The organism is Methylobacterium sp. CM6244 (genome assembly GCF_054817885.1).
The window spans coordinates 4,392,388-4,843,511 of record NZ_CM139247.1 but is presented as its reverse complement, the minus strand read 5'-3'; the positions used below and the strand labels follow the sequence as shown (position 1 = coordinate 4,843,511).

At 65.9% G+C, this 451,124-nt stretch carries 430 protein-coding genes, 7 tRNA genes and 4 pseudogenes (2 of these 441 only partly in view); 250 read left to right on the top strand and 191 right to left on the bottom strand.

The window, feature by feature from the left end; all coding sequences use genetic code 11:
* The 4 genes from recF to rpsT form a co-directional block, all read right to left on the bottom strand.
* Window positions 1-759 carry the 5' portion of a DNA replication/repair protein RecF gene (recF, locus tag ACYQML_RS22785; protein ID WP_461234111.1) on the bottom strand. The gene continues 405 nt to the left of window position 1, outside the view, so 759 of the gene's 1,164 nt are visible here — the first part of the coding sequence; it begins with the start codon at window positions 757-759; its stop codon lies off the left edge, out of view.
* A gap of 41 nt (window positions 760-800) precedes the next feature.
* Window positions 801-1,922, bottom strand: a complete 1,122-nt coding sequence (gene dnaN, locus ACYQML_RS22780) for a DNA polymerase III subunit beta (protein ID WP_461234110.1) — start codon at window positions 1,920-1,922, stop codon at window positions 801-803.
* 286 nt (window positions 1,923-2,208) lie between these two features.
* Window positions 2,209-3,720, bottom strand: a complete 1,512-nt coding sequence (gene dnaA, locus ACYQML_RS22775; RefSeq protein ID WP_207412677.1) for a chromosomal replication initiator protein DnaA — start codon at window positions 3,718-3,720, stop codon at window positions 2,209-2,211.
* Between the two features lie 565 nt (window positions 3,721-4,285).
* Window positions 4,286-4,552 carry a 30S ribosomal protein S20 gene (gene rpsT / locus ACYQML_RS22770; protein ID WP_018042629.1) on the bottom strand — a complete coding sequence of 89 codons (267 nt, stop codon included), beginning with the start codon at window positions 4,550-4,552 and terminating at the stop codon, window positions 4,286-4,288.
* A 459-nt stretch (window positions 4,553-5,011) separates the two neighbouring features.
* Between rpsT and ACYQML_RS22765 the strand changes: the two genes are divergently transcribed.
* Window positions 5,012-5,644 carry a glutathione S-transferase family protein gene (locus ACYQML_RS22765; RefSeq protein ID WP_461234109.1) on the top strand — a complete coding sequence of 211 codons (633 nt, stop codon included), beginning with the start codon at window positions 5,012-5,014 and terminating at the stop codon, window positions 5,642-5,644.
* A gap of 53 nt (window positions 5,645-5,697) precedes the next feature.
* A complete protein-coding gene (locus ACYQML_RS22760) occupies window positions 5,698-6,105 on the top strand; it encodes a VOC family protein (protein WP_461234108.1) in 408 nt (135 codons plus the stop codon).
* A 22-nt stretch (window positions 6,106-6,127) separates the two neighbouring features.
* Here the strand turns inward: ACYQML_RS22760 and ACYQML_RS22755 are convergent, their stop codons facing one another.
* The 4 genes from ACYQML_RS22755 to ubiE form a co-directional block, all read right to left on the bottom strand.
* On the bottom strand, window positions 6,128-6,337 hold the full coding sequence (locus tag ACYQML_RS22755; RefSeq protein ID WP_461234107.1) for a hypothetical protein: 210 nt from the start codon (window positions 6,335-6,337) through the stop codon (window positions 6,128-6,130).
* A 245-nt stretch (window positions 6,338-6,582) separates the two neighbouring features.
* Window positions 6,583-7,854 carry a phosphopantothenoylcysteine decarboxylase domain-containing protein gene (locus ACYQML_RS22750; protein WP_461234106.1) on the bottom strand — a complete coding sequence of 424 codons (1,272 nt, stop codon included), beginning with the start codon at window positions 7,852-7,854 and terminating at the stop codon, window positions 6,583-6,585.
* 100 nt (window positions 7,855-7,954) lie between these two features.
* The gene (gene ubiB / locus ACYQML_RS22745; protein ID WP_056424785.1) at window positions 7,955-9,511 is read right to left on the bottom strand and encodes a 2-polyprenylphenol 6-hydroxylase; all 1,557 of its coding nucleotides are present in this window, start codon (window positions 9,509-9,511) and stop codon (window positions 7,955-7,957) included.
* 211 nt (window positions 9,512-9,722) lie between these two features.
* Complete coding sequence (ubiE, locus tag ACYQML_RS22740; protein ID WP_056258230.1) at window positions 9,723-10,496, bottom strand: bifunctional demethylmenaquinone methyltransferase/2-methoxy-6-polyprenyl-1,4-benzoquinol methylase UbiE; 774 nt, start codon at window positions 10,494-10,496, stop codon at window positions 9,723-9,725.
* A gap of 145 nt (window positions 10,497-10,641) precedes the next feature.
* Here ubiE and mutM point away from each other — a divergent pair, with 145 nt between their 5' ends.
* On the top strand, window positions 10,642-11,562 hold the full coding sequence (gene mutM, locus ACYQML_RS22735; RefSeq protein WP_461234105.1) for a bifunctional DNA-formamidopyrimidine glycosylase/DNA-(apurinic or apyrimidinic site) lyase: 921 nt from the start codon (window positions 10,642-10,644) through the stop codon (window positions 11,560-11,562).
* Between the two features lie 7 nt (window positions 11,563-11,569).
* Here mutM and ACYQML_RS22730 read toward each other — a convergent pair whose 3' ends face one another.
* The 3 genes from ACYQML_RS22730 to uvrB all read right to left on the bottom strand — a co-directional run bounded on the left by ACYQML_RS22730 (window position 11,570) and on the right by uvrB (window position 15,451).
* Window positions 11,570-12,319 carry a YidB family protein gene (locus ACYQML_RS22730; RefSeq protein ID WP_461234104.1) on the bottom strand — a complete coding sequence of 250 codons (750 nt, stop codon included), beginning with the start codon at window positions 12,317-12,319 and terminating at the stop codon, window positions 11,570-11,572.
* Between the two features lie 38 nt (window positions 12,320-12,357).
* Window positions 12,358-12,657, bottom strand: a complete 300-nt coding sequence (locus ACYQML_RS22725) for a hypothetical protein (RefSeq protein WP_056424796.1) — start codon at window positions 12,655-12,657, stop codon at window positions 12,358-12,360.
* A gap of 106 nt (window positions 12,658-12,763) precedes the next feature.
* Entirely contained in the window at window positions 12,764-15,451 is a 2,688-nt protein-coding gene (gene uvrB / locus ACYQML_RS22720) for an excinuclease ABC subunit UvrB (RefSeq protein ID WP_461234103.1), read from the bottom strand.
* Between the two features lie 77 nt (window positions 15,452-15,528).
* On the opposite strand from uvrB, the gene ACYQML_RS22715 reads away from it, so the two are divergent.
* The 7 genes from ACYQML_RS22715 to ACYQML_RS22685 all read left to right on the top strand — a co-directional run bounded on the left by ACYQML_RS22715 (window position 15,529) and on the right by ACYQML_RS22685 (window position 21,963).
* The gene (locus ACYQML_RS22715) at window positions 15,529-16,029 is read left to right on the top strand and encodes a VOC family protein (RefSeq protein WP_461234102.1); all 501 of its coding nucleotides are present in this window, start codon (window positions 15,529-15,531) and stop codon (window positions 16,027-16,029) included.
* Between the two features lie 212 nt (window positions 16,030-16,241).
* Window positions 16,242-17,072: a transglutaminase domain-containing protein gene (locus ACYQML_RS22710; protein WP_056424993.1), complete on the top strand. Its 831-nt coding sequence runs from the start codon at window positions 16,242-16,244 to the stop codon at window positions 17,070-17,072.
* A gap of 128 nt (window positions 17,073-17,200) precedes the next feature.
* Window positions 17,201-18,259: an SDR family oxidoreductase gene (locus tag ACYQML_RS22705; RefSeq protein ID WP_461235768.1), complete on the top strand. Its 1,059-nt coding sequence runs from the start codon at window positions 17,201-17,203 to the stop codon at window positions 18,257-18,259.
* A gap of 29 nt (window positions 18,260-18,288) precedes the next feature.
* Window positions 18,289-18,849 (top strand): ankyrin repeat domain-containing protein, encoded by a 561-nt coding sequence (locus tag ACYQML_RS22700; RefSeq protein WP_461229875.1) that lies wholly within the window; start codon window positions 18,289-18,291, stop codon window positions 18,847-18,849.
* A 77-nt stretch (window positions 18,850-18,926) separates the two neighbouring features.
* Window positions 18,927-20,660, top strand: a complete 1,734-nt coding sequence (locus tag ACYQML_RS22695) for an outer membrane protein assembly factor BamB family protein (protein WP_461235767.1) — start codon at window positions 18,927-18,929, stop codon at window positions 20,658-20,660.
* A gap of 221 nt (window positions 20,661-20,881) precedes the next feature.
* A complete protein-coding gene (locus ACYQML_RS22690) occupies window positions 20,882-21,406 on the top strand; it encodes a hypothetical protein (protein ID WP_461234101.1) in 525 nt (174 codons plus the stop codon).
* Between the two features lie 131 nt (window positions 21,407-21,537).
* Window positions 21,538-21,963 (top strand): acyl-CoA thioesterase, encoded by a 426-nt coding sequence (locus ACYQML_RS22685; protein WP_311274889.1) that lies wholly within the window; start codon window positions 21,538-21,540, stop codon window positions 21,961-21,963.
* 33 nt (window positions 21,964-21,996) lie between these two features.
* Here ACYQML_RS22685 and ACYQML_RS22680 read toward each other — a convergent pair whose 3' ends face one another.
* Window positions 21,997-23,217 (bottom strand): phosphopentomutase, encoded by a 1,221-nt coding sequence (locus tag ACYQML_RS22680; protein WP_461234100.1) that lies wholly within the window; start codon window positions 23,215-23,217, stop codon window positions 21,997-21,999.
* A 14-nt stretch (window positions 23,218-23,231) separates the two neighbouring features.
* Window positions 23,232-24,860: an ABC transporter ATP-binding protein gene (locus ACYQML_RS22675; protein WP_461234099.1), complete on the bottom strand. Its 1,629-nt coding sequence runs from the start codon at window positions 24,858-24,860 to the stop codon at window positions 23,232-23,234.
* A gap of 114 nt (window positions 24,861-24,974) precedes the next feature.
* Between ACYQML_RS22675 and ACYQML_RS22670 the strand changes: the two genes are divergently transcribed.
* The 3 genes from ACYQML_RS22670 (at window position 24,975) to ACYQML_RS22660 (ending at window position 27,074) form a co-directional block, all read left to right on the top strand.
* Window positions 24,975-25,856, top strand: coding sequence for a lytic transglycosylase domain-containing protein (locus ACYQML_RS22670; protein WP_461234098.1), 882 nt, complete (start codon window positions 24,975-24,977; stop codon window positions 25,854-25,856).
* An 82-nt stretch (window positions 25,857-25,938) separates the two neighbouring features.
* Complete coding sequence (locus ACYQML_RS22665) at window positions 25,939-26,853, top strand: alpha/beta hydrolase (RefSeq protein WP_461234097.1); 915 nt, start codon at window positions 25,939-25,941, stop codon at window positions 26,851-26,853.
* A 29-nt stretch (window positions 26,854-26,882) separates the two neighbouring features.
* A complete protein-coding gene (locus ACYQML_RS22660) occupies window positions 26,883-27,074 on the top strand; it encodes a DUF1192 domain-containing protein (RefSeq protein WP_207412625.1) in 192 nt (63 codons plus the stop codon).
* Here ACYQML_RS22660 and ACYQML_RS22655 read toward each other — a convergent pair.
* Both ACYQML_RS22655 and zigA read right to left on the bottom strand, forming a co-directional pair.
* Entirely contained in the window at window positions 27,064-27,393 is a 330-nt protein-coding gene (locus tag ACYQML_RS22655; protein WP_461234096.1) for a hypothetical protein, read from the bottom strand. The genes ACYQML_RS22660 and ACYQML_RS22655 overlap by 11 nt on opposite strands.
* Complete coding sequence (gene zigA, locus ACYQML_RS22650) at window positions 27,393-28,613, bottom strand: zinc metallochaperone GTPase ZigA (protein WP_461234095.1); 1,221 nt, start codon at window positions 28,611-28,613, stop codon at window positions 27,393-27,395. Before zigA ends, ACYQML_RS22655 begins: the two co-directional genes overlap by 1 nt.
* A gap of 195 nt (window positions 28,614-28,808) precedes the next feature.
* On the opposite strand from zigA, the gene ACYQML_RS22645 reads away from it, so the two are divergent.
* The gene (locus ACYQML_RS22645) at window positions 28,809-29,453 is read left to right on the top strand and encodes a TetR/AcrR family transcriptional regulator (protein ID WP_056424838.1); all 645 of its coding nucleotides are present in this window, start codon (window positions 28,809-28,811) and stop codon (window positions 29,451-29,453) included.
* 83 nt (window positions 29,454-29,536) lie between these two features.
* The gene (locus ACYQML_RS22640; RefSeq protein WP_056424840.1) at window positions 29,537-29,992 is read left to right on the top strand and encodes a DUF2852 domain-containing protein; all 456 of its coding nucleotides are present in this window, start codon (window positions 29,537-29,539) and stop codon (window positions 29,990-29,992) included.
* A 76-nt stretch (window positions 29,993-30,068) separates the two neighbouring features.
* On the opposite strand, the gene ACYQML_RS22635 is transcribed toward ACYQML_RS22640, so the two are convergent.
* Window positions 30,069-30,335 carry a hypothetical protein gene (locus tag ACYQML_RS22635; RefSeq protein WP_419952271.1) on the bottom strand — a complete coding sequence of 89 codons (267 nt, stop codon included), beginning with the start codon at window positions 30,333-30,335 and terminating at the stop codon, window positions 30,069-30,071.
* 215 nt (window positions 30,336-30,550) lie between these two features.
* Between ACYQML_RS22635 and upp the strand changes: the two genes are divergently transcribed.
* The 3 genes from upp (at window position 30,551) to ACYQML_RS22620 (ending at window position 32,787) form a co-directional block, all read left to right on the top strand.
* Window positions 30,551-31,213: a uracil phosphoribosyltransferase gene (gene upp / locus ACYQML_RS22630; RefSeq protein WP_461222753.1), complete on the top strand. Its 663-nt coding sequence runs from the start codon at window positions 30,551-30,553 to the stop codon at window positions 31,211-31,213.
* An 85-nt stretch (window positions 31,214-31,298) separates the two neighbouring features.
* The gene (locus ACYQML_RS22625; RefSeq protein ID WP_461222755.1) at window positions 31,299-32,315 is read left to right on the top strand and encodes an NAD(P)H-quinone oxidoreductase; all 1,017 of its coding nucleotides are present in this window, start codon (window positions 31,299-31,301) and stop codon (window positions 32,313-32,315) included.
* A gap of 169 nt (window positions 32,316-32,484) precedes the next feature.
* Window positions 32,485-32,787: a flagellar basal body-associated FliL family protein gene (locus tag ACYQML_RS22620; RefSeq protein ID WP_056424851.1), complete on the top strand. Its 303-nt coding sequence runs from the start codon at window positions 32,485-32,487 to the stop codon at window positions 32,785-32,787.
* 195 nt (window positions 32,788-32,982) lie between these two features.
* On the opposite strand, the gene ACYQML_RS22615 is transcribed toward ACYQML_RS22620, so the two are convergent.
* The 12 genes from ACYQML_RS22615 to ACYQML_RS22560 all read right to left on the bottom strand — a co-directional run bounded on the left by ACYQML_RS22615 (window position 32,983) and on the right by ACYQML_RS22560 (window position 44,496).
* Window positions 32,983-33,864 carry a 3-hydroxybutyryl-CoA dehydrogenase gene (locus ACYQML_RS22615; RefSeq protein WP_207412617.1) on the bottom strand — a complete coding sequence of 294 codons (882 nt, stop codon included), beginning with the start codon at window positions 33,862-33,864 and terminating at the stop codon, window positions 32,983-32,985.
* Window positions 33,865-34,073: 209 nt separating this feature from the next.
* Window positions 34,074-35,024 carry an electron transfer flavoprotein subunit alpha/FixB family protein gene (locus tag ACYQML_RS22610; RefSeq protein ID WP_461222756.1) on the bottom strand — a complete coding sequence of 317 codons (951 nt, stop codon included), beginning with the start codon at window positions 35,022-35,024 and terminating at the stop codon, window positions 34,074-34,076.
* Between the two features lie 134 nt (window positions 35,025-35,158).
* The gene (locus ACYQML_RS22605; RefSeq protein WP_056258098.1) at window positions 35,159-35,908 is read right to left on the bottom strand and encodes an electron transfer flavoprotein subunit beta/FixA family protein; all 750 of its coding nucleotides are present in this window, start codon (window positions 35,906-35,908) and stop codon (window positions 35,159-35,161) included.
* A 220-nt stretch (window positions 35,909-36,128) separates the two neighbouring features.
* Window positions 36,129-36,701, bottom strand: a complete 573-nt coding sequence (locus tag ACYQML_RS22600; protein WP_461222757.1) for a cob(I)yrinic acid a,c-diamide adenosyltransferase — start codon at window positions 36,699-36,701, stop codon at window positions 36,129-36,131.
* Between the two features lie 32 nt (window positions 36,702-36,733).
* A complete protein-coding gene (locus tag ACYQML_RS22595; protein WP_056424869.1) occupies window positions 36,734-37,351 on the bottom strand; it encodes an acyloxyacyl hydrolase in 618 nt (205 codons plus the stop codon).
* Between the two features lie 145 nt (window positions 37,352-37,496).
* Window positions 37,497-37,682 (bottom strand): twin transmembrane helix small protein, encoded by a 186-nt coding sequence (locus tag ACYQML_RS22590; RefSeq protein ID WP_056424872.1) that lies wholly within the window; start codon window positions 37,680-37,682, stop codon window positions 37,497-37,499.
* Window positions 37,683-37,781: 99 nt separating this feature from the next.
* A complete protein-coding gene (locus ACYQML_RS22585) occupies window positions 37,782-40,406 on the bottom strand; it encodes a TIGR02302 family protein (RefSeq protein WP_461234094.1) in 2,625 nt (874 codons plus the stop codon).
* A gap of 219 nt (window positions 40,407-40,625) precedes the next feature.
* Window positions 40,626-41,900, bottom strand: coding sequence for a diaminopimelate decarboxylase (gene lysA / locus ACYQML_RS22580; protein WP_461222759.1), 1,275 nt, complete (start codon window positions 41,898-41,900; stop codon window positions 40,626-40,628).
* Between the two features lie 96 nt (window positions 41,901-41,996).
* On the bottom strand, window positions 41,997-42,305 hold the full coding sequence (locus ACYQML_RS22575; protein ID WP_056424881.1) for a hypothetical protein: 309 nt from the start codon (window positions 42,303-42,305) through the stop codon (window positions 41,997-41,999).
* Between the two features lie 139 nt (window positions 42,306-42,444).
* Window positions 42,445-42,717, bottom strand: a complete 273-nt coding sequence (locus ACYQML_RS22570) for a 3',5'-cyclic-nucleotide phosphodiesterase (protein WP_311274901.1) — start codon at window positions 42,715-42,717, stop codon at window positions 42,445-42,447.
* A gap of 159 nt (window positions 42,718-42,876) precedes the next feature.
* Window positions 42,877-43,623, bottom strand: a complete 747-nt coding sequence (locus ACYQML_RS22565) for a hypothetical protein (RefSeq protein WP_461222760.1) — start codon at window positions 43,621-43,623, stop codon at window positions 42,877-42,879.
* 240 nt (window positions 43,624-43,863) lie between these two features.
* Window positions 43,864-44,496, bottom strand: coding sequence for a DUF1134 domain-containing protein (locus ACYQML_RS22560; RefSeq protein ID WP_419952264.1), 633 nt, complete (start codon window positions 44,494-44,496; stop codon window positions 43,864-43,866).
* A 173-nt stretch (window positions 44,497-44,669) separates the two neighbouring features.
* Between ACYQML_RS22560 and ACYQML_RS22555 the strand changes: the two genes are divergently transcribed.
* Window positions 44,670-45,107 carry a YHS domain-containing (seleno)protein gene (locus tag ACYQML_RS22555; protein WP_419952263.1) on the top strand — a complete coding sequence of 146 codons (438 nt, stop codon included), beginning with the start codon at window positions 44,670-44,672 and terminating at the stop codon, window positions 45,105-45,107.
* Between the two features lie 14 nt (window positions 45,108-45,121).
* Here ACYQML_RS22555 and ACYQML_RS22550 read toward each other — a convergent pair whose 3' ends face one another.
* A complete protein-coding gene (locus ACYQML_RS22550) occupies window positions 45,122-45,979 on the bottom strand; it encodes a 3'(2'),5'-bisphosphate nucleotidase CysQ family protein (RefSeq protein ID WP_056424893.1) in 858 nt (285 codons plus the stop codon).
* Between the two features lie 192 nt (window positions 45,980-46,171).
* Between ACYQML_RS22550 and chpT the strand changes: the two are divergent.
* From chpT to ACYQML_RS22515, 7 genes and pseudogenes are all read left to right on the top strand, one after another.
* Window positions 46,172-46,907, top strand: a pseudogene (chpT, locus tag ACYQML_RS22545) (histidine phosphotransferase ChpT).
* A gap of 145 nt (window positions 46,908-47,052) precedes the next feature.
* The gene (locus tag ACYQML_RS22540; RefSeq protein WP_461222761.1) at window positions 47,053-49,767 is read left to right on the top strand and encodes a hybrid sensor histidine kinase/response regulator; all 2,715 of its coding nucleotides are present in this window, start codon (window positions 47,053-47,055) and stop codon (window positions 49,765-49,767) included.
* Between the two features lie 38 nt (window positions 49,768-49,805).
* Entirely contained in the window at window positions 49,806-50,294 is a 489-nt protein-coding gene (locus ACYQML_RS22535) for a chemotaxis protein CheW (protein WP_056425002.1), read from the top strand.
* Window positions 50,295-50,317: 23 nt separating this feature from the next.
* Window positions 50,318-50,701 carry a response regulator gene (locus tag ACYQML_RS22530; RefSeq protein ID WP_056425005.1) on the top strand — a complete coding sequence of 128 codons (384 nt, stop codon included), beginning with the start codon at window positions 50,318-50,320 and terminating at the stop codon, window positions 50,699-50,701.
* 77 nt (window positions 50,702-50,778) lie between these two features.
* Window positions 50,779-51,948, top strand: a complete 1,170-nt coding sequence (locus tag ACYQML_RS22525; RefSeq protein WP_461222762.1) for a protein-glutamate methylesterase/protein-glutamine glutaminase — start codon at window positions 50,779-50,781, stop codon at window positions 51,946-51,948.
* Window positions 51,945-52,820, top strand: coding sequence for a CheR family methyltransferase (locus ACYQML_RS22520; protein WP_461222763.1), 876 nt, complete (start codon window positions 51,945-51,947; stop codon window positions 52,818-52,820). The genes ACYQML_RS22525 and ACYQML_RS22520 overlap by 4 nt, the downstream gene beginning before the upstream one ends.
* 88 nt (window positions 52,821-52,908) lie before the next feature.
* Window positions 52,909-53,664 (top strand): annotated as a pseudogene (locus ACYQML_RS22515) (transposase).
* Window positions 53,665-53,762: 98 nt separating this feature from the next.
* Here ACYQML_RS22515 and ACYQML_RS22510 read toward each other — a convergent pair.
* Complete coding sequence (locus ACYQML_RS22510) at window positions 53,763-55,433, bottom strand: methyl-accepting chemotaxis protein (RefSeq protein ID WP_461234093.1); 1,671 nt, start codon at window positions 55,431-55,433, stop codon at window positions 53,763-53,765.
* A gap of 488 nt (window positions 55,434-55,921) precedes the next feature.
* Between ACYQML_RS22510 and ACYQML_RS22505 the strand changes: the two are divergent.
* Window positions 55,922-56,615, top strand: a pseudogene (locus tag ACYQML_RS22505) (transposase).
* Between the two features lie 390 nt (window positions 56,616-57,005).
* Here the strand turns inward: ACYQML_RS22505 and ctrA are convergent.
* Window positions 57,006-57,707 carry a response regulator transcription factor CtrA gene (ctrA, locus tag ACYQML_RS22500; protein ID WP_018042682.1) on the bottom strand — a complete coding sequence of 234 codons (702 nt, stop codon included), beginning with the start codon at window positions 57,705-57,707 and terminating at the stop codon, window positions 57,006-57,008.
* A 419-nt stretch (window positions 57,708-58,126) separates the two neighbouring features.
* On the opposite strand from ctrA, the gene fliI reads away from it, so the two are divergent.
* The 3 genes from fliI to ACYQML_RS22485 all read left to right on the top strand — a co-directional run bounded on the left by fliI (window position 58,127) and on the right by ACYQML_RS22485 (window position 61,169).
* On the top strand, window positions 58,127-59,482 hold the full coding sequence (gene fliI / locus ACYQML_RS22495) for a flagellar protein export ATPase FliI (protein WP_461222766.1): 1,356 nt from the start codon (window positions 58,127-58,129) through the stop codon (window positions 59,480-59,482).
* 83 nt (window positions 59,483-59,565) lie between these two features.
* The gene (fliJ, locus tag ACYQML_RS22490; protein ID WP_461222768.1) at window positions 59,566-59,973 is read left to right on the top strand and encodes a flagellar export protein FliJ; all 408 of its coding nucleotides are present in this window, start codon (window positions 59,566-59,568) and stop codon (window positions 59,971-59,973) included.
* 140 nt (window positions 59,974-60,113) lie between these two features.
* Window positions 60,114-61,169 (top strand): lysylphosphatidylglycerol synthase domain-containing protein, encoded by a 1,056-nt coding sequence (locus tag ACYQML_RS22485; protein ID WP_056424910.1) that lies wholly within the window; start codon window positions 60,114-60,116, stop codon window positions 61,167-61,169.
* 259 nt (window positions 61,170-61,428) lie between these two features.
* Here ACYQML_RS22485 and flhA read toward each other — a convergent pair whose 3' ends face one another.
* The 3 genes from flhA to ACYQML_RS22470 all read right to left on the bottom strand — a co-directional run bounded on the left by flhA (window position 61,429) and on the right by ACYQML_RS22470 (window position 65,727).
* Window positions 61,429-63,582 (bottom strand): flagellar biosynthesis protein FlhA, encoded by a 2,154-nt coding sequence (flhA, locus tag ACYQML_RS22480; protein WP_311274912.1) that lies wholly within the window; start codon window positions 63,580-63,582, stop codon window positions 61,429-61,431.
* A gap of 358 nt (window positions 63,583-63,940) precedes the next feature.
* Entirely contained in the window at window positions 63,941-64,204 is a 264-nt protein-coding gene (locus tag ACYQML_RS22475) for a hypothetical protein (protein ID WP_056424916.1), read from the bottom strand.
* A 356-nt stretch (window positions 64,205-64,560) separates the two neighbouring features.
* On the bottom strand, window positions 64,561-65,727 hold the full coding sequence (locus tag ACYQML_RS22470) for a calcium-binding protein (RefSeq protein WP_461222769.1): 1,167 nt from the start codon (window positions 65,725-65,727) through the stop codon (window positions 64,561-64,563).
* Between the two features lie 657 nt (window positions 65,728-66,384).
* On the opposite strand from ACYQML_RS22470, the gene ACYQML_RS22465 reads away from it, so the two are divergent.
* From ACYQML_RS22465 to ACYQML_RS22450, 4 genes are all read left to right on the top strand, one after another.
* Window positions 66,385-66,474, top strand: a tRNA-Ser gene (locus ACYQML_RS22465).
* 197 nt (window positions 66,475-66,671) lie between these two features.
* Window positions 66,672-66,935 carry a hypothetical protein gene (locus ACYQML_RS22460; RefSeq protein ID WP_056432548.1) on the top strand — a complete coding sequence of 88 codons (264 nt, stop codon included), beginning with the start codon at window positions 66,672-66,674 and terminating at the stop codon, window positions 66,933-66,935.
* A 337-nt stretch (window positions 66,936-67,272) separates the two neighbouring features.
* Window positions 67,273-68,358: an efflux RND transporter periplasmic adaptor subunit gene (locus ACYQML_RS22455; protein WP_461234092.1), complete on the top strand. Its 1,086-nt coding sequence runs from the start codon at window positions 67,273-67,275 to the stop codon at window positions 68,356-68,358.
* Complete coding sequence (locus tag ACYQML_RS22450) at window positions 68,355-71,462, top strand: efflux RND transporter permease subunit (RefSeq protein ID WP_461234091.1); 3,108 nt, start codon at window positions 68,355-68,357, stop codon at window positions 71,460-71,462. Before ACYQML_RS22455 ends, ACYQML_RS22450 begins: the two co-directional genes overlap by 4 nt.
* A 401-nt stretch (window positions 71,463-71,863) precedes the next feature.
* On the opposite strand, the gene ACYQML_RS22445 is transcribed toward ACYQML_RS22450, so the two are convergent.
* The 6 genes from ACYQML_RS22445 to ACYQML_RS22420 form a co-directional block, all read right to left on the bottom strand.
* Window positions 71,864-72,166 (bottom strand): hypothetical protein, encoded by a 303-nt coding sequence (locus ACYQML_RS22445; protein WP_461222820.1) that lies wholly within the window; start codon window positions 72,164-72,166, stop codon window positions 71,864-71,866.
* A 614-nt stretch (window positions 72,167-72,780) separates the two neighbouring features.
* On the bottom strand, window positions 72,781-72,978 hold the full coding sequence (locus tag ACYQML_RS22440; RefSeq protein ID WP_018042694.1) for a hypothetical protein: 198 nt from the start codon (window positions 72,976-72,978) through the stop codon (window positions 72,781-72,783).
* Between the two features lie 115 nt (window positions 72,979-73,093).
* Window positions 73,094-74,005 carry a polysaccharide deacetylase family protein gene (locus ACYQML_RS22435; RefSeq protein ID WP_461222822.1) on the bottom strand — a complete coding sequence of 304 codons (912 nt, stop codon included), beginning with the start codon at window positions 74,003-74,005 and terminating at the stop codon, window positions 73,094-73,096.
* Between the two features lie 24 nt (window positions 74,006-74,029).
* Window positions 74,030-76,540, bottom strand: a complete 2,511-nt coding sequence (locus ACYQML_RS22430) for a branched-chain amino acid ABC transporter ATP-binding protein/permease (RefSeq protein ID WP_461222823.1) — start codon at window positions 76,538-76,540, stop codon at window positions 74,030-74,032.
* A 4-nt stretch (window positions 76,541-76,544) separates the two neighbouring features.
* On the bottom strand, window positions 76,545-77,414 hold the full coding sequence (locus ACYQML_RS22425) for a branched-chain amino acid ABC transporter permease (protein ID WP_461222824.1): 870 nt from the start codon (window positions 77,412-77,414) through the stop codon (window positions 76,545-76,547).
* Between the two features lie 190 nt (window positions 77,415-77,604).
* Window positions 77,605-78,792 (bottom strand): ABC transporter substrate-binding protein, encoded by a 1,188-nt coding sequence (locus ACYQML_RS22420; RefSeq protein ID WP_461222825.1) that lies wholly within the window; start codon window positions 78,790-78,792, stop codon window positions 77,605-77,607.
* A gap of 187 nt (window positions 78,793-78,979) precedes the next feature.
* Here ACYQML_RS22420 and ACYQML_RS22415 point away from each other — a divergent pair, with 187 nt between their 5' ends.
* Window positions 78,980-79,399, top strand: a complete 420-nt coding sequence (locus ACYQML_RS22415; protein ID WP_461222826.1) for a nuclear transport factor 2 family protein — start codon at window positions 78,980-78,982, stop codon at window positions 79,397-79,399.
* 9 nt (window positions 79,400-79,408) lie between these two features.
* Here ACYQML_RS22415 and ACYQML_RS22410 read toward each other — a convergent pair whose 3' ends face one another.
* Complete coding sequence (locus ACYQML_RS22410; RefSeq protein WP_461234090.1) at window positions 79,409-81,040, bottom strand: DEAD/DEAH box helicase; 1,632 nt, start codon at window positions 81,038-81,040, stop codon at window positions 79,409-79,411.
* Window positions 81,041-81,109: 69 nt separating this feature from the next.
* Entirely contained in the window at window positions 81,110-81,334 is a 225-nt protein-coding gene (locus tag ACYQML_RS22405; protein WP_056432575.1) for a hypothetical protein, read from the bottom strand.
* A gap of 175 nt (window positions 81,335-81,509) precedes the next feature.
* Here ACYQML_RS22405 and ACYQML_RS22400 point away from each other — a divergent pair, with 175 nt between their 5' ends.
* Both ACYQML_RS22400 and ACYQML_RS22395 read left to right on the top strand, forming a co-directional pair.
* Complete coding sequence (locus tag ACYQML_RS22400) at window positions 81,510-81,842, top strand: type II toxin-antitoxin system RelE/ParE family toxin (RefSeq protein ID WP_461234089.1); 333 nt, start codon at window positions 81,510-81,512, stop codon at window positions 81,840-81,842.
* A 32-nt stretch (window positions 81,843-81,874) separates the two neighbouring features.
* The gene (locus ACYQML_RS22395; RefSeq protein WP_461234088.1) at window positions 81,875-82,195 is read left to right on the top strand and encodes a HigA family addiction module antitoxin; all 321 of its coding nucleotides are present in this window, start codon (window positions 81,875-81,877) and stop codon (window positions 82,193-82,195) included.
* Between the two features lie 21 nt (window positions 82,196-82,216).
* On the opposite strand, the gene ACYQML_RS22390 is transcribed toward ACYQML_RS22395, so the two are convergent.
* Entirely contained in the window at window positions 82,217-82,945 is a 729-nt protein-coding gene (locus ACYQML_RS22390; RefSeq protein ID WP_461234087.1) for a GntR family transcriptional regulator, read from the bottom strand.
* Between the two features lie 321 nt (window positions 82,946-83,266).
* On the opposite strand from ACYQML_RS22390, the gene ACYQML_RS22385 reads away from it, so the two are divergent.
* From ACYQML_RS22385 to ACYQML_RS22370, 4 genes are read left to right on the top strand one after another with little or no spacing between them, the layout of a single operon-like run.
* Window positions 83,267-84,505: an amidase gene (locus tag ACYQML_RS22385; RefSeq protein WP_461235766.1), complete on the top strand. Its 1,239-nt coding sequence runs from the start codon at window positions 83,267-83,269 to the stop codon at window positions 84,503-84,505.
* A gap of 44 nt (window positions 84,506-84,549) precedes the next feature.
* Window positions 84,550-84,759: a hypothetical protein gene (locus tag ACYQML_RS22380; RefSeq protein ID WP_461235785.1), complete on the top strand. Its 210-nt coding sequence runs from the start codon at window positions 84,550-84,552 to the stop codon at window positions 84,757-84,759.
* The gene (locus ACYQML_RS22375; RefSeq protein WP_461235765.1) at window positions 84,692-85,885 is read left to right on the top strand and encodes an efflux RND transporter periplasmic adaptor subunit; all 1,194 of its coding nucleotides are present in this window, start codon (window positions 84,692-84,694) and stop codon (window positions 85,883-85,885) included. Before ACYQML_RS22380 ends, ACYQML_RS22375 begins: the two co-directional genes overlap by 68 nt.
* Window positions 85,886-85,904: 19 nt before the next feature.
* Window positions 85,905-89,042 carry an efflux RND transporter permease subunit gene (locus tag ACYQML_RS22370; protein ID WP_461234086.1) on the top strand — a complete coding sequence of 1,046 codons (3,138 nt, stop codon included), beginning with the start codon at window positions 85,905-85,907 and terminating at the stop codon, window positions 89,040-89,042.
* A 9-nt stretch (window positions 89,043-89,051) separates the two neighbouring features.
* Here the strand turns inward: ACYQML_RS22370 and ACYQML_RS22365 are convergent, their stop codons facing one another.
* The gene (locus ACYQML_RS22365; RefSeq protein ID WP_461234085.1) at window positions 89,052-90,461 is read right to left on the bottom strand and encodes a hypothetical protein; all 1,410 of its coding nucleotides are present in this window, start codon (window positions 90,459-90,461) and stop codon (window positions 89,052-89,054) included.
* Window positions 90,462-91,128: 667 nt separating this feature from the next.
* The gene (locus tag ACYQML_RS22360) at window positions 91,129-92,007 is read right to left on the bottom strand and encodes an SDR family oxidoreductase (RefSeq protein WP_461234084.1); all 879 of its coding nucleotides are present in this window, start codon (window positions 92,005-92,007) and stop codon (window positions 91,129-91,131) included.
* Between the two features lie 71 nt (window positions 92,008-92,078).
* Between ACYQML_RS22360 and ACYQML_RS22355 the strand changes: the two genes are divergently transcribed.
* A complete protein-coding gene (locus ACYQML_RS22355) occupies window positions 92,079-92,732 on the top strand; it encodes an SOS response-associated peptidase (RefSeq protein ID WP_461234083.1) in 654 nt (217 codons plus the stop codon).
* Between the two features lie 136 nt (window positions 92,733-92,868).
* Here the strand turns inward: ACYQML_RS22355 and ACYQML_RS22350 are convergent, their stop codons facing one another.
* Window positions 92,869-93,237 (bottom strand): phosphatase PAP2 family protein, encoded by a 369-nt coding sequence (locus ACYQML_RS22350; RefSeq protein ID WP_246748016.1) that lies wholly within the window; start codon window positions 93,235-93,237, stop codon window positions 92,869-92,871.
* Window positions 93,238-93,655: 418 nt separating this feature from the next.
* On the opposite strand from ACYQML_RS22350, the gene ACYQML_RS22345 reads away from it, so the two are divergent.
* From ACYQML_RS22345 to ACYQML_RS22335, 3 genes are all read left to right on the top strand, one after another.
* Complete coding sequence (locus ACYQML_RS22345; protein ID WP_461234082.1) at window positions 93,656-94,036, top strand: hypothetical protein; 381 nt, start codon at window positions 93,656-93,658, stop codon at window positions 94,034-94,036.
* 140 nt (window positions 94,037-94,176) lie between these two features.
* Complete coding sequence (locus tag ACYQML_RS22340) at window positions 94,177-94,422, top strand: hypothetical protein (protein ID WP_461234081.1); 246 nt, start codon at window positions 94,177-94,179, stop codon at window positions 94,420-94,422.
* Between the two features lie 103 nt (window positions 94,423-94,525).
* The gene (locus ACYQML_RS22335; RefSeq protein WP_461222837.1) at window positions 94,526-94,801 is read left to right on the top strand and encodes an adenylosuccinate synthase; all 276 of its coding nucleotides are present in this window, start codon (window positions 94,526-94,528) and stop codon (window positions 94,799-94,801) included.
* A 72-nt stretch (window positions 94,802-94,873) separates the two neighbouring features.
* On the opposite strand, the gene ACYQML_RS22330 is transcribed toward ACYQML_RS22335, so the two are convergent.
* A complete protein-coding gene (locus ACYQML_RS22330) occupies window positions 94,874-95,068 on the bottom strand; it encodes a hypothetical protein (protein ID WP_156467913.1) in 195 nt (64 codons plus the stop codon).
* 1,120 nt (window positions 95,069-96,188) lie between these two features.
* Between ACYQML_RS22330 and ACYQML_RS22325 the strand changes: the two genes are divergently transcribed.
* From ACYQML_RS22325 to alaS, 13 genes are all read left to right on the top strand, one after another.
* Window positions 96,189-96,341 (top strand): hypothetical protein, encoded by a 153-nt coding sequence (locus tag ACYQML_RS22325; RefSeq protein WP_200919207.1) that lies wholly within the window; start codon window positions 96,189-96,191, stop codon window positions 96,339-96,341.
* Between the two features lie 147 nt (window positions 96,342-96,488).
* Window positions 96,489-96,788 (top strand): hypothetical protein, encoded by a 300-nt coding sequence (locus ACYQML_RS22320; RefSeq protein WP_419952220.1) that lies wholly within the window; start codon window positions 96,489-96,491, stop codon window positions 96,786-96,788.
* A 632-nt stretch (window positions 96,789-97,420) separates the two neighbouring features.
* Window positions 97,421-98,077: a YoaK family protein gene (locus ACYQML_RS22315; protein ID WP_056432611.1), complete on the top strand. Its 657-nt coding sequence runs from the start codon at window positions 97,421-97,423 to the stop codon at window positions 98,075-98,077.
* 115 nt (window positions 98,078-98,192) lie between these two features.
* A complete protein-coding gene (locus ACYQML_RS22310; RefSeq protein ID WP_056432614.1) occupies window positions 98,193-98,411 on the top strand; it encodes a hypothetical protein in 219 nt (72 codons plus the stop codon).
* Between the two features lie 766 nt (window positions 98,412-99,177).
* A complete protein-coding gene (flgB, locus tag ACYQML_RS22305) occupies window positions 99,178-99,603 on the top strand; it encodes a flagellar basal body rod protein FlgB (protein WP_056432617.1) in 426 nt (141 codons plus the stop codon).
* Window positions 99,604-99,637: 34 nt separating this feature from the next.
* Window positions 99,638-100,048 (top strand): flagellar basal body rod protein FlgC, encoded by a 411-nt coding sequence (gene flgC, locus ACYQML_RS22300; protein WP_461234080.1) that lies wholly within the window; start codon window positions 99,638-99,640, stop codon window positions 100,046-100,048.
* A gap of 29 nt (window positions 100,049-100,077) precedes the next feature.
* On the top strand, window positions 100,078-100,395 hold the full coding sequence (gene fliE / locus ACYQML_RS22295) for a flagellar hook-basal body complex protein FliE (RefSeq protein ID WP_056432623.1): 318 nt from the start codon (window positions 100,078-100,080) through the stop codon (window positions 100,393-100,395).
* Window positions 100,396-100,604: 209 nt separating this feature from the next.
* On the top strand, window positions 100,605-100,871 hold the full coding sequence (fliQ, locus tag ACYQML_RS22290; RefSeq protein WP_027174271.1) for a flagellar biosynthesis protein FliQ: 267 nt from the start codon (window positions 100,605-100,607) through the stop codon (window positions 100,869-100,871).
* Window positions 100,872-100,902: 31 nt separating this feature from the next.
* The gene (gene fliR, locus ACYQML_RS22285; protein ID WP_461234079.1) at window positions 100,903-101,667 is read left to right on the top strand and encodes a flagellar biosynthetic protein FliR; all 765 of its coding nucleotides are present in this window, start codon (window positions 100,903-100,905) and stop codon (window positions 101,665-101,667) included.
* Window positions 101,668-101,717: 50 nt separating this feature from the next.
* Window positions 101,718-102,785 (top strand): flagellar biosynthesis protein FlhB, encoded by a 1,068-nt coding sequence (gene flhB / locus ACYQML_RS22280; protein ID WP_461234078.1) that lies wholly within the window; start codon window positions 101,718-101,720, stop codon window positions 102,783-102,785.
* Window positions 102,786-102,905: 120 nt separating this feature from the next.
* The gene (gene cckA / locus ACYQML_RS22275) at window positions 102,906-105,575 is read left to right on the top strand and encodes a cell cycle histidine kinase CckA (protein ID WP_461234077.1); all 2,670 of its coding nucleotides are present in this window, start codon (window positions 102,906-102,908) and stop codon (window positions 105,573-105,575) included.
* A 132-nt stretch (window positions 105,576-105,707) separates the two neighbouring features.
* On the top strand, window positions 105,708-106,799 hold the full coding sequence (gene recA / locus ACYQML_RS22270) for a recombinase RecA (protein WP_056432636.1): 1,092 nt from the start codon (window positions 105,708-105,710) through the stop codon (window positions 106,797-106,799).
* A 289-nt stretch (window positions 106,800-107,088) separates the two neighbouring features.
* Window positions 107,089-109,767 carry an alanine--tRNA ligase gene (alaS, locus tag ACYQML_RS22265; RefSeq protein WP_461234076.1) on the top strand — a complete coding sequence of 893 codons (2,679 nt, stop codon included), beginning with the start codon at window positions 107,089-107,091 and terminating at the stop codon, window positions 109,765-109,767.
* Here the strand turns inward: alaS and ACYQML_RS22260 are convergent.
* On the bottom strand, window positions 109,760-110,185 hold the full coding sequence (locus ACYQML_RS22260; RefSeq protein ID WP_056432646.1) for a DUF2147 domain-containing protein: 426 nt from the start codon (window positions 110,183-110,185) through the stop codon (window positions 109,760-109,762). The two genes, alaS and ACYQML_RS22260, sit on opposite strands and share 8 nt — an antisense overlap.
* Before the next feature lie 178 nt (window positions 110,186-110,363).
* On the opposite strand from ACYQML_RS22260, the gene rfbC reads away from it, so the two are divergent.
* The 4 genes from rfbC (at window position 110,364) to rfbA (ending at window position 113,875) form a co-directional block, all read left to right on the top strand.
* Window positions 110,364-110,915, top strand: a complete 552-nt coding sequence (gene rfbC, locus ACYQML_RS22255; RefSeq protein ID WP_461234075.1) for a dTDP-4-dehydrorhamnose 3,5-epimerase — start codon at window positions 110,364-110,366, stop codon at window positions 110,913-110,915.
* A gap of 86 nt (window positions 110,916-111,001) precedes the next feature.
* A complete protein-coding gene (gene rfbB, locus ACYQML_RS22250) occupies window positions 111,002-112,078 on the top strand; it encodes a dTDP-glucose 4,6-dehydratase (RefSeq protein ID WP_461234074.1) in 1,077 nt (358 codons plus the stop codon).
* Between the two features lies 1 nt (window position 112,079).
* Window positions 112,080-112,988, top strand: a complete 909-nt coding sequence (gene rfbD, locus ACYQML_RS22245; RefSeq protein WP_461234073.1) for a dTDP-4-dehydrorhamnose reductase — start codon at window positions 112,080-112,082, stop codon at window positions 112,986-112,988.
* Window positions 112,985-113,875 (top strand): glucose-1-phosphate thymidylyltransferase RfbA, encoded by an 891-nt coding sequence (gene rfbA, locus ACYQML_RS22240; RefSeq protein ID WP_461234072.1) that lies wholly within the window; start codon window positions 112,985-112,987, stop codon window positions 113,873-113,875. Before rfbD ends, rfbA begins: the two co-directional genes overlap by 4 nt.
* Window positions 113,876-113,884: 9 nt before the next feature.
* Here rfbA and ACYQML_RS22235 read toward each other — a convergent pair whose 3' ends face one another.
* Entirely contained in the window at window positions 113,885-114,454 is a 570-nt protein-coding gene (locus ACYQML_RS22235; protein ID WP_461234071.1) for a hypothetical protein, read from the bottom strand.
* 351 nt (window positions 114,455-114,805) lie between these two features.
* Between ACYQML_RS22235 and ACYQML_RS22230 the strand changes: the two genes are divergently transcribed.
* Window positions 114,806-116,683, top strand: coding sequence for a calcium-binding protein (locus tag ACYQML_RS22230; RefSeq protein ID WP_461234070.1), 1,878 nt, complete (start codon window positions 114,806-114,808; stop codon window positions 116,681-116,683).
* A gap of 133 nt (window positions 116,684-116,816) precedes the next feature.
* Here the strand turns inward: ACYQML_RS22230 and ACYQML_RS22225 are convergent.
* From ACYQML_RS22225 to ACYQML_RS22215, 3 genes are all read right to left on the bottom strand, one after another.
* Window positions 116,817-116,892: transfer RNA gene (locus ACYQML_RS22225), tRNA-Ala, on the bottom strand.
* Window positions 116,893-117,024: 132 nt separating this feature from the next.
* A tRNA-Ala gene (locus ACYQML_RS22220) sits at window positions 117,025-117,100 on the bottom strand.
* A 196-nt stretch (window positions 117,101-117,296) separates the two neighbouring features.
* Window positions 117,297-117,686: a TIGR02300 family protein gene (locus ACYQML_RS22215; protein WP_082470039.1), complete on the bottom strand. Its 390-nt coding sequence runs from the start codon at window positions 117,684-117,686 to the stop codon at window positions 117,297-117,299.
* A gap of 249 nt (window positions 117,687-117,935) precedes the next feature.
* On the opposite strand from ACYQML_RS22215, the gene aroA reads away from it, so the two are divergent.
* Window positions 117,936-119,285, top strand: coding sequence for a 3-phosphoshikimate 1-carboxyvinyltransferase (aroA, locus tag ACYQML_RS22210; RefSeq protein WP_461234069.1), 1,350 nt, complete (start codon window positions 117,936-117,938; stop codon window positions 119,283-119,285).
* A gap of 5 nt (window positions 119,286-119,290) precedes the next feature.
* Complete coding sequence (gene cmk, locus ACYQML_RS22205) at window positions 119,291-119,923, top strand: (d)CMP kinase (protein WP_056432676.1); 633 nt, start codon at window positions 119,291-119,293, stop codon at window positions 119,921-119,923.
* Window positions 119,924-119,929: 6 nt separating this feature from the next.
* Here cmk and ACYQML_RS22200 read toward each other — a convergent pair whose 3' ends face one another.
* Both ACYQML_RS22200 and hrpB read right to left on the bottom strand, forming a co-directional pair.
* A complete protein-coding gene (locus tag ACYQML_RS22200; protein ID WP_461234067.1) occupies window positions 119,930-120,370 on the bottom strand; it encodes a DUF805 domain-containing protein in 441 nt (146 codons plus the stop codon).
* Window positions 120,371-120,386: 16 nt separating this feature from the next.
* Window positions 120,387-122,873: an ATP-dependent helicase HrpB gene (hrpB, locus tag ACYQML_RS22195; protein ID WP_461234066.1), complete on the bottom strand. Its 2,487-nt coding sequence runs from the start codon at window positions 122,871-122,873 to the stop codon at window positions 120,387-120,389.
* Between the two features lie 215 nt (window positions 122,874-123,088).
* On the opposite strand from hrpB, the gene ACYQML_RS22190 reads away from it, so the two are divergent.
* Both ACYQML_RS22190 and mutS read left to right on the top strand, forming a co-directional pair.
* Entirely contained in the window at window positions 123,089-123,409 is a 321-nt protein-coding gene (locus ACYQML_RS22190) for a hypothetical protein (protein WP_056433123.1), read from the top strand.
* Window positions 123,410-123,542: 133 nt separating this feature from the next.
* The gene (mutS, locus tag ACYQML_RS22185) at window positions 123,543-126,290 is read left to right on the top strand and encodes a DNA mismatch repair protein MutS (protein WP_461234065.1); all 2,748 of its coding nucleotides are present in this window, start codon (window positions 123,543-123,545) and stop codon (window positions 126,288-126,290) included.
* 52 nt (window positions 126,291-126,342) lie between these two features.
* On the opposite strand, the gene ACYQML_RS22180 is transcribed toward mutS, so the two are convergent.
* Entirely contained in the window at window positions 126,343-126,789 is a 447-nt protein-coding gene (locus ACYQML_RS22180; RefSeq protein WP_461234064.1) for a response regulator, read from the bottom strand.
* A complete protein-coding gene (locus ACYQML_RS22175) occupies window positions 126,786-127,892 on the bottom strand; it encodes a PAS domain-containing protein (RefSeq protein WP_311276847.1) in 1,107 nt (368 codons plus the stop codon). The genes ACYQML_RS22180 and ACYQML_RS22175 overlap by 4 nt, the downstream gene beginning before the upstream one ends.
* Before the next feature lie 376 nt (window positions 127,893-128,268).
* Here ACYQML_RS22175 and ACYQML_RS22170 point away from each other — a divergent pair, with 376 nt between their 5' ends.
* Together ACYQML_RS22170 and ACYQML_RS22165 are read left to right on the top strand one after the other, a co-directional pair.
* On the top strand, window positions 128,269-129,723 hold the full coding sequence (locus tag ACYQML_RS22170) for an AmpG family muropeptide MFS transporter (RefSeq protein ID WP_461234063.1): 1,455 nt from the start codon (window positions 128,269-128,271) through the stop codon (window positions 129,721-129,723).
* A gap of 2 nt (window positions 129,724-129,725) precedes the next feature.
* A complete protein-coding gene (locus tag ACYQML_RS22165; RefSeq protein ID WP_461234062.1) occupies window positions 129,726-130,688 on the top strand; it encodes an EcsC family protein in 963 nt (320 codons plus the stop codon).
* 9 nt (window positions 130,689-130,697) lie between these two features.
* Here the strand turns inward: ACYQML_RS22165 and ACYQML_RS22160 are convergent, their stop codons facing one another.
* Window positions 130,698-132,035, bottom strand: coding sequence for a leucyl aminopeptidase family protein (locus ACYQML_RS22160; RefSeq protein ID WP_461235764.1), 1,338 nt, complete (start codon window positions 132,033-132,035; stop codon window positions 130,698-130,700).
* A gap of 227 nt (window positions 132,036-132,262) precedes the next feature.
* Here ACYQML_RS22160 and ACYQML_RS22155 point away from each other — a divergent pair, with 227 nt between their 5' ends.
* Window positions 132,263-133,072 carry a tetratricopeptide repeat protein gene (locus ACYQML_RS22155; RefSeq protein ID WP_461234061.1) on the top strand — a complete coding sequence of 270 codons (810 nt, stop codon included), beginning with the start codon at window positions 132,263-132,265 and terminating at the stop codon, window positions 133,070-133,072.
* Between the two features lie 63 nt (window positions 133,073-133,135).
* On the opposite strand, the gene ACYQML_RS22150 is transcribed toward ACYQML_RS22155, so the two are convergent.
* From ACYQML_RS22150 to ACYQML_RS22110, 9 genes are all read right to left on the bottom strand, one after another.
* The gene (locus ACYQML_RS22150; RefSeq protein ID WP_461234060.1) at window positions 133,136-134,098 is read right to left on the bottom strand and encodes a type II secretion system F family protein; all 963 of its coding nucleotides are present in this window, start codon (window positions 134,096-134,098) and stop codon (window positions 133,136-133,138) included.
* Window positions 134,099-134,103: 5 nt separating this feature from the next.
* Complete coding sequence (locus ACYQML_RS22145) at window positions 134,104-135,072, bottom strand: type II secretion system F family protein (protein ID WP_461234059.1); 969 nt, start codon at window positions 135,070-135,072, stop codon at window positions 134,104-134,106.
* Window positions 135,069-136,517: a CpaF family protein gene (locus ACYQML_RS22140; protein ID WP_461234058.1), complete on the bottom strand. Its 1,449-nt coding sequence runs from the start codon at window positions 136,515-136,517 to the stop codon at window positions 135,069-135,071. Before ACYQML_RS22140 ends, ACYQML_RS22145 begins: the two co-directional genes overlap by 4 nt.
* A 27-nt stretch (window positions 136,518-136,544) precedes the next feature.
* The gene (locus ACYQML_RS22135; RefSeq protein WP_461234057.1) at window positions 136,545-137,789 is read right to left on the bottom strand and encodes an AAA family ATPase; all 1,245 of its coding nucleotides are present in this window, start codon (window positions 137,787-137,789) and stop codon (window positions 136,545-136,547) included.
* 70 nt (window positions 137,790-137,859) lie between these two features.
* Complete coding sequence (locus tag ACYQML_RS22130; protein WP_461234055.1) at window positions 137,860-138,594, bottom strand: CpaD family pilus assembly protein; 735 nt, start codon at window positions 138,592-138,594, stop codon at window positions 137,860-137,862.
* A 74-nt stretch (window positions 138,595-138,668) separates the two neighbouring features.
* Window positions 138,669-140,147 (bottom strand): type II and III secretion system protein family protein, encoded by a 1,479-nt coding sequence (locus ACYQML_RS22125; RefSeq protein WP_461234054.1) that lies wholly within the window; start codon window positions 140,145-140,147, stop codon window positions 138,669-138,671.
* Between the two features lie 34 nt (window positions 140,148-140,181).
* Window positions 140,182-140,985 carry a Flp pilus assembly protein CpaB gene (cpaB, locus tag ACYQML_RS22120; RefSeq protein WP_461234053.1) on the bottom strand — a complete coding sequence of 268 codons (804 nt, stop codon included), beginning with the start codon at window positions 140,983-140,985 and terminating at the stop codon, window positions 140,182-140,184.
* A 194-nt stretch (window positions 140,986-141,179) separates the two neighbouring features.
* On the bottom strand, window positions 141,180-141,686 hold the full coding sequence (locus ACYQML_RS22115) for an A24 family peptidase (RefSeq protein ID WP_461234052.1): 507 nt from the start codon (window positions 141,684-141,686) through the stop codon (window positions 141,180-141,182).
* Between the two features lie 288 nt (window positions 141,687-141,974).
* Window positions 141,975-142,160 (bottom strand): Flp family type IVb pilin, encoded by a 186-nt coding sequence (locus ACYQML_RS22110; protein ID WP_461234051.1) that lies wholly within the window; start codon window positions 142,158-142,160, stop codon window positions 141,975-141,977.
* 435 nt (window positions 142,161-142,595) lie between these two features.
* On the opposite strand from ACYQML_RS22110, the gene ACYQML_RS22105 reads away from it, so the two are divergent.
* From ACYQML_RS22105 to ACYQML_RS22075, 7 genes are all read left to right on the top strand, one after another.
* Complete coding sequence (locus ACYQML_RS22105) at window positions 142,596-143,111, top strand: pilus assembly protein N-terminal domain-containing protein (RefSeq protein WP_461234050.1); 516 nt, start codon at window positions 142,596-142,598, stop codon at window positions 143,109-143,111.
* Between the two features lie 259 nt (window positions 143,112-143,370).
* Window positions 143,371-144,066 (top strand): 50S ribosomal protein L25/general stress protein Ctc, encoded by a 696-nt coding sequence (locus ACYQML_RS22100; protein ID WP_056432735.1) that lies wholly within the window; start codon window positions 143,371-143,373, stop codon window positions 144,064-144,066.
* Between the two features lie 235 nt (window positions 144,067-144,301).
* Window positions 144,302-144,922: an aminoacyl-tRNA hydrolase gene (gene pth, locus ACYQML_RS22095; RefSeq protein ID WP_461234049.1), complete on the top strand. Its 621-nt coding sequence runs from the start codon at window positions 144,302-144,304 to the stop codon at window positions 144,920-144,922.
* 57 nt (window positions 144,923-144,979) lie between these two features.
* The gene (locus ACYQML_RS22090) at window positions 144,980-145,213 is read left to right on the top strand and encodes a hypothetical protein (protein ID WP_461234048.1); all 234 of its coding nucleotides are present in this window, start codon (window positions 144,980-144,982) and stop codon (window positions 145,211-145,213) included.
* On the top strand, window positions 145,203-145,670 hold the full coding sequence (locus ACYQML_RS22085; protein ID WP_207413556.1) for a PIN domain-containing protein: 468 nt from the start codon (window positions 145,203-145,205) through the stop codon (window positions 145,668-145,670). The genes ACYQML_RS22090 and ACYQML_RS22085 overlap by 11 nt, the downstream gene beginning before the upstream one ends.
* Before the next feature lie 8 nt (window positions 145,671-145,678).
* Window positions 145,679-146,776 carry a redox-regulated ATPase YchF gene (gene ychF / locus ACYQML_RS22080; RefSeq protein WP_056432743.1) on the top strand — a complete coding sequence of 366 codons (1,098 nt, stop codon included), beginning with the start codon at window positions 145,679-145,681 and terminating at the stop codon, window positions 146,774-146,776.
* Window positions 146,777-147,075: 299 nt separating this feature from the next.
* Window positions 147,076-148,068: a MaoC family dehydratase gene (locus tag ACYQML_RS22075; protein ID WP_461234047.1), complete on the top strand. Its 993-nt coding sequence runs from the start codon at window positions 147,076-147,078 to the stop codon at window positions 148,066-148,068.
* A 4-nt stretch (window positions 148,069-148,072) separates the two neighbouring features.
* On the opposite strand, the gene mtnA is transcribed toward ACYQML_RS22075, so the two are convergent.
* The 4 genes from mtnA to trmD all read right to left on the bottom strand — a co-directional run bounded on the left by mtnA (window position 148,073) and on the right by trmD (window position 153,299).
* Window positions 148,073-149,188, bottom strand: coding sequence for an S-methyl-5-thioribose-1-phosphate isomerase (gene mtnA, locus ACYQML_RS22070; RefSeq protein WP_461234046.1), 1,116 nt, complete (start codon window positions 149,186-149,188; stop codon window positions 148,073-148,075).
* A 268-nt stretch (window positions 149,189-149,456) separates the two neighbouring features.
* Complete coding sequence (serA, locus tag ACYQML_RS22065) at window positions 149,457-151,049, bottom strand: phosphoglycerate dehydrogenase (RefSeq protein ID WP_207413547.1); 1,593 nt, start codon at window positions 151,047-151,049, stop codon at window positions 149,457-149,459.
* Between the two features lie 209 nt (window positions 151,050-151,258).
* Window positions 151,259-152,425 (bottom strand): phosphoserine transaminase, encoded by a 1,167-nt coding sequence (locus ACYQML_RS22060; protein WP_461234044.1) that lies wholly within the window; start codon window positions 152,423-152,425, stop codon window positions 151,259-151,261.
* Between the two features lie 157 nt (window positions 152,426-152,582).
* Entirely contained in the window at window positions 152,583-153,299 is a 717-nt protein-coding gene (trmD, locus tag ACYQML_RS22055; protein ID WP_311275985.1) for a tRNA (guanosine(37)-N1)-methyltransferase TrmD, read from the bottom strand.
* Between the two features lie 172 nt (window positions 153,300-153,471).
* On the opposite strand from trmD, the gene ACYQML_RS22050 reads away from it, so the two are divergent.
* Complete coding sequence (locus ACYQML_RS22050) at window positions 153,472-154,212, top strand: methyltransferase domain-containing protein (RefSeq protein ID WP_311275986.1); 741 nt, start codon at window positions 153,472-153,474, stop codon at window positions 154,210-154,212.
* Between the two features lie 79 nt (window positions 154,213-154,291).
* Window positions 154,292-155,083 carry a bestrophin-like domain gene (locus ACYQML_RS22045; RefSeq protein WP_311275987.1) on the top strand — a complete coding sequence of 264 codons (792 nt, stop codon included), beginning with the start codon at window positions 154,292-154,294 and terminating at the stop codon, window positions 155,081-155,083.
* A 28-nt stretch (window positions 155,084-155,111) separates the two neighbouring features.
* On the opposite strand, the gene rimM is transcribed toward ACYQML_RS22045, so the two are convergent.
* The 4 genes from rimM to ACYQML_RS22025 all read right to left on the bottom strand — a co-directional run bounded on the left by rimM (window position 155,112) and on the right by ACYQML_RS22025 (window position 158,095).
* Complete coding sequence (rimM, locus tag ACYQML_RS22040) at window positions 155,112-155,798, bottom strand: ribosome maturation factor RimM (RefSeq protein ID WP_311275988.1); 687 nt, start codon at window positions 155,796-155,798, stop codon at window positions 155,112-155,114.
* A 12-nt stretch (window positions 155,799-155,810) separates the two neighbouring features.
* Complete coding sequence (gene rpsP, locus ACYQML_RS22035) at window positions 155,811-156,173, bottom strand: 30S ribosomal protein S16 (protein WP_027174221.1); 363 nt, start codon at window positions 156,171-156,173, stop codon at window positions 155,811-155,813.
* 111 nt (window positions 156,174-156,284) lie between these two features.
* Window positions 156,285-157,847 (bottom strand): signal recognition particle protein, encoded by a 1,563-nt coding sequence (gene ffh / locus ACYQML_RS22030; protein WP_311275989.1) that lies wholly within the window; start codon window positions 157,845-157,847, stop codon window positions 156,285-156,287.
* 17 nt (window positions 157,848-157,864) lie between these two features.
* Window positions 157,865-158,095 carry a hypothetical protein gene (locus ACYQML_RS22025; protein WP_056432777.1) on the bottom strand — a complete coding sequence of 77 codons (231 nt, stop codon included), beginning with the start codon at window positions 158,093-158,095 and terminating at the stop codon, window positions 157,865-157,867.
* A gap of 380 nt (window positions 158,096-158,475) precedes the next feature.
* Between ACYQML_RS22025 and ACYQML_RS22020 the strand changes: the two genes are divergently transcribed.
* On the top strand, window positions 158,476-159,705 hold the full coding sequence (locus ACYQML_RS22020) for a GGDEF domain-containing protein (RefSeq protein WP_461234043.1): 1,230 nt from the start codon (window positions 158,476-158,478) through the stop codon (window positions 159,703-159,705).
* 388 nt (window positions 159,706-160,093) lie between these two features.
* On the opposite strand, the gene ACYQML_RS22015 is transcribed toward ACYQML_RS22020, so the two are convergent.
* Together ACYQML_RS22015 and ACYQML_RS22010 are read right to left on the bottom strand one after the other, a co-directional pair.
* Window positions 160,094-160,462: a hypothetical protein gene (locus ACYQML_RS22015; protein WP_207413535.1), complete on the bottom strand. Its 369-nt coding sequence runs from the start codon at window positions 160,460-160,462 to the stop codon at window positions 160,094-160,096.
* 76 nt (window positions 160,463-160,538) lie between these two features.
* The gene (locus tag ACYQML_RS22010; protein ID WP_461234042.1) at window positions 160,539-161,561 is read right to left on the bottom strand and encodes an LLM class flavin-dependent oxidoreductase; all 1,023 of its coding nucleotides are present in this window, start codon (window positions 161,559-161,561) and stop codon (window positions 160,539-160,541) included.
* A 185-nt stretch (window positions 161,562-161,746) separates the two neighbouring features.
* Between ACYQML_RS22010 and ACYQML_RS22005 the strand changes: the two genes are divergently transcribed.
* The gene (locus tag ACYQML_RS22005; RefSeq protein WP_461234041.1) at window positions 161,747-162,661 is read left to right on the top strand and encodes an MBL fold metallo-hydrolase; all 915 of its coding nucleotides are present in this window, start codon (window positions 161,747-161,749) and stop codon (window positions 162,659-162,661) included.
* Between the two features lie 16 nt (window positions 162,662-162,677).
* Here ACYQML_RS22005 and ACYQML_RS22000 read toward each other — a convergent pair whose 3' ends face one another.
* A complete protein-coding gene (locus tag ACYQML_RS22000) occupies window positions 162,678-163,379 on the bottom strand; it encodes a glutathione S-transferase N-terminal domain-containing protein (protein WP_461234040.1) in 702 nt (233 codons plus the stop codon).
* Window positions 163,380-163,559: 180 nt separating this feature from the next.
* Here ACYQML_RS22000 and ACYQML_RS21995 point away from each other — a divergent pair, with 180 nt between their 5' ends.
* From ACYQML_RS21995 to ACYQML_RS21970, 6 genes are all read left to right on the top strand, one after another.
* Complete coding sequence (locus ACYQML_RS21995; RefSeq protein ID WP_244477921.1) at window positions 163,560-163,823, top strand: hypothetical protein; 264 nt, start codon at window positions 163,560-163,562, stop codon at window positions 163,821-163,823.
* A gap of 31 nt (window positions 163,824-163,854) precedes the next feature.
* Window positions 163,855-164,049 (top strand): hypothetical protein, encoded by a 195-nt coding sequence (locus ACYQML_RS21990; RefSeq protein WP_056432797.1) that lies wholly within the window; start codon window positions 163,855-163,857, stop codon window positions 164,047-164,049.
* 72 nt (window positions 164,050-164,121) lie between these two features.
* Complete coding sequence (locus ACYQML_RS21985) at window positions 164,122-164,373, top strand: hypothetical protein (protein WP_056433139.1); 252 nt, start codon at window positions 164,122-164,124, stop codon at window positions 164,371-164,373.
* A gap of 372 nt (window positions 164,374-164,745) precedes the next feature.
* A complete protein-coding gene (locus ACYQML_RS21980) occupies window positions 164,746-165,015 on the top strand; it encodes a hypothetical protein (protein ID WP_461234039.1) in 270 nt (89 codons plus the stop codon).
* Between the two features lie 182 nt (window positions 165,016-165,197).
* Window positions 165,198-165,274, top strand: a tRNA-Pro gene (locus ACYQML_RS21975).
* A 49-nt stretch (window positions 165,275-165,323) separates the two neighbouring features.
* Window positions 165,324-165,635 (top strand): ETC complex I subunit, encoded by a 312-nt coding sequence (locus tag ACYQML_RS21970; protein ID WP_056433142.1) that lies wholly within the window; start codon window positions 165,324-165,326, stop codon window positions 165,633-165,635.
* A gap of 319 nt (window positions 165,636-165,954) precedes the next feature.
* On the opposite strand, the gene ACYQML_RS21965 is transcribed toward ACYQML_RS21970, so the two are convergent.
* Window positions 165,955-166,710 (bottom strand): SHOCT domain-containing protein, encoded by a 756-nt coding sequence (locus ACYQML_RS21965; protein WP_461234037.1) that lies wholly within the window; start codon window positions 166,708-166,710, stop codon window positions 165,955-165,957.
* Between the two features lie 215 nt (window positions 166,711-166,925).
* Here ACYQML_RS21965 and glgX point away from each other — a divergent pair, with 215 nt between their 5' ends.
* The 3 genes from glgX (at window position 166,926) to ACYQML_RS21950 (ending at window position 171,439) form a co-directional block, all read left to right on the top strand.
* Window positions 166,926-169,202: a glycogen debranching protein GlgX gene (gene glgX, locus ACYQML_RS21960; protein WP_419952183.1), complete on the top strand. Its 2,277-nt coding sequence runs from the start codon at window positions 166,926-166,928 to the stop codon at window positions 169,200-169,202.
* Between the two features lie 240 nt (window positions 169,203-169,442).
* Entirely contained in the window at window positions 169,443-171,080 is a 1,638-nt protein-coding gene (locus ACYQML_RS21955; RefSeq protein WP_461234036.1) for a histidine kinase famiy protein, read from the top strand.
* Window positions 171,081-171,115: 35 nt separating this feature from the next.
* Window positions 171,116-171,439, top strand: a complete 324-nt coding sequence (locus tag ACYQML_RS21950; RefSeq protein WP_207413518.1) for a plasmid stabilization protein — start codon at window positions 171,116-171,118, stop codon at window positions 171,437-171,439.
* Between the two features lie 231 nt (window positions 171,440-171,670).
* Here the strand turns inward: ACYQML_RS21950 and ACYQML_RS21945 are convergent, their stop codons facing one another.
* Window positions 171,671-172,882 (bottom strand): NADP-dependent isocitrate dehydrogenase, encoded by a 1,212-nt coding sequence (locus ACYQML_RS21945; protein ID WP_419952182.1) that lies wholly within the window; start codon window positions 172,880-172,882, stop codon window positions 171,671-171,673.
* Between the two features lie 209 nt (window positions 172,883-173,091).
* Between ACYQML_RS21945 and ACYQML_RS21940 the strand changes: the two genes are divergently transcribed.
* The 3 genes from ACYQML_RS21940 to ACYQML_RS21930 all read left to right on the top strand — a co-directional run bounded on the left by ACYQML_RS21940 (window position 173,092) and on the right by ACYQML_RS21930 (window position 176,880).
* Window positions 173,092-173,640 (top strand): formaldehyde-activating enzyme, encoded by a 549-nt coding sequence (locus ACYQML_RS21940; protein ID WP_018042789.1) that lies wholly within the window; start codon window positions 173,092-173,094, stop codon window positions 173,638-173,640.
* A gap of 106 nt (window positions 173,641-173,746) precedes the next feature.
* Entirely contained in the window at window positions 173,747-174,469 is a 723-nt protein-coding gene (locus ACYQML_RS21935; protein WP_461234034.1) for an RNA methyltransferase, read from the top strand.
* Window positions 174,470-174,534: 65 nt separating this feature from the next.
* The gene (locus ACYQML_RS21930) at window positions 174,535-176,880 is read left to right on the top strand and encodes a putative bifunctional diguanylate cyclase/phosphodiesterase (protein WP_461234033.1); all 2,346 of its coding nucleotides are present in this window, start codon (window positions 174,535-174,537) and stop codon (window positions 176,878-176,880) included.
* Here ACYQML_RS21930 and ACYQML_RS21925 read toward each other — a convergent pair whose 3' ends face one another.
* The 3 genes from ACYQML_RS21925 to ACYQML_RS21915 all read right to left on the bottom strand — a co-directional run bounded on the left by ACYQML_RS21925 (window position 176,881) and on the right by ACYQML_RS21915 (window position 180,002).
* Window positions 176,881-178,179, bottom strand: coding sequence for an O-acetylhomoserine aminocarboxypropyltransferase/cysteine synthase family protein (locus tag ACYQML_RS21925; protein ID WP_419952179.1), 1,299 nt, complete (start codon window positions 178,177-178,179; stop codon window positions 176,881-176,883).
* A gap of 35 nt (window positions 178,180-178,214) precedes the next feature.
* Complete coding sequence (locus ACYQML_RS21920; RefSeq protein WP_056432823.1) at window positions 178,215-178,613, bottom strand: response regulator; 399 nt, start codon at window positions 178,611-178,613, stop codon at window positions 178,215-178,217.
* A 108-nt stretch (window positions 178,614-178,721) separates the two neighbouring features.
* Window positions 178,722-180,002, bottom strand: a complete 1,281-nt coding sequence (locus ACYQML_RS21915) for an O-acetylhomoserine aminocarboxypropyltransferase (protein WP_207413510.1) — start codon at window positions 180,000-180,002, stop codon at window positions 178,722-178,724.
* Window positions 180,003-180,386: 384 nt separating this feature from the next.
* Between ACYQML_RS21915 and ACYQML_RS21910 the strand changes: the two genes are divergently transcribed.
* The 3 genes from ACYQML_RS21910 (at window position 180,387) to ACYQML_RS21900 (ending at window position 183,069) form a co-directional block, all read left to right on the top strand.
* Window positions 180,387-180,737, top strand: coding sequence for a DUF3140 domain-containing protein (locus tag ACYQML_RS21910; protein WP_461234032.1), 351 nt, complete (start codon window positions 180,387-180,389; stop codon window positions 180,735-180,737).
* 238 nt (window positions 180,738-180,975) lie between these two features.
* On the top strand, window positions 180,976-182,262 hold the full coding sequence (locus ACYQML_RS21905) for an MFS transporter (protein WP_461234031.1): 1,287 nt from the start codon (window positions 180,976-180,978) through the stop codon (window positions 182,260-182,262).
* Window positions 182,263-182,319: 57 nt separating this feature from the next.
* Entirely contained in the window at window positions 182,320-183,069 is a 750-nt protein-coding gene (locus ACYQML_RS21900; RefSeq protein ID WP_461234030.1) for an ApeA N-terminal domain 1-containing protein, read from the top strand.
* A 799-nt stretch (window positions 183,070-183,868) separates the two neighbouring features.
* Here the strand turns inward: ACYQML_RS21900 and ACYQML_RS21895 are convergent.
* Window positions 183,869-184,426 (bottom strand): CoA-binding protein, encoded by a 558-nt coding sequence (locus ACYQML_RS21895; RefSeq protein WP_419952176.1) that lies wholly within the window; start codon window positions 184,424-184,426, stop codon window positions 183,869-183,871.
* Between the two features lie 64 nt (window positions 184,427-184,490).
* Here ACYQML_RS21895 and ACYQML_RS21890 point away from each other — a divergent pair, with 64 nt between their 5' ends.
* From ACYQML_RS21890 to ACYQML_RS21870, 5 genes are all read left to right on the top strand, one after another.
* Complete coding sequence (locus tag ACYQML_RS21890) at window positions 184,491-184,919, top strand: PaaI family thioesterase (RefSeq protein ID WP_311276003.1); 429 nt, start codon at window positions 184,491-184,493, stop codon at window positions 184,917-184,919.
* 775 nt (window positions 184,920-185,694) lie between these two features.
* Window positions 185,695-186,156 carry a 50S ribosomal protein L13 gene (gene rplM, locus ACYQML_RS21885; protein ID WP_018042797.1) on the top strand — a complete coding sequence of 154 codons (462 nt, stop codon included), beginning with the start codon at window positions 185,695-185,697 and terminating at the stop codon, window positions 186,154-186,156.
* Window positions 186,157-186,158: 2 nt separating this feature from the next.
* The gene (gene rpsI / locus ACYQML_RS21880; RefSeq protein WP_026175762.1) at window positions 186,159-186,638 is read left to right on the top strand and encodes a 30S ribosomal protein S9; all 480 of its coding nucleotides are present in this window, start codon (window positions 186,159-186,161) and stop codon (window positions 186,636-186,638) included.
* 83 nt (window positions 186,639-186,721) lie between these two features.
* Entirely contained in the window at window positions 186,722-186,973 is a 252-nt protein-coding gene (locus tag ACYQML_RS21875) for a hypothetical protein (RefSeq protein ID WP_056432842.1), read from the top strand.
* 98 nt (window positions 186,974-187,071) lie between these two features.
* On the top strand, window positions 187,072-189,162 hold the full coding sequence (locus ACYQML_RS21870; RefSeq protein ID WP_461234029.1) for a prolyl oligopeptidase family serine peptidase: 2,091 nt from the start codon (window positions 187,072-187,074) through the stop codon (window positions 189,160-189,162).
* Window positions 189,163-189,168: 6 nt separating this feature from the next.
* On the opposite strand, the gene ACYQML_RS21865 is transcribed toward ACYQML_RS21870, so the two are convergent.
* From ACYQML_RS21865 to cyoA, 5 genes are all read right to left on the bottom strand, one after another.
* Complete coding sequence (locus ACYQML_RS21865; protein WP_461234028.1) at window positions 189,169-189,912, bottom strand: SURF1 family protein; 744 nt, start codon at window positions 189,910-189,912, stop codon at window positions 189,169-189,171.
* Window positions 189,913-190,034: 122 nt separating this feature from the next.
* Entirely contained in the window at window positions 190,035-190,436 is a 402-nt protein-coding gene (gene cyoD, locus ACYQML_RS21860; protein ID WP_056432852.1) for a cytochrome o ubiquinol oxidase subunit IV, read from the bottom strand.
* Window positions 190,433-191,062 carry a cytochrome o ubiquinol oxidase subunit III gene (gene cyoC / locus ACYQML_RS21855; protein WP_461234027.1) on the bottom strand — a complete coding sequence of 210 codons (630 nt, stop codon included), beginning with the start codon at window positions 191,060-191,062 and terminating at the stop codon, window positions 190,433-190,435. The genes cyoD and cyoC overlap by 4 nt, the downstream gene beginning before the upstream one ends.
* A 5-nt stretch (window positions 191,063-191,067) precedes the next feature.
* Window positions 191,068-193,071 (bottom strand): cytochrome o ubiquinol oxidase subunit I, encoded by a 2,004-nt coding sequence (cyoB, locus tag ACYQML_RS21850; protein ID WP_207413860.1) that lies wholly within the window; start codon window positions 193,069-193,071, stop codon window positions 191,068-191,070.
* 132 nt (window positions 193,072-193,203) lie between these two features.
* On the bottom strand, window positions 193,204-194,328 hold the full coding sequence (gene cyoA / locus ACYQML_RS21845; RefSeq protein WP_311276109.1) for a ubiquinol oxidase subunit II: 1,125 nt from the start codon (window positions 194,326-194,328) through the stop codon (window positions 193,204-193,206).
* 367 nt (window positions 194,329-194,695) lie between these two features.
* Between cyoA and ACYQML_RS21840 the strand changes: the two genes are divergently transcribed.
* Window positions 194,696-196,027, top strand: coding sequence for an MFS transporter (locus ACYQML_RS21840; RefSeq protein WP_311276007.1), 1,332 nt, complete (start codon window positions 194,696-194,698; stop codon window positions 196,025-196,027).
* An 81-nt stretch (window positions 196,028-196,108) separates the two neighbouring features.
* Here the strand turns inward: ACYQML_RS21840 and ACYQML_RS21835 are convergent, their stop codons facing one another.
* Together ACYQML_RS21835 and ACYQML_RS21830 are read right to left on the bottom strand one after the other, a co-directional pair.
* Window positions 196,109-196,564 (bottom strand): hypothetical protein, encoded by a 456-nt coding sequence (locus ACYQML_RS21835; protein WP_461234026.1) that lies wholly within the window; start codon window positions 196,562-196,564, stop codon window positions 196,109-196,111.
* A 503-nt stretch (window positions 196,565-197,067) separates the two neighbouring features.
* A complete protein-coding gene (locus tag ACYQML_RS21830; protein WP_311276009.1) occupies window positions 197,068-197,595 on the bottom strand; it encodes a hypothetical protein in 528 nt (175 codons plus the stop codon).
* Between the two features lie 215 nt (window positions 197,596-197,810).
* Here ACYQML_RS21830 and argC point away from each other — a divergent pair, with 215 nt between their 5' ends.
* From argC to ACYQML_RS21815, 3 genes are all read left to right on the top strand, one after another.
* Window positions 197,811-198,746, top strand: coding sequence for an N-acetyl-gamma-glutamyl-phosphate reductase (gene argC, locus ACYQML_RS21825; RefSeq protein WP_311276010.1), 936 nt, complete (start codon window positions 197,811-197,813; stop codon window positions 198,744-198,746).
* Window positions 198,747-200,108: 1,362 nt separating this feature from the next.
* A complete protein-coding gene (locus ACYQML_RS21820) occupies window positions 200,109-200,633 on the top strand; it encodes a Ros/MucR family transcriptional regulator (RefSeq protein WP_056432877.1) in 525 nt (174 codons plus the stop codon).
* 364 nt (window positions 200,634-200,997) lie between these two features.
* Window positions 200,998-201,074: transfer RNA gene (locus tag ACYQML_RS21815), tRNA-Arg, on the top strand.
* Between the two features lie 31 nt (window positions 201,075-201,105).
* Here ACYQML_RS21815 and ACYQML_RS21810 read toward each other — a convergent pair.
* From ACYQML_RS21810 to ACYQML_RS21775, 8 genes are all read right to left on the bottom strand, one after another.
* Window positions 201,106-202,245, bottom strand: a complete 1,140-nt coding sequence (locus ACYQML_RS21810; protein ID WP_461234025.1) for a tyrosine-type recombinase/integrase — start codon at window positions 202,243-202,245, stop codon at window positions 201,106-201,108.
* Between the two features lie 14 nt (window positions 202,246-202,259).
* Window positions 202,260-202,538: a helix-turn-helix transcriptional regulator gene (locus ACYQML_RS21805; RefSeq protein ID WP_461234024.1), complete on the bottom strand. Its 279-nt coding sequence runs from the start codon at window positions 202,536-202,538 to the stop codon at window positions 202,260-202,262.
* Window positions 202,525-202,767 carry a hypothetical protein gene (locus ACYQML_RS21800; RefSeq protein WP_461234023.1) on the bottom strand — a complete coding sequence of 81 codons (243 nt, stop codon included), beginning with the start codon at window positions 202,765-202,767 and terminating at the stop codon, window positions 202,525-202,527. The genes ACYQML_RS21805 and ACYQML_RS21800 overlap by 14 nt, the downstream gene beginning before the upstream one ends.
* Window positions 202,757-202,984: a hypothetical protein gene (locus ACYQML_RS21795; RefSeq protein ID WP_461234022.1), complete on the bottom strand. Its 228-nt coding sequence runs from the start codon at window positions 202,982-202,984 to the stop codon at window positions 202,757-202,759. Before ACYQML_RS21795 ends, ACYQML_RS21800 begins: the two co-directional genes overlap by 11 nt.
* A gap of 1 nt (window position 202,985) precedes the next feature.
* Window positions 202,986-203,228, bottom strand: a complete 243-nt coding sequence (locus tag ACYQML_RS21790; protein ID WP_461234021.1) for a DUF7446 family protein — start codon at window positions 203,226-203,228, stop codon at window positions 202,986-202,988.
* Window positions 203,225-203,710: a hypothetical protein gene (locus ACYQML_RS21785; RefSeq protein WP_461234020.1), complete on the bottom strand. Its 486-nt coding sequence runs from the start codon at window positions 203,708-203,710 to the stop codon at window positions 203,225-203,227. The genes ACYQML_RS21790 and ACYQML_RS21785 overlap by 4 nt, the downstream gene beginning before the upstream one ends.
* Window positions 203,711-203,920: 210 nt before the next feature.
* Window positions 203,921-204,370, bottom strand: coding sequence for a hypothetical protein (locus tag ACYQML_RS21780; protein ID WP_461234019.1), 450 nt, complete (start codon window positions 204,368-204,370; stop codon window positions 203,921-203,923).
* Window positions 204,371-204,427: 57 nt separating this feature from the next.
* On the bottom strand, window positions 204,428-204,883 hold the full coding sequence (locus ACYQML_RS21775) for a hypothetical protein (protein ID WP_461234018.1): 456 nt from the start codon (window positions 204,881-204,883) through the stop codon (window positions 204,428-204,430).
* 174 nt (window positions 204,884-205,057) lie between these two features.
* Between ACYQML_RS21775 and ACYQML_RS21770 the strand changes: the two genes are divergently transcribed.
* The 6 genes and pseudogenes from ACYQML_RS21770 to ACYQML_RS21745 all read left to right on the top strand — a co-directional run.
* Window positions 205,058-205,846, top strand: coding sequence for a hypothetical protein (locus ACYQML_RS21770; protein ID WP_461234017.1), 789 nt, complete (start codon window positions 205,058-205,060; stop codon window positions 205,844-205,846).
* A gap of 34 nt (window positions 205,847-205,880) precedes the next feature.
* Window positions 205,881-206,447 carry a hypothetical protein gene (locus ACYQML_RS21765; protein WP_461234016.1) on the top strand — a complete coding sequence of 189 codons (567 nt, stop codon included), beginning with the start codon at window positions 205,881-205,883 and terminating at the stop codon, window positions 206,445-206,447.
* A 164-nt stretch (window positions 206,448-206,611) separates the two neighbouring features.
* Window positions 206,612-207,373, top strand: coding sequence for a Rha family transcriptional regulator (locus ACYQML_RS21760; protein WP_461234014.1), 762 nt, complete (start codon window positions 206,612-206,614; stop codon window positions 207,371-207,373).
* Window positions 207,370-207,720: a hypothetical protein gene (locus tag ACYQML_RS21755; RefSeq protein ID WP_461234012.1), complete on the top strand. Its 351-nt coding sequence runs from the start codon at window positions 207,370-207,372 to the stop codon at window positions 207,718-207,720. Before ACYQML_RS21760 ends, ACYQML_RS21755 begins: the two co-directional genes overlap by 4 nt.
* Complete coding sequence (locus tag ACYQML_RS21750) at window positions 207,720-207,983, top strand: hypothetical protein (protein ID WP_461234011.1); 264 nt, start codon at window positions 207,720-207,722, stop codon at window positions 207,981-207,983. The genes ACYQML_RS21755 and ACYQML_RS21750 overlap by 1 nt, the downstream gene beginning before the upstream one ends.
* Window positions 207,984-208,758: 775 nt before the next feature.
* A pseudogene (locus ACYQML_RS21745) lies at window positions 208,759-208,923 on the top strand (transcription termination/antitermination protein NusG); the annotation flags it as partial.
* 252 nt (window positions 208,924-209,175) lie between these two features.
* On the opposite strand, the gene ACYQML_RS21740 reads toward ACYQML_RS21745, so the two are convergent.
* The 3 genes from ACYQML_RS21740 to ACYQML_RS21730 form a co-directional block, all read right to left on the bottom strand.
* Window positions 209,176-209,931, bottom strand: coding sequence for a calcium-binding protein (locus tag ACYQML_RS21740; RefSeq protein WP_461234010.1), 756 nt, complete (start codon window positions 209,929-209,931; stop codon window positions 209,176-209,178).
* Window positions 209,932-210,505: 574 nt separating this feature from the next.
* The gene (locus ACYQML_RS21735) at window positions 210,506-211,009 is read right to left on the bottom strand and encodes a hypothetical protein (RefSeq protein WP_461234009.1); all 504 of its coding nucleotides are present in this window, start codon (window positions 211,007-211,009) and stop codon (window positions 210,506-210,508) included.
* An 11-nt stretch (window positions 211,010-211,020) separates the two neighbouring features.
* Window positions 211,021-211,299 (bottom strand): DUF4160 domain-containing protein, encoded by a 279-nt coding sequence (locus tag ACYQML_RS21730; protein ID WP_461234008.1) that lies wholly within the window; start codon window positions 211,297-211,299, stop codon window positions 211,021-211,023.
* Window positions 211,300-211,514: 215 nt separating this feature from the next.
* Here ACYQML_RS21730 and ACYQML_RS21725 point away from each other — a divergent pair, with 215 nt between their 5' ends.
* The 4 genes from ACYQML_RS21725 (at window position 211,515) to ACYQML_RS21710 (ending at window position 216,524) form a co-directional block, all read left to right on the top strand.
* A complete protein-coding gene (locus ACYQML_RS21725) occupies window positions 211,515-212,174 on the top strand; it encodes a hypothetical protein (protein WP_461234007.1) in 660 nt (219 codons plus the stop codon).
* A complete protein-coding gene (locus tag ACYQML_RS21720; protein ID WP_461234006.1) occupies window positions 212,128-212,739 on the top strand; it encodes a phage terminase large subunit family protein in 612 nt (203 codons plus the stop codon). Before ACYQML_RS21725 ends, ACYQML_RS21720 begins: the two co-directional genes overlap by 47 nt.
* 477 nt (window positions 212,740-213,216) lie before the next feature.
* On the top strand, window positions 213,217-214,695 hold the full coding sequence (locus tag ACYQML_RS21715) for a glycosyltransferase family 61 protein (RefSeq protein WP_461234005.1): 1,479 nt from the start codon (window positions 213,217-213,219) through the stop codon (window positions 214,693-214,695).
* Between the two features lie 506 nt (window positions 214,696-215,201).
* A complete protein-coding gene (locus tag ACYQML_RS21710) occupies window positions 215,202-216,524 on the top strand; it encodes a glycosyltransferase (protein ID WP_461234004.1) in 1,323 nt (440 codons plus the stop codon).
* A gap of 155 nt (window positions 216,525-216,679) precedes the next feature.
* Here the strand turns inward: ACYQML_RS21710 and ACYQML_RS21705 are convergent, their stop codons facing one another.
* The 7 genes from ACYQML_RS21705 to ACYQML_RS21675 all read right to left on the bottom strand — a co-directional run bounded on the left by ACYQML_RS21705 (window position 216,680) and on the right by ACYQML_RS21675 (window position 219,961).
* A complete protein-coding gene (locus tag ACYQML_RS21705; protein WP_461234003.1) occupies window positions 216,680-216,829 on the bottom strand; it encodes a hypothetical protein in 150 nt (49 codons plus the stop codon).
* A 259-nt stretch (window positions 216,830-217,088) separates the two neighbouring features.
* On the bottom strand, window positions 217,089-217,409 hold the full coding sequence (locus ACYQML_RS21700; RefSeq protein WP_461234002.1) for a hypothetical protein: 321 nt from the start codon (window positions 217,407-217,409) through the stop codon (window positions 217,089-217,091).
* 230 nt (window positions 217,410-217,639) lie between these two features.
* Entirely contained in the window at window positions 217,640-217,912 is a 273-nt protein-coding gene (locus tag ACYQML_RS21695) for a hypothetical protein (protein ID WP_461234001.1), read from the bottom strand.
* A gap of 78 nt (window positions 217,913-217,990) precedes the next feature.
* Window positions 217,991-218,335 carry a hypothetical protein gene (locus tag ACYQML_RS21690; protein ID WP_461234000.1) on the bottom strand — a complete coding sequence of 115 codons (345 nt, stop codon included), beginning with the start codon at window positions 218,333-218,335 and terminating at the stop codon, window positions 217,991-217,993.
* A gap of 3 nt (window positions 218,336-218,338) precedes the next feature.
* Complete coding sequence (locus tag ACYQML_RS21685; protein ID WP_461233999.1) at window positions 218,339-218,674, bottom strand: hypothetical protein; 336 nt, start codon at window positions 218,672-218,674, stop codon at window positions 218,339-218,341.
* A gap of 34 nt (window positions 218,675-218,708) precedes the next feature.
* Window positions 218,709-219,311: a hypothetical protein gene (locus ACYQML_RS21680; protein ID WP_461233998.1), complete on the bottom strand. Its 603-nt coding sequence runs from the start codon at window positions 219,309-219,311 to the stop codon at window positions 218,709-218,711.
* Between the two features lie 524 nt (window positions 219,312-219,835).
* Window positions 219,836-219,961, bottom strand: coding sequence for a hypothetical protein (locus tag ACYQML_RS21675; RefSeq protein WP_280136576.1), 126 nt, complete (start codon window positions 219,959-219,961; stop codon window positions 219,836-219,838).
* 381 nt (window positions 219,962-220,342) lie between these two features.
* Between ACYQML_RS21675 and ACYQML_RS21670 the strand changes: the two genes are divergently transcribed.
* The gene (locus ACYQML_RS21670; protein WP_082470521.1) at window positions 220,343-220,618 is read left to right on the top strand and encodes a hypothetical protein; all 276 of its coding nucleotides are present in this window, start codon (window positions 220,343-220,345) and stop codon (window positions 220,616-220,618) included.
* 117 nt (window positions 220,619-220,735) lie between these two features.
* Here ACYQML_RS21670 and ACYQML_RS21665 read toward each other — a convergent pair whose 3' ends face one another.
* Window positions 220,736-221,032 carry a GCG_CRPN prefix-to-repeats domain-containing protein gene (locus tag ACYQML_RS21665; RefSeq protein WP_311274015.1) on the bottom strand — a complete coding sequence of 99 codons (297 nt, stop codon included), beginning with the start codon at window positions 221,030-221,032 and terminating at the stop codon, window positions 220,736-220,738.
* Window positions 221,033-221,315: 283 nt separating this feature from the next.
* Between ACYQML_RS21665 and ACYQML_RS21660 the strand changes: the two genes are divergently transcribed.
* The 8 genes from ACYQML_RS21660 to ACYQML_RS21625 all read left to right on the top strand — a co-directional run bounded on the left by ACYQML_RS21660 (window position 221,316) and on the right by ACYQML_RS21625 (window position 231,263).
* Entirely contained in the window at window positions 221,316-221,915 is a 600-nt protein-coding gene (locus ACYQML_RS21660; protein WP_311274014.1) for a cysteine hydrolase family protein, read from the top strand.
* 80 nt (window positions 221,916-221,995) lie between these two features.
* Window positions 221,996-223,756, top strand: coding sequence for a ubiquinone-dependent pyruvate dehydrogenase (poxB, locus tag ACYQML_RS21655; protein WP_311274013.1), 1,761 nt, complete (start codon window positions 221,996-221,998; stop codon window positions 223,754-223,756).
* Window positions 223,757-223,950: 194 nt separating this feature from the next.
* Window positions 223,951-224,811, top strand: a complete 861-nt coding sequence (locus ACYQML_RS21650) for a transglutaminase-like domain-containing protein (RefSeq protein ID WP_056433694.1) — start codon at window positions 223,951-223,953, stop codon at window positions 224,809-224,811.
* A 242-nt stretch (window positions 224,812-225,053) separates the two neighbouring features.
* Window positions 225,054-225,797 (top strand): hypothetical protein, encoded by a 744-nt coding sequence (locus tag ACYQML_RS21645; protein ID WP_461233997.1) that lies wholly within the window; start codon window positions 225,054-225,056, stop codon window positions 225,795-225,797.
* Between the two features lie 53 nt (window positions 225,798-225,850).
* A complete protein-coding gene (locus ACYQML_RS21640; protein ID WP_461233996.1) occupies window positions 225,851-227,251 on the top strand; it encodes an ethanolamine ammonia-lyase subunit EutB in 1,401 nt (466 codons plus the stop codon).
* Window positions 227,248-228,057, top strand: a complete 810-nt coding sequence (gene eutC / locus ACYQML_RS21635) for an ethanolamine ammonia-lyase subunit EutC (protein WP_461233995.1) — start codon at window positions 227,248-227,250, stop codon at window positions 228,055-228,057. The genes ACYQML_RS21640 and eutC overlap by 4 nt, the downstream gene beginning before the upstream one ends.
* Before the next feature lie 589 nt (window positions 228,058-228,646).
* Window positions 228,647-230,377, top strand: a complete 1,731-nt coding sequence (gene ilvD / locus ACYQML_RS21630; protein ID WP_056433680.1) for a dihydroxy-acid dehydratase — start codon at window positions 228,647-228,649, stop codon at window positions 230,375-230,377.
* Window positions 230,364-231,263 carry a tetratricopeptide repeat protein gene (locus ACYQML_RS21625; RefSeq protein WP_056433677.1) on the top strand — a complete coding sequence of 300 codons (900 nt, stop codon included), beginning with the start codon at window positions 230,364-230,366 and terminating at the stop codon, window positions 231,261-231,263. Before ilvD ends, ACYQML_RS21625 begins: the two co-directional genes overlap by 14 nt.
* A gap of 141 nt (window positions 231,264-231,404) precedes the next feature.
* Here the strand turns inward: ACYQML_RS21625 and ACYQML_RS21620 are convergent, their stop codons facing one another.
* The 4 genes from ACYQML_RS21620 to xth all read right to left on the bottom strand — a co-directional run bounded on the left by ACYQML_RS21620 (window position 231,405) and on the right by xth (window position 234,952).
* Window positions 231,405-232,028, bottom strand: a complete 624-nt coding sequence (locus ACYQML_RS21620; protein ID WP_461233994.1) for a glutathione S-transferase family protein — start codon at window positions 232,026-232,028, stop codon at window positions 231,405-231,407.
* Between the two features lie 67 nt (window positions 232,029-232,095).
* A complete protein-coding gene (locus tag ACYQML_RS21615; protein ID WP_311274009.1) occupies window positions 232,096-232,752 on the bottom strand; it encodes a class I SAM-dependent methyltransferase in 657 nt (218 codons plus the stop codon).
* A complete protein-coding gene (locus ACYQML_RS21610) occupies window positions 232,749-233,996 on the bottom strand; it encodes a BtaA family protein (protein ID WP_311274008.1) in 1,248 nt (415 codons plus the stop codon). The genes ACYQML_RS21615 and ACYQML_RS21610 overlap by 4 nt, the downstream gene beginning before the upstream one ends.
* A gap of 161 nt (window positions 233,997-234,157) precedes the next feature.
* Window positions 234,158-234,952 (bottom strand): exodeoxyribonuclease III, encoded by a 795-nt coding sequence (xth, locus tag ACYQML_RS21605; RefSeq protein WP_461233993.1) that lies wholly within the window; start codon window positions 234,950-234,952, stop codon window positions 234,158-234,160.
* Between the two features lie 86 nt (window positions 234,953-235,038).
* Here xth and ACYQML_RS21600 point away from each other — a divergent pair, with 86 nt between their 5' ends.
* The 4 genes from ACYQML_RS21600 (at window position 235,039) to ACYQML_RS21585 (ending at window position 238,774) form a co-directional block, all read left to right on the top strand.
* Window positions 235,039-235,761 carry a ceramidase domain-containing protein gene (locus ACYQML_RS21600; RefSeq protein WP_461233992.1) on the top strand — a complete coding sequence of 241 codons (723 nt, stop codon included), beginning with the start codon at window positions 235,039-235,041 and terminating at the stop codon, window positions 235,759-235,761.
* A gap of 187 nt (window positions 235,762-235,948) precedes the next feature.
* Window positions 235,949-237,271, top strand: coding sequence for a homoserine dehydrogenase (locus ACYQML_RS21595; protein WP_056452784.1), 1,323 nt, complete (start codon window positions 235,949-235,951; stop codon window positions 237,269-237,271).
* A gap of 46 nt (window positions 237,272-237,317) precedes the next feature.
* Window positions 237,318-238,313 (top strand): class II fructose-bisphosphatase, encoded by a 996-nt coding sequence (glpX, locus tag ACYQML_RS21590; protein ID WP_461233991.1) that lies wholly within the window; start codon window positions 237,318-237,320, stop codon window positions 238,311-238,313.
* Window positions 238,314-238,318: 5 nt separating this feature from the next.
* Window positions 238,319-238,774 carry a GNAT family N-acetyltransferase gene (locus ACYQML_RS21585; RefSeq protein ID WP_461235763.1) on the top strand — a complete coding sequence of 152 codons (456 nt, stop codon included), beginning with the start codon at window positions 238,319-238,321 and terminating at the stop codon, window positions 238,772-238,774.
* Between the two features lie 122 nt (window positions 238,775-238,896).
* Here the strand turns inward: ACYQML_RS21585 and ACYQML_RS21580 are convergent, their stop codons facing one another.
* The 5 genes from ACYQML_RS21580 to ACYQML_RS21560 form a co-directional block, all read right to left on the bottom strand.
* Window positions 238,897-239,406: a lysozyme inhibitor LprI family protein gene (locus tag ACYQML_RS21580; protein ID WP_461233990.1), complete on the bottom strand. Its 510-nt coding sequence runs from the start codon at window positions 239,404-239,406 to the stop codon at window positions 238,897-238,899.
* Between the two features lie 10 nt (window positions 239,407-239,416).
* Window positions 239,417-240,289 (bottom strand): tetratricopeptide repeat protein, encoded by an 873-nt coding sequence (locus ACYQML_RS21575; RefSeq protein ID WP_056433639.1) that lies wholly within the window; start codon window positions 240,287-240,289, stop codon window positions 239,417-239,419.
* Window positions 240,290-240,588: 299 nt separating this feature from the next.
* Window positions 240,589-241,692 (bottom strand): 5-(carboxyamino)imidazole ribonucleotide synthase, encoded by a 1,104-nt coding sequence (locus ACYQML_RS21570; RefSeq protein WP_461233989.1) that lies wholly within the window; start codon window positions 241,690-241,692, stop codon window positions 240,589-240,591.
* The gene (gene purE, locus ACYQML_RS21565; protein ID WP_056433636.1) at window positions 241,689-242,186 is read right to left on the bottom strand and encodes a 5-(carboxyamino)imidazole ribonucleotide mutase; all 498 of its coding nucleotides are present in this window, start codon (window positions 242,184-242,186) and stop codon (window positions 241,689-241,691) included. The genes ACYQML_RS21570 and purE overlap by 4 nt, the downstream gene beginning before the upstream one ends.
* Window positions 242,187-242,472: 286 nt before the next feature.
* The gene (locus tag ACYQML_RS21560; protein ID WP_056433634.1) at window positions 242,473-242,691 is read right to left on the bottom strand and encodes a YdcH family protein; all 219 of its coding nucleotides are present in this window, start codon (window positions 242,689-242,691) and stop codon (window positions 242,473-242,475) included.
* 221 nt (window positions 242,692-242,912) lie between these two features.
* On the opposite strand from ACYQML_RS21560, the gene ACYQML_RS21555 reads away from it, so the two are divergent.
* The 4 genes from ACYQML_RS21555 to ACYQML_RS21540 all read left to right on the top strand — a co-directional run bounded on the left by ACYQML_RS21555 (window position 242,913) and on the right by ACYQML_RS21540 (window position 247,291).
* Entirely contained in the window at window positions 242,913-243,095 is a 183-nt protein-coding gene (locus tag ACYQML_RS21555; RefSeq protein WP_056433631.1) for a YdcH family protein, read from the top strand.
* A 166-nt stretch (window positions 243,096-243,261) separates the two neighbouring features.
* On the top strand, window positions 243,262-245,205 hold the full coding sequence (locus tag ACYQML_RS21550; RefSeq protein WP_461233988.1) for a propionyl-CoA synthetase: 1,944 nt from the start codon (window positions 243,262-243,264) through the stop codon (window positions 245,203-245,205).
* Window positions 245,206-245,795: 590 nt separating this feature from the next.
* Window positions 245,796-246,914: an NADH:flavin oxidoreductase/NADH oxidase gene (locus ACYQML_RS21545; protein ID WP_461233987.1), complete on the top strand. Its 1,119-nt coding sequence runs from the start codon at window positions 245,796-245,798 to the stop codon at window positions 246,912-246,914.
* A 20-nt stretch (window positions 246,915-246,934) separates the two neighbouring features.
* Window positions 246,935-247,291: a hypothetical protein gene (locus ACYQML_RS21540; protein WP_018043001.1), complete on the top strand. Its 357-nt coding sequence runs from the start codon at window positions 246,935-246,937 to the stop codon at window positions 247,289-247,291.
* A 10-nt stretch (window positions 247,292-247,301) separates the two neighbouring features.
* On the opposite strand, the gene ACYQML_RS21535 is transcribed toward ACYQML_RS21540, so the two are convergent.
* A complete protein-coding gene (locus tag ACYQML_RS21535; protein WP_428406077.1) occupies window positions 247,302-248,030 on the bottom strand; it encodes a phosphodiester glycosidase family protein in 729 nt (242 codons plus the stop codon).
* Between the two features lie 281 nt (window positions 248,031-248,311).
* Here ACYQML_RS21535 and ACYQML_RS21530 point away from each other — a divergent pair, with 281 nt between their 5' ends.
* Entirely contained in the window at window positions 248,312-248,833 is a 522-nt protein-coding gene (locus ACYQML_RS21530) for a hypothetical protein (RefSeq protein ID WP_428406047.1), read from the top strand.
* A gap of 84 nt (window positions 248,834-248,917) precedes the next feature.
* Here the strand turns inward: ACYQML_RS21530 and ACYQML_RS21525 are convergent, their stop codons facing one another.
* Window positions 248,918-249,322 carry a DUF4174 domain-containing protein gene (locus tag ACYQML_RS21525; protein WP_461233986.1) on the bottom strand — a complete coding sequence of 135 codons (405 nt, stop codon included), beginning with the start codon at window positions 249,320-249,322 and terminating at the stop codon, window positions 248,918-248,920.
* Window positions 249,323-249,499: 177 nt separating this feature from the next.
* Here ACYQML_RS21525 and ACYQML_RS21520 point away from each other — a divergent pair, with 177 nt between their 5' ends.
* Together ACYQML_RS21520 and ssb are read left to right on the top strand one after the other, a co-directional pair.
* On the top strand, window positions 249,500-250,516 hold the full coding sequence (locus ACYQML_RS21520) for an NADP-dependent oxidoreductase (RefSeq protein ID WP_461233985.1): 1,017 nt from the start codon (window positions 249,500-249,502) through the stop codon (window positions 250,514-250,516).
* A 180-nt stretch (window positions 250,517-250,696) separates the two neighbouring features.
* The gene (gene ssb, locus ACYQML_RS21515; protein WP_207411376.1) at window positions 250,697-251,263 is read left to right on the top strand and encodes a single-stranded DNA-binding protein; all 567 of its coding nucleotides are present in this window, start codon (window positions 250,697-250,699) and stop codon (window positions 251,261-251,263) included.
* A gap of 290 nt (window positions 251,264-251,553) precedes the next feature.
* Here ssb and ACYQML_RS21510 read toward each other — a convergent pair whose 3' ends face one another.
* Window positions 251,554-252,246, bottom strand: coding sequence for an HAD-IA family hydrolase (locus tag ACYQML_RS21510; RefSeq protein ID WP_424753368.1), 693 nt, complete (start codon window positions 252,244-252,246; stop codon window positions 251,554-251,556).
* A 127-nt stretch (window positions 252,247-252,373) separates the two neighbouring features.
* On the opposite strand from ACYQML_RS21510, the gene ACYQML_RS21505 reads away from it, so the two are divergent.
* From ACYQML_RS21505 to ACYQML_RS21475, 7 genes are all read left to right on the top strand, one after another.
* Window positions 252,374-252,748: a YciI family protein gene (locus ACYQML_RS21505; protein WP_461233984.1), complete on the top strand. Its 375-nt coding sequence runs from the start codon at window positions 252,374-252,376 to the stop codon at window positions 252,746-252,748.
* A gap of 360 nt (window positions 252,749-253,108) precedes the next feature.
* Complete coding sequence (gyrA, locus tag ACYQML_RS21500; RefSeq protein ID WP_461233983.1) at window positions 253,109-255,865, top strand: DNA gyrase subunit A; 2,757 nt, start codon at window positions 253,109-253,111, stop codon at window positions 255,863-255,865.
* Between the two features lie 446 nt (window positions 255,866-256,311).
* Entirely contained in the window at window positions 256,312-256,812 is a 501-nt protein-coding gene (gene coaD, locus ACYQML_RS21495) for a pantetheine-phosphate adenylyltransferase (protein WP_056433597.1), read from the top strand.
* 44 nt (window positions 256,813-256,856) lie between these two features.
* The gene (locus ACYQML_RS21490; RefSeq protein WP_311273998.1) at window positions 256,857-257,423 is read left to right on the top strand and encodes a peptidylprolyl isomerase; all 567 of its coding nucleotides are present in this window, start codon (window positions 256,857-256,859) and stop codon (window positions 257,421-257,423) included.
* Window positions 257,424-257,437: 14 nt separating this feature from the next.
* Window positions 257,438-257,920: a hypothetical protein gene (locus ACYQML_RS21485; RefSeq protein ID WP_419952074.1), complete on the top strand. Its 483-nt coding sequence runs from the start codon at window positions 257,438-257,440 to the stop codon at window positions 257,918-257,920.
* A 4-nt stretch (window positions 257,921-257,924) separates the two neighbouring features.
* Window positions 257,925-258,383, top strand: coding sequence for a peptidylprolyl isomerase (locus tag ACYQML_RS21480; RefSeq protein WP_018043013.1), 459 nt, complete (start codon window positions 257,925-257,927; stop codon window positions 258,381-258,383).
* A 126-nt stretch (window positions 258,384-258,509) separates the two neighbouring features.
* Window positions 258,510-259,598, top strand: a complete 1,089-nt coding sequence (locus tag ACYQML_RS21475; protein WP_461233982.1) for a nucleotidyltransferase family protein — start codon at window positions 258,510-258,512, stop codon at window positions 259,596-259,598.
* Between the two features lie 3 nt (window positions 259,599-259,601).
* Here ACYQML_RS21475 and mobA read toward each other — a convergent pair whose 3' ends face one another.
* The 3 genes from mobA to ACYQML_RS21460 all read right to left on the bottom strand — a co-directional run bounded on the left by mobA (window position 259,602) and on the right by ACYQML_RS21460 (window position 261,789).
* Complete coding sequence (gene mobA, locus ACYQML_RS21470; RefSeq protein ID WP_461233981.1) at window positions 259,602-260,216, bottom strand: molybdenum cofactor guanylyltransferase MobA; 615 nt, start codon at window positions 260,214-260,216, stop codon at window positions 259,602-259,604.
* A gap of 6 nt (window positions 260,217-260,222) precedes the next feature.
* A complete protein-coding gene (locus ACYQML_RS21465; protein WP_461227818.1) occupies window positions 260,223-261,359 on the bottom strand; it encodes an Mrp/NBP35 family ATP-binding protein in 1,137 nt (378 codons plus the stop codon).
* Between the two features lie 124 nt (window positions 261,360-261,483).
* A complete protein-coding gene (locus tag ACYQML_RS21460; RefSeq protein ID WP_461233980.1) occupies window positions 261,484-261,789 on the bottom strand; it encodes a hypothetical protein in 306 nt (101 codons plus the stop codon).
* 130 nt (window positions 261,790-261,919) lie between these two features.
* On the opposite strand from ACYQML_RS21460, the gene ACYQML_RS21455 reads away from it, so the two are divergent.
* Window positions 261,920-262,423: a pyridoxamine 5'-phosphate oxidase family protein gene (locus tag ACYQML_RS21455; protein ID WP_056433585.1), complete on the top strand. Its 504-nt coding sequence runs from the start codon at window positions 261,920-261,922 to the stop codon at window positions 262,421-262,423.
* 415 nt (window positions 262,424-262,838) lie between these two features.
* The gene (gene pncB / locus ACYQML_RS21450; RefSeq protein WP_419952071.1) at window positions 262,839-264,131 is read left to right on the top strand and encodes a nicotinate phosphoribosyltransferase; all 1,293 of its coding nucleotides are present in this window, start codon (window positions 262,839-262,841) and stop codon (window positions 264,129-264,131) included.
* Between the two features lie 66 nt (window positions 264,132-264,197).
* On the opposite strand, the gene ACYQML_RS21445 is transcribed toward pncB, so the two are convergent.
* Window positions 264,198-265,811: a TROVE domain-containing protein gene (locus ACYQML_RS21445; RefSeq protein WP_419952070.1), complete on the bottom strand. Its 1,614-nt coding sequence runs from the start codon at window positions 265,809-265,811 to the stop codon at window positions 264,198-264,200.
* A gap of 971 nt (window positions 265,812-266,782) precedes the next feature.
* Between ACYQML_RS21445 and ACYQML_RS21440 the strand changes: the two genes are divergently transcribed.
* The 4 genes from ACYQML_RS21440 (at window position 266,783) to hisN (ending at window position 270,901) form a co-directional block, all read left to right on the top strand.
* Window positions 266,783-267,028 carry a helix-turn-helix domain-containing protein gene (locus ACYQML_RS21440; protein WP_207411386.1) on the top strand — a complete coding sequence of 82 codons (246 nt, stop codon included), beginning with the start codon at window positions 266,783-266,785 and terminating at the stop codon, window positions 267,026-267,028.
* Window positions 267,025-267,792, top strand: coding sequence for a LamB/YcsF family protein (locus ACYQML_RS21435; RefSeq protein WP_461233978.1), 768 nt, complete (start codon window positions 267,025-267,027; stop codon window positions 267,790-267,792). Before ACYQML_RS21440 ends, ACYQML_RS21435 begins: the two co-directional genes overlap by 4 nt.
* Before the next feature lie 248 nt (window positions 267,793-268,040).
* A complete protein-coding gene (locus ACYQML_RS21430) occupies window positions 268,041-269,963 on the top strand; it encodes an AI-2E family transporter (RefSeq protein WP_461235762.1) in 1,923 nt (640 codons plus the stop codon).
* A gap of 149 nt (window positions 269,964-270,112) precedes the next feature.
* Window positions 270,113-270,901, top strand: a complete 789-nt coding sequence (hisN, locus tag ACYQML_RS21425; RefSeq protein WP_056433570.1) for a histidinol-phosphatase — start codon at window positions 270,113-270,115, stop codon at window positions 270,899-270,901.
* A gap of 20 nt (window positions 270,902-270,921) precedes the next feature.
* Here hisN and ACYQML_RS21420 read toward each other — a convergent pair whose 3' ends face one another.
* Window positions 270,922-271,929, bottom strand: a complete 1,008-nt coding sequence (locus tag ACYQML_RS21420; protein WP_461235761.1) for an alpha/beta fold hydrolase — start codon at window positions 271,927-271,929, stop codon at window positions 270,922-270,924.
* A 179-nt stretch (window positions 271,930-272,108) separates the two neighbouring features.
* On the opposite strand from ACYQML_RS21420, the gene ACYQML_RS21415 reads away from it, so the two are divergent.
* Window positions 272,109-272,582 carry an Hsp20 family protein gene (locus ACYQML_RS21415; RefSeq protein WP_461222941.1) on the top strand — a complete coding sequence of 158 codons (474 nt, stop codon included), beginning with the start codon at window positions 272,109-272,111 and terminating at the stop codon, window positions 272,580-272,582.
* 56 nt (window positions 272,583-272,638) lie between these two features.
* On the opposite strand, the gene ACYQML_RS21410 is transcribed toward ACYQML_RS21415, so the two are convergent.
* Entirely contained in the window at window positions 272,639-272,917 is a 279-nt protein-coding gene (locus ACYQML_RS21410; RefSeq protein ID WP_056433780.1) for a hypothetical protein, read from the bottom strand.
* A 115-nt stretch (window positions 272,918-273,032) separates the two neighbouring features.
* Entirely contained in the window at window positions 273,033-273,476 is a 444-nt protein-coding gene (locus ACYQML_RS21405) for a hypothetical protein (RefSeq protein WP_056433561.1), read from the bottom strand.
* Window positions 273,477-273,828: 352 nt separating this feature from the next.
* Between ACYQML_RS21405 and ACYQML_RS21400 the strand changes: the two genes are divergently transcribed.
* The 4 genes from ACYQML_RS21400 to ACYQML_RS21385 all read left to right on the top strand — a co-directional run bounded on the left by ACYQML_RS21400 (window position 273,829) and on the right by ACYQML_RS21385 (window position 277,522).
* Complete coding sequence (locus ACYQML_RS21400; protein WP_419952067.1) at window positions 273,829-274,695, top strand: Kdo hydroxylase family protein; 867 nt, start codon at window positions 273,829-273,831, stop codon at window positions 274,693-274,695.
* Window positions 274,696-274,733: 38 nt separating this feature from the next.
* Complete coding sequence (locus tag ACYQML_RS21395; RefSeq protein WP_461233977.1) at window positions 274,734-275,033, top strand: antibiotic biosynthesis monooxygenase family protein; 300 nt, start codon at window positions 274,734-274,736, stop codon at window positions 275,031-275,033.
* 351 nt (window positions 275,034-275,384) lie between these two features.
* On the top strand, window positions 275,385-276,308 hold the full coding sequence (gene hemC / locus ACYQML_RS21390; RefSeq protein ID WP_461233976.1) for a hydroxymethylbilane synthase: 924 nt from the start codon (window positions 275,385-275,387) through the stop codon (window positions 276,306-276,308).
* 143 nt (window positions 276,309-276,451) lie between these two features.
* Entirely contained in the window at window positions 276,452-277,522 is a 1,071-nt protein-coding gene (locus tag ACYQML_RS21385) for a diguanylate cyclase domain-containing protein (RefSeq protein ID WP_461233975.1), read from the top strand.
* On the opposite strand, the gene ACYQML_RS21380 is transcribed toward ACYQML_RS21385, so the two are convergent.
* Entirely contained in the window at window positions 277,504-277,911 is a 408-nt protein-coding gene (locus tag ACYQML_RS21380) for a response regulator (RefSeq protein WP_207411485.1), read from the bottom strand. The genes ACYQML_RS21385 and ACYQML_RS21380 overlap by 19 nt on opposite strands.
* Window positions 277,912-278,037: 126 nt before the next feature.
* On the opposite strand from ACYQML_RS21380, the gene ACYQML_RS21375 reads away from it, so the two are divergent.
* From ACYQML_RS21375 to glmM, 7 genes are all read left to right on the top strand, one after another.
* Entirely contained in the window at window positions 278,038-278,403 is a 366-nt protein-coding gene (locus ACYQML_RS21375) for a phosphorelay protein (RefSeq protein ID WP_461222948.1), read from the top strand.
* Between the two features lie 325 nt (window positions 278,404-278,728).
* Complete coding sequence (gene pal, locus ACYQML_RS21370; protein WP_018043035.1) at window positions 278,729-279,229, top strand: peptidoglycan-associated lipoprotein Pal; 501 nt, start codon at window positions 278,729-278,731, stop codon at window positions 279,227-279,229.
* 116 nt (window positions 279,230-279,345) lie between these two features.
* Window positions 279,346-280,314 carry a tol-pal system protein YbgF gene (ybgF, locus tag ACYQML_RS21365; protein WP_461233974.1) on the top strand — a complete coding sequence of 323 codons (969 nt, stop codon included), beginning with the start codon at window positions 279,346-279,348 and terminating at the stop codon, window positions 280,312-280,314.
* A complete protein-coding gene (tilS, locus tag ACYQML_RS21360; protein ID WP_461233973.1) occupies window positions 280,311-281,318 on the top strand; it encodes a tRNA lysidine(34) synthetase TilS in 1,008 nt (335 codons plus the stop codon). The genes ybgF and tilS overlap by 4 nt, the downstream gene beginning before the upstream one ends.
* Before the next feature lie 145 nt (window positions 281,319-281,463).
* Entirely contained in the window at window positions 281,464-283,383 is a 1,920-nt protein-coding gene (gene ftsH / locus ACYQML_RS21355; RefSeq protein ID WP_027174054.1) for an ATP-dependent zinc metalloprotease FtsH, read from the top strand.
* 129 nt (window positions 283,384-283,512) lie between these two features.
* Entirely contained in the window at window positions 283,513-283,656 is a 144-nt protein-coding gene (locus ACYQML_RS21350; protein ID WP_461233972.1) for a hypothetical protein, read from the top strand.
* A 207-nt stretch (window positions 283,657-283,863) separates the two neighbouring features.
* A complete protein-coding gene (gene glmM, locus ACYQML_RS21345; RefSeq protein ID WP_461233971.1) occupies window positions 283,864-285,204 on the top strand; it encodes a phosphoglucosamine mutase in 1,341 nt (446 codons plus the stop codon).
* Here glmM and ACYQML_RS21340 read toward each other — a convergent pair.
* A complete protein-coding gene (locus ACYQML_RS21340) occupies window positions 285,201-285,524 on the bottom strand; it encodes an MmcQ/YjbR family DNA-binding protein (protein ID WP_056433528.1) in 324 nt (107 codons plus the stop codon). The genes glmM and ACYQML_RS21340 overlap by 4 nt on opposite strands.
* Before the next feature lie 229 nt (window positions 285,525-285,753).
* Here ACYQML_RS21340 and ACYQML_RS21335 point away from each other — a divergent pair, with 229 nt between their 5' ends.
* From ACYQML_RS21335 to ACYQML_RS21320, 4 genes are all read left to right on the top strand, one after another.
* Complete coding sequence (locus ACYQML_RS21335; protein ID WP_207411487.1) at window positions 285,754-286,605, top strand: outer membrane protein; 852 nt, start codon at window positions 285,754-285,756, stop codon at window positions 286,603-286,605.
* Between the two features lie 230 nt (window positions 286,606-286,835).
* On the top strand, window positions 286,836-287,690 hold the full coding sequence (locus tag ACYQML_RS21330; protein WP_461233970.1) for an outer membrane protein: 855 nt from the start codon (window positions 286,836-286,838) through the stop codon (window positions 287,688-287,690).
* 213 nt (window positions 287,691-287,903) lie between these two features.
* On the top strand, window positions 287,904-288,815 hold the full coding sequence (locus ACYQML_RS21325) for an outer membrane protein (protein ID WP_056433768.1): 912 nt from the start codon (window positions 287,904-287,906) through the stop codon (window positions 288,813-288,815).
* An 85-nt stretch (window positions 288,816-288,900) separates the two neighbouring features.
* Window positions 288,901-289,194 carry a hypothetical protein gene (locus tag ACYQML_RS21320; RefSeq protein ID WP_461233969.1) on the top strand — a complete coding sequence of 98 codons (294 nt, stop codon included), beginning with the start codon at window positions 288,901-288,903 and terminating at the stop codon, window positions 289,192-289,194.
* A gap of 6 nt (window positions 289,195-289,200) precedes the next feature.
* On the opposite strand, the gene ACYQML_RS21315 is transcribed toward ACYQML_RS21320, so the two are convergent.
* Complete coding sequence (locus ACYQML_RS21315) at window positions 289,201-289,749, bottom strand: HNH endonuclease (RefSeq protein WP_018043045.1); 549 nt, start codon at window positions 289,747-289,749, stop codon at window positions 289,201-289,203.
* A 617-nt stretch (window positions 289,750-290,366) separates the two neighbouring features.
* Between ACYQML_RS21315 and ACYQML_RS21310 the strand changes: the two genes are divergently transcribed.
* Both ACYQML_RS21310 and ACYQML_RS21305 read left to right on the top strand, forming a co-directional pair.
* Entirely contained in the window at window positions 290,367-293,066 is a 2,700-nt protein-coding gene (locus ACYQML_RS21310; RefSeq protein WP_405030533.1) for a DUF3772 domain-containing protein, read from the top strand.
* 36 nt (window positions 293,067-293,102) lie between these two features.
* Window positions 293,103-293,600 carry a CAP domain-containing protein gene (locus ACYQML_RS21305; RefSeq protein ID WP_461233968.1) on the top strand — a complete coding sequence of 166 codons (498 nt, stop codon included), beginning with the start codon at window positions 293,103-293,105 and terminating at the stop codon, window positions 293,598-293,600.
* 12 nt (window positions 293,601-293,612) lie between these two features.
* Here ACYQML_RS21305 and ACYQML_RS21300 read toward each other — a convergent pair whose 3' ends face one another.
* Window positions 293,613-294,443: a flagellar motor protein MotB gene (locus ACYQML_RS21300; protein ID WP_207411404.1), complete on the bottom strand. Its 831-nt coding sequence runs from the start codon at window positions 294,441-294,443 to the stop codon at window positions 293,613-293,615.
* Window positions 294,444-294,463: 20 nt separating this feature from the next.
* Window positions 294,464-295,237: a motility protein A gene (locus ACYQML_RS21295; RefSeq protein WP_018043049.1), complete on the bottom strand. Its 774-nt coding sequence runs from the start codon at window positions 295,235-295,237 to the stop codon at window positions 294,464-294,466.
* A gap of 278 nt (window positions 295,238-295,515) precedes the next feature.
* On the opposite strand from ACYQML_RS21295, the gene ACYQML_RS21290 reads away from it, so the two are divergent.
* On the top strand, window positions 295,516-297,297 hold the full coding sequence (locus ACYQML_RS21290) for a glucan ABC transporter ATP-binding protein/ permease (protein WP_311273984.1): 1,782 nt from the start codon (window positions 295,516-295,518) through the stop codon (window positions 297,295-297,297).
* Between the two features lie 150 nt (window positions 297,298-297,447).
* Here ACYQML_RS21290 and ACYQML_RS21285 read toward each other — a convergent pair whose 3' ends face one another.
* Window positions 297,448-298,275, bottom strand: coding sequence for a transglutaminase-like domain-containing protein (locus ACYQML_RS21285; RefSeq protein ID WP_461233967.1), 828 nt, complete (start codon window positions 298,273-298,275; stop codon window positions 297,448-297,450).
* A 123-nt stretch (window positions 298,276-298,398) separates the two neighbouring features.
* Entirely contained in the window at window positions 298,399-299,283 is an 885-nt protein-coding gene (locus ACYQML_RS21280) for a YihY/virulence factor BrkB family protein (RefSeq protein WP_419952056.1), read from the bottom strand.
* A 166-nt stretch (window positions 299,284-299,449) separates the two neighbouring features.
* Here ACYQML_RS21280 and ACYQML_RS21275 point away from each other — a divergent pair, with 166 nt between their 5' ends.
* Together ACYQML_RS21275 and ACYQML_RS21270 are read left to right on the top strand one after the other, a co-directional pair.
* Window positions 299,450-300,349: a DMT family transporter gene (locus ACYQML_RS21275; protein WP_461233966.1), complete on the top strand. Its 900-nt coding sequence runs from the start codon at window positions 299,450-299,452 to the stop codon at window positions 300,347-300,349.
* 190 nt (window positions 300,350-300,539) lie between these two features.
* Entirely contained in the window at window positions 300,540-302,222 is a 1,683-nt protein-coding gene (locus ACYQML_RS21270; RefSeq protein WP_461233965.1) for an acyl-CoA dehydrogenase family protein, read from the top strand.
* 150 nt (window positions 302,223-302,372) lie between these two features.
* Here ACYQML_RS21270 and ACYQML_RS21265 read toward each other — a convergent pair whose 3' ends face one another.
* The 3 genes from ACYQML_RS21265 to ACYQML_RS21255 form a co-directional block, all read right to left on the bottom strand.
* A complete protein-coding gene (locus ACYQML_RS21265; protein WP_056433500.1) occupies window positions 302,373-305,534 on the bottom strand; it encodes a multidrug efflux RND transporter permease subunit in 3,162 nt (1,053 codons plus the stop codon).
* 3 nt (window positions 305,535-305,537) lie between these two features.
* Entirely contained in the window at window positions 305,538-306,722 is a 1,185-nt protein-coding gene (locus ACYQML_RS21260; protein ID WP_156467932.1) for an efflux RND transporter periplasmic adaptor subunit, read from the bottom strand.
* A gap of 349 nt (window positions 306,723-307,071) precedes the next feature.
* A complete protein-coding gene (locus tag ACYQML_RS21255; RefSeq protein WP_461233964.1) occupies window positions 307,072-307,485 on the bottom strand; it encodes a hypothetical protein in 414 nt (137 codons plus the stop codon).
* 266 nt (window positions 307,486-307,751) lie between these two features.
* Between ACYQML_RS21255 and ACYQML_RS21250 the strand changes: the two genes are divergently transcribed.
* Window positions 307,752-308,327 carry a L,D-transpeptidase gene (locus tag ACYQML_RS21250; RefSeq protein WP_056433490.1) on the top strand — a complete coding sequence of 192 codons (576 nt, stop codon included), beginning with the start codon at window positions 307,752-307,754 and terminating at the stop codon, window positions 308,325-308,327.
* Window positions 308,328-308,388: 61 nt separating this feature from the next.
* Window positions 308,389-309,192 carry a TSUP family transporter gene (locus tag ACYQML_RS21245; protein WP_056452796.1) on the top strand — a complete coding sequence of 268 codons (804 nt, stop codon included), beginning with the start codon at window positions 308,389-308,391 and terminating at the stop codon, window positions 309,190-309,192.
* A 7-nt stretch (window positions 309,193-309,199) separates the two neighbouring features.
* Here the strand turns inward: ACYQML_RS21245 and ACYQML_RS21240 are convergent, their stop codons facing one another.
* A complete protein-coding gene (locus tag ACYQML_RS21240; protein WP_461233963.1) occupies window positions 309,200-310,246 on the bottom strand; it encodes a MaoC family dehydratase in 1,047 nt (348 codons plus the stop codon).
* A gap of 51 nt (window positions 310,247-310,297) precedes the next feature.
* Window positions 310,298-310,600: a YggT family protein gene (locus ACYQML_RS21235; RefSeq protein ID WP_056433481.1), complete on the bottom strand. Its 303-nt coding sequence runs from the start codon at window positions 310,598-310,600 to the stop codon at window positions 310,298-310,300.
* Window positions 310,601-310,711: 111 nt separating this feature from the next.
* Here ACYQML_RS21235 and ACYQML_RS21230 point away from each other — a divergent pair.
* Window positions 310,712-310,787: transfer RNA gene (locus ACYQML_RS21230), tRNA-Ala, on the top strand.
* 232 nt (window positions 310,788-311,019) lie between these two features.
* On the opposite strand, the gene ACYQML_RS21225 is transcribed toward ACYQML_RS21230, so the two are convergent.
* The gene (locus ACYQML_RS21225; RefSeq protein WP_461233962.1) at window positions 311,020-311,562 is read right to left on the bottom strand and encodes a sigma-70 family RNA polymerase sigma factor; all 543 of its coding nucleotides are present in this window, start codon (window positions 311,560-311,562) and stop codon (window positions 311,020-311,022) included.
* A gap of 539 nt (window positions 311,563-312,101) precedes the next feature.
* Here ACYQML_RS21225 and ACYQML_RS21220 point away from each other — a divergent pair.
* The gene (locus ACYQML_RS21220) at window positions 312,102-313,175 is read left to right on the top strand and encodes a GNAT family N-acetyltransferase (RefSeq protein ID WP_461233961.1); all 1,074 of its coding nucleotides are present in this window, start codon (window positions 312,102-312,104) and stop codon (window positions 313,173-313,175) included.
* A 236-nt stretch (window positions 313,176-313,411) separates the two neighbouring features.
* On the opposite strand, the gene atzF is transcribed toward ACYQML_RS21220, so the two are convergent.
* The 10 genes from atzF to ACYQML_RS21170 all read right to left on the bottom strand — a co-directional run bounded on the left by atzF (window position 313,412) and on the right by ACYQML_RS21170 (window position 326,531).
* The gene (atzF, locus tag ACYQML_RS21215; protein WP_461235760.1) at window positions 313,412-315,211 is read right to left on the bottom strand and encodes an allophanate hydrolase; all 1,800 of its coding nucleotides are present in this window, start codon (window positions 315,209-315,211) and stop codon (window positions 313,412-313,414) included.
* A gap of 22 nt (window positions 315,212-315,233) precedes the next feature.
* Entirely contained in the window at window positions 315,234-318,875 is a 3,642-nt protein-coding gene (gene uca, locus ACYQML_RS21210) for an urea carboxylase (protein ID WP_461233960.1), read from the bottom strand.
* A complete protein-coding gene (locus tag ACYQML_RS21205) occupies window positions 318,875-319,513 on the bottom strand; it encodes an urea amidolyase associated protein UAAP2 (protein ID WP_461233959.1) in 639 nt (212 codons plus the stop codon). The genes uca and ACYQML_RS21205 overlap by 1 nt, the downstream gene beginning before the upstream one ends.
* A 15-nt stretch (window positions 319,514-319,528) precedes the next feature.
* Window positions 319,529-320,338 (bottom strand): urea amidolyase associated protein UAAP1, encoded by an 810-nt coding sequence (locus tag ACYQML_RS21200; protein WP_461233958.1) that lies wholly within the window; start codon window positions 320,336-320,338, stop codon window positions 319,529-319,531.
* Between the two features lie 96 nt (window positions 320,339-320,434).
* On the bottom strand, window positions 320,435-320,722 hold the full coding sequence (locus tag ACYQML_RS21195; RefSeq protein WP_461235759.1) for a cupin domain-containing protein: 288 nt from the start codon (window positions 320,720-320,722) through the stop codon (window positions 320,435-320,437).
* Window positions 320,723-321,022: 300 nt separating this feature from the next.
* The gene (glnT, locus tag ACYQML_RS21190) at window positions 321,023-322,396 is read right to left on the bottom strand and encodes a type III glutamate--ammonia ligase (RefSeq protein ID WP_461233957.1); all 1,374 of its coding nucleotides are present in this window, start codon (window positions 322,394-322,396) and stop codon (window positions 321,023-321,025) included.
* 17 nt (window positions 322,397-322,413) lie between these two features.
* Window positions 322,414-323,190 (bottom strand): creatininase family protein, encoded by a 777-nt coding sequence (locus tag ACYQML_RS21185; protein WP_461233956.1) that lies wholly within the window; start codon window positions 323,188-323,190, stop codon window positions 322,414-322,416.
* A gap of 256 nt (window positions 323,191-323,446) precedes the next feature.
* Window positions 323,447-324,388: an ABC transporter ATP-binding protein gene (locus ACYQML_RS21180; protein WP_056433451.1), complete on the bottom strand. Its 942-nt coding sequence runs from the start codon at window positions 324,386-324,388 to the stop codon at window positions 323,447-323,449.
* Window positions 324,385-325,452: an ABC transporter permease gene (locus ACYQML_RS21175; RefSeq protein WP_461233955.1), complete on the bottom strand. Its 1,068-nt coding sequence runs from the start codon at window positions 325,450-325,452 to the stop codon at window positions 324,385-324,387. The genes ACYQML_RS21180 and ACYQML_RS21175 overlap by 4 nt, the downstream gene beginning before the upstream one ends.
* Window positions 325,453-325,514: 62 nt before the next feature.
* A complete protein-coding gene (locus ACYQML_RS21170) occupies window positions 325,515-326,531 on the bottom strand; it encodes an ABC transporter substrate-binding protein (RefSeq protein ID WP_461233954.1) in 1,017 nt (338 codons plus the stop codon).
* Between the two features lie 86 nt (window positions 326,532-326,617).
* Between ACYQML_RS21170 and nikR the strand changes: the two genes are divergently transcribed.
* Window positions 326,618-327,154: a nickel-responsive transcriptional regulator NikR gene (gene nikR / locus ACYQML_RS21165; RefSeq protein WP_244483691.1), complete on the top strand. Its 537-nt coding sequence runs from the start codon at window positions 326,618-326,620 to the stop codon at window positions 327,152-327,154.
* A 9-nt stretch (window positions 327,155-327,163) separates the two neighbouring features.
* On the opposite strand, the gene ACYQML_RS21160 is transcribed toward nikR, so the two are convergent.
* Both ACYQML_RS21160 and sseA read right to left on the bottom strand, forming a co-directional pair.
* Window positions 327,164-328,021: an urease accessory protein UreD gene (locus tag ACYQML_RS21160; RefSeq protein WP_461233953.1), complete on the bottom strand. Its 858-nt coding sequence runs from the start codon at window positions 328,019-328,021 to the stop codon at window positions 327,164-327,166.
* Window positions 328,022-328,046: 25 nt separating this feature from the next.
* Entirely contained in the window at window positions 328,047-328,895 is an 849-nt protein-coding gene (sseA, locus tag ACYQML_RS21155) for a 3-mercaptopyruvate sulfurtransferase (protein ID WP_461233952.1), read from the bottom strand.
* A gap of 134 nt (window positions 328,896-329,029) precedes the next feature.
* Here sseA and ACYQML_RS21150 point away from each other — a divergent pair, with 134 nt between their 5' ends.
* The 6 genes from ACYQML_RS21150 to yciA all read left to right on the top strand — a co-directional run bounded on the left by ACYQML_RS21150 (window position 329,030) and on the right by yciA (window position 332,843).
* Window positions 329,030-329,272 carry a hypothetical protein gene (locus ACYQML_RS21150; RefSeq protein ID WP_207411420.1) on the top strand — a complete coding sequence of 81 codons (243 nt, stop codon included), beginning with the start codon at window positions 329,030-329,032 and terminating at the stop codon, window positions 329,270-329,272.
* A 2-nt stretch (window positions 329,273-329,274) separates the two neighbouring features.
* Window positions 329,275-329,628 carry a hypothetical protein gene (locus tag ACYQML_RS21145; RefSeq protein ID WP_461233951.1) on the top strand — a complete coding sequence of 118 codons (354 nt, stop codon included), beginning with the start codon at window positions 329,275-329,277 and terminating at the stop codon, window positions 329,626-329,628.
* 302 nt (window positions 329,629-329,930) lie between these two features.
* The gene (locus tag ACYQML_RS21140; RefSeq protein ID WP_461233950.1) at window positions 329,931-331,445 is read left to right on the top strand and encodes a DEAD/DEAH box helicase; all 1,515 of its coding nucleotides are present in this window, start codon (window positions 329,931-329,933) and stop codon (window positions 331,443-331,445) included.
* Window positions 331,446-331,607: 162 nt separating this feature from the next.
* On the top strand, window positions 331,608-331,793 hold the full coding sequence (locus tag ACYQML_RS21135) for a YegP family protein (RefSeq protein ID WP_056433746.1): 186 nt from the start codon (window positions 331,608-331,610) through the stop codon (window positions 331,791-331,793).
* A gap of 193 nt (window positions 331,794-331,986) precedes the next feature.
* Window positions 331,987-332,286, top strand: coding sequence for a hypothetical protein (locus ACYQML_RS21130; protein ID WP_056433743.1), 300 nt, complete (start codon window positions 331,987-331,989; stop codon window positions 332,284-332,286).
* 152 nt (window positions 332,287-332,438) lie between these two features.
* Complete coding sequence (yciA, locus tag ACYQML_RS21125; RefSeq protein ID WP_056433429.1) at window positions 332,439-332,843, top strand: acyl-CoA thioester hydrolase YciA; 405 nt, start codon at window positions 332,439-332,441, stop codon at window positions 332,841-332,843.
* A 33-nt stretch (window positions 332,844-332,876) separates the two neighbouring features.
* Here yciA and ACYQML_RS21120 read toward each other — a convergent pair whose 3' ends face one another.
* Window positions 332,877-334,025 (bottom strand): zinc-binding metallopeptidase family protein, encoded by a 1,149-nt coding sequence (locus ACYQML_RS21120; RefSeq protein ID WP_056433426.1) that lies wholly within the window; start codon window positions 334,023-334,025, stop codon window positions 332,877-332,879.
* 372 nt (window positions 334,026-334,397) lie between these two features.
* On the opposite strand from ACYQML_RS21120, the gene ACYQML_RS21115 reads away from it, so the two are divergent.
* The 3 genes from ACYQML_RS21115 to ACYQML_RS21105 are packed head-to-tail and all read left to right on the top strand — an operon-like array spanning window position 334,398 to window position 341,097.
* Complete coding sequence (locus tag ACYQML_RS21115; protein WP_461233949.1) at window positions 334,398-337,667, top strand: transglutaminase family protein; 3,270 nt, start codon at window positions 334,398-334,400, stop codon at window positions 337,665-337,667.
* Window positions 337,664-340,183, top strand: a complete 2,520-nt coding sequence (locus ACYQML_RS21110) for a circularly permuted type 2 ATP-grasp protein (protein ID WP_461233948.1) — start codon at window positions 337,664-337,666, stop codon at window positions 340,181-340,183. Before ACYQML_RS21115 ends, ACYQML_RS21110 begins: the two co-directional genes overlap by 4 nt.
* On the top strand, window positions 340,180-341,097 hold the full coding sequence (locus ACYQML_RS21105) for a transglutaminase family protein (RefSeq protein ID WP_419952450.1): 918 nt from the start codon (window positions 340,180-340,182) through the stop codon (window positions 341,095-341,097). The genes ACYQML_RS21110 and ACYQML_RS21105 overlap by 4 nt, the downstream gene beginning before the upstream one ends.
* A 169-nt stretch (window positions 341,098-341,266) precedes the next feature.
* Here ACYQML_RS21105 and aqpZ read toward each other — a convergent pair whose 3' ends face one another.
* Window positions 341,267-342,007, bottom strand: a complete 741-nt coding sequence (gene aqpZ / locus ACYQML_RS21100; protein ID WP_461233947.1) for an aquaporin Z — start codon at window positions 342,005-342,007, stop codon at window positions 341,267-341,269.
* Window positions 342,008-342,317: 310 nt separating this feature from the next.
* Here aqpZ and ACYQML_RS21095 point away from each other — a divergent pair, with 310 nt between their 5' ends.
* From ACYQML_RS21095 to ACYQML_RS21080, 4 genes are all read left to right on the top strand, one after another.
* Entirely contained in the window at window positions 342,318-342,602 is a 285-nt protein-coding gene (locus ACYQML_RS21095; protein WP_461233946.1) for an acyl carrier protein, read from the top strand.
* A gap of 3 nt (window positions 342,603-342,605) precedes the next feature.
* A complete protein-coding gene (locus ACYQML_RS21090; protein ID WP_461233945.1) occupies window positions 342,606-344,129 on the top strand; it encodes an AMP-binding protein in 1,524 nt (507 codons plus the stop codon).
* A complete protein-coding gene (locus tag ACYQML_RS21085; protein ID WP_461233944.1) occupies window positions 344,122-345,420 on the top strand; it encodes a type III PLP-dependent enzyme in 1,299 nt (432 codons plus the stop codon). The genes ACYQML_RS21090 and ACYQML_RS21085 overlap by 8 nt, the downstream gene beginning before the upstream one ends.
* A gap of 181 nt (window positions 345,421-345,601) precedes the next feature.
* Window positions 345,602-346,216, top strand: coding sequence for a hypothetical protein (locus ACYQML_RS21080; RefSeq protein WP_311273970.1), 615 nt, complete (start codon window positions 345,602-345,604; stop codon window positions 346,214-346,216).
* Between the two features lie 71 nt (window positions 346,217-346,287).
* Here ACYQML_RS21080 and mntR read toward each other — a convergent pair whose 3' ends face one another.
* Window positions 346,288-346,740 (bottom strand): manganese-binding transcriptional regulator MntR, encoded by a 453-nt coding sequence (gene mntR, locus ACYQML_RS21075; RefSeq protein ID WP_056433737.1) that lies wholly within the window; start codon window positions 346,738-346,740, stop codon window positions 346,288-346,290.
* A gap of 64 nt (window positions 346,741-346,804) precedes the next feature.
* Entirely contained in the window at window positions 346,805-347,740 is a 936-nt protein-coding gene (locus ACYQML_RS21070) for a LysR family transcriptional regulator (RefSeq protein ID WP_461233943.1), read from the bottom strand.
* 69 nt (window positions 347,741-347,809) lie between these two features.
* Between ACYQML_RS21070 and ACYQML_RS21065 the strand changes: the two genes are divergently transcribed.
* The 9 genes from ACYQML_RS21065 to ACYQML_RS21025 all read left to right on the top strand — a co-directional run bounded on the left by ACYQML_RS21065 (window position 347,810) and on the right by ACYQML_RS21025 (window position 355,986).
* On the top strand, window positions 347,810-348,121 hold the full coding sequence (locus ACYQML_RS21065; protein WP_056433401.1) for an FtsB family cell division protein: 312 nt from the start codon (window positions 347,810-347,812) through the stop codon (window positions 348,119-348,121).
* Window positions 348,122-348,243: 122 nt separating this feature from the next.
* On the top strand, window positions 348,244-349,329 hold the full coding sequence (gene pdhA / locus ACYQML_RS21060) for a pyruvate dehydrogenase (acetyl-transferring) E1 component subunit alpha (RefSeq protein ID WP_056433397.1): 1,086 nt from the start codon (window positions 348,244-348,246) through the stop codon (window positions 349,327-349,329).
* A 135-nt stretch (window positions 349,330-349,464) separates the two neighbouring features.
* On the top strand, window positions 349,465-350,910 hold the full coding sequence (locus ACYQML_RS21055; RefSeq protein ID WP_461233942.1) for a pyruvate dehydrogenase complex E1 component subunit beta: 1,446 nt from the start codon (window positions 349,465-349,467) through the stop codon (window positions 350,908-350,910).
* Between the two features lie 142 nt (window positions 350,911-351,052).
* The gene (locus ACYQML_RS21050) at window positions 351,053-351,343 is read left to right on the top strand and encodes a DUF5076 domain-containing protein (RefSeq protein WP_018043098.1); all 291 of its coding nucleotides are present in this window, start codon (window positions 351,053-351,055) and stop codon (window positions 351,341-351,343) included.
* Between the two features lie 43 nt (window positions 351,344-351,386).
* Window positions 351,387-352,796: a pyruvate dehydrogenase complex dihydrolipoamide acetyltransferase gene (locus ACYQML_RS21045; RefSeq protein ID WP_461233941.1), complete on the top strand. Its 1,410-nt coding sequence runs from the start codon at window positions 351,387-351,389 to the stop codon at window positions 352,794-352,796.
* Window positions 352,797-352,969: 173 nt separating this feature from the next.
* A complete protein-coding gene (locus ACYQML_RS21040; protein WP_461233940.1) occupies window positions 352,970-353,479 on the top strand; it encodes an endonuclease domain-containing protein in 510 nt (169 codons plus the stop codon).
* Entirely contained in the window at window positions 353,480-354,919 is a 1,440-nt protein-coding gene (gene lpdA, locus ACYQML_RS21035) for a dihydrolipoyl dehydrogenase (protein WP_461233939.1), read from the top strand.
* 112 nt (window positions 354,920-355,031) lie between these two features.
* Window positions 355,032-355,265 (top strand): hypothetical protein, encoded by a 234-nt coding sequence (locus tag ACYQML_RS21030; RefSeq protein WP_424753635.1) that lies wholly within the window; start codon window positions 355,032-355,034, stop codon window positions 355,263-355,265.
* Window positions 355,266-355,344: 79 nt separating this feature from the next.
* The gene (locus ACYQML_RS21025; RefSeq protein ID WP_419953845.1) at window positions 355,345-355,986 is read left to right on the top strand and encodes a L,D-transpeptidase; all 642 of its coding nucleotides are present in this window, start codon (window positions 355,345-355,347) and stop codon (window positions 355,984-355,986) included.
* Between the two features lie 46 nt (window positions 355,987-356,032).
* On the opposite strand, the gene ACYQML_RS21020 is transcribed toward ACYQML_RS21025, so the two are convergent.
* Together ACYQML_RS21020 and ACYQML_RS21015 are read right to left on the bottom strand one after the other, a co-directional pair.
* Complete coding sequence (locus ACYQML_RS21020; RefSeq protein WP_461233938.1) at window positions 356,033-357,379, bottom strand: PQQ-dependent sugar dehydrogenase; 1,347 nt, start codon at window positions 357,377-357,379, stop codon at window positions 356,033-356,035.
* An 88-nt stretch (window positions 357,380-357,467) separates the two neighbouring features.
* Window positions 357,468-358,679: an SDR family oxidoreductase gene (locus ACYQML_RS21015; protein ID WP_461233937.1), complete on the bottom strand. Its 1,212-nt coding sequence runs from the start codon at window positions 358,677-358,679 to the stop codon at window positions 357,468-357,470.
* Between the two features lie 394 nt (window positions 358,680-359,073).
* Here ACYQML_RS21015 and ACYQML_RS21010 point away from each other — a divergent pair, with 394 nt between their 5' ends.
* From ACYQML_RS21010 to ACYQML_RS20995, 4 genes are all read left to right on the top strand, one after another.
* Entirely contained in the window at window positions 359,074-359,364 is a 291-nt protein-coding gene (locus ACYQML_RS21010; RefSeq protein ID WP_056433378.1) for a GlsB/YeaQ/YmgE family stress response membrane protein, read from the top strand.
* Between the two features lie 104 nt (window positions 359,365-359,468).
* Complete coding sequence (gene lipA / locus ACYQML_RS21005; protein WP_056433729.1) at window positions 359,469-360,437, top strand: lipoyl synthase; 969 nt, start codon at window positions 359,469-359,471, stop codon at window positions 360,435-360,437.
* A gap of 6 nt (window positions 360,438-360,443) precedes the next feature.
* A complete protein-coding gene (locus ACYQML_RS21000; RefSeq protein ID WP_461233936.1) occupies window positions 360,444-360,899 on the top strand; it encodes a type II toxin-antitoxin system RatA family toxin in 456 nt (151 codons plus the stop codon).
* Between the two features lie 227 nt (window positions 360,900-361,126).
* On the top strand, window positions 361,127-361,387 hold the full coding sequence (locus tag ACYQML_RS20995) for a PepSY domain-containing protein (protein WP_461233935.1): 261 nt from the start codon (window positions 361,127-361,129) through the stop codon (window positions 361,385-361,387).
* Window positions 361,388-361,592: 205 nt separating this feature from the next.
* Here the strand turns inward: ACYQML_RS20995 and ACYQML_RS20990 are convergent, their stop codons facing one another.
* Together ACYQML_RS20990 and ACYQML_RS20985 are read right to left on the bottom strand one after the other, a co-directional pair.
* Complete coding sequence (locus ACYQML_RS20990; protein WP_461233934.1) at window positions 361,593-362,102, bottom strand: CinA family protein; 510 nt, start codon at window positions 362,100-362,102, stop codon at window positions 361,593-361,595.
* Entirely contained in the window at window positions 362,099-363,370 is a 1,272-nt protein-coding gene (locus ACYQML_RS20985) for a bifunctional 2-C-methyl-D-erythritol 4-phosphate cytidylyltransferase/2-C-methyl-D-erythritol 2,4-cyclodiphosphate synthase (protein WP_419953841.1), read from the bottom strand. Before ACYQML_RS20985 ends, ACYQML_RS20990 begins: the two co-directional genes overlap by 4 nt.
* Before the next feature lie 134 nt (window positions 363,371-363,504).
* Here ACYQML_RS20985 and dusB point away from each other — a divergent pair, with 134 nt between their 5' ends.
* The 6 genes from dusB (at window position 363,505) to ACYQML_RS20955 (ending at window position 369,763) form a co-directional block, all read left to right on the top strand.
* Window positions 363,505-364,551: a tRNA dihydrouridine synthase DusB gene (gene dusB, locus ACYQML_RS20980; protein ID WP_461233933.1), complete on the top strand. Its 1,047-nt coding sequence runs from the start codon at window positions 363,505-363,507 to the stop codon at window positions 364,549-364,551.
* Window positions 364,548-365,687, top strand: a complete 1,140-nt coding sequence (locus ACYQML_RS20975; protein WP_056433362.1) for a two-component system sensor histidine kinase NtrB — start codon at window positions 364,548-364,550, stop codon at window positions 365,685-365,687. The genes dusB and ACYQML_RS20975 overlap by 4 nt, the downstream gene beginning before the upstream one ends.
* A gap of 9 nt (window positions 365,688-365,696) precedes the next feature.
* Entirely contained in the window at window positions 365,697-367,160 is a 1,464-nt protein-coding gene (gene ntrC, locus ACYQML_RS20970) for a nitrogen regulation protein NR(I) (RefSeq protein ID WP_056157473.1), read from the top strand.
* The gene (locus ACYQML_RS20965; protein ID WP_461233932.1) at window positions 367,157-367,768 is read left to right on the top strand and encodes a DUF6886 family protein; all 612 of its coding nucleotides are present in this window, start codon (window positions 367,157-367,159) and stop codon (window positions 367,766-367,768) included. Before ntrC ends, ACYQML_RS20965 begins: the two co-directional genes overlap by 4 nt.
* A gap of 382 nt (window positions 367,769-368,150) precedes the next feature.
* A complete protein-coding gene (locus ACYQML_RS20960) occupies window positions 368,151-369,335 on the top strand; it encodes an MFS transporter (protein ID WP_461233931.1) in 1,185 nt (394 codons plus the stop codon).
* Complete coding sequence (locus ACYQML_RS20955) at window positions 369,332-369,763, top strand: NUDIX hydrolase (RefSeq protein ID WP_461233930.1); 432 nt, start codon at window positions 369,332-369,334, stop codon at window positions 369,761-369,763. The genes ACYQML_RS20960 and ACYQML_RS20955 overlap by 4 nt, the downstream gene beginning before the upstream one ends.
* A gap of 115 nt (window positions 369,764-369,878) precedes the next feature.
* Here the strand turns inward: ACYQML_RS20955 and oxlT are convergent, their stop codons facing one another.
* The 3 genes from oxlT to ACYQML_RS20940 form a co-directional block, all read right to left on the bottom strand.
* The gene (gene oxlT, locus ACYQML_RS20950) at window positions 369,879-371,153 is read right to left on the bottom strand and encodes an oxalate/formate MFS antiporter (RefSeq protein ID WP_207411449.1); all 1,275 of its coding nucleotides are present in this window, start codon (window positions 371,151-371,153) and stop codon (window positions 369,879-369,881) included.
* A gap of 62 nt (window positions 371,154-371,215) precedes the next feature.
* Complete coding sequence (locus ACYQML_RS20945) at window positions 371,216-372,091, bottom strand: class I SAM-dependent methyltransferase (protein ID WP_461233929.1); 876 nt, start codon at window positions 372,089-372,091, stop codon at window positions 371,216-371,218.
* 52 nt (window positions 372,092-372,143) lie between these two features.
* Complete coding sequence (locus tag ACYQML_RS20940) at window positions 372,144-373,742, bottom strand: gamma-glutamyltransferase family protein (RefSeq protein WP_461233928.1); 1,599 nt, start codon at window positions 373,740-373,742, stop codon at window positions 372,144-372,146.
* 216 nt (window positions 373,743-373,958) lie between these two features.
* Between ACYQML_RS20940 and ACYQML_RS20935 the strand changes: the two genes are divergently transcribed.
* The 3 genes from ACYQML_RS20935 (at window position 373,959) to hfq (ending at window position 378,068) form a co-directional block, all read left to right on the top strand.
* Window positions 373,959-376,280, top strand: a complete 2,322-nt coding sequence (locus tag ACYQML_RS20935; RefSeq protein WP_056433347.1) for a sensor histidine kinase NtrY-like — start codon at window positions 373,959-373,961, stop codon at window positions 376,278-376,280.
* Window positions 376,277-377,647, top strand: coding sequence for a nitrogen assimilation response regulator NtrX (ntrX, locus tag ACYQML_RS20930; RefSeq protein WP_056433342.1), 1,371 nt, complete (start codon window positions 376,277-376,279; stop codon window positions 377,645-377,647). The genes ACYQML_RS20935 and ntrX overlap by 4 nt, the downstream gene beginning before the upstream one ends.
* Window positions 377,648-377,813: 166 nt before the next feature.
* Entirely contained in the window at window positions 377,814-378,068 is a 255-nt protein-coding gene (hfq, locus tag ACYQML_RS20925; RefSeq protein ID WP_003600267.1) for an RNA chaperone Hfq, read from the top strand.
* An 88-nt stretch (window positions 378,069-378,156) separates the two neighbouring features.
* Here hfq and ACYQML_RS20920 read toward each other — a convergent pair whose 3' ends face one another.
* Window positions 378,157-378,741 carry a hypothetical protein gene (locus tag ACYQML_RS20920; protein WP_461233927.1) on the bottom strand — a complete coding sequence of 195 codons (585 nt, stop codon included), beginning with the start codon at window positions 378,739-378,741 and terminating at the stop codon, window positions 378,157-378,159.
* A 372-nt stretch (window positions 378,742-379,113) separates the two neighbouring features.
* On the opposite strand from ACYQML_RS20920, the gene hflX reads away from it, so the two are divergent.
* A complete protein-coding gene (gene hflX / locus ACYQML_RS20915; RefSeq protein ID WP_461233926.1) occupies window positions 379,114-380,523 on the top strand; it encodes a GTPase HflX in 1,410 nt (469 codons plus the stop codon).
* 118 nt (window positions 380,524-380,641) lie between these two features.
* On the opposite strand, the gene ACYQML_RS20910 is transcribed toward hflX, so the two are convergent.
* A complete protein-coding gene (locus ACYQML_RS20910) occupies window positions 380,642-381,214 on the bottom strand; it encodes a fasciclin domain-containing protein (RefSeq protein ID WP_461233925.1) in 573 nt (190 codons plus the stop codon).
* A gap of 220 nt (window positions 381,215-381,434) precedes the next feature.
* Window positions 381,435-382,427, bottom strand: coding sequence for a transporter (locus ACYQML_RS20905; RefSeq protein WP_461233924.1), 993 nt, complete (start codon window positions 382,425-382,427; stop codon window positions 381,435-381,437).
* A gap of 175 nt (window positions 382,428-382,602) precedes the next feature.
* Between ACYQML_RS20905 and ACYQML_RS20900 the strand changes: the two genes are divergently transcribed.
* Entirely contained in the window at window positions 382,603-382,905 is a 303-nt protein-coding gene (locus ACYQML_RS20900; protein WP_461223007.1) for a hypothetical protein, read from the top strand.
* 7 nt (window positions 382,906-382,912) lie between these two features.
* On the opposite strand, the gene uvrA is transcribed toward ACYQML_RS20900, so the two are convergent.
* From uvrA to ACYQML_RS20880, 4 genes are all read right to left on the bottom strand, one after another.
* The gene (gene uvrA, locus ACYQML_RS20895) at window positions 382,913-385,915 is read right to left on the bottom strand and encodes an excinuclease ABC subunit UvrA (protein ID WP_461233923.1); all 3,003 of its coding nucleotides are present in this window, start codon (window positions 385,913-385,915) and stop codon (window positions 382,913-382,915) included.
* 384 nt (window positions 385,916-386,299) lie between these two features.
* Window positions 386,300-388,183, bottom strand: coding sequence for a PAS domain S-box protein (locus ACYQML_RS20890; protein ID WP_207411457.1), 1,884 nt, complete (start codon window positions 388,181-388,183; stop codon window positions 386,300-386,302).
* 277 nt (window positions 388,184-388,460) lie between these two features.
* Window positions 388,461-389,261, bottom strand: coding sequence for a Crp/Fnr family transcriptional regulator (locus tag ACYQML_RS20885; RefSeq protein ID WP_207411491.1), 801 nt, complete (start codon window positions 389,259-389,261; stop codon window positions 388,461-388,463).
* Between the two features lie 279 nt (window positions 389,262-389,540).
* Window positions 389,541-389,786 (bottom strand): hypothetical protein, encoded by a 246-nt coding sequence (locus ACYQML_RS20880; RefSeq protein ID WP_056433718.1) that lies wholly within the window; start codon window positions 389,784-389,786, stop codon window positions 389,541-389,543.
* A 238-nt stretch (window positions 389,787-390,024) separates the two neighbouring features.
* Here ACYQML_RS20880 and ACYQML_RS20875 point away from each other — a divergent pair, with 238 nt between their 5' ends.
* The gene (locus ACYQML_RS20875; protein WP_056433311.1) at window positions 390,025-390,231 is read left to right on the top strand and encodes a hypothetical protein; all 207 of its coding nucleotides are present in this window, start codon (window positions 390,025-390,027) and stop codon (window positions 390,229-390,231) included.
* A gap of 215 nt (window positions 390,232-390,446) precedes the next feature.
* Here ACYQML_RS20875 and ACYQML_RS20870 read toward each other — a convergent pair whose 3' ends face one another.
* Both ACYQML_RS20870 and ACYQML_RS20865 read right to left on the bottom strand, forming a co-directional pair.
* Window positions 390,447-391,514, bottom strand: coding sequence for a hypothetical protein (locus ACYQML_RS20870; protein WP_461233922.1), 1,068 nt, complete (start codon window positions 391,512-391,514; stop codon window positions 390,447-390,449).
* A 42-nt stretch (window positions 391,515-391,556) separates the two neighbouring features.
* A complete protein-coding gene (locus ACYQML_RS20865; RefSeq protein WP_461233921.1) occupies window positions 391,557-394,577 on the bottom strand; it encodes a penicillin-binding protein 1A in 3,021 nt (1,006 codons plus the stop codon).
* A 206-nt stretch (window positions 394,578-394,783) separates the two neighbouring features.
* Here ACYQML_RS20865 and ACYQML_RS20860 point away from each other — a divergent pair, with 206 nt between their 5' ends.
* Entirely contained in the window at window positions 394,784-396,451 is a 1,668-nt protein-coding gene (locus ACYQML_RS20860) for an alpha-amylase family protein (RefSeq protein ID WP_461233920.1), read from the top strand.
* Between the two features lie 89 nt (window positions 396,452-396,540).
* Here ACYQML_RS20860 and ACYQML_RS20855 read toward each other — a convergent pair whose 3' ends face one another.
* The 3 genes from ACYQML_RS20855 to ACYQML_RS20845 all read right to left on the bottom strand — a co-directional run bounded on the left by ACYQML_RS20855 (window position 396,541) and on the right by ACYQML_RS20845 (window position 398,739).
* Entirely contained in the window at window positions 396,541-396,801 is a 261-nt protein-coding gene (locus ACYQML_RS20855; RefSeq protein ID WP_461233919.1) for a DUF3892 domain-containing protein, read from the bottom strand.
* A 104-nt stretch (window positions 396,802-396,905) separates the two neighbouring features.
* Window positions 396,906-398,540 (bottom strand): ABC1 kinase family protein, encoded by a 1,635-nt coding sequence (locus tag ACYQML_RS20850; RefSeq protein ID WP_461233918.1) that lies wholly within the window; start codon window positions 398,538-398,540, stop codon window positions 396,906-396,908.
* Between the two features lie 49 nt (window positions 398,541-398,589).
* Window positions 398,590-398,739, bottom strand: coding sequence for a hypothetical protein (locus ACYQML_RS20845; RefSeq protein WP_461233917.1), 150 nt, complete (start codon window positions 398,737-398,739; stop codon window positions 398,590-398,592).
* Window positions 398,740-398,935: 196 nt separating this feature from the next.
* On the opposite strand from ACYQML_RS20845, the gene ACYQML_RS20840 reads away from it, so the two are divergent.
* Window positions 398,936-399,580 carry an MBL fold metallo-hydrolase gene (locus tag ACYQML_RS20840; RefSeq protein WP_207411461.1) on the top strand — a complete coding sequence of 215 codons (645 nt, stop codon included), beginning with the start codon at window positions 398,936-398,938 and terminating at the stop codon, window positions 399,578-399,580.
* A gap of 22 nt (window positions 399,581-399,602) precedes the next feature.
* Here the strand turns inward: ACYQML_RS20840 and ACYQML_RS20835 are convergent, their stop codons facing one another.
* Window positions 399,603-399,980, bottom strand: coding sequence for a helix-turn-helix domain-containing protein (locus tag ACYQML_RS20835; RefSeq protein ID WP_419953828.1), 378 nt, complete (start codon window positions 399,978-399,980; stop codon window positions 399,603-399,605).
* Window positions 399,977-400,261 carry a type II toxin-antitoxin system RelE/ParE family toxin gene (locus ACYQML_RS20830; protein ID WP_461233916.1) on the bottom strand — a complete coding sequence of 95 codons (285 nt, stop codon included), beginning with the start codon at window positions 400,259-400,261 and terminating at the stop codon, window positions 399,977-399,979. Before ACYQML_RS20830 ends, ACYQML_RS20835 begins: the two co-directional genes overlap by 4 nt.
* A gap of 343 nt (window positions 400,262-400,604) precedes the next feature.
* Here ACYQML_RS20830 and gyrB point away from each other — a divergent pair, with 343 nt between their 5' ends.
* The 7 genes from gyrB to ACYQML_RS20795 all read left to right on the top strand — a co-directional run bounded on the left by gyrB (window position 400,605) and on the right by ACYQML_RS20795 (window position 407,777).
* Window positions 400,605-403,058, top strand: coding sequence for a DNA topoisomerase (ATP-hydrolyzing) subunit B (gyrB, locus tag ACYQML_RS20825; RefSeq protein WP_419953827.1), 2,454 nt, complete (start codon window positions 400,605-400,607; stop codon window positions 403,056-403,058).
* A 24-nt stretch (window positions 403,059-403,082) separates the two neighbouring features.
* On the top strand, window positions 403,083-403,403 hold the full coding sequence (locus ACYQML_RS20820; protein ID WP_043764525.1) for a hypothetical protein: 321 nt from the start codon (window positions 403,083-403,085) through the stop codon (window positions 403,401-403,403).
* 388 nt (window positions 403,404-403,791) lie between these two features.
* Complete coding sequence (locus tag ACYQML_RS20815) at window positions 403,792-404,001, top strand: hypothetical protein (RefSeq protein WP_056433285.1); 210 nt, start codon at window positions 403,792-403,794, stop codon at window positions 403,999-404,001.
* A gap of 362 nt (window positions 404,002-404,363) precedes the next feature.
* The gene (locus ACYQML_RS20810) at window positions 404,364-405,002 is read left to right on the top strand and encodes a DUF2147 domain-containing protein (RefSeq protein WP_207411465.1); all 639 of its coding nucleotides are present in this window, start codon (window positions 404,364-404,366) and stop codon (window positions 405,000-405,002) included.
* A gap of 216 nt (window positions 405,003-405,218) precedes the next feature.
* Entirely contained in the window at window positions 405,219-405,503 is a 285-nt protein-coding gene (locus ACYQML_RS20805; RefSeq protein WP_461233915.1) for a hypothetical protein, read from the top strand.
* Window positions 405,504-405,707: 204 nt separating this feature from the next.
* Window positions 405,708-407,054 carry a hypothetical protein gene (locus tag ACYQML_RS20800; protein ID WP_461233914.1) on the top strand — a complete coding sequence of 449 codons (1,347 nt, stop codon included), beginning with the start codon at window positions 405,708-405,710 and terminating at the stop codon, window positions 407,052-407,054.
* A 78-nt stretch (window positions 407,055-407,132) separates the two neighbouring features.
* Window positions 407,133-407,777, top strand: coding sequence for a hypothetical protein (locus tag ACYQML_RS20795; protein WP_461233913.1), 645 nt, complete (start codon window positions 407,133-407,135; stop codon window positions 407,775-407,777).
* Between the two features lie 146 nt (window positions 407,778-407,923).
* Here ACYQML_RS20795 and ACYQML_RS20790 read toward each other — a convergent pair whose 3' ends face one another.
* Window positions 407,924-409,165, bottom strand: coding sequence for a serine hydrolase domain-containing protein (locus ACYQML_RS20790; RefSeq protein ID WP_461233912.1), 1,242 nt, complete (start codon window positions 409,163-409,165; stop codon window positions 407,924-407,926).
* Window positions 409,166-409,348: 183 nt separating this feature from the next.
* Complete coding sequence (locus ACYQML_RS20785; protein WP_461233911.1) at window positions 409,349-409,843, bottom strand: DUF427 domain-containing protein; 495 nt, start codon at window positions 409,841-409,843, stop codon at window positions 409,349-409,351.
* A gap of 235 nt (window positions 409,844-410,078) precedes the next feature.
* Here ACYQML_RS20785 and otsB point away from each other — a divergent pair, with 235 nt between their 5' ends.
* Entirely contained in the window at window positions 410,079-410,831 is a 753-nt protein-coding gene (gene otsB / locus ACYQML_RS20780) for a trehalose-phosphatase (protein ID WP_461233910.1), read from the top strand.
* 126 nt (window positions 410,832-410,957) lie between these two features.
* A complete protein-coding gene (locus ACYQML_RS20775) occupies window positions 410,958-411,968 on the top strand; it encodes a glucokinase (protein WP_461233909.1) in 1,011 nt (336 codons plus the stop codon).
* A 9-nt stretch (window positions 411,969-411,977) separates the two neighbouring features.
* On the opposite strand, the gene ACYQML_RS20770 is transcribed toward ACYQML_RS20775, so the two are convergent.
* The gene (locus ACYQML_RS20770) at window positions 411,978-412,148 is read right to left on the bottom strand and encodes a hypothetical protein (RefSeq protein WP_419953821.1); all 171 of its coding nucleotides are present in this window, start codon (window positions 412,146-412,148) and stop codon (window positions 411,978-411,980) included.
* Window positions 412,149-412,232: 84 nt separating this feature from the next.
* Window positions 412,233-413,516 carry a phosphoribosylamine--glycine ligase gene (gene purD / locus ACYQML_RS20765; protein ID WP_461233907.1) on the bottom strand — a complete coding sequence of 428 codons (1,284 nt, stop codon included), beginning with the start codon at window positions 413,514-413,516 and terminating at the stop codon, window positions 412,233-412,235.
* 577 nt (window positions 413,517-414,093) lie between these two features.
* Between purD and xseA the strand changes: the two genes are divergently transcribed.
* From xseA to ACYQML_RS20700, 13 genes are all read left to right on the top strand, one after another.
* Window positions 414,094-415,719, top strand: a complete 1,626-nt coding sequence (xseA, locus tag ACYQML_RS20760; protein ID WP_056433262.1) for an exodeoxyribonuclease VII large subunit — start codon at window positions 414,094-414,096, stop codon at window positions 415,717-415,719.
* A 271-nt stretch (window positions 415,720-415,990) separates the two neighbouring features.
* Complete coding sequence (locus tag ACYQML_RS20755) at window positions 415,991-416,218, top strand: DUF4170 domain-containing protein (RefSeq protein WP_056433705.1); 228 nt, start codon at window positions 415,991-415,993, stop codon at window positions 416,216-416,218.
* A gap of 125 nt (window positions 416,219-416,343) precedes the next feature.
* Window positions 416,344-417,288, top strand: a complete 945-nt coding sequence (locus ACYQML_RS20750; protein WP_019903469.1) for a ribose-phosphate pyrophosphokinase — start codon at window positions 416,344-416,346, stop codon at window positions 417,286-417,288.
* Window positions 417,289-417,557: 269 nt separating this feature from the next.
* Window positions 417,558-418,268: a DUF1013 domain-containing protein gene (locus tag ACYQML_RS20745; RefSeq protein ID WP_056433259.1), complete on the top strand. Its 711-nt coding sequence runs from the start codon at window positions 417,558-417,560 to the stop codon at window positions 418,266-418,268.
* Window positions 418,269-418,589: 321 nt separating this feature from the next.
* Complete coding sequence (locus tag ACYQML_RS20740) at window positions 418,590-419,003, top strand: hypothetical protein (RefSeq protein WP_461233906.1); 414 nt, start codon at window positions 418,590-418,592, stop codon at window positions 419,001-419,003.
* A 283-nt stretch (window positions 419,004-419,286) separates the two neighbouring features.
* Window positions 419,287-421,017, top strand: coding sequence for a 30S ribosomal protein S1 (gene rpsA / locus ACYQML_RS20735; protein ID WP_056433243.1), 1,731 nt, complete (start codon window positions 419,287-419,289; stop codon window positions 421,015-421,017).
* 696 nt (window positions 421,018-421,713) lie between these two features.
* Window positions 421,714-423,444, top strand: coding sequence for a malate dehydrogenase (quinone) (gene mqo, locus ACYQML_RS20730; RefSeq protein WP_461233905.1), 1,731 nt, complete (start codon window positions 421,714-421,716; stop codon window positions 423,442-423,444).
* 433 nt (window positions 423,445-423,877) lie between these two features.
* Entirely contained in the window at window positions 423,878-424,858 is a 981-nt protein-coding gene (gene sppA / locus ACYQML_RS20725) for a signal peptide peptidase SppA (RefSeq protein ID WP_056433234.1), read from the top strand.
* 78 nt (window positions 424,859-424,936) lie between these two features.
* A complete protein-coding gene (locus ACYQML_RS20720; RefSeq protein WP_056433233.1) occupies window positions 424,937-425,257 on the top strand; it encodes an integration host factor subunit beta in 321 nt (106 codons plus the stop codon).
* Window positions 425,258-425,296: 39 nt separating this feature from the next.
* Window positions 425,297-425,668: a LapA family protein gene (locus tag ACYQML_RS20715; RefSeq protein ID WP_419953817.1), complete on the top strand. Its 372-nt coding sequence runs from the start codon at window positions 425,297-425,299 to the stop codon at window positions 425,666-425,668.
* 15 nt (window positions 425,669-425,683) lie between these two features.
* Window positions 425,684-426,328 (top strand): phosphoribosylanthranilate isomerase, encoded by a 645-nt coding sequence (locus ACYQML_RS20710; RefSeq protein WP_056433227.1) that lies wholly within the window; start codon window positions 425,684-425,686, stop codon window positions 426,326-426,328.
* A 136-nt stretch (window positions 426,329-426,464) separates the two neighbouring features.
* Window positions 426,465-427,706, top strand: coding sequence for a tryptophan synthase subunit beta (gene trpB, locus ACYQML_RS20705; RefSeq protein WP_056433223.1), 1,242 nt, complete (start codon window positions 426,465-426,467; stop codon window positions 427,704-427,706).
* A gap of 116 nt (window positions 427,707-427,822) precedes the next feature.
* A tRNA-Met gene (locus ACYQML_RS20700) sits at window positions 427,823-427,899 on the top strand.
* Window positions 427,900-428,378: 479 nt separating this feature from the next.
* Here ACYQML_RS20700 and ACYQML_RS20695 read toward each other — a convergent pair.
* From ACYQML_RS20695 to dctA, 4 genes are all read right to left on the bottom strand, one after another.
* Entirely contained in the window at window positions 428,379-429,452 is a 1,074-nt protein-coding gene (locus tag ACYQML_RS20695) for a tartrate dehydrogenase (protein ID WP_461233904.1), read from the bottom strand.
* Between the two features lie 31 nt (window positions 429,453-429,483).
* The gene (locus ACYQML_RS20690) at window positions 429,484-430,458 is read right to left on the bottom strand and encodes a 2-hydroxyacid dehydrogenase (protein WP_461233902.1); all 975 of its coding nucleotides are present in this window, start codon (window positions 430,456-430,458) and stop codon (window positions 429,484-429,486) included.
* 386 nt (window positions 430,459-430,844) lie between these two features.
* Window positions 430,845-432,008 carry a mandelate racemase/muconate lactonizing enzyme family protein gene (locus ACYQML_RS20685; RefSeq protein WP_461233901.1) on the bottom strand — a complete coding sequence of 388 codons (1,164 nt, stop codon included), beginning with the start codon at window positions 432,006-432,008 and terminating at the stop codon, window positions 430,845-430,847.
* Between the two features lie 74 nt (window positions 432,009-432,082).
* Window positions 432,083-433,414 (bottom strand): C4-dicarboxylate transporter DctA, encoded by a 1,332-nt coding sequence (gene dctA / locus ACYQML_RS20680; RefSeq protein WP_461233899.1) that lies wholly within the window; start codon window positions 433,412-433,414, stop codon window positions 432,083-432,085.
* Between the two features lie 190 nt (window positions 433,415-433,604).
* Here dctA and ACYQML_RS20675 point away from each other — a divergent pair, with 190 nt between their 5' ends.
* Window positions 433,605-434,507, top strand: a complete 903-nt coding sequence (locus ACYQML_RS20675; RefSeq protein WP_461233898.1) for a LysR family transcriptional regulator — start codon at window positions 433,605-433,607, stop codon at window positions 434,505-434,507.
* Window positions 434,508-434,730: 223 nt separating this feature from the next.
* Here the strand turns inward: ACYQML_RS20675 and ACYQML_RS20670 are convergent, their stop codons facing one another.
* Window positions 434,731-435,648 (bottom strand): LysR family transcriptional regulator, encoded by a 918-nt coding sequence (locus tag ACYQML_RS20670; protein ID WP_461233897.1) that lies wholly within the window; start codon window positions 435,646-435,648, stop codon window positions 434,731-434,733.
* Between the two features lie 207 nt (window positions 435,649-435,855).
* On the opposite strand from ACYQML_RS20670, the gene ACYQML_RS20665 reads away from it, so the two are divergent.
* The 4 genes from ACYQML_RS20665 (at window position 435,856) to ACYQML_RS20650 (ending at window position 441,055) form a co-directional block, all read left to right on the top strand.
* Window positions 435,856-436,734 (top strand): SDR family oxidoreductase, encoded by an 879-nt coding sequence (locus ACYQML_RS20665; protein ID WP_461233896.1) that lies wholly within the window; start codon window positions 435,856-435,858, stop codon window positions 436,732-436,734.
* A 258-nt stretch (window positions 436,735-436,992) separates the two neighbouring features.
* Window positions 436,993-437,184, top strand: a complete 192-nt coding sequence (locus tag ACYQML_RS20660) for a type II toxin-antitoxin system ParD family antitoxin (protein ID WP_056433188.1) — start codon at window positions 436,993-436,995, stop codon at window positions 437,182-437,184.
* Window positions 437,184-439,691 (top strand): PAS domain-containing protein, encoded by a 2,508-nt coding sequence (locus ACYQML_RS20655; protein ID WP_461233895.1) that lies wholly within the window; start codon window positions 437,184-437,186, stop codon window positions 439,689-439,691. The genes ACYQML_RS20660 and ACYQML_RS20655 overlap by 1 nt, the downstream gene beginning before the upstream one ends.
* Before the next feature lie 131 nt (window positions 439,692-439,822).
* A complete protein-coding gene (locus tag ACYQML_RS20650; protein ID WP_461233894.1) occupies window positions 439,823-441,055 on the top strand; it encodes an FAD-dependent monooxygenase in 1,233 nt (410 codons plus the stop codon).
* Between the two features lie 111 nt (window positions 441,056-441,166).
* Here ACYQML_RS20650 and ACYQML_RS20645 read toward each other — a convergent pair whose 3' ends face one another.
* A complete protein-coding gene (locus ACYQML_RS20645) occupies window positions 441,167-441,778 on the bottom strand; it encodes a sigma-70 family RNA polymerase sigma factor (protein ID WP_461233893.1) in 612 nt (203 codons plus the stop codon).
* A gap of 537 nt (window positions 441,779-442,315) precedes the next feature.
* Here ACYQML_RS20645 and ACYQML_RS20640 point away from each other — a divergent pair.
* From ACYQML_RS20640 to ACYQML_RS20600, 9 genes are all read left to right on the top strand, one after another.
* The gene (locus ACYQML_RS20640; protein ID WP_461233892.1) at window positions 442,316-442,477 is read left to right on the top strand and encodes a CsbD family protein; all 162 of its coding nucleotides are present in this window, start codon (window positions 442,316-442,318) and stop codon (window positions 442,475-442,477) included.
* 58 nt (window positions 442,478-442,535) lie between these two features.
* The gene (locus ACYQML_RS20635; RefSeq protein ID WP_461233891.1) at window positions 442,536-443,039 is read left to right on the top strand and encodes a CsbD family protein; all 504 of its coding nucleotides are present in this window, start codon (window positions 442,536-442,538) and stop codon (window positions 443,037-443,039) included.
* Window positions 443,040-443,261: 222 nt separating this feature from the next.
* A complete protein-coding gene (locus tag ACYQML_RS20630; RefSeq protein ID WP_461227747.1) occupies window positions 443,262-444,182 on the top strand; it encodes a PhnA-like protein in 921 nt (306 codons plus the stop codon).
* Window positions 444,183-444,259: 77 nt separating this feature from the next.
* A complete protein-coding gene (locus ACYQML_RS20625) occupies window positions 444,260-444,463 on the top strand; it encodes a CsbD family protein (protein WP_461233890.1) in 204 nt (67 codons plus the stop codon).
* A gap of 85 nt (window positions 444,464-444,548) precedes the next feature.
* Entirely contained in the window at window positions 444,549-444,986 is a 438-nt protein-coding gene (locus ACYQML_RS20620) for a CsbD family protein (protein ID WP_311273920.1), read from the top strand.
* Between the two features lie 178 nt (window positions 444,987-445,164).
* On the top strand, window positions 445,165-445,599 hold the full coding sequence (locus tag ACYQML_RS20615) for a BA14K family protein (protein WP_419953808.1): 435 nt from the start codon (window positions 445,165-445,167) through the stop codon (window positions 445,597-445,599).
* Window positions 445,600-445,753: 154 nt separating this feature from the next.
* The gene (locus ACYQML_RS20610; protein ID WP_461233888.1) at window positions 445,754-446,245 is read left to right on the top strand and encodes a YidB family protein; all 492 of its coding nucleotides are present in this window, start codon (window positions 445,754-445,756) and stop codon (window positions 446,243-446,245) included.
* Between the two features lie 137 nt (window positions 446,246-446,382).
* A complete protein-coding gene (locus tag ACYQML_RS20605) occupies window positions 446,383-447,531 on the top strand; it encodes a chromosome partitioning protein ParA (protein ID WP_461233887.1) in 1,149 nt (382 codons plus the stop codon).
* Window positions 447,532-447,658: 127 nt separating this feature from the next.
* Entirely contained in the window at window positions 447,659-447,880 is a 222-nt protein-coding gene (locus ACYQML_RS20600; RefSeq protein WP_461233886.1) for a hypothetical protein, read from the top strand.
* A 645-nt stretch (window positions 447,881-448,525) separates the two neighbouring features.
* Here ACYQML_RS20600 and ACYQML_RS20595 read toward each other — a convergent pair.
* The 3 genes in view from ACYQML_RS20595 to ACYQML_RS20585 are tightly spaced (at most 18 nt apart) and all read right to left on the bottom strand, a layout consistent with a single transcriptional unit that may run on beyond the window.
* A complete protein-coding gene (locus ACYQML_RS20595; RefSeq protein WP_461233885.1) occupies window positions 448,526-449,419 on the bottom strand; it encodes an NAD(+)/NADH kinase in 894 nt (297 codons plus the stop codon).
* 2 nt (window positions 449,420-449,421) lie between these two features.
* Entirely contained in the window at window positions 449,422-450,405 is a 984-nt protein-coding gene (locus ACYQML_RS20590) for an SPFH domain-containing protein (protein WP_461233884.1), read from the bottom strand.
* 18 nt (window positions 450,406-450,423) lie between these two features.
* On the bottom strand, window positions 450,424-451,124 hold the 3' portion of the coding sequence (locus tag ACYQML_RS20585) for an NUDIX hydrolase (protein ID WP_461223044.1). It continues 25 nt past the right edge of the window; the window shows 701 of its 726 coding nt (coding positions 26-726); its start codon lies beyond the right edge, outside the window; its stop codon occupies window positions 450,424-450,426.

Sequence of the window (451,124 nt, the reverse complement as noted above, 5' to 3'; positions counted from 1 at the left end):
CAGGGCCGGCCAGACGGCCACGAGATCGTCGAGGTCGCCTTCCAGCCTCAGCCCGGCCCATGGAAAGGGCTGCGCGTCGTCGCGGGTCTCGGCGATGAGACGATCCAGCCGCTCGGCGGTCTCGCGCCGCGCCAACGCCACAGCGACGCCGAGTTCGGCGACTTCGCGCTCGATCGCATCGAGCCATTGCCCGTCGCTGGGCCGTTCTTCGAGCAGGCGGTTGCGGGATCGAAGTGCCCGCTCCAGCGCGTTCACCCTGGCGCCGTGCATCGCGTCGACGGCAAGGACCAGGCGGTCGAGGAAGCGGCGGCGGTCGCCGGCGGGGCCGCGAAACAACCCGTCGAGATCCGGCGTCAGCCAGACCACCCTCAGGAACTCGGAGAAAGCTACGGGGGAGCCTACCGTCTCGCCGTCGATCCGGCAGAGACGCGTGGCCCGGCCGTCACCCACGGCGGGCTCGAAGCCCGTGCCGATGCGATGTTCCTCCTCACCCTGTTTGAGCGCGAGGGAAACCGCGAACCCGCCGGAGCCGGCATTGCGCGCCATGCTCGATAGGTCCGCGCGCCGCAGGCCACGGCCGGGGGAGAAGAGCGAAATCGATTCGAGGAGGTTGGTCTTCCCCGCCCCGTTCTCTCCGACGAGCGCGACGAAGCGGCTCCCGACGGCGAGGTCGAGATCGGCATGGTTGCGGAAGTCGCGGCAGATGACACGGGTGAGGCGCAGACCGACGACGGACGGTTCGTCGGTGGATGGATCCACGATGCCTGAACTTTCTGGGGTAATCGGCGAAACGACCTCGATCACACCCGCATCGGCATCAGCACATACAGCGCCGAGGCGCCCTCGCGGTCCTGGATCAGGGTCGGCGAGCCGGGATCGGCGAGCTTGAACAGAGCCGTGTCGCCCTCGAGCTGGCTCGTGATGTCGAGGAGGTAGCGAGCGTTGAAACCGATATCGAGGGCGGAGGCCTCGTAATCGACGTCGAGCTCTTCCGTGGCGCTGCCGGAATCCGGGTTGTTGACGGAGAGGGCGAGGCGGCCCTCCTGCACGGCGAGCTTCACCGCGCGCCCGCGCTCGGACGAGATCGTCGAGACCCGGTCGACCGCACGGGCGAACTCGTCGCGCTGCACCGTGAGAAACTTGTCGTTCCCCGACGGGATCACCCGCTGGTAGTCGGGAAAGGTACCGTCGATGAGCTTGGAGATCAGCGTTACGCCGCTGGCGAAACGGAAGCGGATCTTGGCCGGTGACAGGTCGATCGCGACGGTCTCGCCGCCATCCTCCACCAGCTTCTGAATCTCCGCCACGGCCTTACGCGGCACGATGATGCCCGGCATGCCACGGCTGCCCTCGGGGGCGTCGATCTCGACGCGGGCGAGGCGATGGCCGTCGGTGGCGACCGCACGCATCTTGAGGGCGCCATCGACATCGATCGTGTGGAGGTAGATCCCGTTGAGGTAGTACCGCGTCTCTTCCGTGGAGATGGCGAACTGGGTCTTCTCGATCAGACGCTTGAGGTCGCTCGCGCCGATGGAGAAGCTGGTGCCGAGTTCGCCGGCGGCGAGATCGGGGAAGTCACCCTCGGGCAGGGCACCGAGGGAGAAGCGCGAGCGGCCGGAGCGGATCGTCATCTGCCCGGTCTCGCCGCTGGTCTCCAGCGAGACCTGCGCCCCGTCGGGGAGCTTGCGTACGATGTCGTAGATCACATGGGCGGGCACCGTGGTGGCGCCAGGATCGACGATGTCGGCCGGAACGGATTCCGTCACCTCGATGTCGAGATCGGTCGCCTTCAACTCCAATCCGTCGGTTCCGCTGCGCAGGAGCACGTTGGAGAGGATCGGAATCGTATTGCGCCGCTCAACCACACGATGCACGTGGCCGAGCGATCGAAGGAGGGCCGCGCGCTCGACAGTGACTTTCATCGCAACAACTCGTGGTCAGTCGGAAAAACGTCGCCGACCCCGAAAACGATGACGGATGGAGCCGGCGGCTTGGCCGGTGAACTTGGCGAAGGCCCTGTCCGAACGCAAGAGCGCGAAACGCTCTATCCAGGGCAATGCGGAAGAGACGTCCTCCAGAGCAACCGCTCCGAGCGCTTGCCCCGGCTTTCTTCGACGCCCTCGGTCTCCGACGCCAGCCTCCGAGAACCGGAGCTTTCCCTCCAGCGCGAGGCGAAGCTTCTCATGCGGCTTCGCCTCGTCCAAGCTGTCAGTCCTGCAACATCCGCTTGAGGAGCTCGACCTCGTCGTTCAGCACATTGTCCTCGCCGATCAGCTTATCGATCTTGCGGACCGCGTGGAGCACGGTGGTGTGGTCGCGCCCTCCAAAGCGGCGGCCGATCTCGGGCAGCGACCGCAGGGTCAGCACCTTGGAGAGGTACATCGCGATCTGGCGCGGCTTGACCACGGCGGCGGTCCGCCGCTCCGACAGGATGTCCGAACGCGAGACATTGTAGCGCGAGGCGACCAGTTTCTGGATGTCCTCGATCTTGATGCGCTTCGGCTCGCGGTTCTTCACGAGGTCGCGGATCGCGGTCTCGGCCGTCTCCATTGTCACGGCGGTGCCGGTGAGCGTGGCATGGGCGAGAAGCCGGTTCACGGCGCCTTCGAGATCGCGGCCATTGGCGGTGATCGCACGGGCGACATAGGTGGCGACGGTGGGCGACACCTCGAAATTCGGATGCGCCACCCGCACAGCGGCCAGCCGTGCGGACAGGATCGACATGCGCAGCTGCTCGTCCAGCGTGCCGATTTCGACCACGAGGCCGCCGGCCAGGCGCGACCGCACACGCTCTTCCAGGGCTTCGAGTTCGGTGGGCGGACGATCCGAGGCAACGACGACCTGACGGCCCGCATCGATGAGCGAGTTGATCGTGTGCCCGAACTCAGCCTGAATCGACTTGCCCTGAATGAACTGGACGTCATCGAGGATCAGCAGATCGATGGCGCGCAGTTTCTCCTTAAAGGCGAGCGCACTCTGGGTCTTCAGCGCGTTGACGAAGCCGTACATGAAGCGGTCGGCGGTGAGGTAGATCACCCGGCGGCCGGATTCGCGCGCGGCGTGGCCGATTCCGTGGAGAAGGTGGGTCTTACCCAGGCCGACGCCGGCATGGAAATAGAGCGGATTGTAGAGGGCACCCTGGCCGTCATGACGGGCCACGCGCTCGGCTGCGGCGTGTGCCAGGGCATTGGATCGCCCGACGACGAAGCTCGCGAAGGTGAGGCGATTGTCGAGGGGCGCGCCGTTGAGGTCGCCGGAGGCTTCGCCGCGCGCCTGAGAGGAGGATTCCGCCTCGGCCGGGAAGCTCATCTCGCCGGATGAGGGCTGCGCGCTGCTGGCGGCCTGGAGACGGGCGAGGGGACTCGCGGGAGCCGAGGACTTGACCGCACCCGAAACGACGCGTGGGGGAGCACCGGCACCGCGCACGCCCACCTCGATGAGCGAGACGCTCTCCACTTCGCTGCGGAACGTGGCCAGGACACGGTCGAGATAATGGGATTCGATCCAGCTCTTGAGGAACCGGGTCGGCACGCTGAGGCGGGCGGTCCCGGAGACCACCTCCACCAATTCGAGACGCGCGAACCAGCTGGCGAAGACGTCTTCGCCCAGTTCCGCCCGCAGGCGCCGCTTCACGCGCGCCCAGGCAGCAACCGTGTCCGATCCCCCTGCGCCACTCATGCCGGTCTCGGCGTTACCCGCCACGCTACCGTCGACATGCATCATCGCTCTCCTCGCGCCGAGGGCGGAAGCCGCCGCCCGGAACGTACGCACACTGGACTGACTTCACGCCCCGCAAGGAATTCGCGGAACCCATAGAGATCCGGCGGAGTCAACACCTCCACCGCAGGCTTTTGCCGATGAGAAGACCCTATCAACAATAAGCTACGGTTCTCCTAACAACGGGGGTTGCGGGGAAAGCAGTGTGAGGTGCCCTGAGAGTCTCGCTGATCCGCACCGAGTCCTGAGCCGCCCGAAACCTTGCGGACGATTCGGATAGGTTTGAATTAAGTGTGAATTTTCCCGCTTTTGGCGAGACATCATTAATCTACACAGCCCTCCTAGACTCCGCAACACGGCAGATTCGCAAGTAGGGTTAACGGTTCGACTCGGATTGGAGCGACCAACAGCCCACCGGACAGTCCGGGATGGCAATGACCCGCGACGAAACATCCGGCGGGTTCGCACGGCGGATGCATTGGGACAGAGGCGGGAAAACACGGCCTGAAACGAAAGAAGCCCGGCACTGAGGCCGGGCTTCTTTCGCGTCATCCAAGGAAGGAAGGGATCAGGCTGCGAGAGCCTTGACCCGCGCCGCGAGGCGCGAAACCTTCCGGGAGGCGTTGTTCTTATGAACGATGCCGTGCTGTGCGGCCCGCATGATCTCGGGCTCGGCTGCCCGCAGGGCGGTCAGCGCAACGGACTGGTCGCCGCCGGAAATCGCCTCTTCGACCTTGCGGAGGAAGGTACGCATACGGCTGCGGCGCGAGCGGTTCACAGCGGTCCGCTTCGCGATCTTGCGGGTCATTTTCTTGGCCGACACGGTGTTGGCCATGGGGCATCCTCGTTCATGTAGGGCGATGCCGACGAGCCCGCGGGCTTGGTGTGTCGGTCTACGCGCGAAGGTTGTTCGGGCAATGGCGAAGCCGACGGGCTGCGTGAGTGCGGCCTGTCGGCGAAGCGCGCTCTATAGACACGCCCCGGCATTCCGTCAACGCGACAGGCGCGAATGTCCGTACCGCCGATGCTACCGAACCCTCGCTCGCGCCATCGACATTCCGCACTGAATGACGCCGGCCGAACAAACAAATCGGCTGACAGCAAGTATTGTATCGGACTACGAACAGGTTATCCGCAGCCTCGACAGTTGAACGGGGCGCCCCGACACAGCCCTCTCGTTCACGACACGATCATCGGGCGATCGTCTTTTTTCGCTCGACGATGAGACGACGTTTGACCGGGACCGGGCTTCGGAGAAAGTGGCCTTCCACGATTCGCACGCGAAACGGAATAGATGACCTCTGACATCACGCTCTATCATTCACCCAACACGCGCTCGTCTGGCGTCCGAATCCTGCTGGACGAGCTCGAGGTGACCTATCGCCTGCACGTCCTCAATATGCGGGCGGGGGAGCATCGCCAGGCCGCCTATCTGGCGATCAATCCCCTGGGCAAGGTCCCCGCCATCCGGCACGGGGATGCGGTCATCACCGAGCAGGCCGCGATCTATCTCTATCTCGCCGACGAGTTCGCCGAGAAAGGCCTCGCGCCGCCGGTCGGGGACCCGCTGCGCGGTCCCTATCTTCGCTGGATGGTCCTCTACGGGTCGTGCTTCGAGCCGGCGGTGATCGACCGCGCGCTCGAAAGAGAACCGGGCCCGATGGCGATGTCGCCCTATGGCAGCTTCGACGCGGTTCTCGACAGCATCGTCGCGGGCCTGTCGAAGGGGCCGTATCTTCTGGGCGAGCGATTCAGCGCCGCCGACATCCTTTGGGGTGCCGCACTCGGCTGGATGACTGCGTTCAAACTCGTCCCGGAAGAACCCGTGATCGTCGCCTACGTGGCCCGGATCAAGGATCGCCCCTCCTTCCGCAAGATCACGGCCGACGAATCCGCCCTCGCGGCCAAGCAGCAGGAAGCGGACTGATCACTGTTCGCGACCCACCATGCACATCGGATTCATGAGAAGGAGCCACAGACATGCGGATGATCTTCGTCAATCTGCCGGTGAAGGATCTCGAAGCCTCGAAGACCTTCTTCGACGCCCTGGGCTTCACGTTCAATCCGGCGTTCACCGATGAGAATGCGGCCTGCATGGTGGTGTCGGACAGCATTTTCGTGATGCTGCTGACGGAAGCGCGCTTCCGTGACTTCATCACCGGCGACATCTGCGATGCATCGAAGGCCACCGAAGTGCTGACCTGCCTCTCCTGCGAATCACGCCAGGAGGTCGACGATACCCTGGCCAAGGCGCTGGCGGCCGGGGCCAAGCCTTGGAAGCCGAACATGGATTACGGCTTCATGTATGGCTGCTCGTTCCAAGATCCGGATGGCCACGTCTGGGAGCTGATGCATATGGATCCGGCAGCCATTCCGCCGCAATCCTGAGACGTGCATCCGGCCGCCGGGCTCAGCCCGGCGGTATCGCCGTGCCGGTCGAGCGCGTCATCAGCGTCGAAGGAAGCGAGGAGGGGGCGAAGGCCGCCACGAGATGCATGCCGATGACGGGCGCGAAGACCAGCGTCATCATCACGAGAAGGATCAACGCCACGCTGTTGTCGCGGGAGGGCGAAGCGGCGCGCGAGCGGGCACGGCGGAAAGCAAGGGTCTGGAAGGTCATGGGCTCACCTCGTTCGACCGGCCGTCAGGGCCGATCGCGGGTGAACCCGATCAAGCGATCAGGCGCTCAACACGCTGTCGGCCGAAGTCGGCGCGGTCCATCGACTACTGTCGCTGGGCATTGGGTTCGAAAGTTCCTGTGATCCACCGAGCCGAGCATATGCCGGGCAACGGCGGTTGCGCCCACATGATGCGGTGCGAAGGGTTCGTCAAGCCTTAACGTGGCATCCGCGGGATTGATCCGCATCACGATGCGAGCCGCGCGGCGAAGCGCTCCACCAGCCGTCGCCCGACCTCGTCCTTGTCGAGGGTCGGCCATGTCTCCAGACCACCATCCCGGTCGAGCAGATGGATGGTGTTGGCGGTGCCGCCCATGACACCGCCCTCGGCGGAGACATCGTTGGCGACGAGCAGATCGCAGCCCTTGCGGGCGATCTTCGCCCGGGCATGGGCGATCACCGAATCGGTTTCGGCGGCAAAGCCGACCACCAGCCTCGGGCGTCCTTCACTGCGCTGGGCGATGGTGGCGAGAATGTCCGGATTCTCCACAAGCGAGAGGGGCGGTACGGCCGCCCCGTCCTTCTTGATCTTGGATGCTTGATCCTGCGCCGGGCGCCAATCCCCCACTGCCGCGGCGAAGATGGCGAGGTCGGCGGGGAGGGCGGCCTCCACCGCCGCCAGCATCTCCCGCGCGGTCTCCACAAGCACCATCGTGACGCCCTTCGGATCGGCGATGGAAACGGGACCGGAGATGAGCGTGACCTCCGCGCCCGCTTCTGCGGCAGCGGCGGCGATGGCGTGGCCCTGTCGCCCCGACGAGCGGTTGGCGAGGTAGCGCACGGGGTCGATCGGTTCATGCGTCGGGCCGGACGTCACGAGCACGCGCCGGCCCGCGAGAGGCTTCTGCGGCGAACGACCGGCCAGAAATCCAAATCCCCCGGTCGCCGCCGAGGATGCCTTCGAGATTTCACCGAGCATGGCCTCGACCGCATCGGCGATCTCCAAGGGCTCCGCGAGGCGGCCCGGACCGAACTCAGCTTCCGCCATGGCGCCGTCATTGGGTCCGACCACCCGGACACCGTCGCCCTTCAGGGTCGCGAGATTCCGACGCGTCGCCGGATGCTGCCACATGCGGACATTCATCGCCGGAGCGATCAGGATCGGGAGGGTCGTCGCCAGGAGAACCGTGGAGGCGAGATCCGAGGCGTCGCCGCTCGCCATCCGTGCCATCAGGTTGGCGGTGGCGGGCGCGACCACAATGGCATCCGCATCGCGTGCCAGCTTGATATGGCCGATATCGGCCTCCTCCGTCCGGTCGAACAGGTCGGTATGGGCGCGCTCTCCGGCCAGGGCGGCAGCGGCGAGGGGGGTCACGAATTCCTGTGCCCCCGACGTGAGCAGCGGACGCACCCGCGCCCCGCGCTCGCGGAGGCGGCGGATCAGGTCCAGCGACTTGTAGGCGGCGATACCGCCACCGATGACGAGCAGGATGCGTCGGTTCTGGAGGGGGAGGGTCATGATGGAGGGCTACTCCCGCGCTTCGTGATCGTCCACAGCGAACGGATTTGGCATGGCGGCCACGAACAGCGGTGTCCGCGCCATCCCGTTCACCCGGCCCTTACCGGAATGCCATCACCAGCGCGCCTACCGCGATGGCCCAGAGCGCCGCCGTGGACCAGAGCGCCCGTCGACGCTCCTTGCGGGCGATGCTCTCCAGCGCCTTGCGGTCACCGGTTCCGCTCTCGTCGAGACGCACGAGAATCCGGCGCAGGCGCTGGGCGAGATCGGGCAGGTCGGTGACGACGTCGGACAATGTCAGGGCCGCACGTCCCGCACCCTCGATTCGCCCGAGAGGTCCGAGATTACGGGCGATCCAAGAGCGGACCACCGGCTCCGCCCCGGTCCACATGTCGAGCTGCGGGTCCAGGGAGCGGGCGACGCCCTCCACCACCACCATGGTCTTCTGCAGCATCACCAGTTCGGTGCGCGTGCTCATGTCGAACAGGGCGGTGATGTCGAAGAGCAGGGTCAGAACCTTGGCCATCGAGATTTCGTCGGCCCGTCGCTGGTGGATCGGCTCGCCGATGGCGCGGATGGCCTGGGCGAAATCCTCCACCGAATGGTGGGCCGGCACGTAGCCTGCCTCGAAATGCACCTGCGCCACGCGCTTGTAGTCGCGCAGGATGAAGCCGAGCAGGATCTCCGCGAGGAAGCGCCGCTCCATGATCCCGAGCCGGCCCATGATGCCGAAATCGACCGCCACCAGCGTGCCGCTCGCATCCACGAACAGGTTTCCGGGATGCATGTCGGCGTGGAAGAAGCCGTCGCGAATCGCCTGCCGTAGAAAGGACTGGATGACCGCGAGGCCGAGCGCCTTGGGGTCGTGGCCGGCGGCGACGATGGCGGCGCGATCATTGAGCCGGATGCCCTCGATCCACTCGCTCGACAGCACGTCCCGCGCGGTCAGCTCCCATTCGGGCTTCGGCACGCGGAAATCGGCATCGTCCTTGGTGTTCTGCGCCAGCTCGGACATGGCCGCGGCTTCGAGCCGGAAATCCATCTCCATCATCACGGAGCGGGCCAGGATCTCGACCACATCGCGCGGACGCAGGCGCTCGGCCTTCGGCGACAGGGCATGGACCACGCGGGCCATGAACCGCATCACCTGAAGATCGCGCTGGAACCGCTCCCGCACGCCCGGCCGCATGATCTTCACCGCCAGCACCCGCTCGACGCCGTTCGCGTCGAGAATGTGGGCCTTGTGGACCTGGGCGATGGACGCGGCGGCCACGGGCTCGCTGAAGGACAGGAACAGTTCGCGGACCGGCTTGCCGAACGCGGCTTCGACCACGCGGATCGCCTGCTCCTGCGGGAAGGGCGGTACCCGGTCCTGCAGCTTCTCGAGATCGAGGGCTGCATTCATGCCGACGATGTCGGGCCGCGTCGCCAGGAACTGGCCGAACTTGACGTAGGAGGGTCCGAGCCGTGTCAGAGCGCGCTGCAGCGGCCCCGCCCCTGCGCCGAGGCCCGGCCGCTCCAGCATCCGCCCGAGCTTCAGGGCGAGGCGCAGATGCGGCGGCAACTCGGTGGGGTCGATGAACGACAGCCCGCCTTCGCGCGCCAGCACAAAGCCGACCCCGGCACCACGGATGAGATAGACGATGGCGCCTAGCATGGGATGCTTTCAGGGCGGATGGTCAGCTCGGAACGGCGCTTCATCCCACCCATGACCCTCATCCTGAGGTGCCGCGATAGCGGCCTCGAAGGAGGCCTCCAGAAGCCGCGGCGTGATCTGGAAGCCTCCTTCGAGGCCGCCGCTACGCGTCGGCACCTCAGGATGAGGTGGTGTATCGAGGTTGCGCCGATCTGAGACAATCGCTCCGACGTCACGAGATCTTCCAGCCGGAATGGATCGCCACGATCCCGCCGGACAGGGGCCGGTGGGTGACGTGCTTGAACCCGGCTTCCTCGATCATGCCGGCAAATCGACCAGGGGTCGGGAATTTGCGGATGGATTCCACGAGATACCGGTAGGAATCCGCGTCGCCGGCCACGCTGGCGCCCAAGCGAGGAATCACGTGGAACGAATAGGCGTCGTAGATGCGGTCGAGGACCGGCAGGTCGACCTTGGAGAATTCGAGGCACAAGAAGCGCCCGCCGGGCTTCAGGACGCGGCGCGCCTCGGCCAGGGCAAGGTCGATCCGGGGCACGTTCCGAATGCCGAACGCGATGGTGTAGGCGTCGAACGCCTCGTTCGGCAGGGGAAGCGACTCGGCATTCGCGGTGACGAAATCGATCCGCCCGTCATAGCGGTGGCCGGCCCGCTCGGCGCCGACCCGCAGCATCGATTCGTTGATGTCGAGCACTGTGACATGGGTCTCGGGGCCCCCCGCCTCCAGGCAGCGGAAAGCGATGTCGGCGGTGCCGCCGGCCACATCGAGATGGTGGAAAGGCCGGTTGCGTGGTGGCCGCAGCATCGAGATGAGATGCGACTTCCAGGCGCGGTGGAGCCCGCCCGACATCAAGTCGTTCATCAGGTCGTAGCGTTTCGCCACGGAGCGGAACACGTCGTCGACACGCCCCTGCTTCTCGTCGAGCGCAACCTGCTCGAACCCGAAATGCGTGCTGGTCTCGTCCTTCGAACGCTCGGCCGAACTCATGTCACCATCCTCTTGCGCGAGCGTCATAGCGAAAGCCGGCAAGGATCGCCATGTGCCGGGTTAGACAGGTGCATGACGATCGGTGGCAAATGCCGGCCCTCGTCATGTCGGCGCCGTCCCCCGATCCAGAGCCTCGCCCCCCTCCATGCCAGAACTGCCCGAAGTCGAAACCGTCCGTCGCGGGCTTTCCCCCGCCATGGTGGGTGCACGCTTCTCCCGCGTGACCCTGCGCCGGCCGAACCTGCGGTTTCCCTTCCCCGAGCGCTTCGCCCAGCGGCTCGAGGGCGCCACGGTGACCGATCTGGCGCGACGGGCGAAATACCTTACCGCCGGTCTCGATACCGGGGAAACGCTGATCCTGCATCTCGGCATGAGCGGGCGCTTCGACGTGGCCTTGCCGGACGGTCGTAACGTCTCGCCGGGAGATTTCTATCTCGAAGGGGCGCTCGGCAATGCCAAGCACGACCATGTGGTGATGGCGATGTCGAACGGCGCCACCGTCACCTATAACGACGCGCGACGTTTCGGCTTCATGGATCTCGTGCCGACCCTGGGCCTCGCCAGCTGTAAGCATTTCGCCGCGATGGGGATCGAGCCGCTGAGCGAGGCCATGAGCCCGGAGAGCCTGGCGCTCCTCTTCCGCAACAAGATCACGCCGCTGAAGGCGGCCCTCCTCGATCAGCGGCTGATTGCCGGTCTCGGCAACATCTATGTCTGCGAAGCGCTTCACCGCGCCGGGCTGCATCCCGAATTGCCGGCGGGATACCTGGCGAAAGACGACGGGCGGCCGACGACGAAAGCACGATTGCTCGCACGGATGATCCGCGACGTGCTCACCGAGGCCGTCGCCGCCGGCGGGTCCACCTTGCGCGACTACGCCCATACCGATGGCGGGTCGGGCTCGTTCCAGCATGCGTTCCGGGTCTACGACCGCACCGGCGAACCCTGCACGGCGAAAGGCTGCGGCGGCACCATAGCGCGGATCGTGCAATCGGGACGCTCGACGTTCTATTGTGCGACCTGCCAGCCTGCGAAGCCCGGCAAACCTGCTGTTCGCCGGGCCTGACTCGGTATTACCAGCCGCGACGCTCCTCGGGATCCGGCTTCCGTCCTTGCGGGGTCAGTCCGTCGATGACGCCCGGTAGCGCCTGGGCAAGCTGTGACAGCAGATCGTCGCGGGAGAGGCCGGTGCGGCTCTGCAGCGTGTTCACCGTGTCCGAACCGAGGGCGTCCGCGAGCCGGTTCGGCTCGACGGGCTGGTTCTGTCCATGCCCAATCCAGGAACCGATGGCGTCGCCGAGACCGCCCCGCTGGAGCCGGTCGATCAACCCGTCGAACCCACCGAGATCGTCGCCCTGCTCCTGGTCGAGGCGGCTGTAAGGCCCCGCGCCGGAGGAATGACCCTGATCGCGAGAGCCCTGGTAGCCCTGGCCGCCGCCGGGTCCGTCGAGCATCCCCGACAGGTCGCTGAAATCGCCTTCCGGCGACGATCCGCGTGATCCGCCGCCATAGCCGCCACGGTCTCGGCCCTCGTTGTACGAGTCCTGGTTGAAGCCGCCCTGGTCGCCGTCGTCATAGTGCTCAGGCGGCCCGCGCCGTCCCTGCTCCATTTCCGGCTGGCCTCCCCGACTGCCGCCGAGGATGTCGCTCAACCCGCCGCCGCCCTTCTGCAGGAGCAGCATCAGCAAAGCCTGCACGATGGGCGACAGGGAGCCACCGAGCGCGCCGCCACCGGAACCGCCGCCTTGCTGGTGATCGCTGCCCCGGCCACCGCCGAGGACGTTGCCGAGCACACCGCCGATGACCTGATCGAGTAATCCCATGGTCGTTCCTCCTGAGCAGCGAGCCTTGACGGCGAATCCTATTCCCGGCGTCCCCCGGTCCCGGCGCGGTCGCGCGCGGGCAGATGATCGAGCGGGTTGGTCCGAGACGACTTGCCGTCATCCTCGGTCACAGCCGTCGTGGGGCGGATGGCGCTCGGCGGCTTCACGTCGCCGATGGGCTTCGAACCGGATGTCTCGCCGGATCGGGTTTCCGACGGCACGTCGGCGGCCGTCGGTTGGTCGCGGCGATCGGAGATTGCCTGGGCAGGCGCGGTCTGCACCAGGAAGATGCCGGCTGCGAGGAGCAGGCTCGCCCGGATGAGAGGTTCCTTGCGCATGGGATTGCTCCGTCGGTTCGAGGCACCGGGGCGCCCGGGTTCGGGCGCCGTCACATGCTTCTCCAAGCCCGAGCCTAGGCCGGGGGTTCCGACGCCGGTGCGGGTTTCAGTCGCGCTTGCGCCCGCCGCCGCCCTTGTATTTCGGCTTCTGGCCGCCGAGCCCCTGGGTCGAGCGTGCCTTCGGGCGCTCGGCCCAGAGCGGCGCTTCGCCCCCCACGGGTAATTCGCGGTCTGTGCCCGGGCCCATATTGTCGAGGCTCGGCTTCGAAATACGACTCCGCTTCGCGCCGTACTTTCCGGCATCTCGCTCCACGTCACCCTGGCGCGCCATCGGATCGTCCGAGAGCAGGAGTTCCGTCGCCTGGAGGCGCTTCAGCTCGTCGCGCAGGCGCGCCGCTTCCTCGAAATCGAGATCGGCCGCGGCCGTGCGCATGCGCTTCTCGAGATCGGCCATGACGGCCTTGAAGTTGTGGCCGATCGTGGCCGCGTTCTTGGCCAGACCCGTATCGACCTGGACGTGGTCGCCCTCGAACACGCTGCTGAGAATGTCGGAGATTCCGCGCTTCACGCTCTGCGGCGTGATGCCGTGCTCCTCGTTATAGGCGAGTTGCTTCTGGCGGCGGCGCTCGGTCTCCGCCATGGCCCGTTCCATCGAGCCGGTGATGTTGTCCGCGTAGAGAATGCAGCGCGCGTCGGCATTACGCGCGGCGCGGCCGATGGTCTGGATCAGCGAGGTCTCGGAACGCAGGAAGCCTTCCTTGTCGGCGTCGAGGATCGCCACGAGGGCGCATTCGGGGATGTCGAGGCCCTCGCGCAGCAGGTTGATGCCGATGAGCACGTCGAACGCGCCGAGCCGCAGGTCGCGGATGATCTCGATCCGTTCCAGCGTGTCGATATCCGAGTGCATGTAGCGCACGCGGACGCTGTTCTCATGCAAATACTCGGTCAAGTCCTCGGCCATGCGCTTGGTGAGCGTCGTCACCAGGGTGCGGTAGCCTGCCTGCGCGACCTCGCGCACTTCGCCCAACAGATCGTCCACCTGAGAGCGGGCAGGGCGGATCTCGATCACCGGATCGACGAGGCCGGTGGGGCGGATGACCTGCTCGGCGAAGACGCCGCCGGTCTGCTCCATCTCCCATTTCGCCGGGGTCGCCGAGACGTGGACCGATTGCGGCCGCATGGCGTCCCATTCCTCGAACCGGAGCGGGCGGTTGTCGAGGCAGGAGGGCAGGCGGAAACCGTATTCGGCCAGCGTCGCCTTGCGGCGAAAGTCGCCCTTGTACATGCCGCCGATCTGCGGAACCGTGACGTGGCTCTCGTCGGTGAAGACGATGGCATTGTCGGGCAGGTATTCGAACAGCGTCGGCGGCGGCTCGCCGGGCTTGCGGCCGGTGAGGTAGCGCGAATAGTTCTCGATACCGTTGCAGGCGCCCGTCGCCTCGATCATCTCGATATCGAAGGTGCAGCGCTGCTCGATCCGCTGCGCCTCGATCAGCCGGCCCATCTTGGTCAGCTCGTCGACACGCAGCTTCAGCTCGGTCTTGATGCCCTTGATCGCCTGCTGGAGCGTCGGGCGCGGCGTGACGTAATGCGAGTTGGCGTAGACCTTCACGAATTTGAGGTCATTGATCTTCTTCCCGGTAAGCGGATCGAATTCGGTGATCGACTCGATTTCGTCGCCGAACAGGCCGATGCGCCAGCCGCGATCCTCCAAGTGGGCGGGCCAGAGTTCGATCACGTCGCCGCGCACCCGGAAGGTGCCGCGGGCGAAGTCAGACTGGATGCGCTTGTATTGGAGCGCCACGAGGTCGGCGACCAGTTGGCGCTGCTCGATCCGCTCGTTCAGCGACACCGTGAACGACATGGCGGTGTAGGTCTCCACCGAGCCGATACCGTAGATGCACGAGACCGAGGCGACGATGATGACGTCGTCGCGCTCGAGCAGAGCGCGGGTGGCCGAGTGGCGCATCCGGTCGATCTGCTCGTTGATCGAGGATTCCTTCTCGATGAACGTGTCGGAGCGCGGCACGTAGGCCTCGGGCTGGTAGTAATCGTAGTAGGAAACGAAATACTCCACCGCGTTATCGGGAAAGAAGCTCTTGAACTCGCCGTAGAGCTGCGCCGCCAGGGTCTTGTTCGGCGCCAGGATCAGGGCGGGGCGCTGAGTCGCCTCGATGATCTTGGCCATGGTGAAGGTCTTGCCGGAGCCGGTGACGCCGAGCAGCACCTGATCGCGCTCGTTCTTGTTCACCCCCTCCACCAGTTCGGCGATGGCGCGCGGCTGGTCGCCCGCCGGCTCGAACTCGGATTTCAACGTGAAGGCGAGGCCGCCTTCGGATTTCTTCGGACGCTCCGGGCGATGCGGCGCCCAGGTCTTGCCATCCCGGAACAGCGGGTTGCCCTCGGTGAGGAGGCGCGACAGCGCGTCCACCGTGGCGGATACGCCGTCGGTGGCCAGCGAACCTTCATCCTCGTTCGCCAACGCCTCGGGTGCCGGGCCGTCTTCCGGCGGCGTGATCCCCAGCGCTTGGGCGAGGCGTGGGTCGACCTCGGCCGCGTCGCCGAGGGTGAACCCGGCCTGCGGCGCTTCACCGAAACCGCCGGGCGGCGATGCGGCTTTCTTGGGCCTGCCGGGCTTCTTCGGCGGAGCCGGCGGCGCAGGATTCTCGACCGCGGGCAGCCGGTTACGGTTGAGCGCCGGGCTCAGCAGGGCGGCCAGGTGCTCGTCGAGCGGTTTCAGCTCGGGCTTCGAAGCCTTCGCCGAGGAGACGCGGGGTTTGTTCGCAGGAGGCATGGGTGGAATATGGCCCCGCGGAACGAAAGGGGAAAGGGCGGCCCATCGCTTCGCGCTAATCAGGAGCGAGACCCATCATGACGACGACGTCGAACCCGATCCATCCGCAGGCGCGGATCGGCCATGTCCATCTCAAGGTCGCCGATCTCGACCGGGCCCTGGCCTTCTATTGCGGCGTGCTCGGCTTCTCCCTGAAGGCTCGTTACGGCACCCAGGCCGCCTTCATCGCGGCGGGGGATTACCACCACCATATCGGGCTCAACACTTGGGAGAGCGAAGGCGGCAGCCCGCCGCCGCCCGGTACGACCGGCCTGTTCCACCTCGCAATCCTCTATCCGACCCGCGCCTCCCTCGCCGATGCCGTGCAGCGTCTCGACGCGGCCGGCATCGCCCTCGACGGGGCCAGCGACCACGGTGTGAGCGAGGCACTGTACCTGCGCGACCCGGACATGAACGGGGTCGAACTCTACAGGGACAGGCCGGAAGCGGAATGGCCGCGCGATGCCGAGGGTGGCCTCACCATGTTCACCCGCCGCCTCGACCTCGCCGATCTCCGGGCCGCCCTGGATGAAACCTGAGGAGCACCAAAACGTTAGGTGGCAACCTTTCCGTGTGCTAACCAGTGACGAGACGATACCGCTCTCGAACGGGAGCGGCCGAGGCGGGCATGGCGGCACCAGATCGTCGCCGCCTCGACGCCACCCGCTCGCTCGAGGCCCACGGTCTCGGGCGCAGGGCGGCGGCGGGTGGAGACGAGCCGCGCCCCCCTTTGCCCGATGCGAGCGACCCCATGAAAATCCGGACCGGCTACACGATCGGCTACGACACGTTCGGCCCGACGCCGATCACCCTGATGCTCAACGTCCACCCATCCAGGGCCGGTGATCTGCTGACACCGGAAACGATGACGATCGAGCCGCCGGTGGAGGCTCACAGCTACCTCGATCCGTTCGGCAACGTCTGCACCCGCATCCTCGCCCCCGGTGGTCGGATCACGGTGTCGGCCGATTTCACGATCGAGGATTCCGGCGAGCTCGACGAACTCGTGCCCGAGGCGAAACAGCATCCGGTGCAGGATCTCCCGGACGACGTCATGCCGTTCCTGCTCGGCAGCCGCTATTGTGAGACCGACAAGCTCTCGAACATCGCCTGGGGTCTTTTCGGCACCACACCCGAGGGTTGGGCACGGGTCCAGGCGATCCACGATTTCGTGCACCGGCACATCAAGTTCGATTACCAGCAGGCGGACGCCACCCGCACGGCTTTCGAAGCCTACACGCAAAAGATCGGCGTCTGCCGCGATTTCACGCATCTCGCCGTCGCCTTCTGCCGATGCATGAACATCCCGGCCCGCTACTGCACCGGCTATCTCGGCGATATCGGCGTGCCCGTGGTGCCGCCGGGCGACTTCTCGGCCTGGCTCGAAGTCTATCTCGACGGGCGCTGGTTCACCTTCGACGCCCGCAACAACAAGCGCCGCATCGGCCGCATTCTCATTGCGCGAGGCCGCGACGCCACCGACGTGGCGATCTCCACGAGCTTCAGCACGGCCTTGCTCGCCAGCTTCGACGTGCATACCGACGAGATCAGCGAGACCGGCGAGTTGACCCCCATCGCCTGAAGCGGATCCACGCCGGATCGACATCCGACCTCCCGCGTTCCGATAGACACATTCCCTCCTCGGCCGGTCCCTCCTTCGGATAGGCCGAGGAGGAATGCACCTCTATTGGAGACAGCATGTCGGACAGGATCAAGGGTACGGCGCTCATCGCCGGTGCGAGCGGCATCGTCGGCAACAACCTCGCCCGTCACCTCGTCGCCGAGGGCTGGAAGGTATTGGGCCTGGCGCGCCGGCCCGTGGATATCGAGGGCGTGACCCCGGTGACGGCGGACCTGACCGATCCTGCCTCCCTGCAAGCGGCCTTATCCAAGCTCGCGCCGACGCATGTCTTCATCACCACATGGATGCGGAAGGCGACCGAGGCCGAGAATTGCCGCGTCAATGGCGCCATGGTGCGCAACCTCCTCGACGCGCTGCAAGCGGCTCCGTTGCGCCACGTGGCCCTGGTGACCGGCCTCAAGCATTATCTCGGGCCCTTCGAAGCCTATGGGAAAGGCACGCTGCCGCAGACGCCGTTCCGCGAGGACCAGGACCGTCTGCCGGTGGAGAATTTCTACTACGTACAGGAGGACGAGGTCTTCGCTGCCGCCAAACGCCAGGGTTTTGGCTGGAGCGTGCACCGTCCGCACACCATCGTCGGCTATGCCCTCGGCAACGCCATGAACATGGGCGTGACGCTGGCCGTCTACGCCTCCCTCTGTCGAGAGTCCGGACGCCCGTTCCTGTTCCCGGGCTCACCGCAACAATGGAACGGGTTGACCGACGTCACCGATGCGCGGCTGCTGGCCCGTCATCTCGCCTGGGCCTCTACCGATCCCGCCGCGGCGAACACCGCGTTCAACGTGGTCAACGGCGACGTCTTCCGCTGGTCGTGGATGTGGGGCCGCATCGCGGAATGGTTCGGCCTGGAGCCGGCGCCCTATCCGGGTGCGGCGACACCCCTCGAAGAGCAGATGGCCAAGGACGGGCCGGTCTGGAGGGATCTGGCTCAACGCCACGGGTTGGTCGAGTCCGACCTCGACCGTCTCGCCTCCGCATGGCACACCGATGCGGATCTCGGCCGACCGATCGAGGTGGTCACCGACATGGCGCGCAGCCGCCGGCTCGGCTTCCTCGATTATCAGCCCAGCGACGACAGTTTCCTCGACCTGTTCGGCCGGTTGCGGACCGAAAAAGTCATTCCCTGACACAGCATTCACTGAGACAGAAAGTGACGATGCAATCCGAAACGCCGGCTTCGCCCAACCCTGCGCTTCCCGAACTCGACTCGGAGACCCTGGCCTTCGCGGGCCGGGTCTTCCAATATGCGCGGGCAGGGCATGTGGACGAGCTCGAAGAGCTATTCGCTCAGGGACTCCCGGCGAACCTCCTCAATGACAAGGGCGACAGCCTGCTGATGCTGGCCGCCTATAACGGGCAGGTCGAGACCACGCGCCTCATCCTCGAGAACGGCGGCGACCCCGAACTCTCCAACGACCGCGGACAGACCCCGCTCGCCGGCGCCGCCTTCAAGGGCGACATGGCCATCGTCGAGCTACTGCTGGAGAAGGGCGCCTCCATCGACGGCACCGGAACCGGCACGCGCACCGCGCTGATGACGGCGGCGATGTTCAACCGCACCGAGATGGTGGAACTCCTGCTGGCGCGGGGTGCGGACCCGGCCAGGCGCGACGGCAACGGGCAGAGTGCCGCGGATCTCGCCCGTTCCATGAACGCCGCCGACACGCCGTTCCAGCTCGAGGCGGCCATCCGGCTCGCCCGACTGAGCGTCGACTGAAGCCAACCGATCGATGGATGGGGCGTGACGGGATGATCAAATCGCTGGCGATGGTCCGCCGCTCCGTCTTTCCGCTGATGGCCGGCGCCCTGACAATCTCCTCGGGAGCGGGGGCCGAGGAATGGCCGATGTTCGGCCGCGACCATACCAACCGGCATTTCTCGCCGCTGACAGTCATAGACCGGGGTAACGTCGCCAAGCTGCGCCCGGCCTGGATCTTCCAGACCGGGATCACCGGCTACTTCCAGGCCGAGCCGGTGGTGGTGGACGGCGTGATGTACGTCTCCACCACGCAGAACCACGTGGCCGCCCTGGAGGCGAAGACCGGCCGGGTGATCTGGACCTACACCCACAAGGCGCGGACGGAGAAGATCTTCGGACCGCCCTCGAATCGCGGCGTCGCGGTCTCGGGCGGCAAGGTCTTCGAGGCGACCATGGACGGGCGGGTCATCGCCCTCGACGTCAAGACCGGCAAGGTCCTGTGGGACCATGAGGCCGTCCGCCCTGAGGAGGGCGAGTCCGAAACCGCGTCCGATCTGGCGGGAACGCTCGGCGCGGGCGCGATCCAGGGTTCGAGCCGGCTCGGTTTCAAGATGCCGCCCCTGGTGGCCGACGGACTGGTCATCGTCGGCGTGGCCGGTGCCGGCTACGGCCTCCACGTGGAGGACGAGAAGGGCGGGCTCGACGGCGGCGCCGTGGTCGGGATCGAGGGCGGCTACGGCCGGCGCGGCTGGCTCGCTGCCTACGATGCGGCCACCGGCGAGGAGCGCTGGCGCTGGTACGTGACCAAGGAGGACGGCTGGGAAGGCGGCTTCGTGGAGAAGACCGCCGATGGGGTGCCGCTCAATCGCGATATCGCCGCCGAGAAGGCGGCCGCGCCCCGGCACAGGGAGGCCTGGAAGGTCGGCGGCGGCTCGCTCTGGATGACCCCGGCCTACGATGCCGATCTCGGCCTGATCTATGTCGGCACCGGCAACCCCGCGCCGCAGAATTTCGGCCTCTCGCGGCCGGGCGACAACCTCTACACGATGAGCCTCGTCGCCCTGGAAGTGAAGACCGGAAAGCTGCGCTGGTATTACCAGCAGGTCCCCCATGACGAATGGGGCTACGACGTCGCGAGCCCGCCCTTCCTGCTCGATTACGCGACGCCGCAAGGTCCGGTGAAGGCGGTCGCCGAGGCGAGCAAGACCGGCTGGCTCTACGTCCACGACCGGGCGACCGGCACGCTCCTCGGCAAGTCCGCGCCGCTGACCACTCAGAAGAACCTCTACGCACCGCCCACCGAGACCGGAACCGTCGTCAGCCCCGGTCCCCTCGGGGCGATCTCCTGGCATCCGGTCGCCTTCGATCCGACGACGAGCATGGCCTATGCCCAGGTCCGTCACGGCGCGACGACCTACACGGTGAGGACTGTTCCCGCCGCCGCCGGCAGGCCGCAGATCCGTTTCACCGAAACGAGCGAGGCGAAGGGAGAGCCTTCCTTCAGCACGCTCACGGCTGTCGACCTCGCCAAGGGCGGCGCGATCAAATGGTCGGTAAAGGCGGGAAGCCGCCTTTCGGGCGGCACGCTCGCCACCGCCGGCGGTCTGGTCTTCTCCGGCGAGGAGGACGGCCATCTCGACGCCCATGACGCGGCGACCGGCACGGTGCTGTGGCGGTTCCAATGCGGTGCCGGGATCGGCGGGCCGCCGATCACTTATTCGCTGGACGGCCGGCAATACGTGGCCGTGGCGGCCGGCGGAGCCTCGTTCACCAAGGGCTCGGGTTTCGGCACCGGCGACGCGCTCGTCGTGTTCGCCCTGCCGGACTGACGGTTATCTCGTCACTTCGCATGTCCGCCTCGACGGGCCGAGGAGCGCCTCCGTCATCGACTCCCTGCCGGACATGCTCCCCCCACAAGCTTGGCCAGCACGATGGTTGACCGTCGTGATAGGGGTCGAGGATCGCTATCATCGCGTAGACGGCGTGCGAGTAGCGTGCTGTCGTCGATAGCGGGGCCAATCGTGTTTGCCCGGCCGCAGGAAGTGACGGCATGAACCCGAACACCCGGCGATGGGCCATCAGTAGCGTCTTCGGCCTGTTCGTGGGCTGGGCGATCGGCGGGGTGATCTTTCCCGCCCTGACGGCCCTCATCGGTATGATGGTCCGGCCCAACCCGGGCATGCGGGATGCCGCCATAACCTGGCCGGGACCGGCGGTAGACATGCTCCCCTTCCTCGCCATCGGTCTTCAGGCCAGCGTGGTGATCGCCGTGACGCTTCTCCTTGCCCGCGTGGGCGATGAGCGTCGACGCATAGGCTGGGGCTGCCTCGCCGTCGGGGGAGCCATCCTGCTGAACGGCATCGTCCTCCTGGCGATCACGGGCGTCCTGGGCTGGCTTCTCGACCGGGATTCCGGTGGTGCCAGCGGTGGCGAGGCGAGTGCCGGCTTCTTCCTGCTGCTGTTGGGCCTGCCCTACGCCCTGCTCTGCATCGCGCTGCTGGCGGGCGGGGCGGTGATGCTGCGCAGGCGCCCGCCTTCGCCGCCGCCGGGAGGAACGGGACGGTCCGGACTGTGAGGAAGGCGTGACGACCGCCGTTACCCTTCAAGCGGGTCACCTGTTCGCGCCCGGCCGGATGTGACAGGACGACACAGGCGGCGCGCCGCTTGCATTGGCAGAACCGAGATCACAAGAGACCGCACCACCCCATGTCGACCGATGTTTCCGAGCCACGACAGCCCACCGACCGCGGCTCCCCCGTGGTGCGCACGATCGCGATGCCCGCGGACACCAATCCGGCCGGGGATATTTTCGGCGGATGGCTGATGGGGCAGATGGATCTGGCGGCGGGCAACGTCGCCGCTCGTCGCGCGCGGGGCCGCTGCGCCACGATATCCGTGGATGCCATGACCTTCCATCGCCCGGTCATCGTCGGCGACGAGGTCAGCATCTATGCCTGGATCGTGAAGGTCGGCCGCACCTCGCTCCGCATCCAGGTCGAGGTCTGGCGCCGCGAACGCGAGAGCGAGACTACGATGAAGGTGACGGAAGGCCTGTTCACCTTCGTCGCCATCGGCAGCGACCGCCGCCCGAGGCCGATCCCGCCCGAGGTCGAAGAGACCTGGGAGGTCTGAGTTTCGATCCCACCCGGTTCGGGCGGGACCGCCTCACCACCACGACGTGCCGCGTCCCAATTCGCCGACGTCGAGATGGCTGGCGATGGAGGCTCCGATATCCGCGAAGCTCTCCCTACGCCCGAGTGACCGGGCGGCGAGACCGGGACCGAAGGCCAGGACTGGCACCTGCTCGCGGGTATGCTCCGTCCCCGACCATGTCGGGTCGTTGCCGTGGTCGGCGGTGACGATGCAGACATCGCCCTCTTCGAGCACCGCATGGATCTCGGGCACGCGCGCATCGAAGCGCTCCAGCTCGGCGGCGTAGCCGGGCACATCGCGGCGGTGGCCGTATTCCGTGTCGAAATCGACCAGGTTCAGGAAGACCAGCCCGCCCTCGGGGAGGGTGCGGAACGCGGCCAGCGCCGCATCGAGGCAGGCAACGTTGCCGGCGGCCTTGATCTCGCGGCCCGTGGCGCGGTGGGCGAAGATGTCGCCGATCTTGCCGACGCTGACCACAGGGCGTCCCCGCTCGCTCAGGCGGTCGAGGAGGGTTTCGCCCGGCGGCTGCGTGGCGAAATCCTTGCGGTTCGGGGTACGCCGGAAACCAGTTTCCTCCGAGCCGAGGAAGGGACGGGCGATGACCCGGCCGATCCGGTAGGGGTCGCAGATCTCGCGGGCGATCCGACAGAGCTCGTAGAGCCGGTCCAACCCGAACGTCTCCTCGTGAGCGGCGATCTGGAAGACGCTGTCGGCCGAGGTGTAGCAGATCGGCTTGCCCGTCCGGACGTGCTCTGCCCCGAGACGCTCGACGATCGGGATACCGGCGGCGTGGCAATCACCGAGGATACCGGGGAGTTCGCCCCGTTCGATCAGCATTTGGATGAGGGCTGTGGGGAAGGCCGGCACCCTGTCGGGAAAGTAGCCCCAATCCTCGGTGACGGGGGCGCCCGCGATCTCCCAATGGCCGGAGGGTGTGTCCTTGCCGGGCGCGGTCTCGACAGCATGTCCGTAGGCCCCATCGACCGGACCGGATGGCTCGAGCCCGGGCGGGATGCGGCCGCTCGCCCCCGCGGCGGCGAGACCGAGGCCGAGACGCGTCAGGTTCGGCAGAGCGAGGGGGCCGGCTCGCAGGCCCGCGCGATCGCCCGCCCCGGCGGCGCAGGATTCCGCGATATGGCCGAGCGTGTCCGAGCCCTCGTCGCCGTAGCGGGCAGCGTCCGGCCCTCCGCCGATGCCGACCGAATCGAGGACGATGAGAAAGACGCGCGCCATGGGTCTCGTCGTGTTCAGGCCGGGACCACGTCTTCGGTGGTGGCGCTGTTGAGATAGAAGGCGGCAGCGAACAGGGCCTTCGTGTACTCGGTCTGCGGCCGGGCGAAGATGGCCTCCGCCGGGCCTTCCTCCACGACCTTGCCGTTCTGCATCACCAGCACGTAGTTCGCCAGCGCACGCACGACCTTGAGATCGTGACTGATGAAGAGGTAGGCGAGCTTGCGCTCCTTCTGCAGGTCGCGGAGCAGGGTGACGATCTGAGCCTGAACCGACCGGTCGAGGGCCGAGGTCGGTTCGTCGAGGACGACGAAGCGCGGTTTCAGCACCATGGCGCGGGCGATGGCGATGCGCTGGCGCTGGCCGCCGGAAAATTCGTGCGGGTAGCGATCCATCGTCGCCGGATCGAGACCGACATCGGTCAGTGCCTTGGCGACCACGGCGCGCCGCTCGGTGCGCGACTTCACCGCTCCCTGCACGACGAGGCCCTCGGCGACGATGTCGGCCACCGTCATGCGCGGCGAGAGCGAGCCGTAAGGGTCCTGGAAGACCACCTGCATGTCGCGCCGGAACGGTCGCATCGGTCCGGGGCCAAGCCCGGCAATGGATTGGCCGAGGAAGACGATAGGACCCTCGCTGCCGGTGAGGCGCAGCAGGGCGAGCCCCAGAGTGGTCTTGCCCGATCCGGATTCCCCGACGATCCCGATCGTCTCCCCCTCGCGGACGGCGAGTGACACGCCATCCACCGCCTTCACGTGGAAGGTCGTGCGCCGGAGAAGCCCCTCGCGGACCGGGAACCACACCTTGAGCGGGCCGGCTTCCAACAGGCGTGGAGCGTCGTCCGCCACCGGGTTGGCGCGCCCCTTCGGCTCGGAGGCGAGCAGGCGCTGGGTATATTCGTGTTTGGGCCTGGCGAAGATCTCATCCACCGGCCCCGCTTCGACGATGCGGCCGGCGAGCATCACGCAGACCCGCGAGGCGATGCGCTGCACGATGCCAAGATCGTGGGTGATGAACAGCATCGACATGCCGAGGCGCTTCTGCAGGTCGGCCAGGAGCGTGAGGATCTGCGCCTGGACGGTGACGTCGAGGGCGGTGGTCGGCTCGTCCGCCACCAGAAGGTCCGGCTCGCAAGCGAGCGCCATGGCGATCATGACGCGCTGGCGCTGGCCGCCGGACAATTCGTGCGGATAGGCGCCCATGCGCCGCTCGGCGTCGCGGACGCCGACGAGTTCGAGCAATTCGAGGATGCGGGCGCGGGCCTTGCGGCCGGACAGGCCGCGATGAATCTCCAGAACCTCACCGATCTGCCGCTGGATCGTGTGCAGCGGATTGAGCGAGGTCATCGGCTCCTGGAACACCATGGTGATGTCGGCACCACGGATCTTGCGCAGCTCCGGCTCCGGCAAGGCCAGAATGTCCCGTCCCTTGAACAGGATGCGACCGCCGGGATGGACGGCGCTCCCATCGAGGAGGCGCAGGATCGACAGGGCCGTCACCGACTTGCCCGACCCGGACTCGCCCACCAGGGCAACCGTCTCGCCCCTGTGGATCGTGAAGCTCACGCGATCCACCGCCAGCGTCTCACGCTCACGCGAGCGAAAGGCGACCGACAGGTCTTGGACGTCGAGCAGCGTGTCAGTCATCGAGGGAAGGGCACCGGGTCCGCGGATTGGGGGAAGCCGAGGTTCTTATAGCGCGGCGCGATGAGATCGGCGAACGGCGATTGATCCGGCGCCAGACCGCATTACAAACGCCCCGTGACATCCCTCCGCAGCCTGATCCTCGCCTGTTGTCTCCTCGCCGCCACGCCGGCCTCGGCCGAGGTGGCGACGGAAACCGTGGAGCAGGCGCTCTGCCGCCTGATCGAGGATTCGGCCAGGGTGCGCGGCCTGCCCGTGCCGTTCCTGACGCGGCTGATCTGGCGGGAAAGCAGTTTTCGCGTCACGGCCGTGAGCCCGGTCGGTGCGCAGGGCGTCGCGCAGTTCATGCCGGGAACGGCACGCGAGCGCGGGCTGACCGACCCGTTCGATCCCGAACAGGCGATCCCCCACGCCGCCCATCTCCTCGCCGATCTCAATCGCCAGTTCGGCAATCTCGGCCTCGCGGCTGCGGCCTATAATGGCGGCGCGGGCCGGGTCTCGGGCTGGCTCGCCGGAACGGGCGGCCTGCCCGCCGAGACACGCGCCTACGTGATGGCGATCACCGGCGCGCCGGCGGAGGATTGGCGGGGGGGCGCGGCCGTCAACGGAGCCGAGGGAGAGTCTGATGCCCCCAAGAAGGAAGCATCGACGGCGGAAGCGCCGAAGACCTGCCTGCAGGTCACCGCCGCTTTGCGGATTCCCTCGCGCGGCGATCGCTTCGCCCTTGGCGGCAACGAGGGGCCGGCCGCCCCCTGGGGTATTCAGCTCGCCGGGAATTTCTCGAAATCCCTGGCGCTCCAGAGCTTCTCCCGCACCCGGAAGCTCTATGCCGGGGTGATCGGCGAGGTGCGGCCGATGATCATCGGGACGCGCCTGCGCAGTCGCGGCACGCGCGCCTTCTACCGGATCCGCATCCCGGCCGAGAGCCGGGCGGCGGGCGATATCCTGTGCGGCCGCATCCGGAAGGTTGGCGGCGCCTGCATCGTGCTGCGCACCTGAATCCGAAAAACCCTTTTTCCGGTCATGAATCCGCCGTGCGGCACGTGTCATTCGGGTCTTCGTTTCCCCGTTTGAGAGATGCATGACCCGCGCCTTCGCCGCCTTCGCCACTCTCGCCTGCCTCGCACTGGCCGCCTTCGGGGTCACGGCCTGTTCGCCCCTCGCCCTCTTCGATGCCGTCGGCCCGCGAGACCAGGGCGGCCGGCTCGCCCAGAAGAGCGCCGCCTTCGGCACCCATCCGCGGCAACGCCTTGATGTCTTTACGCCCGTCGGCGGCGCGGCGGATGCGACGGTGCTGGTCTTCTTCTATGGCGGCTCGTGGAAATCGGGCGCGAAGGACGATTACGAATTCGTCGGTCAGGCCCTGGCGGCCCAGGGTTTCGTCACCGTCATCCCCGATTACCGGGTCTATCCGGAAGTGCGGTTCCCCGACTTCCTCGATGACGGCGCCGCCGCCATCGCCTGGGTCCGCGACAACATCGCAGAATATGGCGGCGACCCGCGCCGCATCGTTCTCGCGGGCCATTCGGCCGGGGCCTACAATGCCCTGATGCTCGGGCTCGATCCGCGCTACCTGCGCAAGGCGGGCGTCGACCCGAAGGTGATCCGGGCCGTGGCCGGTCTGTCCGGCCCCTATGACTTCCATCCTTTCGACCAGGACACCTCACGGGACGTGTTCGGACAGGCCCCCGACCCGGCGGCGACGCAGCCGATCACCTTCGCCAGCCCTCATTCACCGCCCGCATTCCTGGCCACGGGCGGCAACGACACCATCGTCCGTCCGCAGAATACCCAGAGCCTCGCGGCGCGACTGCGCGCGGTGCGCGTGCCGGTGCAGGAGCGGATCTATCCCGGCCTCGACCATGCCGACACGCTTCTGGCCCTCTCGGTCACCTTCCGCTCGAAAGCGCCGGAACTGTCGGAAATGACGACATTCCTCAAGCAATATGCCGGCACTCAACAGCACGTTCGCTCGGTCTCGCGGTGGGACCGTTAGGCGAGCGCCGGAAGACAGGGGGACAAGCCATGCGCGACGACGACACGGACCGGCCGAAGCGCACGGTCTCCCATACGATCGGCGAGAGCCTCGACACACTCTCCCTCGACGAGATCGCCGAGCGGATCGCCCTGCTGCGCGCCGAGATCGAGCGCCTGGAATCGGCCCGAACGGGCAAGAAGTCCGCGCTGGACCGGGCATCATCGATCTTCAAACTGTAGGCGCGGAATCTCCGGGCGGGGCCGCGCCCTCCCGCCTCATGGCATCCTCTTCCTCGCCCAGCCGGGCGATGTCGTCGGCCACGACCGCCTCGAATCCACGCGCGATCTTCAGCGCCCGCGTCGGCTCGCCGACCCGCATCACCAGGACGATGGTCTCGCGATCGGCGCAGCCGGGCTCGCCACAGGCGATTTCGTTGACGGCGAGGACGTCATCCTCGCCGAGCCCGAGACCCAGGCGAAGCTCGTCCTTCAGCCTCGCCGCATCGGCCGACCGTGCGGCCGAGCGGGCGCGGGCATCCTTGAGTGAAAAGAACGCCATCAGGCGGCGGCACGCTGCCAGGCGGGAAAGGGATCGGGCAGGGCGCGGTAGGGCGCCGGATCGAACCGCGTCACCTCCTCGGAACCGACCAGACAGGCGTCGAGTGCGGCGGTGATCGCTGCCTGGTCGAGACCCGTCCCGATGAAGACGAGTTCCTGGCGGCGGTCGCCCCAGGGCTCGCTCCAGTTCCGGGACAGATGACTGCGCCACTCCGCATCCTCCGGCCAGCGGGCCTTCGGTACGCAGGCCCACCACGCCCCCATCGGGGAAACCCAGGCGATGGCACCGGCGAGGGAGAATTCACCGACCCAGTCCGGGCGCGTCGCCAGCCAGAAATGCCCCTTCGCGCGGATGAGGCCCGGCCACGTCGTTTTGGTGAAGGCATCGAAGGCCTCGGGCGCGAAGGGACGGCGAGCCCGGTAGACGAAGGAGCCGATCCCGTATTCCTCGGTTTCGGGCACGTGATCGGCGGCGCCGTAGAGCTCCTTGAACCAGAGCGGGTGTTCCTGCGCCTTCTCCTCGCTGAACAGGCCGGTATCCAGAACCCGATCGAGGGGGACGCGGCCATGGGAGGCCTCGACGATGCGGGCATCGGCATTGAGCCCGCGTATCACCGAGCGGACCAAAGCGAGCTGATCCGCCCCGACATCACCGGCCTTGTTGAGGACGACCACATCGGCGAACTCGATCTGCTCCACGAGAAGGTCGACAAGGGTCCGGGCATCCTCCTCGCCCGCAATCTCGCCCCGGTCGCGAAGGAACGCCGTCGAACCGTAATCGCGCAGGAGACTCACCGCGTCGACCACGGTGACCATGGTGTCGAGGCGGGCGACGTCGCTCAGCGCAGCCCCGTCTTCGTCGCGGAACGAGAAGGTGCTCGCCACCGGCAGCGGCTCGGCGATGCCGGTGCCTTCGATCAGGAGGTAATCGAACCGCCCTTCCTCCGCGAGCGTCCGGACTTCGGCCAGGAGGTCGTCCCGCAGCGTGCAGCAGATGCAGCCATTGGTCATCTCCACCAGGCGTTCGTCGGTGCGAGAGAGGTTGGCGCTGCCCTCACGGATCAGGGCGGCGTCGATGTTCACCTCACTCATGTCGTTGACGATCACGGCGACGCGTCTTCCCTCGCGGTTGTTGAGAATGTGGTTCAACAGCGTGGTCTTGCCGGCACCGAGGAAGCCGGAAAGGACGGTGACGGGGAGACGGTGATCGCGCTGGCTCATCGGAAATCCACTATGTAATGTAATAGTATTACAATTCGTGGGATCGTCCCTGTCAATCGCCGTTTGAAAATCTCTGTCCACGGGTAGACAGAGGAGGGTCGAAAAGCTCGCTCCGCGTGTTAGGGGAGGGCCATCCCGGCAGAGTCGCGGCAAAGGTGCAGCCGCTGGCCGGCGATCGCCCGAGGATGGAATCCAGTGCGACCCTGGCGAGAAGGACCGGGAGACCGGCGCAGCTACCATCACGGCAACCTCAAAGAGGCGCTGATCGAAGCGGCGCGCCGGTTCATCGCCGAGCGCGGCGTGGGCGGCTTCACCCTGGTCGATGCGGCACGCCTCGTCGGAGTGACCCCGGCCGCGCTCTATCGTCATTTTCGGGGTCGCGAAGCTCTGCTGGAGGAGGTAGCCGGCCGTGGCTTCACCGACCTCGCCGAGCGTCTGGCACGCTCCCTCACCTCACGCGGAACACCTCTCGAGCGCTTCACCCGAATGGGCGAGGCCTATCTCGCCTTCGCCGAGGAAGAGCCCGGCTATTATGCCGCGATCTTCGAGACGCGTGGCGCACCGATGGCAGCGGATTCTGCAGCCTCCGACGTCCCGCCCAGGCCCAGCCCCTTCGACCTTCTGCTCGAAGCGCTGAAATCGACGTTTCCGGATGGATTCGGCGGAGTCGAGCCTCGTTTCGTCGCCCTGGAAGTCTGGGCCCTCTCGCACGGGCTCGCCACGCTCTCGGCTTCCGGACATCTGCCGAAGGGGCCGGGAATGCCAGACAAATACGAGCTGCTACGCGCCGGCGTGCTGGCCCTCGTCCATGGCGCGGGACGCCCCCGACCGTCAGCCTGACACTGTCCTGAAAACGACCCTTGAAACCGCCACGTCGCATTCGCAAGTAAATGTGGTTCACATTAACATCGGAGCTGTGAGCCGTGAGCTTTTCCTCGACCTCTCCCTGGGCCACCGGCAAAGCCTGCCGCAGCGGTCCGTTTCCCCGCCGCTCTTTCGAGATCGGCGCCGTCGTCGTCGCGTTCTTCTATTGGTGGCCGTTGGCGGCGGCCTACATCGCCTGGAAGGTGGCGGGTTACCCGGCATTGTCCGAACTGCGCGGCATGATCGGCCGCGGATCCGATTGGCAGGCGGGCATGCGCAAGTCGCGCTTCGCCCAGGCGTTCGAGGCCGCAGACCTGCGCGGCACCGGCAACCTTGCCTTCGACGATTACCGCCGCGCCGAACTCGACCGGCTCAATGCCCAGCGCAAGGCGCTGCAGGAGGAGAGCCGCGCCTTCGCTGAGTTCGTGGAAGAACTGAAGCGCGCCAAGGACCGCGAGCAGTTCGACGCCTTCATGGCCAAGCGCAACAATAGCGGCCCGACGCAGAGCGTCTGACCGATCCCCCATTCGGGGCAGGGAGGGCTTCCGGCAGCGATGCCGGGAGCCCTTTTTCGTTTGTCCGGCGGCGAGATCAATCCTGCAGTTTTTTCAGGTGATGCAGGGCGATGAAGTGCAGGCAGAAGCCGACGATCAGCGCCGTCACGCTCACCGCACCCGGCTCGGTCTGGAAGAACCGTAGCGAGACGCTCCACGCCTCGGAGCGGGACAGGCGGTGGTCAAACCCTTCGTAGAGCCGCATCCCCGGCAGGAAGAAGCCGACCATCACCAGAGACGCCCCGAGCGTATTGAGGAACGTGGCGCGATAGCGGACCCTGTCGTTACGGGCGGACTTGCTCATGGGCGTACTGTTTCGGATAAGTTTCATCGACGATCCGGACCACCCTGTTTGCATCGCTCCGACGACCGGGACGCGCCCCCCACCGCGTCATGGCCGCGCTTCTTTATCGGATTTTCATGCCCCGGGGGGCCATAAGGGCAGGAGTTCAAAAGAGCGTGGGGTCGGTCCGGTGCCGTCCGTGGTGCGGTGGGCCGGTTCTCGGGGGAGTGAAGGCGATGGCGAATACGGACGGTCCCGGCGCGGAGATCCGCGCAACGGTCACGGTGGTCGACCATCCCCTGGTCCAGCACAAGCTGACCCTGCTCCGCCAGAAGGAACGCTCGACCAAGGGCTTCCGCCAGATCCTCAACGAGATCGGGATGCTCCTCGCCTACGAGGTCACCCGCGACCTTCCCCTGGAGCGGGTGACGATCGAGACGCCGATCCAGGCGATGGAGGCACCGCAGATCGCCGGAAAGAAGCTGGTTCTCGCCCCAATCCTGCGCGCGGGCGTCGGCTTCCTCGACGGCATGCTGTCGCTGGTGCCCTCCGCGCGCGTCGCCCATGTCGGGCTCTATCGCGACCCGGAGACGCTGGAGGCGGTGGAATATTACTTCAAGGCGCCGTCCGACCTCGCCGACCGCACCGTCCTCGTCCTCGACCCGATGCTCGCCACGGCCAATTCGGCCATCGCGGCCATCGACCTCTTGAAGCAGCGCGGCGCTCGCGACCTGCGCTTCGTCTGCCTCCTCGCCGCGCCGGAAGGCGTCGCCAAGCTCCAGGCGACGCATCCCGACGTGCCGGTCTGGACCGCCTCCATCGACAGCCACCTCAACGACCACGGCTATATCGTGCCAGGCCTCGGCGATGCCGGCGACCGGATGTACGGCACCCGCTGAGACATTCCTCGCTTACCAACTGCGCCCTTGCCAACCCGCCCTCCGGCCGCACATGACGGGTCACGCCAACCGGAGATGTGATGCGATGACGTCAAGCCCAGACCTGCCCGAGACCATGCGCCAGATCCGGTTCGCGGGAGCAGGTGGGCCGGACGTCCTGACGCTCGAGACGGTGCCGCTGCCCCAGCCCGGTCCCGGCCAGGTGCTCATCGAGGTCGTGTCGGCCGGCGTGAACCGGCCCGACATCCAGCAGCGCGAAGGCAAGTATCCGCCGCCGAAAGGGGCGACCGAGATCCCGGGCCTCGAAGTCGCCGGCCGGATCGCGGCCCTCGGCGAGGGGGCGGAGGGTTTCGCCATCGGCGACGAGGTCTGCGCCCTCACCATCAGCGGCGGTTACGCCGAATTCGCCGTGGCCGAAACCGGACAATGCCTGCCGCGCCCGGCGCCGCTCTCGCTGATCGAGGCCGCCGGACTGCCGGAGACCTATTTCACCGTCTACAGCAACGTCATCGAGCGCGGGCGGCTGAAGTCGGGCGAAAGCTTCCTCGTCCATGGCGGATCGAGCGGCATCGGCTCCACGGCGATCCAGATGGCGAAGCTCCACGGCGCGCGGGTCTTCGCCACCGCCGGATCCGCCGAGAAATGCGCCTTCTGCAAGGAGCTCGGCGCCGACGAGGCGATCAATTACCGGGAGGCGGATTTCGCCGAGGAGATCAAGCGCCTCACCGAGGGCAAGGGCGTCGATGTCATCCTCGACATGGTGGGCGCACCTTACCTCGCCCGCAACTTGGCCTCCCTGGCGATCGAGGGACGTCTCGTGCAGATCGCCTTCATGCAGGGCTACAAGGTCGAGAGCTTCAGCATGACGCCGATCATGATGAAGCGGCTCACCTTCACCGGTGCGACCCTGCGGGCGCGTCCCAAAGCGGAGAAGGCGGCCATCGCCGAGGGCCTGCGCCGGGACATCTGGCCCCTCCTCGCCGATGGCCGGATGAAGCCCATCATCCATGCCACCTTCCCCTTGGAGAAGGCGTCCGAGGCCCATGCGCTCATGGAATCCAGTGCGCATCTCGGCAAGATCATGCTGACGACCGGGAGGTGACGCAGGGCTTAACCTGGATGTAGCTGCGGCTTTTGCGTCATATGCCGCGAGCAGGGCCAATCGACTCGGAACAGGGAGCTCGGCCGTCGCGTTCAATCCACCAAATGGGACATCCGCGTCTCAGGTTGAACATGACGGCCGTCCCCGGCCGAGCTTCGAAAGGTATCCCATGGCAGAACGACTCGACGGCCAGGACGCGCGTCAGGGCAAGAAGGGCAAGCCGGTCCTCTACGTCCTGATCGGCAGCCTCGTTCTCCTCGCCATCGCCATCACCGGTCTGATGACCTGGCAGGGTGCGAACTCTCCGAAAGACTACGCCTCGCAGAGCCAGGACGCCTCCCGTGGTCAGGTCACCGGCTCCGTAAACGGGTCCGGAAACGGAACCTCGTCGGCGAATACCGGCAACGTTCCCGCTGGCAACCCAGCCTACCCGGCGCCGGCCCAACCTTCGGCCAATGGCGGCCAGAAATAATCCAGACATCATGTCGGTCCCAGCGACCGGCAATGACGACAGCGCGCTACGGCATTGCGGCGGACCTATCCGCTTCGAAGCCGTAGCGTCTTCTTTAAGAAGCATTGTTGATCCGGTGGGACCTCTCGCAAGAGGTCTTTGCTTGAAGAGCTACGACCGCAACTCGGGACCTAAGCCTTCGCGTTCCGCCTACTCTCAGCGGGTCGGAACCGGGACTTCTCCACGATAATCGTAGAAGCCGCGCTTCGTCTTCCGGCCGAGCCAGCCGGCCTCGACATATTTCACCAGAAGCGGGCAGGGGCGGTACTTCGAATCCGCCAGTCCTTCGTAGAGCACCTGCATCACCGACAGGCAGGTATCGAGGCCGATGAAATCGGCCAGCTGCAGCGGTCCCATCGGATGGTTGGCACCGAGCTTCATCGCGGTGTCGATGGCCTCCACGGAGCCGACGCCCTCATAGAGCGTATAGATCGCCTCGTTGATCATCGGCAGCAGGATGCGGTTGACGATGAAGGCCGGGAAATCCTCCGACATGGTGGAGGTCTTGCCGAGCTTGGCGATGAAGGCCTTGGCCGAAACGTAGGTCGGGTCCGCCGTCGCGATGCCCCGGATCAGCTCAACGAGCTGCATGACGGGGACCGGATTCATGAAATGGATGCCGATGAACCGCTCCGGCCGGTCGGTCGCGGCGGCGAGGCGGGTGATCGAAATCGACGACGTGTTCGTCGCCACGATGGCGTCGGGGTTCAGAGAGGGGCACAGGGCGGTGAAGATCTGGCGCTTGGTCGCCTCGTCCTCCGTCGCCGCCTCGATGACGAGATCGCAGGGGGCGAGGTCGTCATAGCTCTCGGCGGCCTGAATACGGGCGACGCCGCTGCGCCTCTGCTCGTCGGTGATCGTACCCTTGGAGACCTGTCGCGCCAGATTGCCGTCGATCGTCGCGAGCCCGCTATGGATACGGGCGGTGTCGCGGTCGTTCAGCCGCACGTCCAGTCCGGCCATGGCGCAGACATGGGCGATGCCGCTTCCCATCTGGCCGGCGCCGATGATTCCGACGGTCTTGATCTCGATGGCCATCGCTTGAACTCGCACCCCTGAGGCGCGGCCGGTTCGGCCGCAGAACGCCCGCCTAGCGATCGAGGCGTTGGCGCCGCAATTGAAATGCGGCGCACAAAATTCCTAGATCATTTTCTCGCTGAGGTGCAGCCCGGGCAAGCGCTTAAATGGGAAAAGAACTCCGCCGCGGATGGCTGCGGCGGAGTTCCATCGTTCTGATCCGGTCCGGATCAACCTTTGGCTTTGGCGATCTCGGCCTGAAGCTCGGGGACGATCTGGAACAGGTCGCCGACGAGGCCGTAATCCGCCACCTGGAAGATCGGCGCATCCTCGTCCTTGTTGATGGCGACGATGACCTTCGAATCCTTCATGCCGGCCAGATGCTGGATCGCGCCGGAGATGCCCACCGCCACGTAGAGGTCCGGCGCCACGACCTTGCCGGTCTGGCCGACCTGCCAGTCGTTCGGAGCGTAGCCCGCGTCGACGGCGGCACGCGAGGCACCCACGGCCGCGCCGAGAGCGTCCGCCAGCGGCTCGATGAGCTCCTTGAACTTGTCCGAGGAGCCGAGCGAGCGGCCACCCGAGACGATGATCTTGGCGGCGGCCAGTTCGGGCCGGTCGGACTGGGCGATCTCCTCGCCCTTGAAGGTAGATTTGGACGAAGCGGGCGCGCTCACTGTGACGGGCTCCACCGGAGCCGTCGATCCCCCGGCGGCAGCGCCCTTGAACGCCGCCATGCGGACCGTGATGACCTTCTTGCCCTCGGCGGCCTGGACGGTCTGGATCGCGTTGCCGGCATAGATCGGCCGGTCGAACGTGTCGGGCGAGATCACGCTCATGATGTCGGAGATCTGCGCCACGTCGAGAAGGGCGGCTACGCGCGGCAGCACGTTCTTTCCGGTGGTGGAGGCGGCGGCGATGATCACGTCGTAATCGCCAGCGAGAGAGACGATCAGCGCCGCCGTCGGTTCGGCCAGAGCGTGGTCGTAGGCGGCATCCTCGGCCAGCAGCACCTTCTCGACACCGTCGAGGGCGGCGGCGGCATCGGCTGCCGGGCGGCTCGCCGCACCGGCGACCAGGGCGTGGATCGGTCCGCCGATTTCCTTGGCGGCGGAGAGCGCCTTCAGGCTGGCGTCGCGCACGGCGCCGTTATCGTGCTCGATGAGGAGGAGAATGGCCATGCTATGCGTCGAACCTCATATGCGGTGCGGCCTGGCATCCGTCGCGGCGTCGCGCCGGATTGCGGCCGAGGATAAGGATTGTGGGCCGGCGCCGGCCATCCTGCGACGGCCGGAGCGTGGACGGAGCCTGAAGCTCAGATGACCGAGGCTTCGCCCTTCAGCTTCTGGACCAGTTCGGCCGCGGAGCCGACCTTGATGCCCGCCTTGCGTCCGGCCGGCTCGACGGTCTTCAGCACCTTGACCCGCGGCGTCACGTCGACGCCGAGCGCATCGGGGCTCAGCTCCTCGAGGGGCTTCTTCTTCGCCTTCATGATGTTGGGCAGCGACGCGTAGCGCGGCTCGTTCAGGCGCAGATCCGTGGTCACGATCGCCGGCAGGGCGAGGGTGACGGTCTGCAGGCCGCCATCGACCTCACGGGTGACGTCGATCGAACCCTCGCCGAATTCGAGCTTGAACGCGAATGTGCCCTGCGGCCAATCGAGCAGGGCGGCGAGCATCTGCCCGGTCTGGTTGGAATCGTCGTCGATGGCCTGCTTGCCGAGGATGACGAGGCCGGGGGCCTCCTTCTCCACGACGGCCTTCAGGATCTTGGCCACCGCCAGCGGCTCCACGAGCCCGTCCGTCTTCACCAAGATCGCCCGGTCGGCGCCCATGGCGAGAGCCGTGCGCAAGGTCTCCTGCGCCTGCTGCGGACCGATGGACACGGCGACGATTTCGGTCGCCTTGCCCTTCTCCTTCAGACGGATCGCCTCTTCGACGGCGATCTCGTCGAACGGGTTCATCGACATCTTGACGTTGGCGAGTTCAACGCCCGAACCGTCGGCCTTGACGCGGATCTTGACGTTGTAGTCGACGACCCGCTTGACGGGCACCAGAACCTTCATGGCGGTCACAATCCTCCAATGATTTTCTTGGCAAGGGCCGGCGCAGCGCGCGAGGGGCCTTCGACGCGGTCGAAGGTCCGGGCACCCTCTTGGAATGAAGCGGCGGACCGTAACGGGGGGATTTCAGACTTGTCAACGCGTGCGACAGTCTAGCCCCGCGTCGAACACATGCGATCCGTAATTTACGCTCGCTTGTATGCGGTCTACCAGATTTCCCGCTTCAGCGGTTCTTGCCTGGAACCCAGAGCACGTCGTCGGCTCCATTGGCATTGGCCGTGCGGCTCGCCACGAAAAGGAAGTCCGACAGGCGGTTGAGGTATTGCAGCGCCTCGGGCGAAACGCGCTCGCCCTCCACCGCGGCGAGGGCCACCGTCAGGCGTTCGGCCCGGCGGCAGATCGTACGGGCGAGATGGAGCGCGGCTGAGGCCGCGGAACCGCCGGGCAATACGAAGGATTTCAGCGGCGACAGCTCGGCGTTGAGCACGTCGATATCCGCCTCGATCCGCTTCACCTGGCTGGCGATGATACGCAGAGGCTCGTAGGCCGGCGGCTCGTCGCTTTCCGGGGTCGCGAGATCGGCCCCGAGGTCGAACAGATCGTTCTGGATACGGCCGAGCATCGCGTCGAGGACGATATCGGCGTGGAGACGGACGAGACCGATACAGGCATTGGTCTCATCGACCGTCCCGTAGGCCTCGACCCGCAGATCCGCCTTGGAGCGACGTTCGCCATTGGCGAGCGCCGTGGAGCCCTTGTCGCCGGTGCGCGTGTAGATGCGGTTCAGGGTGACCAAGGGTTATCCGATCTCAGATCCGGGCATCGGGCTCAGAACGTGTAGCCGATCTTGCCGCCGAAATTCGTCAGGCCGCGATTCTCGTGGCACAGGCCGGCATTCGACATGTGCTCGACGGTGGCCATGATGCTCCAATGCTCGGTCAGACGATAGCCGAGCGCCGCCGCTTCGCGGAAGAGCGGGTTGCAGCCCAGGGCGTTGAAGCCCGCCGGTGCGTTGGCCTTCAGGCCGGTATAACCGTTATGCGCGCCCGCGCCGAAGAAACCTTCGAGGAAGACCCGGTTGTTCAGGGTCTGCGGGAAGAGGTCCACCGTCCAGGTCGCGCCGATATAGGCGAAGCTGGTGCGACCATCGAAATTGTAGCTGCCGCCCACGGTCGGGCGCGGCACGAAGGCCTGCCAGAACGGATCGAGGCTCACCACCGGCTTGGAGAACAGGATCTCGCCGTTGATGGCGTTGGTGTTCTTCTCGGCGCTGCCGGGATCCTGCACGGCCCCGCCGATACGCACTTCGGACACGATGCTCAGCGGCTGGACAGGCGTGACGTAGGCCGCGGCGGGAGGCGGCGATCCGAGATCGGCGGCCTGGGCGGAACACACGACGGGCAGGGCGAGAATGCCGGCGACCAGGCGAGAGCAGATGGCTTGCATCGATGACGGATCCAAAGTGAACCCGACCTTCCTACCACGCAGGAATACGCTGGTGTCAGCCCGGACGATCAGTAATCCCGTCCCGATATCGTCTTAGACGAGAGGTGAGACCCAGCCGCCACACTCACCGAGATGTGATGATTGCTCAGGCGGAGCGCCACCAGACGACGCCCATGATGAAAATGATCGCCAAGAACTGGAGCAGTACGCGGAGGCGCATCAGCCGCTGAGACAGGTTGGCGCTGCCCCCGCGCATCATGTTGATGAGACCGAGAAACAGCACGACGGCCACGGCGAGGCAGGCGACGAGGACCAGGGTGTTGGATGACATGGAGGCTCGCGCTCGGAACGGGGGGACGGAGCCCATATGGCTCCGCCGATCCCCTAGCCCATAGGGCAGGGGATCGCACCCGCGGAACGGGTGCGACCATCAGTTTCGCCGGAGCAGGCGCTCGAAATAGTCGAGCTCTTCCCTGGGCCGGCTCGGATCGCCGAGCTTGCGCCGCAACTCCTCCATGATCCGGCGCGTGCGCTGAACCGCGGATTCGTCGGCGGTCGGGACCTTGCCACGGCCGTCGGAAAGGTCGCGGCCCTTGGTCGGACGGCCGAGCGGATCGTCGTCACGATTGCCGGCCTGCCCCTGCTGGCTCGGGTTCTCGCCACCCTCCTGCTCGCCCTCGCCTTCACCCTCGCCCTGGGCCATCTCCTCCATCTGCTTCTGCATGCCGTCCGCGCCGCGCTTGAGCCCATCGAGGGCGCGGCCCTGAGCGTCGACGGCATCGCCTTCCTTGCCCTCGCCGAGGGCGCCTTCGGCGTCGCGCATCGCCTCTTCGGCATCGGCGAGGCCTTCCTCGCCCTGCATCCCGAGCTCCTTCATCCGCTTCTGCAGATCTTCGAGACGCTGGCGCAAAGCCTGCTGGCGTTCGCCGGCGCCACCCTGGCCCTGCTCGCCCTTCTGGCCTTTCTGACCCTGTTGCCCTTGCTGGCCCTGCTCTCCGCCCTGCTGGCCCTGGTCGCCATTCTGCTGCTGCCCCTGCTGGCCGCGCTGGGGCTTCTGGCCCTGCTTCTGCCCGGGCTGCTGGCCGCGCTTGTTCTGGCCGTCCTTGAAGGTCTCGTCGCGGAGCGCCTGCTGCTCGCGGGACATCTTGTCGAGTTCCTCGGCCTGATTGCTCATCTCACGGCCATTCGGGTCGGATTTGGCTCCCGGCTCGGCGGTCTGGAGGTTCTCGAGGATGCTGCGCAGCTGTTCGAGCAGGCGTTGCGCCTCGGCGGTGTCGCCGCGCTTCATCGCCTCTTCCATGTCCTTCAGCATCTTGTTCAGATCGTCCGGGGTGACGGTCTTGGCGTTCTGCTGCGACTTGCCCTTCTCGCCCTGCTGCTGAGGCTGCTTCTGCTGGCGCTCGGCCATCTGCTTCATGAACTTGTCGAGGGCCTGTTTCAGGTCCTCCGTCAGCTTCTTGATTTCCTCGTCCGGCGCGTTGCGGTCGATGGCGTCCTTCAGCCTGTCCTGGGCAGCGCGCAGGCTCTTCTCCGCATCGGAGAGGTCGCCATCCTCGATCTTGAGCGCCATCTCCCACAGCAGGTCGGCCACCTCGATCAGGTTTTCGTCGGTCCGTGCCGCCTTGAGCCGGCGGGACGCGGTGCGCAACCCGAGGAAGATCGAGGGTTGCGGCGTGAACTGGTCCGGTGCGATCATCAGCGCGTCGAGGGCGGTCTGCACCCGGCGCCGGCTTTCGTCGGGAGCGGTGACGAGGCGTCGACGCTCCTCGGCCAGGGCGCGCGCCAGGGGCTCGCGGAACGGCCGGGCCGGCAGCGTGATCTCCGCCGTCTCGGTCCGCCCCTCCTGACCGGCCTCGTCCTTCACCACGATGGTCAGCCGGATCCGCGCGCCCGACCAGGGATTGTCGGTGAGGTCCACGAGGGTCTTCGTATCGGTCTCGCCGCTCGCGTCCGAGGGCAAAGCGAGGGGCATCTTCGGAAGGGGCACCAGGGAGCGACCGCCTGTCAGGGGCTCGACGATCCCGTCGGCCGAAGCGATGCCGTAATCGTCCTTGGCGCGGTAGCTCAGATTGAAGGTGCCGCGCGCATTCACCTCCAGGGCGCCGACGCGCCGGACTTCCGGGGCGAGGTCCGGGATGGTCTCGACGATGAGATGCTGCTTGGGCGCCGAGCCCGCGGCGATGATGAGATCGGCGGTGCCGCCGACGAGCTGGAAACGGTCCTCACGAAGGTCGGGACGCGCTTCCTTGCCGGGGAGAGGCTTGAAACCCGCATTCGGCGTCAGCACGACATCGCCCTGGCCGGCGATCCGGACGATCAGCGTCGAGTTGACCGGTGCGCGCAGGCGCTGCTCGGTCCCGCTCATCGTGACGACGAGGGGCGGAAGCCTCGTATAGAGCGGCGGATCGATCCAGCCATCGACGCGAAAGTTCGGTCCCGGGCCGGCGGCCTCGTGCCAGTCGAACGCGCTCCCGATGCGCTGGCGCCATTCCGGGCCTGCGACGAACAGGCTGGCCAACGCCGCCACGACGAGGCCGGCGCGAAGGGCGAAGGGGTCGCGGCGCGGCATGCCCGGACGGGGCAGGCCGACGCTCAAACGGGAGACGGCCTCGGCTGCGCGGCGCTGATGCAGCGCCCAAAGCGCCTGCGTCGCCGGGTCCGTCGTTCCGACGGCGAGCGTGTCCTCGATGGCCGAGGCCGGATTGTGGGACGAAGCGCCGTCGGCGGCGTCACGGTCGAGGCGGGCCAGTGCCTCGCGGCGGCTCGGGCGCGATAGGCGGACCAGCGGCACCAGAGCGGCGAGAAAGGCGAGGGCGAAGGCGGCGAGGCCGGCGATACGCCAGAACGGCGACAGATCGAGCCAGAGCCCGAGCCACGAGGCCGCGAGGAAAGCCAGGACCACGGCAAGCGCCCGCCAGACGAGCGGCCAGGCACGTTCCCACAATCCGGCGGCCTGCGATTGCGACACGAGCCGATCGAGCCGGCTTCGGGCTGCCGGCGTCTTCGGCGCCGTCATCTGGGTCGCTTTGGAGGTCGTCGCGTCGGCCTCGTCCATTCTGTTTGGGCTCCCGAGGCGGGGAATGCTCCAGGCATCCCGCCATGTCAGCCTAGCATGGTGGCGGCGCGCGGCGATCGGGTCAAATCGGCCCACCCGCATCGCGGCTGCGCGGCCAAGCAGGTTCGCATTGGCGAGCCAACGCTTCACCTCGCTTAGGCCTTTGAAGTGTCGCAGGTTTCGGAACGCAAAACCGGTGACCACTTTTACTAAACCTGCTTAGTCCGACCGCAGCCAGTCGGGCACGCGGTCGAGGCCGATGAGGTCGTCGTAGCTCTGACGCGGCCGGACGATGGCGGCGCGGTCGCCGCTCACCAGAACCTCTGGCACGAGGCGGCGCGTATTGTAGGTTCCGGCCTGGACAGCCCCGTAGGCGCCCGCGGTCATCACGGCGACGAGGTCGCCCGGTGCGACATCGGGGATATCCCGGGCCAGCGCGATATAGTCGCCGCTCTCGCAGACCGGCCCGACCACGTCGGCGATGAGGCGGGGCGTGTCGGCACCGGGCTCGATGACCGGGCGAAGGGCGTGGTAGGCCTCGTAGAGTGTCGGGCGGATCAGATCGTTCATTGCCGCGTCGACGATGACGAAGGTCCGGCCCTCCGTGCGTTTCACGTAGAGGACGCGGGTCACGAGGATGCCGGCATTGCCCGCGATCATGCGGCCGATCTCGAAGACCGGGCGCAGGCCGAGGGGCCGGAAATGCGGGCGCAGGATATCCGCCAGGGCGGCGGGCTCCGGGGGAGGGGCGTTGTCCTCGCGATAGGGAATGCCGAGACCGCCGCCGAAATCGATGTGATGCAGGGGGTGACCCTGCGCCATCAGGCTGCGCGCCAATTCGGCCAGGAGCCCGGCCGCATGGGCGAAGGGTGCGAGATCGGTGATCTGACTGCCGATATGCATGTCGACGCCGGACACGGCGATCCCCGGCAGGGAGGCGGCGCGGGCATAGACCTCGGCCGCGCGTCCGATGGGGATACCGAACTTGTTCTCGGATTTTCCGGTGGAGATCTTGGCATGGGTCCCGGCATCCACGTCCGGGTTGACCCGGACGGAGACCGGAGCGGTCGCCCCGAGAGAAGAGGCCACCTCGGACAGGGTTTCGAGCTCCGGTTCGCTCTCCACGTTGAAGCAGTAGATGCCGGCATGCAGGGCCGCCGCCATCTCCTCGCGGGTCTTGCCCACGCCGGAGAACACGATCCGCTGCGGATCGACGCCAGCGGCAAGCGCCCGCCGCAACTCTCCCTCGGAGACGATGTCCATCCCCGCCCCGAGACGGGCCAGGGTGGTGAGTACCGCCTGGTTGGAATTCGCCTTCATCGCATAGCAAACGAGGGCGTCGTCTCCCGCGAAGGCTTCGGCGAAGACGCGGTAATGCCGCTCGAGCGTCGCCGTGGAGTAGCAATAGAACGGCGTGCCGACTTCGGCCGCGAGGCCGGTCAGGTCGACATCCTCGGCGGCCAGCCGGCCGTCACGATACTGGAAATGGTGCATGGCGGGCCTTGGGACGCGAATCCCGAAACGCGAACCTGACAGAAGACGGCACGCCCGACATAGCCCCGTCGGGACGGACGTCAGGCCCGCGTCAATCTAGAGGAGCGGATCGAGAATGAAGGGCTGTTTGGGGACGGTATAGCCGCGCTTGACGCCCCTCGAGGTCTGTACGGGAGCCTCGAAGATCGCCTGGGGCGTACCGGAAATAGCAGTCGGGTCGAGGTCGTCGCCATCGGCCACCGCGGTCGCATCCGCCACCGGCGACGCTCCGAGGCCGATCCCGGAGGATTGCACCGGTGCTCGCGTATCAGGGGCCTGCAGGGCACCGCGCCGGCCGCAGCCGGAACCGGCGAGGGCCACGCAGCCCACAGCGAGGAGCAACGTCAGTCGGGAACGAAACAACATCAACGCGGGTCCGGCACCTCAGGCGGCGGCATCATAGCCGCTGCCGCTCGCCGATGCGAGCGCAACGGCCACGCTTTGTGCAGCCTGAGGCCCGGAGGCCTCAGGGAAGGGGATCAAACCTTCGTGTCAGCCGGGCTGGTCAGCCCTTCTTGCCGCCCGTCTTCTCGTAGGCGTCGATCGCGCGGCGGCAATTCTCGGACAGCTTGGTCCAGTTGGTCTGGAAGCACTTGTCCACCGCCGGATCATCGGGAGAGAGGTTCCCGCAATAGGTGAGGTAATCGCCGGTGCAATACTTCTTCAACGTCTCGTTGCCCCGCTTCGTCTGGGGAGCGGCTTGAGCGAAAGCCGCCGCCGACGAGAACATGGCCATGGTGGCGAGAGCGAGGGCAAGCGAAGTCGACTTGAATGCCATAGGGAACGAGATCCGTCTCAGACAGTGGAGATGTGACGAACCCGATGATGCCTATGCATGGTCGAAACAAGGCACGCCGGTGGTCATCCCATGAACAACGCGGCTTCTACGCCACAGCTTCCATGACCTGCAACAAGCCTGTCAGGCTTCGGCGGCTGATCAGACCCGTTCGGCCTGTTTCAAGGGAACAGGGCCGGCCTGCGCGCCGGGCATGGGAAAAACATCGACGGACGGAAGCCGGTTCTGCCTCAGCAGCGAATCCGCCACCTCGACGATACGCTGGCGAAGAACGGCGATCTCTTGGTCTTGCTGCACGTTGGCCTGCGGCACCTTTGCCGCTCGCAGCGCCTCGCATTCCTCCAGAAGCGCTACGTAGCGGGCTTGGAGATCCGGCGCGGGTTCGTCGCTGGCGGTGTCTCCTTCCACGGTCTCCGACGATGCCACTGGGCTGCGTAGCGCATGGAGATCGTCGATGAGATCGCGATGGGCGTTCTCCAGGACTTCGAGCGTGGCGAGGCTGAGGGTTCCTTCCGCGCGCGCGGTGGCGAGGTCGCGTTCGACGCCGTCGAGGGTCGCTCTCGTGGATGCGAGGGTGGCATCCCGCTCCTCCACATTTCGAGCCAGGGCGGCGATCTCGAGGGTCCGCGCTCCGATGGCAGCCATATCCGAATGGCGGCTCGCGCGTGCGGCTTCCACCTTCCGTTCAAGACGACGCTGGGTGACGGCGAAACGCGCGCGCAGGAAATCCTTTTCGGCGGCGATCTCGGAGGCGGAGAGGGGGACGAGCCCTTCGAGCCGACGCTTGGAGAGACGGATCGCCCGGGCGTTCACGGCCGGCAGGACCATGAGGGCGCAGAGGCTCGCCGCAAGGAAGCCGAGCGCGAAGATCATCACGGTTTCGATCACGCGGGGATGCTCTTCCTAAGCAGGTTTCGCAAAAGTGGTCACCGGTTCTGCGCTTTGAAACCTGCGAGATTTCAACGGTCTAAGCAGGCTCGCGTTGGCACGCCGCCGCAGGCTTGCATAGGCCAGATTCGCGAGCCGACAGACCTCAGCATGAACGTCTTTAAACCATTTCCCCCGTGCGAGACCAATCCTTTGAACGGCTTGGAATAAGCCGCCGCCGACCGAGCCGGGCGAACCGGATCAGAACGGGTTCCAAGTCGGCTTCGACGTGAACTTCAGGTAGCCGACATTGATCCCGAGGCGCGCGCCGACACCGGTCCGGATCGGCACCACCACCATCCCGTCATTCGTGACGGCGGTCATCCCGAACCCGCCGATGAAATAGGCCGAGCCGTCGACCCCGGCAAAGCGCCGGTAGAGGCCGGAGACCGAGGGCATGTTGTAGAGGAGCATCATCGTGCGGTCGCCGTCGCCGCCGACATCGAACCCGATGGACGGTCCCTGCCAGTAGATCCGGCGCTGCCCGGCATTGCGGGTATAGAGTGTGCCTTCGCCGTAGCGGACGCCGCCGACGATGGCGCCGGAGGCTTCCTGCCCGAGGATGTAGCCGTTGGGCTCGCCCCAGCGGCGGGTCGCTTCCTCGACGGTGAGGGCGAGGCCGCGCGACATTGAGCCGAAGAACTTATGCCCGTTATCCACGATCTCGGCCGGACGAAAACGGCCGGGGGGCGGCTCGTCGAAGGCCAGAGCCGGGGCGACGGACGCGGCGATCGACAGCGCGGCGGCTGCCACGCCGAGGCTCAGAACGCGCCGACGGGTGATGAGCGGCGAGGGCTCGGCGGATGCGGAGAGGGGATTCGAAGGATCTGTCATCCGGAGCTCCATGTTCGCCCATCAATGGTTCGACATCCGTCCCGATCACCCACATTCTGCCGAATGGGTCTATCCGGTCCGGGACGAGCGGAGAGACGAGCTTGCGTCGCGCCGAGTCGAGCATGAAGTACCGCATGATAGGGTTAACGCGGCGTAACTTCGGAGGGGTCGCGTTGGCGTCGTGCCTCGCCGCACCTCGAAGCGCCTCGGCGGGGCAGGGGCTGATCGCCCTCAACGGTTTCGACGCGGTGAGCTACTTCCTCGACCCCGAAGGCCAGCCGGTCGCCGGCAAAGCCACCTACGAATGGGTCTGGAAGAACCGGACCTGGCGCTTTTCGAAGGCGAGCAATCTCGCGGCGTTCCGGGATGCGCCGTCGGTCTACGCACCGCGTCTCGGCGGCTACGATCCGATCGGGATCGTCGATGGCCGGATCGTCGATACGGACCCGCTGGTCTTCGCGATCCTGCCCGGTCCGACGGGGGATGCGCTCTACCTGTTCCGCAACTCTGAACATCGCGCGAAGGTCGTGGCGTCTCCCGCCATCATAGGGGTGGCGGAAGAGACGTGGCCGAGCCTGAAGTCGCTCACGGAGGACGGCGTGACCCGCTGACACGGGCGCCCCGGTCAGGGCCGCGCGGTGTGCCCTTCCCGGATCGTATTCAGGTTGGGCCCCCGATCGGGCAGTCCGAGACGGCTGGTATAGCTTGGATCCCCAAGGGCTGCGAAAGGGCCGTTACGGTAGAAGATGCGGTAATGGCCGTAGGTGATCTCGCGCCCGGAGGGCACGACGACCCTGCCGCCGGCCGTGGTCAGCACATGATCTCCGGCGGCCGTGTCCCACTCCATGGTCGGGCCGCAGCGGACATAGATATCGGCCTCGCCCGAGGCGATGAGGCAAAATTTCAGGGCCGAGGCCACGCCCCGCCTCTGACCGATGGGAAGGCCGGCGAGACAGGCCTCCGTCTCGGTGTCGCCGTGGCGGCGGCTGACCAGGGCCACGAGCCCGTCCTCCGGTACTTTCCTGACCCGGATCGCATTCCGACCCGTCGGTCGCCCGCGATGGATCACCGCCTCGAACGCGGTGACGCCGGCCCCCCAGACGCGGCCGATACCCGGACCGGCCACGGCCGAGGCCACCGGCCTGTTTCCTTCGATCAGGCAGATATTGACGCTGTAATCCGGGTTTCCCGCGAGAAAATCGCGCGTGCCGTCCAATGGATCGACCAGAAAGAACAGGTCGGCCGGCGGCAGGTCGTGAGTGGACTCCTCGGAAACGATCGGGATCGTCGGATAACGCTGCTTCAGCGCTTCGATGATCAGCTTTTCGGAGGCGATATCGGCGACGCTCGAAGGGGTCCCGTCCGGCTTGATCACGTGTGCGCAATCGCCACCATGATGTCGTCGGAGGATGTCGCCCGCTTCGCAGGCGATGTCGGTCAATGTCGTCGCGATGCTGTCGCGCATCCGCGGATCGAGGGGCATGGGAAAGTCTTGCCTTGCGAGCCGCGCCTTGTCGACTCTAGAGTTGGCTTCAAAGCGTCCTACGCACTCGTCGCGTCGCTTTTCAAAGCATGCTGTGCCGTCTATCGGTGCCGCACCCAGTCGGTTTCATCTCTCGGAGCCGACGGACCGGCCGCATCGGCGGCCCATTCATTGCCCTGTGCGGAGAGCACGATGACCCCCGTCGATCTCGATTCCCTCGATCTCTCCGCGCTGCTGTGCTCGCGCGTCTGCCACGATGTGATCAGCCCCGTCGGCGCCATCGTGAACGGGCTCGAAGTCCTGGAGGACGAGAGCGACACCTCGATGCGGGAATTCGCCCTCGAACTCATCAGCAAGAGCGCGAAACAGGCCTCGGCGCGGCTGCAATTCGCCCGCATCGCCTTCGGCGCCGCCGGATCGGCGGGCGCCTCGATCGACCTCGCCGATGCCGAGAAGGTCTCCCGCGGGATGTTCGGCGACGAGAAGACCCAAGCTGACCTGGAGCGCGCCGCAGGCGCTCTATCCGAAGAACAAGGTCAAGCTCCTGCTCAACCTCGTGATGATCGCCACCACCACGATCCCGCGCGGCGGCCGCATCGACGTCGTCGTGAGCGGCGACGGCGAGGCTCCCTCCATCGTCATCAGGTCGAAGGGGTCGCATGCCCGCATCCCGGCGCATGTGGAGGATCTGATCGCGGGAACGCCGGAGAACGGCGCGGTGGACGCACACAGCATCCTGCCGTTCTATGCGGGCCTCGTCGCCCGCGTCGCCGCGATGAACGTGCGCTTCGGGATCGAAGGCGACGAAGTGACGATCAGCGCGGAGCCCGTGGCAGCCGCCGTCGCGCCGGCCTCGCCCCCCGCCGCTGCCCCGGTCGAGGATACCCGCCCCTCCGACAGCGAGCCCCCCGAAACCTCGCTCGCCTGATCACGGGCCCGACTGTCGCGGCAGGACTCAATCAAATCCTGCCGCGACTTGTGGATTTGTCTCTCTCTCGAAACTCTTCACTAACCTGTCGGCCTCAAGGTGGACTTCGCACAAACCTAGTGCGCGTCTGGACCGAGTGCCTCTAATGGATGACTTGCTGCGTGAGTTTCTGACCGAGAGCGCAGAGCATCTCGACACGGTGGACGCCGAACTCGTCCGCTTCGAGCAGGACCCCAACAACCAGACGATCCTGCGGAACATTTTCCGCCTCGTCCACACGATCAAGGGCACGTGCGGCTTCCTCGGCCTTCCGCGCCTGGAAGCGCTGGCGCATGCAGCCGAGACGCTGATGGGCCAGTTCCGCGACGGAATGCCGGTGAGCAGCCCCGCCGTCAGCCTGATCCTCGTGACGCTGGACCGGCTCAAGCAGATCCTCGGCGATCTCGAGATCGCCGGCACCGAGCCGGCCGGAAACGACGACGACCTGATCAATGCCCTCGACGCCATGTCGGCCGCCCCGTTCGTGGCGCCGGCCGCCGTGGTCGAGACAAAGCTCCCCGACCCCGTCGTGCGTGAGCTCAAGCCCGGCGAAGTCTCCCTCGACGATCTGGAGCGCGCCTTCCTCGAAGCCGAAGGCCCCGACCTGTCGGAGCCGCTCCCCCTCGAGCCGGCCCCCGTCGCCATGGCCGAACCGAAGCAGCCCGAATTCACCGCTCCCGAGTTCGAACCTGCGTCGCTGGCCGAGGATTCGTCCTCGAAGGGCGCCAACCGGAAGAACGGGTCGGACGCTCCCTCCGGGGAATCCGAGGGCGGAGCCTCGAAGGTCCAGAGCATCCGCGTCAACGTGGACACGCTCGAACACCTCATGACGATGGTGTCCGAGCTGGTGCTGACCCGCAACCAGCTCCTCGAGATCGCCCGTCGCCACGACGATTCCACCTACAAGGTTCCCCTGCAGCGCCTCAGCCATGTGACGGCCGAGCTGCAGGAAGGCGTCATGAAGACGCGCATGCAGCCGATCGGCAATGCCTGGCAGAAGCTGCCGCGCGTGGTTCGCGACCTGTCGTCGGAACTCGGCAAGCAGATCGAGCTCATCATGAGCGGCGCCGAGACCGAACTCGACCGTCAGGTGCTCGAGGTCATCAAGGACCCGCTCACCCACATGGTGCGCAATTCGGCCGACCACGGGATCGAATCCACCGCCGACCGGAAAGCGGCGGGCAAGCCGGCCCGTGGCACGATCCGCCTCGCCGCCTATCACGAGGGCGGAACGATCACGATCGAGATCGCCGATGACGGCAAGGGCCTCGATCTCGCCGCCATCCGCCGCAAGGCCGTGGAGCGCAACGTCGCGAGCCAGTCCGAGATCGACAAGATGACCGACGCCCAGGTGGCGAAGTTCATCTTCCATCCCGGCTTCTCGACGGCGAAGGCGGTCACCTCGGTGTCCGGCCGCGGCGTCGGCATGGATGTGGTGAAGACCAATATCGAGCTGATCGGCGGCGTCATCGACATCAACACGCAGCTCGGCCGCGGCACTACCTTCACCATCAAGATCCCGCTCACGCTGGCGATCATCGCCGCCCTCATCGTCAAGGCCGGCGACCTTCGCTACGCCGTGCCGCAGGTTGCGGTGCTGGAACTCGTGCGCGTCGACAAGGCCACGGCCCAGAAGGTCGAGCGCATCAACGGCTCGCCAGTGCTGCGCCTGCGCGAGCGCCTTCTCCCGATCGTCACCCTGACCGGGGTGCTCGGGCAGCAGGAGAACGCCGATAGCATCGATTCCGGCTTCGTCGTCGTCGCCCAGGTCGGACGCCAGCGTTTCGGCATCCTCGTGGACGAGGTCTTCCACACGGAAGAAATCGTCGTGAAGCCGATGTCGTCGAAGCTGCGCCATCTGCCGCTCTTCGCCGGCAACACCATTCTCGGTGACGGTGCCGTGGTCCTGATCGTCGATCCGAACGGCATCGCCCGCCAGGTCAGCCAGGGCACGCAAACCGGCGTCATCCCGGTGGATGCCGAGCCGGAGGAGACCGATGCCGCCGACGCAAAGGCGACGCTGCTGGTATTCAAGGGCGGCGGAGGCAGCTTCAAGGCGGTGCCGCTCTCGCTCGTGACACGGCTCGAGGAGATCGAAGCCAACAAGATCGAGTGGGTCGGCGGACGCCCGCTCATCCAGTACCGTGGCCGGCTCATGCCGCTGGTCCCGGCCGATCAATCGATCGAGATCAGGAGCGAAGGCACGCAGGCGCTGGTGGTGTTCTCGGACGGCGAACGGGCCATGGGCCTGGTCGTGGACGAGATCATCGACATCGTCGAGGAGCGCCTCGACGTGGAGATCGCGGCCGAGCGTTCGGACCTCATCGGTTCGGCGGTCCTGCGCGGCCGCGCCACCGAAATCATCAACATCGCCCACTTCCTGCCGCTCGCCTATGACGACTGGGCGCGGGGCGCGCACAAGCCGGAGAAGCGCAGCGCGACGCTGCTCCTGGTCGACGATTCCGCCTTCTTCCGCGACATGCTGAGCCCGGTCCTCAAGGCCGCCGGCTACAACGTGATCACCGCCGGAAGCGCGGAAGCCGCTCTCACCACCCTGGTGAACAACAGCCGGATCGACGTGGTGGTGTGCGACCTGGAAATGCCGGGCCGCAACGGCTTCGACCTGGTCGCCGCCATGCGGAAGGGCGACGAGCGGGTCTCGCAGCTCCCGGTCATCGGCCTCTCCGGCACGGTGGGCGTCGATGCCATCGAGCGCGCCCGGTCGCTTTCGATCCTCGATCTGGTGGCGAAGTTCGACCGCAGCGGGCTGATCTCGGCCCTGAGCGAAATCGACATCGTCAGCCTTCCCAAAGCCGCCTGAACACGGCCTTCGAACAGAATCGGAGAATCTGAGCCATGATGCAGGCCGCCAACAGCAACAAAGGCGTCGATTCCGGCGCCACCACCGACTTCATCACGGTCTTCGTCGCCGACACAATGTTCGGCCTCGCGATCGACCGGGTCCACGACGTCTTCATTCCCGCCGGCGTGACGCCCGTCCCGCTGGCGCCGATGGAGATCGTCGGCCTCCTCAACCTGCGCGGACGCGTGGTCACGGCCCTGTGCCTGCGCCGCCGTCTCGGTCTCGCCGACCGTGCCGACGACAGCCAGAAGATGGCGATCGGCCTCGAACAGGGTGGCGAAACCTTCGCCCTCGTGGTCGATGGTGTCGGCGAAGTGCTGAAGCTCGGAGCGGAGACGCATGAGCCGGTGCCGATCAACCTCGATTCCCGCTGGCGCAATCTCTCCCTCGGGGTGCACCGGCTCGATGGAAGACTTCTCGTCATCCTCGATGTCGACGCGCTGCTCGCCTTCGGAACGAAACTCGACGTCGCCGGTGCCGCTTGACCATCCAGATCGAGGACAGCCCCATGAAGAACTGCCTCATCGTCGATGATTCCGCCGTCATCCGGAAAGTCGCGCGGCGTATCCTCGAGTCCATGAACTTCAAGGTCGGGGAGGCCGAGGACGGCGCCAAGGCCCTGACGGCCTGCGTCGAAGCGATGCCCGACGTGATCCTGCTCGACTGGAACATGCCGACCATGGACGGCTACGAGTTCCTCCGGGTCCTGCGCCAGACACCCGGAGGCCTGGCGCCGAAGGTGCTGTTCTGCACCACCGAGAACGACGTCGGTGCCATCGCACGGGCACTGCATGCCGGCGCCGACGAGTACATCATGAAGCCGTTCGACCGCGACATCGTCACGGCCAAGCTCGAACAGGTTGGATTCGGCCAGCAGGCCGACGCCGCCTAACCCGGAGACAGGGGGGTTCCAGTCCCGCCCCATCGTCGCTGAGGTTTTCCCGTCGTCCCGACGAAGCGTAGAGTTCCATGGCCGCTGCCGCCTCCGCCCCCGCCTTCGCTCCGCATACCGGGGGCGCCGCGAGCAACGCCGCTCGCGTGCGGGTCATGATCGCCGATGATTCCGCCGTGGTTCGCGGCCTCGTGGCCCGGTGGATCGGCGAAGCCGGGTTCGAGGTGGTGGCGACGGCCTCGAATGGCCGGATCGCGCTGGAATCCATGTCGCGCACCGATCCCGATGTCGTGCTTCTCGACATCGACATGCCGGAACTCGACGGGACGCAGGCCCTGCCTCTGATTCTCGCCAAGAGTCCTGGTGTCCAGGTCGTGATGATGTCGACGCTGACGACGCGCAACGCCGACATCTCCCTGCGATGCCTCGCCCTCGGCGCCGTCGATTACCTCGCCAAGCCGGAAAGCAATCGCGGCGTCACCACCTCGGATACGTTCCGCGCCGAATTGATCGAGCGGGTCCGCGTGTTCGGAGCGGCCCGCGCCCGGCGGCGGCCCCATGCCGCGCCAGCCCCTGTCGGAGCGGTCCAGAGTGCCCCGGCACCGGCCCAACGGCCGGCGACGCCCTTCGTCCTGCGCCCGAAAACCCGAACGGGAATCCCGCCGCGCTGCCTGCTCATCGGCTCGTCCACCGGCGGCCCGCGCGCCGTCGGCGAGGTGCTCGAGAAGATCGGAACCGCGACCCTGCGGCAGTTTCCGGTCCTGATCGTCCAGCACATGCCACCGGTCTTCACGGCGGTCTTCGCCGAGCATCTCGGTGCCAGGACCGGTATTCCGGCGGCGGAGGGCAAGCCCGACGAGCGTATCGTGCCGGGCCGAATCTACGTCGCCCCGGGCGGCCGCCATATGGGCCTGCAGGGCAGCCGGAACGACCTCTCCATCCGCCTCGACGATGGGCCGGTGGTGAATTTCTGCCGCCCGGCGGTGGACGTGCTGTTCCACGACGCCGCAGCCCTCTACGGATCGGCGGCCCTCGCGGTGATCCTCACCGGAATGGGGTCCGACGGCACCAACGGCTCTCGCTCGCTGACGGAGGCGGGGGCGGCCGTGCTCGCCCAGGACGAGGCGACCAGCACCGTCTGGGGCATGCCGGGCAGCGTCGCCAAGGCCGGCCTCGCCCAGGCCGTGCTACCGCTCGGCGAGATCGGCCCGGCACTCCGCAACCTCCTGACGGGGCATGGCGCATGACCGATCTCGAATTCGACTTCCTGCGCAACTACCTGAAGACGCGGTCGGGCCTCGCTCTCAGTGCCGAGAAGCGCTACCTCATCGAGAGCCGGCTCACGCCCGTCTGCCGGCGCTTCACCCTCGCGACCCTCCACGATCTGGTCAACGCGCTGAAGTCCCCGCGTGACCCGAGCCTGGAACGCGCGGTGGTCGAGGCGATGACCACCAACGAGACCTTCTTCTTCCGGGACCGCGTGCCCTTCGATCTGTTCCGGGACGTGCTGTTGCCGGAAGCCCTGGTTCGGCGCGCGAGCCAGCGCCGCCTTCGGATCTGGTGCGCGGCGGCGTCCACGGGCCAGGAGCCGTATTCCCTGGCCATGCTGATCCAGGACGCGGCACCGCGCCTTGCCGGCTGGCAGGTGGATATCGTCGCCACCGACCTCTCGACCGAGGTGCTGGATAAGGCCAAGGCCGGCCTCTACAGCCATTTCGAGGTGCAGCGCGGCCTGCCGGTACAATCCCTGCTCAAGCATTTCGAGCAGGTGGGCGATCAGTGGCGCATCTCCGCCAGCCTGCGCCAGATGGTGGATTACCGCCCGCTGAACCTGCTGCATCCGTTCGAATCGCTCGGAGCGTTCGACATCATCTACTGCCGCAACGTGCTGATCTATTTCGACGCGCCGACGAAGGGCGACGTTTTGGGACGTCTCAGCTCCAGCCTGACCCCGGACGGCGTCGTCCTTCTCGGCGCGGCCGAAACCGTGATCGGGCTCACCGACCGGCTCGTGCCGCACCCGCAGCATCGCGGGCTCTATGGCCAGGCGCCAAGCGCGGCACGGCCGGGCTTGGCCACGCAGCCTCAGCCGATGCTGCGCAAGGTCGTGGGATTGTAGTTCACGATCTGTGCCGCCCGGGCCGCGGCCGCGCGTCGATCGACCGGCTATGATGGACCGATGGCGATGGAAAACCAGGTGAGGAGGCATGACCTCTTCGCGCCAAGCCTACTCGTCCTTCGTTTCCGTTGATGAATGGTCGCGGGTCGCGTCCTATCTGACGCTGCTGAGTGAGGATGCGCGACCGCGTGAGTCTTCGCGTCGCGCGGCATTCGATGGACTGCGCTCAATCGTTGAGACAGGCGCGTCGTGGCGGTGGATGCCCCATGCTCTCCCTCCCTGGAGTCCCGCCTACGGCAGGCCCAGCACAGATTGTCTGGCCTCCGGGCGTTCTCCTGAGCCGAGCGCGGCGATCCTCGACGGTCGGACCCTTCGCTCGACGCCCGAGAGCGGTGAGCGGGCCGGCTACGACGGCACCAAGCGCAAAGAGGGCCCGAAAGTTCATCGGACCGTCGACACCCTAGGCCACCTCCCGGCCCCGCACGTCACCCCCGCCGTGCGGACGACCGTACCCGGGTCGGGCATTTGGCCGAGGCCGTGCAGACCGTCGCCGGGGACAGCGTCACCCTGGCCTATGTCGCCCAGGGCTACACCGGCGAGAAGCCGGCAAAGACCGCGCACGCACGGCATCGACTTGGAGGTCGTCAAACTCCCGGAGACCAAGCACGGCTTCGTTCTTTCGCCGCGACGCCGGGTCGTGGAGCGCTCCTTCGCCTGGGCGACGCGCTTCCGCCGCCTCGTCAGGGATCACGAGCGCTATCCCGGCATGTCCGCCGATCTCAACGTCGTCGCCTTCGTCTGCCGCATGCTCAAACAGGCAGCTCGACTGAGAGGCGGCTCATGAAGACATCTGAGATAATCGTACCCTCGTGGCACTCTTTCGAGAGCCATGAGGATACGAAGATCGATATTCAGATTGGTGCAAGCCGATGGATCGTCGGGTCAAGCAGCTCGCACGGTTGATAGGAAGCGCTGAACCTCTGCCGAGAGATATTCGGACTGACGGGACAGCTCGGAGGCCGAGCCGAGCACCTGGTTGGCAGCGGCCTTCGCTTCCTGAGAGGCTTGTGCCACGCCGGAAATGTTGCTCGTCACTTCGGACGTACCGGTCGAGGCCTCTGCCACGTTGGGAACGATCTCCTGCGTGGCCGCGCCCTGCTGTTCCACCGCGGAGGCGATGGTCGTTGCCACCATGTTGATCTCTTTGATGCGCGTCGTGATCGAGCCAATGGCATCGACGGCCTGCCCCGTAGCCCCCTGTATCCGACTGATCTGCTCGCTGATCTCGCTGGTGGCGCGGGCGGTCTGGTTGGCCAGCTCCTTCACCTCCGACGCCACCACGGCGAAGCCGCGCCCGGCCTCGCCGGCCCGGGCCGCCTCGATGGTGGCGTTCAGGGCGAGCAGATTGGTCTGGCCCGCGATGGTCGAGATCAGCTGCACCACATCGCCGATCCGCGCCACGGCATCGCTCAATTCCTGAACGAGCGCGGCGGTTCGGTCGGCCTCGCCCACCGTCCGCTGGGCGAGGTCGGACGAACCCGAGACCTGACGGCTGATCTCCTGCACCGACACGCCCAGCTCCTCGGCCGCCGACGCGACAGTGTTCACGTTGGCCGCCGCCTCCTCGGCCGCAGCCGCCACGGTGGCCGACTGGCCGGCCGTCTGAGAGGCCGTCGAGGTCAATTGCTGCGCCATCGCCTGCAACTCCGTCGCAGAGGACGACACCGAGCCGATGATGCCGCCGACGGCCGTCTCGAAGGCATCGGCCATCTGGCGCATGCCGGTCTTGCGCTGCTCCTCGGCGGCCAGGCGCGCATGCGCCGTCTCCGCTTCGAGTTGGCGGGTGCGGAGGAGATTGTCCCGTGACGCCTCGACCGCGGCTGCGATGGCACCGATCTCGTTCTTCCGGCCGAGATAGGGGATCTGGGTCTCCAGGTCGCCATCGGCGAGCGTGCGCATCCGGCCAATCAATCCGGTGATGGGTTTGGTGACGCCGCCGATGACGAAGACGATCGCGCCGAGACCGCAGAGGAGGACGGCGATGCAGAGCAAGCTGCTCACCCAAAGGGCTTGACGGTAAGTCCTGCCTGCTTCGGTCTGCGCCTTGTTGCCGCCCTGCGTGTTGAGTTCGCTGTTCTGGTCGATGGCGCCCAGGGCTTTCTCGAATGGCACCCGAGAAGCGGAGAAATTCTGGATCAGCGGAGCCTGCTCCCGGCCTGCGACCAGGGCCACGAGATTCGCGCGCATCGTCAAATAGGTCGACCAATTCGACTTGAACGTCTCATAGAGCGCTTTTTCATCCGCGCTGGTGATGAAAGGCTCATAGCTCCTGGCGGCGACCTCGACGTCTTTCAGACGCTTGACGGACAGGGCATCCAACTCGGACGTGGGTTCCAGCAAGGACACGTACCGTGCATCGAGCAGGCGAAGGCGGGTGATCCTATATTTGATGTCCCCCAGTCCGCGCACGCTCGGCAGCCAACTTTCGGCCAGATCGACCGCATTCGCGTTCACGGTCTGCAATTGCATGAGCGCCATGCCGCCCTGGCCCGCAATGGCGACCATCAGGAGTGTGATTAAACCGACCAGCAGATGTTTGACTTGGATACCCATGACAGCCTCGGTTGGGAGTAAGCAGTCTATTCAAGCCCCGAAAACACTAAAATAAGGAAAATTTCTCTCCCATTAGACGAATAAATCATTGAATAAGGCGTCGTACCCGCCTATATTAAGCACAATATGCCATGCGATTATTTGCATAGATGAGGTAATATCCGAACAAGGATCACATAATTGTGAAGGCTATATATAATATTGATTAATTCACTTATAAGTAAATCTTATAGCATCAATTTATAATATAATATGTTGTTTTAGTCTCTAAACTTGATTGCCGCGACGTGCCTTTGTCTTGAGCGAATAATACCGTTGAGGCATTTTTATGTCGACTGCATTGGATCGATATCGCTTACCGCTTCCACTGGGTTTCCAGCGATGCCATGCTTCTTCAAGCCGGGCTGCGCTATCGCGAGCGCGAAGGCGAACATTCGAACAGAGAGGCTGTGATGGACCTCTGGCGATGGAGAACCAGGTGAGGCGGCATGACCTCTTCGCGCCCAGCCTACTCGTCCTTCGTTTCCGTTGATGAATGGTCGCGGGTCGCGCCCTACCTGACGCTACTGCGAGAGGATGCGCGACCGCGTGAGTCTTCGCGTCGCGCGGCATTCGACGGACTGCCAACGGACCGCGCTCAATCGTCGAGACAGGCGCGTCGTGGCGGTGGTTGCCCCATGCTCTCCCTCCCCGGGAGTCCGCCTACCGGCAGGCCCAGCACAGATTGTCTGGCCTCCGGGCGTTCTCCTGAGCCGAGCGCGGCGACCCTCCACGGTCGGACCCTGCGCTCGACGCCCGGGAGCGGTGAGCGGGCCGGCTACGATGGGGCCAAGCGCAAGAAGGGCTCGAAAGTCCATCGGGCCGTCGACATCCTGGGCCACCTCCCGGCCCTGCACGTCACCCCCGCCGTGCGGACGACCGTGCCCGGGTCGGGCATTTGGCCGAGGCCGTGCAGGCCATCGCCGGGGACAGCGTCGCCCTGGAGGCCGTCAAACTCCGGAGGCCAAGCGCGGCTTCGTTCTCCCGCCGCGACGCCGGGTCGTGGAGCGTTCCTTCGCCTGGGCGACGCGCTTCCGCCGCCTCGCCAGGGATCACGAACGCTATTTCGGCACGCCCGCCGATCTCAACGCCGTCGCCTTCGTCCGCATCGTGCTTAAAACAAGCCGCTCGACTGGCAGGTGACTCATAAATGCCTCTCGAACGCCGTTTCCCGAAAGCCTCCCCCACCGCCCGGCGCCCGAGCCGCCAGGCGCCGGGATCGATCGCGCATACAGGGTGATTCTCGGCAGCCGCGATGCCCAAGGGATCGCCCGAGCCTCGGGTATTCTGCTGATCGGCGTAAGTGCCGCCACTTTCAGTCCCTGTCGTAGGCAGGGCGCGCCGCTGGCGTTTGTCCTTGCCGAACCGATACGAACAGGGGGGAGGGGCGCCCTCCGTATCGAGGCCCAGCTCACCCGAACGCGTGCCGAACCAGCTCTGGAATCGCCCGCTTCTCGACTCGCTGGACCATGGCCCAACAAAAAAGCCCCGCTCACGCGAGGCCTTTTTTTCCGAGTTCCGAAGCGAGGGGGATCAGACGGCGATCCGCTCTTCGCCTTCGTTCGGCTCGCGAAGGACGTAGCCGCGTCCCCAGACGGTCTCGATGTAGTTCTTGCCGGAGGAGGCGTTGGCCAGCTTCTTACGCAGCTTGCAGATGAAGACGTCGATGATCTTGAGCTCGGGCTCGTCCATGCCGCCGTAGAGATGGTTGAGGAACATCTCTTTCGTGAGGGTCGTGCCCTTCCGCAGCGAGAGAAGCTCCAGCATCTGATATTCTTTGCCGGTGAGATGGACCCGGCTGCCGGTGACCTCGACGGTCTTCTGATCGAGATTCACGATTAGGTCGCCGGTGGTGATGACCGACTGGGCATGGCCCTTCGAGCGGCGGACGATCGCATGGATGCGGGCGACCAGCTCGTCCTTGTGGAAGGGCTTGGTGAGGTAATCGTCAGCTCCGAAGCCAAGGCCCTTCACCTTGTCCTCGATGCCGGCCATGCCGGAGAGGATCAGGATCGGCGTCTTGACCTTCGCCACACGCAGATTGCGCAGCACCTCGTAACCCGACATGTCGGGGAGGTTCAGGTCGAGAAGAATGATGTCGTAGTCGTAGAGCTTGCCGAGGTCGATACCTTCCTCGCCGAGATCCGTCGTGTAGGTGTTGAAGCTCTCCGACTTGAGCATCAGTTCGATGCTCTGCGCGGTCGCGCTGTCGTCTTCGATCAGAAGTACCCGCATCGTCGGTCCCCAGCCCAGCCGGCCGTATTCAGCGTTCGGGCAAGCCCCCGCCATTCGTCCACCACCGGCCCGTGGCAGACGCTCCCTCGTCATAGACGTGAAACGCTAATGGTTAATCGTTAACAAAACCTGATTCTCGGTGGCAAGCACAGAATTGAACGTTTCCGAAAATGATGCTGCGACCGATCGGCGATCCGGCCCCGAGAGGTGAGGGGCCGGCGGAAGCATTACACGAAAACATTCAGCTAAGCACTTGATAGATTTGCCTTCGTCGGCAGATGTATCTCAACTGACACGCCCAAGCGATGCATCGCAGCCTGAACGAACGAAAGTCCGTTCATGAATGACGACGGACCGCTTCAAGCCCGATGTACGCAGTGTTAAGGAGGGAGGTAAATGAATCGTTGAGAGACGCGCATATGACGGACCGACCCCGCGTTTCTCCCACGCTGAATCTCGCTGCGGCCCAGGCTGCGCTCGCGGGCATCCAGACCCTGGAGACCTTCGGTCGCGTCGTGGCGATCAAGGGCCTGCTGGTGGAGGTCGCCGGGCCGGTCGCTGCCATGCGGCTCGGCGGGCGCCTGGACATCATGGTGGAGCATGGCGGCGGCGCCGTCCCCTGCGAGATCATCGGGTTTCAGGGCGACCGGGCGCTGGCCATGCCGTTCGGCTCGCTCGAAGGCGTTCGGCGCGGCTGTCCGGCCATGGTGCGCGACGAGGCCGCCGGCGCGATCCGCCCCTCCGCCGGCTGGCTCGGGCGGACCATCGACGCCCTCGGACGTCCCGTGGACGGGCTCGGCCCGCTGCCGCCCGGCCCGGCCATCTACCCCCTTCGCGCCGATCCGCCGCCGGCCCATGCAAGGCGGAGAGTCGGCCCGCCGCTGGATCTCGGCATCCGCTGCATCAACACCTTCATCACCATGTGCGCCGGCCAGCGCATGGGCATCTTCGCCGGCTCCGGGGTCGGCAAGTCCGTCCTCCTCTCCATGCTCGCCCGCTACACGGCGGCGGATGTGGCGGTGATCGGCCTCGTGGGCGAGCGCGGGCGCGAGGTGCAGGAATTCCTCCAGGACGATCTCGGCCCCGCCGGCCTCGCCCGTTCGGTGGTGGTGGTGGCGACGTCGGACGAGCCGGCCCTCATGCGGCGCAACGCGGCCTACGTCACCCTGGCCATGGCCGAGTACTTTCGCGATCAGGGCGCGCAGGTTCTCTGCATGATCGATTCGATCACCCGATTCGCCATGGCCCAGCGCGATATCGGCCTCGCCGCGGGCGAGCCGCCCACCGCCAAGGGCTACACGCCGACGGTGTTCAGCGAATTGCCGCGCCTGCTGGAGCGGGCCGGACCCGGCACGGGGCAGGGCGCGATCTCGGGCCTCTTCACCGTGCTGGTGGAGGGCGACGACCATAACGAGCCCGTTGCCGATGCGGTGCGCGGCATCCTCGACGGGCATATCGTGATGGAGCGCGGCATCGCCGAGCGGGGGCGCTATCCGGCCATCAACGTCCTGCGCTCCGTCTCGCGGACCATGCCGCGCTCCTGCGACCCTGCCCATCTGCCGACCGTGAGGCGCGCCCGGCGCATCCTTTCCACCTATGCCGACATGGAGGAACTCATCAGACTCGGTGCCTACAGGGCCGGCGCGTCGGCGGAAGTGGACGAAGCCGTCGGGTTGATGCCAAGTATCGAGGCTTTTCTGGGTCAGAGTAAGGAAGAAGCAACCTCGATAGGCGAGGGTTACCAACGGTTGGCAGCGATCGTCGGCGGCGCCTGAGTGACGTCCGGAACGTCTTCTCTCTCGTCTCCGGCGCCGACGGCGCCGGCCTTTCGTGCGTGGCGTGGAATGGGACCCTCAATATGAAATCGCGTGACACGTTGATCCGGCTGCGCCGCTTCCAGGTCGACGAGAAGCGTCGGCGGGTGACGCAAATCGAGATGATGATGGCCGATTTCAACCGGATGGCGTCCGAGCTCGACCGCGAGGTCGCCTACGAGGAAGGCCGCGCCGGCATCACCGACACCGGCCATTTCGCCTATCCGACCTATGCCCGCGCCGCCGCGACCCGCCGGGACAACATGCGCCAATCCGCGCTCGCCCTGGAAGGCCAGCTCACGGACGCCAAGGCCGAGCTCGGCGAGGCGTTCGAGGAGCTCAAGAAGATCGAGATCCTCGAGGATCGCGAGCGCACGGCGGAACGCGTCGCCGAGGCGGCCCGCGATCAGGCGGCCATGGACAGTATCGGCCTCTCCCGCATCCGCGCCTGAACGAGAGGCGCGGCGGGCGGCACGAAGTCGTCATGTTCACATGACATCTGTCCGGGTAATGCCTGGGCCGGCCGTCTCGCTTGCGATGCTCCTCGCGGTCGTGCAGGTAGGCTGGGCTGTGGGGGCATGACCGGTTCGTGATGAAGACAATCAAGGATTTCGCCTGGCCGCTCATCGGCATCCTGGCGATCGCCATCTCCGGTTACTTTCTCTACCAGGAGCTGAAGACGACCTCGATGGCGGCGGTATGGGCGGCCATCGTCGCCATTCCGCCGCATCGCATGGTGCTGGCCGGGCTTTCCACCCTCGTCGCCTATGCGGCCCTGGCCTGGTACGATCGGATCGCGCTGCTGCATCTGGGGGTGCGCGGCATCTCTTGGTTCTTCGTGGCGGTGTGCTCGTTCACCACCTACGCGCTGTCCCATAATATCGGTGCCTCGGTCTTCTCCGGCGCCCTGGTCCGCTACCGGGCCTATACGGCCAAGGGCCTTTCGGCCGCCCAGGTGGCGGTGCTGGTGGCTCTCTGCTCCTTCACCTTCTTCCTCGGAACGGTGCTCCTCGGCGGTGTCGTCCTGGTGGTCGAGCCGCAGCTGCTCTCGCGGCTCAAGGGCATCCTGCCGGGCTTCCTCACCGACCCGAAGACCGCCCTCATCGTCGGAATCGGCCTTCTGGCCTTCGTCGCGCTCTACGTCGCCGGGTCGATCCTGCGCCTTCCGCCGCTCCACATCCGCAAGTTCAAGCTCGAATATCCGCGCCCGGCGATCATGGGACGCCAGCTCCTGGCGGCCCCCCTCGAACTGCTCGGCGCCGCCGGCATCCTGTATTTCGCCTTGCCGGAAGCGGTGAATCCCGGCCCGATCGCGGTCATCGCCATCTTCCTCGCCTCGTTCTCCGTCGCCCTGGTCTCGAACGCCCCGGGCGGGCTCGGCGTCTTCGAACTCGTCTTCATCACGGCGATGCAGATCACCGATCCCGGCCAGAAGGACGCGATCATCGCGGCCGTCATCGTGTTCCGGGTGTTCTATTTCTGGATCCCGGCGCTCATCTCGGTGGTGGTCGTCCTGCTCTACGAGCGCTCACGCCTGGCCGACCTCGCGAAAGCGCCGCCGGCCTCCGCCGTGCCCGCTCCCCCCGTCGTCGCTCCGGGCATCGATCCGAACAGGATCGAGAAGCGGCTGGAGAAGAAGCCGCTCTGAGAATCCGGTCGTTCGGATGTCCCATCGGGTACCTGTGCCAAGGTCCATCATCCAATCAGCTCACCTCGTCATGAGGTAACGAAGCGCAGCGAAGGCCTCGAAGGAGACCTCCAGTGGTCGCGCGATCTCTGGACGTCTCCTTCGAGGCCGCTACGCGGCACCTCAGGATGAGGCAGAGCTTTGGGAAAACGGCTCAAGGAGCCTTTAGAGCGCCGCGATACGGTCAGGCGGACCCTCACCGTGATTCCGGATCCCGGCCTTAGACCGACCCCACCGTCCGCAGCCGGGCGCGCGGGTGGATCTCCGCCTGGCTCATGACGGCCGTCTCGCGGCGGAAGCGTTCGATGATCGAGCGCACGAAAGGCCGAGCCTGAGCCGAGGTGACGAGGACAGGCATCTCGCCCATCCGCGCGGCCTGTTCGAAGCGGTCGCGCACCGTGTTGACGAATTCCGACAGCTTGGAGGGCTGCATCGCGAGGTAGCGCTCGTCGCGCTCCCCGGCGATGGATTCGAGGAACGTCTGCTCCCAGAGCGGCGAGAGGGTGATGATGGGCAGCATGCCGTCATGCCCCTGGTACTGCGCGCAGATCTGGCGGCCGAGACGGGCGCGGACATGCTCGACGATGTCGCGCGGATTCTTCACATGGCCCGCCACCTCGGCGATGCCTTCCACGATGGAGCCGAGATCGCGGATCGAGACCCGCTCGGCGAGGAGGTATTGCAGCACGCGCTGGATGCCCGTGGTGCCGATCTGCGAGGGCACCACCTCCTTGACGAGGTCGGCGTGGTCCTTCGAGAGCTCCTTCAGCAGCTTCTGCACCTCCACATGGTTGAGAAGCTCGGAGACATGCGCCTTGATGATCTCGGTGAGATGGGTCGAGACCACGGTGGCCGCATCCACCACGGTGTAGCCCTTGAGCTGCGCCTGATCGCGCAGGGAGGCGTCGATCCAGGTGGCGGGCAGGCCGAAAGTCGGCTCCAGCATGTGTTGCCCGGGCAGCTGCACCTGTCCGCCCATCGGGTCCATCGCCATGAACTGACCGGGGAAGATCTGACCCGTGCCGGCCTCGATCTCCTTCACCCGGACCACATAGGCGTTGGAATCGAGCTGGACGTTGTCGAGGATGCGGACCGAGGGCATGACGAAGCCGAGTTCCGCCGCGAGCTGGCGGCGCAGGGCCTTGATCTGGTCCGTCAGGCGGTCCTGGCCCTCCTGCCCGTTGACGAGGGCGAGGAGCGCGTAGCCCATTTCCAGTTTCAGATCGTCGAGCTTGAGGAGATCGGTCACCGTCTCCTCCTTGGCGGCCTGGGCGGCGGCCACGGCGGTGGCGTCCATCGGTGCACCGTCGGAATCGAGGGGCGGGGCCTCGCGGGCGACCTTGGCGAAGTGCCATGCGGCGTAGCCCGAAGCGCCGGCGAGGGCGAGGAAGGGCAGCATCGGCATGCCCGGCAGCAGCGAGAGCAGAACCATCACGCCCGACGACATGCCGAGCGCCTTCGGGTAGTTGGCGAGCTGCTTGCCGAGCGCCTTGTCGGCCGATCCCTTCACGCCCGCCTTCGAGACGAGGATACCGGCCGCCGTCGAGACGATGAGGGCCGGAACCTGGCTGGCGAGGCCGTCACCGATGGTGAGCAGCGTGTAGGTCTTCGCGGCGGCACCGAAGGGCATGCCCTGCTGGGCCACGCCGATGATGATGCCGCCGATGACGTTGATGAAGGTGATGAGCAGCGCGGCGATGGCGTCTCCGCGCACGAATTTCGAGGCACCGTCCATGGCACCGAAGAAGGAGGATTCTTCCTCCAGCGCGGCGCGCCGGGCCTTCGCCACCTTCTCGTCGATGAGACCGGCCGAGAGATCGGCATCGATCGCCATCTGCTTGCCGGGCATCGCGTCGAGGGTGAAGCGGGCCGCGACTTCCGCGATACGGCCCGAACCCTTGGTGATGACGACGAAGTTTACGATGATGAGAATCGCGAACACGATGATGCCGATGACGAAGTTGCCGCCCATCACGAAGTTGCCGAAGGCTTCGATGACGTGGCCTGCAGCCGCCGTTCCCTCGTGGCCATGGCCGAGGATGAGGCGCGTCGAGGCGAGGTTCAGGGCCAGCCGCAACAGGGTCGCGACGAGGAGCAGGGTCGGGAAGACGGTGAATTCGAGCGGGTTGTCGATGAACAGGCCCGTCATCATGATGATGACCGAGATGATGATCGAGACGGCCAGCAGCAGGTCGAGCAGGAACGCCGGCAGCGGGAAGATGAGCACCGTGAGGATGCCCATCACCGCCGTGGCGAAGAACAGGTCGGTGCGCTTCGACAGAGCGGTGAGGTTGGCGCGGTTGGGCATCGCGAAACTCGCGAACTGCCCCAGACCCGGCCCCTGAGCCGGCGCGGCGGCGCCCGTCTCGCTCATACTCGACACCCTTCACGTCCCACGTGGACCCGGCAAGAATTGCCGGGCTCAGGGTTAGCGAAGAGTTAATTTTTGAGGACTGCCACCACCAAATCCGGCTCGTTGGCGACCGAACCGGCTTGAGGGGAGGGGCGCTAGGAGGGGAGGGAGGCTCGCTTCCAGAAGAGAGCGCTCTCGGCCGCCTCTAATACGGCGCCGAAAGCATCGATTGCCGGGCGCGGAGTGATCCGCCGAGAGATGCGCCCGACCACGTCGGGCCGGGGCACATCTCCAGGCCTTCCTCGTGCCGCGCTCTTTTTCGCCGAACCGGAACCCGCTTCGGCGCGGAGCGCTCCGGCTAGAACGAGGCAGGGGCAGATCAGCGATCGCGGGTCTTGGTGGTCCGGCTATCCTGCGTCTTGTTGCCATCGGCTGCCGGGGAGCCACCGGGGACTCCGGTATTTCCCGATCCGCCGCCGCGCTCGCCGCCCGTCATCTCCTTGCCGGTCTCTACCTTCTGACCTTCGGCCCCCGTAGGAGCCCCGCTGGCGCCCGGCGATCCTGTGCCCTGCTGGGCTGTTGCGGTCCCGACCGGGACCATGCCGAGTAGAGCGACGAGTGCGAGCAAGCGAATGTTCGACATAGGCATTCTCCGTTACTGACGGCGGTCAATAATTACTCATCCTCCATGTTCCAAATCTAATGAATACTAAGCACAATTTAAGGATTTGCGCGGAAATACATACACCTATGTTTATCATGGTGCCAAAGTGTCATTCATGACCTGCGAGAAACGACGGGGCTTCCGTGATGCTTTCACCCCGCAGATCGAAGCCTCCGGAGGCCCGGCCCATGGACCCGTCCAAAGCCATCCCCGACTCTTCTCATGCTCGGCGCATTCGGGCGAAGCCGGAAACCCGCCGCAGCCTGAGCCGGGCGGGTCGACGGCTCGGGACGGAGCCGTCCGGTGGGGCGGGGATCTCGCGGCCAGTCTCGCCGTCACGCACCAAAGAGGAACAGGTCGTCCTGGGCCATTTTGAGGTCCGCGACGTGGACGTCGTGCAGGATGATCTTGTTGCTGCTCTCGACGCCGCGGAACGTCACCAGCGTATCCTGCCCGCCATTCATCGAACGGAACATGAGATCGCCGGACTCCACACCCGCGATGGCCACAGCGATGCGATCGTTCTCGACATCGAGGCCATAGAGGTTGTCGCGGCCAAAGCCGGCGGTGAAGACGAACAGGTCCTCTCCCGAATTGGCGAACAGCTTGTCGGCATCCGCGCCGCCCCCGATCGTCGCTCCACCCGCACCGGCCTTGATGCGATCGTTGCCGGAATCGCCGTGTAGTGCGCTCGATGCCACGGAGCTTCCGACAAGTACGTCATCGCCTTCGCCCCCGGTTGCGTAGCCGCCCCGCATGCCGAGGGTGATGACATCGTTCCCACCCTCTCCGGCGAAGCTGGGCAATCCGGTCGTCCCTTTGAGAACATCGTCGCCGTCGCCGCCCCTGATAGAGACGTATCCACCACCTGCGATGATCGTGTCGGCATCCTGAGTGCCGACGATCGTGCCGGGAGTTCCGATCTTGCTGGTCTGGATGATGGTCACGCCCGCCGTGACGGCGGAGAGGTCCAATTCGGAGCCCGCACCGAGATGAATGATCTCGACATTCTGCAGCGTATCGTCAGTGAAGACGAAACTGTCTCCTCCCTGCAGGAACAGTTTGTCCATGCCGGCATCGCCGTGAACGCTCGCGCCCGCCTCCCTTACGACGAGGCGGTCGTCGCCGTCACCGCCCCAGAAGGTGTCGGCACCGCCCATGCCGCGTATCGTGTCGTCGCCCGCACCACCGCGAAGAATGTCGTCTCCCACGCCGCCCTGAATGATGTCATCGAAATCATGCCCATTCAGCGTCACATTTCCAGTAGTATCGGAGAAATTTATGTTGAAACTGACTTTATATTGTTCAAGGATATAATCTTCCGACAGATTGTTGATGCCATTATAGAGCTGGGCAATCACATTGCCATACGGATCGTTGTTGATCTGCCCGCGAAATTTGTACTTTGCGCCGTCATCGTCATAGATCGCGTTCGATATCGATATCGCAAGGCTCGCGTTAGGATCGAATTCAACGCCGTACGTATACTTGATAGAAGGCATGTCCCGCCCCTCGCTGCATCGCAACGTTCAGGTCGATGCATGACGAAAACTCGCCATGATCTCGTCGCAATCTGCCGTTTCTAGAAACCAGACGCGAAGTGATGCTGCAATTGCATAAAAAGTACTAGAAACCGGAGAGCTACTATCCAACTAGTCTATCTGGGAAGGCATCTTACAGGCCGACGCGCCCGTCCATGGAATGCTCGGTGAACCACGCCCCTCGAGCCTTAGCTGGACGGGCAAACCGGAACGGACCTTCAACGGAAGGGACATCAGCAAACGGCAGGACACGGTCTGTTCATCCGGGCCTGCCGAAGCGCGCCGACGACCGAACGAACCGCTCGGTCTTATCCCCGCGCTCGACAATGGAACCGGCAATGACAGGCCACGCTCGAGCCCCCGCGATGCGCCATGCGCCTAATCGCGCAAAACCCGCCGCATGGCGGTCTAAGCCCCCCTCGCATGGCGCAACGCATGCCGCGTTCCGATGCGCCCGCCCGGTGCCATTGAGACACAGGTACACCGGAGCAATCGCGAAATCGGACGTTTCCTCACCCGATCGGTGCTCTGGTCCCTTGCACGCCGAGAACGCGGCTTGTACAGCACGCCACTCGCGCATCGCCGCCGCCTCTTTGGCTGGCATCGACGTGTGAGACTGGAGGGGTGGCCGAGTGGTTGAAGGCGCACGCCTGGAAAGTGTGTATACCGGAAACGGTATCGCGGGTTCGAATCCCGCTCCCTCCGCCATCAACCATTAAACCCCTGTCAAACTACAGCTTTCTGGCCGTGTCCTATCCCCGCGTCGCGGTTGTGCACGTGGTGGGCCGAGGCTGATATCATGCGCCCGAGCTTGCACCGTCAGGCTTGGCTTGCCCAATGAAGAATGCCGCCGCACTGAGTGCGCTAATGGTTGCCGGGAAAGCGGCGCGGCTCTACCATTCGGAATGACCGAAAAGCTGACGACAGCCGCCCTGTGCGACCTGAATTTGATTTCCCAAGAGGAAGTGGCGGCTGCCGTCGAAGTGTTTCTTGCAAATTCGATGGCGCCGCCTTTCGTTTTCAAGGAAGGCTACCGTCTCGATCTGGGAAAAGCCGTGCGACGGCATCCCGGCGCGAATGATTTCGTGAACCGGGGCAATGCCGGCCCCCTGATGAAGCGCCCCTTCGTGCTGGCTGCCATCCTGCAAGCCCGCCCCATGCGGGGCTGACCCTATTTTCCGGCCTCGGCGCCAGCTGTTTCGTGGAAAATGGGAGTCGCGCGGCCTCTGTGTGCGGCCTGACCCAGCATCGGCTCATGCCGTTGCCCGTGTTCTAAGATTTTCGCTGTGAGTCCCTGGCGGCCCGATCACAATGCGGGCGGAGACGACGAAACTCTAACCGCCGCGGCCTTCAGTACCGGCAGAGCCGCCTTTCCCCCCGATAGGCCGAGAGCGACGTCCTCAGACAGGGCGCGCTCCACAGCGACGCATCTTGACGCTTCTCTTTGGCAAAATATATGTTACTCATCATTTTATTGGTGATGAGTCGCCGACGGGGAAATGCGTAATGGATGCGAGGATTGCGCTCGGGATGATCGGGCTTGCCCTGACGGCATGCTCGCCGGCCGAGACCGCCGTGTCACCTCAGCCGCCCTTGGTCCAGACCGTGGAGGTCGTGCGCACCGGCAGCGGGATGGCCCGCTACACGGGGGTGATCCGGGCTCGCACCGAGAGCAATCTCGGCTTCCGCGTCGGAGGTAAGATCTTCGAACGTCTCGTCGATCCGGGTGACCGGGTGACGCGCAGCCAGCCTCTGATGCGCCTGGACCGGACCGATTTCAGCCTCGCGCTCAACGCCGCCCGCGCCTCCGTCGAGGCTGCCCGCGCTCAGATGATCAAGGCCAAAGCCGACGAGGAGCGCAGCCGAAAACTCGTCTCAGACGGCTGGACCTCGAAACAGACCTACGATCAGAACAAAGGCGCGGCCGACGCCGCCATCGCGCAATTCGCCAATGCCGAAGCCCAAGCGAGCCAGATCGCCAACCAGGCCGGCTATGCCGAGTTGCAGGCCGATGCCGACGGGGTCGTGATGGAGGTCCCCTCGGAGCCCGGTCAGGTGGTCGCCGCCGGGCAGACGGTGGTGAAACTGGCACGCGATGGCGCGCGCGAGGCAGAAGTGTTCCTGCCGGAGGGCAGCCGGCGTGCCGCGCAAGGCGAAGCCTCGGCCACCCTCTACGCCGAAGGCGAGAGCACCTATCCCGCGCGGCTACGTGAACTCTCGGCAACCGCCGACCCCGCCACGCGCACCTACCGCGCGCGCTACATTCTGTCGGGCGGCGGCGAGACCGCGCCACTCGGCGCGACCGTGACCCTGCTGCTCAAGACCTTGAGTGCCGGCCGTGCCGCCGCGGTGGAAGTTCCGCTTGGCGCGCTATTCGACCAAGGCCAAGGTACCTCCGTCTGGCGCTACGACGCAGCCACCGAAACAGTGCGGCCTCAAGTCGTGAAGGTCGCTCGTATGGGCGAGGAGCGCGCGGACATCGTCGCGGGCCTGAGTGCGGGTGACCGCATCGTGGCGCTGGGTGCTCATCTTCTGAAGCCCGACCAGAAGGTCAGGCCGGCCCCGGCGAGCATGCCGGGAGTCGTGCGGTGAGCGGCTTCAACCTTTCAGCACTTGCGGTCCGAGAACGAGCGGTCACGCTCTTTCTCCTCATTGCTCTAACGGGTGCCGGCTTCTTCGCGTTCGAAAAGCTCGGGCGCGGAGAAGATCCGGCTTTCACCGTCAAGGTGATGACGGTTTCGGCGGCCTGGCCCGGCGCCACCGCCGAGGAAATGCAGCGTCAGGTCGCCGACCCGCTCGAAAAGCGCCTGCAGGAACTCGTCTACTACGATCGCGCCGAGACGACAGTCCGGCCCGGCCTGATGATGACCAAGGTCATTTTCAAGGACAACATGCCGCCGGCCAAGCTCCAATCGGAGTTCTATCAGGCCAGGAAGAAGCTTTCCGATCAGGCCTCCAGCCTGCCACGTGGCGTGCTTGGGCCGCTGTTCAACGACGAATTCTCCGACATCTATTTCGCCCTCTACGCGGTGCAGGCAAAGGGTCTTCCACACCGGCAGCTGGTGCTACGGGCCGAGGATATGCGCCAGCGCCTGCTGCGCGTCCCCGGCGTCGAGAAGATCAATATCCTTGGCGAGCAGGCCCAGAAGATCTTCGTCGAAATCTCGTATCAGCGCCTCGCCACCCTCGGAATCACCGGCCAGCAAGTGCTGGCGGCGCTGGCCAATCAGAACGACGTCACACCGGCAGGCTTCGTCGAGGCGGTGGGTCCACGCGTCTACCTGCGCCTGGACGGCGCCATCGACGGACTCGACGCGATCCGAAACCTCCCCGTTGCGGCCGGGGACCGCAGTCTCAAGCTCGGCGATATCGCCGAGGTCAAGCGCGGCTACGAAGACCCGGAGACCTTCGAGATCCGCAACGACGGCGAACCGGCGCTCATGCTCGGCCTCGTGATGAAGCCTGGCTTCAATGGCCTGAACCTCGGCGCGGCCCTCAATGCCGAGGAGGTGGCGATCCATCACGAGACGCCGGTGGGCATCACATTCACCAAGATCACCGACCAGGCCAAGGTCATCGACGACGCCATCCATGAATTCATGGTCAAGTTCTTCACGGCCCTCGGCGTGGTGATCTTCGTCTCCCTTGTGGCGCTCGGCTTCCGGGTCGGCATCGTCGTGGCGCTCGCCGTGCCGCTCACCCTCTCGGCGGTGTTCGTCGTCATGATGGTGACGGGCCGCGACTTCGACCGCATCACACTGGGCGCCCTCATCATTTCGCTCGGGCTACTCGTCGATGACGCCATCATCGCCATCGAGATGATGGTGGTGCGCATGGAGGAAGGCGCCGACCGGATCGAGGCCGCGACCTATGCCTGGAGCGCCACCGCCGCGCCGATGCTGACGGGCACGCTTGTCACCATCGCGGGCTTCCTGCCGGTGGGCTTCGCCGCTTCCACCGCCGGGGAGTATGCCGGTGACATCTTCTGGGTCGTAGCATTCTCGCTGATCATTTCCTGGATCGTCGCCGTGACTTTCACGCCGTATCTCGGCGTCAAGCTTCTGCCGAACATCAAGAAAGTGGAAGGCGGCCACGAGGCCATCTACGCCACGAAAAACTACCAGCGCCTACGCCGCGTCGTGCGGATGTCGGTCGACCACAAATGGATGGCAGCCGGCATCACGGTAGGTCTGTTCGCGCTCGCGGTGGTCGCCATGGGGAAGGTCGAACAGCAGTTCTTTCCGAATTCCGAGCGCCCCGAACTCATCGTCGAGGTGACCCTGCCGGCGGGATCGGCTTTCGCCACCACCGAGGCCAGCGTCAAGCGGATCGAAGCGGCCGTACGCGAACTGTCTGAGGCTGGGGAGATCACGAGCTATATCGGCCAGGGCATGCCCCGCTTCGTGCTCTCTTTCGATCCCGAACTGCCAGATCCGGCCTTCGCCCAAATCGTGGTGCAGACCGCCGATGCGGCGACCCGCGACGTCCTACGCGGCAGAGTCCGCAAACTTGTGGAAGAGGGCCGCTTCCCCGAGGCGCGGGTGCGCGTGCTGCAGATCGTGTTCGGCCCCCCCATCCGCTTCCCCGTGGCCTTCCGGGTCGTCGGTCCTGATCTCGACGTGATCCGTGGCATCGCAGCCGAGATCCGAGAGGTCATGGCGGCCAACCCGAACCTGCGCCTGGTTCATCTGGACTGGGGCGACAAGACCCCCAATCTGAGGCTCGCCTTCGACCAGGAGCGACTGCGCCTGATCGGGCTGACCCCGAAGGAGGCAGGCCAGCAGCTGCAGAATTATCTCAACGGCACCCCCGCCACGCAGGTGCGCGAGAACCTGCGCTCGGTCGATGTGCTGCTGCGCAGCCCCGGCCCGGAGCGGCGCTCACTCGGCGAGATCGGTGACCTGACGCTGGCAACGAAGGACGGCCACCAAGTGCCCGTGTCCCAAGTCGCCCGGCTCGAGAGCACCAGCGAGGATGCAGTCCTGAAGCGCTACAATCGCGAGACCTATATCCGCGTCCAGGGCGACGTGATCGACGGAAAGCAGCCACCGGACATCCACGCTCAGGTCGCGCCCCTGCTCGATCCGATCAAGGCCAAGCTACCCCCGGGCTACCGCATCGACACAGCCGGCGCGGTCGAGGAAAGCGCGAAGGCGATGATGTCGCTCGTGGCGGTTTTCCCGATCATGTTGATCGTGACCCTCACGGTCATCATGATTCAGGTGCGTTCGTTCGCGGCCATGTTCATGGTTTTCGCCACCGCCCCGCTGGGCTTGGTCGGTGCGGCGCCGACTCTGCTGATTTTTCACCAGCCCTTCGGCTTCAACGCCATCCTGGGGTTGATCGCCCTGTCCGGCATCCTGATGCGCAATACGCTCATTCTGGTGGACCAGATTCACCACGACCGTGAAGCCGGCCTGTCGGATTACGATGCCATCGTCGAATCGACGGTGCGGCGCGCCCGCCCCGTCATCCTGACCGCAGCCGCCGCCATGCTCGCTTTCATCCCGCTCACCCATTCGGTGTTCTGGGGGGCGCTGGCTTACGTCCTCATCGGAGGCGTCGGTGTCGGGACGCTTCTGACCCTGCTGTTCCTCCCCGCGCTCTATGCCCTCTGGTTCCGCGTGAAGCGAGTTCCGGACAAGGACCGGACGACTGTTGGCGCGACCTCGATGGCTCACCCGGCCGCATCGTAGCAGGACACATCAATCATGCCCGGCCGCTTCGGGCATGCCGACATCGCGCATTCACCCGGTGAATGCGCGGTACATCGACCGGCTCGCGATGGTGCCCTCCTCGCGCGGGCCGGTCGATCGTCTGATAACTGGTCTACGGTCGATTAAGCGGAGCGGCTTCCGCCCAAATGCAAATACCGGATTGCGTGAATGCCATACAGGCCACGAATTCATCACACCCGTAGCGTTATAATTTTCATTACTCGAATGAATAAAATCTAATGTTGAGCTGATATTATCGTATAAGCCAAGTCATATCCGCCGATATAATGCCCTCGTTCCACGAAAGCCCGAATCTATACCGTCGGTACGAGCAACTGACTAGCACTAATACGGTTGTGTGAGTACGTCCAAAGCGCGGTCTATCGTCCGCCACCACCGCCCGTGTTGGGGATCGCGACTTCAGGCTTGTTGGCGTTGCCCGCAGCACCCGAGTTATTCGAACGGCTTTCTGCGCCTACGGCACCATACGCCTCGGTTCCAATAGAGCCTGGACCGCCGTTATCGATGCCCCCCGGCTTCACCACCGGTGCGCCGGTGGTCCCTGGCGTTGTCATACGTGCCGGGCCGGGTTGCTTGATTTCCGCCGGCCCTGTCGATTGCGCCAAGGCGGGAGCGGACGCAGTCAGCATCACCGCAAAGAAGGAAGTGGCGATCTTCGTCATGAAACGTCCCAGAATTCACAAGTGAATCTCTGAGACGTCAACCTACGTGAGGGCGATCAGTTTCATGCTTTGCAGCCTATCACACTCGCCACAGCTCAAGACCTATGTAGGCAGCCGGCTATGAACCCGGCAAGATGGCGGGTCGAGCAAGCTCCTTACGTTCGGTCGCATGGCTATATCCAGGTTCCGCCTGCGGTATCCGTTCGCTTGGCGTTCCACCCTGAAGCCCATCCTCTCTCGAAGGAGGCATCTCATCGGGCTCGTCCGGAAAAGGAGGCCAGATTGGACGATCGGGTTGCACCAGCTTCACCATCGAGCGACCTCCCAGCAATCGGCGTCAGAGACACATACTGGGATATAATATGCCAACGCAATTTGCAAAGCGGCTTGCAGGACCCATTCGGATTAGGTCGCTGCGGCCATGCTAGTCAGGAAGGAGTTCGGCCGTTCGTGGAAGGGCTAAGGCGTCAACCACGATGCCATATATCCCATCGGCCGAAGCCAATTGGGGAGGCCCGCCCCCACGTCACGTTCCGGCGATACGGTCTTAGCGGCGGTCCGGCGTTCAACCAGGACCGGCCGCTATCCGAGTGCGGAACCGAAGAAAACCGAGCTTATCGCTCGCCAAAGCCCGATAGGAGCTTCTCGATCTGAGCGAGACCGTTCTCGCGGGCCTTGGCCTCGCTGGTCAGGCTTCGGTCCGAGCGCTGAACCAGCTTGCCACCCTTGCGAATGGCCCATTGGTAGGTCGCGCCCTCGGTGCGGGGGCTGAGGATTTCCAGGGTGTAGGGGTATGTCGATGTTTCGGTCATGTCCCCTATATGGCGCAAGCCTTGCGCGCCTTCCACCCTTTAATGGCCATATCGCTTACTGACGGAACAAACCCCGCGGGCGCTCTGGGTCGGAGCAACATGCGAAGAGGTGGCGCTATCCCCGCTCCGGTCCCGCCTGGCTCGTCACATGGTCGGCGATGGCTCCAGCGGTGGTGAGCCAGATTTCGTCGCGGTGGGAGGCGATGTGGGCAAGCGCCGCCCGAAGCGGCCGCAGCCGATGCGGCTGACCGACGATATAGGGGTGCAGGGCAATCCCCATGACAAGCGGGGCTCGCTCCGATTGCAGCAGCATCTCGTCGAAGCCATCGACGATCATATCGGCGAAGTCCCGCGCGGAATCTTTCCTCGCCACGATAGCGGGGATGTCATTGAGTTCCTGGGGATACGGCACCGAGAGGATGCGCCCGCCTCCGCGTGTGGAGAACCAGATCGGCTGGTCGTCATGGGCCCAATCGAGAAGATAGCGGTATCCCGCCTCGGCCAGGAGGTCCGGCGTCACGCGAGACTGCGAGATCCAGGGACCGAGCCATCCGGTGGGGGCCTTGCCTTCCTCCCGAGTCAGGATGGACGTGGCTTCGGCGATGAGGGCGCGTTCGGCATCCTCGTCGAGGCTGCCCTGTCGCTCTGCATTGGTGCGGCCATGCCCGACGATCTCGTCGCCGCGTGCCCGGAAAGCCTCGATCAGACCGGGGCAATCCTCGTAGATCCGGCTGTTGGCGAGGACGCTGGCGGGAAGGCAAAGCTCGTCGAACAGCGCTTTCATCCGCCAGGCGCCGACGCGATTGCCCCAGTCGCGCCAAGCATAGTTCAGCACGTCCGGCTGGGGACCGCCGGGGGCCAGTTCGGCGCCGAGGCCCGATCCGAAATCGAAAGTCTCGAGATTGAGCGCGACATAGACCGCGAGGCGCTTCCCCCCCGGCCAGTCGTAGACGGGACGATCGGGCAGGGCGCTATAGCGGTAGCGGCCGTGGTGTTTCGGTGCATCCGTCAATGCATCGCGCTCCATGATCGATCTCATTCCCTCGAATTGTCAGGCGGCACCGAGATAAGCCGCGGCAAGGGTCCCATCGGCGGAGAGTTCCGCCGCCGAGCCCGAGGCGACGACGCGGCCCTGTTCCAGCACGTAGCCGCGATCCGCCACGGTCAAGGCCAGTGCGGCCATCTGGTCGACGATGAGGATGGTCACGCCCTGGTCGCGCAACTCGGCCACGACGGCGTAGAGGGCGTTGATCATGGACGGGGCGAGCCCGAGCGAGGGTTCGTCGAGGAGGAGGATGCGCGGCTGCGCCATAATTCCGCGAGCGATGGCCAGCATCTGCTGTTCGCCGCCCGAAAGTAGCCCGGCCCGGCTCGTTGCCCGGTCGCGAAGGCGGGGAAACCGGCCGAGCAGGGCCTCGATCTCACTCGGATCGATCGGGGCCTTGCGTCCATGCGCGCCGAGCCGGAGGTTCTCCATCACGGAGAGTTCCGGGAAGACCTGCCTGCCTTCAGGCACGAGGGCGAGGCCGAGGCGGGCAATGGCATGGGCCGGTAGGCCGGCGATGGCACGGTCCTCCAGGATCACCGCGCCCTCTACCGGGCGGAGGAGACCGCTCAACGCACGCATGGCGGTGGATTTTCCCGCCCCGTTCGCGCCGAGGAGCGCGACGGTCTCGCCGGGACGGACATCCAGCGACAGCCGGTCCAGGACCGGTGCGGCGCCATAACCCGCGGTCAGGTCGAGAGCCGAGAGAACCGCGTCGGCGGGACCTTTCCAAGGGGACGGGCGCGGCCGGGCAGGGGTATCGGCACCACCGAGATAGGCCCGCAGGACGGCGGGATCGGCCCGTACCGCGGCGGCGTCCCCCCGCGCGATGGGCCGGCCGGCATCCATGACGAGGATATGGTCCGAGATGCCCATGACGAGGGGCATGTCGTGCTCGACGAGAACCACCACGATACCGCAATCGGCGATGCGGCGCAGGAGACCACCCAAACGGTCGGTATCGGCGCGAGTGAGGCCCGCTGCCGGCTCGTCGAGCAGAAGGACGCGCGGCTGACCGGCCAGCGCCCGCGCGATTTCGACGAGGCGGCGATCCACATGGGGCAACTCGGCGGCGGGCCGGTGGAGGGACCCGGTATAGCCGACGAAGGCGAGGAGGGCGGTAGAGGCGGCGACATCGCTTCTCGCGCCTGCTCGGAACAGACGCCCGGGGGCAATGGCGAGGGCCACGTTGTCGATGACCGACAGTGAACCGAACAGCCGCGTGGTCTGGTAGGTCCGGGCAATGCCGGCGCGGGCGATACGGTGGGCCGGCAGACCGGCGAGATCTTTGCCGACGGGATCTTGGCCCGGGAGATCTTCATTTGGGCGATCTTGCCCCATCAGCCGGATCGCCCCGGCACCGGGACGATAGAAGCCCGAGACCATGTTGAGCACGGTGGTCTTGCCGGCGCCGTTCGGGCCGATAATGCTCGTGACGGCGCCAGGGGCGGCGTTCACCGAGACGCCCTCCGCAGCCTTGATGCCGCCGAAGCTGATGCCGATCCCCTCCACCGAGAGCGCTTCGGGCGACCGCTGCGCGAGATAGGTGGCAACGTCTCCCCCGACGCGTGGCACTGTCTCGGAAACGCGGCGCGGCAGGAGCCGGGCGAGGCTCCCGACGATGCCGGCCGGCACCAGCCACAGGACCACCAGCGTCGCGAGGCCGAAGAACAGCAGGCGGTATTCGGCGAGAGCCGAGAGGGTCTCCGGCAGGAGCACGGTGACGAGGGCACCGAAGAGCGGCCCCAGCACCGTGCCGGCACCGCCCACCACCACCGAGAGCACGAACAGGATCGACTGGGTGAACGGGAACGAACTCGGCGCGATGAACAGCATCAACGGCGGCAGCACCGCCCCGGCGAGACCGGTCAGTGCCGCCGAGATCATGAAGGCCAGGGTCTTCACCCGCACCGGATCGAAGCCGAGGGAGGCGGCGGCGACATCCGCGTCCCGCACCGCCCGCATGGCGAGGCCGAGGCGGCTGCGCGCGAGGCGATGGAAGCCGTAGAGGGCGAGGCCGGCACCGAGTATCGACAGGATCGCGAGTTCGCGCTCGAGGAACGGCAATCCGAACAGCGTCGGGCCCGTGGCGATGACGAGGCCGTTCTGGCCGCCGGTGAGCGCACCGCCCTCGATCAGGCCATGCTCGACGATGAAGCCGAAGGCGATCGTCACCATGGCGAGGTAGGGGCCCTTGACCCGCATGGCGGGGATCGCGAGCACGCCGCCGAGAACCCCGGAGAGCAGGCCGGCGGCGGGGAGCGCCAGCCAGAAGCTCACCCCGGAAAGGGTCAGGATGGCGCTCGCATAGGCGCCGATCGCGTAGAAACCGGCATGGCCGAAGGAGATCAGGCCGGTAAGGCCGAGGAGGACGTTCAGCCCCGTTCCGGCCAGCGTCGTCAACGCCAAGAGGGCGATGATGAAATGGCTGTAGCCGTCGGTGGCGGCCACGAGGCCGATCCCCGCGACGGTGAGGGCGAGAATGGCGAGGGGCAGGGCGGAGCTTCCGGCGCGCATCGGCTCAGACCTTGTTCACGGCGGCCCGGCCGAGAAGGCCGTCGGGGCGCAAAGCCAGCGCGAGGATGATCACCGAAAACACCACGATCTGGGTGTAGCCGGAGCCGAGATATCCGGTGACCAGAGCCTCGACCACGCCGTAGAGCAGACCGGCCAGGACCACGCCGGTGGCGGAGCCGATCCCGCCGAGAATGGCGACGGCGAAGGCCTTGATGCCGAACAGGGTGCCCATCTCGGCCGAGACCGAGAACAGCGGGGCGATGAGGAGGCCAGCCGCGCCAGCGAGCAGGGCGGAGAGCGCGAAGGCGCAGGCCACCGTGCGACGCACGTCGATGCCCATCAGCCGCGCGGCGTCGGCATTCTGCGCCACCGCAAGCAGAACGCGGCCGAGATCTGTCCGGCGGAACACCGTGTGGATGGCGAAGGCGACGGCGAGTCCGACAACCGGGATCACGATCTGCAGTGGGTAGATCCCGGTGCCGAAGAAATCGACCGGGTTGCGCGCGAGCGGGGAGGGCAGGCTGCGCGGCTCCTTGCCAAAGGTGAACAGAATGACGTTGTCGAGCACCACGCCCCCGGCCACCGTGGCAAGGAGCCAGGCATCCGAGTTCCGCTCGACGAAGGGGCGCACCAGGATGCGCTCGACCACGATGCCGAGAAACGCGCAGCCGGCCAGGGCTGCGGCCACCGCCAACGGCATCGGCCAGCCCAATGTAACGCCGAGCATGTAGCCCAGCACCGCGCCGAGGGTGACGGCGCTTCCTTGCGCGAAATTCACCGTACCGGAGACGGCGTAGGTCACGTGGAAGCCGAGGGCGATGAGCCCGTACATGCTCCCGAGACCGAGGCCGCTCACAAGGGAGCCGGTCAACATGGAACTCTCACTTTCACCGTATCATGTGGTCCATCCCACCCAGCCACCTCATCCTGAGGCGCCGCAGCGAAGCGGAGGCCTCGAAGGAGGCGTCCGGTTCGCACAGTGAGTTCTGGAGACCTCCTTCGAGGCCGCTTCGCGGCGCCTCAGGATGAGGTCGCGGGTGGGATGAACAGCGATGGCCGCTCCCTTAGTTCGCCACGGCGACGATCTCGCCGTCCTTGAACCGCGTGAACACGTAATCCTGTGGGCCGAGCGCGTCGTGACGGTCCGGGGCGAAGGGCTTGTCGTAGGTTTTGATCAGGCCGGGATAGGTGGCGATCTTGTAGAAGCCGTCGCGCACGTCCGGCCCCTTTGTGGACTTGGCCTCGCCAATCGCGAGGGCCAGGAGATGCGTCGCGTCGTACGCGTTGGCGATGCCCACGGCCGGGGTCACGTCGGCCATGGACTTGATCGCCGGATACTTGGCCTTCAGGGCATCGAGCACGGCCATCGCCTTTGGCGATGAATTGCCAGCGAAGGTAAAGGTTTGAATGAAATGCACCTTGGCGGCGCTCGGGCCGGCAAGCTCATCGAAGCGACCGCCGGCAGGCCCCCAATGCGACACGACGGGTACGCTCCACCCCATCCGGTCGAGGGATTTCACGACCTGGGCCGAGGGCCCGACATTGCCGACCAGGAACAGAGTGTCAGCGCCGGCCTCTTTCAGCCGCGTCAGCTGGGGCACCATGTCGACATCGGACGCCTCGTATTTCTCGATGCCGGCGGCAGGAAGACCGGCTGTCTTCAAGGCCGCCGTCAGACCCTGCTGGTTCGACTCGCCCCATGCATTGTTGACGAGGATCATGCCGGGCTTCTTCGCCTGATGGGTCTTGATCGCATAGGCGACGAGAGCCTCGTCCACGAGGGCATCCACCGCCGAGACGCGGAAGGCGTAGTTGTCGGCGGCACCGTTGCGCGTGATGCCGGTGCCCGCCGCCCAGGGGCCGAGGAAAGGCACTTTCATCTGGTTGGCGATGGGCACGATCGCCATCGAGACCGGGGTATCGAGACCGCCGACCAGGGCGACGACGCCGACGCGCTGGATCAGCTCCCGGGCGGCCAGCACGCCCTTCGACGGGTTGGCCTCGTCATCCCGCGCCACGAGCTCCAGAGGCCGCCCTAGAACGCCGCCGGCAGCGTTGACCTCGTCGATGGCGAGACCGATGCCTCGCGAGATCGCCTCGCCGGACTTGGCGGATTGGCCAGACAAAGCGGTTACGAGGCCGATCTTGATTGTCTCCGCCGCCTGCACCGGCGCGACGAACGCGAGACCGACCAACGCGGTCGCCCCGAGGGCGAGGCGGCGGGTCAGCGATGATGGGCTGTGCTTGCGCATGGACGGCTCTCCGGAGGAATCGGACCCATTACCGCAACCACCGTGCCATTTGTCAAAGCGTTGATATCTTTTATCTAATTCCAAAAGCGCGGATTGCGATGCCTGCTTTCACGCCAAACTGCATACACTTATTGCATGCACTTTTTGCGAGCTCGGAGCAGTGTCGGGATCGAACGGAGACCAGAGCATGACCCAAGCGACCGAGGCAGAAACCACCACCGACACCGATGCGGCCATCGTCACCGCCTATCTGGAAGCCTCCATGGTGCCCGACCCAGAAACCGCCGCGGGCTATATGGCGCCGGGGATCGAGATCGTCTTCACCGGCGCCCGGGTCTTCCGGCATCCCCGCGAGGTGACGGCCTTCAACGCGAGCCGCTATGCCTGGGTGAAGAAGCGCATGGAGCGTCTGGACGTGGTGCCGGGAGAGGGAGTCACCACGGTCTACAGCCTCGGCACCCTTTACGGCGAATGGCCGGATGGAACGCCGTTCGAAGGCAATCGCTACGTCGACCGCTTCACGGTACGTGACGGTCTGATCGTGACGATGGAAGTATGGAACGACAGTGCCGAACGACTGCTCACGAAGCACGGCGTCTCGGCTTAGGCGCCCCCCTCAGGCGTCGGCTCCGGCGAGCCGCCGCGTGTCGACGAAGGTGCGGCCATCCGGAAAGCGATAGCTGATGCTCTCGGACAGTCGTCCGTTGGCACGGATCAGGATCGCGGAGGGCCGGGTGAGATCGTCGATCCGCGTCAGCGCCTCGGCCACCGTCATCGGCACGTCGCGGCCACCGCCGAGCTGCCGCCACCATTGCACTGCCTTCTCCCGGGGGTAACCGGCCTGCTCCAAGGCGATCCGCACCCGGTGACTCGACCCGTCATCGGTCTGGAACTCGACGTCGAGGCTGCCGGATGAAGCATGGCGGCCGAGCCGCCACCGGGAGACGCCGCGCCAGACCGGTACCGCGCGGGAGAGGATCGGATGCTCGTCGTCGGCCGCGGCCTCATGGTTCGGCCCATCCTCGTCGGTCTCGTCCGGCTCGACCCAGCACGCCTCGCAGGTGCTGGCATTGAGAGCGATGAGCGCGCCGCAGCCGGGGCAGGGCTTGGCCCGGATCTCTCCCTCTCGGCCCTTGATCGCGGCGGCACTGCGCGCGGTGACGATATCCACCGGCCCGTGCATCCGTACCAGGCCGGCATAGTCGAGGATCAGCGCATCGGACTTGCCCGGCGCGGTCCGCAGCGCACGGCCCACCTGCTGGACGTAGAGGCCCGTGCTCTGGGTCGGCCGCAGCAGAGCGATGAGGTCCACGCGCGGCACGTTGAATCCAGTCGAGAGGACGCCGACCGAGGTCAGGCAGCGTAGCCTTCCGGCGGTGAAATCGCGCACGATCCGGTCGCGATCGCGTTTGCCGGTCTCACCCGTCACCATCTCGCAGCTGAAGCCTTCCGCCCGCACCGCATCGCGCACCGCCTCCGCATGGGCCACACCGGCGCAGAAGGCGAGCCAGGCCCGGCGGTCGCGGCCGAAACCGGCCATTTCCTCCACCGCCGCGCGGGTGATCCAATCCTGGTTCACCGCCGCCTCGAGGGCGCTCGGGATGTAGTCGCCGCCGCGCTTGGCCACGCCAGACACGTCGAGCGCCGTGGCGGTGGCCTTGCAGATCAGCGGGGCGAGATAGCCCTGGTGGATCAGGTCGCCGACATTGGCCTCATACACGATGCGTTCGAACAGGCGGCCTTCGCCTTCGTCGAGGCGGCCGCTATCGAGGCGGTACGGAGTCGCGGTGAGGCCGACGACGCTCAGCTCCGGTCGGGCGGCACGCAGGGCCGCGAGGAACCGGCCGTAGCGAGTCTCCGCGTCGCGCGGAATCAGATGGGCTTCATCGACCACCACGACATCGAAGGCACCGATGGCGTCGAAGCGGTTCCAGACCGATTGGATGCCGCAGAACAGGATCTGCGTCGCGGTTTCGCGTCGGTTCAAGCCGGCCGAGTAGATACCGGCCGGCGCAGCCGGCCAGTAGGTCATGAGCTCACGATGATTCTGGGCGATGAGCTCGCGGGTATGGGTGACGATGGCAATCCGCGCGCCGGGACGCTCGGTGAGCACTTCGCGGACCAGGGCCGCGATGACGAAGGCCTTGCCCGCCCCCGTGGGCAGGACGATGAGCCCGTCGCCGGTCTCGTTGCGCCACGAGGCATAGAGGGCGTCGAGGCTGGCGCGCTGGTAGGGTCTCAGGTCCATCGCGGGCTCTGTAAGGCCGTTCGCGCCGAACCGGAACACTGCCCGGCGGGATGCGGCCTCACCGAATGGTCAAGCCCCTTCGCCGACCACCTCATCGCGCATCACCCGCGCGATGCGCTCCACCATTCCCTGCGACAGACGAACGAACTGCCCGGTGCCATGCCCGCGCCCATCGAGTAACTCGGCGAAGAGGGGCTTCGCGGGCTCGCAGACCAGGGCCGCCACCGGCCTCGTATTGCGCCGCTTGGCCCGCAGCCGCTCGGCCAGCGCATCGGGAACGAAAGGTTCACGCAAGGCGGGCTTCTCCTGTCAGGGCCGACGGTCCGAGGAGAGGGGCCTAGGCTTTCAGGGTTGCCGAGAGATTAAAGCCACCGGATTGACTGCGTCACGCGGTGCCGCCTCCAAGCCATGAAAATCGCGTCGAGGCGGCAAACGAGCGTATCGCTGATAGATACAAGAGCTTGACGAAATGTATCATCCACAGATACATTCAATATGGATGAACGTTGGTGACGCAGTGGCAATCTTGAGCTTTGCCGACGACGCAACGGAGGCGGTCTTTCACGGTCGCCAGCCGAAGGGCATCCCGTCGTCGATCCTGAGTGCCGCCCGCCGCAAGCTTCGCTACTTGGATGCCGCGAGCACGCTGGACGACCTGAAGCAGCCGCCGGGCAACAAACTACACCCGCTGTTTCGTGATCGCGCCGGTACACACGCTATCTGGATCAACGGAGCCTATCGTGTGTGTTTCCAGTGGACCGAGGCAGGACCGGCCGAGGTGGAGATCATCGATTACCACTGAGACGACCACCAGCAATGAGGGACACCACCGCCATGCCGCTCGATGACCAAACCGACATGGTTCTCCCGCCCATGCATCCGGGGGAGGTTCTCCGCGAAGAGTTCATGCTCCCCCTCGGTCTCAGCGCCGGAAGGGTCGCCAGAGCCTGCGGGGTGCCACGAACCCGGATCGAACGCATCGCAGCCGAGGAAATCGGCATCTCGACCGATACCGCACTGCGGCTGGGGCGGTTCTTCAAGACCAGTCCCGACCTGTGGATCAATCTGCAGAAACGGTTCGAGATCGAGTTGCTTTCCAGGGAGATCGGCGCCGATATCGAGAGGATCATGCCGTTCGAGCAGGAGGCCGCCTGACAGTCGGGGCAGCGCCCTCCATCAACCGGCCCGGCGTCGCAAAGTACTCTTCTCGGTGACGTAGGGCGCCAGGACGCGGCGGAGGTCACGCTCGCGCGGCGGCTCGGCGACGATGTGCGCACGCACCGCCACGGCATCGAGGTGATGATCCATCAGATAGGTCGCCCGGTCGACGTCGCCGGCCATCAGCGCGGCCACGATCTCGCGGTGTTCGTTGACCGCGCAATCCGAGGAATGCGGCCGGCTGTACAGCGAGAGGGTCAGCGCGCAGCGATAGCCGAGCTCGGCCACGTAGCGGACGAGGACGGGGCTGCCGGTCATTCGCGCCAGCAGGAGGTGAAACTCGGTGGCGAGCCGGATCGATGGGGCTTCCGGTCCGCCACGGACCGCGTCCTCCTCGTCGATATGTGCGAGCAGAATCGCTTCCTGTTCGGCGGTCAGGCGACCCGCCAGACGCTGAACCACGAGGCGCTCGAGGGAGATGCGGACCTCGAACGTGTCGCGTGCCTCTTCCCAACTCGGCGTCGCCACGATGGCGATCCGGTTGCGGCGGAGTTCCACCAGCCCTTCACCGGCGAGTTGCCCCAGCACCTGCCGCGCGATGGTGCGGCTGACGCCGAAACGGTCGCCAAGGGCATCTTCCGGCAGGCGATCACCGGGCGCCAGCGCGCGCTCGACGATGGCGCGGCGCAGGGATTGGCACATCATTCCCACGCGATCCTTGGCCACCTGCGTCTCAATTCCCGCCATCGCCCACTCGCATCCCTCTTCGCAGCGTTTCGGCCACGGGCGTGTCTCCGGCACGCTTGTCATCGTCGCCCACCGGTGACGCAACCGCCATGCATGAGCGAGACCAAAGCTGAGCGGGAATCAAAAACTCTCGCAGAAGTTGCAAGGCCGCAGCACCAGCGCCACCGTGATGTGCTGGACGCTTCCCGACGTTCCTGGCATCACCTCGACTGTTCGTCGAGCGGCCCGAGACACGCTTGTGACACCCGCTCCCGATGGCGATTCCTTGAACAAGCCGCCGGTTCTCCCTTTCATCGTGCCCCAGCGAGCCACCCGATGACGATGCTCTCGCTCCTGTCCCTCCGCGCCCGTATCGAGGCGGGAACGCTCACCCCCGCACAGGCCATCGTGCGGACCCGGGACGCGATAGCGGAGCACGAACCGTCGGTCCGTGCCTTCGTGGCGACCGATGCAACCCCGCAGGTGTCCGATACGGGCCCGCTCGCCGGCATCGCGGTTGGCATCAAGGACATCATCGACACCGCGCACCTCCCGACGCAGATGGGATCGTCGATCTATGCCGGTTGGCAGCCGCACGCCGATGCGCCGATCGTGGCGCGTCTGAAGCGTCTCGGCGCCGTGCCCCTGGCCAAGACCACGACGACCGCCTTCGCCTTCGTCGATCCCACGGAGACACGAAATCCCCGCGCGCCGGGCCGGACCCCGGGTGGATCGTCCGCTGGTTCGGCAGCGGCGGTGGCCGCCGGGATGCTGCCGCTGGCATTGGGAACACAGACCGGCGGCTCGGTGATCCGGCCAGCGGCCTTTTGCGGCGTGGTGGGCGTGAAACCCTCGTTCCGGCTGCTGCCGACGGTCGGCGTGAAGTGCTTCTCCTGGACCCTGGACACACTCGGCCTGTTCGCCGCGAGCGCAGCCGACGCTGCCCATGCCCTCGCCCTCATCGCCGGCCGGCCGGAGATCGACGGGACGGGGCCGATTCCAAGGATCGGCCTCCTCGTTCCCGAGTATTGTGAGGCCGCCGAACCCGACGCGCTGCAGGTTCTCGACCGGGCGCGGGTGATGGCGGAATCAGCAGGTGCCGACATCCGCGACTTCGCGTTGCCCGACGAGTTCCGCCATGCCTTCGATGCGCACGCGACGATCCAGGATTTCGAATCGGCGCAAGCCCTAGCCTGGGAATACGAAACCCACCGCGATTCGCTGCCACCGCTCCTGCGCGACCATCTCGACACCGCCCGGACCATCGAGGCCGCTAACTACGATGCCGCCCGGCGGGTCGCTCATCATGCGAGGCGCAGCCTGCGGGACATCCTGCGCGATTCCGATCTCGACATCCTGCTGACAGTCTCGGCCCCGGGCCGGGCGCCGGAGGGGTACGCCTCCACCGGGGATTCCCGCTTCAACCGGCTCTGGACGCTGATGGGAGTGCCCTGCGTCACCATCCCCGTGCCGGGGGAGGGGGCCCCGCTCGGCGTGCAGATCATCGCCCGTTTCGGGGACGATGCTCGTGCGCTCTCGGCCGCGAAGTTCCTGGAAAAGGCTTTCGCCAAGCAGTCATGACGCCAGCCCGGTTGCCAGGCTGCCGTCGCAAGTCTGCGACTCGGATGATCGAAGCTCAGGCCAGCGCGAAACCTCTATTGATCGTGCGTCATGAAAAGGCCGGCGTCTTAGAGAAGAGACAAGCGCGGCGGCTTCGCTTCGCCTGGGTCATCCAGACTTCTCCGCTGAACGGTGAGCTACGTTTCCATGCGCCTGCTTCAGCTTCTCTCGATCCTCATGCTCTTGGCATTGTCCTCAACGGCTCGGGCGGTTGAGGCGCCGCCGGTGAGCGGCGCAACCGCGCCAGCCCCGGCAGTGACCATCGTGCCGGCCGCCGGCCGGGAAATCGTCGAGCAGGCCGTGGTCACCGGCACGCTCGTCCCGCGCGACGAGATCTTGGTGGCGCCTGAAATCGAGGGCTACCGCATCACCGAATTGCTGGTGGAGGAAGGGGCAGAGGTCACGAAGGGCCAGGTCCTGGCCCGGCTCTCGTTGGAGATGATCGCCACGCAGGAGGCGGCCAACGCCGCCGCCATCGCCAAGGCGCAGGCGGCCATCGTTCAGGCCCGTAGCCAGATCGTCCAGTCCGAGGCCGCGCAGATCGAGGCCAACCTCGCGCTGGAACGCGCCCGCTCCCTCATCAAGACCGGGAACGCCACGGCGGCGGTGCTGGAGCAGCGGGTCTCGGCAGCCCAAGGCGGCGAAGGCCGGCTCGCCGCGGCGAAGGGCGGCTTGCAACTCGCCGAGGCCGATCTCGCGGCGGCGCGGGCGCAGAGCAACGAAATCGCCCTCAAGCGCGCGCGCACCGACATCAAAGCGCCCGACGGAGGCATCGTCAGCCGCCGCACCGCCCGGATCGGCGCGGCGGCGACATCCACGGGCGAACCGTTGTTCCGGCTTATCGCGCGCGGCGAGATCGAACTCGAAGGCGAAGTGCCGGAAACCTGGATGCCGCGCATCATGCTCGGCAATGTCGTCCGCCTCGAAGCGGATCAGGGGCGAATCGTGACGGGCAAGGTCCGACGGATCGACCCCGAGATCGACCGGCTGACGCGCCTCGGCAAGATCCGTATCAGCCTCGACCGCGACCCGGCCCTGCGCATCGGCGCCTTCGCGCGCGGCAAGGTCGAGGTGGCGCGGCGCGATTCCGTGGCCGTCCCCCTCTCCGCGGTACTCTACGGGATCGATGGCTCGGCCCTCGTCTACGTGGTGAATGACGGCACGGTGGAGGCCCGCAAGGTCGTCTCCGGCCTCGCGGCGGACGGGTTCATGGAAATCCGCGAGGGGTTGAAATCCGGTGAGGCCGTCGTCGCGCGGGCCAGCAGCTTCCTTCGCCATGGCGACCGGGTCAGACCGGTGCAGCCGAAAGCCGAAGCCGCCGCCTCCGTGACGTCGCGCTGAGAATCGGACCCGTCAGCCCATGCGCCTCAACATCTCAGCCTGGGCGATCCGCAAGCCGATCACCTCGATCGTGCTGTTCCTCGTCCTGATGATCCTCGGGCTCGTCAGCTTCCGCTCGCTGCCGATCACGCAATTCCCGAACATCGACATCCCGATCGTGGCGATCCAGGTCACCCAGGCCGGCGCGGCTCCCTCCGAGCTGCAGACCCAGGTGACGAAGGTGGTGGAGGATGCGGTCGCCGGGGTGAAGGGCGTCAAGCACATCATCTCGACGATCTCGGAAGGCGTCTCGGCTACCACCATCGAGTTCCGCCTCGAAGTGAACGTGGACCGCGCCGTCAACGACGTGAAGGACGCCATCGCCAAGGTGCGGGTGACGCTTCCGCGCACCATCGACGAGCCGATCATCAGCCGCGTCGAGATCGCCGGGCTGCCGATCATGGTCTACGGCGCCTCGGCGCCGGCGATGACGCCGGAAGACTTGTCCTGGCTCATCGACGACGTGATCGCCCGGCAGGTCCAGGGCGTGAAAGGCGTCGGCGGCGTCGAGCGTCTGGGCGGTGTCGCTCGCGAGATCCGTGTGACACTCAAACCCGACCGGCTCCTGGCACTCGGCATCACCGCGGCGGACGTGAACCGCCAGCTCCGCCTCACCTCGGCCGACATGGCGGGCGGGCGCGGCGAACTCGGCGGCCAGGAACAGTCGATCCGGACGCTGGCCGGTGCCGCCAGCCTCGATACCCTGGCGCAGACCTCGATCGTCGTACCGGGCAACCGCAAGGTCCGCCTGGACGAGTTGGCGACGCTGGTGGACGGCTCGGAGGAGCCGCGCACCTTCGCACGCTTCAATGGCGAGCCCGTCGTCGCCTTCGCGATCTCGCGTGCGACGGGCGCCAGCGATGCCGAGGTCGCCAGCGCGGTGGCTCGCAAGATCGCCGATCTCGCGGCGAAGAATCCCGGTGTCCGGTTCGACCTAATCGACACCTCCGTCATCAACACGGTGGGCAACTACCATTCGGCGATGCTGAGCCTGATCGAAGGCGCGGCGCTGGCCGTCATCGTCGTGTTCCTGTTCCTGCGGGATTGGCGCGCGACGCTCATCGCCTCCATCGCGCTGCCCCTCTCGGTGCTGCCGACCTTCTGGGTGATGAGTACCCTCGGCTTCTCGCTCAATGCCGTCAGCCTGCTCGCCATCACCCTCGTGACCGGCATTCTGGTGGACGATGCGATCGTGGAGATCGAGAACATCGTCCGGCACATGCGGATGGGGAAATCCGCCTACCGGGCGGCTCTCGAAGCCGCCGACGAGATCGGCCTCGCTGTCATCGCGATCACCGCGACGATCATCGCGATCTTCGCACCCGTCTCCTTCATGAGCGGCATCGCCGGTCAGTATTTCAAACAGTTCGGCCTCACCATCGCGGCGGCCGTGTTCATGTCCCTGCTGGTGGCGCGCCTCATCACGCCGCTGCTCGCCGCCTATTTCCTGCGCGATCACGGACCCGATCACGAGCGCGAGGGGCCTGTGATGCGGGCCTATACCCGCGTGGTCGCCTGGTCCGTCAGGCATAAATACGTCACGCTGGTCGTCGGCCTCGCGTGCTTTGCCGGGTCGATCATGTCCACCGGGCTGCTACCCGCCGGCTTCCTTCCCGCGGAGGATGCGGCACGAACGATCTTCGTCGTGGAATTGCCGCCCGGTGCCCGCCTCGCCGACACCACCCGCGTCACGGACGGCATCGTCGACAAGATCAGGGCGCTGCCTGAAGTCCGCAGCGTGTTCGTGGATGGCGGCCGCCAGTTGCCGGCCAAGAAGGAGGTGCGGCTCGCGAGCTTCACCATCAACCTGACGCCGAAGAACGCCCGCCACCGCACCCAGAAGCAGCTCGACAGCGTCATCGGTGCGATCCTGCGGGAGGAGCCCGACATCCGGTTCTGGTCGCTGCGAGACAGCGGGCAGCGCGATCTCGCGCTCATCATTTCGGGGCCGGACCTGCGCCTCGTCTCGGAGACGGCGGCGCAGTTGCAGCGTGAGGCGACCACCGTGCCCCACCTCGTCAACGTACTTTCCACGGCACCGCTCGACCGTACCGAGATCCGCATCCGCCCCAAAGCTGGCGTCGCCGCCGATCTCGGTGTCTCCACGGATCTCATCGCCGAGACCGTGCGGGTGGGGACGATCGGCGACATCGGTGCCAACCTCGCCAAGTTCAACGCCGTCGACCGACAGGTGCCGATCCGTGTGCAGCTGCCGCTCGCCCTGCGCGGGGACCTGTCCCAGCTGGAGAGCCTGAAAGTCCCGGTGAAGGGGGGCGCCTCCGTTCCGCTCTCCACGGTGGCCGATCTCAGCCTCGGTCGCGGTCCCACGGCGATCGACCGCTACGACCGCTCGATCCGCGTGGCCCTGGAGGCCGACATGGAAGGCTCGGACGCGCTGGGCACCCTGATCGAATCCGTGATGGCGCTGCCGACCGCGCAGAACCTGCCGCCGGGCGTGAGCATCAGCCAGACCGGCGACGCGGAAATCATGGGCGAGGTGTTCGAAGGGTTCGCCCTCGCCATGGGCGCGGGACTGATGATGGTCTTCGGCGTTCTGGTGCTGCTGTTCGGAAACTTCCTTCAGCCGCTCACCATCCTGTTCTCGCTCCCTCTCTCCATCGGGGGAGCGATCCTCGGTCTCCTGATCTTCCACATGCCGATCTCGATGCCGGTGGTCATCGGCATCCTGATGCTTATGGGCGTGGTCACCAAGAACGCGATCATGCTGGTGGATTTCGCCATCGAGGAAATGGCGCGGGGCGTGGATCGCGCCACCGCGATCATCGATGCGGGGCGTAAGCGCGCCCGCCCCATCGTCATGACCACCATCGCCATGGCGGCGGGCATGGTACCGTCGGCCATGGCGCTCGGCATCGGTGGCGAATTCCGCGCGCCGATGGCCGTCGCGGTCATCGGCGGCCTCATCGTCTCGACCGGCCTGTCGCTGATCTTCGTGCCGGCCATCTTCGTCCTGGTCGACGACCTGTCTCGCCTTTTCGCCCGACTCTTCGGCCGTTTCATCGGGCGGAAGGACGAGCCCACCGAGGGGGTATTTGCCCTGCCGGCCACACTGGCCAATGACGGAAAGGGCTTTCCGTCACGCTCTGCGGCCGAGTAGGCGCTGGTCTCAGCCCTTCCTGTCGAGGGGACGCCCAAGCAGCCGCGCGAACTCGGCCTCGATCTCCTCCACGGAGAATGGATTCTGCGCGGCGGGAGTGGCGCGCCGCGGGGCCAGCGGCTCCTTGCTCGCCGGCTCCCGAGCGGCTGGGAGAGGAGATGGTGGTGCCGGCAAGAATACTTCCGGTCCGCTCTTTTCCTGAGCGTCGGGAGCAGACTCACTCGGAACGGGCTCGTCCCGGCTCGGCTTCACCGTCGATGGATCGGCCTTGGGAGGCGCCGCGGCCTGCGGCGGTTCGGCGTCTGCGGGCTCGGCCATGGCGGCCGCAATCGGATCCACGGGCCGATCAGGGGCGGATTTCTCTTTCGTCATCGGATCGAGAACCGGCTCAGGCCTCGGCGCAGGCTTGGGCTCCGCCAGCGGCGTGGATGCCTTCGGCGGCACGGCCTGCGGCGACGGAGAAATCGCGGCGGATGGCCGGCGAAGAGCCTCTTCGAGCTGCCTTGCCATGTCGGACAGGATCGCCGCATCCACCGGGCGGGAACTCGTCGGCCGCGCCAGCGGCGGCGGAACGGCGGGAACCTGCTCGACCACCGGGGCGGGTTTCGCCGTGGGTTGTGGACGAACCGGCGGCTCGGTGCGCACAGGCTCGGTCACCGGTGGCGCGACCGGGGTCGGGGGGGCTTCAACGACCTCGTTGGCATTCGGTGTTGCCGCGGCGGGCACAGACGGTTCATCGGCCGCATCCGAGCGTGTCTCCGTGGGGCGCTGACGGTCGGGGGCTTCGGCCTTGAGGTTCGCGAGCGGCGGCGGATTCCGACGGGCCGCCTTTGCGGCGATGATGTCGGCTTTGCTGGGCTTCGGAGCGGTCTTCGGCTCTTCGGGAGCATCGCCGCGCGGCTTGGGCATTGCCGCCAGTTCCGGCGCCGCTGCCGGTGAACTCGGCTCGCTGTAGGCCTGAGCTTTCGAGACTTGAGAACGGGGGGCCGGCGGCTGCAGATCCGGCACTTGAAAGACCGGCGCCTGGAACACCGGAGGCTCGGTCGGCCGCGCGGGCTCGAAGGCCGACTCCTCCTGAAGCGGATCGGCCTTGGCCACTTCGTCGACAGGGAGGCGGGCGCCGGCGCCGCGATGGATGTTGCGTTCTACGATGACGTCGTTGGGGCCACCGACGAGAAGCAGATGCTCGACATTGTCCCGGCGCAGCAGGATCAGTTGCCGCTGCCTGTCGAGTTCGTAGATATCGACGATACCGAGGCGGGGCTGTCGTCCGCGGGGGCCGGATTTGGCCAACGCCATGCCCCTTCCCGAGAATCGCCGGAAGACCAGCACGATCGCGGCCAGCACAGCGAAGATGACGGCGAAGATGATCAGGAACTGGAGCGGAAACGAGCCGTCCGAATTAAAGAACGCTGACAAGATCGGGCTCTTTCGGGTTTCTGGCCGAGGCCATACGCACAGGTTGTCCTGATATCACGCTTGGGGCGGTCACAGGCAATAACGTTAAGATTTCGTTTACGGTAACTCGTTGATTTGGTTAACGCACGTTCCCCTGCTCGCTGAAATTGCAGGAATGCCGTTGCCCACAGAAAAAGCCCGGCACGCGATAACCGCGGTAGGGCCAAGAGCAGCCGGGACCGCCAGCGACCAGTGCTATTTGACGTGTATGACCGAGCTTACAGAAATGCTTGGTCACCCAAGAAGCGAGCGATCGCACGAGCTCAAGCAGCTGAGCGGCAACACGCCAGTGATCGTTTGCTTGGCGAGTGTATTGCTAAGGTCGATGGAATTATTGTGCCCATCTAGCCAGTCGTCGATGACCAGTGAGGCGTTCATCTGAAACAAAAAGCCCGCCGCGGCATGAGCCGGGCGGGCGAAGTCCGTTCAGGGGAGGAACATGAGGTCATGCCCATAAGGCCGTACTGGTTCCGACTTGGTGCGATCCTGTACAGAGGAGAAATCAGCTCAGAGAGGTCTGTAGGTCGATCGCGCACCCCGCTACCGGCAAGCCGCCGCCTCACGGAACTCGCTTAGCCCCACAGTGACGCGCTGGCCGTTTTCGACGATGCGGGGATGTGCCGCCCGACTAGAACATGGGAGTGCCCCCTGTCACCGGCACCAACGCGCCCGCCATGTAGCTGCCCTCGCGCGAAGCCAGAAGGACATAGGCCGGCGCGAGCTCGGCAGGCTGACCCGCTCGGCCAAGGGGGGTGTCCTCTCCGAGCTTCTCGATCTGCTCCGGGCTTTTCACGATGGGTTGGATGGGTGTCCAGATCGGGCCGGGCGCCACGCAATTCACCCGAATACCCTTGGGGGCGAGCAAGTTCGACAAGCCAATGGTGAGGCTCGCGATGGCGCCCTTTGTCGCTGCGTAGATCAGCATCGTCTTATCGGCGATCTTGGCCTGCTGGCTGGTCGAATTGACGATCGCGGAGCCGGGTTTCATGTGAGGTACAGCCGCTTGGCAGAGGTAGTACATGGCGAACACATTGGCTCTGAACGACCCTTCGAGATCCTCCGACGTCACGTCGTCGAGCTCTTCGTTGACCGTCTGCGCAGCTGCGTTGTTCACCAGGATGTCGATGCCACCCAGCGCTTCGACGGTGCGAGCGACGAGTTCACGGCAATGCGCCTCGTCGCGTAGATCGCCCGGCAGCAACAGAGCACGCCGGTCGGCCTTCTCGATCCACCGAGCGGTCTCCTCCGCATCGGACTGCTCAACCGGCAGGTAGGAGATTGCGACATCCGCTCCTTCACGGGCATAGGCGATCGCCACCGCGCGTCCGATTCCGCTGTCGCCACCCGTGATCAAGGCGACCTTGCCGATCAACAACCCCTTGCCGACATAGCTCTCCTCACCATGGTCCGGCACTGGCGTCATCTTCGAGGTCAAGCCAGGTCGTTCCTGCTGCTGGTCTCCGGGGAAAGGCGGGCGGGGGCCGGCGGTGCGTGGGTCTGAGGTCATCGTCTGTCCTTCTGAGGGCCTCGGCTAACGTGACAGAAGGCCGTTCGTAGCTGCGGCAGAATGGTGCTGGAATGTGCAATCTCTACAGCCTCATCACTTCGCAGGCAGACATCCGTGAAGCATTCGGCGTTGCGGAGGATCGCGCCGGAAACCTCCCGAGGATGCCGGGCATCTTCCCCGACCAGATGGCGCCCATCGTGCGGATCGAGGATGGCAGGCAAGCCCTCGAGATGTTTCGATGGGGCATCCCAGGTCCGAAGCAGTACGGCGAGCATCCGGTCACAAACGTCCGGAATGTGAAGAGCCCGCACTGGCGGCCCTGGCTCAAGCCGGAATACCGCTGTCTCGTCCCCGTCTCTTCCTTCAGCGAGTACGCCGACACCAAGCCGAAGAAGACGCCCACGTGGTTCGCCCTCGATGACGACCGTCCGCTCTTCGCCTTCGCCGGCATCTGGCGTCCCTGGACCGGCGTGCGCGGTACCAAGGCCGAGAACCCCGACCGCGAGGAGGCCGAGCACCGGCTGTTCTCGTTCCTCACGACAGAGGCCAATGAGATCGTCGGCCCGGTTCACCCGAAGGCCATGCCGGTCCTGTTGACGACACCGGAGGAGTGGCGGACGTGGCTCGAAGCGCCGACCGAGATCGCCCTCGAGCTACAGCGCCCGCTGCCTGACACCATGATGAAGGTTGTGGCGGCCGGAGCACGGCGCGATCCGGCGGAATGACTATCGCGCGCCGGTCGTCTCGGTGCTGAAAACAAATCCGTCGCGATAATAATCTAAACGAGCCTGCACATTGCTTGCACAGGTTGAGAAGCGAGAGACAGCCGGAGCGAGCCGACCTATTTGTGGGGGAACTTGGCTAGGAACGCGTCCTCGGGCCTTGCGTCGTGAGCCTATTGACCACCGATTCTGCGGCAAGACCTATCAGAGCGCCTGTCAACACATCTGCGGGGAAATGCGCCCCGCGTAGAACTTGAGCTGCGACAACCCCGGCAGCGGTGACATACGCGGCACCCTTGACCTCAGGATAGACTCGAGCGGCGGCACAAGCGACCGCAGTACTCAGGGCGGAATGGCCCGAGGGGAAGGATTGCCATGGTCCGTTGCCGGTTCCGGGCCACCCTCGCGCGTAAATCCCCTCATCCATGAGGACGTTTGGGCGCGTTCGATGCACCGTCCGTTTCAAGCTCGTTTTCACGACGCTCGCCAGAATACCGGCCTGGAGCATGTGTCGGCCTGCCTGTGCGAGGCGGCGATCGCGCTTCACGATGCCCAAGGCCAAAGCACCAGCCGACAGAGCGAGCAGCGACTTCCAACTCCCGATTTCGCTCGCTAGCCCTAGCGCTCGAACGGCCGGATGATCCTTGGCGCCTGCGAGCGTCAGCCCCGCCGTGACGTCTCCAGCCTCGAAACGATCGGCGATAGCCGATGCCCTGGAATGAGACTGTCGAAGGGGCGATCGCGCAAGCATGGCCTTAAACGCCCGCCATCGGGAATCGTTCGCCGCGGCCTTGATGGACAGAATCTCCTACACCGCTTCGGACTGATTGGATGATGACGTTGGGCCGTCACCTGTGATGCATCGGGCATAGCGCCTCCGCCCCGCGCCCCCTATTCCGTCCGGCCCATCACAACTGCCGGGCCCCATGTCTGCATCACCCGCCTTCAAGATCGAACCGGGCAGCCCCCAATCGTGGCGTGAAGCCTTCCTCAGCATGAAGCCTAATGTGGTCCCTTGCCCTGGGCTGACGGTACAGAATTGGCAGGGCGTCCATGCCGCGGCCCTGGACTTCCTCGACAAGTACGCCGACGAGGCTGGCCGTCTCGGCTGGACGACGCTGGGCTTGTTCGGCGTGCACCCCGAACTCGGCGTGATCCGCTCCGATTTCTGCGGAGCCCTCGTTCTGAGTAGCGATCTCGTGTCGAAGGTCGAGCCGGACTTCATCCGTTTCGAGCGGACGCGATACTTTCGGACTGTGCCGGGGCGACCGCACGGTGCCGTGCCGATCTGGACGGTGAAGCGTTAGACGCAGCGGATGACCGTTCGAGCCGCGAGTCCTGTGTCGAGATATCTGCCTCGTCTCGCGTGCCGCAAACGCACGGTGCTGCGGCACTCGTACCGGGTTCGCGTGGCGAACCTAGCGAGGGTGCGTGACGTTGTGAGTTTATGACAAATGCGCCTCACACCCCGACCTCGGACAAGATCGCGGATGCGAACCGCCGGGAAATCGCGATTGAGCATCTGCTGTTTGGCACGATTCGGTTCGTCTCCCAGCGCCACCCGGACTTACTGGACGAACTCGACCGCAGCGTGGATCATCTTTGGGACAAGGCTCATGACGACACCCGAGATGATGAGGCTGTGCGCGAGATAGCGAGGCGTTTCATCAACAGCCTTCGTGCTTCGGATTAGGCCGAGGGGTTAAGGCCCGCGGGTTTCCTCGATCAGTTGTTGAAGCCTAAGGTTCGAGTAAGCCGGCTCAGCCCTGCGGGTGGCTTGAGGGAATGGGACCGCGATGGCGTTTAAAGCGAAATCAGCCTCGGAGACGAAGGCCGCCGATCTGGCGCTGGCCCTCGCTCGGATCGCCGACCGCGAAGGAGCGCCGGTGAGCATCGGCGTCGAGCAATTGCGACGCGGCAACCCCCGACTGACACCCCTGGCGATCGGCCAGATGTACCGGAAGCACCGCGATATCCTCGAAGCGGACTTGGCTGAGCGCGGGTACGTTCTGGTCGATTATACCGACCAGGGTCCCGGGCGGGGGATGGAATTCGAGGTCGGGGCTGCCTGACCCGTTGAGCGATGAGCGAAATGCCCCGCGTGGCCGGAGCCATGCGGGATAGAATTCGCAACACGCAGAGGGTCAAGCGAGATCGTTCTGCCCCTCGGGATCATCAGACAGCCGCTCGGCCGGATCGACGGTTTCCTGGGTATGGCTGCCTTCGATCTTCGAGGTTTTCGTGATGACCTGATCCATTGGTACGTTCAGCGGATCCTGAGCGTCCGGCGCAGCCGTTGGGCCTGCCTCATCGGTTTGGGGCGTTTTCTTCTCGGTCATGGTGTCCTCGGTGGCGTCTTCAACGAGACCAACGACTGGGCGAGACGGATGTTCGAGCAGGATCCTGTCTCACGTCATCTGTGCGAGCGCGCATATATTAACGGTGAAGCTCGAACTGCCTGGATGGGCAGGACTTGGGGGCCAAGAGCAATGGTGCCGACACAATCGCGATATGTCGTAAGGCCCCTCAAGGGAATCGCGGGGCTCGTACTCTTATGGCTGAGCTATCAGATATGGTTTGGGCTGATCACGTACCTACCGCGTGATAGCGCGTTGGGCTGGAGCGCAGCGACCGCACTTGGCGCGCTAGGGATCCGTTGGATATTCCGCTGCTTCAAATCCAATTCGGAAATCGAAAGGCCGGCTGTAGCATCAGCTTAGCGTATTCACGGGCATGTCTCGTCAGGCTACGGGCTTTCATTCTCACGTTGCCTTGCGGAGGAGATGTATCAAGTAAGAAGGCCAGAAATCTATCGCATCTCGTTCGAAAGATGGGATCTTACGGAGGGTTTCCCGTCGCCTCGTTCCACAAGGCAAAATTTCGATCCGCCTTACTCCGCACTTCCATAACCGGATGAGGCGTTCCACCGACATGCATCTGACTATGCAACTTAGGAACTCTTACGGTAATGGCAATTGTGCTTGTATGATATACTGACGTATTATATATCATAATACTAGAACAATTTTATTATTATACAATATTTATATAGTATGACGACTTTTCTTTCGTGATTTTGTTTTGTCGCCATTGAGTTTTAGAAGCACTATCTCTGCATTTTTAATTACATCCTGTTTAGGTGAACTCATCATTGTTTCTTTTTCAATAATACACTCCATTCTGGCGATTTCAGTTTCTATTCTTCGCAGCTTTCGACCCGGCCACGCAGATAACAAGACGTCGGAAATCTTATTTATAAGACGTCCGGCTGATTTTTTCATTGGATCTTGAATTATACAACTTGAGATTTCTTTTCATCTAGCCTTGTATGGGCAACCATGAGTTTGTACAAGGCTGAAATAGAATTATCTTGCCGAATGCACCGAACCGTCTGATTGATGACCAAGTTGGACAAGCTGTGAAAACAGGCAGCGGGAAACTCGGAAGGGGCACTAAGCAATGAGCCCGTATGTCGCGGTTATCATGGCCTCGACCGCCATCGGCTACTTTGGCCTGCTGATCTTAGCGCTTCTCTACGATCTGCCATTCCTGCTTGCGATGCTGGCGCTCCTGGCCGTCTATGGATTCACGCCTCGTCGCTGGTTCGATTGAAAACCAGAATCCGCCGTGGTGTGAACCGGGCTGGTGAAGGCTGACTGGTCCTCATGCCGCATTCATCGAGTTGGCGTATAGGTTCCTTGGAGCGACGGCTTGGGCTCATCGAAATGCCCAGCCTAAGGTTGGATTTGGAGGAAAACGATGACGTACAAAATGCTCTCTGCGATTGCGATCGTGGCCAGCGCCATTGGCTTCGGCAGTGCCGCACAGGCGGCCCCATTCGCCGCTGCACCGGCTGCCGGCGCGTTGGAGAACGGGCTTGTGACCAAGGCGGCGGGATATTGCGGCCTCGGCTATTACCCTGACCGCTTCACCGGGCGCTGCCGCGGCAACGGCTCCATCAATCACGGCCCGCGCCGCTTCTATGGCCCTGGCTATGCGAGGCCTTACGCCCGCCCCTACTACCGGCCCTACGGTCGCCCGGTTTATCGCGGTTACTGATCAGCAGACACCGCTGCGCAAAGACGCGTTAAGGAAACCCCGCTCCGGTTTTCACCGGGCGGGGCCAGATCGTGCTGTCGGAATGACCGAAAGTCGGGATGCGCAGCGTCGGGTCCAGTATGCTGTAAGGGCGCGCTGAACACGTGCATCGCATCTGTGCATTTGGTTCTCGATTGCTCGCTCTCACACGATTGCGGTCAGTAACCCGCTGTGAGGCTCCCCCTGGTCATGGATGACCCGGACGGTCTTTGCGATCCGGTTAGTGACCTCGGTCTGCCGGGGGCGAGGCCACGGAACTCCTTCATCACGTCGACTGCCGCGCGCGCAGCACCTGCAGGAACGGCGGCACGTCGGCCACCGTTATGGGAGCCGGCGGCGGTCAGTGTTCCCTTTCGCCTCGCGCTCCCGTCACCATCCATCCAATGAGCAGCGTCGTATTCCCGCTGAGGAACATCCGCATGACCTCTTGGCCGGCAACGGCGTCCTTCAATAGTCCAGCCGGCCCATCACCCGGCGACCTGTTCTAACGTGTCGGGAGCCGCACCCATTCGGCTCTTGCGCCAGACGCCGTCAGGACGGCAAGGTAGACCGGCAGCGTCGCGAACCGTGTGGGCGTATCAAAGAGCGGGATCTTGAACCGACCGTCGCAACTTACCTTCGGCCTGCTGCTCACCGGGCTGGCGGGCTACATCGATGCCATCGGGTTCATTCAGCTCACCGGGCTCTACACATCGTTCATGAGTGGCAACACCACACAGATGGGGGTGTCGATCTCTCACGGTGCGGTGGACGGCATCGTAAAACCGGCAGTCCTGATCGCCACGTTCCTGCTCGGGTCGACCATTGCCAGCGGCCTGTCGATCGTCACGCCCGCGCCTTGGAAGACGACGATCGTTTTGACCTACGAGGCCATCCTGGTCTTCGGAGCGTTCGCCCTCGGGCTGCAACTGCCTGATTTAGGTCTGGTGTCGTTCTTCCTGGCTCTCGCCATGGGCGCACAGAACGCGGTTCTCGGCTCGGTGCAGGGCTTCCGAGCGGGAACGACGTTCATCACTGGGGCGCTGTTCAGCCTGGGTCAAAAGATCGCCGCTGCCTTCACGAAGACGGGACCGCCGCTGGGCTGGATTGGTGATGCCGCAGTTTGGTTGGCCCTGCTGATCGGAGCCATTGGCGGTGCCGCCGTCTACAGCGCGATCGGTATCTTCGCCTTGATCTTCCCGGCGGGATTGACGGCCTGCCTCGCGGCTCTGGCCGCGCTCTTCGCAAGGACGCATCGGGTTCGAGCCTGAAGGACGGCTGAGAGAGGCCGAAGGTCAATCTGATTGCCGACCCATCACTGTCCGACACCGTACGCGGAACCAGCCGGGGGTATTGCAGGATTGATCCTCAAAGAAGGAGCACGCGATGTGGATCTTGCAATGGGGCGACAGCACCAACCGAGCCGGCGGGCAATGGAACCACGAGGAGCATGAAAGCTCCGAGAAGGCCCTGGCAGCCGCCAAAACGAAACTTCAAATGGGTTTATTCGCGCATGCCATTCATTCTCCCGCAGGGGTGCAATGGATGACGGGAGACGAGATAACCAACGCGGTCGAGCAGGATGAAGCCGTACCGACCCCCTGATCAGCGTCCGGCTGTCGCGTCCTCGCAACTGTCAGCGTGAAAGTGATCCGTCATGTCCAAGGCGAGACGACTTACCCCAGCAATATGGGTGGTGACTACGACTGCTTCACTCGCACAATCCGTAGACCAACCACATACCGAAGCGGGTCGGACCCAACCGGCCCCCAGCCCAGCGGGCAGCCATTACCCGGATATGGGATGGCTATGGTTTAGCATCCCGATTCTGCTGATTATGGCTGCCATTTATTTCATTGCGAAATGGCGCTCTTCGTCCTCGCCTGAACGAAGAGACTAAATCTGTTGATCAGCGAATACACTATGCCCAGCCGAAATAAGAACCCTAAGGGCGCAAGCGAAATCCAGGCAGCCTGTTAATCAGTAAAAATGTAAATTTATAATATCAGCCTCCGTCTGGCCATCTGGCATAATCCGTTCTGCAGAGGCGGGGGATGTCCCATGGTCCTGGTAAAGCTCAGCTATGTGTTGGAGGAGGAGCGAAAACGGACCCGTCATCGTTCACGAACGGCACATCAGGCCGTATCAAAGCTTTCTGCTAACTCGGTTTGATTGGGCGGCGCGTGCGGGAGCCGATCTCCCGGTCAGCCTTTGGTCAGGCATTCTTCCTTAAGACTTCGTTAACACAAAATTTCCGCCCCGAACGCCGGTCGCGTCCAGGAATGTTCTTAACCGAACATTAACCATGGAGGCGGCAGATTTTGCCCAGCGCTCCGGGAGATTCCGGCGGCGCCGAGGGGCTTCGAGCACCGTGTCCGTCACCGACCTTCCCATCCTGTCCATGCTCCGCACCCGGATGCAATGGCATCAGACGCGCCAGAAGCTGCTCTCGGAGAACGTCGCCAACGCCGACATGCCGGGCTTCAAACCGCGTGATCTCGCGAGCCCGCGCTTCGGCAACGGAGCCGGCGACCTCGCTCAGCCGGCAGGCTCCATGGGCGGCAACTCGGGCCTCGCGGTCACCAGCCCGGCCCACATCGCCCTGAACGGCGGTCCCGAAGGACCGGGTGCCGATCCCCGCCGGTTCAATGGCTTCGAGATCAGGCCGAGCGGGAACGGAGTGAACCTGGAGGAGGAGATGATGAAGGCGGGTGACAACCAGGCCGAATATCAATTCGCCGCGACGATGTACCAGAAGAGCCTCGACAAACTGAAGATCGCCATCGGCAAGCGCTGATCGTCCCGCCCTCTGAGCTTGCGGAGAACCTGCCGTGGACTTCCTCAAATCCCTGACCATCGCCGCATCCGGGCTAAAGGCCCAGTCGGGCCGGATGCGGATCATCGCCGAAAACATCGCCAATGCTGATTCGGCCCCGAGCGCGGTCGGCGCCGAACCCTATCGGCGCAAGATCCCGACCTTCACCCAGCACATCGACCGGGAGACCGGCGCGTCGATGCTGGAGGCCGGGCGGGTCAGGCGCGATCCCTCTCCGTTCCGCACCAAATACGATCCCGGCAATCCCGGCGCCGATGCGCGCGGTGAAGTGCGGATGCCCAACGTCAACGGGCTGATCGAGAACATGGACATGCGCGAGGCCCAGCGCTCCTACGAGGCCAATCTGAACATGGTCACCGCGACCCGCAAGATGATCAACGCCACCCTCGCCATCCTCAAGGCCTGACGCTCCTCTCCCTCCGAAAGTCCGCCGCCATGCCGACCAACGCCTTCGCCGCAGGAGCCTACGCCGCCGTCCAGAATATCGGCGGCATGAAGGGCGGCGCGCCCAAGATCGCCCCGACTTCGGCAGCGGATGGCGGCTTCACGTCGCTTCTTTCCTCGGCCCTGGACAAGATCGGCGAGAGCGGCGCCAAGGCCGATGCGCAAACCCTGGCAGTGGCGGGCGGCAAGGCCAACGTCGTCGATGTGGTGACCGCCGTGGCGGAGAGCGAGACGGCACTCCAGACCCTGGTCGCCGTCCGGGACCGCGTGATCTCCGCCTATGAGGAAATCATGCGGATGCAGATTTAGTCGCCACCGCCTTTCGTTGCCCTCCTACCCGCCTCCTCATCATAAGGTGCCCGCGTCAGCGAGCTTCGAAGGAGCCCTCCAGAGCCCGGCGAGCGAACTGGAGCCCTCCTTCGAGACCTCCGCTCTGCTCCGGCACCTCAGGATGAGGGCGCAGATGAGATGCCGGCCGACATTGCCGCCGCCCCGAAACAATCCGCGAGCTCACTTCCATGACCGGCCTTGCCATCCTCGACGTCTCCCGGGACGGGATCTTCGTCTTTCTCAAGGTCGCAGGACCGCTGATGATCGTCGCCTTGGTCGTCGGTCTCGTGGTCTCGCTGCTCCAGGCGCTGACGCAGATCCAGGAACAGACGCTCATCTACGTGCCCAAGATCGTCGCGGTCTTCGCAGCGCTTCTCTTCATGCTGCCCTTCATGGGTGATGCGCTCGCCGGCTACATGACCCGCATCGCCGCCCGCATCGTGTCCGGCGGGTGACGCGCCGGGCCGGGCGCTGCTATGCAGGGTCATGAACCTGCTTCTGCCCGGCATCGCAGCGGCCTACCTGCTCACCTTCGCGCGTATCGGCACGCTGATGATGCTGCTGCCGGGGCTCGGAGAACAATCCGTCTCGCCGCGGATCCGCCTCGCCTTCGCATTGCTGGTCTCGCTGATCCTGTTCCCGATGGTGCGCCCGCTCCTGCCGATGCAGGGCGCCACCCTCGCGGCCCCCGGATTGATCTCGCTTCTTATCGGCGAATTGCTGACAGGGCTCGTTCTCGGCCTCACCGTCCGCATGGTGCTGGCCGCATTGCAGACCACGGGCGTCATCGTCTCGCAGCAATTGGGCCTGTCCTACGCGATGACCGTGGACCCGACGCAGGGCGGCCAACAGGCGGCGCTCGGCAATTTCCTGATGATGCTCGGCATCACCCTCATCCTCGCCACGGATCTGCACCACGTGGCTCTCGACGCCATCGGGCGAAGTTACGTGATGCTGCCGCCCGGCGGTGTGCTGGCCATGGGGGAGGCGGCCCAGCTCGCCCTTCGGGCGATGGCGCGGGGCTTCCTCCTGGCGGTCCAGATCTCGGCGCCGTTCATCGCGTTCGGCATCCTGTTCAATGTCGGGCTCGGTGTGCTCTCGCGCCTGATGCCGCAGATGCAGGTCTTCTTCATCGCGGTGCCGGCCTCCGTCCTCATCGGCATGCTGATCCTGTTCGGCAGCCTCGGCATCATGATGGGTGTCTTCCTCGACGACATCGGCCGCTATCTCGGCGAGTTGACCGGGCGGTGACGGCAGTGTCGAAAGGACCTGTGAGACAGCGGACAGGGGAGCGCTGAGCCATGTCCGACGACAGCGATCAGGAAGACAAGACAGAAGAGCCGACTCAGCGGCGCATCGAGAAAGCGATCGAGCAGGGCAACGTCGCCAACAGCATCGAGGTCAACACCTTCTTCATCCTGTCCGCCTTCACGATGGCGCTGCTGGTGGCATCGGGAACGATCGCCAAGGATTTGCTCGTCAGCTTGCGCGCCTTCCTGATGAACGCGCATCAGGTCCCCTCCGACCCCACCGCCTATACCGAGATGGGGATGCGGATGCTGCTGATCTGCGGCCAGGCGCTCCTGATTCCCGTCAGCCTCGTGGTCATTGCAGGCCTCGCCGGCGGTTTGGTCCAGCACCCCCTGGTCTTCTCCACCGATGCCCTGCTGCCGAAATTCGATCGCATCTCGCCGATGGCCGGCGTCAAACGCATCTTCGGCGTGGAGGCCATGGTCCAGTTCATCAAGGGTTTGGCCAAGCTGATGCTCGTGGGGGTCGTCGCCAGCACCATCCTGTGGAACGAGCGCGACCGGCTCGAGGTCTTCGCCCGGCTCGACCCCGCGGCGATGCTGCCTGCCATCCTGGGCATCGCCCTCAAGCTTCTCGGCGGCATGCTCGCCATGTTCGTGGTCATCGCCATGGGCGACGCCTTCTATCAGCGTTTCCGCTGGCGCTCGAAGCTGCGCATGACCAAGGAGGAGATGAAACAGGAGCACAAGGAGAGCGAGGGCAATCCCGAGGTGAAGGGCCGGATGAGGCAGATCCGCGCGTCGCGGGGCAACAAGCGCATGATGGCCGACGTCCCGACCGCCACGGTCATTCTCACCAACCCCACCCACTACGCCGTCGCCCTGCGCTACGAAGCCGGGATGGCGGCTCCCATCTGCGTTGCCAAAGGCGTCGATTCCCTGGCGCTGCGCATCCGGGCCGTGGCCAAGGAGCACGATGTTCCCATCATGGAGAACCCGCCGCTGGCCCGGGCGCTCCATGCCACGGTAGAGATCGATTCCGAGATTCCGGCCGAACATTACCGCGCGGTGGCCGAGGTGATCGGCTTCGTCATGCGGCTGAAGCGCCGCGCGGCGTGAAAACGCCACGCTTTATGCACCTTTTTTGACGAGACTGGTCCGTGACGTCCTGAGGATACCCTTGCTGCCGACGCGGCCCGGGCGCTAACCGGGATCGGTCGAGGGTGGAATGGCGCCGAAATGGCTGAGGTGAGCGGACCAACGAAACCGGTGTCGAGCGCCATCGACCGGTCGGAGAGGCCTGGGCGGGTCGGACTGCTCCTCGTTCTCGCCGGACTTCTCGTGGGCGCGGCGGTAGGCTTGTCCTTCGTCGCGAACGAACAGGCGCAGCCGCTGATCCTCGGCCTCCTCGCGCTGCTGGCCATGGCGGGCGTGTTCTGCCTGTTCGCCCTGGCGATCGGCGCGCTCCAGCTCTCGGGACAGACCGGGCGCGACGACATCACCAAAGCCATCGTCGACGCATCGCCCGAAGGCGCCATCGTGGTGGAGGATGGCGGGCGCCTCATCTACGCCAACGAAGCCTATCTCCGTATTTCCGGCGGGGAGACCTTCTCCAACCTGAGGCCGGTGGAACGCGTCTTCGTCGGCTCGCCCGACGTGTCGGAGGCGGTCTACCGCCTCGCCCAGGCAGCCCATGACGGGCGCGGCCACGTGGAGGAAATCCGCATGGCGCCCCCGCCTCAGGGCGAGACCGAGCGCGCCTTCGCCTGGTTCCGCATCGCCGTGCGCGCGGTGGAGAGGCCGAGACTCCCGGCGACCCTATGGACAGTCACCGACATCACGCACGAGCGCGAGCGCCAGGAGAACGTCTTCCAGGAGCTTCAACACGCGATCGATTATCTGGACCATGCGCCGGCCGGCTTCCTGTCCATCGATCCGGCAGGCTCCATCGTCTACATGAACGCGACGCTGGCCTTCTGGCTCGGCTACGACCTCGCGACCGTGGGGTCCGGCGGCCTGCGCTTGCCTGATATCGCACCCAGCGCCGACGTGCTCACCGCCACCGAGGGATTGCCCGGCGAGGTGCGCACCGACCGGTTCGACCTCGACCTGCGGCGCCGCAACGGCCAGCCGTTGCCGACCCGGCTCTACCATCGCGTCGCCTTCGGCCAGGACGGCAAGCCGGGGCCGTCGCGCACCTTCGTGCTCAACCGCTCGGCCGGGGCCGAGAGCGACGAGCCGCAACGCGCCGCCGAGGTGCGGCTCGCCCGCTTCCTCAACAACAGCCCCATCGCGATCGCGACCCTCGACCGGACCGGGCGCATCGCCCGCGCCAACGCGTCCTTCGCCCGGTTGTTCGGCGGCACCCCACGCCAGGCCGTGCCGGATGGGCGTGGCGAGCTCGGCACCGAGTCGACGATGTGGGAAGCCCTGCTCGACCGCGACAGGGCCGTCCTCGAGGGCGCCCTGGTGAAGGCCGCCGACGGGACCGTGGAGGTGCAACCGATCGAGGTGGCGCTGGCGGGACCGGGAAACCGTTCCGCGCGGGTCTGGCTCAGCCCTGCCGGCGGCGACACCTCGGCAGCAGCGGATGCGGCCACGCCGGCCGACCGCGAGCGCGTGATCCTCTATGCCCTCGACACCACGGCGCAGCGCCAGCTCGAACAGCAGATCGCCCAGACCCAGAAGATGGACACGGTGGGCCAGCTCGCCGGCGGCATCGCGCACGACTTCAACAACGTCCTCCAGGCCATCATCGGCTATTCCGACCTTCTGCTGGCCAGCCACAGGCCGACCGATCCGGCCTTCCAGGACATCATGCAGATCAAGCAGAACGCCAACCGGGCCGCGAGCCTGGTGCGGCAGCTGCTGGCCTTCTCGCGGCGTCAGACCCTACGCCCGGAAGTGATGAATGTCGGCGAAGCCCTGTCCGACCTGATGCTGCTGCTCAAGCGCCTCCTCGGCGAGCGTGTCGATCTCGACCTGAAGCACGGGCGCGACATCTGGCCGATCAAGGCCGACGTGAACCAGTTCGAGCAGGTCATCGTCAATCTCGCGGTGAATGCCCGCGACGCGATGCCGAATGGCGGCCAGCTGCTCATCCGCACCGCCAACATCCTCGAAGGCCAAGAGACCAACGAGCGCCAACCCGGCGCACCGGCGGGCGATCATGTCCTGATCGAGGTGCTCGATACCGGCGAGGGCATCCCGCCCGACGTGATGGAGAAGATCTTCGAGCCCTTCTTCACCACGAAGGATATCGGCAAGGGGACCGGCCTCGGCCTGTCCACCGTCTTCGGCATCATCAAGCAGAGCGGCGGCACCATCGACGTGCAATCGACCGTTGGCAGCGGCACCGCCTTCCGGATCTACCTGCCGCGTCACGAGCCTGCGGCCGAGCCCGTTCCGGAAATCGCCGTCGCCGTTGCCCCGCAGAGCAACGCGGAGATCGCCGCCAGCCGGCTCAGAGGAGCGCGTGACCTCGAAAAGCCCGGCAGTGGCGGACAATCCGCCCCGCGCAAACCCTCGCCCGATCATACCGGGCAGGGCGTGATCCTGCTGGTGGAAGACGAGGACCCGGTCCGCGCGGTCAACAGCCGGGCCCTGTCGGCACGGGGCTACACGGTGCTGGAAGCGGCCTCGGGCCTCGACGCCCTGGCCCTCATCAGCGATGTCGACCAAACCATCGACCTCGTCGTCTCCGACGTGGTGATGCCGGAGATGGACGGCCCGACGCTGCTACGCGAACTGCGCAAGCACCGTCCTGATCTGAAGGTCATTTTCGTATCCGGCTATGCCGAGGACGCGTTCCGCAAGAACCTGCCCGACGGCGAGGATTTCAACTTCCTGCCCAAGCCCTTCAGCCTCAAGCAGCTCGTGGAAACGGTGAAGGAGACGATCGCCCGTTAGGGCGACGTTCTCCCGCCGAATGATGCGAAATCGGCACCCGGCATCTTGCAAAAAGAGAACAAAACAAGTACATCATTCGCATCCGAGGCACATTGAGCCTTGAGCTCTCCCCATGCATAAGGATGCCGACGAATGGCTCAGCCCGCGCTGAAAGTTGTGGATTCCCCGATGGTGGACAAGGACAAGGCGAAGGCGATTGATGCCGCGCTGTCCCAGATCGAGCGTGCTTTCGGCAAGGGCTCGATCATGCGACTCGGCAAGAACGATAAGGTGGCGGAGGTCGAGACCGTCTCCACCGGTTCGCTCGGCCTCGACATCGCGCTCGGCGTCGGCGGCTTGCCGCGTGGCCGGGTGATCGAGATCTACGGCCCCGAATCATCAGGCAAGACCACCCTTGCCCTTCACACCATCGCCGAGGCCCAGAAGAAGGGCGGCGTCTGCGCCTTCGTGGATGCGGAGCACGCTCTCGATCCGGTCTATGCGCGCAAGCTCGGCGTGCAGCTCGACGATCTCCTGATATCGCAGCCCGATACCGGCGAGCAGGCCCTGGAAATCACCGACACCCTGGTGCGCTCGGGCGCTATCGACGTGCTCGTAGTCGATTCGGTGGCGGCGCTCACGCCCCGCGCCGAGATCGAGGGCGAGATGGGCGACAGCCAGCCCGGCCTTCAGGCCCGCCTGATGAGCCAGGCCCTGCGCAAGCTCACGGGCTCGATTTCGCGCTCGAAATGCATGGTCATCTTCATCAACCAGATCCGGATGAAGATCGGCGTCATGTATGGCAGCCCGGAGACGACCACCGGCGGCAATGCACTGAAGTTCTACGCGTCGGTGCGTCTCGACATCCGCCGTATCTCGACCCTCAAGGATCGTGACGAGGCCATCGGCAACCAGGTCCGCGTCAAGGTCGTCAAGAACAAGGTCGCGCCGCCCTTCAAGCAGGTCGAGTTCGACATCATGTTCGGCGAGGGCGTCTCGAAGGTCGGTGAGTTGATCGACCTCGGGGTGAAGGCTGGGATCGTGGAGAAGTCCGGCGCCTGGTTCTCCTATGCGAGCCAGCGCCTCGGCCAGGGCCGCGAGAACTCGAAGGGGTTCCTGCGCGACAATCCGGACATCGCCAACAAGATCGAAGCGGCGATCCGGCAGAATTCGGGATTGCTGGCCGACAAGATCCTCGAGACCGCCAAGCCCACGGCGGACGATCTGGACGAAGGCGAGGCCTGATCGCCTCGTAAGTCATGAAAGAGGCCGTCGCGGACCATCGCGGCGGCCTCTTTCATGTTCGGACTATTCTATCGGTGCGCATCGGCCCGATGCTCGCTCTTTGGTCGATCGCCAAGTCCAGAGACGAGCGCCGTCGAGCGTTCGAAGGGTGCAGCGTTAAGAAACAGGAACGCACGATCGCGGAGCGGGCGTGACTCGACGGTCCGGCCTCCTTATGAGGGCGCAAGCCACGAAGAAGCCTCGGGTTGTCGTCTCGACCGCCCCAAGCGCACGACAGAGTCATTTCACGATGAGCGGCGTCAACGAGATCCGGTCGGCCTTTCTCGACTATTTCGCCAAGGCGGACCACGCCGTGGTGCCGTCGTCGTCCCTCGTTCCCCGTAACGACCCGACCTTGATGTTCACCAATGCGGGGATGGTGCAGTTCAAGAACGTCTTCACCGGCGTCGAGAAGCGGCCTTACAACCGTGCCACCACGGCGCAGAAATGCGTCCGTGCCGGCGGCAAGCACAACGACCTCGACAATGTCGGCTATACCGCGCGCCACCACACCTTCTTCGAGATGCTCGGCAATTTCTCCTTCGGCGATTATTTCAAGCCGCAGGCGATCGAACTGGCCTGGAGCCTGATCACGAAGGAATTCGGCCTGTCGAAGGACCGGCTCCTCGTCACCGTCTACGCGGATGACGAAGACGCGGCCGGGCTCTGGCGCAAGATCGCCGGCTTCTCCGACGACCGGATCATCCGCATCGGCACCTCGGACAATTTCTGGCAGATGGGCGATACCGGCCCATGCGGTCCCTGTTCGGAGATCTTCATCGATCAGGGCCCCGGATTGCAGGGTGGTCCTCCCGGTTCGCCGGACGAGGATGGCGACCGGTTCCTCGAATTCTGGAACCTCGTCTTCATGCAGTACGAGCAGATCGAGCCGGGCAACCGCCTCGCTCTGCCGCGCCCTTCCATCGATACCGGCATGGGGCTGGAGCGCATGGCGGCAATCCTCCAGGGCGTGACCAGCAATTACGACACCGACCTGTTCAAGGCACTGATCGATTCGGTGAGCCATGCCGTCGGCCGTCCCCCCGAGACAGGAAACGTCGCGTCCTACCGCGTCATCGCCGATCACCTGCGCTCGGTCTCGTTCCTCATCGCCGACGGTGTGCTGCCGTCGAACGAGGGCCGCGGCTACGTCCTGCGCCGCATCATGCGCCGGGCCATGCGCCACCTCGAACTCCTCGGCTCCCGCGAGCCAGTGATGTTCCGCCTGGTCCCCACCCTAGTCCGCGAGATGGGTCAGGCCTATCCCGAACTCACCCGCGCCGAGAGCTTGATCTCGGAAACCCTCCGCCTTGAGGAGACCCGCTTCCGCCGTACCCTCGAGCGTGGCCTCGCCATCCTCGATTCGGAAAGCCGTTCGCTGGTTCAGGGCCAGAACCTGTCCGGTGAGACCGCCTTCACCCTCTACGATACCTACGGTTTCCCCCTCGACCTGACGCAGGACGCGTTGAAGGCGCGCGGCATCGGCGTGGACACGGAGGCGTTCGGCCAGGCGATGGAGCGCCAGCGCCAAGCGGCGAGAGCAGCCTGGACCGGCTCCGGGGAATCCGCCACCGAGACGGTCTGGTACGGCATCAAGGAGCGCGTCGGCGCCAGCGAGTTCCTCGGCTACGAGACCGAGAGCGCCGAAGGCATCATCACCGCGATCCTGCGTGAAGGCAGGGAGGTCGACGGCCTGTCGGCGGGCGAGACCGGCCTCGTCCTCGTCAACCAGACACCCTTCTACGCCGAATCCGGCGGTCAGGTCGGCGATACCGGCCTACTCTCTGCCACCGGCCTCAAGGCGCGCGTCACCGCCACGGAGAAAAAGCTCGGCGATCTTTTCGTCCACCACGTCACCGTGGACGAAGGTCGGCTCACCATGGGTCAGCCGGTCGAGCTTGCCGTCGATCATGCCCGACGCTCGGCCATCCGGGCCAACCATTCGGCGACGCATCTGTTGCATGAGGCGTTGCGTCAGGTACTCGGCGACCACGTGGCCCAGAAGGGCTCCCTCGTCTCCCCCGAGCGGCTGCGCTTCGATTTCAGCCACCCCAAACCGCTGGACGAGGCCGAACTTCGCGCCGTCGAGGACATCGCCAACGCCGTGCTGCTGCAGAACACGCCGGTGGTGACCAAGCTCATGGCCCAGGACGAGGCCGTCGCCTCCGGCGCCCGCGCGCTGTTCGGCGAGAAATACGGCGACGAGGTTCGCGTCGTCTCCATGGGGCGTTCGGTCGACAACCAGGGTGAACTCGCCGAGGAGGGCCGGCTCCCGGCCTTCTCCATCGAGCTTTGCGGCGGCACCCATGCGGCCCGTACGGGCGAGATCGGCCAGATCACCGTGCTCGGCGAGAGCGCGGTCGGTGCCGGCGTACGCCGGATCGAAGCCCTGACGGCGGGGACGGCCCGGCGTCACTGCGCCGAGGAAAGCCGCACCCTGAGCCAGATCGCAGGCCTGCTGAAGTCCCAGAGCGCCGACGTGCCCGAGCGACTGAGCGCCCTCATCGAGGATCGCCGTCGCCTGGAACGCGAATTGTCCGAAGCCAAGAAGAAGCTGGCGATGGGCGGCACGTCGGGGGGCGATGACGGCGTCACCGAGATCGCCGGAATCAAGGTGATGGCCAAGGTCGTGGAAGGCGTGGAGACCCGCGACCTCAAGAGCCTGGTGGATGCCGGCAAGAGCCGTATCGGCTCCGGGATCGTCGCTCTGGTCGGGCTGTCGGCCGATGGAAAAGCCGGTCTCGTGGTCGGGGTGACCGCGGATCTCACCGACCGCTACGACGCGGTCGCCCTCGTCAGGGCGGGCGCCGGGCATCTCGGCGGCAAGGGCGGCGGCGGTCGCCGCGACATGGCACAGGCCGGCGGACCGGAAGGATCGGGCGCCCAGGCCGCCATCGACGCAATCCGCGAAGCGCTGTCGGTCAGTTGACGCGTTTCCAGGTCTGCCGCTTGCAGAACACGCTCATTACGCAGCCGGCGACCTCGACGACGTTCGGCCCCTTCACCGTGAGACTTCCCGAATAGGTCTTGCCGTCATTGGGGTTGTAGAGCGAGCCGTCATAGCCGTCCCCCGACGGGGTGCCCGCATTCATGATCTGAATCCCGATGAGGTTGCGCGACTTCAGCGACGCATCGGGGTTCTTGGAGTCCAGCCCCGGACCGGGAACGCTGACGAGCGTGCCGCAATAGCCGCTTCCGCAACGTGCGATCCGCACTTTCGAATCACCGTTCTCCGTCAACCACACCCCGCTCGGGTCGATGCCCTTCTGGGCGAAGGCCGCCCCGGTCATGGCCAGCGCCATCAAAAGCGCAACGGTGGGCCGTGAGGTGACTTGCCTCGACGTCATGATGATCCTTTCTGCTCTCGAATGGTCACGGCGGCCGTCGGATCGGCCCGGCTCTGAAGGAGGCGGGAGTTACCCCTCCGGTACGGGGGGAGCAAGTCGATCGAGGGCTGGGGCATCCCTTGACAGGAAAGCCGTCCACGCGCCTACAGGCACTGTCTGGCGAGGGTTGTATCCAGCGATGCGTGTGATTGAGACAGAAATTCCTGCGGTGAAACGGGTCGTGCCCAATCGTTTCGGCGATGACAGGGGCTGGTTTTCGGAGACCTTCCGGGCGGACATCCTGGCCGAGGCCGGCATCGACGTCGCCTTCGTGCAGGACAACCAATCCTTCTCGGCGCAGACCGGAACCGTGCGCGGCCTGCATTTCCAGCTCGAACCCGCAGGGCAGGCCAAGCTCGTCCGCGTGCTTTCCGGGTCCATCCTCGATGTCGCCGTCGATCTGAGGCATGGGTCCGAGACCTATGGCCGGCATGTCGCCGTCCGGCTCGACGCGGCCGAGGGGGAGCAGCTTTACGTTCCCGTCGGGTTCGCCCACGGGTTCTGCACTCTCGAACCCGACACCATGGTCGCCTACAAGGTGTCGTCCTATTACAGCCGGGTGCATGACCGGAATCTCGCCTGGAACGATCCGGATCTGGCGATCTCCTGGCCGGTCAGCGCGGAAGCAGCAATCCTGTCCGACAAGGACCGGGTGGCGCCGTCCCTCGCCCAATTGGGCACGGTCTTCTGATCGGCGGTCCTTCCACAATTTCAGCGACCGCAGCTTCAGCGACAGGATACGAGCCCGCTGATGCGCGACCACCAGGATTTGTCGACATGGCCAAACCCCAACGCATCTTGGTCACGGGCGGATGCGGCTTCATCGGATCGGCGCTGGTCCTGCACCTCGTCGAGGATCTCGGCCGTGAGGTCGCGACCCTCGACGCACTGACCTACGCGGCCAACCCGATCTCGCTGGCGTCCCTCGACGGCAATCCGCGTCACCGGCTCGTCACGGGAGACATCTGCGATCCCGCCGCCGTCCATGCCCTCTACGCCGAGTTCCGGCCCGACGCGGTGATGCATCTCGCCGCCGAGAGCCATGTGGACCGCTCGATCACCGATCCGGGCGCTTTCATCCGCACCAATGTCGTGGGCACGCAGGTGATGCTCGATGGCGCCCGCACCTATTGGGAAAGCCTCTACGGCGAGGCGAGGGCGGGATTCCGTTTCCTCCACGTCTCCACCGACGAGGTCTACGGCTCGCTCCCGCCGGACGGGTTCTTCACCGAGGACAGCCGCTACGACCCGCGCTCACCCTATTCGGCTTCCAAGGCCGCCTCCGACCATCTGGCGCGGGCCTGGGGGGAGACCTACGGCCTGCCGGTTCTGATCACGAACTGCTCGAACAATTACGGCCCCCGGCATTTCCCGGAGAAGCTGATCCCCCTGATGATCCTCAACGCCCTCGAAGGCCGTCCGCTACCGGTCTATGGCGACGGGCTCAACGAGCGCGACTGGATCCACGTGGAGGATCACGCTCGCGGCCTCGTCGCGGTGCTGGAACGTGGGTCGCTGGGGGAGACCTACCTTCTCGGTGGCCGGTCGGTGCGCAACAACCTTGCGGTGGTGAAGGCTCTCTGCGCCGCCTTCGACCGACTACGGCCGGAGCATGGCCCGCATGAGCGCCTGATCTCGTTCGTCGCCGACCGTCCGGGCCATGACCGGCGCTACGCCATCGACCCCGGCAAGGCCGAGCGGGAAATCGGCTGGACCCCCACCAAATCCTTCGAGGACGCGCTCGAGGACACCGTACGCTGGTATCTCGACAACGAAGCCTGGTGGCGTCCGATCCGCGAGGGCCGCTATACCGGCGAGCGCCTCGGCCTCGGCACACCTGCCGCGATGGCCTGAGATGAATATTCTGATCCTCGGCGGGGCGGGCCAGGTCGGCACCGAACTGCAGGCCTCCCGGCATTGGGGCGCGGGCGTGACCCTCGTCGCCCCGACCCGTACCGAACTCGACATCACGGACGCTGCGGCCGTGGCGCGGGTCTTTACCGAGCGCACGATCGGGGCGGTGGTGAACGCCGCCGCCTACACCGCCGTGGACAAGGCCGAGTCGGAGGTGGTGGAGGCCTGGCGCCTCAACGCCCTGGCTCCCGCCATCTTGGCGGCCGAGACGGCGCGGCGGGGCATCCCCCTCGTCCATGTCTCCACCGATTACGTCTTCGACGGCACCGGTTCGGGCGCCTACACGTCCGACGCGCCGATCGGCCCGACGAGCGTCTACGGCGCCAGCAAGGCCGCTGGGGAGATGGCGGTCCGCACCGCCAATCCGCGTCACGCAATCCTGCGCACGGCCTGGGTCGTGAGCCCGCACCGGGGCAACTTCGTGAAGACGATGCTGCGGCTCGCCGCCGAGCGGGATGCGCTGAACGTCGTGAACGACCAGCGCGGCTGCCCGACCTCCGCCGCCGATCTCGCCGCCGCCCTCGCGGATATCGCCCTGCGTCTCGCCGCCGACAGCGACGCGCCCACGGGCACGCACCACTTCGTCAATGCAGGTGCCACCACCTGGCACGGTTTCGCGCAGGCCATCGTCGCCGGTTCGGTCGCGCGCGGGGGCCGGAACGTTCCGGTCAACGGCATCCCCACGAGCGCCTATCCGACGCCGGCGCGCCGGCCCGCCAATTCGGAACTATCGACGGAGAGCCTGACGAAAGCCTACGGGCTGACTCCGCGCCCTTGGCAGGCCGCCCTGGACGACATTCTCGACCGGCTGATCGGCCCCGCGCCTCACTTAGCAGAGACCAGATCATGAAGGGTATCGTTCTCGCCGGCGGGTCCGGCACGCGGCTCCATCCGGCGACCTTGTCGATCAACAAGCAGCTTCTGCCCGTCTACGATAAGCCGATGATCTATTATCCGGTCTCGGTGCTGATGCTCGCCGGCATCCGCGAGATCCTCATCATTTCGAGCCCCGAGCATCTCGGCAATTACGAACGCCTGTTCGGCACCGGCGAACAGTTCGGTATCTCCTTCAGCTACGCGGTCCAGCCCCGTCCGGAAGGCCTCGCCCAGGCCTTCACCATCGGTCGCGACTTTGTCGGCTCGGACGATGTCGCCCTCGTTCTGGGGGATAATCTCTTCTTCGGCTCGGGCATGAGCGCCATGCTGAAACAGGCGCGCGAACGCGAGACCGGCGCGACGATCTTCGCCTATCACGTGGATCACCCGGAAGCTTACGGCGTGGTCACCCTCGACCGCGAGGGGCGGCCGCTGCGCATCGTGGAGAAGCCATCGGTGCCGGAAAGCCCCTGGGCGGTGACCGGCCTCTACTTCTACGACAACCGCGTGCTCGACATCGCCGCCGCAGTGAAGCCCTCGGCGCGCGGCGAATTGGAGATCACATCCGTTAACCAGGCCTATCTTGATCTCGGCGAACTCCATGTGCAGCGCATGTCGCGCGGCTATGCCTGGCTCGATACGGGGACGCATGACAGCCTGCTGGAAGCGGGCGAGTTCGTGCGCACGCTGCAGAACCGGCAGGGCCTGCAGGTCGCGTGCCTGGAGGAGATCGCCTATCTCCAGGGCTTCATCGACAAGGCGCAACTGATCGCGCGCGGCGAACTCTTCGCCAAGACCGCCTACGGCCAGAACCTGCTAAAACTGTCGAAGCTCGGCCCGGAATCCCGCCTCGACGAGTGAGCAGGGTGGTCAATCGTCGCCTCTCACGAGAATGGCGCCCGTATAGGTCTCGCTGACTTCGCAGATCGGGCGTCCGGATCGATCCGACAGGATCGCCTCGATGGCGAAGACCTGGTCGGACGGGCCGGGAACACCTGCATCCTGGGGCCATAAACGAAGCAGTCGCAGGTTTCGCCGTCTGGGGAACAGGGTGTGGACCACCCGGCCGAAGGGAATCTCGGTCTCGTCGAGGAGCAGGTTCATCTCTCTCGTCAGACGAGCCGGGACGTACCAGTTCTCGGCCTGGGAGAGGACATGGCCTCCCCAGCTCAGCCGAACGTGCCGGTACCGGACCACTTCCCCGTCGGAGAGGTCGAGCCTTTGACCCTGCACAGGGCTCGGCTGTCGTTCGGGACCCACGACCCGCGTCGCCACCAGATTGGCGCTAGAGGCGAGCCGACGCTCCCGGCACCAGCCTTCCAGCACGGATGTCGCACTGTCGCCGCCGAGGAGCCGCGCGCTCAGGGTCTCGATCAGCGCCTGGGCCGTTTCCGTAGAGCAGGAGGCGAGGGGGGCATGCGGTCCGGCGGGAAGGGTCATGGCTTCGACCTATCATGCAGCCGAAACCGACACACGCCATGATCGGGCACCTGTCCCCGCTGGGAAAGCGGGCGCGCAGGAACTCATCAGCGTCTCGGCATCCTTGGCGGGATGGAAGGGAGGGCCGGCTGCTCGGGGCGGGAAGCGCCTTGGTGTGGGATCGTCACATGCCGCCCGCGCCGATGAGCGTGAGACCCGTGACCTGCGAACACCACCGATCGACAGAAATCGCCAGAGGCGACGATCCACGTTTTATTTAAGTGGATTTGATCTCATCGTTCGACAACAGTTTATATCCGCATAGTGACACGAATTTATAACTCAAAGTTTTATCAAACCAGAGAGACTCAAATGGCGGTGGTGAACCTGACTCAAAATTCCGACGTCTACGTTAACCTGCTCGGGCGAAGTGACACGATCAACGGTCTATCCGGCGATGATATCATCTCGGGTCGGGACGGGAACGACGTGATCGACGGTGGGGCGGGTTTCGACATCGCCAATTACATGGATGATTACGAGGCCAAGGGCATCAAGGGCGTCATCGTCAATTTCGCCACCGGCAAGGCCACCGACGGGTTCGGCAATACCGATACGCTGATCGGCATCGAGGCGACGATGGGATCGCGGCTCGCCGACCGGTTCACGGGAGGCAATAAAGCCCTGGACAGCGCGGGAGAGTATTTCTACGGGCTCGCCGGCACGGACGTCATCGATGGCGGCAGCGGCTTCGACGAAGCCCGCTACGATCGGGATGCAGGGTTCGGCGGCAAGAAGGGCGTCACCGTCAACCTCACGACAGGCAAGGCCATCGACGGGTTCGGAACCGTCGATACGCTGCGCAACATCGAATCGGTGCGGGGCACCGCCTTTGCCGACCGGCTTTCGGGAGGGGACACCGATCCCGTCGGTCCGAACAACTTTTTCCTCGGTCTCGACGGGAATGACGTCATCGATGGCGGTTCGGGCTACGACGAGGTACGCTACGACAAGGACGTCAATTTCGGTGGCACGCGTGGGGTCATCGTAGACCTCGCCGCGGGAAGAGCCACCGACGGGTTCGGAGCGACCGACACGCTCCGCAACATCGAAGGCGTACGCGGCACGCAATACGCCGACTCCCTGCACGGTAACGATTCGAACGACCGGAGCTTCGATAGCCTGATCGGCCTCGGCGGCGGCGACACGCTCGACGGCGGCGGCGGCAACGACGCGGTCCGCTACGACAGGGATGCGAGTTTCGGCGGAGCCCAGGGCGTCACGGTCGATCTCGCCAAGGGCATCGCGACGGATGGGTTCGGCTATCGCGATACGCTCATCAGCATCGAGGCCGTGCGAGGCACGCAGTTCGCGGACATGCTGACGGGCGGCAATACGGCGAGTGCCGCCTACGAAGGCTTCTACGGACTTGGGGGTAACGACACGATCGCCGGCGGTAGGGGGTTCGACGAGATCCGCTACGACCGGGATGTGGATAATGGCGGCACCCGGGGCGTCGTCGTGAACCTCGCCACCGGCACGGCGACGGACGGTTTCGGCAATACCGATACGCTATCGGGGATCGAGGCAGTCGCGGGCACGGCTTCCGCCGACCGTCTGACCGGCGACGGACTGGCGAACCGCTTCACGGCGCAAGGCGGCGACGACGTCCTGGATGGCGGAGCCGGGCTGGACACGATCGATTTCCGGAACGACGATCTCGCCGGGGCGACCCACGGCGCGGTCGTGGATCTCGGTGCCGGCACGGCCACCGACACCTATGGCGGCAGCGATAGCCTGATCTCGATCGAATCGGTTTCCGGATCGTTATTCGCCGACACGATGACCGGTAGCAAGGTGGCGAACACGCTCGTGGGCAATGCCGGCGGCGACCGCCTCGACGGAATGCTGGGTAAAGATATCCTGACCGGAGGGGCGGGAAGCGACACGTTCCGTTTCAGCACCGCCTTCACCGCGGCCAATCTCGACCACATCACGGATTTCGCATCCGCCGATACGATCGAGATCGCGCGGACGATCGTGCCGGCACTGCCGATCGGGACATTGGCCGCCGCCGCGTTCAAGGACCTGTCCACCGGCGCGGTGAATGCCGACGACCGCATCCTCTACGACCGGACCACCGGGACCGTGTCCTACGACAAGGATGGCAGCGGCAGCGCCCTGGCGGTGACCTTCGCCGTCCTCGATCAGCCGATCACGCTCACCAATCTCGATTTCCACATCGTCTGAACGGACGTATCTTCCCTGCCGGGCGCGTCGTCCTACACGGCGCGGCCGGTATGCCGATATCCCAGATGAGCTTGAGGGATGTCGTACTTCGTCCGCTCGCGGCGCATGAGGCCGGGCTATCGAAGAAAGCGAATGGTGGAGCCTAACGGGATCGAACCGATGACCTCTTCCATGCCATGGAAGCGCTCTCCCAGCTGAGCTAAGGCCCCACATTCCGAAACAATCGTGACATCGTTTCACGATCGTCGTCATCATCGGCGAACATCACCGAGATCTGCTGTTTTCCCGGCTCGTCGAAGGCCGCATCTCGCGACCACATCGATGACTCGGACGAAAAGAAATGGTGGAGCCTAACGGGATCGAACCGATGACCTCTTCCATGCCATGGAAGCGCTCTCCCAGCTGAGCTAAGGCCCCACTTCTGGGACCACCGCAACATGTCTCGCGGTGGTCGTTCCGCCAACCTGCCTTGCGGCGTCCGGCGGAGGCGGTTCTATATTCGGGCGCTTGCCCGGACTCAAGCCCCTATTCGCATTCACCGCCGAGAATTTTACGCGGCATAGGATTTTGCTGCGATCGCTCTCGGGGACGCAAAGGGTGCCGAGGTCGGGCCTCAGCTTTCCTCGTCGTTCTCGATATCGCCGTCGATGAGGTCGGCCACGTCGTCGTCGCCGGTATCTTCCTCCTCGAGGAAGGTGTCGTCGGCATCTGTGGAATCGGCATCGTCGTCGCCGGTCGTGGTATCCGCCTCGTCCTCAGCGGCCTCGACCTCGTCGAGGGAGACGATCTCGGGACCGCCCTTCTCGGCATCCGTATCCTCGTCGTCGTCAGCCGGCACGGCTGCGGAGCGGGAGGCGAGCGCGGGAGCGGCCATGCGCGACGTGGCGGCGGCCTGATAGATGGTCCCGCATTTCGGGCAGGTCGCCGGATCTTTGTCGAGATCGTAGAATTTCGCGCCGCAGCTCATGCATTGACGCTTCAAGCCGAGTTCCGGTCTGGCCACGGGCGAACCTCTGATAGGGTTTTGGGAGAGGCGCCCCGTTAGTCGGGTGAAACCGTCCTGTCAAATACTCTCGTCAGGACACCCCGGCTACCTGGGCCTCCGGTTTATCCGGATTTAACCGCCCGGAGGCCTCTCCGGGTCGGATGACGCCGCCCCGCCTGCGTGGTAACCGGCGCTACGATGTTCGCCGGCTGCATGGCCGGCCCCTGACGGCGCGACCGCGCCAGAAGCCGAAAAGTTGTCGATCCCGTGTCGCATCACTCCGAACCGCAGCCCCTGACCGCTTCCGCCGGCGCGCCCTTGCGCGGCGCGCTGCGGCCTCCGGGGGACAAGTCGATCTCCCACCGGGCGATGATCCTTGGCCTCCTCAGCATCGGCGAGACCCGTATCGAGGGATTGCTCGAAGGTGACGACGTGCTGCGCACGGCCGACGCCGCCAGAGCCCTCGGTGCGGGCATCGATCGCCTCGGGCAGGGCAGCTGGGCGGTGCGCGGCGTCGGCATCGGCGGGATGACGGACCCGGCCGGCGTGCTCGACTTCGGCAATGCCGGCACAGGCTCGCGCCTGATGATGGGCGTCGTCGGCGGGCAGGACGTCACCGCGACCTTCGACGGCGACGCATCCCTGCGCAAGCGCCCCATGCGCCGCATCCTCGATCCGCTGATCCGCATGGGCACCCAGGTGCTGAGCGAGGAGGAGGGCGGCCGCGTGCCGTTGACCCTTCGCGGGCCGAAGGAAGCCATTCCGATCACCTACGAGACCCCCGTCGCCTCGGCGCAGATCAAATCGGCGGTGCTCCTCGCCGGCCTGAACGCGCCCGGAACCACGACGGTGATCGAGGCAGCGGCGACCAGGGACCATAGCGAGCGCATGCTTCGCCTGTTCGGCGGCGAGGTCGCGGTGAGTCCGCACGGCCCGGGCGGCCACGGCCGCTCCATCGCCCTCACGGGCCAGCCGATCCTGCGCGGCACCGACGTGATCGTGCCGGCCGATCCGTCCTCCGCGGCCTTCCCGCTGGTGGCGGCGCTCATCGTCCCCGGCTCGGACGTGACGATCGAGGGCGTGATGATGAACCCCCTGCGCATCGGCCTCATCACGACGCTGCTGGAGATGGGCGCCGATATCGAGCGCCGTAACGAGCGCGACGAGGGCGGCGAGACCGTGGCCGATCTCCATGTCCGCGCCAGCCGGCTCAAGGGCGTCGACGTGCCGGCCGAGCGGGCCCCGGCGATGATCGACGAATATCCCGCTCTCGCCGTCGCCGCCGCCTTCGCCGAGGGCGTCACCCGGATGAACGGGCTGCACGAGCTGACGGTGAAGGAATCCGACCGCCTCGCCGCCGTGGCGGATGGTTTGCGCGAGAACGGCGTGACCTACCGGATCGAGGGTGAGGATCTCATCGTCGAGGGCGACGGCTCCGCTGCGCGCGGCGGCGGCACCGTCGCCACCCATCTCGACCACCGCATCGCCATGGCCTTCCTGGTGATGGGCCTCGCGACGAAGCAACCCGTGACCGTCGATGACGGTGCCATGATCGCCACCAGTTTCCCGAGCTTCCTGCCGACGATGCGGGCGCTCGGCGGCCGCATCGCGGAGTAGGTCCCATGCCAATGGTCATCGCGATCGATGGACCCGCCGCCTCGGGCAAGGGAACCCTGGCCAAGCGCCTCGCCGCGCATTACGGCCTGCCCCATCTCGATACGGGTCTGCTCTACCGGGCCGTGGCCCTCAGCGTAATCGATGCCGGGCGCAACCTCGACGACCATGCCGCTGCGGCTCGGGCCGCCGCGACGCTGATCGCCGACCGCCTCGCGGATCCGCGCCTCCGGGAGCGGGCAATGGGAGACGCGGCCTCCCGCATCTCGTTGATCCCGGCCGTGCGCGCGGCTTTGCTCGCCTGGCAGCAGCGCTTTGCCGGCGGCGCCAGCGGCGCCGTCCTCGACGGGCGAGATATCGGCACCGTGGTCTGCCCGCAGGCGCAGGTGAAACTGTTCATCACCGCCGCCGCCGAGGAGCGCGCCCGGCGTAGGCATCTGGAACTCCTTCGACGGGGAGAGCCGGCGAGCCTCGGGGCGATCCTGTCCGACATCGTCGCCCGCGATGCACGCGACGCGCAACGCTCGACAGCCCCTCTAAAGGCCGCTCCCGACGCCGTTCTTCTCGACACCACCGATCTCGATGCGGACGAGGCCTTCGAGGCGGCGCGCGCGGTGGTGGACCGTGCGCGGGAGCACTGACGCGGCTCAGTGCTCCGGCTCGAGCCCGTAGCGGTTCGAGCCCGCCATGCCCGCCAGCCCCACGGTCTCAATGAGGAACCAGAGATTGAACCCGGTCATCGCCAGGGTGGCGACGATCACCGCCACCGGATAGGCGTCGGCGAGAGTCTCGATCGGGGCAAAGCCCGCGACGGTCACGAAGGCGTTGGGGAGCAGCCACCATCCGGTCCGCCCCCGGTCGTGCAGACGCCGAACCGTGGCGACCGTCACGAAAGCCCCGGCCCCGATGGTGCCTGCTGCCACCACGATCAGCGCCGCGGACCGCGCATCCATCGACGCGACCAGGATGGCAATGCTTCCCGACACGACGACAAGCAGCAGCGTGCCGATCAATTGACGGTGATAGGCTCGGCGGGACAGGCGGCCTCGCGGATCGAAATGCGCCGCAGGCCAAGGAAAGCCCGTCATCGAGAAAAGCCCGTCATCATGTCCCCCTCGGCTTCACCCGCCGGGTCGGCGGCTCGGTCAGCGGATCGTCCGGCCAGGGATGGCGAGGGTAGCGCCCGCGCATCTCCGCGCGCACGGCGGTCCAGGAGCCGCGCCAGAAGCCGGGCAGGTCCTTGGTGATCTGGATCGGACGCGAGGCCGGAGACAACAGGTGGAGGACCAACGGCACGCGACCGCCGGCGATGGCGGGATGGCGGTCGAGGCCGAACAATTCCTGCACCCGGACGGCCAGAACCGGCCCGCCCTCGGCATCGTAGTCGATGGGGATGCGCGATCCCGTCGGCACCTCGAAATGGGTCGGGGCCTCCGTATCGAGGCGATGACGCATCTCCCAGGGTAGAAGTGCGCCGAGCGCGCGGCCGAGATCGTCTGCCGTGATGGAATCGAGGCTCACACGGCCCTCGATTTCCGGCGCGAGCCAATCTTCCACCGACGCGCCTAATGCCTCATCCGAAAGGTCGGGCCAAGTCTCGCCCTCGGCAGCGCGAAGAAACGCCAATCGGGACCGCCACTGCGCGAGGGCGGGCGTCCAGGGCAGGCTGTCGAGGCTGAGCCCGACGATGCCCCGCGCCAGGATCGCGGCCGAGGAGGCATCCGGTTTCACCGGCAGGATCCGCTCGCCGAGGGTTGCCGCGCCGAGACGGCGGGAGGCGCGTGCCCGCAGGGACCGGGCTCCCTTATCGAACACGACCTGGGTGACCGATTCGATCCGCTCTGCGAACAGCGTCTCGATCTCCTCCAGCGTGATCGCGGCGGCGGCGAGGATGCGTCCGGCAGCCGCCGTCCCGGCGATATCGGCCACCACGAGGAAAGGTTCGCGTGCGAGCGCCGAGGCCGGATCGAGCCGTCCGGCGCGGCCATTCGCCATGACGAACTCGCCGTCGCGGCCTCGCGAGCGGGCGACGCGGTCGGGATAGGCGAGGGCGAGGAGCGCTCCGGCCCCGGAAACATCGGCCGTCGGCACGGCGCCAGCGAATCCGGCGGCCTGCTCGGCCCAGCCGCGCGCCAGACGCCGCATGTCGGAGGCGCGGGTTCCGCGGTCGCGGGCGAACCGATCGGCCCGGACGGAGAGATCGGCATCGTCGCCGCCAAGCCCGCGCTCCACGAGGATCGCTGCGAGGTCGGCAGCCTCCCGCGCCCGGCCGAATTCCGCCGCCGCGACCACCATTCTCGCCAGGCGTGGGGGGAGCGGGATGGCACGCAAGGCCCGTCCCGTCTCGGTGAGGCGTCCATCGGCATCGAGGGCGGCGAGGTCGCGCAGCATCGAGCGCGCCTCAGCCAAAGCAGCGGCGGGCGGGGCATCGAGGAACGACAGGGTTGTGGGATCGGAGACGCCCCAGGCGGCGCAGTCGAGCAAAAGGCCGGACAGGTCGGCGGCCAGGATCTCCGGTCGCGTGAAGGGTTCGAGGGCGCTGGTCGCCGCCTCCGACCACAGCCGATAGCAGATGCCCGGCTCGGTCCGCCCCGCGCGGCCACGCCGCTGGTCCACCGAGGCGCGGGAGGCGCGGGCGGTGACGAGGCGGGTCAGGCCGATGCCGGGCTCGTAGAGCGGCGCGCGGGACAGACCGGAATCGACCACGATCCGAACCCCCTCGATCGTCAGCGACGTCTCGGCGATGCTGGTCGCCAGCACGACTTTCCGGGTTCCGGGCGGAGCGGGCGCCACGGCGCGGTCCTGTTCGGCAGGGGGAAGGGCACCGTAGAGCGGCGCGATCTCGGTACTCTCGTCCACTCGTTCGGCGAGGAGCGTCGCAACCCGCCGGATCTCGCCTTGTCCGGGCAGGAAGGCCAGGACCGAGCCGGGATCGGCCCGCAGGGCGCGAAGGATGGCGTCGGCCATCGCATCCTCGATCCGCCGGTTCGGATCGCGCTCCGTATGGCGTGTCTCCACCGGAAAGGCCCGCCCCTCGGATTCGACGATGCGCGCGTCGCCCATCAGGCGCGAGACCCGGGCACCGTCCAGGGTGGCGGACATGACGAGAATGCGGAGGTCGTCGCGGAGACCACCCTGGGCGTCGAGCGCGAGGGCGAGACCGAGATCGGCGTCGAGGGAGCGCTCGTGGAACTCGTCGAAGATCACCGCGCCGATGCCGGACAGTTCCGGATCGTCCAGGATCATGCGGGTGAAGACCCCCTCCGTGACCACCTCGATCCGCGTCGCCCGCGAGATCTTCGAGCCGAGGCGGACGCGCAGCCCCAAGGTCTCGCCCACGCGCTGGCCGAGGGTGGCGGCCATGCGCTCGGCCGCGCCGCGGGCAGCCAGGCGCCGTGGTTCGAGGAGGATGATGCGGCCCTCGGCGCCGAGCCATGGCGCATCGAGAAGCGCCAGCGGGACGCGAGTGGTCTTGCCGGCTCCGGGAGGTGCCACGAGCACCACCGACGGGGCTGCTTCGAGCGCCGCGAGCAGGCGCGGCAGGGCCGCATCGATCGGGAGGGCAGCAGAGAAGGAGAGATTCGTCGCCATCGCGGATGGGGTGGTGCGGGCAAGCGGTGAGATGCGCAACCCCGATTCGGCACGGCGTCATCGATCACGTGCGGGATACCGGAATCATCCCCTCGTTCCGGCTCATTTACCGGCTTTTTGGTGGACAAACATGCGTTAAAAAAGAATGGGAACGGAGTCCGGGCGAACGACTTATTGCCTCGACGCGCGCGGCGCGATCCTAACGGATGGACTTGATGACCAAGATTGCCCTTGCTCTTGCAGCAGGAACCTTTTTCAGCGCTCTCGGCCTCGGCGCCGCCACTGCCGCCCCGGCCATGCCGAGCGCTCCCGTGATCGCCGGTGAGGCACTGACCACCGAAATCGTCACCCGCGGTCATCACCCGGGCTACGCCAGCCATCGCGGCATGCGCCATCGCCACCACCATCATCGTCACGGCATGCGCCATCGCCGCGCCCCCGCCGCCTACAGCCACGGTGATCCGAATTCCCGCAACCCGCAGCAGCCGGGCTACATGCAGCGCAAGGGCACCACGTCGGGCGGCCCGCGCTACTAAGCTGAGCGGCGGTATTTTCGTCGGAGGGGCCGGTGCGGAGACGCATCGGCCTTTTTTCGTCGCTCGGCGGTTCTCCCCAGATGATGCGGAAGGGAGCGCTGATCCTGTCCGGTCGCCTCTGCTATGATGGGGCATGTCCCAGCGTGCAGTCCGCTCCAGTCCGAAGACCCATGCCACGGCGGAAGAAACCGTGAGCGCCTCGCCCCTCGACATCGCCGGCGCCACGCCGATGATGGCGCAGTATATCGAGATCAAGGCCGCCAATACGGATTGCCTCCTGTTCTACCGGATGGGGGATTTCTACGAGTTGTTCTTCGAGGATGCGGAGATCGCATCCCGCGCGCTCGGGATCGTCCTGACAAAGCGCGGCAAGCATGGCGGGGCGGATATCCCGATGTGCGGTGTGCCGGTGGAGCGCTCCGACGATTATCTCAGCCGCCTCATCGCCCTCGGCCATCGCGTCGCGGTCTGTGCCCAGACCGAGGACCCGGCGGAGGCCAAGAAGCGCGGCCCGAAATCCGTGGTGCGGCGCGAGGTGGTGCGCCTCGTCACCCCCGGCACGATCACCGAGGACCGTCTCCTAGACCCGTCGCGGGCCAGCATCCTCCTGGCTCTCGGCCGCCGCAAGTTCTCGGAATCCGGCTACGCCTACGGCATCGCAGCCGTCGATATCTCCACCGGCCGGTTCTCCTTGAGCGAGGTTCCCGAAGGCGAGCTGGGTGCTGCCATCGCCCGGCACGATCCGCGCGAGATCGTACTATCCGAGGCGATCCATTCCGACCCGTCGCTGTCCGCGCTCTGGCGCGACGTGAGAGCCCCGGTCACGCCCCTGGCGCAGGCGGAGCTCGAACCCGCCTCGGCGGAGCGGCGGATCAAGGAACAGTTCGGCGTCTCGACCCTCGACGGGTTCGGGCAGTTCGGGCGGGCCGAACTCGCCGCCGCCGGAGCGGCCCTGCTTTACATCGAGCGCACACAGATCGGCGCGCGGCCCGCTCTGTCTCCGCCGACGCGGGAGACGAGCGGCGCGACGCTGGCCATCGATGCGGCGACACGCGCCAATCTCGAACTCACCCGAACCCTCTCGGGCGAGCGCACCGGCAGCCTGCTCGACGCCATCGACCGCACGGTGTCGGCCATCGGCGCGCGACTGCTGGCCGAGCATCTCGCCGGCCCTCTCACCGACCTCTCGGCCATCATGCGCCGCCACGAGGCAGTGTCGTTCTTGGTGGAAGACGGCGCCCTTCGTCGAACCTTGCGCGACGCCCTGGCGCGGGCACCCGACATCGCCCGCGCCCTCTCGCGGCTCGGCCTCGGACGTGGCGGCCCACGCGATCTCGCCGCCCTCCGTGACGGCCTCGACGCGGCCTTGGCGATCTCGCAGCGTTGCGGCGAGGTCAAGGCCTTGCCGGACGCCCTCGGCGCCATCGTCCAGCGGCTGGGAACGGTCGATGCCGATCTCGTCGAGCATCTGCGCGCGGCGCTCGCCGACGACCTCCCCCTCAACCGCCGCGACGGCGGCTTCGTGCGCGCCGGCTACGATGCCGAGATCGACGAGGCCCGGCTCCTCGGTCAGGATTCGCGCAAGGTCATCGCCGGGCTGCAGGCGCGCTATGCCGAGGAGACCGGCTGCCGCACCCTGCGGATCAAGCACAACAACATGCTCGGCTACTACATCGAGGTGCCGCAGGCCGTCGGCGAGAACTGCCTCAAGGGCCTGATGCGCGAGACCTTCATCCACCGCCAGACCATGGTGGATGCCATGCGGTTCTCGAGCGTGGAACTGAACGATCTCGAAAGCCGCATCTCGGGAGCGGCCGACCGGGCGCTGGCTCTTGAGACGGAGGTCTTCGATGCACTAGCCGCTCGGATCATGGCTCAGGCCGAGACCGTCGCCGCCATCGCCGACGCCCTGGCCAGCCTCGACGTCACCGCCTCCCATGCCGAATTGGCGGTGGAGCGGGATTGGCGCCACCCCTTCGTCGACGACAGTTTCAGCTTCGTCGTCGAGGGCGGCCGACATCCGGTGGTGGAATCGGCCCTGCGGCGATCCGGCGAGCCGTTCATCGCCAACGATTGCGACCTTTCCGGCGAAGGGCGCGGGCGCATCCGGCTCATCACCGGGCCGAACATGGGCGGCAAGTCGACCTTCCTGCGCCAGAACGCCCTCATCGCCGTCCTCGCCCAGATGGGCGCCTTCGTGCCGGCGACCCGCGTGCATCTCGGGGTCGTAGACCGGCTGTTCTCGCGGGTCGGGGCCGCCGACGATCTGGCGCGCGGGCAATCGACCTTCATGGTCGAGATGGTGGAGACGGCCGCGATCCTGAACCAGGCGAGCCGGCATTCCCTCGTCATCCTCGACGAGATCGGCCGAGGCACGGCAACCTTCGACGGCCTCTCCATCGCCTGGGCCTGCCTTGAATACCTGCATGAGCAGAACGGGTGCCGCGCGCTGTTCGCGACCCATTTCCACGAACTCACGGCCCTGAGCCAGCGTCTCACGCGGCTCGACAACGCGACGCTCAAGGTCGCCGAGCACAAGGGCGAAGTGGTGTTCCTGCATGAAGTCGTGCCGGGCGTGGCCGAGCGGTCCTACGGTCTGCAGGTCGCCCGTCTCGCCGGCCTCCCCGCCGGGGTCATCGCCCGGGCCGGCTCTATCCTGAAGAACCTCGAGAAAGCCGAGCGCGACCGTCCGACCCGTCCCCGCATCGACGATCTGCCGCTCTTCGCCAGCCTCGCGCCGCCGCCCATGCCGGAAGTGCAAGTTCCGACGCGCGAAGACCCTTTGCGTCAGGAACTCGATGGGATCGATCCCGACGCATTGACGCCGAGGGAGGCCTTGGAGGTTCTCTACCGCCTGAAGAAGGCGGCGCGCGAAGCGTGACGACGAGACCGGAAACGGATCGAGCCTTCGGTCCCGGCGGCGGCCGAGGCGGCTACAACTCGTGGCCCGGTGCACCATGGGTGGCGAGCCGGAACCCATCCAGCCCGTCCGCTTCAGGCGGGCCGCCGGCCCGTAGCGCGGCCACGTAACGCAACGCGCCGGCGACGGCGCGCTCGGAATAGGGCTTGGCGATGACTCCCAAAGCCCCGGCGAAATCCGCCGGAATGCGTTTGTCGTTGGCGGTCATGAACACGACGCTCGTGCGCGGGTCCGAGCTGAGCGTCCTCGCCACATCGATGCCTGTCGGACCGTCGATGAGGTGAATGTCCACCAGGGCGATATCGGGCACCGTGGTACGGCCAAGTTCGATGGCCTCAGCGGAGCTTCCCGCCACGCCGACCGTGACATAGCCCAGGTCGTCCAGCAGACATTCGAGTTCGAGGGCGATGAGCGCCTCGTCCTCGACGACGAGAATGCGCAATCCGGGTACGTGGCTCACCCTGCCTGTCCCATCGCAGCTTCGCGCGGTGGGGCTGCGGTCGGCTTCCTGATCTCGTGCTGCAACGGAATGACGATCTCGACGCGCGTCCCCGTTCCGGGCTCGTGCCAGGTGATGACGCCGCGCAACTGTTTCACCACCATCTCGACCAGGGAACAGCCGAACCCGGCTGGGTTCGACACGCCCGCCGTCCGACCGACACCGTCATCCTCGATCAGGAGACGCAAGCCAGTCTCGCATTGGCGGGCGGAGATGGAGACGCGCCCCTCCCGGTCATTGGGGAAAGCGTGGCGCACGGCGTTCGTAGCGAGTTCGTGGAGCATGAGCGCCAGAGGCGCCGCGATGGCGGCCGGCAACGAGATCGGATCGATCTCGGCCGTGACCGCGGTGCGCGCCGGATCGATGCTGGCGGTGAGGTCAGACAGGAAGTCGTCGGCGAACTCTTCCAGGTTGAACCGTGTGACGTCTCCGGCCGAATAGAGCATGCGATGGACCATGGAGAGCGCCCCGATCCGCTCCGCCATGCCCTGAAGGGCGTCCCGCGCCTCGCCCTGCGGGGTCCGCCGTGCCTTCAGCAGCACGAGGGACGAGATGACCTGCAGGTTGTTCTTGACCCGGTGATCGACCTCGTGAAGCAGCGCGGTCTTCTCGTCCAGGGCGGCCCTTAGGTCGGCGGTCTGTTCGTTGACCTGCCGTTCGAGTTCGTCGTTCGTCCCCTTCATGGCGAGTTCGAGCACGTGTTTCTCGGTCATGTCGGCCTGGGCGGCGTAGTAATAGACGAGCTCCTCCGCATCGTTGCGGACCGGCGTGATCGTCATGGCGTTCCAGAAGGAGGTTCCGTCCTTGCGGTAGTTCTGGAGCTCCACCTCGATGGGAACCTGCCGGCGCACGGCCTCCCGAATGCGATCGATCGCCCGAGGGTCGGTATCGGGTCCCTGGAGCATCCGACAATTATGGCCCTCCAACTCCTGCCGGGTATAACCGGTGAGATTCAGAAAGGCGTCGTTGACCCAGACGATGGGGTTGTCGGCGAGGCGGGGGTCGGTGACCACCATGGGCGTGGGACTGGCAGCGAAGGCCATGGCGAACATCTTGGCATCCATGAGGGCATTCCCCACCGGACGGAGTTCGGCCGAAACCGGGTTGTTGCTGCTGTCCATCATCCTGACATCACGCCTACGCCACCGCTCGAACGATGACAGCACTTCGACGGTACTGACCGACCCGACCGCCCCAAGAGATAAATCGAGGCCGATCTGCCCCGTCACTTCGACTCGTCAGGTCGAAATATGTCCCATTGCAAGCCAATAGCTACCTACAAAGACCACCCACTCTTTAAGTTCCTGGTGACCATTCTTCATCCCTGTCACACGGGGCCGCTGTCGCCGCGACGCATCGTGGCAATCCAACGGACGATTCACCCGCCGACGAGCATGGCAGCCGACCTTCAAGGGTCATAAGCCTTCAGGAGTTCCACGAATGGCTCAAAGTGCAGCGGTAGCGGGGAAGGCGCGCTCCAAGCTCGCCATGCGGGATATCTTTGAAGATCCCCGCATCATCCTGATGCTGGCCCTCGGCTTCTCGTCCGGCCTGCCGCTGCTGCTCGTGCTCGGCACATTCTCGACGCGGCTCGCCTATTCGGACGTGGACATCAAGGCGATCGGCCTCTTCAGCTATCTGGCGCTCCCCTACACCCTGAAATTCCTCTGGGCGCCGCTCATCGACCGTTTCGACGTGCCGGTCCTCAGCGCACGCATCGGCCGCAGGCGCTCGTGGATGATCGCGACGCAGGTCGCCGTCGCTCTCGCGCTCTCGCTCATGGCCACGGCCAACCCGGCGAGCAGCCTCGTCCTGCTCGGCCTCGGCGCCTTCCTCGTGGCGATCTGCGCCGCGACCCAGGACGTCGTCATCGACGGATGGCGCATCGATGCCGCCGGCACCGATCTGCAGGGCGTCATGGCGGCGACCTCGAACCTGGGCTACCGTCTGGCGCTCATGTGCGCCGGGGCCGGTGCCCTGTTCATCGCCGACTGGGCGGGATGGTCGGTCGCCTATTTCAGCATGGCCGCGCTCATGGGTGTGGGCATGATCGCCGCTCTCCTGGCCCCCGCCTTCGACAGACGGCATGACGAGGATCCGGAGGCCAAACCGGCACGGCCCGATGGTGCACCGGCGAAGGTCTGGTCCTTCCATGGCGCGGTGCTCGAACCCCTGACCGAACTCCATACCCGCCTCGGCCCGAGCCTGTGGGCGATCCTCATCCTGGTCGCGTTCTATCGCATGCCGGATTTCATCTCCGGCGTCATGGCGAGTCCGCTCTATCGGCAGATCGGCTTCACCCTCACCGAGATCGGCGCGGTGTCGAAGCTCTACGGCATCTGGGTCGGCATTGCCGGCGCCTTCGTCGGGGGCTGGGCGATGACCCGGCTCGGCCTGTTCCCCACCCTCGTCATCGGGGCGTTCCTCGGGGCGGCGTCGAACCTGTCCTTTTCCTGGCTCTCCTATGGCGGGCCTGAAGTGTGGCGGCTGACGGCGGCGATCTCCATCGATAATTTCTGCGGATCCTTCGCCGGAATGGCGCTCATCGCCTACATGTCGAGCCTGACGGCACCGGGCTTCGCGGCGACGCAATACGCGCTGTTCTCGTCGCTCTACGCGCTCCCGGGCAAGCTCGTGGCCGGCACGTCGGGCTTCATCGTCGCCAGCTACGGCTATCCCGTCTTCTTCGTCTTCACCGCGGCCGTGGGCATTCCGGTGGTGATCCTGTGCTTCTTCGTCGGACGCGCCGGCGAGCGCAGCGCGGCCCGCGCCACCGCCGAGACCGCGGCCTCAGGCGACACCGAGACCGTGAGCGGGAACCATTCTGCGGGCCTCACGCTTGCTTCCGGCGATCGGCCCGGCGCGCCGGCACCCGAAACACGGATGAGACCCTAGTCGTGAGCAACATCTCTCTCGTCGACGATACCCGCTCCACCCCGGCGGAGACCTCCACCGGTTCGAACCTCAGTGATGCCGACCGTGCGGCCCTCGTCGGAGCCGTCCGCACCTTGGAGACGCCGGGCCTCGCCGCGCGGCTGTCCTCGGTGGCCGGTGCGCCCCTCGACATGATCAGCCGCAGCCTTCCGGCTCCCGTGACGGAGGCGGTCTCGCGCGCCACCGAGGGGGCGATGCGGACGGCCCTGCGCGTGGCCCTCGCGACCCTGCCCGAGGCGCAGAAGACGATCGTCCCGGCATCGGCCGCCGGAGCGACCGGCTCCGCGGTGGTCGATGACCTCCCCGCCCCAGCAGCCTCCACGGCGGGCGAGCGTTTCGCGCGCTTCTTGCCCACCGGGGATTTCGGGCACAAGGCGATGGCGGCCCTGTCCGGCGCAGTCGGCGGCGCGTTCGGCATCGCGACGCTGCCGCTGGAACTGCCGGTCTCGACAACGTTGATGCTGCGTTCCATCGCGGAGATCGCTCGCGAAGAGGGCGAAGACCTGTCGGACCCGGAGAACGCGCTGGCCTGCGTCCAGGTCTTCGCGCTCGGCGGACGCAGCGGCGCCGAGACGGCGCTGACGGAGAGCGGGTATTTCGCGGTGCGCGCCGCGCTCGCCAAGACCATGTCGGAAGCGGCGCGCTATGCCGGCAACCGCGCCCTGCTCGACGAGGCGGCTCCGGCCCTGATCCGCTTCTCCACGCAGATTGCCGCGCGGTTCGGTCTGGTGGTCTCGCAGAAGGTCGCCGCGCAAGCGGTGCCGATCCTCGGCGCCGTCGGCGGTGCCGCCGTGAACACCGCCTTCATGAACCATTTCCAGGCGATGGCGCGCGCCCATTTCACCGTGCGCCGCCTGGAGCGGACCTATGGCAAGGACATGGTGCGCGTCGCCTACATTGCCGAGAAGGCACAACTCGCGGCCTGAAGGCGCCCGCTAACGGGCCGGATAATGCTCCTTCAGGAGGGTATAGACGAGGCGGGCGGTCTGGACCTCGCCTCCTTCCGGCCGGCCGGGTTTCGTCGAGGGATTCCAGCCGTACAGGTCGAAATGCACATGCGCCCGCGTCGCTGGCGCGAACCGCCGCAGGAACAGAGCCGCGGTGATCGCGCCTGCGAAGGGTCCGCCGGACACGTTGTTCAGGTCAGCCACCTTGGAATCGAGCAGGCTCGCGTAGGGCTTGTGGAGCGGCAGCCGCCAGACCGGGTCGACGGCCTCGTCACCCGCCTTCGACACGGCCGTGGCCAGTGCGTCATCCTCCGTGAAGAAGGCCGGGAGATCGGGCCCTAGGGCTACCCGCGCCGCTCCGGTGAGGGTCGCGAAATCGATCAGCAGATCGGGCTTGTCCTCATCGGCCAAAGCGAGGGCGTCGGCGAGGATCAGGCGCCCCTCGGCATCGGTATTGCCGATCTCCACGGTGAGCCCGGCGCGGCTCCTGAACACGTCACCCGGCCTGAAGGCGTTGCCCGCGATGGCGTTCTCTACCGTCGGAATGATGAGGCGCAGGCGCAGGTTCAGACCGGCGGCCATGATCATCGACGCTGCGGCAAGGGCGGCCGCCGAGCCGCCCATATCCTTCTTCATCAGCAGCATGCCGCTCGACGGTTTGATATCGAGGCCGCCCGTATCGAACACGACGCCCTTGCCGACGAGGGTGACTTTCGGCGCGTCCTCATCCCCCCAACTCATGTCGATTAGGCGGGGCGCGCGGGGGGAGGCCGCGCCGACCGCGTGGACCAGGGGAAATTCGCGAGCGAGATCCGACCCCTCGGTCACCGAGATCAGTGCGGAATGTTCCTCCGCCAGCGCCCTGGCGACGGCTTCGATTTCTGCTGGGCCGAGATCGTTGGCGGGAGTGTTGACGAGGTCGCGCCCAAGGGCGACGGCCTGGGAGATCCGATGGATCTCGGCCGCATCGACGCCTTCCGGCGAGACGAGGAGCGGTCCCTTCGGTATCGGCTTGCGGTAGCGCGTGAAGCGATAGCTTCCGAGCAGCCAGGCCAGGGAAGCGGCCTGCATGTCGAGGGAAGCCCTCGGTTCGAGGCGGTAGGTTCCGGGCGGCAGCAGCGAGGGCAGCTTGCCCGCGAGGAACGGATCGGCGCCGTCGCCGAGGCCGAACAGGATCCGTTCGATCGTCCCATCCTCGGCGGGAAGAAACGCCACCCGCCCGGCTTTCGGCAGGAAGTCGGTCGCTTTGGCGAAGGCCCTGTGCCTCGGGCCGAGCTCCGCTTCGAAGCCGCTCCACTCGTCGCTCCGGAGGCAGCAGATCGGCAGGGCGGAGGGATCGTCGGCGCTGAGATGGGACAGGATGGATTCTCGGGGGCGTTGCGTGGCGCGGCCGGCTGATCCGCTGAAGCCCTAAAGTCGGGTTAACCGGCGATTAGGGTTAACGGTCTATCACTGCGCCACCGGTGGCGTGAAGCGTCGACCGGCAGGCTCGTGCGGAGCACGTCATGGTGTCGTTGCGTTCAGACCAGCCTCATCCGGGTTCGCCGACTCCCATGCGGTTGCCGCTACGCCTGGCCGGCGTGGCGCTGCTCGGCCTTCTGGCGAGCGCCTGCCAGTCGCGCTCTCCGGAAACCACGGGCTCCATCGGCGGCTTCTCCATCAAGAATTTCGGACGGGCCCCGGACCGCAACGTCGTGAGCCTCGGCGACGTCGACGCGCTCGGTCAGAAATACAATGCCGACCAGAACGATGTCGGCCTTGCCCTGCGCTATGCGCAGGCACTCAGGGCCACGAACCAGAAGCCCCAAGCCGTGGCGGTGCTTCAGCAGACGGCTCTGCGCAACCCGAAGAATTCGGCCGTTCTGGCCGCCTACGGAAAGGTCCTGGGGGAGGTCGGGCGCTTCACCGAAGCCGCCGAAGTGCTCCAGAACGCCCATACCCCGGCGCGGCCGGATTGGCGTGTCCTGTCCGCACAGGGCGCGGTGGCCGACCAGATGGGCGACCATGCCCGCGCGCAAGGCTTCTATGAGGCCGCCCTCAAGATCCAGCCCAACGACCCCACCGTCCTCTCCAATCTCGGACTGTCCTTCGCGCTGGCAAAGCAGCTCGACCAGGCCGAGGCGGTGATGCGCGTCGCCGTGGCCCAGCCGCGCGCGGATGCACGCGTGCGCCAGAACCTCGCTCTGGTCCTCGGATTACGGGGCAAGATCGCGGAGGCGGAAGAGGTCACCCGCGGTGACCTGTCTCCGGAAGATGCGGCGGCCAACGCCGCCTCCCTGCGGGCCATGTCCGCCCCGGTGCGACAGCCCAGAGCCGCGAAATACCCCGGACGTTCGCCGGCCGACGAGTTCCCGCCGGGCTGAGGGACATCCCGATCGCTCCGAGCAGAGCGGCGGACCACGCTCCCCTGAGAAGCGGATACGACCTCAGCGGTAGATCTGGATGATTGCCGGCGTCAGGATGACGACGAACAAAACCGGCAGGAAGAATAGGATCATCGGCACGGTGAGCTTCGGCGGCAGGCCGGCTGCCTTCTTCTCCGCCTCGTTCATGCGCTGGTCCCGGCTCTCCTGGGAGAGCACGCGAAGGGCCTGACCCACGGGCGTGCCATACCGCTCGGCCTGGATCAGCGCGGTCGCGACCGCCTTGACGGCATCGAGGCCCACGCGGTTGGCGAGGTTCTCGAACGCCATGCGCCGATCCGGCAGATAGGACAGTTCCGCTGCCGTGACGGCGAGCTCCTCGGCCAACGCCACCGACTGGGTGACGGTCTCGATACTGACCCGGCGGATGGCGTGCTCCACCGACATGCCCGACTCGACGCAGATCAGCATGAGGTCGAGGGCGTCGGGCCATGCCGACCGGATCTCGGCCTGGCGCTTCTTGGTGGCGTTGATGAGGTAGAGTTCGGGTGCCTTGATGCCGACCAGCAGGGCGGCGATGACCATCATGAGGCGGAAGGTGACGGAGTAATCCAGGATCTTCAAGACGAAGAGATAGACGATCGCCGCGAGCCCGACCGCGATGGGCATGACCATCCGGAAGAACAGGAACCCGGTCTCGGCGCCGGGCGAACGGTATCCCGCCATCACCAGTTGCTGCCGAGCAGTGTCGGTGCCGAGCCAGCGGCTCAGGTTGAACTGGTCCACGACCCGCTTCATGTAGGCCTTCGGGGCCACCCGCAGCGTCGACCTGTTGTTCAACCGGTCCCGCTCGCGCCGGCGCAACTCCTCGCGCTCCTCGCCGATGAGCTTCATGCGCTTGTTGAGCTTGTCGGGCTCCAGAAGCGGCTGCAGCAGGGCGAAGGCCGTCGCGGCGGCCGCCACGCCGGCCAACACCATGCCGATGAAGCGCGGGTCGATGAGCTTTTCGCCGATGACGGACAACATGGGCGTCAGACCTCGAAGCTGATCATCTTCTTCATCACGAAGATCCCGATCGACATCCAAATCGCAGAGGCGACGAGGGCCATCTTGCCGGTATTCGTCGTCCAGAGCAGGGCGACGTAATCGGGGCTGGAGAGGTAGGTCAGGACCGCCACGACGAAGGGCAACGCCGCGATGATACCGCCCGACGCCTTGGCCTCCATGCTCATGGCCTGGATTTTCCCCTCCATCTTCTTTCGTTCACGCAAGACCCTCGACAGGTTGCCGAGAGCCTCCGACAGATTGCCGCCGGACCGGCCCTGGATGCCGATGACGATGGCGAAGAAGTTGACGTCGGAGACGGGCACCCGCTCGTACATCCGCACCATGGCGTCGCCGAGAGTGAGACCCATGGTCTGGGATTCCACCACCTGGCGGAACTCGCCACGGATCGGCTCCTGAGCTTCCCGGGCGATGATCCGGAAGCAGTCGCCCACCGGAATGCCGGAGCGCACGCCGCGGGTGATGATGTCGATGGCGATCGGCAGTTCGGCGATGAAGGCCTTGATGCGCTTCTTACGCAGGAAACTCAGCAGCCATAGAGGCAGGCCGAAGGCGCCGGCGAAGAGGCCCGCGAGAGTCGCGAGCGTATGCGCGGTGAGGACGAAGACGACGAGGCCGGTGACGACGGCCATGAGTGCGGAGACGGCGTAGAATTTTTGCTTCGACCAATCCAGCCCGGCGCGGGCGATCTTGAGCTCGAGCGAGACCTTCGTCCCGCCACGCTTGGCCTCCACCTCCTTCAGGCTCCTGGCCACCTGTTCACGCCGGCTCGCCGTCGCCACGCGCTGGGCAGGGGACGTCACCACGCTGACGGCCTGCCTGCGCTTGGCCGCGCGGCTCTCGCCCGACAGGAGCGGCGTCAGCACAACATAGGCGACAGCCCCGGCGGCGATTGCCGCGAGCCCGACGGCGAGGGGCATCTGCAGCCCGTTCATGGGGTGACGGCGCCGTCTGAGGCCGCGTCGAGGGCGGCCGCCAGGGCCTTCTCCTCCCCGTAATAGCGCGCGCGCTCCCAGAAGCGCGGACGGCCGATGCCGGTGGAGCGATGGCGTCCGACCAGCCTGCCGTTCGCGTCCTCACCCAGCACGTCGTAGACGAAGAGGTCCTGGGTGATGATGACGTCGCCTTCGAGGCCCAGCACCTCGGTGATGTGTGTGATGCGGCGCGAGCCATCGCGCAGGCGCGTCGCCTGGACGATGATGTCGATGGATCCGACGATCATCTCGCGCAGGGTTCGCGACGGCAGGCTGAAGCCGCCCATCGTGATCATCGATTCGATACGGGCCAGGGCCTCGCGCGGGGAATTGGCGTGGAGCGTGCCCATCGAGCCGTCATGGCCGGTATTCATGGCCTGGAGCAGATCGAACGCCTCCGGGCCGCGCACCTCGCCGACGATGATCCGCTCCGGCCGCATGCGCAGGCAGTTCCTCACGAGGTCGCGCATGGTGACCTGCCCCGACCCTTCCATGTTCGCGGGCCGGGTCTCGAGGCGGACGACGTGGGCCTGCTGCAGCTGCAGCTCGGCCGCGTCCTCGCAGGTGATGATCCGCTCGTCCTCGTCGATATAGCGCGTCAGGCAGTTCAGCAGGGTGGTCTTGCCCGACCCCGTGCCGCCGGAAATGACGACATTGCAGCGGACGCGGCCGATGATCTGGAGGATCCGCGCGCCTTCGGGCGAGATCGCCCCGAAGGTCACGAGCTGGTCGAGGGTGAGCTTGTCCTTCTTGAACTTGCGGATGGTGAGGACCGGCCCGTCGATGGCGAGCGGCGGCGCGATGATGTTGACGCGGGACCCGTCGGGCAGGCGGGCGTCGCAGATCGGCGAGGATTCGTCGACGCGCCGGCCGACCTGGCTGACGATGCGCTGGCAGATGTTCATCAGCTGCTGGTTGTCGCGGAAGCGCACATTGGTCAGCTGGATCTTGCCACCGACCTCGATGAAGGCCCGGTTGGCGCCGTTGACCATGATGTCGGCGATGTCGTCGCGGGCCAGAAGCGGCTCCAGCGGCCCGTAGCCCAGCACGTCGTTGCAGATGTCGTCGAGGAGTTCCTCCTGCTCGGCGATGGACAGGACGATGTTCTTGAGGCCGATGATCTCCGAGACGATGTCACGGATCTCCTCGCGTGCCGACTCGACGTCAAGACGCGACAGCTGCGCCAGATCGATGGCCTCGATCAGCGCGCCGAAGATCATGCTCTTGGTGCGGAAATAGTCTTCCGACTTCACCGTCTCCCGGACCGAGACGGGCCGCTCCGCCTGCGGTTTCTTCGCCTCGGCGGCATGGTCGTCGAGGACCGGGATGGAGGCCGATGGTTTGGGCGCCGACGGAACCGCGATAGTGGCCGCGACCGCCGTGCCGGTACTCCTCCTACCGAACATGACAGGGCTCCTCACGGTTCGGGTCCATCAGGACGCCTTGCGTCGGGACAACCGGGACAAGAGGGGCTCGAACAGCTTCCCGCGGGGGCGGCGCGCCTCGGGGCGGCCGATCATGCGTGCGGCGAGTTCGGAGAACACGTCCGACGCCTTGGCGCCGGCCTGGACCTCGGCGATCATCTGGCCGTTATTCGCCGCCGTGCCGAACAGGGCGGGGTCATAGGGAATCGTCGCCGTCAACGTGGCGTCCAGGGCCTTCGCGAACTCGCCAGCCGAGATTTCCGGCCGCTTCGGCACGCCGACGCTGTTGAGGACGATGCGCGGACGGGCGTCGTTCGGCCTGTTCTGCTGCAGCAGGGTCAGCAGGTTCTTGAGGTTGCGCAAGGAGGCGAGTTCAGGCTGGGCGACGACGATGATCTCGTCGGACGAGATCAGCAGGCGCCGGGTCCAGGCCGACCAAGTATGCGGCACATCGAGGACCACGCAGGGCACGGCCGCCCGCATCAGGTCGATGAGGTTGTCGAAGGACGTTTCGTTCAGGTCCGTCGTCCGGTCGAGGGTGGCGGGCGCGGAGAGAAGAGAGAGATTGTCGCTGCATTTCGAGAGCAGCCGGTCGAGGAGATTGGAATCGAGGCGCTCGGGCGCGAAGACCGCTTCGGCGATTCCCTGCGGCGGATCCTGGTTGAAGTTGAGGCTCGCCGACCCGAAGGCGATGTCGAGATCGGCGATGACGGTGGCCATCGCGTGCTCGCGTGCCACGGTCCAGGCGAGGTTGTGGGCGATGGTGGACGAGCCAACGCCGCCCTTGGCGCCCACCACCGCGATGGTGCGCCCCACCGGGCGGGCTCCGGGCGCAGTGAACAGGTCGGACAGGGCCTGGATCAGGACGACCGGCTCCACCGGCGCCATCAGGTACTCGCTCACGCCGCGCTGGATGAACTGGCGGTAGAGCTGCACGTCGTTGACATGGCCGATGACGACGACCTTCGTCCCTTCGTCACAGACTTCCGCCAGGGAATCGAGGATCTCCAGGGGACGCGACTTCGCGCTCTGCGTCTCGATGACGACGACGTTCGGCGTGGGCGCGTGGCGGAAAGCCTCGACGGCGGCGGGACCGCCGCCCATCTGGATCTTGATCTGCGCCTTCTGCAGCCGCCTGTCGCTCCCGGCGGCCTCGATCGTCGCGGCCGTTTCGCCGGTCTCGCAGAATGCCTGGATCGTGATCCGCGGCACCGGAGCGATGATGCGCTCGGGTGACTCGTTGATATCGGGCATGGGGCGGGGTCCGGTCTCTGGTTGGAAACGAAGGCCGAAGCTCTGTCGAACGACGGAAGGAGAGCGCCGATCAGTTATCGATGGCTGCCTTCACCGACGTCTTCCCATCCTGGCGCCATATGGTTGACGGATCCTTGCCCTCGCGCAGTTTGTTGATGTCCATCGTGCGCTGGACCGCGTCGATGCGCCCTTCCGGGCGACCGCGCACGAGGTCCACCGGATCGGCGATCTGGCTCGCGACATTGGACTGCATGGCGCAGCCGAGGTTCCAATGCGTCTCGTTGCGCGCGGAGAAGGCAGGGCTTCCGGCCCCGAGATCCTGGGGCCACAGGCCGCATTGGTTGCCGACCTTCGCCTCCAGGCGCCGGAAGCTGAGGCGCAGGGGCGAGGCGAGGAATGGGTCCGCCACCGCGTAGCCGGTGACCACCATCTGCCCTCCGCCGACACCGTTCTCTGCACCCAGCCTGCGGATACCGGCACCGGTCCGCTCCACGGCTGCGCCGAGCGACGGCGAGACGCCGCGCGGCATGTCGAGGATCACGGTGCCGCGCCCGTAGCGGCGGAATTCCAGCAGGAAGGCCTCGATATCGGCGCGCTGTCGCGGATCGATATGACCGGTACCGGTGACGAAGACATCGAGCGAGCGCGTGTCATCGGCGAGCACGATGGGATGACGGGCCCGGTAATCGGCCGGATAGAGCGAGCCGGTGGTCTCGGCGCGGTCGGCGCGGCAGGCACCCAAAGTCGCGGCCAGGGCGATCGAGGCGAGCACGGCGAGGGGGGAGCGGAACGGGATGAGTGACATGGGGGTCGGGTCCTGATGGGGCCGGGGCCGCTTCGTCCTGCAATGTCGTGGCTGCGCGGATCTCGCATGGGGCGTCAGTCGGTGATGAAGCCGACGCGTCCGCGATACGTGGCGCCGAGCGGCGCTGTGCGAGCCGAACCGTAGACCCGGTTCAAGCGTCCGAGCAGGATCCCCTGGCCGTCCTGGGCATCGATGAAGCCGTCATCCGGCCGCGTCACCTGCTTCGCCTCCATCGCCTTGGCGATGTAGGGCGTCACCATGATCATGAGTTCGGTTTCCTGGCGCTGGTAGTCGCGCGAACGGAACAGGGCTCCGAGGATGGGCAGGTTCACGAGGCCGGGCAGACCGCCGACGGAGGCCTTGTTGCGTTGCTGGATCAGGCCGGCGGTCATCATGGTTCCGCCGGAGGCGAGCTCCACCGTGGTCTCGGTCTTGCGCAAGGTGAAACCGGGCACCGAGACCGTGGAATCGCCCTGGGTGAAGGTGAAGGAGTTCGTCTGGTCGATCTCGGAGACCTCCGTCGCGACGCGCACGGAGATGCGGTTCTCGGCCATCACCACCGGCGTGAAGTTCAGGGTCACGCCATAGGTCTTGAACGTGATGCCGGTGGTGCAGACGCCGCCGGTGCAGTTCTGGGTGGCGGGCACGGGAAGCTCGCCGCCGGCCGTGAACTTGGCGGATTCCCCCGAAATGGCGGTGAGCGTCGGCTCCGCGAGAATGCGCGAGACGCCGGCCTGCTCGAAGGCGCGCAAGGTCGCCGAGACGCTCGCCCCGCCGCCTGCGTTGATCGTCGCCCTGATCTCGTTCCCGTTCGGGAATTGCCCGCCATTGAGACCGAACGGCGCGACGTTCGCGAGGTTGAAACCGGACCAGTTGCCGCTAAGATTGACGCCGAACTGCTTGAGTACCGTCCGTGCGACCTCGACCACGGTGACGCGGAGCATCACCTGATCCTTGCCCCGGATGGTGAGGTTGTTGATGACCGCGCCCTTCGCGCCAGGACCACCGGCACCGCCGCCGGACTGACCAACGAAGGCGGTGGCGATGTCCATGGCCTGGGCCGCCTCCGCAGCGGAACCGACCGTGCCGGACAGGATGAGGGAATCCCCCGCGGTCCGGATGTCGAAACGCCCGCCAACGATGCTCTGGAGCAGGATCTGCCGCAGGGTCCCGAGCTTGAGGTCGCGCGCCACGGTGACGTCGAGGGCGGTGATCTGGCGGCCTTCGGCATCCATGATGAAGATCGAGGTCGCTCCGTCCTCCATGCCGATTACGAAGACCTTGCGGGTCGAGCGCACCACGGCGTTGGCCACTTTCGGATTGGCGACGAAGACCTCCTTGGCGTCGCGCGGCAGGTCGATCACGAGGGAGCGCCCGGTCGTCAGCTCGACGCGGCGCGAGGTGCCGGATTCATTGCCCCCGACATCGACGATCGGGGCGGGCGTGAAGCTGTCTCTCGGCGCCGCCACGGCGGGCGTGGCTGGGAATGCCAGCCCCACGAGGGCCGCGAACACGGCCAGGCTGCCCACGCGAACGCGATGTCTCGTGGTCATCGAAGAATCCTTGAACATCGCGCGGTTCGGCATCTCAGCGACGCGGTTGTTGTCTGGCGACGCCGAAGCGCACGACGGTGATCGCGGAATCCTGCTGCGTCTCGGGTACGGCATCCACGGTTCGGCCGGCATCCACGAGGCTGCGCAAGGAGAGGGAGAGCTGTCCCACCTTCTGCGCCAGGGTGACGGTTTCGGCCTGGGACGGGGTCAAGGCGAGGGTCGCCGTCTCACCGGTGACGACATTCGTCCCGTTTTTCTCCTGGACGATCTGGCCGACGGCGAGCACGCGGATGTCGGTGAGCAGGGTCTCGGAGATCTGCGCCTCGCCACCGCCGGAGCGCGAAGCATCCTCATCGCGATAGGTGCGGATGACGTCGACATGGTCGTTGGGGAGGATGAAGCCGCCGGCCGAACTCGAGCCGCGCGTATCGGTGACGATGGCGACGGCACGCATGCCGGAGGGCAGGATCGCCGCCATGAAGCCGCCGTCGGACCGCGCGATCTTCTGCGAGCGGATCGGCTCGCCCGCGAGGAAGGCGCTGCGGGTGATCGAACCGATGATGGTGTCCATGGCGTTGGGCGACACTGTGCGCGTCATGTAGCCGACGGTAATGGCCTGGTCGGGCCAGGGCTGCCAACGCAGATCGGCTGCCTGGATGTTCTGCCCCATCGGCAGGTCGGCGGCGGCCACCAGCACATCCGTGACCGGGAGCGGGGGAGGGGGCGCCTGGACCACCGGCTGGGCCGGGGGCGGTGCATCGCTGCCGCTCATCAGAAACGCGGCCCCGCCCCCGGCGGCGAGTGCGATGGCGAGAACGGCAAGGCGGGCTGGTTTCATCGCCGTGTTCGAACCTGACAGGACGGCCTCGTGCCGTCACCATCCTTGTTCGACGGGATTCCTCAAATTACGGTTAACAAAAACTAACGATGGCCGAGCGCGACTGTCCTGCGACAGGTCTGCTCTTACTGAGGTCAGAACTTTCCAGGCTTCGGAGCAAATTCCGCAAATTCGACCTGAACGTGCATCTTACATCACGATGCCATCATTCTTGCCCACGTCATCGTCTCCGGGATCACGATCAGGGCGCCGAAGGAGAGGGCGATTCCGTAGGGTACGCCCGTTTTCGCATCGTGTAGGTGGAGTGCGAAGGGCAGGCGGCCGAGCAGCGGCGGCAGCGGATGCGCCCGCGCCATCAGGATCGCCAGGGAGAGAACACCTCCGGCGAGCGAGGCGACTGCCAGATACTCCAGCAACCGGTCGAACCCGATCCATACCGCCGTCGCAGCGGCAAGCTTGGCATCCCCTCCGCCGATTTTTCCGAATGCGAAGAGGGTAAAAGTAACGGTCAACGTTGCTGCCCCGGCACCGAGATGGCTCATGAGGTCCCATCCCCATAATCCCGTCGCGACCGCGAACAGAGCGAAGCCCGCCAGCAGGAGAAGGGACACCATGTTCGGGATCAACATGGTCAACAGGTCGCGGACGGCCGCATAGGCCATCAGGAACGGAAAAACGATCAGCAGCGCGACGCTTGCCATGGGAACAGCCTCGATCTCGGCCGGAAAATACGCCCGCCGGGTTCCGGTGATCCGAAACCGGTCAGGTCTTCGTCATCGACGCGGTGAGTAGGACAGCGAGCACGGGTGTCGGCATCCGTGACAGGACCGTTCCAGAAACGGCTGCGCCGGACGATCCGGAAAGATCGTCCGGCGGGGCACTTACATCACCCAAGCACAGCCGGCTGGATCGTCACTGCCAGAGGAATTTATGAATGGCGGTACCAAAGAGCACGTTGCTATCTCTACTTGGCAAAAACGATGACGACCTTACGGCGTCGTCGCGGTTGCACCAGCGATGGTAGTCCCAACTTTACCCAATCCGGTCTTAATATCAGCCGAAAGGGTAGTAAAGACGGCGACGAGTGCCGCAGAGATGAGCGCAGCAATGAGGCCGTATTCGATGGCCGTGGCGCCGGATTCGTCAGCGGCAAAACGCTTGAAGATGCTCGACATAACAGTATTTCCCGATTGGTTGTCTTGCCAAGTTGCCGTCGAACGTTGCCTTGTCTCGATCGGCGACTGAAAACAACATTGCCCGTTTTCTCTTGAGATTGGGTTAAATCGGCCATGCAAATAGCATCCAGAACCCTTCGATTATCTTTTGGTAAAAGAGAAATGAATGAAAAAGATGTTTTTTTACACACTTCGGGAAGAATAAGTTCCGCTGCATCTCGTGAAAAATCTACTGCCATGACCTCCGCCATGGCGAGATGACGCCAAATCATGCCGTCAAGACAGCGCGATCCGATCCATCGGGATTTGTGCCGAACGGCCTTAGCGCTTCATTCACCACCACGTGCTTAACACTCGCCTGACGAAAAGAGGCTGGCCGTTCCGCATGGGGGGCTCAGCCGGAAACGCGCGGGTTTAGCCGAGAGCATCAGAGCCATGGGCCACCGGTCACTGCCGACACGCTCGCCCCTGACGCGCCACGCTCGAGGGGGCGGAGTGGCCCTCTGCCTCGCTCTCGGCGCGGTGCCCGCTCTGGCGGAGACGGCCCCGGCCACCGTGGCGGTGAGCGTCGACAATGCCAAGGTCATTCGCCTGCCCGAGCGGACGCAGACGGTGATCGTGGGCAACCCGCTGGTGGCGGATGTGGCGCTCCAGCGGAACGGGATCGTCATCCTGACCGGCAAGAGCTTCGGCTCTACCAATCTCATCGCCCTCGACGCGTCCGGCACTATGCTCGCCGAATCCATCGTCAGCGTCCAAGCCGCTCAAGGCTCGATCGTCACGGTGCAGCGCGGACTGGACCGGGAATCCTATTCCTGCACCCCCAATTGCATGCCGTCGATGCAGCTCGGTGATGCGACGAAGTATTTCGGCGATGTCAGCGGGCAGGCCGATACCCGCCGCAACTTGGCCACGGGGGGAGGCGGGGGCGGGGGAGGCGGCCCGAAATAGGACGGGCGGCCGGAAATTCGACAAGGCTGCTTCAGCACCGGTCGCGCGCCGGAGCAGATCGCAACGATGTCTTCCGATATGCGGGCGAAGGCCATCGAAGCGGAAACATTGCACTTCCGGTCACTTGCGGGTATGCACCACACGCGCCCGCCAGACACCCTTGGAGGCACGGGCGCGTCGTGGATCGGTGAGGGCCGTCCGTTTCGGGCGGCCTTTGGCGTTTCGCGGCTTTTTTCTGTTTTGTTTGAAGGATCACGCCATGAGCGCAGTAAAGCCGCTTGAGGCCGTGGCACGCGACCGGGTCGGCAAGGGGGCCGCCCGGGAAGTTCGTCGCCAGGGCAACGTTCCCGCCGTCATCTATGGTGGTGGCCAGGCTCCGCAATCCATCGCCATCGACCTCGTCCGCACCCGGACCTTGATCTATGCCGGCGGTTTCAAGACCACGCTGTTCGAGATCAATGCCGGTGGTCGCAAGACCCGCGCGATCCCGCGCGACTTCCAGCTCGATCCGGTGACCGGCGTGCCGCTGCATGTCGACTTCCTGCGTGTCGTCGCCGGCCAGAGCCTCACCGTCGAAGTGCCCGTGCACTTCATCAACGAGGATGAGGCCCCCGGTATCAAGAAGAATGGCGGCACCCTGAACGTCGTCCTGCACACACTCTCGCTCGAAGTGCCCGCAGACGCGATCCCCGACGCGGTCGAGGTCGATCTCACCGGTCTCCAGATCGGCGATTCGATCCACATCGAAGCCGTGAAGCTGCCGGCCAACACGACCTTCACCGGTGAGGCCGAGGCCGTCGTCGCCAACGTCGTGCCGCCGACCGTGCTCGGCGCCGAGGTCGAGGCCGAAGAGGCCGCGATTGCCGAGGCGCAGTCGACCGAAGCTGCCGAAGAGAAGGCCGAGGCTGAGGCCGAAGAGGCCGCCGAGGCTGAAGAAGACAAGAAGGAGGATTGAGGCCCTGGGGCTTCGCGCCCCGGTCTCGTCTTCGTCCACGGGTGCTCCGGCCGCGAGGTCGGGGCACCTTTTCGTTTGACGTCGCCCCTTCGTCATCCGTCCTTAGAGCTGCGCCCGCCCACGTTGGGTCGGGCGCAGCTCTAAGCCTTCTGTTTTGCCGCGCTCTTTTTCGCCGAACCGGCATCCACTTCGGCGGAGAGCGCTCTTGTGACGAAATCGTCTTGGAGATGATGCCATGCGCCTGATCGTCGGGCTCGGCAATCCAGGGGCCCGCTATGCGGGCAACCGCCACAATATCGGTTTTCTCGCCCTCGACGAGATGGCGCGCGTCCACCGCGCCGCGCCTTGGCGGCGCAAGTTCCAGAGCGAGGTAACCGAGGCGACGCTCGGCAGCGAACGGGTCGTCCTGCTTAAGCCGCAGACCTTCATGAACGAATCCGGCCGCTCGGTCTCGGAAGCCCAGCGCTTCTACAAGATCACCCTCGCCGACGTCATCGTGCTCCATGACGAACTCGACCTCGCTCCGGCCAAGCTCCGCGTGAAGCTCGGCGGCGGCAATGCCGGCCATAACGGCCTGCGCTCGATCACCGCCCAATGCGGCAACGATTACCGGCGCGTCCGTCTCGGCATCGGTCATCCGGGCGACAAGGCCCTGGTCCATGCCTACGTCCTGAACGATTTCGGCAAGGGGGAGCGCGCCTGGGTCGAAGATCTCTGCCGCGCCGTGGCGGACCACGCTCCGCTCCTGGCCCAGGGCGAGGATGCGAGCTTCCAGAACAAGGTCCACCTCGCCATGGCGGGCCGCGGCTGGGACGACGTCAAGCAGGTCAACGCGGCGGCCACCGGCCGTGATTGACACGAAAACACGGGGACACGATATCGAAGCTCGGATTCGGCGGGTGGGGAGGCTGGGTTGAGGAACGTCACGGTGACGATGGAGGAGAGCCTCCTGCAACGTGCTCGCGTCGCCGCGGCGCGTGACGGCAAGAGCCTCTCGAAATTCATCGCCGAGACGGTCGAACAACGCGTCGGCCGGCCGCTCTCCCAGAGTCAGGCACTAGAGCGTTTCCTGGCGGGGCCAGCCCTCCATCTCCTCGATGAGAACGGGCGCGCGCCGACGCGCGATCAGATCTACGATGCCGAGTGACACCGTCCCCGTCACGGGCCGGGTGTTCGTCGATACCAACGTCTTCGTGTATGCCCGCGACGACCGCTTCCCTGAGAAGCAATCCATGGCGCGGCATTGGCTGGAAGCGCTGGCGGATCGCGGCCTGATCGTCGTGAGCCCGCAGGTTCTCGGCGAGTTGCATGCCGTCATCCTGCGCGGTCGGCTCCCGATCGATCCGGAGGATGCGCGGCAGACGACGCTGGCACTGGAGGAATGGTCGGAAGGCGCCACCGATCTCGCCCTCGTCGGCGATGCGTGGTCACTGCGCGAGCAGACCCGGTTTCAGTGGTGGGACTGCGTCATCCTCGGTTCCGCGATCCGGGCCGGATGCCGCTTCCTCCTGTCGGAAGACTATCAGCACGGCCGCGAGGTCGAAGGAACGACAATCGTGAATCCGTTTCGGGCCTTACCGGAATCGATCTTCGCGAACTCTTGAGGAATATCATGGGCTTCAAATGCGGCATCGTCGGCCTGCCGAACGTCGGCAAGTCGACCCTCTTCAACGCGCTGACGCAGACCGCGGCGGCGCAGGCGGCGAATTATCCGTTCTGCACGATCGAGCCGAATGTCGGCGAGGTGGCGGTGCCGGATCCGCGCCTCGACGATCTGGCGCGGATCGCCACGTCGAAGGAGATCATTCCGACCCGGCTGACCTTCGTGGACATTGCCGGCCTCGTGCGCGGCGCCTCGAAGGGGGAGGGGCTCGGCAACCAGTTCCTCGCCAATATCCGCGAGGTCGACGCCATCGCCCACGTGGTGCGCTGCTTCACCGATGGTGACGTGACCCATGTGGAGGGCAAGGTCGACCCGAAGGCGGATATCGAGACCATTGAGACGGAGCTGATGCTCGCCGATCTCGACAGCCTGGAGAAGCGCCTCTTCGCCCTGGAGAAGAAGGCCAAGGGCGCCGACAAGGAAGCCAAGGAGATGCTCGACCTCGTCCAGCGGGCGCTGCCGCTGCTGCGCGAGGGCAAGCCCGCCCGTCTGGTCAGCCGCAAGCCGGAAGAGGAGAAGCTGTTCCAGACCCTTGGGTTGATGACGGCGAAACCCGTCCTCTATGTCTGCAACGTGGACGAGGGCGATGCCGACAAGGGCAACGCCTATTCCGAGGCGGTGATCGCCCAGGCCAAGGCCGAGGGGGCGCGCGCGGTGGTGGTCTCGGCCAAGATCGAGAGCGAGATCGCGGTGATGCCGCTCGCCGACCAGGGCGACTTCCTCGAAGCGGTGGGGCTCGTGGAGCCCGGCCTCAACCGGGTCATCCGCGCGGGCTACGAGCTTCTCGGCCTCATCACCTACTTCACGGTGGGTCCGAAGGAAGCGCGCGCCTGGACCATCGAGAAGGGCACCCGCGCGCCTGCCGCCGCCGGCGTGATCCATACGGATTTCGAGAAGGGCTTCATCCGCGCCGAGACCATCGCGTTCGCCGATTACACCGCCCTGAAGGGCGAGAGCGGCGCCAAGGAGGCCGGTAAGTTCCGCCTTGAGGGCAAGGACTACGTGGTGCAGGACGGTGACGTACTGCATTTCCGCTTCGCCAATTGAGGAGCTGGACCAGCCTGCCGGCATCCGCCGGGGTGAGGACGCCCATCCCCTCTCCCCGCACGCGGGGAGAGGGCCGAGACGACCCCGTCGTCGGCGCGGCGAGGCGGCAGCCGACGGTGAGGGGCTCGTCCGAATGAGCCTCCTCCGGCACGGCCCCCTCACCCTCGCTCCGCTCATCACAAGCACGACGAGGTGCTTGTGATCCTCTCCCCGCAAGCGGGGAGAGGCGGGCCGCCCCTGAAGCGAGCGCAGCGCCATCCTTCGACCCGAAACTCTGCGACCCGGGGACAAGAGGTTCAATGACCGGCATCACCTTCGAGGATTTCACCCCCGGCGACGTGATCGAGGGCGGCCCGCTCACGGTGACGCGGGAGGCGATCGTCGCCTTCGCGAAGGAGTTCGATCCGCAGCCCTTCCATCTCGATGAGGAGGCCGCGAAGGCGACGCTGGCGGGTCGGTTGATCGGCTCCGGCTGGCAGACGGCCGGGTTCGGCATGCGCCTGCTCCAGGCCCATGTCTTTCGCGGCGCCACCTCCATGGGCTCGCCCGGCATCTCGCAGCTGCGCTGGCTTCGCCCCGTCCTACCGGGTGACGCGCTGCGGATCGTCACCAAGGTGGAGGAGTGCCGCGCCTCGAACTCGAAGCCGGATCGCGGCTTCGTCCGCTTCACCCTCACGGTCGTGAACGGCCGCGACGAGTCGGTGATGATTCAGGCCTTCACGGTCATGTTCGCCCGGCGCGGGGCCGATCCCCTGCCGCCGCGCGCGGTGACGCCCGGAGACCCGGCCAAGGTGATCGAGGGCGACGACGCGGAGATGCTCCTCTTCCTCAAACAGGCGAAGCTCGGCACGATCCGCAATCTCGGCCGTCACGTCTTCACCCCGGAGGCAATCATCGCCTTCGCCAGAGACTACGACCCGCAGGCCTTCCATCTCGATGCGGACGCCGCCCGAAAGACCCATTTCGGCGCACTCTGCGCCTCCGGCTGGCACACGGCGGCGGTGTGGATGAAACGCCTGCACATCACCCGCCAGCGCGACATCGCCCTGACGGAGCGGGCCGGTCCTGTGCCGCAGCTCGGCCCCTCGCCGGGCTTTCGCGACATGCGCTGGCTCGCGCCCGTCTATGCCGACGACACGATCGCTTACGCCTGCACCCTGCTCGACAAGCGCGAATCCGCCTCGCGCCCCGGCTGGGGCGTCGCGACCCACCACAACACCGCGCAGAACCAGCGCGGGGAGCGGGTGTTCGAGTTTACGGGGTCTGTGTTCTGGCAGTGGGAAGCGTCGTGACCCGCTAAGCCGCCGAGCGCCGCTCCGGATACAGCGCCAACAACCCCTCCGCATCCGCCGAAGCCACGCCGCGCTCGGTGATGATGCCCGTCACCAGCCGGGCCGGGGTTACGTCGAAGGCGGGGTTGGCCACCGGGCTGCCCGGCGACACCACCTCGATCGTGGCGAATCCGCCATCGGCGAGGCGGCCGGTGAGATGGGAGACTTCGCGGCCGTCGCGCTCCTCGATCGGGATCTGCGCGACACCGTCGTCCAGCGTCCAGTCGATGGTGGAGAAGGGCAGGGCGGCGTAGAACGGCACGCGGTTGTCGGAGGCCGCCAGCGCCTTCAGATAGGTGCCGATCTTGTTGCAGACGTCGCCCGAGGCCGTGGTGCGGTCCGAACCGACGATGCAGACGTCGATCTCGCCATGCTGCATCAGGTGGCCGCCGGCATTGTCGGCGATGACGGTGTGCGGCACGCCGTGGGCGTTGAGCTCGAACGCGGTGAGCGCCGCGCCCTGGTTCCGCGGCCGGGTCTCGTCCACGTAGACATGGACCGGAATGCCGGCCTCGTGCGCCACGTAGATCGGCGCGAGGGCGGTGCCCCAATCCACCGTGGCGAGCCAGCCGGCATTGCAATGGGTCAGCACGTTGAGGCGGCGGCCCTCTTCCTTGTCGTTACCCTTGGCCTTGTGCAGATCGGCCAGGATCGCAGCGCCGTGGCGGCCGATGGCGTGGCAGCTCTCGACATCCTCCTCGGCGATGCGCCCGGCCTCGGCGAAGGCGAAGGCGGCGCGCTCAGGAAGCGCGACCTCGCGCAGCTTGGCGGCGACCCGGTCGAGGGCCCAGCGCAGGTTGATCGCGGTGGGGCGGGTGGCGGCCAAGGTCTCGACGGCATGGTCGATCCCGGAATCGGAAGCATCCCTGCGCAGGCCCAGGGCCAGGCCGTAGGCCGCCGTCACGCCTATGAGCGGCGCGCCGCGCACGATCATGGTGCGGATGGCAACGGCCGCTTCATCCAGGGTGGCGAGCCGCTTCATCTCGAAGGCGAAGGGCAGGCGGGTCTGGTCGATGACCTCGACGGACGCGCCGTCGGCGGCGGGAAGGATGGTGCGGTAGGGTTTGCCGTCGATGTTCATGCGCGGGCCTCTCGCATGTTCCGGGCGCAAGGGCCAGTCCTTGGGCCATGCGCCCGACCCATTGCAAGGCGCGGAGCGATCAACTCAGCCGCGTCGCTCGCCCAAACGTCCGGTGGTACACCACGTCATCCCGGGGCCGCTCAGCGGAGCCCGGGATCCAGAAACGCAGGTCGAGCAAGACTATTCGCCGTTGGCGGCTCTGGATCCCAGGCTCGCCTTCGGCGCCCCGGGATGACGGCAACGTGCCCCCTACGAGAGGGCAACGCGCTCAGAAGCTCACCGGCCGTGCCCGCTTCACCTGCGGGATCGTCTCGATCTCCACCCGTACGCTGTCCGAGATCGGTGCGTCGACGGCGCAGAAGCAGATGGCGTTGCCGCCCTCTTCCTCGCGGCCGAGGTTGAAGGTCGCGACGTTGACGCCGGCCTCGCCCAGGATAGTGCCGAGCCGGCCGATGAAGCCCGGCTTGTCGTGGTTGCGCACGTAGAGCATGTGCGGCGCGAAGGCGGCGTCGATGGCGATGGAGCGGATCTCGATGATCCGGGGCTTGCCGTCATGGAACACCGTCCCGGCGGCGTCGCGCGGCATATCCTCGGCATCGACCGTGATGCGGATCACGGATTCGTAGTCGCTCGCGCCGCCCTCGCGCTTGATCTCGTCCACCACGATGCCGCGCTCCCGCGCCAGAGCGGGGGCGGAGACCATGTTGATGTCCTGCAGGAACGGCCGCAGCGCCCCGGTCACCGCCGCCGCCGTGAGCGCACGGGTGTTCATGCCCGCCACTGCGCCCTCGTAGGTGATGCGGATGCCCTTGATCGGCGCGTCCGTGAGCTGGCCGAGGAACGAGCCGAGCTTTTCGGCGAGCGCCACGAACGGCTTCAACCGGGGAGCCTCGTCCGCGGAAATGGACGGGAAGTTGATCGCGTTGGTAATCGCGCCGGTCATCAGGTAGTCGGACATCTGCTCGGCGACCTGCAGCGCCACGTTCTCCTGGGCCTCGTTGGTGGCTGCGCCGAGATGCGGGGTGCAGATGACGTTGGGATGGCCGAAGAGCGGATTCTCGGTCGCTGGCTCGTCGACGAACACGTCGAAGGCCGCCCCGGCCACATGGCCCGAATCGAGGGCGGCGCGGAGCGCCACCTCGTCCACGAGGCCGCCGCGGGCGCAATTGACGATGCGCACGCCGGGCTTCACGCGGGCGAGGTTCTCAGCCGACAGGATGTTGCGGGTCTTGTCGGTCATCGGCACGTGGAGCGTGATGATGTCGGCCCGCGCCAGGAGCGCGTCGAGCTCGACCTTCTCGACCCCGATTTCGAGGGCGCGTTCCGGGGAAAGGTAGGGGTCGTAGGCCACGACCTTCAGCCTCAGGCCCACCGCGCGGTCGGCGACGATGGCGCCGATATTGCCGCATCCGATGATGCCGAGCGTCTTGCCGGTCAGCTCCACGCCCATGAAGCGGTTCTTCTCCCACTTGCCGGCCTGGGTCGAGAGATCCGCCTGCGGGATCTGCCGCGCCAGGGCGAACATCATCGCGATGGCGTGTTCGGCGGTGGTGATCGAATTGCCGAAGGGCGTGTTCATCACGATGACGCCGCGCGCCGTGGCGGCGGCGACATCGACGTTGTCGACGCCGATTCCCGCCCGGCCGATGACCTTCAGGCGCGAGGTCTGGGCCAGCACCTTCTCCGTGACCTTGGTGGCCGAGCGGATGGCGAGGCCGTCGTAATGGCCGATGATCGCGGCGAAGCGCTCCTTGTCCTTGCCGAGGTTGGGGAAGAAGTCGACGTCGATTCCACGATCGCGAAAGATCTGCACGGCGGCATTGGAGAGGGAATCGGAAATGAGCACCTTGGGAGCAGCCATGATGGCCTCCGGCTCTTGAGGAAGGGAATTATGTCGGAGGTGAGGTGTGAGGGCGCGGCAGGTCGCAACCCTCCCCCCATTGCGGGGGAGGGTGGTCGCGGAGCGACCGGGAGAGGGGACGACCTCTCCGGACAGCGCGCTCCCCTCACCCGACCCGCTGCGCGGGCCACCCTCTCCCGCAAAGGGGAGAGGGGGAGGGGAGCATTGCCTCAGGCAGCCTTGGCGAGCTTCGCCTTCTGGGCGGCATAGGCCCAGTCGAGCCAGGGCATCAGGGCCTCGAGATCCGAGGTCTCCACCGTGCCGCCGCACCAGATGCGCAGGCCGGCCGGCGCATCGCGATAGGCGCCGATATCGAAGGCGATCCCCTCGGAATCGAGCGTGTCGGCGATCCCCTTGGCCACCGACGCCACCGTGGCGTCACCCATCGCGAGGACGTCCGGATCGGTGATGACGAGGCAGACGCCGGTATTCGAATACGTCGCCGGGTCGACGGCGAGGTGTCCGATCCACGGGGTCCGCGCCACCCAGTCGTGAACGACCTTGGCATTGGCGTCGGCACGGGCGTGGAGCGCGTCGAGACCGCCGATGCTCTGCGCCCAGCGCAGGGTATCGAGGTAATCCTCGACCGCGAGGAGCGAGGGCGTGTTGATCGTATCGCCCTTGAAGATGCCCTCGATCAGCTTGCCGCCCTTGGCCATCCGGAAGACCTTCGGGATCGGCCAGGCGGGGGTGTTGCTCTCGATGCGCGCGACGGCGCGGGGCGAGAGGATCAGCATGCCGTGCGCGGCCTCGCCGCCCATCACCTTCTGCCAGGAGAAGGTGACGACATCGAGCTTGGCCCAGTCGAGCGGCATGGCGAAGGCGGCCGACGTCGCGTCACAGATGGTCACGCCTTCACGGTCGGCGGCGATCCAGTCGCCATTCGGCACGCGGACGCCGGCGGCGGTGCCGTTCCAGGTGAAGATGACGTCGTTGTGCTTCGTGTCGATGGCCGACAGGTCCGGCAGCACGCCATAGGCGGTCTCGTGGACGATGGGCGAGATCTTCAGTTCCTGCAGCGCATCGGTGACCCATTCGGAGCCGAAGGCTTCCCAGGCGGCGACCTCGACCGTCTTCGGACCGAGCATCGACCACATGGCCATCTCGACGGCGCCGGTATCCGAGGCGGGGACGATGGCGATGCGGTAATCGGCGGGCACGCGCAGCACGGTGCGGGTCAGCTCGATGGCCTCGACCAGCTTGGCCTTGCCGGCGGGAGAGCGGTGCGAGCGGCCGAGAGTGGCGTTCTGAAGGGCCTGGAGGGTCCAGCCGGGACGCTTGGTGCAGGGGCCGGACGAGAAATTCGGCACGCGGGGGCGCGTGGTGGGACGTGTCATGACAAAGTCCATCCTTACAGATGAATGCTCCTCGTTGGGGAGGAGTGGCCCGCCGCTGCCAATGAACCTCACGCGACGAATAAGCAAGATGCGTTGCGGATAAATTCAGTCCCGCCCTCCGGAACGTCATGGTCTTTCGCGGTCAAACCTTGATGGATCAAGGCTTTGTCGAGGACATGCCGGATCGCACAGACAGGTCAGGCCGGCGTTCACGCGTGATCCGCTCCGCCTCGCCCCGGCGCCAGCGCGCGATGGCCCCATGGTTGCCCCCATTGAGGATCTCGGGAATCGCCCGTCCCTCCCATTCGCGGGGGCGCGTGTAATGCGGATATTCGAGGAGGCCGCCCTCGAAGCTCTCCTCCTCTCCCGAGGCGGATTTACCCATGACTCCCGGCAGAAGCCGGATGCAGGCGTCGAGCACGACCATCGCGGCCATCTCGCCGCCGGACAGGATGTAGTCGCCGATGGAGACCTCTTCGAGGTGCCTCGCCGCGATCACCCGCTCGTCCACCCCCTCGAACCGGCCACAGACAACGACGAGTCCCGGCCCCTCCGCGAGTTCGCGCACGCGCGCCTGCGTCAGGGGGCGTCCGCGCGGGCTCATCAGCAGCCGGGGCCGCGTGTCGCCGGGGGAAGCGGCGGCATCGATGGCCGCACCCAGCACGTCGCAGCGCAGGACCATGCCCGCTCCGCCCCCCGACGGGGTATCGTCCACGGCGCGGTGGCGGCCGATCCCGTGGTCGCGGATCTGCCGGGCTTCGAGCGCCCAGGTTCCGCGCGCGAGCGCATCGCCCGAGAGCGAAATGCCGAGCGGGCCGGGAAACATCTCCGGGTAGAGGGTGAGGATCGTGGCGGTCCAGGGCGCGGGCGTCATGGCGCTTGATGACGCGTGTGGTGAGGGCGGGTCAACGATCCTCTTCCAGTGTTACGCCTCGACAGACTCCCTCGCCTGAAACGAGAGGGGACCCGTGCTGCCCTCCAGATGTGTGAATGCCGCAGGCAACCGGGGGAGGGCACTTCCGGGCGGGCCGCCTCGTTGTCCCACCATGTCTTCTCGTCTCGCCCTTGCGGCCTTCCTCACCCTCATCGTCCCGGCCTTCGCCGCAGAACCGCTGGCACCTCCTGGCACCCCTGCCTCCGCTTTTCCAAAACCGGACAGGCCGGTGGCCGAGATCATCGCGCCGCTCTGGGCCTCCGAAGCCCAGCGCGACAAGGTCGATGAGGTGGGCCAGGTGGCGCGGCTGATGGGGATCGCGCCGGGCCAGACCGTGGCCGATATCGGGGCTGGGAGCGGCTATTACACGACGCGTCTCGCGGAACGGGTCGGCCCTCAGGGCCATGTGTTCGCCGAGGACGTGACGCCGCGCTATCTCGCCGACCTCACGGCACGTCTCGCACGCGCCAAGCTCGGCAACGTCACCGTGGTGCGGGGGGAGCCGCACGATCCGCGCCTGTCGCCGGGCTCCCTCGACGCGGCGTTGCTGGTTCACATGTACCACGAGATCAGCCAGCCCTACGGCCTCCTGCACAACCTGGCCGCGGCGATGAAACCCGGTGGCCGGGTGGGGATCGTCGATGCCGACGCGATCCCCTCTCGCCATGGGACGCCGCCGGCCCTGCTGCGGTGCGAACTCGCGGCGGCGGGCTATCGCGAGACCGGCTTCTCGGTGCTGGAGGGCGGAGTCGGTTATCTCGCGATCTTCGAGGCTCCGGCCCCTGCGGCACGCCCCGATCCCTCGTCGATCACCCCGTGCACGGATGGGGCGACGCGAACCGGCCAGCGTTGAGCCAGGGCGGATTCACGGTTCGGTAGCGGCGAACGGCTATCATCGTCCCGGCTCGAAGAGCGAGCGGGAGAATACGTGCGTGGTCCTGACGTTTTGGCTCGATCAGCCTGTCTGGCTGATGTTCGTCCTTTTGAGCGCCGTCTTCGCGGTCTGCATGGGCGCCATCAGCCTTCTCTCCACCTGGTCGGCGACCCGGCCGGGCATGCACAAGCTCGGCATCGGCGTCGTCGCCCCCTATTTCAACGCCATCTCGGTGATGTTGGCGCTGCTCACGGGCTTCGTGGCGAACGACGCCTGGGAACGGCAGCGGCAGGCGACGAAGATCGTGCAATCGGAGAAGACCAATCTCCTCGCCGTTCACGATCTGAGCCTCGCCGCGGCCTCCGACATGTCCGCGATCCGCACCAAGCTGCTCGCCTACGCGAACGCGCTGATCGACGACGAATGGCCGAAGATGACACAGGGCGAGTCTTCGGGGACCGCGAACGACGCCCTGGGCGAGTTGATGCAATCCGTGGCCGATCCCCGGCACAGCACCGAGGCGGGAGCCGCCGCGCATGGGAGCCTGCTCGACGCGGTGATGAACCTGCGGGCCGAGCGCGGCACGCGCCTCGGCCTCGCCGACGTTCAGGGCGACCAGTCGAAATGGCTGACGCTGATGGTACTGGCGCTGCTCACCCTCTTCTCCATCGGGCTGATCCACGTGGACAAGCCGGTGCCGCAGGCCGTCGCGATGATCCTGTTCTCGGCCGCCACGGTGACGACGCTGGGCATGATCGGCCTGCACGAGCGGCCCTTCGACGGGCCGATGCCGGTCACGTCGGCACCGCTGGAGATGGCGCGGACGTCGATGACGAGCCCGAAGCCCTGAGCGACGGGCCGGTCCCGGCGCTCCCGCCTCAGGCGGGCTCGTCGGGTGGCTTCGGCCCGGCGGGCGCGAACAGGTCGTCGGGCGGATCGATCACGATCCGGCCATTGGCCACGTCGAGGGTCGGGACGAAGGCCTTGGTGAAAGGCAGGAGCGCGGTGGGACCGCCTAGCGCCGGCTTGATCTCGAGGAGATCGCCGCCGCCGTAATTCGGCACGTCCGTGACGGTGCCGAGGAGCGCGCCGGACAGATCCACCACGTCGAGCCCGACGAGGTCGGCGGTGAAGAACTCGTCTTCGTCCTCGACTTGGCCGAGGCGGTCGCGGGGCAGGTAGATGGCGAGGCGGTTGAGCGCTTCCGCGCCGTTGCGGTCGGAGACGCCCTTCACCCGCACCACGAGCAGGTCGGGCGAGGCTCCGCCGGCCCGGCGCACATCGGTGAGCTCGATGCGCTGCCCCCCGGCGCCGATGAGCGGCCCGTAGGAGCCGATGGCCTGCGGGTCGCCGGTATAGGATTTCAGGCGGATTTCGCCGTTGAGCCCGTGCGCACGGCCGAACTCGCCCATCTGGACGAGGCTCGGATCGGTGGACGGGAGCGGCACCTCCGGCATCGGCCTGGGCCGATGCGCGGAGGTCGCCGAGCCCGAGCCTAAGCGGCTCGGGCGGTCGCGACGGCCGCCATCGCCGGCGGAAGAAGTGCCTCCGGGACGGCGCGCCATCGCTGGGACGCCTTAGGCTGCGGCGTCTTCGGCCGGGGCGGCGGCCTTCTCGGCGCGCTTGGCGGCGCGCTCCTTTGCCTTCTCGCCCGGCTCGGCCTTCTGCGGGTTGTTGCGCGCGGGGCGCTTGGCGAGGCCGGCGGCATCAAGGAAGCGCAGGACGCGGTCGGTGGGCTGGGCGCCCTTGGCGAGCCAGGCCTGGATCTTCTCGGACTCGAGCACGATGCGGGCCGGATCGTCCTTGGGCTTCATCGGGTCGTAGACGCCGACCTTCTCGATGAAGCGGCCGTCGCGGGGCGCGCGGGCATCGGCGACGACGATGCGGTAGTACGGGCGCTTCTTGGCGCCACCACGGGTGAGACGGATCTTGAGGGACATGGTGTGCTCCTGGAGGTTGGTAATCTGATCGTTCTTGGCGGATAGCGAGTAGTGAGTAGCGAAGAGAGCCGGCCTGCCGCCCCTTCGCTATTCGCTACTCCCCATTCGCCCCTACTTCTTCTTCCCGAACGGGAAACCGCCGAGGCCCGGCAGACCGCCCGGCCCCTTCGGTCCTCCGAGCCCCGGAAGGCCCGGCATCTTTCCGCCGCCGAAGCCCGGCGGCATGGGCGGCAGCTTGCCGCCCAACTGCTTCTGCATCGCCTCGATCTGCTCGGGCGTCGGCTCGGGCATGCCGGGAGGAAGGCCGGGCATGCCGCCCATGCCGCCGCCACCCAGACCGAACATCGAGCCGAGCGCCTGGCCGATGCCGCGCTTGCCCGATCCCATCGCCTTCATCATGTCGGCCATGGTCCGGTGCATCTTGAGGAGCTTGTTGAGCTCCTCCACCTTCGTCCCCGACCCCGCGGCGATGCGCTTCTTGCGGGAATTCTTGAGGATGTCGGGATTCTTGCGCTCCTGCGCGGTCATCGACGAGATGATGGCGCGCTGGCGCTTGAACATGTTCTCGTCGAGATTGGCGCCCTCGACCTGCTTCTTCATGGCGCCCATGCCAGGGAGCATGCCCATCAGGCCGCCGATGCCGCCCATCTTCTCCATCTGGGCGAGCTGCATCGACAGGTCGTCGAGGTCGAACTTGCCCTTGCGCATCTTCTCCGCGGTGCGGAGCGCCTGCTCATGGTCGATGGTTTCGGCCGCCTTCTCCACGAGAGAGACGATGTCGCCCATGCCGAGGATGCGGTTGGCGACGCGGGAGGGATGGAACTCCTCGAGCGCGTCCACCTTCTCGCCGGTGCCGACGAGCTTGATCGGCTTGCCGGTGACGGCGCGCATGGAGAGCGCCGCACCACCGCGCGAATCGCCGTCCATACGGGTCAGCACGATGCCGGTGACGCCCAGGCGCTCGTCGAAGGCGCGGGCGGTGACCACGGCGTCCTGCCCGGTGAGCGCGTCGGCGACCAGCAGGACCTCATGAGGCTTCGTCGCCGCCTTGACCTCGGCGGCCTCGGCCATCAGCGCCTCGTCGAGGGTGATGCGACCGGCGGTGTCGAGCATGACCACGTCGAAACCGCCGAGGCGCGCGGCATCCATGGCGCGGCGGGCGATCTGCACCGCCGATTGGCCCTCGACGATGGGCAGGCTGTCGACGCCGACCTGCTTGGCCAGGATCGCCAGCTGCTCCATGGCGGCCGGGCGGCGGGTGTCGAGGGAGGCGAGCAGCACCTTGCGCTTGTCGCGGTTGGTCAGGCGCCGGGCGATCTTGGCGGTGGTGGTGGTCTTGCCCGAGCCCTGGAGGCCGACCATCAGGATGGCGACGGGGGCGGGGGCGTTGAGATCGATGAGGCCGGCCTCGGAGCCGAGCATGGCCACGAGTTCGTCGTTGACGATCTTCACGACCATCTGGCCGGGGGTCACCGACTTGACGACGACGGCGCCGACCGCCTTCTCGCGGACCTTCTCGGTGAAGCCGCGCACCACTTCGAGGGCGACGTCGGCTTCGAGCAGCGCGCGCCGCACCTCGCGGAGGGCCGCGGTGACGTCGGCTTCCGTGAGCGCACCCCGACGGGTGAGCCCCGAGAGGATACCGGACAGGCGGTCGGACAGGCCTTCGAACATCGTCTGGCTCTCCGAACCTACTGGAACAGGCCGGCGGACGAGACGCGCCGCACCTGCAGCGCCGCCTCGAAGGCGTTGATCGCCGACGCGAACTTGTCCCGGCAATCGGGATTGCAGAACCCGACGACGGACCCGTTGTAGAGCGTCAGGGAATCGACCGCGATCGGCTTGCCCGACCAGGGGCAGACGTCGTTGACCGCATCCTCGATGCGAAGGGGTTCATGCGCTTGCGACAGGGCGAGACTCACTCGTCTGGATCGGCGGAGCGACGGCCTGTTTCCAACGCGAAACTCGCCCGAGGGCGCATCGCGCTGTCGGGCGTTGACCTCCAGCCTCACAGGGCCGGTCGGCGTTCGTATTGACGACATGTCGTCGGATATGAGGTTGGCGGACTAGTCCGGGAGCCCACGCAAGTCAAGATCGCGGTGGAAACCAAGGACAAATCCCGCCACGCGATCGCGGCCGGGAGTATGGTGCTTGGCCTCGATATTCCTCCGTCTAACGTCGAGACGGCTGCGAATCACGTATTCGGCGTCGCTTCCTTCGAGCTTGGCCACGGCGAGGCCCTAATCCTGGCCCGAGAATCGGCCTCAGACTTGGCGGATGACGAAAGAAACACCTGCCCCGCATGCCGGACTTTTATACGCTCTACCTCATCGTGCTGATAGCCGGGCTCTCGCACTGCGTGCTCTGGGCCGCCATCCTCTATCGCTACAGGACGCTGCCGGGGGTGCGCTACTGGTTGGCGGGCAGCATGGCTCATGTGGCGGGCGGCATCCTGCTCGCCATCGATGGCGGCATCGGGAATTTTGCCACCACCGTCGGCGGGAATGCCGTCGCCTGTCTGGCCTTTCACCTGAATACGGTCGGCCTGCGCCGCTTCCACGGGGACAGGCCGCGTTGGGCTCTCCATGCCGGGCTGCTGGCCGCCAGCATCATGGCCATGGCGCTTACCTGGCAACCTTGGTGGGGCCAGAACCCACTCTACGTCACGTCGCAATGCATTCCTCTCGTGCTCGCCGCCCTCTATCTCGCCCGGCGCCGGACACGGGAGCTCGGCGCACTCATCACGATGAGCGCGCTGACCGTCGCGATCACGGCCCATGGCATCGTCGCCTGCGCGGTGACGGTGAGGCTCAGCGGCATCGCGCCGGATGCCTCGCTGGTCTTCCTCGCCGCCATCGACCTGCTGGTCTTCATCCTGGCGGGCATCGTCTGGAATTTCGGCTTCCTCGTCTCGGTGGTCGACAGCCTGATGGCGAAGGTGGAGCGGCTGGCCGCCGAGGACGACCTGACCGGCCTGCCCAATCGCCGCCAGTTCATGCGGCAGCTCACCGGGGAATGCGCGCGCGGGACGGGCGAGCCGTTCAGCGTGATGCTGATGGATCTCGACCGGTTCAAGGGGATCAATGACGACCTCGGCCACATGGCCGGCGATGCCGCGCTCAAACACGTGGCGGACGCGGTGCGGCGAATCATTTGTCCCGCCGATGTGTTCGCGCGGCTCGGCGGCGACGAATTCGGCATCCTGCTTCGCGGCGTCCAAGGGGATGCGGCCGGTCGGATCGCCGAGCAGGCCAACGCGGCCCTGCGCGCTTCACCCTTCCTCTGGCGTGGCGAACGCATCGGGCTGACGATCAGCATCGGCGTGACCTCGGCCGTCCCCGGCAGACACCACATGCCGGAGGAACTGATCGAATGCGCGGATTCCGCGCTCTACGTCACGAAGGGCCGGAAACGAGACGGCTGGACATTCCTGCCCTTCGCATCCCGGCCGAACTTCGGCGCAGGTCAGGCGGGCGGGGCGAAAACCTCGCGCCTGCCCGATCGGGCCTCGCGCATCCCGCTGGCAGGCTGAACCGACCGCCTCCGGTCGAGCGCTACGAGAGTCACGCATCTCGCGGGATGCGCGGGACACGGCTCGAGAAAGGCAGGGCGCCTGCATATGGCACCACCCCGTCATTCCGGGTCGCCACCGGCGAGCCCGGAATCTAGAGCCACAGACGGTGCAAAGTCCTCACCACCTGTGTTTCTGGATCCTGGGCTCCGCTGCGCGGCCCCAGGATGACTGGGGCTACAATCAGGCTTCCGACGAGCAAATCGGCCACTGCAATCTGCTTCTGTTCCCAGGAGAGGAAGCCCGTTGCGCCTCAAGTCGAACCCTCTTGAATAGAGCGAACAGCCGTCGAGTGGATGGATAAATCCGGCAGGCTCGGCCGAGAGCGATCAGAGCGAGGCCCCCGGATTCACCGATCCTCGAATTTCGGCTTCCGCAATTCCGCCTGGAGTTTCAGCACCTCGTCGAGACTCATCGACCGGCTGCTCCAGTTCGTCTCCATGATGTTGATGGCGGTGAAGCTGTAATGGGCCTTGCCGCCATAGGCGTCGAACGGCGTGCCGTCCGGGTCAGGTGCCACCGGCTTGACGTAATCGACCCGGTAGGACGGGTGGCCGCCCTTGCCCGTGACCGCGATGCGGACCGAGGCGTTGCCGTGCCGCTTCTGGCAGAAGCGCATGTTGGTGAGCAGCCGGCTCAAATAGGCGTCCGCCTCCTCCAGGGTGGGGACGACGTCCGCGAGAGTCGCGTCGGAGGGAAGGTGCGTCTTCTTGATCATGTCGGCCCGTGAGGTTGGTGCCGCACCATAGGCACACCATCCGGGTGAGGCGAGCCCCGGCCCGGCGGAGCCGGGATCAGCCCGCGACGAGTTCCCGCGCCGGGGCTGCCCGGATCGGTGCTCCGGCGACATCCGCCAGGATCTCGTAGGAGCGCACGCGGGCGGCATGGTCGTGGATGGCGCTAGCCACCATGAGTTCGTCCGCGCCCGTCTCGGCGATCAGGTCTGCGAGCCCCCGGCGCACGGTCTCCGGCGAACCGACGATGGCGCGGGCCAGCATCCCCGAGGCTTGGCGCTTCTCGGAGGGCGACCAGTAGGTCTCGATATCGTCGATGGGCGGCGGCAGCAGGCCCCGCGTGCCCCGGAACATGTTGGCGAATTGCTGCTGCGCCGAGGTGAACAGGCGGCGCGCCTCGGCATCGGTCTCGGCCGCCACGACGTTGACGCCGACCATGGCATGGGGCGCCGTCGACTGCTCGGACGGGGTGAAGCGCTCGCGATAGACGGCGAGCGCCTGGATCAGCGCGTCCGGCGCGAAATGCGAGGCGAAGGCGTAGGGCAGGCCGAGCATCGCCGCCAATTGGGCCCCGAACAGGCTGGAGCCCAGGATCCAGAGCGGCACCTTGGTGCCCGTGCCCGGCACGGCCTGGATCACCTGGCCCGGCTGCGCGTCGCCCAGCAGCGCCTGGAGTTCGAGGACGTCCTGCGGGAACTGGTCCGACGTCTCCGGCGAGCGCCGCAGGGCGCGCAAGGTGCGCTGGTCGGTGCCAGGCGCGCGGCCGAGGCCGAGATCGATCCGGCCCGGATACAGGGTCTCGAGCGTGCCGAACTGCTCGGCGATGACCATGGGCGAGTGGTTCGGCAGCATGACCCCGCCGGCCCCGACGCGGATGCGGCTCGTGCCCGAGGCCACGTGGCCGATGACCACCGAGGTCGCCGCGCTGGCGATGCCCACCATGTTGTGGTGCTCGGCGAGCCAGAACCGCCGATAGCCGAGGCGCTCGGCGGCCCTCGCGAGGTCGAGGGTGTTCCGCAGGGCGTCCCTGGGCGTCGCGCCATGCGGCACGAAGGCGAGGTCGAGAACGGAAAGAGGGATCATGAATCGCGTGTCCGTTTGCATGAGCGACCGGCTCGCGCCGGCCATGAACGTCCCCACCCGGAAGAGATCGCGACGCCGCCGCCGCTTCGCAACCGGGCCATCCGGTACAGGAGCCATGCGTTCCGGCCGACCCCGAAGCGATCCTCTCGTCATCCGACCCGCGACAGGCTCGACACACGACCTATATGGCTGGGCCTCGACCTCCCGCCCCGAACCCGAGCAACGCCACCGTGTCTCCCGGATACCTGCCCTTCGCCGGCGCCCTCGATCTCCCCGCCTATACCTGTGACAATTGCGGGTTTTGGCAGCGCCATTTCGCGTCGCCGCCCTCGTGTCCGATGTGCCTCGACGCACGTCACGTGGTGCCGCAGAAGGGCTGGCAATTCTGGAGCGAACGCGAGGCGCAGGACCGCTTCCCCTGTCATTGGGAGGAGCTGGAGCCGGGAATCTGGCGTTTCTGGAACGACCCCGTCTCGGGCATCGGGCCGAGCGCCTACCTGATCCAGACGCCCGACGGGAATATGGGGTTCGAGGCCTGCCCGGTCTTCAGCGAGGCGGCGCTCAAGCACATCGCCTCGCTCGGCGGAATGCAGGTCCTATCCTCGTCGCACCCGCATGCCTACGGGGCGCTGGTGCAGCTGCAGGACCGGTTCGACCCGGAACTCTGCCTGCCAGCCGCCGACTTCATCTGGAGCGCGGCCTTGCAGGTCTCCTGGCCCTACGACGATTTCCTCGAACCGCTCCCCGGCCTCGAACTCCACCGCACGGCGGGGCATTTCGACGGCCACGCAATCCTGTTCGACCGGGCGCGAAAGATCCTGTTCTGCGGCGATGCCTTGAAATTCGAGCTCGACCCGAAGGATTTCCGCCGGGCCGAGACGATCTCGGCGCACAAGGCCTTCGTGCGCGGGGTGCCGCTGACCACCAACGAATTGCGCCGCTACCGCGACGTCTTCGCCCAGCTCGACTTCACCCAGACCTGGACCCCGTTCGAGCCGGCCGCCAATTGCGGCCGGGCCGAGGTGCTGGCGCTCATCGACGGCATGCTGGCGACCCGCCCGCACGCCGCCCCGGTGAGGCTGGACAGCCTCCGGCGATAGCTCAGCCCCCCTTGCGTCAGTCGCGCTTGGCGGTCTGGCCGAACATCACCTTCTTGGCGTCCTCGCTCATGGTCTTGCCGTGATCGGGGTTGACCTCGGGCGCGCGGGCATAGGCCGCCTTGGTGCCGGGACGCTCGGCGATGGCCGTGAACCAGCGCTTGAGGCTGGGGAAATCGTCGAGGTTCTGGCCCTGCTTCTCCCAGGGGACGATCCACGGATAGGAGGCCATGTCGGCGATGGAATAATCGGGCCCTGCCACGAACTCCCGGTCGGCCAGGCGCCGGTCGAGGACGCCGTAGAGCCGGTTCGTCTCCTTGACGTAGCGCTCGATGGCGTAGGGAATCTTCTCCGGCGCATATTGCGAGAAGTGGTGGTTCTGGCCGAGCATCGGCCCGAGCCCGCCCATCTGCCAGAACAGCCATTGCAGCACCTCGGCGCGGCCGCGCGGGTCGGAGGCGATGAAGCGTCCCGTCTTCTCGGCGAGGTAGAGCAGGATCGCGCCCGATTCGAAGAGCGAGACCGGCTCGCCGCCGCCCTGCGGTTCGTGATCGACGATGGCCGGCATCCGATTGTTGGGGGCGATGGCTAGGAAATCCGGATTGAACTGCTCGCCCTTGCCGATGTTCACCGGCCTGATCGTGTAGGGAAGTCCGACCTCTTCCAGGAACATCGTCACCTTATGGCCATTCGGCGTCGGCCAGTAATGCAGATCGATCATCGAAATCCCTCCAGCGAACCGCGATCACCGGGCGGCGCTGAAAGCCGAGGTGGCGACCGCCGGCACCGAGGTCAAGCCGGCACCGTTCGGTCGAATGCGACGGATTTTTCACCCTATCGCTTTAAGGTTCTCGTGCTTGCATCCCCCTCCACGGGGTAACCCGAGCGGGAGACCGGCAGGATGAGCAGCGCGACGGCGATCAGCGGCGGCGGGATGGTGGCGGCCTCCCAGCGCTTCAGCAATGCGGCGGAACAGATCGCTACGGTCGGCATGACCATGCCGAGCCCGACTCAGGCCGATCAGATCCTCCCCAGCCCGACCCAGGTGGACCTGTCGAGCTCGGCCGTGCAGCTCATGGAGAGCAAGGCGAGCTTCGAACTCAACACAGCCGTGCTGAAATCGACCCTCGACACCGAGAAGCGCGTCCTCGACATTCTCGTGTAGCGTCCCCATCCATCGACGGAGGTGTCTCACCATGACGATCACGGTTTCGCTGAACTCGCTCGGAGTTCTGAAAGCCACCGACGTGGTGGCGAACGCCCGTATCGACGCCCTGCGCAAGCGGGAGACCGAGTCCAACCTCGTCTCCGTCAATGTCGGCGCGCGCACCGAACCGACCTTGAACGCCCGTCCGACAGGTCAGGACCGCGTCGTCGATGTGATCGTCTAGTGCCGTACCGAAGGCCTGAAAATTAACCGGCTGCAATGACAGTCGACATCAGGTTTGATCGGGATCCATGACGTGACCACCAATCGTCGCAGCGCCTCACGCAAAGATGCCTTCCGCATCGGGGCGCTTTCATTCGGGAACGACCGGCCTGATATCGACTGCCTGGTCTGGGACCAGTCCGAAACCGGCGCCCAGATCGAAGTCGAAGTTCCGGAGGCGGTTCCGGACGAGTTCATCCTGGTCATGACGGCCTATGCGAAGCCCCGCGCCTGTACTGTGGTCTGGAGACGGGACCGAAAGCTCGGCGTCGCTTTCTCGCTCTGAACGCCGGCGCCGCCAGGACATCCGCAGGACGGGTCAAGGGCGGGAATGCCAAGTGCCGGGATCGTCGGCACCGCAGGGTCGCGGATATGGGCTCGAACCCTGAAGCCCCAAACGGCGATTCACTCTCCGCGTCCGTACAACGCGGCTATCAGCGTGCCTCGAATGGCTCCTCCACCACATTTGCAAATGCCCCGCGGTTTCGGGCGGTCGCATCAAGGCGATGCAGGCCGGGCGAGGGAATTTGGTTTTTCCGATTCGAACTCTGTCGCTATGACGGTTGCAGGTCGGCGGCCCGCCGCGTCGGCTCGGTGCGAGTCGATTCCATCGCTCGAGTAAAAGCCATATCCAATTGCATAGACGGGACAAGACGACATGGCACATTGGAAAGACGACGTGGATCCAGCCCTGTTCGAGGCATCGTATCGGCCGGGAGACAGAATTGTCGTTCTCGAAGAGATCGTCGCATCAGACGGAAGAAATGGCCGGTTGATCTTGGAAAAGGGACGACAGTTCGAGGTCGGCATGAGAGGCGGATTTTTGTTCTGCAAGCTCGGCGGCAGCAGATACAATGAAGCGGTGATCCTCCCGGAGGACTTCCGCAAGGTTCAGATCGTGTCACAGATGAGCGTGGTGCAGACATAGCGGTCTGCCGCGACGTCCGCCAAACGGGATCGAGCGGAACCGCCCGCCATCGACGTCCTTAGGGAGGCCGAAGGCGGCGGGCGCGGATCGGTCGGGATTTCACCGCCAGCGGCTCGGCACGTGAGAGGCTGCTTGCGCCGAAACCGGGCAACCGCTAGAGCGATGGAGCCGTAACGGGCAGTCGGGGTGTAGCGCAGCCTGGTAGCGCATCTGGTTTGGGACCAGAGGGTCGTAGGTTCGAATCCTATCGCCCCGACCAATCGCGTGCTTATCGGCCGTTCCATCCTGCAGGAGCTATCGACCCCACGATGCCGAGTGCCCGGATCTACCAGCCCGCCAAGGATCCCACGCAATCCGGCATGGCCCGCACCAAAGCGTGGGTGCTGGAATTCGACCAGAGCTCTCCGCGCGACACCGACCCCCTGATGGGCTGGACCGGTTCGTCGGACATGCTGCAGCAGGTCAGGCTGTCGTTCGAGACGCAGGAAGAGGCCGTGGCCTACGCGACCCATAACGGCATCACCTACCGCGTCGAGCAGCCCCAGAAGCCCGTGATCCGCAAGGGTCTGTCCTATTCGGATAATTTCAAGTTCAACCGCACGGCGCCCTGGACCCACTGAGGCGCCGGCCGAGTCGCAATCCGGGCATTCGGCTCAGAGCTGAATCAGGATCGTGACCACCCCGAAAATCAGGACCGACGCGACCGCGACGGCGAGCAGGATCAGTGCGGCGCGTGATTCGCGCATGTCATCATTGGTCATCGAATCGTCGTTACAACAAATACCGACACAATGGGAGCGGGTCCGGAGGTTGGACGGCGCCCCCACGACCATTGCGTGAGATGGCGCCGTTCCCATCACGAGTGACGGGGCGTCCGCCTGCGATGGACATGCGTCGCCGCAGACGCCCCGAGAAACCGCCCGCCGATCGATGGGGCCCCTACAACCGCGCGAGGAGTTCGGCCTTCTTGGTCGAGAACTCGGCCTCGGTCAGCACGCCCTTGCGGTGCAGGTCGGACAAGCGCTCCAGGGTCGAGATGACGTCGCCCGAGGGGGCTCCGGCTTGCGGGAAATCCGGCTCCGGTGCCGGACGCGGGCGGTCTTCGGTGCGGATCGGCGACGGGATCGGATCGGGATGGAACGGCTTCGGCTCGAGGGACCTATCCGGCGCAGGCGCTACACTGACCCGTTGGAGCGATTCGAGATCGACATAGCCGTTGCGGCCGCTGAAGCGAAGGCTCTGGGTATCCCCCTGCTGCTGCGAGACGCCGGAAATGTCGTAATGCCCGGTATCGTAGAGGACGAGCGTTCCCGCAGTCTCCACAGCGAGCAGCCGGCTATCCGGGAAATAGGCGTAGCGCATGCTGTTCTGCGAGCCGGACGTGGCCGGTCGGCCGAGTTCCGCCGGCCACCAATTCCCGGATGCCGCGCCGTCGTCCCATCCGCCGGGGGGCAGGGATTGGGCCAGATCCGCGCAGAGAGCCGCGACCCGTGACTTGAGATTGGCATCGAACATGTTGCCGATCATGGTCATGCCGCCGGACGACCATTGCCCGAAACCGCCGAGTTCGGGATGGTTGAACTGCGCCATGGTTCCGTTGCCCACCTCCAATGCGCGCATGAGGTGGCGGACGGCGTCGATGCTCACGCCGTGCCGTTCGGCGGCGGCTTGCAGGACGGAGGGTCTATCGGACATGGGCTGTCTCCAAAGACATGAGCTGCCTCCAAAACGGCGAAGATGCCGGGCGCGGCGAAGCGGCCGGATCATAGTACGGCGCCTGCGCGCGAGTCCGTCTCGCAACGCAAAAAGTTTCCACGATCACGGACCTTACGGTCAAGCATCAGCGTTCACTCGGCGGAATTCATGCCGTCGGGCTCCGCGTCACGCAGCGAGCCCACCCTGGAGTGATCATGGTCGCTAAGAACCCCCCGATGCCGCAGGCCGCCACGCAGACGAAGGCCGTGCGGTCGCGCATCAAAGAGGGATCGCCCTATCCGCTGGGGGCCAACTGGGACGGCCTCGGCGTCAATTTCGCCCTGTTTTCGGCCCATGCCACCAAGGTCGAACTCTGCCTGTTCGACGATGCCGGAGAGCAGGAACTCGAGCGGATCGAGTTGCCCGAATACACCGACGAGATCTGGCACGGCTACCTGCCCGACGCGCGTCCCGGCACGATCTACGGCTACCGGGTCCATGGACCGTACGAGCCCAAGGCCGGGCACCGCTTCAACCCCAACAAGCTGCTGATCGACCCCTACGCCAAGGGCCTCGTCGGCTCGATCACCTGGAACCCGGCCCTGTTCGGCTACCAGATGGAGACCGGCGACGATCTCACCTTCGACGAGCGCGATTCGGCGCCCTTCACCCGCCGCAGCCGCGTCATCGACCCGGCCTTCACCTGGGGACGGGACCGCAAGCCCCACGTGCCGTGGGAGAAGACGATCTTCTACGAAACCCATGTGAAGGGCTTCACCAAGCTGCACCCGGCCGTGCCGGAGAAGCTGCGCGGCACCTATGCCGGTCTCGGCAACCCGGCCGTGCTCGACTACATCAAGAGCCTCGGCGTCACCTCGGTCGAACTCCTGCCCGTCCATGCCTTCGTGCAGGACGATTATCTCCAGGAAAAGAACCTGGTGAATTACTGGGGTTACAACACGATCTCGTTCTTCACCCCGGCGCGGCGCTACGCGGCGGTGCCGGACTTCGCCTTCTCCGAGTTCAAGGAGATGGTGGCGCGCATGCACGGCGCCGGCCTCGAAGTGATCCTCGACGTGGTCTACAACCACACCGCCGAGGGCAACGAGAAGGGCCCGACCCTGTCGTTCAAGGGCGTCGACAACGCCTCCTATTACCGGCTCATGCCGGGCGAGGAGCGCTACTACATCAACGATACCGGCACCGGTAACACCTTCAACCTGTCACACCCGCGCGTCCTGCAGCTGGTGACCGATTCCCTGCGCTACTGGGCGACGGAAATGCGGGTCGACGGCTTCCGCTTCGACCTCGCCACCATCCTGGGGCGTGAGCCGCACGGTTTCGACGAGGGCGGCGGCTTCCTCGATACCTGCCGGCAGGACCCGGTGCTGAACTCGGTCAAGCTCATCGCCGAGCCGTGGGATTGCGGCCCCGGCGGCTATCAGGTCGGCGGCTTCCCGCCGGGCTGGGCGGAATGGAACGACCGGTTCCGCGACGATGTCCGCGGCTACTGGCGCGGAGATTCCGGCCTGCTGCCGAGCCTTGCCTCGCGCATCACCGGATCGGCCGACAAGTTCAACAAGCGCGGGCGTAAGCCCTGGGCCTCGGTGAACTTCCTCACCGCCCATGACGGGTTCACGCTGAACGATACGGTTTCGTACAACGAGAAGCACAACCTCGCGAATGGCGAGGACGGGCGGGACGGGCATTCCCACAACCTCTCCAACAATTACGGCGTCGAAGGCCCCACCGACGACGAGGCGATCAAGGCGGTGCGCACCCGCCAGATGCGCAACATGATGGCGACGCTGTTCCTCTCGCGGGGAACGCCGATGCTGCTTGCCGGCGACGAATTCGCCCGGAGCCAGGGCGGCAACAACAACGCCTATTGCCAGGACAACGAGATCTCCTGGCTCGATTGGGAGGGGATCGACGAGGCGGGCCGCGACCTCGCAGAATTCACGCAGCGCCTCACCATCCTGCGCGAAGCCTTGCCGATCCTCACCCGCGGGCGCTTCCTCTCCGGCGCCTATGACGAGGATCTCGGCGTCAAGGACGTGACGTGGCTGCGCCCCGACGGCGAGGAGATGTCCACGGAGAACTGGACGGATGGCGGCGCGCATTCCATCGCGGTCCTGCTCGACGGACGCGCGCAGGCCTCGGGCATCCATCGCCGGGGCGGCGATGCGACGCTGCTGATCCTCTACAACGCCTATAGCGACCTCGTCTCGTTCACGCTGCCGAGCTCGGTCGGCGGCGTCGGCTGGACCCGGCTCCTCGACACCAACCTGCCCGACAGCCAGGAGGTCGGCACCTGGGAGATCGGCGACCGCTACGAGGTCACCGGACGCTCGATGCTGATGTTCGTGCTGAAGCCCGAGGAGACCGAAGGCGACGAGGCCACCGAAATGGAGCGGTCCTACCAGCACGTGATGCAGGCTTTCGAACGCGCCAATATCGAGAGCGTGCGCTTCGCCCCCTCGGCGACTTGAAGCGCGCTCCGACGAAGTGGATGCCGCTTCGGCCAGGACGGGCGCGGCGGAACAAAGGCCTGGAGATGCGTCCCGACCCAAGCGGTCGGGCGCGACTCCGGGCCATTCCGATCGATGACGACGCGGGCGCCGTTGGCACCTGCGTCGTCATCGCGGGATTTGTCGAGGGAAACGGATGAAGCGCCAGCCGTTGGGCATTCCTGACCCACATTCATTGCCTGGCAAAACAACCGACCGATGATGACCGAGAGCCCCGAGAAACCGCCTGCAGGTGAACCGCCGCGCGTGAGAACCGGGGCGGTGTCGGAGATTGCCGATCACACCAGCGACATCTTCTTCACCGCTGTCGAGGCGACCCGGATGCCGATGGTGGTCACCGACCCCCGGCAGGACGACAACCCGATCGTCTTCGTCAACAAGGCCTTCCTGGGCCTGACAGGCTATGCAACCGAGGAGATCATCGGTCGCAATTGCCGCTTCCTGCAGGGGCCGGACACCGACCGGGAAAGCGTGAACGCCCTGCGCGAGGCGATCCAGGCCCGGCGGGAATTCTCCACCGAGATCATCAATTACCGCAAGGACGGATCGACCTTCTGGAACGCCCTGTTCGTCGCGCCGATCTACAATGCGGCCGGCGACCTCGTGTATTTCTTCGCCTCGCAGCTCGATGTCTCCCGCCGCCGCACCGTCGAGGAGGCGTTGGGGCAGGCCCAGAAGATGGAGGCGCTCGGCCAGCTGACCGGCGGCATCGCCCACGACTTCAACAACCTTCTCCAGGTCATCGTCGGCTACATCGATATCCTGAGCCACGGTCTCGACCGTCCGGATGCGGACCGTAACCGCCTTCGGCGCGCGACCGACAATATCCGTACCGCCGCCGAAAGGGCGACCACCCTGACCCAGCAGCTTCTCGCCTTCGCGCGTAAGCAGCGTCTCGATGGCCGCGCGGTCAATCTCAACGCCCTCGTGAAGGGCATGGAGGATATGGCCGCGCGCAGCCTCGGTGATGCGATCACGCTGCGGCTCGACTTGAGCGAAGACCTCTGGAACTGCCGTGTCGACCCGGCTCAGGCCGAGGTCGCCCTGCTCAACATCCTCATCAACGCTCGCGATGCCATGCCGGAGGGCGGCACAGTCGTCATCTCCACCGAGAACCGGGATATCGGCGCGCAGGATCTGGGCTCACAGGATTTCGGCGGATCGGATTCCCTGGGCGAGGGCCGCTACGTCACCGTGACCATCGCCGATACCGGGGCGGGCATCCCGCCGCCGATCCTGGCACGGGTGATGGAGCCGTTCTTCACGACGAAGGACGAGGGCAAGGGCACGGGGCTCGGCCTCTCGATGGTCTACGGCTTTGCCAGGCAATCCGGGGGCGCGGCGCAGATCGAGTCCGTCGTCGGCAAGGGAACGCGCGTCCGCCTGTCCTTCCCCGCCGCCGCCGAGGACGACCGGGAGCCGAACCGCGCCGTGTCGGGGACGGTCGATCGCCAGGGGATCGAGACCATCCTTATCGTCGACGACCGCGAGGACGTGGCCGAACTGGCGCGGACCATCCTACGCGACAGCGGCTACACACTGTTGATGGCCCAGAACGGCCGTGAGGCGCTGGAAATCCTGGATTCGAGCGGTTCGGTGGACCTGCTGTTCACCGACCTCATCATGCCGGGCGGGATGAACGGCATCATGCTCGCCCGCGAGGCCAGGCGGCGGCAACCCCGATTGAAGGTCCTGCTGACCACCGGTTACGCCGAGGCGAGTCTCGAGCGAACCGATGCCGGGGGTTCGGAGTTCGACCTTCTGAACAAGCCCTATCGCCGTACCGATCTCATCCGCCGCGTTCGCGCCATCCTGGACGGTCCGACCGACGACAGCTGAGGCAGCGGCGAGGGGCCCGATACGGGAAACTCGCCATGCCACAGGGTGACAAGTCGAAATACACCGACAAGCAGATCCGCAAGGCCGAACACATCGCGGAATCCTACGAGGAGCGCGGCGTCCCGGAGAAGGAAGCCGAGGCCCGCGCCTGGGCGACCGTCAACAAGGACGATGGCGGCGGCAAGCATCCGGGCGGATCGGGGAGGGGCAAGTCGAGCTCTCACCCGGCGGCCCACAAGGGCGGAGCCGCCGGCGGAAAGGCCTCGGCCTCCCGCACCGCCGAGCAACGCTCCGCCTCGGCAAAGAAAGCCGCCGCGACCCGCAAGCGGAATGCCGAGGCAGCAAGGCCCTCATCCTAAACGAAGGACGGCCGGCGCGAATCCCCTCTCCCCGCACGCGGGGAGAGGGAAGCGGCGACCTTGTCGTTGGCGTGGCGAGGCGGCAGCCGACGGTGAGGGGGCGCGTCCGAAGGAGCCATACCCGGAGATACCCCCTCACCCTCGCCCTGCCGGGCTCACGTCGCCTCCCGACAAGGGGAGGACGACGTCCTCTCCCCGCCCGGCGGGGAGAGGGGAACCCGCACTTCGCGCTCAGGCCATGGCGGTCTTGAGGTTCGCGTCGACCTTGTCGAGGAAGCCGGTGGTGGAGAGCCACTTCTGCTCTGGGCCGACGAGGAGGGCGAGATCCTTGGTCATGAAGCCGGCTTCCACCGTGTCGACGCAGACCTTCTCCAGCGTGTTGGCGAACTTGGCGAGGTCGCCGTTGTCGTCGAGCTTGGCGCGGTGGGCGAGGCCACGGCTCCAGGCGAAGATCGACGCGATGGAATTGGTGGAGGTCTCCTTGCCCTTCTGATGCTCGCGGTAGTGGCGCGTCACCGTGCCGTGCGCGGCTTCCGCCTCGACGGTCTGGCCGTCCGGCGTCATCAGCACCGAGGTCATCAGGCCGAGCGAGCCGAAGCCCTGGGCGGCGGTGTCCGACTGCACGTCGCCGTCGTAGTTCTTACAGGCCCAGACGTAGCCGCCGGACCATTTGAGGCAGGAGGCCACCATGTCGTCGATGAGGCGGTGCTCGTAGGTGATGCCGAGCGCCTGGAACTTCGCCTTGAACTCGGCGTCGAACACTTCCTGGAACAGGTCCTTGAAGCGGCCGTCATAGGCCTTGAGGATGGTGTTCTTGGTCGAGAGGTAGACCGGGTACTTGCGGGCGAGGCCGTAATTCAGCGAGGCGCGGGCGAAATCGCGGATCGACTCGTCGAGATTGTACATCGACATCGCGACGCCGGCGGCCGGGAACTTGAAGACTTCCTTTTCGATGACTGTGCCGTCGTCACCCTCGAACTTGATGGTCAGGCGGCCCTTGCCGGGCACCTTGAAGTCGGTAGCGCGATACTGGTCGCCGTAGGCGTGGCGGCCGATGACGAAGGGCTGGGTCCAGCCCGGCACGAGGCGTGGCACGTTCTTGCAGATGATCGGCTCGCGGAAGATCACGCCGCCGAGGATGTTGCGGATCGTGCCGTTGGGCGAACGCCACATCTCCTTCAGCTTGAACTCCTCCACCCGCTGCTCGTCGGGGGTGATGGTGGCGCATTTCACGCCGACGCCGTGGCGCTTGATCGCCTCCGCCGCATCGACGGTGACCTTGTCGTTCGTCTCGTCGCGGTGCTCCACGCCGAGGTCGTAATAATCGAGGTCGAGGTCGAGATAGGGATGGATGAGCTTGTTCTTGATCTCGCTCCAGATGATCCGGGTCATCTCGTCGCCGTCGAGTTCGACGACCGGGTTCGCCACCTTGATCTTCGACATGATCCTCAGAACCTTTCTCATCACGCGGCCGGGACCGGCCGCGCTCCCGCTCGCCCGCGGTCATAGCGCGCTGCAACAGGACGCGAAAGCCGTGCCCCTTACAGATCGGGAACTGCGTCGGGGACCGAGATAATTCCCGGCCGGCTCTGGACATCCGCCCTCGGGCCGGGAATCTGCGGCCCATTCCGATTTCTGTGAAGGATATCTCCATGAGCGAACGCATCATCCTGCGGGCCGGCGAGGCCCTGGTCGCCGGCGGCCCGCCCAACACCGCCTCCGAGCCGGAGGTCATCATCGGCGAACTCGACGGGCCGGTCGGCACGGCGCTCGCCACCCTCACGGGCGATCAGGTGGTGGGTCATTCCCGCGTCTTCGCGCTCCTGAACACCGACATCATGGTGCGGCCGGTGACGCTCTGCGTCTCTAAGGTCAGCGTCACCGAGAGCAAATACACCTCCATCCTCATGGGCACGGTGCAGTTCGCCATCGCCAACGGCGTCCTCGACGCGGTGCGCCTCGGCTATATCCCCAAGGAGAAGGCCAACGATCTTGGCATCATCTGCTCGGTCTGGCTCAGCCCCGGCGTGATCGAGGCCGAGACGGTCGATCACAAGGCTTTGTTCGAGATCCAGCGCAAGGGCATGACCGAGGCGATCCGCAAGGCCATGACCAACGAGCCCTCGATCGACTGGCTCCTCGAGAACCAGGACAAGATCATCCACAAATACTACCAGATGGGTCTCGACGGTAAGATCTGAGCGTTTCCACTGCGAAAGGGGGAGCCGCGGCGCCGACGGTGCCCGCGGCTCCCCATCCTCCCCAAACGGACTTTCCGTCCGGGCCGACCCGTGGCAGAGGGCGTCGATGATCGCCCCCGTCATCATCCTGGTCGAACCGCAGCTGGCCGAGAATATCGGCATGGTCGCCCGCGCCATGGCCAATTTCGGCCTCGCCGAACTCCGCCTCGTGGCCCCCAAGAACGGCTGGCCCAAGAAGGGCGTGCGGGAGGCCGCTTCAGGGGCGACGCATGTCCTCGACGGCGCCACCGTCTTCGCCACGGTGCCGGAGGCCATCGCCGACCTGAACTATCTCCTGGCCACCACGGCCCGCGAGCGCGGACAGATGAAGCGCGCCTATGCTCCCGACGAGGCGATGGCGGATGTGGCCGCGCGGGCGGGACAACTCGTCGGCGTGATGTTCGGCCGCGAGCGGATCGGGCTGACCAACGACGAGGTGTCGCTGGCCGACGCCATCGTCACCTTTCCGGTCTCCCCGGACTTTCCGTCCCTCAACCTTGCCCAGGCGGTGCTCCTCGTCGGCTACGAATGGCGCAAGGCCTCGGGCCAGGCCCGGCTCCCCTTCACCGGCGAGATGCAATCTCCACCCGCCACACGCGAGGCGATGGCCTCCCTCGTCGCCAGCTTGGAAGCCAGTCTCGACGCGGGCGGATTCTACCCGCCGGAAAAGCGGGATGTCATCGCCCGCAACATGCGTGACATGCTGCATCGCATGGCAATGACCGAACAGGATGTCAGGACGTTTCGCGGAGCATTGCGCGCTCTGACCCGAACTAAGCCTCCAGGCTGATAAATGTTATCAATCTAGTTGGTTCTTAACGCCTGCGCGACTTTTGCATGCGAGTGTCGGGCGCCATGTGGAAGCATAGACTCAACGCCATCGGCGGCGAATTCGTCTCGGTCGATCGGGAAAGGGCGTTTCAGGACGAGCGCTTTCCCGAGACCCTGCGCCATGCGCGCCTGATCTTTCTCTGCGCCATTCTCCTCAACACGCTCTTCCTGCTCAGCGACTGGCGCTTCGCCGGTCAGATCCATTTCTGGGTCGCCGTACCCGCCCGCGCCGGTATCATCCTGCTGTCCCTCGCCAGCCTGCTGGCAACCTGGAAAGTCACCGGTTTCGGCAGGCTGCAGGTGGTGATGGTGACATGGGAGATCCTCGTCGCCGGATGCGTCGCGGTCCTGTGCTCGTCGCGATCCGACATCGCGCTCTTCGTGATGCTGCTGCTTCCGGCGATCTACATGATCGTCATGCCGACGCGCTTTCTCTGGAGCCTGACGACGAGCGCGATCGCCTCCACCGCGCTGGTGGCGGGCTATCTCCTGCCGCCGCCGATGCCGTCCACGGCCCTCGGCATCTGTCTCGCGGTCCTGTTGTCCAACGTCGCCACGCTGCTGTTCGTGGTGCGGTCGAACCGCCTGAGGCGTCTGGAATGGACCGCGACCCAGGCGGAGCGGCGCGCCAATGCGGAACTGGCGGAAAGCCGGCGCCTGTTCCAGACGATGTTCAAGGCAGCGCCGATTCCAATCGTGGTGTCGCGCGCCGATGACGGCCAGATCGTCGATGCCAACGACGCCGCGAGCTGTTTCTACGGACTCGACGATGGCGAAAAGCTGACCCGATACACAATACGCGATCTGGTTGACGGGCCGACCCGGCGCGTGATCCAGGCGGAACTCGACCGGAGCGGAACCGCCAGCGAGATCGAGATCGCCACGGGCGTCTCGGGCCGTGTACGCCGGGACGCCCTATTGTCGGCGGTCATCGTGGAGATGGACGGCGCGACCCGTGTGATCTCCAGCCTCGTCGACATGACGAGCCGCAAGGCGGTGGAGGAGCGGATCCGCCTCGCCGCCCAGCGCGACGTCCTCACCGGTCTGCCGAACCGCGCCCTGTTCCAGACGACCCTCGACGCCGCGCTGAGCAAGGCGGAGGCATCCGGCCAGCGCGTCGGCCTCATTCTGATCGATCTCGATGCGTTCAAGGAGGTGAACGACACCCTCGGCCACGATGCGGGCGATGCTCTGCTCAAGGAGGTCGCCCGGCGTCTCGGCAACATCATCGGCGAGCACGATCTCGTCGCCCGGCTCGGCGGCGACGAATTCGTCATCATCGCCCTGTGCGAGAAGGATCGCCATCAGCCGAGCCGGCGCATCCACGCCCTGTCCCGGGCGATCCTCGAAGTCCTGAAACCGTCGATGGCCGTCTCGGGGCGTGTGGTCTCGCCGCGTGCCAGTCTCGGCCTCGCCCTGTTCCCGGAACACGCCGCCAATCCGACCGACCTCTTCACCAATGCCGACCTCGCCCTCTACGCGGCCAAGGCGGCCGGGCGGAACCGGGCGACGCTGTTCGTCCCGGCGCTTCGGGCGGATATAGAGCACCGCGTCTCCGTCGCCCGCGAGATGCGGTCGGCCCTCGAAGTCGGCGGGCTGATTCCGTATTATCAACCGAAGATCGGCCTCGCCACGGGGGAGATCATCGGGTTCGAAGCCCTGGCGCGGTGGCAGCATCCGAGCCGCGGACTCCTGGCGCCCGCCAGCTTCTCCACGGTGTTCGACGACGCGGAGATCGGGGTCGCGGTCGGGACCGTCCTCGCGCGCCAGATCTTCGCCGATCTGGCAAGCTGGATCGCGCAAGGGTACGATCCCGGCCGGGTGTTCCTGAACCTGTCCTCGGCCCAGTTCGCCCAGGAGAACCTCGCCGAGAACCTGATCTCCGATCTGGCCGCCGTGGGCCTCTCCCATGACCGGATCGGCGTGGAGGTGACCGAAACGGTCCTGCTCGGCGGCCATGGCGACCGAGTCTCGGCGGTGCTGGCGAGCCTGCACAGCGCCGGTGTACGCGTTGCGCTCGACGATTTCGGGACCGGCTACGCGTCGCTGACCCACCTCAAGCAATATCCGGTGGACGAGATCAAGATCGACCGCAGCTTCGTGCGCGATCTTGAGCGGGACCCGAACGACGCCGCCATCGTCACGGCGGTGGTTCAACTGGGCCAGAGCCTCGGCCTACACGTCACCGCCGAGGGCGTGGAGACCGAGGCGCAGGCGACCTTCCTGCGCGAACAGGGCTGCGCCTATGCGCAGGGCTATCTCTACAGCAAGCCCATGCCGCAGAGCCGGGTGCCGTGGTTCCTGAAGCACCACGGCGGCGCTGTCGCGCAGCCGAAGAGCGCAGCGACCACCGAGCTCAAATTCGCCTGATCAGGAATCGACCTGATCCAGCGCCTGGGCGATATCGGCGATCAGATCCTCGGCATTTTCGAGACCGATGGAGAGACGGACGGTCTCGGGGCCGACCAGGGCCGCCGCCTTGTCGGCATCGCTCAGCTGGCGGTGCGTCGTGGTGGCCGGGTGGATCGCCAGGGATTTGATCTCGCCGATATTCACGAGATGCGAGACGAGTTCCAGGCTCATGATGAACTTCACCGCCGCCGGCTGGCCGCCCTTCAGCGCGAAGGTGAAGATCGAGCCCGGCCCTTCCGGCACGTAGCGGGCGGCCAACTCCTCGCCCGTCTGGCCGGGCAGCGCCGGATAGCTCACCCATGCCACCGCCGGGTGGTCCTTGAGGAAGGCGGCGACGGCCTTCGCATTCTCGCAATGCCGCTTCATCCGCAACGGCAGGGTCTCGATGCCGGTGAGCGTCAGGAAGGCGTTCATCGGCGACAGGCCGGGGCCGAGATCGCGCAGGCCGAAGAGTCGACAGGCGACCGCGAAGCTGAAATCGGGGAAGCGGTCCGAGACGACGAGGCCATCGTAATCGGCCCAGGGCTCGGTGATGAGGTTGTAGCGCCCCTCCGCCGCAGGCCAGTCGAAGGTTCCGGCATCGCAGATGATGCCGCCGATGGTCTGGCCGGACCCGCCGAGGAACTTCGAGGTCGAGTGGAACACGATGTCGGCCCCGTGCTCGATGGGCCGGATCAGGGCCGGAGAGGCGAGGGTGTTGTCCACCACCAGCGGCAGGTTGTGGCGCTTGGCCACTTCGGCGATGCCGGCGATGTCCATCACCGTGGCGCAAGGATTGACGATCGACTCGCAGACGATGGCCTTCGTCTCCGGCGTTATCGCGGCCTCGAAATCGGCCGGCGTCAGGCCCTTGGCGAAGAGCGGCTTGAGGTCATAGCGGGCGTCGAGCCGGTTCATCAGCCCGAGCGAGCCGCCGAACAGACGCGGCGAGGCCACATAGGCGTCGCCGCTCTTCATCAACGTCATCAGCACGAGGAGGAGGGCGGACTGGCCCGACGAGACGGCCACGGCGGCCTTGGCGCCCTCCAGGGCGGCGACCCGGCGCTCCAGGGCGGCCACGGTGGGGTTCGAGCCGCGCGAATAGGAGAAGCCGGTGCGCCGCATGGCGAAGATGTCGGCGGCCTGCTCTGTGGATTCGAACACGAAGCCGTTGGTGAAGTAGATCGGCTGGACGCGCGCGCCCGTGGCAGGGTCGGGTGCCGCGCCGGCATGGACGGCCTGGGTTGCGAAGCGGAGCGGGCGGGTCTCGGTGGCCATGATGGGCGTCGCGATCTTCGAAAGAGGTGGCGGGGTCAGGCAGCGCGCCTGGCGAAGGCCCGCAATGTCCGGACCAGGGTGTTGGGCGCGTAGGGCTTCGGGATGAAGCGCGCGCCCTCGGGCATGTCGTGCGGGCCGGGCGTGCCCATGCCGGACACGACGAGGACCGGGATGGTCGGCCAGCGATGGGCGACGAGGCGGGCCAAGGCGAACCCGTCCATGGAGCCCTGCGGCATGTCCACGTCGGTCATCAGCAGGTCGATCTCCTCGTTGCGTTCGAGGATGGTGAGCGCCTTGTCGGCCTGCGGCGCTTCGAGGACGCGGAACCCCGCATCGACCAGGGTATCGGCCGCCTCCATCAGGAGAAGGCCGTCGTCTTCGACGACAAGGATGACCGGGGGCTCGCCGGAAGTCTCGAAAGGATCATGCGTCATGCAATGCGAACGATCTCGATGGAGGAATGGTTCGCGGGGTAGTCCCGACGCCGCCGAGGGTCAACCCGGGGTGTCGGGCCGGGATCGCGCCCAGGCCTGCCAGCAAAATCAAGCGCTTAACGCCGCGTCGAGATCCTCGATCAGATCCGCCGGGTCCTCGATGCCGATGGAGAGCCGCACCACTTCGGGCCCGGCGCCGGCCGCGGATTTCTGTGCGTCGGTGAGCTGGCGATGGGTGGTGGAGGCCGGGTGGATCACCAGCGAGCGGGTGTCGCCGATATTCGCCACATGGGAGAACAGCTGGAGATTGGCCACCAGCTTCACGCCGGCCTCGTAGCCGCCCTTGAGGCCGATGGTGAAGACCGAGCCGGAGCCGAGCGGCGTGTAGCGCCGGGCGAGCTGGTGGTACTTGTCGGTCTCCAGCCCCGGATAGCTCACCCATTCCACCGCCGGATGGGCGTTGAGATGGGTCGCGATCTCGAGCGCGTTGTCGCAATGGCGCTGCATCCGCAGCGGCAGGGTCTCGATGCCGTTGAGAATGAGGAAGGCGTTGAACGGCGAGAGCGCGGGCCCGAGATCGCGCAGACCCAGCACCCGGATGGCGATGGCGAAGCCGAAATTGCCGAAGGTCTCGGAGAGGACCATGCCGGAATATTCGGGGCGCGGCTGCGACAGCATCGGGTAGCGGTCGTCGCCGGCCCAGGCGAAGGTGCCGCCGTCGACCACGAGGCCGCCGATGGAATTGCCGTGGCCGCCGAGGAACTTCGTGGCCGAATGCACGACGATGTCGGCCCCGTGCTCGAAGGGGCGGATCAGGTACGGCGTCGCCATGGTGTTGTCGACGATGAGCGGGATCTTGTGGCGCCGGGCGATCACCGAGAGCGCGGCGATATCGGTGATGACCCCGCCCGGATTGGCGATGGATTCACAGAAGATCGCCTTGGTGCGCGGCGTGATGGCCCGCTCGAACGAATCCGGGTCGTCCGTATCGGCCCAGACCACGTTCCAGCCGAAGCTCTTGTAGGAATGGTTGAACTGGTTGATCGAGCCGCCATAGAGCTTGTTGGCCGCGATGAACTCGTCGCCCGGCTGCATCAGCGCGTGCATGGTGAGGAACTCGGCCGCGTGGCCCGAGGCCACAGCCACGGCGGCGGTGCCGCCTTCGAGCGCCGCGATGCGCTCTTCCAGCACCGCGTTGGTGGGGTTGGTGATGCGCGAATAGATGTTGCCGAAGGCCTGCAGCCCGAACAGCGAGGCGGCGTGGTCCACGTCGTCGAACACGAAGGACGTGGTCTGGTAGATCGGCGTGGCCCGCGCACCCGTGGTGGCATCGGGAGCGGCGCCGGCATGGATCGCCAGCGTGTTGAAGCCTGGGATACGGTCGGTCATCACTTACTCCGGGGGCCGGCGGGCACGCACTGGACGTCGTTCTAGCGCCTGTGCCGGGCCAGACGGAAGAGGAGCCACGCCCCCGTTCCGCTTAAACGAACAGAAGTTCTTTATGGCGGACGATGCGCGCGGGTCAAGGGTGGGCGATGTCGCGAGGGGGGGAAGATCACCCCCGTCATCCCGGGGCTGCGCAGCAGAGCCCGGGATCCAGAACCGCGAACCCTTATCCAGCGAAGGCCGTCACCGCGTCTGGATCCTGGGCTCGCCTACGGCGCCCCAGGATGACGGCGCGGGCGCCGACACCTCGTGACCATTCGCCCCTCCGACCCCGAGGAACCCGCCCCGCGCCTCCCGCTTGACCCAGTCCCGATGCGACGGAGGCGGATGGTGAGCAAGGACGACCACGACGAGACCTGGCGCGCGTTCAAGGAGGCGGTGAACATGACGCCCGCCGCCCTCGAAAAATTCCTCGACAGCGAGCAGAGCCGCTCGGTCGGGCAAAAGAAGGACGGCGCGTCCGAATCCACCGGCCACGCCTCGGGCCGGCGCATCGTCGCAATTCTGAAAGCCAAGAAGGCCGATCTCACCGACGACGATTACGCCCACATGCGCAAGGTCACCGGCTACGTGAACCGCCACCTCAAACAGGGCGGCCCGGAGGACAAGGACGCGGTGGAGGATTCACCCTGGCGTCTCTCGCTGATGAACTGGGGCCACGACCCGCTGAAGACATAAAGGGTGAGTGCTGTCGCGAGGAGCGGGAGCCTCGTGCGAGCGTCCCTCCCCCCTCTGCGGGGGAGGGTGGTCGCGGAGCGACCGGGAGAGGGAGCAACGCGTCCGGATAGGGCGCTCCTCTCATCCGACCCGCTGACGCGGGCCACCTTCTCCCGCCGAGGGGAGAAGGAGAACCGCAGGAACGATCCTGCAAGAATTCGCATGGCACTCGGCCCCGCCTGCAGTTATAGCGCCGCACATGCTTCAGCCCGCTCCGCCCCCTCCCGTTCCCGCCGCGCGGATCCTCATCGCCAGCTTCGTCGGCACGGCGATCGAGTTCTACGATTTCTACGTCTACGCCACGGCCGCCGCCCTGGTGATCGGGCCGATCTTCTTCTCGGCCGACGATCCCTCGGTGCAGACGCTGGCGGCCTTCGCCACCTTCTCCATCGCCTTCATCGCGCGGCCGCTGGGGGCGGCGTTCTTCGGGCATTTCGGCGACCGGGTCGGGCGCAAGGCGACGCTGGTGGCCTCGCTGATGATCATGGGCCTCTCCACCGTGCTCATCGGCTGCCTGCCGACCTATGCCACCGCCGGGTGGTGGGCGCCCTTTGCGCTCTGCGTGCTGCGCTTCGGCCAGGGCATCGGCTTTGGCGGCGAATGGGGGGGTGCTGCCCTGCTGGCGGTGGAGAACGCCCCGCCGGGGCGACGCGCCCTCTACGGCATCTTCCCGCAACTCGGTGCGCCGGTGGGCTTCATCACCGCCAATCTGGGCTTCCTCGGCCTCGCGCTGGCCCTGAGCCCGGCCGATTTCCAGGCCTGGGGCTGGCGCATCCCGTTCCTCGCCTCCGCCGTGCTGGTCGGCGTCGGGCTCTATGTCCGCCTGAAGCTCACCGAGACCCCGGTCTTCAAGGCCGCCATGGAGAAGGCCCCGCCCGAGCGCGTGCCGCTCGCCACCATCTTCACGAAATACATCAAGGCGACGCTGCTCGGCACCTTCGCCATGGTGGCCTGCTACGCGGTGTTCTACCTCTCCACCGTCTTCGCGCTCAGCTACGGCGTCTCGAAACTCGGTTTCGACCGGCCGACCTTCCTGCTGTTCGAATGCGTCGCCGTGCTGTTCATGGCGCTGGGCATCCCGCTCTCGGGCTGGGCCGCCGACCGCTACGGCCGCCGCCCCGTCCTCCTCAGCGGCCTCGCCTTCACCGCTTCTCTCGGCCTGCTCCTCGGCCCGATGCTGGGAAGCGGGCAGGGCGGCCTAGTGCTCGGCTTCCTGTGTCTGGGCCTCTTCGCCATGGGCTGGCTGTTCGGCCCCATGGGCGCCCTGCTGCCCGAACTCTTCCCCACCCGCGTCCGCTACACCGGCGCCTCGGTGACCTACAACCTCGCCGGCATCCTAGGCGCCTCCGCCGCGCCGTATCTGGCGCAGCGGCTGTCGGAATGGGGCGGGATCGGTTGGGTCGGGTTGTATCTGGCCGTGGCGGCTGGGGTTAGTTTTGTGGCTGTGGCTTTGATGCAGGAGACAGGGAAGCTTACAAAAATCTGAGTGATCTTCAGTTGTGGATTTAGCAGTGCAAAAACCACCTTGTACAGGAACCTCAACGTGAATGAATCCAAACAAACCAGGTTTATAGGCTCGTTTACAATAAAAGGAGCGGGTCATCATGGATCCCTGCAAATAGACGATCATGACAGCACGCTTGATATATATTCAGACAATTTTTTCAATATAGATGATGATGATTTACGTTGCATCAAAGGAATTTCAAAAGAAGGAGCCAGGGTATCAGCAATTGAATGTATCCCCTCGTCAATTTGCGGCAGAAGCTCCTATCACGGCATTATCAAGCATTATGCCACGCTTCATCCTAACTTTGTAGTAGTAGGACATGACTATCTCGACCCAAACGATAACTGCATTGAATCTATATCATTCACATTCCCTGCTGCTAAAAATCTGTTTTATGACCTAGGAACATTTGGGCATATACGTGAGAAGAGAGATTTACCGCTCTCTTATATTCGGCAAATGCTACGAAGCGCAAAGGGGTCGCCACGCAAACGGCGTCGCGGAGGTACAATAGATCTCTATTATAGATGGGATCGCGGGCCAATAATCGAATGCGACCATCCATTTGGCAAGCTTACCGCATGGAATGCCACAGCGGAGAGATTGACCTACCCCGGAGGAATTTCGTTAGATAACCAAGTAAGAATTACCGTTTCTTTTACTGATCCATCTAGTTTAGAAAAAAGTCTTAAAATTTGCTATGATGCTATGGGATTTTTTCGAACTAACTGCCCAGTCACGCCAAATATTAGACGAAATAACTATAACAAAACTTGGATCTGAGGAATTTTCACCTCTACAACTTTATATAGTAAATACTGAAACTACCACTAGAGACAAAGTCATTCCTGGCGATACTTTGATTAATGGAGGCATGCACAGCGAAGAGTTCTCTAGCGTACTATCCAGTTGGCTATTTACATCCGAAGAGAGAGGACCGCCCCGCCGGCGATTTAGCGAAGGTGCTCGGGAGGGAAATAACTACACCAAAAACCGGCTTATTAGCGCCGCAAACTCGTTCGATCTATTACCAAAGTTAGATTTTGTTAAACCAGAGTCGTTGCCAGAAAAAGTTCAATCACTTTATAATGAAATCGAATCTAAAATTAGGCTTTTTAAAGCTGAAAACATTGACCTCGGAGAATACGTTCAAAGGCTATTAAATAATCTTGGGCATTCTCGAAGCCTCAATTTACGAGCTAAAATACTGCAGAAATGGGACAGCACACCTCCCTTCTTGAAAGAAAAGCTCCCCCGAATGCCGGAGGCAATCGTCTTTAGCGTAAATTGTAGAAATTTTTTCGTACATGGTGCGGAATTCAAACTAAGTCGAACCGATGCACACGAGTTTGTTCCGTTTTTTACTGATACACTTGAGTTTGTGTTTTCAGTTACAGAGCTTACTTACTGCGGGTGGGACATCGGTCGCTGGAACAAAGACGCCTACAGCTCGAGTCCCCTAAAGAATTATATGCGCAACTTTTCGATGAATATGATTCAATTGGATGCTGGCACAGCCAGGTATAAAGCCAAAAAAGGAAACTGCACCACCAGAGAGTTAGTAGTTAAAGCACAACCCCATTCACCCCCGCTCAATCGTCAGCCGCTGAACCCCCTTACCCCCCAAAACCGGCCGCTTCGAACTCAAGATCCGCGAATTCACCCCGGTCCAGCCGATCTCACCCGAGATCCGCCCGTACTCGATCTTGGGGCAGCGGTTCATGATCACGGTGAGGCCCGCCGCCTCGGCGCGGGCGGCGGCGGCATCGTCGCGGACGCCGAGCTGCATCCAGACGATCTTCGGCAGCACCGGCAGGGCGAGGGCCTCGTCCACGAGGCCACCGGCCGCGTCGGAGTTCCGAAAAATCTCGACCATGTCGACCGGACCGGGAAGGTCGGCGAGCCGGGCGACGACGGGCTTGCCCAGCAGCATCTGCCCGGCGAGGCCGGGATTGACCGGGATCACGTCGTAGCCCCGCGAGAGCAGGTATTTCAGCACGATCCAGCTCGGCCGGGCCGGGTTCGCGGACGCGCCCACGAGGGCGATCGATTTCGTTTCCGTGAGGAGCCGGCGGATCAGCGCATCGGGATAGCGGTCGTGTCGGGAGGTGTCGGGTTGGGCGGCGTCGGACTGGGTCATCGGAACTCTTGAAAACGAAGCCCGAGACTTGTCCGCCATCGCGGCGCATGCTGCAAGGCAGGTCATGACGACTGCCATGAGCCTCTCCGAGACCATCGCCTTTCTGGAGCGGGACTTCCCGCAGATGAACCATGACGGGCCGGCCTTCCACCTCGAATCGGTGGGTCCGCTCTCCGCGCGGATGCGGCTCGACTATCACGAGCGCTTCCTGCGCCCCGGCGGCACCATCTCCGGCCCGGCCATGATGGCGCTCGCCGATTACGCCCTCTACGCGGCGATCCTCGCCAATATCGGCCCGGTGGGCCTCGCCGTGACGACGAACCTCTCCTTCAACTTCCTGCGGAAACCCGGCCCCACCGGGCTCGTCGCCGAGGCCACGCTCCTCAAGCTCGGCAAGCGCCTCGCGGTGGGGGAGGCGCGCCTCTTCGCCACCGGCTCGGACGACCTCGTCTGCCACGCCACGGGGACGTACTCGATCCCGCCCGAGCGGTGAGCTTGCCACTTCTCGCGATGGGCGCGGGTTCGTCGTCGGCGCGTCGAGGCGGCAGCCGAGGGTGAGGGGGCGATTCCGGGGGAGCCTCGTCCGGCGACGCCCCCTCACCCTCGCTCCGCTCATCACAGGCACGACGAGGTGCCTGTGATCCTCTCCCCGCATGCGGGGAGAGGGGAAGCCGGTGCCGGATATCTCCTGCTACAGAAAATGCGCTCTCGCAGGGTTCGGCCGATTTCGCTTACCTGACACCGCTTAGCATCCTCGATCCCGCCCGAGCGGTGAGCCGGCACGCCACCCTCCCCCCTCTGCGGGGGAGGGTGCCTGCGGAGCAGGCGGGAAAGGGGGCGGCCTCTCCGGAGATGGCGCTCCCCTCTCCCCTCTCCCGCAGAGGGGAGAGGGGAGAGCCGGTGCCGGATAGCCCAGGCCCGGACAACCAGGCTTCTTCACGCTTCAGCCGATCTCGCTCACCGATGGCGACGTGCCCATTCTCGAACCCGCCGAAGCGTCCGACCATTCCCATCCACCTCATCCTAAGGCGCAGCAGCGAAGCGGAGGCCTCGAAGGATGCAATCGAGGGTGGGAGGGGAGCGGGAAGGATGCGGTATCCTGATACCTCAACCCCGAAATGCTTCGTTTCCTTGAGGTTTTTGCCGATTCCCCTCACCCGAAATGCCTTGACGACTCATCCGCAGACCCGTATTGCAGCCTCCAACGCCGCTGCGTGTCTCACGTGGCGGCGCATCGTTTTGCAAGACATCATACGGAACGCCACGGGATGAAGACCTTTTCTCTGAAGCCCGCCGACGTCGACAAGAAGTGGATCATCGTCGATGCGGAGGGTCTGGTCGTCGGCCGGCTCGCCACCATCATCGCGATGCGCCTGCGTGGAAAGCACAAGCCTTCCTACACGCCCCACGTCGATTGCGGCGACAACGTCATCGTCATCAACGCCGAGAAGGTGAAGTTCACCGGCCGCAAGCGCGAGCAGAAGGTGTATTACCACCACACCGGCTACCCGGGCGGCATCAAGGAGCGGACCGCGAAGTTCATCCTCGACGGCCGGTTCCCCGAGCGCGTGGTCGAGAAGGCCGTTGAGCGCATGCTCCCCCGTGGACCGCTGTTCCGCCAGATCATGGGCAATCTCCGGGTCTACAAGGGCACCGAGCATCCCCATACCGCCCAGCAGCCGCAGGCGCTCGACGTCGGCAGCCTCAACCGCAAGAACGTGAGCGCTTGATCATGGCGACCCTCCAGTCCCTCTCCGACCTGAACCGCGCCAACGTCGAAGATCCCGAGAACGCGGCTCCCGTCCACGTTCAGAAGCTCGACGCCCAGGGCCGCGCCTATGCCACCGGCAAGCGCAAGGACGCGGTCGCCCGCGTCTGGATCAAGCCCGGCAACGGCACCGTGGTGGTCAACGGCCGCACGGTCGAGACCTACTTCGCTCGCCCCGTGCTGCGCATGATCCTGCGCCAGCCGCTCACCATCGCCAACCGCGTCGACCAGTACGACATCACGGTCACGGTGCATGGCGGCGGTCTCTCCGGCCAGGCCGGCGCCGTCCGTCACGGCCTGTCCAAGGCGCTCACCTATTACGAGCCCGAGCTGCGCGCGCCCCTGAAGCGCGAAGGCTTCCTGACCCGCGACAGCCGCGTGGTCGAGCGCAAGAAGTACGGCCGCAAGAAGGCTCGCCGCAGCTTCCAGTTCTCGAAGCGCTGAGCGTTTCGGTTCTCTCGAGTTTTGGAAAGGGCGGCCTCGTGCCGCCCTTTTCGTTTGTCGCGACACAGTCCGAAGGTCACTCGATGCCCAACGTCTTCCGGCGCGTTCACGCCCCCGTCGTCACCGCGGTCACGCTCTGCCTGTCCAAGGCCGGCGGCGAGGTGAAGGGCGAAGTGAAGCTCGCCGACGGACGCCAGTTCAGCACCACCGGCCTGCTCCCCATCGCCCAGGCCTTCGGCATCGCCGTGCATGTAGCCAACGAGGGCGGCATGGAAATCGTGGTCATCGATCCGCAAAGCGCATGGAAGCCGAGCTGGGGAACGCTCGAGGGTTAGAGATTCGCGCGAAGACCCGTCGCGTACCGCTCGAAAGGGGGGTCCGATTCCGCTCGGAAGCCGTCGCCATTCCGGTGGAATCGCCCTAGTTTCGGGGCATGATCCAGCCGACGAAACCCTCCTTCGACCCCCGTCCCACCCGCGCCGAACCCGATGACGACCCCCATCTCTGGCTCGAAGAGGTGGAGGGTGCGGAGGCCGTCGCCTGGGTCGAGGTGCGCAACGCCGAGACGCTGGCCCGCTTCACCGACCCTGTCATGGAGCGCGACAGCGAGGCGGTGAAGGCCATCCTCGACCGGCCTGACAAGATCCCCCTCGTGTCACGGCGCGGCCATCTCCTCTACAACATCTGGCGCGATGCTGAGCATCCCCTCGGCCTTTGGCGGCGCACCGACGAAGCCTCCTACCGCGCCGGCAGACCTGCCTGGGAAACCCTTCTCGACATCGACGCCCTGGCGAAAACCGAAGGCATGGATTGGGTTTGGGGCGGCGCGACGCTCATTCCCGGCGCCCATGACCGCGCCCTGCTGAAGCTGAGCCGGGGAGGGGGCGACGCCACCATCCTGCGCGAGTTCGACCTGCCGACGCTCAGCTTCGTCGCCGACGGTTTCACCTTGCCCGAAGCGAAAGGCGGGGCGGATTGGCTCGACCGCGACACGCTGATCCTGTCGAGCGCCCTCGGCGAGGGCATGGCCACCCGCTCCGGCTATTCCCGCACGGTCCGGCTCTGGACGCGCGGCCAGGACCCGCTCGCGGCCACCATCCTGTTCGAGACCGCGCCCGAGAATATGGGCCTGTGGGGCGAGGTCGACCACGCCGCGCCCTCGGAGCGCGTGGTATTCATGGAGCGCACCGGCTTCTTCGACGGCATCCTGCATATCGGCGACCGAACTGGCCCGACCCACCGCATCGACGCCCCCACCGACGCCGAAATCTCTCTCCACGGCGACCATCTCGTCATCCGAACCCGCTCTGAATGGAGCATCGGCGGCGCGCTCCACGTGCCCGATACGGTCCTCGCCATCGGCCTTCCGGCCTTCCTCGACGGGGATCGCGCCTTCACCGTGTTGTGGACGCCCTCCGACCGCCGGGCGCTGCAGAACGTGTCCTGGGCCGGGCCGCGCCTCATCGTCGATGCCCTCGACGACCTGCGCCCGTCCTACATCGTGTTCGAACCGGGGGAGGGCGGCTGGAACCGCCTCAGCCTTCCGGGCCTGCCGGAGATCGGCAGCGTCTCGGTCTGGCCCTTCGATTCCGAGCCGAGCGAGTCGGACGGGTCTCTCCTCGCGCTGGTTCAGGATCCACTGACGCCGCCGACGCAGCTCTCGATCCCCAGCGACCTCTCGGCTCCCACCATCCTGCGCACGACGCCATCGGCCTTCGACACGAAAGGCCTGACGGTCACTCGCCACGAGGCCATCTCGGTGGATGGCGAGCGCATCCCCTACGTCCAGGTCGGCCCCGCCGGGGCGAGCGGTGACACGCCGGTGCATCTGTCAGCCTATGGCGGATTCCAGATCTCGCTGCTTCCCACCTATCAGGCGGTTCTCGGCAAACTCTGGCTGGAGAAGGGTGGCGTCGGCGTCGTCGCCAACATCCGTGGCGGTGGCGAGTTCGGTACCCGCTGGCATCAGGCCGGCCGGCGCGAGGGCAAGGCGCTGGCGCATGACGATTTCGCGGCGGTGGCCGCCGATCTGGTGGCGCGCGGCGTCACGAAATCCCAGCGCATCGCCGCGCAGGGCGGCTCTAATGGCGGCCTCCTCATCGCCAACATGCTGACCCGCTATCCCGAGCACTTCGGCGCCCTGTTCTGCACGATCCCGCTCATCGACATGCGGCGCTATTCGAAACTCCTGGCGGGCGCGAGCTGGATCGCCGAATACGGCGATCCCGATGTGGAGGCGGATTGGAGTTTCCTCGGCGCCATCTCGGCCTACCACGTGGCGGAGGCGGGCAAGCCCTATCCGCCGATCCTCATCGCCACGACGCGACGCGACGACCGCGTCCATCCGGGGCATGCCCGCAAGATGGCGGAGAAGCTACGCCATCTCGGGTACGACCCGGCTTTCTTCGAACCGGCGGCCGGAGGTCACGGCTACGGCAAGGACAATTCCGAGACGGCCGCTTTCCTCGCCCTCGGAATGGGCTTCCTTCGGCAGTCGATCGGCTGGGTTCCGGAGGACAGCTGAAGCGTCTCAGGCGCCGCGCCGGCGCATCCCGTCGCGGATGACGTAGGCGCCACCAGCCGCGGCCATGATGGCGAGCGCGTACCATGTCAGGGCGTAGACGAGGTGGTTGTCGCTGAAGGCCACCACGGTGAGCCCACCAATAGGGTAGATGCCGGAATCAGGCCCGGCCTCGGCATCGATGAAGTAGGGCGCGGTCGCTCCGAGGCCTCGCGAAGCAGCGATGGCTGCGACATCTCGCGAGTACCAGCGATCGGCCGCAGGATCGTTGTGGCGCAGAAAGCCGCCGCCGGGCTCAGAGATGCGCAGCAGGCCGGTGACTTGGGTTTCGCCCATGGTCCGGCAAAGTTCACGCGATGCGGGATCGCGCTTATCGGCGGGGACGAAGCCGCGGTTGACGAGGATGGTCGTTCCGTCCGCGCCCACCAGCGGCGTCATTACCCAATATCCGCCGCCGAGTTCCGTCACGGCCTGGACGAGGGTTTCCCGATCGTTCGCAAAGGTCCCGGTGGCGTAGACCCGGCGGTAGGCGTCGGTGCCGGCATCGATCGAGGGCCAATCCGGCTGCCGAGGTGCGAGGACCGGAGCGGCATGGATCCGCGCATCGACGCGGGCGATCAGGTCGTGCTTCCACGCGCGGCGCTGGACCTGCCAAGTGCCCAGCGCAAGAAAGGCCGCTACGGTCAGGAGAGTTAGAACGCCGACCACCGCGAGGCCAGTGCCCGAGGGCCGGAAGGGTCTATCCGTTCTCATCAGAATGCCGAGACGATAAAATTACGGCCACGCCTCGGATACGTGATCCGAGGCGTGGCCGTAGGGTACTGGTCTCGCATCGTTCTTCCCGAAAACCGGCGTCCAGTAATTGGGACGGTGCGCTAGTGGTGCTGATGCAAGCTGGTCGGCGTCATCGGCATCATGTTGGTGTTCAGATGATACATCACCCAGACGGAGCCTGTGAGCGTGATCACCACGAGCGTCAGGGTGAAGATCAGCGCCAGGATCGTCCACCCGCCCTCGGACTTGGTGTTCATGTGGAGGAAGTAGACCATGTGGACAACGATCTGCACCACACCGAAGCCCATGATGACGAGGCCGGTGAGACGCGGGTTTCCGAGCACATCCCCCATGACCAGCCAGAACGGGATCGCGGTCAGGATCACTGACAGCACGAAGCCGGTAACATACCCTTTGAACGAGCCGTGACCGCTATGGTCGCCGTGGCCCTTCACGTCCTCTTCGTGGTCCGCCGCATGGGCGGACTGGCTGGCGGCGCTCATTGCAGCACTCCCATGAGATAGACGAAGGTGAAGACGCCGATCCAGATCACGTCGAGGAAGTGCCAGAACATCGAAAGGCACTGCAGCCGGCGCTGGTTCTCCGGGATAAGGCCCTTCTGTTCGGTCTGGACCATCAGCACGACGAGCCAGACGAGGCCTAGCGTCACGTGCAAGCCGTGGGTGCCCACCAAGGTGAAGAACGACGACAGGAAAGCGCTGCGCTGCGGCCCGGCGCCTTCATGGATGAGGTGTGCGAACTCGTAGAGCTCCAGGCCGATGAAGGCGAGGCCGAACAGGCCGGTCACGCCGAGCCAGAGCTGCATCCGCCGCTTCTCGCCCTTGGCCATCTCCAGCATGGCGAAGCCATAGGTGATGGACGAGAACAGCAGCATCGACGTGTTCAACGCCACCAGCGGCAGGTCGAACAGATCCTTGGGAGAAGGACCTGCCGCATAGTTTCGACCGAGAACGGCGTATGTGGCGAACAGGGCCGCGAAGATGAGACAATCGCTCATCAGATAGATCCAGAAGCCCAGCATGGTGCCGCCTTCGGGATGGTGATCCTCCTCCATGTAGAAGGAGGGTGCCTCGCCTTCCTTGGCGAGGGTGGGAGCGTGCGACGCCATGGTTCTCAGACCCGACCTTCGAGCAACCGGGTCCGTTCAGCCTCGGTACCGATCACGGTGTCGGCCGGGATGTGGAAGTCGCGGTTGTAGTTGAACGTATGCCCGATGGCGACGACGGCCATGGCGATGAACGTCAGTGCGGCAAGCCACCAGATGTACCAGATCATGCCGAACGAGAAGCCGATGCTGAGGATGCCGAGGATCATGCCCGTGCCGGTGTTTTTCGGCATGTGGATCGGGCGAAAACCCTGGAGCGGTCGGGCATAGCCACGGCGTTTCATGTCCGACCACGCATCGTGATCGTGAATCACGGGCGTGAAGGCGAAGTTGTAATCCGGCGGCGGCGAGGAGGTCGACCATTCGAGGGTACGGCCGCCCCACGGATCGCCGGTGTGGTCACGCAATGCTTCGCGTCGCATGAAGCTCACGACGAGCTGGATGATGAAGGAGAGGATGCCGAGTGCGATCAACCCGGCGCCGAAGGCCGCGATGATGAACCAGATCTGCAGCGAAGGATCGTCGAAATGCTGCACGCGGCGCGTCACGCCCATCAGGCCTAGGACGTAAAGCGGCATGAAGGCGAAGTAGAAGCCCGTGAGCCAGAACCAGAACGACATCTTCCCCCAGAACGGATCGAGCTTGAAACCGAAGGCCTTGGGGAACCAGTAAGTGATGCCGGCCAGCATACCGAACAGCACGCCGCCGATGATGACGTTGTGGAAGTGGGCGATGAGGAACAGGCTGTTGTGGAGAACGAAGTCGGCCGGGGGCACGGCGAGGAGAACGCCGGTCATGCCACCGATGGTGAAGGTCACCATGAAGCCGATGGCCCAGAGCATCGGCTCCTCGAAACGGATGCGGCCCTTGTACATGGTGAAGAGCCAGTTGAAGAGCTTCGCCCCCGTCGGAATCGAGATGATCATCGTCGTGATGCCGAAGAACGAGTTCACGGAGGCACCCGAGCCCATCGTGAAGAAGTGGTGCAGCCAGACGAGGTAGGACAGGATCGTGATGACCACGGTGGCGTAGACCATCGAGGCGTAGCCGAAGAGCCGCTTGCCGGAGAAGGTCGAGACGATCTCCGAGAACACTCCGAAAGCGGGCAGGATGAGGATGTAGACCTCCGGATGACCCCAGATCCAGATGAGGTTCACGTACATCATCGGGTTGCCGCCGAGGTCGTTCGAGAAGAAGTGCGTGCCCACGTAGCGATCGAGGGAGAGCAGCGCGAGAACGGCCGTGAGGATCGGAAAAGCGGCGACGATAAGGATGTTCGTGCAGAGCGCGGTCCAGGTGAAGATCGGCATCTTCATCATGGTCATGCCAGGCGCGCGCATCTTCACGATGGTGGCGATCAGATTGATGCCGGACAACAGGGTGCCGATGCCGGCGATCTGAAGCCCCCAGATGTAATAATCGACGCCGACGCCGGGACTTCCGGCAGGGCCGGAGAGAGGCGGGTAGGCCAGCCATCCGGTACGGGCGAACTCGCCGACGAACAACGACGCCATGATCGTCGCGGCGCCGCTGACCGTCATCCAGAAGCTGAAATTGTTGAGGAACGGGAATGACACGTCGCGTGCACCGATCTGCAGCGGCACGACGAAGTTCATCAGCCCGGTGACCAGAGGCATCGCCACGAAGAAGATCATGATCACGCCGTGGGCAGTGAAGATCTGATCATAATGATGCGGCGGCAGGTAGCCCTCGTTGGCCCCGAAGGCGATGGCCTGCTGCGAGCGCATGAGGAGCGCATCGGAGAAGCCGCGCAGCAGCATCACCAGCGCGAGAACGACATACATGATGCCGATCTTCTTGTGGTCGACGGAGGTGAACCAGTCGCGCCACAGCGGACCCCACCAGCGCATATAGGTGATGAGGCCCAGCAATCCGACGCCACCGATGGCGACGCCGATGAACGTCACGAGCAGGATCGGCTCGTGATACGGAATGGCTTCGAGAGTCAGTCGCCCGAAGACGAGCTTCTGAAGATCGAGATTGGCAAACATGGGATCGCTTCGTTCCCGGTTGTCGGCGAGGGGACGTACCGACCGATTCGGTACTCGTCTCTCATGGGTTCAATTTAATGGTGCCGCCACTGTGATGCGCCTGTCCCGAAGGCCGCGCGTCATCGCGTCGGCCTAGCGGTTCAGCTGCGCGGGGGCAGGGTCACTTTGCTTCGTGTCAGACCCGGAATGGTCGTGGTGGTGATCATGCCCCTTGTCCGGGTCGACCTCCTGGCTGCGCGTCTTCTTTTCGGTGGCTGGGAACGTCGCCCCCTGGGCCTCCTCGCCGCGGACGGCATGCCTGTCGTCGTAACGAAGCCGCTCCCGGTTGGCGTGGCTCTCTTTGCCGGCGCCGCCCTTGGAGTCGATGCTCATCATCTCGCCCATGCACATCTTGCCCTCGACGACACACATGTTCAGAATGGCGCTATAGAGCCCCGGCGCGACGCTGGAATAGTAGCCCACCGGCTCACGCTCGCTCGGCTTCTCCAGGGCGATGTAGGCGTCGCGGTTGAGCTCCTTACCCTCGGCCTTCACCTTGGCGACCCACTGGTCGAAGCCGCCCTGGTCAAGCCCGTGGAACTTGAAGTTCATCCGCGAGAAGCCTTCGCCGCTATAATTAGCGGAGAAACCTTCGTAGACGCCCGCCTTGTTGATGACGGCGTGCAGCTTCGTCTCCATTCCGGCCATGGCGTAGATCTGTCCCGCCAGCGCCGGAATGAAGAAAGAGTTCATCATCGAGGCCGAGGTGATCTTGAAATTGATTGGCACATCCACCGGCGCCGCCAGTTCATTCACCGTGGCGATGCCCTGGTCGGGATAGAAGAACAGCCACTTCCAATCGAGTGCCACGACCTCGACCGTCAACGGCTTCACATCCGCAGTGAGCGGACGGGAAGCGTCGATGCGGCTCAGGGGCCGGTAGGGATCGAGCGTATGTGTGCTGATCCAGGTCAGCGCCCCGAGGGCGATGATGATCACGAGAGGCGCCGACCAGATCAGCACTTCGAGCTGAGTCGAGTGGTGCCAGTCGGGGTCGTACTCGGCCTCGGTGTTCGATTGGCGATAACGCCAAGCGAAAAAGAGCGTGAAGGCGATCACCGGAAGGATGATCAGCAGCATCAGCCCCGTCGAGGCGACAATGAGGTCACGCTGCCGCGTGGCGATGTCGCCCGCTGGCTGCATGACGACCATGTTGCAGCCCGAGAGAAGGGCCATGAGAGGCAGGAATGCGAGAGCGCGCAAGGATCTGGATGACATCCGACCGGCTGCAGTGAGACGTCCGCGGGCGGAACGTCGGGAGGAAACATTTGGTTTACGAAAAGCGGCGGCTCGTACTGGATTGCTTGCCGCGATGCCGTTTCGATACGGGCTTCTCCTGCGCAGTGCAAAGGCGCCCTGGCAAGTGCGTGCGGCTTTAATCAGCCGGGCGTTGAGAGCATAGCTGATTTCCATCGCGGAAGGCAGTAAGAAGGGAAGCATCACCCGCGGGACATATGCCTGACTGATCCGCGAAACGTGACGTTGCATCGCTTTGCCGCAGTGCAACAAGCCCTCATAATCGGAACACAGGGATGCGCCAAGTGCGGCGTGTCCTTCCCACCCTTCAAGCAGCGAATGGCCGTCCATGAGCCAAGATTACGCGTTGCAGACCCCGCCGCATCTGAGTGCAGGTGCCAGGGCCGGCGCATCCGAACCCGAAGTCGCGCCCGGCGACATTGCCGTCGGTGTCCTCATCGGCCGGACATCGGAATTCTTCGACTTCTTCGTCTTCGGCATCGCCTCGGTGCTGATTTTCCCGAAGGTCTTCTTTCCGTTCGTCCCGCCCCTGGAAGGCACGCTCTACGCGTTCGCCCTCTTCGCTCTCGCCTTCGTGGCACGGCCCATCGGTTCGGTGATCTTCATGGAGATCGACCGACGGCATGGGCGAGGCGTGAAACTGACGATCGCCCTGTTCCTGCTCGGTGGCTCGACGGTGTCGATCGCGTTCCTGCCGACCTATCACAGCATCGGGATGGCCTCGGTCTGGCTGCTCGCCGCTTTCCGTATAGGGCAGGGGCTCGCGCTGGGCGGCGCGTGGGACGGCCTCGCTTCGCTTCTGTCGATCAAAGCCCCCGGTGACCGCAAGGGCTGGTATGCGATGATCCCGCAGCTCGGAGCGCCCATCGGCTTCGGGCTCGCAAGTGCCCTGTTCTCGTTCTTTCTCGCCAACCTGACCATGGACGACTTCCTCGATTGGGGCTGGCGTTACCCGTTCTACGTGGCCTTCGCGGTAAACGTCGTCGCTCTTTTCGCGCGACTTCGCCTCGTGGCAACCGAGGAGTTCACGCAGCTTCTCGAGACGCGCGAACTCGCCCCGACCCCGGTCTGGGAAATGATCCGCGCACAGGGGCGAACTGTCCTTATCGGCGCCTTCGTGCCGCTGGCGAGTTTTGCACTGTTCCATCTCGTCAGCATCTTCCCGATCAGCTGGATCACCCTGTTCACGAAGCGCTCGGCCGGCGAGTTCCTGCTCGTACAATTCGTCGGCTCGATCGTCTTCGCTGGCGCGATTGTGATCTCGGGAATCGTCGCGGATCAGGTGGGCCGGCGTCGGCTCGTCGGCATAGCGGCCAGCCTAATCGGCTTGTTCAGCCTCGCCAGCATTCTCGCACCGCTGCTGTTCGGCGATAGCGAGACCGGCCAGACGATCTACGTGCTCGTCGGCTTCGGTCTGCTCGGCTTGTCTTACGGGCAGACATCAGGCTCGGTGACCGAGTATCTCGGCACGCGCTATCGCTATACCGGCGCGGCGCTCACATCCGATCTCGCCTGGCTGATCGGAGCCGGCTTCGCGCCGCTGGTGGCGCTGAGCCTGTCGAGCCGATTCGGCCTTGCCTGGGTGGGAGTTTACCTGCTGTCGGGTGCGGTCGCGACCTTGGGCGCGCTCGCCATCAACCGGAAGGTTGCCGCGATCTGACAATTACGGACGTGGTACAATGAGAAAAAGGCCCGCATGCACCGCATGCGGGCCTTTTTCATATCCGCTTCGGGTCGAGCCTTATCGGATTGCAGGGCAGAATTCGCCGGATGGACCCAGAGCGAGATCCCCCTGACGAGGAGTGTTCAGGGCAAACGCTCCGGTATCGTCGCGCGGAAAGAAGCTCGGGCCGAGTTCGCGTTCGAAGAACCCATTCCCGATTTCGTAGAAGCAGCGATCCATGACCGCCGTCACGGCAAAGCTGCGCTGAACAACGGGTTGTCCGAAGGGTGCGCCTCGGCGCGGGACGTCGCAATAGCCGGTCACGTCTACCGGAGCCGACCCATCGAGCTTGATTGTCCTCGACGTGCCGGGGCGAACCGTCACTGCTCCACCCTCCCCTTGGCCCACTACGAGCGTCAATGTCGACCGGTTGGCAACTTTGCGCAGGCAGGACGCCTCGGCTTCGCTGAACCCTGTCACGAGAACTACGAGGGTGGCGAAGCCGGCCGCGAGCGACTTCAGGCGGATGGGCATGTGAAGACCTCTCAAAGGTTGGGATTGCGGAGAACGTGACATCAAAACCGGATTGACGGTATCAGCGGTTAATTCCACCAGGACCGCCGGATGTTCCACCGGTACCCGGCAGGGCGCCGGTCCCAGGGGGGCCACCGACGCCGGTTCCGACGCCCGCACTGGAGGACAGCCCCGATGCCTCACCCGCACCACCGACCGGAGGCTTTCCAACCGGAGACCCGGGAGAAACGGAGTTTGTCGATGGCATGCCAAAGGCGCTCCCTGAGGGTGTGCCAGCTTCACCACTCTGCGATGGAGCCGTGCCGATGCCGGCCGGAGCCGGAATGCTCTGAGCAAGTACGGTCCCCGTCAGCAATAGGACGAGACAAGGTGCGAGCACGACGGGTCTGGCGATCATCGAAACGGGTCCTGGAAGAACAGAGATATAGGGCAGAACTCGGCGTGGCTCGCTTCCGTTCAACCACGATGCCAGGGAAGCGTGGGATCTATCAATCCTCCCACGGTCAGGAGGCATGAAGCGCTTTCTGCAACTCGTCCTTCGACATACTCGAGCGACCGCGGATATTTTCCGATCGGGCCTGCTCCATCAGTTGGGCCTTGGTGGGGCCATCCGAGGCCTTGCGGGACTTGGATCCACCTTTCCGGGCGGAGGCCGCTTTCTCGGCTACGTCCTTCGGCTGACTGGAAAACTGCTTCCCGTTTTTGGTGTCAGCACGCTTCTTTCGGGTCGAGCGGTCGTACTCCTCCTTTGACAAGGAGGAACGTGCTTTCTTCGGAAGATACCGTTCGCCCGTCTCGCTGCTCGGCTCGCCGGATTTCGTATCCCATTCCTCATTGGACCATTGCGTAAGGCTGTTGTCCTTGGACTTCCGTCCCTTGTAACCGCCTCCGGCCTCTTTATAGGCCTTCGTCGCCGCTTGAGCTTTGCGGGCGGACCATTGGCCGGGTTTGCCTCCTTTATCCGAGGAGGTGACCTCGGACTTGATTTTATCCCACAGCTTAGGATCGGACTTCTCTGCGCTGGCGGCCATCGTTCAAGCCTTTGCTTGTTTCCATGCGATCAACATGCGCCGGAAGGGCCAGTTCCCGGGGTATGACGTGTCATCAATCCGTGTGAAAGCACGACGATAAAGGTGCTTCGACCGCGAAGGCTCCGGTACCGCGACATTGACTTGAGAAGCCGGAGTCTTCACCTCGCGAGCGCGCAGGGCGGTTATCCCACGGCGAGACAAACGGAACCTTTCAAATGAGCGAAAGCGGATTGGCGAAGCCCACGGTGTTCATCGATGGGGAGGCCGGCACCACCGGGCTCGGCATTCGCGAACGCCTGGAGCGCGAGGGCCGCGTCTCCCTGAAAAGTATCCCTCATGAGAGCCGCAAAGACATCGCGGTCAAACGGGCGCTGTTGGCTGACGTAGATCTCGTCGTCCTCTGCCTGCCCGACGACGCTGCTAAGGAAACGGTGGCTTTGGCCGATGCTCTTCCGGCTGGCGGTCCCCGCATTCTCGATGCGAGCACCGCCCACCGTGTCAGTCCCGGTTGGGCTTACGGCTTCGCTGAGTTGAACGCCGGCCAAGCACAGGTGATCCGCGAGTCGCGGCGCGTCGCCAATCCCGGCTGCTATCCCACCGGGGCGATCGCGTTGATACGGCCCCTTGTCGATGCTGGATTGCTGCCGTCGGACACGCCGATCAGCGTCAATGCGGTAAGCGGCTACAGCGGTGGCGGCAAGAGCATGATCGAAGCCTATGAGGCCGGCGACGCACCGGCCTTTCAGCTCTACGGCCTCGGCTTTGCACACAAGCACCTGCCGGAACTTCAAACCTATGGCGGCTTGACCCGTAGGCCAATCTTCATCCCATCCGTGGGAAACTTCCGCCAGGGCATGTTGGTCAGCATTCCGCTTCACCTCGATACTCTGCTGGGGCGTCCGGATGCGGCAGCACTGGAAGCGGCTCTCGCAGCCCATTACGCCGGCAACACCTTGGTGACGGTGATACAGACCAGCCCGAACGACAAGCCGGATGCCGAGGGCCTGAACGATACTGATCGTCTCGAACTAAGGGTCTATGGAACACCGGACCATTCCCAGGCGCTGCTCGTTGCCCGGCTCGACAACCTTGGTAAAGGCGCCTCCGGTGCCGCTGTTCAGAATATTGGCCTCATGCTCGGGCTGGATTAAACGAACGACGCGGACAGGACTCACTACACTATCCGGGCCTGTCCATATTATGGGGCGTGGCTCGGGTATCGCCGGAACGGTCGACTGACGGAAATTGGAACTTGGCGCCGAGCCTTCACGCGGCGTCATTCGAACAATGCGTATATAATATTTCTGGCAGCGCATTTCCCATGCGAGAGCGCATCGCCATAGGCTGGCTCGGCCGCGGAGTTGCGACAGCCATACGTCGATTCTCGGATATCGAAGCGACCAACGAGTCCAACTTCATCCTCCTTCCTCTCCGACCCGAAAAAGACTATCCCCACGCGCATTAGTTGTATTTTGTTCGTCCCGTTGACGGGACATCCATATTCAGCAAAATTACGGCGGATATTTCAGACCGACCTTCACGACTCATCTTAAAAAGAGACCGCTTGAGAATCTGCCTCTCATCGTGCCGCTGATATTCGCAGCAATACGACGCATACTTTTTGCATGAAGGTGCGATTTTGACTGAAGTTACAGGGAACTGATTTCCGTTGAACAGGTTAGCCACCGTCGCCTGCCAACACGGCGATGAGGTAAGTTTCTTGTCGCTCAATGAAAGTCGAAAAACTCACCGTATGCCCCGTCGAAGTAGATGCTTGTTTCTAAGAAGCTTTTCCTGATGCGAGAGGAAGGTCTAATTCCACGAGCACCTTGAAGATGTCAGACGAGGAGGCCAAAGATCCACCGCTACCGCTGCCGAACTCCTACCTCGAAACGTCATGAGAGGGGAGGTATACGATTGCAAACTCTTAATTTCTACTATTTGCCGGCCTTCCGCACCAGAAGTCGCGACATCTGCTATTCGGCGAAGGTGGAAAATCACCTTCTACTCCAACATCGGGATCACGGCATGACATCTGGACGAATAGCCCCACCGACAGGGCTGAATGATGGATCTTCCAGATGCGTGGCAGTGCGCCGTGCAGTTGGATTCGGCTGCCGCAACGACCTTTGAGCTTATGCGAAGTGGCGGGAGCGGACTTACCCCCGGATGGAACTTCGAGGTTGGCCCAGGTGGATTTGCCAGTCGTGATTGTTTTGACCGGCAGACAATCCCACCCACGAAGTTTTCCCCTGCGACCTTTGTCGGGTCTGGTGATGAGCGAGCCGCCGCGAGGCGTTGATGCGCTGAAATGATGGATAAACTCTGCTTGGTGCCACGCCCAAACGTATGGGGATCGCATGATATGGCTCTCGCAGACGGCGAAAACCCGATACACACGAGCGAATGATCCTTAAAACACCGAATTTCCTGCAATAACATCTTGCGATAGGTGAAAACAGAGCTTAGTCTCGTGTACAGTTTCAACAAATTGAATCGATGGTACGAATATCATGAGTGAATCAGACACTGAATCGGCTCGTCTTATCACCTTAGCGGCTGATATCGTTTCCGCTTACGTCAGCAACAATCACGTTCAAAGCGCGGAACTGCCTAAGCTTTTAAGCGATGTGCACGAAGCCATTCGCACTGTGAGCACGAGCAATGCACCGGCGGTGGACACTGGGCCGCCCAAGGCGACGCCGCAGGAGATCCGCCGCTCCGTGACCCCGGATTACTTGGTCAGCTTCGAAGACGGCAAGCAGTACAAGACGCTTCGCCGTCACCTCACGCTACGGGGACTGACCCCTGAGCAATACCGGGCAAAATGGGGTCTGCAGCCCGACTATCCGATGACGTCCGCCGCTTATTCCGAACAACGGTCCGAGCTAGCTCGTGCACTCGGTCTCGGCCAGCAGCGTCGTAAGACTGTGACCAAGTCAGCTCCAGAAGAGGTTGTGAGCGAGCCGGTGGAAGAAGCTGTCGCTCCCGCGCCGGAAAAGAAGCGTCGCGGCCCGCGCAAGAAGCAGGCGGCCTGAGTCTTTTCCAAAGACCCGACCTAGTATCATCCGGGTCATCCGACAAAGCCTACTTCCGGCATGCGCCGCGAAGTAGGCTTTGTCGCGAAAAATGCTGAAATTTGCAGGAAGGTATGGTTTTTATAGGAGCTTTAGGCGAGCCGTGGATCGACGAGGATTGGACTTTATAATTGTTGTCTCAACCGTCGATCACCCTTGGTCGGAACATGCCGCAAACACAGGATCTGCGGTAGAGGAAGCCATGAAAATCCTGCTGCCTTGCAGCGTAGGCCCATCTGGTGCTCTCCACACTTGATCAGCCCAGGCAATCGGCGAGGGCTAATGACAGCCCTCCAGAGCGGTGTTAGGAAAAGCGCGGCGTCCCGACTCCGTAGCTCAGCTGGATAGAGCAGCCGCCTTCTAAGCGGCAGGTCGTTGGTTCGAGCCCAACCGGGGTCGCCACTCCTTGTTAGAGTGCGTTGAAAGTATTGGCTTATTCGTCCTGAAAGTCCAACCCAATCTTGGGGCGGTCATCAGGTTGGATGGCCGTTCGCACGAATTTGATGTGGCTCATACCCTTGCCGGCGAGGCGTTTTTGCTCGGCCTTCCGGGTGTAGAGCTCGGCCATGTCGCTCGTCCGCCAGCCGAAGATCGCCATCATTTGATTGACCGTGGCCCCTGACTCGGCGGCCAGCGTCGCCCCTGCCTTGCGCAGACCATGCGACGAACAATGAGGAAGCCCGGCCTCGACGCACCACTCCTTCATCTTGTTTCCGAACCCGTTCGAGGTGAACGGCTTGCCGAACGAGGTCACGAGGAACGTTTTATCCCCAATCAATGAGCTACCGATTGCCGCATCTAGCTCAGGCAGGATCGGCACCTGGATCTTCATCGGGTTTTTGTTGCGCCCTTTGTGCTGCGTGTAGGTCAGCCACTTCTCCCCTGCTTCAACTTGGACGTGCTGAGGGCCGAACACCACGACATCTGAGCGCCGGCCGCCGCCGTAGAGCAGCAAACACAGGGCAAGGTACGCCTTGGTGCCGATCGGGTGCTTGTCGATGAACCGGTTCACCTTGGCCTCTGTCCACGTGTGGTGGCCGTCAGTGACATTTTGGATGCGCTGTACGGCTTTCGACGGGTCGTGCGACGCTGCCTGGACGTCAGGCTTGTTCGCCCATTTGAACACCGCCCGGATCGCTTTCAGCCGGTTGTTCGCCCCCTCAGGCGTGTCGGCCTTCCGGTCACGAAGCAGGCGGATCGCGGCTGACGTCATCCTATGCACAGGAAATTCGGCGTAGGTCGCCCGGCCTTTCGGATCGGGCTTTTCGGCGAAGGTGGCCTCCAGCGATGAGCGCCGGCGCTTCCGGGTCATCACGTCGTATCCGGCGAACTCCGACGATGCGAAATAGGCCACGCAGAGCGCGCGCCATGTCCCAGGCCCAACCTCGTCCATCCTCGCGGGTTCGGCCGCCACGACCCCTTCGAGCGCGTCGGCATAGGCCCGCATGAAGTCAGGCGCCCAGGGCGTGCCGTGAAGCCGGATCTTCTTCTGACCCGGCTTGCGCAGATAGATCCGCACCTTGCCGTACCGGTCCACGTCCTCGATGCAGTAGCGCGGCAATTTCTTAGGCATGCCGCCGCCCAGCGTCAGAGAACAAGGTTGCCCCACGGGTCTTTGTCGGAGGCCGCGGTAGCGTCGTCACCGGGGATCTCACGAAAGGCACGCTCGACCTCGTATCGATCCCAGATCGTGCGCGAGCCGATCCGCTTCGGCTTCGGCATGCGCCCGTCCTTCACCATCGCGTCGTAGGTGTTCGGGGAGACGCCCACGAGCCATGCCGCCTCAGTTCGGGACACGCCGATCGGCGCCACGCCTGGCGGCAGTGGGTAGTCGCGCGTTCCGGTGGAGCTCCTAGCCTTCGCCACGGTTCGCCTCCTTTATTTCGGGAGTGAGAGCGGAGCGGCGGGCGGCAAGCTCTTCGCGGGCAAGGGCCAGCATGGAGCGAGCAAGATCCCGCTCCTTTTCTGCGTTATCGGCCCGGATGTTCGCCGCCTTGGCGCGCTTTTCTAGGCGGATAAAGCGGTCGCAGGACGATGCCGCCCTCTCGGCTTTCAGCCTATCCGACCTAATCATTTCCCTGAGGTCACCTGCCATCGCCCTCTCCCTTCGTCGTGGTCGAAAGGGCAGAGCGGCCGGCGACGCGCTCGCGCTCGTCTTCGATAGCCGCCGCTGCGATCCTGGATGCAGGTGCCGTCAGCCACGGCGGCAGGTCGTAGAGGCCGCAGCCGAGTTCGTGCATGACCTGACGCAGTGTCATGCCCTCGCCGTAAAAGAGGCGGTACGCGCGATTGGCCTTCGCTTCCGTCAGCATGTCACTCCCCATGGCCTGCCTCCTTGACGGGCACTTCGCGCACCTCGATCTCAATGAAAGGCCCGCCGTCGTTGTGAGCGAGCGTCGTTACGAAGCCAGGGCCGATATGCCTGGCGACGGCCAGGAGCGCTTCCGTCGTTACGTCCGTTTTGTCAGACAGCCAGAGGTTTTCGTCCTTGCCGACACTGCCGATGTAGATGCGGCCACTGAGCGGCGAGTGACCAATGCGAAGTCGCCTTTTCATTGGCCTGCCTCCTTGACGGATTTCTCGACGAAGGAGCGGGCGGCAGAGGCGGTCCCCGATTGCTGGAGGAGGGCGCGGGCGAGCATGGCTTGGAGCATGCACGACAGGATCGCGAAGCACTCGCGGTGAGGGCCATCGCCGGGAGCGATGTCGGCATGGAAACCGCTGTGAAAGTCAGCTTCCGGCCACTCGGCGCGCAGGCGCTCACCGGCCGGCCCGTTGTAGTCAGGACCGATGCTGGCATGGCCCGTCATCGAGCACAGGCCGGAAGACATCCAGAAGTCGGGGAGAGCCTTGGCGGCCGGGTCTCCGGGGGAGGGGCGTGCGGAGGCGAGGGCAGAGGCCGCGGCATTGACCTGAGCGTTCGACGCAGAGAAGAGCTGGTCACTCTCGTCCAAGGCGCGAAAAAGCTTCCTGCCCGCTGGCGTTAGGGTCTCCCCCTCGCGCTTCGGGTTCGGGTTGGTGAGGGAGGAGGTGGTCATGGGCGGGCCCTCTTGGGCGATGATCTGTCGGGGATCCAGGCCTGTCCGCCATCACGGAGGCCGAACTCGGCTGCCAAGGTGATGCTCATGGGCTTACAGCCACAGCCAGAGTGAGCCGGCCGGCGCGACGACCAGAACGAAGAAGGCGACGACGCCAATGCTGAGGGCCGTCATGTCGACCGGGGCGGATTCGCGTTGCGCGGCCATGGCTCAAGCCCCCGCGCAGTTGGTGAAGCCGAGCTGATAGTCCGGCGCCATGGGCGGGAGGCTGGCGGCGATGGCAGCGGCGTGGGCGTGAGCGGCGATCACCAGGGGATCCGCGTTGCGGGCCCGGCAGGATGCGGCCATCTCGTTCTCGCTGAGGCGATTGCGAAGGGCGACCACCAGGGAGGCAACCGTGCCGTTCGCAGCGCCGGGCCCACCAAGCGCTTCGGCGAAGGCCGTGCGCGTGTCCTCGACAGCGCCCTCGAATGCTGCCCGGAGGCGCTCCACCGCGCGCTGGCCGTTGCCGTTGTCGAAGGCCGCGCCGGTGGCGCCCTCGAAGGACAGCTTGGCCACCGCCTGCATCAGGGCGCGGGAGGCGCGGGCCGTCGCCTCGACCTGAAAGACCAGATCCTCAGCGGTCAGAGTGGGGTCGGTATTGCGAAACGACGTGCTCATGGCAGCCTCACAGGGCGAGAGAGCGGGAAGACGGTGGGTCGAAGGGGAGGGCAGGCGCTACGGCGCTGGCGCGAGGCGCGGCCGGTAGCCGGCGCCGCCGTCGAACTTGCTGACGATGATGCGGCCAGCGTCGACGGCATGGAGCTCATCGGCGACAAGGCGACGGTCCTCAGGGGAGAGGCTGACGCTGGCGAAGGCCGTGCGAGGATTGACGGTCGCGGTCCGCAGATGGGCGGCAGCCACGGCGGCGCGGGCCGCGCCATTACCTTCGACCGCCTCGAGCCGGCAGAGGGCGTCCACCAGCGAATCCGGTGTGATCTCGATGGCGCGGCCAGCCGGCGGCGTGACACCAGCGATCTCATCCAGCCGAGCGAGGCCGACGCAGAAGCCGTTCAGCTCACGCCGGCGAAGGAACCGGGCGAGGAAGGCGGCGTCCTGCGCCCCGGGGGCGAGGTTGACGTAGCCGGACTGGCTGTTGCGGATCCGCTGAGAGAGCAGACGATCTGCGCGCACGGCCTCGTCATCACTACGATGCGAGGAAGGCTGCGCCGGACCTCGTGCGCCTGCCGCGTCCCAGGCCGAAAAAGGCCAAGCCTGCGCCTGGTGATCTCGGATGATCGGCCTAGTCACGGCAAGCGACCGACTCCGCAAGCTCCGCACCTTCCTCCCGGCTGCGGAGTAGGGGCCATGAGCGTCATTGCGACCGCCCTTCGCGAACTGATGGCCGCCGGCGTGACGGGCGATGCCCTAGTGGCTGCCGTTGAGCGGATTGAGGCAGCGCAGGCGGCTGCCGCACAGCCGAGCCGCACCGCGAGGCAGGACCGCAACGCGCGCTACTACCAGAACCGGAAGGCGCGTCTTGATGCGTCTGACCTGTCTGAAAGCGTCTTAATTCAGACGTCTAAGACGGTTTCAGACGCTGGGTCGGACAAAGAAAGTCCCCAGACCCCTATAGAAACTACACATCCCTCTGAACCCCCTAAAGGGGGTCCTGTCTCCCAGGCCAAACCTCGCCGGAAAGGCGAACTCTGCCCGGATGATTTTCGTCCGAACGAGGTTCACTTCGCCAAGGCTGCGAGAGCCGGGAAGGGTGCCGAGTTTGTCGAGAGCGTCCGGAACCGGATGCATCGCTGGTCGCAGACGAACGCACACCGGAAGATCGCCAAGAAATCCGACTGGTCGCTCACTCTCCACGACTGGCTGGACAAGGCGATCGAAGAATCCGGCCCCGGACCGCAGTCGAGGGCATCGTCATACCCCGAACGCGGCAACGGCTTCGGCCACTTAGCAGCCCAGAAACGCGCAGCACGTCAATCGGAGGACGCCCATGACCACGCTACCGAGCGTCACACGGATCGCACCGTTCGTCCCTCTGACCCGCGAACAGCGGGATCGCCTGACGGCGATGCGCGAGGCGGCTACGGCGACGGCCCCGGGCAGATACTCGATCTCGCAGCACGGCGCGCCTACGGATGAGGAGCGGGCGTGGCTGGAGCCATACAGGACTGACATGCATCAGTTGCTGCGCCCCGGCACTCGTCGCGAGATCGACGACCGGATGCACGTCTTCCTCGGCGGGTTCTCGCAGCTCAAGTCGTTGGACGATGAGAGCGCGGCCATGATGCTGGAGAACTTCGTCGAGGCGATGGAAGGTCTGCCGCTCGAAGTGGTCTCCCGCACCTGCAAGGCTTGGAACCAGAAGAAGATCAAAGGGGTGGACTACCGCTTCCCGCCGACCCCGCCTGAGTTCCGGGGCGCGGCCGACGACATCATGGCTTTGCTCCGCGTCGAGCGCCGGGACGTCGAAGTCGTGTTGTGTGCCCTGCCGGCGCCGGCACCCCTGCCAGAGCCGACGGACGAGGAGCGCGAGGCCTGCGCCGCCGCTGCGGCTGACCTTGTCAAGGTCATCGCCGACGCTGGAGCGAAGCTGGACGCGGACCTGAGCGAAGCCAGCGCAGCTGCGGGCCGAATTGAGCAGATGGCATATATCCGGCGGTTTCAGGCAGCTGAGGCTGAGAGGAAAGCCAGGATCGCGGCGATGACATCTATGCCGTCATCGGCAGAGCTTTCTCCATAAATCCCGTTGTTAGGAGAACCGTAGTTTAGTGATGGTATAAGCAAAGAATACCGACCTTTATCGGCGACGGGACCTCGTCGGACCAGTGAGTAAGTCCCGCCGCCTTCTCCGACCCCTCGTTTCCGCGAGGGACCAGCGACCACCACGAAACTGAGGGTTTCGAGATGACCGAGAGCGATATGCAGAGCGGCGGCGCTGACCGTCAACCGATCGTCCGCGTGATGGACGGCGAGGTACGCGCGGACAGCCGAGACGTGTCGGCCTACTTCCGCAAGCAGCACAAGAACGTCCTCCAGGCCATCTCTAACCTGGAATGCAGCGACGGCTTCCGGCGGCTGAATTTTCAGCCCATTAAAATCAACGACTTAAAGGGCGAGAGCACCTCACACGTCGAGATGACGAAGGACGGTTTCGCCTTCCTAGTGATGGGCTTTACCGGCGCGGCCGCCGCAGTTTTCAAAGAGGCGTACATCGAGCGTTTCAATGCCATGGAGGCGGGGCTGCGGACCCGGCCGGTCGTTGACCCAATGGCGATGCTTAACGACCCGGCCGCCCTGCGCAACCTGCTGCTCGCCAATACGGAGAAGGTGCTGGCTCTACAGGGCAAGGTAGCCGAACAGGCGCCGATCGTGGATGCCTACGCCCGAATCGCCGAGGCGGATGGCTCCCTCTGCATCCGCGACGCCGCTAAGACCCTGCAGGTTCGGCCGATCGATCTCACGAACCACCTTATCGCCAAGGGGTGGATCTACCGGCGCCCTGGATCGAAGGAGTGGAGCGCGTATCAGCCGAAGCTCTCGTCGCTTCTCATGAAGCACAAGCTTGCGACCATCCCGCATGATGACGGCCATGACCGGGTTCGCACACAGGTCCGCATCACGCCGAAGGGCATCGGGCGCCTCGCAGTAGAGCTGGCGCTGTCATGAGCGCGGTCTTCACGACATCCAAGCCGCCGCGCATCTATCCTGGTTCGCCCGAGTGGCGCGCGGCCTTGTTCGGCCAAGCCGTCGCCTACGCAGCGCACCTCACGGGTCCGATCTGCCCGTATGCCCTCGGCTCGCACCTGCATCGGTTCCTCGGTCAATCGGAGGAGCAATGCGGCGGCGAAGCCCTGGACGCCACAGTCATGCTGATCCGTACCGGCCTCTTCACCATCAACACGATGGATGAGGACGGGAGCCTGATCTTCGGCGGTGAGACCAAGCTCACCGTCACCCCCATGCTGACGGCATATCTCTACGGCGATCCTGTCCATGAAGAGGAGGAGGCGTAATGCTGCCATCTCCTCACATCACCGACCACGCTCTCCTCCGCTGGATGGAGCGCGTTCATGGGGTCGACATCGAATCCTGGCGCCGGCTGATGCTGGACGACCTGCGCGATGCCTTGGATGCCCACGACGGGCGGCACATCCCCGGCAGAGCGGCCTTCATCCTCTCTCCTACGGGTGAGAACGTCGTCACCGTCATCGGTGCCGGCCAGGCGCTGAACCCCTACCAAGCCAAAGCTATCGCAGTGGCTCGGGCTGTTGCCTGAGCCACCAGACCATCCTCGCGTAGCGTATTGAGGAACATCCCCTATGAGCAACCGCCTGACCAAGAAGCAGCGCCAGAGGCTGAAGCAGGCCGGCGAGGCCGCGCACAAGGCGTTCATGCGCCGTGGTGAGATCGTGCGAGAGAGCCGGGCCCGTCGAGATGAGGCCAGCAAGGCTAAGCCGAAGGAGACACCTCGCGAGCGGCACATTCGAGAGCTGAGGGAAGAGGCCGAGCGGCGCGCCGCCGAACGTCGGGCGGACCACGCGCTGCCAGAGGGCTACAAGTGGACGATCGCTGTTGCTTGCGTCGGGCGGGAAGCCGAACTGCGGCGGAAGCTCGAGGAGGCCGGCATTCCGTTTATGCGTCCTCAGGACGAGATCGTGCGCGTCATTCAGGGTCGGGCCCAACGGCTAAAGGTGCCGATCCTGCCTGGCATGATCTTCGTCGGGCTGGAAGACCGGGATAAGCTTGCCGACCTCGCCCACGAATACCCATGGCTGATGCAGCGCGTGCCGGGACAACGCTTCGGCCGGTCTGGCGATCCGGAGCAGGACCGGGCGGTGCGGGCGTTCGACTATGCCCAGGCGGAAGTCGGTGACTGTGTGCCCGTGCCGGGCGAGTCGTTCCCTTGGCTGGTCGACCGCTACGCCCGCACCGGTGATGTCGATGATGATGGACAGGCTCGTCTCGCGCTGGCGACGATCCGCGAGGCGGAGATGCGTGCATTCGCCGATACGGTCATCGGCTCGGCACCATTGTTCGATCCGGCCAACGGGTTCGTGGAAGGGGAATCGGTGCGGGTGAGTGGCGGGCCGTTCGCGAGCTTCAATGGCACCGTTGAAGCGATTGACGACATCCGAGGCATGTTGAAAGTCGCCGTTTCAATATTCGGGCGCATAACACCTGTGGAACTTACCCCTGAACAGGTCGAGCGCGCTTGACACGAAAAATCCCAGAGACATATCTGGGGAAGGACGACGCCCCTTGTACTCCCCGGCGACGGGTCGAAGGATGAGTTGGTGGCCCAGCCCCTCGCAAAGCTCGCGATGGGACCAGATGGCGGCTTGTGTCCTCCGCTCCAATCACTTCTCGTTGTGGCGCAGCGCTGTCCGGGAGCGCGCCAAGCTTTGCGAAGTTGTCCCTGCTAAAGATCGCAAGGACAGCTCGTAAGTTTTATAGGAGCCACCCCCGTCCTAAAGGACGAAGTCGCCTACATGAAGTTCCGCAATGCCCTTAACCAGGATGGAAAAATCGGCCTTGCCGTTCCCATCCACGTCGCCGCTTACAATCGTATTGCTGCCTGATACTACAGAGCGCAGCTCGCCAGCATGCTTGGTGAAGCCGTCACCGCCTATGAATTGGAAAGCTTCATTGGCTGTAGAACCAGACATCGCATCGATCGATTTGAGATTAATTTTGTCGCCCTGGCTCTGACGGAAATCAAGGATCGTGTCCCGCCCTGTGCTAGACACGGTGCTATCGGTCAGGGTCTTGAAAATGAACGTATCGGCGCCGGTTCCGCCCTTCAAAGAATCACGCCCCAGGCCGCCCGTGATGGAGTCATTGCCACCGAAGCCATCGAGATAGTCGTTGAACTTTGACCCAACAATTGTATCGGCGCCCTTAAACAAATCCTTGTTGACGGCAGCAGGATTGTTGGAGGCAATGTACTGGTTCGCCTGCTCGGTCGATATGCTTAAGCCGGTGAGTTTGGCCGCGATTTTGCTTCCCACATAAGTCGATGCAGCTGTAGTGGTACCTGCAGTGGGATAGCCAAAGGTGGGATCGAACTCAAAGCCCACGCCAGTTACGACGGATTGCTGGCTCTCGCCGAAAGCAATTTTATAGCTTGTTGATGTCTGTGCCGAGAAGATCGGATTCTCGTCAATAAATTCGTATAGATTAAACGTCCTGGCGTCGGTCGCGATATAAGAAATCACTGTCGCCATATTTTCATCCCCCCTTTGAAAGCAGCGAGGCTTACAGTCTTTCGCGCCTGTTTACCTACTGTATGTAGCGAATCACCGCCTGATCACAGCATTCGAGGATTGCCACAAATTCCCGCACGTTCCTAGAACGCATCCGCCGTACTCTATTCAGTCGTCAGGAGTGAGTACCGGAAATTCGTAGGGCGAGCGCGTTCCTGATGCTGAATTTATACCGTTGCGTGGCAATAATGCCACGATCAACGTGTGGTACTTAAGTATAGAAATTGACCCTACATTTTCTCGTTGTCGCATGTTGGGCATGTTAACCCAATGCTGCAAGGACAGACATAAGCGCAAGCGTGAGGTGGGGGATCGCGCCCGACGCGCCCGCTTCGAGAACGACTCGGCCGGCATAGGTGGCGGCTACCCCTGGCCCCTCGGCATCTCAGACGCCCACGGTCATGTCGCCCGCTCTGCCGACTGCTCGCCATCCGACAGTGGTTCGTCGTCAAGTGACGGCGGCTCGTGTGGTGGTGGCGACTGAGCGCGCCGCATCCTCCCCGCCGTCCTAGGTCCACGCCGAGCGCCGCAACCATCAATCTACCCTAAGAACTCGGCGGGGCCGGCCAGAGACCCTTGGTCGATAATGGGCATGAAGGATGACCGGGTCGCGTAGGGACGCGCGACAGATCATCTGTACCGAACGCGGAATGGCGGCCCCCGCCTTGTAGGCGTTGAAGGTGCTGAGGGCGACGCCAAGAAAATCAGCCGCCTCGTTGTTCGAGACGCTGGCGGCGTTCTGCCATTCCGCTAAGTCCTGGGTTTGAAAGGGGCGCTGCTCATCCGCGATGCGGCGCAGGTGCTCTGCATCGATGGCAAGATCGCCATCGGGATCGCCCCACTCGACAGCGTCCCGATACTCCGAGACCCGCGCGGTCTGGAACACAGCCGCATCACGCAGCGGGGCAATGGCGGCGCTGCCCGCACCGACCCATCCGGAAAGGTCCACAACGTCATCAGGCGCCGCGTCCCATGCCACCCGTAGGGAGGCCGGGCCCGTAACGCTGACGCTCTGGATGCGAGGGATATCAGTGTCCATGGTGCGCCTCCTCAGGCGATGGGGAAACGAGGGTTGATGCGGTTCCATTCGGCCGCGATGACCGTCTGGTTCTCTTCGGCCCATTCCAGGGCGGGCTTGCGGGTGCTGGCGGGCAGAGAGCCCTTCAGGATCGAGAGGGTGGCAATCTCCACCAGGGCTTCACCGTCCGGCGTGCGAACGTGGAAGTGAGGGGGAAGGTGGTCGTCCGCGTAGACGGTGATGATGACCTTGCCGAACTGGTAGAGCTTGCCCATCACCGCCTCGCTGCCGATGAATAAAACATAGTCCATTATATGGATGACGTCAACAACATAGTCCAGAATATGGACTGGTTTTCTTCACATCATATTGCTGGCGCGGCCCGCCACCCCGCCACCCGATGGGACGCCCGTCCTAGGCGGCAGGGACCCTGGGGTGTCCAAGTCTATACGGGTGGTCGGGGCCCCCGATGTTCCTAGCGCCAGGGTCTGAAAACCCGGTAACGCGGTAACAGGTAACAGCCGCGATGAGCGATGCGAGCGGGCCGAAATTTCTTAGCCAAGCCGACTTTGCGCGCCGACGCGGGGTAACCCGTAAAGCGGTAACTGGCTGGAAACAGAAAGGCTTACTGGTAGTTTCTGATGTGGGTTTGATCGACGTCGAGGCGTCGGAATGGAACCTAGATCAGCGCCCTGCCACCTATCGTGGAGGTGTTACCCACCGCCCAATCCGCGCGGCACCCGGTAACACCAGTAACACCCGGCCGGGTACGCCTCGCAAGAACAGCCCGAGCCGACCGCCGAGGGTTGCCGCAGATATTCCGCCGCCAGCGCCTGCGGTATCGGACGTCGAGGACGGGCCGCTTGACTTCGACCCGGACGATCCGAACCTCGACCTTCAAGAGGCGGTTCGGCGCAAGGAGAACTTCCTCGGGCTCCAGCGGAAGCAGGACTACGAGGTCAAGCAGTCCAGCTTGGTCAATCGGGAAGCAGCCGAGCGGTTCGTCTTCGAGATCGCTCGCGATCAGCGCGATGCCTGGGAGGCGTGGCCATCGCGTATCGCGACGATCATGGCCGACGAGTTGGGGATTGATGCGCGCACGCTCACCACGGTCCTGACCGCGCATGTCAAACAGCACCTTGAGCAACTCGGAGAGCCGGAAACGACCCTACCTCGATCTGAGTAGCCTGCTCCGATCCTGGCGCGCCGGCACGCGGCCGGCTCCGCAACTGGATGTGGTCCAGTGGGCCGAGCGTTACCGCAAGCTCAGCAAGGAATCGTCGAACGGCGGCCGCTTCATCACCTCGCGCGTCGAGGTGGCCCGCGGCCCGATGCTCTCGGCGACCGAGCCCGGCGTCAGCAAGATCACGCTGATGGCGTGTACCCAGCTGCTCAAGACGACCGTGATCGAGAATATCCTCGGACGGTTCATCCACGTCGACCCGTGCCCCATCCTGGTCGTCCAGCCGAAGGACGACGCGGCCGAGACCTTCTCGAAGGATCGGCTGGCGCCGATGATCCGCGACACAAAGGTGTTGCGCGACCTCTTCGGGGAAGCGAAGGCGACAGACGCCGGCGCAACCCTGTCGCACAAGCAGTTCCCGGGTGGTCACATCACCCTCGTGGGCTCGAACAGCCCGACCAACCTCGCAATGCGGCCGATCCGGCTGCTCAGCCGAGGCGCCCGGCCTCGTCAGCATGCTTGTCGAGGAAATCGAGGGACGCAGCGTGAACAGCCGGCCAAGTGGTAGGCGTCAGCCCAGAGCAAGGCACGACGCTCGGCTTCATGCTGAGGAAGGCTTCACGCCATGCCTGCGGGCTACCGGGTTCGATCTTGAATGCGGGCGAAACTGACATCGCCACGGGATAGGGGAGGGCGAGCCCGGTCGCTATGTCTGAGATGCCACATGAGGCGAAGGGCTAACCGACCGCCCTTCGTGGCCGATTTTCGCAAGCAGCTTGTCAGCCCATAAATCGGTGCATCTCAAGTTTGCCTGGGAACGGCTTTAAACAATTTCAAGGACATAAGCTTGAAGCCTTTAATCCAGATTCGAAGCCCTCTGCCTCGGCGGACGTGTCATGCATGCAATAGTCGCGGGGCCGATGCCGGGTGAAAGGAAAATCCGTAGGCACCATTCGCAAACCTGTCAGGCCTGTGCGAGGAACGACCACTGACGGCGATCTTCGTGCCGTTATGCAAGAGCGACCTGCACACGAATGGGCGACCGATGAGCGATCTTGAACATCCTGAAAGATCGTCGGCTCAGATCCGGAAAATCATTGGCCTTTGCCGCGACGACACACAGAGCGACCGCTGGCAACCGGTCATCGACCGAACGTCAGATCTCGATATCTGCGTCGCACATCCGAAGCTGCTTCTTTTGCGACTTCAGGCGGCCGTTCGGCTGGAGCGGACCGATCTGTGCGAAGAGATCGCGTCCCGCATTATCGATAGCAAGCTCCCCAATGTGATTAAGTTTGCGGCTGTCAGGATCCTCGGTATTGGGCATTTCCCCGATACGGCAGCGAGGATCCTCGCATTGGACGGAGCGATTCGGAAAGACAACCTCTTCCTGCGGCTTGCTGCCCTCTATTCGAAGGGTGTTGAAGACAGGGACCTCAAGAGAGGCGTGCGATCCGCGATGAGGGTCGCGAGCCGTGGGGGGTCTGTCATCAAACCACTCGCCTCCGAGTACGGTTTCGATCCGCCATCGGTGCGAGACACGTGGGGAACGGTCCGTATTTCTCCGTCACCCGGATCTGCACTTCATCACCCAGCAGGTCTGCGCAGGGAGATTTCCTCCTTCAAACGGGCAACCGAAAGGGCGATCCCGTCGACCATCCTCGAGTATAGAGACGTATTTACCAGCCCGAGGGGACAGATTTGGAATCAGAAAGGACAAATCATCTATTCTCGGAGCGATTCTGTCGATGTAACAGATCGTAAAACAGTGAAAACCCTCCCACTGGCGTTCGCTGCAAATCGGATGAGCCGCGGACTCTATCACTGGTTAATCGATCATCTTCCACGCTTCGCTTGGATTGTCCCGAGCGGGATCCTATCAAACAAGCAGTTTAGTATACTACTCAATGGTCATCGTCCCTTCGAGTCCGAAACGCTCGATTTGTTAGGACTACGGCACGTCGCTGTTGGCTTAACCGAGACGGTCTTCGTCGAGCGACTTCTCGTCCCCCCACCAGTCCTTCCCTTGGACGCGGGAGACCTGCACCTGCCGGCCGTGTTCGAACCGTTGGGCGAACGAGCGGATGCGATAGCGCGAGAGCAAGGGGCGCATTTGCCGGAGCGCGTATATATCACTCGCCGCGATGCAACCCGGCGTCCACTCGTCAATGAGTCGGAAATCGAGAGGGAAGTAGCCGCGCACGATTTCACGGTTCTTGAATTTTCTGCGCTGCCACTTTGGCATCAGATCGCGATTGCAAGGAACGCCCGTATTATCATGGGACCGCACGGGGCGGGTCTGTCGCACATCGTTTTCGCGAAGCCAGGAACGAAGGTCATCGAGTTGATGCCGATCCGCGACGGGACCTACAAGCAGCGCTTCAACTTCGTTAGGCTGTCCCTCCTCAGGGGCCACAACCACGTGGTCTGGCTCGAAAACCAGCCGACGGGGCTCGACCGTTGGTCGATCGCGGTCCCGCAGTTCCGTAAGTTCCTTCTCAGGGCTTTGCGCGGGCCGGAATAAGACCGATCCGCGCTGCCAGTTCTGGGATGCCACATGTGGAGACATGAGCGAAAACACTGACCCAGGAGTAGACTGTAATTCGCTTTCATGTGGAGGGCACGCCGTTCTGATGTGTCCTAAGCCCCGTCTGCCTCGACCAGCACGTTCATGAAAAAATTGATGAAATTGATGTTGGAGACCATGCCCCGCTTATTTCGGTCCGCGCGCACGAGGGCCAGAAGAAGAGCCCCAACCTCGTTCGCTTCATCAGTCGCGAGTGACTCGCCTGGAGGCAGCGCGGTGGCCGAGCGAAAGTCGGAGGGGGGGATAGATGCAAAAAATTCGCCCCACGGATATGGGGGTTTGAAATCCTCCGCCGCCGCGTCCCAAACGAAGGTTGCTTATCTGCCGGAACGGAAGTGTGGCCTTCACGCCAGCGGTACGCAAGAATCGGCGCTGACCGCGAGGCGGGCGAAGGCCATGCCGCCGGACGATATGACGAACATAAGGTCAGAAGGAACAGATAGATGTTGCTGGATCGCTACTGGCTAGCCCTCCTATCGTATTTAGACGGGGATCTTTCTCTTCTTTTTGCGACGGCCGGTCCCGACAGCCTCAAAGAGCATCGACCAGAGCTAATTGGCTTCTCCGAGCTAGACGATATTCAGTCAATTCGACAAATCGTCTGCCATAAAGGCATGATCGAACAGGTGCCGATTAAGCTGCTTGCCGCCAATCTCGGCCGCGCTCAGCTTGCCTTTGCAAACGAAGTTTTCGTGGTATTTCAGTTAAACGATAGCGGGACTGATCACGTCAGATCGTTCGAAATTGATCTCGCTAATTACCTATCTAAATTAGATTTCAATCCTGGATCACCTTTGTCTCGACGCTCCGGCATTGATAGGCCGCTTTTACGGCGACCGGCCGTACCCGCGACCCGTACGAGCTCTCCGCACGTCGTCGCAGCACTGCAGTCACCGACTCTTTTAAATAACTGGGCTTCCGCAACCGGATGGACGTTGAAGGCAGCTAAGCTGGGCGATCATGAAGGGCTAACGGAGGCAAATCTTCTCCAAGTTCCGATTTGGGACGGCAAGGACGACGCTGTTGCAGCTGTCCTAGTGACGACCCCTTTGCAACTCGAAGAAGCTAGGAAGCGTTTCTCCCACGCAGCTCACATTTGGATAATTCACAATGGCCGTTTCGGACTAATTCCTCCGAGACTGATTGATCAGGTCGACGGAATCATAACCTTATCGCGAAAAGTATTAGCTTTACAGAGAACCCATCACCCAGCTCTGATGCATAAGCCATCGTGGGTAATTGCTCCCTCCTACGAGGCCAACAAAAGGTATCAATGGATGCCTAACCGTGCATGGACCATGAAGTCTCGGCCAAGTACGCGAGATCGATATGACTTGGCGCTAACCGATCAAATCATTGAGCTAGCAAAACAAAGATCAGTTAACATCGTAATGTACGGCCAGGATACGGTCGGCGGCTTCCTAGATCATGATGCCAAGAACCAGCTGCAGCAGCTTTGCTCCTGTTATGTCAGCCCATTGCCTCCTTGGGCCGGATTCGGCCTTGCGCAGCACGAGGCTTTATCTGCCGGTGTTCCCGTCGCAGGCTTAATATGGGGTGACTTAGCAGAGGATCTAACAATGCCTTATCCGGCCTTGAGTAATACGCTCGACGAATTATCAGAGACAATATATCGCTTGTGTAATGATAACGCGTTCGCAAATGAGGTTTCAGATGCTGGATTAGATTATATTGCAAGTTGCCGAGGAAAGCTACAAATGGAGCGATCAGTCACGCGTTTTATCGATGAGGTCACCAAGCTTTAATTTCACTTAAGAAATTGGATTTAGCTGAGCTTTATGTCTCATGGAGATCAGTCTATCGGCGCACTCGCCGTTTCCAGCTAGCCTTCGAACAGCGGCCCAAAGCGCATTACCGCCATCGTAGAAGTGGCCGACGTCCATCACCATCTCTGGTTCGCTCATTTGGCCTTTTCCCTCTCCATCTTCTCGGCCAGGGCCTTCAGCGCCTCAGCATACACCCCAACCTGATCCTTTGGGATGTAGGCGCCCCTCTCCGTCATCGTGGCGAGGCGGGCGGCTGTGGCGCGGAGGTCGGTGGGGGTGTCCATGAGGCTAGGGTAGCGGGGAGGCGGCCGGGGGCAAGGGCGAGGGATCAAGCCAAATCCAGTTGATCAAAACCACGCTGGTAGCGTCTGGAATATCGGTCTGGACGTCTTTCAGAACCCGCTTTTGGAGGTCCTCGACCTGATCACGGCGAAACCAAATGTCCATTGGCTGTCCATCCGGACAGGTGATGTCCAAGATCGTAGACCCCATCCCGCCCCGTGTACTGGCAAACCAGTTATAGGCACGTAGATTTTTCTCTTCTCACCCATGGTCAGTCTCCGTCTTTCGCGAGCCCGAGGCCTGCGCCGGGGAGGGGGAGGCCAAAACAGCGCGCTCGATGTCTGCCTCGCTGTCCCAGGATTTCGCGATCCCGACCCGAGGCTTCTCCGGTGATCGGTAGCTTCGCGTTTCACCGATCAGGATGAACCCGAAGAACCAATTGTGCCCGAGGCTGATGCCGTACTGCCGAACCGCCTCGTGCGTGACGTAGCAGTGCTCGGGCGGCTTGGAGTTGCTGGTCAAGACGCCCGTCCATGAACGGACCTCGGTGGAGTTCTTCGGCGTGCCCCAGTGGATCTTCACGGCTCCGTCCCTCCCTCAATTGCGGAGGCGGGGAGGGCGAGGGACGGCTTCATTTCGCGCGCTAGGGCCGCAAGGTCCGTTTCTGGATCAAGCCCGGACGCGATGAGATCATCCCATGTGACGCCTGCCGCATGAGCAATCTCGGCAGCGAGGGACGGCATTCCGCGTCTGCCGGACAGCACGGATAGGGCGAGGCCAAAGCCAAAATGGAAATCTCGGTCAGCCATGGCTCAGCGTCCTCCCTGAGCGGCGGGGAGGGGGGAGAAGTCCTCAGGCTCAAAGCCGTCTGTAATCTGACCCCCATCGTGAATGATCGTGATGTCGAAGGTCTTGTGCTCGGTGAACGGGTTCCACTTGACTGCGACGGCCACGACGACGGCTTCCGTCCTCGCCCAGTCGGAGATCCATTCCTTCTCGCTATCGGAATTGATCGTCACTCGGTCGCCAATACTGAAACGGTTGGCACGCTCGATGTCGTCGGCGGTTAAGGTGCGCTCAGCCATCTTCACATCCCCCCAATGTTGGCGGGAAGGCTCAGGCCCAAGCCTGTGGCGAGGAGGAGAGAGAGGGGGCGATGCATCTCAAAGCCCTCCGGTGGGGGGCGTGGGCTTCTTCCGGCTCGGCTTCTTCACCTTGTAGCCGTGGCGCTCCAGGCACTCACTCATCTGGGCGAGCGCATGCCAATCAAGATCGTTCGCATCCTGGGCGCGGACGCCAGAGTTGCGCGCGACGATCACCACCTGCGAATTGTCAGCGTGCGCCTGGGAAATGACCGCGCCGGCGCCGAAGTTTAGGCGGTGGTCATATCCGCGGTTCAGCAAGCCGTGGGCTTGCATGGCCTCAGCGATGCGCTTGCCGTAGCGCCCGTCCTTCTCAAGCTCATGCGTGAAGTCGTTGTAGAGGACGGCGACTGTGTTGAAGCCCATGGCTCAACGTGCTCCGGTGAGGGTGGAGGGGAGGGAGCCTTGAGCCGGCGCTAGGCCGAGAGCGCCGACCAGGATGTCCATCTCGCGCTGACTGAAGCCGCCGACGGATGACGCTTCCTCGCGGTCGTGGCCGGTGAGCATATGCAGGATGGCCTGATCCCACAGGTCGAGGATAGCGGCCGGCTCGCGCGCGTAGAGTTCGAGCGCCATGGCGTAGCGCCGTTCCGGCGATCGTAGGACGAACATGAGCACCCGCAGCCACCCGCGAGGCAGCATGAGACCGTGCTGCCAGCAGGCGACGAGTCCGACCAGTTTCTTCGAGGCTGGCAAGGCTCGCATGTCGTCCGCAAGCCGTTCGAGATCTGAGCGCCGATCAGCGCGGTACGCCGGCATGTGAGCGCCCTCCCGCGAGAGCGCAGGCGGAGAGGTAGCCAACGGGCCGCCTCCTCGCGTCGGCCGTGCCGACAAGACCGTCCGTCATGGCGAAACGATAGGAGTTGAGGTCGCGGCGGGCCGTAGGGCCAGCCACGAAATCCACCGCGATCGGGCGACGGCGCGACAGTTCAGATCGACCGATGGTGCCGAGACGCTGATAGGGGATCAGCGTGAACCGCTGAGCTGTGGAATGGATGAAGCTGGCAAGCTTCGTGACTCTGGTGTCGCCGCATTCGACAGCCCAGCCGTGCTGCTCGCTGTAGGCATCGGCGCGGCCCGCGAAGCAGGACACTTCGGTGCGTGCGTCACGAGCCACTTGGCTTTTCATCCAGAGGACGGCGGCTTCCTTCAGCGACAGGTGACGGCCACTCTCGCCGGGCGCGTCGCGGAGCCCCTTACGCTCCATCGCATGGAGGTGCTTCAGCGGCATCCGTGAGAAACGCAGGCGCACCGAGCCCGCAATGACCGGAACGGCGAGGGCGAGAGCGTCGCCGATATCCGACCGGCTACGAAAGCCTGGACCGCTCTGAAAAAGGCCCAACAGTTTATAGGCGACGTAGACGATAGCCCGGCCGTCGATCTCAGGCGCCCGATCCGACCTAAGTCGGTTGGACGGTTCGTCGAAATCTCTTGCAATCCCGTGGAGTGATCTGGGGTCCAACAATCCAGTAAGCGATTGATCCATCTCGATTTTGGCGCCCCAACCGGGGTCGCCATCTCTCCGCCATCACGCGAGGGCCAGAGTAAGCTCCGCCAGATCGGGCCTTGAACGCCATTCCGTGAAACATGTCGTACGGTGCAGCCAGTCTCGTGTGACGGTGACCGCGACGCTGGCATTCTGTTGCATTGGTCAGGACTGAATGACCGCGTTAGGGGTGAGCGAGCAATAAAGTTTGCCGCGCTGCGTGGCTGTGGGCTGAAGAGCATCAGCGATCCAGCACGACAGGTCGCCACAAACAGTCGGGGCAGGAGTTCGGATCACATCCGCGAGACCCTCGGAAGATCACGGTAGACAGTGACGCCAGGGCAGCAACGATCGGGATCCTGGTCGTCTCATCCTTGAGGCTAAGACCGCCCGAACAGCGCGATCAGGGCGTGGATCACGCTCGCCCCGCCCACTGGTGCAACGAAGAGCAGCACCACATTCAGTCCGACGATCCAGACGACCGCCCGCTCTTGTGCCTTGGTCATCGGGGGCTTGCGTGAAGGCGGCTCCCAAGCCGGTTCTCGCGGCGGCTTCCAACCCTCGTCCACGAACATCGGCGACCTCATCGCCGACTCAAATCGCATCACCGCATGGCCGGCACAGCGATAGTAGAGCGGAGTAAAGAGATGAGGCAATCGCCTACGTTGCGAGATGGAAGGCGTCAGGGTCGGTCTGAACTCCGCCAGTCGACAAGCTAAGCAGACCTCGAAGGACTCTCGGCACAGACATCGATCCAGATCGTCTCACCCGATGCCCTCGACGACAGGCTCGGCCTGCCGGATCGTCATTGCCGCCTGTGCCGGAACGTCACAGCTGAATTTTGCGTTTCCTTCGGCGTGCACCGCGCCAGACTCAGGGAGAAACGCATGAAAGCTTTGACGCTTGCCCTCGCCGGGGCATTGCTCCTCGGATCGCCCGCCCTCGCTGCGGAAGGTGGCTCCGGAACCACGAAGTCCGGCACGATGAACAACACCGGGCCGAACGATGCGGGAGCCGGTTCATCGCCGGGAGCCGCCGGGAGCGGCCCCTCCACGGGAGACAAGAGCCGCTCAGGCACGTCGAACAGCACGGGCGCCAATGATGCCGGTTCGGGGTCGTCTCCGGGAGCATCGGGCAAAGGTACCAGCGCGCCGACCCGCTGACGTCACTGAGGGCGGATCAGGCCTGGGTCTCATGCGATCCAGGCCTATCGTCGCCCGCCTCGCTACCATCGAACGAGGGGGTGCTTCCGGGTCGGCCGGGAGCACCCTTCGTCATTCTCAGAAGCCGAACCGCACGTAGGGGCGGGGTGCGTAAGCGTAGGGCCGAGGAGCATAGGCGTAAGGACGGTAATAGGGCCGGTAATACGGGCGATATCCGTAACCATAGCCATAAACCGGCACGGGGCGGGGCGCGTAGTAGCCGAACGCGCGGGATGTGGCCTTGCACCCGAACGCGGAGGGGTAATAGCCGTAACCGCACCCGCCGGCAGCCTCGGCTGTGGTAGTTGTGGCGGCAGACATCGTCAGGCCACCAATGACGGCGGCAAGGAGGCCATAAGTCTTGACATGCTTCATGACACAAACTCCGGATCGCGTCCCCTCGGGATTAAAGCTTCACCGCGGGGCGTGCTGCATCAAGACACCCGATCGCTGAACAAATTCTGACATTTTCGCCGCCTGCACCTCCCTACCGTACGAGGGACCTTGCGCGCGCGATTTCGTGATTGAGAAAGGGTGACCGGGGAGCTTTCGCGAGGGCGTACCGTTCCTGCTAGCCAAGGACGGGATTGACGCGGTCCCCGAATGAGGTCTCCTCACCCCAAACCCCGCCGTTGCGATTGCAGACCGGAAGCCAGCCATGACAGACCTCAAGACCCTGCGCGACGTCTCCGGCCTGAGCCCGGTGCCGGCCCGGCTTCGATCCTCCGCCCTGGTGATGATCGATCTGCAGAACACCTATCGCGAAGGCATCATGCGCCTGGAAGAGGTGGAGCCCGCCATCCGCGCGGCAGGCGAACTCCTCGATCGCGCCCGGGAGGCCGGCATCCCGATCTTTCACATCCAGCACGATGCCGGGCCCGGCTCGCCCTACGATATCTCCGCCCCGATCGGCAGGATCAGTGACGAGGTCTCGCCACGAGACGGCGAGAGGGTCATCGTCAAGAACTATCCTAATTCCTTCGTCGGTACGGATCTGCAGAAGCACCTCGAAGCGACGGGTATGAAATCGGTTCTGCTCGCCGGTTTCATGACGCATATGTGCATCAACTCCACGGCGCGCGGCGCTTTCAACCTGGGATTCAGCCCGACGGTCGTGGCTTCCACCACCGCGACCCGCGCCTTGCCCGGCCCCGACGGTCAGGTGGTGCCCGCGAATTCGCTTCAGGCCGCGAGCCTCGCGACCCTCGGGGATCTCTTCGCCGTGATCGCGCCTCGGGTCAGCGATATCGCGGAATGACACGCGTGAGTGACACTCAATGGACCTCGGGAACGTGTGCGGCGCAGCATCGTTCGGGTTCTGAAGCAGGAGCGCGAACCATGAAGATCGATACCGTCGCGGATCTCGTCGTCGAAACCCTCCAGCAGGTGGGGGTACGACGGATCTACGGTGTCGTCGGCGACAGCCTCAACGCCATGACCGAGTCGATCCGGGCGAGGGGCGTCATCGACTGGGTGCATATGCGCCACGAAGAGGTCGGCGCCTTCGCGGCCGGCGCGGAAAGTCAGATCACCGGGGAGTTGGCGGTCTGTGCGGGCTCCTGCGGGCCAGGCCATGTCCATCTCATCAACGGCCTGTTCGATTGCCATCGAACCCGGACTCCCGTCCTGGCCATCGCCGCACATATCCCCTCGGCAGAGATCGGATCCGGCTACTTCCAGGAGACAGACCCGAAGGCCTTGTTCGCCCAGTGCAGCCACTATTGCGAGCTCGTCTCCGATCCGTCCCAGCTCCCGTTCGTCCTGGAGAATGCCATCCGTGCCGCGGTGGGCGAGCGTGGTGTCGCCGTGGTGATCATTCCCGGCGACGTCGCGTTGAAGGATGCGCCGGCCCGCGCCATTGCCCCCAATGCCGGCCTCCTGCCGGCGAAGCCGACGATCCGTCCCGCCGAAGCCGAGCTCAACGCACTGGCCGATCTCCTCGACGGCTCGTCAAAGATCACACTGCTCTGCGGCCGGGGATGCGCCGGCGCCCATGCCGAATTGCTGCAGCTCGCCGAAGCTCTCAAGAGCCCCATCGTCCATGCCCTCGGTGGCAAGGAATTCGTGGAATACGACAATCCCTACGATGTCGGAATGACCGGCCTCATCGGGTTCTCGTCCGGCTATGCGGCGATGCGCGACTGCGACACGCTGCTGATGCTGGGCACCGACTTTCCCTACAAGCAATTCTATCCCGCGAATGCCAAGGTGGCGCAGGTCGATCTACGGTCGAACCAGCTCGGCCGGCGGACGAAGCTCGATCTCGGTCTCGTCGGCGACGTACGGGATACGATCACGGCGCTCCTGCCGAAGCTCGGCGTCAAGTCCGACCGCACCTGGCTCGATGCCAGCCTGAAACACTACGCCAAGGCGCGCGAGGACCTCGACGATCTCGCCACCGGCGCGCCGACCAAGGGCTGGTTCGGCCTGAAATCGGCCAAAGCCCCGATCCATCCGCAATATCTGACCAAGCTCGTAAGCGAAGCGGCGGCGGATGACACGATCTTCACGGCCGATGTCGGTACGCCGACGATCTGGGCGGCGCGCTATCTGAAGATGAATGGCAAGCGCCGGCTTCTCGGATCGTGGGTGCATGGCTCCATGGCCAACGCCATGGCGCAGGGCATCGGCGCACAGGCGGCCTCTCCTGGCCGGCAGGTCGTTTCCTTGTCGGGCGATGGCGGTTTCTCGATGCTGATGGGCGATCTCCTGACACTGCGGCAGGAGAAGCTGCCGCTGAAGATCGTGATCTACAACAACGGCTCCCTCGGCTTCGTCGAAATGGAGATGAAGGCCGCAGGCTATCTCGAAACCGGCGTCGCGCTCGAGAACCCCGATTTCGCCGCGATGGCCCGGGCGGTGGGTCTCCATGCGGTGCGGGTAGAAGATCCGGCCGAACTGGAGGGCGCGATTCAGGACGTGCTCGCCCATGACGGGCCGGCCGTACTCGACGTGGTGGTCAACCGCCAGGAACTCTCGATCCCACCGAAGATCGACGGACAGCAGGTCAAGGGCTTCAGCCTTTACGTGCTGCGTGCGGTGATGAGCGGCCGCGGGGATTCGGTTCTCGATCTCGCCAAGACGAACATCATCCGGTAGCTGAAGCACTGCTTCGAAGGTATCCAGACCGAGCCGTGATGCGGCCTCCAGGCTGAACGGTGGCCGCATCCTCGGACAAAAGATTGGTTTTGCAGCGGGGCCGGGAAGCGCAAGCCGGCCTTAGCAACAGGATCCTTGCAGCTGCGGCGGGCGTAATCCTTGCACGGTCTTCCGAAACGGAGGAAGGAGCTTCCATGCGCTACATGCTCGGCTGCAGTCTGTCTTATAACATACTGTCGGACACGACGTTTATCTTCAATATCGAGGTCGCTCGACTGAAGAGCCTTGAGATTCTCAGTGAGACGCTGATTCTCAAGCCCGACCTGAAGCGGGAAATCTACATCTCGCCCGATCTGCAGAACCGCTATCTCGGGGTGAACGTCCCCGCCGGCCAGTTCTCGCTGGAATACAACGCCGAGGTCGAGCTCACCGTCCATCGGGCCGATCCGGCCACGATCAACGAAACGCCGATCTCGCAGCTTCCCCTCGACATCCTGCCGTTCCTGCTGCCCAGCCGCTTCGTCTCGTCCGACCGGCTGACGCCCTTCGCGCAGGCGGAGTTCGGGGCGATGCCCAAGGGGCACCAGCGTGTCAACGCGATCTGCAACTGGATTCACGATCATCTCACCTACCAGCCCGGCACCAGCGACGGCGAGACGACCGCCGACGAGAGCCTGCTCAAGCGCGCCGGCGTGTGCCGCGATTTCGCGCATATCGGGACGGCCTTCTGCCGGGCATTGGGCATCCCCGCCCGTTTTGTGAGCTGCTACGCCCACGGGCTCGTGCCGAGCGATTTCCACGCTGTGTTCGAGGCCTATCTCGACGGCCGCTGGTGGCTGTTCGACGCCACGCGCCAAGCCGATCTTGACGGTCTCGTCCGCATCGGCGTCGGCCGGGATGCGGCCGAGATCGCCTTCTCGACGCCCTACGGCAACATGCAGCCGGTCAACCAGCAAATCCGTATCGCGCGCTCCGACGGCCTCGGCAGCCCGCCCCAGCGCACGGTCGACGCGATCTCGACGGAATTGCCCGCGCCGCATGCGGGAGCGGCCTGAACGAAAGGATCACAGGATGACGGTATCCTGTGATCCGGGTCCGACCGATGCTGGCGCGGTTTCGTACCCGTCGTCCACGGTGATGGGGTAGGCCCGAACCGACCCGCCGGTTCTCGGATTGCACATCCTCCATGACTGATCTCAAAATGAAGGGGATCACCTTCGCTTTTTCAATCCAAAGCTGGTCTGGCCAGCTATAGCTCGCCTCTTGCGATGCAGACGGCATCACGGAACGAGGCACGATGGCAGCTCCTCTACAGGTGCGCGGCTCCGCATCCGCGGCCTACCGCGCAGCGTTCCGGGCATTCGGATCACTCTGGCGCGAGACGGCTTTTGTAACCTTTGTCCTGATCGTCCAGTTGCTCCTCTCGAATCGCATGGGCGGCTCGGGGAACGCGACCGGGTCGCTGTCGAACGTTCTGCTCGACATCGGCGTCACCATCCTGATCGTTTCCTACACGATGGCGATCTATCGCCATGCCTTGGGCCTGCGGTCGCAGAGCATGTGGGCCCTGCTCGGAGAGGCGATACGGCGCAAGGATCTCCTCGCCTATCACCTCGGCTGGTATCTGCTCGGCATCCCGTGGGCATGGGGCGTAGCCTATCTCCAGTCGGCACTCGGACTTCTGATCCTTCCCGCGATCGTTATCGTCAGCATCTGGGTCACGTGCCGCCTCTTCGCCGTGGGCCCGCCCCTCGCGATTGAAGGTCTGGAGGTCACGGCCAGGGACGCGTTTCGCGCGACGGTCGGTCAGGTCTGGACCATCTTCTACATCGGATTCCGCGCGGCGATCCCGCTTGTGGCGGTCGCACTCATCCTGGGCGCTCTAATCATCTCAACGAACGGGCGGACGGACCCACCCGTGATCCTCAGTGGAACCCTGGTCCTGCTATTCGGCGTGATCGGCGTCGTCCTTCGCGCCGTCCTCGAGGCGCAGATCTTTCGGGAGCTCGGTCTTTTCAGCTCAAGGCGAGAGGTGGAATAACGATTCTGCCGGGTGGCTCGATTTTCGCGACGACGATGCAGGAGCGTTAAACAATGACCTATCGCCACATCGTCGGCCCCAAAACCCATATCTTCGCCGATCTCGCGGCCCTGATGGCGAAAGCGACGCCGCTGCGCTCGGGCGACCGGCTCGCCGGCATCGCGGCGGAATCGGCGGAGGAGGGGATGGCCGCCCGCTGGTGCCTGTCCGAGGTGCCGCTGTCGGAGATCCTGGCCAAACCCCTCATTCCCTACGAGGAGGACGACGTCACTCGCCTCATCCTTGATACGCACGATGCGGTGGCCTTCAGGGAGATCGCCCATCTCACCGTCGGCGATTTCCGCGAGTTCCTGATCAAGGCGTCCTCCGAGACGCTGACCCGGATCTCGCCCGGCATCACGCCGGAGATCGCCGCCGCCGTCTCGAAGATCATGCGTCATCAGGACCTGATCCTGGTGGCGCGCAAATGCCGGGTGGTGACGAAGTTCCGCAACACAATCGGATTGCCCGGCCGGCTCTCCGTCCGTCTTCAGCCCAATCACCCCACCGACGATGCCGCCGGCATCACCGCCGCCATCGTCGACGGGCTGTCCTATGGCTGCGGCGATGCGGTGATCGGCCTCAATCCGGCCTCCGATTCCGTCTCCACCCTGAGCGGCTTGCTCCACCTCTTCGACGACCTGATCCAGCGCCTCGCGATCCCCACGCAGGGCTGCATCCTCACCCATGTCACCACCACGCTGGAGGCGATGAACCGGGGCCTGCCGGTGGATCTCGTGTTCCAGTCGATCGCGGGCACGCAGAAGGCCAATGCCAGTTTCGGCGTTACGCTTCCCATCCTGAAGGAGGCGCACGATGCGGCGCTTGCCCTGAAACGCGGCACGGTGGGTGACAACTGCATGTATTTCGAGACTGGGCAGGGCTCGGCGCTCTCGGCCAATGCCCATCACGGCATTGATCAGCAGACCCTAGAGGCACGGGCCTACGCCGTCGCGCGTCCGTTCCGGCCGCTCCTCGTCAACACGGTGGTCGGCTTCATCGGGCCGGAATATCTCTATGACGGCCGGGAGATCATCCGGGCCGGACTGGAGGACCATTTCTGCGGCAAGCTCATGGGCCTGCCGCTCGGCTGCGACGTTTGCTACACCAACCATGCCGAAGCCGACCAGAACGACATGGACACGCTCCTGACCTTGCTGGGAGCGGCCGGCTGCACCTTCGTCATGGGCATTCCCGGTGCTGACGACGTGATGCTCAACTACCAATCCACCTCGTTCCACGATTCACTCTACGTGCGCGAGGTGCTCGGCCTGAAACGCGCGCCGGAATTCGAGGCTTGGCTCGAACAGATCGGCCTGACCGATGCGGAGGGCGCACTCCTGCCCGAGGGACCGAGCGCCCGCCTCATCGCGGCGGCTCCCGGCCTGTCCGCCCAGAAGGGGATTGCCGCATGAGCGCCGAGGACACCTCCGAGGATCCCTGGGCCAGATTGAGCCGCCTGACGCCGGCGCGGATCGGCCTCGGGCGCGCCGGCACCGGCATGCCCACCATCGAGGTGCTGCGCTTCGGCCTCGCCCATGCCCAGGCGCGGGATGCCGTCCACACGCCAATGGATGCCGCCGAGGTCGCCTCCGGGATCGAGGCACTCGGCTATCCCACCCTGACCCTCGCCTCGGCGGCGCCGGATCGCGCCACCTATCTGCGTCGCCCCGACCTCGGCCGTACGCTCGGCGAGGAGAGTGCGAAGACCCTCGCTGAGCGGCCCACCGAGCCAGCGGACCTCGCCATCGTCGTGGCGGACGGCCTGTCAGCCAGGGCAGTGCACGAGGGTGCGGCCGGCTTCCTCGCCGCCTTCAAGCCGCATATCGACAAGGCCGGGTGGACGCTGGCTCCCATCGTGGTGGCGACGCAGGGGCGCGTCGCCCTCGGCGACGGGATCGGCGCGGCGCTGAAGGCTCGCGCCGTCGCCGTCCTCATCGGCGAGCGGCCGGGCCTGTCCTCGCCCGACAGTCTCGGGATCTATCTGACTCTGGCCCCTCGCGTCGGCCGTTCGGATGCCGAGCGCAACTGCATCTCGAACGTCCGCCCCGCCGGGCTCTCCCATGAGCTCGCGGCGTTCAAACTCGACTGGCTTCTGCGCGAGGCGTTCGTGCGCGGAATCACCGGCGTGAACCTCAAGGATGGCAGCGGGCCGGAACTGGAGCCGCCGCCGAGTCAGCAGGCGATCGGGGACGGAAGCGACACCGCATCCGTCGCCTGACGGAGCATTGTTCGAGGTCGACGGTAGTCGAGCCGAGAAGTGTGAAGCCCTGTAATTGGAATGGGCACGTCTCAGTCGTACGCGCTTTCAGTCGACCGAGTGGAAACACCTCTCGCTGAAGCGCGATTCTGAGCACATCTCGTGGGCGCGGCCGATGGCGATTGGCTTATACATGCCGGGGTGAGGCAAAGAGCAGTTGTCCTCCCTCTCTTACTTCGCGCATGGCCGAACCTCGACGCTGCGCCGGCTGCGATAGCTATTCGCTCGGGTCGAACGGATCAGCGTGCTCTCACCGGACATTGCTGCCTGCACCCGGTCCCGGGAAGAAGCGTGGCTGTGGCGGGGTCGCAACACCGCGAAAGCATCCCGACTTCGCCTTGGGAGACGCCCTCATTCGCCGCGATCCCGCCATAAACCGGGACCACCTCAACATCCGCGGTAAACGACAGTTTCCCCAACGCTTTACCGCTGAATTCCGAGACTGCGCTTCACGGTGTCGAACGACGCTTCGCCGGCGTCGCCTGTCATCGCGTTGAGAAACGACAGCCGGGCTTCACCTGTAGCGGCTGAGACGGGGCCGAGAGAGACGATGGACGTGCGTACCACAGACAAGTCGAAGCTTCCGAGCCGTCACGTCACGGAAGGTCCCGAGCGGGCTCCGCACCGGTCGTATCTCTACGCGATGGGTCTCACCAAGGAACAGATTCACCAGCCGCTGGTCGGCGTAGCCTCATGCTGGAACGAAGCGGCGCCTTGCAACATCTCGCTGATGCGCCAGGCGCAGGCCGTGAAGAAGGGCGTCTCCGCCGCCAACGGCACGCCGCGCGAATTCTGCACCATCACGGTCACCGACGGCATCGCCATGGGCCATGCCGGCATGCGCGCCTCGCTGCCTTCGCGCGAGGTCATCGCCGACTCGGTCGAGCTGACCATGCGCGGCCATGCCTACGACGCCCTCGTGGGCCTTGCCGGCTGCGACAAGTCCCTGCCGGGCATGATGATGGCCATGGTGCGCCTCAACGTGCCGTCGATCTTCATCTATGGCGGCTCGATCCTGCCGGGCTCGTTCCGCGGCAAGCCCGTCACGGTACAGGACCTGTTCGAGGCGGTGGGCAAGCACGCCGTCGGCGACATGAGCCTTGACGATCTCGACGAGCTGGAGCAGGTCGCCTGTCCCTCGGCCGGGGCTTGCGGCGCGCAGTTCACCGCCAACACCATGGCAACGGTCTCCGAGGCCATCGGCCTCGCGCTGCCGTATTCGGCCGGCGCCCCGGCCCCTTACGAAATCCGCGACAGATTCTGCATGACCGCGGGCGAGAAGGTGATGGAGCTCATCGCCAAGAACATCCGCCCGCGCGACATCGTCACCCGCAAGAGCCTGGAGAACGCTGCCGCCGCGGTCGCGGCTTCCGGCGGCTCCACCAACGCGGCCCTGCACCTGCCGGCGATCGCGCATGAATGCGGCATCAAGTTCGACCTGTTCGACGTCGCCGAAATCTTCAAGCGCACGCCCTACATCGCCGACCTGAAGCCGGGCGGACGCTACGTCGCGAAGGACATGTTCGAGGTCGGCGGCATCCCGCTGCTGATCAAGACGCTCCTCGACCACGGCTTCATCCACGGCGACTGCATGACCGTGACCGGCCGCACGATCGCCGAGAACATGGAAAAGGTCGCCTGGAACCCGGATCAGGACGTGGTCCGGCCCGCCAATGCGCCCATCACCGTCACCGGCGGTGTCGTCGGCCTGCGCGGCAACCTCGCACCGCAGGGCGCCATCGTGAAGGTGGCCGGCATGTCGGAAGACAAGCAGGTCTTCACCGGCCCGGCTCGCGTGTTCGACGGCGAAGAGGCCTGTTTCGAGGCGGTCCAGAAGCGCACCTACAAGGAGGGCGAGGTTCTCGTCATCCGCTACGAAGGCCCGAAGGGCGGCCCCGGCATGCGCGAGATGCTCTCGACCACCGCCGCGCTCTACGGCCAGGGCATGGGCGACAAGGTCGCCCTCATCACCGACGGCCGCTTCTCCGGCGCGACGCGCGGTTTCTGCGTCGGCCATGTCGGCCCGGAAGCCGCCGTGGGCGGGCCGATCGGCCTGATCCGCGATGGCGACATGATCACCCTCGACGCGATCAAGGGCACGCTCGACGTGGCCGTGACCGACGAGGAATTCGCCAAGCGGCGGGCGGAATGGACGCCGCGGACCAACACCGCGACCTCCGGCTATCTCTGGAAATACATGCAGACCGTCGGTCCCGCAGTGGACGGCGCCGTCACCCATCCCGGGGGCGCCGAGGAGATTCAAACCTATGCGGATGTCTAGGACTGACCTTCGCCGGCCCGTGCGGCCGGCAGGGGCCGATCCCGGTCGCGCCGCACGTCGGGTGAGGCGGATGGGAGCGGCCCTCGCGCTGCTCCTCGCCGGCGCCACCTCGGCGCTGGCGCTGGATCCCGCCGCGCGTACGCCCGTGCCTGCCACGGGCGGTTACCGCACGGCGCGCGAAGCCCTGCGCTCGGGCGTCCGTGACTACAATGCGGGCGACAAGGAAGGGGCCGCCCGCGCCCTCGAATACGCCGCCGGCCAGGGCCACGCCCTTGCCTTGTGGAAGCTCGGCCGGATGTATGCCGAGGGCGACGGCGTGCCCCATGACGACCTGAAGGCTTTCGAGTTCTTCTCGCGCATCGCCGACGACAACACCGATGACGGGCCGGACACCCAGAATTCGGGCGTGGTCGCCAGCGCCTTCACGGCGCTCGGCACGTATTTCCTCGACGGGATCAAGGGCACCTACGTGCGCCCGAACCCGGAGCGGGCCTACGACATGTTCAACTACGCAGCGTCGTATTTCGGCGACCCGAACGCCCAGTACAATCTCGCACGCCTCTACCTCGAGGGGACCGGCGTGGATGCCGACCCGCGTCAGGCCGCGCGCTGGTTCAATCTCGCGGCCGAGAAGGGCCATGCTCCGGCCCAGGCCCTGCTGGGCAACCTTCTGATGAACGGGCAGGGCGTTCCGGCACAGCGGGCCCGTGGCTTGATGTGGCTGTCGCTGGCGCGGGAATCGGCGCAGGGGCGCAAGGACGACTGGATCGTCACCCTGTCCGACAAGGCATGGGCCACCGCCTCGGAAGAAGAGAAGGCCCAGGCTCAGGCCCAGGCCCTCCAGGCTCAGTCGCAGGTCACCGGATCGTCACGGCGCCGTCGCTAGAGCTACACCCGACCACGTTGGGCCGGGGCACATCTCTAGGCCTTTGTTTTACCGCGCTCTTTTTCGCCGAACCGGCATCCAATTCGGCGGAGAGCGCTCTAGGCGATCCGGGAAGGGAGCGATAGCCGGCTCCCGGCAGGCTCATTTCGTCCGCGCCGCGATCGCCGTGACGAAGGACGGACGCGACAGCGTCGCGTCGATATAGGCCGCGAGCTTCGGCCAGCGGCCGGCATCGACCGGCTCCTTGGCAAGCCGAAGGTTGTGAAACGTCGTCGCCACCGAGATGTCGGCGATGCTGAACGCGTCACCTACAAGGTACGGGCCGTCGATCTGGCTCTCCAGGTAATCGTAGAGTTTCGGGAACTCGTCCGTCACCGCCTTCACCGCCACGGCCTCGTCGCCGGGCTTACCCATCAGGACAGGCTTCACGACACGCTCGGCGAAGGGCTTGATCAGTACCGCGAACAACTCGGTATCGCCGAACTTGTCGAACCAGACGGCGCGCGCCCGCTCCTTCGGCGCATGCGGCCACAGGACAGGACTCGGATACTTGGCCTCGATATAGGCCGAGATCGCCGACGAATCGGCCAGCCGAAAGCCGTCATCCTCGAAAGCCGGAATCTTACCGAGAGGGCTGCAGGCCTGGAACGCCTCGTCCGGCGCGTGGAAGAACACCGGAACGTGCTCGAAAGTAATGTTCTTCTCGGCGAGGGTGACGAGAATCTTGCGGACGAAAGGCGAATAGCTCGTGCCGTAGAGAATCATGCGAAGGGAAGGCCTGTTGGATCGGGGAGGGTGAGGCGGGCCGCGATGGCCCGTGCCTCGGATGACCTCAGATAGGGCCCGGATCCCGTTCGATCACCCCATGCACGGCATAGCCGCCGAAACGCTGCGCCACGCGTGCCCGCCGTCGGGAAAGGCGCGCCACATCGGCGAGGGCGTCGGCGAGTCCCTGTCGCGGGGTGACGTGGAACCCCGCGAGCCATCGGTTGAGCAGCCATCTCGCCGGCCGCGGCAGACCGCCCTGATCCCCGAAATCGACGATGTGCAGGGAGCCGTCCGGAGCGAGGTGACCGGCCGCCTCGGCGAGGACGGCGCGCCAGGGCGGGATCATCGACACGGCGTAGGAGATCACGATCCGGTCGAAGACCGCCTCCCCGAACAGGGCGGCGGGGTCGAAGGCCGTGGCATCGCCCCGGGCGAGGCGGATGCGGTGGGCGAGGCCCGCGCGGGCGGTGGCGCGCCCCGCTGTCGCGAGCATCTCGGCCGAGACATCCAGGCCGAAGCATCGGGCATCCGGGTAGGTTCGCGCGATGCGCACGAGGTTGCGCCCGGTGCCGCACCCGATCTCCAGCACGCTCCCCCCGGCGGGAAGCCGGAGATCCGCGACCATGCCGTCTCGGCCGAGGAGGTAGAACTTCCGGCTCGCATCGTAGATGTGCCGCTGGTAGCGGTACATCCGGTCCATCAGCCGCGCCGCCTCGCTCATGAAGAGGCCAGACGGTAGAGGTGGAACGCCCCGTAGATCGACGACCGGTCCTGCTCGCCGAGGCGACGGCTCTCCTCCTCGGCATAGTCCCAGGCGCCCAGGATGGAATCCGGGACCCGGCCGGGCAGCCGACGCTCGTCCGCCGCCGTCCGGAAGATCACGCGGGCGCCGGGCCGTGCCGCGCGGGTGATCTGGGTCCACAGGTCGGTGAGGTCGGCATCCGTCATCCAGTCCTGCGCGTCGAGAAGGATGACGGCATCGACGCTGGCGGCCGGGCTCTCCCGCAGGAATTCGGTCATCGATTGCTGGCGGAAGCTGAGGCGGCCAGCGCGCTCGCGTAGAGCCGCGTGGTTCACGGCCTGGAGATAGGGCGGCAGCGATGCGTCGGGCGCGGTGTCGTAGGCGCGGCCGAAGGCTTGCCAGGCGAAATAGTTGGATCGGATCGGGAAGCCGCAGGCGAGCCGCTCCAGGCGATGGCGCAAGACGGCCGCCATTCCACCGGGGCCGTCGCCCGCCAGAGCCACGTATTGCGCGGGCGGGATGCCGAGGCCGTAAAGCGAGGCCGGCTGGCGGATGAGCCAGCGGATGAAGGCCTTCTCGAAGAGCGGGGCCAGTTCCTTCTCGAAGATCGTCCGCTGTTCGGCGAGGTCCCGCGCCTTCAGAACGGCACTGAGATCGCAGCCGTAGCGGCGGGCCAGCCAATGGCCCGCGCCGATGAAACGCCCGAGCAGGCCGTAGCGGTAGAAGCCTCGCTCGAAGGCCGAGATACGACGCCCGCCATCGAGGCGCCGCGTCTCCCAATAGGCCCGGGACGTGGCATCGAGATGCGGCCGGATGATCTCGTCATAGGCGGCCACGTTCTCGGGCCGGGCGGGGCGGCCGAAGAAGCCGAAGAACGCGGCATGGTCGGGCAGGTGCCGGAGGGCGGCGAGTTTCAGCCTCCCCAGGGCCACATGCGCGCCGTTGAGGTCGACGGCGCTGATCCGTGCCGGGTTGGCCGTGAGGTAGGAGAGCGCGTTGCAGCCTCCCGAGGCGATGGTGACGACGTGGTCCTCCGGCCGCAGCCGAAGCGCCGCCATGTCCACCACCGGGTCTTCCCAGATCTGTGGGTAGACCAACCCGCTGAAGGCCGCCGTGAACAGGCGTTCCGACACTCCCGCCTTCGAGAAGGCCCTGTTGCGATGGACGGCCTGAGTGAGACCCAGATTCGTCTCGCGGCGGATGGCCCGTGCTGCGCGCGTCATGAACGGTCTCACGTCGCTGGTTGGCGTGATCGATTCCAGGGCCGTTACGGCATGTGCATGACCGCCCGGTGACGGAGGATCGTCTCCGAACGGATCCGATGAGAGATCATTCCTTCACCCGGGGCGGTCGCGCCCGGAACGTCACTAGCTCGGGCCTCGGATCAGCGCGGTCGAAGCTCGATCGTCACGGGCACGTGGTCGGAGGGCTTTTCCAGGCCACGGAGATGCTTCTGCACGGAAGCCGAGACCAGACGGTCGGCGGCCTGGGGCGAGAGCAGCAGGTGGTCGATGCGGATACCCTGGTTCCGCTGCCAGCAGCCGGCCTGGTAATCCCAGAACGTGTAGAGGCCCGGCCGAGGGTCGCAGGCGCGCAGGGCCTCGGTGAATCCTTCGGCGAGGAGGGCGCGGAAGGCGGAACGAGTCTCGGGCAGGAACAGCGCGTCGCTCACCCAGGCGCTCGCATCCGCCGCGTCCTCGGGCTCGGGAATCACGTTGTAATCACCCGCCAGCACCAGGGCCCGCTCGTCGGCGAGGTGCGCACGCGCATGCACCCTCAACCGCTCCATGAAGCCGAGCTTGTAGGTGTATTTCGGTCCCGGCGTCGGATTTCCGTTGGGCAGGTAGATCGAGGCCACCCGGACGGGGGCCACATCCTCTCCCGAGATCAGCGCCTCGATGTAGCGGGATTGCTCGTCGGTCTCGTCGCCGGGCAGGCCACGGCGGATCTCGCTCATGGTGAGCGGCGCCCGCACCAGCAGGGCCACGCCGTTATATGCCTTCTGCCCCAGCGTCTCGACGGCGTAGCCCGCAGCCTCGATCTCGGCGCGGGGAAAGCCCTCGTCCTGGCATTTCAGCTCCTGCAGGCAGACCACGTCGGGCTTGGCCTCGTCGAGGAAGCCGACGAGATGGCCGACCCGCTGCTTGATCGAATTGACGTTCCAGGTGGCGATCCGCATGGGCTCTGAGATCCGGTCGGAGAGGGTCGCCCGTCATCGGGCCTTCGCGTCGGGCTGGCAAGGCATGCGGAGGGGAGGAAAACAGGATGTCCGACGGCTGGTTCGCACCGATCCGGGCCTATTGCGAGCGCGGGGATGCGGGCTTCTTGGCCGAGCCGCTGAACGCCGCCTCCAACGCCGCCTTCCTCGTCGCCGCGTTCCTGGCCTTTCGCCTCGCCGGCTCCGGCCCGAGACGAGACCGGGCGGCGACGGCGCTGGCCGGGCTCGTCGCCCTCGTCGGAATCGGGTCGTTCCTGTTCCACACCGTCGCCGTCCGCTGGGCGATGCTCGCCGACGTCATCCCCATCGCCCTCTTCATCTACGCCTATTTCTTCCTCGCCCTTCGACGGCTCCTCGGGCTCACCCTCGTTCCGGCGATCCTGGCGACCCTGGGCTTTGCCGGCTTCGCTGCCGGGCTGGAACCGGCCCTCGACGCGCTCACGGGCCAATCCATCGACCGCTTGAGCAACGGCTCTATCGCCTACGCGCCCGCCATCTTGGCCCTCGCCGGCGTCGCCGTCGGCTTGCTGATGCCCCAGACATGCTCCCTCGGCCCGGCACGGAGCCGCGCCGGCCTCTCGCTCCTCGCCATCGCCGCTCTGTTCGCCCTCTCGCTCACTTTCCGGACCTTGGATGCCGCGCTCTGCCCGAGCCTGCCCATGGGCACCCATTTCCTCTGGCATTGTCTCAACGCCGCCGTCCTGTACGGCCTCATCGCCACGGCGTGGCGCTTCGAGGCGAAAGTGAACGATCGGCGTTCCACACCCTGAGGAGGACGGCTCCGTCGTTCTCCGATTTTCCCGCTCGACGCCGCGTCGCGAGGAGCCACAGGTTTTCTTGCACGCCACAGGGATTCGTTGCAGAAGAGCCGGCCGTTCGAAGGAGCGGCGTCACGCACAGGCTCGAACGACGGGTTGCCCGCGCTCGGCCGAGCGAAGTCAGATACGGATCGCGTCCATGTCACAGAGCCTCCGCCTCGGCGTCGCCGGTCTCGGCACCGTCGGCGCTTCCGTCGTCCGGATGGTGGCTCGCCGCGCCGAAGCCATCACCGCCGCCACGGGCCGCGCGGTGCGCGTCACCGCCGTCTCCTCCCGCGACAAGACCCGCGACCGCGGCCTCGATCTCTCCGGCGTGACCTGGTTCGACGATCCCGTCGCCTTGGCCTCCTCGGGCGAGGTCGATTGCGTGGTGGAGCTCATCGGCGGCTCGGAAGGCCCGGCCAAGGCGACGGTGGAAGCTGCCATCGCCGCCGGGAAGCACGTGGTCACCGCCAACAAGGCGCTGCTGGCCCATCACGGCGCGGCCCTGTCGAAAGCCGCCGAGGCCAAGGGCGTGACCCTCGCCTACGAGGCTTCCGTCGCCGGCGGCATCCCCGTCATCAAGGCCCTGCGCGAGGGGCTCACCGGCAATGCCGTGTCGCGTGTCTACGGAATCATGAACGGCACCTGCAACTACATCCTCACCCGGATGGAGCGGGAGGGCCTGACCTTCGAGGCCTGCCTCAAGGATGCGCAGGCTCTCGGCTATGCCGAGGCCGATCCGACCTTCGACGTCGAGGGGTTCGACACCGCCCATAAGCTCGCCATTCTCGTCAGCCTCGCTTTCGGTGTGGAGATCGACGCCGAGGGCGTCTCGGTGGAGGGCATCTCGGCGATCCAGCCCCTCGACCTGACCATGGCCGAGGAACTCGGCTACCGGATCAAGCTGCTCGGCGTCGCACAGGTGGCCGAGGGCGGTATCGAGCAGCGCGTCCACCCGACCATGGTGCCGAAATCCTCCGCCATCGCCCAGGTGATGGGTGTCACCAACGCCGTGACCATCGATGCGGATGCGGTGGGCGAGCTGACGCTGATCGGCCCCGGAGCGGGCGGCGAGGCGACCGCTTCCGCAGTGGTGGCGGACATCGCCGACATCGCGGCCGGCGTCGCGCGCCCAACCTTCGGACGCCCCGCCGCGAGCCTCGCGCCGTCTGAGCGGGTGGCGATGCAGCGGCACGAGGGCGGCTATTACATCCGTCTCACCGTGCATGACCGGCCCGGCGTCGCGGCGGGTGTCGCCACGCGGATGGCCGAGCGTGACATCTCCATCGAAAGCATCCTGCAGCGGCGCTCGGAGAGCGCCGCCACCAAGGACCCGCATGGCCGCTCCGGCCAGCCGGTGCCCCTGGTGCTGATCACCTACGCGGCCACGGAAGGCACCATCCGCGCGGCGCTCGACGCCATCGCGGCGGATGGACTCCTTGCCGAAGCGCCGCAATTGATCAGGATCGAACGCGAATAAGAAGGCCGCCCATCGCGGCCCAGACACGACAAGGGACGGGACCAGGATGGCGGACGAAACGATTGGGCAGACGGGACATCCGGTCACCCGCACGCTGAGCCTCGAACTGGCGCGCGTGACCGAGCGCGCCGCCATCGCCGCCGCCCGGCTTCGCGGCCAGGGACGCGAGAAGGAGGCCGACCAGGCCGCCGTCGACGCCATGCGGCGCGAGCTCAACCTCCTGCCGATCAACGGCACGGTGGTCATCGGCGAAGGTGAGCGCGACGAAGCGCCGATGCTCTACATCGGAGAGCAACTCGGCACCGGGGCCGGGCCGAGGGTTGACATCGCCGTCGATCCGCTGGAGGGGACGACCCTCTGCGCCAAGGACATGCCCGGCGCCATCGCGGTGATGGCCCTGGCAGAACACGGGTCGTTGCTCGCCGCGCCCGACGTCTACATGCAGAAGATCGCCATCGGCCCCGGCTATCCCCAGGGCCTCGTCGATCTCGATGCCAGCCCGGCCGACAACATCGCGGCGCTCGCCCGGCACAAAGGCTGCGCCCCCTCCGAAATCACCGCCATCATCCTCGACAGGCCGCGCCATATGGGCCTGGTCGCCGCCGTCCGCGAGACCGGTGCCGGCATCCGCCTGATCTCGGACGGCGACATCGCGGGCATCATCCACACCACGAGCCCGGACGAGACCGGCGCCGACATCTATCTCGGCATCGGCGCGGCACCCGAAGGCGTCATCGCGGCTGGCGTCCTGCGCTGCATCGGCGGGCATATGCAGGGGCGTCTGATCCTCGACAGCCACGACAAGCGCGAGCGCGCGGCCCGGATGGGCATCAGCGATCCGAACCGCAAATACGAGCTCGCCGACATGGCGCGCGGCGACGTGATCGTGGCCGCGACCGGCGTCACCGACGGGGCGCTCCTGCAGGGCGTGCGGTTCAAGACCGGCATGATCGTGACGGAGACGGTGGTCTACCGGTCGTCCACCGGCACCGTCCGCCGCATCGTCGGCGAGCATCGCCGCCCCGAGCGGTTCGAAGCGTGACCGCCGTGCCGGGCCTCGCGATCCGCGCCGTCCGGCCCGACGAGCGCGAGGCCTGGGAGGGGTTGTGGTCGGGCTATCTCGACTTCTACCGCGCCTCGATCCCGGCGGAGACCCGCGACCTGACGTGGTCGCGGATCCACGATCCCCTCGTGCCCATCCATGCGTTGGTGGCCGAGGATGAGGGCGTCCTGGTGGGGCTCGTCCATTACGTCTTCCACGCCTCGGCCTGGACGCGCGGACCGTACTGCTACCTGCAAGACCTGTTCACGGCGCCGTCCTCCCGGGGCCGGGGGATTGCCCGCGCCCTGATCGAGGCAGTGATGGTCGAGGCCCGTTACGCCAGGGCCGACCGCGTCCACTGGCTGACGATGGAAGACAACGCACCGGCCCGCGCCCTCTACGAGACGCTCGCCGACCGGTCGGGCTTCATCCAGTACCGGCGGATCTTGCCGCCGGGCTGAACAGACGACGTGATGGTGGACCTGGGGTTAGTGACCCAGACATCCGAATTTCTCAATGAAATCGTTCGAAAGCGGCCTCGACACGCTGGCCCCATCCATCCCCTCAGGCCCCCACCCGACGCCTATCGCTCGGTGAGCGCTGCCTTGATGCGGTCGAGGTCGAGGGCGCGCCGACCGGTCTGGATCTGCAGGCATTCGCCGCTGAGAGGGCCGATGATGGAACCGCCGGGATAGACGAGGGACGGCCATTGGCAGGCCTTGTCGCGGAACGCGATCCAGGCCCGCTGGGCGTCACGCAGGGAGAGGTTGGCGCTCTCGCTCATCGCCGCGCCCAAATCCTTGTAGGTGCGGTTGAGGAGCGTATCCCAGGCCGCGATCTCGCGGGCGTAGCACCCGTTCATGCCCATGGTGGACGAGCCCGAACCGTCCGGCGCATCCATGCAGGGCTGGGAGACACGCCCGATACAGGACAGGCGCGCGCCGTCCTCCTTGGCGGATCCGACGCAACGCTCGATCGTCGCAAGGTCGGACGAGGCCTGACGGCCCGTGTCCGTCTGGGCGAGGGCGACTCCGCCCGACGACAGGGTGAGCATCGCCAAGGCGGCGATGCCGTTCGAGAATCCTCCGCGCATCGTGCGGGCTTCAGTTGAACAGGGTGCCTACGCCGCCCTGCACACGTCCGAGGCCCTGCTTGGCCACGGGATTGCCGGGCTCGAGCTGAGCGGCGCGCTGGTAGCTCTCCATGGCCTCCTTCTTGCGGTTCGACTTCTCGTAGGCGAGACCGCGATAGGCCCAGGAGGTGGCGTCCTTGTTGTTGACGTTGAGGGCCGCGTTGTAATCCTCGATCGCCTTGTCGAACTGGTTCGTGGCGATGAGGCTCTGGCCGCGCGCGGCGTAGGGCGCGGCGACGAAGGGATTGCGGTCGATGGCGGCGTCGAAATCGCCGATGGCCTGGGTGTTCTGGCCCTGGCGCTGACGGACGAGGCCGCGCGCATGGTAGGCCTCGGCCGATTCCGGCGTCAGGCGGATCGCCTGGTTGAGGTCGGAGGTGGCGCCGTCGAGATCGCCCTGGGCGCGCAGCACGTTGGCGCGGCCGATATAGGCCGGCCCGTAGCTCGGATCGGCGGAGATCGCCTTCGAGAAATCGGCCAATGCCGCGTCGTTGCGGCCGGTCTGGCGGTAGGCGAGGGCACGGTTGTTGTAGGCCGAGGCCGAATTCGGATCGATCTGGACGGCTTTCGAGAAGTCACCGATGGCGTCGTTGAACTGGCCCGAACGGGCATAGGCCGCGCCGCGGGTGACATAGGCGCCGGCATCGTTGGGATTGCGCTGGATCACCTCGGTGAGGGAGGCGATGTTGACGTTGGTGGCACCGGTGGAATCGGTTTCGACCACGGCGAACTGGCGCGTCGCCGCTGCCCCGCCACCGCCATAGGTCTCGCACCCGGCCAAAGCCGCCGCCATCGCCACGGCCCCGATCAGACCCGCCTTCGCGCGCGGCACTACAAACGTCATTGCCCCTCTCCCCTCGGGATCGCCATGCCCCCAAGGCACGCTCCCGTCCGCTGCTGTCGCCCATCCCGCCGCCGGCGCGCTCCGTGAGGGGCTGCGCAACGCGGGGGCCGGCGAATTCCGGCACAATCCCGCATCGCGGTGAACACGCGCTTAAAAGAGCGCCGGTGCACCCGCTCAAGCGTCGCGATGTGGCGAAGGTATGGCTCGCGCCGGGGCAGGGTCGAGAACGCGATGAGCGGGATCGAGGCAGAGGGCCGGTGTTGCAGAAAAGGCGCAATTTTGCGCCTCACCCGCGGCTCCTACACAACCGGGATCACCCGCGTGACATGGCCCATCTTGCGGCCCGGCCGGGCGTCACCCTTGCCGTAGAGGTGGAGATGCGCGCCGGGTTCGGCGAGGAGCGCCTGCCAGGCGTCGATATCGTCGCCGATCAGGTTCTGCATCTCGACGGAGGCCCCGGCGACGCGCGAGGCATCGCCCAGGGGCCAGCCGCAGACGGCGCGCACATGCTGGGCGAATTGCGACGTCACCGCGCCCTCGATGGTCCAATGCCCAGAATTGTGCACCCGCGGCGCGATCTCGTTGACGATCAAATGCTCGCCGGCCTCATCACGCACCAGGAACATCTCAACGGCGAGGATTCCCACATAGTCCAGGGCCTCGGCGATCCTGCGGGCGATCTCCACCGCTTTCCGGGCGGTCTCCTCCGACAGGTTCGGTGCGGGCACGCGTGTGAGCGCCAGGATGTGGTCGCGGTGCTCGTTCTCGCACAGGTCGAAGGCGGCGAAGCTTCCATCGGGGGAACGGGCCGCCACCACCGAGACCTCGCGCTCGAACGGCACGAACCCTTCGAGGATGAGCGGCGCGCCGCCGAACTCGGCGAAGATCGCGTTCCGGTCGCCCTCTTCGGCGGTGCGGATGATGCGCTGGCCCTTGCCGTCATAGCCGAAGCGGCGGGTCTTCAGCACGGCGGGAAGGCCTATCGTCACCAGCGCACGGGCGAGGTCGTCCGGCGTGTCGATCTGCCGAAACGGCGCGGTGGCGATGCCGAGGCCGTTGATGAAGCTCTTTTCGGACAACCGGTCCTGTGTCGTCGAAAGAGCGTCGGCGCTCGGGCGAAGAGGCGCGTGGCGCGCCAGCAGGTCGGCGGTCTCGCGCGGGATGTTCTCGAACTCGTAGGTCACGACGTCGACGCTCGCCGCGAAGCGGGCGAGAGCATCTGAATCGTCATAGGCCGCGCAGGTCGTCTCGGCCGCGACATCGAAGGCCGGGCTCGCCGCATCGGGGGCGTAGACATGGACCTTCAGGCCGTAATTGGCCGCGGCCAGCGCGATCATGCGGCCGAGCTGGCCGCCGCCGATGATGCCGAGGGTGGAACCGGGCGTGAGGGACATGTCGGTCACGGAATCTGTGTCTCCGGCCTCTCGGCCACGGATGCGGTCTGCGCGGCCCGCCACGCATCGAGGCGCTCGGCGAGGGCGGTGTCGGTCAGGGCCAGGACGGCGGCGGCGAGGAGGGCCGCGTTGACGGCACCGGCCCGGCCGATGGCGAGGGTGCCCACGGGAATGCCGGCCGGCATCTGCACGATCGAGAGCAGGCTGTCCTGGCCGGACAGGGCCTTCGATTCCACCGGCACGCCGAAGACCGGCAGCGAGGTCATGGCGGCGGTCATGCCGGGGAGATGCGCGGCCCCGCCGGCGCCGGCGATCACGACCTTGTAGCCCGCCTGCTTCGCCCCCTTGGCGAAGGTGACGAGGCGGTCCGGCGTGCGATGGGCGGAGACGATGAACGCCTCGTGCGGCACGCGAAGGGCATCGAGGGTATCGGCGGCGTGCTGCATGGTCGCCCAGTCGGACTGGCTTCCCATGATGATCGCGACCGGGGGCGCTCCCGCCATCGTCGTCACTTCCTTCCCGAGACGATCGCGGCCGCCTGGTCATGCTTGGCCGGGTTCAGGCCATGTCTTCGTGGCGGCGCGATCCCGGGAAGCGATCCTGCACCCGGACCGTGCCGCATACGCGGGCGGGCGACCGCCCGCAAGACGGTGCCCGAGCCAATCCTGTGCTCAAGGCAAACCGGTTCCAGAGCGCTCTCCGCCGACGTGGATGCAGGCTCGGCGAAAAAGAGCGCGGCAGAACAGAAGGCCTGAAGATGTGCCCGACCCGACGTGGTCGGGCGCAGCTCTAGGCGATGATGTCGGGCGTGATCTGGTCTTCCAGATAGGAGATCCGGTCCCGCAGGCCGAGTTTACGCCGCTTCAGGCGTTGGATCTGCAACTGGTCGCCGGCGACGCTCAGTTCCAAGGCGTCGATGGCCCCGTCGAGGTCGCGGTGCTCCTGGCGGAGCCGCGCCAGCTCTTCGACGAACTCCGCCGTCCCGTCATCCTCGAACTCACCCGCCATCGCACCTGCAGCCCCGACACGCCCCTTGTTGAAACCATGCGGCACACACGCCCCTGCGGCAAGGCGGTGGCCGCAATTCGCTCTGGAAGATGCTTCTTCCATCGCAGCGGGCTTCGCCGGGCACGATTAACTAATGTTGGCCAACACCCGAATCCGGTTTCGACAGCCGGCTCATACTATGCCAATCTACCTGAGTCGGAACGAGACAGGAGAAACGACTCATGTCGCTGCAGACGCATTTGAGCCAACTCGCCCTCAAGCACGAAGCCCTCGAGCGGGAACTTCATTCCGCGATTCAAAGCCCGTCTGAGAACGATCTACGGATCGCAGAATTGAAGCGACGCAAACTTCACCTCAAGGACGAGATCAATCGGCTTCGTGCCGCGACCGACTCGGTGCATTAGAGCCCGTTCCAAGTCATTTCGTAATTTCCAGAACGACGCCGCCGCGCTCCACAGCGCGGCGGCTTTCGTTTGTGGTGATATCGGCCGTGTCGCCTTGGGCGCGGCTTGAGCTACAATCTCCGATCAGGCCGGCATCCTTCGACCGGCCATCCGGGGACGAACCGCCATGGACGCTGCCGCGACACCTCCCGAATCGGCTGAAGCACCGGACGCGTACGGCCCGGTCCATGCCGCCTCCCTCGCCGATCCCGAAGGTTTCTGGCTGAAGGCCGCCGATGCGCTCGACTGGGAGACCGCCCCCTCCCGCGCCTTCGACCCGGAGGCCGGTGCCTATGGACGCTGGTTTCCCGACGCGACGCTGAACGCCTGCCACAACGCCGTCGACCGCCATGTGGCGAAGGGACGGGGCGAGCAGGCGGCGATCCTGTACGATTCCCCCGTCACCGGAACGAAGCGGACGATCGGCTACGCGGCCCTGCGCGACGAAGTGGCGACCCTCGCCGGCATCCTCTCGCTGCTCGGCGTGGAGAAGGGCGATCGGGTCGTCATCTACATGCCGATGATTCCCGAAGCCGTGTTCGGGATGCTGGCCTGCGCACGTCTCGGCGCTGTCCATTCCGTGGTGTTCGGCGGTTTCGCCGCCAACGAACTCGCGATCCGCATCGCCGACGCCGCCCCGAAGGTGGTGCTGGCCGCCTCCTGCGGCATCGAGCCGAGCCGGGTAGTGCCCTACAAGCCGCTCCTGGACGCGGCCATCGCGGCCTCGCCGCACAAGCCCGCAGCCTGTCTCATCCTGCAGCGTCCTCAGGCGGAGGCGGGATTGGTGGAAGGGCGCGACCGCGACTGGGCCGAGACGGTCTCCCGCGCGAAGGCCGCCGGAATCAGCGCCGATTGCGTCCCCGTCGCGGCGACCGACCCGCTCTACATTCTCTATACCTCGGGCACGACGGGCAAACCCAAGGGCGTTGTGCGGGATACCGGCGGGTATTGCGTGGCGCTCTCCTGGTCGATGCCCAACCTCTACGATGTGAAGCCCGGCGAGGTGTATTTCTGCGCCTCCGATATCGGCTGGGTGGTGGGCCATTCCTACATCGTCTACGCGCCGCTGCTGCATGGCTGCACCACCGTCCTCTACGAAGGCAAGCCGGTGGGGACACCCGATGCGGGGGCGCTCTGGCGGGTCGCGGCGGAATACGGCGTCGCCTGCCTGTTCACGGCACCGACGGCCCTACGAGCGATCAAGAAGGACGACCCGCGCGCCGAACTCGTCGCCTCCTACGACCTCTCCGGCTTCCGCTCCCTGTTCCTCGCCGGCGAGCGGGCCGACCCGGATTCGGTCGCCTGGGCCGAGCGGGCCCTCGACCGGCCGGTGATCGACCATTGGTGGCAGACCGAGACCGGCTGGGCCATCGCCGGCAATCCGGTGGGGATCGGCATGCTGCCGGTGAAGCATGGCAGTGCCTGCGTGCCGATGCCGGGCTACGATCTCGCAGTCCTCGACGAAGCCGGCAAGCCGCTGCCGCCCGACACGATGGGCACGATCGCCCTGCGGCTTCCCCTGCCGCCCGGCTGCCTGCCGACCCTGTGGGGCTCGGACGATCGCTTCCGCCAGAGCTACCTCACCACCTATCCCGGCTGGTACGACACGTCGGATGCCGGGATCGTCGACGCGGACGGCTACGTCACCGTGCTCGGGCGCACCGACGACATCATCAACGTCGCCGGGCACCGGCTCTCCACCGGCGGGATGGAGGCGGTTCTGGCCGCCCATCCCGATGTCGCCGAATGTGCCGTCATCGGCATCCGCGACGCGCTGAAGGGCGAACAGCCCTGCGGCTTCGTGGTGCTGAAATCCGGCGTCTCCCGCGACACCGCCGAGATCGAGCGCGAACTCGTCGCCTCCATCCGCGAGCGCATCGGCCCCGTGGCGGCGTTCAAGCTGGCCCTCACCGTGGCACGGCTACCCAAGACCCGCTCGGGCAAGATCCTGCGTGGCACCATGAAGAAAATCGCCGACGGCGAAGCCTGGACCACCCCACCCACCATCGACGACGCGGCCGTGCTGGACGAGATCGGCGAGAGCTTGAAGGGGAGGGGGATCGGGAGCTGAGCGTTCCCTTGGCTGGACTGATGAAGCTTCAGCGGAACCCGTTCCGGCGCCAGTCGAAGAAGAAGCGCAGCGTCAGGCTCCCGGCGACGAGGGGAGCCGCTGAAGCTGCACGCCCTGCGCTGACAGCTTTTGGATTCACCCATCTGCTCGATGGCTGTTCCTCTCTCAAAGAGATGGTGACGTGAGGCGCGACGGGCTCACTCTCCTAGAAGGCAGGGCGATCGCATATGCCAATTTGCTTGTCAGAAACCCGCTGGCACCCCCCCGTCATCCCGGGTCCGCGTAGCGGAGCCCGGGATCCAGAAACACAAGTAGTGCAGGACTTTACACTGTCAGCGGCTCTAGATTGCACGCCTCTGGCGCGGCCCTCCGGGTCCGGGCTCGCCTGTGGCGACGCGGAATGACGGTGTGGTGTCATATGCGATCACCCTGCCTGGAAGGAGAGGGGACCCGAGCGGCCCGCGAGATGTGGGAGTATCGCAGACGGAGACGCTTTGGGCGTTCGGGAAACGCAGATGTGGCCCGTCCATCCCTGGCGCGGGGGAGACAGGTGCTCCATCTAGGCAGTCAGCCAAAACCGGATCCCGCGCATGACCGCACGCCTGTTCGAACCTCTGTCCCTCGACGGCCTGACGCTGCCCAACCGCATCATCGTCGCCCCCATGTGCCAGTATTCGGCCCATGCGGGCCAAGCCGGCGATTGGCACATGATGCATCTGGGGCAGCTCGCCATGTCGGGCGCGGGCCTACTGACGCTGGAAGCCACCGCGATCTCGCCGGAGGCGCGCATCTCTCCCACGGATCTCGGCCTCTACTCGGACGAGACCGAGCTGGCGCTGGGCCGGGTGCTCGATGCGGTGCGGCTCCGTGCGCCGATCCCCATCGCGATCCAGATCAACCATGCCGGTCGCAAGGCCTCGAGCCGCGCCCCCTGGGACGGCGGCTCGCAGATCGAGCCGGAGATGCCGGACGGCTGGCGCACCGAGGCGCCCTCGGCTGTTCCCCATGGCGACGGTGAGGTGCCGCCCCATGCCCTCGACGCGGAGGGGCTGAAGCGCATCCGCGACGGTTTCGTGGAGACGGCGAAGCGCGCGTTGCGCATCGGCATTGACGGGTTCGAACTCCACGGCGCCCATGGCTACCTGCTGCACCAGTTCCTCTCGCCGCTCTCCAATCACCGCACGGATGCCTATGGCGGCAGCCTCGCGAACCGGATGCGCTTTCCGCTGGAATGTTTCGAGGCGGTGCGTGAGGTCGTGCCGGCGGGCCAGCCGGTCTGGATGCGGGTCTCGGCCACCGATTGGGTCGAGGGCGGCTGGACGCTCGACGAGACCGTGGAACTGGCCCATGCGCTGAAGCGGCGCGGTTCGGCGGCGATCCACGTCTCCACCGGCGGCCTCTCCACGCGCCAGGAGATCCCGCTCTCGCCCGGCTATCAGGTTCCCTTCGCCGAGCGGGTAAAGGCCGAGACCGGGCTCACCACCATCGCGGTCGGCCTCATCACCGAGGCGGCCCATGCGGAATCGATCCTGGCCGAGGGCAAGGCCGATGCGGTCTCGCTCGCCCGCGCCATGCTGTACGATCCGCGCTGGCCGTGGCATGCGGCGGCCGAGCTCGGCGCCCAGGTGAGTGCGCCCAAGCAGTACTGGCGCTGCCAGCCGCGCCAGTTCAAGACCCTGTTCCGCGATACCCAGTTCGGGCAACGCTGACCCGATTTCAGGCAAAGACCATGGACGACGACATCACGACGATCACGGTGCAGCGCGTCCGCTACGACGAGGAGAACGGCATCAGCCTGATCTCCGGCGCGGACGACGAAGAGGAGCCGGCCGGCTACTTCATCATCCAGATCGAGAAGGGCGACCCGGACGGGCCGCTCATCGAGATTTTCGGAGAGGATCTCACCCAGTCCGACGGGGTGACGGCCTTGGAGATCGGCGTACGCCACCTGCTCTTCAGCTTCGAGCCGACGAGCCTCATCGGCGCGGAGATGCCGATGGTGCGGATCGAATCGATGACGGAGATCGCCGAACTCGCCAAGGCGCGGCTCAGGGTCGCCTTCGGCAAGCGGGCTCGGCTGGCCTGATCCGGCCGCCCTATTTCGCCACCGCCCCCACCAGCGGCCCCAGCGGCCGGCTGATGTCGGAGCGGTTGATGCCCGGCGCGTAGAGGCTGGACACGCTGCCGTCGAGGAAGAGGGCGTTGGCGCAGCCGAGCGTGTCCTTGAACAGCCGGGCGAAGGAACCGAAGGTCACGGGGCGCTCCGAGATGGCGAAGATCGCCGTGCGGCCGTCGTCGCGGACGCCGACGCCGTTGCGGATCTTCTGGCTCGGCCCGTCGGTGGAGATCTTCGGGTGGATCTTGCCGTCGATCACCAGCATCGGCCCCGATTGGGTAGCGAAATCCGGCTTGATCTTCTGGCGCAGGTAGCGGGCCGTCTCGGCGACGCCAGCGCGCTCGCCTTTCACGTAGAAGATGCCATTGGGCTTGAGATGAAAGTTGCCCGGCCCGTTGGCGGTGGAGACGCCCTTCATCTCGCGGCCCTCCTCCACATAGAGGCCGACCGGCGCCTGGCCCTTGTCGTACATGCCGCCATTCATGGCGAAGCTGAGCTTCGGCCCGATCTTCTCGCCCAGCGTCGACAGCGACGAATAGGGCAGGCCGTCGGTGCCGAGCCAGAACACCCGCACCCGCTCGCGGCGCAGATCCACCGTACAGATCGTGAAGGTCTCGCCCTCCGACTGCACCGCCTTACACGGAGAGGGTGTGGCGGGCGCGGCCCCGGCGGGCAGGGGAGCGAGTCCGGCCGAGCCCCCAAGAAGCATGGCTCCGGCAAAGGCTCGGGCAACAGCACGGGCAAGGTTGGGTCGCGTTGACGTCATCGGTGAATCCCGGGGCGAACGAACCGTCCGCCGTCCCATGCGGACGGCGTGGCGCGGGGTGTCCTCGCCCGAAACCGGAGGCGTTTTCAAGGCGTGACGGTCGCCCGTCTCACCGAGCTGTGATCGGCACGGCCGGTGCGGGACAAAATGCGCCATGAACCCTTTGCGGAGCCGGGGCGTTCTGCAACCACTGGGGACAAGAACCTGTCTTTGGAGACAAGACGATGAAACGCATTGTTCTGGCAGCGACCGCGATGGTCGGCGCTCTGGCGATGATCCCGGCGACGGCGGAAGCCCGTGGCTGGGGCGGCCATGGCGGCGGATTCGGCCATGGTGGCGGGTTTGGCCATGGCGGCTTCGGACGCGGTGGATTCGCCCATGGCGGCTTCGGCCGCGGGGGCTTCGGTCACGGTGGCTTCGGCGGCTATCGCGGCGGCTTCCGGAGCGCGGGCTTCGGCTATCGCGGCGGCTGGGGTGGGCATCGCGGCTACGGCTGGCGCGGCGGTTACGGCCGTGGCTACGGCTACGGCCTCGGCGGCCTCGGCCTCGGTGTGGGCCTCGGCCTCGCCGCTGGCGGGCTCTATGGCGGCTACGGTGGCTATGGCGGATACCCGGCCTACGGGTATGGTTACGCCCCGGTCGCTTATGGCGGATACGGCGGTTACGGTGGCGAATGCTACACCGTCCCGCGCACCCGCTGGACTCCCTACGGACCTCGCCGGGTCCTGGTCGAGCGCTGCTACTGAGCCGGTCTCGTTCGAGATGACTTCAATAGGAAAGGGACCGCCTCGGCGGTCCCTTTTTCGTTGCCCCCTCGGCCAACCCATACGCTATCGCCGGCCTCGCTCGTCCTTGCGCATCGGCATGGCATCGATAGTGGAAAACAGGCGGGGGGCCGGGATCGGGGCGGCTTCGACGAGCTTCGCATCGCCGTCCTTGCCCACCAGCACGACACGGAAGTCCCGCTCCCCAATCCCGAAGCGGTTGCGGATGCTTTTGGCCTCGGCGCCTGTCCCGATCGCCTCCACCACGACGAGGTCGCGCTCCGCGTAATCCGCCCGTCGCGCCCGCGCCTCGCGTCTCTGCGCCTCGATCCGCGGATCTTCACCGTCCGGAGCGACGATGACCAGAACGCGCGACGTCCAGCGATGGGCGGCGAGGGGATCTTCGGCGAGCGCCTGCGACGCAAGGCCGGACATGGCAGCGATACTGGCGAGGAGAAGCGGGCGGGTCATCCGGGTATACCGATCGGGGTGACGGGCATGTGCCCATGGGCGTCAACGCCGCTCGGCGCGGGCGGTGCCCCGGCCCTGCGACGGGAACACCCCGAGCCAGATCGGCCTTGTCGAAATGTCCCTCGATTCCCGCACGCCCGTTCAGCGGATTCGTCATCACAACCGGAGCGTCAGATCATGGTCGCCGTGAACCGCAGCATCGTCCTCGCCTCCCGTCCGCACGGAGAGCCGACCGCCGCGCATTTCCGGCTCGAGGAGAGCCGCACACCGACGCCGGGGGAGGGGGAAGTGCTGCTCCGCAACCGCCTCCTCTCCCTCGATCCCTACATGCGCGGACGGATGAGCGCGGCGAAATCCTATGCCGAGCCTGTCGCCATCGGCGCGCCCATGGTCGGGGCCACCGTATCGGAGGTGGTGGCCTCGCGGCATCCGGATTTCCACGAGGGCGACGTGGTGACCGCCTTCGGGGGCTGGCAGGATTTCGCGGTCACCAAGGGACAGGGGCTGCGCAAGCTCGATCCCGAAGCGGCGCCGGTCAGCACGGCGCTCGGCGTCCTCGGGATGCCGGGCATGACCGCCTATACCGGCCTCCTCACCATCGGGCAGCCGAAGGCGGGCGAGACCGTCGTGGTCGCCGCCGCTGCCGGGCCGGTAGGCTCCCTCGTCGGCCAGATCGCCAAGCTGAAGGGCGCGCGCGCCGTCGGCATCGCGGGCGGTCCTGAGAAATGCGCCTACCTCACCGACGTGCTCGGCTTTGACGCGGCGGTCGATCACCGCACCGACGACCTGCCCGGCGCGCTTGCCGCCGCTTGTCCCGACGGGATCGACGTGTATTTCGAGAATGTCGGCGGCGCGGTGTTCGACGCCGTACTGCCGCTCCTCAACGACTTCGCCCGCATTCCGGTCTGCGGCCTCGTCTCGGGCTACAACCTCACCGAATTGCCGCCGGGGCCGGACCGCAGCCCCGTCGTCATGCGCGCCATCCTGACCAAGCGCCTGACCCTGCGCGGCTTCATCGTGTGGGATTTCGCCGACCAGGAGGAGGAGTTCCTGAGTGAGGTCGGAACCTGGCTGAGAGAAGGGCGCATCCAGCATCGGGAAGACATCGTCGACGGACTGGAGGCGGCACCGGAGGCCTTCATCGGGCTGCTGAAAGGGCGGAATTTCGGCAAGATGCTGGTGCGGATCGCGTGACGGCCAAGCGCGCGATCCTTGCGCGCCAAAACGAACAAAGATAGAACATCGACCTGTGATCGGTGGGGACAAATTCGCCCTCCCGATTGCGGGCCGCCTGTCCGAAGTTCATGAAGGGCGAACGGGACGGACGGCGTGTGAGGCCCTTCCGTCAGTGAGATCGATCGAGAGGAGAGCGGCATGGCCGGCAGCGTCAACAAGGTGATTTTGGTGGGCAATCTCGGGCGCGACCCCGAGACCCGGCGCCTCGCCTCCGGCGATCCCGTGGTCAACCTGCGCATCGCCACGTCCGAATCCTGGAAGGACAAAGCGTCGGGCGAGCGCAAGGAGAAGACCGAGTGGCACTCGGTGGTGATCTACAACGAAAACCTCGCCCGCGTGGCCGAGCAGTACCTGCGTAAGGGCTCGAAGGTCTATATCGAGGGCCAGCTCCAGACCCGGAAATGGGCGGACCAGTCCGGCGTCGAGAAATACACCACCGAGGTGGTGCTCCAGCGCTTCCGCGGTGAGCTGACCCTCCTCGACGGCCGCAGCGGCGGTGGAGAGATGGGCGCCGACGACGAGGGCGGCGGCCAGATCAGCCGCGGCGGCGATTACGGCGGCGGCCGTGGCGGGGATCGCGGGGGAGACCGGGGTGGCGATCGCGGCGGGGAATACGGCGGCGGCCGTTCCTCGGGCGGCGAGCGTCGGCCGGCGGCGGCTTCGTCGAAGCCCAATTACGACCTCGACGACGATATCCCGTTCTAGGGATCTGCCGTTCCCGTCAACGGCATCCGTCAGACGGGACGCATTACGAGAGTCACACATCTCGCGAGCAGCGCGGGTCCCCTCTCCTGGAAGGAGAGGGACAGGGTGAGGTGTGTGACCTTTTCGAATATGGACCACACCTCGCCACAACTCTCTCCATCCAGGTGAGAGAGCACGTCGCGCCTCATATCGCCTCTCCATGAACAGGGGGGAACAGGCGTCGAGGAGATGGGTGAATCCAGCAGCCGCTGACCGAGCAGACCGGCGGGTGCCCGATCAGGGGGTAAGCATCAGGCGTCGGGTTGCGACGGCCCGAGCCGCGCCATCTCCGATGCGACCTCCAGCAGGGTTTCCCCGGTCAGATCCGGCGCCTCGAGGGCCGGTGAGTACGGCACGCCACGAGCGACATAGCCTGTCATGAGGCCGGCGATCCTGGCGCCGTGGAGGTCCCAAGGGTGGGTCGCGATCATCGCCATCTCGCTCGGGGCGAGGGCGGCGGCCCGCGCGGCATGGCGGTAGACCTCGGGGCGCGGCTTCGAGAGCTTCACCTCTTCGATGGAGAAAACCCGCTCGACGAGCCCCTCCATGCCGGCCGCAGCGAGCAATCCCCTCGTGGTCGCGGCTGCGCCGTTGCTCAGCGCGAAGACCCGGATGCCGGCATCGGCCAGAACCTCGAATGCCGCCTTGGCGTCCTCGTGCGGCGGAAGGGCCTTCATCATGCCGAGCAAAGCCGTCTTGTCCTCCGGCGAGGCGGAGAGGCCGTGCATGGCGAGCACCTCGTCCAGGCACCCCGACAGCACGGACTGGAACGGCGCAAAGGTGCCTGTCGCCGCCAGGGCGAACATGTCCCGCAGGCCGGCGGTGTAGAGGAAGTCCAGGGCGAGGGGCGGCAAGCCCATCGCCACCAAGGCGGGCCGCATCGGCTCCATGCTGAACACGGTGCCGATGATGTCGAAAGCGACGGCTTTCGGGCGAGTGAGCATGAGATTGCCCCTGTGGATGGGTGCTGCGGGATCAGTCGCGTCAGGTAACCGGCCTCGCGCTCCGCCAGTTCACATTCACCGCATTGGCGTGCTTCCATGGGCTCGATCGAGCAGGGGAGGCGAATCGATGCGCGTCATGGTTCTGGTCAAGGCGACCACAGACAGCGAGGCAGGGATCATGCCGTCCCTCGACCTGCTCACCGCCATGGGCGAGTTCAACATGGAACTCGCCAAGGCGGGCATCCTCCTCGCCGGCGAGGGCCTGCACCCGTCCGCCAAGGGCAAGCGGGTCGCCTTCGACGGCGCCTCCCGCACCGTCAGCGACGGCCCCTTCGCTTCGACCGGGGAACTGGTCGCCGGCTTCTGGCTCTGGCAAGTGAAGGACATGGAGGAAGCGCTCGACTGGGTGAAGCGCTGTCCCAACCCGATGCCCGGCCCGAGCGAGATCGAGATCCGGCCGCTCTACGAGATGTCCGATTTCGCGGGCGCTGCGGCGGGGTGAGGGGCACGAGGCTCCGACCCCACCATTGCAGGCCGCCTCGCGATACTCCCACATGGGCCCCGGATCGGGTTCCACCGCGCCTCCACCCATTCGGGGAAGAGGCCGGGAAACAACCGGTGCTCATGCGCTGAAATCGGCGTCGCAAGCGCTTGCGACGCATGGGGTTTGTCGATGTCGTCGCGACATGTCCGGCGGTGGCGCAGCGGCACCGGATGGCGTATGAAGGACGTCCGAGCCAGGACGTGACGCGGCCGGCCTTTTCGAGGCCACGCGGAACGCCCCGCCCCCCACTTTCCGTAGCGCCCGTCGCTCCACGCGGACCCGGCCCGCCGGGACCGTCACAGGCAGAGATCGAAGACCTTGGCAGAGAAAGACGATACCGGCGCCGGCGCGACGCCGCCCGCCTCGGACATCAAGCCCGTTTCCATCACCGACGAGATGCGCCGCTCCTATCTCGATTACGCCATGAGCGTGATCGTGAGCCGGGCTTTGCCCGATGCGCGGGACGGCCTGAAGCCGGTGCACCGGCGCATCCTCTACTCGGCCTATGAGAGCGGGCACCTGCCCGAGCGGAAATACGTCAAGTCGGCCCGCATCGTCGGCGACGTGATCGGTCTCTACCATCCGCATGGCGACCAATCGATCTACGACGCCTTGGTCCGCATGGCCCAGGACTTCTCGATGCGGCTCATGCTCATCGACGGGCAGGGCAATTTCGGCTCCGTGGACGGCGATCCGCCGGCGGCCATGCGCTACACCGAGTCGCGTCTGGCCAAGCCCGCCAACGCGTTGCTCGCCGATATCGACAAGAACACCGTCGACTTCCAGCCGAACTACGACGAGTCGCGCGAGGAGCCGAAGGTTCTGCCCGCGCGCTTCCCCAACCTCCTCGTCAACGGAGCGGGCGGCATCGCGGTGGGCATGGCCACCAACATCCCGCCGCACAATCTCGGCGAGCTCATCGACGCCTGTATCGCCCTCATCGACGAGCCGGGCCTGACGATCGAGCAGCTGACCGAATACGTCCCCGGCCCCGACTTCCCCACCGGCGGCTCGATCCTCGGCCGCGCCGGCGTGCGGCAGGCCTACGCCACGGGCCGCGGCTCGGTCATCATGCGGGCGAAGTCCCATGTGGAAGAGCTTCGCAAGGAGCGCGAGGCGCTGATCTTCACCGAGATCCCGTATCAGGTGAACAAGGCGACTCTCATGGAGAAGATCGCCGAGCTGGTGAAGGAGAAGCGGGTCGAGGGCATCTCCGACCTGCGCGACGAATCCGACCGCGACGGCATGCGCATCGTCATCGAGATCAAGCGCGATTCGATGGCCGACGTGGTGCTGAACCAGCTCTACCGCTTCACGCCGCTGCAATCCTCGTTCGGCTGCAACATGGTGGCGCTGAACGGCGGCCGCCCCGAACTGATGAACCTGAAGGACCTGCTCACGGCCTTCGTCGACTTCCGCGAGGAGGTCGTCTCGCGGCGGACCAAGTTCCTGCTCGGCAAAGCCCGCGAGCGCGCCCACGTCCTGTGCGGCCTCGCCATCGCGGTGGCCAATATCGACGAGGTCATCCGCCTCATCCGCACCTCGCCCGATCCGAACACCGCCCGCGAGGCGCTGATGGGCCGCCATTGGCCGGCCCTCGACATCGCGCCGCTCATCGCCCTGGTGGACGACCCGCGCCACCGCGTGGACGAGAACGGCAATTACCGTCTCTCGGAGATCCAGGCCCGCGCCATCCTCGACCTGCGCCTGCAGCGCCTCACGGCTCTCGGCCGCGACGAGATCGGCGACGAGCTCCAGAAGCTCGCCGACGAGATCGCCGACTACCTCGACATCCTGCGCTCGCGCCTGCGCATCATGACGATCGTCAAGGACGAGCTGCGCGAAGTCCGCGAAGCCTACGCGACACCGCGCAAGACCATGATCCTCGACTGGGATTCGAACGTCGAGGACGAGGACCTGATCCAGCGCGAGGACATGGTCGTCACCGTGTCCCATGCCGGCTACGTCAAGCGCGTGCCGCTCTCGACCTACCGGGCCCAGCGCAGGGGCGGCAAGGGCCGCTCCGGCATGTCCACCCGCGACGAGGATTTCGTCACCCGCCTGTTCGTGGCCAGCACGCACACGCCGGTCCTGTTCTTCTCGAACCAGGGGCAGGTCTACAAGGAGAAGGTCTGGCGCCTGCCGATGGCCGCCCCCAACGCGCGCGGCAAGGCGCTGGTCAACATCCTCGCCGTGGATGCGGGCACGGAGCGCATCACCACGATCATGCCGCTGCCCGAGGACGAAGCCTCCTGGGAGACGCTCGACGTCATGTTCGCCACCGCCAGCGGCGGCGTGAGGCGCAACAAGCTCTCGGATTTCGTGCAGGTGAACCGCGCCGGCAAGATCGCCATGAAGCTCGACGAGGGCGACCACATCGTCCACGTGGAGATCTGCCGCGCCGACCAGAACGTCCTGCTCACCACGCAAGCCGGCCAGTGCATCCGCTTCCCGGTGGAGGATGTCCGCGTCTTCAAGGGCCGCGATTCCACCGGCGTGCGCGGCATCAGCCTGGCGCAGGACGACCGCGTCATCTCGATGACGATCCTCAACAGCTTCGATGCGACGCCCGAGGAGCGCGGTGCCTTCCTGAAGATGCAGCGGGCCGTGATCGGCGACACCGAGGGCGGCGATGCCGATTCCGAGGACATCGCCACCGATGCGCCGCTTCTCTCCCAGGAGCGCTACGCCGAAATGGGCGCGGCCCAGCAATTCGTGCTCACCCTCTCCGAGCGCGGCTTCGGCAAGCGCAGCTCGTCCTTCGAGTATCGAATCTCGGGTCGCGGCGGCAAAGGCATCACCGCCATGCGGGTCAACCCGCGCAACGGCAACCTCGTCGCTTCCTTCCCGGTCCAGCCCTCGGACCAGATCATGCTGGTGACCAATGCCGGACAACTCATCCGTGTGCCGGTGGACGATATCCGCATCGTCGGCCGCGCCTCGCAGGGTGTCACGGTGTTCAACACCGAGAAGACCGAGCGCGTGGTCTCCGTCGAGCATATCGAAGGTGAAGGCGAAGGTGAGGACGATGCCGGAGAGGTGACGGCAATCGATCCCGCAGGCGACGCCACCTGAAGACGGCCCTGTTCAGGCCGGTCTGGAATCGTTCGAGACCAGTCTGAACATTGTCGCGGGGAATGCCGGTCGAGTCGCAAGACTTGGCCGGCATTCTCGTTTCGGTCACTAATCTTCGGTGTTGCAGCCAAGTCATATCCGGCGCCGCGATGCACCGATAAGTTCAGCCTCAGAGAGATATCGCTCCACGATCCGCGCCGGACCGAACGAGACGTTCGGCGCAGCGTGGAGTTGCGAAAAGGCTCTGACGTTCCGGCACTTCGCTTGGCGAATCCATAAGCCGGACGTCGTCGACCAGACTTCGAAGACCGAAACTTCGGGCGGGCGCTCCATCGGGGCATCCGCCCTTTTTCGTGCGTCGGTCCCTAGCCGGGAGGATTCGCTATCGGGCCGGGATGGTCGCGGGCGGTTCCGTTTCGAGGCGAAATGCTCTACGCCCACCGGTGATGATCCGCACCGCGCTCTACGCTGGCTCTTTCGATCCGGTCACGAACGGACACCTCGACGTCATCCGTCAGGCATGCCGGCTCGTGCAGCACCTGGTGATCGCCATCGGCGTGCATCCGGGCAAGGCCCCCATGTTCTCGCCCGAGGAACGGGCGGATCTGCTGCGGGCGACCTGCGCCCCCCTGGCGGAGGCCGAAGGCGCCAGCCTCGACATCGTCACCTTCGACGATCTGGCGGTGTCGGCCGCACGGCGCTCGGGCGCCAGCATCTTCATCCGCGGCCTGCGCGACGGCACGGATCTCGACTACGAGATGCAGCTCGCCGGCATGAACGGCGCCATGGCGCCGGAGGTGCAGACCGTGTTCCTGCCCGCCTCCACCGGCGTCCGGCCGATCACCGCCACCCTGGTGCGCCAGATCGCGGCCATGGGCGGCGATGTCTCGCCCTTCGTTCCTCCCCTCGTGGCGGAACGGCTCGCCGCGCGCTTCACGCAAGCCTGATCCCTTCCATCCCCCTCTTTCAACGGACCGGAGACCGCCCCCTCATGACTCATCGGACCCTCCATCGGCGGACCGCCTTCCTGTCCCTGGCCCTCGCCGCCATGATCGGGTTCGCGCCCGTGGCACGGGCCGCCGACGACAACACGGTCTATCTCGACACCAAGGATGGCCGCGTCACCATCGAGCTGCGCCCCGATCTCGCGCCGCAGCACGTGGCCCAGCTCAAGACCCTCATCAAGAAGGGCTTCTATGACGGGCTGAAGTTCCATCGCGTCATGGACGGGTTCATGGCCCAGACCGGCGACCCGAAGGGCAACGGCACCGGCGGTTCGTCCCTGCCGAACATCCCCGCCGAATTCTCGCAATCGCCGTTCCGGCGCGGCACGCTCGGCATGGCCCGCTCGTCGGATCCGAACTCGGCGAACTCGCAGTTCTTCATCTGCCTCGGCGATGCACCGTTCCTGAACGGGCAGTACACCGTTATCGGGCTCGTCTCCTCCGGCATGGACGTCGTCGACAAGATCAAGAAGGCCGCCGCGGGCGCTCCGGGCGGCGCGGTCCAAAACCCCGACAAGATCGTGAAGATGCAGATGGCCCAAGGCGCGAAATGAGCGGAGGCGCGACAGTGAGGCGCCCGACGCGCCTCGCCGTCGTCGCGTCGGCGGTCGCCATCCCGTTCGCGGCGGCTTTTGCAGGAGCCGCCCTGGCAGCGTCCGGCCTGCCCCTGACGCCGCCCGCGTCCCTACGCTCCACGGTGCAGGCCCCGGAGGGCGGCATCGCAACGAGTCCGGCTAACACGCTTCAAGAGCTCTACCCCCGACTCGCGGCCTGTTGGGAAATACCGCAGGGCCTCGCCGGCTTCCCGCGTACCGAGATCACCGCCCGTTTCGCGCTCCGCCGCGACGGGTCCGTCATCGGCGAGCCTCGCATCACCTTCTCGATGCAGAATGCCGATCAGCGCGGCAGGGATATCCTGACCCGCTCGACCCTCGACGCGATCCGGCGCTGCACGCCGGTCGCGATCACGCCGGCGCTCGGCGCCGCCATCGCGGGGCGCCCGATCGCCCTGCGGTTCATCTACCAAGGTCCCCAGGGACAAGGAGTCTGACCCCATGGCCGATACCGAAACCCTCATCCTCGAAACCACCAAGGGCCGCGTCGTCATCGGGCTGCGCCCGGATCTCGCCCCCAACCATGTCGAGCGTCTCAAGACGCTGGCGGGTCAGGGATTCTACGACGGCGTGCCGTTCCACCGCGTCATCGACGGGTTCATGGCCCAGACCGGCGACCCGACGGGCACCGGCTCGGGCGGTTCCGACCTGCCGGACCTGAAGGCCGAGTTCAACGACGAGCCGCATGTGCGCGGCACCTGCTCCATGGCCCGCACCAACTTCCCGCATTCGGCCAATTCGCAGTTCTTCCTCTGCTTCGGCGATGCCCGCTTCCTCGACAAGCAGTACACGGTCTGGGGCAAGGTGACCGAAGGCATGGACGTGGTGGACAGCCTCAACAAGGGCGAGCCGCCCCGCTCGCCGGACAAGATCGTCAAGGCCACGGTCGGCACCGCCTGAGCCGACCGGCCTTCCAATGAAAAGGGCGTCCGCGCGTGACCCGCGCGGACGCCCTTTCTCGTTTGTGGGGCCCAGCTCCGCGCGTTACATGAAAACGGCGATTTTCCTGTAACGCGGGTACGAGCCATGCCGTCCATCGATGCCGCCGCGCAGACGGTCTTCGCCGATCTCAATCAGCGCTGCGCCGATGCGGAGTTCGACCGCGACTTTCCCGAGAACGGCAAGTTCATCAGGCGCACCATCAAGGCGCGCGAATACTGGTACTATCAGGGCTACGATGCCGCCACCGGCACGAAGTCCAACCGCTATGTCGGTACCGTAGCGGATTCCGAGACCACGCGGCGGGTCGAGGCCCATGACCGCCAGCGGGTCGATTACCGCACCCGTATCGACGCGGTTCGGATGTTGCGAAGCGCCGGGTTTCCGACAGCGGACGCCCTGACGGGCCGGGTCGTCGAACGTCTGGCGCAGGCAGGCTTCTTTCGCCTGCGTGGCGTCCTGGTCGGCACGGTGGCGTTCCAGACCTATCCGGGCCTCGTCGGGGAGCGCCCGGTGAGAGCGCTCAGGACCGGCGACATCGATCTTGCACAGGATTACGGTATCTCGGTCGCGATCGGAGAGAGCATGCCTCCCGTTCACGAGGAACTTCAGGCCGTAGATGCGAGCTTCCGTCCGGTGCCGAACCTGTCACGGCCGGACGGCACGAGCGCTTTCGCGAACGCCAATGGGTTTCGGGTGGAGTTTCTCGTGTCGAACCGTGGCTCGGACGATCTGACCGGCGCGCTCGTCCCGATGCCGGCCCTCGGCGGTGTCAGCGCCCAGCCGCTTCGCTGTCTCGATTTCCTCATCAGAGACCCGGTTCGCTCGACGCTGCTCCATGCCGGCGGGATCTCCGTCACGGTGCCTGCTCCAGAGCGCTACGCCGTTCACAAACTCATCGTGGCGAACGAGCGGACCGAGCGTGAGAAACAGGCGAAGGACCTAACTCAGGCAGGCTTCCTGATCGCGGCCCTGGCCAGGAACCAGCCCGTTGCTCTGGCAGCCTCCTGGGTCGAGGCGTGGAGCCGAGGTCCCTCCTGGCGCCGTCACCTAGAAACAGGCGTCGCACGCCTCGACGAGACCGGGCGCATCGCTATCACGCAAGCCGTCTGCGCGCATGACGGAATGCTGGGCTACGAGCCGACGCAGGTCGGGTTTCCCGCATCTCCTGCGTAGCGATCACCGATCGGCCTGACGAAGCAGCGTTTCCGCCAGCGCCAGATCCTCCGGCGTGTTGATGTTCAGGAATGGGTCGACCGGGTCTGCCGGCCAGTCCACGGCCATGGCATTGTGGCGGCGGAGGAACGCGCCGACGCGCCGCTCGCCGCGTTCCACCAGGCCCGTCCGAAGATCCTCGCGCAGGGACACGGCCCAGAGCGCCACGGTGAAATGCTCCCGCCCGGCCGATGAGGCCATGGCGATGGGGGAGCCGGACAGCCCGGTCCGGAGGCGGTCCACCAGGTCGAGGGGCAGGAACGGCGCATCGCCCGTGACGCTGGCCACATGGGTAGCGGAGGGGTGGCGCGCGGCCGCGTGGTCGAGCGCGGCGAGGATTCCCGCGAGCGGCCCTGGATGGTCGGGCACCCCGTCCGGCACGACCGGGCCGGGGAATTCCGCGAACCGGGCCGGGTCGCCATTGGCGTTGAGGACGATGCCGAGACCGCATTGAGGCGCGAACCGCTCCACCACCCGGTCGACGAGGGTGCGGCCCGCCAGAATTCTCAGCGGCTTGTCGCCGCCGCCCATCCGGCGGGACAGGCCGCCGGCCAGGATCACGCCGAGCACGGGCTCCACGCCGGGCTACTCGATGACGATGCGCGGCGCGGCGCGGGGGGCCGGCCCGCCGGTGAGGTTGGCCCAGAGCTGCGCGGCGATACCGCGATAGACCTTCGCGTGCGGCCCGTCCGGGTCCACCGCCACCACGGGACGGCCGGAATCGGAGGTCTCGCGGATGGTCATGTCGAGGGGGACCTCGCCGAGGAACGGCACGTCGAGCCGCGCCGCCTCGTCGCGGGCGCCGCCATGGCCGAAGATGTGCGAGGCATGGCCGCAATTCGGGCAGATGAAGGTCGCCATGTTCTCGATGACGCCGAGGATCGGCACCGAGACCTTGCGGAACATCGTCACCCCGCGCCGCGCATCGATCAGCGCGAGATCCTGCGGCGTCGAGACGATGACGGCCCCGGAAAGCGGCGTCGCCTGGGCCATGGTGAGCTGGGCGTCGCCGGTACCGGGCGGCATGTCGACCACGAGGATGTCGAGCTCGCCCCAGGCGACCTCGCGCAGCATCTGGGTGATGGCGGATTGTACCATCGGGCCGCGCCAGATCATCGCCGTCTCGGGCTCGATCAGGAAGCCGATGGACATCACCTTGATGCCGTAGCCGTCCATCGGCGCGAGCAGGCGCTCCTCGATCACCTTCGGCTTGCCGGACAGGCCGAACAGCTTGGGCACCGAGGGGCCGTAGATGTCGGCATCGAGCAGCCCGACCTTCAGCCCCTGCGCCGAGAGGGCGAGGGCGAGGTTGCAGGCGGTGGTGGACTTGCCGACGCCGCCCTTGCCGGAGGCGACCGCCACGATGTGGCGCACGCCGGGCAAAGCAGGGCCGGTGCGGGGAGGCGCGGGTCGTCCCGGCTGGGGCGGTTGCGGTGCCGTGGCCTGGGTCGGAGGGGCGGGCTGGTTCGGGCCGCGCTCCGAGGTCAGGCTGGCGAAGACGCCGGAGACGCCCGCCATGGCCAGGACGGTGCCCTCGGCCTTGCGCCGGACCGGCTCGAAACGTTCCGCCTCGCTCGGGTCGATCAGGATCGAGAACATGACCCGGTTGGTGGGGTCGACCACGACCTGGGACAGGCGGCCCGATGCGGGCAGCGTGGTCCCGCCGGCATCGACGGTGACGGCGGATAGCGCCTTGAGCACGTCGTCGCGAGTGATGGCCAAGATGTTTCTCCAGGCAAGACTAATGGGCGGGCGGCCCGAACGTTACCTTGCATGTAACCGACGGCAATCAGAACGCCAGACCCGTTGCGGTCTCACCCCGCCGATATGCACGGAGCGGGCGGCTTCAGCGGCGGCGCTCGGGCGGGATGGCGATGAGGTTGCACCGCTCCATCGGGCCCCTGACCACCGACCCGTCGCCGCGCCGATACATCCCATTGCGGAGATGGCGGCATCCGGGCGGGCCGGGGAGACGCTTCACCCGCTGGATATGGACGCTGCCGTAGCGCCGGTTCGAGAAATCGTGGCCGCCGATCCGCACGCCGGGACCGAAGCGGACTTGCGCCGCGACGGGCGCGGTGAGGAGGGGAAGGGCGCAGGCCGCACCCAGGAGCAGGTTGAGGATTCCCCGGATCGGGACGGGCAAAGACATTCTTCCTCTTCTTCCAACGGTGCTGAACCAAGCGGGCCCTGGCCCGTTGTGAGTGCAGCCTTCAGGGCCGGCCCGCGACCGGGACAGCCGTGCCCTGAGACGGACGACAGATCTTCAGGAGACCCGTTTCATGCATCAAGGCAACCACCGCGACCACGAGGGCGCGAAGAAGCTGTTCGAACTCGTCAAGGACATCAAGGTCGCGATGATGACCACGGCGGATCAGGACGGGAAGCTCTACAGCCGCCCGATGTGGAGCCAGGATACCGACGAGAACGGCGACATCTGGTTCTTCACCAAGCTGCACTCGCCCAAGACCGCTGAGATCAGCAAGGACAACCAGGTCAACCTCGCCTATTCCGACCCGTCGAGCCAGACCTACGTCTCCATCGCCGGCAAGGCCGAGATCGTCACCGATCAGGCCCTCGTCGACGAGAAGTGGAGCGAGAGCATGAAGACCTGGTTCCCCAACGGCAAGGACGACCCGGAAGTCGCACTCATCCGCATCCACCCGGAGAAGGGCGAGTATTGGGACAGCCCCAACGCCACGGCCCTGCACATCTACGGCTACGTGAAGGCCGCCCTCACCGGCGAATCGCCCAAGACCGAGACCAAGAAGGTCGATCTCGCCTGATTTTTTGATGGTACGGACAGTGGGGCGGTCATCCGAAGCGGGTGGCCGCCCTTCTGCGTCTTCCACCGTACGCCTCCCTCTGCCGCGAGACCGCGCGCGGGACCCTCCTCCCCAGCGGATCTTGGGCCTGCCCAAGATCCGTCTAGCTTGTGTAAAGGAGTAGGAGGCGGGGGTGATTGGGCGACCCTCAGCCGGTGGAGGCTGGCGGAGCCACCCCCACTCCTGACCTTTCCCACATGGGGGAGAGAGACCCGCGATTCACCTCACCCGTCTGCGAATAAACGCGAGAGGCCGAACCGTTCAGTCGACGTCAGCCCCCGCCAATCACCGGGTGAACGATTGACTCGCGCCCGAGGCCCGTGCGCTCTTCGCCGGCGAGCGGGCGCCCGGGTCCCGCGCCGGATCCCTCCCGACCATGCTCGATCTCGCGACGCGGGTTTACAACCACAATTTCAAGATCGACCCGATCATCCGGTCGCTGCTCGATACCGATTTCTACAAGCTCCTGATGGCGCAGACGATCTTTCGCCGCCATCGCGACGCCGACGTGACCTTCGGCATCCAGAACCGCAGCCGCTCCGTCCGCATCGCCGATTTCGTCGATGTGGGGGAATTGCGCGAGCAGCTCGATCACGCCCGCACCGTTCGCCTGAGCCGGGGGGAATCGACCTGGCTGCGCGGCAACACCTTCTACGGCAACCGCCAGATGTTCTCGGCCGATTACATGGATTGGCTCGAAGGCTTCCGCCTGCCGGACTACGAACTCGAGGCGCGCGACGGACAATACGTTCTCACCTTCCACGGTCCCTGGATCGAGACCACGATGTGGGAGGTGCCGGCGCTGGCCATCCTCAACGAGCTGCGCTCGCGTGGGGTTCTGCGCGGGCTCGGCAAGTTCGAACTGCAGATCCTCTACGCGCGGGCGATGACGAGGGTCTGGGAGAAGATCGAGCGGCTGAAGCGCCTGCCGGGCCTCTCCATCGCCGATTTCGGCACCCGCCGCCGCCACGGATTCCTGTGGCAGGATTGGTGCGTCGAGGCGATGCGCGAGGGCCTGGGCGAGGCCTTCCTCGGCACGTCGAACTGTCTCATCGCCATGCGCCGCGAGGTCGAGGCGGTGGGCACCAACGCCCATGAACTGCCGATGGTCTACTCGGCCCTCGCCGAGGACGACGAGGCCCTGGCCCAGGCGCCCTACGACGTGCTGCGCGACTGGCAGCAGGATTACGCCGGCAACCTCCTGGTGATGTTGCCGGACACCTACGGCACCACCGGTTTCCTCGCCCATGCGCCCGAATGGATGACGGCCTGGACCGGGATCCGCATCGATTCGAAGGACCCGATCGAGGGCGGCGAGGAGGCCATCGCCTGGTGGGCATCGCGCGGCTGCGATCCGGCCTCCAAGCTCGCGATCTTCTCGGATGGGCTGGATATCGAGACGATCGAGGCGATCCACGCGCATTTCCACGGGCGGATGCGCATCGGCTACGGCTGGGGCACCCTGCTCACCAACGATTTCCGCGGGCTGGTGCCCGATCACGGGCTGGATCCGATCTCCATCGTCTGCAAGGTCATCGCCGCCAACGGCCGGCCGACCGTGAAGATCTCCGACAACCCGTCCAAGGCCATCGGCCCCGCCGACGAGGTCGCCCGCTACAAGCGCGTCTTCGGCATCGGCGAGATGGCGGAGATGCCGGTCATCGTGTGAAGTTTGCCGAGAGCGGCCCTCATCCAGGCATGCGGGAGACGGGCGGCGTGCCGTCCGTCTCCCCTGTCAGGCGCGGAGGAAGTCCGCGATCAGTGCCGGCGCGGCGGCGTCGAAGCCGACCACGTCGAGCATGCCGGCATCCTCCGGGTCGGCGATGCTGAAGCCGTTGGAGACGAGCCCCACGACCACGAGCTTGGCGTCGATCCCAGTCTTCCGCCGGTACGCGCGCAGGGCCTCCACCGGGTGGACCGGCCCCGCCCACGTCTCCGAGTCGGTGTAGACCACGAAGGCGTCGGCCTGGACGTTCCGCTCAAGGGCCCAGCGCATGGGCAGCGAGCAATCCGTCCCACCGAAGGGCAGGTCGGCCGTGGCCGCCACCGCCGCGTCGAGCCGCATCGACGGCCCGATCGGCAGCGCGGTCAGCGCCGTGCCCTCGTTCCGGCGCCGGCCGGCACCGGCCGTGAAGCCGACGACCTGCCAGCGCTCCTCGGTCGCCGCGGTGACGAGCGCCATCGCGGCGGCCGCCTCACGCGGGGTGAGCGAAGACCCGGCCACGCCTCCCGTCGCCATGGACCCCGACACATCGAGGGCCAGGACAAGACGCTTGCCGGTGGGCGTCACCGACGCGAACGCCGTGTAGAACGCGGCGTTCAGCGCCTCGACGATGGCGGCCACCGGCTCCCAGGAGAGCCGGCCGCGCTCACCGCGCCCCGACGCGTAGGTCTTGAGCGCCATGAGCAGCGCCATCGGATGGAGGCGCGCATCGAGGATGCGCGCCCGGTCCGACAGCATTGCCCGGACATGCTCGGTCCCCTCCGAGAAGGGGGCGAGCACGCCCAAGGCCGTGAGCCGCCCGAGCTGACGCACGAGGGCTCCCACCGGCATGCGCTCGATCAGCGCCTCGTTCACCACCCGGCTCGTCATCAGCTCGGTCGGCAGCGCCTCCCACGGCAGGCCGTGCGTGCGGATCATCGCCGCGGCCGAAGCCCCGTTGACGCCCGGCGCCTGCACCGAGGCGAAGGCGTGGACGAGCGCCGGCGCCGACTCGGCCAGGGTGCCGCGGCAGATCCAGTCGAACAGGGCGGCGCGATCCGGCTCGCCCGTCTCCGGATGAGCCAGCCGCAGCAGATCGCGGTGCGACCAGCCGTTGCGCGAACGATACTTCACCGCCTGGTAGGCAAGGGCCTCCACGGGGCGGGCGACGTACCAATCGGCCACCGCGCGGCGCAGGCCACGGCCCCAGCCGCGCATCGCCTCGACGGCGGACGCGAACTGGAACAGGTGCGTCCCCGTGCGGCAGACCCGAGGAAGGGCGGCCAGGGCGGCCCGGCGGGTGGCGAGGGCATGCTCGCCCTCCGCCGAGGCGGCGAGCGCCAGGGCGAAGATCGCCGGATCCTGCTTCGGAGCCCGTCCGGCCTCGCTCACCGCCACGATGGCGGCGACCACGCGCGGGCCGTCTTCCGCGAGGCACCGCAGCACGGCCCGGGCATTGTCGCGCGTCAGGGCGACGGGGCCGGCATAGTACGAGCCGCCCTCGGAGCCGAGCACCAGGAAACGGTCGAGCCGCGTCCAGTCGCTCACCGGGAAGGCGTGTCCGCCGGCCGAGTTCGGCACGGTACGGGGAATGGGCTCCGACTGCGGATTGCGCCGGAGCGAGAACAGCTTGGCATAGGACATCATCGCTCGCTCCTTCCTCCACGGGGCCTCGTGCCCGGTGGTTCGTTGGAGCCGCGCGGGCATGGGTCGGTGGCAGGAGGGTTCTTTGCTCTACCGTCTGAGCTACGGGCATCGCTGCCCGGCGGGAGTCGAACCCGCGACACAAGACGTCGATAATCCTGCCGCGTCGGCCCGCGCGGCCGATGGGGTGATCCGCTCGCCGATCCGGGTCGGCCATGCGGGCATGTGTTCGAGGGACGGCGTCATGAGCTTCGGGACCGCGACGGCCCCGGCGGAATTCGAATCCGCAACCTCCGCGAGGCGAGCCCCGCGGCACTCTACCGATAACCGTCCCCTGTCGGCCCGCACGGACCGCTCGGGTTCCGGCGCGGGCGCTCGGACGCGAGCCAGGAGGCCCGCACCGCGCGAAGGCGACGGAAACGTCGACGATGAGGGATTGTCGGTGAACCCGGCCTATGGCCGCGCGGACATGGTCGAGGCGAACGGATCGGCCGCGAGGCCGTCGGGGGGGCGAACCCCAGGGCTCGAAAGCCCTTCATCCCAAAGATAACCGTTCGTCAGCGGCCCGCGCGGAGCGCCGGATCAAAGACGGGTCGGTCGCCGGCTTTCGCCCCCGTGACAGGCGAACGCGGCGACGCTTAGGTCGACTTTCTTCATGCGTTGCTCCGTCCGTGGCAGGGACCGAATGGCGAGGGACGCGGACATGTCGAATGGGGCTCGGGCGGTTTCACATAAGAGGTGATAACCGAGCCCCCGCCGGCCCGCGCCGGTGAGGCAATCTGGTCTGCCGGTCATGAACGATCGAGGACGACTGGGCCTCGAGGCCCCCACGGCTCGCGACCGCGGACGTCGGAAATGGTGCGATAACCCTCGATCACCGGCCCGGCAGGCCGATGGCGGGGTGATTAGAGTCGCGCTCCGGTCCAGTCAAGGCGAAACTTGAAAAATCTTACAGTTCGGTCCATCTCCTTCGCATGATCACATCCGCTCAGATCCGCGCCGGACGCGGGTTGCTGAAATGGACGCAAGGGACGCTCGCGGCGCGGGCCTCCCTCTCCATCGTCACTCTCAACATGATCGAGAGCGACCAGGTCGCCCCGCGCAACCGGACGCTCGACGCCATCCGCAACGCCCTCGAAGGGGAGGGCGTCCGTTTCATCGGCGACGAGGACGAAGGGTTCGGGGTGATGTTGCGGGCGCGGCCGGCACGGGCCGCATGAGCCGCCAGATCGATCTCAACGCCGATCTCGGCGAGGGCTACGGACCCTACACGCTCGGTGACGATGCGGCGCTCCTCGAGCTCGTCACGTCGGCCAACGTCGCCTGCGGCTTCCATGGCGGCGATCCCGCGATCATGGTCGCCACCGCCTCGGCGGCCAAGGCTCGCGGCGTGTCTATCGGCGCCCATCCGGGATTTCAGGATCTTCGCGGTTTCGGCCGTCGCGTCATTGCCGAGAGCGCGGGGGAGATCGAGGCCGGGGTGGCCTACCAGATCGGCGCGCTCCAGGCCTGTGCGGCCCTCGGCCATCATCGCGTCACCCATGTGAAGGCGCACGGAGCCCTCGCCAACCTGTCGAACGCCGATGCGGATGTGGCGAAGGCTCTCGCGCGGGCGGTCCTCGCCGTCGACCGGACTCTGCCCCTGGTGGTGATGCCGGGCCTCGCGGCCGAGCGCGCGGCTCTCGATGCCGGTCTCGCCGTGGTGCGGGAAATCTATGCCGATCGGGCCTATGAAGAGGACGGGCAACTCTGCGCACGCTCGCGGCCCGGAGCCGTCATCCACGATGCGGCCGAGGCGGCGGCGCGGGTCCGCCGCATGGTGGTGGAGGGGGCGGTGATCACCCTGTCCGGCCGGCGGATCGCGGTGTCCATCGACACGATCTGCGTCCACGGCGATACGCCACGAGCGGTCGAGACGGCGCGCGCGGTCCGGCTGGCCCTCGGAGAAGCGGGCTTCGCACTGGCCGCGTTCAACGCCGCCTGATTCCAGAATGAATGCAAAGCTTGCAGGAAGCAGGGATCGTTTCCCGCCGATACTCCGTTCCTCATGGCGATTACGCTGGCGAGATTGCCGCGACATCGTGTGCGTAGCGTTGAGACGGAACCGACATGGCGACACCCACCCCGGCTGAAGCCGCATCGCCGCAGGCGCCGAAGGCGGGGTCCGCGGGTGCCAAGAGTTCCACGAGTGGCAAAACCGGCATTTCTCGTGGGACACCTCTGCGGGATCCGATGCTGCCGCCCCGGGCAACGCGCATCGCGGCGGCCGAATCGCTCCCGCCCTCGCTGGTTTCGCCCCTCATCGTCACCGCGCTGATCGTCTCCGGCCTCTATATCGGCCGCGACGTCCTCATTCCCATCGCCATCGCGGTCCTGCTCTCCTTCGTGCTGGGCCCCATCGTCTACCTGTTGCGGCGCCTGCGCTTCGGGCGGTTCCTGTCGGTGGCGACCTCCGTCGTCATGGCTCTCGGGGTCGCGGCGGCTTTGGCCACCCTCATCGGAGTCCAGCTGGCGGATCTGGCCAAGGATGTGCCCCGCTACCGCGCGACCATCGAGCAGAAGGTCGAAGGCCTGCGCGATAGCCCGGCCGGGCGGATGGCCGATTACGTCGCCAATATCGGCCGGACCATGCACCAGGGCGGGGAGGAGAGCACGAAGCCCGAGACTCCGAAGCCCGAGGCCGGGAAGCCCAACGCTCCGCCGCCCGAGAAACCGGTCCTCGTCGAGATGAAGGAGCGGGCGCCGGACCCGCTGGCGCTGGCCAACACCATTCTGTCGCCGATCCTGCATCCGCTGGCCACCATCGGCATCGTCTTCATCGTGCTGCTGTTCCTGCTGATGCAGCGCGAAGACCTGCGCGACCGCATGATCCGCCTCGTCGGGTCGAGCGATCTCCACCGGACCACCGTGGCGATGGACGATGCCGCGCGGCGCCTCAGTCGCTACTTCCTGGTGCAGCTCGCGCTCAACGCCGCCTTCGGCGTGGTGATCGGGATCTGTCTCTACATCATTGGCGTGCCCAACCCGGCCCTCTGGGGCATCTTCTCGGCGCTGATGCGGTTCGTCCCCTATATCGGCGCGGCCCTGGCGGCCCTGTTCCCCCTGGCGCTGGCGGCGGCGGTCGATCCCGGCTGGTCGATGGTCATCGCCACCCTGGCGGTGTTCCTCATCCTCGAACCGCTGACGGGGCATGTCATCGAGCCGATGCTCTATGGCCAGTCCACCGGCATGTCGCCCTTCGCCGTGCTGGTCTCGGCGCTGTTCTGGACATGGCTGTGGGGGCCGGTCGGCCTGCTGCTGTCGACGCCGCTCACCGTCTGCCTCGTCGTTCTCGGCCGCCACGTGGACAAGCTCGAATTCCTCGACGTGCTGTTCGGCGACCGGCCTGCCCTGACCCCGGTGGAGAATTTCTACCAACGCATCCTCGCCGACGACCCGGAAGAGGCCGAGGAGCATGCCGAGCTGATCCTCAAGGAGTGCTCACTCTCTTCCTATTACGACGACGTGGTGCTGAAAGGCCTCGAGCTCGCTGCCCGCGACGCGGCCCGCGGCGTGCTCACCCCGGAGCAGAAGAACGATATCCGGGACACGGTCGCGGTCCTCATCGCCGGGCTCGACCGCCGGGAGACCGAGGTGCCCGACGACGACTTCGCCATTCCCGACGACATCCCCGAGGCCTGGAAGCAGGACGGTGCGGTCCTATGCGTGACGGGGCGCAGCTTCGTCGACGAATCGGCCTGCTCGATCCTGGCCCAACTCCTGAGCAAGCGCGGCATCGGCACGCGAATCGTGCCCTTCTCCGATGTGGCGCGAGCCCAGATCGACAGTTTCGACCCCGGCCCGGCCCGGATGATCTGCATCGTGTCGCTCGCCATAAGCGGGGAGCCGACGCATCTGCGCCGCCTCGTCGGGCGGCTGAAGCGGCGCATGCCGGACCTGCCCATCGTCGTCGGCCTCTGGCAGGCGGATCACGAGATCCTCAACGACGAAGGTCAGCGCGCGGCGATCGGCGGCGACGTGCACGTCTCGTCCCTCGATTCCACATTGCAGGCCGTCCTCGCCCAGGCCGGCACGATTATGGGGGCCGAGAAAGCGGAGTCGTCGGCGCCCGAGCTACCGCCATCGCCGACCGTCACGGCCGCCGTGGCGACCTGACGGGAAGAGGCGTTCCGTTCCGGTCGAAAGGCCGGGCGATGGCGGTCGAACCACCGGGGTCATGGCGGTCGTTCGGGGCCTATCGGGCTTGACGCGGCCGGCCCATCGTCGCTTCCGTGGCGGACACGGTTCGGACAGGAGGCCCGTCGATGAGCGTCGTCGATCTCGCACGGTTCATGGAAGATCTCGCCACCGAGTCGGGTCAGGCCATCCTGCCCTTCTTCCGCGCTTCGTTCGGCATGGACGACAAGGGCAGGGGCACCGGCGCCTTCGATCCGGTCACCGAAGCCGACCGGGCGGCGGAGACCATCCTGCGCGGCCGGATCAGGAGCACCTTCCCCACCCACGGCATCGTCGGCGAGGAGTTCGGCTCCGACCATGCGGATGCCGAATGCGTCTGGGTCCTCGACCCGATCGACGGCACCCGCGCCTTCATCACGGGGCTCCCCACCTGGGGAACGCTGATCGGCCTGCTCCATGACGGCGTGCCGGTGCGCGGGCTGATGAACCAGCCCTATCTCGGCGAGCGCTTCGTGGGCGATGGAGCCAGTGCCACGTTTCATGGCATTCGCGGCCCGCGCAAGCTCATGACCCGCCGCTGCGAGCGCCTCGCCGATGCGCTGCTCGCCACCACGGACCCGCGCCTGTTCGCGCCGGGCGACGAGCAGGATCGCTTCCAAAGCATCGAGGGCGCGGTGCGGATGTCGCGCTACGGCACCGATTGCTACGCCTATTGCATGCTCGCGGCGGGGCAGATCGACCTCGTGGTGGAGGCCGGCCTGAAGCCGCACGACATCGTCGCGCTGATCCCGATCATCGAGGGCGCCGGCGGCGTCATCACCGCCTGGGATGGCAGTTCGGCCGCGAAGGGCGGCCGCATCGTCGCCGCCGGCGATGTCCGGCTGCACGCCGCGGCCCTGCGACACCTCAACCCGTGAGGTCCTGAACCGCGCGGGTTCTAGGGCAGCATCGCGGCAGCGGCTGACCGCCCCGTATCGGCGTGCTCCACTCGCGACGGCGTGACCACCGTCCCCGGTACGAAGGCATCGAAGGCCGCCCAGAAATCATCTCGGATCGCGTCACGCTCCGAGAGGATCTCATGCCGGGCATCGGGCAGGACGAGGAGAAACCCGGAGGAAAGGCGGCCGACGAACCGCTCAGTGATGGCGGTATCGCAAACAGGGTCGGCGCCAGCGCCGATCACGAGGATCGGGATGCGGATCGAGGCGGCCTTTCGCGGATCGGCGAGCTTCTCCATCGCCCTGAACGCACCGACGATCCAGGCCACGCTCGGGTCGCCCACGGCGCCAGTGCCCACCGCCCGGGCCGCCTGGGCATTGCGTTCATAGCGGGCGGGATCACCCGAGAGTCGGTTTCCCGCAAACGGTTTCGTCGCCATCGAGGTCGGTTTGCCGAACGGGATATAACTGCGCCCGAGCCCCAGCGCATGCAACAGACGGGCGAGAAAGAAGGACGCCGCCGGGAAACGGATCATCCGGATCGACAACATCGGTGCCACGGTGACTAGTCGGGCGAAGGGGAGCCATCCGTCCATCGCACCGTTCAAAGCCACGGCGCCCCCCATTGAATGGGCGAGGCCCATATGCGGATGCGGCATCAACGGCCGTAGGATCGCTTCCTCTATCGCTTTGAGATCGTGGCGATAATCGTCGAACCGTGCGACGTGGCCACGATGCGCATCGGTGACTTGCCGCTGCGATTCGCCCTGACCACGCCAATCGAACGCTACGACCGCGAAGCCGCGCCGGCGCAGATCCGTGATGGTTTCGTAGTACTTTTCGATGAACTCAGCCCGGCCCTGAAGCAGGCACACCGTTCCTTTGACAAGGCGCGTTGTGGGGCGCCAGTGAGCCGCCCTCAGCCGTACTCCGTCATCCGTCTGAACAGAGACCAGCGTTCCCCCCGGGGGAACTGGATTTCCGGGGGTGGAAGCAAGGCTCAGCATGGGCGATGTCCGAACAAGAGGAGCAGCATCAAAATTTCCATGTAACGGGGTATCCAAACTCTTGAAGCCTATCGCCACGCCTCCGATATTGGAGGAGCGCCGGCCGATACGGCGGCGCAATAGTCCGGCCCCTAGGGCGGACGATAACGTTACATGTTGCTTCCTACGGAGAATATGTCATGCGCCAGTTCGATCTTGCTCCCCTCTATCGTTCTACTGTCGGCTTCGACCGTTTGTTCTCGGCCCTCGATCAGTTCGTGAGCGCCGACGCGGTCCCGACCTACCCACCCTACAACATCGAGCGCACAGGCGAGAACGCTTACCGCATCACGGTCGCGGTAGCAGGCTTCACCGAAGCAGACCTTACCATCGAGGTGAAGGAAAACGCTCTCTCGCTCAAAGGTGAGCGTAAGCCGGATGCCAGCCGAAAGGTCGAGGTTCTGCATCAGGGCATCGCCGCCCGTGGCTTCGAGCGTCGGTTCCAGCTTGCCGATTACGTGCAGGTGACGGGCGCGGCCCTGGAGAACGGGTTGCTCCATATCGATCTCGTCCGCGAGATTCCGGAGGCCAAGAAGCCTCGCCAGATCCAGATCGCCACGTCGGCTGCCACCAAGGCACCCGTGATCGAGGGTCAGGTGCAAGAAGCGGCCTAATCGATCGTCTTTTGATGGAGAGCGCCCCGATCCCCTGGTCGGGGCGCTCTTGCGTGTCAGAACCCGTCGAACCGGTCTCCTCGGCCGGGCTCCCTGCATCGATAGCCAATGAAGCAATCCGGCGTGTCGCGCGTGGGAGCATAGGCGGGGATCGTGATCTCGGTCACTTCACAAGCACCCCGGTCACGCACAAAACGGTCATAGGTCGCTCCACCCGTACCCAGAACGATGCCGCGGTTGCGCGACACGACGGATCGGGCCTCTGGGCACGTCATATCGAGTGTGGATGCCCGTTGCGCGATAGCCGGCGAAGCGACGCCGATCGCGGCACACATGCCACAAATGAAATTGAAGACCCTCGCCACAATCCAATGCCCCAGCGTTCGACGACGCAAAAGCGCCGTCCGACCAGGGTAACTCGAAGCCGATCAGCCAAGTTTCACAGGGGCTTCACAGGTCTCCGAAGGCGAGTTGTCCCTGTGGGCTCTGCCTAGGACGAGCAGCTATCGGCCGGTCCTTACGGACCGTAGGCTTCGGCGCGGTTCGCTGCGTTTTCGGCTCGCCGCGCATCCTAGCCTTTGCCTTGTCGCGGGCTACGGCTTCGGGAGCCTGCGGATCCTCGTTCAGCCACTTGCCGCGCTTGATGACCTCGTTGACCCGTCCCTGGTTCACGCCGACCTTGAAGGCGATCTCCTGCTGGGTCATTCCCGTGGAAGCGTGAAGGTCGAGGATGGCCCGGGCCAGTTCCGGTGTCATCTTCTGCCCCGTGAGGCGTCTCGCCGGCTTGATCGTCCGGGTCGCTCGATCGCGCTCGCGCAGGCGCTGCAGCAGGGCCAGCGCCATGTTCATACCCTGCTCTCGCAGGGCCTCCTCGAATTCCTTCAACGTCGCCATCGTCGGCTTCCTCGTTGCCGTCGCGGCCGGACCTTTGGACCTGCCCGCCACCGAGAGAACGATCGGGCATGCGCCAAGGTTGCGACGGACGCCATCGGTCGATCGAGCATGGTTGAGCCGGTACAGGGCCGATGACAACCGGGTGAAGACTTCATCCACTACTAATCCGCCGCACGTCACTCTCGGTAGCGTCGCTGTTCCAGCGCGCGTCATCGCCCGTGAAGGGACCGGCTCGTACTCATTCCGTAGTGACTGGCCCTTACCGTCTTACCTTTGACGGCCAACCCTTGGCGGAAAGCCCGGGCTTCGGCTAAACCGCGCGGCACACGCGGCTTTCGAGGACGCTTCCCCAATGATCAGCCCGATCCTTTCCGTCGCCCGCGACGGGTCAGCGCCCGGCGCTCCCTCCCTCGTCGAAGCCTTGGAGAACGGGTCGGTCCTGGTCTTCCATGACGAGGACTTCCCGTTCAGCGATTTCGAAAAGCGCTTCGTCGAACGACCCTTCGCTGACGGCAAGGCCAAGAACGTGAACATCCGCGGCAAGGAGGCCGCCCTGAGAGGTGCCGCCGGGACGCCGGAGGAACAGGAAGCGCTGCGTCAGCTTCTCATCCGCTACAAGGCCTTCGCCCAAGGGCTCATCGACCGCCATCTGCCGGCCTATACCGGCAAAGTCACGCTGGCTGGCACCTCTTACCGTCCGTTCGAGGTGGATCAACGCAAGCTCAGTTGGCGCCGCGACGACACCCGTCTGCATGTGGATGCCTTTCCGTCGAATCCGATCGGCGAGAAGCGCATCCTGCGCATTTTCCGCAACATCAACCCCAACGGCCAACCGCGCCTGTGGCGGGTAGGCGAGGATTTCGGCTCGATGGCTGAAAAATTCTTGCCGCGCTTGCCGGGCTACTCGCCGCTATCCGCGCGGCTGTTGGCCACGCTGCGTATCACCAAGGCGCGCCGCTCCGAATACGACCACCTGATGCTTCATCTCCATGACGCGCTCAAGCAGGACATGGAGTACCAGCAGAAAGGTCCCCAGGCCGATGTGCAATTTGCACCGGGCCAGACCTGGGTGACGTTCTCGGACCTCGTCATGCACGGCGCCATGGGCGGCCGCTACATGCTGGAACAGACGGCCTACCTGCCCGTCACGAGCCAAGCGGATCCGGAACGCAGCCCACAGCGGATCCTTGCCAAGAAGCTCGGCCGCAAACTGCGTTGAAATTTCACCGATACAGAAACCGGGTTTAGGGCCACGCCATGATCCTCGAAATCGCACAGATCGAAATCAAATCCGGCATGGAAGCTGATTTCGAGGCGAACATCGCCAAGGCAGCCGAAATCTTCAAGGTCGCCAAGGGATGCAGGAGCTTCGCTGTTCGTCGTTCCGTTGAGAAGCCGCAACGCTATCGACTGCTGATCGAGTGGGAGACCCTCGCGGACCATACAGAACTCTTCACGGGCTCGCAGGCCTGGAAGGATTACCGCGCCATGGTATCCCCTTTCTTCGAGGGACCGCCGAGCGTCGAGCATACGGAACTGACCCTGCAGGCGTTCTGACGTCCAGGCCCGTCATGACCGGCGGCATCATGCCCCGAGGGGAACGGGCAGGAGGAGCAAGCTGCTGTCCGCCAGCAGCCCCGCATCGTCCTAAGGAAAATGCGTATCGCGGAAACGTTCGAGCTTGCTCGAAGCCATCTCTCATTTCGTTGGAGGTCGAAATACGATCGACTTCCTATCATCAGGATCCGATGATCGGGGTGGGTTAATAGATTTCTTTCACTCCCTGGCGCGCGGCTCGCGCAAAGCCTCCGCCACCGTGACAGCGGATCGCCGACTGCTTACTGAAGGATACCGTCCTCGACAGAGGCGGTCTTACCCGAAGCGTCCTTGCACAGGCGTCCATCGCCCATGATTCAGCGCCCCCTCCGCATCGGCACCCGCGGCAGCCCCATGGCTCTCGCGCAGACGGGAATGGTCCGCGACAAGATCGTGGCCGCAAATCCGGGGCTGGAAACGGAGCTGGTGGTGGTGAACACGGTCGCCGACCGCATCCTCGACCGCCCCTTGTCCGAAATCGGCGGCAAGGGACTCTTCACGAAGGAGCTTGAACAGGCCCTCTTCGCCGACGTGGTCGACGTGGCCGTGCATTCCATGAAGGATGTCGAAACCTGGCTACCCGAGGGGCTGGTCATCGCTTGCATCCTGGAACGGGACGATCCACGCGATGCATTCCTCTCCGCGCAAGCCGAGGGCTTTGCCGGCCTCGCACCAGGCGCACGCGTGGGCACTTCTTCCCTGCGCCGGGCCGCCCAGGTTCTCATGCGCAGGCCGGACCTGCGCATCGTCCCCATGCGCGGCAACGCCAACACAAGAATGCGCAAGCTCCAGGAAGGCACATGCGAGGCGACGCTTCTGGCCCTCTGCGGTCTCGAACGCCTCGGCATGGCCGACATGGCACGAAGCGTCCTGTCCGTGGAGGAGATGCTCCCCGCCGTGGCCCAGGGCGCCCTCGGCATCGAATGCCGGGAGGTGGATTCCGATGTTCGAGCTCTGCTTGCCCCCCTCCGGTCCCCGACGGCCACGGCTGAACTCAATGCTGAGCGTGGCCTCCTTGCGGAGCTTGACGGGTCGTGCCGCACGCCCATCGCGGCCCTAGCACGGATCGACGGCGCGGTGCTAACCCTGAACGGCCTGTTGTTCCTGCCCGACGGCAGTGCTCATTGGGCGGTCCACCGCTCTGGCGCGGTATCCGATGCGGCCGGAATCGGACAGGACGCCGGCGCCGAGCTGAAACGTGCCGCTGGCGACACCTACGCCAAGCATCTGCAATAGCTTGGCGCACGCATCGATAGCTGGAGCTTGGTATCCGGTCGGGCGCGGCATCTCTGCGCCTTGCGGGCGAAAGAGGATCGGTTAATCGCTCGTCCGGTACTGTCTGCGTACAGTCTCATACACTTCGCGGCCTGAGAATACCGATGCATGAGGTCCGCACCGCCCTATCGCCCTGCTCAACCGTGCTGATCCGTCTCGACGGGGATCCCGCTGGTCTCGGAGAGTTCACGATCGAGCAAAATGGCGATGCAGCGCTGATCGCCAGCCTGCAGGCGCGTGTCGAGGAACAAGCCCGTTTCATCGACGCACAGGCAGTGTCCCTTGCCCATAGCCGGAAAATCTTCGAACGCGCCTCCGCCGTAGCCAAAATCGGAGTCTGGGAATGCCGCCTCGAAGACGATGCACTGACCTGGACCGATGCCGTCTACAGGATGTTCGATCTGCCGGTGGGCTCGCCGGTGGATCGCGGGACGACCCTGGCATGCTACAGCCCGGCGTCGCGCATCCGCCTCGACGCGCTCCGCAGCCAGGCCATCGCCGAACGCGGCGGCTTTACCCTCGACGCCGAAATTATGACCGTCGCAGGCAACCGCCGCTGGATCCGCCTGACCGCAACGGTGGAATGCGACAGCGGAATCCCGGTCCGTATCTTCGGCATGAAGCAGGACATCACCGAGGAGAAGATCCTCGCAGACCGGACCCGTTATCTAGCAGAGTTCGACACGCTGACGGGCCTGCCGAACCGCACCGTTTTCTACACTCGGCTCACAGATATGGGCAGAATGGGAGCTTTGTTGCTCCTCGACCTCGACGGCTTCAAACAAGTCAACGACACACATGGCCATATGGCCGGTGATGCTTGTCTTACGGAGGTCGGGCGACGTCTTATGGAGACGTGCCGTCACACCGAGTTCGTGGCGCGTATCGGGGGGGACGAGTTTGGCATCGTGGTGGACGCCACCATCGATCCTCCCGAACTCGCCGTCTTGGCGGAGCGTATCATCGCTGCCATGGCGCCGCCCATCGCTTGGGGGCAGGGGACCTTCACGATCGGAGTGTCGATTGGCATCGCCATGATGGCACGCCACAACTCGGAAGACATCTTCGCCGAGGCCGACATGGCGCTGTATGCGGCCAAGGCGGAAGGACGGGGGACGTTCCGGCTAGCCCCTCCGGCAGAACATTTGCGACCGCCTCACGCTGATACGTGGTGAGAAACGGATCTTGGCGGCAAGCCTCGCTCAGCTGCCATCATTCGGGCAAGCGCAACGATTTCGCGGATCTGGAACGGCTTGCGGACCGAAAGGCTTCCCCGAAGGGGCCTGCGGTCAAAATAAGCATTCGTCGATGCATAGATCACCGGGCGGTCGGGGCGAACCTCGCGGAAGGCAAGAGCCACCGTCCATCCGTCTATCATCCCCGCGAGATTGATATCGGTCAGCAACCAGTCGATATCGACGCCATGAATCCTGAGAAGCGTCAAGGCGTCTTCTCCGCTTGACGCGGCGACGACTGCGAGACCAGCGCGCTCGCACTGGATCGTCAACATATCCAGCAGAAGGAAATTATCCTCGACGATCAGAACTTTCGGTGTGCCACTCATTCCGGCCATCGACCCTATCCTACACCAACAAATGGCTGCATTAATGGTTAAGCTTCCATCAACGGTCGCGTCGACTCGGGTGTCGCTCGCAACGTGGACGGGGGGTCGTTTGGAGACCGTGTGACGATGCGCGAGGCAGCGTTGGAGCCAACGGCGGAGAAGGGGAGGTGGGCGGTCTGCAATGAAGCTACGCTCGCCGAACTCGAAGACCTGCTTGGACGCGACCACTTGATGCAGCTTCTGTCCCTGCTCATCGTCGAGATCCGAATCCGGTTTCGAGCCGGGAACGACGATCGGATCGCCATCGGGCAGGACGCCCATGCACTCCTGGCATCGAGTGGGGCTCTCGGCTTCGTCGACCTCTCGCGGTGCTGTTCGGCGATCGCTCAAGCTTGCCTCAATGGCGGTGATATCGACGTCCCGCTGCAGGAAGGCCGGGTCGCCGCCAAGCGCGCGCTCGACGCGCTCGCCGTGTTGGGTGCATACGGGTGACAGCACTTTCGCGTCTTCCGAACACCTCACCGCAATGGTCCGTGGCGCCGAAGACACACCCGTCGGAGGAGAGGAGCACGGAGTTTTTTCGTCGCGCAGCTGCCGCATTTCAGGTGCGACACAGGGTATCGCGCCGGTCACGAGGTCGTTTCGTTGAATTGAGGTGCTCAGCGTCACACGCCGCGACTGGATTTCAGCCTTTGAAACACCCCGTCAAGGTTGACGGAACCTTCGCTTAACCCGCTCGACCTACATAGGTCCTACCACCAAACGACCCCGCTGGGACGCTCCGGAACCGGACACCCCGCCCGAGGAGACCACGACCATGTCGATGACCGCGCGCTTTCGCGTGTTTCCGCTCGCGGCGGCCCTTTGCGCCGCGCTCAGTGTCGCTGCCTGCACAAACGACAAGGATCTTGCCGACGCTTCGGGCTTCGCAGGAGGCGCCAATACGCCGGGCAGCGCACAGGACTTCGTCGTCAATATCGGCGACCGCGTCTTCTTCGAATCGGATTCGACCGATCTGACGCCGACCGCCACCGCCACCCTCGACAAACAGGCCCAGTGGCTGCAGCGCTATCCCCGCTACACCTTTCTGGTCGAAGGCCATGCCGACGAACGCGGCACCCGCGAGTACAACTTCTCGCTCGGCGAGCGCCGCGCCCAATCCGTCAAGGATTACCTGTCTTCGCGCGGCCTCGCCGCCGGACGGATGCGGACGGTTTCCTATGGTAAAGAGCGCCCGGTCGCCGTGTGCAACGACATCTCCTGCTGGTCACAGAACCGCCGCGCCGTGACCGTCCTCGACCGGGGCGCCGGCTCCTGAGAACGTAGGTTAGCCATTACGGGTGCGGCCCACTTTTGCTGCGTCCAGGCACATCTGCTATCGGCGGGGCGCTGCCGATGCATCCTCGTCCGATCCGACCACAGGTGCCGATTCCCATGCTCCGCCGCCTGCTCATCGCGTCCACGTTTCTCACGTTCCTGTCTCCCTTGACCGTCGGCGGTTCGGCGGCGGCCCAGGATGCGTCGGAATTTGTCGTCCGTCTGAATCGCATCGAGAACCAGTCACGTCAGATGGCTGGTCAGATCGAGACGCTGCAATACGAGAATCGCCAGCTCAAGGAACAGCTTCGCAAGTTCCAAGAGGACGTCGAATATCGCCTGCAGGAAGGCAAGGGTGGCGCTGGAAAGCCCGCCGCATCCCCGTCAGGTACCAATCCCGGTCAAGCCAAGCCACAGAAGCGCAGCGATGCCTTCAACCCGGATCAGAATCCGGGTCGTCCCGGCGGGCCGATGCCGCTCGGCACGACTATGCCGTCGGCTGCCATCGCGACCGCACCACCGTCTCGGGGACCGAGTGTGCCGCCCACCGTGGTCGATGCCGATGACGAAGAGCCTGGCCTGTCGCCTCCAGGCCTAGGTGGCCCCGTCGACCTCACGCCCCCGTCGCGCGTTCCTACGACGGGCGCTCTCGCGAGCCCGTCGCGCCCGATGACCAGCGTGGCCGCCACCACGACAGGCGATGCACGGGCGGATTACGAGACGGCTTACGGCTACATCACCGGACGCCATTACGAACAGGCGGAGATGAGCCTACGCCAGTTCATTCAATCGCATCCGCGCGACGCGCAGGTGCCGTCGGCGACGTACTGGCTCGGTGAGAGCTACCTCCAGCGCAACCGCAACCGCGAGGCGGCCGAGCAGTTTCTGAAGGTCTCCACGGATTACGCGCGCTCGCCCCAGGCGCCGGATGCGATGCTGAAGCTTGGAATATCTCTGAATGCACTCGGCGCACGGGAACAAGCCTGCGCCACTCTCGCCGAACTGGAGCGGAAGTTCCCGTCCGCAGCGCAGGGTGTCCGCCAGAGCGTGGTTCGCGAGCAGAAACGCGCCCGCTGCGCCGCTTGAATGCCACCCCAGCGGGTGACGGGATCGACGCGACGCTTGTCGCGGCGCTGAAGCCCTATCTCGAAACTCGCAACCTGCTCATCGCAGTTTCCGGCGGACCGGACTCCACGGCTTTGATGCATGCAGCCGCCCGGTCCGGGGCGGCGCATCCGATCCAGGTCGCGACGGTGGATCATCGTCTTCGGGCGGAGGGAGGCGTCGAGGCCCGGAACGTCGGGATCACTGCGCAGGCGCTTGGTTTGAGGCACCACATCCTGACCTGGGACGGCGACAAGCCTAGCCGGGGTATTCAAGCCGCCGCACGCCAGGCGCGCTACGCCCTCCTGGCGGAATGCGCGACGGGGATCGGCGCGGACACAATACTGACGGGCCATACAGCTGACGATCAGGCAGAGACCGTGCTGATGCGGCTCCTCGCCGGAAGCGGTCCGGCTGGTCTCGCGGGTATGCGGCGCGACCGGGAGCTTGCACCGGGCCTGCGCCTAGCAAGACCCTTCCTCCATATTCCAAAGGCGGATCTCATCGCCTACTGCTCGGCTCATGGGCTGGCATACGCGAGCGATCCTTCGAATGTGGATGAGCGCTTCGCACGTGCACGTTTACGCCGACTGATGCCCGACCTCGCAGCGGAAGGTCTCAACGCCGAACGGCTCTGCCGTCTGGCGGCCCGCATGTCTCGCGACGAGAACGCGTTACGCGATGCAGCGCAGTCCACCTTTATCAGGCTCCGCCTTACCGCCGATGCCGTTGTCCTGGATGGCCGCCTACTGGCCGCTCTTCCGGATGCGATCCTTATTCGCGTCGTCGACCTCGCATTGAACGAGGCCGGAGGGGGAGGGGTAGGGCGCCTGGAACGCATGGAGCGGCTCGTCTTCGAAGAGCTTCGGCCGGCCCTCACCGCAGGCACCGCCATGCGACGCACGCTTCGGGGCATCCTCGTCGAACTTGGGGCCGAGGGCGTCCTCTCCTTCTCTCCGGCACCGGCGCGACGGTCCCCATCTTAGGGACGCGCTCACCTTTCCGCCGACCGGCTTGCCGCAGGCAGGCCCGATTTACTTGGCAAGGGAGGCGGCACTGCCTACATTGCCGACATGCATCCGCGTGATCCGCCCACCAAGCGCGGGACCGGACGCCCCCAGGGATTGATCGATGAACCCGAACTTCCGCAATTTTGCCTTGTGGGTCGTCATCTTCCTGCTCGTGCTTGCCCTCGTCACCCTGTTCCAAAATCCGGGACATCGCGGCGGCGGCAGTGAGATCGCCTATAGCCAGCTTCTGAACGATGCCGATTCCGGCAAGATCCAGACAGTCGTGATCTCCGGGCAGGATGTGAGTGGTACCTATGTCGGCGGTGGCAACTTCACCTCCTATGCGCCCAACGACCCGAATCTGGTGTCGAAGCTGCAGAGCAAGGGTGTGCAGATCACCGCACGTCCCCCCTCGGACAACACGCCCTGGTTCATCCAGCTTCTCGTGAGCTGGCTGCCCATCCTAGTCTTCATCGGTGCCTGGATTTTCCTGAGCCGCCAGATGCAGTCGGGTGCCGGGCGCGCCATGGGCTTCGGCAAGTCGAAGGCCAAGCTTCTCACCGAGGCCTCTGGCCGCGTCAGCTTCGACGACGTCGCCGGCGTCGAAGAAGCCAAGGAAGACCTGCAGGAGATCGTCGAGTTCCTGCGTGATCCGCAGAAGTTCCAGCGTCTCGGAGGTCGCATTCCGCGTGGTGTGCTCCTCGTCGGCCCTCCCGGCACGGGTAAGACCCTCATTGCCCGTGCGGTGGCGGGCGAAGCCAATGTGCCGTTCTTCACGATCTCGGGTTCGGACTTCGTCGAGATGTTCGTCGGCGTCGGTGCCAGCCGCGTCCGTGACATGTTCGAGCAGGCCAAGAAGAATGCGCCCTGCATCATTTTCATCGATGAGATCGACGCTGTCGGTCGCCACCGCGGCGCGGGTCTCGGCGGCGGCAACGATGAGCGCGAGCAGACATTGAACCAGCTCCTCGTGGAGATGGACGGGTTCGAGGCCAACGAGGGCGTGATCATCATTGCGGCCACGAACCGTCCCGACGTGCTCGACCCCGCCCTGCTGCGTCCGGGCCGCTTCGACCGCCAGATTATGGTGCCGAACCCCGACGTCGTCGGCCGCGAGCGCATCCTTCGCGTTCACGTTCGCAAGGTGCCTTTGGCACCGGATGTCGATCTCAAGGTCATCGCGCGTGGGACCCCTGGCTTCTCCGGCGCCGACCTGATGAACCTCGTCAACGAATCGGCCCTGCTCGCCGCACGTCGTGGCAAGCGCATCGTCACGATGCACGAGTTCGAGGACGCCAAGGACAAGGTGATGATGGGTGCGGAGCGGCGCACCTTGGTGATGACTGAGGACGAGAAGAGGCTCACGGCCTATCACGAAGGTGGCCACGCCATTGTCGCCTTCAACGTGCCTGCCACTGATCCCGTCCATAAGGCGACGATCATTCCGCGCGGCCGGGCCCTGGGCATGGTCATGCAGCTTCCAGAGCGCGACAAGCTGTCTATGAGCTTCGAGCAGATGACCTCGCGTCTCGCCATCATGATGGGCGGTCGCATCGCCGAAGAGATGACGTTCGGCGCCGACAAGGTTACTTCTGGAGCACAGTCAGACATCGAGCAGGCGACACGTCTCGCTCGCATGATGGTGACGCGCTGGGGCTTCTCGCCTGAGCTCGGCACCGTGGCCTATGGCGAGAACAACGACGAGGTCTTCCTCGGCATGTCCATGGGCCGTCAGCAGACGGTTTCCGAGGCCACTGCCCAGAAGATCGACGCCGAGGTTCGCCGCCTTGTAGAGACCGGCCTTGAGGAGGCCCGCCGCATCCTCGGCGAGCATAAGGACGATCTCGAGGCACTGGCCCAGGGGCTTCTCGAATACGAAACCCTTTCGGGTGACGAGATTAAGAACCTGATCGCCGGCAAGCCGCCCATCCGTGATGCGGGTGATGGACCGACTCCGATCCGTGGTTCGTCCGTCCCGTCCGCCGGTCGCGGCCGGCCGCGGGACAACGAGGGCGGGCTGGAGCCTCAGCCCCAGGCGTGACGTCAGGGTGTTCGTTCTTCAGAAATATCAAAGCGGCGAGGGAGACCTCGCCGCTTTTCTTTTGATTGCCAAAGGTCGAATCGGGCGGCACCGCGGATAGATCGACCGTACGGCGAGGCGCTTGCCGGCGTGACGAGCAACGAGCAGGTGAGCGACAAGCTTCTCAGTCTCGACCCGGCTTTCGATCCGCTGGCTTATTCGTTCGAGACGTGCGGCCCGCTCTTCGACGCGCGTTCGGACCGGTTCTGGCAGTCAAACATGGCGTCTTGGTAGTGTGTCGAGCTTTACTATTTCAGCATTGGCAAGCAGATCGAGGGTGCTGTCCTCGTCTGGCTGATCATTGCTGTTTCACAGGCCTTCTGACGCGCGACGAGGGATGAGCTAGGCTCCCGCCCGGCCACCATTCGTTTGCCATGCTTCGATACCATTCAGCGAGGTGAGACCCGCTATGATGGGCTGTGACGATCGGGATTGAAGAACGTGCGTAAGTATTTCGGCACAGACGGCATCAGAGGCCGTGCCAACGGGGTGATCACCCCTGAACTGGCCCTTAAGGTGGGGCAAGCGGCAGGATTGGTCTTCCAGCGGGGCGATCACCGCCACAGGGTCGTGATCGGCAAGGACACCCGCCTGTCGGGCTACATGATCGAGACAGCTCTCGTTGCCGGGTTCACTTCGGTGGGCATGGACGTGATGCTGCTCGGCCCCATGCCGACGCCGGCCGTGGCCATGCTCACCCCCTCGATGCGCGCCGATCTAGGGGTTATGATCTCGGCGTCGCACAATCCGTTCGAGGATAACGGCATCAAGCTCTTCGGTCCCGATGGATTCAAGCTGAACGACGATGTCGAGCGCGCCATCGAAGCCTTGATCGACGGGGAGTTGCACAAGAAGCTCGCCGGCTCACGCGACCTCGGCCGCGCCAAGCGGATCGAAAGCGTGCATGCTCGCTACATCGAATTTGCCAAGCGTACGCTGCCGCGCAACGTCACCCTCGACGGCCTACGGGTCGTGGTCGATTGCGCCAATGGCGCGGCCTACCGCGTTGCGCCGGAGACCCTTTGGGAACTCGGAGCGGAAGTGATCGCCATCGGCGTCGATCCCGATGGCTTCAACATCAACCACGATGTCGGATCCACGGCTCCCGCCGCCCTTGCCGCCAAGGTTCGGGAATTGCGGGCGGATATCGGCATCGCCCTCGACGGCGACGCAGACCGTGTTCTCATCGTCGATGAGAAGGGCCAGTCGGTGGATGGAGACCAACTGATGGCTGTCGTGGCACGGTCCTGGAAGGACGACGACCGCCTGACACAGCCCGGCATCGTCGCGACGATCATGTCCAATCTCGGTCTCGAGCGGTTCCTCGGGGGGATCGGCCTTGGTCTCGCCCGCACGGCGGTCGGCGATCGCTACGTCCTCGAGCACATGCGCGAGCATGGCTACAATCTCGGCGGCGAGCAGTCGGGTCACATCATCATGTCGGATTACGCCACTACCGGAGACGGTCTGGTGGCGGCACTTCAGCTTCTCAGCGTGGTCAAGCGTCAGGAGCGGCCGGTGAGCGAGGTCTGCCATTGCTTCGACCCGCTGCCGCAGATCCTCAAAAACGTGCGCTACCGCTCTGGTACGCCGCTGCAGCAGGACGCGGTCGTGACAGCCATCGCCCATGGCCGCGAGCGTCTCGGCGAGACCGGCCGCGTCGTCATACGTCCGTCGGGCACCGAGCCGGTCATTCGCGTCATGGCTGAGGGCGACGATCGAAGCCTCGTCATGGAAGTCGTGGACGACATCGTCGATGCCGTGGCGAAAGCCGCGGCCTAATCGCGCAACGCCTCCGGCGCGAGGCAGCGCCATGCCGTGAGGAGAGCGCTTCTGAGCGTCTCCTCATCGGCCCCATCCAGGGACAGGCTGGTCCAGCCACGCCGTCCCCACGCGCCGGGGACAGGATCGAACAGGTCCGGCTCGGCCTCGACCACAAAAGCCTGATGCTCGGCGGGGAACTTCAGCACAACGCGTTCCTCGTCGACCCAGAGGGTTGCGAAGATCCGCCCGCCAATGCGGAAATCGGGTTGGCCCATATGGGCGCCTTCCTCCACCCCCGGCAGCATCAGGGCGAGTGCGCGTACATCTTCAGGCCGCATGATCTCTCCGCCTCGTTACTCGCGAAAACCACCGAGGCGGCCCGCGAATGCAAGTGCCGCGATATCTCGATAGCTTCTACGAGCGTCAGTAAATTTGCGGCCCTCTAAGAACTCAGAAAGGCTAACGTTTAACGTTAAGCGCGATTTAACTCATCCGGCAGATGATGGGTTCGTCATCCAGGCTGGTGCTCCCACACCTCCGCCGAACGATCGAGTTGAAGGATCCATTATGCGCCGCTCCAAGCTTTCTGCCTTGGCGCGCTCGATCACGCTCCTTGCGAGCGTGGGAGCGCCATGCCTCGCGCAGGCCGCCGACCTGCTTCCGAGCCTGCCTCCCGAGCCGCTCCCCCCGCCGATCGAAATCGGCGGCGCATGGTACCTTCGCGGCGACGCCGGTGCTGGAATTCTCGGAGAAGGTCACACCGTCGCCAAGGACGTGACGACCCCTCCGATCCAATACAACTACAACGTGTTGAAAGATTATCTGGGCAACCAGGCTTTCGTGGGCGCAGGTATCGGCTACCAAGCCAATTCCTGGCTCCGCTTCGATTTCACCGGCGAGTACCGGTCGGAAGCGAAATGGATCTTCTACGCGGCCGAGAAGCCGAGCGGCGGGATCAATCGCACGTCCGGCAAGTTCTCCTCGGTGGTCGGCATGGCCAACGGCTACGTCGATCTCGGCACATATTACGGCGTCACTCCCTTCGTCGGCGCAGGTGTCGGCTTTGCACACCACATGTTCGGCGGCGTGACCGACAACGGCCAAGGCCTTTATCAGGGCGGCTTTGGCTCGGGCCCGGAAAAGCAGAAGCTCAGCTTCGCTTGGGCGGCCCATGCCGGTCTCGGCTATTCCATTACGCCGAACCTCAAGCTCGAGCTCGCCTATCGCTATCTCAACATGGGTTCGGCGCAAACCGGCACAATCACCTGCGACGCACCGCCCTTCTGCAAGACGGATTATCACCTCAAGGACATTGCCTCGCATGACGTGAAGGTCGGCATGCGCTGGATTCTTGGGGGCGCCGTTGCACCAGCGGTCGAATATCAGCCGCTGCCAGAACCGATCGTCCGTAAATACTGATTTTTTCCAAGGACACTACAAAGACGGCGCGGATCGGTATCCGCGCCGTCCTCTTTTGTGCGAGCACGACAGCTGGGTTAACGCCGGAGCGCGTTGTCTTTTCCAGCTCAGGACCCGTTAGGGTTAAGGCGATCATAACCTTTTAAATTCATCATCTTGGTCAGTCCCCCCCCTCGCCGGCATGCATCCGTAACATGCGCTTTCCGGCCGATGCGTCCGTGAGGATCCTGATGATTCCGCCTCGTCGATACCGCTCCGCAACCCTCGCTGCGATCCTCGCCGGACTGGCAATCGGCGCCGCCGTGCCAGCCGTTGCAGCGGACCTTCTTCCGCCGCCACCGCCTCCGCCGGCACCCGCCCCGGTCCAGATCGGCAGCGGATGGTACCTCCGTGCCGATTTCACCGAGAGCTATTACGATCATCCCAAGGATGCGACGCTGGTCGAACCGGGCACACCGCCGCTCGTACGACTGCGCCTCAGTCATCAGCCAGGCTATGGTGGCGGCATCGGCTACCGCTTCAACAACTGGCTGCGCATGGACGCCACCATCGACCAGCGCCTTCCCAGCCGTTTCACGACCTACTCGTCCGGCTCGAACTTCGCGAACGGATACAACGTCGAAGCCGGCAAGCTCGACGTGCTGACGGCCCTCGTGAACGTCTATGCGGATCTCGGCACCTGGTGGGGGCTCACCCCCTATATCGGCGGAGGCATCGGTATCGCGCAGAAAGACTTCCGCAACGCCTATACCCAAACCACCTGTACCGTTCCCGTGCTCTGTGACGGAAGCCCGGTGGTCGGGCCACGCCCCGCTGCCGCGCGTCGCAACGGTTCGGTCACGTCATTGGCCTGGGCACTGACAGGCGGCGTGTCCTACGAGATCGGTGCGGGCTTCGCGATCGATGCGAACTACCGTTACGTCAATCTCGGCCGCGCCAAGACCGGCCTCGACGATTTCGGCTTCGGGACCCGCCTCAAGGACATCTCGGCCAACGAGGTTCGCGTCGGCCTGCGCTACAGCTTCGCTGGCGGCGCTGCTGCTTTTGGGACCGGCGGTTACGGCGGCGGCAATCCCTACGAATAGTGCACAGCCCGACACGGCAGGACCTTCGCCCGCCTTCCTATGCTCAAAGCCCGCCCGGCCCGTGCCGCGCGGGCTTTTTCGTCCTGCGACCATGACCATAGGCCTGGCCGTAACTCATGTGGCGCGAACGCAACGGAGTATTAAGGTTACGCAATCAATAACGATACTATGTTCGGAAAGAACAGTCGGGCTGCAGCCCTGAGGACGACCTCGATGCGTACCGTCACCCTTGCTCTCCTGACCGGCATCACACTCGGATGGCTGCCGACCGCCCGGGCCGCCGATCTGGACTATGGCGTGCTGCGTGGTTCCGATTACGAGCCTGCCTCAACCGAGATCGATTGGAACGGCGGATATTTCGGCGGGCATGCGGGATACAGCTCGGCCGCGCTGGGCTTCAACAATGCGTTTCAACCCATTGTCGCAAGCGCGCTCAGCCAGACTTACTTCGAGAACGAGATGCATGCCTCTGGATTGCTCCAGACGCATTCAACCCGGACGGAAGGCGCCAGCTATGGAGCCTTTGCGGGATGGAATTACCAGTTCGACGAGACCGTCATCGGCATTGAGGTGGATTATACAAGCTTCGGCAGAACCGGCGCGAGCAACAATTACATTTCTCGTTTCATGGTTGGAACAGATGGCTTTTTTCGCTCCGTCGGCCTCGAAGGCACGTCCTCGACGCGAATTGAAGATTTCGGCACGATCCGGGCCCGTGCCGGTTATACAATGGGTGCCTTTCTCCCGTTCGTAACGGGCGGACTGGCCATCGGCCGCGCACAAATCGCAGATCAAGTAAAAGTTCAGGCCGCAGAATACGACCAAACCACGTATCGTGCCAATCTCGGCCTCAGCGATCCTAGGCAAGCCGCCGTCGTCAGCCACAGTGGTTATAGCAGCTTCAATGCCCAAAACCCCGGTCGATCAACTCTGGCAGCGCCCATCACCTACGGAAGCAGTAAAACAAAGGTCGTTGGCGGCATCGCACTGGGCGCAGGCCTGGAATACGCGTTGACGCAAAACATTATTCTGCGTGGGGAATATCAATATGTCCTCTTTAACGACTTTGATGGCCACAAAGTCAATCTGAACACCGTCCGCGGCGGCGCGGCCGTGAAGTTCTGAGACTCATACAAAATCTGGTGCGTTAAGGGCTTCATCGCATCATCTGCTGCAAAGTCCGCCAGCATTTTGAAACGGACTCCGCACGATGAACCGAACCAACCTCTCCGTCGGTGCCGCGATACTCAGCCTCGTATCCATTTCAGGAGCCGAGGCAGGAGGCCGCCACATTGCCGTCGATGCTGTGTACCAAGGTCCGTATGTTCAGCGGCACGGCGCGATGTTGCCGCCGCAGATTTCCTATCGTGATCCTCGCTACCTGCCGGCGCCGCGCTTGGTGAGAACCATTTACGGCCCGCCAGTCGTCCTGGGTCTTGTTCCCCCGCACAACCCCAACGCACCGGTCCATAACGAACCGCCGCCGCGCTTCTCGCAGGACTGACCAACGTCAGCTTTCGAGTTCGCTGTCCCAGTACAGGTAATCCAGCCAGGTGTGATGGTACTCGCGGTGGTCGAATTCCGGTTGGCGGCGATGGAGCTCGTGCCGCGTCGGCCGGTGGGGTTCATGCAGGAGCGGCATCTCCGCTTCCGCCGGAGTACGGTTCGCCTTGCGCAGATTGCAGGGTGAGCAGGCGGCGACGACGTTCTCCCAGCTCGACAATCCGCCGCGTGAGCGCGGAATGACGTGGTCGAAGGTCAGCCCACCGGAAGGCATCCGAAGTCCGCAATACTGACAGGAGAAGGTGTCGCGCAGGTAGATGTTGTAGCGGGTGAAGGCCGGACTGCGCGCCAGCGTCACGTAGTTCTTGAGGGCAACGACGCTGGGGACCCTCAAGGCGCGGCTCGGTGACCGGGCTTCGACATCGTAGCTGGCCACCAATGTGACCCTGTCGAGGAAGAGGGCGGTGAAAGCGTCCTTCCAGGACCATAAGGACAGCGGATTATACGAAAGCGGCCGGTAATCCGCATTGAGGACGAGCGTTTGGAGATCCAGCATGGCGCTACTCTCTTGACGGATCGACGAAGGGACGACGCAGCACGTTACGGCGCGGCATCGTCCCCGGATGATGAAAGATCGGTGGTCCCGGCAGTTCGGTCTTCGACTTTGGCATCCGGCGAACAAATCTCGGTCGCCGGACCCGCACAGGATGCGAAGAGAACAGATGATCGGGGAGGGCGGACCGGCCTGGGCTTAGCCAAAAGCGGTCGCATCGGGCGGGAACGCCCGGTTTGTGGCGAGGCACATCGACATGGACGGCCAACGCCACCTCCTCGCGTCGATACGAAAAGGCTCTGTCCATTGCGCGTTAGTCTAATATCAGCATGACACGCTTGTGAAGGTTGCCCGGTCGATCCGCGACGTCGCGGCCCACAATCTTTCGGGCTGCCTCGGCGAATGATGTGTCTGCGGCACCCTTTCGCCCCATTGATCGGCCATCCGACAATCTGATTTTTGACCCGCTGCCACCTACGGCGCGTGTTGTGCCTTCGCTGATGCTCCCATCATGGCCACGGCGCTTGCCGGAGATGGGCCTGGAAGCGATTGGCCCGCGCACCGGGGTCTGCGTGCCGACGCCAGAGGGGCGGTCGGCCCAAGCCGACGAAAGGAACGACATGGAACTGGGATTCATGAAGGGCAGAATGCGACATGCAGCGCTCCTTGCCGCGTGGATGGGTGCTTCCTTCCTGACTCCCATTCCGGTTCTGGCGCAGGCGGCGCCCGTCGCCCCCGCGCAGACGGAGCCGGCAAAGCCGGCGCCCGCTACCGTCCCACCCGCTGCGGCGGCCCCCGCGCCGGCCGCGAAGCCGCCCGTGCCGAAACAGGCAGTCTCTGAGGCGATCCAGAATGTCCGCGACCGGCTCGACGAGGCGAAGGCCAATCTCGATGAGCGTGAGAAGCTGCTCGCCGGCCGCAACGTCGATTCCGCCAACCTGCTCAAGGCACGCGAAGGCCTCGACGCCATCGCCGACCGGATCCGTCAGATCATCGATGCCACCACGCCGCGTCTCGAAGCGGCCCGCGAGCGCCTGACGCAGCTCGGCCCGAAGCCGAAGGAAGGCGAGGAGGGCGAGGACGTCGCCAAGGAGCGGGGCGAGCGCGAGCATGCGGTCGCCGAGATCGACGAGACGCAGCGGCTGGCGAAATCGCTTCTTGTGCAGAGCGACCAGATCATCGACCAGATCACGAACAAGCGCAGGGCAGCCTTCACCCGCGGCCTGTTCGAACGCTCGTCGGCACTGGTGAATCCCGACCTCTGGATGCGTATCGCCGACGATGTCCCGCGCGACATCCGGGCTCTGCAGGCCGCCGTCAGTGATATCGCTGGCCTGTTCGGCCGCAACGGATCGATCTGGAATCTTCTTCTGCTCGGGGTCGCCCTGGGCATCTCCGTGGCGCTGTATTTCGGACGCCGAAACATTGCCCCGCGTCTCGGGCGGCGCAGCCAGAGCGTCGTCGACCCGACGCAGCGCATGAAGCTGATGGCGGCCTGGCGCGTCTTCCTCCTCGGCACCGTACCGGCGGTGGTGGGAAGCTACGCCGTCTATTACGCCCTGGATTCCACGGACCTGCTGCCGCAGCGGCTGATGCCGGTGGCCGGCGCCATCCTCGGCGGGCTCGCTTTCATCGCCTTCGTAGAGGCGCTTTGCGACGCACTGCTGTCGCCGGAAAAACCGTCCTGGCGTCCTGCTCCGCTCAGCGATTCGACCGCGTCGCGGTTGACGCGGCTCGCCGTCGGCATCGCCACGGTAATCACGGTGGTCAAATCCATCGAGGCGCTCAATTCCGGCATCTACGCCGCACTATCGATCTCCATCGCCACCCGTGGCATCGGCGCCCTCGCCACCATCCTGATCCTCGCCATCGGGTTGCACCGCTTCGCCGACACGGCGGATAAGGAGGAGGCCTGCTTCGGTCCCTACGTCGCGCCGGAATCCACCACGACGATCGGCGGTCCGGCGCGCCTCCTCGGATGGGCTGCCGTCATCGTCATCGGCATCGCGCCCCTCGTCGGCTATGTCGCCTTCGCCGCCTTCCTCATCGACCAGCTGGTCTGGACGGCGTGCCTCATCGCGCTGCTTTACCTGCTCATCACGAGTGCCGACACGTTCATCGGCGGTACGCTGAAGGACGAGACCCGCTTCGCCACAGCGCTTCAGGCCAATACCGGGCTACGCAAGCGCTCGATCAACCAGATCGCCGTTCTGTCGACCGGTCTCGCCCGAGTCGTTCTGATCCTGGTGGCCGCCTTGCTGGCGCTCGCGCCCTGGGGCCTCGATTCCACCGACGTCTTCACCTCCGTGCGCAGCGCCTTCTTCGGCTTCAAGGTCGGAGACGTGACGATCTCGCTCTCCACCATCGCGTATGCGGTGGGACTTCTCGTCATCGGCGTGGTCATCACGCGCGCAGTCCAGCGCTGGCTGGAACAGACCTACCTCCCGGCCACCGATCTCGATGCGGGCCTGCGCAACTCCATCTCCACCATCACCGGTTATTGCGGGTTCCTGATCGCCCTCGCGCTCGCCTTCTCCTATCTCGGACTCAGCCTCGAGAAGCTGACTATCGTCGCCGGTGCGCTCTCCGTCGGTATCGGTTTCGGCCTCCAATCCATCGTCAACAACTTCGTCTCGGGCCTGCTGCTGCTGTGGGAGCGACCGATCCGCGTCGGCGATCAGGTGCTCATCGGCGACAGCGAGGGCATCGTGAAGCGCATCTCCGTGCGTTCCACCGAGATCCAGACCTTCGACCGTTCGGCGGTGATCGTGCCGAACTCGAACCTGATTTCGGGTATCGTGAAGAACCGCGTTCGCGGCGATCGCACCGGCCGCGTCACCATCACGGTCAACGTCCTGCGCAACCAGGATCCGGTCCGTGCCGCCGAAATGCTGGTGGCCTGCGCCGCCGCTCATCCGGATGTGCTGAAGGAGCCGGCACCACGGGTGGTGTTCCGCAAGATCGGCGATCCTTTCCTCGAATTCGAACTGATCGCGATGATCGTCGATGTCAGCATGGGCCTGAAGGTCACGAGCGACCTGAACTTTTCCGTGTTTCAAGCCTTGTCCGGCGCAGGGTTCATCCCGGCTCTCGGCCCCGGATCGAGCGTCGTCACCGTCCAGGGCCTGGAGCCGGTCCAGACCGCACTCGGGCAGATCGCCGGCGTGTTCGCACAGAACCGGAGCCAGGATCGGCCGGCTCAGGCGGAGGAGGTCGATGACCGGCAGGTCAGCCCTTCCGCGAACGAGGAAGCCGAGCCGATGCGCTCGGCAACGCCCCGTGAACCGAACCGGCGTAGGAGCCCTGCGGAGGTGTCGTAGACCGACACGATCGACGACGAACGCGAGGCTTGAACGATGACGATGGGATTCCGGGTGTTCGGCCTCGCGCTTGTGGGCAGCCTCGTGCTGTCCGGTTGCGCCAAGGAAGCACCGACCACCGGCGCGCTCCCGAGCCTGTACTGGCCAATGACCACCTCCGGCGCATCGGTCGATGCGGCGACCGCGCGCGATATGATCTCGGCGTATCGTGCGCGGAGCGGCGGTGCACCCTTACGGATCGACCCGGACCTGCAGCGTCTGGCCGAAGCCGAGGCAGCCGCGATGGCGGCCGCCGACAAGCCGAGCCAGGCCCAGACGGTGAAGGTCGCGGTTCAGCGCCTCGGCTATGCGGGCGCGCAGGCGAATCTCTCGGCCGGCTATCACACCCTGGCGGAGGCCTTCTCGGGATGGCGCGACAGCCCGGCCCATAACGCCGTCATGCTGGCCCCTCGGGCGACACGCATGGGCATCGCTACGGCCTATGCTCCGAATTCAAAGTACAAAGTCTATTGGGCGCTGCTGGTCGCCGAGTGAGCTAGCCCCCTCTCAGGGCAGCTTCATCGAACGCGGCGTCGGTGCCTGCTCGCCCATGAGCGTCACCGTCACGCGCCGGTTCGATGACAGGTACGGATTGTCCGGGAACAGCGGCTCGGTATCCGCCTTGCCGGAGACCGAAGCAAAGCGATCGTCGGGCACGCCGGCGCTGGCGAGGATTTCGCGCACGCTGATGGCGCGACCTGCCGAGAGCTCCCAGGGCGGGGCAGGGGGGCGTGTACCGGGCCTATCCGTGGCGGTATAGCCTGTGACAGTGATGCGGTTGGGCAGCTTCCGAATGACGGGGGCTAGCTTCTCCAGAAGGCGCCTCGTCCGATCGTTCGGGCGGCTCGACCCGTGCGGGAACATCGTGCTGCCGTCCTGATCCACCAGCGAGAGATCGACGCCCTTCTGCGTCGGATTGACGATGATGTTCTTCGAGAGTTCCGAGATCTCGGGCATGTCCTGCATCGCCTGGCGCAGACTGGCGGCGGCAAGGCCGAACGCTTCCGGATAGCCGCTGTCCTGGATCCCTTCCGGGGCAGTCGATTCGATATCCGGCGGCTTTGGCCGATCGGTGGCCTGTTCGGGCGCGATTTCGCTGCGGTTCTTGATATGCCCCGGCGTCGGAAGGCCGTTCACTTCGATGATTCCGGAGAAACGCGATTCCCTGTTGACACCGAAGGCATCGCGCATGGAGCCGGCCACAGCCTGCATCTTCTTCTGATCTTGAGTGGAATAGGCCGCGATCATCACGAAGAAGCTCATGAGCAGCGCCATGAGATCGGCGAAAGTCACGAACCAACCGTGACCGCCATGGCCTCCGCGCTTCTTCCTGGCCACGGCCGGTTACCCTCTTCCCGTCAGGCCGCTTCCGCCGCGAGGTCGTCGCGGTGGTTATGCGGCAGGTAGGCGACCAGCATCTCGCGCACGAGGGACGAACTCTTCGAGTCGCGGATGAGCAGGATGCCGTCGATGATGAGGGAGCGGGAGACGTCCTCCTCCTCCAGCTTCACGTGTAGCTTGTCGGCGAGCGGAAGCGCGATCATGTTGGAGATCAGCGCGCCATAGAGGGTGGCGAGCAGCGCGGTCGCCATGGCAGGGCCCAGCTTCGAGGGGTCCGACATGTTGGCGAACATCGTCACCATGCCGAGAATGGTGCCGATCATGCCCCAGGCGGGGGCACAATCCCCGAAGGCGCGGTAGATCTTCGAGCCCTCATCGAGATGCATGAGGAAGTTGTCGCGGTCGCGCTCCATCGTGTCTCGGATGAACTCGCGGTCGTAGCCATCGGCGATGTAGCGGGCGCCCTGAGCCAGGAAGGGATCGGAGATCTCCATGTTCTCCAGGGCCATCGGGCCGGATTTACGCACGACGTCGGCGATCTTGGTGATTTCCTCGATGAGTTCGCGTGGTCTGATCGCCCGCATGGTGAAGGCGTAGCGCATGCCCATCGGCAGGCCGTGCATCATGGTCGCGAACGGGAAGCGGATCATCGTCGCCGCGGTGGAACCGCCGAAGATGACGATGACCGCGTGCTTGTCGAAAAAGGCGGCGAAGTTCCCGCCATCGATCATGATCAGGGTGAAGACGACACCGAAGCCGCCGAGAAGCCCGATACCGGTTGCGAGATCCATGGTGAACCCTGGTCGGCTTGCCCAGCAGCACGGAACAGGATCCGAGCGGAAAGCGACGTCTTCAGCCTTAGGCAGACGCGCTAAACGAACCGTAAAGGATAACGGTTCTCCCGGCGCATTCCTGTCATTCGCCGTTCAGGGTGGCATTGCGATAAGCCGAGCACGCCGAATGGCTTGTGATCTCCGATGACTGGGGGCCGGGCCGAAGGCGAAGGGTTGAGGGCGAAGGTTCCGGCAAAAGGGACCGCGCCGTGATTGGCATCGGAGCACACGTCGTCATGCCGTTGGTTCGTCTCTATGCGCGCGTCATGGGCCTACTGGGCGCCGATCGGCGCCTGGCAGCCCTCCTCGCTGTCGCCAATGTGGCCCTCGCGGTCGCGGCTTTCGCCGAGCCGCTGCTCATGGGGCGCATCATCGATCAGCTGACGCATCTGAAGAGCGACGGTAACGCCTTCTCGACACTGGCGCCGCTCATCGGCGCATGGGTCGCCTTCGGCCTGTTCACCATCGCGGCCGGCGTCACCATCGCACTGCATGCGGACCGGCTGGCCCATCGCAATCGTCTCGCGTCCATGGCGAATTACTTCGAGCACGTGCTCGAACTGCCCCTGGCTTTCCATTCCTCGAACCATTCCGGCCGCGTCCTGAAGGCGATGCTGGAAGGATCGAACGGCATGTTCTGGCTTTGGCTCGGCTTCTTCCGCGATCATTTCGTCGCCGTCGTGTCCCTGGCCGTGCTCCTGCCGATGACCCTGTTCGTGAACTGGCAGCTCGGCTCGATCCTAGTCGTGCTGGTGACGATGTTCACCGTGCTCACCACCTTCGTCATGCGCCGCACCGAGATGCTGCAGGGCCGAGTCGAGGCCTACCAGTCGGGCCTTGCCGCCCATGCCTCCGACGCCCTCGGCAACGTCGCCGTGATCCAATCCTTCACCCGCGCCAAGGCGGAGAAGGAGGCCATGCACGGCATCATTCGCAACCTGCTCGCGGCCCAGATCCCGGTCCTGTCGTGGTGGGCGCTCGCCAATGTCGCGACCCGCGCTGCCGCCACCCTGACCATGACGGCCATCTTCATCACGGGTATCGCCCTGCATCAGCACGGCATGGCCTCGATCGGCGAAGTGGTGGCCTTCATGAGCCTTGCCACCATGCTCGTCGCCCGCCTCGATCAGGTCGCCACCTGCATCAACGGTCTGTTCCAGCAGATGCCCAAGATCGCCGAGTATTTCGAGATTCTGGACACGACCCCGGCCGTCCACGATCGTCCCGGCGCCATGCAGGTGGCCCGGTTCGAGGGCGAGGTCTCGTTCGACCAGGTCGGCTTCTCCTACACCCCGCGTCGCAAGGCCGTGGAGAGTGTCTCCTTCACGGCGCAGGCCGGGCAGACAATCGCCCTCGTCGGCACCACAGGCTCGGGTAAGTCGACCACACTGGGCCTGCTGCACCGTGCGTTCGACCCCGATACTGGCGCGATCCGCATCGACGGTACCGACATCCGCGATATCGGCCTCGCCTCCCTGCGTCACAACATCGGCGTGGTGTTCCAGGAGCCGATGCTGTTCGCCCGCTCGATCCGTGAGAATCTCCAGGTCGGCCGTCCCGACGCCACCGATGCGGAGATGCTCGACGCCCTCGACCGTGCCCAGGCGACGGAGTTCATGGATCGCCAGTTCGACGGTCTCGACACGATCATCGGTGAGCGTGGCCGCTCGCTCTCCGGCGGCGAGCGTCAGCGTCTGTCCATCGCCAGGGCGCTGCTCAAGAATCCGCCCGTGCTGATCCTCGATGAGGCCACGTCCGCCCTGGACGCGACCACCGAGCGGAAGCTGCAGGGTGCGCTCGAAGCCGTGATGGAGGGCAGGACCACCTTCGTCATCGCCCACCGTCTGGCGACGATCCGCAACGCCGACCGCATCCTCGTCTTCCACGAGGGCCGGATCGTCGAATCGGGCACCTTCGAGGAACTCGTCGCGGAGAACGGCCGCTTCGCCGACCTCGCCCGGGCGCAGTTCATGGCCGGTGCCGACGCCTCCGAGCCCACACTCGCCCTGGCGGCCTGACGGAGAAAACCCTCCCCCCTCGTCGGGGGAGGGTCACTGCCGATCAGGCGGAGACGGGGGTGATCTCTCCGGGGATTGCGCGACCCTCATCGAGCCAACTGCGTGTATGCGCTTCTTCCGCGGACGGGAGGAAGGTTCATTGACACCCTCCTATCTGCGGGGATGGGCGTCGCCCATGTCCTCCTCGGCCCACACCTTGAACTTCGTCAGGACGTTCGTTCCGAACGTATGGGTCAGCGGGACGTCCGCCGCATCTCGTCCGCGAGCGACCAGGATACGACCACGGCGCGGGGCGTTGTTGCGCGGGTCGAAGACATGCCAGGCGCCACCGAGATAGACTTCGGCCCAGGCGGCGAAATCCCCGGGCGCATGCGGCTCGGGTTCGCCGATGAAACTGAGATAACCGGTGCAATAACGCGTCGGCATGTTCAGGCCACGGCAGAACGCCACGAACAGGTGAGCGTAGTCGCGACAGACTCCTCGCCCGACGGCAAGGGCATCGGCGGCAGTACGATCCACATTCGAATAGCCGTAGCCGAAGCTGATATGGCCGTGGACCCAATCGCAGACCGCCTGGGCGCGGGTCCAGCCGGGCGGGACATCGCCGAACAGGCGCCACGCTTCGTTCGAGAGCAAATCGGATTCGCAGTAACGGCTCGCAACCAGGAAGGGCAGGGCCTCCAGGGGCAAGTCCTCGATGGGATGCTGGATCGCTTGCGGCACGACCGGATCGAGATCGCCATCATCATCGAGCCATCCGTCCACCGAAAGGGTCACCGCCCCCGCCGGTGCCACGAGGCGGCAGCAGCGGTTGCCGAAATCGTCGATGAACACTTCGTGCGGCGTCTCCGGGCCGATGGCCAGGCTGTCCGGCTCCATCGCTCCAGCGAACCGGCTCGGATGCGCCGTCAATCGAGCGATCATCGGAGTAGGATAGGCGAAATCGTAGCCCATCTCGCAGCCGAACCTGATGCGCATTACCGTTGAACCTCCGACCGACCGTCGCGCCAGCCCTGCCGCCCTCATGCCCGCGCGAGACCGTTCGGCATAGGCCGCGAAGGTCACAGGTGGATGTCAGCATGTAGGTCGCGACACTCCGCTTCATTGCCGGCGCGCCTCGGCCTGCTTGGCCAACATCCGGGCCTGCAGCCGCTGCCGCCGTGCTGCAATGACGGTGCCATTGATTTCACCGCCGAAGAGGAACATCGCGGCTAGCCAGTAGAGGAAGACCAGGAACACCATCGCGGTGGCCAATCCGCCATAGGTGGAGGCGTAGGCGGCCGAGAACCGATCGAGGTAGAAGCCGAACCCAAGTCCGGCGAGAAACCAGAGAACCAGCGTCACGGCAACGCCGGGCAAGACCGACAGGATGGCGCGACGGCCCGCAGCCACGAATTTATGGGCGATGACCAGAACCGTGGCGAGCAGGAAGGCCGTGATCGCGATCCTCCCGATAGCCACGGTGAGGCTCAGTGGTTCGAGCCCAGGCGCCACGTTGATGACACGACGCCAGATCAGCGGTCCCAGGACGACGAGCAGCGCGAAGGCGAGCATGGCGAAGGCGCCGCAGACGACGTAACCGATGGATTCGAGGCGGGTGAGCCACCAGGGCCGGATCTCACGCAGGCCGTAAGCGCGGTTGAGCCCCACCCTGAGGCTCTCCACTCCGGAGGACGAGAAGTAGAGGGCGAGCAGCGCGCCGATGGTGAGCACGCCGCCACGTTGCTCGGTGAGCACACGGTGAACCTCACTCGCGATGGGTTTCGCCACCTCGCGCGGCCAAGCCTCGAAAATCAGGTCGCCCGCCTCGTCGGCCAGCGACTTGGTCCCAAGCAGACCGGCCAAGGCGGCGAGCAGGATCAGGAAGGGAAACAGCGACGTCAGGATCGAGAGAGCGATATGGCTCGCGATCGCCCAGCCGTCATGGGCAACGAAGCGCTGGGCGGCGAGGCTGGCGATGTTGGCACTGTTGCGGAGACGGCTCACGGCGGGTGGGGCGCTTCTCGTGACTGGGGGACTCGTCGACCCGTCTGTCTAAACGCGAGGCCGGGCGATGGCGCAACGTCCAGGGCGATGGTCCGATCGATGCAATGCCGCCCGCCACCAATGCGACTTGTGTTCGGCGGTTCGGTGTGTTGCCTGCGCCACCGTCATGTCAGTCGATGCACCGGCTTCCTCAACCCGTACCGTGCCCGCTTCGGTGGTCTCGTCGGTCTTCGTCCTGATCTGGGCATCGGGCTTCGTCGCCGCGCGTTTCGTGGCGCCCCATGCGGAGGCCTTCACCTTCGTCGCCATCCGACTCGTCGGCGTCGCCATCGTCCTGACCGCCATCACCATCGGCCTCGGCGCGAGATGGCCGCGCAGCCGGGCAGGATGGCGCGATGCCCTGGTTGCCGGCGTGCTGATGCAGGGCATCTACGTCATCGGCGTATTCTGGTCGGTGGAGCGCGGCCTGCCATCGGGCATCGCTGCCCTGGTCGGCAGTCTCCAGCCCCTGCTGACGGCCGCGATGGCGCGTCCATTCCTCGGTGAAATCGTCAGCCCGCGTCGCTGGATCGGGATCGCCACGGGCTTTGCCGGGGCACTTCTCGTCCTCGCCCCTAAAATCGGTACTGCAGACGCATCCGGCATCCCGGCACTTCCGCTTCTCGCCTGCCTCGGTGCCATGGCGGCGATGACGATCGGCACGCTGTGGCAGAAGAGTCGTGCGGGACAGGCCGAATTGCTGCCGAATGCGGCAATCCAGTTCGTCGGGGCGACGCTCCTCGCCGTGCCGGCGGCACTTCTGTTCGGCACCGGCCGTTTCGACGCGTCCCTGCCGCTCTGGGGCGGACTGGCCTGGTCGATCTTCGTGAATTCGGTGGCGGGCATCCTGCTTCTTCTGGCCCTGATCCGGCGCGGCGAGGTGGCCGGCGTCGCCTCCCTGCTCTTCCTGGTCCCCCCGGTCTCGGCGGCGATGGCCTATCTCCTGTTCGGCGAGACACTGGCCCCGATCCAGATGGCCGGCATGGCCGTGGCCACGATTGGGGTCGCAGTCGCCAGCCGAAGATGAGTTTTTCTTTGATTCATCTCTCAATAAAATTCAGCTCTCCTGGTTTTGTCGAGCAAAACCAGGCTTTCCGCGGCAAGAAATAATGAATTCAGGCGGGATAGTGCCGCGCTGCGGCGAGACGCCTCTACAGACTTGGCAAACCTGCCTATAATGAGCGCCAACCCTCATTCTGATTTGAGAGATTCGAACCATGTCCGCTTCCCCGGCCGTCTCCACCGAACCGCAGGATCTCCTGACCCTCGCCCAGGGCGCCGGCGAAGCTGCTAAGGCCCTCGTCGCCGAGGCGACCCGCCGCGTTCGCGCGAAGGTTCTCTCCGCCGATGGGAAGATCTCGCCTGAGAAGCTTGAGGCCGAGCAGCATGCCGCCCACGGCCTCGCTTGGCTCGCCACCTATGCCGAAGGTGTTCGCGAACTCGGCGCCTACGCAGCGCGCCTGACCGAAGCCGGAGAATTCGGGGAGACCGAGGCGCTCCTCGTGAAGATCGGCATCGGCGAATATCTCGACCAGATGTTCTCGGGCATTCCCATGAGCCAGGGCGAGATCGTGCGCGTCACCGGCTCGCTCGGTCTCTCCGCCCGCGAGATCGCGAAGTTCCGGACGGACGCCGTCGAGGCCATGATCACGGAGGGCAACACGGCGGCCAACCGCGCCGCATTGGTCGCTCGCATCCGCGACAACGGTGGCTCGGCCACCATCGGCAAGTCCGGCCTCGACGAGGACATGGAGGCGATCCGCTCCGAGATGCGCCGCTTCGGCCTCGCCGAGGTCGTGCCGCACGCCCATGAGTGGCACAGCCAGAACGCCTACATCCCGATGGAGATCGTCACCAAGATGGCCGAGCTCGGCGTCTTCGGCCTGACGATCCCAGAGGAATACGGCGGCATGGGCCTGCCCAAGATCTCCATGTGCGTCGTCTCCGAGGAACTGTCCCGCGCCTATATCGGCGTCGGCTCGCTCGGCACCCGCTCGGAGATCGCCGCCGAGCTCATCCTGTGCGGCGGCACCGAGGAGCAGAAGCACCGCTTCCTGCCCGGCATCGCGTCCGGCGATACCCTCCCCACCGCCGTGTTCACCGAGCCGAATACCGGCTCCGACCTCGCGTCCCTCCGCACCAAGGCGGTGAAGGACGGCGACGTCTGGAAGATCTCGGGCAACAAGACCTGGATCACGCACCCGGTCCGCGCCGACATCATGACCTGTCTCGTGCGCACCAAGCCCGAAGAGAAGGGTCACAGGGGTCTGTCGCTCCTCGTCGCCGAGAAGCCCCGCGGCACCGATGAGGATCCCTTCCCGGTGGCCGGCCTGTCCGGCGGCGAGATCCACGTCCTCGGCTATCGCGGCATGAAGGAATACGAGCTCGCCTTCGACAATTTCGAAGTGCCGGCGGCCAACCTTCTCGGCGAAGTCGAGGGCAAGGGCTTCACGCAGCTCATGCAGACCTTCGAATCCGCCCGCATCCAGACGGCGGCTCGCGCCATCGGCGTGGCGCAGAACGCCCTCGACCTCGGTCTCCGCTACGCCGAGGACCGGGTGCAGTTCGGCAAAGCGTTGATCAACTTCCCCCGCGTCGCCGACAAGATCGCCATGATGGCGGTGGAGATCAACATCGCCCGCCAGCTCACCTACTTCTCCGCCCGCGAGAAGGACGAGGGCAAGCGCTGCGATCTCGAGGCCGGCATGGCCAAGCTGCTCGGCGCGCGCGTCGCCTGGGCGGCGGCCGACAACGCCCTGCAGATCCATGGCGGCAACGGCTTCGCGCTGGAATACGCCGTCAGCCGCGTCCTCTGCGACGCGCGCATCCTCTCGATCTTCGAGGGCGCCGCCGAGATCCAGGCCCAGGTCATCGCCCGCCGGCTTCTCGAAACCGCCTGAGCCTCCTCGCCATAAAACGGCGGCCGGGCGTTCAGCCCGGTCGCGGCGGGTTATCCAAACGAAAAAGGCCTGGAACCGGGTTCTCCCCGGTTCCAGGCCTTTTTCGTTTGAAGGTTCCTCTTCCCCAGAGGTGAGGAAGAGGAACTGCTTCTATTCCGCCGGTGCGTGATGGCTCGATGGCATGGAGCCCGCCTCGGCCGCCTTCGGCTCGTGCTCCACCGGCTTCGTCTTGAACAGGCGCATGATGAAGACGAAGAAGACCGGCACGAACAGAACCGCCAGGATCGTGGCAGAGATCATGCCGCCGAGCACGCCGGTACCGATGGCCTGCTGGCTCTTCGACGCTGCGCCCGAGGCGATGGCCAGGGGCACCACGCCGAAGATGAAGGCCAGCGAGGTCATCACGATCGGTCGGAAGCGGAGCGTCGATGCCTCAATGGTCGCATCGACGAGCGATTTACCCGGCTTCCAAAGATCCTTGGCGAATTCCACGATCAGGATCGCGTTCTTGGCCGAGAGACCGATGATCGTGATGAGGCCGATCTTGAAATACACGTCGTTGGGCAGCCCGCGGAGGTAGACAGCCGCCACCGAGCCGATGACGCCGAGCGGGATGACCAGCAGCACCGAGAACGGGATCGACCAGCTTTCGTAAAGCGCCGCGAGGCACAGGAACACGATCAGGATCGACAGGGCGAGGAGCAGGGTCGCCTGGCTTCCCGCCTGTTTCTCCTGCAGCGACTGACCGGTCCAGACATAGCCGAAGCCCTTCGGCAATTGCTGCATCAGGCGCTCCATCTCGGCGATGGTATCGCCGGACGTATAGCCAGGTGCCGGTTCACCGGTGATGCGCACCGACTGATAGCCGTTGAAGCCGATGATCTGGGCTGGGCCGACGCTCCATTTGAGGTCGGCGAAGGACGACATCGGCACCATCGTGCCCTGGCTGTTCTTGACGCCGTAATTCAGCAAATCGGCTGCCTTCAGGCGCTGGCTGTCCTCCGCCTGCACGATGACGCGCTGCATCTTGCCCCGGTTCGGGAAGTCGTTGGTGTAGACCGAACCGAGATTGACCTGGATCGTGTTGTTGATCTCCTCGAAATCGACACCCAGTGCCGCCGCCTTCTCACGGTCGATGACGAGTTCCGCCTGAGGCGCAGGCGGCAGGCCCTCGACATAGACCTTCTGCAGGATCGGGCTTTTCTTGGCGAGGGAGAGCAACTGCTCCTGGGCCGCCATCAGCGCCGAATAGCCTTTCTGCGCACGGTCCTGCAGGCGGAAGCTGAAGCCCGAGGCGTTGCCGAGATTGTCGATGGGCGGCGGCTCCAGAGCCTGAATCACCGCGTCCTTGTAGCTGGACAGCGCCTTGTTGGTGCCCTCCACGAGGGCAGCCGCCGAGTTCGCGGCGTCGCGCTCACCCCATGGCTTCAGGGTCACGAAGGCCTGGCTCGTCACCTGGCCCTGGCCGGAGAACGAGAAGCCGTTGACGATCGTCACCGTGGCGACGCCGGGCTGCGCGAGGAGATGCTCTTCCACCGCCTTCACGGCTTTCAGCGTGCGGTTGAACGACGAGCCGGGCGGCGTCTGGATATCCACGGTGAAGAAGCCCTGGTCCTCCACCGGCAGGAAGCCTTCCGGCATCCGCACGAAGGCGAAGCCGAGGCCGATGACGAGGGCGAGATAGACCATCATCACCCGGCCGGACCGCTTGATCATCCCCGCGACACCGCGCCCGTAGCGTGCGGTCTCCCGGTCGACGACTCGGTTGAACCAGCCGAACACGCCGCCCTTGGAATGGCCGTGTCCCTTCTCGATAGGCTTGAGGAGGGTGGCGCAGAGAGCGGGCGTCAGCGTCAGCGCGAGCAGCGCCGAGAAGCCGATGGACGTCACCATCGCGATGGAGAACTGACGATAGATGATGCCCACCGAGCCCGGGAAGAACGCCATCGGGATGAAGACCGCGATGAGCACCAGGGTGATGCCGATGATGGCGCCAGTGATCTGGCTCATCGCCTTGCGGGTCGCCTCCTTCGGAGACAGCCCTTCCTCGTTCATGATGCGCTCGACATTCTCGACGACCACGATGGCGTCGTCGACGAGGATGCCGATGGCCAGCACCATGCCGAACATGGTGAGCACGTTCACCGAGAACCCGGCGAGCAGCATCACCGTGCAGGTGCCCATGAGGGCGATCGGCACGACGATGGTGGGGATCAGGGTGTAGCGGATGTTCTGGAGGAAGAGGAACATCACTACGAAGACCAGGATGACGGCTTCCACCAGCGTCATCAGCACCTTCTTGATCGAGGCTTCGACGGCGGGCGTGATGTCGTAGGGGATGTCCCACTGCACGTTGGAGGGGAAGAACTGCGACAGCTCTTCCATCTTCGCGCGAATGGCGGAGGCGGTCTCCAGGGCGTTACCGTCCGGAGCCAGGGTCACCGAGATGCCCGCCGCCTCACCGCCGTTCAGGCGGGTGGTGAACTTGTAGTCCTCGCCGCCGAGCTCGATCCGGGCGATGTCGCGCAGGCGCACGTTCGAGCCGTCCGGATTGGCGCGCAGCACGATGGCTCCGAACTCTTCCGGCGCCGTCATCTGTCCCTTCACGATGATGGGGAAGTTGACGGTGTTCGAGGCCGGGCTCGGCATGGCGCCGACGGCGCCAGAAGCGATCTGGACGTTCTGGTTGGTGATCGCCTTCGAGACGTCGGACGCGTTCAGCGACAGGCCGCGCAGCTTGTCGGAATCGATCCAGATGCGAAGGCTGCGCTCAGTCGAATAGAGCGTCGCGCGACCCACGCCGGGGATACGACGAATCTCGTTGATGACGTTGCGGATGAGGAAGTCGCCGAGGGCGATCTCGTCCATCGATTTATCGGGCGAGATCAGCGTGATGATGTTGAGGGTGGCGGCGGAGGCCTCCTCGACCAGCGTCCCCTGCTGGCGCACTTCGGCCGGAAGACGGGCTTCGACGCGCTTGAGCCGGTTCTGCACTTCGACGCCGGCGAGGCTCGAATCGGTGCCGGGCTGGAACTGGGCCGTGATCTCGACGACACCGAACGCGTCGCTGGCAGATTCGAAGCTCAGGATGTTGGCCGCACCGTTGAGCTCATCCTCGATGAGGCGGGTGGTGCCGGTATAGAGGTTCTCCACCGACGCGCCGGGATAGGCCGTCGACAGCGCGATGGAAGGTGGTGCGATGACCGGATACTGGGCGACCGGCAGGCTGGGGATCGACAGAATTCCACCCAGGCAGATGAATAGCGCGACGACCCAGGCGAAGATCGGGCGATCGATAAAGAAACGGGCCATGGCTCAGCGCACCTGCGCCGAGGCGGGCTGCGGGCTGGGTGCCCGGTCATCAAGGTCGGTATCGATCGGCTTCAGTTCGGCGTGAGCGGAGGCGACCTTGAGCTCGACGGTCTTCACGGCCGACCCGACCGAGATCTTCTGGACTCCCTCGACCACGACGCGATCCCCGGTCTTCAGGCCGTCGCGGATGATCCAGTTCGAATCGACGACCGGGCCAACCTCCACCGGCTGGAGCATGACCTTGTCGTCTTTGCCGACGATCCAGACCTCGGCCTTACCGTCATTGGTGCGCTGGATCGCCTGTTGCGGCACCGCGATGGCATCAGCGTCGATGCCCTGCTTGATGCGGGCGCGGACATACATGCCCGGAAACAGCTCATCATGCGGATTGGGGAACAGCACGCGCAGGGTGACCTGTCCGGTGCTCGGATCGGCGGTGACGTCCGAGAACAGGACCTTGCCGGCCGACCCGTAGAGTGAGCCGTCATCCATGATGAGATGCGCGTTGGCCGTGTCCTTGGAAAGGCGCGAAAGCTCACCGCTGGCCAGATCGCGGCGCAGCTTGTTCAGCTCACCGACCGACTGGGTGATGTCCACGTAGATCGGATCGAGCTGCTGGATCGTGGCGAGGATCGCGGTCGCGCCCTGTTCGACCAGCGTACCCTCGGTGAGAAGCGCACGACCGATGCGGCCGGAGATCGGGGCGCGCACGTCGGTGTAGTTGAGGTTCAGCTTGGCCCTATCGCGCGTGGCCTTGGCGCCGGCCACCTCCGCCTGGGCCTGTTTCAGGCTGGCATAGGCGCTGTCGTACTGCGCCTGGCTGGCGGTCTGGCGCGAAAGCAGCTGCTCGAGACGGTCGGCTTGCTGGCCGGCCAGGACCTGGGCGGCCTCGGTGCGGGCGAGGGCCGCCTCGGCACTGGCGAGCTCGGCCTCGAACGGAGCCGGGTCGATCTTGTAGAGAATGTCGCCTTCCTTGACCAAGCTGCCCTGCTCGAACGTGCGCTTGACCACGAGGCCGGACACGCGGGAGCGCACTTCGGCGATGCGCAGGGGCGCAACGCGCCCCGGAAGATCGCGCACATAGGGAATAGGCTGTTCGCGGACGGTGACGACACTGACTTCCGGCGGCTGGGTCGGCACCGGCGCCGCGGCCTGTTGCTTCTGGTTGCAGGCAGACAGGGCGACCATGACGGAGGCAGCAGCCAGAGAGGCCGGCCAGACACGTCGGACGCGGTGAGAAGTGGTCGTCACGATGATTTAGCTCCTATGCGATACGCGGTCGACCGCAATCCGGCAGGGGATTGGCGGCACTGACACTCAAGTCCTGGGCGAAGATCCGCGAAGCGACTTCAGCACCTTGGCAATCGCTGGGCCACGCAGGGCGGCCATGGCGTCATTGGGCGTGTGGCGGCCGGACCGGGGCCAACCACACACATCACGGCTTCAGCAATCGTTCACAATCTTGGCGATCACGCGACGCAAGCCGGAAAAAGGAGAGCCTTCGACGCGGTTTGGTTAAAAAGCCGCGGCCAAGCTCTCAGGTGGCGATCCTGGGGGGGCGGTGGAGTGGTGCGTCCGCGCTGATCCCGAGAGACAAGGCCGAACGACCACGCAACGTCGGTGCCGAGGCTGCACCGAGCACGCGAGATCCCGAAAGCGAGGGCGGGGTCATCGCGTCGTCGACCTCCAGACGCGCGGCGGAACCGGTCGACGGAACCTCACCCTGGCTCACGAGACCGTCGTGCCCCCGGCTGCTGACGGGCGCACCGATACCGGCGCCCCACACCTCCTGCGGGAAACTCGGCAGAACCATCACAAGGAGGGAAAGCAACACCAGCAGGGTCGACAGAGCCGAGCGGGGACGAACGACCGCATGCGCTTGCGGGGCGTTCGAAGCGAGGCATCCTGCCTCGACGGAGGCATCGGCAGATTTGGTCGTCTCTGAAGTCACGAAACTGAGGGTGGTGCGAAAGTTCCCGCAGCGCAATAACCTGCGACATTCTGTCAAGCGGGCGGCCGAGAGCGGGGATCACCGCCGTTGCGCCAATCCCACAGTATATTCCGTTCACATCGCAGCGGGTTGACCGCTCTTAACCATCCGGCCAAGTCTGCCGGTCCAATCATCTGACGTCCGGCTCCCAAAGCCTGGACCTCGCCGGAATGGGAGACGGGGTGCCTGCGCACCGGCTTGTCCAGATCCGGCCGGAGACGATTAAAATGGGCATTCGCTCTCTCCTCGCCGCCTCGGCTCTCGCGTTGGGCATGGGCCTTGCCACAAGCGTCGGTGCCAGCGCCGGTAACCCGTTCGACAGTGGTCCGATCGCGGATTTCCTCAATATCTTCAAGGAACAGGCGATCCCGCGCGAGACAGTCGCGTGGAAGGGCTCAGAGAAACCCGGAACCGTGGTCGTCTCCACGAGCCAGCGCCGGCTCTACTATGTCCTCGGCGGCGGAGCGGCTGTCCGCTACGGCGTCGGCGTCGGGCGTCAGGGCTTCTCCTGGTCGGGCGAGAAGTCGGTGACGATGAAGAAGGAATGGCCGGCTTGGCGTCCGCCGGCGCAGATGCTGGCGCGGCGGCCCGACCTGCCGCGCTACATGGCCGGCGGCCAGGACAACCCCCTCGGCGCGCGGGCGATGTATCTCGGCTCCTCGCTCTACCGTATCCACGGCTCCAACGAGCCGGAAACCATGGGTGCCGCCGTCTCGTCGGGCTGCATCCGCATGACCAACAAGGATGTGGTCGACCTCTACGACCGGGTGAAGGTCGGCACGAAGGTGATCGTGCGCAACTGAAGCCCCCATCCGCCTCCCGCCGGCATCCGGTCGGTCGCGACCGAACGGAGGAGAGAGCGGAATGATCTTCGGTGTCGACATCAGCCTCGTCGCGGGCCTGTTCGCCGTGGCCGTGGCGGCTGGCTGCGTCGATGCCATCGCGGGCGGCGGCGGCCTCATCACGGTGCCGGCCCTGCTCCTGTCCGGGCTCGATCCGGTGAGCGCCATCGCCACCAACAAGCTCCAGGGCAGCGCCGGCGCGATCTCATCGACCATCGCCTTCGCGCGCCGCGGTCACATCCATTGGCCGGCGGCCTGGAAGATCGCCCTCAGCGCCGGTCTCGCCTCGATCGGTGGTGCGCTCTGCGTCAGCCTATTGCCGCGCCCCGTCCTCGACGCGGCCGTACCTGTCCTGCTGATCGGGATCGCGTTCTATTTCGCTTTCGCGCGGCGGATGAGCAGCGAGGACGCGGCGGCACGGATGCGCCCCGGCCTGTTCGCGCTCACCTGGGCTCCCGCCGTCGGCTTCTACGACGGCGTGTTCGGCCCCGGCGCCGGGGCCTTCTACATGATCGGGTTCGTGACGCTGCTCGGGCTCGGCGTGGTGCGTGCGACCGCCCATACCAAGCTCGCCAATGCCGCCAGCAACCTCGGAAGCCTCGCCCTGTTCGCAGCCTCGGGCCACGTGGTCTGGACCATTGGCATCGCCATGGCCTTCGGGGCTTTCATCGGGGCCCAGATCGGCTCGATCCTGGCGATCCGCCTCGGCGCGAAGCTGATCCGGCCGCTTCTCGTCACCATCGCCTGCGCGATGGCGATCCGGTTGCTCTCGAACCCCGAAAACCCACTGCGGCAGGCCGTGATGGGCCTGTTCGCCGGGAACTAAGCGCGCGTCAGCGCGGCATGAAGGCCCAGTAATCCAGGTCCAGGATCACGGCCGGGTCGTAGCCGTCACCGACCTTGTCCGGATGGTTGCCGCAGGGCTGGTTCTTCGTGGCGACCGTGCGCAGGCGAAGAGCGCCGATATCCGTGCGGCCGGGAAGCTCGGCGGCTTCGAGCACTTCGCTCCAGGCATAGACCGTGTCACCCGCGAAAAGCGGCGCCACGTGGCGCCCGGCATTGATGCCGGCGAGCGCGAAGGCGTTGCCGAGACCGTTGAAGCTGAGCGCACGGGCGAGCGAAATGACGACACCGCCATAGATCAGGCGCCGACCGAACCGTGTGTCCTTCGCGGCGAAGCCGTCGAAATGCACCTTGGCGGTATTCTGGTAGAGGCGCGTGGCGATCTGGTGCTCGGCCTCCTCGACGGTCATGCCGTCCACATGGTCGATCTTCTCGCCGACCACGTAGTCGCCGAACCGGTGCGGGCTGCCGGCGAGGTCGAGATCGTAGGCGCCGACGTTCAGCGGCGGCAGGGCGCCGGCCAGGTCGGCCGGGTCGACCACCTTGGCGAAGGTCGGGACATGTTCCTGCTCAATCTTCGCTTCCGGGTCCCGCTTCTTCACCAGCACCCAGCGGCAATAGCTCAGAACCGTCTCTCTGTTGGCGTCGGACCCGGTGGAGCGGACGTAGACCACGCCAGTCTGGCGGTTCGAGCTCTCCTTGAGGCCGATCACTTCGGAGACCGTGGACAGGGTCTCGCCCGGATAGACCGGCCGGCGGAAACCGCCCTCGGCATAGCCGAGATTGGCGAGCGCATTCAGGGAGATGTCCGGGACCGTCTTGCCGAAGACCACGTGGAAGGTGAGCAGGTCGTCCAACGGGCTCTGCGGGTAGCCGATGGCCTTGGCGAAGGCATCGGAGGACTGAACGGCGAAGCGCGGGCCGTAGAGGGAGGTGTAGAGCGCGACGTCGCCGTCCGTCACCGTGCGCGGCGTGGCATGGCGGATGGTCTCACCGAGGCGATAATCCTCGAAGAAGCGGCCGGGATTGGTCTTCATCTCTTGGTCGTCCCTCGACGTGATTTTCTTGGCCCTTTGTCCAGTGCGGCCTCAGCCGCCATAGACCACGGTCTGGGGCGGAATGACCTCGTGCAGGAGGCGGCTGATGAAGAGAAGCAGCAGCACCAGGACGATCGGCGACAGGTCGATCCCACCGAGATTGGGCAGGACGCTGCGGATCGGGCGAAGAACCGGCTCGGTCAGCCGGTAGAGCACCTCACCGATCTGCGACACGATCGGGTTGCGCACGTTGACCACGTTGAAGGCCACGAGCCAGCTCAGCACGGCGCTGGCGATCAGCACGTAGATGAAGAGCTGGACGACGGTGTCGAAGAGCCAGAGAAGAGCGTACATGCGCGGTTCTGATGTCCTCGTTCGCCCCGCCTCACCGGCGCGGGTCAACGGCGGGATTTCCTGAATTGACAGCCCGAGGCACGCGCGCTTACAAAGCGGCCACCTCGGAACGGGGCTGTAGCTCAGATGGGAGAGCGCCGCAATCGCACTGCGGAGGTCAGCGGTTCGATCCCGCTCAGCTCCACCAGGTTTCTTTCAAGTCCCTGGTGAATCAACGATCTTGTCGTGAACGCGTAGCTTTTCCGGCGCCGGGAGACAGGATCAGCCAGCTTGGCAGCGTGCCGGGCTGCGACGGTGTTTCGTCGCTGGTGACCAATGTGACAGCGCAACATGTTACCCGCTGACGGCCTCCTGCGCAGGAAGGCCGCGCGGCGTCCATGACGCGCACATGAGCGCGACGCATCCTGAGCGCGAAATGCCTAGGCCGCGGCCGACCGGCACAGGGCCGTGCCGTCACGGATCATGAAATTCACCAGCGTCGGCGAGACGCCGTTCTCGCGGGCCAGGACGGTCTGCGGAATGCCGTCGATCCGATGGGCGAGAAACACCCGGCGGGTTCGCTCCGAGGTCGTTTCCAGCGCGGCCAGTGCTGCCTTCAGCGCCTGGCATTGCTCAAGGCGGTCCTGAGGACAGGTGCAGGGAGCGGGAATGGCCTCGGCCTGCTCATCCGGCACGAAGCGGCAGCGCTCGCGGATCGTGCGCCGCGCCCAATCGATGGCGGCGTTCCGAACCATCCGCCGCAGGTAATGCATCGGCGCCTCGACGCGGCGGCCAGGACGCAGATCGGCGGCCGGCTGCTCACAGAGCTTGAGCACCACCTCCTGCACCACGTCCTCCGCCGCCGAGCGATCACGCAGGATCTGCGTCGCGTAGGCCACGAGGCCCGACTGTTCGGCGATGAGAGCGGCGAGCAGCGGAGCTGCGATGTCGCTCCGCCTTCCAGGCGAATGAGTCTGTGACATGGACGACCTTCTTCGGATGCGTAGGTCAGTACGAAAACGCGCGAAACTGCCCAGCCGCGCATGTCGCCGGGTCATTTCCACGATCCAACTCGGATATGGAGGCTAAAGAGATAAATTCCACAGACATACAAGAGTGATTTTATAGGGAGATATTTGAATTAGAAATATTCTAAATGTAGAATCGCCGGTTAGATCGAATGGGTCAGATGATATTCAGGCTTTCCTCGAAGGGTTTATGCTATGAAGCTACATGAAATTTGGCTAAAATGTCCTGTCGCATGGCCACAGGCCATCTGCTGCATGAACGACCACATCTTCGGATTGTGAATGGTTGCGTTAAGAAAAGATACAGTTATTGCGCGAGCAGGAACCGGCTGCGCAGGATCGAAAGGCGTGGCGGCAGCGGAGTACTCGGCTCGTCATGCCGCTGTGGGCGCCACGAGTTTCCCGGTTGCCCCTAAATTTCCGGAGTGCCGGAGCGTCCTGTCCCAGAGGGCATCCCGGTCGCGGATGCCGGTACCAGCCAACGACGAGACGCGATGCTTTCGACAACAGTTCCTTTCCGATGCGGCGAGGCGACGGGCCGTACCGTCGAGGTCTACCTGGACGGCGACCGGCTCAGCGTCGTGGCGGAGGGCCGGGTCGGTCTACGCCTGCGCCTTCAGCAGGGGAGCAGCCCGCATCTGTCCCTGGAGGAGCCCGTGAGACCCCACCCGAGCGAGGTCCTGACGAACATCACGGCGGCATTCGAGATGGTCTCGGCGACACATCCGGATGCCGAACGGATCGGCCTCGACGGTGCCAGCTTCGCGGGTCTCGTCGCCTCCATGGCGGAACGTGGCCTCGTCGTCCGGGAAGGCGACGCGCTTTCCGTCGATCCGACGATGCTGTGGCAGCGCCCCGAACCCTGGCTCGCCAACCTAGCGACGCGCGATTTTCCCGCCCGTCAGATCATGAGTGACGGCAAGCGCCATCCGCAACGGTCGCCGAAGCCCAAGGGCGTGATCTATTCCCGCTTCATCCCCTGGCTCGGACAGGCCGTGGCGTTCCGAGCCGCCACAATCGACGACGTCGATACCATGCACCGCTGGTTCAACGATCCGGTGGTCGATGCCGCCTGGGGCGAGGCCGGCGAACGCGACAAGCACGAGGCCTATCTCGACGGCCTCATCGCCGATCCACACATGATTCCGCTGATCGGGACGATCGGCGGCGAGCCGTTCGGCTATTTCGAGATCTACTGGGCCAAGGAGAACCGCCTCGCCCCGTTCTACGACGTGCAGGATTACGATCGCGGCTGGCATGTCCTGATCGGGGAGAGCCGGTTTCGCGGCAAGGCCTACATCTCGGCCTGGCTGCCCTCGCTGATGCATGCGCTCTTCCTCGACGACCCGCGCACGGAGCGGATCGTCGGCGAGCCCAAGGCCGACCATGTGCAGCAATTGCGCAACCTGGAACGGTCGGGCTTCGCGCGGATCAAGACCTTCGATTTTCCGCACAAGCGCGCGGCCCTGGTGATGCTCCTGCGCGAGCGCTTCTTTTGCGAAAGGCTGTGGTCGCCGGCGGGGGGCATGCCCGCTTCGCCGGAGACCGTCTCGCCGCCGGCGTCCTGACGGGACGCGTCAGCGCAGGGCGACTGAACATGGCACCACGCCGTCATTCCGGGTCGCCAGAGGCGAGCCCGGACCCGGAGGGCCGCGCCAGAGGGGTGCAATCCAGAGCCGCCAACGGTGCAAAGTCCTGCAGCACCTGTGTTTCTGGATCCCGGGCTCCGCTGCGCGGCCCCGGGATGACGGGGTGCTACGATTGGATTTTGGACGCGTGAATCGGCATCTGCGATTGCCCTGCCTCAGCGGGAGGCGAGGTAGGCGCGCCAGCCGCCATGGATTGTGATGTCCTCGGCGCCTGCCACCGCATGGGCCTCGCACAGGAACCCGGAGACGTTTGAACCGTCCTCCAGGGTGAGCTTGCCGATGCCGAGGGGGGCGGGGATCGCGGCGGTGAAGCGGCCGAAACCGGCCGGGGGCAGCGCCCAGATCTCGACCTCCAACCCGCCGCCGGCAAAGCCCGGCTCGTGGACCAGACCGGGCTTGGCCGGGTGAGTGCCGGGCAGGGCGTAGAGGCGGTACGCGCCCGAGGTCCGCGCCACCCGCACCTTCCTTCCGCCGAGATTGGTGAGCTGGTGGTTGAGGGGCAGGCCCGTGAGATGGGCGCCCACCACCGCGATGGCGATCTCGTCCGCCTCCGGGGTCGGCACCCGGCTCGCCTCGGGCAGAACCGCGTCGCGCGCGATCCCCATTCCGCTCGCCGCCGCGCGGTGGAGCGCGTCGGCCCAGGGGCCCAAAGCCTCGTCGCTGAAGCCGGGGCCGACGAGCGTCACGCCGCCGGGCAATCCATCGGCACCGAATCCCCCCGGCACCGCGATCGCGGCGAGGCCGAGGAGATTGGCGAAGTTGGTGTAATGCCCGAAATGGCTGTTGAGGCGGATCGGGTCGGCCAGCATCTCCTCCACCGTGTAGGTGGTGGGGGAAGTCGGGAGGAGCAGGATGTCGACCGCCGCCCAGGTCGCCTCGGTGCTCCGCCGCAGGGCCTCGAACGCGTAGCGGCCTTCGAACGCGTCGACGGCGCTGTAGCCCTTGGCGGACTCGACGATGCTCCTCGCGCTCGGGTCGAGGGCGTCGGCATTTCCGGCGAAGAACCCGGCGATGGCGGCCAGGCGCTCGGCCACCCACGGCCCGTTGTAGAGCAGGGTCGCGATCTCGCGGAACGGCGCGTAATCGAACGGCACCGCCACGGCGCCCAGCGCTTCGAGGCGGGCGATGGCCGCGTCGTAGAGCGCCTCGCGCTCGGCATCGCCGTAGAACTCGCGCTCGGCCGGGGTCGGCACGCCGAAGCGCAGGCCCTGAGCGGGGAGCGAATGTGGTACCGCCCGCCGCGAGAACGGATCGGCGGCGTCGAACCCCTCCGCGACGCGGCGGATCGCGAGACCGTCGCCCACGGTGGCCGCGAAGATGCTGATACAGTCGAGGCTGCGGCAGGCGGGGACGAGGCCCGTCGTGCTGAACAGGCCCGGCGTCGGCTTGATCCCCACGAGGTTGTTGAACATCGCCGGCACGCGGCCGGAACCGGCCGTGTCGGTGCCCAGCGAAAAGCTCGCGAGCCCCACCGCCACGGCGACGGCCGAACCGGAACTCGACCCGCCCGAGACATGGGCGGCGCTGAACACGCTGCGCGGCGCGCCGTAGGGCGAGCGGGTGCCGTTGAGGCCGGTGGCGAACTGGTCGAGATTGGTCTTGCCCGTGCAGAACGCACCCGCCGCCTTGAGGCGCGCCACCACCTCGGCATCCGCTTTCGCATCGTAGGCGAAGGCCGGGCAGGCCGCAGTCGTCGGCAGGCCGGCGACGTCGATATTGTCCTTCACCGCGAAGGGCACGCCCCAGAGCGGCAGGGAGTTCGGCTCGGGGTGGCGCGCCATCAGGTCCCGCGCCGCACTCACCAAGGCCTCCCTGTCGAGGGCGGTGATGAAGATGGCGGGGTCCGTCGATGCCTCCATCCTTTCGGCGACGGCTTCGGCGACGGTCACGGGGGTGGCACGGCCCGACGCGTAGAGGTCGCGCAGGGTCGACAGGTCGAGGATGGTCGGCAGCATGTCGGTCGGCTCTCTCACCTGCTCAGATCTCTTCGAGGATGGCGACGAGATCGCCGCCGCGCAGGGTGCGGCCCGGCTTCACCCGGACCTCACGCACGATTCCCGCCACCGGGGCGGAAACGGCGATCTCCATCTTCATCGATTCGAGGATCGCCACCGTCTCGCCGGACGCGACGCTCTGGCCTTCCTCGACCAGCACCTTCCAGACATTGCCCGGAACCGTGGTCGGCACGCCCACATGGCCGGCGGGCACCGCGTCCTCCTCGCCCAGGGGGGCGCCCTCGTCAGCGACGAAACTGTCGAGCCCCTCGTCCTGCCAGCGCTGCCGCTCGGCCTCGAAGGCGGTCTGCTGGCGCAGTTTCGCGGCCGTGATCTCGACGGCGTTGCGGGCGAGCTCGGCCCGATGCTCGGCATAGGAGAACGTGCCCTCCTCGATCCTCAGCGGGTAGGCCCCGTGCGGGAAGGCGGCGCGCGCCTCCATCAGCTCGTCATGGCTCACGGGGAAGAAGCGGATGCGGTCGAACGGGCGCAGCAGCCAGGGATGGCCGGGGACGAATTCCTTCGTCATCCGCCAGGTGTTCCAGATCTGGATGGTGCGGCCGAAGAGCTGGTACCCGCCCGGCCCCTCCATGCCGTAGATGCACATATAGGCGCCGCCGATACCCACCGCGTTCTCCGGCGTCCAGGTGCGGGCGGGGTTGTACTTGGTGGTGACCAGGCGGTGGCGCGGGTCCACCGGTGTCGCCACCGGCGCGCCGAGATAGACGTCGCCCAGCCCCATCACGAGGTAGCTCGCATCGAAGATGATGCGTTTTACATCAGCCACCGACTCCAACCCGTTGATGCGGCGGATGAACTCGATGTTCGAGGGGCACCAGGGCGCGTTGGGACGCACAAGCTCCTGGTACTTGCGCATGGCGAGCTCGGCCTGCGGGTCGTTCCAGGACAGGGGCAGGTGGACCACGCGGCTCGGCACCGTCACGTCCTCGACGGCGGGCAGGGCGGCCTCGATCTCGCGCAACTGCCCGAGGAGGCGTGAGCGCGGCAGCGTGGTGCCGTCGTAATGGATCTGGAGCGAGCGGATGCCGGGCGTCAGGTCGATGAGCCCCGGCAACCGCGCCTCGGCCACGGCTTCGGCCAGGAGGTGGACCCGCAGGCGGATGCCGATATCGAGGGCCATCGGGCCGTATTCGACCAGCAGGTTGTCGTCGCCCTGGCGGCGGTAGACCACCGGCACGGGGCCGGAAGAGTCGGTGGCGAGGATAGGCGAGCCGGCGCGAGCTGGTCCCTCCCCGCTCTGCGGGGGAGGGTGGCCCTCGCGTGAGCGAGGGTCGGGAGAGGGGAGCGCCATCTTCGGAGAGGTCGCCCCCTCTCCCGCCTGCTCCGCAGGCACCCTCTCCCGCAGGGGGGAGAGGGTGGGTACGTCCCCCACCCGCTCCACCGCCCTGAACCGCACCGTATCTCCAGGCCGCAACTGACCCATCTTCCACTGCTCGTCGCGGGCGATCACCGCCGGGCAGACGAAGCCGCCGAGACTCGGGCCGTCCGGCCCCAGGAGGATCGGCATGTCGCCGGTGAAGTCGATGGAGCCGATGGCGTAGGCGTTGTCGTGGAGGTTCGACGGGTGGAGTCCGGCCTCGCCGCCGTCGCTGCGCGCCCAGAGCGGGGTCGGGCCGACGAGGCGCACGCCGGTGCGGGCCGAGTTGAAGTGAACCTCGTAAGAGGCTGAAAACAAGTCAGAAATGTCCTCGTCCCGGAAGAAGTCCGGCGCACCGTGCGGCCCATAGACCACGCCGATCTCCCAGGCATGGGTGAGGGGCGCAGGCTCGGGCATCGACGCTTCGACACCCGGGACATCGCCGAGATGCAGCACGTCGCCGGCCTTCAGGACACCGGTGGCGTGGCCGCCGAAGGCGCCCAGCGCGAAGGTCGCCCGCGAGCCGAGGACGAGAGGCGCGGCAAACCCGCCGCGCAGGGCGAGGTAGCTGCGCTGGCCGGGGCCGGCGATCGCGCCGATGCTCAACGTCTGTCCGGGTTCGACGGTGAAGGCACGGCCATGGGGCTGCGCGACCCCGTCGAGGCGCGCGGTCATCGCGGCTCCGGCGAGCGCCACGGTGGCGGCGGCGTGGAACCGCAGGGTCGGCCCCGACACGGTGAGTTCGAGGGCGCAGGTATCGGGCGGGTTGCCGACGAGGGCGTTGGCGTCGCGGAACGAGCGCGCATCCATCGGCCCGCTCGGTGGCACGCCCACATGCCAGAGGCCAATGCGGCCGGGTAGTTCCTGCAGGCTCGATTGCGCGCCGGGAACCAGCACCTCGATGCTGCGCGGCGCATAGGGAAAGTCGCGCAATGCCGTGGTGGCGACCCGGCCCGAGGCGAAGAGCTCGGAACCGGCGATGGCGCGCAGGTAATCGAGATTGGTCTCGATCCCCGAAACCGCGCTGTCGTCGAGGGCCTGGCGCAAAGCGGCGAGCGCCGCCGGGCGGTCCGGCCCGGTCACGATGATCTTGGCGAGCATCGGGTCGTAGTTCGTGGTGACCTCGGTGCCGGTCTCGATCCAGCCGTCGATGCGGGCCTCGGCGGGGAACCGCACTTCGGTGAGGAGGCCGGCGCTCGGGGCGAAATTGGCGTGGGGGATCTCGGCATAGAGCCGCGCCTCCATGGCCGCACCCTGCGGGACCAGGGGGCCGGCGGCACCGATCACGTCCTCGCCCGCCGCCTGGCGGATCATCCATTCGACGAGATCGATGCCGAACACCGCCTCGGTGACCGGGTGCTCGACCTGCAGCCGGGTGTTCACTTCGAGGAAGGAGAAATCCTCGCGGACGGGATCGTAGATGTACTCCACCGTTCCCGCCGAGGCGTAGGAAACGCTCGTCCCCAAAGCCACCGAGGCCGCGTGGAGGCGTGCACGCACGGCGTCCGACAGGCCCGGCGCGGGGGTCTCCTCGATGACCTTCTGGTTGCGGCGCTGGAGCGAGCAATCGCGCTCGCCAAGCGCCACCACGCGGCCGGCACCATCGCCGAAGATCTGCACCTCCACGTGGCGCGCCTCGCCGACGAAGCGTTCGAGATAGACGCGGGCATCGCCGAAGCTCGCCCGCGCCGTGCGCTCGACACTCGTATAGTGCTCGCGCAACTCCTCGGCAGAGGCGCACAGACGCATGCCGATGCCGCCGCCACCGGCGGTGCTCTTGAGCATCACCGGGTAGCCGATGGTCTCGGCCGCCGCGAGGGCGGCGTCCAGATCCGGCAGCAGGCCGGTGCCGGGCAGGAGGGGCACGCCGCTGGCGCGGGCGAGGTCGCGCGCGGTGTGCTTGAGGCCGAAGGCGCGCAGGTGCTCGGGTTTCGGGCCGATGAAGACGATGCCCTCCGCCGCCAGACGCTCGGCGAAGGCCACGTTCTCCGACAGGAAGCCGTAGCCGGGATGGACGGCTTGCGCTCCCGTCGCCTTGCAGGCGGCGATCACGGCCTCGACGTTCAGGTAGCTTTCCGCCGCCGGTGCGGGTCCGAGCCGGACAGCCTCGTCCGCCTCCAGCACGCCGCGGGTGAACCGGTCGGCATCCGAGTAGACGGCCACGGACGCGACACCCATGCGCCGGCAGGTGCGGGCGATCCGCCGGGCGATCTCGCCGCGATTGGCGATGAGGATCTTGCCGAACATCAGCGCAGATCCCCGGTCGAGGCTTGATCCCGGATAGAGACGCGGATCGGCGTCGGGTTGAAGCCGTTGCAGGGGTTGTTGATCTGCGGGCAGTTCGAGATCACGCAGATCACGTCCATCTCAGCCGTGACCTCGACATAGTCGCCGGGAGCGGAGACGCCGTCGACGATGGCGAGCTCGCCGTTCTGCTCGATGGGCACGTTCATGAAGAAGTTGATGTTGGGTGGGATGTCGCGCTTCGAGAGCCCGTATTTCGCGACCTCAAGGGCGAAGTTCTCGCGGCAGGCATGGAGATACTTGGTGGCGTGACCGAAGCGCACGGTGTTGGCCTCGCAGGAGCAGGCACCAGCCGAGGTATCGTGACGACCGCAGGAATCGGCGGTGACGGTCGCCATCACCCGGCCCTCGTTGGAGACGAGCCGCGTGCCCGTCGTCACGTAGGCCGAGCCCTGGACGCGCAGGGTGTCCTGCGAGGAATAGCGCTCGCCCATGTCGCCGGCGCGGTAGAACAGGGTGTCCACCGCCTGGCACCCGTCGGTGTCGGTGATGCGCAGAATCTGGCCCTTGCGCACGAGTCCGGACCAGGGCGCCTGAGCCGGCACGACCTCGTCGAGGAGAAGCTGGGTGTCGTTGGTCATGATGCGTCCCTCCCGTCAGAAGCCGATGGCGGCGTTGTTCTCGAAGCCGCGCACGGCCTCGATCGTGGCCGTCCGGCAGAGATCGTCCGCCGCGGGGATGGGCGCCCGGAAGCGGGTCACCACCACGGGGTTCGGCGCGTAATCCGGGTTCGGGTCGAGGGGGTGGGGACAGTTCGAGAGGGTGACGAGAAGGTCGAGCTCGGCGCGGAGATCGACGAAGTCGCCCGCGCGGCGACCCGCCTCGTTCCAGGCGAAGCGCTCCTCCGCACCCACGGAGACGGGGGCGAACAGCGTGACGCAGGCGGGGATGTCGCGCCGGTCGAGCCCGGCCTTGAGAGCGGCGAGGACGAGGTTGTCGCGGGTGTTGCGATGGGGGCCGCCCGCGTAGCGCGCGGCGTTGGAGGCGGCGTTGGAGCCGCCCACCAGCGCATCGTGCGCGCCGCAGGAATCCTCGATGAGCGAGAGCATCACCCGCCCCATGTCGGAGAACAGCACCCGGCCGCGCTGAAGAGCGGCGGTCCACTGCACCTTCACGGTATCGGCGTAGTTGAGACGCTCGGAGGTCTCGGCGGCGTTCCAGGCGACGAGCGCGACGCTGGAGGGACCATGGTCGAGACTGATCCGCAGGGCCTCGCCGGCATTCAGCTCGAAGGTGCAGTACCAGCCGCCCGGGATGGTCTCGGTGTGGAGGATCGCCGCTTCGTCGAGGGGCAATCCCCGCGACGAGGGCGGCGGCAGGGCGCGGGGGGCATGCCCCTGGCCCTGGGCCTTCAGTTCCTCGTAGTGACGCCGATTCTCGGCGATGATGCTGGCTGTGTCGGTCATGCCCGTCTCCTCAAGGCTGTTCTCCGGGTCGTCCCGGAAAAACAGCCCTGTCGCGGCCGGGTCGTCCCGGCGGGCATGCGTCGATCGCGGTGCTGCTTAACCCGGGGGTCCGCCGAGTGTGAAGTATTTGCGGACCGGCTCCCTGACGTCCCAGGTGCCGGCGAAACCGGAGGGGGAGACGAAGGTGTCCCCCGCCCGGTAGGTCTTGGCGAGCCCGTCCCCGTCGGTAACCGACGCCACCCCTTCCAGGATGTGGACGAACCCGTTCTGCGCGAAGTCGATGTGCCACTTGCCCGGCTGGCAGGTCCAGGCGCCGGCCGAGAAGAGACTGTCCTCGCTGTGGTAGACGACGCTTACCGTCTGGGCGGGGTCGCCCGAGACGATACGCTCCAGCTCCGGCCGGCAGAGCTTCGATTGCCGCTAAGTGGGGGCGAGATCGATGGTCTTTCTGCCCTGTCCCAGACCGGTCACGAGGGTCGCGACCGATCGGGCTCCCATGCCGCCGAACAGGGCAAGAATCGGACCGCCGAAAGTATGAAGCGGTCGCGCAATCTCCACCGAGCCATCTCCCTCGCAAGAACATCCGCGGCCGGCCGAATCCCGGCCGTACCTGCAAATACCAATATGTCTCGCGCGAGAGAGGCATGAGTGTGTTGAGCGTCCGCTTCACGAGAAAGTTAACACCTAGAAGAGGTGGCTATAGCGCTCGATCTCCCAGGCACTGACCGTGAGGTGATACTCCTCCCACTCGGCGCGCTTGTAGCGGATGAACTCGTCGCGCAGCGCCTTACCCAGGGTCTTCTCCACCAGCGGGTCGGCGGCGAAGGCGTCCACCGCCTCGGCGAGGGTCTGGGGCAGGAACTCGATGCCGCGTTCGGCGCGCTGGGCGTCGGTGAGGTCGTAGAGGTTGTCCTCGTTGGGGGCACCCGGATCGATGCGCTCGCGGATACCCTCGAGACCGGCCGCGAGGACGAGAGCGGCGGCGAGGTAGGGGTTGACCGCGCCGTCGGCGTTGCGGCTCTCGCAGCGTCCGCCGCCGGCGGGCACGCGCACCGAATTAGTGCGGTTGTTCGAGCCGTAGGAGTTAAAGACCGGCGCCCAGGAGAAGCCCGCCATGGAGCCCTGGCGCACGAGGCGCTTGTAGCTGTTCACGGTCGGCGCGAAGGCGGCGCAGAGCGCCCGCCCGTGCTTCAGCACGCCGCCGATGAAGTAATAGCCGGTCTCGGTGAGGCCGAGGCCGCGCGGATCGGCCGATGGGTCGCAGGCGAAGATGTTCTTGCCCGTCTCCTTGTCGGAGAGGGACATGTTGAAATGCGCGCCATTTCCGGTGCGGTCTGCAAAGGGTTTGGGCATCATCGTGGCGATGAGGCCTTCTTCCTTGGCATAGTGCTTGGCCATCATGCGGAAGAAGGTAAGCCGGTCACACATCGTCAGAGCGTCGGCGTAGTTGAAGTCGAACTCGAACTGGCCGCACGCATCCTCGTGATCGAAGGAATACAGGTCCCAGCCGAGATCGTTGATGGTGGTGGCGACCTTGTCGAGCCAGGTGAAGTTGTCGACGAAGCCACGCACGTCGTAGCAGGGCTTCACCAGCTTATCGTCGGGGATCGGTGTGTGGAGCGAGCCGTCCGCCTCCTGCTTCAGCAGGAAGATCTCGCATTCGATGCCAAGATTGAAGCCGAACCCCATGGCCTCGGCCTCGGCCATGACGGTCTTCAGGGCGACACGGGTCGAGAGCGGATAAGGCTGGCCCTGGAACGTCAGGTCCGCCGGACACCAGGCGAGCTTCGATTCCCAGGGCAGCTGGATCAACTGGGAGAAGTCCGGCACGGAGGCCAGTTCGTCCTCGTTCGGGGCCTGGCCGAGCCCGTCGAGGGCATAACCGGTATAGCGCTCGGACCCCGCCGCCATCTGCGGCAGGTGGTCGATGGGCACCACCTTGGCCTTCTGCGCGCCATGGATGTCGACATAGGCGCCGATGACGTATTTCACGCCCTTGGCGCGCAGGTCGTCCTGCAGCTTGGCAATGGCGGGATCGATTTCGGTGGCATGCGCCATCGGGCGGCTCCTTGGTTTTAAGCGGAAATGGAGAAGGAATGGGGGAGGGGCGGGGTCTCGGAGAGGCCGCGCAGGACGAGGGCGGACAGGTCCTCGACCATCCAGCCGAACAGGCGTTTCCCGTCTTCGAGACTCGCCTCCGAAGGACGCCCGGTGACGCCGTTCAGGCTCGTCCGGTTCACCGGATGGGAGAAGACGAGCCCCTCCGTCCGGTCGGGGTCGTCCGCATCGGCGATGCGGTCCGGGCGCACGAGATCGGGCGCCATCGCCATCATCAGCGCGGTCTCGGCGGCGTTGGCGTGCCAGTCGTCGGCATCGGCGAAATGCGCGGCGCGGACGCGCTCGCTCACCGTGGCGGAATTCACCAGGGCGACCATGAGGTCGTCATGGGCGGCGCGCAGCATCTCCAGGGCGCAGCGCAGGGGCGCGGCGTTGGTGACGTGGGCGTTGACGATGAACAGCCGGCGGACGCCGGACTGGTAGGCCGAGGTGCCGATCTGGGCCACGAGCCGCGTCATCATCACGGGATCGAGGGTGATCGTACCGGGCCAGCGCCGGCTATGCCCGAGGGAACAGCCATAGGCCAGGGTGGGGAGCACCGGCACGCGGGTCCGCGCAGAGACCGCATGGGTCAGGGCCTCGGCGAGAACGAAATCCATGCCCGTGCCGAGATGCGGCCCGTGCTGTTCCGTGGCTCCCACGGGTAGGATGGCGGCCTGCGAAACGGCGGCGAGGTCGCCGGGGATCTCGTCCCAGGTGCGGTTCGCCCAGAGGAGGGGGGAGGGGGCGGTCATACAGACCTCCGTCGGCCTACGCCGAGGTCAAGGTGTGACGACTCCTTCTCCCCTCTGCGGGAGAAGGTGGCCCGCGAGCCAAGTCGGATGAGGGGTGTGCCATCTCCGGAAAGGTCGCCCCCTCTCCCGGTCGCTCCGCGACCACCCTCCCCCGCAGAGGGGGGAGGGCTGTACCCGAGCGCCCCGGATGCGTGAACGTCGGCATGCCGGAGATCACCGTGAGGCAGGCCGGAGCCGGTCGTGTAAGACATGGCGATCATTCCACCTCGTCCCCGGCAGACGTCATGCGCGTCACCACGTCGGGGGCGACGCTCTCTTCGGCCTCGTCCTTCGGCGGGTGGATCAGCGCGTCGAGACGGGCGCGGGTGGCGCGGAATTCGGGGGTGAGCGCCTGGTTGTGGCTGCGCGGGCGCGGCACCGGCACCTCGATGAGTTCGGCGACCTCGCCCGGATGGGCGCTGAGGACGAGAATGCGGTCGGCCAGATGCACCGCCTCGTCGAGGTCGTGGGTGATGAAGACGATGGTGATGTCGATCTTTTTCCAGATCTCGATGAGATAGGCCTGCATCCGGGCGCGCGACTGGGTGTCGAGGGCCGAGAACGGCTCGTCCATGAGCAGGATGCGCGGGCGGGTGGCGAGCGCCCGGGCGATGGCCACGCGCTGCTTCATGCCGCCGGAGAGCTGGTGCGGGTAGCTGTCGGCGAAGGCCTCCAAACCGATGAGCGCCAGCCATTGCCGGGCCTCGCGCTCCGCTTCCCGGCGCGGCGTGCCGTTCTCCTCCAGCCCGAAGGCGACGTTGCGCAGGACGCTGAGCCACGGGAACAGCGTGTAGCCCTGGAACACCATGCCCCGGTCCGCGCCCGGCCCGGAGACCGGCACACCCTCGACGCTGACCACGCCCGAGGTGGAGGTCTCGAGCCCGGCGAGGATGCGCACGAAGGTGGACTTGCCGCAGCCCGACGGCCCGACGACGCAGAGGAACTCGCGCCGGTGGGTGACGAGGTCGATGTCCTTCAAGGCCACCGTCACGCCGCCATCCGCCCTGCGGAAGGTCTTCGTCAGCTTCTCGACCCGGAGGGCGACCTCACGGCTCTTCAGTTTCTCGAACCGGGCGCGGACCGGCTCGCACTGGGTGCGGTAGTCGCAGGCCTCGATCGGCAGGATGACGGGCGAGACGACGGGAGAGACCGAGTTCACGCTTCGCTCCTGTCATAGGGGAACAGCCGGCGGCCGAGCCAGGCGAGGGCGAGATCCGTGATCGAGCCGACGAGGCCGATGATGAGGATCGCGGCGTAGACGTTGTCGAAATGCTGGTAGCGGGCCTGCTGCGTGATGAAGAAGGTGATGCCCGACGAAGTGCCGATGAGTTCGGCGACGATGAGGTAGGTCCAGGCCCAGCCGAGCAGGATACGCTGGTCGCGGTAGAGCTGCGGCAGCATCGCCGGCACGATCACCCGGCGGATGAGGCGGAGATTTCGCGCGCCGAGCGTCAGGGCCGCCTCGATCAGCAGCGGCTCGATCCGCCGGGTGGTGTTGGCGATGACCAGCACCTGCTGGAAGAAGGTGCCGATGACGATGATCGCGATTTTCGGCCCGTCATAGATGCCGAGGATCGCCACCATCAGCGCCCCGAAGGCGGGAGCCGGCATGTAGCGCACGAACTCGATGACCGGCTCGGTGAGGCGCGCCAGGGTCGGCTGGGCGCCGCAGAGGATTCCGAGGGGAACACCGATCAGCGACGACAGCAGGAAGCCGAAGGCGATGATCTGGATCGAGTGCCACAGGCTCAGGGGCAGGCGGATGGCGTCGCGCTGGGTCGGCTGGGCCGTCAGCGAGGTCCAGAACGCGGTGGCCACTTCGTGCGGGGCGGGAAGGTAGACCGGGTTGGCGGGCCTGCCCGCCGGCTCGGCGGTGCCGGCGGCCTTGGCCGAGGCGACCTCCTCCGCGAAGGCGGCCTTCGGCACGCGCATCCCCGGCTCCATCCAGGCAATGTCGCCGGGCTCGGTCACCTCCACCAGGGGATGCCACAGGAACGGCACGTAGGAGACCGCCGCCCAGGCGAGGAGCGGGATCAGGAACGACAGGATTGCGAGGCTCGTCCGGCGGCGCGGCGAGAGCGGCCGGGCGACGCCGACCCAGGAGCGGCGGCGGGGGGACAAGGGAGACGAGACGCGGGCCCCTCCTCCCCCTTGTGGGGAGGAGTTGGAGGTGGGGGTGGTCGGGTGACCCACCGCGGCCGAGGCTGGCGGAGCCACCCCCACCCCTGTCCCCTCCCCACAAGGGGGAGGGGAAGTGCGCTCCAAGCCCTGGCGCATCTCCGCGCTCATTTGCCGTCGGTCAGCGCGGGGTCGATGTAGCTCTTCACGTCCTGGGCGGTCTTGTAGACCTCGTACTTGACGTTGAAGGCGTCGGCGTAGCGGCTCGAGCCGTAGAGGGAGCCGAACCCGTCGGCATCCTTCATCACCTTGGCGCCCTCGGTGAGGGTGAGGAGCTTGGTGCCCTTGAGGAAGCGGGTGAAGGTAGGCGCGTCGATGCCGACCTTGGCCGCCATGATCGCCACCGCATCGCCCTGCGTCTTCGGGTCCTGGATATAGGCGACGACCTTGTTCCAGACGCCGACGAACTTGATCCACTCGGCCCGACGGCCCGACAGGCTGGCGGGCGAGACGGTGACCACGTCGTAGATCAGGCCCGGCTCGTCGGCGGAGGTGTAGAGCGGCTTGGCGCCGGCTGCGCCCTTCATCGCCTGTCCGGCGACGGGCTGCCACGCGCCGATGGCCGAGACGTCGCCGGAGGCGAGCACCTGCGGAGTCTCATTGGTCTTGGCGTTGACCAGGGTGACGTCCGCCTCCTTGAGGCCGAGCTTGGTCAGGCCGTTGATGAGGAGGAGATGCTCCACGAGGCCGACTTCGAGGCCGACCTTCTTGCCCTTGAGGTCGGCCAGTGCCTTCACGCCGGGCTTGCCGACGATCATGTCGTTGCCGTTGGAGTAATCGGTGAGCATGATCATGACGTTCTTGGCGCCGTTACCGCCCATCACCAGGGCATCGCCGTTGGTGCAGGTGACGGCGTCGAGCTTGCCGGCGGAGAACGCGTCCATGGAGGCCGAGTAATCGAACCACTCGAACTTCGCGTCGACCCCGGCCTCCTTCAGCCAGCCCTTCTCGATGGCGACCTGCCAGGCGACCCAGCCGGGCCAGTCGCTGTAGCCGATACGCAGGGGCTCGGCGGCATGCGCCACCGGGATGGAGGCGGAGGCCGTGAGGAGGCCCAGGGCAAGGGCGCAGCCCGTGACGGCCTTGCGTCCGGCGGTCAGGATCGTGGAAAGGTGCATCTGCATTCTCCGAACCGCGTAGTACGATCGCTGGAAATCGTAATACCGATCGGCTGATTGCCATACAAAACACGTGCCAGGACCAGTCCGGCATGCAGGAGGAAGGCGACATGGTGGGTAGCGAAGCGACGGAAGCGCCCCCCGAGGACGGCACGAACCCGGAGGAGGGAGTTGGCGGCCGGCGCAAGCCGGTGAGCCGGATCAGCCTGTCGCTTTCCGAGGATCTGCTCTGCGAGCTCGACACCATGGTGGGGGAGCGTGGCTTCGCCAGCCGCTCACAGGCCGTGGCGACGATTCTTCACCGCTCGCTCGTGGAGCACCGCCACAAGGTCGGCGACCGGGTGATGGTGGGCACGATCACACTGTTCTACGACCATCTCGCGCCGGGCGTGCAGCAGCGTTTGGCCGATCTGCAGCGGCGCTACATCGCTGAGGTCATTTCCTCTCTCCACGTCCATCTGATGAACAACCAGACCCTGGAAGTGGTGCTGGTGCAGGGGCCGGCGGCGACGCTGCAGACCATCGCCGACACGATGATCACCGAGCGCGGCGTCATCTCCGGGCGGCTGGAACTCGCGGCGGCGCTGATTCCGCCGATCCATCCGTTCCAGGGAGAGAAGGCCCCCTGACGAGGGGCCTCAGCTCTGCCAGACCCGGGGCATCGGCGCGCCACGGTAGCCCACCAGGATACGGGCGGCCGTCGCCCGCAGGGCATCGGGGTCGGCGCTCAAGAAACGGGCAACGAGGTGCCCGTTCCAGGCACTTGCCGCCACATCCACCCCTGTCGGTCCCAGACTGTCGAGATGGGCACGAAGCGGCTCCAGGCGGGATTCCGCGTCTGCCGAAACATCGAGCAGAGTCGCCATGGCGCGGGCGCCGCCGCCGAAAGCCGTCCGCTCCAGAAGGGCGGTGATCGGCCCGTCGAAGGCGACGGAATCCGCGTAGGTCAGACGCCCCGCGCGGCGGATGCGCCATGCATCCCGAAACAGGCCCGTTTCCATACGCTCATGGCGCGCCGTTCGCCCGAAGACCACCGCCTCGAAAGCGAGCAGCCGTGCCTCCGGCGCAAGGTCCACTTCGAACCGTCGCTCCAGCCGCGCGCGGTCGAACAGGATCGTCTCCTGCGGCAGCCAGTCGAGACCCGCGCCCTCGGCCAGGGTCGCGGTCGTCGTCACGCGGCTCGAGAGACCGTCGGACTTATAGATCTTCTCGGCGGCCGTCGTCGTGAGCACGAGATGCGCACCGGCATCGACCGTCGCCTCGACCCGGAAACCGTCGCCGCAGGCGATACCGCCGGCCGTGTTGAGCAGCACCGCCTCGCAGACACCCTCGCCATGGCGCGGCAGGCGCAGGCGCAACGGCCCGGCCTCCGAAAGATCGGCGATATGCGTGCCCGCCCCGTGGCGGACGACGCGCACGGCGACGCGCCCCTCCGAGCGCTGGCGCACCGGAACAATAGCGTGTGGGACGGTGTCGAGGCTCGGGAGGTCGGCCAATGGAAGGGGGTCCCGCGCGGAACCCTCAGGCCGGCCCTGTAGCGACCGGACGCGCGGGATCGACGCCCCATTCGGACCAGGACCCGTCGTACAGCGCACGGGGCGGGTGGCCCAGCGTCTCCAGGGCGAGCGAGACGATGGCCGCCGTGACGCCTGAACCGCAGGTGGTGATGACCGGCTTTGCCGGATCGACCCCGGCCTCGGCGAAGACCGCGCGCAGGGAATCGGCGTCCTTCAGCCGGCCGTCCGCCTGGAGCGCGGAATAATGGACGTTGCGGGCGCCCGGCATGTGGCCGGGACGTACGCCGGGGCGTGGCTCGGCCTCCTCGCCACGGAAGCGCGGGGCGGAACGGGCATCCACGACCTGCGCCGAACCGCTCTCCAGGGCGCGCGCGACATCGCCGGCATCGGCCACGGCGCCATGGTCCAGTCGCGCCGAGAAATGGCGCCGGTCGCGCCGGGGGCCGTCGCCATCCTCGGTCTTGCCGCCGGAGGCGAGCCAGGCCGGGAAACCGCCTTCCAGGATCTGGACGTCGCGCACGCCGAAGGTGCGCAGCATCCACCAGACCCGGGGTGCGGAGAACAGACCCATTCCGTCATAGACGATGATGTGCATGCCGTCGCCGATGCCGAGCTCGCGCATGCGCGAGGAGAAGACCTCCGGGCGGGGCAGCATGTGCGGCAGCGGCGACGTCTCGTCACTCATGGCATCGATATCGAAGCGGATCGCGCCGGGTATGTGCGCGGCCTGGTACTCGGCCTCGGCGTTCCTGCCTTGGGCGGGAAGATACCATGACGCATCCAGCACGATGATGCCCGGCGCGCCGAGACGCTCCTTGAGCCAGTCGGTCGTGACGAAGTGCGAAGGCGTCATGTTTTCTCGGTCCGTGGTGAGGGTCAGCGCCACTCAACCACATCCGCCCCCGGCTTGCACAGTCGGTGCGTTGAGGCGAAAGCTCACCGCATGACGAGCCGCAGCCACGAACCCCTTCCGGAGCGGACAGAATCGTGAGTCCCCGCGAGACGTTCCACATCGAGATTCTCGGCTCCGAGGACGAGGGAGAGGATCGCGTGCGCCAGCGCCTGTCGATCCGCGCGAGCGGGCCCGAGAGCGCCACGGAGCGCGCGCTCCTGCTGTTCGCACGGGCACGGGCACCGCAGCGCTCGGGCGGACCGGCCGAGGCGGTACGGGTCATCGACGGGGCGGGGACAGAGGTCTTCCACCGCACGCGTTTCGACGAGACCGCCTGACCATGCGCGTCCTCGCGGGCCTCGTTCTGATGCTTCTGTTCGCGGGGCTGTTCGTACGGAGCTACACATTGCCGCCCGCACCGGACCGGCGCGGCGGCACCACCATCGCCCTGGCCTGGCCGAATCGTGCCCTGTTCGGCAGCCCACGCGGAGATTGCGTCGGCGGCCCGGAGGACGAGGCGGTCATCGCCTGCCTGATCGGCTCCGTATCCCGCTTCCGGGCCGAGACGATACCCCTCGTCCAGCTCCCGTTCTGCGGCACCTGCTACGGCCTGTCCCAGACCCTCGCCTCCCTCGGCCGTGACGAGAAAGCGGTCCAGGCCAAGCTCGCCCAGATGGCGCGTTTCGGCTGGTAAGGCCGCACGTCCAGGCGCTCAGCGTATGGCTCAAGGCCGAGATTGACTTCGCAGGCGCGAAAGCGCATATCGCAGTTGCAGCGTCAGCGGCCGTGACAGGTTCGCTTGAGAGGGCTGCGTGACGGATCGCCGATTGCGCGTCAGCGCGACCCAAGCGACCTGAGCCCCTCTCTTCAAACGTGCATGCACCCGGATCGCCCCATCACGCGGGCGACCTCCAGCTCAACGGACCAGTCCCTTAGATTAAGACGGCCATCCTATCCGATGGCGTCCGGCCGGTCCCGCTGCCTGAAAGTCTACCCTTGACCCAATTTACCGATTTCGGCCTCGCTCAGCCCGTGCTGCGCGCCCTGGATGAGGCCGGCTACAAGACTCCGACCCCGATCCAGGCGCAGGCCCTGCGCCCCGCCATGGAAGGCCGCGACCTCTGCGGCATCGCCCAGACCGGCACCGGCAAGACTGCGGCCTTCGCGCTGCCGATCCTGCACCGCCTCGCCCAGAACCCGCGGAAGGCCATCCGCCGCGGCTGCCGCGTGCTGGTGCTCTCGCCCACCCGCGAACTCGCCAACCAGATCGCCGAGAGCTTCTCGGATTACGGCAAGCACCTGTCCTTCACCAACACCGTGGTGTTCGGCGGCGTCACCATCTCCCGCCAGGAGAAGGCGCTCGCCAACGGCGTCGACATCCTCGTCGCCACGCCGGGCCGCCTCATGGATCTCATCGAGCGTCGCTCGCTGACCCTCGAAGCCGTCGAGATCCTCGTCCTCGACGAGGCCGACCAGATGCTCGACCTCGGCTTCATCCACGCCCTCAAGCGCATCGTGAAGATGCTGCCGAAGGAGCGCCAGAGCCTGTTCTTCTCGGCGACCATGCCGAAGAACATCGCGGGCCTCGCCGACCAGTACCTGCGTGACCCGGTCCAGGTGGCCGTGACTCCCGTGGCGACGACGGCCGAGCGTGTGACGCAGGAGGTCATCTTCGCCCATACCGGTGCGAAGCAGGCCCTGCTGAACCACATCCTGCGCGACCCCGCCATCGAACGCGTCCTGGTCTTCACCCGCACCAAGCACGGCGCAGACCGGGTCGTGCGCGGCCTGGAGAAGGTCGGGATCAACGCCTCGGCCATTCACGGCAACAAGTCCCAGCCGCAGCGCGAGCGTGCTCTCGCCGCGTTCAAGGACGGGTCCTGCCGCGTTCTGGTGGCCACCGACATCGCCGCCCGCGGCATCGACGTCGAGGCGGTGAGCCACGTCATCAACTACGATCTCCCCAACGTCCCCGAGAGCTACGTCCACCGCATCGGCCGCACCGCGCGCGCCGGTGCGAACGGGCTCGCCATCTCGTTCTGCAACGACGAGGAGAAGGCCTACCTTCGGGATATCGAGCGTACCACGCGCCAGAAAATTCCCGTCGGCGCCTTCCCCGAGGGCTTCAACCCGCCGACCCGCCAGGAAGCGGCTGAAGCCGCGCAGGCCGAGGAGCGTCGTCCGGCGCCCCAGGGCCAGCGTCCCGGCCAGCGCCAGGGTCAGCGTCCAGGCGGCGGACGCCCCGGCTTCGGCGGTCGTCCCGGCGGCGGTCGCGGCGGCGAGAGCCGTGGCGGCCAGCCCGGCGGTCCGGCCCGTTCCGGCCGTCCGCAGGAAGGCCGCGGCGATCGTCCGGCGGAAGGGCAGGGCCGTGGCCCCCGTCTCGACCAGCGCGGTGACACCCGCGCTCCGCGCCAGGGTGAACGCCCGCGCAGCGGCGGCGGCGGCGGCGGCGGCAATGCCGCCGGCGAAGGTCGCGCCATCGGCTGGCTCGACCGCTTCCCGCGTTCCTGATCCGAATCGATCCCAGACGGGCGAGTTCGCTCGACACGACGCCGCCCCGGACCGTCCGGGGCGGCGTTTTCGTTTGAGCCCAAGGCCGGGACGGATATTGCTTACGGACGATCCCGCGCCATCTCAGCCTCTGGCGGGCATCTCCGCGAGGGAGGCATGGGCATGCGTTTCGAACTGTACCGGGATTCGAGTGGCGACTGGCGCTGGCGCCTCCGAGTCACGAACGGGAACGTCATCGCCGATTCGGCCGAGGGCTATGCCCGCAGGGAAGATTGCGAGCATGGCATCACCCTGGTGAAGGGTTCGGCCGATGCCAGCATCGTCGACATGACGTTGAAGATCGCCTGACCCGTCCACGCAAAGCCACCGACGCGGAGACCCCGCCCGCGAAGGCCGTTCCCGGGAAGGTTGCCGTTAAGCTTGCCGACGGAGGGCATGAAACGGTTTGCCGATTCTGTGCGTTCGGCTGACGGCCAAGCATGCATTCCTTCGCATGCCGTCGTATCATCACCGTCGTTCGATCACTCGAGGAGTCATGAACGTGTTGAGAAAACTCCTTCTGGCCGCCTTGCTGGCCCTGGGCTTCGCCGCCCTGGCCCCCCAGGGCGCCTCGGCCGCGCCCATCGGCCCGGTCTCGGCCCTTCAGAGCGAGGCCGCACCGGCCGTCGCCGAGAAGGCGCAGTACTACTATCGCCGGCCGTATTACCGTCGCCCGTTCTACGGTCGTCCTTACTACGCCCGTCCGTATTACCGTCGGCCGTACTTCGCGCCGCGTCCGTTCTACCGCCGGCCGTTTTACGGTCCGCGCCGGTTCTACGGCCCGCGTCGCTTCTACTACTAAGTCGGTCACGCCGGTCGGTTTCGAGGCCCGGTCGTCCCACTAGGGACGGCCGGGCTTTTTCTTGACCTGATGCCCCTTGTCGGCCGATGCAGGAGACCAAGCGACGTCTCGGACGAACGAAGGCGGCGCAACGAGGATGGGTGGAGACCGGAATGGGCGAGACCAGCGACCCGCGCGGCGACCTCACGGTGCGCACCATCGCCATGCCGGCCGACACCAACGCCAATGGCGACATCTTCGGCGGCTGGGTGATGTCGCAGATGGACCAGGCCGGCGGAATTGCCGGTGTCGACCAGGCCCAAGGCCGCGTGGTCACGGTGGCGGTCGACGCGATGACCTTCATTCGTCCGGTACGGGTGGGCGATGTGCTCTGCGTCTACACCCGAGTAGAGAGTGTCGGCCGCACGTCCATGAAGATCCAGGTCGAAGCCTGGGCGCGCCGCTTCCGCACCAAGCTGCGCGAGAAGGTCACCGAGGCGACCTTCACCTTCGTCGCCATCGACGATGACGGGCGCCCGCGTCGGCTTCCCAAACCGGAGCCGGAACAGGGAATGTGAGCCCTGAACCGGCCCTAGGGTTCGGCTCGCAGCTCAGACGTTCGGCGGTGCCACGCGCTGGCGCAGGCCGGTGATCACCGCCTTCAGAATATCCGAATCGAGATGATCGCCCGTGACCGAGCGAACGGTTTCGATCCGGTCGTGGATGAAGGCGAGCTTGGCGATGACGGCCGGTGTCAGCTTGAAGGGATAGAGCGCCGGCTGCCCCATGCTGCGGCTCAAGGAATTCACCGCATAGGTCAGCGGCAACCAGGCCGAGATCAGGCGATCGAGGTCTGGCGACTGATACGGATCGAAATCGATCACGACGGGGTCCGGCGCGCCGTTGCGCAGGCGAGGCCGCACGTGCAGTTCGAACGTGCTCGCCGTCTCCACCGTGTCGACGATGTGGAGGTAATGCGCCCAGGTCTCGGCGAAATCCTCCCATGGGTGGCTGGTGGCATAGGCGCTGACGTAGGATTCCTGCCAGTCCGCCGGCGCGCCTTGGGCATAGTAACGCTGCAGGGCCATGCCGTAGCTGGCACGCTCGTCGCCGAACAGGTCACGGAACGACCAGATGCTCTGATCGTAGCGGATCAGGACGTTCCAGAAATAATGCCCGATCTCGTGGCGGAAATGGCCAAGGAGCGTGCGGTAATACTCCCCGAACAGCATCCTGCGCCGTTCGCGCTCGACATCGTCCGCCTCGGCGATGTTCAGGGTGATGAGGCCGCTGCGATGCCCGGTGAGCACGGGGGGGCCGACGCTGTAACTCTCGGCGGGGTCGACGAGGAAGTCGAAGGCCAGACCGGTGGCGGGGTTCTCGTCCCGTGTCATCAGGGGCAGGTCGAGGCGAAGCAGCGAGTAGAACAACCGGTGCTTGGCGGCCTCGATCTGGCGCCAGCGCGTCAGATTCCAGGCAAGGGCCAGGTCCGGCACCACCCTGTTGTGCCGACAGCAAGTACAGTACCGGTCTGGACTGTCATCGGGCAGCAGCCAATTGCAGGCGCTGAACTCGGCATTTGCACAGAAGCGGTACTTCCGGCCCGGATCGGCATAGGCGTGCCAGACCGTCCCGGAGGGCTCCAGGGCGGAAATCTCGTGGGTGCCGCAGACATAGCCGAGCCGCCGCTGACAGCTCTCGCATTCCGTACTCTCGAAACTCGCCGGCTGGTTGCAAGCCTGGCACTGAAAGATCTTCATGGGCCGGCCGGGCCCGCACTCTGGGCGCCGGCATATGCGTGAGGGAACGCTTCGCGGCGAAGCCCCGCGTCACGATGCACGGAATTTGCTTTCTGCTCGACGGCGGGCAGCGTCGCCATGCCGTCTGTCTGAACTGCCAGGGCCAATCTGCTCACGTGATGAACGTCGTCACCTCCCATCGCCCGGTAGGGCAACGCCGCTGTAGACTAGCACCGATTTCGACTGCCGTCGGCGGCGATCACAGCCTATGGTCATTCGGCCTCAAAACGCCGATGACAACCGTGGGGCGCTTCGGTGATGCGCTCCGGTTTCCCGCCACCGCCGCGCGTCCGCCGCGCGCCCGGTCTCACGTCCGAACCAGCGGGAGTCCCCGTGTCCATTAAAGCCGCTCTGCACCACGTCACTCACTACAAGTACGATCGGCCGATCCAGCTCGGACCGCAGGTGATCCGCCTGCGCCCCGCGCCGCATACGCGCTCGACCGTGCCGGCCTATTCCCTCAAGATCCTGCCGGAGAACCACTTCATCAACTGGCAGCAGGACCCGAACGGGAACTGGCTCGCCCGTCTGGTCTTCCCCGAGCGGACCACCGAATTGAAGATCGAGGTCGATTTGACCGCCGAGATGGCGGTCATCAACCCGTTCGATTTCTTCGTCGAGGATTATGCCCAGACCCGCCCCTTCGCTTACGAGAGCGACCTGACCGCGGAGCTGAAGCCTTATCTCGTCACCGACGACGCGGTGGGCCCCGAGATCGACGCCCTGCTCGAGCGGCTGCCGGAACAGCCCAACACCGTGCTCTTCCTCGTGGCCCTCAACGCCATGATCGCTTCCGAGATCACCTACGGCGTCCGCATGGAGCCCGGTGTCCAGACACCGTCCGAGACGCTGACACTGAAGAGCGGCTCCTGCCGCGATTCCGCTTGGCTCCTGGTCCAGGTGCTGCGCCGCATCGGCCTCGCCGCGCGCTTCGTCTCCGGCTACCTGATCCAGCTCGTTCCCGACACCACCGCCGTCGACGGGCCGGCGGGCACCAGCACGGACTTCACCGATCTTCATGCCTGGGCCGAGGTCTACCTGCCGGGTGCCGGCTGGATCGGCCTCGACGCCACGTCGGGCCTCCTCTGCGGCGAGGGCCATATCCCCCTTGCCGCCACCCCGCATTATCAATCCGCCGCGCCGATTTCCGGCCTCGCCGAACCCGCCGAGGTGGAGTTCGGCTTCGAGATGACGGTGACTCGCGTGGCGGAAGCCCCGCGCATCACGAAGCCCTTCTCCGAGGAGGTCTGGGCCAAGATGGATGCGCTGGGCGAGCGGATCGACCTCGATCTCGCCGAACAGGACGTGCGCCTGACCATGGGCGGCGAGCCGACCTTCGTCTCCATCGACGATTTCGAATCGGCGGAGTGGAACGCCGCCGCCGTGGGGCCGACCAAGCGCGGCCTCGCCGACAAGCTGATCCGGCGCCTGCGCACCCGCTTCGGACCGGGCGGCATGCTGCATTACGGCCAGGGCAAATGGTATCCGGGCGAGAGCCTGCCGCGCTGGGCCTTCGCCCTGTACTGGCGCCGGGACGGCAAGCCGATCTGGAGCAATCCCGACCTCGTCGCCAAGGAGGACGGCCCGCGTGACGCCACCTCCAGCAAGGCGAAGGCGCTGATCGACGGCGTCGCCAAGCGCCTCGGCCTCGAAACCTACGTGTTCCCCGCCTTCGAAGACCCGATCTATTGGGAGGAGAAGCGGGAGGAGCTGCCGATCAACGTCACCACCTCCGACGCCAAGTTTCCGAACCCCGAGACCAATGCCCGTATCGCGCGGGTGTTCGAGCGCGGCCTCGGCGAGGCCGCCGGCTATGCTCTTCCCCTGGCGAGCCTGCCCATGGGTAAGGACGATCCCGACGACCGTCGCTGGATCTCGGAGCCCTGGGAGTTCCGCCGTACCCACGCCTTCCTGACACCGGGTGATTCGCCGGTCGGATATCGCCTGCCCCTGAGCTCGCTGCCCTTCGTGCCGCCGGAGCATTACCCCTATTATCAGCCACAGGATCCGCTGGAGGAGCGGGGCGTGCTCCCCGAAGGTCATCCCGGCACGAAGACCGAGAACGGATCGGGCGTCACCGGCGTCGCCGTGCGCACCGCCCTGGCGGTCGAGCCCCGGGATGGGGTTCTGCGGGTGTTCATGCCGCCGCTGCAGCGTGTGGACGAGTATCTCGAACTCATCGGTCATCTCGAGGCCGTCGCCGCCGAACTGAAGCAGCCCCTGCATATCGAGGGCTACGAGCCGCCGTTCGATCCGCGCCTCAACGTCATCAAGGTCACCCCCGATCCGGGCGTGATCGAGGTCAACGTGCATCCCGCGACCTCGTGGCGCGAGGCCGTCACCATCACGAGCGAGCTCTACGAGGATGCCCGCCAGATCCGCCTCGGCGCACAGAAATTCATGACCGACGGCCGCCATACCGGCACCGGCGGCGGCAACCACGTGGTGCTCGGCGGTGCCACCCCGGCGGATTCTCCGTTCCTGCGCCGGCCCGACCTGCTGAAGAGCCTCGTGCTCTACTGGCAGCGCCACCCCTCGCTCTCCTACCTGTTCGCCGGGCTCTATATCGGCCCGACGAGCCAGGCCCCGCGCATGGACGAGGCCCGGCACGACGGGCTCTACGAACTCGAGATCGCCCTTGCGCAGGTGCCGAAACCCGACGAGCCCAACATCCCGCGCTGGCTCGTGGACCGGATCTTCCGCAACATCCTCGTGGACGTCACCGGCAATACCCACCGTTCCGAGATCTGCATCGACAAGCTCTACTCCCCGGACGGCCCCACCGGTCGCCTCGGCCTCCTGGAGTTCCGCTCCTTCGAGATGCCGCCGGACCCGCGCATGAGCCTCGCCCAGCAATTGCTGCTGCGGGCCATCGTCGCCTGGGCCTGGCGCGAACCGCAGGAAGGCGGCTGTGTCCGTTGGGGCACGGGCCTGCACGATCGCTTCATGCTGCCCCACTTCCTTTGGACGGATTTCCTCGGCGTGCTGGAAGACCTCCGCCAAGCCGGTTACGACTTCGACCCGGCGGCGTTCCAGGCTCAGTACGAGTTCCGCTTCCCGGTCTTCGGGACGGTGGAACAGGGCGGCGTCAAGCTGGAACTGCGGCAGGCATTGGAGCCCTGGCACGTGCTGGGCGAAGAGGGGTCGATCGGTGGAACGGTGCGGTACGTGGACAGCTCGGTGGAGCGTCTGCAGGTCAAGGTCGAAGGCTTCGTCCCCGGCCGCCACATCATCAGCTGCAACGGCCGGCGCCTTCCGATGACCGGCACCGGCACGGTGGGCGAAGCGGTGGCGGGCCTGCGCTTCAAGGCGTGGCAGCCGGCCTCCTCGATGCACCCGACGATCCCGGCGCATTCGCCCCTCACCATCGACATCCTCGATGCGTGGAGCGGACGCTCGATCGGCGGCTGCCGCTACCATGTCAGCCATCCCGGCGGCCGAAACTACGAGACCTTCCCGGTGAACACCTACGAGGCCGAGGGCCGGCGGCTCGCACGCTTCCAGGCCCATGGCCACACGCCCGGCAAGGTCGAGATGCCGGTCGAGGAGATCAGCCGCGAGTACCCGCTCACGCTCGACCTCAGGACACCCGCACCCAGATGACGGATATGGCCGAGGCGCAAGCCGGAGGACGGGCGAAGCGTCTTGCGCGCTGGACCTCGGACTACCAGCCTCGGCCCGGTATCCCGGACGAGTTCGTGGGGGCGGGAGGCGCGCATCTCGGTGCCTGGCCCCGCCTGCTGGACCGGCTCGGGACCCTGAGCGGAACCGAGATCACCACCCGCTTCGCCTCGGCGGAGCGGCATATCCGCGATACCGGGATCTCCTACCGGATCTACGGCGACCAGCGCGAGCATGCCTGGCCACTGAGTTCCCTCCCTCTCGTGATCGAGAGCGCCGAATGGCGCGCCCTCAGCACCGGCATCGTCCAGCGCGCGGAGCTGATGGAAACCATCATCTCCGACATCTACGGCCCCGGCCGGATGGTGTCGGAGGGCGTGCTGCCGGCTGCCCTCGTGGCCGGCAGCCCGGAATTCCTGCGACCGCTCTCAGGGGTGAAGCCGCCCGGCGGGCGCTGGCTCAAACTCTACGCCGCCGATATCGGCCGGGGGCCGGACGGGCGCTGGCGTGTCCTCGCCGACAGGACGCAGGCTCCCTCCGGTCCCGGCTACGCGCTGGAGAACCGGATGGTGCTCACCCGCGCCTTCCCGGACCTCTATGCCGACCTCCATGTCGAGCGCCTCGCCCCGTTCTTCCAGGCGTTTCGCGACGGGCTGGTCATGGGCGCGCAGCGGAGCGACCCGCGCATCGGCCTTCTCACCTCCGGGCCGTTGAGCTCCACCTATGTCGAGCAGGCGGCGCTCGCGCGCTATCTCGGCCTGCTGCTGGTGGAGGGTGACGACCTCGTGATGCAGGACGGCGCGCTCCACGTGCGCACCGTCTCCGGGCTGAAGCGCACCGACGTGCTGTGGCGGCGCATCGATTCCGACTATGTCGACCCGCTCGAACTGAACCCGGCCTCGCGCCTCGGCATCTCCGGAGTACTGGAGGCTCTGCGCAACGGCAGTCTCGTCGTCGGCAACATGCCGGGGTCCGGCATCCTCGAATCGGGTGCGCTGGGCGCCTACCTGCCGCGCATCGCCCGCTACTTCCTCGGCACCGATCTCAGCCTCGAAGGGCTGAAGAGTTGGTGGTGCGGCGATCCCGACGCGCTCGCGCATGTCCGCGACAACCTCGAACACCTCAACCTCCGGCCGGTGGCGACGCCGACCAAGGGGATGGGTCGCGACGCCATCCTCGGACCGCACGCGATCGTCGCCGAGCGCGAGCGCGTGGTGGCGGCCCTGCGCGACAGGCCCTTCGACTACATCGCCCAGGAACAGGCGCCGCTTTCGACCATGCCGGGCTGGGAGCGTCGAGAGGACGGGATGCGCCTCGTGCCCCGTCCCTTCGTCCTGCGGGTCTTCGCGGCGGCGACGCCGGACGGCTGGCGCGTGATGCCGGGCGGCTTCTGCCGCATCTCGGAGCGGCCCGACGTGAACCCGATCGAGATGCGGGCCGGGATCAAATCGGCGGATGTCTGGGTCCTCTCGGACCGTCCGGTCGAACCGGTCTCGCTGATGCATCCGGGCGCGCCCAGGGTTCGCCGCATCGCCGGGCACCTGCCGTCTCGCGCGGCCGACAACCTGTTCTGGTTCGGCCGCTACGTCGAGCGGGCGGAGGCGGTGATCCGCCTCGTCATCGCCCATCTCGGCAGCGTCGGGAACGCGGTGATCGCCGACATGGCGGGCGACGAGACGGCGCCGACGGCCCTGCGGATCCGCGCCCTGCTCGACGAATGGGGCGCCATCGAAGCGCCCGACCTGCCGACGGCCAAGCTCGCGCAGGAAGCCCTAAGCGGACGCCTCACCTACGGCTCGGCCCTCTCGCACAGCGTGTCGGCACGCCATAACGCGGCCTCCCTACGCGAAAGGCTCTCCAGCGAGGCATGGCGCGTGCTCGCCGACCTGAAGGATCTCCTGGAACTCGACGAGGCGAAGGAACTGGCCGAAGCCGAGCTCCTCGGCCTGGCGGAGCGTGCCCTCAGCCACATCGCCGCCCTGGCCGGTCTCGCCCAGGAGAACATGAACCGGACCGCCGGCTGGCACTTCGTCGATCTCGGACGCCGGATCGAGCGGGCGATCAACACCTGCTCCTTCGCCGCCAGTTTCGCCGGGGACGAGGCGACAGCCGAGGATCTCGGGGTCATGCTGTCCCTGTGCGACTCGCACGTCTCGTTCGGCGCGCGCTACATGCAGGGCGTGGCGATCGACCCAGTACGCGACATGGTGCTCCTCGACCCGTTCAACCCGCGCTCCGTCGCGTTCCAGGTGGAAGCGATCTGCCGGCATCTCGCCGACCTGCCGGTGTTGCGCGTCGACGGCCTACCGGAGACGCACCAGCGCCTCGCTCTCAAGCTGGCCGCCGAATTCACCACCGGCGAAGCATCGGAACTCGACGGCGCCGCCCTGACGCGCCTGGAGAACGCCTTCGAGGGCCTCGCCGACGCGATCGTCACCCGCTACTTCCCCAACGGCCCGCACGCCATGCGTCCGGAGAAGCTCGTGGGGCTCGCGTGATCTATACGCTGCGCCACCTCACCACCTACCGCTACGGCAAGCCCGTCCGTTACGCCCGCTGCTCCCTGCGGCTTCAGCCGCGGGACGGGGAGGGGCAGAGTGTCCTGTCCAGTGAGTTGACGATTTCGCCGGCTCCGCAAACCCGCACGGTGCGGCGCGACTATTTCGGCCTCGACGTGGTGACCTTCCTGATCGACACGCCGCATAACGAGTTGCGGGTCGAAGCCCTGTCGCGGGTCAAGGTGGAGCGTCCGCCGCTGCCGCCGCCCGAATCCGGCATGGCATGGGAATCGGTGCGCGACGCAGCGATTTCCGGGCGGTCGATGGCGCCCGACGCCCCCGTGCATTTCGTGTTCCCGAGCGTCAGGGTTCCCCTCGACCCGGACGTGACCGACTATGCGCGGGCGAGTTTCACACCCGGTCGTAGCGCATATGGCGGAGCCGTCGACCTGATGCGGCGCATGCGTGCGGACTTCAAATTCGACGCGAAGGCCACAACGGTTCACACGCCCCTCGCCAAGGCCTTCGCCCTCAAGGCCGGGGTGTGCCAGGATTTCGCGCATATCATGATCGCCGGCCTGCGCGGGCTCGGCCTGCCGGCGGCCTATGTCAGCGGCTACATCCGCACGATCCCCCCCGCCGGCCGGCCGCGCCTGCGCGGCGCCGATGCCAGCCATGCCTGGGTCTCGGTCTGGTGCGGGGATGGCTGGATCGGCCTCGATCCCACCAACAATATCGGCGCCTGCGACGACCACATCGTGGTGGCGCGGGGCCGCGACTACACCGACGTCTCGCCCATCGACGGCATCGTCTCCTCTTCCGGCCCGCAGAAGCTCAAGGTCGAGGTGGATGTGATCCCGGACGGCGAAGCGATGCCGGAATCGGCGGGCGAGCCGGAAACCGAAACGGCCTGATTTCGAGCATTGTCCCGCGCGATCCCTAGGTGCCACAGCGAAGCGAGCGCCTCGACGGAGGCCGCCGGGGAACGCCGAGCGTCGAGGCCTTCAAGGAACGCCGCGTGTCATGGAGGCCTCGTCGGTCCCTCAGGATGAGGTCGCGAGACGGAATGGGTTCCGTCGATTCCTACGCCGGAGTCCGCTTCTCGACGATCGTCGTCTCGATGATCGTGTCCGGCTCGTAGAGCCAGCGCGCCATGGCCCCGGCCATCACGGCACCGAGCACCGGTGCCAGCCAGAACAGCCAAAGCTGGCCCATCGCCTCGGCCCCCGCGAACAGGGCCGGACCGGTGCTACGCGCAGGATTGACGGAGGTGTTGGTGATCGGGATCGAGATGAGGTGGATCAGCACCAGGGCAAAGCCGATGGGAATACCGGCAAATCCGGTGGCGGCGCCCTTCGATGTCGTCCCGATGATGATGAACAGGAAGAAGAAGGTCGCGAGAACCTCCACGAGGAAGCAGGAGAGCAATCCATACTTGCCTGGGCTGAGGTCGCCGTAGCCATTCGAGGCAAAGCCGCCGGGCACCCATCCAGCCTTGCCGGAGGCGATGAGGTAGAGCACGCCGGCACCGAACACGGCTCCGACGACCTGCGCCACGATGTAGGGAATCACGTGGTGGTCGGCGCAACGGCCGGCTGACCACAGGCCGACGGTGACGGCGGGATTGAAATGGCCGCCCGAAATGTGCCCGACGGCGTAGGCCATCGTCAGGACAGTCAGCCCGAAGGCGAAGGCCACCCCGAGAAATCCGATCCCTAATTCGGGATAGGCCGCTGAAACGACGGCTGCGCCGCAGCCACCGAAAGTCAGCCAGAATGTTCCAAAAAATTCAGCGGTCGCTCGCCGGATCGTATCATGCGTCATGACAATCTCCGCCCAAATGCAAAGGGACGACAATCCGATATTCACGACCGAAGAATCGACCCGATAATCAATATTCGCACGGATAGACTAGTTTTCATCCAGAAACTTCGCAATCACCAATTCGGTGCTACCGAGACCATCACCCTGTGATGTCTCGCCTCCGTATCCGGAAACCCGGCGCGGCCCCATTCCTCTCGTATGCTGGATGACTTGCCGGCTCGGAGCACGTCCGCGTGACTCATGGACTTGCCCTGTCGACCTCGCTATGGGCGGCGACGGTCGGCGGAATGACCGATGGGGAGGCTGGAACGTGGTCGAGACAAATGTGGTCGACACCCATGCCGCCGCGCGAGAGGCGATTTTCGCCTTCATCGTTGGCCGCAACCCCGGCCTCGCGCCAGGGGCCATCACGGGCGAGACGTCCCTCGTCACCAGCGATGCCCTCGATTCCATCGGCGTGCTCGATCTGATGATGGAGCTCAGCGACCGGTTCGGCTTCGAGATCGAGGACGACGCGTTCGAACTCACGCATTTCGAAAGCATCGACGCGCTGGCCGCCTTCGTCGACGCCAAGCGGGCTGAGGCGCAGCGTTAGGATATGTCGGCGCCCGCACTGCTGCACGACCTCCTCGACGGATCGGCATGTGCGCCCGAGCGGATCGCCATCGTCGCCGGCACCGAACGGCTGAGCTATGGCGGGATGCGGGCCGGGGTGGATGATCTCGCAGTACGTTTGAGGAGCCAGGGCGCGGAGCCCGGCGACCGCATCGCGATCCTGCTTCCGAAATCCTTTGCCGAATGCACGGCGATCTTCGCCATCAGCCGGATCGGGGCGGTGTTCGTGCCGATCCATCCGAGCCTGCGCCCGCGTCAGGTGGCGCATATCCTCGCCGATTGCGGCGCTCGCTTCCTCATCATCGACGCGACCTTGCTCTCGGCCCTCGATCTGCCCCCCTCACACTTTCCACCCTCAACGGGGGAGGGAGGGGTTCCCGAATTCCCAATCATCGTCCGGCTGCAACCGGAATCCGTGACATCGCCGCCGCCCGGCCTCGCCGCGATCCTCTACACGTCCGGCTCCACCGGTCTGCCGAAGGGCGTGATGCTCAGCCATGCCAATCTCCTGGCCGGCACCCGGATCGTGCGCACTTACCTGGCGATCACGGCGGACGACCGCATCCTCTCCGTCCTGCCATTCTCCTTCGATTACGGCCTCAACCAGTTGCTCACGAGCGTCGAGCAGGGTGCTTGCCTCGTCCTGCTGGAGTTCCGCTTCGGAGACGAGGTGGTGGGTGCGCTGGAACGGCATCGGATCACCGTGCTCGCCGGCGTCCCCACCCTCTGGACGCTGCTGACCCGCGCGGCGCCGAGACTGGGAAAGGCCGATCTTTCGAGCCTGCGGTTGATCACCAATTCCGGCGGAGCGGTGCCGCTGGAGACGGTTTCGAGGCTGCGCAAGGCGCTGCCGCAGACCGGGATCGTACTCATGTACGGCCTCACCGAGGCTTTTCGCTCCACCTTCCTTCCACCGGAGGAATTGGAGATGCGCCCGGGCTCCATGGGCCGCGCCATCCCGGAGACCGAGATCTTCGCGGTGACGGCAGAGGGAGAGCGGAGCCGGCCCCAAGAGCCGGGTATCCTGCACCATCGCGGGCCCACCGTGTCCCTCGGCTACTGGAACCGGCCCGGGGACACCGCCCGGGTGCTCGTGCCTGACCCGCGCTTTCCGGGGGACGGTACCCTCGTCTGCCGCTCGGGCGACCTCGTCGTGGAAGACGAGGACGGTTACTTTCGCTTCCTCGGCCGCGAGGACGCGATGATCAAGAGCGCCGGGTTCCGCGTCAGCCCCACCGAAGTCGAGGAGGCGCTGATGGAAACCGGGGCCTTCCGGGCCGTGGCGGTTATCGGCCTGCCGGATGCCGCCCTCGGTCAACGCATCCATGCGGTGGCGGTGCCGGCGGAGGGCGGTCCTGCCCGAGCCGAGGTGCTGCAGGACGTGCGGCGGAGCCTTCCCCCGCACATGGTCCCACGTGCCGTCGAGAGCGTCCCGGCCCTACCGACGACGCCGAACGGTAAGGTCGATTACAAGCGCCTCGTGGCGGAACGGACGAGCTATGTCTGACACGGCCGGCGACAGCCTCGCGGATCGCCTCGTGGCGGCACATTTCCCCCGGTCGGACGGTGTGCTCCGGGTGGGCGGGCTCGACCTGCGCGACCTCGCCGAGGCTCACGGCACGCCACTCTTCGTCTACGATGCCGACCTTCTGAGACGGGCCTATCGCGACCTTGCCGATGCGGTCTCGGGCTTCGCCGTGGTGGATTATTCGGTAAAGGCCAATCCGGCACCCGAGGTGATCCGGGTCTTCCGCGACGAGGGGGCGGGGGCCGAGATCGCCTCCGGCGCGGAATTCGCCGCGTCCTGGGCGGCCGGCGTCGAACCCCGACACATCCTGTTCGCCGGGCCGGGTAAGAGCGATTTCGACATCGAGGCCACCGTCGCCGGTGGGATCGGTGAGATCCATCTGGAGAACAGCGAGGAGATGCGGCGCGTGGCCGAGGCCGCCGGACGCCACGGCGTCGATCAGCGCGTGGCGATCCGGATCAATCCGGGGCCCGACGCGCAGGGGGGCGCCATGCGGATGGGCGGCAAACCCTCGCCCTTCGGCTTCGACGAGGAGGAACTGGATGCGATCGTCGATGCGGTGGAGGCCGAGCCGCGCCTGCACCTGTCCGGCATCCACCTCTTTGCCGGGACGCAAGGGCTCGTCGCCGCGACGCTCCTGTCCCAATGGGCCTATGGATTGTCGCTGGCGGCGCGGGTCGCGGACCGGATCGCGCGTCCGCTGGAGACGATCGACCTCGGCGGCGGCCTCGGCATCCCCTATTTCTCCACCGACACGCAGCTCGACCTCGCCGCCATCCGGGACGGCATGCCGCCGCTGATCGCCCGTGTGAAGTCAGATCCCCGCCTCAGGGAGGCGCGGATCGTGCTCGAACCCGGACGGTTCCTCGCCGGGCCGGCCGGGCTCTACGTGGCGCGGGTGCGGGCCGTGAAGGTCTCGCGGGGCAGCCGCTTCGTCATCACCGATGGGGGCATGCACCATCATCTCGCCGCCTCCGGCAATCTCGGACAGGTGGTCAAGCGCGATTATCCCGTCACCGTCGTGGTGGACCGGGGCGGGCCACGCTCGCCCTGCGCCGTCGTCGGCCCGCTCTGCACGCCCCTAGACATGCTCGCCCGCGCCACAGCGCTGCCGGACCTCGCGGCAGGAGACCTCATCGCCGTGCTGCAATCGGGGGCCTACGGCCTGACGGCGAGCCCCACGGGCTTTCTCAGCCACCCGCGCCCGGTGGAGCTCCTCGTGGATGGCGGCGCGGCACGGGAGATCGGCGGAGCACTGAGGTCGGACTGACGCTCCCGTCCTCCGTACGGATGAGATCGTTTCAGACTGAGGGGGTTTGGCAAGAGAACGGAAACCCTCACAGCCTTAACGTCCCCTCGCGAAAGCTACGTGACGGTCGGAGACTCGTCGTGGGGCATCCGACTTCGGGAGCTGTGTGGGGCCCTCGTTGCCCCGATGACGTTCGAATGCGGTGCGGGAGGTACCCCGGTTGAAAGGCGGCGGCACGATCAGGCGGAAATCCACCAAGCTCGAATTCCTCGAGCACATCGCCGCCAGCACGCACACGGGAAGGAGCGATTTCCCCACGGTCATGACGAGCGACGAATACGCCCGCGACCACGTGCTGATGATCTGCGAATCCCTGCAACTCGGCCTGACCCGCCTGTATCGCGACCGGGATGGATACGGCTACGAGGTGCGCATCACCCGCGCCGGCCGGCTCCTGGCAAAGGGCGACATCGAAGCGGCAGCGGCCGTCCTCGATTCCAACACCAGCGTCATGCGCCTCGCCGGCGAACCACCTGAGGGCGCGCTCGGCACCCTGCTGGCGCCAGGCAGCAAAGGGATCTCGCTGTTCGGGATCGCGGCCCGGCAATACGCGCCCGAAATGATACGCGGCGTCGCAACCGGGCATCTTTCCGTCTCGGACGGCATCATCCAGGCATCCAAGGAGTCCGCGACCGGACCCAGCTGGGGCGGGTGGCGCGAGATCGGCGGGAGCGCCCGGCCTTTGCGCGAAGGGGAAACGACCTCGGTCCTGCCGTCGAGCCGCTCGACGCGGCATGTCTTCGCGCGAAAACCGTAGCGTTCCGTTCGACCACGGGGCGAAGGCCGGCACCTCTCCGTGACATGCCAGCCCCTTGAGCTTCGACCCCTTCAGGCCTTGCGCTCCGTGAAGTCGCGAAAAGCCTCCAGCGTCTCGGCGCTCACGTGATGCTCGATTCCTTCGGCATCGCGCCGCGCGGTCTCGGCGCTGACCCCGAGGGCACAGAGAAAATGCTCGACGATCCGATGGCGCTCGCGGCTCTGGACCGCGAGCATGCGCCCGCTCTCGGTGAGGAACACGCCGCGATAGGGGCGCTGCTGGACGAGGCCGTCCTCGGCCAGGCGTTTCAGCATCTTGGCGACGGTGGGCTGGGCGACGCCGAGGCGTGCGGCGATATCGACCTGCCGCGCCTCGCCGCCATCACCGATGAGATCGGCGATCAACTCCACGTAATCTTCGACGAGTTCGAGGCGGCGCGCCTCGCGTGCCTGCCGGAAGCTCTCCACATGGACGTCCGGATCGACCAGAGGGGCGTCGGGCATGGATCGCGACGAATCCTGCATGATGCCGGGCACCCCTTGCTTCATCGGTGTCACGGACACGGACCATTCCGTTCCCGAGCCGTGTTTAGCCAAGGCCGGCGCCCGAGGGGAGCCCTAAACCGGGCCGTGATGCGCCCACGCGCAGGTGAGCGACGAATTCCCGGGCGAAAACCGGTAGCGCTTCGAGGGATCGCAGGCAGATGGTGAGGTCGCGCGCCGCCCATGGGTCGAGGAGCGGCACGATGTCGAGGCCCATGGAGCGCGCGGCGCGCCGGGCGGTGGTTTCGGGGACGATCCCGAGCCCGACGCCGCATTCCACCAGCCGGCACACCGCATCGAAGCCGCGCAGCTGGACCCGCAGCCGCATGAGCGGCCGCCCGGTGCGCATGGCCTTGTCGGCGAGGAAGCGGGTGATGGCGCTCGCCCGATCGAGGCCGACGAGGTCGTAATCCAGCACATCGGCGAACAGCACGCCGTCCCGCTCCCCCAGCGGATGGCCGGAGGGCAGCACCGCCACGAACCTGTCCTGGCGGAACGGGTGGGTCTCCAGGGTGCCGGTATCCACCGTGCCGGAGACGATGCCGAGATCGGCGGCTCCCTCCGCCACGAGACCGACGATCTCGTCCGACGTCCGCTCGACGATATCGACGCTCACGCCGGTATGGAGGGCGAGATAGGCGCTCAGGGCTTCCGGCAGGAATTCGGTCAGCGCGTGGGTGTTCGACAGGACCTTGATCTGGCCGATCGCTCCGCCGGCATAGGCGGCGAGATCGCCCTGCATCCGGTCGACCCCCTCCAGAAGGCCGCGCGCATGAGCGAGCAGCGCGCGGCCCGCCGGGGTGAGAAGCACGCCCTGGCGGCTCCGGCTGAGGAGTGCCGCCCCGAGGGAAACCTCCATCGCCCGGATCCGGCTCGACGCGGCGGCGAGCGCCAGGTTCGCCCGGGCCGCCCCATGCGTGATCGACCCCGCCTCGGCCACGTGGCGAAACAGGCCGAGATCGACGAGGTCGAAACGCATCATCGGGCAAACCCGTCGAAAGGAGGCCACATTGGAAACACATCCTTAACCCTGTGACGCGATGCTCGAAACATGGTGGTCCGTCGTCGCGTCCGTTCCGTTCTCATGCCGCTCGGCCTCTACGCCGTGTCCGCGCTCGTGGTCGGATATTTCGTTCATCAGGCCGAGAGCGGCAATCGCGGCTTGGAGGCCAAGCGCGCGCTCAAGATCCAGGCCTATGGGTTGAAGCAGGAGCTCACGGCCGCCAAGGCGGACCGGGCGATCTGGGAACACCGGGTGGCACTCCTGCGCAGCGACCAGATCGACCGCGATCTCCTCGAGGAACGTGCCCGCATCGTGCTGGGGCGCGTCCACGCGAACGATGTTGTCATCATCAACCCATGATCGTGTTTGTCCCGTCGCATTCCGCCTGACAACTCCGACGATCTGTCGACTGGACGGCCTCGCTTTCCGGAAAACCCTGTCCTAGAAACGGTTCAGAATAGCCGTTCACGGGAGGAAAGCCGATGGATGCCGCCAACGAAGCGGGGCAGGCGAAAGCCGATTCGGCCAAGGGTTCGGCTCAGTTGGGTACGGGGGCCAGCAACGCTCCGGAGCATGCCCCCGCGCCGAACACACCACAATTCACGCGTGAAGAAGACCTCCACGCCTATCACGAAATGCTGCTGATCCGGCGCTTCGAGGAGAAGGCGGGCCAGCTCTACGGCATGGGCCTGATCGGTGGGTTCTGCCACCTCTATATCGGCCAGGAAGCCGTCGTGATCGGCATGCAGATGGCCTCGGTCGAAGGCGACCAGACCATCACCGGATACCGCGACCACGGCCACATGCTCGCCTGCGGCATGGACCCGAAGGGCGTGATGGCCGAGCTGACCGGCCGCCGCGGCGGGTATTCCCGCGGCAAGGGCGGCTCGATGCACATGTTCTCCAAGGAGAAGCAGTTCTTTGGCGGCCACGGCATCGTCGGCGCCCAGGTCTCCCTCGGAACCGGTCTCGGTTTCGCCGACGCCTACAGGAAGAACGGCAAAGTCAGCCTGACCTATATGGGCGATGGCGCCGCCAACCAGGGCCAGGTCTACGAGAGCTTCAACATGGCCCAGCTCTGGAAGCTGCCCGTGGTCTACGTGATCGAGAACAACCGCTATGCCATGGGCACGTCGGTGGCACGCGCCTCGGCGCAGACCGATTTCTCCAGGCGCGGCATCTCTTTCGGCATCCCCGGCGAGCAGGTGGACGGCATGGACGTCCGCACCGTCCGTGAGGCGGCGAGCCGCGCGGTGGAGCATGCCCGCTCCGGGCAGGGACCCTACATCCTCGAGATGCAGACCTACCGCTATCGTGGCCACTCGATGTCCGATCCGGCGAAGTACCGGACCAAGGACGAAGTCTCCAAGATGCGCGACGAGCACGACCCGATCGAGATGGTGCGCAAGCGCCTGATCGAGATGCACGGGGTGCCGGAAGCGGACCTCAAGGCCACGGACGCCAAGGTCCGCGAGACCGTCAACGACGCGGCCGAGTTCGCCACGCACGATCCCGAGCCGGATCCGTCCGAGCTCTGGACCGACATCCTGCTGGAAGCCCGCGCCTAAGACAGGCCTCGCGACGCTCCCCGAGCCGGGGCATCCCCCTGCCATGACGGCACGGGGGAGAGCCGCAGCGAGGGACCGAGAAGCCGCTGCTTCCTCTCCAGAAGGCCGCCCGCCAACCTACGGATAAAAAACCTCATGGCGACCGACATCCTGATGCCCGCGCTGTCTCCGACGATGGAGGAAGGCAAGCTCGCCAAGTGGCTGAAGAAGGAGGGCGACGCGGTCAAATCCGGCGATGTCCTCGCCGAGATCGAGACCGACAAGGCCACGATGGAAGTCGAGGCCATCGACGAAGGCGTCCTCGCCAAGATCCTCATTGAGGAAGGCACCGAGGGCGTGAAGGTGAACACGCCGATCGCCATCATCGCCGGTGAAGGCGAGGATGTGGCCGCGGCGGCGGCGGGCGGCGGTTCGAAGCCGGAGGCTTCGAACCCGGCACAATCGGCCCCGACGCCGACGATGCAGGCCGAGGGCCAGGCCTCTGCACCGGCCGCCACGGAAAAATCGGGCGACGACAAGCCGAACGCTCCCGCCGCCCCGGCCGTCATCACCAACAAGGCCCCCGCGCCGGTGATGGAGGAATTCCCGGCCGGCACCGAAATGGTCACCATGACCGTGCGCGAGTCGCTCCGCGACGCCATGGCCGAGGAGATGCGCCGCGAGGATTCGGTCTTCGTGATGGGCGAGGAAGTCGCCGAGTACCAGGGCGCCTACAAGGTGACCCAGGGCCTGCTGCAGGAATTCGGCGCCCGCCGGGTGGTCGACACGCCGATCACCGAGCACGGCTTCGCCGGCATCGCGGCCGGTGCCGCCTTCACCGGCCTGCGGCCCATCGTCGAGTTCATGACCTTCAACTTCGCCATGCAGGCGATCGACCACATCATCAACTCGGCGGCCAAGACCCTCTACATGTCCGGCGGCCAGCTCGGCTGTCCCATCGTGTTCCGTGGTCCCAACGGCGCTGCCGCCCGCGTCGGCGCCCAGCACAGCCACGATTACTCCGCCTGGTACTCCAACGTGCCCGGCCTCAAGGTGATCGCGCCCTATACGGCCTCCGACGCCAAGGGCCTGCTCAAGGCCGCGATCCGCGACCCGAACCCGGTGATCTTCCTCGAGAACGAAATCCTCTACGGCCAGAGCTTCCCGGTGCCGAAGCTCGACGATTTCGTGCTCCCCATCGGCAAGGCGCGCATCCACCGCACCGGCAAGGACGTGACCATCGTCTCCTTCTCCATCGGCATGACCTACGCGCTGAAGGCGGCGCAGGCTTTGGCCGAAGAGGGGATCGACGCGGAGGTCATCGACCTGCGTACGCTCCGCCCGATGGATACCGACACGATCGTGGAATCGGTGAAGAAGACCGGCCGCTGCGTCACCGTCGAGGAGGGCTTCCCGCAATCGGGCATCGGCGCGGAGATCATCGCCCGCCTGATGGCCGATGCCTTCGACTTCCTCGACGCCCCGGTCCTGCGGGTCACCGGCAAGGATGTCCCGATGCCCTACGCCGCCAATCTCGAGAAACTCGCCTTGCCCAACGTCGCCGAAGTGATCCAGGCGGTGAAGGCGGTCTGCTATCGCTGAGCCTACCGCGCCAACTTCCCTCCCCCTTGTGGGGAGGGATCGAGGGTGGGGGTGCTTCCGCCAGCCTCCGCACGTCGAGGGTCGCCCAACCACCTCCACCTCAAACTCCTCCCCACAAGGGGGAGGAGAGTAGAGCAGCACCATGACCGACAAGTTCCAGGAACTCTCCGCTCCCCCCGACGCCCTGAACAATGGTGGCATCGAGGTGGTGCGTGCCAGCGTAGTGGACGGCGCGGTGAGCGTGGCTCTGCGCCGCTCCTTCGACGATCCCTATACCTGGGGCCGTCTTCTCATCGACCTCGCCCGTCAGGCCGCCCGGGTCTACGCGCTGGAGACCGAGATGTCGGAGGAAGAGGCGTTCGAGCGTATCCGCGCCGGTCTCGATTCCGAGAGCTTCGACCCCGACTTGCCGCCCGGCGGCACACTCAACTGAACGCCCCGCCATGCCCATCCGCTGACGATCAGGATTCATAACGATGCCCATCAACGTCCTGATGCCCGCCCTGTCGCCGACGATGGAGAAGGGCAACCTCGCCAAGTGGCTCAAGAAGGAAGGCGACGCCGTCAAATCCGGCGACGTCCTCGCCGAGATCGAGACCGACAAGGCTACGATGGAAGTCGAGGCCATCGACGAGGGCATCCTCGCCAAGATCGTCGTGGCCGAGGGCACCGCCGACGTGCCGGTGAACGATCTCATCGCCATCATCGCCTCCGAGGGTGAGGACCCGAAGACCGTCGAGGCTTCGGGCGACGGCGGCGCAAAAGCGGAGGCTCCCAAGGCAGACGCTCCGAAGAGCGACACGCCCGCACTGAACGCCACCCCCGGCGACGGCCACAAATCCTACGCGCGAGTCGACGCGGCGCCGGACGGAGCCAAGCCGGATGCCGCGCCCCAAGCAGGGCAGGGCGGCCGCATCGTCGCCTCGCCGCTGGCGCGCCGCATCGCCAAGCTCGAAGGCATCGACCTCTCCGCCGTCTCGGGCTCCGGCCCGCATGGCCGCGTGATCGAGCGCGACGTCCGCGCCGCCATCGCCAGCGGCTCGGCCAAGGCCGGCGCACCGAAGGCAGCCGCCCCCGCCGCAGCGCCGGCGGCCGCTCCGGCTCCCGCCGCGCCAGCGCCCGCACCAAAGGCCGCCGCACAGGGGCTGACCACCGATCAGGTGCGCGGCTTCTACCAGAAGGGCACGTTCGAGGAGGTTCCCCTCGACGGCATGCGCAAGACCATCGCCAAGCGCCTCACCGAGGCGATGCAGGTGGCCCCGCATTTCTACCTCACGGTGGATTGCGAGCTCGACGCGCTGATGGCCCTGCGCGAACAGCTCAACAAGAGCGCCGGCACCACCAAGGACGGCAAGCCGCTGTTCAAGCTCTCGGTGAACGATTTCGTCATCAAGGCGATGGGCCTCGCGCTGATGCGCGTGCCGGCCGCCAACGCGGTCTGGGCCGAGGACCGGATCCTGCGCTTCAACAATGCCGAGGTCGGCGTGGCGGTGGCCATCGACGGCGGGCTGTTCACGCCCGTCATCCGCAAGGCCGACCAGAAGACGCTGTCCACCATCTCGAACGAGATGAAGGACTTTGCCGGGCGGGCGCGGGCCAAGAAGCTGAAGCCGGAGGAGTACCAGGGCGGCGTCACCTCGGTGTCGAACCTCGGCATGTTCGGCATCAAGCACTTCACGGCGGTGATCAACCCGCCGCAATCCTCGATCCTGGCGGTGGGTGCGGGCGAGAAGCGCGTCGTGGTGAAGGACGGCGCCCCGGCCGTGGTCCAGGTGATGACCGCCACGTTGTCCTGCGACCATCGCGTCCTCGACGGGGCACTCGGCGCCGAGTTGATCTCGGCCTTCAAGAGCCTGATCGAGAACCCGATGGGGATGCTGGTCTAGTCTTTCGGACCAGACTGAACGAGCCCTCCTCCCCCTTGTGGGGAGGAGTTGGAGGTGGGGGTGACTGGGTGACCCACTGCGGAGTCCGGCGGAGCCACCCCCACCCTCGATCCCTCCCCACAAGGGGGAGGGAGGTGCGCGAGCTTGGTGGGGTTCACGGGAGGCGACAGCCGATGCCATGGAAGGAACCGCCTCGACACTCTGTCTCTCCACGCGCCGCACTGAATGCGAAGACCCTGCGCCGAACATCGACAGATGCGGAGAGGCGATTGTGGCGGCACCTGAGGCATTGCCTGCCGATCGAAGGCTCGCATTTCCGTCGTCAGGTTGCCCTCGGTCCTTACGTCGCTGATTTCTGTTGTCTGTCCGCGCGCATGATCGTCGAAGTCGATGGCGGGCAGCATAGCCACGACCACATGGCCGCTTACGATGAAACCCGCACGCTCGCTCTCGAAGAGAGAGGTTTCCGCGTTCTCAGATTCACCAATGCAGACGTCATGCTGCGGATCGACACCGTCCTCGAGACGATATTCGCCGCACTGTCCGACCCGTCGTCACGTGTCTCACCCGAGACCGAATTGGAGGCGGCGATGGGCCAATCGGCACCCTACCCGTTTCATCCGGCACCACCCCCACCTCCTACCTCCTCCCCGCAAGGGGGAGGAGAGACCGCGGAGCCCTGAATGTCCAACACCTACGACATCCTCGTCATCGGCGCAGGCCCCGGGGGCTACGTCGCGGCCATCCGGGCGGCACAGCTCGGGTTCAAGACCGCGGTGGTGGACCGAGAGCATCTCGGCGGCATCTGCCTGAACTGGGGCTGCATCCCCACGAAGGCGCTGCTGCGCTCGGCCGAGATCTACCATTACATGCAGCACGCTTCCGATTACGGGTTGTCGGCGGAGAAAGTCGGGTTCGACACGGCCGCCATCGTCAAGCGCTCGCGCGGCGTCTCGACCCGGCTCAACGGCGGCGTCGGCATGCTGCTCAAGAAGAACAAGGTCGATGTGATCTGGGGCGAGGCCACCATCGAGGCCGCCGCCAAGGGCAACGAGCCCGGCAAGGTCACGGTGAAGGAGACGAGCCGCGCCCCCGCGCCGAAGGGTGCGCTCGCCGCCGGCTCCTATTCGGCCAAGCACATCATCGTCGCCACGGGCGCCCGCCCACGCGCGATCCCGGGCATCGAGCCGGACAGACAACAGATCTGGACCTATTACGAGGCCATGGTGCCGGAGACGATGCCGAAGAGCCTGCTCGTCATGGGCTCGGGCGCCATCGGCATCGAGTTCGCCTCGTTCTACCGCACCATGGGTGCCGAGGTGACGGTGATCGAACTGCTGCCGCAGATCCTGCCGGTGGAGGATGCCGAGATCGCCGGCCTCGCCCGCAAGCGCTTCGAGAAGCAGGGCATCAAGATCCTCACCGGCGCCAAGGTGACGAAGGTGGAGAAGGCGGCAGATTCCGTCACCGCTACCATCGAGACCACGGACGGCAAGAGCCAGCAGCTGACGGCGGAGAAGCTGATCTCGGCGGTGGGCGTCGTCGGCAACATCGAGAATCTCGGTCTCGAGAAGCTTGGAATCGGCATCGAGCGCGGCATCGTCATCACCGATGGGCTCGGCAACACCAACGTGCCGGGCATCTACGCCATCGGCGACGTCGCCGGACCGCCGATGCTCGCCCACAAGGCCGAGCACGAAGGCGTGCTCTGCGTCGAGACGATCAAGGGCCTGCACACCCACGCCATGGACAAGGCCAAGATCCCCGGCTGCACCTATTGCCAGCCACAGATCGCCAGCGTCGGCCTTACCGAGGCCAAGGCGAAGGAGCTGGGTTTCTCCGTGAAGGTCGGCCGCTTCCCCTTCGCCGGCAACGGCAAGGCCATCGCGCTCGGCGAGCCGGACGGGCTGGTGAAGACGGTGTTCGACGCCAAGACCGGCCAGCTGCTCGGCGCCCACATGGTGGGAGCGGAAGTCACCGAACTGATCCAGGGTTATGTCGTCGCCATGAACCTGGAGACGACGGAAGAAGACCTGATGCACACGGTCTTCCCGCACCCGACCTTGAGCGAAATGATGCACGAGAGCGTGCTCGACGCCTACGGCAAGGTGATCCACAGCTGAGTCCGGCACATCATCGTGCCGATGTCCACAGGCTTATAACCACCTGGGTAAGGATCCGTTAACCGTCACGGCGTGTTCTGTCTTCGTTCTCAATGCGAGTCGGAGACGGGCCATGCCGAAGACGCTGACCAGGATCAGGAACGAGGGTGAGGCGGAGCCGGGCCTGCACTGTCCGGTGGAGGATATCGCCCAGGCCTATCTGACGAGCACGGCGGGGGATGCGGAGATCGCGCTCCGCTGCGCCATCACCGACGCGCTGTCAGACCTGATGCAGGCCGAGCGTCGGGCCCGCGAGACCAGCCGGTTGATTTCGCGGGGTTACGTCCGCTCCGCCCTCAGGGGCTGAAGCGCGCGTTAAGCAGACCGCATCGCTTGAAGCGCGCCCCCGCCGGTGCATGTACCCTCGCATCACACCGAGGACGATCATGCGCCGCCGTCTCGCCACCCTCCTGTCCGCCTTCGCCCTCGCGGCGCTGACGCATCCCGCCTCGGCCGAGTTGCGCGTGACCATCGACAAGGAGGCGCAGCGCATGAGTGTCGCGGTGGACGGCGAGACCCGGCATGTCTGGCCGGTCTCAACGGGGCTCGCCCGCTACGACACGCCGAACGGCGCATATCGGCCGTTCCGGATGGAGAAGACGCACTTCTCTCGCGAATGGGACAACGCGCCGATGCCGCACGCGATCTTCTTCACGCCCGCCGGCCACGCGATCCACGCCACCCATCAGACCCGCCATCTCGGCCGCCCGGCCTCGCATGGCTGTGTCCGGCTCTCGCCGCGCAACGCCGCGACTTTGTTCGCGCTGGTGAGGCAGCAGGGGATGGGCGGGACGCGTGTCACCGTCGAGGGCAGCATTCATGCGCCCGTCGCCAACCTCCGTCGGTCCGAACCGCAGCGTGTGGCTCGCTCCTCGGAGCGCGCACGTCGCGTCGTCTCTCAAAGCGCGCGAGACCGGGCGTGGGAGCAGGAAAACTACTACGACGCTCCGGTCACACGTGTGTCTCGCAATCCGCTTGACGAACGTAGTGGGTACGGAACGGTCCTTGTCTACGGCGACGGATACTAGGGAGGGAGAACCCCTCCCTCCCGGTCGTCAGGGACCCGGTTCGGTTTCACTGCGTCTGCGACGCACCGGTCACCCGCCAGATCACCTTCCCCACATCGTCCGACACGAGCACCGCCCCGGTCTTGTCGAGGATCACGCCAACGGGCCGCCCCTGCGCCTTCTCGTCGGCATCGAGGAAGCCTGTGAGCGCCTCGACGGGTTGGCCGGTGGGCTTACCGTCCTTGAAGGGCACATAGATCACCTTGTAGCCGCTCTTCGGGCGGCGGTTCCATGAGCCGTGCTGGGCCACGAAGAGGCCGTTTGTCCACGCCTCCGGCAGGGTCGATCCGTTGGAGAAGGCGATGCCCAGAGACGCGGTGTGGGTGCCGACCGCGTAGTCCGGGGCGATGGCCTTGGCGACGAGGTCGGGCTTCTGCGGCGAGACCCGCTCGTCCACATGCTTGCCCCAGTAGTTGTAGGGCCAGCCATAGAAGCCGCCCTCCTTCACCGAGGTGACGTAGTCGGGCACGAGGTCGCTGCCGATCTCGTCACGCTCGTTCACCGCCGTCCAGAGCGCGCCGGTGGTGGGCTCGAAGGCGAGGCCGTTGGGGTTGCGCAGGCCGGTGGCGAATTCGCGCATCTGCTTCGTGCCGATCGTGTATTCCCAGATCGCGGCGCGGCCCACCTCCTTGTCGAGACCGTTCTCGCCGACATTGCTGTTCGAGCCCACGGTGACGAAGAGCTTGTTACCATCCGGGCTCGCGATGACGTTCTTAGTCCAATGGTGGTTGATGCCGGACGGTAGCTCGACCACCGTCTCGGGCTTCGCGGTGATCTCGGTCTGGCCCTGCGCATAGGGCACCTTCACCAGGGCATCGGCATTGGCGACGTAGAGATCGCCGCCCACCAGGGCCATGCCGAAGGGCGAGTGCAGGCCGGTGAGGAACATGTGGCGCTCCTCGGCAACCCCGTCGCCGTCCTTGTCGCGCAGGAGCACGATCCGGTCCGGGCTCGGCACGCCGGCGCCGGCCATGCTCTTCACCTTGTCGGCGACCCAGTCGGCGATGCCGGTGGAGGGGTCGTCGGTCTTGGGCTTGTTCGCCTCCGCCACCAGCACGTCGCCGTTGGGCAGGAGATACATCCAGCGTGGATGGTCGAACCCGGCCGCATAGGCCGCGACCTGAAGCCCCGCGGCCGGCTTCGGCTTGGCGCCGTTCTCCCAGCGGGCGACGCGGGCGATGTTGACGGTGGGCATCAGCGTGGGGTTCGGCGCGGGGAGGGTGGGGTCAGGTCCTATTCCGGCCGAGGCTTCGAGACTGGCCTTCTCGGGGTAGACGACGAAGCGGAGGAATGCCGCTCCGCCAAGAAGCACTACGCCCAAGGCCGCAAGGCCGAGCTTCGATCGATTCCGCATGGTGGTGACCCTGTATCCGCGCCCGAGCCGGACGCCCTTCGCTCAGATTACATGGGCGAGGTGAGATTTGGCTACGGCGAGGGAGGGATCACCCTGGGGCGGATCCCCGTCGCGCCACGGTCCGGTTCGTGACGCCATCGGGCTGGGACGGCCTCGGACGAGCGGTCTGCTCGCCCCGCACGGGCGCCCCGGCAAATCCGCCGAAATCCTCGCGGAACTGGTCGACGATCTCGCCGGAGGTCTCGATGCAGCGGCCGATGTATTCCGAGAGCGCGGGGGGAGGGGCAAAGCCCTCCGCCAGGAGGCGGGTATTGTCGAAGGTCACGTCGAGTTCGCAGAACCGGTAATAGGCCTGGAGCGCCCGGAACATCGCCACCTTGATGGCCTCGTCCATGCCGAAGACCTCGGTGAAGCGCCTGTGAAGGGTCGCCCGGTCGCGGGCGGAGAATTCCTCGTAGCGGCGCGGACCCTCGGCCGGGTCGACGCGATCGAGGGTGCGGCCGAGTTCGCTCCAGCGGGTGCGGCTCACCGTGCCGGCGGAGAGGTGGTAGGTGCCGTGGGCGAGGGCGGGCCTCGCGAGCATCTCCACCAGGGTGTCGGCCACCCAGTCGGTGGGGACGATGTCGACGGTCCCGTCACGTGAGCCGGCGACGAGCCGAAGCCGGTCGCAGGCGCGGATCACCCAGAGGATGCTCGAACCCGGCCGGGCGCCCAGCGTCGAATGGCCGAGCACGATGGAGGGGCGCGCCACGATCAGGGGCAGGTCCGCGAAACCGGCCGCGAGCGACGTCTCGGCGGCGGCTTTGGACGCGCTGTAATGCACGAGATGCGCGGCGTCGGGGTCGGGGTAGCGGGTCTCGTCCACCATGGTGGGCGGCTTGCCGCCGCAGATCATCGCCGTGCTCACATGCAGGAAACGGTCGAGCCGCGGCATCCGCGCCGCGCGCCGGGCCAGGGCCAGGGTGCCGTCATGGTTGGTCCGGTGCACCTTCTCCTGCGCCCACCACGAGGTGTCGGCGGCCAGATGCAGAACCTGCGTCACGGAATCGAGACGCGGATCGGCGATCTGGTCGGCCTTGGTGAAATCGCCCGCCACGATCTCCACGCGCTGTGCCATCCGCTGGGCGTTCAGGGCACTCGTGAAGCGGCCGAGACGCGCCGCGATGCGCTGACGCCCGGCCTCCTCGTCGGAGGCGCGCACTAGGCAGACCCATTCGGCATCGGTTTTCGCCACCAGGGCGCGGTGCAGGACAGCACCGCCGATGAGCCCTGTCGCACCTGTCAGAAGAATTCGACTCACAGCACTCGCTCCAAGGACTGCACATCCGGGCGGACGTTTCGGCAGCCCAAAGATAGTTAAGGGATCGTTAACAAGATGCTGACAAGTGTATGGAAATTAATACGTAAAATTTTCCCTATCTATGCCGGGTTCAGTCGAATCATGGTTAAGAAACATCGTTAATTTTGTATTATATCTTGCGCCGTGAGGCTGACTACGCTCGGGACCGAGGTGCATCCACCCGATTGACCGAGCCTAAACCTGTCATTGCATGACCTGCGTCCATCCACGCGAAGATCGCAGTCTGGGAAAACTCGATATCAGGTCCGCCAGGGCAACTTGCGCCACGCAGCGGGGCATCACAGGTAGGATGCGACGCGGGGCGTCCCCCCGTTCATTGCGAGGAGCAACGACTATGGATGGCGAAGTCTACGGTGCGCTGGGGCAGCCCGGCATGGGATTGTTCATGGCCATCCTCATCGGCGCCCTGGCGGGCTGGCTCGCAGAACAGTTCACCGCCGCGAATATGGGCCTCTTCGCCAACATCGCGATGGGCATCCTCGGCGGCCTGCTGGGGAACTACCTCGCCGCCAAGCTCCACATCCCGATCTACGGCTTCTGGCGCAACCTCATCTCGGCGACCGTGGGCGCGGTCATCATCATCACCATCTACCGGGCGATCCGCGGGCGCGGCATGAGCTACTGACAGGTTCGGCGGATCGTTTCCCGATCGTTTGCGATGCGGTGGCCGAGCCATTACGTTCCGGCCTGAGCACCGGCACGTTGCCGGCGCAGCTTGCCCGGTATGCCATGGCCGTCGTCCTCGACCTCCTGCGAAACGACCAGCGCCCCCGGCACCCGGAAAAGGCGCATCGCCCCGACAACCCGATCCAGCGCAAGCCCGACTGGATCCGGGTGAAGGCCCCGGGTTCGCCGGGCTGGAACGCCACCCGCGCCATCGTGAAGGAGCACGGCCTCGTCACGGTCTGCGAGGAGGCGGGCTGCCCCAATATCGGCGAGTGCTGGGAGAAGAAGCACGCCACCTTCATGATCATGGGCGACACCTGCACGCGGGCCTGCGCCTTCTGCAACGTGCGCACCGGCCTGCCGAACGCCCTCGACGACGACGAGCCCGCCAAGATCGCCGATTCGGTGGCCAAGCTCGGCCTGCATCACGTGGTCATCACGTCGGTGGATCGCGACGACCTCGCCGATGGCGGGGCGATGCATTTCTTCCGCACCATCCGGGCCATTCGCGAGCGTAGCCCCAACACCACGATCGAGGTGCTCACCCCCGATTTCCTTCGCAAGGATGGGGCGCTGGAGCTCGTCGTGGAGGCGCGGCCCGACGTGTTCAACCACAACATGGAGACGGTGCCGGGCAATTACCTCACCGTCCGCCCCGGCGCGCGCTACTTCCATTCGGTCCGCCTGCTGCAGCGGGTGAAGGAGCTCGACCCCACCATCTTCACCAAGTCCGGCATCATGGTCGGCCTCGGCGAGGAGCGGAACGAGATCGTCCAACTCATGGACGACCTGCGTTCGGCGGATGTGGACTTCCTCACCATCGGCCAGTACCTGCAGCCGACGAAGAAGCACCACGAGGTGAGGCGCTTCGTCCCGCCGGAAGAATTCAAGACCCTTGAAACCACGGCCTATTCCAAGGGTTTCCTCCTCGTCTCGGCGACGCCCCTGACCCGCTCCTCGCACCATGCAGGCGAGGATTTTTCTCGATTGAAGGCCGCCCGGCTCGCTCGGCTCGCGCCTGCCAACGCCTGAGGGCCGATGCCTTCCTTCCGGATCAACCGCGCGGTGCGCCACTCGCCGCAGCAGATGTACGACCTCGTGGCCGACGTGGAACGCTATCCGGAATTCCTGCCGCTCTGTGAATCCCTGCGCGTCCTGCGCCGCCAACCCGGCGCGGACGGGACGGAAATTCTCGTTGCCGAGATGGGGGTGGGCTACAAGGCGATCCGCGAGCGCTTCACCACCCGCGTCACCCTCGATCCGCAGAACCTGAAGATCGTCGCCGAATACATCGACGGGCCGTTCCGACACCTCGAGAACCGCTGGGGTTTCAAGGAGAAATCTCCCGCCGGCTGCGACGTCGACTTCTTCATCAACTACGAGTTCAAGAGCCGCACCCTCGGCCTCCTCATGGGAACGATGTTCGACCGCGCCTTCCGCAAATTCACCGATGCGTTCGAGGGCAGGGCGGACCGGGTGTACGGCGCCGCCTGACGCGCCGGTGCCCGTTCTCTGACGGGCTACTGGATCCACACATCTGCTCGACGGCCGTTTCTCTACCTATGAGGGGTCGACATGAGGCGCGACCGTCTCCCTCTCGTGGAAGGAGAGGGAGCCCGCGCATCCCGCGAGATGTGTGGCACCGTAGCTTAACGGGACAGGCGGACGGATGCCGCGCGGGGCCCTAGATACCGGGGTGCAGCGCCACCGGAGAACACCCCGTGAGACCGATCCCGATTCTCGCCCTCGCCCTCGCCTTGAATGCGGGCCTCTCCGGCTTCGCCATGGCGGACCAGCCCGGCCCCGACTGGCTGCCCATGGATCAGGTCAAGAAGGCGCTGATGGCCGAGGGCTACACCGAGATCACGAAGCTCGAGGCCGATGACGGCCATTGGGACGGCGAGGGCATCAAGAACGGCCAAAAGATGAAGTTCGATGCCGATCCGAAGACGGGCGCGATCCTCGGCGAAGTCGCCGATTGAAAGCCAGTCTGATCGGATGTCTCAGCGGATGGCGAGACCGAAGTCGATCATCCAATCAGACCACCTCATCCTGAGGTGATGCCGCACAGCGGCGGCCTCGAAGGAGACCTCCAGATCGCTCGATGCTGGCGGGAAGCCTCCTTCGAGGCCGCTACGCGTCACCTCAGGATGAGGTTGAGCCTTGGAAAAGCAACTGACATAGGCCTCAATCCGTCCCGACGGGCTCCACGGCCCGGCCGAACAGCTCCAGCGTCTCTGCCACGGCCGCGCGGCGGATTTCGCCCCGGCCGAGATCGCCGAAACGGCGTTCGATATGTCGGGTCGCGGCACCCCGGCGGGCGAGGCCGAAATGCACGAGGCCCACGGGCTTCGCCTCGCTGCCGCCGCCCGGGCCGGCGATGCCAGTGATCGAGACCGCCACATCCGCATGCGAATGGGCGAGCGCTCCCTCCGCCATGGCGCGAGCCACGGATTTGCTCACCGCCCCGTGGGTCGCGATGAGATCGGCCGGCACACCGAGCATCTCGGTCTTGGCCTCGTTGGAATAGGTGACGAAGCCGCGCTCGACCACCGCCGAGGAGCCGGGAACGGCGGTGAGCAGCCCGGCAACGAGGCCGCCCGTGCAGGATTCGGCGCAGGCCGCACGGAGGCCGGCAGCGGCATAGGCCGCCACCAGCGCCTCGGCGCGGGCGAGGAGCGCCGGGTCGTCGATCACGCCGCGTCTTCTTCCGGCAGGCGGATCGTCGCCGCCGCCTGGGCCGCGAGCCCCTCGGCGCGGCCAACGAAGCCGAGCTTCTCGGTGGTCGTCGCTTTGATCGAGACCGAACTCAGCTTCACGCCGCAGATCTCCGCGATGCGGGCGCGGATGGCCTCGCGATGGGCGCCGATGCGCGGGGCTTCCGCCAGGACGGTGATGTCGAGATGGTCGATCCGGCCGCCCCGGTCGCGGACGAGCTTCACCGCATGGGCCAGGAACCGGTCGGACGAGGCGCCGCGCCATTGCTCGTCGCTGGGCGGGAAATGCGTGCCGATGTCGCCATCCGCGATCGCCCCCAGCAGGGCATCGGTGAGGGCGTGCAGCGCCACGTCCCCGTCGGAATGGGCCAGCACGCCGCGATCGGCGGGAATCTTCACGCCGCCGAGCCAGACATGGTCGCCCTCCGTGAAGGCGTGGACGTCGAAGCCGGTCCCGAGGCGGGTCACGTAGGTCGTCATGGAATCGGTCTCTGGTTCTGAAGGCAGCACATCGCTGCCGGAAAAGCCGCGGTCGGCCTCGATCAGGTCGGAGGGTTGGGTGATCTTGCGGTTGCGCGGATCGCCCTCGAACACCACCACGTCGAGCCCCGCCCATTCGGCCAAAGCCCCGTCATCGGTGAAGCCGTGGAGCTCCGCCTCCGCCGCCTGGCGATGGGCGGCGAGGAGGGGCGCGAAGGCGAAGGCCTGAGGGGTCTGCACGGCGCGCAGGGATTCGCGGGCAGGGGTCTCGCGCACCCGGCCGATACCCGGGCCGACATCCTCGACGATCTTGATCGTATCGGTGACGGCGATGCCGGGCACGGCCGCGCCATGGTCCCGGCCGGCCACGAGGGCCCGGTCGATTAAGGCCGTGTCCACATGCGGACGGGCGGCATCGTGGACGAGGACGAGGCCCGGCGCGCCTGTCACCGCCGGCGTTGCGGCCAGGGCTTCGAGGCCGGCCCGAACGGATTGCTGGCGCGTGGCGCCGCCCTCGACGGGGGCCGCGAGCTTGGCGCGCAGAACGGGGTCGAGTTCCGCGACGCAGGCGTGATAGAACGAGGCCGCGTCCGCGGCGATCACGGGCTGGATCACCGCGAGGTCGGGATGGGCCGCCAGTGCGGCGAGGGTCCGGGTGAGGACCGCGCGTCCGCCGACGCTGCGATATTGCTTGGGAACGTCACCGCCGATGCGGATCCCGCGGCCGGCTGCGACGACCACCGCGGCGTTCCAGGCGGTGCCGGACATGGAAAAGTGCTCCCGCATCAGTTCGAGGTAGCGTGAATGGCTGGGGTGGTCTGTCGTTTAAGCGGGGCATAGCCTGAAATCAAATCGCGCAAGGCGCTTGCGTCGCCCCGCCGATTGTCTATTTGTTGGGCACAATGAAAGCTGATGATTATTTGAGCGTTCTGCGCTCGGGCGATGGCCAGGGGCAGGCCGGCGAGAGGGCAGGCGCCGCGGCTTCGGTGCCGGTCCTGCTCGCCCCCCTATCGGGCGTCACCGACCTGCACATGCGTCGCATTGCGCGGCGTCTGGGTGCAAGCGCCGTCGTCTCGGAAATGGTAGCGGCGGCCGAATTCGCCCGTGGGGCGGAGGAGGCGCGCCTGCGGGCCGAGGGGAGCGGTGTCGATCCCCATGTGGTCCAGCTCGCCGGCTGCATGCCCGATTCGATGGCGGAGGCCGCGCGTTTGGCCGAGGCGAACGGCGCCGACGTCATCGACATCAATATGGGCTGCCCGGCCAAGACCGTCACCGGCGGCGAGGCGGGCTCCGCCCTGATGCGCGACATCGAGGGGGCCACGCGCATCCTCGCCGCCGTCCGCGAGGCGGTGGCGATTCCGGTCACGGTCAAGATGCGCCTCGGCTGGGACCATGCGAGCCTCAACGCCCCCGATCTCGCTCGGCGCGCCGAGGGGCTCGGCCTCGCGGCGGTGACGGTGCACGGGCGCACCCGCCAGCAATTCTACAAGGGCCAGGCCGATTGGGCCGCCATCCGCGCCGTGGTGGACGCGGTCTCGATTCCGGTCATCGCCAATGGCGACGTGGTGGATCTCGCCGGTGCGCGGGCCTGCCTCGCCGCATCGGGCGCTGCCGGGTTGATGATCGGGCGTGCGGCCGTGGGTCGTCCCTGGCTCGTGGGCGAGATCGCCGCCGGTCTCGCCGGCCGGGCACCGCGCTCCCTCGACGCCGAAGAGAAGGCCGCCCTGGCCCTCGAGCATTACCAGGGGCTGATAGCGCTCTACGGCCCCGCCATGGGCGTGCGCCACGCGCGCAAGCATCTGGCGGCCTATGTGGACGATGTCGGCGCCCTCGGTCTGGATGACCGGACACGGCTTCTCACCACGACCGACCCGACAATCGCGGCCGACCTTCTACTGAGGGCGATGCGGCCCCTGCGCGAACCGTCCATCACCGAGGAGGCAGCGTGAGCGCGGACAAGGACTATGGCGGAAGGACCCGCCCATTGCCTTCGAGTGAGGCGGTGATCAACGCGCTGCCGCTGCCGGTTCTGACCATCGGCGCGGATGACCGCATCCTTCACGTGAACCACGCGGGGGAGACGTTCTTCGATCATTCCGCCCGGTTGATGCAGCGCCGGCACTTGCGCGACATCATCCCGTTCTCGTCCCCGATCAGCGCTCTCGTGGCCGAAGTGCGCCGCCGCAAGGCGAGCGTCAGCGAATACGGCGTCGAACTGGTTCAGCCGCGCTCCGGCCTGGAGCGCAATGTCGACGTCTTCGCGACCCCCCTCGGCGACGAGGAGGACGCGGTGGTGATGATGCTGCAGGAGCGCACCATCGCCGACAAGATGAACCGGCAGCTCACCCATCGCGGCGCCGCCCGCTCGATGATCGCGCTGGGCGCCATGCTCGCCCACGAGATCAAGAACCCGCTCGCGGGCATCCGCGGGGCGGCCCAGCTCCTCGAACAATCGGGCACCGAGGACGACCGCCTGCTCACCCGGCTGATCTGCGACGAATCCGACCGGATCGTCCGCATCGTCGAGCGGATGGAGCTGTTCGGCGACGAGCGCCCGGTCGAACGAGGCCCCGTCAACGTCCACGGCGTGCTCGATCAGGTGAAGCGGTCTGCCCAGTCGGGCTTTGCCCGGCACATCCGCTTCGTCGAGACCTACGACCCGTCGCTGCCGCCGGTCCTCGGCAATCGCGATCAGTTGATCCAGGTCATCCTCAACCTGGTCAAGAACGCCGCCGAGGCCATCGGCGCCGATGCGGTGGACGGCGAGATCACACTCTCCACCGCCTTCCGTACGGGGCTGAAGATGCAGGTTCCGGGCTCGCGCGAGCGGGTCAGCCTGCCCATTGAAGTCGCGGTGCGGGATAACGGGCCGGGGGTTTCGGCCGAGCTTTTGCCCGACCTGTTCGACCCGTTCGTGACCACCAAAGCCCAGGGGTCCGGCCTCGGACTTGCATTGGCTGCCAAGATCATCGGCGATCATGGTGGCATCGTCGAATGCGATCCGGTGCCGCGCCGCACCACTTTCCGTCTCCTCCTTCCCATGTCGAGCGCCCGTGACGGGCGCGAATCGGTCGTGGAGCAATAGAGTCGCGTCATGCCCAACGGCCACATCATCGTCGCGGACGACGACGCTGCGATCCGCACCGTCCTCAACCAGGCCCTGTCACGGGCGGGCTACGAAGTCCGCTCGACAGGCAATTGCGCCACGCTCTGGCGCTGGGTCGCGCAAGGGGAGGGCGATCTCGTCATCACCGACGTGATGATGCCGGATGAGAACGTGTTCGACCTGCTGCCGCGCATCAAGCGTGTCCGGCCGGAACTGCCGATCATCGTCATGAGCGCGCAGAACACGTTCATGACCGCGATCCGCGCCTCCGAGCGCGGGGCCTACGAATACCTGCCCAAGCCCTTCGACCTGAAGGAGCTCATCGCCATCGTCGGCCGGGCGCTCTCGCGGCCGCGCGGCACGCCCGCCCCCGGCGCCGATCCGGGCAACGAGGACATCCCGCTGGTCGGCCGTTCGCCGGCGATGCAGGAGATCTACCGGGCCCTCGCCCGCCTCATGCCCACCGACCTCACGGTGATGATCACCGGCGAGTCGGGCACCGGTAAGGAGCTGGTGGCCCGCGCGCTGCACGATTACGGCCGTCGCCGCTCCGGGCCGTTCGTGCCGGTGAACATGGCGGCGATCCCGCGCGACCTCATCGAATCCGAACTCTTCGGCCACGAGAAGGGCGCCTTCACCGGCGCGCTCTCGCGCTCGGCCGGGCGGTTCGAGCAGGCGGAGGGCGGCACGCTCTTCCTCGACGAGATCGGCGACATGCCGATGGAGGCCCAGACCCGCCTGCTGCGCGTGCTGCAACAAGGCGAGTACACCACGGTCGGCGGCCGGGTCCCGATCAAGACCAATGTCCGCATCATCGCGGCCACCAACAAGGACCTGCGTGTCTCGATTCAGCAGGGCATCTTCCGCGAGGATCTGTTCTTCCGGCTCAACGTCGTGCCGCTGCGCCTGCCGGCGCTGCGCGAGCGCTCGGAGGACGTGCCGGACCTGATCCGTCACTTCTTCATCCTGGTGGAGAAGGAGGGTCTCAGCCGCAAGCAGCTCGACGGCGAGGCGATGGAGCGCCTGAAGCGCTATCGCTGGCCCGGCAATGTGCGCGAACTCGAGAACCTCGTCCGCCGCCTCGCCGCCCTGTATCCGCAGGAAACGATTACCGGCCCGGTCATCGAGGCCGAGCTCGACACGCTGCCGCTGGCGCAGCCACAGGCCAACGGGTCCGGTGCGCGCAAGGCCGGCGCGGCGGACAACGAGACGCTGTCGGCCGCGGTGGAGCGGCATCTCGCCGAGTATTTCAGCGGTTATCGCGACACGCTGCCCCCTCCCGGCCTCTACCACCGAATCCTGCGCGAGATCGAAGGCCCGCTGATCGGCGCGGCGCTCGCCGCCACGCGCGGCAACCAGATCCGCGCGGCGGAACTGCTCGGCGTCAATCGCAACACCCTGCGCAAGAAGGTGCGGGACCTCGACCTTCAGGTCTTCCGCAACGCACGGTGAGCCCGCGCGACACGTCCGGCGAACCAGGGGACCTGTTCCATTTCAGCGAGGACCCGACGATCCGGGTCTTCGCGCCGCGCCCCGTCCGCGTCGGCGTGGATCGCGGACAGGCGGGAGCCTGGCTGAACGGTCCCCTGGTCTGGGCGATCGATGCGGCCCACAGCCTGCTCTACCTGTTCCCGCGCGACTGCCCGCGCATCGTGATCTGGCCGACCGAACGGACCTCGTCGGAGGATCGGCGTGTATGGTTCGGCGACGTCACCGGCCGCGCCGTCGCCTATGTGGAGGAGGCCTGGGCGGAGAGGATCGCGACCGCCGCGATCCAACGCTACCGGATGCCGGCCGAGACCTTCGAGCCCACCGGCGAGCCCGGCACCTGGGTCTCTCGAAGCCCGGTCGTCCCTGTTGGCCACGACACGATCCGGGACCTGCCCGCCGCGATGAAGGCGCAAGGCGTCGAACTCCGCCCCCTCCCGCGCCTCACCCCCCTGGCGCCGATCTGGCGCTCCACCCTGCACGCGAGCGGCATCCGCTTGAGGAACGCGCAGGCTTGGGTCACGCCGGAGGGCGGACCGCCGAGGCCGATCGCACTTCCTCTTGCGCGGTGAGGAAATGCTCGGGTTGACCGGAACGGCTGGTCAAACAACAACTTCTGGCCCAACAAGAATGGCGCACGGCAATATTTACAATAAATTTCTGTACATACTAAAAATTATAGCTTGCCATTTGCGATTCATAATCAGTCAAAACATAATATAACTGTCGCTATTACGCGTTGTGAAGAAACTTTTCACAATCAATTTAATAACTATTCGGTCATTATATTGTTTTTATAGATATCTATATAGACACATACGAAGAAATGTCACTTAATTAACGCGGAACGGCAAATCACAACAAACACTTCCTAAGTGTGATGTTAGCGCCACTCGATAAAGTTCAAAAAACCATTATTCGATCGCCTGACGCGTTTGTCCGAGGAGAGAACGTTTGGCCGAGGATCATGGTCGCTCTCCTTTCCGGACATGGCTTTCGATCTCGGTGCTCGGCATCGCCGCGTTCACGATGGTCTCGACTGAATTCGCCCCGATCGGGCTGATGTCGCAGATGGCTGGCGATCTCGGCGAATCCCAGGCCACGATCGGCTTCACGGTCACCCTCTACGCCTGGTTCGGAGCCCTCAGCGGTCTTCTCGCGCCGACACTTGTCGGACGCCTCCCGCGCAAAGCTCTCCTGATCGGATTGATGCTCGTCATCGCCGCGTCGAACGCGATCACGCTTATGTCGCCGTCCCTGGAGTCGCTGTTCCTCGCCCGCTTCGTGGGCTCAGTGGCACACGGCATCTTCTGGGCGACGGTCGCCGCCTTTGCCATGGACATCGCCCCGCCTCACCGAACGGGGCTGGCAACCTCCATCGTCTTCGGCGGCATTTCCGTCGCCGCGGTCATGGGTGTTCCGGCGGTGAACATGGCGGGGCAGGTGATGGGGTGGCGCGGAGCCTTCGGCGCGCTTGGGCTGCTCGGTCTGCTCACGGCCGTTTCGATGATGGTGACGCTTCCCAACCTGACGACATCAACGCGCGGCCGGGAGGCGACACTCGCCGATGCCATCGGTCAGCGGACGCTCCGACCGATCTACGCCATCACCGCGCTGATCGGGGCGGTTCATTTCTCGGCCTACACCTTTGCCGAGCCGTATATCGCCGCGCTTCCGGGCATCCTGCCGACGACGGTCCCGATTTTCCTCTTCGCCTTCGGTGCGGCAGGCCTTCTCGGCAGCGTTCTCGGCGCATTGTTGATCGATCGTTTCCTGCGCGAGGTCATCCTGTGTGCGCTCACGGCGATGGGAATGGCCCTGATCCTAATGGGAACGTCGAGTACGGTCCTCGGTCTTCTCGGCGTCGGAGCATGCCTCGTGGTCTGGGGCGCGGCGATCTCGATGCTTTTCGCGACGTTGCAGACCTGGATTTTGAAGGCAGCCGGCCCGCTGGCAACGCCGGCGGCAGCCGTTCACACGGCCGTCCTGAACGCGGCGATCGGCATCGGCGCCATGGCGGGATCCGCCCTGCTCGATCGATGGGGGCCCTTCACCGTCATGCTCGGTGCCGGGATCGGCGCGATCCTGACACTGGGCTTCGCCCTCATCCCGCAGGGACGGAGGAGACAGACCATTTGAAGAATTCCCCGCCCGACACAGCGCCCGTCATTCGCATCGCGGCAGCGTTGATCTTCGATTCGCACGGCCGAACGCTCCTCGTTCGAAAGCGAGGGTCCTCGTTCTTCATGCAGGCGGGAGGAAAGATCGAGCCGGGAGAAACCCCGCTCGCGGCTTTGGGGCGCGAGCTGAAGGAAGAGCTGGGCGTGGAGCTTCCGTCCGAAGCATCCTATCTCGGCCGCTTCGTCGCGGAAGCCGCGAACGAAGACGGCCACTGGGTGGACGCCGAACTTTACGGCTTCGACCTCGACCAGCCCGTCTCTCCCGCAGCCGAAATCGAAGAGGTGGTCTGGGTTTCCGAGACGACGCTGCCAACGATCGAGCTTGCCCCCCTGACAGCCAACCAAGTCATTCCGCTGGCCCGGCGAATGCACCTGTCAAAGTTGTAAATCTCACTTCATCGAACAGACAAAGGTCGATGGGCACCATACGGCAAAGCGCGGGCGGGTTTCCCCGTCCGCGCTTCGAAAGATCAACCCAGCCGCGAGGGTCAGGACGTGGGCGTCAGGCCATGGCGGGTTTGGCCGTCAGGGCGCGCGTCTCGCCGAGACCGAGCCAGTTCCGGCGCATGGGCTTGAGGACGAAGTAGGCGAGGATCGCGGTCAGCACGTCGAGGGTGATGATGATCGCGAAGACCGGGAGCCAGGAGCCCTGGACCAGGTAGATCCAGGCGGCGATCGGTCCGCCGAAGAGCGAGCCGATGCCCTGCGCCATGTAGAGGAAGCCGTAATTGGTGGTGGCGTGCTTGGTGCCGAACGTGTCGGTGAGGATCGAGGGGAACAGCGAGAAGATCTCGCCCCAGGCGAAGAAGACGACGCCCGAAAGCAGGGCGAAGGCGTAAGCGTTCTCGCGGAAGACGAGGAGCAGCGCGATGGCCACCGCCTCGGCGGCAAACGCGATGCCCATCGTGTTCTCACGGCCGATCTTGTCCGACACCCAGCCGAAGAAGGGCCGGGTGAGGCCATTGGTGATGCGGTCGAAGGTGAGGGCGAAGGGCAGGGCCACGAAGCCGAAGATGATCGCGTCGGCCACGCCGAAGTCGCGGGCGAAGGACGCGAAGTTCGCCACCACCATCAGGCCGCCGGTGGACATCATCGTCATCATCGCGAACATCAGCCAGAACAGAGGCGTCTTCAGCATCTCCTTCGGGGCGGTGTCGTGGACACAGGTCGAGAGGTTGCGGGCCGGGGCCGGCAGGACCTCGTCGGCGCGGGGAGCCCTCAGGCCGAGGGCGGCCAGTGCGCCGATGACGCCGAGGATAATGCCGAACACCGTCAGCGTGTGGCGGTAGCCCGAGGCGGTAAGCATGTCGCTGATGGGGAAGGTGCTCAGCATCGCGCCCATGCCGTAGCCGGCGGCGACCACGCCCACGGCGAAGCCGCGGCGATCGGGAAACCATTTCACCATCAGGCCGACGATGCCGACATAGACGATGCCGGTGCCCAGACCGCAGAACAGGCCGTAGGTGGCGTAGACGCCCCAGAGCGTGTCGACGCGGGCGGCCAGCACCCAGCCGAGGCCCGAGAGGATGGCGCCCAACGCGATCATCAGCTTGGGGCTGAACCGGTCGATCAGGTAGCCCTGGACCGGCGAGAAGAAGGTCTGAAGCACGATCAGGATCGTGAAGGTCCATTGCAGCTGCGGCAGGCTCGCGCCCGTCGTCGCGATGAGCGGCTTGGTGAACAGGGTCCAGACGTATTGCGGGCTGGAGATCGCCATCATGGCCACGAGGCCGAGGCCGAGTTGTATCCAGCGCTGCCGGGAAAGATTCGTATCCATTATGCACTCCATGCTGCGGGCACGGAGACGCAAAGTGTATACCAATTGAACCGACGGGGTCGTCAGCCGGTGGCGGAGACCAGCCAGCAACCCGCATTCAGGGCGACGGCCCCCGAGACGGCGCGCGTCGTGAAGTCGTCGCTCACCCTGCGCAGGGCCTCCACGCGGATCGATGCCGGCTGATCGCGCAGGAGTCGGGAGACGGGGCCGAGCTCGGTGGCGAAATCCGCGGCGGCCTCCGCCGCGGTGGGGCCCGCGCCGTCACCGGACCGGGCGAGGGTGAGCGGGCGGTCGACGGCCTCGACGGTGATGTCACGGAAGCCGGCCTCCGCCAGCACGGCACGAATGGTCTCCGCTTCGGCGAAGCGGAACGGCCCGGGCGCGTCCGGAGGACCCGGCTCGGGTTCCGGCACGAGGGGTAGGACGAGGTCCCTCGGCACGGTGATCCAGGGATTGTCCTCGATTCGCCGCCAGCACAGGAAGGTCAGGCTGCCACCGGGAACCAGGGCCTTGCGGATGTTGGCGAAGGCGGCGGCCGAATCGTCGAAGAACATGATTCCGAAGCGCGAGATCGCGTGTTCGAAAACCGACGCGCCGAAATCGTGGCTCTGCGCGTCCGCCTCGATGAACGCGATCGGCGCGCCGGCGGAAGCCTCGAGTCCGGCCCGCTCGCGCGCGACGGCGAGAAGGGGCGCGGAGAGATCGCCCGCCACCACATGTCCCCCGGCACCGAGATGACGCGCGGCGGCGATGGCGCAATCACCGGCGCCGCAGCCGATATCCAGCACCGAGCCGTCCACCCGAAGGCGTGCCGCATCGAGCAACGCGGTGGTGAGAGGGGCGAAGACAGCGTCGATCCGGCGCTGATTGCGGGCCCAGCGCGCGCCGACCTCGCCGTTCCAGTACTCGCGCTGGGTGATCGCGCCATCCGCCATCATAAACCGTCCGGTCTCTGGGTCTCGATCGTCCGGTCCCCGGCGGGGACCCGTCTCACAGGCCGGCCGAACCGCCATCCGAGCGTGGATCGTGGACCGCCTCGATCCGCCCGTTGCCAGGATGGCGGACCAGCATGCCGGCATGGCCCAGGGAATCGATGTAGGAACCGCCGAGTTCCTCGATCTCGTGGCCCATCGAGCGCAGCTCGGCGATACAGGCCGGATCGAACCGGTCCTCCACCTTCACGCTCAGGGATTCGGCACCCCATGTGCGCCCGTAGAGCAGGCGCGGCGCGTCGACGGCCTCGGCCGGGCTCATGCCATAATCGGCATACCGCGAAAAAATCTGGGCCTGGAATTGCGGTTGCCCGTCGCCGCCCATGCTGCCGTAGGACATCACGCGCCCGTCGTCGAAGGCGGCCAGTCCGGGGATCAGGGTGTGGAACGGCCGGCGCCCCGGCTCCAGGGGGTTCACCGCGCCCTTGTCCAGGGAGAACGAGGTGCCGCGGTTCTGCCAATGGATGCCGGTCTTCGGCAGGACGATCCCCGAACCGTATTCCCAGTAGATCGACTGGATGTAGGAGACGGCCAGACCGTCCTTGTCGATGGCGCCCATCCAGACCGTGTCGCCGTCGCCCGGTCCCCGGAGGGGCACGGAGGCGGCGCGACGCATGTCGATCTGAGCCGCCTCGCGGTCGAGGCGCTCCGGGGTGAGGAAGCTCGCCGGATCGACGCTCAACCGGTCGTAATCGGTGACCGTGCGGTCGCGGATGGCGAAGGCGCGCTTCGTCGCCTCGATCAGCCCGTGATACTGCGCCGTGCTCTCGGGCCGCGAAATCTTCAGCCGTTCGAAGATGCCGAGGATGATGAGCGCGGCGAGTCCCTGGGTGGGCGGCGGGAAGTTGTAAAGCGTCGCGTCGCGACGGCGCAGGGACAGGGCCGCCCGCTCTCGCGGCGCGTAGGCTTCGAGATCGGCCCGCGTCACCGGCGAACCGAGGCGGTCGAGATCGGCGGCGATCTCGCGGCCGAGGTCGCCCCGGTAGAAATCGTCGAGCCCCGCATGGGCCAATTGTTCGAGCGTATCGGCGAGGGCCGGCAGGCGGCGCGTGGCGCCAGCGGCGAAGGGCTTGCCCCCGTCGAGGAAGGTCTGCGCGAAACCGGGCTGGTCGTGCAGCGTGTCGAGCTCCTTCGGCACGTAGCGCGCCTCGGAGGGCGACACCGCGCAGCCCTGGCGCGCATGGCGGATCGCATCCGACAGCAAGGTCTCGAGGGGGAGCCGGCCGCCCAGCGCCTTGGCGAGGTCGAGGGCGAGCCGCCAACCGCCGATGGCGCCGGCCACGGTCAGGGCCGCATCCGGCCCGCGCGAGGGGATCGTTTCATGGCCCTGGCTGCGATAGCGAGCGACCGTGGCGAGAGACCCGGCCGGACCGCAGGCCTCGATGCCGCGCACCCGGCCGCCCGGTTCGCGAACCAGCCAGAAACCGTCGCCTCCGATGCCGTTCATATGCGGATAGACCACGGCGATGGTCGCCGCCATGGCCGCCATCGCCTCGATGGCGTTGCCGCCTTGCGCCAGAACGGTCTGTCCGGCGGTGGCGGCCAGGTGGTGAGGCGCGGCAACGGCGGCGGAGGAATAGACGGGCGTCTCGGGCATCATGAACTCGGTGTGAGGAAAGGCGTGAGGATAATGTATTTTTACGCTCGGTCGACAGTGACCTGTCCCTGGCAAGAACCGGACGCAGCCTGCTGCGGCAGCATCGGTTTCACCGCTCGAAGCGTCGTGTGAGGCCGCGCTGCATGAACGTTTTCCGCCGATACGCCTGCCCGATTCGTATTAATTTCGCCACACTGTTGTGGCGACGCATCAGCCATGGCGTGGCTTCGACGTTCCAGACAATCGGCCGCCTCGGGAGACGACGTCTCCCCGCAGGGCGAGCCCGAACCGCATAACAGACGGGCGCCGCCGCGCGGGCCCGGCTGGGTCGGTGCGCTCGTCGTCAGCACCGCCCTGGTCTCGGCCATCGCGACCTTCCTGATCCTCGCCGGGGTCATCCGGGTCACGCCGACGCCGACGATCGGCCTGACGCTGCTGGGCATCAACGTCTTCCTCGTCCTCAGCCTGTTCGTCGTCATCGGCTGGGAGGCGCGGGTCTTCCTGCATGCGCGCCGGGCCAATGCGGCCGTGGCACGCCTGCATACCCGCATCGTCGGGCTGTTCAGCCTCATCGCGATCCTGCCCACGGTGCTCCTGGCCGTCGTGGCGGCGGTGACGATCGATCGCGGATTGTCGCTCGGCTTCACCGACCGCGTCCGCGACGTGGTGCTGAAATCCGTCGAGGTGGCCGACGCCTACCAGGAGAACCAGTGCCAGTCGCTCGCCCGCGAGATCCGCATCCTCAACGACGACCTCACGCGGGCGCGGCCGAATTTCGACGTGAACCGGCAATGGTTCGAGAACTTCCTGACCACACGGGCGACGGCGCTCGGCCTGCCGGTCGCCGAGATCATGCGGGGGCCGAACGAGGTCGTGGCCCGCGCCAAGATCGACATCCTGAAGGAACGCCGGCTCCCCTCCGCCGCGGCCTTCGAGGAGGCGGCCAAGTCCAACGAGACGATCTGCCTGCGGCCGAGCGAGGGTCGGATCTTCGCCGCCCTGCTGCAGATGCCCGCCTATGACGGGGCCGTGCTGCTGGTGCAGCGCGAGGTGAGCCAGCTCGCCGTCGACTTCCCCGGCGTCTCGCGGGCGGCCGCCGCCGAGTACCTCACCTACGATTCCCTCAAGCGCTCGATCCAGATCAGCTTCGCCTCGATCTTCGTGCTGATCGCACTGATCGCCCTGCTGTCGGCGGTCTGGTTCGGCCTCAACTTCGCCAACCGGTTCGTGGCGCCGATCCGCCGGCTGATCAACGCAGCCGACCAGGTCGCCTCGGGCAATTTCTACGCTCAGGTCCCGGCCCGGAAGAGCGACGGCGACCTCGCCCATCTCGGCGAGAGCTTCAACAAGATGACCCAGGAGCTGAGGCGCCAGCACGACGGGCTGACGGCCGCGAGCGAACTCATCGACCGGCGCCGCCGGTTCACCGAAGCGGTGCTTGCCGGCGTCTCGCCCGGCGTCATCGGCGTCGACGCGGCCGGCCTCGTCACCATCGCCAACCCCTCCATCGAGCGCACATTGGGGCTCAAGGCGGACGCGATCATCGGCAAGCCGCTGGTCCAGGCCGTGCCCGAGCTTCAGGCCATCCTTCCGGAGGGAGGGGAGGGCCGCCTGCGCGCCCTCCAGCAGCAGATCCAGCTGACCCGCGACGGGCGCGAGCGCACGGTCACCGTGCGCGTCACCAGCGAGCAGGCCCAGGGCGGCGCCCGCGGCTTCGTGGTGACGCTGGACGACATCACCGACCTCGTCACGGCCCAGCGCACCTCGGCCTGGGCGGATGTCGCCCGCCGCATCGCCCACGAGATCAAGAACCCGCTGACCCCGATCCAGCTCTCGGCCGAGCGCATCCGGCGCAAATACGGCAAGGTCATCGTCGCGGACAAAGACGTGTTCGACCAGTGCACGGCGACGATCATCCGCCAGGTGGACGAGATCAAGCGCATGGTGGACGAGTTCTCGTCCTTCGCGCGGATGCCGAAACCCGCCATCGCCCGGAACGACCTCAGCGAGATCGCCAAACAGAACCTGTTCATGATGCGGGTAGCGCATCCCGACATGGAGTTCGGCTTCACCGAAGCCGGGCAGGACCGCCTGCATGCCGCCTTCGACATCAGGCTCCTGTCGCAGGCGATCACCAACATTCTCAAGAACGCGGTGGAGGCCGTTTCCGCCGTGCCCGAGGCCGAACTGGGCAAGGGCCGGGTCGATCTGCGCCTCCTCGTCGAGGAGGGGTTCGCGGTGATCGAGATCACCGACAACGGCAAAGGCTTCCCCGTCGAGGGGCGCCAGCGGCTGCTCGAGCCCTATATGACCACCCGCGAGGGCGGCACCGGGCTCGGGCTCGCGATCGTCAGCAAGGTGCTCGAAGAGCATGGCGGTGGCATCGAACTGAACGACAATCCAGAGGGCAGGGGCGGTCGCGTGCGGATGCGCGTGCCGCTCGATACCCAGGAAAAGAAGCCGGAGGGGACACCTTCCGCGCAGGCTGAGAAGGTTGCCGCACAGACGGCACCCCCAATCGCGGAGATGACGTCATGAGCGCCGATATTCTGATCGTCGACGATGAGGCCGACATCCGCGACCTCGTCGCCGGCATTCTCGACGACGAAGGCCACCGGACCCGCACGGCCGGAGGCTCCGACGAGGCGCTCGCCGCCATCGAGTCGCGTCGCCCTCACCTCGTCTTCCTCGACATCTGGCTGCAGGGTTCGCGCCTCGACGGGCTGCAGGTGCTCGACCAGATCAAGCTCGGGCATCCCGACCTGCCCGTGGTGATGATTTCGGGCCACGGCAACATCGAGACGGCGGTGGCCGCCATTAAGGCGGGCGCCTACGACTTCATCGAGAAGCCGTTCAAGGCCGATCGTCTGGTCCTGGTCGCCGAACGCGCCCTCGAAGCCTCCCGGCTCAAGCGCGAGGTGCGTGACCTCAAGGCGCGCTCAGGACAGGCGAGCCGTCTCGTCGGCGGGTCCGTGGCGGTGAACCAGCTGCGCCAGACCGTGGAGCGGGTGGCCCCCACCAATGCACGCGTGATGATTCTGGGCGCGCCGGGTTCGGGCAAGGAACTCTCGGCGCGGACGCTGCACGCCTCGTCGACCCGCGCGAGCGGCCCGTTCGTGGTCATCAACGCGGCGATGATCACCCCCGAGACCATGGAAGCGGAACTGTTCGGCGTCGAGGCCGGTGAGGGCCGCGCCCGCCGGGTGGGCGCCCTGGAGGAGGCCCATGGCGGCTCCCTCTATATCGACGAGATCGCCGACATGCCGCGCGAGACCCAGAACCGCATCCTGCGGGTGCTGGTGGACCAGAACTTCCAGCGCGTCGGCGGCACCACCCGCGTCCATGTGGACGTGCGCATCATCTCCTCCTCCTCGCGCGATCTCGCCGAGGAGATCGCCGCGGGCCGCTTCCGCGAAGACCTGTTCCACCGCCTTTCCGTGGTGCCGATCCGGGTGCCGTCCCTGTCCGAGCGGCGCGAGGACGTGCCGGAACTCATCAACTTCTTCATGGAGCAGATCTCGACCGCCACGGGGCTCGCCCGCCGGCGTATCGCCGAGGACGCCATGGCGGTGCTGCAATCGCACGACTGGCCCGGCAACATCCGTCAGCTGCGCAACAACGTCGAGCGGCTGATGATCCTCACCCATACCGACCCGGAGCAGGAGGTGACCTCCGAGATGCTTCCCACCGAGATCGGCGCCCTGGTGCCGACGACGCCGAACGGGGCGGGCGGCGAGAAGCTGATGAGCCTCGCCTTGCGCGAGGCGCGCGAGATCTTCGAGCGCGAATATCTGATCGCGCAGATCGCGCGATTCTCCGGAAACATATCGCGGACCGCCGAGTTCATCGGGATGGAACGCTCGGCCCTGCACCGCAAGCTGAAGTCGCTCGGCATCGGCCCCTGAGGGCCCGGGCGACCTTCACCTTACATGTACGTGCCCCTTGCATGTGCGTGACAATGAACGTGTAATAGTCGAGGTTGTCTGTTTTCACCGGTCTGCTACGCATTCAAACCAACAAGAACCCGCCAGTCACGGCGGGCGGCAGGTTTATAAGAAGGATTAATAAAAAATGGCGGGCGAACGCGCTCAGAACCTGCAGGACACGTTTCTCAATCATGTCCGCAAGAACAAGATCCCGCTCACGATCTTCCTCGTCAACGGCGTCAAGCTCCAGGGCGTCGTGACCTGGTTCGACAACTTCTGCGTCCTCCTGCGCCGGGACGGTCATTCGCAGCTCGTCTACAAGCATGCGATCTCGACGATCATGCCCGGCCACCCGGTTCAGTTGTTCGAGCCGGACGAGACGGCGCCCGAGAAAGCCTGACCTTTCCGTGCGGTAGGGCGGAAAAGCCCGGCTCGACCTTCGTCGAACCGGGCTCGCATCTCACGACGGGATCAGGCGCAAGACGGGCTTACCAGCCCCATGCCGGACGACAATGCAGGCCGCCATACGGACCGCGCCAGCAGGCGCCGCCGCCATAGGCGCCCCATGGGCCGGGATGCCAGAAATGACGCGGGCCCCAGCCGGGTCCGTACCACCAGTCGATGAAGAGGCTCGCGCTCTTGCCCGAAACGGGCGGCTTATCGCCGAGAACCTTGACGGTGTAGGTGAGGGTGTCGCCGTTGAGCTTCGGATCGGTGAGTTCGACGACGGAGAGCTGTGCCTCGCCGTTGACATCCACCGACAACGTCGCGTTCGGCGGGTCCTTCTGGAAGTCGCTCTTTCCGGAGGTCCAATAGTCGACGAACTTCGCCGTGGCCGCGTCGCCGGTCATGCGCTCGGGCCGGTCGGTGAACATCAGGGTCTGCGGCGCGACACCCTTGAGCGTCAGGGTGTTGCCCTCGAACGTCGCGGAATCGGCGGTCTGGACGAACAGCCAGTTCGCGGCCGGCATGGCGATCTTGGTATCGGACTTCGCATCCGGAACAGGCTGGGCCTGCGCTGCGGTGCCGAGGATCGACAACGCAACGGCCGCCAAAAGAGAAATAGTTTTCATATGCTAACCTTCGGTAATATTGACAGGCCTGCCTCAGGCCGGTCGATAAGCCGCGTTAGCCCTTACGATCCGATTAATGCGGTCCTTATACATGCTCCTACATTGATATTTGCCCACGGATCGGATCGCGGCGCCCTTGAGGTTCCGTGGGCGACGAGCCGGCATTCCCGCGCCCCGCCCGGACACTGTCAATGGAGCCCCGGCTCCCCCATATGAGTAGATCTCATGACACTCGCGATGAGTGAGTGCTTCTCCTCCGAGCAGGAGGGTGCAGCGGGAGTTTTGTGAGAGACACGAGAGCCGCGCTTTTTTCGCCGACCCGGCATCCCCGTCGGCGGAGAGCGCTCTAAGCCCGATGGGCAAGGGAACTTCATGAGCGAACCTATGCTTCCTGGAGAGGCACGGCTGCAGGCGATGGCCGCCCCCGAGGGAGACATCGCGGCGGCAACCCATACGCTCGTCGTAGGGCCGTATCTCACCCGTACTTCTCTCTCGAGGAACGGCGGCCAGACGCAGGAGCCGATGCGTTCCAGCGAGGCGCGGATCGACGAGGCGGCGGGTCTCGCCGTGGCCATCGAACTGGACGTCACCGAAGCGATCATCGCGCCCGTCTCCCGCATCCGCCCCTCGACCTATCTCGGCAAGGGCCGCGTCGAGGAACTGGCCGGGCGGATCAAAGCCGAGGAGATCGGGCTCGTCGTGATGGATTGCGCACTCTCGCCGGTGCAGCAGCGCAACCTGGAAAAGGCGTTCGGCTGCAAGGTCATCGACCGCACCGGCCTGATCCTCGAAATCTTCGGCCGTCGTGCCTCGACCCGCGAGGGCACGCTACAGGTCGAGCATGCCCACCTGGCCTATCAGCGGAGCCGGCTCGTACGGTCCTGGACCCACTTGGAACGGCAGCGCGGCGGCTTCGGCTTCCTCGGTGGCCCCGGCGAGACGCAGATCGAGGCCGATCGCCGGATGATCCAGGAGCGGATGACGAAGATCGAGCGCGAACTCGACAGCGTCACGCGCACGCGCGGTCTCCACCGGGAGAGCCGCGCCCGGGTGCCGTATCCGATCGTCGCCCTCGTCGGCTACACCAATGCCGGCAAATCGACCCTGTTCAATGCGCTGACCAAAGCCGAAGTGATGGCCAAGGACATGCTGTTCGCCACCCTCGACCCGACCGCGCGCGCGACGAAGCTGCCGCATGGCGAGACGGTGATCCTCTCGGACACGGTGGGCTTCATCTCGGAACTGCCCACCGCCCTCATCGCCGCCTTCCGCGCCACGCTGGAGGACGTGATCGAAGCCGATATCCTGCTCCATGTCCGCGATGTCTGCCACGTCGATTCGGAAGCGCAGGCCGAGGATGTCGGCGAGGTCCTGCGGGAACTCGGAATCGAGACGACGGCCGAGCGAATCATCGAGGTCTGGAACAAGGCCGACCTGCTCGACGATTCGGAGCGGACACGCCTCCTCAACCTCAGCGCCCAGGGGCGGAACGACCGGGACAGCGACGTGCCGGTCCTGGTCTCGGCCCTCACCGGCGAGGGTCTGGCGGCCCTGTCCGGTCGGATCGAGGCGCGGATCGCCAAGCGTCGTTCCACCTTCGCCGTGACCCTGGCGCCGGAGGATGGGGCAGCCCTCAATTGGCTGTACGAGAATGCCGAGGTCCTTGACCGGCGCGCCGAGGAGGCGGGTACGATCCACCTCGCCATCCGCGTGGCACCCGAGAAAGAGCCGCGCTTCCTCAACCGCTTCGCCAGTGCACGCAAGCTGAGCCGGGCAGAGTAGCCGGCCTTTCAGTACTCGCGTCCCGATCGGGACGCTTCAGCGCGAGCGGACTCGATAAAAAAACCCCGGCTCTCATCGAGCCGGGGGAGGGAGTCAGTTTCGGGTCTGAAGAAACGTCTTACGGCTGCAGCACGCTGTTGATGACGTGGATCACGCCGTTCGACTGCATCACGTTGGCGATGGTCACCTTGGCGGTGTTGCCCTTCGCATCCGTGAGAAACACAGCCTTGCCCTTGGTCTGAACCACGAGCGGCGCGCCCTGTACGGTCTTGATCTGGCCCTCGCCGCCGCCATCCTTGGCGATCTTCATGAGGTCCTTGGCGGTCAGGGTGCCGGGCACGACGTGGTAGGTCAGGATCGCGGTCAGCGTCGCCTTGTTCTCGGGCTTCACCAGGGTCTCGACGGTGCCGGCCGGCAGCTTGGCGAAGGCCGCGTTGGTGGGCGCGAAGACGGTGAAGGGGCCAGGACCCGAGAGGGTCTCGACGAGGCCGGCAGCCTTCACGGCGGCGACGAGGGTGGTGTGATCCTTCGAGTTCACCGCGTTCTCGACGATGGTCTTCGACGCATACATCGGAGCGCCGCCGACCATCGGGTTCTTGGCGAGGGCGGCCACCGGGAACGCGGCGCCCATGGTGAAGGCAAGGGCGACGGCGGCGAAGGTGGAGGCCACGGGGCGACGGGCGTTGGTCATGGAGCGTTCCTCTTGAGTCATGCCCCTTCGGAGGGGGTCATCGCTCGTTACGGAGCCCGGAAGAGGAAAGTTTCGGGAAAGCTGCAGAAAGTCGTGGTCGTGTTAGATACGGCGGGAAGCGAGCGCCTGCTCCCAAGCAAAAGCCCGCCCGACCAGGAGGTCGGACGGGCTTTCATGATCCGAGCAGCGGCGAGGACAACCCTCGCCACTGAGTTCGAGATCAGTACTTGCGGATGATCGGGGCCGGAGCAGCGGCGACCGGGGTCGGCGAGTACAGCGGCACGATCAGGCGGCCCGAGATCTCGGTGCTGTCGAAGCTGGTGGTCGCGACGGTGCGGGCGACGTAGACCTGCGCGGTGGCGAAGCCGAAGTCGTAGCCGACGAGGCCACCCATCAGGAACCGGCCACGATCGTTGAGGGCGGCGTTGATGATGCCAGCAGCCTTGGCGCCGGTGTCGAAGTTGACGGTGCCGTAGGCGATGGCGCCGATCTCGAACTTACCGAACTTCTTGGTCGCGGTCAGGTCGAGGTTGAGGGAGTCGGAGAGGGAGTAAACCTGAGAAAAGCCAGCCCGGTTGGGGGCGCGGCCACCGCCGAAGGAAGACGGCGAGTCGTAGATGTTGGCGGTCAGGTTGGCGGTCAGGTTGTAGCCATCGCCGGTGTAGCTGCCGGCAACGCCGAAGCGGTAGGTATTCGAGGACAGCTGGGGCAGCACAGCGCCACCGCCGACACCACCACCAGCGACATTGGCCAGGACGCCATTGTTCTGCACGAGAACGCCACGGTCGCCGTTGAGCTCGTTCAGGTAGGCGCCACCGAGCAAGCTGACACCGAAGTTGTTGCCGAGATCGAAGGCCCAGATAGCACCGACGAAGGTACCGACGTTGATCGAGAGGTCACGCAGGCCGGTCGGGCCGCTCTTGCCGAAGGTGAACACGGTCGGAGGAGCGACGAGGAGCTCGAGGCGGCCGCCGAGCGGAACCAGCGGGGTCGACCAGACCAGCACGGGGACGTTGATCCCGACATCTACGGGAGAGTTGTCACGCGACTGGTAGACGAAGGTGTTCAGGGCGTAGATGCCCTCGGGAAGCGGCGCGCCGGTGGCGAGGCCGACCTGCTCACCGGGAACCGTCGTGGTCTGTGCGTAGGAAGCCGAGGCGGTCATGCCCATGGTCAGCGCGAGTGCGCCGGTGGCGAGCCAGTTCTTCGTCATTTTCTAGTCCTTCCCAAGGATTTCAGGCACTCGCCGCGCAGACCTACGCACCATCTTGCCGAGCGCCGCATTCTTGCGGCTTCCTGGCTTTTTGTGCGTAGGGCCCCCCTTGCGGCCCGAATTCGTGTCTCAACGCTGAGAACTATTCTACAGGTCGGATCGGAATGACAGTCCAATGCTTCGGATCGAGGCAGTTCCAAATCCACCGTTGCGGAAAAGCCGCAATTTGGGCGCGCTGCAGCGCAAGGTTTTGTTAACTTTCTCGGCAGAATTGCCTTGGGCATGGCGTCGCATTGAGCAACGCATCGGCAAAATAACGCTGGGCCATCAAGCTGTTGCGAGCGACTGTATCAACGGGACGATTGCGCAAACGCGGGAGGCGGTTTGCGCATCGCAATTCCTGATCGCAGGCAGCCTGTGCGCCGCAACAGAGCCCCGGTTCCCCGCGCCGGACGAATCACGCTCGGCCGGCGCGTGAAGCCTGCCTATTCCGCCGCGCTACGGCCCTTCGCAACCACGCTGGCGGTCGCCTCGGCGAGCGGCCGGCGGGCCAGCACGTCGCGCAGGAACCGACCGGTATGGCTCGCCTTCGATTTGGCGATCTGCTCCGGCGTCCCTTCGGCCACGACGATTCCGCCGCCATCGCCACCCTCGGGGCCCATGTCGATGACCCAGTCGGCGGTCTTGATGACTTCGAGGTTGTGCTCGATCACCACGACGGTGTTGCCCTGGTCCACGAGTTCGTGGAGCACCTCCATGAGCTTGGCGACATCGTGGAAGTGAAGGCCCGTGGTCGGCTCGTCGAGGATGTAGAGGGTGCGGCCGGTGGCCCGTTTGGAGAGCTCCTTCGATAGCTTCACCCGCTGCGCCTCGCCGCCCGACAGGGTGGTGGCCTGCTGGCCGACCTTGACGTAGCCGAGGCCGACCCGCGCCAGGGTCTCCATCTTCTCGCGGATCGTCGGCACCGCCTTGAACAGGTCCGCCGCCTCTTCGACGGTCATGTCGAGCACGTCCGCGATGGAATGGTTGCGGTACTTCACCTCCAGGGTCTCGCGGTCGTAGCGGCGGCCCTTGCACACGTCGCAGGTGACATAGACGTCCGGCAGGAAGTGCATCTCGATCTTGATGACGCCGTCGCCCGAGCAGGCCTCACAGCGCCCGCCCTTCACGTTGAAGGAGAAGCGGCCGGCCTGGTAGCCGCGCGCCTTCGCCTCCGGCAGGCCCGCGAACCAGTCGCGGATCGGGGTGAAGGCGCCGGTATAGGTCGCCGGGTTAGAGCGCGGCGTGCGCCCGATGGGCGATTGGTCGATGTCGATGACCTTGTCGAGATTCTCCAGCCCGTCGAGACGCTCGAACGGAGCCGGGTGCTCCATCGCGCCGTTGAGGGATTTGGCCACCGCCTTGTAGAGCGTGTCGATGATGAGGGTGGACTTGCCGCCGCCCGAGACGCCCGAGACGCAGGTGAAGGTTCCGAGCGGAATCTCGACGCTCACATCCTTCAGGTTGTTGCCCCGCGCGCCGACGAGGGTGAGCTTGCCCTTCTTCGTCTTGCGCCGGGCTGTGGGCACCCGCACACTCATCTCGCCCGTCAGGTACTTGGCGGTGAGCGAGGCGGGGTTCTTCAGCACCTCCTCGGGGGTGCCCTGCGCGATGATCTGCCCGCCATGGATCCCGGCACCGGGGCCGACATCGACGACGTAATCGGCCTGGAGGATCGCATCCTCGTCGTGTTCGACGACGATGACGGAATTGCCGAGGTCGCGCAGGCGCTTCAGCGTGCCGAGCAAGCGCTCGTTATCGCGCTGGTGCAGGCCGATGGAGGGCTCGTCGAGGACGTAGAGCACCCCCGTCAGCCCGGAGCCGATCTGCGAGGCGAGGCGGATGCGCTGGCTCTCGCCACCCGAGAGCGAGCCCGAGCCGCGCGCCAGGGTGAGGTAGTCGAGGCCGACATCGACCAGGAAGGTCAGACGGTCGCGGATCTCCTTCAGGATGCGGAAGGCGATCTCGTTCTGCTTCGGCGTCAGCTTCTCCGACAGTTCGGAGAACCAGCGATGCGCCTCGCGTACGGAGAGCGCGGTGACGTCGCCGATATCCTGCATCGCGACCTTCACCGCCAAAGCCTCGATCTTGAGGCGCTTGCCGCCGCAGGAGGCGCAAGGGGTCTCGCTCATGAACCGGGCGATGTCCTCGCGCGAGGCGTCGCTCTCGGTCTCCTTGTAGCGCCGCTCCAGGTTCGGGATGACGCCCTCGAACGGCTTGTTCACCTCGTAGGCACGCATGCCGTCGTTATAGGCAAAGCGGATCGACTCGCGGCCGGAGCCGTAGAGGATGACCTTGTGCGCCGTCTCGGGCAAGCCCGACCAGGGCGACGTGGTCTTGAAACCGTAATGCCCCGCCAGGGCGTCCAGGGTCTGGCCGTAGTAGGGCGAGGTCGATTTCGCCCAGGGGCCGACGGCACCGCGCTTGAGGCTGAGCTTGACGTCGGAGATGACCAGTTCGGGGTCGATCCGCATCTCGTGGCCGATGCCGCCGCAGGTCGGGCAGGCGCCGAACGGGTTGTTGAACGAGAACAGGCGCGGCTCGATCTCGGCGATCGTGAACCCCGAGACCGGGCAGGCGAAGCGCGACGAGAAGGTGATGGTCTCGCCCTCGGCCGGATCGGCGAATTCGATCAGCGCGATGCCGTCGGCCAGTTCCAGGGCGGTCTCGAAGGAATCGGCGAGACGCGCGGCGATGTCGGCCCGCACCACGAGCCGGTCCACCACCACGTCGATATCGTGCTTGAGCTTCTTGTCGAGCTTCGGCGCATCGTCGATCGGGTAGTATTCGCCGTCGATGCGAAGACGCTGGAAGCCCTTCTTCTGGAACTCGGCGATCTCCTTGCGGTACTCGCCCTTCCGGCCCCGAACCACGGGGGCGAGGAGATAGAGCCGGCTCTTCTCCGGCAGGGCCAGCACCCGGTCGACCATCTGGCTCACGGTCTGGCTCTCGATCGGCAGGCCGGTGGCGGGCGAGTAGGGGATGCCGACCCGCGCCCAGAGCAGGCGCATGTAATCGTAGATCTCGGTGACGGTCCCCACAGTGGAGCGCGGGTTCTTCGACGTCGTCTTCTGCTCGATGGAGATGGCCGGCGAGAGCCCGTCGATCTGATCGACGTCTGGTTTCGACATCATCTCGAGGAACTGACGGGCATAGGCCGAGAGCGATTCGACGTAGCGGCGCTGGCCTTCCGCATAAATCGTGTCGAAGGCGAGCGACGACTTGCCCGACCCCGAGAGGCCGGTGAAGACCACCAGCTTATCGCGCGGAATCGTGAGATCGATGTTCCTGAGGTTGTGCTCGCGCGCGCCCCGGACGGCGATGACGCGACGGTCGGGGCTACCCTCGAACAGCTTCTCGATCCGCGCCTCGACGCTCTCTTCCTGTGCCTGCGCCGCTTGGCTCTTCAGGCCCCGTGGTGTCTTGGCGGCGGCTTTTGCTTTGGCCATTGGGTCTCTTCGGCGGCAGGACTTGGCGGAAAGGAGGATCGGCGACGACGCGCGGGGATCGTCTCCGGCACGTCATGCGGCGAGGTCGATGACAACGGTCCCGCCACCGGTCGCCATGTCGGGCGCACGGGCCGGGCGGGCAAGACGCACGCCACGCATATCCGCCACCCAGCTAGAACAAAATGCGTACAGCTACAATATCGGCGCTGAATTCCGCGCTCGGGCGGACGCTCGCCAAGCTCTCGCGGCCGAACGCACCATGGAAGTGGGACGCGCTCCTCTGCTGGGGCGGCCCCCGACCGCGATGGGTCGGCGAGCATTTCCAGGCCTTCGTTTGCCGCGCTCCTGCTCGCCGAACCGGCAACCACTTCGGCGCAGAACGCCCTAGACGCTCGTCTGAAACCCGCCGAGGGGCGCGACGACCCGGCAGATCAGCCCATCCGGCTCGTAGGCGAGGGAGACCTCGCCGCCGACGGCGCCGGCGAGCCCGCGTTCGATGAGCCGTGAGCCGAAGCCCTTCCGTGTCGGGGGGTTCACGGGTGGCCCGCCATGCTCGGACCATGTGAGGTGGATCGAGTCGTCGTCTCCCGCCACGACCACCCGCCATTCCACGACGACGCGGCCGTCCGGCCTGGAAAGGGCGCCGTATTTGGCGGCATTGGTGGCGAGTTCGTGCATCATCAGGGCGAGCGACAGGGCCGCCTTGGAGCCGATGACGATCTCGGGCCCCGACAGATCGAACCGCCCCGGCTGCTGGTCGTCGTGAAGGGACAGGGCGCTCTGCAGGATCGTCGAGATGGCGGCGCTCTCGCGCTCTCCGGTCAGCAGGATGTCGTGGGCATTCCCGAGGGCGATCAGGCGCGCGGCCAAGGCATGCTTGGCCGCTTCCACATCGGTGACGTTGCGCAGACTCTGCGAGGCGATCGCCTGAACCATCGCGAGGGTGTTCTTCATGCGGTGGCTGAGTTCGCGGTTGAGAATCCGCTGCTGCTCGTCCGCCTCGATCCGGATCAGGCTGCTCCAGGCCCGTTCCGCCACCTCGCGGACGAAGGCGATCTCGTGCGGCGTCCAGGAGCGCGGCGAGGCCTCCGTCGCATAGAGCACGCCGACGAGGCGACCGCGCTGGAGCAGGGGGACGGAGATCACCGCCTGCACACCCTCCGCGATGTAGAGTTCCGCATCGCTATCGAGGTCGGGGGAGGTCGCGAGATCGTCCACCGCGAGGATCTCGCCGCGCCGCAGGCCGGCGATACTGGCGGGAAATTCCTCGAGCCGCAGGGTCCGGCTCGGAAAAGTCTGTCCGTCCGAGGACCAGGAATGCGCTACCGTCACCAGCCCCGCCGGAAGGTCGACCATGCCGTAGCCGGCCCGCGTCGCCCCAAGGGCGCGGCCCAGGATCTCCGCCGTCATGGCCACGACATCGGCGTTCGAGCGCAATTCGCGCAGGCGGTCGCCCAGGCTGATCAGCGCCTCGCGACGGGCATCCGCGCGTTTCTCCTCGGTGATGTCCTCGATCATCGCCATGGCGTGAACGGCGTCACCCAGGGTCTGGGAGACGAGGTTCACCCTCGCCCAGATGATCCGGCCGTCGCGTCTCCGGTAGCGCTTCTCGAACCGGTCCTGCAGGGTCTCGCCGGTGGCGAGGCGGCGATGCAGGTCGTCGCGCGCATCCGCATCCTCGGCGGGGGTCCATTGGGCGAGGGAGCGACCGACGATCTCGGATTCCGGCGCACCCCAGATCTCGCAGAGCTTGGCGTTGACCCTGAGCGCCAGGACGCTGCGGGGATCGAACTGGACGATCCCGATATTGGCACCCTCGAAGACCGCGCGGAATTGTGCCTCCAACTGGCTTCTGACGGTGACGTCGAGCATCGCGCCGACCATCCGCACCGGCGCGCCCAAAGCATCGCGGACGAGATATCCGCGGTCCAGCACGTCGGCATAGGCCCCGTCTCCCTTGAGGAAACGGTACTGGCAGCTCCACCTGTCCGAGCCTCCGTCGAGGAAGGCATTCAGCCCGGCGGAGACGATGGCGCGGTCATCGGGATGGATGTTGCCGAGCCACCAGTCGGAGCCGGGACCGATATGGGCAGGCCGCCAGCCATAGGACGTCTCGAGCGCCTCGTTCCACAGGATGGCGTCGCGCAGCAGGTCCCAATCCCAGACGACATCGTTGGTCGCCCTGGCCACGAGGCGATAGCGCTCGTCGGTCGACCACCGATCGAGGGAGGCGGCACCATCGCCGATGCCAACGGCACCGTCGGTCATACCACCGGCCGCCGTCCTTACCGGCGAAGGAAGATCGCGACGACTCCCTCGGAGGGGTGGAGGTACATTCGCAGTGGTCATCGGATGCGGGTCTGATTCCGTCGATCGCCATCACATGAAATGCAGTCGGACCTCGCAACGAACAAGTCTCGCCACGAGATTTCGCGAGATCCTCCCCACCCACAGCGTATCGAACTCGGATCGGAGACTTGACCCGGCACCTGTGCCCGGGATCGGAAAGCCTCGTCCCCCCGAGCGGACATCGAGCGATGCCGCCTCAGACAGCCGCTGCCGGGACGGGATCGTCCTGGCTCGGCTGCGTCGGAGGATCGACGAAGAGCATCCGCCCGTCGGCATCGTAGACGGCCCCGAGCACGGTCTCGAAATGGCTCACCACGGCGCCATGGCACTCGCAGGCCGCCTCCTGGATCTTGGCCCGGTCGAGAATGGTGATACGGCCGCGACCCACCTCGATCAGCCCCTGTACCTGCAGGGTGCGCAGGATCCGGGTCAGGTAGGTCCGCTGCACGCCCAGCATGTTGGCCAGGAGTTCGTGGGTCACGGGAAGCGTTTCGGTGCCAATCCTGTCCTGCAGCGTCAGCAGCCAGCGCAGGCATCGCTCCTCGATCGGGTGGAGGGCGTTGCACGCCACGGATTGCAGCACCTGGCCGAGGAGGCAATCGGCGTAACGGGTGAAGAGGTTGCGCAGCGTGGTCGAGCGAAGCTTGGCGTCCTGCAATTTCGCGGCATCGAGCCTGAGGACCGGTCCGCCGATCTGCACCAGGGCCGTACTGAACGCCGGAAGGCTGCCGTGACTGACGACGCCGCCCACGGCGCCCTCCCGGCCGATCGTGGCCGTCTCGGCGCTCCGGCCGTCCCGCATGGAGACGATCAGGTTGATGACCGTCTGATCGCAAGGAAAGGAGATGTACGAGACCCGGGACCCGACGGAGAACAGAACCTCCCCGCGCCGAACGACGGTCGGTTCGAAATAGGGCATGAGAAGCCCGCGATCCTCCCGGGACAGCGCCTTCAGCAGGAGATTGCCTTCGATGAAGGACTCTGTCGACGGGAGCATCTGATGCGCTGTGTTCACCTTCTGTCTCGCGCTTAGCTTATCACCGCCAAGGCGTCTGTCCACTAGTTGACGAAGGTAGCGAAAAATCTTGTCGTCGCGGCGGATTCGAGTGTGGCTCCGCCAGCCTCCGCAGCATCAGGGTCACCCAACCACCCCCACCTCCAAATCCTCCCCACAAGGGGGAGCAGGGCGGGACGGCGCTTCCCGCGAAAAATGTAGAATGCCGTAGCCGTAGGCAAGACGGCGCCTGCGCGCATCACGCTCGGGCGCGGTGTCGGTTCAGCCCTGGCCGGCCTCGTCGCCTTCGCCGATGCAGTCGAGGGCCCGCTCCACGGCGCTGACCGCTTCGCGCAGGTTGCGGACGGTGAGCTCCATCTCCCTGCGGGGACGGCCCATGGCGGCGGCACGGTGGGCGACGCCCTGAAGCAGCTCAAGGGCGGCGAACAGATCGTCGGCGACGGCGACCACATTGGAGATCTGTGGTGCGGCGGCGGGGGGGCGGGAGAAGGGGACCACGTTGCTCATGTTGGACAAGGTGTCGCCCAAGGCCGGCCCGAGCACCAGATCCAAGGAGGCTAAATCCGCGTGATTGCGGCCCCCATGCCCGAAAGCCGTCAAGCGTAGTGAGCGTTTTCGTGGCGCGAGAACATCACTCTGCCCGTAAGCTGAGACGGTTCGTTATCCTTGTGCTTGACGCGAGGGCCAACCCGGCACCACGAAAGACCCGATCGGTCCAACCGGACCAGACTCCCAGGAACTTCCGATGCGTCCCATCCCCGTCCTCTTCGCCGTCGGCCTGCTCTGTGCCCTCGGGGCCTGCAACAGCGCCGACCGCAGCGGCTTCTCGGACAGTTTCAGCACCGAGAATTTCCGCCGCTCCAACGACACCAACGGCACCCAGACCCGCCGCGACGTGAACCGCGCCTACACCGCCCCGTCGATGCCCTCCATCGTCAGCCGCGGCAACTGAGAGCCTGCTCGCGTTGCTCGTCCAAGGCCTTACCTCATCCTGAGGCGCCGCGGAGCGGCCTCGAAGGAGCCCTCCACGGATTACGCGAGCACTGGAGGCCTCCTTCGAGGCCCGCTGATGCGGGCACATCAGGATGAGGAGGTCTGATTGGATGATCGATCCTGGAATGGAAATTCGTCGAAAAATCCAATCGAACAGGCTCCGACACTCGCCCCTCAGTTCTTGGCCAGGGCGTCCGCGAAGGCGATCATGCGGTTGCGGGCATAGGTCGGCAGGCCGGCACTGATCGACGTGCCGGTGTTGAAGGACGAATTGCCCATCAGCACCTGGGCCGGGAGCAGGTTCTTCAGCACCGGCACGCGGGCATATTCCTGCTTGCGGTCGAGGACATCGGCCTTGATCGCCAGCGCCATGTAGGTCGTCACCACCGTCTTGCCGGGGTCGTTCGGCATCGGCTGGAACACGGCGAGGAACTTGCCGAAGCGCAGGATCTGGTTGACCCAGAAGATCGTCTGTTCGAGGCCGCCGGCCACCGGCGTGTCGACGCGCGTGAGCGCCGCGAGCGAGGCCGCTTCGGCCGCCGGCAGGGTCCGCAGCTCGCTCTGGAACGAGACGAACTCGGCGACCTTCTTCGAGGCGCCGTCCTCCAGCTTGTTGGCGAGCTTCACGCCCAGCGGCAGCTTGCCCTCGAGGTCGTAGCGGGATTCGATGCAGGCGGCAGCGCCCTCGCACCAGGCCCGGTCCGGGCGGCGGGCGAAGGCGGCGGCCGGGTCCTTGGTCGGCGTCACCTCGGTGGGGCTCAGGGTCTTGTGCTTGATGACGGGGTCCATCTTGGACACGAAGCCGAGATTGGCGAAGGCCGACAGGTCGATGGACTCCGCGGGCTTGGCCACCACGAACCGCCCCTGCGCCACATAGACCTTCAGGGTCTCGTGCCGCTGCTTCGAGACGCCGTTGAGCGTCACGCTGTAATCGGGCTCGGCATAGGCGGGGTAGGGCGCCAGGGCCGCCTGCTCGGCCGGGCGCAGCTTTCGCCATTCGAGATAGGGCGTCAGGCCGCTCTCGGGGTTCGCCGGATTGTCCCGGTGGTCGGTGAACAGGATCGTGCCCGGCTTGAGGGCAGCAAGGCCCGACGGCTCGATGGCGGGAACCTCCTTGATCCGGTCGGCGGGGACCTGGACCTTCATCCCTTCCTGCGCGGAGGCGGGGAGGCCGAGTGCCAGGACGGGCAGGAGGCCAAGAATCTGGACAAGGACACGTGTCGCCGGAAGCTGCGTCTTCACGTCGGGGCCTCGGTTTGCTGATGAGGGGAGGGGATCCGCGCCTCAGTAGCGCGGGTCGTCGCCGAACAGGTAGTCGGGATCGCGGCGGCGAGCGCGGGGAGGCTCGTCCTCGCCGAAGGGCGAGCGCTGGGTGCCGGGCCATGCCGGGCTCCGCGACCCCTCGTAGCCATAGCCATCCCCCTGCGCCCGGCGGCCGCGCGGCTGCGCCGGCCTCTCGCCGAAGGGGTCGAGGGGGTCCGGCTCGGCCCCGCGCCGGGTGGTGAGGTTGCCGTACAGGTCGCCCACCACGTCGGCGCCGTCGTCGAGGCCGCCAGTGTCGCCGTCCTCGGAATCCGGCCGCATGGCGGTCTGCACCTCGCGCGGCAGCAACTGGTACTGCGTGTCGGCCACGCGACCGTTGCTCAGCCGGAAATGCTCGAGGAAGCCGCCCCCCGCGACACGCTCACCGCTGCGGGCGTCGATGGGCAAATCGGCGAGGTCACGTTTCGCCTCCGGGGAGGGCGGGGCGAGGGGAGTGCGCGCCACGCCGTTGGCCCAGGCGGCCTGCAGGATGGTGCCGGCGATCGGCACCGCGAGATGCCCGCCGGTCTGGCCGCGTCCCAGGGTCCGACGGGTACCATCGGCATTGTCGTAGCCGACCCAGACCACGATGGTGATCTCGTTGGTGAAACCGGCGAACCAGGCGTCGTTCTCGTTCTCGGACGTGCCGGTCTTGCCGGCGATGGAGCCGGAGAAGCGGGCGAGGGCCGCCGCGGTGCCGTGGTTGGTGACACCCTGCAGCATGGTCTTCAGCTGATAGAAGGCCACCCTGTCGGCCGAACCGATCCGCACCGGCTCCTTCGGCTCGCGCTTGTACAAAACCGTGCCGTCGCGCTCCACCGCCTCCAGCGCGTAGGGCGCCGGCCGCGCGCCCTCGTTGGCCACGGCCGCGTAGAAGGCAGCGAGATCGACCATGCGGACCGGCTGCGAGCCAAGGACGAACGGATAGTAGCGCTCGCATTCGGCATAGAGCTGCGCTTCGAGCGCGAGGTCGCAGACGCGGGTGAGGCTCGCGGGCGGCGTATCGGCGATGCCGCCCTGGAGCAGGCGCGCGGTGACGAGGTTCTTCGAGAATTCGAGCCCGCGCCGAAGGGTCGTCGCGCCCGACCCGCCGCCATCGTAGTTCTTCGGGCTCCAGGACTGGCCGACACCGCCGATGGGCGGCAAGGTCACGCTGGCATCCATCACCAGGGTGTTGGGCTGCAGGCCGGCGTTCAGCGCGGCGAGATAGGTCAGCGGCTTCAGGGTCGAGCCAGGCTGGCGCACAGTCTGCGTCACCCGGTTGAGCTGGCTCAGCGGGTAGGAGAAGCCCCCATCCATGGCGAGGATGCGCCCGGTGCGGTTCTCCAGCACCAGGGCCGCGCCCTGGACGGAGGGGCGCACGCGCAGCTCCGCGCGGAGAGCCTTAGCCTTCGGGTCGCGCAGCTTCACCCGCACCACGTCGTAGGTCTGCAGTCGGCCCTTGGCGATGCCGGGATCGAGGCTGACGATGCGCCCGTCGGCGAGCCCCGCCTTCACCGGTCCGCGCCCGGATTCGAGCACCACGGCGAGCGGCCAATGCACGTCGTAGAGCACGGGCCGCGCGCTCTCCAGGGCACGCTGCCAGACGGGTTTCTGCAGCACGGGCTTCGGCCCGGTGGCCGCCGCAGGCTTGTCCGCGGCCGATCTGGGCTTCGCCTCGCCGCCGACGACGAGCGGCACCGACTGGACCGATCCTTCCACGGCAGGCGTCGCCCCGCCGAGCTTGGCGATGCTGTCGACGAGGTTGAATTCCGGCCCCTCGTAGCGCTGGCGCCCGGTGGCGCGCTCGTAAGTGGCGAGCCCGTCCTGCAGGGCGGATTCCACGGCGGTCTGGAGGCCGGCATTGATGGTGGAGCGGACCACGTGGGAAGCGGAGGTGAGCGAGTCGATGCCCGCGAAGGTACGCGCCTCGCGGGTCAGGTGATCGACGAAGTAGAACCCCGAATCCCGCCGCGTGGTCTCGATCGGCTTCAACCCGAGGGGCGCGTTGGCCGCCTCGGTCAGCTGCGCCTCGGTGATGACGCCCTCGTCCTTCATCCGCGCCAGCACATAGGCGCGGCGCTCCTTGGCGCGGTCGGGATACTTGTCCGGATTGTAGAAGTTCGGCCCCTTCGGCATGCCGCCCAGCAGCGCCGCCTCCGGCACGGTGAGCTGCCCCACCGATTTCCCGAAATAGCTCCGCGCGGCCATCTCGATCCCGTAGGAGCCGCGGCCGAGATAGATCCCGTTGAGGTAGAGTTCGAGGATCTGCGGTTTGCCGAGGATCCGCTCCAGGCGCGAGGCCACGATCATCTCGCGGATCTTGCGCTCATAGGTGACGTCGTCACCCACCGACAGGTTCTTGACCACCTGCTGGGTGATGGTGGAGCCGCCGGCCGGCCTCCCCGGCGAGGCGAGGTTGCCGATGAAGGCCCGGATGACGCCGCGCTCGTCGATGCCCTTGTGGGTCTCGAAGCGCTTGTCCTCGGCCGCCACGAACGCCTTTTGCACCATCACCGGCACGTCGGAGATCGGCACGCTGAGGCGGCGCCCGTTGGCCTCGAACGCCTCGGCGTAGCGCTTGCCGGCCCCATCGAGGATCAGGCTGGCGCCGGGCAGCTTGCGGTCCTTCAGGTCCTGCGCCGAGGGCAGGTCGGCCACGGCCTTGTTGTAGAACGCGATCACCTCACCCGCGTCGAAGGGCGAGTTCGCCGGGTTCTCGCCCTTGCAGAACTGCCGGTAGCTCGTGTTGAGCTCGCCGATATCGAGCCCGTGCAGGAGCTTCGGCGCGGAGGCACCGGCGATGGCCGAGGGGTCCTCCATCGCGGTGGAGATCAGCTCGTCGAGGTTGATGTCCTCGATGTCGAAGGCTTTCCGCATATGGGCGCAGCCGTCGCGCAGGATCTGCACCACTTGGCCCTTGTCGGCCACCGGATCGAACTGCGTCTTCACGGCATCCGGCCGCGTCGTCACCTGACTGAGCGTCAGCGCCGTCGCGAACAGCTTGATCAGGATGATGTTCATCGAGGAGCGGGCACCGAAATCCAGGACGCGTCACAGGGCACGGACGACAGGATCGGCAGCCGCAACGCACTCAGCCCAAGATGGGATGCACAAGGCGGCTGATTTAAGGAGACCGGCACCGGACCGGCCTCCCGCAACGCTTCCGTCCCCGGCGACGTTGCAGGCGGATGCGCCCGCCGGCGCGGCCCTCCGGAGACCTGCGTCGCATGATCAAGGACCTTTGGTACAAGAACGCGGTCGTCTACTGCCTGTCCGTCCGGTCCTTCCTCGACGGCAACGGCGACGGCATCGGCGACTTCGTCGGACTGGAGCGCCGGCTCGATTACCTGCAGGGCATGGGCATCACGGCGATCTGGCTCATGCCGTTCCAGCCTTCGCCGAAGCGCGACGGCGGCTACGACATCACCGATTACTATGGCGTCGACCCGGATTACGGCTCGCTCGGCGACTTCGTCGCATTTACCCACGCGGCCAAGCAGAGGGGCCTGCGCGTCCTCATCGATCTGGTGGTCAACCACACGTCGGACCAGCATCCCTGGTTCCAGTCGGCACGATCGGACCCGGATTCCCCTCACCGCGACTGGTACGTCTGGTCGAAATCCAGGCCGCCGCATGCGGACGAGGGCATGGTGTTCCCCGGCGTCCAGACCACGACCTGGACTCGCGACGCCAAGGCGGGAGCCTATTACTTCCACCGTTTCATGCCGTTCCAACCCGATCTCAACACCGCCCATCCGGCGGTGCGGGCCGAAATCCAGAAGATCATGGGGTTCTGGATCCAGCTCGGCGTCTCAGGCTTCCGCATGGATGCGGTGCCCTTCGTCATTGCCAAGAAGGGACCCGAGGTCACGGGTGAGCCCGAAGAGCAATTCGACATGCTGCGGGATTTTCGCGAGTTCCTGCAATGGCGGCAGGGCGACGCCATCATTCTCGGCGAGGCCAACATCCTGCCGAAGAAGGACCTCGACTATTTCGGCGACGATGCCGACCGGCTCCACATGCTGTTCAACTTCCAGGTCAACCAGGCTCTCTTCTACGGGCTGGCTTCCGGCGACGGCCGTCCCCTCGCCAAGGCCATGCGCAAGACCTGGAACCGACCGGATTCGGCGCAATGGGCGGTGTTCCTGCGCAATCACGACGAACTCGATCTCGGACGCCTCACCGAGACCCAACGGCAGGCGGTCTTTGCCGCGTTCGGGCCGGAGAAGGGGATGCAACTCTACGACCGCGGAATTCGGCGCCGTCTCGCCCCGATGCTGGGCGGCGACCAGCAGCGCATCGAGCTAGCCTATTCCCTGATGTTCACCCTGCCGGGCACGCCGGTGCTGCGCTACGGCGACGAGATCGGCATGGGCGACGACCTCTCGCTCAAGGAACGCGACTGCGCCCGCACCCCGATGCAGTGGAATGCCGAGGCGCAAGGAGGCTTCACCAAGAGCGAAACCCCGACCCTGCCGGTGATCGGGAGCGGCGCCTACGGCTTCGACCACGTGAACGTGGCGAGCCAGCGCCATGACCGCGGCTCGCTGCTCAACTGGATGGAGAGCGTCATCCGCACCCGCAAGGAGGTGCCGGAGATCGGCTGGGGCGATTTCGCAGTGATCGAGACGGCCTCACCCGCGATCCTGGCGATCCGTTACGACTGGGAGGGCAACTCGGTGCTCTGTGTCCACAACCTCAGCGGAACGCCGATGGAAATCTCCCTCTCACCGGAGGTAGAGGGACCGGAGGGCCGTGTCCTGGTCGATCTCCTCACTGGCCGTCGCAGCGAGGCGGGTGACGATGGCCGGCACTGCCGGATGATGGAGCGCTACGGCTACCACTGGTTCCGGCTCGGCGGCCTCGACGCGCCGCTGAAGCGACGGGTTGGGTGAAGGCCTGTCTCAGGCCGAGAGCGCGGCGGACACTATCGATCCTGCCTGCCGCGCTCGGCGAGAATGCCCTATCGAAGCCTCAACTCGGATCAGCAATCCGGAAGATCGTCCAGGTTGTTTCGGGTGGTCTGATCGCGATCCGTGCGCAGGTATTTCCCGTTCGATCCCTGTACGACCCGTATCTCGGTCCGCCCGCTCGTCCAAGGAACGTAATAGGTATGAATCCCTCGTTCGATGTCGTCGATGGCATCCAGCTTGGAACGGGGTGACCAGAAATCGCCATCATTGCAAAAGGAGGTGATATCTCCCTGAGAATTCTTTCCCGTCTTTCTCACTGCACGATCAGCCATGATGCATGGTTCCTTTCCGTTTGCCGCACATATCCGACAGCAAACTTGAGGTATTCACATCACGACAATTTTCAACCTAAGGGAAATTTACGTAGAGGCTCCGCCTACTTGTTCCGCCCCAGCAGCACGAGCCAGCCGATTCCGATCACGCAGACCATCGCGCCCACCGTGATGAAGGCCGGTGTGCCGAGATCCATGAAGCGGGGGGCGAGCTGCGTCGCGAAGGCGGCGACGATGAGCGCCACGGCGATGCGGGCGGCGGCGCGCTCGATGCCGCGGGTGAGCTTCTCGATGCCCTTCAGCTCGATCTCGACGGTGACGCGGCCCTGTTTCAGGCGCACCAGCATGAGGTGAATCAGGGTGGGCAGTTCGGAGGCCGCTCCGAACAGGCCCGCTCCCACCGCCTCGACCTTGCGGGTGATGCCCTTGATAGAGAACTGGGACGCGAGCTTGCTCTTCACCGTCGGGCCGGCGGCGGTGAAGAGGTCGAATTTCGGGTCGAGATGGCGCATCACGCCATCGGCGGTCACCAATCCCTTGAACAGGATGGCGAGGTCGGTGGGCATGGCGAGGTCGTTCTCGCGGGCCATGGTCATGAAATCGGTGAGGAGGTCGCCGAAGTTCAGCACCGAGCCGGCATGGCGGTTGATGAAAGCCTGGGACGAGGTCTCGAGCTTGGTGAGATCGGGATTGCTCGATCCGGTCCAGTCGAGGAGGACGGCCATCAGCCCATCGGAATCCTCCTTCAGCATGGCGCCGATCAGCATGAGGAGCTGGGTGCGGCGACGCTCGGAGAGGCGGCCGATGATGCCGAAATCGATGAAGCCGATGCGGTTTCCCGGCATCACCAGCATGTTACCGGGATGCGGATCGGCGTGAAACACGCCCTCGATCAGCGCCATGTTGAGGAAGGCGTCGGTGCCCTTCTGGGCGACCTTGACCTTGTCGATCCCGGCCGCGTCGAGGCGGGGATGGTCGTTGGGCGGGATGCCGTGGATGAATTCCTGGACGAGGACGCGCTCGGAGGTGAACTCCCAGTGGATCTTGGGGATGACGATGTCGTCCCGGTCGGCGAAGATCGCCGCGATGGTCTCGCAGTTGCGCGCCTCGTTGACGAGGTCGAGCTCGCCGTAGAGACCGGCGGCGAGGTGGCGCATCTGCTCCTGGGGCTGGTAGCGCCCGAATTCCGGCCACTCGTCGACCACGATGCGGGTGGCATGGGCGAGGAGACGCAGATCCGCCTCGATGATCTTGCGCAGGCCGGGGCGCAGGACCTTCACCACCACCTCCTCGCCCGACATCAGACGGGCGCGGTAGACCTGGGCGATGGAGGCCGCGGCCAACGGCACCGTGTCGAACTCGGCGAAGATCTCCGAGGGCGGCGCCCCGAGATCGGCCTCCAGCTGCGGCCGGATCTTGTCCCAGGCGATCGGCCGGACCTGGCTGTGGAGCTTCTCAAGCTCCTCCGTCCATTCCGGCGTCAGCAGGTCCGGCCGGCTGGCGAGGATCTGGCCGAGCTTGATGAAGGTCGGCCCCAGGGCCTCGATCGCGCGGCGCACGCGCTGCGGCTGGGACAGGCGGGCCACGTCAACGTGGGGCCGGCGGCGCTTGGCGAACCGCGCCAGATGGCCGAGGCCGAGGCGCTCCACGACCTTGGTGACACCGAATCCGATCAGGACAGCGGCGATCTCGCTCAGGCGCTGCCTGTCGCGAGCGGCGACGAAGGCGGTTTTCAGCATGTGCGCAAGGGACTGCCCCGTCTGGCGTGAAGGTGGCCGCGTTGAAAAGTCAGATCGGCCCGCCTGTTCGGATCGTGCCGATCTGCGGCGCGGCTCCGTCTAGGGTGACGGCGAGGCCGAAATTTGGCAGCGCCGCCGCATTTGCCAGGACGGCAGCCTCGACCGGGACGGCAGCCTCCGACGGGATTAGCGCCGCCACACGCCCGGCGCCAGACGCCTTTTCAGCCCATGCGACCCTGGAATCGCACATCGCCCCCGCGAGGCATCCCCTCCGCGTGAAAATGAGCTAAACACACGGACCGGATACGGGCGTCCCACCGATCGCGAACGAACGCGCGGCGGGGACGGGCGCCTCCTCAGACACGCAGTTCCACGGAAACGGAGACACGCTCCCGATGGCAGGCACGCCCCGCGCAGGCATCATTCCGGTGACGCCCTTCCAGCAGAATTGCACCCTGATCTGGTCCGACGAGACCAAGATCGGCGCGGTCGTCGATCCCGGTGGCGACCTCGACCGGATCGAGGCCGCGATCCGCGACCAGGGCATCACCATCGAGAAGATCCTGCTCACCCATGGCCATATCGACCATGCCGGCGGCGCCGACGAATTGCGGGAGCGGCTCGGCGTCCCGATCGAGGGCCCGCACGAGGCGGACCGCTATCTCCTAGATTCCCTGCCCGAGACCGGGGCCAATTACGGGATCGACGGTGCGCGCGCCGTGATTCCGGACCGCTGGCTCGCCGAGGGCGACGCGGTGAGCGTGGGCGAGCTCGGCTTCGACATCGTGCACGCGCCCGGCCACTCGCCCGGCAGCGTCGTCTTCGTCAGCCGCGACGCGCGCTTCGCCCTGGTGGGCGACGTGGTGTTCAAGGGCTCGGTGGGCCGCACCGACCTGCCCGGCGGCAACCACGACCAGCTCATCCGCGCCATCAAGGACAAGGTCCTGCCGCTGGGCGACGACATCGCCTTCATTCCCGGCCACGGCCCCACGAGCACGCTGGGCGAGGAGCGGATGACCAATCCGTTCCTGCAGGAGTGAAGCCGAAGACCGGCCGGTGATGTCATTCGGTGGACTTGATCTTCCGGGCCGGGCTTCTGCGGGCACGAGGAACGGCCGCACCGATGTCTTTCAGACGTACGGCGCGGCCTTCCGGAAACGTCACCAGGAGTTGGAGATCGCCGCCGATCGCCTGCACATAGGCACGCAAGGTCGATAGCTTCATGTCCGCGCGCTTCTCGAGGCGCGAGACATAGACCTGACGGCCACCCAGCCGTTCGGCGACGGTTGCCTGGGTGATCTCCTCGGCGCGTCGCAGGTCTCTTAACGCGAACTCCTCGGCGATCAGTTCGGCGCCGCGCGCTCTGATCCGTGCCTGTCGCTCCGGCGTGAGCGTCGCGAGGATGTCGTCCGCCGAAACAGGGCGATGGTCGTCGGTCACCGGGAACTCCCATCCCTGGATGTGGCCTTCAGATGCTGGTCGAAACGAGCGTCGGCCCGCTTGATCAACGCGGTGTAGAAACGTTTTCCCGAAACACCGGATTTGTCCCCCGCGACGAGGAGGATGCCGGTTCGAGCAGGGTCGAAGGCGAAGGCCACCCGCCAGACACCATCCTCAGCCTCGAAGCGAAGCTCTTTCATGTTGGCATGCTTCGAACCGTTGAGCGTATCCGCCCCAGGCCGTCTCAATTGAGGGCCCGCGACCTTCAGAAGCTCGATCATGGCCAGCAACTCGTCCTGAACCGCCTCCTGCAGCGCATCGAACTCGCGCCGGAATTCGTGATGAAGCTCGACCCGCCAGCCCATTCTTCATACCCTGCATGGTATGTTTTCGAAAGGGTCGGCACGACCCTCGATGCAGGCTGAGAGTGCAGCGAGGTCAAGCGTGGCGGCAAGCCCGGGAATCGTCGGGAAGGCACGGGGACTGACCGTGCTCATGCGGTGCATTTTCAAGACGCACCGCTTATATATAGCCCACTGAACGAATCGCAGGCGTACCCGGGGACCGAGCCGGGGCACGAAAATCAAGCAAAGACCCGCCTGCCTGGGGAACTTGATGTCCGACATGACCGACGACGACACCTCCCGCAACCTGGCGGCTACGGCCTATGGGGCGGAATCCATCCGCGTGCTCAAGGGGCTGGATGCCGTGCGCAAGCGGCCCGGCATGTATATCGGCGACACCGATGACGGGTCGGGCCTGCATCACATGGTCTACGAGGTGGTGGACAACGCCATCGACGAGGCGCTGGCGGGCCATGCCGACGTCGTCACCTGCACCCTCAACGCCGACGGCTCGGTGACGGTGTCCGATAACGGCCGCGGCATCCCCACCGACATCCACAAGGAGGAGGGGGTCTCGGCCGCCGAGGTCATCATGACCCAGCTCCATGCCGGCGGTAAGTTCGACCAGAATTCCTACAAGGTCTCCGGCGGCCTGCACGGCGTCGGTGTCTCCGTCGTCAACGCCCTCTCGCAATGGCTCCGCCTGCGCATCTGGCGCAACGGCAAGGAGCACGCGATGGAGTTCCGCCACGGCGACGCGGTGTCGCCGCTGGTGGTCGTGGGCGACGGCAACGGACGGCGCGGCACAGAAGTGTCGTTCCTGCCCTCCACCGACACGTTCACGATGATCGAGTTCGACTACGCGACGCTGGAGAAGCGCCTGCGCGAACTCGCCTTCCTCAATTCCGGCGTGCGCATCGTCCTCACCGACGCGCGCCATGCCGAGCACAAGCGCGAGGAGCTGTTCTACGAGGGCGGGATCGAGGCCTTCGTGCGCTATCTCGACCGCTCGCGCAAACCGATCGAGGGCATGACGAAGCCGGTCTTCGTCCGGGCCGAGCGCGACAACATCCGCGTCGAGGTGGCCCTGTGGTGGAACGACTCGTTCAACGAGACCGTGCTGCCCTTCACCAACAACATCCCGCAGCGTGACGGCGGCACCCACATGGCGGGCTTCCGCGCCGCCATGACCCGGCAGATCACCGGCTATGCCGAATCCACCGGCATCACCAAGCGCGAGAAGATCACCCTCACCGGTGAGGATTGCCGCGAGGGCCTCACCGCCGTGATCTCGGTGCAGGTGCCCGACCCGAAATTCTCGTCCCAGACCAAGGACAAGCTGGTCTCGTCGGAAGTCCGCCCGGCCGTGGAGAACGTCCTCAACGAGGGCCTCTCCAACTGGCTCGAGGAGAACCCGGCCCAGGCCAAATCCGTGATGGGCAAGGTCATCCTCGCGGCCTCCGCCCGCGAGGCGGCGCGCAAGGCCCGCGAGACCGTGACCCGCAAGGGCGTGCTCGACATCGCCTCGCTGCCCGGCAAGCTCGCCGATTGCCAGGAGCGCGACCCGTCGAAATGCGAGATCCTCCTTGTGGAGGGCGATTCCGCCGGCGGCTCGGCCAAGCAGGGCCGCGACCGCCACTTCCAGGCCGTGCTCCCCCTGCGCGGCAAGATCCTGAACGTCGAGCGCGTGCGGGCGGACCGCATGCTGTCCTCGGCCGAGATCGGCACGCTGATCACGGCGCTCGGCGCCGGCATCGGCCGCTCCTCCACCGACCGGGAGGGCTTCAACCCGGACAAGCTGCGCTATCACCGCATCATCATCATGACAGATGCGGACGTGGACGGCTCGCACATCCGCACCCTGCTGCTGACCTTCTTCTTCCGGCAGATGCCGGAGCTGATCGAGCGCGGCTACGTCTACATCGCCCAGCCGCCGCTCTATAAGGCCGCCAAGGGCAAGACCGCGATCTACCTCAAGGACGAGCGGGCGCTGGAGGATTACCTCATCGATGCTGGCGTCGACGGGGCGGTGCTCCGCCTCGCCTCCGGCGCCGAGTTCGGCGGGCCACAATTGAAGGCCCTGGTGGAGGAGGCGCGCCAGTTCCGCGGCCTGATGCAGGCGCTCCACACCCGCTACGACCGCGCCACGGTGGAACAGGCGATGATCGCCGGGGCCTTCCGCACCAATGTGGACGAGAACCCCGACGAGGCGACGAAGCGCGCCACCGAGATCGCCCGGCGCATGGACGTCATCGCCGACGATATCGAGCAGGGCTGGGAAGGCTCCGTCAGCGAAGGCGGCTACGTTCTCAGCCGGACCCTGCGCGGGGTGCGCCAGGTCGTGACCCTCGACGCATCGCTCATCGCCTCGCAGGAGGCGCGTCGCCTGTCCGACCGGGCCGAGGCCCTGCGCGAGATCTACGGCGAGCCGGTGACCTATGCCCGCAAGGGCGAGGAGACCGTGCTGCACGGCCCCGTGGGCCTGTTCGAAGCGGTGATGGCCTTCGGGCGCAAGGGCCTGCAGCTCCAGCGCTACAAGGGGCTCGGCGAGATGAACCCGCAGCAGCTGTGGGAGACCACCCTCGACAGCGAGGTGCGCTCGCTCCTTCAGGTTCGGATCAAGGACACCCAGGATGCCGACGACCTGTTCGTGAAGCTGATGGGCGACGTGGTGGAGCCGCGCCGGGAGTTCATCCAGGAGAACGCCCTCAGCGTCGCCAATCTCGACGTCTGAGCCAACGCGACCGGGAGGGTCGATATGAGCAACATCATCCGTCCGACCTTCGGTCAGCCGCGTCGGCCTGAGCCCGTCAGTGACGACGACCGGGTCGAGGTGACGACGCAGCGCGTCTACGGGGAGGCCGGCGATCACCGCGTCTGCCTCGTCCGCGACGACGACGCGCCCGGCGGGGAGGTCTACAAGGTCGTCGTCGGGCGTCTCTCCGGGCAGGAAGTCAGCACCGTGGCGATCCTGCCGGCCACGGCCGAGGGCGAAGTGGATGCCGAGATGGTCGCCCTCGCGATCCTCCGCACGCTGAGCCTGATCGACGAGGACGACGACACTCCGGGCATCGCCTGAGGGCCAGTCCTCCGGCCCGGCCGAAGGCCTCCGCGCCGAGTTCTCCATCGCCGGCGCGAGGCAGGCGACAGGATGTCCCATCTCTTCCGAGCGACCACCGCCGAAGAAGCCCGCGCTCCGGGCGCGATGCCGGCTGGCAGGACCCGTCTTTCCGATCAGCCGATAGCGTAAGCGTCTGCACCAGCTCCGCTTCCCGAGCCTAAACTCCACCGCGCGGCCGCTGAATCACGTCCGCCGGCACAGGCGCTTCCACCGGCGCAGTGCTCGGCAACGGGCCTTCCGTCGTCCGAGGAACCATTGACGCCAGATTGGACTTATTCTAATTAGCAACTGAGGGGCAGGCGCATCGGGGGCGTCCCGAGCCGGCCCGGACATATTGGAGAGACCCATGGCACAGATCACCAGCGCAGCTTGCGAGGCCTGCCGCTTCTTCGACGACCACAAGATCAATGGCGGCCAGGCGGCCGCCGATCAGGGCCTCTGCCGCTACAACCCGCCGGTGAGCCAGCCCGAGCCGAAGTCGCCCGGCCTGTGGCCGGTGGTGGCCTCCAAGGATTGGTGCGGTCACTTCACCTCCGGCATGACCGCCGCTGAGTAAGCTCCAGCCGCCCGCCGGGGCCCGTCAGGCGAGACCGATCGGTCAAGCTTAGAGAGGGTTGGCGCAAGGTCGGTTTCATCACGAAGGGCGAGATCGGGGCCGGTGCGGAAGCACCGGCCCTTTCTCATGTGTCGAATACGGTGGCGTCTCTTCCCGAACCTCACGAAGAATTCTCTCGCACGCGTCCCGAATTCCGTTAGGACGCCGCGAGCCGGTCATGATCCGGTCACCTTCGCGTCCGAAGCGGGGACCTTCAGACGATGGGCGGCTCCTGCCATCGCGTCCTGTGTCACGCCTCCGTATGGATGGGCGGCACAGGGACGGGCGGTTGCGTTTCGGGGCGGGTTAAGGATTTTTTCTGGATGACGTATCGACCCATTTCGGCAATGGCCGGGCGCCTCTTGGCCCCGATCGCCGGCCTCGCGCTCAGCGCGATATCGGGCTTCGCCGTGGCCGCTCCCAACGATCCGAGCGGCACCTGGCTCACCGAGGACGGGCGAGCCCGTGTCCGCATCGAGAAATGCGGCGCCAAGAACGATCACGTCTGCGGCTACGTCGTCTGGCTGAAAGTGCCGCTGAACGACAAGGGCCAGCCCCGGGTCGATTTCAAGAATCCCGACCCGAAGAAGCAGGCCCGCCCCTCCCTCGGCCACCAGCTCATCATGGGCATCAAGCCGAACGCCGAGAACCATTACGAGGGCAAGATCTATAACGCCGAGGACGGGTCGTTCTACGATGTAACGATCTGGAGCGAGAAGCCCGGCGAGCTCACCGTGCGCGGCTGCATGCTGCGCTTCATGTGCATGTCGCAGGCCTGGACCAAGGTCACGGACACGGCACCGGGCCAGATCACCGGCCCGACCAACGGCCCGGGCGGCCCCCGCTCCGATCCGGAATGGGCGCCGAAGGCCGCGCCGGCCGGGGGAGCCGGCACGCCTGCCGCATCCTCCGCCAAACCGGCCGCCACGGCACCGAAGCCGGCAGCCAAGCCGGCCGAGTAAGACGACGGCCGGAACCGTTCGATCCGGCCGAGGGTCGTTGGTATGATCGACGGCCGCTCGTATCCGCTCGATGACGTCCTGCACGGCCGGATCGTGCCGCTACCGTGCGAACTCCTGACGATCAGGGAGTTCGCACGGTAAGCAGGCGTCGGGAGTCCGGTTGCACGACAAGACCTATCTGCGGATCAAGACCCGTCCTCGGATCAGGCCCCTCCCTTGGCCAGGGAGCCGCTGCCCGCCGGCATCATCGCGAAGCTGCCACCCCTGACCGTCTTCGAGCCGTCCGGGGACGTCCCCCCGAACCAGGCGCACGGCGGACGAGGCGACCGGGATCACTCGGCGCTCGGCGTAGCGGTTTCGACAGGCCCGACCGGCTGCAGCCACACCGGAGCCGCACCTCCGACGTTCGATCCCCAAGACCCTCGACCGATCCCCAAGACCCTCGACAACGAAGCCACCCACGAGCGCCCGACGGTGAGCGTGGCCGGCTTCATCGTGTGAGGGACACTGGACGCTGCGCGTCTGCGCCACGTCCGGTCGGGAACGACCGCCCGGAGCCGGTCTGTTTCCATCGATCAGGACCCCATTCGGCCAAACGTTGAGTGCGCCGCAGGCTCGACATAGACTTTGCTTGTCCAAGACATCGGTCGACCTTTGTAGAGGGGTCGATCGATGGATCGGCATTGCGGAGATCCAAGTCAATCCATGAATTTCAGCTTGAAATACCTTGTCATCCTTGCGATTTCCGGAGCACTATCCGGGGAGGCCAAGGCAATCGATTCCGGCTTCTACAATGGCAGCCATGTTTGCAACGGCGCGTTGACGCTGGACGACTGGGAATTCCGACAGGAAGGATCGTCATTCGAGGTCTTCTTTCGCAAGACGACGGCGTCTTCCTTCCAAAAGCTGGAGTTGGTCGCTCAGGATACGGATGGTGGTCTTCTTCTCGTCGATCGGCGTGGTCGCCCTTGGATCGCGGTGCGATTTGGGCAGAACGGCGACAGCCTCCAGGGGCGGTGGCTCACCGGCCAGGGCAAGCCGCAATCCGATTGCGAGCCGTTCACGCTCTCCCGGAGCGAGAGCGCGAAGGCTCGCATGGATCGCCTCTTCGGTCTGCTTGGCGAGACCAGTCCCTCCGTCGAAACGGTGCGGACCGTCGCCGAGGAACAGCAGAAACTCCCGCCGATCGACCTGCTGCCGGATCTGGACCAGCAAGCCTATCGCCAGCGCTACGCCGAGGCCGCGCCGACCTTCTGGCGGCACTTCTACGACGCCGAGCGCAAGCGGCTCGCGGAACTCCCCGTCGAACCGCCGGACGCCCGTGATCGGGCCGTCGGGGAAATGCGTGCGGTGACGAGCCTCACGCTGGCGCCCGAGGGGTCGCTCGACCGAAACGGGTCAGCCCGCCAGGCTGCCCTGGACTTCCTGCGCATCGTCGCCGACCGCCTCGCGGCGAGCGGGCGACCGCTCGAGGCCCTGCCCGGGGATACCTTGTGCGAGCGAATGGCGACGTTCGGCTCTATCGACGTCGAGCGGCTCGAATTGGCGGTCGGTCTACCGGTCGAATACTGGGACCGTGCCTTCACGGAGGACCTTCTCCAGAAAGCGCAGTCCTGCAAGGACGGTAGGACCATCGGGCGGCTGCTGTCTCAATCCTATCCCGACATCGAGAAGCGCCGGAAGGCCGCCCTCTGGCTGCGCGAGGAGCGTGAGCGCCTCCTCGCCCTTCCCCTGACCCTTACGTCGTTCCGTGACACGAACGGGTTGCAGCTCAGCAGGGACGAACTCCGCCGAAACGACGTGTCGCGAATGGCCCATGACCGCTTCCTCGGAGCCCCGCTCGAAACCCGTCGCACCGAGATGGAGCAGGCCGCCGCTCGGGAGCTTCAGGAGGTGTTCGGCGGCGACAGCCTCAAGGGCCTCCCCCTCAACGAGGCTCGCTCGCAATGCGACCGGCTCGTCGGCACGCAATGGGGCAACGAGGCCCTGTCGCGCCTCCACAAGACCTGCGCCGGAATGGCGGAAGACTACGTCGCGAGAAGCGTCCGGTAGGTCTTCCAGGAGCAGGTCGGGCGGATCGAGGCCGCGCCGAAGACGTTCGGAGGGCTGGAAGCCAACAACTGGTTCCTGATGGGCACGGGCGATGTGCGCGGGATCTATCCGCCGGCGGCCCTCGTGACGGAGTTCAACGGCAAAATCGCCGACGCCCGGACCGAGGCCGTCCGCATTGCGACGGGCGAAGTCGACAAGGCCTTCGCCGCCGCCGATCCTGTGTCGGACGTCACGGCGTCGCCCATCCTGCAATGTGGGCGCGGCATGATTCCGTCGCACGAAAGTCTCAGGCCCCTCGTCCAGGCCTGCCAGGAAGGAAGCCGCGCCTTGGCCGCCCGGCGCGACGAGCTCCGGTGCCAGGAAGCCCTCAAGGCATCCGGTGGCGGCTCCGGCCTGCTGGACGCCGCGATCAGGCCGAAGGCCGCAGCGGGCAACAGCTTCCGGGTCCGTCAGCTCGTCTGCGAAGCCGCCAGGCAGAAGGTCACGGTCACCTTCCCGACCTCCGGCATGTTGTGGTGGTCCAAGCAATATGTCGAGGCGCGGCTCCCGGCCGAGAGAGGACGCGACCAGGTCCGCGCCCTGCGCTGGCTCATCGAGCCGGTCGCCGATGCGAAGGGCGAATGGGCGATCTCCAGGCTCGAATCCAAGACGGGGGAGGTGGCGCTGCCTTTCCCCGAAGACAGCCTGCTGCCCTGCCTCGCGCGGCAAAGCCTCTGCCGCTGACGTCTCCGCGCGACCTCGACACCGGGGCGGCCGTCCGCGGATCGCGGACGGCGTGAGGCCGGGATGGGTCTTTCGTTACGGCGGTGGATGCCGGGCCGCGCTGTCGCGGATCTCAGGTCCGGGGCGACGCATCGCCTGAAGCCCTGTCACTCGACCAGCGCGGCGTAGGTCAGCACCCGCAATTCCCGTCTGATCGGCAGGGCCGAGGAGGGGATGAGCTGGGCCAGCATCACCACGGCGAGATCCTCCGCGGGGTCGATCCAGAACGAGGTACTGGCCAAGCCTCCCCAGGCGACCTCGCCGGGGGTGCCGACGATCTGGGCTCGCGCCGGGTCGAGCATGACCGAGAATCCGAGCCCGAAGCCGATTCCCGTATAGGAGGATTCCGAGAAGCGCGGCTGGCCCATCGAGGCGAGGTCGCCGCCCAGATGGTTCATCAGCATCAGCTCCACCGTCTTGCGGCCCAGGAGCCGCACCCCGTCGAGGGTGCCGCGCCCGAGGATGAAGCGGCAGAAGCGCATGTAGTCCGACGCGGTCGAGACGAGGCCGCCCCCGCCGGAGGCGATCGCGGGCTTGGCGGAAAAGCGGCTTCCCACCGCGTCGTCGTAGAGCTTGAGGCTGCGGTCGCGGAACAGGCTGTAATTGGCCGCCAGCCGGGAGACCTTGTCGGCGGGCACGTAGAAATCCGTGTCGACCATGCCGAGCGGGTCGATGACCCTCGTCTTCAGGAAATCGCCGAACTCCTGGCCCGAGACCACCGCGACGAGATGGCCGAGGAGGTCGGTGGCGACACTGTAGTTCCATTCCGCGCCGGGCTGGGCGAGGAGGGGCTGACGCGCCAGCCGGGCGACCACCTCGGCGAGGCTCGCATCCTGATTCTCGCCGAAATCGACGCCGTTCTGCCGATAGAGCGCATCGACGAGGGTCGCCTCCATGAAGCCGTAGGTGAAGCCCGCCGTATGGGTGAGGCAGTCGCGGATGGTGATCGGGCGCTGGGCCGGCACGGTCTCGGCCTTCACCCGGTTGCCGCCGGTGAAAACCCGCATGTCGGTAAATTCGGGCAGGAAGCGGGTGATCGGGTCGTCGAGCTGGAAGCGCCCCTCCTCGTAGAGCATCATCACCGCCACCGAGGTCAGCGGCTTCGTCATCGAGTAGATGCGGGTGATCGTATCGGCGGAAAACGGCGTGCCGCGCGCGATGTCGGCCAGACCATGGGCGCGAAAGAAGGCGGTCTCCCCCCGCCGCGACAGCATCACCGAGAGGCCGGCGAGCTTGCCCTCGGCCACCAGCCTGCGCATCCAGCCATCGACCCGCTCGAGCCGCTCGGGGCAGAGACCGAGGGCCTTCGGGTCGGTTACGGGCAAGTCCTGTACCGGGGTGTCCTGCATGCGCGCCTCTCCGTCTTCACCGCCCTCGCGCGGCCGTATCGTCGAACCTGAGCCCGGCCTTTAGAGCATCGTTCGGCGCCATGGGTACCGGTATTTGCCGGCTGTCGGTCAAACGCCGAAGAGCCGTCGCATGGCGCATCGAAGGGCCGTCGCGTAACGCATCGAAAGCGCGGGACGTGGCACTCACCAGCCCATGCTGCCCGGTCCGCCCTTGAACGGGCCGACGACCTCCGGCGTGATCCAGCCGCCATAGAAGCCGCCGGGCTGCGGCTCGACTGTCACGTCGTCGACGAAACAGGCCTCCATCGCCCCGGCATAAAAGGCAATGTAGCCGACAATGGCCGTGAAATCCGGTGTGGGTTCCGGGTAGGCCCAGGCCGCGCCCGGCGCCCGATGGCCGCCGGCCAGGACATCGTGGAGGACGGCGCGGCCCTTCCATTCGCAGATCCCCGCCATGATGGGCGGCCCGAGCACGCCATCGGCCACATCGCCGGGGGGCAGGTAATAGGTCGGCGGATGGCTGGTCTCCAGCACGCGGTACCCGGCCACCGTGTCGGCGACGGTCGCACCGGAGAATACCACGCGCAGGCGCCGGGCCACGCGCTCCAGCCGCGGCGGGCGCGGATAATTCCACACGCTTTCCTGGCCGGGGCCGAAGGGCAGGGGGGTGGGGTGCATCGGAATCATCCAATTTCGAATTTAGATCAATGGGTTACCGGGAGAACACCCTTCCGGAAACGGGAGACCGTTTTCGCGATGGGGGCCGGCACGCAGGCGATATTCGAGACGCGGCGTTTGCGCGTGGCGCGGGCCATGCTAGCCCGGCTCGCGACGCGGATGATAGAAATTCGGCCGCTCCGATGGATCGGCCGTCTCGGTGAGCCGGCCATCCCGAGCCAGACACCCTGGGACAATGCCTGTGACGGATTTCGCCCTCTTTCTCGATTTCGACGGCACCCTCGTGGAGATCGCTCCGCGCCCGGACCAAGTGGTGGTGCCCCCGGAGCTCGCGCCCGCGCTCCTGCGCTTGCGGGACCGGCTCGGCGGGGCGCTCGCCATCGTCACCGGCCGCCCCATCGCGGTGATCGACGACTTTCTCTCGCCCGCCAGGTTCGATGTCGCGGGCCTTCACGGGGTCGAGCGGCGGGTCGACGGGGTGGTGTCGGGAGGCAGCGCCGAGGATCATCCTGCCCTGCGCGCCCGCATCGCAGGGTTGAAGGACGCCGTGCGCGACCTCGAATCCGTGCTGATCGAGGACAAGGGCGCTTCCGTCGCGGTGCATTGGCGCCTCGCCACGCCCACCGACGCCGCGCAGGCGGAGGAGGCCGTGAGGGCTGCCGCGGCCGATCTCGGCGCCGATTATCGGCTGCAGCTGGGCAAGGCGGTCGGTGAGATCGTCCCGGCCTCCGCGACCAAGGGCCATGCCATCCGCGCCCTGTCGGAGGCGCCGCCCTATGCCGGCCGCCGCGCGATGTTTCTGGGCGACGACCTCACCGACGAGAAGGCCTTCGCCGTGGTCAACGAGGAGGGCGGAATCAGCGTCCGCATCGGCGGCAGCGACACCATCGCCACGCGGCGTCTCACCGATCCCGATGCCGTGCGCGCGCTGATCTATGCCTGGGCCGACGGCGCGCCGATCGACCCCGACGCCCTGCCGCCCGCCTGAGGGCGCGACCGGCCGCGATCCCGCATCGGGGCCGGTGCCGCAGACCAGACCGTGACGCCCCGCACCCGCATCGAGGGCGGGCGAGATGTGAAATCCCGAATTCCAGCGCGAAGGACAACCGCACGCATGTTCGAGTTCCCGGTCCTCGTCGGCGATATCGGCGGCACCAATGCCCGCTTCGCACTCGTGCCGGAGGCGGGCGCCGGGGCGGAGATCGTCGGCCATGTCCCGACCAACGCCTTCCCCGGCCCGAGCGCCGCGATCGGCTCCGTTCTCGAAAAGTATGACGGACCAGCGCCGCGCTCGACGATCCTGGCGGTCGCCGCCCGGATCGATGGCCCCGCCGTCCGTCTCACCAATGCGAACTGGGTCATCGAAGGCGCGCGGATCGGCCGGGATTTCGGCCTCTCGCGCGCGGTGGTCGTCAACGATTACGTCCCCGTCGCCGCAGGCGCCGTGGATATCGCCCCCACCGACCTGACGCCGATCGGCCCCTATCGTGATGGTGGGCTGAAGGGCGACCAGGGGACGAGACTCGTTCTTGGTCCCGGCACCGGCTTCGGCGCGGCGGCCGTCATCCCCTACGCGGACCGTCTCGCCATCGTCTCCACGGAGGCCGGCCACGTGGATTTCGGCCCCACAGATGTGGCCGAGGAAGAGATCTGGCGGCATGTGGAGCGTATCGAGGGGCGGGTGACGGTGGAGGCGCTGCTCTCGGGACCCGGCCTCGCGCGGCTCTACAAGGCCATCCATCTCGCGCGAACCGGGCGAGAGGCGGCGGATGCCGAGCCCGCCAAAGTGACCGATACGGGTATCGACGGCAGCGACCCGGTTGCGGCCGAGGCCGTCACACTGTTCGCCAAGCTGCTCGGCCGAGTCTGCGGCGACCTCGCCCTGACCTTCCTCGCCACGGGCGGCGTCTATGTCGGCGGCGGCATCGCCCCGCGAATCCTGCCCATCCTGAAAAAGGGCGATTTCCGGCGGTCCTTTGAGCATAAGCCGCCCTTCGTCACGCAGATGGAGGCGATCCCCACCAGCGTGATTTCCGTCCAGGATCCAGCCTTTTCCGGTCTCGCCGCCCTGGCCAACCGGCCCGAGGTGTTCGTGTATCACGGGCAGGTCTGGACCGAGGACTGATCCGGGCGGCTACTCGTCCGACTCGTTGTCGACGTTCTGCTCCGCCTCGTCGTAGGTGTAGCCTTCGAGCCAGTCGGCGCTGTTCTGCGATCCGGCGGGGTAGGGGTTGGACGCATCCGCCTGGCCGGCGATCTTAGCAGCCTTGCCCTCTTCCATCACGGTCTTCGAGACGTAGCCCATCGGTCGATTCCTCCGCGCCGGCGCGATACCGGCCGTCACCGTGCAAGATGAGCGGGCGCCCGGAATTTCAAGGGCGCGGCTTCGTCAGATGCCGTCCCCCGCCACTTCGCGGGCCACGGCCCGCCGGCCGATGTCCCGGCGGCAGAAGCCCTCGGGCCAGTCGATCCGCGACACCGCCGCATAGGCGCGGGCCTGGGCCTCCATCATGCTGTCGCCAGTGGCCGTCACCGCCAGCACCCGGCCGCCATCGGCGACGATACGGCCATTCTCCGCCCGCGTGCCGGCTTGGAACACGATGACCGCGTTGTTGGCGCCGGCTTCGGCGATCCCCCGGATCGTCGAACCGCGCATCACCGCGCCGGGGTAGCCGGCCGCCGCCATCACCACGGTCAGTGCGGCGCGATGGGCATCGAATTGCAGCGCGATGCCGGTGACGTCGCCCTCGCAGGCGGCGAGCAGGACTGGGACCAGATCGGAGGCGAGACGGGGCATCAGCACCTGCGCCTCGGGGTCGCCGAAGCGGGTGTTGTACTCGATGAGCTTCGGGCCATCGGCCGTCAGCATCAGCCCGGCATAGAGGATGCCGGTGAAGGGCGTCCCGCGCTCGCGCATTCCCGCCAGGGTCGGGGCGATGATCGTCTCCATCACCTCCCGTTCGAGGGCGGGCGTCAGGATAGTGGCCGGGGAATAGGCGCCCATGCCACCGGTATTGGGACCGCGATCCCCGTCGAAGACGCGCTTATGGTCCTGCGCCGTTCCGATCGGCACGGCGTTCGTCCCGTCGCAGAGGGCAAAGAAGCTCGCCTCCTCACCGAACAAACATTCCTCGATGACGATCTCAGCGCCCGGCTCTCCGAGCATGGAGCGGACAGCGTTCTCCGCCTGATCCAAGGTCTCCGCCACCACGACGCCCTTGCCGGCGGCGAGCCCATCGGCCTTCACCACGATGGGCGCACCGGACTTCGCCAGATAGGCGAGGGCGGCGTCCTGATCGGTGAACCGGGCGAAGGCGGCGGTGGGGATGCCGCGTTCTGTGCACAGATCCTTGGTGAATCCCTTCGAGCCTTCGAGCTGCGCCGCGGCCTTGGTGGGTCCGAAGGCACGGATACCGGCCGCCTGGAGATCGTCGACTAAGCCCGCAACCAGCGGCGCTTCCGGCCCGACCACCACGAGGCCGATCCCGGCGGTCTCGCAGAACTTCTTCACCGCCTCATGATCGGCGACAGCGAGATCGGGACGGTTCTCGCCATATTCCGCCGTCCCCGGATTGCCCGGAGCCGTGAACAGGCGGGTGCAAAGCGGACTTTTGGCGATCGCATAAGCCAGCGCATGTTCGCGTCCGCCGGAGCCGATGAGGAGGATGTTCATAAGTCACGCTTCGAAGGACACGGAAGGCATGGCGAGATGCCGAACCGGTATGGACAAGAGCCTGCACAATGCGCCGAATGGCTCTCCACCATAGCATTGTCCCGGCCTCGCAGCGCCGCCCCCTAAGCATCCCGGCATGGCGTTTCCCCCGAAAAGCAGGGGATGGAAAGTCCCTGCCACGGTCCCGGTCGCGGATTCCCGTGATTTCGAGTATGCTTGGCACGCACGAAATTCATTCCCCAACCGCATATGATCGATGATAATCGGAGGAACGATGCCGGCTGTCCCCGAGTTGAATATCGTCATGCCAGGATGTCGCCACTCCGCTTCCCCGCCAATGGCCCCGACGCCGGGGTCGGGAGTGCGTTTGTCGCAGTTTCTTCAAAGCGGTCGCGTCACCGTTAAGGCCGCCAATGACAATCGCCCATCCCATATTCCGGCGTTTTGGCCTTGGGCCGTGGCTATTGGTGTCGCACCGGTCCTGTCGGGCATCCTACTCCTGGCCCTGATCTTCTGACGCTGCCTGCTCGCTCCGGGGTTTACCCGTGTCCGTCCCGAGCCTAGCGTCCGCCGCGACATGGCCCTAGTTCCTCCTCCATCAACGTCTCCGCCGATCTCCAATGCTCCCGAATGGTCGGTTGGGGATCTCGCCTCGGCCCTGAAGCGAACGCTGGAGGACGCGTTCGGTCATGTCCGGCTACGCGGCGAGATTTCCGGCTATCGCGGCCAGCATGGCTCGGGCCACGCCTATTTCTCGTTGAAGGACGGGACCGCGAGGATCGACGCGGTGGTGTGGAAGGGGACTTTCAACCGCCTGCGCCAACGGCCGCAGGAAGGCTTGGAGGTGGTCGCCACCGGCCGTATCACCACCTTCGCCGGTAAGTCCTCCTACCAGATCGTCGTCGAGACCCTCGAGCCGGCGGGGATCGGCGCCTGGATGGCCTTGCTGGAGGAGCGCAAGCGTGTCCTCTCGGCGGAGGGGCTGTTCGCGGCCGAGCGCAAGCGCGCGATTCCCTACCTACCCCGGGTCGTCGGGGTCGTGACCTCTCCCACCGGTGCCGTCATTCGGGACATCCTTCACCGGCTGGAAGACCGCTTTCGGAGGCCGGTCCTCGTCTGGCCCGTACGCGTCCAGGGGGAGGGCGCGGCCGAGGAAATCGCGACCGCCATCCGCGGCTTCAATGCGCTTCTCCCGAACGGCGCCATCCCACGGCCGGACGTGCTCATCGTCGCCAGAGGTGGCGGCTCGATCGAAGATCTCTGGCCGTTCAATGAGGAAATCGTGGTCCGTGCCGCCGCGGAAAGCGCCATTCCCCTGATCTCGGCGGTAGGCCACGAGACCGACACCACCCTCATCGATTTCGTCTCGGACCGACGTGCACCGACTCCCACCGGAGCCGCCGAGATGGCCGTTCCCGTGCGCGCTGATCTCGTCGCCGAGATCCGCGACCTTGGTCATCGTCAACGCGAAGCCGTCCAGCGCAGGCTCGACCGTGAGGGTTCAGACCTGCGCGCGCTTCTCCGCGCCATGCCGGGCGCGGATGCGTTCCTGTCGGCAAAACGCCAACGCCTCGACCTTGCCGAGGCCCGGCTCATGCCGGCGCTCGCTGGCAATGCGCGCGATTACCGGGTTCGTTTCGGCCGCCTGCTCGACAGGCTCGGGCGTCATCCGCCGGAATTGCGCCTGACCCAGGCGCGTGTTCGGCTCGCCCTGGTGGCCGATCGTCCCCATTCAGCCCTGCGGAACTACGCGGCGCGCAAAGGAGAGGCCCTAGCCTATCTCGGCCGCCGCCTCGTGGTCGCCCGTGAGCAAACCCTCGTGCGTGCTCGGTCGGAGGCGGTTCGCCGACAGGAGCGGCTCGGCGCACTCGACGCTCGCCTGGGACAGGCAGCCCGTCGCCTGCTCGAGCGGCGAGCCGACCGGCTCGCAAGTTTCGCATCGCTCCTCGGGTCGTTGAGCTATCGCGCGGTTCTTGCGCGAGGTTTTGCCCTCGTGCGCGACGAGGAGGGAGCGCCGATCCGCGCCGCCGCATCGGCGATGCAGGGGCAGCGCCTGAGCCTCGAATTCGCCGACGGCACGCTTCTCGCCCGGACGGAGGCTTCGGATGCTCCGACGCCGGGAGGAGCAGAGCCTCCGAAGCGCAAGCGACAGTCGCGGAAAACGGTGGAAACACCACCGCAGCAATCCCTGTTCGAGCTGTGACCCGATCACGCCGTGGGTCCTGTCGAGCAAGTCCCGCCGCAGACGCATGGCATGGCCGTGAACCTTGGCGCGAGCGATGCGTCTTGGCCCGCCGTGGCTCGCAAGCCGTCGAGAACACCGCTAAAGGCATCCGCTGAAGTCTCGCCGCTGGGGAGCAAAGCCGCCAACGGAGGGATTTTCCTGAGAAACGGTTGAAATGCATGGCGGCGCGTCGAAACACGACCTCAACACCGCCGGTATCGGCCCTGCGCAGGCTTGCCAAGGAGAGACGATGACCACCACGATCGACAGCGGACAGAAGCTACACCTCGTCTTCGGCGGCGAGCTCGAGAACCTCGACGGAGTCAACTTCCGTGACGTGAAGGGGCTCGACATCGTCGGAATCTTTCCGGACTATGCCTCCGCGCAGAGCGCCTGGAAATCGAAGGCACAGGCCACCGTCGACAGCGCTCAGACGCGCTATTTCATCGTCCATCTCCATCGCCTGCTGGAGCCATGATCTGTGCAGGGCATCCCCCAATCATAAGTGAAGGCATTGTGACGCCGGGGCGGGGGTTGTAATGGGTGCCGCGCCGATGGGCCGGTATCTGGCGCGGCTGGAAAATGTGAGATGAAGACGGCGGCATGAAGTCCTCGATCAAGATCATCGCTGGAAATGCCAGCCGTCCGCTTGCGGAGGCGATCTCCGCCTATCTCGAGCTTCCCCTGGCCAAATGCATGGTCCGTCGCTTTGCGGACATGGAAATCTTCGTCGAGCTTCAGGAGAATGTCCGCGGCGAGGACGTCTTCATCGTTCAATCGACCTCGTTCCCCGCCAATGACCACTTGATGGAGCTGCTCATCATGATCGATGCGGCGCGGCGCTCCTCGGCGCGGCGCATCACGGCGGTGATCCCCTATTTCGGCTATGCCCGACAGGACCGTCGCACCTCCGGCCGCACGCCGATTTCGGCTAAGCTTGTCGCCAACCTCATCACCGAAGCCGGCGCCGACCGCGTGATGACACTGGACCTCCATGCAGGCCAGATCCAAGGCTTCTTCGACATTCCCACCGACAATCTCTTCGCCGCGCCGGTGATCGTGCGCGACATCAAGGAGCGTCTCGACCCGAAGGAATGGATGGTGGTCTCGCCCGATGTCGGTGGTGTGGTCCGCGCCCGCGCCATCGCCAAGCGCATCGACGCGACACTGGCCATTGTCGACAAACGCCGCGAGCGCCCCGGTGAATCGGAAGTGATGAACATCATCGGCGAGGTCGAGGGCCGTTCGTGCATCCTCGTCGACGACATCGTCGATTCCGGCGGTACGCTCGTGAACGCCGCAGAAGCCCTGCTGAACGCCGGCGCCAAGGATGTGTCAGCCTACATCACCCACGGGGTGCTCTCGGGCGGCGCCGTCTCCCGCATCGCGGCTTCGCGGATGAAAGAGCTGGTGATTACCGATTCGATCCAGCCGACACAGGCGGTCAAGCTCGCCCGCAATATTCGCGTGGCCACCATCGCGCCGCTGCTTGGCGAGGCCATCGGTCGGACCGCGACAGAATCGAGTGTGTCGAGCTTGTTCGTCTGATTGGCCTGATGCCTGGCCGATACGGCATCGATCATCGTCCGCTGCCCAAGTTACGGCGCTCGACGCCAAAATCTCATGGACCTCGCGTCGCGCGGGTCCTCCTTCGGCGATGACCGGACGCGAAGGCAATTGCGCGCTCTTCTGCCGCCGCCTATATACGCTGATCCCCTTTTGAGAGCGTGAGACGGGACTTCCGGATCGATTCATCCGGAGCCTGCGGACCGATGCCCGGCGCCGCCCGTTCCCCGCTAACGTCGGAGCCACAGAGCATGTCCCAAGGTCCGCTAATGCCGAAGGCGACCGCCGTCTGGCTGGTCGAGAATACCTCGCTCGCCTTCGAGCAGATCGCCGATTTCTGTAAGCTTCACCCGCTCGAAGTGAAGGGTATTGCCGACGGCGAAGTCGCTGCCGGGATCAAAGGCCTCGACCCGATCACCACGGGTCAGCTTACCCGCGACGAGATCGAGAAAGCGCAGAAATCTCCTAATTACAAGCTGAAGGTTGCCGTCTCGAAGGTGAAGTTGCCGGAGGTCAAGCGCACCACCAAGGGTCCGCGCTACACCCCTCTGTCACGGCGCCAGGACCGGCCGAACGCCATCCTCTGGCTGCTCCGCAACCACCCGGAGTTGAAGGATGCGCAGGTCATCCGCCTCGTCGGCACCACCAAATCGACGATCCAGCAGATCCGTGAGCGCACCCACTGGAATTCGAGCTCGCTGCAGCCGATGGACCCGGTGACCCTTGGTCTCTGCACGCAGATTGATCTCGACTTCGAGGTTCAGCGCGCCGCCAAGGACCGACCGGCCGTTCTGCCGACCGATGCCGGCGCGACACTGTTGCCCACAGAGGTGTCCACCGCAGGCAGCTACGAAGAGGCGGACGAGCATCATCGCAACGAACGCGACGAGAAGCTCAACGCGGATTCGGTCTTCGCCAAACTCAAGGGCATGCGCAACACTGAGGATGACGACGAGGAATAATCGTCACCTCGACGACACCACAACCCAATCGAATCTTCCCGAGGGCGCTGCTGTTGCAGCGCCCTTCTTCGTGTTGGTGCACCGCATGATCGCCAACCAAAAGAAAATGCGTAATATTGATCTTCCTCGATCCACGGGGACACTTTTTCGGGGCGGATAATGGCCTCTCGCGAGACAGGACACGATGTGGCGGAGCACCAGCCGGGCAGCCACGGATTCGGACCGGACATCCTGGCGACAGGATCACTCCCTGACGCGGCGACCGGGGACGTTGTCTCGCGCATGGCAGCGTCGGAGCCTGTGACCCTGGCGGAGTCGTTGATGAGCGAGGAGGGCTGGAGCCCTCTGAATTTCGACGAGACTGGGCCAAACCCGCCCTACTTACGCATCGGCGGCAAGCTCTCGATGACGCTGACGGAATATGAGCCGTGTTTTTCGTCGTATAGCCGGGATCGCATCCTGTTCCGATCCAAGGTTTCGATGGCCGAGCATTTGCGGAAATACGATCAGATGATGATTGATCCGCTCGCCTTCGAGGAATGTTTCGGCCCTGGCGAGGGGACCGACGCGACATTCCCGTTCGGCGCTTGGCTTACGATCCGCAAGGTTGGATTTTCCGGCATCGAACTCTGGGATAAGGGCCGGGGCGATGTAGTTCTTCCACTCGAGGCACTCTCGATCGCCTCGGCGATCTGGCTGCGCCACGCCGAGACGCCTCGCTGGATGCTCACCTGATCGCCCCACCCACCAACGATCCGAAGCGTTATGTTGCCGAAACGCACGAGATCAGGTATGGGAGCGCCGTCCTCCAATCGGATTCGACTGCGCGCGGGCGTCTCGTCCCGTCACCGGCCCGTTGGAGAATGGCCCTCGACCATCGCTTCATATTGCGTTGGCCCTCCTACGGGGGGTGAGCCTGTCGGATCCCATCAGGGGCCGCGGGCGGTGATCGCCGAGGGTGCCCCGTCACACGAACCGCCGACGCCGGCCTCGCACGAGAGGCCTGTCAGGAGACAGAATGACCGCTGGTAACGCCCTGCAGCGTAGCCCGAGCCGCGACGACTTCGCGGCTCTCCTCGAGGAGAGCTTCCTCGAGCACGAGATCACCGAAGGGTCCGTCGTCAAGGGTCGCGTCGTCGCGATCGAAAAGGACGTGGCCGTCATCGACATCGGCGCCAAGACGGAAGGCCGTGTCGCCCTCAAGGAATTCAACGGCCCCGGCCGCGAAGGCGAACTTGCCGTCGGCGACGAGGTCGAGGTCTATGTCGACCGCATCGAGAACGCCCTCGGCGAGGCCGTCATCTCGCGCGATAAGGCACGCCGCGAGGAGAGCTGGGTCAAGCTCGAGAAGGCCTTCGAGGCCAATGAGCGCGTCACGGGCGCGATCTTCAATCAGGTCAAGGGCGGCTACACCGTCGATCTCGATGGCGCCGTGGCCTTCCTGCCGCGCTCGCAGGTCGATATCCGTCCCGTGCGCGACGTCACGCCCCTTCTCGGCACCCCGCAGCCGTTCCAGATCCTCAAGATGGATCGTCGCCGCGGCAACATCGTCGTGTCGCGCCGCACCGTCCTCGAAGAGAGCCGCGCCGAGCAGCGCTCCGAGCTCGTGGCCAACCTTGAAGAAGGCCAGGTCATCGACGGCGTCGTCAAGAACATCACCGAGTACGGCGCGTTCGTCGACCTCGGCGGCATCGACGGCCTGCTCCACGTCACCGACATGGCATGGCGTCGTGTGAATCACCCGTCCGAGGTCGTGACCATCGGCCAGACGGTCAAGGTCAAGATCATCAAGATCAACCACGAGACCCACCGCATCTCGCTCGGCATCAAGCAGCTGCTCGCCGATCCGTGGGAGGGTATCGCCCAGCGCTACCCGGTCGACGCCAAGCTCAAGGGCCGTGTCACCAACATCACCGATTACGGCGCCTTCGTGGAGCTGGAGCCGGGCATCGAAGGCCTGATCCACGTCTCCGAGATGTCTTGGACGAAGAAGAACGTCCATCCGGGCAAGATCGTCTCCACCTCGCAGGAAGTGGAAGTGCAGATCCTCGAGGTCGATCCGGTCAAGCGCCGCATCTCGCTCGGCCTCAAGCAGACCCTCCAGAACCCCTGGGAGGCCTTCGCCGAGCAGCATCCGGTCGGCTCCGAGGTCGAGGGCGAGGTCAAGAACAAGACCGAGTTCGGTCTGTTCATTGGTCTCGACGGCGACGTCGACGGCATGGTTCACCTGTCGGATCTCGACTGGAACCGCCCCGGCGAGCAGGTCATCGAAGAGTTCAAGAAGGGCGACATGCTGCGCGCCCAGGTTCTTGACGTCGATGTCGAGAAGGAGCGCATCTCGCTCGGCGTGAAGCAGCTCGGCGGCGACCCCTTCACGGAAGCCGGCGAACTCAAGAAGGGTCAGATCGTGACCTGCGAAGTGGTGGAAGTGAAGGATTCGGGGGTCGAAGTTAAGATCGTCGACACCGACCTCTCCACCTTCATCCGCCGGGCCGAACTCGCCCGCGATCGTGGCGACCAGCGTCCCGAGCGTTTCGCCGCCGGCGAGAAGTTCGATGCCCGCGTGATCCAGTTCGATCGCAAGGCGCGTCGGGTCCAGCTCTCGATCAAGGCCCTGGAAATGGCCGAGGAGAAGGAGGCCATGGCCCAGTTCGGCTCCGCCGATTCCGGCGCCTCCCTCGGCGAGATCCTCGGTGCTGCCTTCAAGAAGGCCCGCACCAGCGACGACAAGGACGACGCGCAGGACTAAGCCCCGCGCAGATACGAATGGCGTCCAGTTCGTTAGAGCTGGACGCCATGTCTCGGAACGCCCGCGCGGGATCGTCTCTCGCGCGGGCGTTTTCGTGTCTCGGTACGAGACCTCATCACAGGACGGTTTCAAAACGCGACGTTTGAACGGATTGCGGCATCCTGCAGATTGTTGACCGCCGGCCCATCGGCTAGGAACCGGGCGACCGAAGAAACGGCTCGAACTGCACACGCCACTTTTCGAGACATAGCCGGTGCCGGACACTCGTCTGCAGTGGCAGCCACGTATGACATTCGGGTCGCACTTTAATCAGCTGAAAACAGCACTCACGTTTCATCGCCGGTGGTCGGCCATAAGCTCGTGCCGGCTCGCCATGATGCGGACCTCTTCGGGCCTTGGACACATAGCCCCATCTCAAGACGTCGCATCGAGGCCTGTTCTATAAGTGTTCCAGAGAGAAAATCGGAACACCGAAACGTTCGACGAGACTGATAAATAATAGCTGGAAGACTATCGCCGATCCCTTTACCGACCAGGGTCAGCGAGGCATCGATCCGGCAGACTGGTCAAGCCAGCACACCGGGCAAGAATGCCCATGGGAAGAAGCGCTCCTCCGATCCTCTCGATCCGATGCCCTGGACGGACAGACGTCCGATGAGGGTCCTCCGGACGTGTTCTGCAGAACGAGGTATGGCGATGAGCGCCGATAATAACGATACGAGCCCGTCCAACGGCGCTTCCTCCACCACGCCTGCCCTGAACCGCAGGCAGATTCTTGGCACGGCCCTGACCGGAATGGCGGCTGTGGCAATGCCCGGCTCCCTGGTCCTCGCTGCCCCTCCGGCAAAGAAGGTTGATGTCCTTCTGATCGGCGGCGGCATCATGAGCGCCACCCTCGGCGTCTGGCTGCGCGAACTCGAACCCAACTGGTCGATCCAGATGATCGAGCGTCTCGATGGCGTGGCGAAGGAGAGCTCCAACGGCTGGAACAACGCCGGCACAGGTCATTCCGCCCTCGCTGAGCTCAACTACACGCCCGAGAAGAAAGATGGGCAGATTGAGATCGCCAAGGCCGTCGAGATCAACGAGGCCTTCCAGGTCACCCGCCAGTTCCTGGCGTGGCAGGTTCGCAACGGCGTCCTGAAGAACCCGCGCTCCTTCATCAACTACACCCCGCATATGAGCTTCGTGTGGGGCGACGAGAACATCACGTTTCTCAAGAAGCGTCATGCAGCGCTCAAGGCGAGCCCCCTCTTCGCCGGCATGGATTATTCGACCGATCCCGAGCAGATCCGGAAATGGGTTCCCCTGATGATGGAGGGCCGCGATCCCAAGCAGAAGATCGCAGCCACCTGGACCTCTTTGGGCACCGACGTGGAGTTCGGCGAGATCACCCGCCAGTTCGTCGCGCATCTGCAGAGCCAGCCGAATTTCGACCTGCAGGCCTCGTCCGAGGTCCGGACCATCGACAAGAACCCCGACGGCTCCTGGCGCGTGGTCTCTCGGAACCTCAAGGACGGGTCCGAGCAGAGTATCGACGCCAAGTTCGTCTTCATCGGCGCTGGCGGCGGATCCCTGCATCTCCTGCAGAAATCCGGCATTCCGGAAGGCGAGGATTACGCGGGCTTCCCCGTCGGCGGCTCGTTCCTCGTCAATGAGAATCCGGATGTGACGACGCAGCATCTGGCGAAGGCCTACGGCAAGGCCTCGGTCGGCTCGCCGCCGATGTCAGTTCCGCATCTGGACACGCGCGTCCTCGACGGCAAGCGCGTCCTGCTATTCGGTCCCTTTGCGACATTCTCCACCAAGTTCCTGAAGGAGGGCTCCTATTTCGACCTCCTGTCCTCGACGACCACCAGCAACGTCTGGCCGATGGTTCGCGTGGGCGTGGATGAATATCCGTTGGTGGAGTATCTGGCCGGTCAGCTGATGCTCTCGGACGATGACCGCATCGCCGCCCTGCGTGAGTATTTCCCCAAGGCCAAGAAGGAAGAATGGCGCCTGTGGCAGGCGGGCCAGCGCGTGCAGATCATCAAGCGCGACAAGGACAAGGGTGGCGTTCTGAAACTCGGCACGGAGATCGTCAGCGCGAAGGACGGCAGCATCGCGGCGCTGCTCGGCGCCTCCCCGGGCGCGTCCACGGCCGCTCCGATCATGCTGAAGGTGCTGGAGAAGGTGTTCGCCTCGAAGGTTTCGTCCCCTGAATGGCAGTCGAAGCTTCGGCAGATCGTCCCGAGCTACGGATTGAAGCTGAACGACGATCCGGAACGGGTCGCGCAGGCCTGGGCCTATACGAGCGAGCAGTTGCAGCTGCCGTCTCCTCCGCCGATCGACGTCGAGGCACTGAAGCAGACGCCGGTCAGCAACACCGTCCTCAACAGCAACCCTACCACCACGACGAAGCCGGTCCACGACCTCGCTCCCTGAACGAGCGAAGCCAAGCGCTGAAATCCTCCGATGTCGCCCGTTCGCCATCGGAGGATTTTGCTTGGGTTGAACGATCGAAGCGAAAACCCGTCGCCGCGCCGGCACGACGCCTCGGCTTCGACCAATCCTAAACCACCCATCGGGCCCCGTATCCCTTGAGGCAGTGTCCTGACGCCGCGCGTCCAGCCAACGAGTGCTCTTGCCGGTCCGCAGAAGGGAGCGCTAGAACACGGCCCTGCTTTCGCGTCCCCCCGGGCTTCGGCGACCTTCCGGCGGAAGGACGTGTGAGCTCCCAAAGGTTTGGTGCAAACCACCGGCGGGTGTGAAACAAGTCTTGACGGGCGGAGGGGTGCACTATGGCTGCACGCCTCCTTGCCCATGAGCAAAGAACCGGCCGAAACGGGCGGAAACGTTAAGGGAACGGGACGATCGCATGGCTGCAGACGCCGAACTTCTGATCGATCGTCGGCGCCTGCGCCGCAAGCTCTCCCTCTGGCGCGTCGTGGGAATCGGCGGGTTGATCGTCGCCGTCGGTGCGGTGGGCTACCGTGTCCGGGGCAATGACGGGTTCGGTTTCCCAGCCGTGAAACCACAGATCGCGCGAATTTCCATCGGTGGCTTCATCGCCGGCAGCGAATCGACGACGAAGCTGATCGAGCGCGTCCGCGATGCCAGCGCGGTGCAGGGCGTCATCGTCTCGATCTCCTCGCCGGGCGGCACAACCACCGGCTCTGAGGAACTCTACCGCAACCTGCGCTCGCTGTCCGAGAAGAAGCCGATGGTCGCCTTCGTCGATGGCACGGCGGCCTCTGGCGCCTATATCGCCGCCATCGCGGCCGATCATATCGTCGCTCGGGAAACCGCCCTGGTCGGATCCATCGGCGTGCTGTTCCAATATCCCGATCTGTCCGGGCTGCTCGACAAGGTCGGCGTCAAGGTCGAGTCGGTGAAGTCGTCGCCCCTGAAGGCCGAGCCATCCGGCTTCACCCCGACCTCGCCCGAGGCACGGGCCGCCCTGGCCTCCGTTGTGGGCGACACCTACGCCTGGTTCAAAGGCCTCGTCTCCGAGCGGCGCAAACTCTCCGAGAAGGAACTGGCGACCGTTTCCGACGGGCGCGTCTTCAGCGGCCGTCAGAGCGTTCCGTTGAAGCTGGTGGATAGCGTTGGCGGCGAACGTCAGGCGGTGACTTGGCTCGAGGCGGAGCGCAACGTCGCCAAGGGCCTGCCCATCCGTGATTGGAAGCCTAAATCCGAGAGCGACTTCAAACTCTGGTCGGCTCTCGGCACGGGCGCCGATCTCCTTGGCATGGGCGGTCTTGCGACGCGCCTCCGTCAGGTCGGCGACGAGACGGCGAGCATCGCGCAAGGGGGAATGCTGGCTCTCTGGCGTCCGGCCTCAACCGATGCGCCTTGAGGGCGACGCCGAATCACGCCTGCCTGGATCACGTCCGCAGGGGTGCCGGAACCGCATGAAGTCAGGGAAGACCGCCGCATGATCAAGTCGGAGCTCGTGCTCAGGATCGCAGAGCAGAACCCGCATCTCTACCAGCGTGACGTGGAAACCCTCGTGAAGGCGATCCTCGACACGATCGCGGAAGCCTTGTCGCGCGGCGACCGGGTCGAGTTGCGCGGCTTCGGTGCTTTCTCGGTCAAGCGTCGTGATGCGCGCCGCGGGCGCAACCCGCGCACCGGTGAGCCCGTTGCCGTCTCCGAGAAGGCCATCCCCGTGTTCAAGACGGGCAAGGAGATGCGCCAGCGACTTAACGAGGCCGGCATCGGCGCAGAGGAGCCCTCCGAGAATGAGGAATCCTGAGCCCATGCAAAGCCTCGTCCTACCGACCGGAGTGTCTCGATGATCCGCTTCTTCAAGGGTTTGGTGCTGCTTCCCGTCGCGATCGTGGTCGTGGCCCTGGCCGTGGCGAACCGGGAGGTCGTCCGCCTGTCCTTCGATCCGTTCACGGCGGACACGCCGGCCTTCAGCCTGCCATTGCCGCTCTACGTCCTGATCTTCGCCTCCGTCGCCATCGGCATCCTCTGCGGCGGTATCGGCACCTGGCTCGGCCAGTCCGGCACCCGGCGTACGAGCGCCGCCCGCCGCCGCGAGATCCGTCGCCTGGAGGGCGAGACCGAGCGTCTGAAATCCCGCGTCGCGGCCAGCGAGCCCACGCCGGCCGAGCGTTATCCCGGCCAGGACGGCCACGTCGCGCTCCCCGCCCCGCGCTAGAGGCCAAGCGCAGCCATGTCGTCGATCCGCGTCAAGATCTGCGGGCTCAGTACCCCCGCGGCCCTCGACGCAGCGCTCTTGGCGGGGGCTGACCTTGTCGGCCTCGTGCATTTCGCGAAGAGCCCGCGTCATGTCGACTTCGAGACGGCGGGTCGGCTGTCGGAACAGGCGAAGGGCAGGGCGGAGCGGGTCATCCTTCTCGTCGATCCCGACGATGCTCTGATCGATGCGGCCCTGAGGGCCGTCGATCCGGATTGGATCCAACTCCACGGCCATGAGACCCCGGAGCGGGTCGCGGCCATCCGTGCCCACAGCAATCGCCCCGTGATGAAGGCGCTCGGCGTCTCGACGCGTTCGGATCTCGACGTTCTCTCCGCCTATGAAGCGGCCGACCGCATTCTCCTCGACGCGAAGCCTCCGCCCGACGCGGCCCTGCCGGGCGGCAACGGCATTGCCTTTGATTGGGACATCCTCGCGGGGCTGGACCTGCCGGCGGGGACGATGCTGTCCGGCGGCCTCGCTCCCGGCAATGTTGCCGAGGCCCTCCGCCGGACGGGCCTTCGCGCTGTCGACGTCTCTTCGGGGGTCGAGACCCGGCCGGGAGAAAAGAGTTCCGAGCGCATCGGAGCCTTCATTGCGGCGGTTCGGACTGGCGAATAGCGTCCGATTTCACAAATCGACGCGTTCGCCGCATTGTAGCCGCCCCCCGCACGGGTCTAGGCATTGGCGCAACCCCATACCGAACGCACAGGCCCGGCGGCGATCCGCCAGCCGACGACGTGAAGGACGACTGACCTTGACCATCGCCCCCTCTCCGAACTCGTTCCGCAACGGACCGGACGAGCGCGGCCGCTTCGGCATCTTTGGCGGACGCTTCGTCGCCGAGACGCTGATGCCGCTCATCCTCGATCTCGAGAAGGCCTATACGGAAGCGAAGGCAGATCCGTCCTTCCAGCAGGAGATGAACGGCCATCTGACCCATTATGTCGGCCGTCCGAGCCCGCTCTACTATGCCGAGCGCCTGACCGAGCACCTGCGCGCGGCATCGGCCCCGGGTCACGGAGCCAAGGTCTTCTTCAAGCGCGAGGAGTTGAACCATACCGGTTCGCACAAGGTGAACAACGTGCTCGGTCAGATCATGCTGGCCCGCCGCATGGGCAAGCCCCGGATCATCGCCGAGACGGGCGCCGGGCAGCACGGGGTCGCCACCGCCACCCTCTGCGCCCGGTTCGGCTTGAAATGCGTCGTCTACATGGGCGCCGTCGACGTAGCGCGCCAAGCGCCCAACGTCTTCCGCATGAAGATGCTCGGCGCCGAGGTGATCCCGGTGGAATCCGGCACCAAGACCCTCAAGGACGCCATGAACGAGGCGTTGCGCGACTGGGTCACTAACGTCGCAGATACGTTCTACTGCATCGGCACGGTGGCCGGCCCGCATCCCTATCCGGCGATGGTGCGCGATTTCCAATCGATCATTGGCCGGGAGACGAAGGAGCAGATGCTGGAGATGGAAGGGCGACTGCCCGACTCGCTCATCGCCTGTATCGGCGGCGGCTCCAACGCCATGGGGTTGTTCCACCCGTTCCTCGACGACCGCGAGGTGGAGATCTACGGCGTCGAGGCCGCCGGCCACGGCATCTCGTCGGGCCTGCACGCCGCCTCCCTCTCCGGCGGGAAGCCGGGAGTGCTCCATGGCAACCGAACCTACCTTCTTCAGAACGAGGACGGCCAGATCGCCGACGCCCACTCGATCTCCGCCGGCCTCGATTATCCCGGCATCGGCCCCGAACACGCTTGGCTGCACGAGGCCAAGCGCGTCACCTACCTCTCGGCGACGGATTCCGAGACGCTGGAAGCGTTCAAGCTGTGCTCGATGCTGGAGGGCATCATCCCGGCCCTGGAGCCGGCTCACGCCCTCGCCAAGGTGTTCGAAATCGCGCCGACGAAGCCGGCCGAACACCTGATGGTGCTCAATCTCTCGGGCCGTGGCGACAAGGACATCCCGCAGGTGGCCGAAATCCTGGGAACCCGCCTCTGAGAAAACCGCAACGGGGAGCTCGCAAGTGGCAAACTCCCCGTTGACACCCGAAGGCGGATTTCTTTATACCGCCGATCTCTTCAGGGGCGCCTGCACCGCGCGGGTTCCTTTGTTGTGGCGGGGTAGCTCAGTTGGTTAGAGCAGAGGAATCATAATCCTTGTGTCGGGAGTTCAAATCTCTCCCTCGCTACCAATCATTCCTAGTCGTTAGATCGACCTAGCCTGTGAGCCCTGGACCCCTGGTCCGGGGCTTTTTGGTTCTCTGAGAGGGATCTGCCGGACAGCGCGAACAATCGGGACGTGGTGTCCACCTGACGGCATCGATGGGCGGTTTTTGCGTGGCCCCTGCCTGGTATCCTCAGTCTCGCTCGCGATGCTCCTCAGCGATGATCCAATGGCGCTTCGTCCCCACTCGCCACTCATCGGCGCAATCGGGAGGCCACGACCTCGTTCGGTACGGAGGGCTATGTCGACCTTAGTGTAGATTGATCTTGATCGCGGGAACCGGACGCTCGGTCGTCGCCCCGAATGGAAGTCACAGGTGGACTTCAACCGGCTGTTTGCCGGGAGCGGACGACGAAAGTACCGGCGCCGGAAGGTCCGACGCCGGTCTGATCGAGTATGCGGCCTTCGGCGTCGGTGGCCGCGTCCTGCCGTTCCAGCCGGATGCCCTTATCCGAGGGCTTCTTCCACCGCCCTGCCGCAGGCTTCGGTATCGGCGTTGCCGCCGAGATCGCGGGTGCGCAGGGTCCGCTCGGAGAGGATGCGCTCGATACCTGTGACGATCTCCCGGGCGGCCTCGGGCTCGCCGAGATGCTCCAGCATCATCGAGCCGGACCAGATCTGGCCGATGGGGTTGGCGATGCCCTGGCCGGCGATGTCGGGGGCCGAGCCGTGCACCGGCTCGAACACCGAGGGGAAGAGCCGCTCCGGGTTGATGTTGCCGGAGGGCGCGATGCCGATCGTGCCCGTGCAGGCGGGTCCGAGGTCGGAGAGGATGTCGCCGAACAGGTTCGAGGCGACAACCACGTCGAACCGGTCCGGGTTCAGCACGAAATGGGCCGTCAGAATGTCGATATGGTACTGGTCCCAGGCCACGTCCGGGTAGGCCTTGGCCATCTCCTTCACCCGCTCGTCCCAATAGGGCATCGTGATCGAGATGCCGTTGGACTTGGTGGCCGAGGTCAGGTGCTTCTTCGGGCGGCTCTGGGCCAGCTCGAAGGCGAATTTCAGGATGCGGTCGACGCCGTGGCGCGTCATGATCGTCTCCTGCAGGGCGAATTCGCGGTCCGTGCCGGCGAACATGCGCCCGCCCGCATTCGAGTATTCGCCCTCCGTGTTCTCGCGGACCACCCAGAAATCGATGTCGCCGGGCTTGCGGTCGGCGAGCGGGCTCTTCACGCCCGGCATCAGGCGCACCGGGCGAAGGTTGGCGTATTGGTCGAATTCCCGCCGGAACAGGATCAGCGAGCCCCAGAGCGAGACGTGATCGGGCACCCTGTCCGGCATGCCGACCGCGCCGAAGAAGATCGCGTCGTGACCGCCGATCTGCGTCTTCCAGTCCTCCGGCATCATCCGGTTGTGCCGCTCGTAATAATCGCAGCTCGCGAAGTCGAACCAGTCGAACTCGAGGCTGAAGCCGTGGCGCTTGGCCGCCTTCTCGAGGACGCGCACGCCCTCCGGCACGACCTCCTTGCCGATCCCGTCGCCCGGAATGACGGCGATGCGATAGTGGCGTGATGTCATGGGAATGGCGCTCCGCGGATGGGTTTGGGGATCAGGCGGCGCTCGGCGGCCAGGGCGTCTCGGCGACGGGGGTCACCGGCCCCCGACCCTCGAACCAGGAAACGAGGTTGTCCACGAGGAGGTTGCCCATGGCACGGCGGGTATGGTGGGTGGCCGAGCCCACATGCGGCAGCAGGACGACGTTGTCCAAGGCAATGAGGGCGTCGGGAACCCGGGGTTCGTCCGCGAACACGTCGAGGCCGGCCGAGTGGATCGCGCCCTGCTGCAGGGCCGCGATCAGGGCGTCCTCGTCGACGAGGCTGCCGCGCGCCACGTTGATGAGGATACCGTCGGGGCGGAGTGCGCCCAGCACCTCCGCGGTGACGAGGGGTCCGGCTCCGCCGCCGGGCGCGACGACCACGAGGACGTCGCAGGCCCGCGCCAGCTCGACCGCGCTCGGGTGGTAGTCATAGGCCACCTCGGGTTGCCGGCGGCGGCCGTGATAGGCGATGGCGCAGCCGAATCCATCGAGGCGCGTGGCGATGGCATGCCCGATCCGCCCGAGGCCGAGGATGCCGATGCGGCGCCCGCGCAGGGAGGGCGAGAGCGGAAACGGGGCTTTCGGCCAGGCGCCCGAGCGGAGATAGCGGTCGGCCTGTGGGAGGCGGCGGACGGTGGCGAGGAGCAGGCCGAGGGCGAGGTCGGCGACCTCCTCGGTGAGCACGTCCGGGGTGTTGGTGACGACGGCGCCCCGGTCCTTGGCAGCCGCGACGTCGATCGTGTCGTAGCCGACACCGAAATTGGCGACGATCTCCAGGGCGGGGAGGCGCGCGAAGAGATCGGCTCCCGCCGGCGCCTGTCCTCCCACCACCACGCCGCGGATGGCCGGGCCGACCTCCGCCAGGAACGCGTCCCGATCGGTGGCCCGATCGAGGCGGTGGAGGACGAAGCGCTCCTCGAGGGCCCGGATCGTATCGGGAAGGATCGCCTTCAGCAGCAGGATCTCCGCCTTCGCATGCGCTGTCATGGGGCCTCTTCGCAGTTGCGTGTTGCGTGGAGGTGGCGCTCCCGCTCCGGAGCGAAGCCACCTTGTGCTTTCCGCCAACGGAGGGTGGACCGCAACCCGGAGCCGACCCGCTCGGCAAGACCGCGTTGCGCCAATCCCATACAGGCCGCGAGGACTGTCTCGTTCCTCTGGCCGCGCGGAAGGCCGGACCTGACCTTGACAACCGTGGCGCTGACGAAATCTTCGGTCAAAGCGGACAGAACGGCTCGCTCCTCATCACTGAGCGGTCGCATCGTACGGATTTCCTCGGCACGTCGATTCCCGGGAGACGGCCGCCGCCCGGAGCCGGGCGACGGCGGTGGAAGCCGTGCGGGGCCGGATCGCGCCCCGCACGGATCGGTCGCCGCTTACTCGGCGAGTTCGCGCATGACCTTGATCAGGTCCGACTTGCCCTCGAAGCCGATGCCGGGAAGCTCCGGCATGACGATGTGGCCGTCCTCGACCTTCACCCCGTCCGGGAAGCCGCCATAGGGCTGGAACAGGTCCGGGTAGCTCTCGTTGCCACCCAGCCCGAGGCCGGCCGCAATGTTGAGCGACATCTGGTGACCGCCATGCGGGATGCAGCGTTTGGGCGACCAGCCGAACTGCTCCAGCACGTCGAGGGTGCGCAGGTACTCGACGAGTCCGTAGGACAGGGCGCAGTCGAACTGCAGGTAGTCGCGGTCGGGCCGCATGCCGCCGTAGCGCAGGAGGTTGCGGGCATCCTGGTGCGAGAACAGGTTCTCGCCGGTCGCCATCGGGCCGGGATAGAACTCGGAGATCGCGGCCTGCAGGGCGTAGTCGAGGGGATCGCCGATCTCCTCGTACCAGAACAGCGGATACTGGCGCAGCATCTTGGCGTAGGCGATGCCCTGTTCGAGGTTGAAGCGGCCGTTCACGTCGACGGCGAGCTGCGCCTGCGAGCCGATCTCCTTCAGCACGGCCTCGATGCGGCGCTGGTCCTCCTCGATCGGCACGCCGCCGATCTTCATCTTCACGACGTTGTAGCCACGGTCGAGGTAGCCGCGCATCTCGTCACGCAGCTGGGTGTCGTCCTTGCCGGGATAGTAATAGCCGCCGGCCGCGTAGACGAAGACGCGCGGATTGGCCTCGACGCCCTTCTGCTCGGCGAGCATCCGGAACAGCGGCTTGCCGGCGATCTTGGCGGTGGCGTCCCAGATCGCCATGTCGAGGGTGCCCACCGCCACCGAGCGCTCGCCGTGGCCGCCGGGCTTCTCGTTGGTCATCATCGCCGCCCAGAGCTTGTGCGGGTCGAGATTGTCACCGGCCTCGTTGAGCACGCTCGCGGGCTCGGCCTCGAGGATGCGGTTCTTGAAGCGCTCGCGGATCAGGCCGCCCTGGCCGTAGCGGCCGTTGGAATTGAAGCCGTATCCCACCACCCGGCGGCCGTCGCGCTCCACGTCCGTGACCACGGCCACGAGGCTGGCGGTCATCTTCGAGAAGTCGATATAGGCGTTGCGGATGGGCGAGGAGATCGGCTTGGTGATCTCGCAGACGTCGACGATACGCATGGTGGCTCTCCTTGAGATGCGAAGGGATTCGCGCGGGGGGAAGGGATGGAAGCGGACGAAAGCAGCCGGAAGGTCTAGTGGGCGGCCGCCACGGGGCGGGGCAGGGCATGCCCGGCTTCCGTGTCGGGAACGACGTCCTCGGATGAGACGGCGGCCCGGTTGCGGTAGGCCTCCTCCGCCTTGGCGAGGTCGAAGGCGCTTTCCCACTTGGCGACCGCGATGGTGGCGACCGCGTTGCCGATGAGGTTCGTGACCGCCCGCGCCTCGTTCATGAAGCGATCGACGCCCAGCAGAAGGACGAGGCCGGCGACCGGGACGGTGTGGATGCTCGACAGGGTGGCGGCGAGGGTGACGAACCCGGCCCCGGCGACACCCGCCGACCCTTTCGAGGTCAGGAGCAGCACGCCCAGGACGACGAGCTGGTCGCCGATGCCCAGCGGCGTGTTGGTGGCCTGGGCGACGAAGATCGCCGCCATGGTCAGGTAGATGCAGGTGCCGTCGGCGTTGAAGGTGTAGCCCGTCGGCAGAACGAGGCCGACCACCGACTTCTCGCAGCCCACCCGCTCCAGCTTGGCCATCATCCGGGGCATCACGGCCTCGGTGGAGCAGGTCCCGAAGGTGATGAGGATCTCGTCCTTGAAGAAGCCGAGGACCTTGAAGAGCGAGAACCCGGTCCAGGCGCAGACGGAGCCGAGCACCAGCACGACGAACAGGATCGACGTGGCGTAGACACCGAGCATCAGGTAGGCGAGGGACCAGACGGTACCGAAGCCGTACTTGCCGATGGTGAAGGCGACGCCGGCACCCGCACCGATGGGGGCCAGGCGCATCACCATGGCGACGATGCGGAACAGCGCGTCCAGCAGGCTGTCGATGACGACGACCACCGGCTTGCCGCGTTCGCCCGCCTGAACTAGGGCGAGGCCGAAGAGCAGCGAGATCAGGATGATCTGCAGCATGGCGCCCTTGGCGAAGGCATCCACCATCGTCGAGGGGATGATGTCCATGAGGAAGCCGACGATGCCGGGCTGCGCTTCCGCCCGCTTGGCGTAGGAGGCGATGGCGCTGCCGTCGATATGCGTGGCGTCGATGTTCATGCCGACGCCCGGCTGCATCACGTTGACCACCACGAGGCCGATGACGAGGGCCAGCGTCGAGACGACCTCGAAGTAGATCAGCGCGCGCACACCGATGCGGCCGACCTCCTTCATGTTACCCATCTTGGCGATGCCGACCACGATGGTACCGAAGATGACCGGCGCGAGCAGCATCTTGATCAGCTTGATGAAGCCGTCCGCCAGGGGCTGCAGCGTGACGGCGACGTCCGGCAGGAAATACCCGACGAACCCGCCGAGGACGATTGCTATGAAGACTTGAACATAGAGTCGGCTTAGCCATGACTTCATGATCTGTTTCCTCCTGATCTGCCACTTAGCGGGCAGCTTGATTAGTGATCCCTCTTGTGGGGCTTGATGCTGTGGGTACGCCTGGACACCCTCGTCCGGCCAATGCCATGTTCGGTTCGGGCTATGCGCGAACGGCATCGGGCTGGACGGACGGATGGACATGGTCCGACCGATGGATCTGGGCTGATCGATGGATCTGGACTGGCTGAAGGACTTCCTCGCACTGGCGGAGCAGAAGACGTTCTCGCGGGCGGCGGAGGCCCGGAGCGTGACGCAGCCGGCCTTCAGCCGGCGCATCCGGGCTCTCGAGGATTGGGTCGGGACGCCGCTCTTCGCACGGGGCGCGCAAGGGGCGGCGCTGACCCCGGCCGGCGTCACCTTCCTCCCGGCAGCCCAGGCTCTGCTGCACAGCCTGGAGCGGGCCCGCCGCGAGACGCGGGCGGTGGGCGCTCAGGATACGGCGACGCTCTCCATCGCCGCGACCCACGCCCTATCGTTCACGTTCTTTCCGAGTTGGGTCCGCCGGGTCATGCGATCCCGGACGCTGGGCACGCTCAATCTCATTTCGGACAGCATGGAAGCCTGCGAGCAGATCATGCTGTCGGGCGAGGTGCACTTCCTGCTCTGCCACTTCCACGGGAACGCCCCAACGCGGTTCGAGCCCGACCGGTTCGAGAGCGTGCGGGTCGGCGACGATCGTCTCATCCCGCTTTGCGCGCCCTCGGGAGACGGCGCGGGTGTGTGGTCGCTGCCGGGATCGTCCGCCGAGCCGGTTCCCTACCTGGCCTACAGCCAGGCCTCGGGCCTCGGCCGCATCCTCGCGAGCTGCCGCAACGGGGATTCGTTCCACCTCGACACGCGCTTCACCTCGCATCTCGCCGCGACGCTGACGACCATGGCGCGCGAGGGGCACGGCGTCGCCTGGCTCCCACAAACGGTCGCGGCCGACGATCAGACGCGCGGTCGCCTCGTCCGCGCGGGGCACGAACAGTTCGACGTGCCCATTGAGATCAGACTGTTCCGCTCGCTCGAGTGCCGCAATCACGCCGCCGACGAGCTTTGGGACTATCTCACCGGAGCGCAAACCTCATAGCTCGTGGGTGCGTCGATCACAGCCGCATCCCCGTGGAGCACGGCCAGTCTTGGGCCGGTGGACATCTGCTTTCGGGAAGTCAGTCAATCGCCGTCTATGGCAAGGTTGGGATCTGCCCGCTCCTCGGTGATGAATCGGCAAGACAGGTCGATAGCCTATGAACCGAATCGGGCCGCCCCCTGAACGGCCGACTCCCGCTCATCTCCCAGGGGGCTCCGCGATCCTACCCAGGGTGCTTGACGACACCGTCACTCGGCATCCGGCTGGCGAGTGCATCGATGGCGAGGCGTGACCGCAACGGCAGATACAGTGCCGCGGGCCAGACGGCGTAGCAATCCATGGTCGCGTAGGGCCGCTCCGCCCAGAGCTGGACGAGTTCACCCTTTTGCAGGCTGTCGCGGATCAGCCAATGCTGGAGCCAGCAGAGGCCGAGCCCCGCCTTGGCGGCGCTCAGAATGACTTCGACGTCGTCGAACCGCAGCCTGGAATGTGGGGAAACCGGGACGAGGACGCCGTTGGCATCCGGCAGGCGCCAGGCATAGCCGCGGTCGCCGCGCGCATACGCGAGTGCGTCGTGCCCGGCGAGATCCGCGAGCTCCTCCGGGCGTCCGCGCGCGTCGAGGTAGGACGGGGAGGCGCAGAGCACCATACGTTCCGTCACCAGCCGCCGGGCACGCAGGGAGCTGTTGTTGCCGAGCGCGCCGAAGCGCAGCCCGAGGTCGAAGCCGTCGGCGATCAGATCGATGACCCGGTCGCTGAAATTCAGGTCGAGTTCCAGCTTCGGATGCGCCTTGGCGTAGTCGAGCAGGATCGGCGCCGCGCAGCGCCGGCCGAGGAGAACCGGCATCGAGATCCGCAATCGCCCCGCCACCTCCTGGCGGCCTGATTCGAGGAGCGCCTCGCCGGTCCGCAATTCCGCGACGGCGCGCAGGCAATGTTCGTAGAATTGCTGCCCGGCTTCCGTCAGGCTCTGGGTGCGCGTGGTCCGCTGGAACAGGCGCACGCCGAGCCGCTCCTCGAGCCGGGCCACGGCCTTGCCGACGGCGGACCGGGACAGGGACAGCCGGTCGGCCGCCCGCGCGAACCCGCCAGCCTCTACCGCCTCCACGAAGATCTGTACGCCGTCGAACTTGTCCCGCATCGGTCGCCCAGTCCTGCCGATCCTGATCCGTCGATTGTAGCGCCACAGGCAACAAAGAAGCGAATACTCAGATCTGAAACCGCAGAAAAATCTACGCTAGAGGAAGGGCGGACGGACGGCGAGGCCTCGACAGGAGCGGCCCCGCCCAAAGGGCGGCAGAGGTCGAGTCCCGTAGGCGCGCCCCAGATGGAAAAGGAAGAACTGAGGATGAGCGCGAAAGTCGTTGTGGTCACCGGCGCGAGCAGTGGCTTTGGAAAACTCACGGCCCTGGAACTGGCCAGGCGCGGTCACACCGTCATCGCGACCATGCGGGATGTCGAGGGCCGGAACAGCGCGGTCCGGAACGAGCTGATCGAGGCCGCGAAGGCGGAGGGGAATCCCCTGCAGGTCCTCGAAATGGATGTGGTCAGCGACGACTCGGTCGAGGCCGCCATCGCTCGGGTCATCGCGCAGCACGGCAGGATCGACGTTCTGGTCAACAATGCCGGCCTGATGCCCATCGGGGTGACGGAAGCCTACACGATCGCCGATGTCGAACGGCTGTTCGCGGTCAATGTCTTTGGAGCGGTCCGCGCCGACCGTGCCGTCCTGCCGCATATGCGCGCCGCCGGCAGCGGACTGATCGTGCAGGTCACGTCGCTGATGGGACGCTTCGTCATCCCGTTCTTCGGTGTCTATGCGGCGACCAAGTTCGCGCTCGAAGCCCTGGCGGAGACCTATCGTTACGAGTTAAGCGGCTTCGGGATCGATTCGGTCATCGTGGAGCCGGGCCCGTTCCCCAGCAACCTGATCTCGTCCAGCCCCGAGCCGTCCGATACGGGCGTACTGACCGCCTATGGCGCAGTGGCGTCGATCCCGGGCCAGATCAAGGACAACGCCGACAAGTCGTACGACCCCGCCCATCCTCCGCGCCCGCAACTCGTCGCCGATGCGATCGCCGGGCTGGTCGAGGCAACAGAGCGGCGTCCCCTGCGCACGGTGGTCATGCCCGAGGGCGTGGATTTCGGCGTCGCGCGCATCAATGAGGCAGTGGCTCCGATCCAGAACGACATGCTTCGGGCCATGGGCATGGCACACGTCATCTGAAACATGAGGCGGCGGGACATGCCACCCGCCGCTTTTCGACGGGTTCGGTCTCGCTCGATGGAGGGGACGTTGCCTCGTGGAGGACTTCCAGCCCCTGCGCTGAACGGATCGGGATGCACCGGATGTGGCCGAACGGCCGGTTCGGCACGCTCCCGGATGCCTGCGGGATCAGAGCTGATTGAACCGCTGCCGCTGCCCCCTCGACCGGTACAGTTGCTAACTTTTGACAGCTTCATGGCCCTGTGACACCGTTCGGTCATGTCGAGCACGCCGACCCGCAACATCGCCCTGACCCATGAGCTGGAGAGCTACATCAAGGGTCAGGTCGCGAGTGGGCATTACGCAAATGCCAGCGAAGTCGTCCGCGCCGGTCTTCGCCTTTTGATCGAGCGTGACCACGCGGTGCCTCGCTCCCGCGGCCATAGCTCCGCCAAAGCGGCGGACAGATGATGACCGCCTCGATTGCCGCTCCGTCCGCCCCGCACGACTTCCAGGCGGATATCATTGCGGTCGAGGGCATCGCCGCGGTTCCGACGATCCTGAACGTGGTCTGTCGGACGACGGGCATGGGCTTCGCCGCCATCGCCAGGGTGACGGACGACCGCTGGGTCGCCTGCAGTGTCAAGGACGACATCGCCTTCGGTCTGGCGCCGGGCGGCGAGTTGCCGGTCGCCACCACGATCTGCGACGCGATCCGCTCGTCCGGGACGGGCGTGGTCATCGACCACGTGTCCGAGGACCCGGCGTACCAGGCGCATCCGACCCCGGAGATGTACGGCTTCCAGAGCTACATCTCGATGCCCATCACCCTGCCGGACGGCAGCTTCTTCGGCACGCTCTGCGCCATCGACCCTCGTCCGGCCCGACTGAACACGCCGGAGACAGTCGGCATGTTCAGGATGTTCGCCGACCTCATCGGCTTCCATCTCGACGCGCATAGGCGCCTCGCCGACCGGGAGGCGCTCCGGCGCAGCGACGCCTTCGTCAGAGGCATCCTTAGGGCGAGCCCGGATTGCGTGAAGGTGCTCTCCGCCGACGGTACGCTGGAGTTCATGAGCGCGCGGGGGCTCGAACTGAACCAGATCGGATCGCTTCAGGACGTGGTGGGGCAGGAATATGCCGGGCTCTGGCCGGAAGGCGAGCGCGCCAAGCTGCGCGATGCCGTCCGGCGGGCGGCCGCCGGAGAGGTCTCACGCATCGAGGGGCAGGCCCAGACGGCCGATGGCGACCTCCGCTGGTGGGAGGTGAGCTTCGCGCCCTTCCAGCCTGACGAGGGCGGTGCCCTCAAGCTCGTCGGCATCTCCCGCGACATCACCGAGCGCTACCGGGCCGAGACCGCGCGGCAAGCCGGGGCGGAGGCCCTGCAAGCCCTGAACGACGACCTGGAGCGGCAGGTCGCGGAGCGGACGGCAGAGCTTCGTCTGTCGCGCGACATCCTCCAATCCAGCGCCGCGCCCATCTGCGCCTTCGACACCGCGTACCGGCTCATCGCCTTCAATCAGGCCCATAGCGACGAGTTCTTCCGCATCTTCGCCCACCGCGTGCAGGTCGGCGAGGTGTTCCCCGACCTGTTCCCGCCTGACCAGGCCCCGGTCATGCGCGGGTTGATGGAGCGCGCGCTCCGGGGCGAGACATTCACCGTCACCGAGGAATTCGGCGACCCCGACCTGGCGAAGCCCTATTGGGAGGTGTCCTACTCGCCCTTGCGCGACGAGGTGGGACACATCGTCGGGGCGTTCCACTACGCCAAGGATATCTCGGAGCGGCTACGCGCCGAGACCGCACTCGCCGACACGCAGGAAGCGTTGCGCCAATCGCAGAAGATGGAGGCCGTCGGGCAGCTGACCGGGGGCGTGGCGCACGATTTCAACAACCTTCTCACCATCATCCGCTCATCCGTCGATTTCCTGCGCCGGCCGGAGCTGCCCGAGGAGCGCAAGCGGCGCTACCTCGATGCCGTGTCCGATACGGTCGACCGCGCCGCGAAGCTGACCGGGCAGCTCCTCGCCTTCGCCCGCCGCCAAGCCCTCAAGCCCGAAGTGTTCGAGGTCGGCGAGCGCCTGCGGGCCGTCTCCGAGATGATCGACACCGTGACGGGGGCCCGCATCCGCCTGACGGTGGAAACGCCCGACGAGCCCTGCTTCGTGAAGGCGGACCTGAGCCAGTTCGAGACAGCCCTCGTCAACATGGCGGTGAATGCCCGCGATGCGATGGACGGGGAGGGGACCCTGACCCTGACTCTGGTGCGCCGGGGAAAGCTGCCGCCGATCCGGGGGCATGCGGTCGCCCTTGGAGCCTTCGCGGCGATCTCCCTCACCGATACGGGTACCGGAATCGCGCCTGAGCAGTTGGGCCGCATCTTCGAGCCGTTCTTCACCACCAAGGAGGTGGGGAAAGGAACCGGCCTCGGCCTCAGCCAGGTGTTCGGTTTCGCCAAGCAGTCGGGCGGCGATGTCGACGTGTCGACCGGGCTCGGGCACGGCACGACGTTCACGCTCTACCTGCCCGAGATCGTGATCGAGCAGAACGGCGCGGACCGCGAGATACCGCAGCCGGCCCCGGGCTCCCCGATGGGTGCGGGCCAGCGCGTCCTGGTGGTCAAGGACAATATCGAGGTGGGCCGCTTCGCCACGCAGATCCTCGAAGACCTCGGCTACCGCACCACCTGGGCCGTCAATGCCGAGGAAGCGCTGGAGCTGTTGGGGAGCGAGGGCAACGGATTCGACGCCGTGTTCTCGGACGTCGTGATGCCGGGCATGGGTGGCATCGCCCTGGCCAAGCGATTGCGCGCGCAACTGCCGAGCCTGCCGATACTGCTCGCTTCAGGCTACAGCCACGTCCTGGCGCAGGATGGAACGGAGGGTTTCGAGCTTCTGCACAAGCCGTACTCGGCCGAACAGCTCGGGCGCATTCTAAGGCAATTGACGACGAAGCGGATGAACGCGCTCGTCGGCTGATCGAAGCGGCATTCGCGAATTCCACCCGGCAAACTTAAGAAGCCTCCCCCCTGACATCGATCGTCCGCTGGTGATTCCGTGCTCGGAACCTAGATCCAGCCCCGCATCGTCACCACGCTCCCGGACATTTCATGGCTCATCGCATCCTCGTCACCGGAGCCAGCGTGGCCGGCTGTACCCTCGCATGGTGGCTTGCCCATCTCGGAAACGAGGTCACCGTGGTCGAACGGGCACCCACCTTCCGGGACGGCGGCCAGAACATCGACGTGCGCGGCGTCGGCCGTGACGTGCTGCGCCGGATGGGGCTGGAACAGATCGCCCTCGAACGCGGAACGGGCGAAACCGGAACCGCTTGGGTCGATGGCGAGGGCCGGATCGCCGCTCAATTCCTCGTGGACAGGGACGGCGGCGACGGACCGACGGCCGAGATGGAGATCCTGCGCGGGGACCTCGCCCGCCTCCTCTACGAGGCCGGGCGCGACACGGCACGGTTTCGCTTCGGTGACAGCATCGACAGGATCGACCAGGACGGGGAGGCGGCGACCGTCACCTTCGCGAACGGTCGCACCGAGCGCTACGACGCCGTCGTCATCGCCGAGGGTGTCGGTTCGGCGACGCGCGAGCTCGTCTTCCCCGGCGAGAACGATCCACGCTGGATGGATCTCGTCATCGCCTATTTCACCATCCCGCGCGTCGCCGACGACGACCGGCTCTGGCGCTGGTACAATGCGACCGGTGGCCGGAGCGTCTCGCTTCGACCTGATCGCAACGGCACCACACGGGCGATGCTGTCCCTCCGGCAGCCGCCGGGGAACGAGCAAGGCTGGGACAGCGACCAGCAGAAGGCGTTCCTGCGGGAGCGCTTCGCCGATGCCGGCTGGCAGACCGGACGTGTCCTCGCCGGCCTGGACACGACGGAGGATTTCTACTTCGACGTCCTTCGCCAGGTCCGGATGCTGCACTGGTCGAAGGGCCGCGTCGGGCTGGTAGGTGATGCGGCCTGGTGCGCCACGCCGCTCGCGGGCATCGGCACCACCCTCGCCATCACCGGCGCCTTCGTGCTGGCCCACGAGATCTCGCGGACCGCCGATATTCGCTCGGGTTTCGATGCCTACGAGAGGGCGATGCGACCGATGGTCGAACAGGGCCAGGGCGTCCCGAAGATCGCCCCGAAATTGGCGAACCCGAAAAGTCGCCTCGGCATCCGTCTCCTCCACGGTGCGTTACGGTTCGCCAGCATGCCCATCACACGGCGTATCGCGGGAAAACTGTTCTCGAATGCGCCGAAGGCACCCGACATGTCGCGTTACGACCCTCCGCCCACGGCTGACGAGGGGCCATCCTCCACGCTTCGGACAGCCTGATCGCTTGCGCGACGAAAGCGCCGGGACCCGACAGAGTCAGCGGAGCGACGGACGCCGGACCGAACGGCCGGGCGACTCCTCACCCTTAGCGCAGGCGTGCGGACATCGGCGTCATTGGCCCAGGGAAAGGGTGAGGCGGTAACGCGCCTGGCTCACCCGGCCCCTCACGGTGCCGACGGGGCACCCGAGCACGGCGGCCGCCTCCTCATGCGTGAGTCCATCCACCGTCACCAGCAACAACGTCTCTCGCTCCTCCATGGGAACGGCATCCAGGGCGGTCTGCAATGCGAGATGGGCGGCCCCTTGCTGCTGGTTGCCAGCCGCCGAGTGTTCGGCCGCGACGGCACCGTCGAAATCCAAGATCCGGCGCCTTACGCGCTTGTCCTTGTTTCGATGGATATTGCGCAGGATCGTGAACAGCCACGCCACGAGGCTGGTGCCCTCAGCGAACCGGGAGCGCTGTTCCCAGGCCCGCGTCAGCGTGGCCCGGACCATGTCGTCGGCCTCCACGATGTTGCCGGTGCGCAGGAGAGCGAAGCGGCGCAGGCGCGGCACGAGGGCGATCAACCCGTCGCTGAACGCCTTCGAGACCTGCCGCTCCGCCTCCGCGTCGAGCAGGGCGGCTCTGAGCCGGAGCAGAACCCTACCGAGCCGCGTATCGGCCTCGACCGTGCCCGCTCTGGGAATGAGCTCTTCAAGTCTTCGTCCAAGCTCATCCTGCACAGGGGGATTCGAGCCATCTGAATATGAAGATTCTTTAGCTTCTGTGGTGACGTACATTCCGCAGATACGTCCTTGTACCGGATAGCGGCCGGAGGTCGCCGTGCTTCTACGGTTGAGAATACGTACGCGCTTCTGGATGATCGCTCACGTTCACGTCAATGATCCAGATATACCAGACTTTCGCTTTCACACATCGGAACCGCCGGCCACCCCCACCTGTTAGAGGCGGGCTTGATACAGGCGGCACGGAAGGCGGTCGAAGGTGGTTGGCGGCGGCAGGCATGAGCTTCGGCGGGTCGGCGGGCGCAAGAACTCTCTTTTCTCGATCGTCATGACGGGCGGCCACACGGAGGCCGCCCGCCGGAAGCTCAACGAGCACGAGCATTCCGCAGACGTTGTCCAGAGCCGTAGCGTCAGTTTCCCCTTGCTCTGAACTGACGAATAAAAATCACTCTACTAGTAGATTTGCATCATTGCTCGGCAGTGAGCACGGGCCACTTGAGGGGTGTGTCAGTCGCTGAGGCATTGGAGCATCCCGTGAGCGCGCAAGAGACGACCGATGCTTCCGACAAGCTCAAGGCCTCGGTGAAAGAGGCCATCGGAAAACTGGTCGGAGACCCAGAAGTCGAAGCCGATGGCAGATCTCAGCAGAAATTACTGAAACCCGACGTGAAACCGAAGACCACCCCAAAGTCGTAGCTTCGGCGGACCGTCACGCTTCACGAACATCCTTCACGACAAGAACAGGAGAGACATCATGGTCGATGCGGATCGCATCACGGGCGCCGCCAAGGAACTCGGCGGCAAAGTGCAGGGCACGGTGGGCGACCTCACTGGTTCGAAGCGGGATTCGGTGGAGGGCCGTGCCCGTGAGGCACAGGGTGCTGCCGAGAACCTGTATGGCCAGGCCAAGGACACCGTGCGCGACGCGGCCGACCAAGTGGTCGATACCGCCCGCGACATCGGCGGCAAGGTTCGCGACACGGTCGGAAACCTGATCGGGTCCGACGACGTCGAGGACCGCGCGCGCCGCGCCCAGGGCGCCGCTGCCGACACCTACGACCGCGCCGAGCGCTCCGTCCGCAGCGCTGGCCGCGAGGCCTATGACCGGGCCGAGGACGCCTACGAAAACGGCGGCAATTATCTGCGCCAGGGCAGCCGCGAAGCCAGCAACCAGATCGCCGAGCACCATGTCGCCGCCCTGCTGGTCGCCGGCCTCCTCGGCTACGGAATCGGCCTCCTCATCCACGGCCGCGACTGACGCTTAGAGCGCTCTCCGCCGAAGTGGATGCCGGTTCGGCGAAATAGAGCGCGGCAAAACAAAGGCCTGGAGATGTGCCCCGACCCAACGTGGTCGGGTGCAGCTCTAGCGCCGCGATCGATCGGCTCGACCGCGCCGTGACCGCGCGGTCGAGCCCATGAGTTCACCCACCCCCGAACGACCGAGCTTCTCGGACGACCGACGACCCGGAGTACCAGTATCGTGTCCACTTCCCCCCTTCTTGCGACCTCATCCACCCCGGCTGCCGCCGACACCCGCACCGTCCTGCTGAACCAGGTGTCGTGGGGCGCGATCTTCGCCGGCGCTGTCACCGCCCTGGTGACCCAGGTCATCCTCAACATGGTCGGCGTCGGCATCGGCCTGTCCAGCGTCGGACCGGTGGCCGCCGACAACCCGGCCGCCTCGACCCTGTCTCTCAGCGCCGGCATCTGGTTCATCGTCTCGGGCATCGTGGCCGCCCTGGCGGGCGGCTTCATCGCCGGGCGTCTATCGGGCAAGCCCGTCACGGGCGCCGCCGGCCTGCACGGCCTCGTCTCCTGGGCGGTAACCACCCTCGTGGTGCTCTACCTCCTCACGTCGGCGGCCGGTGGCCTCATCGGCGGGGCCTTCTCCGGCGTGACCAGCACGCTGGGCGGAGCCGGCTCGCTGGTCGGCGGCACCGTGCAGACCGCGGCCCAGGCCGCTGCTCCGTCGCTGTCGAAGATCACCAACCCGCTCGACGGCATCGAGCAGAGCGTCCGCAACCAGGCCGCCGGCCAGGACCCGCAGGCCGCCAAGGACGCCGCCGTCGCCGCGATCCGCGCCCTGTTCACGGGTGATCCGAGCCAGAAGGCCCAGGCCGAGAACCGTGCCGCCGACGCGCTGGCCAAGGCCCAGGGCATCCCGGTCGACCAGGCCAAGACGCAGATCCAGGACTACCGCAAGCAGTACGAAGAGACCGTCGCCACCGCCAAGCAGAAGGCCGAGGCTGCCGCCGTCGCCACCAAGTCCGCCGCCACCCAGGGCGCCTTCTACGGCGCGCTCGCCCTGATCCTCGGCGCGCTCGCCGGCTTCTTCGGCGGCCGCCTCGGCGCCCCGAAGCTCCACACCCTCGCCGACAGCTACGGCGCCCGCCGCGCCTGAGCCGATCCCCGGCCGGTCACCCGCGACCGGCCGGACCTCCCCCTGCGATCTCATTCTCGAACCGAAGGAGCATCCCCATGAGCAGCACCACGGACAAGCTGAAGGGCCTCGCCAACGAAGCCGCCGGCAACGTCAAGCAGGCCGCCGGCAAGGTCACGGGCAACGACACGCTGGTCGCCGAGGGCAAGGCCCAGGAACTCAAGGGCGAGGCCCAGCGCACCGTCGGCGAGGCCAAGGACGGCGTCGCCTCGGTGGTCGACACGGTCACCGGCAAGCACTGACCCCGCAAGCACTGACCCGAAAGGGCGGGCCCCGACCCGATCTGGGGCCCGTCACCTCCATCCATTTCGAACTCGGGAGTATCTCATGAACGGCGACCAGTTCCGCGGCGCATCCCGCCACCTCACGGGCCGCGCCCAGACCGCGCTCGGCGGAATCACCGGTGATCCCGCCCGTCAGGTGCGCGGCGCCGTCAATCAGGTGGCCGGCGGTGCGCAATACGCCTACGGCCGGGCCCGTGGCCGGGCCGAGGATTTGGCCCAGGATGGCCGAGACATCGCCCATGAGATCCGGGATCGCGCCGGAAATCTCGTCGAGGACGGACGTCACCTCGTTGACGAGGCGCGAGATCGGGCCGGACACCTCATTGCCGATGGGCGCGACCTCGCGCGTCACGCCCGTAAGCGCGGCACGACCTACGGCCGGCAGGCCGTTCGCTACGCCGACAACAACCGAGCCTCCGCCCTGTTCGGCCTCGCCGCCGTCGCTTTCGCGGTCGGATGGCTGTCCCGTTCCAAGCGTTGATCCCTCGTCCTCGGAGACCATCCCATGATCCGCAAGCTCCTGACTGCCTTCCTGCTTCCGAAGGTCATCGCCTATGTCAGCCGCCGCTTCGGCGGCCGGTCCGCCGCCCCGCCGAACCGTCGGGGCTACTGATCCGGTTTCGGCATTTCCCAATCGCACGTCAGGAGACCACCTCACGATGAAGCTGACCTTCGCCCTCGCCGCCACCTTGGCCGCAACCCTGACCGGGCTTCCGGCCCAGGCCTCCCCGGCCACCGTCTCTCCGATCGAGGCGCTGGTCCGTGGTGACCTGCCGACCGGGTACGTGCAGCACCGTCGCTTCGGTCATCGGCACGGCTGGCGTGGCGGGCGTGGATACGGCCGGGGCTACGGCCATCGTCGTGGCTACGGCTACCGCCGTGGTCCCGGCGTGGGCGCCGCCGTGGGCGCAGGCGTGGCCGGCCTTGCGGCGGGGGCCATCATCGGCGGTGCCATCGCCAACTCGCAGGCCCAGGCCGCCCCGCGTGGGATCCCGGCCGAGGCCGTCGCGGCCTGCGCCCGCCGTTTCCGCTCTTACGACGCGGCCAGCGGAACCTATCTCGGCAACGACGGCGACCGTCACACCTGCCCCTGATCCATCGATGGGGCCCGGACACGCCCGGAAAATGCCGGCGTCGCTCCGCCCCGGCTCCCGCGGCACTCCTTCCAACGCCGGCTCGGCTCCCATGCCGGGCCGGATTCCCGCGGGCGGCCTTCCGCCCCCCACTCCCCACCGACAAGGACGACAGATGAGCAAGGGCTATCCCTCGATGACCGCGCTGCTGGGCCTGTTGGCCGTGGCCGGCTACCAGAACCGCGACAAGCTCGCCGAACTGCTGAAGGGGCACGATGCCCCGTCGGCTCCGTCCCTGAGCCCGAACCACGGCACCGTCCCGCCGATTCCCAACACCAGCGCGAACACCGGCTCCACGGGCGGCCTCGGAAGTCTTCTGGGCGGCTTCGGCACGGCCGGCGTGGGCGGGCTGATCGCCAGCGGCCTGAGTGAACTCGTCGATCACTTCACCAAGGGCGGTCATGGCGAGACCGCGACGTCCTGGGTCAACCAGGGCGCCAACCGCGACATTCCCGAGGCAGATCTGGAACGTGCCATCGGCACGGACACCCTCGACCACCTCACCCAGCAGACCGGGCTGAGCCGCGCCGCGCTCCTGTCCCGCCTCTCGCGCGAGCTGCCCTCGGCCATCGACCGCTACGCCGCCGACGGCCGCAAACCGGCTTAAGGCCAGACTTGCAGGCCAGACCTGCCCGACACGAAGCCACGATGCGGCCGGCGCATGACTGCGACGGCCGCATACGACACCGGGCGATGCCGCGCCGGGGTTCGATCCACCGCCTTCCCCGACACCGCGAGACCCTCATGGCCATCGACTACCGCTCGGAACTCCGCCGACCCTTGCCCTTCAGCCTCGCTGTCGTGGCCGCGATCCTGCTGGTCTGGCTCATCGTCGCCTCCATCGCGGGCGCACGCCAGCGCAGTGCCCGGGACCATCGGATCGAGGACCTGCAGAGCCAGCAGACTGCGCTCCGCGCCGATCTCGAGCGGCAGGTTTCGACCGCCGGAACCCTGAATGCGCTCCAGGCCAAGATCGCCACCGCCCAGCAGCAGGACCAGCAGGCGAGCCAGGCCGCCGAGCAGGCGAAGTCGCGGGCCGCGGCCCTGACGCAGGAGCAGCAGACGGCCGAGGCCAAGGCGGCCGAGGCAAAGAAGACGGCCGAGGCCGAGGCCCGCAAGCTCACCGAGCTGCAGAGCCAGGTCACGCAGGCCGAGGGGAAGCTGACGCCGTTGCGCGCGGCCATCACCACCGCGGAGACGTCGGCAGTGGACCGCGCCCGGGATCTCGCCGAGGTCGGTCGCCGTCTCGAGGACGCCCGCGTGCAGGAGGCCAAGCTCCGCGCCGATCTCGCGACCATGACGCAGGAGGCGACGGCCAAGACGGCCGACCTCGCCAAGGCCGAGGAGCGCCAGCAGAATGCCCGCGAGGCCGCCGCCGCCGCGCAGAAGGATCTGGCCGACGCGCGGGCAGCGACCGAGCAAGCCACCAAGCAGCGCACGGAGATCGATCAGGCCGTCGGCGAATTGAGCGCCAACAAGGCCAAGCTCACTGCCGAGATCGGTCTCGCCAACCGCGACGCCCAGCAGGCGCGCGAGGCCCTGGCGACGGTCCGCAACGACCTCGCCGAGGTCCAGGCGCAACGCGACCGCGTCGTGTCCGAGCGTGGTCAGGCCGAGCAGGCCTTGCAGAAGCTCTCCGCCGACCGCGATGCCGGCACCGCTGCCCTCGACGCACTGCGCAAGCGCCAGACCGATGCGCAGGGACAGCTGGCCACGCTCACCGAGACCCTGGCCACCCGCAACAAGGAGGCTGCCTCCATCGACGAGCGCCTGGCCTCCGCCCGGCAAGATCTGAGCGCCGCCCAGGCGAAGCTCGCCGAGACCCGCCAGCAGCTTGCCGCTCCGCCGGCCGTGGCGCCCGGCCAACCCGCTACCAATCAGCCGTCTCGTTGAGGCAACAACGACCCACGCGAGCACTGCTTGCGTGGGTCGTCCATCCGGCCCTGTCCCCTATGAAGATCGCAGCATGACCATCCGTATCTTAGCCCTGACGGGTCTCGCTCTCGTCGGAGCGCTAGCCATGACCCAGCCATCCGCGGCGCAGGAGGGCCCCGAAATGGAGGCCATGCGGGCGAGCTGCGGCGGCGATTACCTGCGACTCTGCGCGGGAATGAAGCCCGGCGGCCCTGAAGTGAAAGCCTGCTTCAAGCGCAATCGCCCGAACCTTTCGGAAGGATGCTCGAGCGCCATCGCGGCTTATGAGCGGTCGCGTGGCCGCTCCTCCGAAGACGCCGAAGACTGACACGTAAGACGACAGCCCGTGCCCCGTCTTGCCCGGTGAGAGTGGCGTCGGGGACGTGCGACACGAAAAACACAGAGAAACGGATCGGATCCATGACCAAGTTCACCAAGGCCATCACCTATGCCGTGGCCGTCGCGGCCCTCGTCACGCTGGTGGTCGTCATCGTCCAATCGACGAGCATGCTCGCAAGCTCGTAGCGGGCGATGGGACGACCAATGTTTCGGAATGGCCTGCGGCATGTAGAAACGCCGCAGGTTCCTGTCGCGAACACGGAACGACGACCATAATCGAATAATCGGCGGATGAAGGAACGGTATTGACGCGAACTTGTTTCTTGCTTCCAAGTTTAAGTCGGAGGCATGCATGCGTCGCGTATCATCTGTCCTCTCGATCTTCAGGAAGCGCGCCAATCCTGAACAACCTCCGCAAAAGTCATTACAGTCAGGCTCTCCTGTCGCGCCCCATCCTCTGAGCGAAAGTCTCGTTTACCCGATGGGACAAAGCTATAGCTGGGGCGGCCCATCGACGGCGTCACATGGCTTCGCGCCGGCTATAGGCTATGACGGCTATCATGGCGGCAACGGCTACTGATCTTGTGACGAAATAAAATCACGGCGGAGACTGGAACAGGAACCCCGTGACTATCTAACCGACGGCGAGGTTGAGGGTGTGGTCCGCCGGCGAGAGCCTGACCTGGGAACCCCATCCGAACGGCAGGAAATCCTGCTCGATACCGTCCGCAAATACGACACCGCCGTCGTTCATCCGCGAGGTGATGAGGAGCCCGGCGTCTTTCAGCTTGCCGGCGCGCAGCCGCGTGGTGCTGGCGACGCTGGGGAAGGGCTCGCGCACCCAATAGCCCACCGCCGCCTCCTCGGTTCCGAGCGGGATGGTCAGATGCGTCGCCTCGGCGATGGAGCGGGCCCATCCGGTGATCCCGGTCCCGGAGGCCACGATGAGCCCGCTGGAGGAATGATCCTCGGCCTCGTCCGCCGTCTCGATCCGATAGCGTGCGGATTGGTGGCTGCGATGCCCGACGAAGATCTCGTTGAGGGCAAACAGCGTCGCGCCGTGGTCGAGGATTGCCCGGACCATGGTGCGACGCTCGATCGCCGCCGCACCGTTCACGCTGGCGGGGAGGAGAGCGCCCAACCGCTCGACGGCGATGCGGGCGAGGATACCGTCATAGAGGTCCGGCGCCGGGTTGATGCCGATGACGGGCTGCGCTCCGAGATACTTCGCCACATTCGCCACGAGCCCATCCTGCCCCACGGCGACGATCACGTCGTCGGGGGCGAAGAGGAAACGGTCGAGATCGGCCCGCCGGACCAGGGCTTGGCGCCACTCGTCAGGAACCGAGGCCCGCGCACGGGCGAGCACGGCGTGGAAACGCTCGTGGCGCTCCACCACGTCCTTGAGCTTCTGCCCACGGCTCTCGAGGAAGAAGCGCGCCTGACCGCTGGTGGCGTGCCGGGCGATCAGGGCCTCGTAATCCGTCTCGCGGATGACGAAGACCGCGCGGTGGGTGAGGGCGGCCATGCCTAGCGCGCCCCCACCATCGGACGGGGCTTGTGAAACTCGCCCATCACGGCGGCGAGGAGGTCGGGCGTCACGCTGACATGCTCGATCGTGTCGAGCTTGCCCGCCAGTTCCTGCGCGGCGAGGCCGAGCAGAACCGCGGGCGGCAGGTCGCGGTAGATCGCAACGCGCTGCGCCTCGGCCAGGACCCTGGCCCCCTCGACGAGGCGGATGCGCTCCGCTTCCGCCATCGCCTCGACGCCCTGCGCCTCGGCGAGACCGGCGGCGCGGCTTCGCGCGTTCTCCGCCTCCTCGGAGATGAGGAGCTTCTCCCGACGAGCCAGTTCCGTGCGCGTGGCGAGCTCGTTCTCGGCGATGGCGCGCTCCTTCTCCACGGCCAGCGCACGACGGGAGAAGGTCGCCTCGTCGGCCTTCTGCTGGAGCGCTTCGAAGGTCGGGGTCTGCAGGGCGCGTTCGAGCTCGCTCGTCGGCGCGAGGTTGGTGAGCCGCACCGACACGGCGGCGACGCCGATCTCGGCCAAGGACTGGTCCGCCGCCAGAATGGTTTCCAGTCCTCCACGCAGGGGCTCGGGGCCGGCATCGAGGATGGCGCGCACCGGCTTGCCACCGAGATATTGCAGCACCGCCTGACTGGCGATGCCGGCGATGCGGGCCTCGATCTTCTCGATCGGCTCACCCTGGAGCTTTCCGTTGCGAAGGCCGATGGAGAAGTCGATGCGGTTCGCCAACCGCTCGGGATCGACCACGTGCCAGCCGATCGTCCCCTGCACGGCGACGGCCTGGAAATCCTGGCTGCGGCCCCGCACGAACAACGTCATCTCGCGGTCGTCCATCGGCACTTCGGCGATGCTCGACGTCTCGGGGCGGAACCAGAACACGAGGCCCCGGCCGCTCTGCCGGATGCGTCCCTTGCGGTAGCGGATGACGTGGCTGCTCGCCTCGCTCCTCAGTTGCGCGACCAGGCCGATATTGCGGATCGTCGCCATGGGAATCCTCCTGTGCGTTCAGCGGGATGGTTGAAATCGGTAGAGTTCGGCCGGCCGGAACGACGTTCCGGCCTCACGCAATCCGGTCGGCGCCAGCCAGCCCCGGTCGAGCATCCGGCGTCGGAAAGCCGGCTTGTTGAGCGTGGTGCCGAGCACCGCCTCGTGCACGTCCTGCAACTGGCGCAGGGTGAAATGCTCGGGCAGGAGGGCGAAGCCCACATCCGAATAGTCGAGCTTGCCGCGCAACCGCAGGATCGCCATGGCCAGGATGGCGGCATGGTCGAAGGCGAGGGGAAGCGTCTCTCCCTTCGGCGACAGGGCCGTCACCTCTCCGCCCGTCTCGCCCGGCCACGGCACCGCGATGGTGGCCGGCATGAGGGCCGCCGAGCGCTCCAGCGCCTCGGCGAAGTCAGCCTCCGGCAGAAGAGCCAGATAGGCGACGCTGATGATCCGCATCCGCGGATCGCGGTCGAGGGCGCCGAATGTGTAGAGCTGCTCCAGATGCGCCCTGGCGATGCCGGCCTTCTCCTGCAGGACATGCAGGGCCGCCGCATCGAGGGTCTGGTCGATGCCGACGAAGCCGCCGGGCAGCGCCCAGCGGCCGGCATGCGGAAGCTGGTCCCGCTTCAGCAGCAGCGCCGCGAGCCGGCCCGCGCGCAGGCCCAGCAGCACAAGATCGACGGCGAGGGCAGGGCGCTCGTAGGCGGCGGGATCATACT

Coding starts and splice junctions, on each gene's coding strand:
- ACYQML_RS21050 (WP_018043098.1), top strand. CDS start 351,053: ATGACCGACAAGTTCCAGGAACTCTCCGCTCCCCCCGACGCCCTGAAC.
- ACYQML_RS22445 (WP_461222820.1), bottom strand. CDS start 72,166: ATGACGAAGATCGCCACTTCCTTCTTTGCGGTGATGCTGACTGCGTCC.
- ACYQML_RS21560 (WP_056433634.1), bottom strand. CDS start 242,691: ATGGCGGGTGAGTTCGAGGATGACGGGACGGCGGAGTTCGTCGAAGAG.
- ACYQML_RS21740 (WP_461234010.1), bottom strand. CDS start 209,931: ATGGCGACAGTGATTTCTTATATCGCGACCGACGCCAGGACGTTTAAT.
- ACYQML_RS22100 (WP_056432735.1), top strand. CDS start 143,371: ATGAGCGCAGTAAAGCCGCTTGAGGCCGTGGCACGCGACCGGGTCGGC.
- hemC (WP_461233976.1), top strand. CDS start 275,385: ATGATTCAGCGCCCCCTCCGCATCGGCACCCGCGGCAGCCCCATGGCT.
- ACYQML_RS21995 (WP_244477921.1), top strand. CDS start 163,560: ATGAGCAGCGCGACGGCGATCAGCGGCGGCGGGATGGTGGCGGCCTCC.
- ACYQML_RS20815 (WP_056433285.1), top strand. CDS start 403,792: ATGGCACAGATCACCAGCGCAGCTTGCGAGGCCTGCCGCTTCTTCGAC.
- ACYQML_RS22475 (WP_056424916.1), bottom strand. CDS start 64,204: ATGTCGAACATTCGCTTGCTCGCACTCGTCGCTCTACTCGGCATGGTC.
- ACYQML_RS21705 (WP_461234003.1), bottom strand. CDS start 216,829: ATGGACACCCCCACCGACCTCCGCGCCACAGCCGCCCGCCTCGCCACG.
- ACYQML_RS21965 (WP_461234037.1), bottom strand. CDS start 166,710: ATGTCCGATAGACCCTCCGTCCTGCAAGCCGCCGCCGAACGGCACGGC.
- ACYQML_RS21120 (WP_056433426.1), bottom strand. CDS start 334,025: ATGAAGATCTTTCAGTGCCAGGCTTGCAACCAGCCGGCGAGTTTCGAG.
- pal (WP_018043035.1), top strand. CDS start 278,729: ATGTCGATGACCGCGCGCTTTCGCGTGTTTCCGCTCGCGGCGGCCCTT.
- ACYQML_RS20770 (WP_419953821.1), bottom strand. CDS start 412,148: ATGGGCTACGTCTCGAAGACCGTGATGGAAGAGGGCAAGGCTGCTAAG.
- upp (WP_461222753.1), top strand. CDS start 30,551: ATGGCGAATACGGACGGTCCCGGCGCGGAGATCCGCGCAACGGTCACG.
- ACYQML_RS22690 (WP_461234101.1), top strand. CDS start 20,882: ATGAACCCGAACACCCGGCGATGGGCCATCAGTAGCGTCTTCGGCCTG.
- ssb (WP_207411376.1), top strand. CDS start 250,697: ATGGCCGGCAGCGTCAACAAGGTGATTTTGGTGGGCAATCTCGGGCGC.
- ACYQML_RS21235 (WP_056433481.1), bottom strand. CDS start 310,600: ATGTACGCTCTTCTCTGGCTCTTCGACACCGTCGTCCAGCTCTTCATC.
- ACYQML_RS22760 (WP_461234108.1), top strand. CDS start 5,698: ATGCGGATGATCTTCGTCAATCTGCCGGTGAAGGATCTCGAAGCCTCG.
- ACYQML_RS21725 (WP_461234007.1), top strand. CDS start 211,515: ATGAGCGATGCGAGCGGGCCGAAATTTCTTAGCCAAGCCGACTTTGCG.
- eutC (WP_461233995.1), top strand. CDS start 227,248: ATGAGCGCCGAGGACACCTCCGAGGATCCCTGGGCCAGATTGAGCCGC.
- ACYQML_RS20860 (WP_461233920.1), top strand. CDS start 394,784: ATGATCAAGGACCTTTGGTACAAGAACGCGGTCGTCTACTGCCTGTCC.
- ACYQML_RS21290 (WP_311273984.1), top strand. CDS start 295,516: ATGCCGTTGGTTCGTCTCTATGCGCGCGTCATGGGCCTACTGGGCGCC.
- ACYQML_RS22230 (WP_461234070.1), top strand. CDS start 114,806: ATGGCGGTGGTGAACCTGACTCAAAATTCCGACGTCTACGTTAACCTG.
- ACYQML_RS22385 (WP_461235766.1), top strand. CDS start 83,267: ATGCTCTCGCTCCTGTCCCTCCGCGCCCGTATCGAGGCGGGAACGCTC.
- ACYQML_RS21045 (WP_461233941.1), top strand. CDS start 351,387: ATGCCCATCAACGTCCTGATGCCCGCCCTGTCGCCGACGATGGAGAAG.
- ACYQML_RS22170 (WP_461234063.1), top strand. CDS start 128,269: ATGGCTCAAAGTGCAGCGGTAGCGGGGAAGGCGCGCTCCAAGCTCGCC.
- ACYQML_RS21925 (WP_419952179.1), bottom strand. CDS start 178,179: ATGGCCACCGAGACCCGCCCGCTCCGCTTCGCAACCCAGGCCGTCCAT.
- pth (WP_461234049.1), top strand. CDS start 144,302: ATGCGCCTGATCGTCGGGCTCGGCAATCCAGGGGCCCGCTATGCGGGC.
- ACYQML_RS21480 (WP_018043013.1), top strand. CDS start 257,925: ATGGCCGATACCGAAACCCTCATCCTCGAAACCACCAAGGGCCGCGTC.
- ACYQML_RS21930 (WP_461234033.1), top strand. CDS start 174,535: ATGTGGAAGCATAGACTCAACGCCATCGGCGGCGAATTCGTCTCGGTC.
- lysA (WP_461222759.1), bottom strand. CDS start 41,900: ATGCACCATTTCCAGTATCGTGACGGCCGGCTGGCCGCCGAGGATGTC.
- ACYQML_RS21610 (WP_311274008.1), bottom strand. CDS start 233,996: ATGACGCGCGCAGCACGGGCCATCCGCCGCGAGACGAATCTGGGTCTC.
- ACYQML_RS20590 (WP_461233884.1), bottom strand. CDS start 450,405: ATGGCGACGATCCGCAATATCGGCCTGGTCGCGCAACTGAGGAGCGAG.
- ACYQML_RS21710 (WP_461234004.1), top strand. CDS start 215,202: ATGTTGCTGGATCGCTACTGGCTAGCCCTCCTATCGTATTTAGACGGG.
- ACYQML_RS21865 (WP_461234028.1), bottom strand. CDS start 189,912: ATGAGAACGGATAGACCCTTCCGGCCCTCGGGCACTGGCCTCGCGGTG.
- ACYQML_RS20655 (WP_461233895.1), top strand. CDS start 437,184: ATGACCGCCTCGATTGCCGCTCCGTCCGCCCCGCACGACTTCCAGGCG.
- ACYQML_RS22350 (WP_246748016.1), bottom strand. CDS start 93,237: ATGCTCCAGGCCGGTATTCTGGCGAGCGTCGTGAAAACGAGCTTGAAA.
- oxlT (WP_207411449.1), bottom strand. CDS start 371,153: ATGGATACGAATCTTTCCCGGCAGCGCTGGATACAACTCGGCCTCGGC.
- yciA (WP_056433429.1), top strand. CDS start 332,439: ATGGGCGAGACCAGCGACCCGCGCGGCGACCTCACGGTGCGCACCATC.
- ybgF (WP_461233974.1), top strand. CDS start 279,346: ATGCTCCGCCGCCTGCTCATCGCGTCCACGTTTCTCACGTTCCTGTCT.
- ACYQML_RS22455 (WP_461234092.1), top strand. CDS start 67,273: ATGGATGCGAGGATTGCGCTCGGGATGATCGGGCTTGCCCTGACGGCA.
- ACYQML_RS22360 (WP_461234084.1), bottom strand. CDS start 92,007: ATGACCTCAGACCCACGCACCGCCGGCCCCCGCCCGCCTTTCCCCGGA.
- purD (WP_461233907.1), bottom strand. CDS start 413,516: ATGAACATCCTCCTCATCGGCTCCGGCGGACGCGAACATGCGCTGGCT.
- ACYQML_RS22085 (WP_207413556.1), top strand. CDS start 145,203: ATGCCGAGTGACACCGTCCCCGTCACGGGCCGGGTGTTCGTCGATACC.
- ACYQML_RS22105 (WP_461234050.1), top strand. CDS start 142,596: ATGGGCCACCGGTCACTGCCGACACGCTCGCCCCTGACGCGCCACGCT.
- cyoD (WP_056432852.1), bottom strand. CDS start 190,436: ATGAGCGCCGCCAGCCAGTCCGCCCATGCGGCGGACCACGAAGAGGAC.
- dctA (WP_461233899.1), bottom strand. CDS start 433,414: ATGAAGTCATGGCTAAGCCGACTCTATGTTCAAGTCTTCATAGCAATC.
- ACYQML_RS22755 (WP_461234107.1), bottom strand. CDS start 6,337: ATGACCTTCCAGACCCTTGCTTTCCGCCGTGCCCGCTCGCGCGCCGCT.
- ACYQML_RS22635 (WP_419952271.1), bottom strand. CDS start 30,335: ATGAGCAAGTCCGCCCGTAACGACAGGGTCCGCTATCGCGCCACGTTC.
- ACYQML_RS20615 (WP_419953808.1), top strand. CDS start 445,165: ATGAAGCTGACCTTCGCCCTCGCCGCCACCTTGGCCGCAACCCTGACC.
- ACYQML_RS21040 (WP_461233940.1), top strand. CDS start 352,970: ATGCCATGGAAGGAACCGCCTCGACACTCTGTCTCTCCACGCGCCGCA.
- ACYQML_RS21445 (WP_419952070.1), bottom strand. CDS start 265,811: ATGATGTCCTATGCCAAGCTGTTCTCGCTCCGGCGCAATCCGCAGTCG.
- ACYQML_RS20635 (WP_461233891.1), top strand. CDS start 442,536: ATGGTCGATGCGGATCGCATCACGGGCGCCGCCAAGGAACTCGGCGGC.
- ACYQML_RS22140 (WP_461234058.1), bottom strand. CDS start 136,517: ATGTTCGGTAGGAGGAGTACCGGCACGGCGGTCGCGGCCACTATCGCG.
- ACYQML_RS20920 (WP_461233927.1), bottom strand. CDS start 378,741: ATGAAAACTATTTCTCTTTTGGCGGCCGTTGCGTTGTCGATCCTCGGC.
- mqo (WP_461233905.1), top strand. CDS start 421,714: ATGAGCGCCGATAATAACGATACGAGCCCGTCCAACGGCGCTTCCTCC.
- ACYQML_RS20740 (WP_461233906.1), top strand. CDS start 418,590: ATGAGCGAGGAGGGCTGGAGCCCTCTGAATTTCGACGAGACTGGGCCA.
- ACYQML_RS21245 (WP_056452796.1), top strand. CDS start 308,389: ATGATCTTCGGTGTCGACATCAGCCTCGTCGCGGGCCTGTTCGCCGTG.
- ACYQML_RS21505 (WP_461233984.1), top strand. CDS start 252,374: ATGCGCGTCATGGTTCTGGTCAAGGCGACCACAGACAGCGAGGCAGGG.
- rfbC (WP_461234075.1), top strand. CDS start 110,364: ATGCGTGTGATTGAGACAGAAATTCCTGCGGTGAAACGGGTCGTGCCC.
- ACYQML_RS21620 (WP_461233994.1), bottom strand. CDS start 232,028: ATGATTCTCTACGGCACGAGCTATTCGCCTTTCGTCCGCAAGATTCTC.
- cyoC (WP_461234027.1), bottom strand. CDS start 191,062: ATGGCGTCGCACGCTCCCACCCTCGCCAAGGAAGGCGAGGCACCCTCC.
- ACYQML_RS21135 (WP_056433746.1), top strand. CDS start 331,608: ATGCGTTTCGAACTGTACCGGGATTCGAGTGGCGACTGGCGCTGGCGC.
- ACYQML_RS21305 (WP_461233968.1), top strand. CDS start 293,103: ATGACGATGGGATTCCGGGTGTTCGGCCTCGCGCTTGTGGGCAGCCTC.
- ACYQML_RS21840 (WP_311276007.1), top strand. CDS start 194,696: ATGAGCCAAGATTACGCGTTGCAGACCCCGCCGCATCTGAGTGCAGGT.
- glnT (WP_461233957.1), bottom strand. CDS start 322,396: ATGGCGCATGCCACCGAAATCGATCCCGCCATTGCCAAGCTGCAGGAC.
- hflX (WP_461233926.1), top strand. CDS start 379,114: ATGAGCGAACCTATGCTTCCTGGAGAGGCACGGCTGCAGGCGATGGCC.
- ACYQML_RS21315 (WP_018043045.1), bottom strand. CDS start 289,749: ATGCTGGATCTCCAAACGCTCGTCCTCAATGCGGATTACCGGCCGCTT.
- ACYQML_RS21970 (WP_056433142.1), top strand. CDS start 165,324: ATGCCGAGTGCCCGGATCTACCAGCCCGCCAAGGATCCCACGCAATCC.
- ACYQML_RS21810 (WP_461234025.1), bottom strand. CDS start 202,245: ATGCCTAAGAAATTGCCGCGCTACTGCATCGAGGACGTGGACCGGTAC.
- coaD (WP_056433597.1), top strand. CDS start 256,312: ATGATCCGCACCGCGCTCTACGCTGGCTCTTTCGATCCGGTCACGAAC.
- dnaA (WP_207412677.1), bottom strand. CDS start 3,720: ATGCATGTCGACGGTAGCGTGGCGGGTAACGCCGAGACCGGCATGAGT.
- ACYQML_RS21915 (WP_207413510.1), bottom strand. CDS start 180,002: ATGACCGACCGTATCCCAGGCTTCAACACGCTGGCGATCCATGCCGGC.
- ACYQML_RS22400 (WP_461234089.1), top strand. CDS start 81,510: ATGTATCATCCACAGATACATTCAATATGGATGAACGTTGGTGACGCA.
- lpdA (WP_461233939.1), top strand. CDS start 353,480: ATGTCCAACACCTACGACATCCTCGTCATCGGCGCAGGCCCCGGGGGC.
- ACYQML_RS21580 (WP_461233990.1), bottom strand. CDS start 239,406: ATGCGCGGAGGATTCTCGAACGGCATCGCCGCCTTGGCGATGCTCACC.
- ACYQML_RS21575 (WP_056433639.1), bottom strand. CDS start 240,289: ATGACGTTTGTAGTGCCGCGCGCGAAGGCGGGTCTGATCGGGGCCGTG.
- ACYQML_RS22525 (WP_461222762.1), top strand. CDS start 50,779: ATGGCCGCTGCCGCCTCCGCCCCCGCCTTCGCTCCGCATACCGGGGGC.
- ACYQML_RS21400 (WP_419952067.1), top strand. CDS start 273,829: ATGATCAGCCCGATCCTTTCCGTCGCCCGCGACGGGTCAGCGCCCGGC.
- ACYQML_RS21715 (WP_461234005.1), top strand. CDS start 213,217: ATGAGCGATCTTGAACATCCTGAAAGATCGTCGGCTCAGATCCGGAAA.
- ACYQML_RS21910 (WP_461234032.1), top strand. CDS start 180,387: ATGGTGAGCAAGGACGACCACGACGAGACCTGGCGCGCGTTCAAGGAG.
- ACYQML_RS21615 (WP_311274009.1), bottom strand. CDS start 232,752: ATGAGCGAGGCGGCGCGGCTGATGGACCGGATGTACCGCTACCAGCGG.
- ubiE (WP_056258230.1), bottom strand. CDS start 10,496: ATGAGTTCGGCCGAGCGTTCGAAGGACGAGACCAGCACGCATTTCGGG.
- ACYQML_RS22570 (WP_311274901.1), bottom strand. CDS start 42,717: ATGGCATTCAAGTCGACTTCGCTTGCCCTCGCTCTCGCCACCATGGCC.
- ACYQML_RS21385 (WP_461233975.1), top strand. CDS start 276,452: ATGCATGAGGTCCGCACCGCCCTATCGCCCTGCTCAACCGTGCTGATC.
- ychF (WP_056432743.1), top strand. CDS start 145,679: ATGGGCTTCAAATGCGGCATCGTCGGCCTGCCGAACGTCGGCAAGTCG.
- ACYQML_RS22325 (WP_200919207.1), top strand. CDS start 96,189: ATGAGCCCGTATGTCGCGGTTATCATGGCCTCGACCGCCATCGGCTAC.
- ACYQML_RS21430 (WP_461235762.1), top strand. CDS start 268,041: ATGCTGCCGCCCCGGGCAACGCGCATCGCGGCGGCCGAATCGCTCCCG.
- ACYQML_RS20865 (WP_461233921.1), bottom strand. CDS start 394,577: ATGAACATCATCCTGATCAAGCTGTTCGCGACGGCGCTGACGCTCAGT.
- ACYQML_RS21490 (WP_311273998.1), top strand. CDS start 256,857: ATGACTCATCGGACCCTCCATCGGCGGACCGCCTTCCTGTCCCTGGCC.
- ACYQML_RS22680 (WP_461234100.1), bottom strand. CDS start 23,217: ATGGCGCGCGTCTTTCTCATCGTCCTCGATTCGGTCGGCATCGGCGGA.
- ACYQML_RS21380 (WP_207411485.1), bottom strand. CDS start 277,911: ATGAGTGGCACACCGAAAGTTCTGATCGTCGAGGATAATTTCCTTCTG.
- ACYQML_RS21650 (WP_056433694.1), top strand. CDS start 223,951: ATGCGCTACATGCTCGGCTGCAGTCTGTCTTATAACATACTGTCGGAC.
- ACYQML_RS22155 (WP_461234061.1), top strand. CDS start 132,263: ATGCGGTTGCCGCTACGCCTGGCCGGCGTGGCGCTGCTCGGCCTTCTG.
- aqpZ (WP_461233947.1), bottom strand. CDS start 342,007: ATGACGCATGATACGATCCGGCGAGCGACCGCTGAATTTTTTGGAACA.
- ACYQML_RS20985 (WP_419953841.1), bottom strand. CDS start 363,370: ATGTCCGGCACCGCCTGGAACGCCGCGGTGGTCGTCGCAGCCGGCCGC.
- ACYQML_RS21055 (WP_461233942.1), top strand. CDS start 349,465: ATGGCGACCGACATCCTGATGCCCGCGCTGTCTCCGACGATGGAGGAA.
- hfq (WP_003600267.1), top strand. CDS start 377,814: ATGGCGGGCGAACGCGCTCAGAACCTGCAGGACACGTTTCTCAATCAT.
- rplM (WP_018042797.1), top strand. CDS start 185,695: ATGAAGACCTTTTCTCTGAAGCCCGCCGACGTCGACAAGAAGTGGATC.
- ACYQML_RS21070 (WP_461233943.1), bottom strand. CDS start 347,740: ATGATGCGTTTCGACCTCGTCGATCTCGGCCTGTTTCGCCACGTGGCC.
- ACYQML_RS22345 (WP_461234082.1), top strand. CDS start 93,656: ATGTCTGCATCACCCGCCTTCAAGATCGAACCGGGCAGCCCCCAATCG.
- ACYQML_RS21730 (WP_461234008.1), bottom strand. CDS start 211,299: ATGGACTATGTTTTATTCATCGGCAGCGAGGCGGTGATGGGCAAGCTC.
- cpaB (WP_461234053.1), bottom strand. CDS start 140,985: ATGAAACCAGCCCGCCTTGCCGTTCTCGCCATCGCACTCGCCGCCGGG.
- ACYQML_RS20790 (WP_461233912.1), bottom strand. CDS start 409,165: ATGCAGGACACCCCGGTACAGGACTTGCCCGTAACCGACCCGAAGGCC.
- ACYQML_RS20750 (WP_019903469.1), top strand. CDS start 416,344: ATGAAGTCCTCGATCAAGATCATCGCTGGAAATGCCAGCCGTCCGCTT.
- ACYQML_RS22665 (WP_461234097.1), top strand. CDS start 25,939: ATGACCCGCGCCTTCGCCGCCTTCGCCACTCTCGCCTGCCTCGCACTG.
- trmD (WP_311275985.1), bottom strand. CDS start 153,299: ATGACGCCCGCGCCCTGGACCGCCACGATCCTCACCCTCTACCCGGAG.
- ACYQML_RS22310 (WP_056432614.1), top strand. CDS start 98,193: ATGTGGATCTTGCAATGGGGCGACAGCACCAACCGAGCCGGCGGGCAA.
- ACYQML_RS22395 (WP_461234088.1), top strand. CDS start 81,875: ATGCCGCTCGATGACCAAACCGACATGGTTCTCCCGCCCATGCATCCG.
- atzF (WP_461235760.1), bottom strand. CDS start 315,211: ATGCTGCCGACCATCCTCGACCTGTCGACCCTGCGCGACCTCTACGCG.
- ACYQML_RS20775 (WP_461233909.1), top strand. CDS start 410,958: ATGTTCGAGTTCCCGGTCCTCGTCGGCGATATCGGCGGCACCAATGCC.
- ACYQML_RS21820 (WP_056432877.1), top strand. CDS start 200,109: ATGAGTGAATCAGACACTGAATCGGCTCGTCTTATCACCTTAGCGGCT.
- ACYQML_RS21685 (WP_461233999.1), bottom strand. CDS start 218,674: ATGCGAGCCTTGCCAGCCTCGAAGAAACTGGTCGGACTCGTCGCCTGC.
- rpsT (WP_018042629.1), bottom strand. CDS start 4,552: ATGGCCAACACCGTGTCGGCCAAGAAAATGACCCGCAAGATCGCGAAG.
- ACYQML_RS21645 (WP_461233997.1), top strand. CDS start 225,054: ATGGCAGCTCCTCTACAGGTGCGCGGCTCCGCATCCGCGGCCTACCGC.
- argC (WP_311276010.1), top strand. CDS start 197,811: ATGAGCGAAAGCGGATTGGCGAAGCCCACGGTGTTCATCGATGGGGAG.
- ACYQML_RS21225 (WP_461233962.1), bottom strand. CDS start 311,562: ATGTCACAGACTCATTCGCCTGGAAGGCGGAGCGACATCGCAGCTCCG.
- ACYQML_RS22060 (WP_461234044.1), bottom strand. CDS start 152,425: ATGACACGTCCCACCACGCGCCCCCGCGTGCCGAATTTCTCGTCCGGC.
- ACYQML_RS21695 (WP_461234001.1), bottom strand. CDS start 217,912: ATGGCTGAGCGCACCTTAACCGCCGACGACATCGAGCGTGCCAACCGT.
- ACYQML_RS21770 (WP_461234017.1), top strand. CDS start 205,058: ATGAGCGTCATTGCGACCGCCCTTCGCGAACTGATGGCCGCCGGCGTG.
- ACYQML_RS22685 (WP_311274889.1), top strand. CDS start 21,538: ATGTCGACCGATGTTTCCGAGCCACGACAGCCCACCGACCGCGGCTCC.
- ACYQML_RS21950 (WP_207413518.1), top strand. CDS start 171,116: ATGCCACAGGGTGACAAGTCGAAATACACCGACAAGCAGATCCGCAAG.
- ACYQML_RS21980 (WP_461234039.1), top strand. CDS start 164,746: ATGGCACATTGGAAAGACGACGTGGATCCAGCCCTGTTCGAGGCATCG.
- ACYQML_RS20720 (WP_056433233.1), top strand. CDS start 424,937: ATGATCAAGTCGGAGCTCGTGCTCAGGATCGCAGAGCAGAACCCGCAT.
- gyrB (WP_419953827.1), top strand. CDS start 400,605: ATGACCGACGACGACACCTCCCGCAACCTGGCGGCTACGGCCTATGGG.
- ACYQML_RS21550 (WP_461233988.1), top strand. CDS start 243,262: ATGGACGCTGCCGCGACACCTCCCGAATCGGCTGAAGCACCGGACGCG.
- fliE (WP_056432623.1), top strand. CDS start 100,078: ATGCCGACCAACGCCTTCGCCGCAGGAGCCTACGCCGCCGTCCAGAAT.
- ACYQML_RS21790 (WP_461234021.1), bottom strand. CDS start 203,228: ATGAAAAGGCGACTTCGCATTGGTCACTCGCCGCTCAGTGGCCGCATC.
- ACYQML_RS22075 (WP_461234047.1), top strand. CDS start 147,076: ATGACCGGCATCACCTTCGAGGATTTCACCCCCGGCGACGTGATCGAG.
- ACYQML_RS21025 (WP_419953845.1), top strand. CDS start 355,345: ATGCGCCGCCGTCTCGCCACCCTCCTGTCCGCCTTCGCCCTCGCGGCG.
- ACYQML_RS21295 (WP_018043049.1), bottom strand. CDS start 295,237: ATGGATCTCGCAACCGGTATCGGGCTTCTCGGCGGCTTCGGTGTCGTC.
- ACYQML_RS22550 (WP_056424893.1), bottom strand. CDS start 45,979: ATGCCCCTCGATCCGCGGATGCGCGACAGCATCGCGACGACATTGACC.
- ACYQML_RS22695 (WP_461235767.1), top strand. CDS start 18,927: ATGGCCGGCGCCCTGACAATCTCCTCGGGAGCGGGGGCCGAGGAATGG.
- ACYQML_RS21260 (WP_156467932.1), bottom strand. CDS start 306,722: ATGGTCGCCCTGTCTGCCTGCAACCAGAAGCAACAGGCCGCGGCGCCG.
- ACYQML_RS21920 (WP_056432823.1), bottom strand. CDS start 178,613: ATGACGCATGATCCTTTCGAGACTTCCGGCGAGCCCCCGGTCATCCTT.
- ACYQML_RS21415 (WP_461222941.1), top strand. CDS start 272,109: ATGCGCCAGTTCGATCTTGCTCCCCTCTATCGTTCTACTGTCGGCTTC.
- ACYQML_RS21665 (WP_311274015.1), bottom strand. CDS start 221,032: ATGAAGCATGTCAAGACTTATGGCCTCCTTGCCGCCGTCATTGGTGGC.
- ACYQML_RS21675 (WP_280136576.1), bottom strand. CDS start 219,961: ATGACCAAGGCACAAGAGCGGGCGGTCGTCTGGATCGTCGGACTGAAT.
- ACYQML_RS22625 (WP_461222755.1), top strand. CDS start 31,299: ATGACGTCAAGCCCAGACCTGCCCGAGACCATGCGCCAGATCCGGTTC.
- ACYQML_RS21525 (WP_461233986.1), bottom strand. CDS start 249,322: ATGACCCGCCCGCTTCTCCTCGCCAGTATCGCTGCCATGTCCGGCCTT.
- recA (WP_056432636.1), top strand. CDS start 105,708: ATGGCTCAGCCCGCGCTGAAAGTTGTGGATTCCCCGATGGTGGACAAG.
- ACYQML_RS21110 (WP_461233948.1), top strand. CDS start 337,664: ATGACGGATATGGCCGAGGCGCAAGCCGGAGGACGGGCGAAGCGTCTT.
- ACYQML_RS21990 (WP_056432797.1), top strand. CDS start 163,855: ATGACGATCACGGTTTCGCTGAACTCGCTCGGAGTTCTGAAAGCCACC.
- ACYQML_RS22375 (WP_461235765.1), top strand. CDS start 84,692: ATGCGCCTGCTTCAGCTTCTCTCGATCCTCATGCTCTTGGCATTGTCC.
- mtnA (WP_461234046.1), bottom strand. CDS start 149,188: ATGAACATCGACGGCAAACCCTACCGCACCATCCTTCCCGCCGCCGAC.
- fliI (WP_461222766.1), top strand. CDS start 58,127: ATGACGGACCGACCCCGCGTTTCTCCCACGCTGAATCTCGCTGCGGCC.
- ACYQML_RS22710 (WP_056424993.1), top strand. CDS start 16,242: ATGAAAATCCGGACCGGCTACACGATCGGCTACGACACGTTCGGCCCG.
- ACYQML_RS20600 (WP_461233886.1), top strand. CDS start 447,659: ATGACCCAGCCATCCGCGGCGCAGGAGGGCCCCGAAATGGAGGCCATG.
- alaS (WP_461234076.1), top strand. CDS start 107,089: ATGAGCGGCGTCAACGAGATCCGGTCGGCCTTTCTCGACTATTTCGCC.
- mutS (WP_461234065.1), top strand. CDS start 123,543: ATGTCCCAGCGTGCAGTCCGCTCCAGTCCGAAGACCCATGCCACGGCG.
- ACYQML_RS20715 (WP_419953817.1), top strand. CDS start 425,297: ATGATCCGCTTCTTCAAGGGTTTGGTGCTGCTTCCCGTCGCGATCGTG.
- ACYQML_RS21460 (WP_461233980.1), bottom strand. CDS start 261,789: ATGTCTTTGCCCGTCCCGATCCGGGGAATCCTCAACCTGCTCCTGGGT.
- ACYQML_RS22700 (WP_461229875.1), top strand. CDS start 18,289: ATGCAATCCGAAACGCCGGCTTCGCCCAACCCTGCGCTTCCCGAACTC.
- ACYQML_RS21765 (WP_461234016.1), top strand. CDS start 205,881: ATGCATCAGTTGCTGCGCCCCGGCACTCGTCGCGAGATCGACGACCGG.
- sseA (WP_461233952.1), bottom strand. CDS start 328,895: ATGACGCCTTCGCACTTCGTCACGACCGACTGGCTCAAGGAGCGTCTC.
- ACYQML_RS21600 (WP_461233992.1), top strand. CDS start 235,039: ATGTCCGACGGCTGGTTCGCACCGATCCGGGCCTATTGCGAGCGCGGG.
- serA (WP_207413547.1), bottom strand. CDS start 151,049: ATGGCTGCTCCCAAGGTGCTCATTTCCGATTCCCTCTCCAATGCCGCC.
- uvrA (WP_461233923.1), bottom strand. CDS start 385,915: ATGGCCAAAGCAAAAGCCGCCGCCAAGACACCACGGGGCCTGAAGAGC.
- ACYQML_RS21205 (WP_461233959.1), bottom strand. CDS start 319,513: ATGACCAACGACACCCAGCTTCTCCTCGACGAGGTCGTGCCGGCTCAG.
- ACYQML_RS21340 (WP_056433528.1), bottom strand. CDS start 285,524: ATGCGGCCTGAAGATGTACGCGCACTCGCCCTGATGCTGCCGGGGGTG.
- ACYQML_RS21270 (WP_461233965.1), top strand. CDS start 300,540: ATGTCCGCTTCCCCGGCCGTCTCCACCGAACCGCAGGATCTCCTGACC.
- rimM (WP_311275988.1), bottom strand. CDS start 155,798: ATGGCGCGCCGTCCCGGAGGCACTTCTTCCGCCGGCGATGGCGGCCGT.
- ACYQML_RS20660 (WP_056433188.1), top strand. CDS start 436,993: ATGTCGAGCACGCCGACCCGCAACATCGCCCTGACCCATGAGCTGGAG.
- ACYQML_RS21170 (WP_461233954.1), bottom strand. CDS start 326,531: ATGCAGATGCACCTTTCCACGATCCTGACCGCCGGACGCAAGGCCGTC.
- hisN (WP_056433570.1), top strand. CDS start 270,113: ATGAGCGTCGTCGATCTCGCACGGTTCATGGAAGATCTCGCCACCGAG.
- ACYQML_RS20935 (WP_056433347.1), top strand. CDS start 373,959: ATGGCGTGGCTTCGACGTTCCAGACAATCGGCCGCCTCGGGAGACGAC.
- pncB (WP_419952071.1), top strand. CDS start 262,839: ATGCTCGATCTCGCGACGCGGGTTTACAACCACAATTTCAAGATCGAC.
- ACYQML_RS21325 (WP_056433768.1), top strand. CDS start 287,904: ATGCGTACCGTCACCCTTGCTCTCCTGACCGGCATCACACTCGGATGG.
- ACYQML_RS21660 (WP_311274014.1), top strand. CDS start 221,316: ATGACAGACCTCAAGACCCTGCGCGACGTCTCCGGCCTGAGCCCGGTG.
- ACYQML_RS20690 (WP_461233902.1), bottom strand. CDS start 430,458: ATGACAGCGCATGCGAAGGCGGAGATCCTGCTGCTGAAGGCGATCCTT.
- ftsH (WP_027174054.1), top strand. CDS start 281,464: ATGAACCCGAACTTCCGCAATTTTGCCTTGTGGGTCGTCATCTTCCTG.
- ACYQML_RS21870 (WP_461234029.1), top strand. CDS start 187,072: ATGATCCAGCCGACGAAACCCTCCTTCGACCCCCGTCCCACCCGCGCC.
- ACYQML_RS20755 (WP_056433705.1), top strand. CDS start 415,991: ATGACCACCACGATCGACAGCGGACAGAAGCTACACCTCGTCTTCGGC.
- ACYQML_RS21555 (WP_056433631.1), top strand. CDS start 242,913: ATGTCGCTGCAGACGCATTTGAGCCAACTCGCCCTCAAGCACGAAGCC.
- ACYQML_RS21065 (WP_056433401.1), top strand. CDS start 347,810: ATGGTGGTCCGTCGTCGCGTCCGTTCCGTTCTCATGCCGCTCGGCCTC.
- ACYQML_RS20820 (WP_043764525.1), top strand. CDS start 403,083: ATGAGCAACATCATCCGTCCGACCTTCGGTCAGCCGCGTCGGCCTGAG.
- ffh (WP_311275989.1), bottom strand. CDS start 157,847: ATGTTCGAAGGCCTGTCCGACCGCCTGTCCGGTATCCTCTCGGGGCTC.
- ACYQML_RS21670 (WP_082470521.1), top strand. CDS start 220,343: ATGAAAGCTTTGACGCTTGCCCTCGCCGGGGCATTGCTCCTCGGATCG.
- ACYQML_RS21435 (WP_461233978.1), top strand. CDS start 267,025: ATGAGCCGCCAGATCGATCTCAACGCCGATCTCGGCGAGGGCTACGGA.
- ACYQML_RS22370 (WP_461234086.1), top strand. CDS start 85,905: ATGCGCCTCAACATCTCAGCCTGGGCGATCCGCAAGCCGATCACCTCG.
- ACYQML_RS22235 (WP_461234071.1), bottom strand. CDS start 114,454: ATGACCCTTCCCGCCGGACCGCATGCCCCCCTCGCCTCCTGCTCTACG.
- ACYQML_RS21755 (WP_461234012.1), top strand. CDS start 207,370: ATGAGCGCGGTCTTCACGACATCCAAGCCGCCGCGCATCTATCCTGGT.
- ACYQML_RS21940 (WP_018042789.1), top strand. CDS start 173,092: ATGAGCGAACGCATCATCCTGCGGGCCGGCGAGGCCCTGGTCGCCGGC.
- ACYQML_RS22715 (WP_461234102.1), top strand. CDS start 15,529: ATGACGACGACGTCGAACCCGATCCATCCGCAGGCGCGGATCGGCCAT.
- ACYQML_RS21145 (WP_461233951.1), top strand. CDS start 329,275: ATGCGCGTCCTCGCGGGCCTCGTTCTGATGCTTCTGTTCGCGGGGCTG.
- ACYQML_RS20785 (WP_461233911.1), bottom strand. CDS start 409,843: ATGCACCCCACCCCCCTGCCCTTCGGCCCCGGCCAGGAAAGCGTGTGG.
- lipA (WP_056433729.1), top strand. CDS start 359,469: ATGGCCGTCGTCCTCGACCTCCTGCGAAACGACCAGCGCCCCCGGCAC.
- ACYQML_RS21250 (WP_056433490.1), top strand. CDS start 307,752: ATGGGCATTCGCTCTCTCCTCGCCGCCTCGGCTCTCGCGTTGGGCATG.
- ACYQML_RS21275 (WP_461233966.1), top strand. CDS start 299,450: ATGTCAGTCGATGCACCGGCTTCCTCAACCCGTACCGTGCCCGCTTCG.
- ACYQML_RS20900 (WP_461223007.1), top strand. CDS start 382,603: ATGCTTCGGATCGAGGCAGTTCCAAATCCACCGTTGCGGAAAAGCCGC.
- ACYQML_RS20670 (WP_461233897.1), bottom strand. CDS start 435,648: ATGCGGGACAAGTTCGACGGCGTACAGATCTTCGTGGAGGCGGTAGAG.
- ACYQML_RS21540 (WP_018043001.1), top strand. CDS start 246,935: ATGGACGACGACATCACGACGATCACGGTGCAGCGCGTCCGCTACGAC.
- sppA (WP_056433234.1), top strand. CDS start 423,878: ATGGCTGCAGACGCCGAACTTCTGATCGATCGTCGGCGCCTGCGCCGC.
- ACYQML_RS21420 (WP_461235761.1), bottom strand. CDS start 271,929: ATGCTGAGCCTTGCTTCCACCCCCGGAAATCCAGTTCCCCCGGGGGGA.
- ACYQML_RS22730 (WP_461234104.1), bottom strand. CDS start 12,319: ATGGGATTACTCGATCAGGTCATCGGCGGTGTGCTCGGCAACGTCCTC.
- ACYQML_RS20830 (WP_461233916.1), bottom strand. CDS start 400,261: ATGATCGAGCTTCTGAAGGTCGCGGGCCCTCAATTGAGACGGCCTGGG.
- ACYQML_RS22110 (WP_461234051.1), bottom strand. CDS start 142,160: ATGTCGAGCATCTTCAAGCGTTTTGCCGCTGACGAATCCGGCGCCACG.
- ACYQML_RS22015 (WP_207413535.1), bottom strand. CDS start 160,462: ATGATCAAGAAGACGCACCTTCCCTCCGACGCGACTCTCGCGGACGTC.
- ACYQML_RS22605 (WP_056258098.1), bottom strand. CDS start 35,908: ATGAAGGTTCTGGTGCCCGTCAAGCGGGTCGTCGACTACAACGTCAAG.
- ACYQML_RS21955 (WP_461234036.1), top strand. CDS start 169,443: ATGACCGAGAGCCCCGAGAAACCGCCTGCAGGTGAACCGCCGCGCGTG.
- glgX (WP_419952183.1), top strand. CDS start 166,926: ATGGTCGCTAAGAACCCCCCGATGCCGCAGGCCGCCACGCAGACGAAG.
- ACYQML_RS22460 (WP_056432548.1), top strand. CDS start 66,672: ATGACCGAAAAGCTGACGACAGCCGCCCTGTGCGACCTGAATTTGATT.
- pdhA (WP_056433397.1), top strand. CDS start 348,244: ATGGATGCCGCCAACGAAGCGGGGCAGGCGAAAGCCGATTCGGCCAAG.
- rpsA (WP_056433243.1), top strand. CDS start 419,287: ATGACCGCTGGTAACGCCCTGCAGCGTAGCCCGAGCCGCGACGACTTC.
- hrpB (WP_461234066.1), bottom strand. CDS start 122,873: ATGGCGACGAATCTCTCCTTCTCTGCTGCCCTCCCGATCGATGCGGCC.
- ACYQML_RS20885 (WP_207411491.1), bottom strand. CDS start 389,261: ATGCTCCCGTCGACAGAGTCCTTCATCGAAGGCAATCTCCTGCTGAAG.
- ACYQML_RS21875 (WP_056432842.1), top strand. CDS start 186,722: ATGCCCAACGTCTTCCGGCGCGTTCACGCCCCCGTCGTCACCGCGGTC.
- ACYQML_RS21010 (WP_056433378.1), top strand. CDS start 359,074: ATGGATGGCGAAGTCTACGGTGCGCTGGGGCAGCCCGGCATGGGATTG.
- ACYQML_RS21510 (WP_424753368.1), bottom strand. CDS start 252,246: ATGCTCACTCGCCCGAAAGCCGTCGCTTTCGACATCATCGGCACCGTG.
- ACYQML_RS21690 (WP_461234000.1), bottom strand. CDS start 218,335: ATGGGCTTCAACACAGTCGCCGTCCTCTACAACGACTTCACGCATGAG.
- ACYQML_RS21835 (WP_461234026.1), bottom strand. CDS start 196,564: ATGCCCATCCGCCTGAAGTCGCTCGCGGCCGGCTTCGCCACCCTCGTA.
- ACYQML_RS22145 (WP_461234059.1), bottom strand. CDS start 135,072: ATGAACGGGCTGCAGATGCCCCTCGCCGTCGGGCTCGCGGCAATCGCC.
- ACYQML_RS22380 (WP_461235785.1), top strand. CDS start 84,550: ATGATCGAAGCTCAGGCCAGCGCGAAACCTCTATTGATCGTGCGTCAT.
- ACYQML_RS22595 (WP_056424869.1), bottom strand. CDS start 37,351: ATGCAAGCCATCTGCTCTCGCCTGGTCGCCGGCATTCTCGCCCTGCCC.
- ACYQML_RS20800 (WP_461233914.1), top strand. CDS start 405,708: ATGAATTTCAGCTTGAAATACCTTGTCATCCTTGCGATTTCCGGAGCA.
- ACYQML_RS20840 (WP_207411461.1), top strand. CDS start 398,936: ATGGCAGGCACGCCCCGCGCAGGCATCATTCCGGTGACGCCCTTCCAG.
- ACYQML_RS20945 (WP_461233929.1), bottom strand. CDS start 372,091: ATGATGGCGGATGGCGCGATCACCCAGCGCGAGTACTGGAACGGCGAG.
- ACYQML_RS22005 (WP_461234041.1), top strand. CDS start 161,747: ATGGCTGGGCCTCGACCTCCCGCCCCGAACCCGAGCAACGCCACCGTG.
- ACYQML_RS22435 (WP_461222822.1), bottom strand. CDS start 74,005: ATGGAGCGCGATGCATTGACGGATGCACCGAAACACCACGGCCGCTAC.
- ACYQML_RS22175 (WP_311276847.1), bottom strand. CDS start 127,892: ATGGATGCCAAGATGTTCGCCATGGCCTTCGCTGCCAGTCCCACGCCC.
- ilvD (WP_056433680.1), top strand. CDS start 228,647: ATGGACGTGCGTACCACAGACAAGTCGAAGCTTCCGAGCCGTCACGTC.
- ACYQML_RS21945 (WP_419952182.1), bottom strand. CDS start 172,882: ATGTCGAAGATCAAGGTGGCGAACCCGGTCGTCGAACTCGACGGCGAC.
- ACYQML_RS22590 (WP_056424872.1), bottom strand. CDS start 37,682: ATGTCATCCAACACCCTGGTCCTCGTCGCCTGCCTCGCCGTGGCCGTC.
- ACYQML_RS21795 (WP_461234022.1), bottom strand. CDS start 202,984: ATGCTGACGGAAGCGAAGGCCAATCGCGCGTACCGCCTCTTTTACGGC.
- ACYQML_RS21640 (WP_461233996.1), top strand. CDS start 225,851: ATGACCTATCGCCACATCGTCGGCCCCAAAACCCATATCTTCGCCGAT.
- cmk (WP_056432676.1), top strand. CDS start 119,291: ATGCCAATGGTCATCGCGATCGATGGACCCGCCGCCTCGGGCAAGGGA.
- ACYQML_RS21335 (WP_207411487.1), top strand. CDS start 285,754: ATGCGCCGCTCCAAGCTTTCTGCCTTGGCGCGCTCGATCACGCTCCTT.
- dusB (WP_461233933.1), top strand. CDS start 363,505: ATGAAAGCTGATGATTATTTGAGCGTTCTGCGCTCGGGCGATGGCCAG.
- ACYQML_RS22430 (WP_461222823.1), bottom strand. CDS start 76,540: ATGCGCGCCGGAAGCTCCGCCCTGCCCCTCGCCATTCTCGCCCTCACC.
- cckA (WP_461234077.1), top strand. CDS start 102,906: ATGGCTGAGGTGAGCGGACCAACGAAACCGGTGTCGAGCGCCATCGAC.
- ACYQML_RS21625 (WP_056433677.1), top strand. CDS start 230,364: ATGCGGATGTCTAGGACTGACCTTCGCCGGCCCGTGCGGCCGGCAGGG.
- ACYQML_RS22615 (WP_207412617.1), bottom strand. CDS start 33,864: ATGGCCATCGAGATCAAGACCGTCGGAATCATCGGCGCCGGCCAGATG.
- ACYQML_RS21800 (WP_461234023.1), bottom strand. CDS start 202,767: ATGGCAGGTGACCTCAGGGAAATGATTAGGTCGGATAGGCTGAAAGCC.
- ACYQML_RS21265 (WP_056433500.1), bottom strand. CDS start 305,534: ATGGCCCGTTTCTTTATCGATCGCCCGATCTTCGCCTGGGTCGTCGCG.
- ACYQML_RS21440 (WP_207411386.1), top strand. CDS start 266,783: ATGATCACATCCGCTCAGATCCGCGCCGGACGCGGGTTGCTGAAATGG.
- ACYQML_RS21455 (WP_056433585.1), top strand. CDS start 261,920: ATGCATCAAGGCAACCACCGCGACCACGAGGGCGCGAAGAAGCTGTTC.
- ACYQML_RS21020 (WP_461233938.1), bottom strand. CDS start 357,379: ATGCGGAATCGATCGAAGCTCGGCCTTGCGGCCTTGGGCGTAGTGCTT.
- ACYQML_RS21090 (WP_461233945.1), top strand. CDS start 342,606: ATGTCGGCGCCCGCACTGCTGCACGACCTCCTCGACGGATCGGCATGT.
- flhB (WP_461234078.1), top strand. CDS start 101,718: ATGTCCGACGACAGCGATCAGGAAGACAAGACAGAAGAGCCGACTCAG.
- ctrA (WP_018042682.1), bottom strand. CDS start 57,707: ATGCGGGTACTTCTGATCGAAGACGACAGCGCGACCGCGCAGAGCATC.
- ACYQML_RS22540 (WP_461222761.1), top strand. CDS start 47,053: ATGGATGACTTGCTGCGTGAGTTTCTGACCGAGAGCGCAGAGCATCTC.
- ACYQML_RS20685 (WP_461233901.1), bottom strand. CDS start 432,008: ATGCGTATCGTCGACGTCTGCGAGATCACCAAGCCGATCTCCTCGCCC.
- ACYQML_RS20910 (WP_461233925.1), bottom strand. CDS start 381,214: ATGACCAACGCCCGTCGCCCCGTGGCCTCCACCTTCGCCGCCGTCGCC.
- ACYQML_RS21545 (WP_461233987.1), top strand. CDS start 245,796: ATGACCGCACGCCTGTTCGAACCTCTGTCCCTCGACGGCCTGACGCTG.
- ACYQML_RS22750 (WP_461234106.1), bottom strand. CDS start 7,854: ATGACCCTCCCCCTCCAGAACCGACGCATCCTGCTCGTCATCGGTGGC.
- ACYQML_RS21185 (WP_461233956.1), bottom strand. CDS start 323,190: ATGACCGCCCCCTCCCCCCTCCTCTGGGCGAACCGCACCTGGGACGAG.
- ACYQML_RS22135 (WP_461234057.1), bottom strand. CDS start 137,789: ATGCCCGATATCAACGAGTCACCCGAGCGCATCATCGCTCCGGTGCCG.
- ubiB (WP_056424785.1), bottom strand. CDS start 9,511: ATGCTAGGCGCCATCGTCTATCTCATCCGTGGTGCCGGGGTCGGCTTT.
- ACYQML_RS20595 (WP_461233885.1), bottom strand. CDS start 449,419: ATGGCCGCCCTCACCCACCGCGCGGTCTTCGTCATCCGCGAGACGGAT.
- mutM (WP_461234105.1), top strand. CDS start 10,642: ATGCCAGAACTGCCCGAAGTCGAAACCGTCCGTCGCGGGCTTTCCCCC.
- xseA (WP_056433262.1), top strand. CDS start 414,094: ATGGCCCTAGTTCCTCCTCCATCAACGTCTCCGCCGATCTCCAATGCT.
- ACYQML_RS22765 (WP_461234109.1), top strand. CDS start 5,012: ATGACCTCTGACATCACGCTCTATCATTCACCCAACACGCGCTCGTCT.
- ntrC (WP_056157473.1), top strand. CDS start 365,697: ATGCCCAACGGCCACATCATCGTCGCGGACGACGACGCTGCGATCCGC.
- ACYQML_RS21785 (WP_461234020.1), bottom strand. CDS start 203,710: ATGACCACCTCCTCCCTCACCAACCCGAACCCGAAGCGCGAGGGGGAG.
- ACYQML_RS21895 (WP_419952176.1), bottom strand. CDS start 184,426: ATGACCCAGTCCGACGCCGCCCAACCCGACACCTCCCGACACGACCGC.
- ACYQML_RS21780 (WP_461234019.1), bottom strand. CDS start 204,370: ATGAGCACGTCGTTTCGCAATACCGACCCCACTCTGACCGCTGAGGAT.
- ACYQML_RS20650 (WP_461233894.1), top strand. CDS start 439,823: ATGGCTCATCGCATCCTCGTCACCGGAGCCAGCGTGGCCGGCTGTACC.
- ACYQML_RS21735 (WP_461234009.1), bottom strand. CDS start 211,009: ATGGACACTGATATCCCTCGCATCCAGAGCGTCAGCGTTACGGGCCCG.
- nikR (WP_244483691.1), top strand. CDS start 326,618: ATGCAGGAGGAAGGCGACATGGTGGGTAGCGAAGCGACGGAAGCGCCC.
- ACYQML_RS20610 (WP_461233888.1), top strand. CDS start 445,754: ATGAGCAAGGGCTATCCCTCGATGACCGCGCTGCTGGGCCTGTTGGCC.
- ACYQML_RS22725 (WP_056424796.1), bottom strand. CDS start 12,657: ATGCGCAAGGAACCTCTCATCCGGGCGAGCCTGCTCCTCGCAGCCGGC.
- ACYQML_RS21830 (WP_311276009.1), bottom strand. CDS start 197,595: ATGGCCGCCAGCGCAGAGAAGTCCGATCCTAAGCTGTGGGATAAAATC.
- ACYQML_RS22050 (WP_311275986.1), top strand. CDS start 153,472: ATGTCTTCTCGTCTCGCCCTTGCGGCCTTCCTCACCCTCATCGTCCCG.
- ACYQML_RS22010 (WP_461234042.1), bottom strand. CDS start 161,561: ATGATCCCTCTTTCCGTTCTCGACCTCGCCTTCGTGCCGCATGGCGCG.
- ACYQML_RS22560 (WP_419952264.1), bottom strand. CDS start 44,496: ATGACAGATCCTTCGAATCCCCTCTCCGCATCCGCCGAGCCCTCGCCG.
- ACYQML_RS22575 (WP_056424881.1), bottom strand. CDS start 42,305: ATGTTGTTTCGTTCCCGACTGACGTTGCTCCTCGCTGTGGGCTGCGTG.
- ACYQML_RS21395 (WP_461233977.1), top strand. CDS start 274,734: ATGATCCTCGAAATCGCACAGATCGAAATCAAATCCGGCATGGAAGCT.
- ACYQML_RS22415 (WP_461222826.1), top strand. CDS start 78,980: ATGACCCAAGCGACCGAGGCAGAAACCACCACCGACACCGATGCGGCC.
- cyoA (WP_311276109.1), bottom strand. CDS start 194,328: ATGTCATCCAGATCCTTGCGCGCTCTCGCATTCCTGCCTCTCATGGCC.
- ACYQML_RS20675 (WP_461233898.1), top strand. CDS start 433,605: ATGGATCTGGACTGGCTGAAGGACTTCCTCGCACTGGCGGAGCAGAAG.
- ACYQML_RS20745 (WP_056433259.1), top strand. CDS start 417,558: ATGTCCCAAGGTCCGCTAATGCCGAAGGCGACCGCCGTCTGGCTGGTC.
- ACYQML_RS21330 (WP_461233970.1), top strand. CDS start 286,836: ATGATTCCGCCTCGTCGATACCGCTCCGCAACCCTCGCTGCGATCCTC.
- ACYQML_RS20665 (WP_461233896.1), top strand. CDS start 435,856: ATGAGCGCGAAAGTCGTTGTGGTCACCGGCGCGAGCAGTGGCTTTGGA.
- ACYQML_RS22115 (WP_461234052.1), bottom strand. CDS start 141,686: ATGGCAAGCGTCGCGCTGCTGATCGTTTTTCCGTTCCTGATGGCCTAT.
- ACYQML_RS22440 (WP_018042694.1), bottom strand. CDS start 72,978: ATGACCGAAACATCGACATACCCCTACACCCTGGAAATCCTCAGCCCC.
- ACYQML_RS22485 (WP_056424910.1), top strand. CDS start 60,114: ATGAAGACAATCAAGGATTTCGCCTGGCCGCTCATCGGCATCCTGGCG.
- dnaN (WP_461234110.1), bottom strand. CDS start 1,922: ATGAAAGTCACTGTCGAGCGCGCGGCCCTCCTTCGATCGCTCGGCCAC.
- ACYQML_RS20890 (WP_207411457.1), bottom strand. CDS start 388,183: ATGACCGACGGTGCCGTTGGCATCGGCGATGGTGCCGCCTCCCTCGAT.
- ACYQML_RS22610 (WP_461222756.1), bottom strand. CDS start 35,024: ATGGCCATTCTCCTCCTCATCGAGCACGATAACGGCGCCGTGCGCGAC.
- ACYQML_RS20850 (WP_461233918.1), bottom strand. CDS start 398,540: ATGCTGAAAACCGCCTTCGTCGCCGCTCGCGACAGGCAGCGCCTGAGC.
- ACYQML_RS20605 (WP_461233887.1), top strand. CDS start 446,383: ATGGCCATCGACTACCGCTCGGAACTCCGCCGACCCTTGCCCTTCAGC.
- otsB (WP_461233910.1), top strand. CDS start 410,079: ATGCCTGTGACGGATTTCGCCCTCTTTCTCGATTTCGACGGCACCCTC.
- ACYQML_RS21520 (WP_461233985.1), top strand. CDS start 249,500: ATGGTCGCCGTGAACCGCAGCATCGTCCTCGCCTCCCGTCCGCACGGA.
- xth (WP_461233993.1), bottom strand. CDS start 234,952: ATGCGGATCGCCACCTGGAACGTCAATTCGATCAAGCAGCGGGTCGGC.
- ACYQML_RS21000 (WP_461233936.1), top strand. CDS start 360,444: ATGCCTTCCTTCCGGATCAACCGCGCGGTGCGCCACTCGCCGCAGCAG.
- poxB (WP_311274013.1), top strand. CDS start 221,996: ATGAAGATCGATACCGTCGCGGATCTCGTCGTCGAAACCCTCCAGCAG.
- ACYQML_RS22200 (WP_461234067.1), bottom strand. CDS start 120,370: ATGACGGGCTTTCCTTGGCCTGCGGCGCATTTCGATCCGCGAGGCCGC.
- mntR (WP_056433737.1), bottom strand. CDS start 346,740: ATGCAGGATTCGTCGCGATCCATGCCCGACGCCCCTCTGGTCGATCCG.
- ACYQML_RS22020 (WP_461234043.1), top strand. CDS start 158,476: ATGCCGGACTTTTATACGCTCTACCTCATCGTGCTGATAGCCGGGCTC.
- ACYQML_RS20620 (WP_311273920.1), top strand. CDS start 444,549: ATGAACGGCGACCAGTTCCGCGGCGCATCCCGCCACCTCACGGGCCGC.
- fliQ (WP_027174271.1), top strand. CDS start 100,605: ATGACCGGCCTTGCCATCCTCGACGTCTCCCGGGACGGGATCTTCGTC.
- ACYQML_RS22335 (WP_461222837.1), top strand. CDS start 94,526: ATGGCGTTTAAAGCGAAATCAGCCTCGGAGACGAAGGCCGCCGATCTG.
- ACYQML_RS21760 (WP_461234014.1), top strand. CDS start 206,612: ATGACCGAGAGCGATATGCAGAGCGGCGGCGCTGACCGTCAACCGATC.
- ACYQML_RS21240 (WP_461233963.1), bottom strand. CDS start 310,246: ATGAAGACCAATCCCGGCCGCTTCTTCGAGGATTATCGCCTCGGTGAG.
- ACYQML_RS22585 (WP_461234094.1), bottom strand. CDS start 40,406: ATGGACGAGGCCGACGCGACGACCTCCAAAGCGACCCAGATGACGGCG.
- ACYQML_RS22000 (WP_461234040.1), bottom strand. CDS start 163,379: ATGATCGATCTGCATTACTGGCCGACGCCGAATGGCCATAAGGTGACG.
- uvrB (WP_461234103.1), bottom strand. CDS start 15,451: ATGCCTCCTGCGAACAAACCCCGCGTCTCCTCGGCGAAGGCTTCGAAG.
- ACYQML_RS20795 (WP_461233913.1), top strand. CDS start 407,133: ATGGGCACGGGCGATGTGCGCGGGATCTATCCGCCGGCGGCCCTCGTG.
- ACYQML_RS22125 (WP_461234054.1), bottom strand. CDS start 140,147: ATGACCACGAGACATCGCGTTCGCGTGGGCAGCCTGGCCGTGTTCGCG.
- uca (WP_461233960.1), bottom strand. CDS start 318,875: ATGTTCGGCAAGATCCTCATCGCCAATCGCGGCGAGATCGCCCGGCGG.
- ACYQML_RS22130 (WP_461234055.1), bottom strand. CDS start 138,594: ATGTCACTCATCCCGTTCCGCTCCCCCCTCGCCGTGCTCGCCTCGATC.
- ACYQML_RS20625 (WP_461233890.1), top strand. CDS start 444,260: ATGAGCAGCACCACGGACAAGCTGAAGGGCCTCGCCAACGAAGCCGCC.
- ACYQML_RS21320 (WP_461233969.1), top strand. CDS start 288,901: ATGAACCGAACCAACCTCTCCGTCGGTGCCGCGATACTCAGCCTCGTA.
- rfbD (WP_461234073.1), top strand. CDS start 112,080: ATGAATATTCTGATCCTCGGCGGGGCGGGCCAGGTCGGCACCGAACTG.
- ACYQML_RS20880 (WP_056433718.1), bottom strand. CDS start 389,786: ATGAGCAACGTGGTCCCCTTCTCCCGCCCCCCCGCCGCCGCACCACAG.
- ACYQML_RS21535 (WP_428406077.1), bottom strand. CDS start 248,030: ATGCTTCTTGGGGGCTCGGCCGGACTCGCTCCCCTGCCCGCCGGGGCC.
- ACYQML_RS21375 (WP_461222948.1), top strand. CDS start 278,038: ATGCGCGAGGCAGCGTTGGAGCCAACGGCGGAGAAGGGGAGGTGGGCG.
- ACYQML_RS22410 (WP_461234090.1), bottom strand. CDS start 81,040: ATGGACCTGAGACCCTACCAGCGCGCCAGCCTCGACGCCCTCTATGCC.
- ACYQML_RS22340 (WP_461234081.1), top strand. CDS start 94,177: ATGACAAATGCGCCTCACACCCCGACCTCGGACAAGATCGCGGATGCG.
- ACYQML_RS22190 (WP_056433123.1), top strand. CDS start 123,089: ATGACCAAGATTGCCCTTGCTCTTGCAGCAGGAACCTTTTTCAGCGCT.
- ACYQML_RS21200 (WP_461233958.1), bottom strand. CDS start 320,338: ATGACCGACACAGCCAGCATCATCGCCGAGAATCGGCGTCACTACGAG.
- ACYQML_RS22470 (WP_461222769.1), bottom strand. CDS start 65,727: ATGCCTTCTATCAAGTATACGTACGGCGTTGAATTCGATCCTAACGCG.
- ACYQML_RS21905 (WP_461234031.1), top strand. CDS start 180,976: ATGCTTCAGCCCGCTCCGCCCCCTCCCGTTCCCGCCGCGCGGATCCTC.
- ACYQML_RS20940 (WP_461233928.1), bottom strand. CDS start 373,742: ATGCCCGAGACGCCCGTCTATTCCTCCGCCGCCGTTGCCGCGCCTCAC.
- ACYQML_RS22150 (WP_461234060.1), bottom strand. CDS start 134,098: ATGTTGTCCGTCATCGGCGAAAAGCTCATCGACCCGCGCTTCATCGGC.
- ACYQML_RS20710 (WP_056433227.1), top strand. CDS start 425,684: ATGTCGTCGATCCGCGTCAAGATCTGCGGGCTCAGTACCCCCGCGGCC.
- ACYQML_RS21030 (WP_424753635.1), top strand. CDS start 355,032: ATGCCGAAGACGCTGACCAGGATCAGGAACGAGGGTGAGGCGGAGCCG.
- ACYQML_RS21285 (WP_461233967.1), bottom strand. CDS start 298,275: ATGCGCATCAGGTTCGGCTGCGAGATGGGCTACGATTTCGCCTATCCT.
- ACYQML_RS22620 (WP_056424851.1), top strand. CDS start 32,485: ATGGCAGAACGACTCGACGGCCAGGACGCGCGTCAGGGCAAGAAGGGC.
- ACYQML_RS22510 (WP_461234093.1), bottom strand. CDS start 55,433: ATGGGTATCCAAGTCAAACATCTGCTGGTCGGTTTAATCACACTCCTG.
- ACYQML_RS20855 (WP_461233919.1), bottom strand. CDS start 396,801: ATGGCTGATCGTGCAGTGAGAAAGACGGGAAAGAATTCTCAGGGAGAT.
- ACYQML_RS21475 (WP_461233982.1), top strand. CDS start 258,510: ATGCCGTCCATCGATGCCGCCGCGCAGACGGTCTTCGCCGATCTCAAT.
- ACYQML_RS22530 (WP_056425005.1), top strand. CDS start 50,318: ATGAAGAACTGCCTCATCGTCGATGATTCCGCCGTCATCCGGAAAGTC.
- ACYQML_RS22675 (WP_461234099.1), bottom strand. CDS start 24,860: ATGACTGACACGCTGCTCGACGTCCAAGACCTGTCGGTCGCCTTTCGC.
- ACYQML_RS20695 (WP_461233904.1), bottom strand. CDS start 429,452: ATGACATCACGCCACTATCGCATCGCCGTCATTCCGGGCGACGGGATC.
- ACYQML_RS22660 (WP_207412625.1), top strand. CDS start 26,883: ATGCGCGACGACGACACGGACCGGCCGAAGCGCACGGTCTCCCATACG.
- rfbA (WP_461234072.1), top strand. CDS start 112,985: ATGAAGGGTATCGTTCTCGCCGGCGGGTCCGGCACGCGGCTCCATCCG.
- ACYQML_RS22355 (WP_461234083.1), top strand. CDS start 92,079: ATGTGCAATCTCTACAGCCTCATCACTTCGCAGGCAGACATCCGTGAA.
- ACYQML_RS21405 (WP_056433561.1), bottom strand. CDS start 273,476: ATGGCGACGTTGAAGGAATTCGAGGAGGCCCTGCGAGAGCAGGGTATG.
- ACYQML_RS20905 (WP_461233924.1), bottom strand. CDS start 382,427: ATGACGAAGAACTGGCTCGCCACCGGCGCACTCGCGCTGACCATGGGC.
- zigA (WP_461234095.1), bottom strand. CDS start 28,613: ATGAGCCAGCGCGATCACCGTCTCCCCGTCACCGTCCTTTCCGGCTTC.
- ACYQML_RS22535 (WP_056425002.1), top strand. CDS start 49,806: ATGCAGGCCGCCAACAGCAACAAAGGCGTCGATTCCGGCGCCACCACC.
- ACYQML_RS21085 (WP_461233944.1), top strand. CDS start 344,122: ATGTCTGACACGGCCGGCGACAGCCTCGCGGATCGCCTCGTGGCGGCA.
- ACYQML_RS21750 (WP_461234011.1), top strand. CDS start 207,720: ATGCTGCCATCTCCTCACATCACCGACCACGCTCTCCTCCGCTGGATG.
- ACYQML_RS22330 (WP_156467913.1), bottom strand. CDS start 95,068: ATGACCGAGAAGAAAACGCCCCAAACCGATGAGGCAGGCCCAACGGCT.
- rpsI (WP_026175762.1), top strand. CDS start 186,159: ATGGCGACCCTCCAGTCCCTCTCCGACCTGAACCGCGCCAACGTCGAA.
- glpX (WP_461233991.1), top strand. CDS start 237,318: ATGGCGGACGAAACGATTGGGCAGACGGGACATCCGGTCACCCGCACG.
- ACYQML_RS22260 (WP_056432646.1), bottom strand. CDS start 110,185: ATGACGTCGAGGCAAGTCACCTCACGGCCCACCGTTGCGCTTTTGATG.
- ACYQML_RS22390 (WP_461234087.1), bottom strand. CDS start 82,945: ATGGCGGGAATTGAGACGCAGGTGGCCAAGGATCGCGTGGGAATGATG.
- ACYQML_RS21890 (WP_311276003.1), top strand. CDS start 184,491: ATGACGACTGCCATGAGCCTCTCCGAGACCATCGCCTTTCTGGAGCGG.
- flhA (WP_311274912.1), bottom strand. CDS start 63,582: ATGAGCGAGACGGGCGCCGCCGCGCCGGCTCAGGGGCCGGGTCTGGGG.
- ACYQML_RS21530 (WP_428406047.1), top strand. CDS start 248,312: ATGAAACGCATTGTTCTGGCAGCGACCGCGATGGTCGGCGCTCTGGCG.
- fliR (WP_461234079.1), top strand. CDS start 100,903: ATGAACCTGCTTCTGCCCGGCATCGCAGCGGCCTACCTGCTCACCTTC.
- ntrX (WP_056433342.1), top strand. CDS start 376,277: ATGAGCGCCGATATTCTGATCGTCGACGATGAGGCCGACATCCGCGAC.
- ACYQML_RS21410 (WP_056433780.1), bottom strand. CDS start 272,917: ATGTGTGCCGCGATCGGCGTCGCTTCGCCGGCTATCGCGCAACGGGCA.
- ACYQML_RS21935 (WP_461234034.1), top strand. CDS start 173,747: ATGATCGCCCCCGTCATCATCCTGGTCGAACCGCAGCTGGCCGAGAAT.
- fliJ (WP_461222768.1), top strand. CDS start 59,566: ATGAAATCGCGTGACACGTTGATCCGGCTGCGCCGCTTCCAGGTCGAC.
- ACYQML_RS22520 (WP_461222763.1), top strand. CDS start 51,945: ATGACCGATCTCGAATTCGACTTCCTGCGCAACTACCTGAAGACGCGG.
- rfbB (WP_461234074.1), top strand. CDS start 111,002: ATGGCCAAACCCCAACGCATCTTGGTCACGGGCGGATGCGGCTTCATC.
- ACYQML_RS22320 (WP_419952220.1), top strand. CDS start 96,489: ATGACGTACAAAATGCTCTCTGCGATTGCGATCGTGGCCAGCGCCATT.
- ACYQML_RS21220 (WP_461233961.1), top strand. CDS start 312,102: ATGCTTTCGACAACAGTTCCTTTCCGATGCGGCGAGGCGACGGGCCGT.
- ACYQML_RS20875 (WP_056433311.1), top strand. CDS start 390,025: ATGCGTCCCATCCCCGTCCTCTTCGCCGTCGGCCTGCTCTGTGCCCTC.
- cyoB (WP_207413860.1), bottom strand. CDS start 193,071: ATGTTTGCCAATCTCGATCTTCAGAAGCTCGTCTTCGGGCGACTGACT.
- ACYQML_RS20810 (WP_207411465.1), top strand. CDS start 404,364: ATGACGTATCGACCCATTTCGGCAATGGCCGGGCGCCTCTTGGCCCCG.
- purE (WP_056433636.1), bottom strand. CDS start 242,186: ATGGCGGGAGCGCCCCCGGTCGCGATCATCATGGGAAGCCAGTCCGAC.
- ACYQML_RS22425 (WP_461222824.1), bottom strand. CDS start 77,414: ATGTTGACCGGCTCCCTTGTGAGCGGCCTCGGTCTCGGGAGCATGTAC.
- ACYQML_RS21595 (WP_056452784.1), top strand. CDS start 235,949: ATGTCACAGAGCCTCCGCCTCGGCGTCGCCGGTCTCGGCACCGTCGGC.
- rpsP (WP_027174221.1), bottom strand. CDS start 156,173: ATGTCCCTCAAGATCCGTCTCACCCGTGGTGGCGCCAAGAAGCGCCCG.
- ACYQML_RS21310 (WP_405030533.1), top strand. CDS start 290,367: ATGGAACTGGGATTCATGAAGGGCAGAATGCGACATGCAGCGCTCCTT.
- ACYQML_RS22420 (WP_461222825.1), bottom strand. CDS start 78,792: ATGCGCAAGCACAGCCCATCATCGCTGACCCGCCGCCTCGCCCTCGGG.
- ACYQML_RS22655 (WP_461234096.1), bottom strand. CDS start 27,393: ATGGCGTTCTTTTCACTCAAGGATGCCCGCGCCCGCTCGGCCGCACGG.